Genomic DNA, 342,823 nt, shown 5'->3' on the forward strand with positions numbered 1-342,823 from the left:
GGTTGGTTGGTGTGGTTGGTTGGTGGGGGTTCGGGTGGGTGCCTGGCCCCCCTTTTTTTCCTGTTTAAGGGAGCAATAACTAGCTGGGTGTGCCTTGACGCTCGAGTCGTGGCGGCTCTAGAGTCGACCCACGCACTGGTCGTTGGCCGAGGAGAATCCGCAGATGGGGCATCTAACCTTCGCTATCAATGTCACCCTTGATGGCTGTATTGATCATAGAGTGGGGATCGCTGACGATGAGACTCACGAGTACTTCACCGGCTTGATGGACCAGCATGGAGCAATGCTGTGGGGCCGGACTACCTACGAAATGATGGAGGAAGAGTACTGGCCGCTGGTGGCCAGCGGAGAAGTCGAGGCGCCCCAGGCGCTGCGCGATTGGGCATTGAAGCTGCAGGACAAGTCCAAATATGTGGTTTCCGCTCAGCGCGCCGACTTTCCGTGGAATAACAGCCACCATCTCATTGGCGACCTGCGCACGTCGGTTCAAGAGCTGATAGAGCGTGTGCCGGACGGCGTGCTTTTGGGCAGCTGCAAGCTGGCAACAGCATTGGACCAGCTGGGACTGATCGACGAGTACCGCTTTCTGATTCACCCGATCATTGCCGGGCATGGCCCGCGGCTGTACGATGCTGGGTTGCCTGCTTCGCGCCGACTGGAGTTGCGGGAAACAATGAGCCTGGGCAATGGCGTTATTGCCGCCCACTATCGCCGCGCGCAATAAAGCCGGCCCGCTCGTGCAATGAGTTCACAAGCAGGCCGGCTTTGGCGCGGGTTTTTGATTAGCGGGCGGTGGCCTTCTGGCCCAAGAGCTCAGCCAGCGTCTCAAGGGATCCGCGCTCATGCAGGGAATCCAAGGTCTTCAGGTACGGGGCGGTGAAACGCTCATCATCAACCACGTCCCCAAAGAGGTCGCGCTGGCGCAGGAAGGCCAACGGGTCGTCGCCGTGATTGGTCGCGGCAGCACGCACTTCCTGGGCCAGCCTGTCGCCGATGGCGGTTGCTTCGCCGGATTCATCGGTGCCCTCGGCATAACGCGCCCAGCTGGCCACAATGGCGGCCGATAAGGTGACGTCCCGATCGGCGGCGAGATTCTCGCGGACCACGGGCATGAGCCACTTTGGGATGCGGTCCGAGGAATCAGCGCACAGCAGTGCCACGGTGTCGGCCACATATTCATTGCTGTAGCGCTCGATGAGCTTGTGCTGGTAGGCGTCGAGGTCCACGCCGGGAAGCTGGCGCAGGGTCGGTTCGGCCTCGTTTTTCATGTAGCTCAACAAGAAATCGGCAAACAGGGGATTGCGCGCCACATCATGCACCGCGCGGTAGCCGGCCAGGTGGCCGAAGTAGCACAGACCCTGGTGGGTGGCGTTGAGCAGGCGCAGCTTCATCAGTTCATAGGGCATCACGTCATCGACCAGCTGCACTCCGGCTTCCTCGTAGGGCGGGCGGCCGGCCGCAACCTTGTCCTCCAGCACCCACTGCTCGAAGTCCTCGTAGAGCACGGGCCATCCATCCTCGATGCCATAGCGCTCGGCGACATCGGCGCGGTCTGCATCCGTGGTGACCGGGGTAATGCGATCCACCATAGAGTTCGGGAAGGACACGTTCTCCTGCACCCAGTCGCCGAATTCGGGGTCCAGCGCCGTGGCGAAGGCGCCAAACATCTTGTGCGCCACCTCGCCGTTGCCCTGGATATTGTCGCAGCTCATCACGGTGAAGGGGGCGATGCCGCGTTCGCGGCGCAGCTTCAGCCCGGGGCTGATCAGGCCGAAGGTGGTGCGCGGGGCCTGCGCCGAGAAGACCGGCAGCGTCCCGGTGGCCTCGCTGACCGTGACCAAGCTGCGCTGGCTGCGCGATCACGAGCCGGAGAACGCGTCGCGCACCACCCAGGTCCTGCTGCCCCACGACTACCTCACCTGGCATTTGGGCGGGCGCAAGGAAGCGGTGACCGATCACGGGGATGCCTCGGGCACCGGGTACTACGATCCGGCCGCGCGCCGCTTCTTGCCCGATCTCGCAGCGGCCGCGCTGGGGCACGGCGTGCAGCTGCCGCGGCTGGCCGAAGCCAATGAGGCGGTGGGGCGGACCTCCACCGGCGCCGTGATCGGCGCGGGCACCGGGGATAATATGGCTGTCGCGCTGGGGCTCGACCTGCAGCCCGGTGATGTCTGCATCTCCATTGGCACCTCCGGGGTGGCCTCCGCGGTGGCCGAGGACAGTGTGCATGACGGCAGCGGAATGGTGACCGGCTTTGTCGCCGCCAATGGCAAATTCCTGCCGCTGGCCTGCACCCTGAACGGGGCGCCGGTCCTGGACTTCGGCGCACGCATGCTCGGGGTCGGGAAACAGGAATTCTCCGACCTGGCGCTGGCTGCCGAGCCAGGTTCCGGCGGGGTCGTGCTGCTGCCGTACCTCGGCGGGGAACGCACCCCCAACCGGCCCGAAGCCTCCGGCCTGCTGCAGGGGCTGCGCGGCACCACCACCCGCGAGCAGATCGCCCGCGCCTATGTGGAAGGGCTGCTGTGCTCCATGAAGGATGCGGTCGCGGCGCTGGAAGCGAGCACCAAGGTGGCCACGAAGCGGATCCTGCTGATCGGCGGCGGCGCCCAGGCCGAGGCGGTCCGGGTCATTGCCCCGCAAATTTTCGGGGTGGCCGTGGACGTGCCCAGGACTGCGGAATACGTGGCGCTGGGAGCCGCCCGGCAAGCGGCCTGGGCTCTGGGCGGCCAGGAGCAGCCGCCGGTCTGGGATATCGCCGAGCCAAGCCGCTACCAGGCCCGGCCCCGGCCGGAAATCTATGCTGGCTACGTGAAGCTGCGCGACGCAACCGAAGGCTGGAATTAGGGCCGATATCGCGTAGCGTATGAACCATGGATACGCTCTTTTTCGCCCACCGCGGCAGTTCGCACAAATACTCGGAGAATACCCGGGCCGCCTACCTGCAGGCCATTGACGAGGGCGCGGACGGAATAGAGTGCGATGTCCATTTGAGCATGGACGGGGAAGTGGTGTGCCACCATGACCCCACCGTGGATCGCACCTCCGACGCCTCGGGCCTGGTTTCCGCCTTCACCCTCGAGCAGCTCAAGGCCATGGACTTCACCGGGGTCGTGCCCGCGGAGGTGCCGGCAGAGTACGGCACCGAAAATGAGCAGCTGCTGAGCCTGGGCGAGCTGCTGGAGCTGATCGAGCAGCGTGGCGCGCCGGTGGGCCTGGCCGTGGAAATCAAGCACCCCAGTCCCTACGGGCACCTGCTCGAAGACCGGGTGCTGCAGGTGCTCCAAGCCCATGGCTTTGATCCCGGAACCGGGAAGGCCGGCAGCCAGGGGCAGATCGCGGTGACCTTGATGAGCTTTGAGCCGGACTCGCTGCGCTACCTGGGCCGCACAGTGGATTCCAGCCTGCTGTGCCAGCTGATGACCGAGGTGAACCCCGAGTTCATCCAGGAGCTCCTGGATTCCGGCCAGGTCGGGCGGGCCGGGGTGTACTCGGTGCTCTGCCGCTCGGTGGCCGAGGGCATCGAGCTGATCAACGCCGGCGGGGCCGGCATTATCGGTTCCGGAGTCGCCTGGACGCGGGCCAATGAGAAGATCGTGCGCCGCTGGCTGGATGAAGGGCGGCAGGCCCGGATCTGGACGGTGGACCGTCCGGCCGACGCGCAGTATTTGATCGGGCTCGGAGTCGGGGAGCTGACCAGCAACCGGCCGGTGGAACTACGCAGGGAATTGGAACAGCACTAGGATCATGAGCGGCAATACTATAGACCAGGTCAACCTGTATCTGCAGGACACCTATGTTTTCAGCACCGAGGCAACCGTCATCGCCACCGGCGATGATGGAGAGGGCCGCTGGGTGGCGGTGAGCCCCAATATTTTCCATCCGCGCGGAGGCGGGCAGCCCGAGGATTCGGGCACCGTTGACGGGCAGCAGGTCACCGTGCAGCGCAATGAGGAAGGGCTGGTGATCCTGCGCGGCACAGAAGCCAAGGATGCAGGCGCAGTGGTGCACACGGCGATCGACCGTGAACTGCGCCTCAAGCACGCTGCCTTGCACACCGCCGGGCACGTGCTGGGATTCGCCGGCGAACAGCGCGGCTGGCAGCACCGGGGCCACTCGCACTTCCCGGGGCAGGCGCGCCTGGACTTCGATCCGGACAGCATCGACATGCCGCTGGCTGACGAGGCGCAACGCGCAGCCGCCAGGCAATGGCTGCAGCAGCGGGTTGACCAGCTGGTAGCCCAGGGCGGAGCAATCAGCAGCGCCATGGACGCTGAAGGGCATCGGACCGTCACCATCGCAGGGATCAACGCCGAACCCTGCGGCGGCACCCACGTGGGCAACGTCGATCAGCTCAGCGGGTTCACTATTCTCGAGGCCAAGGTCAAGCGCGGAGTCTGCAAGGTGCGCTACGAGGCCAGCCACGGTGGCTAGATTCTTGACCCCGGCGACAAGAATGGGCCTGTCCATCTCGATCGCCACCGGGTTGTACGGAATTTCCTTTGGCGCCCTGTCCATCGCCGCGGGCCTGGAACTGTGGCAGACGGTGGCATTGAGCGCCTTGATGTTCACCGGCGGATCGCAGTTCGCCTTCATCGGAGTGATCTCCGGCGGCGGCGCGGCCTCGGCCGCATTTTCTGCCGCCACGCTGCTGGGCGTGCGCAACGCCGTCTACGGAATGCAGATCAAGCAGGCCTTGCGGCCGCTGGGCAAGCAGGTGCCGTGGATGGCCCAGGTGACCATCGATGAATCAACGGCCGTGAGCCTGGGGCAGGCCCAGATCTCGGAAAAACGCCGGGGATTCTTGACCGCGGGCGTGGGGGTCTACGTGCTGTGGAACCTGTTCACGCTGGCCGGCGCCCTGCTCGGCGAGCAGATGGGGGATCCGGCAGCCTGGGGTCTTGACGGTGCTGCGGTCGCGGCCTTTATCGGCCTGTTGTGGCCGCGGCTGAAATCCATGCAGCCGGTGCTCATCGCCGTGGCCGCCGCGGTGCTGACCGCACTGGCTGTGCCGATCAGCGCGCCTGGCCTGCCGATTTTGATCACCGCGGTCTGTGCCGCGATCTATGCGCTATGCATGGTGCGCAAGGCGCCGCCGGCAACGGAGCATGGCGGGCTGCACAGCGTGGGCGAGGAGCAAAAATGAGCGAACTTAGCTGGTGGGTTCTGGGCGCTTGCCTTGCCGCCTATGCCATCAAGCTGTGCGGCTACTTCGTGCCGCGCAAGGTCCTGGATTCGCCGATCATGACGCGCGTGGCCTCGACACTGACCATAGCGCTGCTGGCCTCCCTGGTCACCGTCAACGCGTTCACTTCCGGCCAGGAGCTGGTGGTCGATGCACGCATCGGCGCCTTGGCGGCCGCGATGATCGCGCTGTTCTTCAAAGCTCCCTACCTGGTGGTGGTATTGGCCGGGGCGCTGGCCGCGATTCTGCTGCGCGCCACCGGGCTGGCCGCCTGAGCACCTGCTCAAAGCAGATGACAAGCCGGGGCCGGGGTGGGAAAGTAGATGCATGATCGTAGCTTTTTCTGTAGCCCCATCCGGTACTGGCAGCAACCCCGACGGATCGGTGCATGACGCCGTTGCCGAAGCCGTGAGAGTCGTGCGCGATTCCGGGTTGCCCAACCGCACCAGTTCCATGTTCACCGAAATTGAAGGCGAATGGGACGAGGTTTTCGACGTCGTGAAACGGGCCACCGAGGCCGTCGCGCCCTTTGGCTCGCGCATCTCGCTGGTCATCAAAGCCGATATCCGTCCCGGACGCGAAGGTGAACTGGATGGAAAGATCCAGCGGCTGGAGCAGGCAATTAAGGATAGTGAGGGGAGTGCATCGTCATGATTCACCATTCAACCGACCGAGAGGCCGGTGCGGTTGAGCAATATCTGGAAGAATCCCTCGGGCTCCAGGTCGAGTCCCTGGAGAAAGGGCGCGAGCACGGCCGGGCCGCCGGCTTACCGCCCATTGAAGTCAGCGCGGGCCAGGGCAAATTCCTGCAGCTGCTCGCAGAGATGATTGGCGCCCGGCGGGTATTGGAGATTGGCACGCTCGGCGGCTATTCGACCAGCTGGCTGGCCCTCGGAGTCGGTTCGGCCGGCAAGGTGATCACCTGCGAATTCGAGCCGTTGCACGCCTCGGTAGCCCGGGAGAATTTGGAACGCTCCGGGCTCGCGGACCGGGTAGAAATCAAGCTGGGAGCCGCCCGCGGAACCCTGGACACCTTGATTGCCAAGCGCAGCGAAGCCTTTGACCTGATCTTCATCGATGCCGACAAGCGCAATAACGTGATCTATCTGGAGCGTGCGCTGAAGCTCTCGCACCCGGGTACGGTGCTGGTCGTGGACAACGTGGTGCGTGGTGGCGCCATCTTGGATGATCCGGGCCAGCTGGGCAGCCAGGAAGCCGACGTGCGCGGAGTCCAGGAGTCGCTGCTGTGGCTGCGCGATCATCCGCGGATCTCGGTGACCGCTTTGCAGACGCTGGGCTCCAAGGGCTGGGACGGATTCGCGCTCGCGCGGGTGCTGTAGGGAGCAAAGCCGATGGCTAGCGCGCTGAATGGTGATCGTGGAACTCGCGGTCGAATTCTTCATCAGGGTCATGCCTGAACGGCGGGGACTTGATGATCAGGTAATGCACCGCCAGCGCACAGATCACGGCCACCGGGGCTCCCACCCACAGCGCGTATTCGGTATTGCGAACCAGGCCGGCGACGACCGGGCCCACCAGCATCGGGATGATGTAGTAGTAATGTTCCGGGGTGGCTGGGCCCCACAAGCGCTCGAGCTTGGACAAGAGGCTGAATCCGGCGGCGAGGATGATGGATCCGAGCAGGATCACCCACAGCGTCGCAGAGAGGCTGATGGCCAAGGTGAGCGAGCCGACAAGTCCTGCAGTCAAACACGCGTACTTCGTATTTTGATGCAAACCTTGCCTCTTTTTCTGCTCCCGGTGGATTGAGCCTCGACTAGTATTTTTTCAAACACTTGGACTGTCTGCAATCCTACTTAAGTAGGAGGGGCGCAGGGAGCGTTGGCTGAAATAGGCCAGGGCACTGCCGTAGGGTATAAATGTGCCACATATGAACGACTACCGAATCCGCCTGGCGACCGAGAACGACGTGCGCAAAGCGCTGGAGATGAAGCTGCAATGCTGGCGCGAAGCCTATGCCGGACTGCGCGAACCATCCTTTTTCACCCATCATGAGCAAGAGCTGGACGGGCAGGTTGCGTGGTGGGAACGCGGGCTGGCCTCCGGCGCGCAGTTTTTCATCGCCGAAGACCCCCAGGGGACGATCATCGGCTTGGCCGGGGCAACCCCGAGCATCGACGAAGACCAGGATGCCGGCGTCGATATCGAGCTGGGCATGCTCTACGTGCTCGAGCAGTACTACGGCAGCGGACTGGGCGCCCACCTGATGCAAGTGGTGCTCGGGCAGCGCGACGCCCTGGTCTGGGTGCTGGAAGGCAACAACCGGGCGCAGGCATTTTTTGAAAAACAAGGGTTCACCGCCGATGGAACCACCGAAGCACTGGTTGGCACCTGGCAGGGACTGGTAGAACGACGGATGGTGCGCGCACATGGCTAGGGACACCGGGGACTCGTTGCTCGGCGAATTCCCCATTGATACCGGAAGCGCCATTATCGAGGCCGACCCCTATGGCGGCAACCGCTACATCCTGAAGGTCAACGGCGTCCCGTCTTCGCACGTGGATCTGGATGATCCGACGTACCTCGACTTCGAGTACATGCGCTGGATGGAACCGATTTTCACCTTCGGTTTCCCGGCCAGCGACTTCGACGGGCGCGCCCGCAAGCTGCGCGTGCTGCATCTGGGCGGAGGCGGCTGCTCCATGGCCCGCTGGGTCGCGGCAAGCTACGAGAATGCCCGCCAGGTAGTGGTGGAACTGGACGCCAAGCTGGCTGAACTGGTGCGCACCTCGTTCGACGTGCCCCGTGCCCCGTTGGTGCGGCTGCGCGTGGGCGATGCCGGCCAGGTGCTGCCCACCTTGAGCGACGACAGCCGCGATGTGATCATCCGCGACGTTTTTGCCGGAAGCACCACCCCGCGCGAACTGACCACGGTGGACTACGCCCGCCATGCCCAGCGGGTGCTGGACGGCGGCGGGGTGTACATCATGAACTGCGGGGACACCGCCGATCTGACCGGGGCCAAGGCCGAAGCAGCCACCCTGCTTGAAGTTTTCGAGCACGTGGCCATGATTGCCGACCCGCCGATGCTCAAGGGCCGGCGCTACGGCAATATCGTCTTCCTGGCCAGCGACGAGCCGCTCACCCTGGGCGCCGCTTTTGAGCGCAACCTGCGCACCGCGCCGCTGCCAGCGCAACTGGTCTCCGGGGCCTCGGTGCAGCGCTTTGCCGCAGGGGCCAGCCCGATCCTTCCCCAGGTCTAGGCCCTAGGCTTCGGAACCGATCCGGTAGCTGGAGCCATCGGCTGCGCGCAGCAGCAGGGCATGATCGACCATATAGCGGCGCAGCAGGGCGGTATCGGGGTGGAAGACCCGCAGCCGCTCGTTCAGCTGCTCTTCGCGCAGCTGCTCCGCCGGGCTGATCACGGCGTCGCGGATATGCACCAGCACCTCGTGCCGGTCCCCGGGCTTGGCCGGAAGAGCCGCCAGGCGGGGACCGTCGAAAAAGCGCTGGATGCCGCTGCGATCGGCCTTCTGCGCGCTCGCCGAAGACAGGGTCCGCTCCAGCAGCCGTTCGTTGACCTGCCAGCTTTCCCCGTCATGGCGGAGCAAGCCGATCTTTTCCCAGCGCGCCAGGTCCTTGAGCTGGGACTTGCTGGGCTCCGCGGGCATCCCGGCCCCGGCAAGCACTGCCCCGAGCAGCTGGCGCATGCCGGGATTCTTCAACCCGGCGGCGACTTGGATCCATTGCCCGGCAATCGGGTGCTCTTCGCTCATGCTCCTTATCCTAGCCAATCGGCACCTGGATGTAGGCGCACAACAGCCCGCCATGGACAGGGCATGGCGGGCTGCAGCACGAAGCGCGGGATTACTTGACCCCGACCCACATTTCGATCAGGCCGATGCCGAAGAACAGCACGAACGCCGCGGAAACAACCCACATCAGCGGATGGATTTCCTTGGCGCGGCCCTGGGTGGCGCGGATGAAGACATAGGAGATGAAGCCGGCGCCGATTCCGTTGGCAATCGAATAGGTGAACGGCATCAGGGTGAAGGTCAGGAAGGCCGGCAGCGCAATGCCCCAGTCGTTCCAGTCGATCTTGGAGACCTGGGTGATCATCATGAATCCAACGACCACCAGGGCCGGGGCCACAGCCTCGAAAGGCACCAGGTAGATCAACGGGCTCAGGAACATCGCGACGATCATCAGCAGGCCGGTGACCACCGAGGCCAGGCCGGTGCGCGCGCCCTCGCCGATGCCGGCACCGGACTCCACGAAGATCTGGGCCGAGGAGCTGGAGGTTCCGCCGCCCACGATGGCGCCGGCTGCATCAACCATCAGCACCTTGTCCACGTCGGGGATCTGCCCGTTCTCGTCCATGGTGCCGGCTTCGGAGGCCAGGCCCACCATGGTGCCCATGGCGTCGAAGAAGATCGAGAGCAGGATGACGAAGGCCAGCAGCGATGCCGCGGTGAAGCCGATCTTGCTGAAGGCGCCGAAGATGCTCACCTGGCCGATCAGCGAGAGGTCGGGCAGGGTCCATTCCGGCAGGGATGGGACGACCAGGGACCAGCTGCCGGTTTCGAATTCGCCGATGTGGAAGACGGCTTCGAGGATGTTGGCCAGGATGGCGGAGACGACGATGCCGATCAGGATCGCGCCCTTGACCTTGCGCACCACCAGTGCCATGGTCAGCAGCAGGCCGATGATGAAGACCAGGATTGGCCAGCCCATCAGCTCGCCGTCAAAGCCCAGCCCCACCGGCACGGTGGTGTTCGCCGCATCCGGGATGCGCTGCACGAACCCGGCGTTCACCAGGCCGATCAATGCGATGAACATGCCGATGCCCACCACGATGGCCGTTTTCAGCCCGGCCGGAACGGCGTTGAACACCGCGGTTCTGAAGCCGGTGAGCACCAGGACGAACATGACCACACCGGCGATGAGCACCAGGCCCATGACGTCGGCCCAGGTCAGTTCCGGGTTGGTGGCCACAGTGATGGCCACAAAAGCATTGACGCCCAGGCCGGTGGCCATGGCAAAGGGATGGCGGGCCCAAATGCCCATCAGGATGGTCAGGATGCCAGCCACGAAAGCGGTCACAGCGGCAACGCGCTGGATGCCCAGCTCACCGCCCGAGGAATCGGCGCCGGAGAGCACCAGCGGGTTGAGGACGACGATGTAGCTCATCGCGAAGAAGGTGGCGATGCCGCCGCGAACTTCGGTGGAGAACGTTGAACGCCGTTCCGAAATCTTGAAGTATCGGTCGATGCGCGCGGCCACAGAAGTCCCGGACGCGGTGTTTGTGGAGGAGGACATGCAAAAATTCTATGTCGTTTTAGTTGCCAAATGATACCTGATTCATGGCTAACTAGGCGCAATCAAAAATCTTTAGACCCAACTCACACCAAGAACTATCAAAGCAAGTACATTGGAGGTAAGGGAAATCACACCCATGGTGATCTGAGGTTATGAAGGAGCGATTCAGATGAGTAACGAAGCGCCAGTCGCAGCAGAAAAGATCGAAGGAATTGTTGTCGGTGTTGACGGTTCGCAGCAAAGCAAGTGCGCGTTGCGCTGGGCCGAACGCGAGGCGGTGCGCCGCGGCAGCGTGCTGAATATCGTTTCCGCCTACACCATCCCGGTCTTTGCCGCATCCTCCATGGATGCCGGCTATTCGACCCTGGATGATGACCTGATTCGCGGTGGTGCCGAAGAAATCGTGCGCCAGGCGCGGATCGACCTTGAAGGCAGTGCGGCGCAGATCCGCACGTACATCGAGTCGGGGGACCCGGCCGGGGTGCTCCTGGATTTGAGCCAGGACGCTGAGCTGGTCGTGGTCGGTACCCGTGGACGTGGCGGTTTTGTGGGCCGCTTGCTCGGCTCCGTGTCCTCGGCCCTGCCAGCCCACTCCAAGTGCCCGACCGTGGTCGTGCCTTTATGCATGTCCAAGGAGCAGGACGCCACCGGAGACGTGGCCGCTGATCGCAAGTGCATTGTGGTTGGCGTGGATGGTTCTGACCGGGCGCGCTCCGCGGTGCTCGCGGCCGCTGACGCGGCGATGGCCAGCGACCTGACGCTGCGCCTGATCTGCGCGGTGCCACCGGTGGGTGCGGCGCTGGCATGGATGCCGGCGACCATTGACCAGGAAGCGGTGCTCGAAGATGTCCGCTATCAGATGGGCGTGGGCACGAAGTGGCTGCGTTCGCACTACCCTGAGCTGAAGATGGAAACCGATGTGGTCTCCGGGCCTCCGGTCGAGGTGCTGATCCGCGAGTCCGAGCATGCGGTGTTGACCGTGACCGGTTCGCGAGGCCGCGGTGGATTCACCGGCATGCTGCTGGGGTCCACTTCGCAGGGCGTGCTGCACCATTCCAAGGGCCCGGTCATGGTGGTTCCCGATTCCGAGGATCCACGGCTGGACGATCGCAAGAACTTCGATACCCGAGCCCAGGAGCAGTAGCCGCGGCCACTGCCGAAGGCGAATAGCAAGAGGCCACGCACCCGATGGGTGCGTGGCCTCTTGCTATTCGGCGGCTGCTTTTAGTAGCGAGCTGCCTTTGAGTACAGGTTGTTGACCCAGCTCAATGGCGTCACCGAAATGCCGACACTTGGGTTGCGGGCGTGGACGACATTGCCGTTGCCGATGTAGATGGCCACGTGGTAGAACGAGGATCCGCCGTTGGAGGAGGAGAACACCAGGTCGCCCGGGCGCAGGTTGCTCAGCGACACGTACTGCGGTGCGCTGAAGAACTGCTGGGTCGAGGTGCGTGGCAGGCTGATGCCCGACTGGCTGAAGGCGCGCTGCGAGAAGCTCGAGCAGTCAAAGGCGTTAGGGCCGTTGCCGCCGTAGACGTAGTACTTGCTTGGATCGTCAGCGGTCTTCAAGGCCCAGGCGATGGCAGCCGAGTAGCTGCGGCCAGTGTCCGGCTCCGGCTGTGGCTCAGCGGTCTTAGTTGGCTCAGGCTTTGGAGTTGGCTTGGGGGTCGGCTTCGGCGTCGGCGTTGGAGTCGGCTTTGGCTCCGCGGTCTTGGTTGGCTTCGGAGTCGGCTTCGGCTCAGCCGTTTTGGTCGGCTTTGGCTCCGCGGTCTTGGTCGGCTTTGGCTCAGCTGTCTTGGTTGGTTCCGGCTGTGGCACAGCAGTCTTGGTTGGCTCGGCCTTTGGAGGCTTTGGCACTGCCGTTGGAGTCAGGGTTTCGAGCTCAACTGCTTTTGGCTTGATCGTTGGCTCATCGTCGGAATCGGTAGGTTCCAGTTCCTGGGGCTCAGCTACTGCCAGTGGCTTAATTGCCGCAGGCTTTTCTTCAGGAACCTCGGTGGTGTCTTCGGTAGCGATGGCCTCTTCGAGGGCTGCTTCCTGTTCCTGGGCTTCCTTCTTCTCTACTGCCTTGCGAACTTCAGCTTCTTCCTTCTGCTGCAAGGCAGCGAGGTTGCCGATGAGTTCATTGCGGAGCTTCTTCTCCGGCTCCACGGCTGATTCGTAGGTGTTGAGGGTGCTGTTGGCGGTGGCTGCAGCTGAGTCGTAATTGGCTGCGGCGTCTTCGGCTGCGCTCTGGGCCGCGTCAGCGTATTCCTGCCAGGCCGAAACCAGTGCTTCTGCCTCGGAGGCGGTGTTGACCGACTGGACCTGCTGTTCGCTCAGTGCGTCGATGGTGGCGGCCTTGTAGAAGAGGTCGCCTTCCTTGTTGTCATCCAGCAGGAGGCCCAAAGTGGAGGTGCCAGCGCCATTGCGGTAAATGTCCGAGGCGATAGCGCCCAGGTCCTTGCGGCTCTGAGCTAGATAGGTCTTTGCATAATCGAGCTGCTTGACGGCCTTCTCGGCTTCGGCGGTGCGCTGGTCGCGCTCTTCGCCAGCGGACAGCAGGGATTCCTGCGCCTCCGCAGCTTCGGTTTCAACCCGCTGCAGTTCAGCGCGGCTTGAAGCCAGGGAAGCCTCGATGCGAGCGATCATGGCGTTCGTGGAGTCTTTGCTCTTCTTGGCCTCTTGGATTTCTGCATCCGTGGGCAGAGCCGAAGTGCTTGGTGCAGCTGCGATGGAGACAGATGCTGGGAACGTAGCTGAAGTAGATGCGGACGCGGGCAAGGCACCTGCAAGGCAGGATGCTGCTAAGGCCAGTGTGCTAGCAGCGACACCGAGCGTGTGGCGAGTAGCCATATCGTTCCTCACTAAGTTCATGGATGACAGGGAGCGTTCAAACCGTGACTTCCTGAGGAGGAAAGGTCACGAATAGGACAAGGCTCCAAATAGCACATTAGGCCAACTGCAACATCCTTGGCAACACTGTTCACATCAGTCACATGAATCCCAAACGTGTAATTCACTTGCGGTTATTGGGTGTGATCTGCGGGAACGCAGGGCAGTGCGGGCAGATTTTCCTGAAAGAAACCTTGGAAATTTTTTTGGAGGCGTGCAGGGAAGCGTTATCTGAATGCTCTCATCATGAAGCTTCGGTAACGCTGCGAATGCGCTAAAAGGGCTGGGGCGAAGCTGATCCGAATTTCGCCACCAAAAAACTGCCTTTAAAAGGAAGCGTTTTCGGGGAGCTCGAAACGGCGTTCTCCGAAGATTTGGGAAGAGGCGATCTTGCGCGGGAAGACCCAATGTGTTCTGGCTCTCTTTGGAATCCCCTCTGGCCACTGGATTCAGGAAATTTTGTGAGGCAGATCTCAAAAGAAGTTTTAGCGGATTTGGGCTCAAGACCACCCCAAAGCATGCAATCTGTGGTCGTCGATTCCGAAGTGGTGGGCCACCTCGTGCATGACCGTGACGCCTATTTCGCGAACAACATCTTCCCGGGTTTTGCAGGCTCGAAGAGTCGGATTTTTGAAGATCGTTATCTGGTCGGGAAGCGCGCCTGCGCTCCAGCCCAAATCCCTTTCGGTGAGAGCGACGCCCTCGTATTGCCCCAGAATTTCAAGGTTTTTTGGTTCACCTGGCCGAGGGGAGTATTCGTCTTCGATAAAGAAAATGACGTTATCCATCATGGCGAAAGCTGCCTTTGGAATGGCATCGATCGCCTGCTCAACCAGCTGTTCAAACTCGTCGTCACTCATCTCTAAAGCCATGTTTTCAGCCTAGTTGCGAACCTCGGAATTGGCATCGAAAAAATGCCCCGGGAGTCGATTTTGCGAAATCAAAAAACCCCACGTATAGTTATTGGAGTCCGCTACGGAGACGCAAGAAACCGAAGCGACTTAGGCCCCCATCGTCTAGCGGCCTAGGACACCGCCCTTTCACGGCGGCGGCACGGGTTCGAATCCCGTTGGGGGTACAAACAACTAATTCATTAGTTGTCAGATGGATAAAATCCATTGGCTTGCGAAAGCAAGGCCCTGTAGCGCAGTTGGTTAGCGCGCCGCCCTGTCACGGCGGAGGTCGCGGGTTCAAGTCCCGTCAGGGTCGCTCGATTTACTAATATATTAGTAAATTTGGTGTCCACTTAGTGGTACCAGGCTCTGTAGCTCAGTTGGTAGAGCGTTCGACTGAAAATCGAAAGGTCACCGGATCGACGCCGGTCGGAGCCACGCAGGCCCTCGGTTTACCGAGGGTTTTACTGTGTGTATTGAAAGTAATTCAAAACACTAGGCCCTGTAGCGCAGTTGGTTAGCGCGCCGCCCTGTCACGGCGGAGGTCGCGGGTTCAAGTCCCGTCAGGGTCGCCAATAAACAGATGCTCCGGTTTTCCGGGGCATTTGCTGTATCCGCTGTTAATTAATTGGCGCGTCCCAAATGGCGTGGACCCAGCCAGCGGTTGCTCAGCCTGCGATAGGCCGCAGCGGCTCCGGTCATATCCCCGTCATCCAATGCCTGCAAGCCGTCCAGGAGATCACTGGCTGAATCGTCGGGCCAAACTATTTCAGCCAGCAGCCCGTAGTCCAGCTCAATCACTGCACGGCTATCAAAGGACTCCAGCCAGCTGCCCAGGGCGCCCAGCTCCTCGAAGAGCTGCGACTGCGGCGCGTGGGTCGCCAGGGTCTGGACTGCCCACGCCAGTCGTTCCACTGCCTGGTCGAAGCCAATGTACATGCGCACGGTCTTCAGGCGGTCGCCCTCATGGATCACTTCGTGCTCGTCTTCTTCGCGGAACAGGGCGAACCAGCTCAGCGGAATGCCCCATGAAGACGTGCGGGTGTGAAGGTGCGTCAGATCCCCTGCGAGCCGGTCGGGATTAACGCGCTGTGCATTGGCCTGCCGGGAAGCTGGCGGAACAAGAAGGTCGAAAACTTCAGGCCGGATGGCTTCTTCAGCCTGTTCGGCCGCTAGCAGGCTGCGAGCCTGCAACTGCCCTGGGCAGTAGCGGGTGTGCTCAGTGCCCTGGTAATCCAGGGTCTTGACGGCCCGGAAGAATTCTGGCTCATTGTGCGGGAAGGGGTCGGAAACGCTGCGCAGGGTGCGCTGCCAAAGGCGTACGTTTTCAAACTCGTCCCATTGCTGGGCGGTCCGCTGTGGCGTGCGCAGAATGATTGACTGGGCCCAGTCTTCAAAGGTGTCCAGCGGTTCATAAACACGCAGGTGCGCCGTGGCCGAAGTGAGCTCATTGGTGGGCCCAGTCAATTTAGAAGTCATGGTCAGTCCGAGAGCTCCACGAGCACCGGCGCGTGGTCGCTAGCGCCCTTGCCCTTGCGTTCCTCGCGATCAATGCTTGCCGCGGTGACTCGTGCGGTGAGCGCCGGGGAGGTCAAGGAGAAGTCAATGCGCATGCCTTCGCCCTTGGGGAAGCGCAGCTGGGTGTAATCCCAGTAGGTGTACTGGCCCTCGGTGTAGCCGCGAACGACGTCGCTGAAGCCCAGATCCTCAAAAGCGGTGAACGCCGCGCGCTCGGGAGCCGAAACGTGCGTGAGCTTGTTTTCCAGGAAGAAATCAATGTCCCAGACATCTTCATCCTTCGGTGCGATATTCCAGTCGCCCATCAGGGCGATCTGGGCCTCCGGGTTCTCGGCCAGCCAATGCCCGGAGCGTTCCTTGAGCTCGTTGAGCCAATTCAGCTTGTAGGCCATGTGCTCATCGTCCAGGGCCCGGCCGTTGGGCACGTACAAGCTCCAGATGCGAACGCCGCCGCAGGTCGCGGCCAAGGCGCGCGGCTCCTGAATCGGGTTCTTGCCGCCCTTGCCGAATTCAGGCTGGCCCGGGAAGGCGCGCTGCACATCTTCAAGGCCTACGCGTGAGGCGATGGCCACGCCATTCCACTGGTTAACGCCAAAGTGCGCTACCTCGTAGTCATTGTTCTCGAACAATTCCCACGGAAAATTCTCGTCTTTGCATTTCGTTTCCTGGATAGCCAGGACATCTACGTCGGTGCGTCGCAGCCAGTCCTCAACGCGGTCGGCGCGGGCTCGCAGCGAGTTCACATTCCAAGTTGCAATCTTCACAAGTTCAACCTATCAAGTTTGCTGACCTGTGCCACTTCAATTTACTTGGAAGTCCGAGTATATTCGAGTGCAGAAGGTGACGCCAATCACTCCAAGGAGGCAATGTTGCCTGAAATCCTGACGGAACGTCGAGGCCACTTAGGCCTCATCACGCTTAATCGACCCAAAGCCCTCAACGCTTTGAATACTCAAATGTGCCAGATATTTCTTGATGCTTTGCTCGGTTGGCGCGATGACCCCGATATAAGCCAGGTCGCCGTCCAGGGCGCGGGGGAGCGCGGGCTATGCGCCGGCGGCGACATTGTCGCCATATACCAGGACATCAAGGAGCGCACCGGATCCTCCGAAAACTTCTGGCGCATCGAATACCAGCTCAACGTCTTGATCAATGAGTATCCCAAGCCCTACATTGCCTTGATGGACGGCATCGTGCTCGGTGGAGGAATCGGCATCTCTGCGCACGGAAGCCATCGAATTGTTACCAATGCCAGCAAGTGCGGCATGCCGGAAGTCGGCATCGGATTCTTCCCCGACGTTGGCGGAACGCATCTGCTGGGCAAGGCCCCGCGAGCAGCGGGACGGCTGGCCGCATTGACCGGAACTAAATTTGGCGCGGCCGATGCCATCCTCCTTGGGCTGGCCGACAGCTATGTGCCGCAGGCAAAACTGCCGTCGTTGCTGGCAGCGCTGCAAACCGAGGCTATCCAAAGCGCTATCGATCGCTATGCGGAACGGCCGCCTCAGGGCTTCATGCATGAGCCGTGGGTGCAGGCCTTCGACGAGGACAATCTCCGCGCGGTGCTTTTGTCGCTGCAAAACAGCGATGCACCTCGAGCGCAGGAGATGGCCGAAGCGCTTCGTGCTGCTTGCCCCAGTTCAGTGCGGCTGACAAGTGAACTCATGCGGCAGGCCGGCAATGATCTGCGCACGGATCTCAAGCGGGAATTCCGGGCGGCATTGCATCGCCTGGATGACCCGGACTTCGCAGAAGGCATCCGGGCCGCAGTGATCGACAAAGACCGGACGCCGCACTGGGCGGAAGCGCTGCCCGGGATGAGCCATGAACAACGAACCGAACGGCACCTCGGCCCGCTTCCGGGCGCCGAACTGAACTACGCCTTGCTGGGTGCAAGCCGAGGAGAAAAGAGCAAATCATGAGCGACAAGCCAGTCATCGGCTTTTTGGGCCTGGGCCATATGGGTTTGCCCATGGCCATCAACCTGCATCGTGCCGGCTATCAGCTGAAGGGATTCGACGTGGTTCCTGCGGCGGTGCAGGCCGCGCAGGACGCCGGGATCGAAACCGTGGGCAGCGGCGCTGAAGCCGCCGTCGACGTAGACATAGTGCTGACAATGTTCCCTTCCGGGCAGCATGTTCTTGACGCCTATGCGCAGTATCTTTTGAAAAGCGCCAAGCCCAATACGCTGTTTCTGGAATGCTCCACCATTGATGTTGCCCAGGCCCGGCAAGCCGCGGAGCTTGCGGTGGCAGCTGGCCACCGCAGCGCGGATGCCCCGGTGTCTGGCGGCGTAGTGGGCGCCGAAGCTGGGACCTTGACCTTTATGCTCGGCGCGCAGGGTGAGGATTTGGAAGAGATCACCGCGGTCCTTGAGCACATGGGCAAGAGAATCGTGCACTGCGGTGGTTATGGCGCAGGCCAGGCGGCCAAGGTCTGCAACAACATGCTGTTGGGGATCTCCATGATCGGGGCGGCCGAGGCCTTTGTGCTCGGAGAGCGATTGGGCTTGGAGCATCAGGCGCTCTATGACGTGATTTCCTCGGCTTCGGGCCAATGCTGGGCGGTGACCACCAACTGCCCGGTGCCTGGCCCGGTGCCGGCCTCGCCGGCAAACCGGGATTATCAGCCAGGGTTTGCTGCGGCCTTGATGGCCAAGGATCTTGGGCTGGCGGCCAGCGCGTTGGAACATACCACCACAGATGCCCAGCTCGGTTCCCTTGCTGCTGCCCTGTATCGGAAATTCAGCGACGAGGGCAATGCGGGAACGGATTTCTCCGGCATTATCAACGCCATTCGCGATGGATCGCTATAGGAAATCCCCGGAGGCCTTGCGGAAGCGGGCAAGGATGTCGAAAAGCTCGATGGCGTCCATGCTGGAGAGCTTGCTCTGGGCAAAAAGCTGCTCGTTGAGATCGTCCCGGGCCGCGCCGAGGACCTTCTGCCCTTGAGTGGTGAGTTCCAGTAGCCGGGTGCGGCCATCGGTCGGGTGCGCAATGCGGCGCACCAGGCCGGTGGATTCCAGACGGTCTACCGAGTTGGTCAGGCTGGTGGCGTGCACCTGGAGCAGGTCGCTGGCCTGGCTCATGGGCAGCGATCCCCGCTTGGAGAATCCCAGCAGGGCCAGGACCTCAAAACGCGCAAAGGTCAGTCCGTGCGGCTTGAGGATCGCATCGGCGCGCTGCAAGAAGATCGACGCAGTACGCATTACCGCGGTAATCGCGGCCATGGAATCAGCTTGGGCTGTCCATCCATGTGAAATCCACTGTTCCCGGGCCTGGGCAATCGGGTCGCGTGGCAACGGAGAAGTCATTTCAATACCCCCATAAGAAGACCTAGTCCAACAATATACTTGGACTTCCTAAGGTTTGGAAGGAGAACCCCCATGGACCTATTGGGTGTGGCGCAACAGCTGGGCGATCGCGAACATGAGCGCCTGCTGGAAGTGCGAGAACTGGTGCAGGACAAAATCCGCAAGCAGTCCATCGAATACTGGAACCGCGAAGAATTCCCCAAGGATCTGGTGGCACTGCTGGCGCAGCATGGATTAGCCGGAATGCAATTAGAGGAATGTTCGCACCTGTTGCGCGGCCTGATTCATGCGGAAATCGCCAGGGCGGATATCTCGCTGTCCTCGGTGGTGGGCATCCACAATGAGCTGGTGGTTGGGATGATTCATGAACTTGGGTCCCAGGAGCAGCAGGACCAATGGCTGCCCAGGCTCATGGCCTTTGAAGCCTTCGGCGCTTTTGCGCTGACCGAACCCGAGCACGGCTCTGATATCGCTGGGGGAGTGCAATGCACCGCCCGGCGCGACGGTGACGCATACGTTATTTCCGGAGCCAAGCGCTGGATCGGCATGGGGACCATGAGCGACTTCGCACTGATCTGGGCCAAGGACGAAGGCACCGGAGATCTCGGCGCGTACCTTGTGGAATGCGACCGCCCGGGATACAGTGCCTCCAAGATTGAACATAAAATTGGGCTGCGGATCATGCAAAATGCGGACATCGCTTTCGAGCAGGTGCGCATCCCGGTGGGCAACAAGCTTCCCGGGGCGAGCAGTTTTGCCTCTGCCAACGGGTTGCTGATGCAATCCCGGGCCTGGGTGGGCTGGCAGGCGGTTGGCGCTATGATGGCGACCCTGGATATCTGCCAGGCCTACGCCCTTGAGCGCCAGCAATTCGGGCAGCCCATTGCGTCCTTCCAGCTGATACAGCAGTCGCTGGCGCAGATCGCCGGCAATTTGAGCCTCTGCCTGTCGATGATGGGCGATATTGCCCGCAAGCAGGAGCGCGGAGACCTGCAGATGGTTGATGCGGCCATGGCAAAGTCCACTGCCACCCGGCTGGCACGGGAATCTGCTGCGTTGGGCAGGGCCTTGATGGGCGGCAATGGCGTGGTGAGCGATTTTGAGATGGCCAAGGTGTTCTGCGACGTGGAAATCCTGCACACCTATGAAGGCACCTACGAAATCAATTCGCTCATTGTTGGGCGGGCACTGACAGGCATCAGCGCGTTTGTGTAGCGGGCGTTGAGTGGTTCGAAAACCAATTAAATAACTAACAAGTACTTTCCATTTTGGAAAGTACTTGTTAGTGCTGGGGTATTCGAAGGTTCGCAGGCAAAGGAGCAGGATCATGAAAGCGACGTTCAGCACTTGGTACCTCACCGCGATCATCGTGGCGTGATTGGCCTTTTTTGCGCTTGCACTCAGCGCGTACGCCACCGGTCAACAGGCCTTGATATTCATCGGCATGGGGATCTTCATGGTTACCACCATGACAATGGCCTCGTTGTTTGCGCAGCGGCAGCGCAAGACCCTGGCATTGGACAGCAAATGAGCTCGGACCAGGAACTGGGCCCCGAGGAGCAATTGGCCGCGCTGGGCAAGGCTCAGCAGGGCATGGATCGCGCCTCCGGGTACGGCGCCAGATTGCTGGGATCCTATTGCATTGCCCTGGGCCTGCTGATCGGCGGCCTCGCGGCGCTCTTGCAGATCTATCGCCCTGATGAGGAATTCGCCGGATTTATTGCCAGCATGGTGCTCTACGCGGTGTCAGTGGCATTGATTGGCGCAGGACCGCTGGATTGGCCGGCAATGGCGCTCATTGGCGTTGTGGTTGCTGCGCCATTGTGCGCGACTGGAATTGCGATGGTGAGGCGATGAGCGCCCATGCCCGGGATCGGCTGAATGGAGATTTCTCGAATCCCCTGCGGCTGTCGGTCATGGGGTCGCTGCAGGGCGTGGACGAGGCTGATTTCAAGTCCCTGAAAGAAGCTCTGGCCATCTCCGATTCGGTGCTTTCGCGGCATTTGAGCGCGCTTGAAGCTGGCGGCTACGTGCAGATCAAAAAAGGGTATGTCGGCAAAAGGCCCCGCACCTGGGCGAAGCTCATTTCGACCGGGCGCAAGGCCTTTGCGCAACATGTTCAAGCGCTGAAAGAGATTGCCGGTTTGATGTAATCCCTAGGCGCGCCACCACTGATCCCAGTAGGTGGCCGGCACCGCACGCTTATGGCGCGAGGCCACAAAGCGCTTCTCGATGGCCTCGGCGGCCGATTCGGCAACTTCGCGGCCCTCGAGGTAGTCATCGATCTGATCGTAGGTCAGGCCGAGCTCTTCCTCGTCGGCGCGCTGTGGCTGGCCATCAAGCAGGTCAGCGGTGGGCTTCTTGGACCAGAGCAATTCAGGAGCCTGCAATTCACGCAGCAAGGCCTGGTTTTGCCGCTTGTTCAGGCCAGCCAGCGGCAGCAGGTCGGCACCTCCATCGCCAAACTTGGTGAAGAAGCCGGTCACCGATTCGGCGGCGTGGTCGGTGCCCAAAACCAGCATGCCGCGATCGCCTGCGATGGCATACTGCACGATCATGCGGGTGCGGGCTTTTGCGTTGCCGCGGTTGAAGTCGCTGATCTTCGGGTGGCCGGCATCGGCGATCGCTTCATCCAGGGCAGCCACCGGCTTGGCGATATTAACCTCGAACTGCTCATCGGCGGCAATGAAGTCCATGGCCGCAGCGGCATCATCGGCATCCTGCTGCACCCCGTGCGGGAGGCGTACCGAAACGAAGCGAGCCTCGCCCGAGGCTTCGCGCACTTCCTGAACCGCCAGTTGGGCCAGGCGTCCGGCCAAGGTGGAATCAATTCCGCCAGAAATCCCCAGCACAAAGCCCTTGGCGCCGGTCGCGGCGAGGTAGTCCTTGAGGAAATCTACGCGACGCCTGATCTCCTGCGCGGCGTCGATTTCCGGGCGCACGCCCAGCTCTTCAATGATCTCTGCTTGCAATTCACGCATGTCTTCAATCCTAGGCAGTCGGCACGGCTAGAGGAGGCCAGGGGCCGCGTTTGCCTCGAAAATTAATCTGTTCTCAACATACGCTGCAACGGCAACCGGCTACTGCTGGGCTTGCTCCGGATCCCAGCCGAGGCTGCGTGCAATCTTTTCCAGGGTCTGCACCACCGCGTCATATTCCGAGCCGTCCAGATCCTGTCCGAACTGCGTGCGGATCTTTTCCACCAGCTCGCTGAGCTTCAGCAGGGAGATGTGGCCGCGGTCGGTGATCGAATACTCGCCGCCGTGGACGGTGACCCAGCCCGATTCCACCAGTTCGGCCAGGTGCTCGTTCAATGATTGCGGCTCATCCTCGGAAGCGAAGAAGGGCGAGAGCCCGGCATTCAGCTGCGCCTCGGTGGCCGGTTGCTGCTCCAGCAGGTTGAGCACCTGCCACTGCCGGCGTGTCACACCGTGTTCTTCCAAGGTCGCTGCAAACTGCTCGTCAATCAGCGAATCCACCAATTTTAGCCAGTATCCCAAGGGGCGTTGTGCGTTCATAAAATCAGCCTAGCGATGATGCCGACTAGAATCGAGAGTATGAGCAAAACCAGCGCCCGAGAGCGGCTAAAAGAACTGATCCAAGAACTTGCCATTGTGCGCGGCAAGGTCATCTTGTCTTCCGGCAAGGAAGCTGACTACTACATCGATTTGCGCCGAGTCACCCTGCATCAGGAGGCCTCGGGCCTGGTCGGCGAAGTCATGCTTGACCTGCTGGATGAAGCGAAGCTCGAGTTCACCAACGTTGGCGGCTTGACCATGGGTGCAGACCCGGTGGGCACCGCAATCATGCACACCGCGCGCGCCAATGATCGCGCTGTGGATGCCTTCGTGGTTCGCAAGGCGCAGAAGTCCTACGGCATGGGCCGCCAGGTCGAGGGGCCAAGCGTCGAGGGACGCGATGTCATCGTGCTGGAAGATACTTCCACCACCGGTGGCTCGGCGCTGACCGCCGTTGAAGGCGTGCGCAAGGCCGGAGGCAATGTGATCGCTGTAGCTGTGATCGTTGACCGCGATACCGGCGCCAAGGAACGCATCGAGGCAGAAGCTGGCGTTCCGTACCTGTTCGCCTACGGCAAGGACGAGCTGGGCCTGTAGCCAGCCTGGGCTTTTGCCTGCAGCCCGCCATTCCGGCTTTCCGGGATGGCGGGTTTCGTTTCTTAATTGGCGCGTGGTGGCGCAGTTGTATCGCGGGGAACCAGTACCGCTGGCAATTGCTGTGGCGCCCTGGCTTCTTCGCCGTCAAGTAGCGACAGCAGCAGGCGCACCGCGTGGCTGCCCATCTCATGCAGTGGTTGGCGTACCGTGCTCAGCGCCGGAGTGCTCTGTGCCGCAGCGGGAATATCATCAAATCCGATGATGGAAAGGTCCTCGGGCACGGCCATCCCGCGTTCGGCCGCAACGCCCAGGGCTGCCAGGGCGGAGATGTCATTGGCTGCGAAAATTGCGCTGGGCGGCTGGGGAAGGTCAAGCAGGCGCCGGGCCGCTTCTACCGCTGCGTCATGCTGGTAATCGCCCTGCTCGATGAGCTGTTCATCACGGGGGATGCCGGCGTTCTCCAGCGCTTGCCTGTATCCGGCCTCGCGCAGGTGCGCTGATTTCAGATCCTCGCGGCCACGGATGTGCCCGATGCGCTGGTGCCCTAGACCCAGCAGGTGCTCCGTGGCTTTTTGCGCTCCTCCGGAATTATCCACGTCCACAATGATGGGCATGTCGGTGCCGGCCTGCGGGTCGATCGCTACCACTGGGACCGGGCTATGGGGGATTTCAACGGTGGGAGTCACAATGATGGCGCCGTCGATGAGCGTGCCGCCCAAGCGCGAGAGCGAGCGGCGTTCCCAGCCGATATGCCCTTCCGGAGTGAGGTTGCCTGCGTACGCCATCAGATCGTATTTGGTGCCGCGCAGAGTGGCGGAAATTCCATTCAGCAGCTCCAATGCGAAGGGCTCGAATTCGGCCACCAGGATGCCGATGATATTGGTGCGTGAATTGCGCATGGAGGAGGCAACCAGCGAGGTTTCGTATCCGAGCTCGTTGATGACCTGGTGCACGCGGGCAATGGTTGCCGGGGCGACACCATAGCGGCCGTTGACCACCTTTGAAACGGTGGATACCGAAACCTCGGCAACGCGAGCCACATCGTTGATGGTGACCCTGGTTGCCACCTGGTTTTCAGCAGGCGCTGGCAGCCATCCGGGGGTGGCATTCACGGGGTGTTCGGTCTCAGGGGTCATCACTCGACTAACAGTAGCGCATATTTCCGCGAAAACAGTGGAGTTTGCGGGCGCATGACAGGCCGCAGAGGAAAATGCGATAACGTTTTCGCCAATGATTTCGAAAACGTTATCGAAAACGATTGACATGACCTGCGTCACGGTGCAATTCTTGGTGAAGCCAAGTGCCTGCCGCGCGAAAGCCGGCAGGGCCAACTCACCACCACCACTGCTCAGGAGCACACGCATGCTATCCACGTCCCGCACCGCAAGAATTTTGGCGCTGGCAGCCACTGGCTCGCTGCTTTTCGCCGGATGCGCTTCCGGATCATCAACGTCCGGGGAATCAGCCGACGGAAGCACCACCGTTACCTGGTGGCACAATTCCAACAACGGCGAAGGCAAGGCCTACTACGAAAAGGTCGCCAAGGATTTTGAAGCAGAGCACCCAGGCGTGGACATCGAAGTCCAAGCCATGCAGCACGAAGACATGCTCACCAAGCTCGATGCGGCATTCCAAAGCGGCGACGCGCCGGACGTCTACATGGAACGTGGTGGTGGAGAGCTCGCAGCCCATGTGGCCGCCGGACTGACGAAGGACCTCAGCGACCTGGCCAGCGAAGAAATCGGATTCCTGGGCGATACGGCCGGCGGCTGGCAAATTGATGGCAAAACCTACGCCCTGCCCTACTCGCTGGGCGCAGCAGGCTTCTGGTACAACAAGGCCCTGTTCAAAAAAGCCGGCGTTGAAAAAGCCCCAGAAACCTGGAAAGAACTCCTGGACGCCAGCAAGAAGCTCAAGGGCGCAGGCATCACCCCGCTCTCAGTGGGCGCAGGCGACAAATGGCCTGCGGCTCACTATTGGTATTACGCCGCGGTCCGCGAATGCTCCGAGCAAACCATGGCCGATTCCGTGGCCAACATGGACTTCAGCGACCAGTGCTTCGTGAAGGCCGGCGAAGACGTGGATGAACTGATCAAGGCCGAGCCTTTTAATGCCGGCTTCCTGTCCACCCCGGCGCAATCCGGGCCAACTTCGGCCTCGGGCCTGCTCGCCACCGGCAAGGTCGCCATGGAGCTCGCTGGCCACTGGGAGCCAGGCGTGATGCAGGGGCTGACCGAAGACGGCAAGGGCCTGGGGGCTGACACAGGCTGGTTCTCCTTCCCCGCCATCGAAGGCGGCCAGGGCAATCCCGAAGCGCAGCTCGGCGGCGGCGACGCCTGGGCAGTGGCCCAAGATGCACCGGATGAAGCCGTGGAATTTGCCAAGTACATGCTCTCCGAAAAGGTCCAGCGTGGTTTTGCAGAACTTGATATGGGCCTGCCGACCAACCCCAAGGCAACGGATGCCGTTGCAGATCCAGCTCTGGCTTCCATGCTGGAAGTGCGCGATAAGGCTCCCTATTTCCAGCTGTACTTTGACACTGCCTTCGGCGCATCCGTGGGAGGCGCCATGAATGATGAAATCGCCTTGCTCTTCGCTGGCAAGTCAGACGCGCAGAAAATCGTTGACGCCAGCCAAGACGCCGCCGACTTGGAGAAGTGATTCGGGTCGTGGCTCAAGAAGCAACTTGTGTATCAAGCTCCGTGGCCGAGCGCACCGCGCCACAGTCCGGGATCAGCGAACGGCAGGCCGGCGCGCGCAGGGCGGATAAGGCCGAGCGGCGCGGACGCAGGCCCTCGGACCGGCGCAAAACGCTGGAGATCCTGTTCTTTGTCGGCCCGGCGCTCGTGCTGATCGCCGTGTTCATGCTGCTGCCCATCATCCAAGCTGTGCGCTTCTCGGTGTACAACTGGAAGGGCTTCGGCCCGCTGGTGGACTTTGTCGGGCTGAAAAACTACGCACGGGTGCTGCAAAACGAGGTCTTCACCGATGCGATGATCCACAACTTGATCATCATCGGCGGATCCATTGCGCTGCAGCTGCCCATCGGCCTGGGCATCGCCCTGCTGCTGAATCGGAAGATGAAGATCCAGTCGCTGCTGCGCACCATCATCTTTGTTCCCTACGTGCTCTCTGAAGTGATCGCCGGTGTCATCTGGTTCCAGCTGCTGCAGCCCCAGTACGGGGTAATAGACACCATCATGTCCAAGCTCGGCGTCCAAGGCCCGGCCCAGGGCTGGCTGGGTACACCCGAACTGGCGCTGTGGACCGTGCTGGCGGTGCTGACCTGGAAGTACCTTGGCCTGGCCGTCATCCTGTTCTTGGCCGGGCTGCAGGGCGTGCCCTCCGAGCTCTACGAAGCCGCGGAGATCGACGGGGCATCCTGGTGGCAAATCCAGCGCAAGATCACCATTCCGCTGCTCGGTCCCACCCTGCGCACTTGGGGATTCCTCTCGATGATCGGCTCGCTGCAGCTGTTCGACATGGTGTGGATCCTCACCGGCGGCGGGCCGGCCAACGCCACCACTACCATGGCCAGCTTTCTGGTATCCGAAGGCACCAAAAGACAGAATTTCGGTGTGGCCGCGGCCGCCTCGGTGGTGCTGTTCATCGTTGCCCTGGTCCTCGCCGTGTCCTACCAGCAATTTGTCCTCAAGCGCGACTCCCAGCCAGATGGCGGACGAATCAACCCGAAGAAGGTCAAAGCATGAGCGCCACCGTGGCCACCGGCCCGCAGCACACCCCGGCACAGGCCCTGCGCGCCAAAAAACGAGCCGGGAACCAAGGCGGAAATGCCGCCATTTACGCCATCGCCCTGGCCGTGGTGGCACTGACTCTCGGCCCGGTGCTCTATGGCATCCTCGGCGGTTTCCGCAGCAACGCGCAACTGGCCGATAACCCGGCAGGCTTGCCGGCGCCATGGGTGCTGGACAACTATTCCGGGGTACTGAAAAACCCGGACTTCTGGCAGTACGCGCTGAATTCGACCATGATCGCGGTCATCACCACGGTGATCGTCGTGGTCCTGGGCATTATGGCCGCCTATCCGCTGGCCCGCTATCAATTCCGGATGCGCGAGCCGATCTTCATGGTGTTCGTGCTGGGACTGCTCTTTCCCGCTACCGTGGCCATCGTTCCGCTGTTCATCCTGATCACCCGCGATCTGCATATGGGCAACACCTGGTGGGGCGTGGCCTTGCCGCAGGCGGCCTTCGCACTGCCCATGACCGTGGTCATCTTGCGCCCGTTCCTCATGGCCCTGCCCCAGGAATTGGAGGAAGCCGCGCAGCTGGATGGGGCCAGCCGGATTGGCTTCTTCTGGCGCATCTTGCTGCCACTGTCCGGTCCGGGCATGGTCACCGTAGGCGTTCTGGCCTTTGTCGGCTCGTGGAATGCCTACTTGCTGCCGCTGCTCTTGCTGCAAGGAGATATACGCACCCTGCCATTGGGCGTTGCGGATTATTCCAGCGAGCACTCTGCGGATACCGCTGGCGTTTTCGCCTTCACCGCCTTGGCGATGATCCCCGCGCTGATTTTTTTCCTCGCCATGCAAAAGCGCATCGTCAACGGGTTGCAAGGCGCAGTCAAGGGCTGAGACTGCGGGCCTTCCAGCACACCCGATCTTCTTTTGAGAATAGGATTTTCATGAAAACTGCCGAGCAGACCTGGCGCAATGCCAACCTTCCAACAGATCAGCGCGTTGCCGCGCTTCTAGCGCAGATGACGCTTGAAGAAAAAGCGGGGCAGCTGGGCTCCTACTGGATCCGTCCGGGGGAAGAACAACATGACGGCGAGAGCAACGTGGCGCCGTTGGCCGATACCTTCGGCGGCGGCCCGAGCTTCGAGACAGCCATCAAAAACGGACTAGGCCACATTACCCGGGCCTTTGGCACCATTCCGCTGGACCCGGGCCAGGGCCGCGCCCGGCTCGCCGAACTGCAAGAGCAAGTTATTGCCTCGAACCGCTTCGGAATTCCAGCCATCGCCCATGAAGAATGCCTGACCGGCTTCACCGCCTTGGGCGCCACCTGCTACCCGGCATCCATTGCCTGGGGAGCAACCTTCAACCCGGAACTGGTCCAGTCCATGGCAGCGCACATCGGCGCGGATATGAAAAAGATGGGCGTGCACCAGGGACTGTCCCCGGTATTGGATGTTGTGCGCGACTACCGCTGGGGACGCGTGGAAGAAACCATTGGAGAAGATCCGCACCTGGTAGGAGAACTCGCTGTCGCTTATGTGAAGGGGCTGCAGGGTTCTGGCGTCAATGCCACCCTGAAGCATTTCGCCGGCTACGCCGCTTCGCAGGCCGGACGCAATCACGCACCGGTATCCATCGGCCAGCGCGCTTTGGAAGACGTCGTGTTCCCGCCATTTGAACGAGCAGTGCGCGAAGCCAAGGTCCAGTCGGTGATGAACTCCTACGCGGATATCGACGGCGAAGCGCCAGCGGCCAGCCGCCGCCTGCTCACCGGCGTACTGCGTGAACGCTGGGGATTCACCGGCACCGTGGTGGCCGACTACTGGGCCGTGAGCTTCCTGCACAGCATGCACGAAATTGCCGACAGCGAAGATGCTGCAGGCCTGCTGGCCCTGAGCGCCGGCATGGATGTGGAACTGCCCGAAACGATCGCCTTCGCTCGCCTTGCGGAGGCGGTGCGCGACGGCGGCTTGGACGAATCGATCCTGGATACTGCGGTACGCCGCGTGCTCACCCAGAAGATCGAGGCCGGATTGCTGGATCCTGGCTACAGCCCGGAGCAGGCCTGGCTGGGCACAGACGTGGAATTGGATTCTAAGCAGAACCGGGCGCTGGCCCGTGCCATGGCAGAAGAATCCATCATCCTGCTGCGCAATGAGCAGATCCTGCCATTAAAGAACCCGGCCCGCCTCGCGGTGATCGGCCCTAGCGCCACCCAGCCACGCACCCACCTGGGCTGTTATTCCTTTACCAACCACGTGTACTCGCGCTTCGCCGAACAAGAAGACTACGGCGTGGAGATGGTTTCCATTCTCCAGGCACTGCGCGAGTCTCCGGCGCTCGCCGGAAGCCAGATTGAATATGCCCGTGGCGTGGACTTCACCGACCTTGATGATTCGGGTCTTGAACAGGCCGTTGAAACAGCTCGGAATGCTGAAGTGGCGATAGTGACCGTGGGCGATTTGGCAGGCCTCTTTGGTCGCGGAACGTCCGGTGAAGGGTGCGACGTGGTGGATCTGAAACTGCCCGGGCGGCAAGCTGAACTTGTTGAGGCCGTGCTGGAAACCGGTACGCCCACCGTCCTGGTATTGGTCACCGGCCGCCCGTATTCGCTGGGGCAATTCGCTGATCGGGCGGCGGGCATTGTCCAGTGCTTCATGCCAGGGGTGGAAGGCGGACCAGCGTTGGCGGGTGTGCTCACCGGTGAAGTGAATCCTTCGGGCAAATTGCCGGTCCAGATCCCTGACCATGTCGGCGGGCAGCCCGGAACCTACCTGGCGCCTAAATTGGGATGGCATTCAGATGGGGTCTCGAACCTTGATCCGCGCCCGCTCTATCCCTTCGGCTACGGACTGTCCTACACGAGTTTCGAAATCTCCGCGCTTCAGTTATCAGCCACGGAAATCCCGACGGAAGGGACGCTGGAAGTCAGCGCGTCCGTGACCAATACCGGGCAGCGCCAGGGGGCCGAAGCCATTCAGCTGTATCTCTCCGATGAGATTTCGCAGGTAGTTCGCCCACGGCGCTGGCTGGCAGGCTTTGCGAAGATCAAGCTCGAAGCGGGGGAATCGAAACGAGTGGCCTTCACTGTGCATGCGGATCGGACCTCGTTTACCGGGCTTGCCGGCCGCCGGATCGTGGAGCCTGGAAAGTTCACTGCGACTATTGGCTCCAATAGCGAGGATCTGGGCCAGCAGGAGGTGTTCAAGATTGTCGGGGAGATCCGCGAAGTCGGTGAAGGCCGGGTGATGGATACTCCGGTGGTTGTTAGCTAGCAGCTACGCGGTGCGCCGGCGCAGGGTCAGCGATCCGACAAGCAGCGCCACCACGATCCACGCAACGATCACCAGCATGCTTAAAGCAGTGTCAGAGTCCGTGGTCCCTGCCGCGACGTCAGAAAGGGCGTCGATGGCGTGGGACAGCGGCAGCCAATCGCCGATGGATTCAAGGACTCCGGGAAGCTGTTCTCTGGGGAGGATGATTCCCGCCAGCAAGAATTGGGGGACGACCAAGGCCGGCATGAATTGCACGACCTGGAATTCCGTGCGGGCGAAGGCGCTGGCCATGAGTCCAAGGCTGATTCCCAGCAGGGCATCCAGCGCGGCCACGGCGAACATCAACCAGAAACTGCCTGAGATTTCCAGGCCGCAAACCCAGACGGCAAAGCTCGAGGCAATGATGGTTTGGACGATGGCGATCATCGTGAAAGCCACCGCGTAGCCAAAGATGAATTCCCCTTTGGCTAGCGGCATGCTCAGAAGCCGTTCAAGCGTGCCGCTGCGCCGTTCTCGCAGAGTGGCGATGCTGGTGACCAGGAACATCACGACAAAGGGAAACAGGGCAATCATGGATGGGCCGATACGCTGAAAAGCAGGTGTATCGGTGAAAATCCAAGCGATCAATCCGATCAGCAGGCTGGGGACCACGAGCATCAAGGCAATGGTTCGCGGGTCGTGGCGGACTTGGTTCAGCACCCTGCCGGTGGTGGCTAATGTTCTGCGCATTATTTGCTCCCATCTGCGCTGGCACGGTGCCGAGGTGCCGAATCAGGGGCAGGGGCGGCATTGCCATGCGAATTCGAAGCGCCCGTATCAATGAGTTTCAAAAATGCGGTCTCCGGATCGGTGGCGCCTGTACGTTCCATGAGTTCGTGCGGTGTCAGTTGCGCGAGTATTTTTCCTTCACGGAGCAGCAGGATTTGATCGCAACGCATGGCCTCATCCATAACGTGGCTGGAAACCACCAAGCACAAGCCGGTGGCGGCTAGCCGGGCGAAAAGGTCCCACAAATCTGCGCGCAGCACCGGGTCAAGCCCCACCGTGGGCTCGTCAAGGATGACAATTTCAGGGCTGCCCAGTAGCGCGATGGCAAGTGAGACGCGATTGCGTTGGCCGCCCGAGAGGTCAATGACCAGGCGGGAAGCCTGCTCAGAGAGGTCAGTGCCCTGGATGACACGGTTCACCTCTTCATCGGGGAGCCCAAGAATCTTGGCGAAATAGGCGACGTTCTGCCTTACCGTCAGATCGTCATAGACACTTGCTGCCTGGGTCATGTAGCCGACTTTATGCCGCAAGGCCTTGCTGCCCGAGGGCAGGCCGAGGACGGTGACGGTGCCACTGGTGATGATCTGGTTGCCAACGATGCTGCGCAGCAGCGTGCTCTTACCGCTTCCGCTGGGACCAAGCAGCCCGATGATCTTGCCCGCTTCAAGCTGGAAGCTCAGCTGGTCCAGGACCAGATTCTTGCCCCTCTTGACGTTGAGCTCTTGCACGTCGATACAAGCCGATTTATTCATCACATAATGAATTAGAGACCCGTTTGGCGGACAAGTCAATGCTTTTGGATAGGAAGATCCCCGGTGAGGTAACGCTGAATTGTTGGAGCGACAAGTTCGATGAGCTCATCATCATCCATGGAGGCCAAGGGCTCCAAGGCAACAACATACCGGGCGATAATCAATCCGATGAACTGGCTGGCCACCAGGGCAACACGCGCTTCTGCCGTTTCCTGTGGCAGGCGAGCGCCCACACGGGAGAAGAGCTCTTTCTGGATGAACGGCTTCAAAATTTTGGCGGCGTTGTTGCTGGAAATCAGTCCTCGAACCATGGCTATCGCAGGCAGCCGAAAAGCTGATTTTCGCCAGGTGGTGATCAGGGCACTGGTCAGCGAGTAGCCCAATTCTTCCAGCGGCGCGGTCACCGCCTGCCCAACGATGGCCGCCGGGTTGACCGGGAGGTGCATGGTCTGGATGAAGAGCTCGCTCTTGTCCTTGAAATAGTGGTGCACCAAAGCTGGATCCACTGAGGCGCGGCGGGCCACGGAACGCAGGCTCGCCCCCTCGAAGCCGGCATGGGCGAATTCCTTGGATGCGGCTTTGAGGATCTTGGACTTTGTTGATCCGGTGGTACTTCCCTTGGGGCGTCCGCGCTTGCGGGCACCGGGGACTTCGTTGGGTACTGGCTCACTCACTGCTTCAGGATACGTCGCGGGGCGCAGATTCGCTGATGTCCCGGAAAACGCTGAAGGCCGGGCAAAGCCCGGCCTTCAGCGTGCGTCGAGGACTACTTCTTCGTTGCAGGAGTTTCAGTTGACTGCGCGCCCTTGGCCAGTTCTGCATGCAGATTCGCTACAGATGGGTATTGCAGGTCCGGGCGGAACGGGAAGGTGTCCATATCTTCGCGGGCGGTGATGCCGGTGAAGACCAAAGCGGTCAGCAGGCCAGCTTCCATGCCAGCGACAATGTCGGTATCCATGCGGTCGCCAATCATGGCCGTGGTTTCCGAATGCGCATCGATGCGGTTCAAGGCGGAACGGAACATCATTGGGTTCGGCTTGCCCACGACGTACGGTTCGCGATTGGTTGCTCGAGAGATCAATGCGGCGATGGCGCCCGTTGCAGGCAAGAGGCCTTCGGCCGATGGGCCGGTGGCGTCCGGGTTGGTGGCGATGAACTTGGCGCCACCTTCAATGAGCCGGATTGCCTTGGTGATAGCTTCGAAAGAGTAGGTGCGGGTCTCGCCCAGCACCACGTAGTCCGGGTTCTGGTCGGTCATGATGAACCCTGCATCGTGCAAGGCCGTGGTCAAACCGGCTTCACCAATCACAAAGGTGCGGCCACCTGGGCGCTGGCGGGCCAAGAACTCTGCCGTAGCCATAGCCGAGGTCCAGATGTTCTCCTCTGGAACGTCCAGGCCCGAAGCGAGCAGGCGGGCGCGAAGATCGCGAGGGGTGAAGATGGAGTTATTGGTCAAGACCAGGAAACGCAGATTGTTCTCACGCCAGTACCCCATCAACTCTGCGGCACCCTTAACGGCCTGATTTTCGTGGACAAGAACGCCGTCCATATCAGTGAGCCAGCACTTGATGTCATGGACGGTGCGTGCGGCGCGGTTGGTAGTCGTCACGAGGTGAAGTCCTCCCTGATGAAATTGTGGTGGGAGCTATCTGCGTTGAAAGATTCCCCTGCTACTAAAAAGACTACACAGCCTTGGGGAATTGCGCCGTGAACAAGGGCACGATCAGAAAGAACTACGCTTAATAGCGTGAATCAAGAATTGCATGATCCGGTCAACGACCCCAGCGAGCAGCATGTCATCGGAGTGGGCCCCTGGGAAGGGGAGCTCCCATTAGATGAAAAGTATGATCCTGAGTTGCTGGAACTTGGCGACCGGCGCAATGTCGCTGACAAATATCGTTACTGGAAAATGGATGCCATCATTGCGGATCTAGACGAGCGCCGCCATGACTTCCATATCGCCATTGAAAATTGGCAGCATGACATGAATATCGGCACGGTGGTGCGCAGCGCCAACGCATTCCTGGCCAAGGAAGTGCACATTATTGGCCGTCGCCGTTGGAATCGAAGGGGTGCAATGGTGACAGATCGTTACCAGCATGTGCGTCATCATCCGACCGTCGAGGATTTTGTTATCTGGGCCGAATCCGAGGGGCTCACGATATTGGGAATCGACATTTTCCCGGACTCCGTGCCATTGGAAACCTACGATATTCCTAGGAATTGCGTCTTGGTCTTTGGCCAAGAGGGGCCCGGTTTAAGTCCGGAAGTTCACGCTGCTGCCAAGGACACCTTGTCAATTGAGCAATTCGGCTCGACACGATCAATCAACGCCGCCTCTGCAGCTGGAATTGCCATGCACGCATGGATCCGCAGGCATGTATTTGGGCAGCGGGTCAGCTAACGCAGAAATTATTACTCAAGAGTTTTAGTCGAGCATCTGGATTAGTTACATTTTTGCGCATACGCTGTTAATCGGTTATGAAAATGTGATCTGGGAGTGAGTGGCTGTGAATCGTCGTCATCAAGTGAACCATGATCTTTTGCTGCCCGGATTAGCTCGACGCAAGAAACCCGCGGTCATCTGGACGACCTCCATAGTTGCTGCCTTCGCGCTCACGGGAGCGCTGGCTATTCCTCTCGTGGCGCAGCCCGCCGATTCGCGTCAGGGTGACGTTCCAGTATCGATGGAAGCTATCGCTGACTACTCGGTCGGCGATGGTCCCGTTTTTGTCAGTGGCGATGCTCCACTGAATGCCTTTGGAGCTTCTGGCAAGGAACTGGCCATTGATGGGCGTCCAGTTGGCATGATTGAGGGTGCCGCCGAGACATCTGAATCGAGCAGCGCCAGCGAAGATTCCACCGCGTTGCTGGCTGGAACCGTTGGCGAACTTGGCAAGCTTCCCGGGGACTTGCAGCTAATGCACCCGGTGACGACCCGTCGCATTTCCAGCCCTTACGGTTGGCGCGCGAACCCCACCGGCCCGGGGAACCAGATCCATATCGGCCAGGACTACCCAATTTCTTGCGGTTCGCCGGTTTACGCTGCCGAAGACGGCACCGTCTCGGTCTCGGCGTGGGCTGGGCACTCCGGCATGCGCGTGACCATTGACCATGGGTTCAACGTCCAAACCGGTTACAGCCATAACTCAAAACTGATCGCCAAGGTTGGCCAGAGCGTGAAGCAGGGTGAATTGATCGCGCTCGCCGGAACCACAGGCAACTCCACCGGCTGCCACGTGCACTTTGAAGTCATCATCGATGGACGCTGGCATGACCCTCGCAACTACCTGCCTCTGATCCCGGGCCAGCGCAATGCAATGATCGATTCCCAGCGGCTGACCGTCAATGCGAACAGCGCGCCGAAAGGAAACGGTTCGCAGAATTCTGGCCAGTCCAACCATGCTCCAGATCCGGACATCGTAGTTCCCGAGAACGACACTCCATACGTTCCTTCTCCGAAGCCGGGTCCTACGCCGACCAAGTCGGCCAAGCCGACGCCAAGCCAGAGCGCTGACGAGAGCAAGAGCCCTACGGGTTCGAAGAGCCCGAGCGAATCCACCTCGCCGTCCAAGAGCGAGACCGAGGCCCCGACTACGAGCGGGCCGCCGTCCTCTACCGCTCCGACGTCGGAACCGACAACAGGCACCGAGTCGCCAGACGGGTCATCAGTTCCCCCGACAACCCCTGATTCTCAATCGCCGAAACCATCGACGACGGTGACACCTGAGGGATCGGCAAGCGTTCCTAAAAGTACAGTGCCGGCCGTCGAGGAACCTTCGTCTGAACAGACTTCTGGGAGCCCGACAACCCGTACCGGTGCAACGAGCAGTTCGCCAGCCACGACGTCGGAACCTTCAGGATCGAATTCCTTGAGCCTTGAGGTCTCAATTGATCCGAGCGATGGTGCAAGTTTGTCAGCATCCATTGCCGAATAGCCAACAACTGTCTAGACGGCGGCCGCCGGGAGCGAGTGTTCCACTCGTTCCCGGCGGCCGCTGTCTTTGCAGATACGTGGTTCTTTACCGTGTCACGATATGAGATTTTAGGTAGAGATAGTGACCTAGACGATAGGATGGATGGCGAACCGCCGTCAATGGAGACGCGAAACCTCGCTAATCACCAGGAGTGAAGCATGCCTATCGCAACCCCCGATAAGTACAATGCCATGATTGATGCTGCCAAGGCAGGCGGCTACGCCTTCCCAGCAGTGAACGTGACCAGCTCGCAGACCCTGAACGCCGCAATCCGTGGCTTCGCCGAAGCCGAGTCTGACGGCATTATCCAGGTCTCCACTGGCGGTGCCGCCTATTGGTCCGGCGCCTCCATCAAGGACATGGTCGCAGGCTCGTTGGGCTTCGCGGCCTTCGCCCGCGAAGTAGCCAAGAACTACGGCGTCAACATCGCACTGCACACCGACCACTGCCCAGCAGACAAGCTGGACAGCTTCGTGCTGCCGCTGCTGGCTGCATCGGAAGCAGAAGTTGCGGCCGGCCGCGACCCATTCTTCAACTCCCACATGTGGGATGGTTCGGCTGAAACCCTCGAAGAAAACCTGCGCATCGCTGCAGAACTGCTTCCACGCACCGCAGCTGCCAAGCAGATCCTCGAAGTTGAAATCGGCGCAGTGGGCGGCGAAGAAGACGGCGTGGAAAACGCCATCAACGACAAGCTGTACTCCACCGTCGAGGATGCACTGGCAACCATCGATGCCCTGGGTGCTGGCGAAAAGGGCCGCTACATCACCGCGCTGACCTTCGGCAACGTCCACGGCGTTTACAAGCCAGGCAACGTGAAGCTGCGTCCGGAGATCCTGAAGGACATCCAGGCTCAGGTTGGCGCCAAGATCGGCAAGGAAAACCCATTCGACCTCGTATTCCACGGTGGTTCGGGCTCCTCCGAGCAGGAAATCGCTGACGCTGTTGCCTACGGTGTCATCAAGATGAACATCGATACCGATACCCAGTACGCATTCACCCGTCCGGTAGCCGGCCACATGCTGAGCAACTACGATGGCGTGCTGAAAATCGACGGCGAAGTTGGCAACAAGAAGACCTATGACCCACGCGTTTGGGGTGCCAAGGCTGAAGAGTCCATGGCAGCTCGCATCGTAGAAGCTGCGCAGCAGCTGGGCTCGGCCGGAAAGTCGCTGAAGTAAAGATGGCAGGAGAGAACCTGCTGGGCATTCCAGAAACGCTGCTCCCAGAAGAGTCTGAGGTTTTGACGCGCCTCGAAGCTGGCGATGAGCCAGTTGATTTGGCCGCTAATTTCCCATCTTCTTCCCTGGTGTGGGCGCTGCTGGCCGACGAAGCACATGGCGAAGGCCGCACCGTGGAGTCCTACGCGTTCGCGCGCGTGGGGTACCACCGCGGCCTCGACTCGTTGCGCAAGGCCGGATGGCGCGGGCAAGGACCCGTACCTTGGAGCCACGAGCCTAACCGCGGCTTCCTCCGCTCGCTCTACGCGCTGGGTCGTGCGGCCGCAGCCATCGGCGAAGCTGAAGAAGTTGATCGAATCGGCAAATTCCTGAACGATTCGGATGCTTCGGCCAAGGCTGAAATCGAAGCTGGCAAGTAAGCAACCGCAGTATCGCCAAACGGCGGCTCGTCTCATTACGGGACGAGCCGCCGTTTGTCTTAATCGGGCACTATCTACATGCAGCGTGACCGGCGAATCATCGTATTTCAACAGCTGAAAACTTAAAACTGCAGGTCATGAAGCATTCAGTAATATGAGGACTTTCTCATCCTGTTCTACATTTGTCTTCATTCTGCTCACCTAAAGTTCACTTAGAAGGGATCATCGCTTCACATCATTGAAAGGGATAAGAATGTTGTCTTTCTGGACAGGCCTGGCCTCAAACGTCATCGGCATTACCGTGCTGGTGTACTTCGTATACTTCCGTCGCCACTTCCGCCGCGATTTGGTGCTTGCATACATCGCATTGAGCATGGGTATCTTCGCGGTGACCCTGCTGCTTTCCGGCAGCGGGGCAGGCATGGGGCTGGGGCTCGGACTCTTCGGCATCCTTTCCATCATTCGCCTTCGGTCAGACACGCTGACCCAGGAAGAAGTTGCCTACTACTTCATATCGCTGGCCATCGGACTGGTCAACGGACTGCACCCAGATCCAGCGTGGCTGGCCCCTTCGGCCACCGCGGCTCTGGTGCTCGTCATGTTCCTCGCCGATCACCCAAGTTTCGCCCCACGTACCGAACGTCAGACGGTCACCTTGGAAAAGGCCTACCCGAAAAAGCCTGAACTTCAAGCAGCGCTCGAAGAACTGCTAGATGCCAAGGTTCTGCGCACCGTGGTGGTCGAGCTGGACATGGTTCGCGATCTGACCATCGTAGATGTCCGGTTCCGCACAAATGCCGCCTCAGCGGCCAAATCGGATAGCAGCTTCGCCCACGCGGGAACATTCGAACTGGCCAATGGACAAAGCAAAGCAAGGAATTCTTCTTCACAGAACGGAACCAAGCAGGATTCGTGGTCCCGATGACCGCGCTGGATAGCCGCACTCGAAGTGCTAGATCGACTGGCGCCCGCACTGCGCTGGAAGAAGCTGTGGCGCATCGCGAACCAACCAGCTTGCAGGAAGTCGTTTCCGAAGCTGCGCTGCAGACGCGTGTTGATAAGAAATTCGTGCTCACGCCCCAGCAGTTCACCGCATTATCGGAACGACTGGGTGAGAAGTTCAAGATCATGCAGATCGATGGCCTGCGAACTTTCCGGTATGAATCCGTGTACTTCGATACCGAGGACTTCGAGCAGTATCGGGCTCACCGGCAGGGCCGGCGCAGACGCTACAAAGTTCGTTCACGAACCTATGCCGATACCGGATTGTCGATGTTTGAAATCAAGACCAAGGGATTGCGCGGGGCCACTGTGAAACACCGGATCCAGCAGGAGATGCACGAGGCTGGAAAACTGACCGTGGATAACCTGCAATTCCTGGGCTCGGTGCTGCACAGCGAATACGGCCAACAAGTCCCCGAACTGCATCCGGTGCTAGACAGCGCCTACACGCGGGCCACCTTCGTGAACCCGATCGATTCTGAACGCCTGACCTGCGATGTCGAATTGGAATACGCCAACGCCAATAAGCAGATCAATGGGCCGGATCTCATTGTTGTCGAGACGAAGTCCGCTGATGGTCGCGGAGCCTCAGACCGGGCACTGGCAGAGCTGGGCATTCGCGAAGTATCCATGTCCAAGTACTGCATCGGTGTGGCTCTGCTGAATCCGCATCTTCCTGCAAACCGCTGGAGCAGGTTGTTGCAGCAGAATTTTGTCCCGGATCCAACGCTGGGCTAACCAGTGCTCTGCCCAATTATTTTGAGGCCGCTAGCCGGTAGCCGAATCCGCGGACGGTCTCGAAGCGTGACGAGCCGAGTTTGTTGCGAAGGTAGCGGACGTAAACGTCTACGACGTTGGAACCAGGATCAAAATCGTAGCCCCAAACTCGTGAGAGCAGCTGTTCGCGGCTGAGCACCTGGCCTGGGTTGCGCAAGAAGGCCTCGGTAAGCGCGAATTCACGGGCGGAAAGATCTACCTCTGTTGAATCCACCGTAACTCGTCTGCGTAGCAGATCCATGTGCAGGTTTTCATGAGTTAAGGAAGAAGCTTCAGGGGCGTGGTCGTCGGTCCTCAACCGCAGCCGAACCCGGGCAAGCAGCTCATCAAAATGGAAAGGCTTGGCCATATAGTCGTCGGCGCCATTTTGCAGTCCGGCGACAGTATCCTCAACGCTTCCGCGAGCGGTCAGAATGATGACCGGGATGGTGATGTGCGCTGCCCGCAGCCGGCGCAGGACAGAGAAGCCGTCTTCATCCGGCAAGCCCAAATCCAAGATGATCAATTCGTGATCGCCGTCGAGCGCTTGGCTGAATCCGTCGAGTCCGGTCTGGGCAATCGTGGAGGTCAGTCCGGCGGCCCTCAGTCCTTTTGCGACAAAGGAGCTGATGCGAGGTTCATCTTCTACGATCAATATTTGGCTCATTCTTCCTTGCTTCCTGTCGACAGCGGCAGATCAATATAGAACGTGGAACCGTTTTTTGGCTCCGAGTTTACCCAGACGCGTCCACCGTGGGTTTCGGCGATAGCTTGCACAATATTCAGGCCCAAACCCGAACCCGAGGAGCGCGCAGAATTCTGCCCGCGGCCAAAGCGTTCAAAGATGCGTTCCAAATCATCTGAGCGAATGCCGATGCCGGCATCGGATACCCACCAGCGCAGGGTGGTCTCTTCAGGGCCGTTCCGCAGGATCTCGTTTCCCAGGGCAATACGGCTATTCTCTTCCGAGAATTTCACTGCGTTGGCGCATAACTGCAGCATGGCCTGGGTCAGGCGTGCCGGGTCCAATCGGACCGTAGCCTCGGTGCGGTAGTCGATGCGCCATTGGCGCTGGCCCAGCCCGCGGGCCTTGTCCAGGATGTCGTCAAGCAGCTTGCCTACCTGGACCGGCTCAATTTGCAGGAAGTCTGCACGGTTGGTCTTGGCGAGTGTCACCAGGTCATTGATGAGCAGGGACATGCGACCCAACTCGTCCATGGCAATATCGCGGCTCTGCTCCACATCCTGCGGGTCATGGGGATCCATGAGCTCCAGGTGTCCATTGATGATCGTCACCGGGGTGCGAAGCTCATGTCCCACATCGTCCAGAAGCTGGCGTTGGGATTTCAACGCGCCGTCGAGGCGGTCCAGCATTTCATTAACCGTGACGGTCAAGTCCGCGAACTCGTCATTGCCGGAGACTTCAATGCGCTGGGAAACATCGGTTTCGGAGATCTGCTGCGCGGTGGTCTGCAATCTGCGAATCGGCTCCAGCATTCGTCCCACAACCAGCCACGCAGCCAGGGCCGACAACAACATGACCGAAGCACCGACGGCGCTGTAGATCATGAAGTTCCGGTCATTTGCTATAGCCTCGGCCGAGTAGTCATAGGCCAAGACAAAGGAGCCGCGCTCGCGGTCGGCAGGCAAGCTTACCGGGACCACGACGGCACGGTAGGTGGCGACGCCAGTCTTTACGGTGCCGAGTCGAATATGGTTGCTGTCTTGAACCTGGTAGGCCCATTCGATGAACTCGGGGTCGTCTTCCAGCCGGATGCCTACTATATCCGGCGCAGTCCAACGCACCTCCTTGCCAACTAAGGAGACCATTCCTTGCTTAGGGGAGGGGAGGGTGCGCTGCATTGCGATGTAGAGCAGGTCCTCGGCATGTTCGAATCGTTTCATGGTCCGCGGGTCAACACCCGTTTCGGTTAGCACGCCGAATTCTTTTACGGACCGTGAGAGGGATTCATCAAGTCGTTCATTGAGTTCATGGCGTTGCACAGCGAAGCTTGCCGCACCAGCAGCAACAAGTGCCAGGCCGACCAAGAGCAACATGCCGGTAAGCACGCGAGCGCGGATGGACCATCGGCGTTCGGGCGCTTTAGTCATCGTCGCCTACGTCGTCGTCCGCATCGTCGTCATCAGTTTCGTAATCATCATCATCGTCGTCGTCGTTTTGGCTACCTGAGGGAGGCAATGGCGTGACGGTTTTCTTAGGCGGAGCGGCCGCTGTTGGTTTGGGCTTAACCGTTGCGGTGGGTTTTGGCGACGGATTTTTCGTTGAACTGCTTGGTTTAGTCGTTGTGGACGGAGTAGGTGTTGGCTTGGCAGTTGTAGACTCTGACGGACTCGGTGACTGCGTTGGTCCGTTAGGTACGCCACTGGTCTGAGAAGGAGAATCTTCTTTGAAGATGAACCCTTCGCCTAGATCCTGGTCCGAAGGTCCGCCCATGGCGCGGCTGATTCCAAAGATGCCCAAGCCGATCACCGCCACCACGGCGAATGAAGCCACAATGCGGCGCAACGTTTCCTTTCCCATGCCACCCATTGTTCCGGATGCACATGAGATCCAGATGAGAGATGCTGATAGATGACGGTGCGGGCTCAGCTAGCGCAGATGCTCAAAAATGATCACTGTTTGGGTTGAAGAAAACGCGCTGTTAGACCCCAAATGCGTAGCGACAAAGGTCCGCAGATCATCGATGCTCCGGGTAGCTACCCGAACCAGCAGATCGGGGGATCCTCCCAATACGAAGACTTCTTTTACCTCGGGCAACCGTTGCAAGGATTTTGCGGAGGAAAGCAACCGGTCCCGGGCTGACGGCGATACGAGTACTGAAATCATTGCATTGACCGTGACACCAAGCAGTTTTTCATTGATTGCCGCGTGGTACCCGGTAATGATTCCGGCGGAGGACAAGGCTTTGACCCGTCCGAGACAGGTTGATGGAGCCACGCCAACTTTCGCGGCGAGAATGTTGTTGGGGATCCGTGCGTCCTGGCTCAGCTCCGAGAGGATCGCCAGATCGGTGGCATCAACGCGAACAGGATTCGGAATGGCCTCGCCTTGCATTTCCCAGAGGGAATTTTCCACGGATATCTCAATTCATTCTTTATTAAAGTTCGGATTCGGTCGCATAATCTCGTGTTCAATTCTACGATGTCTACAGCGCAGAGAACCGAAATCTTAGGAGCAAAATGCCTGCCGAGTTGACTCGCCATTCCTTGGCCCAGCTGGATGCCGCGGATCCTCTCACCGCTTTCGCGGACCGTTTCATCTTGCCCGAAAACATCATTTACCTTGATGGAAACTCGCTCGGGGCTTTGCCCAAGGGTGCTGCCGAACGCGCAGCCCAGGTGGTCAGCGAAGAATGGGGACAAGGGTTGATCCGTTCATGGAATACCGCTGGCTGGTTCGACCTGCCGCTGAAGCTGGGGGATAAGCTCGGCAGCATGATCGGCGGGAAGCCGAACGAAACTGCAATCACCGACACCACCACGCTGAACCTTTTTAAAGCTCTGGCGTCCGCTCTGCGTACGCAAAAGGCCGATGCGCCTGAACGTCGAGTGATCCTGACCGAACGCGATAATTTCCCTACCGACATTTACATCGCCGAAGGCCTGGCCGACCTCGTCAACTCGCTGTCACAGGAAACTGGTCTCGCCTATGAGGTGAAGCTGGTTGATGACGAAGATTCACTGCGCGCGGCTTTGGATGACAGCGTCGCGGTCGTGGCACTGTCGCACGTGAATTACCGGACCGGTGCCATGTGGAATATGGACGAAATCACCGCCGCGGTCCACGCTGCCGGCGCACTGGTTATTTGGGACCTGGCCCATGCCGCAGGTGCGGTGCCGGTCGACTTGAATCTCGCAGATGCAGACTACGCGGTGGGGTGCACCTACAAATACCTCAACGGTGGGCCGGGCTCACCGGCTTTCATTTGGGTCAACGCCCGCCATCACGAACGCTTCTGGCAGCCCCTGTCAGGATGGTGGTCCCACAACAAGCCATTCGAAATGTCGCAAAGCTACACGCCAGCCAATGACATCCGCCGATTCATGTGCGGCACCCAGCCAATGACCTCGCTGGCCATGGTCGAGGTAGGACTCGATATCGCCTTGGAAGCCGATATGGTTCAGGTGCGGTCCAAGTCGCTTGAGCTGGTGGACCTGTTCATCACGCTGGTTGAGACTCGGTGCGCGGGATTCGGCCTGGAACTGGTGACTCCACGAGAGCATGCAGCCCGGGGCAGCCACGTGAGCTTCCGCCACGAGCATGGCTACGAAATCATCACCGCGCTGATCGACCACGGTGTCATCGGTGATTACCGCGAGCCCGAAGTCCTGCGCTTTGGAATCACTCCGTTGTACCTGACGCGTACCGATATCTGGGATGCCGTGGAGAAACTGCGTGAAATTCTGCACACCGGCGCATGGCAGCGTGAAGAGTACGCCGTACGAAATGCCGTGACGTAGCCGGAAACCAGCGGCGGCAATTTGCGATTGCTCCACCGATGGCCTGCGCTGGCCAGAGTACGCTTATACGCAGCACGGCATGTTCAGATGCCGTGCTGTTCGTATGAGTTTCAAGGGAGCATCGTTGGGCAAGCAGCCGGTACGCGCCACTGACGTCGGGTCGGGTCTGAAGAAATCACTGACCCCTGCGCAAATGTCCATGATTGCCCTGGGCAGTGCCATTGGCACCGGGCTTTTTGCCGGCAGCAAGCTGGCCATCATGATGGCTGGGCCATCGGTAATCCTCAGCTACGTGATCGGTGGCCTGGTGGCCCTGCTGGTGATGGGTGCGCTCGCCGAAATGACGGTCAAGCAACCGGTGGCTGGATCCTTCGGCGTTTACGCCGAACGGTATCTGGGCCGTTTCGCCGGATACCTCACCAAATACCTGTATTGGTCCGCGCTGATCTTCGCGGTCGGTACCGAGGTCAGTGCCGTCGGCGAATATATGCAGTACTGGTTCCCGCAACTTCCCGGACTGTGGTGGGTGGCTATTTTCTCCGCCGTCCTCTTGGCGGTGAACTTCTGCAGCGTGAAGATCTTCGGAACCACCGAATACTGGTTCTCGGCCATCAAGGTTTTTGCGGTTCTTGCCTTCATCATCATCGCCCTGTGGCTGGTATTCCATAATCCGCAAGACCAGTTTGGCGTGCATAACTACAGCGCTGAAGGTGGTTTCTTCGCCAACGGATTGTTTGGCACATGGAGCGCGGTGATTGTTGCGATCTTCTCCTATATGGGTATTGAAGCAATCTCAATTGCTGCCGCCGAGGCCCGAAACCCGAAGATTGCGGTGCGCAAGTCCTTCAAGGTCTCCTTCCTGAGGCTCTTGCTCTTCTACGTATTCACCATGGCTCTCATTCTGGCAGTCGCGCCAACCAGCGAACTGGTTTCCGGGGGGTCGCCCTTCGTGACGGTGATGTCCCAGGTGGGTATACCCTTTGCTGATTCCGTGTTGAATTTTGTGCTGATTATTGCAGCGCTCTCGGCCATGAACGCACAACTATATGCCGCGACTCGCATGCTGCATTCTCTGGCTGATTCAGGTCATGCGCCACGCATTGCGCATCGAACCAACAGTGCAGGGGCGCCGATTCATGCAGTGTGGATGTCTGCTGGCGGCATTGCCGTCGCCGCCGTGGTTTATGCGTTGGTTCCCGATGGAGGATTCGGCATCATGCTGTCTTTGGCCACCTTCGGCGCGTTGGCAACCTGGTTCATGATTCTGCTAACCCACGTGTTCTTCCGCCGCAAAGTGAAGCAGCAACAAGAGCCCTTGGACTTCAAGTTGTTCGGGTATCCTGCCGCGTCCATCCTTGGCGCGCTCTTGCTGGCTGCCTTGCTGGTGACCTCGTACTTTGTTCCCCAGTTCAAGTTCACGTTGATCTTCGGCGTGCCCTTCGTCGTAGTGATGTCGGTACTGTACTGGCTAGTTTTTGCCAGAAAACCGCAGAAGCCAGCTGTCCAGTTCTCGGAATAGCAAATGGCCAACACCAGCTGTGAGTTGAGCCGGATTGGGTGCTGCGCCGAGTGTAGCCGCCACAGAATAATGGTGCTGGCACTAAGATCGTAGGGTGTCTGCTAGTTGGCGGATGCGACGATTCTTCGAGGAGCGATAGTGGCCAAGTTGTATTTCCGCTACGGAGCAATGAATTCTGGCAAGTCCACGAGTTTGCTTCAGGCTGCTTTCAACTATGAAGAACGGGGCCAGCGAATCCTGCTTGCCAAGCCCGGTGTGGATACCAAGGGCGAGAACTCGATCGTTTCGAGACTGGGAATCAAGCGCATCACCGACTTCACCATTAGCCCTGAAGATAATGTCAGGGAGCAATTCGCTGCACAGAGCTCGGGAGATGACCCAGATGCCTTGGTGACCCATGTTGATGCGCCACCGGTGGCCTGCCTTCTGGTGGATGAGGCGCAATTCCTCTCCCGCGAACAGGTTGATGATCTGTTGCGTATTGCTGTGCTGGATAACGTGCCGGTGTTGGCCTATGGCATCCGCACTGACTTCCGCACTCATGCCTTCCCCGGCTCCGCCCGCCTGATGGAGCTCGCCCATTCTTTGGAAGAGCTGAAGACCATTTGCCGTTGTGGGCGCAAGGCGATGTTCAATACCCGACGAGTTGGAGATGCAGTTGTCTTCGACGGGGATCAGGTTGCCATTGACGGCGAAGACGTTTGGTACGAATCACTTTGTGCCTCGTGCTATCTCGAAGCCTCCGGCGGCAAGCTGAGCTAGCCCTCGAACACTCCCAAGTCACGTTTCGATTACGCCTATTTTCTGGTGAAGCCTCGTGTGCAAGACTCTCTACATGAAGACTTCGGCTGGATTGCTTCTCGTTGCTCTTGCGCTGCTGATGCTATCCGGGTGTGCCGGGGCGACACCTGATGGACAGCCGGGGCCCCAAGACATATTCGAAAAATCCCGAACTTCCGATCGCGCGCCCTCGGTATTCCATGATGATGTTCAACGTGAGTCCTGTGGGGAGATAACCCTTGCCCAGGGTGAACAGATACCAGCAGAGGCTATTGACTGCATGGATTCAGCGACAGGTGAGCGCAATGCCGAGTTGACTGTCGCATCGCCAACTACTGAAGGGGATCCGATCATCACGTACTATCGAACGAGCGCTGATACCTCTGGCATCGAGATGTTCTCCAATGGTGAATACGACAAATTCGGTTCAAGAGACTGGTGGCACGCCATGTGCCCCAAATCCATGACGCGGTTAGTACGTGAAGGCTGTCCGAAATAACGTAAGTCGATAAGCGACGGGCTGAACTATGTTGTCAGGTGCGTGAACGATTCGAAAGCTGGTACTAAGTGATAGTCGCGGCAATCATTGCCTTGCTCTTGGCCCTGTTGTTCATCGGTGTATTCGAATGGGAACGCCGAGACCGGAAGAGAACCGGTTCCGAAGAAGACAAGTTCTTTGGCAATTGGGCGCTTGTGGCCTTCTGGGCCTGCGCATTTTTCTTCGTGGTATTTGCGCTTAGCGCGTTCTGATGCCGTTTGCGAATGCTCAGTCACTTTAGGGTCTAAGCAAAAGCGAAGGGTAATCGGCGAAGAAGCCCCCTTTTGCCGCAGCAGAGTCCGGGAGCCCTTAACCTTTACAAAGCCAGAGGCCGGTGCCAGTTCCGTTTCTTCGTGATTGAGTCTAGCGGAAATATCCGTGCTGTCAGCTGACCAGCCCGGCAACAGCTCTTTGCAGGCCCCAATCGAAGCCATCCGCTAGGGGTGCATCAACATCCAACTGCACGAGGTTCTGCCGGAAGGCGACAGACCCAAGGATGTGGTTGAGCAGAAGTTGCTGTCCGTGGCGGGCGTTCTCCGCAGGAAGCCCTGAAGATTCTAAGAGCTCGCGCAATTGCAGAACTGGAGCCAGGTCGGTAGCCTGCATTGCGGTGGCAACTTCAATGACTTCAGGGCTGTCCTGGATCGGCAACAACGCGAGATACAGCCGCCGAGAAAGTTGAAGAATGGCATCGGCAGGAGTGCTGAAGTCATCGGCATTGACCGAGAGCTGCGGAGTATTGAGCAGCTTGGCGGCCACCTGGGCTAGCAATTCCTGCTTGTTTTTCACATGCCAGTAGAGAGCGCCAACTTGAACATCCAGCTCCTTGGCCAGACGGCGCATCGACAAGTCAGCCAACCCGAACTGTTGCAGGATGTCGACCGCGGTATCCACGACCGTTAACTGAGTCAATGCCATAAGACCAAGTCTAGCCTCAGGCAGGTAGCTCTCCGGCGTGCTAGCCGTTGATGAGTTCGGGAGCTACGCCTGATGCTGCCTGGCACTGCATTGCCAAGCGCTGGATCAGCGCGCGGAGCTGGCTGGAAGCAGTGTGGGGGTGTTCCGGGTGCCATTGCACTGCGGTCACTGGAGCTGACTCGTGCACGACCGCCTCGATAATGTCGTCGGTAGACATGGCTGCGATCTGCAGGCCCTTGCCCAGCTCGTGTATGGCTTGGTGATGTGTGCACTTGTGGGTGGCCTTGGCAGACAGGTCTTCTTCTAGCTCGGAAGCGATGGAGTCGAAACGGGTATCGACAAAAGGATCACTGCCCGTGCTGCGGTGGGCATCGGCATTCTCCAGATGCTGAATCAAGGTGCCGCCCAAGGCAACGTTTAACAGCTGCAGGCCACGGCAGATTCCGAGCAAAGGCGTCTTGGTGGCGATGGCATGTTGGATGGCGGCAATGTGGTTCCGGTCCGCAGCAAGCTCGTGTTGGCCGCCTCCGGGGTAGGCCGAGGTGCGTCCGTAGAGCGATGGCTCGACATCTTCGCCACCCATGACCAGCACTGCGTCTGCCGCGTCAACAATCTGCAGCACCTGCTCGAGGCTTAGATCATTGCATGGAACCAGCGCTGCGTTGTGCCCGGCATCGATGATCTGGCCGACGGTGTTTTCGTTGAGCTCATCAAGTTCCTGCTGGAATAGGGGGTTGTGCGATCGGGATTCGCGTATGTGCAGAACCGTGAAATTCAAAGGTGCCAAGACCAGCTCCAACTAGTGCATTTCGGGCCTGTGAAAATGGCCGATAAGGGTTGATGCAACCTAAGCTACAAGTCCCGGATTTCGTAGTGGAATCGTGGATGTTTCCTGCATGTTTCTCCAAGTTCATCTATAGCGACTGGCTAATAAAGCCATGTCGACCGCTAATAATTGCCTTCAAGAATATCTTCGGGGTGCCCGTCAACCTACAAGAAGTCCGCTGATGACCGGCCTTTTACAAAGAATTCACACGGTCGATATTTGAGCTGTGAAACGAAACATTATGTTGCTTGCCGGAAACGGATTCGAAAGCGAAGCGGAATGTTGCATCGATAGTTTGAAATTGCTCGCAAACACAAACTTCGAAAGGGGCGCCCATCATGGAAGCCGCTGACATGGCATGGCTCCTGGCGGCATTCGCCATGGTCCTGCTGATGTTCCCAGGACTGGCAATGCTGTACGGTGGCATGCTCAACGGACGCAACGTCCTGAACATGATGCTGATGGTGCTCAGCGCATTGGCGGTGACCGGCGTTGTCTACGTGGTTATCGGCCATGGACTGGTTCTCGGTGATTCGCTCGGGGGCGCAGGAATCATCGGCAATCCCTTCGACTACACCTTCTTCTCCGACTTCATGTCCGACGACGAGGCGGGAGGCACCTTCTGGGGTGCGTTTTACATCCTCTTCGCCGCAATCTCCGTGGCGCTGGTAGCGTCCGGTGCTGCCGGGCGCATGAAATTCGGTGCATGGCTGGTCTTCGTGGCCCTGTGGATCATTTTGGTCTACTGCCCACTGGGACACTGGGTCTTTGCTTTTGATAATCCAGAGACCGGCGTCGTCGGCGGCTGGCTGCGCAACAAGCTGGGCTTCCACGACTTTGCCGGTGGCACCGCCGTGCACATGAATGCCGGTGCTGCTGGCCTGGCACTGGCCGTGGTCTTGGGCAAGCGAAAAATGCGCCCGGGGCGTCCGCATAACCTGCCGCTGATGATGATCGGCGTGGGCTTGATTGCTACTGGCTGGATGGGGTTCAACGGCGGCACCGCCGGCGGGGCGAATTTCATGGCCCAATACGTCATCCTCACTACCTTGCTGGCCCTGTGCGGTGGCATGCTGGGGTTCATCACGATCGAGCGTGTTCGTGATGGTCATGCCACCATGCTGGGTTTGGGTACCGGAGCTATTGCCGGAATGGTCGGCATCACCCCGGTGGCCGACGTGGTGGGTCCCATTGGCGCGCTGATGGTCGGTTTCCTTGCCGCAGCAGCTGCCGCGTGGGCCATCACCTGGAAGCGCCGTCACCAGATTGATGACTCGCTGGATGTTTTTGCGGTGCACGGCATCGCCGGCATCACCGGTTCGCTGTTCGCGACCTTCTTCGCCAATCCAAAAGCGCCAGGTGAAATGGCTGGGATCTTCTTCGGTGGCCACTTCGCCGAGTTGGGCCACGAGCTGATCGCGATTGCCGCCACGTTGATTTACAGCTTCGCCATGACCTTCGCCATCGCCTGGGTGATGAACAAGATTTCCCCAATCCGCGTCAGCGAGGCGGAAGAAGAGGCTGGGTTGGATAACTCCATCCATGCCGAATCCGCCTACGACAGCCGTCAGCTCTAGCAGCCTGCACAGAAAGGCTCTGCCATGAAACTTATCACCGCAGTTATCAAGCCCATCAGGCTTGAATCCATCTGCTCCGAATTGGAGAAGGCCGGCTTCTCGGGAGTGACCGCCACCGAAGTCCAGGGCCGGGGCGCCCAGGGCGGGCGCACCGAGTACTACCGAGGCCAAGAATTCTCCGTGAAGTTCCGGACCAAGATCCGCCTGGAACTGCTGGTTGCAGAATCGGATTTGGAACGTGCCCTGGACCTTATTGTCAGTACGGCAAAAACCGGTGAGGACGGCGAAATCGGCGACGGCAAGGTCTGGGTTTCTCCTCTGGAACAGATCATCCGCGTGCGAACCGGCGAAACCGGCGAAGCAGCCATCTGAGCATTGATCGATTAGAAAGTCCAGCAAAGGAGCACCACATGACTACTATCAACTTCCGCTACCTCAGCGAACAGGACATGATCGCAGCAGGAGTCACGGACATCACCCGTTGCACCGACGTGATGGAAGAAGCGCTGATCCTGTTGCGCAATGGCGATTACCGGATGGCCGGCGAGAACGGAAACTCGCACGGAGCGATGATCACCTTCCCGCAGAACCCTGTCCACGAAGGCATGCCAAGCGATGGCCCTGACCGCCGTTTCATGGCCATGCCGGCCTATCTCGGTGGACGATTCGGGACCACGGGCGTGAAGTGGTACGGCTCGAACACCGCGAACCGGGCCAAGGGCCAGCCTCGGTCCATTCACCTGTTCACCCTTAACGACACCGACACTGGCGCCCCGATGGCTGTGATGAGCGCAAACCTGCTCAGTGCCTACCGCACCGGAGCCGTTCCGGGGGTTGGCGTGAAGCACCTGGCCAAGCAGGATGCCAAGGTTGCTGCCGTCGTTGGCCCAGGCGTGATTGCCAAGTCCGTCATTGATGCGACCCTGTCACTGCGTCCGAGCATCGACACCGTGACCGTCAAGGGCCGTTCGGCCGCTGGCGTGGAGACCTTTGCGCAGTACATCCGTGACAACTTCCCGCAGGTGAAGTCGATTGTGGCCGCTGAGACCGTTGAGGAAGCGATCAAGGATGCGGACGTCATTTTGGCGACCACCAGCACCGACATCAAGGGATCCGAGGCGTTCCCTTACTTCCCAACCGCAGCCATCAAGCCCGGAGCTCTCTTGCTGCTGCCCGCGGCTGCACGTTTTGATGATGACTTTGTCATCAACGACGCTCGGCTGATCCTTGATGCCCGCGGCCTGTACGATGCGTGGGCTGAGGAGTACGGCACCCAGGCCTATCAGCTGCTGGGCATTCCCGGCACTCACTTCCACGATTTGATGCGTGAAGGCAAGCTGCCCGAATCCAAGCTGGAAGAGATTGCTGACGTCGCTAGCGGCAAGATCCCGGCTCGCCGCAATGATGAAGAAATCATCCTCTACTCGGTGGGCGGCATGCCGATTGAAGACGTGGCATGGGCTACCGATTTGTACCAGTCGGCCGAGGAGAAGAACATTGGCCAGGTCCTGAACCTGTGGGACGCCCCGGTCCTCGCCTAGAGTTTTAGGTCCGGCTTGCCGGACTTAGATAAACGCAGATCCCCGGAAAGCGGAGTGTGGCCGCTTTCCGGGGATTTGCCATGTCCGGAGTAGATTGCGTGGGCGTTTCCAACGGATTCTGGGCTTGAAACAGGAACAGGAATCGTCAGTGGAATTTGGGAGAGCGATTGAATGCCTGCGGGCAAAAATGCATGCTTGCTAGAAAGCTAGAAAGCTAGAAAGCTAGAAAGCTAGAAAGCTAGAAAGCTAGAAAGCTAGAAAGCTAGAAAGCTAGAAAGCTAGAAAGCTAGAAAGCTAGAAATGCTTGTCGGCTCACGTTCTCTACCAGCGCCGGGTTGCATCGAGTGCAGCGTTGCATGGAACGACTATTCTCTTGCGATAGGCATGAGTGAATGCTCTGGGAAGAGCGCCTCTGAATCCTAGGTAGCAAGCACCATCCGTTTCAAAATACGCAAAAGCGCAGCGCCGGTATCCGGCACTGCGCTTTTGGCTGTGGAGCAGCTAGGACAGCAAAGACGACAAGGCGTCGGCCAGAGCTGCCGCACCGAGCTCAGCATCTGCGTCTTCCACGTATTCTTCGGGGGAGTGGGAGATGCCGTTGGGATTGCGGACAAAGATCATGGCACTCGGTACGTGTCCGGCCAGTACTCCAGCGTCATGTCCCGCACCGGTATCCAGTACCGGAGCTTTGGGGAGCGCCAGGGAAAGTTTCCCAGAAAGCCCTGCATCAAAAGTTACCGTCGGGCTCAGCGACTCTTGGGAAAATTCCAACGTACACCCCTCTTCAGCGGCAATGATCCGCGCTGATTCGTGAATCTCTTGAACTACGCCGGCGGTCACCGCATCATCTGGATGCCGCACGTCCAGCCAGTAGTCCACGCGCGAGGCGATGACGTTGGTTCCGCCTGGCACCGGCTGCAGCCGGCCCACGGTAGCTCGTGCGTTATCTCGCGAGCGGGCAATATGCTGCACCGCGGCCATGCTCCGGGCGGCGGCCACCATTGGGTCCTTGCGGTCGGACATGAGCGTTGTTCCGGCGTGGTTGCCTTGCCCGCGCATGCTCAGCTTCCAGCGGCCGTGGCCGAGGATGGATCCGCCGATGGCTACCGGATGGTCGAGGTCTGCCAGGCCGAGTCCCTGTTCCACGTGCAGCTCGACGAAGACGCCAATCTGTCCCAAGAGGCGACGGTCCGGGCCGATGAAGCGTGGATCAAGGCCATTTCTGGCAGCAATATCGGCAAAACTGTTGCCGTCGGGGTCCTTCAGGTTCAGTGCCTTGTCCCGGTCGATGGCTCCGGTGAGCAGGCGCGAACCCAGGCAAGCCACGCCAAAGCGGGAGCCTTCTTCTTCCGGGAAGACCACGATGGCCATGGCTCGGGTGCGCACAAGATTGCGTGACTGCATCAGGTCAAAGGCAATTAGTGCGCTGGCTACACCTAACGGTCCGTCAAAGGGTCCGCCGCCGGGCACCGAGTCAAGGTGGCTACCGGTGACTACAGCGTTGGTGCGGATGCCGGTCGGCAAATCCCACCATGCCCATAGTGCACCGTTGCCGTCTTCCTCAACGCTCAGCTGCCGTCGAGTGGCTTGCTCGATGAACCAGGTGCGCAAATCAATTTCAGCGCTGGAATACACTGGGCGGGAGTAGCCGCCTCGCAGCTGGTCTTGGCCGGTTTCAGCGATGCCGGCCATGAGCTCGGTGACCGTCGTCGTGGGCAGGTCTAGCGGGATGTTGAACAAGGGATTCTCCAAAAGGGCTTTCTGCTCGGTCTTCTAGGCCATGGCCTTGGCGTGGGATGCCAGGCGGAAAAGCTCGGGGGTTTCGCGCGCCCCGGTGGCGAGGTCCGCCGCCAGTTCGCCGAGCAGTGGACCGAACTTGGCACCATGCCCCGAGCAAGGGGAGAGGATGGTGATGCCATCAGCTTCATCCATGATGAAATCCTCGGTGGGGGTTGCGCTGAAGATGCAGGTGGTCTCCGCGTAAGGCGTGGGTTCCAGTCCGGGAAGGTACTTTTTCACGTACTCGATCACGCGTTCGCGGTTGGCCGGATCGATCTGGCCGTTCTGCTGGCTGGCGGTGTCCATGCGGTGCCCGGCCATGTACTCTGCTACCTTTTGGCCTCGGAAGCTTGCGTCGCGTCCACCGGGCAGGCCGTAGGACTTGAAAGCAGGATCCTTGTGGATGTAGGTGGGCCACGCCAGGCGGGCCTCGGGATCCTGGTCCTGGTAGGGGAAGTGATAGGCATTCTCTTGATAGATGTCCATCGTGGGGATGCTGCGCAGGAAGCCGGAGGGCAATGGCAGATTGCCGAGCAGTTCTGGTAGCCAGCCACCTGCGGTGACAATGATCTTGGAAGCGAGATAGGTGCGGCCGTCGCTGGAGGTGAGCTTGTAGCCATTAGCTGTTGCCTCGACTGAGGCGACGGGCCATTGGGTTTCAACTTTGGCTCCGTGGATCTTTGCTTGTGCGACCATCGCTTGGACGGAGCGTTCGGAATCCAACACCCCGGCCCCTGGGTGCCAGAGAACCTCGGTATCGAAGTTGATTCCGTTAAAGCGGTTGCGCGCCTCAGCGGCCGAGAGCAGTTCATGCTCCACGCCGGAGTTTGCGAGAATCTCGGCGAGGTGCCGGGGGTTGCGCAAAGGGCCGTAGTCGACGGAGCCATACGGGGCGATCAGCTGGCTGCCGCTGGCTTCTTCCAGCTCGTTCCAGGCGGTACGGGCGCGGACAACAAGATCCGTGTAGAACTGGTCGGGGTAGGCGTAGCGGAAAATTCGTGCGGAGCCATGCGAACTGGCATCGGCTGCCGCTGGAACCTTGCGTTCAAGCAATGCGACTTCGTAGCCTCGCTGAGCTAGTCGCCAGGCTGTTGAAGAGCCGGCCAGACCTGCCCCAATTACGACGTATTCTGCGGAGGGGGACTGGGACGAGGTGCTCATGGCTTGCTCCTGATCTGGGCATCTTTGTTGTTCTACCTCTAGTAACTCACGCGAATTATTAGGTAGTCCAATACTATTTTCCTAGACATTATTAGTTTTTGTGCAAAAATAGACTGCATGGAACTGCGCCACCTCCACTACTTCCTCGTTGTTGCAGAACATTTGCATTTCGGCCGCGCCGCCGAAGAACTCCGCATGTCCCAGCCACCCCTGACGGTGGCTGTGAAAAAGCTGGAGCAAGAGCTGGGGGTCCAGCTTTTTGATCGAACTACCCGCAGCGTGAGCCTTACCCCTGCTGGGCGAATGTACCTGGATCGGATCAAGCCGCTGCTGTCCGACCTGGACAAAGCCAATCGGGAACTCACGGAAGCCGGACTGGGGTTGCGCGGGCGGCTCAATGTTGGATTTGTCAGCTCGGCGAGCTATGCCACCATGCCCTCAGCGCTGCGCAGGTTCCGTGAGCTGCGTCCGAATGTGGAGTTGGTGCTGAACCCGCTGACTACGGACGAGCAGATAGAAAAGTTGCTGGAGGGCAGTCTTGACCTTGGGATTCTGCGTGACCCAACGCGAGTGCCCGGTATCGAACTGCGGGAAATCCATTCGGAGCCGCTGGTGGTGGCGCTTCCTGCAGGGCATCGCCTGGGCAGCAAGGATCAGATCGACGCTAGCGAGTTAGCGGACGAAGACTTTGTCCTGTTCCCCTACAAGTACATGAGCGGCTTCTATTCTCTGGTGCACTCATTATTTGATGGGCATACTCCCCCTCGAATTGTGGAACGGGCGATCCACCAGGAGACCATCCTCGGACTGGTTGCTGCCGGGCTGGGAGTCTCAATCCTGCCAGCATCGGTTTCGCGCTTCCAGATGCCCGAAGTCTCATTCCATCCTTTGTCGGGCGAGCCGAAGACGCGGCTCTATGCAGGCACGGGCGTTGAAAATCCTGCAGCCACGGCTTTCCAGGAGTGCTTGCTTGAAGCTGATATCGAGGGCGGGCAGTAGCTAGACCGATCGGTATAAGTTGGCTATTCTCCTAAAGTAGACAGAACGGTCTACTTTGGAGTTTTCATGTCACCTCGCATCGCTGTCCGCACCAAGCTTCTCGACGCGGCCGCCCAGCTTTTTTATGCCGACGGGATATCTGCCACCGGAATCGATGCGGTGATCGCCAAGGCCGGTGTAGCCAAGATGAGCCTCTACAACAACTTCGAGTCAAAAACCGGATTGGTTCTCGCTTATCTTCAAGCCCGTCACCAGGAATGGCTGGAGCTCTATCAAAGGCGCCTGGAAAAGGCGAGTGCTGGAGCCGGTGGAGTGCTCGCCGTTGTAGACGCCTACATTGACCATGCGGAAGCCGGGTATGCGCACGGTTTCCGCGGCTGTGGCCTGCTTAATGCCGCCGCTGAACTGCCGGCCGGAGATCCGGGTCGTGCGATTGTCGCGGCTCACAAGTCCCAGGTGGAACAACTTCTTGCCGGCCACTTGGAAACCCTGACTACGAAAAAACGGGCTGCTCTGCTGGCTGGGCAAATTTCCTTCCTGCTGGAAGGCGCGATATCGCGTGCCGGTTTGGAGGGGAATAGCGCGTTGCTCTTGCGAGCGAGGTCGATGATCAGCGACATGGTTGAAGCACTGTGAACAGGCCGCGCCAAAATGGTGCAGGCGGAGCTATCGGGCTCTTATTGCTGGCCTCCATTTTGTGGGGGACGACCGGCACCGTGGCGGCACAAGCACCAGAGGTTTCGCCACTTGCCATCGGTGCTGCCTCGCTGGGAATTGGCGGGCTGCTGCAGTGCGCAGTGGGAGCACGCCGGGTGTGGGGCGACCGCAGTGCGCTGGTTGATAACAAGGGCCTGGTGATCTTCGGCGGGGTGAACGTCATGATCTATCCGCTGGCCTTCTACAGTTCCATGTCCTTGGGAGGAGTAGCGCTGGGCACTGTGATCTCCTTGGGCACGGCCCCGCTCTATTCTGGAATTCTTGAACGATTTGCTGACGGTGCACGATTGACGGTGCGCTGGCATGCCGCTGCGGTCCTGGGGATCGCGGGAAGCACCCTGCTTGGGTTCTCGCGGGCCGCGGAAAGCGGGGGCAGTGCCTCTGGCGTGGTGGCAGGGTGCCTGCTCGGGCTTGTCGCCGGCGCCAGTTACGCCTGCTATTCCTGGGCTACCGGACGGTTGCTCCGGACTGGGATTGGCCGTCAGGGTGCCGTGGGTTCGGTCTTCGGGGTCGGAGGATTGCTGCTGATGCCAGTGCTGCTTTTCTCCGGCGCGCCACTACTGGACAGCGCACAGAACCTGATGGTCGCTGCATATCTGGCACTGATTCCGATGTTCCTGGGCTATCTCGCATTTGGCATGGCGTTGGCCAAGGTGCCAGCGAGCACCGCCACTACCGTAACGCTGAGCGAGCCAGCCGTTGCAGCCGCATTGGCCGTCGGATTGCTCTCGGAGCATTTGGGGTTCACGGGCTGGACGGGCATGGCACTGATCGCTGTTGCGCTATTGATCCTGTTGGTGGGGAGCCCGCGGAATGCCGGTCCAACTGTTTCGGTGCCTACACGCCAAAAATGTTGCGCTGAAGGAACTCGTTGCGGAATTTGCCGTCAGGATCCAAGCGCCGAGCTAATGCGATGAAGTCGTTGAACTTCGGGTACATTCCACGCAGCTGCGCTGCGGTGGCAGCAAAAAGCTTGCCCCAGTGCGGGCGGGGTGCGTAGGGAGCGAGGGCGGCTTCAACCTGCGGGAGGATGGCCTCGACTGCTTGCTGCTGCGGTTTCCACGTAAAGTGCAGGGCAATGCCGTCTCGGCCATAGTTGCCGCTGAGCCATAAATCGTCGGCGGCGACGGTGCGCACCTCGGCCACCAGCAGCAAGGGGGTGAGCGCTGGGGATAGCTGGCGCATCGCGGTCATGGCCGCAACCGCGTACTCGCGCGGGACCAGGTATTCGGTCTGCAGCTCATCACCGGCACTGGGCATGAAGTCCATGCGGAAATGGGAGAGCCGATCGGACCAAGGCCCAGCCGCTCCGAGCTGTTCGCTGCAGATCGCGCCGTCGGCCCCGGGCAGCGGATGCATCGCGGCGGTGGCCGGGAATCCGCCAAACTTGCCCTGATCAATGTCATCGACCAGGCCATCGCCAACACGGCGCTTGAGCCAAGTCTGGCCTACCAGCTCCCCGCTCCAGTCGGTGAACAGGCTGACGCTGTAGGCAGAAGCCTGGACGGCATCAAAGTTGCCGAGCACCTTGTCCCAGGACAGCTGCTCGTACACGGTCTGCTGGACGTCAAAGCTCGGCACAATATCCAAGGTCAGGTGGGTCAGCACGCCCAAGGCGCCAAGAGACACCACGTAGCCGTTGAACCCCGGGTCGCCCCGCTTGGCGGATAGCTGCGAGCCGTCGGCCAGCACGAGTTCGACCGCGCTGACTGCTGTCGCCAGATTGCCGTGGGCTTCGCCCGAGCCATGGGTGCCGGTGGATACCGCCCCGGCCACCGAGATATGCGGCAGGGAGGCGAGGTTGTGCAGCGCAAAACCAGCTTGCTCAAGGGCATCAGCCAGCGCGCCATAGGTGGTTCCGCCACTGACGCGCACGCTCATGGCCTGCGCATTGATCTCGATGACTTCAGGCATCCGGCTCAAAGAAATCAAGGTATCGCTGGTATCGGCAATGCCATTAAAGGAATGGCGAGAGCCTAAGACCCGCACCTTGGTTGCTGCGCGGACCTGTTCCTTCAGCTGCTCGACACTGGTGGGGTAAAGCAATTGGCTGGCCCGGTACACGAGGTTTCCGGCCCAGTTCAGTTCCCTGGTCTCTAGCTTCACGGCTAATCCTTACTTTGCTGGCCACTGGCTGGAAACCAGCGAACGGTAGCGTTCCAAAACCTGCGGGGTTGCTTCTGTGGCGGGGACTTCGGCAGAATTCTGGGCCCACTGCGGGAACTGCCCGGCAAGCACTCCGGCGGCCTGGCGAGCGGCACCGTCGGCGACGTATTCGCCCGGTGCCGGAACCACGATCGGCAGGCCCAGCACCTGGGCTGCAATGTGCTGAACCGCACGGGACTGCGCGCCACCACCCACCAGGATGATGCGCTGCGCCTCAACACCTTGGGCCTCCAGCGCCTGCAGGCCGTCGGCCAAAGAGCAGATCACCGCTTCCACCGCGCTGCGGGCCAAGTTCGGTGCGGTGTAATTCGCCCGGGTGATTCCGTGCAGCGAACCGGTGGCATCTGGCAGGTTCGGGGTGCGCTCGCCGTCAAAGTATGGCAGCAGCACCATGCCGTCGCACCCCGGGGTGGCGGACAGCGCGAGGTCGTTGAACTCTGCCAGGCTCACCTGCAGCAGGTTCGCCGTGGCATCAAAGATTCGGGTGGCGTTCAAGGTGCACACCAGCGGGAGGTAGTTTCCGGTGGCATCGGCAAACCCGGCCACCAGCCCGCTGGCATCTGCGCTGGGTGCATCGGCGACGGCGAAGACCGTGCCGGAGGTGCCCAGCGACATGACCACATCGCCCACGGTAGCGCCAACACCCAAGCCGGCGGCGGCATTATCGCCCGCGCCCGGGCCGATCAGCGCGCCAGAAGTGGTGCGGCCAATGGATTCCAGCGGGCCGGCCACGGTGGGAAGAATGGGGGCGTGCCCCAGATGCTGCTCCAGCGCTTCGAGGTCATAGGCGTTCTCGGAGGCGCGGTAGTAGCCGGTGCCTGAAGCGTCCGACCGATCTGTGCGCAGCGCTGCCAAGCCTTCTGCGCCGCTGCCCGGGCCATAGCCGGCCAGACGCCAGGACAGCCAGTCGTGGGGCAGGCAGACGGCCGCGACCTTGGCGGCGTTTTCCGGTTCATGGTCCTTGAGCCAGCGCAGCTTGGCCAGGGTGATCGAGGAGACCGGCAGGGTGCCCGTGCGCCCGGCCCAGTAGGCAGCGCCGGCCTCGCTGTCACCCTCGCCAGCCTCGGCGATGATCTGGGCGGCCGCCTGCGCGCTGCGGGTATCGTTCCACAGCAGCGCAGGCCGGATCACCGCACCGGTGGCATCCAGCACCACCATGCCGTGCTGTTGCCCGCCCACCGAGATCGCGGCCACATCATCCAAGCCACCGGCCTGGGCGATCGCTTCTTGCAGGGCGATGAACCAGGACTCCGGGTCCACTTCGGTGCCATCCGGGTGGCTGGCGCGTCCGGAGCGGACCAGGGCTCCGGTGCCGGCGTCGCGGATGACAACCTTGCAGGACTGGGTGGAGGAGTCGATGCCGGCGACAAGCGTCATTGGATGTGGCTGCTTTCTGCGGTGGGTGGCGACAGGGTCTAGCGGGAGCCGAGCAGGTGCTCGATGGCCAGCTGGTTAAGGCGGATGAAGGCGAAGTTGCGCTGCGCTGCGGCCTCGGCGTCAAAGCCTGCGAAGCTCGACGCATCGCTCATCAGATCCGTTGCGCTTTCCCCGGCGCCCAGGGTGGATTCTCCCAGTTCGAAGACGCCGGAGGTCTTCATGGCTTCCTGGACTTCCGGGTCTGCGCGGAAGGCCAGCGCGCGCTCCTTGAGGAGCAGGTACATGGACATGTTGGCCTTGGCCGAGTCCCAGACGCCGTCGTAGCCATCGGTGCGCGATGGCTTGTAGTCGAAGTGGCGCGGCCCGGTGTACTTCGGCCCGCCGTTGGGGAAGCCGTTCTCCAGCAGGTCGACGGTGAAGAAGGCGCTGGTCAGATCGCCGTGGCCGAAGACCAGGTCCTGGTCGTACTTGATGCCGCGCTGGCCGTTGAGGTCGATGTGGAACAGCTTCTCGGCCCACAGCGCCTGGGCGATGCCGTGGGTGTAATTCAGCCCGGCCATCTGCTCGTGGCCGGTTTCCGGGTTCAGGCCGACGATGTCGCCGTGCTCCAGCTGCTCGATGAAGGCCAGGCCGTGGCCGACGGTGGGCAGGAAGATGTCGCCGCGTGGTTCATTCGGCTTTGGCTCCAGCGCGATGCGCAGGTTGTAGCCCTTGTCCTTGATGTAGCCCGCCGCGGTGTCCACCCCTTCTCGCATGCGATCCAGGGCGGCAGCCAGGTCCTTGGAGCCATCGTATTCGCTGCCTTCGCGCCCGCCCCACATGACGAAGGTTTCGGCACCCATCTGCGCAGCCAGATCGATGTTGTGCAGCACCTTGGCCAAGGCGAAGCGGCGGATCGAGCGGTCGTTGGAGGTGAAGCCGCCGTCCTTGAAGACCGGGTGGCTGAACAGGTTGGTGGTCACCATCGGGACCTTCAGGCCGGTGTCCTTCAGCGCCTGGTTGAAGTCGCCAAGGATCTTTTCGCGTTCTGCCTCGGTGGCGTCGAAAGGAATCAGGTCATTGTCGTGGAAGGTGATGCCGTAGGCGCCGAGCTCGGCCAGCTTGTGGACGGCTTCTGCCGGGTCCAGGTTCTTGCGGGTGGCGACGCCGAAAGGATCGGCACCGGTCCATCCCACGGTCCAGAGGCCGAAGGTGAAATGGTCTGCAGGGGTCGGAGCAACGCTCATCGAGATACATCCTTGGATCGCAGGGCTGGCCTAAGCCATTTAGTTTATGATCTGAACTATATGGGCGGTGATGCGCTAGAGTCAATAGCGAGCCACGCATATACATTCCACGAATTTCGACAAGGAGAAAGCATGCGCCAGCCAGCCCCTGCCGCTCGAGCCGCGACGTCTTCGGCCCCGGGCACCGTCGGGGACGTACGCAGAGCCAACTTGGCCAGGGTCCTGTCGGTGATAGCTGGAGCAGGGGATGACCAGCGGCTATCACGCGCTGATATCGCCCAAGTCAGCCAGTTGACAAAGGCCTCGGTCTCCAGCCTGGTCGCGGACTTGCTGGCCGCTGGACTGGTCATCGAAATCGGCGTGCATCGCGATGGGGAACGCGGACGGCCTTCGGTGGGCCTGGTGCTGAATCCCGCGCGCTGCGTGATGGGCATGGAAATCAACGTCGACTACATTGCCGCCGGCCTCGTTGACCTCAACGGCAAACTGCTGGCGCACGAAATCCTGCCGCGCACCAATCATCGCTCTGCTGCCAGTGAGGTGCTCGATGCTCTGGGAGAACTGAGCCAGGGCCTACAAGGCGCTGCCCGGGCCCAGGGCCTGATGATTCTTGGCGGCGGATTGGCTGTTCCGGGCCTGGTCAACGAGGAGCAGCTCACAGTTCTCCAAGCTCCGAACCTTGGCTGGGAGGGGCAAGAACTCGATGTTTCAGCGTTGCTGCCCGAACCCAAAACCCGCTTCCGGCTCTTCAACGAAGCCAACGCCTCGGCGCTGGCCCAACAGCATTTGATGGATGCCCAGGAACGCGACTTTCTCTTTGTCTCCGGGGAAGTGGGCATCGGCGGCGGCTTGATTATCGACGGTGAACTATTTGTCGGGCCCCAGGGCCACGCAGGGGAGCTCGGCCATGTGGTGATCGCCCCCGGCGGCAAGGCCTGCAGCTGCGGAGGACGCGGATGCCTGGAAACCGTGGCCGGACAGGAAGCCATTTTGGCCGCCGCCAACCTCGGTTCCGCAACAGATAAAATTTCGCGGCAGGAGCGGATGGGCCAGCTCTGCCAAGCGCTGGAAACCGGAACTGAACCGGCGGTGAGCGCCGTAGCCGAGGCCGGAAAATCCTTGGGAATTGCCGTGGCCTCGGCGATGCGCCTGTACAGCGTTTCAGCGGTAGTCTTTGGCGGGCACTTCGCCGCCCTGGAGCAGTGGTTGCGTCCTGCCATGGAAGCCAGCCTGAAAGTTCACGCACCGAGCATTGCCGGCCAAGCCCGGTTGCTGTGCTCGCCGCTGGGCCAAACCGGTGCGCTGGCCGGGGCCGCGCGCAGCGTGGTGGGGGACCTGCTGGAGGCTCCGCACCTGCTGGTGGACTAAGGGGTGCCGACCGGCTGCTGAAGTTCGGTCACCCAATCCGCCTGGTCTTCTGATACGGCACGCACGTAGACTTCGCGGCACGGACCGGCAGGTACCAATCCACGGGCGAGGACTTCTTCGTGCACGGCCTGCCAGCTTTCATGGATGGTGTCCATTGAGCCAAGGTGCACTCCGCAGATGGCTTCGGGCACGGCAGGAAGCTCGACGATCTCGACATCGGCCAGGCTTTGGGCGCTGGTGGCGTATCCGGCAATGACCTCCACTCCATCCTCGGTGCCGTTGTATTGCGCAATGGGCGTGGCAAGGCTTTGGCCCTGAATGGACTGCGCGATTCTGTCGAAAAGCGGGCCGATGCGACCGGCGATTTCAGGCTGCTCGGCCACCGTGAAGCGGCCGGCCGCCAAACGCACCGCGGGCAGCGGCTTGTGGATGATTTCAATGCGCGACATGAGGTTCTCCTTGGAAATCAGTTGCAGACGCCGCTGCACATCGGCCAAGCGCTGCGTGGCCAGCTGGTGCTCGGCCTCGACCTGCGCCTGGCGAATGTGCAAAAGTTCGGCTATTTTCCCTACGGTGGCTCCTTGGTCCATGATCAAAGAAATTTCTTGGAGTCCAAATCCCAAATCACGCAGTGCAACAATCTGATGCAAGCGTTGAAGCTGGGAGGGGTCGTAGGAGCGATAGCCGCTCAACGGGTCCACATGGGCGGGTCTGAGCAAACCGGCAGTATCCCAGTGCCGCAACATGCGGTGGGTAACCTGGCCAATCTGGGCAAACATCCCGATGGATAACATTCTTCAGTTCTCCGCCCTCACACTGTGTCAGAGTCAAGTCCCGGCTTGAAACTATTGTTGCACTGTGAGCGGTGTCTGAGGTGGCAACGCCGGAAGGCGGGCTGCGGAAAATAATTGCAGTTCACAATCAGGCCATTGAATGTCTTATTCCATCGAGGATAGTCTTCGAAGATGAAAACCACGCAAGCCATCGTGCCCTATTTCAATCTTGCGCGGATACTCTGGGCGCTGGTTACCTTGGCGGCGATCGTGGCAACCTACTCGGACACCGCTTCGCGGGGGCCGGTGCAGCCCATGAATTTTTTTGGATATTTCACCATACAGTCCAATGCACTATTGGTTGCAGTGTGGATTGTTGCCGGGACAGCTGGACTGGTGAAAGCGGAACGAGTGCCTAGATGGGTTGTTGGCTTGCGGGCACTCGTCTGCGTGTGCATGGCCGTAGTGGGGCTGATTTACCTCACCTTATTGGCGCCGCTGGGAGCAGCCGGTGGCGTCCCGCTTCCGTGGGCCAACTGGGTTATGCATATTCTCGGGCCGCTGGTCATCCTGGGAGATTGGCTACTGTCCAAGGACCGCGTGGTCTTGCCGTACACTGCTGTATTTTTGATCCTCATTTACCCGATGCTGTGGACCGGGGTCGTTCTGGTGCGCGGTGCCACAGATGGATGGGTTCCCTATCCATTCCTCAATCCAGAGCAGGGGTACGGCGTGATCAGCCTGTACGTCGTAGCCATCGCGGCGGTTTTCGCGGGAATCGCGGTTTTTGTGGTCGCGTACGGACGTCGCAGGCGACATCGTGACGTGCAACTCGAGATTCGCTAATCGTTTCGGTAAACTTTGGTCGTAAGAGCCCCTAACTCTTGCAACGAACCTTTGGGTTCAGTGAGCAGGACAGGGGCATATTTTTTGCCCGGCACCGTGCCGGGACGGCGCTAAGCACGCCGTAACCACTGCTTTTTGCAAGGGGGAGGATCCCATGCCAGCAATCGTGATCGTCGGAGCCCAATGGGGCGATGAAGGTAAAGGAAAAGCTACCGACCTGCTCGGTGGCAAGGTTGACTACGTAGTGAAGCCAAACGGCGGCAACAACGCCGGGCACACTGTGGTCGTCGGCGGCGAGAAGTACGAGCTCAAGCTCCTTCCTGCCGGCATCCTTTCACCCAACGCCACTCCGATTATCGGCAACGGCTGCGTGGTGAACCTTGAAGCCCTGTTCGAAGAAATCGACGGCCTGGAATCGCGTGGCGCCGACACCTCGAAGCTGCGCGTCTCGGCCAACGCGCACCTGGTGGCCCCGTACCACCAGACCATGGACAAGGTCACCGAACGCTTCCTGGGCAAGCGTGCCATCGGCACCACCGGACGCGGCATCGGCCCGGCCTACATGGATAAGGTTGGACGCCTCGGCATCCGCGTGCAGGACGTCTTCGACGAGTCCATCCTGCGCCAGAAGGTCGAAGGCGCACTGCGCCAGAAGAACGAACTGCTGGTCAAGATCTACAACCGCCGCAGCGTCGAGGTCGAGGAAATCGTCTCGTACTTCCTGTCCTACGCTGAGCGCCTGCGCCCACTGGTCATCGACTCCACCTATGAGCTGAACAAGGCTCTGGATGAGGACAAGGTTGTACTGATGGAAGGCGGCCAGGCAACCTTCCTGGACGTGGACCACGGCACCTACCCATTCGTGACCTCATCCAACCCAACTGCTGGCGGCGCGTCGGTGGGCTCGGGCATCGGCCCAACCCGCATCACCCGCTCCATCGGTATCATCAAGGCTTACACCACCCGTGTGGGTGCTGGTCCTTTCCCAACTGAGTTGTTTGATGAAATGGGTGTCTACCTGCAGAAGACCGGTGGCGAGTTCGGTGTGAACACCGGCCGCCCACGTCGTTGCGGTTGGTACGACGCAGTTTTGGCTCGCCATGCTTCGCGCGTGAACGGCTTCACCGACTACTTCGTGACCAAGCTGGATGTGCTTAGCAACATTGAGCAGATCCCAGTGTGTGTTGCTTATGACGTAGACGGCGTGCGCCACGATGAGATGCCAATGACTCAGACCGATTTCCACCACGCGAAGCCGATCTTCGAGTACTTCCCAGGCTGGACTGAGGACATCTCGGGCGCCAAGACCATGGAAGATCTTCCGGAGAACGCCCGGAACTACATCCTGGCTCTGGAAAAGATCTCCGGCACTCGGATCTCCGCCATCGGCGTGGGCCCGGACCGCGATCAGACCATCGTGCGTCATGATCTGATCAAGGACTAGTTCCTAGACATTAGGGAGCTATCGCAGTTCATTCATTGAATGAACTGTGATAGCTCCTTTTTCGTGCGCTCGAACCTAGGACGTGCACAACCAGCATGTGGATGGATCACGGAGAAACCCGAATGCCGGAACAGATTATTTGTCAGCGGGCATTGCCGTGCAAGAGGCGGGCAGATCCTGGCAGTCGGCAAACCAGATACGGCATCATTCATGTTCTAGAGTGGCGGTCTCAATCAGACGAGTCTCTTATTGATGCCAGCGTGCGCGAAGTGAGCGAGGAACTGAGGTTCAGCTCCCTATTCGCTATGCACTTGGCGGGTGAGCCGGTCGATGCGTTTTCTGGTGTCATTGGCAACGTCGAGGATCATGGGGTGAACCAGCCTTCTGCGTGCGACTGCTCGATGAGCGCCGGGAGCGCATCCAGCAGCGCTTCCAGAGTGGTACGAATCTGTCTGGCGGCAATTTTCGGAGGCGCACCCCAAGAAGCTGCTTCATCCATCAGACGCCTTCCGTTGACGTCGTCGATATGCGCACCGGCGTTACCCCTGAAAGGAGTGTAATGCACTGATTTTTGAACTTTAGTCGGCTGATGGCCTTAATGCGAGGAATCTTGTGCATTGGTACACGGTGGCGATTGATGCCCAGAAGTTTGGTCTTTAACCGTTGTGTGCCACTCAAGTCCAAGAGGCAGCAGGCATGCAACAAATATCACGCAGGGTGAAGACCTTGAACCAAGTGTCATTGCGTTTGAGAATTGCATTCGGTGGTGGACGCGCACGATCATTGATTTCGAATACCTAGTCCAACGGTCTATATAATTGATGAGCTACTCGGATGCTAATAATTACGTTCTGATATGTGATGTTACTTCAGGCGTTTGGAAATAATGCTGCTCAGATATAGCGTGTTTCGTGACATCAGGTGATGTAATTGGCGGTAGATCTGACTGGAGATTCGAATGTAATTCAAAAAAATCAACGTTGCGCTATCCGTGTGCGCAATTCTCATTGTCAGCACGATTGTGGGTCAACCCGCGGGGGCTACCATTACAGAATTTAGTACGAATGAACGTCAAATTCTCGGAGAATCGCAGGCGGATGAACTATATGTCGTTGGCCCAAGCGGCGATAGATTCTATCCGGACCGCCTGTCGGCGTCGTTGAAATTTGTCGGCACTCCAGCGAATTACTGGTCACCATGTGGAATTTTCGACAAGAATAACAAGATGGTCCGGAAATTTAACCGTCAAGCAATCAAAGGGCTTTCCAGGAAAACGGGTAACTTACGTTGCGGGTGGCATAAAAACGCAAAAGGAAGCACGAAAGCAACGGGCGTAGGCTTTCGGCACATTAAAGCTGGTCACATGAGCCAGTGGGAGAATCAGGCCGTTTTCCTCCGTGCCAACTGGCGTGAAATGGCGGACTGGGCTACGAACGAGGCTCTGAATCACTCTTGTAAGAAGGGATACTTTAAGTCTCAAGGCAAGGCCAAGTATGTTGCTCCATATCAGATTCGCGATAGCCGGGATCGGGTCATCAGGAGGTTTGCAGTCTATGTAGTGGTTGGCGCAAAGGATCAGAATGTAATCACTAGTTACCCGAGGGATGGTCGCTACTCGTGCAGCCTATAATTTTCAATCTAGCCTGACTGTATTGCGTCTTATTGATTTATTGCAGAGTTTCGATTTCGTACGAATTTCCGCGAATTAGTCCGCGTTTTCCGGAGAAATTATAAAGGGCGCCCAATATTAGGTCGTCTTGTGGGGCATAGGGAACGTCGTGGTCGGCAAGGCGCCATTCGATGACTGCCAAATGGTCTTCGTGTGCAGCGGGGAGTTCTATGTAAATACCCCAAGGGCTCAAACTCGCTTTAATGCCAGGCTGATCGTTCAGGAAATCGACCAGCAATTGCCGCTTATGTGTAATCATGCAAGATAGCCTAGCCCAGATTCATCAGGTGAGCTCCGTCGTGAGTCGCAGTTTGATAATCATATTTGCTAGAGTCCTAGTCGCCTTCTGATTATTAGGACAAGTGATAAAACCACCAGCGCCAGGTGCTCGGTGCTAGGTTCCACGCACCCGGAAGACAAGGTAGTTTTCCAAAAACATTCGTACAGGTACTGTCCATTCAGAGGGCAAGGACAAGGGGTCGCGATCCCTGAAACGACGAACTTAATATCCGTCCTGCAGCTGTCGCGTGAAACAGTAATTTTCGGGCCCTCTAAGGGGTCGACAACTTTCCACCTGGGCGGATGCAATAATCTTCCCCGCCAGCGAAACATTTGATAGCCCGCTCATTCCTCCAAGACTGTCGGTTCTGTCTCTCGGCAAAGGACTTAGCTGCGCATTCAGAACCCATCGCCCAAATAAACCTTTCAATCCGTTTCTCAGAAAAGCCCTAGGAATGAATTGCGCCTGTCATATGTATCAAAGCGGGCGCGACCAGCACATGGACGGAACAAGAAGGAAACGGAATGCCAGAGCAGATTAATGTCAGCGCCGTCTTTATCCGAAACGAAGCGGGACAGGTCCTGACAGGCCGCAAACGAGGTACAACTTCGTTCATGTTCCCCGGTGGCAAGCCAGAGCTAGGGGAGTCGCCCATCGACGCGGCGGTGCGTGAAGTGAGTGAAGAGCTGGGAGTCAGTTTGGACCCAGCATTGCTGAGTATCATCGGCACCTTCACGGCCCCGGCGGCCAACGAAGAGGGGCATAACGTTCAAGCCACTGTATTTGAGCATCCTTTGGTACCGATTAGTGAACCACTCGCTGAAATTGAGCAGTTGCGGTGGATCGACCCTTCAGCGGAAGTAGAGGAGCTTGCTCCTCTACTCCAAGATGTAGTCTTCCCTGCTTTGCTCGCTGGGTCACGAAAGATTCAGAGCTTGGCAGTTTTCACCGGCTCGGCTTCAGGTAAGTCACCTATTTATGAGCAAGCGGCCGAAAACTTCGCACGTACAGTTGCCGGCTCGGGTAGGGCCATCGTCTATGGCGGTGGACGCGTGGGCCTGATGGGAACAATCGCAGATGCGGCGCGAGCGGCTGGCGGAGAAGTTTTCGGAGTCATGCCGCAGGTTCTGGTTGATGGCGAACTGGCGCACCCAGGACTAACGAGCCTAGAAGTTGTTCCAGACATGCATGCACGAAAGCACCGCATGTCGGAACTGGCTGATGGCTTTGTCGCACTGCCCGGTGGTGCCGGAACGTTGGAAGAGCTCTTTGAAGTGTGGACCTGGCAACAGCTTGGAATCCATGCGAAACCAGTAGCCCTTCTGGACGTCGACGGATTCTGGCAGCCTCTGCTGAGCATGCTGGATCACATGACTGATCAGGGATTCCTGGCTCCGCAGTTCCGCGACTCGTTGGTGGTGGCCAGCGAACCACAAGCGCTTTTGGACGCCCTGTCCTCGTGGCAGGCTCCGGCGGCCAAATGGAGCGCAGGATCTAAGAACTAAAGCACGAGGAACAATTCGAGCCCAGTGCCCAGCAGTTTGCACCGCTGGGCACTGGGCTCGAATTCATGGGTTCGACTCGGTACTACTAGCTCACTAGAGCGTAGGCTCTTGTGCCGTTGCGTTCACCGGGGCATCCTGGGCCTTGCCGGCAACGCGCAGGTTCCAGTGCTCAATCACTTGTCGGTCCGTGGACTTGGTCAGCAACGATACAACAATGAATGCCGCGGCCGAAGCGATCAGGCCGTAGTAGATCGGCTCATTGGCATAGACGCCGTCGAACTTGTTCTCGGCCTGGATTTCCAAGATGATCATCGTGCCGAGCGTAACGAGGGAGCCGGCAGCCATGGAGGCTGTAGCGCCAACGCCGTTGCCGCGCTTCCACAGCAGGCCGCCGATAATGGCCACCAGCAAGCCGCCCACCAGAATGTCGTAGGCGATGGTCAGTGCTGCAACCACGTCGTCCACCAGGATTGCCAAGGTCACGGTGACCAGCCCCAGCACCATCACCCAGATGCGGTTGGCCCGGACATCGTGCTCGGGGTTCTCATCCGAATTGACCTGGATCTGCTTGCCGAACCAGCTGGCAACAAATGGGGTCACGTCGGTACGGGCCACCGTTGCGGCGGCGATCAGCGCGCCGGAAGCGGTGGACATCATGGCGGCCACGGCTGCGGCCATGACCAGGCCGCCCACGGCCACTGGAAGCAGCTGCGTGGCGACTTCTGCGTAGACGACGTCCTTGTTCTCTGCCGCACCGGTGATGTTCGGCAGCGCCACCTTCGCGGCCATGCCGATCAATGCGCCGGCGGCGCCGTAGAAGACGCAGTAGATGCCGGCGGTCATGCCGCCCCAGCGGGCCACTTTTGGAGTCTTCGCGGTGAAGACGCGCTGCCAGATGTCCTGGCCGATGAGCAGACCCAGGGTGTAGACCACAAAGTAGGTGATGATCGACTGCAGGCCCATGCCGTTGATGTCGAAGAACTCGGCGCCCACGCGCTCGCGGATGCCATCCAGGCCGCCGGCGGCGTTCAGCGAGAATGGCAGCATCAGTGCGAAGATGCCGATGGTCTTGATGACGAACTGCACCTGGTCCGCCAGGGTGATGGACCACATGCCGCCGATGGTCGAATACACCACGACGATCGCGCCGCCAATGGCGATAGCAACCCACTTCTCCCAGCCGAAGAGCACAACAAAGATGGTGGCGTAGGCGCTGGTGGAGGTTGCGCAAAGCATCAGCGTATAGGCCAGCATCACGATGCCGGAGGTATTGGTTGCTGCCGCGCTGCCGTAGCGCAGGTTCAGCATCTGGGAGACGGTGTAGACCTTCAGCTTCTGCAGTGTCGGCGCGAAGGCCAGCGAAAGCAGGATGACGCCTGCGCCAATGGCCACCACGAGCCACATGCCGGAGATACCGTGCTTGTAGCCCAGTCCGACGCCGCCCACGGTGGAAGCGCCACCGAGCACCACCGCGGCCATGGTTCCGGTGTAGAGGAAGGGGCCGAGTCGACGGCCTGCGACCAGATAGTCGCTGCTGTTTTTGGTGCGGGACTTGCCCCACCATCCGAAAGCGAGCATGGCCGCGAGATATAGCGCGACAATGGCCCCATTGATGAATTCCATGGACTTCCCCGATGCGAGTGAGAATGCTTACCGTAGGTAAACTTTTATTTCTCATTAGGCTACTTGTGTGGGCTGCGACAGGTCAATGGGCGGCGGCTTTATGACTGTGAACTGGCTCGCCCCGTAGGGTGATGAACATTACTGCTCTATTGACCGAAAAAATCTAGACAATTTGCCTAGAAATATGCATTATGGCATGCATGGTGTCATAGTCGCGTAGTAATAGGCATTCACGGTGCGCAATCGAGTGTTCTTTAGTACTGTTTCTCGACGACGCAACGTTGCATCACCGGCTTTAACGCCCCAATTTCCGTTGCGTCCAACTATTGCTCGCAACCAGAAAGACGCCTGAAGATGAGTGAAAATGCTCAAGGTCTGACAAAGAAGTCAGCCGGACATGTCATTGTCGATACTCTTGCCGCACATGGCGTTGAACGAGCCTACGTCGTCCCGGGTGAAAGCTACCTGGACGTTCTCGACGGACTGCACAACTCATCCATCGAGACCGTCGTTTGCCGCCACGAAGGCGGAGCCACCTATATGGCCGAGGCCGAGGGGAAAATGCATCAGCGCCCCGGCATCGCGATGGTGACCCGAGGGCCGGGTGCCGCCAACGCGCACGTTGGCTTGCACACCGCATGGCAGGACTCCACTCCGCTGGTGCTCTTTGTTGGGCTGATTCCCTTCGAGCACCGCGAAAAAGAAGCCTTCCAGGAGTTTGACCCGAAGGCGTGGTTTGGAACCGGAGCCAAGCGCGTGATGATCCTGGACCATGCGGACCGCGCCAGCGAAGTCGTCGCCGAAGCGATGTTCGCGGCCATGTCAGGCCGCCCAGGTCCTGTGGTGGTCGGGCTTCCAGAAGACGTTATCCGCAACGAGGTTTCCGCCGAGCTGCACCCGGAAATTCCTGTCGCCACCGGCGGCATGACTGTGACTGACTGGAAGTCGCTGAACAATGCCTTGCAGGAAGCGGATAAGCCACTGTTTATTTTTGGCGGCAATGACTGGTCTCAGCAGGGTGCTGCCGATTTCACCTGCTGGCTCGAAGAACACGATCTTCCTGCCGCTGCCGAATGGCGTTGCGAAGGAACTGTTCCTTTCAACTCTCCTTCCTACGTTGGGCCCATCGGCTACGGGCGCCCCAAGCCAACCTACGATCTCCTGGAAGAAACAGATCTGCTGATCTTCGTCGGTACCGTGCCCGGGGACGTCATTACCGACGGCTTTAACGTCCGCCAAAACTGGGAGAAGAAAAACTTCCTGGTGACCATCGACCCGTCCTTGCGCGGACGCTCCGGTCCGGTCTCGCACCAGATTGTCGCCAAGCCGGATGTCTTCGTCCGCGACCTTCTGCTCATGGACTTGCCGGTGAAGGATTCCTGGAAGGAATGGACCTCGCGGATGCGTGGCGAGCAGGAGAAATTCGCCGCGCTGCCAACCCCGGTGCCTGCGGACGGACCGGCAAAAATGGCGACCTTGATGTCGAATCTGGTCAGCGCACTGCCCGAAGATGCGATGGTCACCTTCGGCGCCGGTGAGCATACCAACTGGGCGCACCGCTACTTCCCGACCAACGGCTATGCCTCGATGCTCTCGGCACGCAACGGCTCCATGGGCTACTCGATCCCATCGGCCGTGGCAGCATCCCTGAATTACCCGGGGCGCCGCGTCGTGACCATTGCAGGTGACGGCGAATTCCTGATGAACGGCCAGGAGCTGGCCACGGCAACCCAATACGGGGCAACACCGCTGGTGATCATCATGGACAACCAGCAGTACGGCACCATCCGCACCCACCAGGAGCGCCAGTATCCGGAGCGCGTTTCCGGCACGCAGCTGCAGAATCCAGACTTCGCGTTGATGGCCCAGTCCTTTGGCGGATTTGGAGTCCGCGTAGAGAAGGACACTGAAATCCCGGCAGCGCTGGAAGCAGCGGTAAAGGCAATCGAGGAGAACGGGACTTTCGCCCTGATCCACTTGATCGTGGAACAAGGGGTCAAAGCCTACTAGGTAGCGCTTCGGCGCGGATGCTCCGGGTCGGTTCCGGGGCGAGGCTCTAAGCGGGCATATAATTCCAACGGGTATCGTTTATGCGGTACCCGTTGGATGCCTTAAGTGGCAGAGTAGTCAGATGAAGTTTGGCAGCTACAACTTGCAATAGCGGAGCTCAAAGACATGAATGATCCCCTGATCGCCAGCCTCATGCGCGCCGTCGACGCCGCGCCAGAGGAACACGAGTTGCGCCTCCATCTGGCCCAGCAGCTGCACCAGGCCAACCGTGCCGCTGAAGCTCTGACGCATATCAACATTGTGGTCCAAAAAGATCCCGGCAACACCGCGGCCTTGCAATTGCTCGGCCAGGTGAGTGCTGCGCTGCTGGGCAACGCCACACCTGCACCGGCTTCCGCACCGGAACCAGCAAAGCCACAGCACACCGAAGAACCTGATTTTGATTGGGATGCGGCGGCCCAGCAGCTCGGCCAATCCGTGCCAGCCCCATTTGCGGAGCCAGAAATCCAGATGGGCGGGAGCGCAGAAACTGTCGCCCCAGTGGAACCAGCGGGGCAGCGCATTACCTTGGCTGATGTTGGCGGTCTGCAGAATGTTAAAGACCGGCTGAATGAATCATTCTTGGCACCGATGCGCAACGCCGCCATCGCCAAGGCCTTCGGCAAATCCCTGCGAGGCGGACTGCTGCTGTACGGTCCTCCCGGCTGCGGCAAGACCTTTGTGGCTCGCGCGGTTGCCGGCGAGCTCCAAGCGAACTTCATGGCCGTCACCATGACCGACATTCTTGATTCGCATATCGGTGAAACTGAGAAGAATATTAAAGCGGTCTTCGACAAGGCCCGCAGCAACTCGCCGACAGTGTTGTTCCTCGATGAAGTTGATGCATTGGGGCTGCGCCGAGGCTCATTAACCGGAAGCGCGTCATGGCTGCGCCAGATGGTCAATCAGCTGCTTATGGAGATGGATTCGCTCTCCTCAAACAATGACGGACTCTACATCCTGGCCGCGACCAACCACCCATGGGACCTGGATGAGGCGCTGTTGCGCCCAGGACGTTTGGACCGCTCAGTGCTGGTCACCGCTCCGGACCAGCCAGCTCGCGAATCAATCCTGCGCTATCACCTGGAGCGTCGACCCATCGCAGGTATCGACCTGAAATGGATTGCCGGGCAAACCGATGGATTCTCGGGCGCCGACCTGGAGCACTTGTGCACCACAGCCGCGGAAAAAGCCATGATGCAGTCCATCGAGCGCAATGAGGTGCTGCCGGTGAATATGGCACATATTCATCTGGCGATGAAAGAAGTGAAGCCATCGACCCTGCCGTGGCTGGAGTCTGCACGCAATGTGGTGCGGTTCAGCAACGAGAATGGGCGTTATGACGAGCTGGCTGATTATCTGGTCGCCAGAAAACTGTTGTAATCCAAGCCCGGAAGGCACCGCATGGATTTTGACGTCCTCTACACCAGGATCACCCATCATCTGGCTACGGGCAGGGAAGCCGAAGCCATTAGCCTGCTCAAGGACAATCTCAATGATTATCAGCAGGTTGCCGAATTCTGGATCCTGTACGCGGCCTGCCATCTGAACTTGGAGCAGTGGAGCGAAGCTGAAGCCGCCGCTCGCGTGGCATTGGGGCTGAATCCCGAGCATCCAGTAGCTGGTGAGCAGCTCGCGGTGGCACTTTCCGGCCAGCGCCGTCGTGACGAGGCCCTGGCAACCATCCAACAGGTCATCGCGGTGGCGCCGGAGCATGCCCGTGGACACTATCTGCTGGGCATCTTCTTGCTGGGCAATATCCAGAACAATGACGAGCGGATCTTGGCCCGCCAGGCCACTGAGCATGCACTGAAATTGGAACCTGAAAACCCCGACTTTTATCAAGGTGCAGCTCTCGCAGCCGACATCGCCGGAGATCACCGAGGCGCGATGAGGCTCCTGGAAGCAGGGCTGCGCATTGACCCTCATCATCAAGGGCTATTGCGTTCGGCAGGCAGCATCGAAATGGGCCGCAAGATCGTGGGGGACCACGGCCAATTATTGCGCGGCATGCTGGCCAGCGATCCAATGAACGAAAAGCTGCACGAGGACTACGCGGAGAACTTTCTGGCCAAGCAGGCGGTTTACGCGGACCGCTGGTGGTTATCCATTCCGGCGCTCGCAGCCGTCGCTGCTTTTGGGCACGCTGCCAGTTTGCCGGTCACCCTGATTGTGGTTGTGCTGCTGCTTGGCGGTGGTGGCCTGTTCGCTTGGTGGAATATCTCCACGTATAAAAGGACGGAGAAAACGCTACCTTCGGGGTACATCAAAGATATTCACGCCCGCTTCCCGGCGCTGCCCAAAGCCATGCGCGGGTACCAGGCCAGTTGGGCGGCTGCGGTAGCTGGCGCTGTGGCGGGCTGCTTCGTTCCACTCGCGGGTGCGATCTTGATGCTTCTTGGCGTTGTGGCGGGCCGGGTGGCCGCTGCTCTCATATTTCGAGAAATTTCAGGGCCTCCGCAGAACCGCCAGGATCCTGAAGAACGAAGGGTGCATCTGGTGCGCCTGAGCGGAGGCTACGCGGCAGGCTTCTGGAAACGTGTGCTGATAGTTTTCGCGCATCTGGCCTTCTTCGGAGTATGCATGGCCCGACCAAGCCAGATGGCCGCAGTTCCAATGTGGTCGGCGGGTATGGGACTGTTGATGGTCGGTGGGGTTTTGGCCTATTGCCAGCTCCGTCTGGGATTCAAGAACAACGCTTTCGCTTATGGGCTGGCGGTGAGCAGCTCGGCAAAATCGAGAGGCTTCGCGCTGCTGCGAGGCAACATCGGCGGGATGTACTTCATCGGGGTGCATCTGGTGTTCGGATTCATTGCATTTGTCCTGTCGCTCTCATTGCTTGCTGGTGTCCCGCAGTCCTCGGACAGCTCTGGAGGAACCGAGGATGAAGAGCCTTCGGGACCAGTTCAGCTGCCACGCGAAGAACTTGACCGGTTGACTAGAACCCCTGTGCCGAAGCCTGAAGAATTCAGTTTTTCACCCATGCCAGAACTGCCTGACATCCCATCGCTGGACCAGTAGCATCCAGCGAAATTCACACGATCGAAAAGATCACAATCCAACTGAAGATTCTGTCTTGGCATGCTCGGCCTGAAGAAATAAGATGAATTGCTACCGAATCACGTGAAGCAAAAACCCCGACCACGAGGTGGATAATCAGATGGCAATGATGAGCGAAGAGCTCATTGAGCAGTGGGCCGACGCAACTGCTGAGATCTACAATGAGTCCTTGACTGGCATCAACCTGAGCCGTCTGCCCGACGCAGTGGCGCAATACGTCGAACTCTTTGCACAGAGCGAGAATCTGACGTTTAACGAAGATGCCACCCCAACCGATTACTTTGAGCATCACCCATTCGTTGCGGTGACTGCTGTGTTGAACAGCCCTGAGGCCCTGGAGGTCTTGGACGGCGATGCGCAGGACGCGCTGGATTCGATGGCTGACTTCACTGAAGCCTGGTACAACTTCGACCTTGAGCAGGAACCGGAGCTGGGCATTTCCGAGGCAGACGTCGAAGAAGACTGGTAAACACCAGTAGCGCATTTGACCGGCGCCAGGCAGAGAATTGCCTGGTGCCGGTTTTTATCTACCCAAATCTTCTGAAAACTATTCCCATTAACCGGCGAGAGTGCAACGATTCCGGTATGAGCCAGTTCAGTGTTTTTGAAAGCACCGTTCTCATACATCTTCCGGTGCACCGCGTCTGGGAATTGCTGACCGACTGGGCAGCAGCTCCTTTGTGGATCCATGGAATTGGTTCCATGCATTCAGATGACCCAGAACTAAAAGTCGGAACCAATCTGGTCTATAGAATCGCAGGCCACGAACGGGCCTACCGCGTCCACGACCTGATTGAGAACCGGCTGCTGATCATGCACACATCAGAGAATCCGGACGGGCTGTCCTACCGATACGATCTGAAAGACGACGCCGGGTACACCGAGGTGGTGCTGCAAGTGGCGATCATCAATCCTGATTTGAGCGTTGAACAGTGCGAAGAGCTGGCTGCGAACGTTCGCGAAAGCGAGGGGGACAAATTGGATCAATTGCGCCTCTACGCAGAGCAAGCGCCGTAAGTCCCGTTCCTCCGTTGCGGTATTGCCGCAGTACCGCACCATGAATGGCAAAATAGATCGGCCGTGATAGAGGATGGGATCCGGAAACTACCGAATCTCACCCTCTGCCACGGCCACTGGCTCATCAATCAGCGGGTTCTCCACTTCGTCGCGTGCAAATTTTCCAGCCCACCACGCAATGACGCCAAACACCGGTGAAGCCAGACCTGCGATGATGAAAATCGCCTGCAAGCTCAGGACTTGGGTCAGTGGCCCAGCCGCTGCCATGGATAGCGGCATCAGCGCCAGCGAAACGAAAAAGTCCAAGCTGGAGATCCTGCCCAGCAGGTGGCGGGGCACTCGGCGTTGCAACAGCGTTCCCCAAATGACCATGCCCACAGCGTCGGTGATGCCGAATGCCAGGAGGATGGCAAAGAGCATCCACGCTTCTTCGGCATAGCCCACCAATGCCAGCGGCAATGTTCCCAGACACCAGCAGGCTGTCATCAGGCTCAGGTACCGGCGCGGGAATTTAGCGGAGGCGATCAGCAGCGAGCCGAGTGCTGATCCGAGGCCGAAGAAAGCCAGGGCGAAGCTGAAGAGCTTGGCGTCCCCGTGCAGATTATCGCTGACGATAAAGGGCAGCAGAACTTCAAAAGGTCCAATGAAGGTGAACACGGAAACGACCGAAAACAGCAAGGTCCACAACAGCCACCGGGTGCGCACCGTATAGCCGACGCCCTCGCGCAGCTGCCGGAGGATGCCCGGCTGCGGCTGGCCGTCCGCCGGACCCGTCGCGTTATAGGCGTCCCGGCTGGGGATCGTGCGCAGCATCAGCAAGGCGAGCAGGTGAACCAGTGCCACGCCAATGATGGCGTGCGCTGGGGACAAGGCTGCCACCACGAATCCGGCGGTCATCGGGCCCAAGGCAGTGTGGACCACGGGGCGCACGGTTCCTTCCAGGCCATTGGCGGCCAAGAGCTGCTCGGGTGGCAACATCTTGGGCAGTAGGGCGGAGTATGCAGGGTAGAAAAATGCTGATCCTGAACCGATGAGAAATCCTGCCACCATGAGGTGCCACAGTTCCAGTACCCCGCTAATGGCCAGCACCGCGGTGATGCTCATCAGCACAAAGGAAAAGGTCTCTACCAGCACCACGATGCGCCGGCAGGAATGCCGGTCGGCCATGATCCCGCCCAAGAGTACAAAACACAGCAGGCCCACGGCATTGGCCGTGGCCACCATTGAAAGTTCCACCGGCCCGCCGCCCAAGCGGCGCACCTGGTAGACCATGGCCACGGTCCACATGCCCGCGGCGAAAGTAGACAGGACAAGAGCGCTAGCCAGCAGGGCATAATCGCGGACCGCGAAAGGCTTGACGAGGCGCAGCGCGGAGGTCTTGAGCGCGCTCATTCAAACTCCTACGTTAGTGCGTAAGTATCATCATCCGCCTAGTGATTGAATTTTGTCAATCAGTATTTTTCGGTACAAAAACAGGGAGCAAGCCAGCTGGCCCGCTCCCTGTTTTCCAAGCTGAAAACTACTCAGCGTCGTGGTCGGTCTCCAAGATGGTGACCAGCTGGTCCAGCGCTGCATCTGCGCCGTCGCCTTCGGCACGCAGCACCACGGTGGTGCCGTGCTCGGCGCCCAGTCCCATCAGCGACAGGATGCTTGATGCGTCCATTGCGTCTTCTGCTGGTTCGCCTTCCAGCGCGATGGTGACCTCTACCGGAAGTTCTGCTGCGGCTTCGGCGAAGATAGCTGCCGGGCGGGCGTGCAGGCCGACGCGGCTACCGATGATTGCTTTACGTTCTGCCATGATGGGCTCCTTGGGGATCTTGTGAACAGTGGTTGACGATAAATTCTAGTGGCCTACAAGCCGAAGCGGTCCAATTCGCTCAGCTCAGCGCGCACGGCGCTGCGGGCCAGTTCGGCCGACGGCGCATCCAGGGCCACCTTGGCCAGGCGCTGTGCCTTGGCGAAGTCCACGGTGCGCAATACCGCCGAGACCGGAGCCAGTGCGCGCTTGTTCATGGACAAGGTGGTGACACCCAAGCCCACCAGCACCACGGCCAGGGCCGGGTCGGCAGCGGCTTCGCCGCACACGCCCACCGGCTTGCCGCCCGCGCTTTGCGCACCGGCGGTGGTGGCAGCCACCATGTGCAGCACAGCAGGCTGCCATGGATCATTGAGCTCGGCCAAGGTGCCCAACTGCCGATCCGCAGCCATGGTGTACTGGGTCAAGTCGTTGGTGCCAATGGACACGAAATCACAGCGCTGCAGGATCTGGCCGGCCAGTACAGCTGCCGATGGGACCTCGATCATGGTTCCGGCGGTGGCCAGGCCAGCGGCCCGGGCCATCTTTGCGAAATCTTCCGCTTCGGCCGGGGTGGAGATCATCGGCGCCATCACCCAGACATCCGCTTCATGCTCATCCGCAGCCTGGGCGATGGCCTTGAGCTGGCGTTCCAGCACGCCGGGGCTGGACAGGTCGGTGCGGTAGCCGCGCACACCCAGCGCAGGGTTTGGCTCGCTGGAATCGGTCAGGAATGGCAGCGGCTTATCGGCGCCGGCATCCAGGGTGCGAACCACCACTTTCTTGCCGCCGAAGGCCGCAAAAACAGCGCCGTATGCGGAAACCTGCTCTTCATGGGTCGGTTCCTTTTCCTTGCCCAGGAAGCAGAATTCGGTGCGCAGCAGGCCCACGCCCTCGGCGCCGGCGGCGGCGGCCAGCTGCGCGTCCTCGCCGCTGCCCACATTGGACAGCAGCGGCACGCGATAGCCATCGGAAAGCTCGCCGGTGCCGGTGAAGTCCGGAAGGACTTCGCGGTTGGCGTAGGTCGCCGCCAGGTGCTCTTCGGCAGCGCCGGGGTCGGTGATCACCAGGCCGTCGATGCCATCAACAAAAACATAGTCCCCGTCGGCCAGCTCAGTGGTGTCCGGTGCGGCAACAATGGCCGGCAGGCCCAGCGAGCGGGCGATGATCGCGGTATGCGACTGCGGCCCGCCATCTGAGGTGACCAGGGCCAGCACCTTGGCCGGATCCAGGGTCGCAGTGTCCGCCGGGGCAAGATCCACGGCGGCCAGGATGAACGGCTGGTCCGAATCCGGGATGCCCGGAGCCGGGACGCCGCGCAGCTCTGCCACGATGCGGGCGCGCACGTCCAGCACGTCCCCGGCGCGTTCGGCCATGTAGCCGCCCAGCGCGGTCAGCTGGGTCGCTACCGCATCGGCCGCTTCCCAGATGGCCGACTCGGCGCAGGTGCCACCGGCAACCAGCTTGGTCGCCGACTTGATCAGGCTGCGGTCGCTGGCCATCAATGCGGTGGCCTTCAGCACGGCCTGCGCATCTCCGGTTGCGAGCGCGGCGCGCTCCTTGAGCCCGGTGGCGACGGCTTTGGAGGCCTCGGCCAGGCGCTGGGTTTCCTCTTCGGGGCTCACGCCCTGCGGCAGCGGCGCGCCATCTGCCGGGGCGAGGATTGGCTCAGGCATGCGGCGCACGTGTCCGATGACGCGTCCGGCGCTGACGCCTACTCCGGTGAACTGCTTGCTCATGCTGCGACCTTTGCCGGTTCAGCGGCTCCGACAGGAGCCTTGCGTACATACTTCTTCAGAACGATAACCACTGCTGCTGAGACAACGGTACCAATCAAGGTGGCCAGCAGGAACAGCGGCCAGGTGTTGTTCATGGCGAAGAAGACGAAGATGCCGCCGTGCGGGGCCTGGCTGACCACGTTGAAGCTCATGATCAGCGAGCCGGTGACACCGGCACCGACCATCGAAGCCGGGATCACGCGCAGCGGATCGGCAGCCGCGAAGGGGATGGCGCCTTCGGAAATGAACGCCGCGCCCAGCAGCCAGGCGGCCTTGCCGTTTTCGCGTTCTGCCTCGGTGAACAGCTTGGCGCTGATGGTGGTGGCCAGGGCCATCGCCAGCGGCGGAACCATGCCGGCGGCCATGACGGCAGCCATGATCATCATCGGGGCAGGGTTATCGGCCAGCGATGCGGTACCCAATCCGGCCACGGCGAAGGAGTACGCCACCTTGTTCACCGGTCCGCCGAGGTCGACGGCCATCATCAGGCCGAGCACCAGGCCGAGCACGGCTGCGGCGGTGCCGGACATGCCCGAAAGCCAGTTGTTCAAGGCTTCGGTCAGCTTGGCGATCGGACCGCCGAGGAACAGAAACATCAAGCCCGAGGCGATGATCGAGCCCAGCAGCGGCACGATGACCACGGGCATCAGCCCGCGCATCCAGCGTGGAACATTCCACGAGTTGATCCAGCGGCAGGCCAGGCCGGCGATCAGACCGCCGACGATGCCGCCGATGAACCCGGCTCCCATGAAGCCGGCCACCGCGCCTGCGGTGAAGCCCGGCGCGATGCCCGGGCGGTCGGCGTAGGCGTAGGCGATATAGCCGCCCAGCGCCGGAACCAGGAAGCCCATGGACAGGCCACCGATCTTGAACGCCACCGCGCCGAGGTAGGCGCCCAGCGGACCGAATGGGGTCTCAAGCTGCGACATGACGTCGGCACCGGGCAGGTTGAACAGGGTGTTGGATCCCAGCACGTCATCGGCCACATCAGTGATCGAGTAGCCGCCGAGCAAGAAGCCCAGCGCGATCAGCAGGCCTCCACCGGCGACAAACGGAATCATGTAGGAGACACCGGTGAGCAGGGCGCGCTTGAGGCCCGCGCCGAAGGACTCGGAGCCGTTCTTCTCCTCGGCCGTTGCGGTGGTCCCGGCGGGAACACGGCGGGCCTGCGGATCCTCGGAGGCGGCGATGGCGTCGTTGATCAGCTTTTCCGGCTCATCGATGCCGCGCTTGACCGGAACCTGAATGACCGGCTTGCCGGCGAAGCGGCCGCGGTCGCGCACGTCCACATCCACCGCGAAGATCACAGCGTCGGCGGCCTCGATCACCGCTGGGTCCAGCGGGGTGGAACCCGAGGAGCCCTGGGTTTCCACGGCGAACTCCACTCCCATTTCCTGCGCGGTCTGGGCCAGCGAGTCGGCAGCCATGTAGGTGTGGGCGATGCCGGTAGGGCAGGCGGTGACCGCAACGATCGACTTCTTCTTGGCAGCGCCGTCGGCTGCCTCAGCGGCCGGGGCCGGAGCAGCGGCGGCAGGGGCAGGGGCTGCGGCAGGGGCGTCGGAAACGACCTCGCGGACCAGCTCCACGATCTGCGCTTCACTCTGCGCGGCACGCAAGGAGGCGGTGAAGGACTTCTTCACCAGCGCGCGGGCGAGCTTGGAAAGCAGCTTCAGGTGGGCCTGGTCGGCGCCATCCGGGGCGGCGATGAAGAAGACCAGGTCGGCCTCGCCGTCCTTGGCGCCGAAGTCCACCTTCGGGTTCAGGCGGGCCATGGCCAAGGTGGGCACGGTCACCGCTGCCGAACGGCAATGCGGAATGGCAATGCCGCCGGGAACGCCGGTGGCGGTCTTGGCTTCGCGGGCCTTGCCGTCGGCGGCCAGGGCGCCGGCATCGGTGGCACGGCCCTGTTCGGCAACCAGTGACGCCAGCTTTTCGATGACCTCGCCCGTGCTGTTGCCCAGATCGGCATCGAGCAGCACGAGCTCTGCGGTGATTAGTTCACTCATGACTCGGTTCCTTGCGTTGAAGTAAGTTCGTCGACGGTGACGGCGTCAACGGTGAGATCGGATTCTGTAGGGATGGTGGAGCCCGGCAGCTGCGTGGCGGCAGCCCCATAGGCGACGGCGTTTTTCAGCCGTTCAGGGGCGCTGGCCCCTGCAACATCTGCCAGCAGGTAGCCAGCCAGCGAGGAATCGCCGGCCCCTACCGTGCTGCGCGGGGTGATCGGGGTGTGCGATCCGTGCCAGACACCCTGCTCGGTGACCAGCAGCGCGCCCTGGGCTCCCAGAGTGGCCAGGACCGCGCCGATGCCCGTCTCCAGCAGCTTCTTGGCGCAGTCGGCGGCCAGTTCTATCGAGCCTTCCAGCGCCGCTTCGTCGCAGCCTCCGACCAGCTCAGCCAGCTCTTCGGCATTGGGCTTGATCAGATCGGGGATGTGCAGCGCGCCGTGGGCGAAGAGCTCGATCAAAGGCGCTCCGGAAGTGTCCACCGCGATCTTCGGGCACTTCCCGCCCAGTGTTGTGCGCAGTTGCGCGGTGAGTTGGGCGTAGAAGTCGACGGGGACTGACGGCGGCAGCGAACCGGCCAGCACCAGCCAGTCGGCGCTGGCGGCCGCGTCGGCCACCAGGTCGCCGAGCTCTGCCAGCTGCTGCGCAGTCAGGGCCGGACCGGGCTCGTTGATCTTGGTGGTGGTGCCATCGGGATCGGTCAGGGTGATATTGGTGCGCAGCGGCTCGGTGATCGACAGGGTGCGGTGGGCCAGCTTGTCGCTGGACAGCGCGGTGATCAGCGGATCGGTGCTCGCACCGGGCAGCACTGCCAGGGTCGGCACGCCGGCCGCGGCGATGGCGCGCGAGACATTCACTCCCTTGCCCGCTGCCTGCACGTGGCTGGCGGTGGCGCGCTGCACCGCGCCGTGCGAGAGCGGTTCGCCCAGTTCAATGGTCTTGTCCAGGGCCGGGTTGACGGTCAGGGTGACAATCACGCGATCACAACCTCTACATCTGCGGCTTCCAGGGCAGCGGCGAGTTCCTCGCCGGGCTGCTTGTCGGTCACCAGGGTGTCAATCGATTCCAGGCGGGCAAAGCAGACCAGGGTTTCCTGGTCGAACTTGGAGCTGTCGGCCAGCAGCACCACGCGGCGTGCGCTGTTAACCAGCGCGCGCTTCACGGCGGCTTCCAGCGGATCCGGGGTGCTCAGGCCAAAGCCTGCGTGCAGCCCGTTGGTGCCGATGAAGGCGATGTCTGCGCGGTGCCGCGAGTATTCCTCGACCGTTTGCGCCCCGGAGGTGGCCCCGGTCAGGCCCCGTACGCGTCCGCCGATGAGCTCCAGGATGACGGCCTGGCTCTGTACCAGGACTGAAGCAATGGGCAGGGCGTGGGTGATGACGACCAAGCCGGCGCTGGCGTTGGTGCGCAGCATGCGCTCGGCGAGGAATTCGGTGGTGGTGCCGGCGTCGATGATGACCGAGGCGTCCGAGACCGGCAGCAGGCTCAAGGCGCGCTGGGCGATGCGGGACTTGGCATCGGAGTGGATGGCGGTGCGCACCAGGTGGCTTTCCTCGCGGGTGCTTGCCTCGGTGGTGGTGACCGCTCCGCCGTGGACGCGGCGCAAGAAGTTTTCCGATTCGAGCTGGGCCAGGTCGCGGCGGACCGTTTCCCGGGTGATCTCGAAGCGTTCGGACAGCTGCGCGACGGAAACTTTTCCGTCGGTCTCAAGCTGCTCGACGATCAGCCGGTGTCGTTCTTCGGCGAACATAGTGTGCCTCCGCAATCCCTCATGACCTGCACCACATGAATCTGTGTTTCCATGACTTTATGCCCGATTGTGTGGGAACGTCAAGTGAAGACCCGAGGAATTTTTGGCTTTATTTTGGTTTGGGTGAATTCGCTAGATGCTAGGCCAGATGAACGCTGGTGACTGCGACCCTGTTCACTGGGTTTCCGAAGTGGACGTGCTCCCACTTTGACAGCTGCGCCAGTGCTTATAGCGGTGCAGGGGCAGCTGAAGATGGTCCTCGTTGTTCCACTGCGCCGGACGGAAGGTGCTAGCCGTTTTTGCGGTATGACAGCAGGTGCTAGGAAGGAGAACTGAACCGGCGCAGTCCGGTCCAAGGCTTCGTGCTCCTATTGCATGCGGCAAGAGGCAACGTGTGATTCTTTGCCCGGCCACGCAAGCTGGAGCATGGTTCGAGACCCGCGGGGCTGGGCGGGATGCCATTTTGTCTACCACTGCCTCGGTTTCGCCGAGCAGGAATCGCCGGCTGGCCACTTTGGCCGCCGGGGGATAACGCCAGCTTGTCAAGCAGGCATTCGGTCGTCGAGGATTCCTGAGAGCTTCAAGAGGGGCAATTGGCATCTCCGGGACCACGCACGAATCACTCGAGATCCCGGAAATGCACTCGAGCTGGATCGCAGCAGCCATATGAGGCGGTGGGAACTTTGCAAGCGGCGGTGTCGCTTGGCAACAGGAGGGCTGCTGCCGCAGCAGAAGAGGGGCGCTCGCAATGAGTTGTCCTGCCCATTGGCCAGAAGAATAGAGAGGCCCAGGGGCGTCCGGCGTGCCGCGGGCTCCCTGCTGTCAAATAAAGTGACTTTTGAATATTTGGCACGACCGATAATAGCGCAATCGACGTTGGGACCGAATGCTTCCGCTGATGCTTGCCATGGTTCCTACCGTTCAGCGAACTCGCGGATGCGCAGCAGGCAGTTCGTGAATTGGCCCCCGGGGAGCCAATTGCTGGATCAAGCCGACCATCCATGGGGCTGGCCAGTGCATAAATCTCAGCAGCGAGTTCTGGCTTGCTGCTGCCTTGGGCAGGCAGGATATCTGCTCCTTGGGTAACCGGCGCGATATCGTGCACATGCGGAGAAGCTGTCATGCGTCGAATGCATTGCTTCATCTTCACTGGAACAAGGGTGGCCGAGCATCAAAGCCAAACTGGATAACTTAGGTCGCTAGACTTGGTCGTCCATGAGGCCCAGGGTTTCCCAAGAGCGTTCAATGGCCCGGACGGTTGCTTGAGGAGCCGCTTTTTCCAGTTCGCTAAGCAAGGCCTGGATGGCCGCCACCAATGCCGTGAGCGAGGGGGTGGCTCCGATGCTTTCCATGGGGGTAACTACTACGTGATCAGCCGATTCGCAGAGTGGAGAAGAGCGCAGGTCAGTGAAAACCGCTACTGTTGCGCCATTGGATTGGCCTAGTGAGGCTAATTGGCGCAATGCTCGTGTCAGGCGCCAGACATTGAGGACGATCAGGCAGTCTCGTTCATCTAGCTGCGAGACATCGACCGCCTGGGTCGTCGGAGGTCCAGTTGCCAGGCGTATATCAAGCCCATAGATTGAGGACAGGTAGTAGAGGATCTGTGCTGGTCCAGCGCCGGAACCGGTCGCTAGAATCACGGTTCTCCGTGCTGAGAGCATGGTCCTCGCGATGCGATGGATGGCATTGGCGTTCTCAGCTGTCGTCAACGCCGAAAGATTGACGGCATCCTGCTTGAGCATTGCGCTTGGCAATTCCGCCGCATTGATTTCATTGCCGTCTGGCTCGACAAGGGATGTGAGATAAAGCGAGCGCAGTTCGCTTCTGAGATCAGTCCATCCCTCGAAACCCAGCTGCTGTGCAGTTCTCACCACCGTTGAAACATTCGCGCCAGCTCGCTCGGCCACTTCGCGGGCCGATGCATATGAGGCAAACTGCGGCATCTGGATGAGCACTTTGACGACTCGTTCGGCTTGGTGCCCAAGGGTCATCGAGTAGGATTTTTCGCGAAGCATGGCCTCGATGCTCAAATTATTCTCCTCTGACGACAAATGTGCGACTTAAGCTTCCCATCGCAATCGAATAATTTCACTTTTTGCAGTTGCCTCTGCTCCGGCAATCTCGGCGATCCCGGCTGAGAATGTTGCCCTGATTGGCGTGTTTTGCCAAGCCAGGTACTCCTCCTCGTTGTTCCAGCGAGCTATTACCTTCAATATTCGGGGATTCTCGCGCGAAGTGCACAATTGGCTCGACTTGGCACCGGAAAGCTCGAGGACTTCGTTGCGAACATAGTAGTCAATCAGCTCGTCCCGCTTCGCTTCGGAGGCGATGAGGGTCAATATAGAAAAAATATCCATGATCAAAGTGTTGCACATCACCATTTGATGCAACTAATGTTGCATCACGGCATCGATCTAGAAAGGACCACAGTTGTGGCAACAGCAGAGGATATTTCAGGAGCTCAACAAGAAGACCTGCTCGTTAGGCTCGATAACCTGAGTCCAGGCAAACCCCATCGCAAGCTCATGCTTATGGGCGGCTTAGGTTATACCTTCGATTCATTCGATGGTGCGCTGATGGGAGCGGCACTTTCAGCTCTCATTGTTATCTGGCAGATTCCGTCTTCGGTATCCGGTTGGCTCCTGTCGTCGATTTTCTTCGGCTATCTTGTCGGTGCGCTTGCAGCCGGAGTCCTCGCAGATCGATTTGGCCGGCGAAAGTTGATGATGACCTCGCTGCTTGTCTTTTGCGCCTGTAGTTTCCTGATGGGTACTGCCCAGTCGGTGCCAGAGCTATTCATCTGGCGGGCACTAGCCGGAATAGGCATCGGCGCCGAAACGGCAATTATCGCCCCGTACATTTCTGAATTCCTGCCATCGAGGGTCCGCGGAAAATTCGTGGCCCGGACTGTTGGATTCTTGTCTTTTGGGTATATTCTGGCCGGCGCGATTGCACCCATTGTCATTTCGCCCAACCCTGAAACCGGCTGGAGGATCGTAGCTGTAATTACTGCTTTGCCAGTAGTGCTCCTGCTGTGGTGGCGACGTTCCCTTCCGGAGTCTCCGCGTTATCTGCTGTCGCAGGGGCGGGTAGACGAGGCACGTGAAGTCGTTGAGAAATTCGAGCGGGAAAACGGTGCAACCGGCAATCCGTCAGTTTCCCAGCCGACCGGCGTGAGCGGTGAACCTGCGGCTTCCGCCGGCGTGGCACCTCAGACTCGAAGAAATGCATTCCAGCAGCTAGGAGCCCTATGGTCTCGTCCGCTGGTGCGGACCACCTCTGTCATCTGGCTTCTCTGGTTCATTTTGACTGGAGTCAACTATGGATTCACGGCGTGGCTTCCCGCCTTGCTGGTTGCTGCAAAGGGATTCTCCCTGACTTCATCCTTCCTCTTTGCCTTGGCAACTGCGGTGGCCCAGATCCCGGGATACTATTTCGCCAGCATCCTTATCGACAAGATGGAACGCAAATGGTTGATTGCCATTTATGCCGTTGGAGCGACCCTGTCTGCAATCGCGATTGCCTTTGCCGGTTCCAACCTCATGCTTCTCATCGGCTGCTGCTTCCTTGCTGCCTTCACCAACGGTGTGGCGGCCGTCTATTACGCTTATACTTCCGAGCTCTACCCAACAGCAGTGCGGGCAACCGGCATGGGGACTGCTTCTGCCATCGGGCGGATCGGCGCAATCGCTGCCCCGGTAACCATCGGGTATCTCTACGCCAGCATCGGTTTCACCAATGTCTTCTTGGTGCTTGTCGCTGCCCTGGCGGCTGCGGTGATCATCGTAGTGATCTTCGGCCAGCGGACCTCAGGGCGTCGACTCGATGAGAATGTCGAAAACGTCTAACCTTTCGATAAAATATTTGGCCCTCATGAATCAACCCAGGAAAGACTCATTATGGATTTGCGAATCATCAATGCGTGTACCCTTGAACCCGAAACTGGTGAAAGGAACTCTTCGGCATGGATCGACATCCGAAACGGACGCATCGCCGAAATGGGAAGCGGCCAGCCAGGCCCTGTTTCCAAAGACATCAAAATCATTGATGCCAAGGGTGCAACCGTCATGCCAGGCTTGGTCGACGCGCACGTGCACATCATTGTCACTTCCACGGATGCTGCGGACCGGAATAACTGGACCCCAGGCTATCTGACTGTTCGTGCGCTCAAGTCGGCAACAGACATGCTTCATCGAGGATTCACAACTGTCCGCGATGTCGGCGGGGCAGATTACGGCATGGCCAGAGCCATCGAGGAAGAGCTGGTTTCCGGTCCTCGACTCGTCTTCGGTGGAAAGGCCCTTTCCCAAACGGGAGGGCACGGAGATTTCCGCTTGCTATCAGATACTGCGCAACCTTGTTGCCAGATCAAGCCCGATTTCGGACGTATTGCGGACGGTATAGACGAGGTGCAACGGGCAGCTCGTGACGAATTCCGTAAAGGTGCGAACCACTTGAAACTCGTGGTGTCCGGGGGAGTGGCTTCACCGTCGGATGAAATTTCTGCAGTGCAGTACACCTTCGAAGAGATCCGCGCGGCCGTTGTGGAAGCAGAGAACCATAATCGGTACGTCACGGTGCACGCCTACCATCCACGCTCGGTGAACCAAGCCCTCAAGGCAGGTGTGAAATGCGTGGAGCATGGAAACTTGATCGATGATGAGTCGATTCGACTCCTGGTGGAAAATGATGCCTTTTTGGTTCCCACCATCATCACCTATGAAGCGATGTATGAAGCGGGCTCGGCGTCCGGGCTGTCAGCAGGTTCTCTGAATAAACTCGACGAAGTCAGGGTTGCTGCCATGGACGCATTGCGAAAGGCCCACGAAGCAGGGGTAAATATCGTTTACGGCAGCGACCTGTTAGGCAGCCTTCAAGCACGCCAGCTTGACGAGTTCACAATCCGTGCGAGAGTCCAGCCAGCGATTGATGTCATCCGTGCAGCAACTTCGAATGCCGCGAAGCTCCTTGGGATGAAAGATGAAATTGGGACGCTTCAGAATGGCGCCTACGCCGATCTCATCATCGTTGACGGAGATCCCGTTGAGGACATCTCCGTTCTCACTCAACCCGATCAATTTCTTCGGGCTGTCATCAAGGGCGGAAGGCTGATGGTGGCTTCCAGGTGATTCCAGATCGGCGCCCGAGTAGATAAAAGGCATCAGTGGAGGCGCTAGTTGTGGTTTCCCAATCCGTGTATAACGTTCGCATCGATGATCCGCGCCTTGGGTGCTAATAGGAAGTCGCACAGGCTCTGCCTGGGTCAATTGCATCGACCATGAATAGGCGCAGGGCACGCTCTTGCCCCGGAGTGCTCGGCGCTGAAAATCAGCATCCTTTAACGGGCCAGCCGTGTCCCATCGTTCAGGTGAAAACGAGTGCATGCAACGTCGCGTTGCATGCACTCGTTTTTCGTAGTCCAGGACTTCCTAGGCGAGCACCTGGCGCTTAGAGGAAATCACGCCGGTGTTGAATCCGGCCAGGCGCAGGCCGCCGTGGAATCGGGCGTGCTCGATCTTCACGCAACGGTCCATCACGACGTTCATGCCCGCAGCCTCTGCACGGCGGGCCACGTCCTCATGCCAGGATCCCAGCTGCAGCCAGAGGGTCTTCGCGCCCACGGCCAATGCCTCATCCAACACGGATGGCAGGTCATCGTGCTTGCGGAAGACCTCCACGAGATCCGGTGTCTCCGGCAGATCAGCGAGGGATTTGTACACCGGCTGGCCCAGGATCTCATCGAGCACCGGGTTGATGAAGTACACCTTGTACTTGGATGAGGACAGCAGGTAGGTCGCTACGAAGTAGCTGGCCCGCGATGGCTTGTTGGAGGCTCCCACGATGGCGATGGACTTGGTTTCGCGCAGGATGTTCAGCCGTTGCGCGGCTCCCGGGCCTTCCCAGGTGCGGTCGGTGGTGCTCATTAGTTGGCTCCCTTCGGTGCTGCAGGAATGGCGCACGCCGCGCCATCATAGGCGGGTTCCGCAAAATCATTGGCAGAGCCAGAGGCCGTTTCCTGGGAGGCGGCCAACGCCTGGTCCAGATCCCAGAGGATGTCTTCGACATCTTCCAGGCCTACCGACAGCCGGATCAGATCTTCGGGTACGCCAGCGGCGATCAGCTGGCCTGCGCTGAGCTGCTGGTGGGTGGTGGAAGCAGGGTGCAGCACCAGGGTGCGGGCATCGCCGATATTGGCCAAGTGGCTGGCCAGCTGCAGGGCTTCGATGAACTTGGAGCCGGCTTCGCGCCCGCCCTTCACGCCAAAGCTGAACACTGAACCGACGCCCATGGGCAGAAGTTCCTTGGCATGGGCATGCTGCGGGTGGGATTCCAGGCCGGCGTAGTTCACGTAGGTGACCCGTGGATCTGCCTCCAGCCAGGCAGCGACCTGCTTGGCATTGGCCAGATGGTTGTCCATGCGCTGGGGCAGGGTTTCCAGGCCCTGCAAGAGCTGGAACGCCGACTGGGCCGGCAGGGCCGGGCCGAAGTCGCGCAGCTGCTCGCTGCGCAGCTTGGTGAGGAAGCCGTATTCGCCGAAGTTGGCCCACCAGGAAACGTTGCCGTAGCTGGCCACCGGTTCGGTCATCGCGGGGAACTTGCCGTTGCCCCAGTCGAACTTCCCGGACTCGACCACTACGCCTCCGAGGGTCGTGCCGTGGCCGCCGATGAACTTGGTTGCCGAGTGGATGACGATATCCGCTCCGTGCTCGATGGGACGCAGGATATACGGGGGAGTGAGCGTGGAGTCGACCACCAGCGGGATCAGGTGGCGGTGCGCCACCTCGGACAGGCCCTTCAGGTCGGCAATGTCTCCCGAGGGGTTAGCCACCACTTCGGTGTACACCGCTTTGGTGTTCTCTTTAATGGCCGCTTCGAAGTCAGCTGGGTCATTGGAGTCGACGAAGGTGGTGTTGATGCCGAAGCGGCGCAGTGAAACATCAAGCTGGGTGATGGTTCCTCCGTAGAGCTTCGAGGAGGCCACAATGTGGTCCCCAGCCTGGGCCAGGGCGGCGAAGGTCACGAACTCGGCGGCCATGCCGGAGCCGGTGGCTACAGCGCCGATGCCGCCCTCCAGGGAGGCCATGCGCTCTTCGAAAGCCGCAACGGTCGGGTTGCCGATGCGCGAGTAGATATTGCCGTACTTCTGCAGCGCGAAGAGGTTGGCAGCGTCGTCGGCGTCCTTGAAGACAAATGAGGTGCTCTGATAGATGGGCACTGCGCGGGCGCCGTGCTCGGCATCCGGGGTGCCACCGGCGTGCAATGCGCGGGTGCGGAATCCAAACTTGTGATCTGCCATGATGGCTTACGACTCCTTGTCGATGGGGTTTTCGCGCTTCACCGCCAGGCGGTGGTGCGATCGAGGCAGGAATCCCGGAATCAATGTCGCAACTTGCTGTGGTTAAGCAAGACAGGCGGCTGCATCGTTTCTGGCGGTAGCACCGTAACCACCGGATGTGGCAGGTTGCTGCGGCGTCAACGAACCAGATCTCTCAGCCGCTCGGGATGGTGTAACAATCTTCGCAACATGACCGTTCATGACCTAACTATGAGTCTTAACGTTGCGTATTGGACGTAATGCCGGAGATTCTTCGATCACCGCGCTCGCCGGTACGCTTGAGTCATGGATACTGCGCTGGTATTGATCAGACACGGGCTGACCGATTGGAATCTGGCAGGCCGCCTTCAGGGGCGCACCGACATTCCGCTGAACGACACCGGACGTGAACAAGCCCGCGGTGTAGGGCGCGAACTTCAAGGCCAGGGGTTCTCCCTGGTGCTGGCATCCCCGCTGGGCCGCGCCCAGGAAACGGCCGCGCTGATTGCGCGGGAACTGGAGGCCGAGACCGGCCGGAGCGTCCCGGAACTGATTGAACGCGGTTTCGGACCGCTCGAAGGCCGGATCATGGCGCAGGTGAGCGATGAGGAATCGGCCTCTCTCCAGGATCAATTGGAACCAATCGACGAGATTTTGCGCAGGGCGATTCCTGCGTTGATCGACCTGTCGATTGAGCATGCGGGCAGGAAGGTGGCCGTGGTCAGCCATGGAGCCACCATGCGCGCCATTCGTGATGCGCTGGCCGGAACCAAGCTGCCGCGCGGCGTAGACAATGGCGAGGTCATCGAGATTGACATCCAACGCCTGCGCGAACTGGCCGAGGGGCTGGATCTGGTCAGCTGCTAGGGGCTCAAAAGTTTTTCCTATCGCCACCTCACATTTTTGCTCCGCGATGCGTTTACATGGTGAAAGCCCGTAAAGGTGCCGACCTTCAGGAGAGCCATGCAAGTGCCGTTTGAGCGGATAGTCCAGGATTACGGGCTGAACGTGCTTCGCGTTTGTCGCGCCCTGCTCGATGAGCATCGCGCCCAGGATGCCTGGTCCGAAACTTTCCTTTCAGCGCTCAAGGCCTATCCGCAGCTTGCCGAGGACGCCAACGTCCTGGCCTGGCTGGTCCGCATTGCACGGAACAAGGCCATCGATGAGCTGCGCAAGAACAAGCCGGAGGTCCTTCTCGACCATCAACAGTGGGACCAGATTGATGGCGAGCCGCAACCGGCATTGCAGTTGGAAAATCTGCAGCTCTGGCAGGAAGTAGGCAGGCTCCCCGAGAAGCAGCGGCTGGTGGTCGGCTACAGATATCTGGGCGGCCTGAACTATGCCCAGATTGCCCAAATGGTGTCCGGGACTGAAGCCGCCGCGCGGCGAGCGGGCAGCGACGGGCTCAAGAATCTTCGCCGATTGCTCGGCGATGACACATTGTGGCAGGAGAAATCATGACTAATGCACCGACCAACTCTTCAGCAACCGGAGAAGAGGCCCAAGTTCTGGATCAGCTGGGAATCGATCTGCGGGCCAAGGCGCAGGCCGTGGATCTTGTCGATATTTCCTACCGCGTAGTTGATAGCCCGGTAGGGTCTTTGCTGCTGGCCAGCACCCCAGCCGGCCTGGTGCGGGTAGCTTTTGAAACAGAGGACCATGAGAAGATTCTCCAGGTGCTCGCCCAGAAGCTCAGCCCGCGCATTCTCAAGGACCCAGCGCGTTTAGATTCTGTGGCCCGGCAACTCGATGAGTACTTTGCCGGAACCCGGCACAACTTCGATGTGCCTCTGGACCTGAAGCTTTCCACCGACTTCCGCCGCCGAGTGCAGCTGGAACTGGGCATGATTGGCTACGGGCAGACGTGGAGCTACTCGCAGATGGCGGAACGCATTGGCAATCCCAAAGCCGTGCGCGCCGTAGGATCGGCCTGCGCGACCAATCCGATTCCCATTGTCTTGCCCTGCCACCGGGTGCTGCGCACCGATGGTTCGCTGGGCGGCTATCTCGGTGGGCTTGAAGCAAAGACGGAACTTTTGACGCTGGAGAATCCCCGCTTCGGTGGCCCGCCGAACACCCTCTTCTAGGCTTTTCGCTCAGTTATTGTCGCGGATGCGCGGATGCGCTGAAGCGATTGCTGGAGTTGGGTCTTGCTCTGTTCAGGCAAGCCAAGCAGCGGGACCATGGCTTCGGCTTGAAGCAGCAAATGCTCCCAACCGTCGGAATATTCCAGGCCTTGTTCGATGGCGGCCTTGATGGTTCCGGTCGTGTGCGCGCTGTACACGAAATCATAGATATGGGTACCAGGAGCCAGCTGCGCGGTGCCCCAAGCAGCCCCGTCTTCGGCATGCTTGCCGATAGGCGTGGCATTAATGACGAGGGAAGCTTGCGCTGTGGCCTGCGCTGCCCGGGACCAATCCACGCCCTTGCCCCTGACCCCCATGCGGGTGGCCAGCGAGAGCAGCTGATTGGCTGCTTCTGGATCACGGTCCGCGATGGTGACGGTGCCGATGTGTTCTTTGAGCGCAACCAAAGCTGCACGAGCCGCGCCACCGGCGCCGAGGAATACAACGTGATCGTGCATTCTGGTGGCCAGTTTGGTTGCCACCGCAATCAGGTCGGTGTTGTAGGCATGGAGTTTTCCGCCCTGGCGGATCAATAGATTAGCTGCTCCACTGAGGCTAACCTGTTCTGAGCGTTCGTCGGCGATACCTGCTGCCCACTGCTTATGAGGCATGGTCACGTTGGCGCCTATGACTCGCGTTGAGAGCAGGCTGTTGCGGATTTCCTGCATTGGGCTGTGCGCGGGAACGTCCCGCGGCTCGTAGCTCCAGTGATTGTCCAGCGCCTCGAACACAGGATTCCAGAGATTCGGCGACATGGTCTGCGAAGCATGGGAACCAATGATGAACAGCTGTGTTGCGTTGATGGAGTGGCTCATTGTTGTCCTTTCGAGGCGAGCTTGCCCAGCGTGGATTCCGGAAACCGTCACATCTCTTGTGACTCGCCTCACCTTGCTGTACTTTAACTATTGTCGCATATCGCACGTTTGTGCGTATAACGTACAACTAGCATTAGTGCAGGACGGAAAGCATCCCTGCTGCTGTGGAAGGACATCCCATGAGCAAGACCATCAGCCATCCGGGCGCCAGCCTCGACGAGGAGCAGCGGCGCAAGCTCAAGCGCGCCAAGAAGGCGGCGCTCGCGGGATTCCTCGGCGGTGCGCTGGAATACTATGACTTCTTCATCTACGCGACGGCGGCCTCGCTGATCTTTTCCAAGATCTTCTTCCCTTCCGGGGACGTGACCATCGCCCTGCTCGCCTCGTTCGCGACGTTCGGTGTCGCTTATATTGCCAGGCCCTTCGGCGCGGTCTTCTTCGGGCATCTCGGTGACAAGCTGGGACGCAAGGCAACCCTGGTCATGACCCTGGTGCTGATGGGGTCGGCGACGTTCCTGATCGGCGTATTGCCTGATTTCTCGACCGCCGGATACTGGGCGCCGGCTCTTCTGGTGATCCTGCGCCTGATGCAGGGCTTGTCCGCGGGCGCGGAAACTGCTGGCGCCTCGGCCCTATCTACCGAGGAAGCGCCTGAAGGGCGCCGGGGATTCTTCGCGAGCTTTGCAATGAGCGGGATTTCCTTCGGCATCGTCCTGGCCTCGCTTGCGTTCCTCCCGGTCGCGGCGATGGAAGAATCAGCGCGGTTGGCATGGGGCTGGCGAATTCCATTCTGGCTCTCGCTGCTGGTTCTCGTCGCCGCCTACCTGGTGCGCCGCTCCTTGGACGAACCTGAAGTCTTCGAGGAGAAGCAGGAGGCGGACGCAACTCTCAAGCTGCCATTCACCAAGATGATCACCACCCACCCGGCGCAATTCTTCCAAGTCGCGCTGATGTCTTTCCAGGTGGTCACCAATACCTTCATGCAGTCCTTCGGATTGGCGTATGCCGTATCTGTAGGTGTCTCCGCGTCAACCATGTTGTGGGTGAGTATCGCCGGCAACATCATTGCCATTGCCAGCCAGCCCTTCTTCGCGCGGCTATCTGACATCTTCGGACGCAAGAAGGTCTTTATCGCTGGCGTCACGGGATCCGGCATCATGATCTTCGTGTACTTCTTGACGATTTCCACGGGAAACCTGGCGATGATTTTTGTTTCAAGCATGCTGATTACGGCCGGAACGTACGCTGCCTCGAATTCGGTGTACCCAGCGTGGTTCTCCGAGCTGTTCAACGTGAAGGTGCGCTATTCGGGAATGGCCATCGGCTTGCAGATCGGAATTCTCTGCGCCGGGTTCACCCCGATGCTTGGTACGGCTCTCGTGGGTGGTACGACTGCTAATTGGGGTCCTGCGGCATGGATCGTGGCAGCTTCTTCGATCCTTGCTGTGATTGGCGCCGTGTGGGCCCGTGAAACCAGCAAGACGGATCTGCGAGAACTGGGCAACCCGGTTCCCTAGACCCAGGGCAACGATAGATCCCAAAAACGACGGTGGCCGCCACCTCCCGATTCATTCGGGAGGTAGCGGCCACCGTTTTACGCGGAGGGCTGCCTACTTGCGCAGCTCGAAGCGGTCGGCATCCATGAGCTTGGCCCATGCAGCAGCGAAGTCCTTGACGAACTTCTGCTTGGCATCGTCCGAAGCGTAAACCTCGGCCAGCGCGCGCAGCTCGGAGTTCGAGCCGAAGACCAGGTCTACGCGGCTGCCGACCCAGCGGCCGTCAGTGGTTGCGTAGGTCTTCTCCTCTGCATCCGGAGTCCATTCGAGGCCCAGTTCCAGCAGGTTGGCGAAGAAGTCGTTGGTCAGTGCGCCTGGGGTCTCGGTGAACACGCCAGTGTTCGAGCCATCCCAGTTGTTGCCCAGTACGCGCAGGCCGCCCACCAGTACGGTGGTTTCAGGTGCGGTCAGGCCCAGCAGGTTGGCGCGGTCCAGCAGCAGGTACTCGGAAGGCAGATTCAAGAAGCCCGAGTCGTAGTTGCGGAAACCGTCAGCAACAGGCTCCAGCCATGCGAACTGCTCAACGTCCGTCTGCTCCTGGGTAGCGTCAACACGACCCGGGGTGAAAGGAACCTCGATCTGCTGGCCGCCGGCCAAAGCTGCCAGCTCGACACCTACGTTGCCGGCCAAAACCACAACGTCGGCGAAGGAGGTCTTGATAGCGGAAGTGGCGTTGAAAGCATCAACGATCTCTTCCAGCTTCGCGATGACTGGCTTGAGCTGCTCTGGCTGGTTCACGGTCCAGGAAACCTGTGGTTCCAGACGGATGCGACCGCCGTTGGCGCCGCCTCGGCTGTCCGAGGAGCGGAAGGTCGCCGCTGCCTTCCAAGCGGTGGAAACCAGCTGCTGTACGCTCAGGCCGGATTCCTTGATTAGTTCCTTGAGCGCCGAAACTTCTGCAGCGCCCAGGGTGGTTTCTGGGGCAGCTGGCAGTGGATCCTGCCACAGCAGATCTTCTGCTGGAACCTCTGGACCGAAGTAGCGGGACTTCGGGCCCATGTCGCGGTGGGTCAGCTTGAACCAAGCGCGAGCGAAGGCGTCGGCAAACTTGTCCTGGTTGTCCTTGAAGTCGCGGGAGATCTTCTCGTAGGAAGGATCGAAACGCAGGGCCAGGTCGCTGGTGAGCATGCGTGGCTCGCGGCGAACCGAGGAGTTGTGGGCCATTGGAACCATGTCGGCTCCGCCGTTGTCCTTTGGACGCCACTGCTGGGCGCCGGCAGGGGAGTGGAACAGTTCCCACTCGTAAGCGAAGAGGATGTGGAAGAACTCGTTGTCCCAGCGGGTTGGGTGGTAGGTCCAGGTAACTTCCAGACCGGAGCCGATGGTGTCATCGCCGTTGCCGGTACCGAAGTCGGACTTCCAGCCCAGACCCTGCATTTCCAGCGGGGAAGCTTCCGGGTCGCCGCTCTTGTGCGATTCGGCGCTGGCACCGTGGGTCTTGCCGAAGGTGTGGCCACCGGCAATCAGGGCGACGGTTTCTTCGTCGTCCATGCCCATGCGGCGGAAGGTTTCACGGATATCCGCTGCGGAAGCCAGCGGGTCGGCAACGCCGTCTGGGCCTTCTGGGTTGACGTAGATCAGACCCATCTGGACAGCTGCCAGTGGTGCGTCCAGGTTGCGGGCGCCGGTGTAGCGTTCGCTTTCCAGCCATACCTTCTCAGGGCCCCAGTAAACGTCTTCGTCTGGTTCCCAGACGTCCTTGCGGCCACCGGCGAAGCCGAAGGTCTCAAAGCCCATGTCTTCCAGCGCGACGTTGCCGGCAAGAATCATGAGGTCAGCCCAGGAGATGGACTGGCCGTACTTCTTCTTCACTGGCCACAGCAGACGGCGAGCCTTATCCAGGTTCACGTTATCTGGCCACGAGTTCAGCGGAGCGAAGCGCTGCTGGCCTGCAGATCCGCCACCGCGGCCGTCGTGCGAGCGGTAGGTGCCGGCAGAGTGCCACGCCATGCGAATCAGGAAGGGGCCGTAGTGGCCGAAGTCAGCTGGCCACCAGTCGTAGGACTTGGTCATGACCTCGGCGAGATCAGCCTTGACTGCTGCCAGATCCAGAGCTTCGAAAGCCTTGATGTAATCGAAGTCTGCATCCAGGGGGTTGGTAGCCTCCTGATTCTTTGCAAGGATCTTCAGATTCAGCTTATTTGGCCACCACTCGGTGTTGGCGTTTCCCTGGGTCGGGTGTACTCGACCGGTGTTGCCTACAACCGGGCACTGACCTGCTGTTGTCTCAGACATATGCTCTTCCTTCCGGATTTTTTGGGGTTTGTGGTTCGATGTTCATCGCCCGGGGGTCCCGAATGATGACAAAGTTTTGGGGCCGTGCGGCTACCCGCCAAGATTTTTAGCCTGACACTCGGGGCAGGTGCCCCAATAGATGACTTCGGCTTCATCGATCTTGAAGCCGTGGTCATCCGACGCGTGCAAGCAAGGAGCTCCGCCGACAGCGCAGTCGACGTCAGCTAGGCTTCCGCACTGGCGGCACACCACGTGATGATGGTTGTCGCCGACGCGGGTTTCGTAGCGTGCGATATGCCCTTGAGGCTGTATCTGGCGGATGACGCCCAAACTGGTGAACAGCTTGAGCGAATCGTAGACCGCCTGGTGTGACACCGTGGGATGCTCACTGTGGACCGCCGAAATAATTGTTTCGGTGTCCGCGTGAGGGTGCGCGGCAACCGCAGCGAGTACCGCAACGCGTGGTTGCGTGACTCGCATAGAGGCAGCCTTGAGCACTTGCTCGATCCCGTCCAGAGATGTCATATCTTCAGCATGACCGCTTATCTTGAATGAGTCAAGATAAGTAGAGATGTATTTCAGGTTTCTACGCGATGTTCACGGGTTAACTTCTAGTGCCTGCGCTGGGTAGTAAATATTCCTATTTTGGAATATATCTTGTATCTTCGGCGCAGCGGCTATCGATACCGCAATCACCGAACGAGGAGCCCGGCCTCGGCGGAATTCGCCAAGGAAACAGGCATCAGATTTCGCTGCGCACGACCTGGAATTCTGAGCGGATTTGGGCCGGAATTATGCACACGCGAGCAAGCTCACATGGCTGTGAACGGCCTATGAGCAGTGCGCCATGAACGGGGTGCTTGCCGCGAAAACCCCGAGAATCAGGCGCTCCGGTTTGACCAATGGGTGTGGGTCGACCATGCTTAAAAAGGCCTATTTAGGATTTATTGTGACAATTCGAGAAGAAATAGCGTCGGGTCACCGGTAATATTCCCGTGGCAATATGCAGGGTCAGTTGTATCAATCAGCACCCTCTGACGCTAGATTTGGATTCAGTGAATCGACACCGATAAGCAATTCGCAATCAAGCACACTGCAGGGCAATCGCGTCCCCTCGAAGCGATAACTCGCCGGGCGCCGGCAGGATTTCGTTCGCCGAGCCTTACCAGTGAAGGAAGAACGCAATGAAGCAGACGGATCAATCATTTGAAGACCTCGTCGGCGAGCTGCATTCAGCTCGACAACGACGACCAAAGAAATATTCGGTTTCAGGAACCGACTATTGGGTATTCGGAATCGCTGGCGCCTTGGCGCTGGCATTTATCATTTGGGGTTTCGTTACCCCCGAAGGCTTGGGTAAAGCCGCAGACGTGGCCCTTAACTGGGTCATCACCAACACTGGTTGGCTGTTTATCATTGCAGCCTCGGTATTTGCAATATTTGTCATCGTGGTCGCTGCGAAGAACTTCGGGCGCATCCCGCTGGGCAAGGACGACGAAAAACCGCAATTCAGTACCGTTTCATGGATCTCCATGATGTTTGCTACCGGCATGGGCATCGGCCTGGTGTTCTACGGCGTGGGAGAACCGCTCTTCTTCTACATGTCACCGCCGCCAGGAACCGTTGAAGGATCTACCGACGCTGCCTTGAGCACCGCTATGGGCACCACGCTCTTCCACTGGACGCTGTTCCCGTGGGCGATGTATGCCATCGTCGGCTTGGGCATGGCCTACGGAAGTTTCCGCCTGGGGCGCCCCCAGCTGTTCTCGGCAATGTTCTCCTCCGTCTTCGGAGAGCGCATTGTGCACGGCTGGGGCGGCCGCACCATTAATATCCTCGCCATTATCGCTACCCTTTTCGGCTCCGCCTGCTCCCTGGGACTGGGCGCACTGCAGATTGGTGGCGGCATCCAGTCCGCCGGCATCCTTGAAAAGGTTGGCTCCGGCGTCCTGGTAGTGATCATCGCGATCCTTACCGCTTTGTTTGTCGCTTCGGCTGTCTCCGGCATCGAGCGCGGCATTCAGTGGCTGTCGAACATCAACATGGTCTTGGCAGTGATCTTGGCGCTGATCGTCTTCATTGGCGGCCCAACGCTATTCATCCTCAACGTCGTCCCGAACGCCGTGGGCGCATTCATTGGCGACCTTCCAGAGATGGCTTCGCGTACCGCGGCCTCCGGCGACGGTACCATGTCCAGCTGGCTGTCCTCCTGGACTGTCTTCTACTGGGCCTGGTGGATCTCATGGAGCCCATTCGTTGGCCTGTTCATCGCTCGCATTTCGCGTGGCCGCACTATCCGCCAGTTTGTCACCGGCGTGCTGTTGGTTCCATCGGCTGTCACCCTGCTGTGGTTCTCCATCTTCGGCGGTGGCGCTATTGGCTTGCAGGAACGCGCGGAGCGTGCAGGCAACACCGGCGAGGCGCTGGCCAAGGTGGTGGATGGGGCTCCGGATATCAACTTCGACCTGATCCTCTTCGATCTGCTTAATGCGCTTCCGCTCTCCGGCTGGATTGCCACTGTGCTGATGATCGTCACGGTCTTGCTGATCGCGATCTTCTTCGTCACCGGCGCCGACTCGGCTTCCATCGTGATGGGTGCCTTGAGCGAGCGCGGGGCCGAGGAGCCGAGCAAGAAGTCCGTGGTCTTCTGGGGTGTGGCCACCGGTGCTGTTGCCGCAGTCATGCTGTTGGCGGGTGGCGATCATCCGGCCGAGGCGCTCAACGGCCTGAAGAACATCACGATTGTCTCGGCCTTGCCGTTCGTGATCGTGATGCTGCTGTTGTGCGTCGCACTGTGGAAGGACCTGAGCCGCGATCCGCTGATCTTGCGCGGCAAGGTGGCCCGCACCGTGCTTGAGCAATCGGTGACCCAGGGCGTGGACCGGCACGAAGGCAGCCAGTTCAGCCTGATGACCACCGAGATTCCCATCATCAAGCCGGCCGGGAAGCCAGAAGATGGTGTGGTGGATTCAGCTCAGGTGATAGTTACCGAGGCTGTTGTGGAACCGTCCACGGATTCTTCCGAATCCAAGGATTCCTAGCTTTAAATAGTCGAAGCCACGTCCCGCGGGACGTGGCTTCGACTATTTAAAGCGGATTTTCTTCAGTTGCGCTTTAGCGGCGTGCCCGGCAGATTGCATTGATCTCGGGAATGCACGGTTCATTCTGCAGGCTGGTGGTGTCACCCAGCGTGGTTCCTTCAAATAGCTGCGTGAGCAAGCGGCGCATGATCTTGCCCGAACGGGTTTTGGGAACATCCGGTACCAGCAGCACATCGCGCGGCTTGGCAATCGGGCCTATCTGGGTGGCTACCGTGGAACGAAGTTCAGCTATGAATTGTGCTTGGCGCGAGGCGAGCTGCTCATCAGGGTTTTCGCCAATCAGCGACTTGTCCAGGGGCACCACGAAGGCGGTGGCCGCATGTCCGGTTTTTGCATCCGGGGTGGGGCAGACTCCGGCCTCGACGACGCCGGAGTTGGTGACCAGAGCAGACTCGATTTCAATGGTCGATAACCGGTGCCCGGAAATATTGATCACGTCATCGGTACGGCCCAGGATGAAAATATCTCCATCCTCGTCAAAACGTGCGCCATCGCCGGCGAGGAACCAGCCTTGCTGGACGTACTTCTCCCAGTAGCTGGTGTAGTAGCGTTCCGGGTTGCCCCATACCGTGCGCGCCATGGACGGGCCGGTGCGGGTGATGACAATATTGCCCTGGGTATTGGGCTCAACTCGCTGTCCCTGGGCATCAACAATGTCCACGGAAACGCCCGGCAGGGCACGGGCGGCGCAGCCTGGCTTGAAGTAGTCGTCGGTCGGCAGAGGGGAGAGGACAGTCGCCCCGGACTCGGACTGCCACCAGGTATCCACCATTGGAATGCCTGCCGGGGTATCGCGGCCAAGCTGTTCGCGCAGCCAACGCCAGGCCTCCGGGTTAACCGCTTCGCCAACGGTGCCGCCGACGTTGATGGAGGACAGGTCGTAGGATTTGGGAATGCCCTCGGGGAACCAGCCCATCAACGAGCGGACCAAGGTCGGGGCCGTGTAGTAGCTGGTGACCTTGTAGCGTTCGATGACTTCGAAGTGGCGTCCGGGATGCGGCGCGTTGGGCACGCCTTCATAAATCACCTGGGTGACGCCGTTGGATAGCGGTCCATAGATCTCATAGGTGTGGGCCGTGATCCATGCCAGGTCCGCGGTGCACCAGTGCACTTCATTCTCGCGCTGGGAGGCATCCGGGTTGGCGAAGAGCATGTTGTAGCTGGCGGCAGCCTGGGTCAGGTAGCCACCGGTGGTGTGCACCAGGCCCTTGGGCTGTCCGGTGGTTCCGGAGGTGTACATGATGAACAGCGGAGTTTCAGAGTCGAAGAACTGCGCTTCATGTTCGGTGGGCTGGGTGTCGACAACATCGTGCCACCAGACGTCGCGGCCTTCGGTCCACGGGATCTGATCGCCGGTGCGTCGAATGACCAGCACTTTTTCGATCTCATTCTCGCCGGAGACCGCTTCGTCGGCATTGTCCTTGACCGGCACCGAGGCGCCGCGGCGGAATTGGCCATCGGTGGTCACCAGCACCTTGGCCTTCGTGTCTTCCACGCGGAACTTCAACGCTTCGGCAGAGAATCCGCCGAAGACCAGCGAATGGACGGCGCCGATGCGGGCGCAGGCCAGCGTGATGACGACGGTTTCGATGAGGACCGGAAGGTAGATGACCACGCGGTCGCCCTTGACCACGCCCAAGGATTCCAAAGCGTGGGCGGCCTGGCTGATGCGTTCTTGCAGGTTCTTGTAGGTGACGGCCACCCGGTCGCCGGGTTCGCCCTCGAAATACAGTGCGACCTTGTCTCCGCGGCCGGCGGCCACATGCCGGTCGGCGCAGTTCACCGCGGCATTGAGCTTGCCACCCAGATACCAGGAGATCTGCGGTCCGCGCTTGGCTTCCGGGTCAGCTGGGAGGATCTGGCTGGTGGTATGCCAGCTGGTGTCCCAATCAAGGAGGCGTGCCGCATCGTCCCAGAATGCTTGGCGTGCTTCCTCCGAGGCAAATGCAGAGGTTGGTGCCGATTCGATGGTCATTACAGAGTATTCCTTGGTGTGTCTATGCGGGGGCTGGTTTGGTACTTGATAATTGGCGCCATTGCGCCCGGGGCTTTTATGGCGCGGCGTTCGGCGATAGCGAGCAGGGCATCGGCAAAGTTCCGGAAGAAGGCCAGCCGTCGCTTGTGCCCTGGAGGTTCTTGGCCGAGGCGAATTGCTGGTCTTTGTCCATTGCCCGTTGTGGCTGCGAGCCTGAAAGCGCGGAGCGGCTCTGTGCCATGGTGGCGAACTTGCGCGAGAAATTGACGAGTCCTGCGTCCAGTGCCATGGATGCGAGTCCCGGGGCTTGGACTTGAGGCTGCGCAAAGCACAGTGCCATGATCATCTCCATCGGTCCTGGCGGTAGCACCGGCCTATGGAATGTGTCCTCCATAGGTGGTTGCTGCGGCGTCACTGAGCCAGATCTCTCGGCCGCTCGGGATGGTTACACGTCTATTACAGGGTTTCGAAGGAATTGAATGCAAATCTTGCGTAACATGAAAAATCTTCGATAACTGCGCCACATGCGCGGGATATTTCGTTATTTATTTCATTGAATGCCGGTTTGATCGATAATGGTCGAAGATGGGCAATTCATCTTCGGCATGATGCGCCATTGGCTGTTCAACCTGCCGGTCATCCCGGAGCCGCCCAAGGTCGAAATGTGACTTCGTGGCTTGGATGCATCGGTTTATTACGGCTACAAATGAATGACGACCCATCCAGAGCGGCTGAGAGATCTGGCTCGACGACGCCGCAGCAACCACCCGAAAAGGGAGACGGTGCTACCGCCAGGACCGATGGAAAGAATTGAGGACTTTTAATGTCATTTGGCGAGTTGCCAAACACCTCCGGTTTGGACTTCAACCAGCTCAGCGATCCTTCGCAGGCTAGCGCCATGGGACTAGACGACTTCGAAGAGCAGCTGCCCACGCGGCAACTGCTCAAGGTCACCCCCGGCCCCGGCGCGGATGAGCAATACGACCGGCTGGCTGAAATCTTTCGTCCGGTCTTCGCGCAAATCGCCAGCACCGCCAAGGACCGCGACCGCAACCGCGTTCTGCCCTTCGAGCAGGTAGGCCTGCTCAACCGCGAACGTTTCGGCGCACTGCGCATCCCAGTTGCCGAGGGCGGATACGGCGCGCGCCTGGTCGATGTGTTCCGCTTGCTCATCGAGCTTTCCGAAGCCGACTCGCATGTCGGCCAGCTGTGGCGCGCGCATATCGCTTTCGTGGAAAACGTGCTGGTCCTCGACGACCAAAAGCTGCGCAGCAAGTGGACCGCCCGCATCGCCGCCGGGCAAATTGTCGGCAACGCCTACACCGAACGCGGTGGCAATGCCCTGGGCACGCTGAACACCAAGGTGAGCCAGGTTGATGGCCGCTGGCTGGTGGACGGTGAAAAGTACTACTGCACCGGCACTATTTTTGCCGACTGGACCACCGTGGCCGTGGCCCACCCGGAACTGCCCGGGCGCCAGATTGCGGTAGTCTCCACCCAGCACAGCGGCGTCAAGATCCTAGATGACTGGGATGGCTTTGGCCAGGGGCTCACCGGCACGGGAACCACGGAGTTCCACCAGGTCCCGGTGGACTCGTTCATGCCGCAGCAGAGCAACGACTCCGAAGCGGCGATCTTCCAGCTGGTGCTCATGGCCGTGCAGGCAGGTATCGCCCGGGCGGCCCTGAACGACCTGCGCATCTCGGTGCAGAACCGCACTCGCATTTTCACCACCGGCACCGGCGTTCCGGTGCACCGCGAACCACAGGTGTTGCAACTGGTCGGCGAGGTGTCCGCGGAATCCTTCGCCGCGGATTCGGTCGTGATCGGCGCCGTCCTTGAAGTCGAAGCAGCACTGGTAGATCCGGGGCTCAACGACGAGGAACGCTATGCGGTCTGCGAACTGGCAGCCAACAGGGCGCAAACCATCGTCCAGCCACTCGTCATCGGTGCCACCAGCAAGCTCTTTGACGGTCTGGGCGCATCCTCGACCAGCGTCATCTGCAACCTGGACCGCCACTGGCGCAACGCCCGGACCATCGCCACCCACAACCCGGCCATCTACAAGGCCCGCATTGTGGGGGATTACGAGATCAATGCGGTCCAGCCGCAACGCCTCTCGGTCACCGGCGAAGACAGCAACCATCGAGCCCACCGCGCCTGAGCGCCAACCAATAAACGCCACCACGACCCAACCACGGCAAGGGGAACATCAATGAGCCAGCAGCGCGAAATTCTCTTCAACGCATTCGACATGAACTGCGTGGTGCACCAGTCGCCAGGCCTGTGGCGCCACCCGGATGACAAGGCCTCGACCTACAACACCATCGGCTACTGGACCCACCTGGCCCAGGTACTGGAAAAGGGCAAGTTCGACGGCCTGTTCATCGCCGACGTCCTGGGAACTTACGATGTTTTCAACGGCACCAATGAGTCCCCGCTGCGCTCCGGCGCCCAAGCCCCGGTCAATGACCCGATGATGCTGGTCTCCGCCATGGCAGCGGTCACCGAGAACCTCGGCTTCGGCGTCACCGCGGGCACGGCCTACGAGCACCCCTATGCTTTCGCCCGCCGCCTGGCCACCCTTGACCACTTGACCAACGGCCGCGTGGGCTGGAATGTCGTGACCGGATACCTGCCATCGGCCGCCCGCAATATGGGCCAGGAAGACCAGATGGAGCACGACGAACGCTACAACCACGCCGATGAATACCTCGAGGTCGTCTACAAGCTGCTCGAAGGCTCGTGGGAAGACGACGCCGTGCAGAACAACAAGGAAACCGGGATCTACACGGATCCGGCCAAGGTGCACAGCATCGATCACGAAGGCACATTCTTCAAGGTGCCCGGAATCGCCATCACCGAGCCTTCCATCCAGCGCACCCCGGTGATCTACCAGGCCGGCGCCTCGTCGCGCGGCATCAAGTTCGCCTCGGAAAACGCTGAAGCAGTATTTGTCACCAGCCCGACCCGTGAAATCCTCAAGGCCACCGTAGCCAAGATCCGCGATGCCGCCGAGGCCGCTGGCCGCGATCGCTACGATGTGAAGATCTTCGCGATGCAGACCATCATTACCGATGAGACTTCCGAGAAGGCCCAAGCCAAATACGAGGATTACAAGTCCTATGCGGACGTTGAAGGTGCACAGGTCCTGATCTCCGGCTGGATGGGCATTGATCTGTCAGAGCTGAACCCGGATGAGCCATTGGGCGCCAACCTGAAGTCCAACGCCATCCAGTCCACCGTGGAAACCTTCCAGAAGGCCAGCGGCGATGACGGCAACCCGTGGACCATCCGCCAGTTGGCCGAATGGGTGGGCGTGGGCGGCTTCGGCCCGATCACCGTCGGCTCGGGCGCCGAGGTGGCCGAGAAGCTCATCGACTGGGTGGACTATACCGACGTTGACGGTTTCAACCTGGCCTACGCGGTCACCCCGGCAACCTTCGAGGACGTTGTCGAATACGTGGTTCCCGAGCTGCAGGCTCGCGGCGCCTACAAGACCGAATACGCCCAGGGCTCGCTGCGCAACAAGCTCTTTGGCGAAGGGGACCGGGTGAAGGAGACCCACCGCGCCGCGCAGTACAAGATCTCCAACCGCCTGCCAGCTAAGGGCTAGGCATCCCGCCTGGGGCCGTGGCCTCAAAATGGCATCGGCTCCCTCCACCTTGAAGGGTGGCCGGAGCCGATGCTATTTCCGGAGCCTACTTGACGGGATTCACGACCATGGCAGATCCTCCGCCGCGGCGCACCGGCTCGGCTGCCGCAGTCAGCGTTCCATCCTCATTGATCTGGACCGCTTCCACCGCGCCGATCTCTGCCTGCGGGGTGAAGGAATCCCCGGCCGGGGTGAGCTTATGCCCGAAGGCCTCCATGGCCGAACCGTACTGGGCGATGAATTCCGGTTCTGCGGTCACCGCAGCGGTATTGCGCTGCGAGGCCCGCGGGGCGGCGATGGCTTCGCTGATATCCATGCCCAGGTCGTAGCGGTTGAGCAGCGTCTGCAGCACCGTGGTGATGATGGTTGACCCACCGGGGGAACCGATGGCCATCACCGGCTCGCCGTCACGCAGCACGATGGTTGGCGCCATCGAGGAGCGCGGGCGCTTGCCCGGCTCAAGGCGGTTTGGATCTTCCGGGTCATAGACCGTGGAGAAGTCCGTGAGCTCATTGTTCAGCAGGAAGCCACGCCCCGGCACCACCATGCCCGACCCTCCGGTCTGCTCGATGGTCAGCGTGTAGGACACGACGTTGCCCCAGCGGTCCACCACCGACAGGTGGGTGGTGGAGATGTTCTCGGTGTCATGCTCAACGGCCGGCTCAGCGGCAGCTGCCGGGCATTGGCCATCAAAATTCTCAATGTCGCCCGGGGCCACCGGCTTGGCGGCCGCCTGATCGGGGTTGATCGCGCAGGCCCGGTCGGCGCCGAAGAGCTCGCTGGTCAAGGTCTTGGTCGGCACATCCACAAAGGCGGGATCACCCACGTATTTGCTACGATCCGCATAGGCCAGCGCGGTGGCCTCGAAGTAGTGGTGCAATGCGTCGGCGGGTTCCATGGAGGACAGGTCGTAGTTGCCCAGGATATTCAGCGATTCTCCAATGGTGGTGCCACCGCTGGAGGAGGGAGCCATGCCGAAGATGTCCAGCCCGCGATAGCCCACCGTGGTTGGCTTCTGCTCGGCCACCTTATAGTTGGCGAGGTCCTCGGTACTGACAAAACCGGCAGGGACCGGCAGCTTGGTGTCCTCGACCTTGGGCGGGGCCTGGACCGTCTGGGAGATTTCGGAGGCCAGATCACCGTGGTAGAACGCCTTTGGGCCCTCCTTGGCCAGTAGGCGATAGGTATCGGCCAGCTCGGGGTTCTTGAAGATGGTCCCCACCTGTGGCGCATCGCCACCGGGGAGGAAAAGCTTGCTGGTGGAGCCGAAGGCTTCGAAGCGTTCCTTGTTGTCCAAGGTTTGTTCCCGGAAGGTCTCATCAACAACAAAACCGCGGGAAGCCACCTGGGTCGCAGGACGCAGCACCTGCTTCAGGCTTTGCGAGCCCCATTTGTCCAGGGCCCGCTGCCAGGTGGCTACGGTCCCTGGAACGCCCACGGCAACACCGCTGGTGACCAGTTCCGGAGTGAAGTTGTAGGGCTCGCCGGTCGCCGGATCAATAAATGCGTCCTGAGGGGTAGCAGCTGGGGCCGTTTCGCGCCCATCGATGGTGCTGACCTTGCCTGAGGCCGCGTCGTAGTACAGGAAGTAGCCGCCACCGCCGACACCCGCGCTATAGGGTTCGGTCACGCCCAGCGCCGCTGCTGTGGCGACCGCGGCGTCTACCGCATTGCCTCCCTTGCGCAGTACCTCGATGCCTGCCGCTGATGCTTCCGGATCTACCGAAGAGACCGCGCCACCGGTGCCTGTCGCGGTGGGATTCTTGTCGGTGTGCCGTGGATCGGCGCTCGCCGGGATCGCGCTGAATGCGCCAAGGCCCAGGGAGAGAATCGCGGCGCCAGCCAGGGCGCGCAAACTTGACCGTTGCATACTCTGATCTCCTGAAAAGGTGGGGATGAAGTATGCGTCAATTTACGGGAAGGACTCGATTCGCTAGCGTTGTGACACGCGCCATTTTGTACCGCATGCTCTATTTCCGCGCTGGTCGAAGGATTATTTTGCGCTATGCCGTTAAAACCTGGAGGCAACCAGCGGAGCATAAATCGTCCTGGCTGATTGCCTCCAAAGGTGAAAAAACCAGCTTGCTTTAACGGGCCAGGGCATCCTTGATCGCTTTGCCAAGGGACGTAGGCGCGCGGCCAATAAGCCGTGCCAAGTCCCCGGAATGCACTTCCAGGGCGCCTTCGCGAATGCGCAGGTCCGTATCCACCAGAATGTCAGCGAACACCGCGGGAACACCTGATTCGGTGTAGATCTCCACCAGCTTTTCAGGGTCCATATCCTGGTAGGAGACATCTTGCCCAGCGGCAGCGCCGACAGCCCCGGCGAGCTGGCTGAGGGTGAAAGGCTTGTCCCCGCCCAGTTCGTAGATCTTCCCGGCTTCCCCGGCTTCCGAGAGCAATACCGCAGCAGCCGCCTCGGCATAGTCCGCGCGCGTGGCGGCGCTGATCTTGCCGTCGGCCGCGGCGCCGAGCACGACTTTGCTGTTGAGGTAGCCCAGGAGCTGATCGGTGTAATTTTCCGTGTACCAGCCGTTGCGCAAGAGGACGTAGCCGATGCCGGAACCAGCCAACAGGTGTTCGGTGGCGATATGCTCCTGCGCCAGTTTCATGTTGCCGGTGAGGGCATTGGCGATGGAGGTGTAGGCGATGAGCTTGACATTGACGCGTTGCGCAGCGGTGATGACATTTTCATGCTGGGTTGCCCGCTGGCCCACTTCGCTGCTCGAAATCAGCAACAGCTTGTCAACGCCCTCCAGCGCGGCGACCAGGCTGGCCTCCACGTTGTAATCGGCGACGCGCGTCTGAAGACCTTTGCCGGCCAGGGGTTCCAGCTTCTCTTCCGAACGGCCGATGGCAACCAGCTGGGCGGGGTCGGCTCCGCGCTGCAGCAATGCATCGATGACCAGTCGTCCAAGTTGTCCGGTGGCACCGGTAATTGCGATCTTCATGAAGTCCTCTCGTAGGTTTGCACTCCAGTACAACCACGGTGCCCAGCACAGAATTCCCGCACCATGATCGCTGGCGCATCGATGGCCAGAGGTGCAAGTTCTTCAAGCCTTTTCGTCTTAAAGGGAGCAAGTGACGAAATATTTCGTATTGCTACGCGGAGTATTGCGTGATTCCTTTCCGGGTCAGCCCGAACTGCGACTTCATGACGCTGATTGACGTAACGTTTGCCGGCTTGCATCCATGGAGGACAGACTTGAATTGTTCGGGCGGTACAACCGAACACACACCATCCAGAGCGACTGAGAGATCTGGCTCAACGACGTCGCAGCAACCACCCGTAAGGGAGCGGTGCTACAGCCAGGACCGATGGAGTACTTTCACTTCGCGACGGAAAAATCTGTCCCCAGCAGATGGTTTCTTGCGAAGTACGCTCCGCATAACCAAGCATCAAGGGAGCGATGATGATTCGTCTTGAGAACGTAACAACAACCTTCGGCAAAGGCCGCGACCAGTTCACGGCCGTCAAGGATGTCTCGCTGGATATTCAAGCCGGAAGCATTCACGGCATTATCGGTTTTTCCGGTGCCGGCAAATCCACGCTGTTGCGCAATATCAATTTGCTCCAGCGCCCGACCTCGGGCCATGTCTTTGTTGACGGCGTAGAACTGACCGGGCTGAGCGAAGGCGAGTTGCGCAAGCAGCGCCATGAGATCGGGATGATCTTCCAGCACTTCAACCTGCTGAACAATCGCACCGCGCAACAGAACGTTGAACTGAACCTGAAGTTCGCCGGTGTGCCCAAGAAACAACGCCGCGAACGTGCCCTGGAAGCACTATCCATCGTGGACCTCGCCGACAAGGCGTCCGCCTATCCTGGACAGCTCTCCGGTGGGCAGAAGCAGCGCATCTCCATCGCTCGCGCGCTGGTCACCGAGCCCAAGGTCTTGTTGTGCGATGAACCTACCAGCGCGGTGGATCCGCGAACCACTACCTCGGTGCTCCAGTACCTCAGCGACATTAACGCCAGCCTTGGCATTACCACTGTCATCGTCACCCACGAAATGAATGTCATTAAGGCCATCGCCGACAAGGTCTCGGTGATGGAAGACGCCGCGGTCGTGGAAGAGTTCGCCCTGAGCTCGCTGCAAAAACCAGGCTTTGAACCAAAGACGCCTATCGGCCGCTACCTGATCAGCGACGAAATCACGCTGAACCGCCAGCCCAAGCAGGCCCAAGACCTTGCCGCCAACGTAGCCCGCGTATAGAGAACCTGGATTACCAATGAACTTCACTTCAGTAGTGCTAGCCACGAGCAACGGCAGCGCAGCAGCATTCAGCCTTGACCGCATTGTGGAACTGGCCCCGGAAATCTGGGTGGCCATGGCACAGACCTTTGCGATGCTGCTGGTTGCGATCCCGATCGCCATTCTCTTGGGAACCCCGCTGGGCATCTGGCTCTATTCGATGTCTCCCAACGGCTTGCGCCCGCGTCCGCGAGTGCACAAGATTGTTGACGGACTGGTCAATACGATCCGCTCCTTCCCATTCCTCATCTTGCTGATCGCCATTATTCCGTTCACCCGATTTGTTGTGGGAACGACCATCGGCACCGCCGCAGTCATCGTGCCGTTGACCATCAACGCGATCCCATATTTTGCCCGTTTTGTGGAGCAGAACATCAGCCAGCTGGGCAACGGAGTGGTCGAAGCCGCGCAGGCCATGGGAGCCACGCGCGGACAGATCATCCGCGAAGTGCTGCTGGTCGAAGCCAAGCCGGCACTGCTGTCTTCCATCACCATCATGACGGTCAGCTTCATCTCGTACTCGGCCATGGCCGGCCTCGTTGGCGGCGGCGGCATCGGCGACTTCGCCATCCGCTACGGCTACTACCGCTATGAAACCGGAGTCATGCTGCTGGCCATCGTCTTGATGATCCTGCTGGTCCATGCAGTTCAATTCTTCGGAACCCGGCTATCGCGCGCCGCTGACAAGCGCTAAACACTGAACCACTCAACTCGCATTTCATCAAAGGACAACACCATGGCTTTATCCCGCCGCACCTTTTTGACCTTCACCGCCGGCTCCGCCGCGATCCTCGCACTGACTTCTTGCGGCCTGGTAGGCGGCCCGGAGGCCAGCTCGGGGGATAAGACCATCAAGGTCATTGTCACCGAATCGGCTCCATCCCAGGAACCAACCAAAATCGCCCAGAAGCTGCTGGCTGAAAAGGGCTGGACCCTGGAAGCCACCTATGTCACCGACATCGTGCAGCCAAACCACGTGGTGTCCAACGGCGAATACGATGCCAACTTCTTCCAGCACGGTGCCTACCTTGAACAATTCAAGAAGGACCAGAACGTTGACGTGGATCCGGCCTTCTACATGTACAGCTCTCCGGCAGGCGTGTACTCGAAGAAATACGATGACATCAAGGACCTGCCCAACGGCGCGACCATCGCACTTCCTGTGGATACCGCCAACAACGGCCGCGCGTTGGCGCTGCTGGATAGGGCCGGGCTGTTGAAGGTCACCGAAGGCAAGAGCGTGATCCACCTGTCGCAGAACGACATTCTGGAGAACCCCAAGAACTTCAAATTTGTCGAGGTAGATCAGCAGTCGCTGTCCAAGACGCTTCCCGACGTGGATGCAGGATTCCTCTTCGCCCGCCTTGGCGCGGAAATCGGGCTCACCCCGAAGGATGCGCTGCTCTTTGAAAAGGAAGAAGAAGCGCTTCCATACATCAACATCATCGCCGCGAAGCCAGGCTTCATGGACACCGAAAAGGGCAAGGCCCTGGAAGAGGCCTACCATTCGGACGAGGTGCGCGAATGGTATGCGACCTACCTTGACGGTGCGCTGGGCACCCCATGGGATCGCGATTTGGAAGCAGACTTCGCGACCTGGAACAAGTAGGCCATTGGCCCCGCGATGCGGCTTTTCCGCGTCACGGGGCCGCCACTTTTTCGACCTATTACTGAAATTATCGACATCCTGCAGGGAGAACCAATGACGATTGTCGCCACGGCAGCTGCCGAAAGCCGATATCAGGAGCTTCTCGACCGCTTCAGCACGGTCTTCGCCCGAATCGCCGATGGCAGCCGCGAGCGGGAACAAAAGCGCATCCTGCCCTTTGAGCAGGTGCAGTGGCTCAAAGAGGCCGGATTTACCACGCTGCGCGTGCCAGAGAGCCATGGCGGATCACCGATTAGCCATGAGCACCTGTTCCGTTTGCTGATCGAGCTGGCGGCAGCGGACTCCAACGTGGCGCACCTGCTGCGCAGCCACTTCTCCTTCGTTGAAACCATCTCCCTGCAGCCAGCAGAATTCCAGGACCGCTGGTTCCCCAAGGTGCTTGAGGGGCAGATCTTCGGCAATGCCGCCACCGAACGCGGTGGCAATGCCCTGGGCACCACGAATACCAAACTGGTGAAGAAGGCCGGCGGCTGGGTTCTGCATGGCGAAAAGTACTACACCACGGGGTCGATTTTTGCCGACTGGATCGTGGTCATGGCAACTACCGAAGGGGTCGAGGGCCGCCAGTATGCCATCGTTGAACGGAATGCCGAAGGCGTTGAAATACTTGATGACTGGGATGGCTTTGGCCAGCCGCTGACCGGCACCGGTACCGCCATTTTCTCTGAAGTTCTTGTCGCGCCGGAGAACATTATCCAGCGCAAGGTGGCGTCCACCCTGGAACCGGCTTTCTTCCAGCTGTGCCTGCTTTCGGTACTGGTAGGCATCGGCAAAGCTGCCCGAAATGAAGCAGCCAGCATCGTGTCCACCAGAACCCGCACCTTTAATACCGGCTCCGGCTCGCTGTTCAAGGATGACCCGCAGATCCAGGAGCTCGTGGGACGCCTGGCGGCCAACGTATTTGCCGCAGAATCCATTGTCACCATGGCTGCCCGGGAACTGGACGCAGCCGTCGACCAGCAGCTGGGGCTCGACCCGGACGCAGCCTATCTGCGTGCTGAGCTTGCTGTGCAGCAGGCCCACGTGGCAACGCCCAAGCTGATCTTGGATGCTACCAGCGAGCTCTTTGATGTCACCGGGGCATCAGCAGTGTCGACTTCCAAGTCGCTGGATCGTTTCTGGCGCAATGCACGTACCGTAGCTACCCACAACCCGGTGGCCTTCAAGGCACGCTCGGTGGGCGACTACTTCATCAACGGCACGGTGCCGACCGGATTGAACTCCATCGGCGAAGCTAAGGCAGGCAAATAATCATGGCAACTTTCCAAGAACGTCCGCGCTTGCTGCTCTCAGCATTCCTGATGAACACCTCGAGCCACATTCTTGGCGGAATGTGGCGCCACCCCGAAGCGCAGCAGCACCGCTTTAGTGAGCTGGGCTTGTGGGTGGATCTGGCGAAAAAGCTGGAGGACGCAAAATTTGATGCGTTGTTCTTCGCCGATGTGGTTGGCCATTATGGAGACCACGAAGGCGGATGGGCCTCCCACGTGCGCAAGGGGCTGCAAGTTCCTAGCCACGACCCGCTGGTGCTGCTGTCCGCACTGGCAGCTGGGACGAAGGACATCGGCTTAGCGATGACCAGCTCGGTCATCCAAAGCCACCCCTTCCAGTTCGCACGCCAGATTTCCACCCTGGACCATCTGTCGCAGGGACGGGTTGCGTGGAATATCGTGACCAGCGTTCTGGAAAATGCCCACCGCAATTTCGGCGGCCAAGACCTGGTGGCTCACGATGACCGCTACGGTTGGGCCGAAGAGTACGTTGAAGCCGCCTACAAGCTGTGGGAGGGCTCGTGGGAAGACGATGCGCTGCTGGCCGACAAGGAATCCGGCCTTTACGCTGATCCGAGCAAGGTCAACAAGATCAACCACCGTGGCGACTTCTACTCGATCGACGGACCGCATCTGGCATTGCCCAGTGCCCAGCGCACCCCATTCCTCTTCCAGGCTGGATCATCAGCCCGCGGTTCCCAGTTCGCTGCGACGCATGCCGAGGCAACCTTCCTCTTCGCCCCGCATGCACAGTATGTGGCCAAGAAGAATGCGCAGCTGATCGAAAATCTCGCTGCCGCTGGCCGCAACCGCGAAGATATCAAGGTCTTCGCCGGGCTGTCCTTTGTCGTGGGATCCACCGAAGCCGAGGCCAAGGCGCTGGAAGCCGAATACGACGAGTACCTGGATCTGGAGGCAATCGTTGCCCACATCGGCGGTGGCCTGGGCGTGGATCTTGGCGGTTTGGACCTGGATACGCCCTTGGGGCAAATCCAAACCGAGGGCGCCCAAGGTGTGCTCGAAGCAGTCAAGGCCTCGGTGCCTGGAGGCAACCCGACTTTGAAGGATTTGGCCCACTACCGTGCGAAGGCCCAGCAAATTGTTGGCACCCCGGAAAGCATCGTGGATGAACTTGAACGTTGGCAGGACGCGGGAATTGATGGGCTGAACATCATGAACCATGTGCTGCCAGGCTCCTACGACAATTTCATTGAAGGTGTCATTCCTGAATTGCGCCGCCGTGGCCTGGCACAGAGCGCATACGACCAGGGAAGCCTGCGCCAAAAGGTCTTTGGCCGCGGTGACTACCTGCCTGGAAATCATCCTGCCGCCAAGTTCCGCGGCGCTTTTTCGGAATTGAGCGCAGCCAATACCGAGGCTGCGGTGCAGCTGCAGAGCTAAAGATGCGGTTCGGCAGGGCGGTGGAAGCCAATGGCCTCCATCGCCCTGCCCGCTTTAGCCGAAGGGACCATCTCGTCGCCATACCGAGTAAGGTGTCGAGCATGGAGAACAGCCACGTCAATGATCCGCAGGTAATCCGCCGGCTTCTGGGCACCCCAGCCCGATGGGCGGTCGTTGGCCTGACCAACAATCCATCCCGGGTGGCTCCATCCATTGCCCGTTTCCTGCGGGACGAATTATCCATGCAGATCGTCCCGGTTTCGCTGGATGCCCAGAACGTGATGGGGGAGCAGGGGTATGCGCGACTTGCCGATATTCCCGGTCCCATTGACGTGGTTGATTGCTTTGTGAACTCGTCGAAGGTAGGCAGCATTATTGATCAGGCCATTAGCATTGGGGCCAAAGCCGTCTGGATGCAACTGGGCGTCATCGATCACGAGGCAGCGCAACGGGCCAAGGACGCCGGGCTGGACGTAGTGATGAATACCTGTCCGAAAATTGAGTACCCTTTTCGGTAGCGGAGGCGGGAATGAAAAAGGAAAATAGCCAAGAAGCACTGGAACAACAGTGGGCGCAGTTGTGCCTGGGCATGCCATGCTCCTTCGCCGACTATCCCTTCGGGCCCGAGAGCACCGTCTTCAAGGTTTCGGGCAAGGACAAAAGGAAGGCAAAGATGTTCGGCCTATTGATGAACGTGCGCGGGGAGCTGGTGCTTAACCTGAAATGCGAGCCGGCTCTGGCCGATCAGCAGCGCAGTGAGCACCCGGAAATCACTCCGGGATATCACATGAATAAAAAGCATTGGAACTCCATCCGCGCTGGTCTGGATCCGGAATTGCTGCAGGAACTGATTGAGGATTCCTACGATCTTGTGGTTGACGGCATGCCACGACGGGATAAGGAATACATTCGATTGCAAGACACCATTAGCCAATCGGTCCTAGACTAGAACCATGTACTTCATCGTTGTTAAATATCAGGTAAAGCCAGAAAACACCGAGAATTTCATGGACCACGTTGCAGAGTTCACCCAGGCTACCCGCGCCGAAGAAGGTAACCTCTGGTTCGACTGGTCTGTGAGCGTGGAAGACCCCAACGAGTTCGTTCTTGTCGAGGCCTTCCGCGACGACGAGGCAGCTTCTGCCCACGTTAACTCCGCACACTTCGCAGCTGGCATTGAATCCATGCGCCCGCTGCTGGTTTCCACCCCAAAGATCGTCTCGCGCAAGGTCGAGGGCGAAGGCTGGGACTCCATGGGCGAGCTAGTGATCGACTAGTTTTTACAGCAACTAAGGGAAGGAACCGCGAGATCAGTCTCGCGGTTCCTTCCCTTATTTCGTACCGTCGGTTTAGCGTCCGGCCTTGTTGCCGAAGCGGCGAATCAACAGCAGGACGATGCCCACGAGGACAACGATGCCTGCGGCAATGCCTATCCAGCTTGCGCTGAATCCGGTGTCGGCCAGGTCTTGGCTATCCTGCTGCTTCGAGTCATCCGAGGAATCTTCTTCGGAATCCGAAGTTGGCTCAGCGCTCGGGTCCGAATCAGTGGTCGGTGCTGGCGATTCAGTTTCAGAGTTATCGTCTTCGGTTGGCGAAGGAGTAGGTTGCGGGTCATCGCTTGGAGAAGGAGTTGGCTCCTGGGCCTGGGCAATGACTGAGAAGTCCACGGCGATATCTTCGTGCTGCACCTGCGAGACCACTAGCTGGTAGTCGCCTGGCTCCACGGAGCTGTCAACTGGGAGCTGGAACGCAGTGGTTCCCGAAGCATCAGCTGCCGGAATATCAGCGACCTTGGTGGCACCCTCAAATGCGGAAGCCGAAATCTGGGCTCCTTCGTCCAAGCCCGACACCGTGACGTTCACGGTTTCGCCAGCCTTCACTTCGGTGGCATCCAGGTCAACGGTGGCCCAATCAGTACCGGCGAGCACTGCTCGGCCCAGCGGAGATGGGGACACCACGTCATGGGCCTTGAAGAAGTTCACGGTCGCGTCCAGATCAACCTGGCCCGAATCGGCGTGGTCGGTGCCTTCAGCGAAGGCGGTGAAGTTATCGCCACCGGTAGCCAGGAACGCGTTGGCAGCAACGCGGAAGGTTGCCGACTCGTCCAATGGTTCACCGTTGAAGGTGATCTTTTGGATGTGCTCGCCCGCAGGTGCATCCTCGATGTAGGTGTAGGTCAGTCCCTCTGAAATGCCGAGGTGCAGCTTGTTGCGCTCCGAGCCTTCAGGCTGCCATTGCTGTTCCAGTGCCTCACGGATTTGCGCGCCGGTCAGATTGAAGGTGATCAGGGTATTGGCAAAAGGCTGAACTTCTGCCGCCTCTTGATAGGTCACCGTGCCGTCTTCGCCATAGAGCAGGTCCGAGCGCAGGCCTCCGGGGTTCATGAAGGCAATCTGTGCTGGCTCACCGGCAAAATCGTCATTAGAAGTAGCCCACAGGTGTACGTCGGCTACGGTGTTGCCCAAGGCGGATTCAACACCGCGGTCTTCACCTGGCACGTCACCGCCGCGCAGGATATCTTCCGAGATTTCACCGACTTTTACGCTGCCAACAACTTCAGCTTCTTTTTCGGCTTCGGCAACGATCTTTGCAACGGCTGGATTCGCTTCGTAGTTAGCGGTCCAGTCGCCGTCTGCAGATTTGCTAGCGAGTGGCAAGCGGGTGCTGGAAGACTGCAGGACCTCACCGGTGGCTGGGACAACGTCGAGGCTGACTTTGCCTAGCGTGGTGCCGTACTGGTGCGATTGGATGACTGGACGCTCGCCGTCAGGACTGGCAATGTCGCAGTTGTAGGAAGAGTGGGTGTGACCCGAGAAAATAGCGTCGATCTCGCCACTGGCCTCGCGGATCAAGTCCCCGTAGGACGTGGCTTCACCAGCGACGGCAGCACAGTCGGTATTGGCCGAGCCGTTGTGGGTCAGCAACACGATAACGTCCGCTTCTCCGTTCGCCTCGTCACCGTCGCTGAGCTGCTTGGCTACGCGATTAGCCGCCTCGACTTCACTGCCAAAGTCCAAACCGGAGATTCCGCTAGGGGAGACCAGCGATGGAACATCCTCGGTGACGGTGCCAATGAATCCTACGGAGAGTCCACCGGCTTCACGAATTGCATATTCTTTGAGTGCTGGGGTTTTGGTGCCGGCCTGGTAAACGTTGGCGCCCAGTGCAAAATCCTCGCCGGACTGGCCGGTGGCTGCAGCAAAGCGTTCGGTGACTCGCGTGGCCAGGTCTTCAAAGCCCTTGTCGAACTCGTGATTGCCCACGACGGAAACATCCAGCCCGGCTGCACCCAGCGCATCAATGGTTGGAGCATCCTCCTGGGACGCGGAAGCAAAGGTCGAAGCCCCGATATTGTCGCCGGCCGATACGAACAACGTGTTTTCATTCCCGGCGCGCAGCTGGTCCACAGCTCCGGCGAGCACTGCAGCGCCGGCAGAGTCCCGATCGGCAGCGATGCGGCCGTGGAAGTCATTAATGCCAACTAGATCCAGGGTTACAGGATCAGCTGCTGGGGAAGCAGTGCTGATTGATTCCTCGGTGGGCGTTGCCTGCGCCATGGCTGTTCCTGTGGCCATGAGCGAGAGGGTGGCCAAGGAGGCGAAACTGAGTTTTCTCATCTGCGCGAATGCAGACATGGGTACTCCTAAAAGTGACGGGTGTGACAAGACTTATGTCTATCGCATCTAGGTGAACCTGTCGATGCCTGCGGGTTAAATTGCTGTGCAGGGCCATGAGAACTAGCGGTTAAATAGTCGAAGCAACGCACCAGCCTGTGGTTGATACGTTGCTTCGAAAAAACTTGATGCGGCTAGAGCCGTCGGTTGTGGCGTGATTTGGTTGCTGTGACCGAGGAAGCTCCTACGATGGCACCGAGCATGAGCATGGCAGCCGCGATGAAGAAGACTGTGGACAGGATCCAGCAAGCCATGGCTGTGTCTCGATGCGCGGCGTTCAGGGCAAAACCAAAAAGGCACACGCTGGCAAGCAGCAAGAGCGCTCCCGACAACCGTGTCTTCATCATTGACCTTTGCAGCAGAATATTTTGCCAACAATCACCACACATAATGGCTATTGGCTTGAGTAATATTCATACTGTCACAAATCCATCGATTTGACGATAGGCCTTAAGGAGGATCTTTCACTGCGACTTTAGGCTAACTACACGCAAGCCTTCAGGATGCGTTCGATGGCATCGTGTTCGCCCTTGGTCATCCAAGCCCCATATTTCGCTTTGACCTGAGTCTGGCGTGAGACGTATTCGCAGCGGAAACTCTTGTTGGGAGGAAGCCATGTTGCGGCATCCTTGTCGCCTTTAGCCGCGTTAGTCGGCCCGTCCGAGGCCATGAGGTTTAGCGGGTCATTGGCGAATTCGAAACGAGCTTCCTGGTCCCAGCGCTGGGCGCCCTTTTGCCAGGCATCTGACAGCGCGACAACGTGGTCGATCTGAACTGCGGTGCTGGTTTTCTGGCCCCGAACAAAATTGATGGTGGTGTTGGTATACGGGTCGTGGAAAGTTCCGCTGAGCACTACGCAAGGCTTCGACGCTGATTTGTATTTCACGTGTTCCAAGTCGCGAGCCAGGATGTCATTGCGGGCATCGCAACCGTTGCGGTCCGGATCCTTCCAACCCTTGCTGAACTTTTCCCGTTCATAGCCAGTCTTGGGGGCACGGCCCTTGACGTCGATATCCGCGAGCAACTCAAGCGAGTCAGCATAGCTGGCGCGTTGCTCCGCGCTGTTGTGGGTAGTGTCAGCCTGCGCGTCGGGAACTCGATACTGCTCGATGGAATCAAGAGTTGAGCATCCAGTGAGGGCAAGGGATGAAGCGATGAGTGCAAATGAGATTGCGCGGCGCAGCAGCTGCATGCAGAAGTACGACTCCTAGGAAAGCGACAGTTGGCAAGGGGGACAGGCCCTTAGGAAACTATATGAAGCGGGGTGGACCATTTAGCTGCGTCCATGCCGTGTTTTAGTGTGAGATCGGTGTGAACCAGTTCTGGCGATCATGTCGAGACCTGATGGCTATCGAGTTTCTGTTCCTCGATATGCATTGGTCAACTCAGTTTCCGACCTCAAGGCCGATTTATCTGTATCTTGTCGGGAAAGCAGCGAAGTGGTGGCATGGGTTTCCTTGCGTTGTGCAAGTCTAGCTGCCGAATGGAGCCGGGAAATCACGGTTCTAGATGGCGCTCAACCCCGGGTTGTCCAAGAACCGAGTGCTGATACGCGCGGGATTCATGAAGTAATGTTCTACAGCTAAGCCGTGCGTGTGCTACTAATGGGAGCAGTGACACGGGGTGCCGCAGGGCGGCTGAGAGAACACCCGTTGAACCTGATCCAGTTAGTACTGGCGAAGGGAATGTCCTGGATTCTGCGTATGTGTGCACCCGAAGTGCTTGAACCGTCCGCGTCTTTGGTCAAAAATCCATTCGCCAACAGACGCCGTCAAGGAGTTCAAACAAGATGAGCACGGACACCCAATCACCAGCAACCCCCATTGCCCTTCCATTTGAAGAGCAGGTCATTCTTGTCACCGGCGGAGCCCGAGGGCTCGGTGCCGCCATCAGCAAGGCCTTCCTCGCAGCTGGCGCGAAAGTCGTCATCAATTACAACTCTTCGGAACAAGCAGCCAATGATCTCGTCGCGCTCTACCCGAATGATGCAGTAGCCATTCAGGCTGATGTTCGCAACGAATCTGCGCTCAAGTCGATGGTGGCTGAAGCCGAAGATCATTTTGGACAGCCGGTGACTACTCTGGTGAACAATGCCTTGGTGGATTTCTCCTTTAACGGCGACGCCCGCTCCACCGCCGAAGCGATTTCCGCCGCAGAGCTCAGTGCCCAGTTCGCCGGATCGGTGCTGGCTCCCGTAGCTGCCATCCAGGCTGTACTGCCGGGAATGCGGCAAACAGGATTTGGCCGCATCATCAATATCGGCACCAACCTATTCCAGCACCCGGTGGTTCCGTACCACGACTACACAGCCACTAAAGCTGCGCTGCTGTCCCTGACCCGTACCTTCGCTGATGATCTTGGGCCAGAAGGAATCAACGTCAACATGGTTTCTGGCGGGCTCCTGCGCACCACCGACGCCTCGGCTGCGACCCCCGAGGCAGTATTCGACCTGATCGCCTCGGGAACGCCATTGCGTCGAGTCACCACGCCAGCGGAACTGGCCGATACCGTCCTGTTCTTCGCGTCCCCGCTCTCTCGTGGGGTTACAGGTCAGAACCTTATCGTGGATGGCGGGCTGGTGAAGGGATGAGCCAGAAGAAACAGGTACATCTGAATCTGTTCCTCTATGGAACCGGGCATCACCAAGCGGCCTGGCGTGCCGAGGACTCGGCGGCCGAAGAGCTTCCCGATACCCAGTACTACATCAAGCTGGCCCAGCTGGCTGAGAAGGGGCTGTTGGACGCGGTGTTCTTCGCCGATGGCCAAGCGGTGTCAGCCTCAGCTGCGCAGGCCGGTCCCACCTGGTTCTTTGAGCCGGTGACGCTGTTATCGGCGATCAGCCAATGCACCACGAATATCGGACTGGTCTGCACCATCTCGGCCAGATTCTACTCTCCCTTCCATGCGGCACGCATGCTGGGCAGCTTGCAGCATTTGTCCAACGGGCGGGCCGGCATCAACGTGGTGACGAGCATGTGGGATACCGAAGCGCAGAACCATTCGCTCACCGAGCTGCCTGCGCACGCGCAGCGATATGGCAGAGCCACAGAATTCATTGACGTCTTGCGCAAGTTGTGGGGATCATATCCGCATCAAGCAGTCCAAATTAACCGTGGCGGAAATTTCACCGATACGCAGTTGCTTCAAGAAATCAATCACGAAGGCGAGCACTTCTCGGTGCGAGGTCCCTTGAATATGCCCAACTCAGTTCATGGCGAGCCTGTCATGTTCCAAGCAGGCTCCTCGCCAGCTGGCCGTGAACTGGCAGCAGCACACGCTGAAGCGATCTACTCGGTAGCAGCCGATCACCAGATGGCATCCGAATTCGCCCAAGACCTTTCCGAACGCACCAGAGCTTCGCGTGGCTCGGACAAGAGGGCGCTGATCATGCCCGGGCTGGTGACCTATGTGGGGCGCACAGCAGAAGAAGCCAAAGCCAAGCAGCGTGCACTGAACGAATTGCTGCCAACGGGGGACGCTCTGCGCCAGCTGGGAGTATTCCTGCAGCAGGACACCAGCCGCTGGCCTTTGGATGGATCCGTACCGGATCTGCCGCCACTGGATGAATTCACTGGCCCGGCTGGCCGATACACCACGATTCTGCGGCTCATCGAGCTGCACCAGCCCACGGTTCGTGAACTGCTCGGCTTGCTGGCTGCTGGCGGGGGCCACTGCACCATGGTGGGAACGCCGGAAATGATTGCAGATGAGATTGAACTCTGGATCGATAGCGGGGCCGCAGATGGCTTCAACCTGATGCCGCCGTCCCTGCCAGGATCTCTGGAGGACTTCATTGAGCTAGTGATTCCGGAATTGCAGCGCCGTGGCAGATTCCGTACCCGCTACGAGTCGGCTACCTTGCGTGGAAATCTTGGTTTGGCTGTTCCGGAAGCTGTGGCCTTGGCGCGCGGCTAGTTGTGTGGTTGCGCTTCGGGAGCCAAGCCTGGGAAATCATTCTCAAAGTAATCCAGGATTTTCTGTGTTGAGAAGAAATCCAGGAGGAATGACTCCTGAAGCGCAAAGACGTTGCCTCCGCGAACGGAAGGCAATTGTGCAAGGGACGCATCGGAAGAGAACTGCTCGGTGGCCTCTGGATCCGAGGAGAGCAGGAAGGTCGTGTCGCCCGGCAAGGACTTGGCCAGTCCTTCGTAGCTGGTGAACGAGAAGTCTTCCCGTTCTTGCATGGAAGTATCAAACTCTGCTGGAGGATCCAGCACGGTGAACCCCAGGGACTCGAACAGCTGTGCATGCGGACCGGTGCTCTGGGCTATGGGGGAGATGTTTCCCTGGTGGTAGGAAAGAATCGATGCCGTGGTGCCGGCGGGGATCGACAGGGACTGTTTCAAGCTGGCAACACGTTGGCTGATGATGCTGTTGTTGCGAGCCGCTGCTTCCTCCGTGCCGGTAGCCTTGGCTAGATCCGCGCTGAGCGCGGTCCATTTCTTTTCGGTGTAATCGACGAGGAGAGTTGGGGCGATTTCCCGCAACTGGTCGAGATGCTCCAATTCGGAATCCGCGCCTGAGGCGGAGACCAATATCAAATCAGGCTTGCGATCCCGAATAGCTTCGAGATCAAAATTCCCGATTTCATAGAGTGCATCTACCGAGCGTTTTGAGGCCACTTGGCCCCACTGGTTCAAGAATCCATGCTTGTCTGTTGCCGGGTTCTGTGGTGCGACGGACGTGGCAACGACCGGGGCGTCGAGGGACAATAGAGTTCCGGTCACTGATACGGAGGTTGAGACGATGCGCTCGGGCTTGGACGGAATCTTGATGAGGTCTCCGGTCTCGTTGGTGACGACCCGTGGCCAGCCGTCGGCCTCGACATCGGCGGTACTGGCGTCACGAACTTCGGGCTTCGTCGTGGACGTGCATGCACCCAGCGAAATAACGAGAAGGCAAGCGATGATGGCAGCGGCGGCCTTGGGCAAACTTGAACGCACGAAAGCTTCTCCTAGGCATGGCTCGTTGCACGAAGTTGATCCGGAAGCTCAGGTTGAGTCCCGCAATCCATCACCACATTATGCGATGTTATTGTGAACTGCTGACCTGGAGCTTCAGCTGAACCCGCCGTTGATCAGACGTTATTTGGCTGTGCTCGGTACCAGATGCGTGCTGAAGATCATTCCGGGCAAACTGAAGCACTCTGCGGGGACGTTGTTCTTGTTGCCAAGAGCGACTGGGTGAACTTCGGGGGAGCTTGGTTCATGGCCGAGTCCCGCCGACCAGCGGATAGCGGCCAGATTCGGGTTTTCCACGAAGCCGAACTGCATGGGGTACCTACCGCTGCAACCTGCCCTCACGCAAAGTCCAGTAGGACGAGATATGCGATGAATGCTTATTCAGATGCCAATACTCGGTGATCCGGCTGATGGCTTTGATAGTGGACCGTTCGGCATGGGCGATGACGCCCACTTGGCCCGCTGGGAGCGGAAGCGATTGGAACGCGGCGGGAAGCGCGTTGCTTTTGCCTGCAGGCATTGATTCCCGAGAAAGCCACTGTAAAACAACGCCTTCTGGATGTTTCACGTCAAACATTGCGTTTTCGTCGGCCGCTTCAATCAGCGCAGTTCCCTGGGCATGCGCTGGCAGGGCTTCTAGGACTTTGGCAATAGCGGGCAGGCCAGCTTCATCGGCTGCTAGGACGTAGTAGTCGGCATTGAGCGATAGCGACGTCTTGCTGCGGGCCGGGGAGATGACCAAGGGATCTCCTGGCTGCGCAATTCCTGCCCAATGGCCAACGGTGCCCGGCGCACCATGAACTACAAAATCAATAGCCAGCTCATTGAGGACCGGGTTGACCCAGCGAATGGTGTAGGACTTTGAACGGGGAACTTGTTCGCGCGGCAGTCGATGGCGCAGGGTGCGCAAATCGTAGGGAGGAACTAGACCGAGTGAAGGATCCGCGACAAAAACCTTGACGTACTCGTCCAGCGCGGAATTGGAACGGTAGCCGTCAAGGTTCGGTGCTCTGGCAATGAGCCGCACCATCCGGTCGTTGAGCCATTCCACCCGCGTGATGGTCAAAACGTGCTGGTCGACTTTGGTGCGCGGAGTATCTAGAAGGCCTAGCGGTGGGGAATATTTGGCCAGGGGTTCTTCGTAGGCTGGGGTTGGCAATTCAGATGCAGCGGCCATCGAAGCGCCCGATTCTGCGGGCCGATGATGGTGGTTGAAGGAAGTGCGAAGCGTTTTGTCGAGGACTTTGCGTGCTGCAGCCAGCGCTGCTGCTGACCCGGCGCGCTGCGCTGCGGCGAGCAGCTCGTCGGTTTCCTGCTCGTTGAGGAACTGGCTGGAAGCGATGTTGCGGTAAAGCTCTTCTTTGGCCACGGCGTATCCTGCTTTGGCTCCGGCCTTTTCAGCCATGGCTAGAACTTCCAAGGTCAAGCCCTCTTTGGGGGAGACCGAAAACTGCGCTCCGTAGCCGCGGTGCTTGTGGTGCTTAGACATGATGTGCCCCTTAGCTTCGCTGTCGCGGGAATCAGCTCATATGCCTGAGTATGAGCGAAACAGGGCGAACAAAACAAGTAGTTTTAAAGCAGTGTTCTGGGTTCGTGGAAGGTGGTCGCCCCTAAGGGGTTTGCCGCTATCTACAAGGATTATTCGATATTCGATTCATTCGACAATAGGCGTTCAGAGTAACTAAAATTAGCCGCATGCCTGATACATTGCCACCGTGCCCCCAATGCTCCAGCGAGTACACCTACGAGCTTGACGCATTGCTGGTCTGCCCGGAATGCGCTCATGAATGGAACGCGAGTGCCGAGGAATCCGAGTCGATTGAAACTGTCATCAAGGACGCAGTAGGCAACGTTCTGCAGGATGGCGATACTGTCAGCATTACCAAGACCATGAAGGTCAAGGGCGCCCAGAGCGCACTGAAAGCTGGAACCAAGGTGCGCAATATTCGATTGACTCCTGGCTCTGGCGACCATGATATCGCTGCCAAAGTTGATGGCTTTGGCCAGATGGAACTGAAGTCTTCTATCGTCAAGAAGATCTAAGGGCCTGGTTTCTTGTAGATGGCAGTCCGTTCTCCTTTCGGAGGCGGGCTGCTTCTGTCTTTAAACGGCACTTCCTGACCAGGCTTTGCTTGTCAATCATTGGCCCGTGCCTCTGCGGGGCACCGGCCTGCAGGCCAATATCCACCCGTTCCCTGCCGAACCTTCGAACGAGGTGCTCTAGATGTCTTGCGCTCCCGAGGCGCAGGCGAGGCTAGAGCTTTTGTTCCTTTTTGCGGGCGTAGGAACGGGCAGCGCGCACTCGGTCTCCGCAACGAGTTGAGCACCATTGTCTGCGGCCGTGGGTTCTGAGGAAGAATCGCGTGCATGGCTCTGCCTCGCATTGAGCTAGCTGGTCCGCTTCATCGCTACTGAGCAGCGAGGCAGCGTCTTCTGCCAAAGCCGCGAGCGCGTGCTCGGTGAGTTGCGTCGCTGGGTGCTCAAGGGCGCGGAAAAATCCTTTGCCGTTCTCCTGCCTAAGCAGAGCGGTGTTGGGGGCCGCCAGCAGTGCGCCATTGATGCCCCGCAATGCTTCTCGGCCAATTTCTGTTCCCGACGTGCTTGCGATGAAGGCTTCGCGTAATAGGGCGCGCAACGTCGCCAGGCGGTTCTGGCAATAAGCCTGCAAGGATGCCTCGTGGGGGACTAGGTTCCGCTCGATGAGCCACTGCGTTGTTGATTCAGGTGTAGCTAGCGCATCAAAACTCTTGTTGCTGGGTAGCTGGATTTCACTGTTGACCAAGTCGATACTGCAGTGTTCCTGTGCACCCGGGCTCGGAGGAAGCGGCATTTGAAGCATAGCCTCATGGTATCAGGATTGTTTTAACGTGATTTAATGCTAGTGTGAACATCACGGTAAAAATGATGATAAACGTGAGAAATGAGTTTTGCATTGCATCCTGCGCCACGGTTCGGCTCAGCTCCCTTCGGCCTGTCCGCCCATGCTGGCGGTGGTCCGGGAGTGGGCCAGTCTGCACAAGAAGGCTTGAACGACACCATCGAGACCGCCAAAACCGCCGATCGATTGGGCTACCACCGCTTTTGGATGTCGGAGCATCACGCGATGCCGGCTCTGTCCGTCGCTTCGCCTCCGTTGATGATGGCCCGGCTTACCGCGGACACCCAGCGGATCCGACTCGGAGCGGGCGGGATCATGCTGCCAAATCATGCGCCGCTGATCATTGCGGAGCAATTCGGCATGCTCGAAGCACTGGCTCCAGGCCGAATAGATCTTGGAGTTGGACGCGCTCCGGGAACCGATGGAGCCACAGCTTCGGCTTTGCGCAGGGAGAATTCAGGCGCCCAATCATTTGATGAGCAAGTTGCTGAACTCTTGGGATTCCTCGCCGATGATTTCCCCGACCATCATCCCTATAGCCAGGTGCATGCCGTACCGGGGCCTTGGCAAAACAAGGAGAATCGGATTGCTGTGCCAGGGCGTCAAACCCCGTTGTGGATTCTGGGCTCATCGCCGTATTCGGCTCAATTGGCCGCGCGCCTTGGCCGCCCCTACGCTTTTGCCCTGCAATTCGGGGACGCTGATATTGAGACGGCACTGAGCATCTATCGGGACAACTTTGTGCCCTCCAAGGTTTTGGGTGCTCCGTACGTGATGGTCAGTCTCAGTGCCATCGCCAGCCGCGACGCCGAATTCGCCAGGGCGGAAGCCACCAGCACCGCGATGGCGATGTTGCGGATGTTCAAGCGCGAATCTTTCAAGCTCTTGGATCCGAAAGAGGTGGCCGAATATCCAGCGACAGTGCAGGAGCGGGCCATAATCCAGATGTATGCCCAGCGCACCCTTGCCGGAACTGCTGAACAAGTGGCCCGGCGGCTCGAGGCGCTGCAGGCATCGACCGGTGCCGATGAGCTGATGCTAGTGACGGCAAGCTATTCGCAAGGCAGCGGGGCGCAAACTCTGCGGCTGCTGGCTGAGCATTACCAAAACTGATCCCGGCATTCGCCACCACCGGCGCAACACCTAGTAGATGGAGAGAAAACAATGGAAACACCACGTCGAGCATTGATCATTATCGACGCTCAGCAGGAGTACTTTGAAGGTCTTTTGCAGATTCAGTATCCCGACCGTGAGCAGTCAGTGTCGGCCATCGCACGCTCGATGGACGTTGCGCGACAGGCCCAGATCCCCGTAGTTGTGGTTCAGCATCAGGCCCCGGAGGGGTTCCCGGTGTTTGCCCCGGAATCGTCAACCTTTGCGCTGCACCCGCAAATCTCGGATCGCTTGAATCTAACAGAGCATAGCTTCACCAAGAACTTCGCCAGTATTTTTGCGGGCACCGGTTTGGAGTCCTGGCTTCGAGAGCGGGAGATCGATACGCTCACGCTGGTTGGCTACATGACGAACAACTGCGTCATTGGCTCCGCCGCAGCTGCTGAACCACTGGGATTCAAGGTGGAAGTGCTTTCTGATGCTACCGGTGCCATCGATATCGCCAATGCGGCGGGTGCAGTTCCGGCGCGACAGGTCCACGAAACACTAATGGCTGTATTGAACTCCAGTTGGGCGGCTGTTGCGCCCAGCGCCGAGTGGGCTAACGCCGTGGAAAACAGCCATGCTTTGGCCGGGGACAACCTCATCGAGTCAGCAGCGCGCGGGCGCGCCGGACAGTAGCGCCAGCGCGGATTCGAAGCTTTGCATTCGAAGAGGAACCGCAAAGCTAAGCTGAGGTGGCCAAGCTGGCTGAGCTGATCAGTTCTGACAGCTGGGACCTCGGCTGGTTGGCCCCAAACGCCGGCTGGCCCGGCTGCAGGCGTACGCCTTCAGCCAAGGTGCCGATGCGGAGCGGATCAAAGCCGAAGGCGTCTACCAGCTGGGCCACCTCTTCGACATCCGCAGCACCATTTCCGGCAATGGCAATGGCCTTGCGTTCACTGCCTTCCGGCCGGGCTTCTTCCTCAAGGTTGTGGTATCCCATGTGGTTGAAGGCCTTGACCACGCGCGCGCCGGCGATGAAGTGCTGGATCAATTCGCTTGTGGAGACCTCAGGGCCGTTCAGATCCTCTCGGATTCCATCGGTTTCCCACCAATAATTCATCGCATCGACTACTAGCTTGCCTGACAGCTGCTGGACAGGGATGTTCTGGTACTTGCCCAGCGGCAGGGCCAGGATGACCACATCAGCTTCACTGGCAGCGGTGGCCGCATCAACAGGCACCGCGCCCGGGGTCAGGATCTCGATGGTCAAGGCGATCGCGCTGGGGTCCCCGGATCCGGCGATAAGCACCTCGTGGCCCGCCTTGAGAGCCAGCCGTGCCAATGCGGTGCCAATCTTCCCGGCGCCAAGGATGCCAATTTTCTGCAGTGCCATGTTCATTTCCTCGCAGGTGCTTATCGTCCAGCTGGGACCGGTTGCTCGGCGAGCATTTCCCGGACTAGCGGGATGACCTTGTTGCCGTAGAGCTCCACGGCGTGAAGCCGCGCACCGGCTTCTACGGCGCCGCCGGAGTAGATCAAATCGAAGCGGCCGATGTCCAGCGTCTTCACGGTGTTGGCGATCTTGCGGGCCACGGTTTCGGGGGATCCGATGTAGAGCGAGCCCTCGCTGGCTTCGTGCTCAAATTCGGAGCGGCTCATCGGAGGCCAGCCGCGCGTGGCGCCGATCCTGTCGCGCTGTGCCTTGTAGGCGTCAAACATGTATTCACGGGCCAGTTCATCGGTGTCAGCCACGAAGCCGGGGGAGTGCAGGCCCACCGGTGTGCTCTGGTGCCCGAACTGTTCATTGGCCCGGCGGTAAAGGTCCACGTAGGGTGCAAAGCGTTCAGGAGATCCGCCGATGACGGCCAGCATCATGCGGAAACCGTAATGCGCCGCGCGGATCACGGATTGCGGGGAACCGCCTACGCCGACCCAGGTGCGCAGCCGCCCGGACTCGGTCTTGGGGAAGACATCCATATCCGTGAGCGGTGCACGCTTGGTGCCTTGCCAGGTTACCGGCTTCTCATCGAGCAGCTCGTGGAACAGGTCGATTTTCTCCTCAAAGAGGACTTCGTAGTCGGCCATGTCGTAGCCGAATAGCGGAAAGGATTCGGTGAAGGAGCCGCGCCCCAGCATGACTTCGGCGCGTCCGTTGGACAGCGCGTCCACCGTAGCGAAGCGCTGGAATACGCGTACCGGATCATCGGACGACAAAACGGTTACGCCGGAGCCAAGGCGAATATTTTCCGTTGCGGTGGCGATGCCGGCCAGCACCGTCTCCGGGCTGGAAATAGCGTATTCAGGGCGATGGTGCTCACCGACGGCAATAATATCCACGCCTGCCTGATCGGCAACGATGGCCTCCTGCACCGTGGCGCGGATGGCCTGCGCCTGGGTCAGCAGCTGGCCGGATTGCGCACTGGGCACATCTCCGAAAGTGTCGATGCCGAATTCGATATTCTCGATGGCGTTCATGACCGCTCCCTCCTCAAAAATAAGTTGATGCATCAATCATACCAAATATTATTGACGTGTCAACTAGTTTGAGGCGGCGTACCTCGGCGGTCGCCGCTGATATCGCAAAAGACGTTGAACTGCAACGGATTCTTGCTGGATTGGGCTTGCCAAGCAGACCTACGGTAGAAAAACCCGGTGTACGGGAATCACAAGGAGGGAATCATGCGCGCTCAACAATCCCCTGCAGTGCCGATGGCGCTTGCTCTTGGGGTGCTGCTGTCAATCGCCGGCTGCAGTTCAAGCCCTGGCGGCGAAGCGTCAGAAAGCCCGGCATCTCCAACGACAGCCGAAAATTCGGCTCCTGCGCAAAGCACGCAACCGGCGACAGATTCTGCCGCAGCAAGCATGCCAGCGAGTTCTGCGGCAACTGGAAGCTCAGCTGACCCGATGACAGGTGCCTTGACCCTGTTCTACGTTGCCGTGGGCGATGAGGGAAAATCCGGTCCGAAGATTGGCTGCGGCGATTCGCTGGTCGCAACTGAAACCGGGCCCGTGGAATTCACCAACCAGATCGAAGCCTCAATGTCCGCCCTCCTCGACGATGATGAACAGGAACTAGGAGGTTCCGGATTGCGCAATGCGTTGGCCAGTTCCGACCTCGACTATGTTTCATCAACGGTGAAAGGCGATTCGGTGAGCGTTGAGTTGAGCGGAACCGTGAGCTCCGGCGGCATCTGCGACGATCCGAGGATGATCGGACAACTCGAATACACCGCAATGACCGCCGCTGGTACCGGCCAGGCCCAGATTCTTGTCAACGGCGAAAAGCTCGAGGAAGTGCTCAGCGCCAAATAGTCCTGCTGGAACAAAAAACGGCGGTTCTCCCCAGTGAGGAGAACCGCCGTTCAGGCGTGGGCCAAGGCCTAGCCGAAGTACTTCTTCATGGTGCCTTCGTTAGCCTCGCGAAGCTCGTCCACCGATACGGTGAATTCGCCTTGGACTTCCAGGGAACCGGACTGTGCATCAACAATGCCCAGGCGGGCCACGGTGACACCGCGAGCGCTGGTCATGTCGTTGAAGCGAACCTCTTCGCTGCGTGGAACTGCAACCACGGCACGAGCCTGGGTTTCGGAGAACAGGGCGGTGAAGGAATCAATGCCGTCACGATCCTTGATCTCGTCCAGTGCCACACGAGCGCCGACGCCGAAGCGCAGAACCATCTCGGACAGGGCAGCAGCCAGGCCGCCTTCGGACAGGTCGTGAGCCGAATCGATCATGCCATCGCGGCTGGCATTGATCAGGATCGCGCCCAGTTCCTTTTCCGCTGCCAGGTCAACCTTGGGCGGAAGACCGCCGAGGTGGCCGCGCAGGTTGGCGAACTCGGAGCCATCGAGTTCATCCTTGGTGGAACCGATCAGGTAGATCGCCTGGCCGTCGGCCTCTTCACGCCAGCCCGAAGGGGTGCGGCGGGCGACGTCGTCGAACTTGCCCAAGGTGGCCACCACTGGGGTCGGGTGGATGGCCTTGTCACCGGTCTGGTTGTACAGCGAGACGTTGCCGCCGGTCACCGGAACTCCGAGCTCCATGCAGGCGTCGGACAGGCCGCGGATGCCCTCGGCCAGCTGCCACATGACATCCGAGTCCTCGGGGGAACCGTAGTTCAGGCAGTCCGAGACAGCCGCAGGGATCGCACCCGAGGTGGCGACGTTGCGGTAGGACTCGGCCAGTGCCAGCTGGGCGCCGGCGTACGGGTCCAGGTAGGTGTAGCGGCCGTTGGCATCGGTAGCGATGGCAACGCCCAGGCCGGTGGACTCGTCGATGCGGACCACGCCGGAATCATCCGGGGAAGCCAGCGCGGTGTTGCCGCCAACGTAGCGGTCGTACTGGTTGGTGATCCAGGACTTGTCGCACATGTTCGGGCTGGCAATCAGCTCCAGAACGGCAGCCTTCAGCTCCTCGCCGGTGGCTGGCAGGTTCTTGCCGGCCTCCGAGGACTTGAAGGTGTCGGCCTGCAGCGCGTCCTGCCACTCGGGACGGGCGTACGGGCGGTCGTAGACCGGGCCGTCGTGGGCGACGGTCTTCGGGTCCACGTCCACGATGACTTCGCCCTTCCAGGTGATGATCAACCGGTCGGTGTCGGTCACCTCGCCCAGCCAGGAGTACTCCACGTTCCACTTGGCCATGACGGCCTCGAACGCCTCGACGTTCTCGGGGGTGACCACAGCCATCATGCGTTCCTGGGACTCCGACATCAGGATTTCGCCCGGGGTCAGGGTGGAATCGCGCAGCAGCACGTCGGTCAGCTCGACCTGCATGCCGCCTTCGCCGTTGGATGCCAGCTCGGAGGTGGCGCAGGAGATGCCCGCGGCGCCCAGGTCCTGGATGCCCTCGACCAGCGAGGCCTTGAACAGCTCCAGGCAGCACTCGATGAGCACCTTCTCGGCGAACGGGTCGCCGACCTGGACAGCAGGTCGCTTGGATGGCTTGGTGTCATCGAAGGACTCGCTGGCCAGCACCGAGGCGCCGCCGATGCCGTCGCCGCCGGTGCGCGCACCGAAGAGCACCACCTTGTTGCCCACGCCGGAGGCGTTGGCCAGGCGCAGGTCCTCATGGCGCAGTGCGCCGACAGCCAACGCGTTGACCAGCGGGTTGCCCTGGTAGATCGGGTCGAACACGGTTTCGCCGCCGATGTTCGGCAGCCCCAGCGAGTTGCCGTAGCCGCCAATGCCGGAGACCACGCCGTGCACCACGCGCTGCGAGTCCTCATGGTCGATGGCGCCGAAGCGCAGCGGGTCCATCACGGCGATCGGGCGGGCACCCATGGAGATGATGTCGCGCACGATGCCGCCGATGCCGGTAGCGGCACCCTGGTATGGCTCGACATAGGAAGGGGAGTTGTGCGACTCGATCTTGAAGGTCACGGCCCAGCCGTCGCCCAGGTCGGTGACACCGGCGTTTTCGCCGATGCCGACCATCAGGTCCTTCTTCATCTCGTCCGTGACCTTCTGGCCGAACTGGCGCAGGTGGTTCTTGGTGGACTTGTACGAGCAGTGCTCGGACCACATCACCGAGTACATGGCCAATTCCGCGGCGGTCGGACGACGGCCCAGGATCTTGACGATCTCGGCAAACTCGTTGTCCTTCAGGCCCAGCTCTGCCCAGGGCAGTTCTACATCCGGGGTGCCAGCGGCGTTTTCAACGGTATCGATGTTGAATTCCTTGGTGACTTCCTGGCTCACTTTTTTCCTCCAACAAGGTGGGTCAGAACACTGGTGAAGAAGGTCAGGCCGTCGGTGCCGCGGGCGTCCGGGCCAAAGCCGACCTCAATGGCGTGCTCCGGGTGCGGCATGAGGCCCACCACGTTGCCAGCCTTGTTGCTGATGCCGGCGATCGAGCGGCGCGAACCGTTCGGATTCCAGCCCACGTAGGAGAACGCAATGCGGTTTTCCGCTTCGAGCTCATCCAGCACCTTCTCGTCGGCCACGTACTGGCCGTCCTGGTTCTTGAGCACGATGGTGATCTCCTGGCCAGCCTCAAAACCATTGGTCCATGCGGTCTGGTTGTTCTCCACGCGCAGCAGCTGATCGCGGCAGATGAACTTCAGGTGGTCGTTCTTGATCATCGAACCGGGCAGCAGGTGCGACTCGGTGAGGATCTGGAAGCCGTTGCAAATGCCCAGTACCGGCAGCTTGGCCTCGGAGTTGGCGGCATCCGCGATCTTGGCCATCATCGGTGCGAAGCGCGAGATCGCTCCGGCACGCAGGTAGTCGCCGTAGGAGAAGCCGCCGGGGATCACCACGGCGTCAACGTCCTGCAGATCGGTGTCGGCGTGCCACAGGGACACGGCCTCGGCACCGGCGGCGCGCACGGCACGAGCGGCATCACGGTCATCGAGGGTGCCCGGGAAGGTCACCACGCCGATGCGTGCTCCGGAAAGTTCAGTGCTTGGCGTTGAGTAGTCGCCAATCAGGGGGAGTTCGGTGCTCATTAGTCTTCGACTACCTCGACGTTGACGACATCTTCGATCACCGGGTTGGAGAGCAGGGTTTCTGCTGCCTCGCGCGCCTGGGCGAGGATTTCTTCGGTCACCTCGCCGTCCACGGAAAGTTCAAAGCGCTTGCCCTGGCGGACAGCTTCGAAGGAGGTGAAGCCTAGGCGGGGAAGTGCTCCCGCGATGGCCTTGCCCTGAGGGTCAAGGATTTCTGGCTTGAGCATGACATCTACAACGATGCGGGGCATCCGGCATATCTCCTGTTGGCGAGGTTAAGTTAAATGCCACACGGAGATGCCGTCTCACACCAGGGGGATTTGGCGCTCCGCGAGCTTGCCCTCATAGTCTACCCGTGAATGTGATGGGGCAGATGTGCCTGTGTGCCAGAGCACCCGATATCGCTGGATAAAAGCCATGTGATCTTTGGCTCACGAGGTGAAAGTTGGTTCCATGCGCGTATTCTGAAAGCGTGAAAAACTCTAGTCAGACTACGTGTTCTTGCCGGGAATTGGATTCGCTCAAGCTCAGCTACCAAGAGTGCTGCCAACGTTTTCATGACGGGCGGGAGGATGGATCCGCATTGCCTGAAACCGCTGAGCAGCTGATGCGCTCACGGTATAGCGCCTTCGTCATGGGCTTGGCGCCGTATTTGCTGGCGACCTGGCATGAAAGCACGCGCCCCCAGCAATTGGAACTTGATCCGCAGATGCGCTGGACGGGGCTGGAAATCTTCACAACGCGCAGCGGTGGCGCGGAAGCGAGCCGTGGCGTGGTGGAATTTGCGGCGCACTATCTCGAGGGCCAACGAGAAGCGCAGCAGCATGAAGTCAGCACGTTCGTGCGCGAATACGGGGAGTGGTTCTACCTTGACGCCCTGTAGGGACTAGCGGTTGCTGGCCGACTGAAGCATATTAAGCATCTGCGTCTGCTGGCGTTCGCGGGCCAGCTTGAACGCATCGGCACCGGTGCGGTCTTTCAACCGTGGATTCGCGCCATTGGTGATGAGCATCTGGGCGATGTTCACAGAGTTGTTGGTGCCCTGGCCGAGCACGATGGTCTCATGCAGGGCGGTCCAGCCCAGGTCATTGACGTGGTCGATGTCGATATCGGTGTGCAACAGGATGCGAACGGCGGCAACCTGGCTGTTTTCGCTGGCGACGGTCAAAGCGGTTCCGCCCATGCGGCTGACCTCGTGCACATTGGCGCCGCTATTGATGAATTCTTGCAAGGCGCCGGTCAGGCCATTGGCGCTGGCGCGAAGGAATGGCGATTCCTGGTACTCGTCCTTGACGTTCGGATTAGCCCCGGCATCGAGCAGGGCCTTGGCGATCAGCTCATCCTTGACGATGACCGCACGCATGAGCGGGGTGCGCCCGGCATCATCCTTGACGTTCAGATCGGCACCGGCCTTCAACGACTTCTTCACGTCGTTGAGATTGCCGGAATCAATGGCAGCGTAGAGCTTGCGTGCGGCAGCAGGCAGAGTCGGGGAGGCTGGAGTCATCGCTTTCAGCGAGGCGCCGGAGGCAGCCCCTGAAGCCAAAGGCGACAACGTGGACTGCGAACTTGCGGCGCTCGGGGTGCTGCTGGTGCTGCTCGGTGCCGGCGAGCTGCTTTGCGCTGGGGTGGACTTTACCGGTGCCGAGGATTTGGCACTAGGCTCCGACGTGGTCGAAGCCTGCGGGGCAGCGGTTTTTCCTGTAGCCGAGGATGTGGCCTTGGGCGTAGCACTTGCCGCGGGGCTACTGTTCGGAGCTTCAAGGGCCTGGGGCGAAGAAGCTGCGCAACTAGTGCAGGCCCCGATGGCCGCGGCCAGCGGAAGTGCAATTAAAGCGATGCCACGACGGTGCGTGGAGAGCCCGGTTCGAAGTGCCATCTGTCCTTTCGCGGTTTAAACACCCGATCCCCGCGGCTGTCGGAGCTGACTGGGGACTTAGCTTGTAAGCTTCTGTTTTCAAATGCGAGCTTAGCGCTTGAAGCTGAAAATTTGCGGTCAATCAGCGCCAAGAATTCTTGGCGTTCGGAATTGAAGAACTTCGCTAAAATTATAAGCATCATGGAATGCCTCTACTTTTCAGCCTCCCGCTGCCGTTCGTGTACCCAAATGACGGTTCCCTATGCCCAGCAATTGCAAGCAAAAGTAGCGGACTGCCAGCACCTGCTCTCCGGCTTCGACTCGCTCAAATTCCTTCCGGCCCAAGCCAGCAGCGAACAAGGTTTTCGCAACAAGGCGAAGATGGTGATTTCCGGTACAACCGCGCAACCCACCATCGGCATTCTTGACGCCGATGGGCACGGCATAGACCTGCGCAATTGCGGGGTTATCGCGCCGGCATTGCGTTCCCTGTTCCCGGTCATCGAGAGCTTCATCAAAGAGCTGAAGCTCGTGCCCTATAGCGTTCCGCAGCGCAAAGGCGAGCTCAAGCATGTGATCCTCACTCTGTCGGACACCGGATCCGTGATGGTGCGATGGGTGCTTCGCACTAAAAAGCACTTCGTGGCTTTGCGCGATTCACTTCCGCAGTTCCTTGAGCAGCTGCCGCGCCACAGCGTCGTTTCGGTGAATTTCCTGCCGGAACACAAGGCCGTGCTGGAGGGCGAGGAAGAGATCATCCTGACCCGCCGCACCACTTTGGAATTCGGGCTGAACGGTGTGCCCATGCACCTGCGCCCGCAGGGCTTCTTCCAGACCAATACCGAAATTGCCGCTGCCTTGTATCGGCAAGCGCGACAGTGGATCGCTGATATCGATCCCGAGAGCGTCTGGGATTTGTACAGCGGGGTCGGTGGCTTCGCACTGCATTGCGCTGGCGAGGGCCGCGCCGTCTACGGCATAGAAACAAGCACCGAGGCGGTGGCTGCGGCCAAGACCAGCGCCGATTCCCTGGGACTGGGCGACACCCACTTTGTCGCGCAGGATGCCACCGAGTTTGCACTGAACGCAGGCTGGGCTCCGGACGCGGTGATTGTGAATCCACCGCGACGCGGAATCTCTGCCGAGCTGGCGACGTGGCTGAACGATTCGGATATCCAGCATGTGATCTACTCCAGCTGCGACGCCAAGTCCCTGGCCCGCGACCTGGAACGCATGGGGAACTACACGCCACAGCTGGCGCGCGTCATGGACATGTTCCCGCAGACCGACCACTATGAGGTCATCGTGAAGCTGGAGCGCAAAGCCTCCTAGCGGTCCAGGGTTGCTGTGCGCCGGTCCAGTCGCACGACAATCTCATCCACCAGATGCGGATCGATGTTCGGTTCGCGCCGGGCCTTGAGCAGCTCATCGCGGGCCGCCTCCAAGGCGATAGCCTGAATCGAATCGGCTTTGGCGATCACGGCGCGAATCTGGGTGTACTTCTCGTCGGAAATGGCATCGTGCGGGTCCGGATCCTTGGCCAGGATCGAGTGCAGGGAATTCATGCGACGCCGAACCGCCTGCTGGTAATTCTCCGGAAGCTCCTGCAGGTCAACGTTGTTGCGCAGCGCGGACATCGCAACAGCTTCGGCGCGACGGGCCAGCGCGCGACGGGCACGCTTGGTATCCTGCTCGTTGTTGCGCAGCTTCAAGACGCGCATCAAGGACGGCAAGGTCAGGCCCGGCAGCACCAAGGTGCACAGCAGCACCGAGCACGCGGCCACCACGACGAAGTTGCGCTCTTCAATTACCGTGCCACCGGCAGTGGCATGAGGCAGTGCCAACGCCAAAGCCAGCGTGGCCAGTCCGCGCATGCCGCACCAGGTCAGAACCAATGCGTCCTTGCGGGCAGGAATCTTGGTCTTGGTGCGGTTGGGCAGGTAATAGGTCGCCAGCATCCACAGGGCACGTACCGCGATGACCACAAAGCAGATTGCCGCAATGCCAGGAATGTAGCCAATCAGGTTGCTTCCTTCTTCCTGGATCACCTGATTCATTTCGATGCCCATGAGGCCGAAGGCCAGGCCGGTAGCCAGCAGCTCGAGCACTTCCCAGAAGGCCTGGCGGGTCAAGCGTTCCGCAGAGTCCTGGGGGCGGTCGCGGCGGACCATTTCAAGGGCGGTGACCACCACCGCGATCACGCCGGAAACATGGACTTCCTCGGCGAGCATGTACACCGCGTATGGAGCCACGAGGGTGGCTGCGCAACGGGCGGCAAGGTTGGGGACGAAGCGGTTCAGCGCACCGATGACCCAGCCCATGGCCAGGCCCAGGACCACGGCGCCTGCGGCGCCGATGAGGAACTGCGGGATGATCTCCAAGCCGACTTCTGAATCGTTGACAGTTGCCTGGACGGCCAGCTGGAAGATCACGATGGCCATGGCATCGTTGAACAGCCCTTCGGTTTCCAGCAACGAGGTCAACCGCCGTGGCATGTTCACCTTGGTGGCGATGGCATCCACCGCTACCGGGTCAGGCGGCGCGACAATAGCGCCAAGGGCCAGCGCCAAAGGGATGGAGACGATGGGGGAGAAGGCCAACGCCGTGGCGGCAACGGTGCCTGCAGTGACCACGATGAGCACCACAGCGAGGCGGATCAGGGCTTTCCATCGGAAGCGGAATACCGACCAACTGCTTCGCTGCGCTGTGGCAAAAAGCAGCGGCGGCAAGAAAATTGGCAGGATCAATTCTGGATCGATATGCATTTCGGGCATGAACGGGAGGAAACCCGCCAGCGTCGCGAAAATGAGCATCAGAATCGGGTACGGCAACTTAATGCGCTCACCGATGCCAACGATCAGAATAGTGGCGAATAACAATCCGATGATCAGCAGGAAAAAATCCATAGTCTTCTAATTGTAGTTGATTTACCCAACTAAATTGATGATTGTTGCTCTCAAAGTCCGGAATTGAAAAGGAATTCCGCATCCTCCCACTGGCTTATCAAACAGCCATTAGACCGGGAGAATTCACTGTCAATTGGCTGTCCGTGGGCTGTTCCGGAGACCTTGGCGCGCTGGGGTCCACCGTAGATTTCGGTGCACGCAGTCGCCGGATCGAGAGATGGTGCTGCGAGGCTTGGATGCTGGTTCAGCTTTCCACAGGCAGCGGCGGCATCGGGCAAGGTACTGGAATCGATTGCTTGTTCACCAGAGCATTCCAAGGTGTACTGCGCGGACACATTAGTGCCATCGGCCATGACGATGATTTCCAGTTTTATCTCCGAGGGTGCCGGGGGCTGCGCCACGCAGGAGGACACAGCAAGGGTCAGCAGCAAGACGCAGCTGCCGGACACGGCCCGTCGTTGAATATCCATGATGCCCACAGGGACATTGTGCGTTGTGCTGTGGCTGAATACTAGTCTTTTGGTGCAAGCTGCAGGCTGTTGGCAACCTCCAGTAATTTGAGTCGCAAGTGATCCGCTCGCGACGCAAACTCCTTTTGCCGCCGGATGTATTCGGCCTTGCCGGAGGGAGTCTCAATCCGAATAGGTTCGTGACCCCAATCGGCCAAGTCATAAGGCGAGGCCTGCATGTCCATCGTGCGGATATCCCACGCGAGTTCGAAGCAATCCATCACCAAACTGCTGGGGACAGCAGGGGAAAGCTTGTACGCCCACTTGTAGAGGTCCATGTTGGCATGCAAGCAACCGGGCTGTTCCAGATCGCGTTGTGTTTCGCGGGTGGGCTGCAGTTCATTGAGCTCAATAGCCTGCGGCGTGTAAAACCGGAAGGCGTCAAAGTGCGTGCACCGGATCTTCTCGGACTCCACTACGGCGTCGGTTCCCTTGGCCCCGAGCCGCAAGGGCAGGTACTCATGCCGAATTCCGTTGACTTCCGATTTATACGCCATCGCCCATTCATGCAGACCGAAGCAGGCGAAATTCCCCGGCCGCTGCGAAGTCCCGGCCAATATCACGCGGGCAAATTCTATGGCGCGAGCTCGCGCCTGGGTGAAGGCCTGGACATCAAATTCATATCCCGTGCCCTGACCGGTTTCCACTGCGCGATAGAACTTCCACGTCGCTCGTTCTTGGGCCACTTCACCGGTGAGCACAACATTCAGCCCCGGGTGCCAGCGATAGAGCTGGCCTGGCTTTTGCGTGTAGTAGGTGAAAAGAAAATCCTCGATGGGATGCTTCCGACCGGTCATGCGACGTTCGACAAAGGGTTCTCCGAAGGCTCGCGCACGAGCCTCATGGCTATGGGCCAGAGGCATCCACTGGGAGGCTTCCAAAACGGCGGCGGTAACGGGCATACTTCTCATTATTCAATTCATCCGCCCAACAGACCACTTTGGTACCTCAACTCACATCTCATCGCTCAGGAGCTAGACATGGCTGACTTTCCCATCTGGGAACCACCAATCTTCGCCAGCGAGCAGGAACATCTGTTCGCCATGCTTGATCGCCTTCGAGCCACTTTCCGCTACAAAGCCGATGGTTTGAACCTGGAACAGCTCAAAGCCCGGCTGCCCAGCAGCGAGCTGAGCGTGGGCGGATTGCTGCAGCATCTGGCGACCGTGGAAGACGAGAAATTCAGCTATTTCATTGCGCGTGAGCGCCCAGAGGTTTTGCTCGAATTCCTGGAGCAGGACAAGAATCCTTTTATCGTCCAAGACGATGAAGACCCTCGGGCACTGTACGAACGCTACGACAACGCGGTAGCGAAGGGCCGGCGGATCCAGCAGCAGATTATTGACGATGGCACGCTGGATACCGCCTCGGGGCTGGAATTCGAGGGGCAACAACCCTCGGTGCGCAGGATTATCTGCGACCTGATTGAAGAGTACGGACGGCATACCGGCCATTCGGATCTGATCCGAGAAGCGATCGATGGGCGCGTTGGCGAAGATCCCCCGCAGGACTTTCTTCCGATGTGGTTCAAGGGCTAAGGGCCGCGCCACGTACGTGCCCCTTGCCGGGTAGCCCTGCAAGGTTGGGCCATTGAGGGCACGAGCAGGACGGGCAAGGCAAGGCGATGCCCAGTGAAAGATGAGTTGATATCGTGGGAGCTGGCCAGAAGACTGGAGGAACGCGGGAGTTCTAGAATCGCTACGCGCCCTGCGGGGCGTTTCTGAAAACCGCCAGCTTGGCCGCGTGCGTGGTGCGGCATCATGCAGCCGGCCCGGAGGAAAGCTGGGAGTATCCCGTGCTGCCGAGGCCTGTGCTGGGGCAGGCCGGAAAATGAATCCTATGATGAGCGCATGATCATTGAACGTTCCAGCCAACTGCCGGCAGATCCTTCCACTGTCTTCGATTGGTTCTCCCGACCAGGTGCCATTGTCCGCCTTCTTCCCCCTTGGCTGCCTCTGAAACCCATTCGCGAGGCGGCGTCACTTGAGGATGGGACTGCCGTGTTGGGAATTCCCGGCGGTTTGAGGTGGATTGCGAAACACCAGCCCCTCGAGTTCTCCGAAAATCGCCGATTTGTCGACCAGTTGGAGCCCGAAGGCCTTCGCGGCTTGCCGACCCGGGCGATCAAGTGGAAGCATGAGCACCTTTTTGAGCCTGCAGGAACAGGTGCGACTACGGTCAGCGACCGCATCGAATCGAATGTGCCGCGGCGCCGGATCGAGCAGATGCTCGCTTATCGCCATCGGCAATTGGCAGCGGATTTTGCCGCCCACCGCAGCGCGGCTGAAGCCGGGCTCGCTCCTCAGGTAATTGCCGTGACTGGATCCAGCGGCCTGGTTGGCGAGGCGTTGTGCGCCTTCTTGTCCACAGGTGGCCATCGCGTCATCAAGCTGGTGAGACGTGCGCCGGCATCGCCAGATGAGCGCCGCTGGGATCCGGATAATCCGGCGGAGGATCTGCTGGAGGGATGCGATGCCGTCATCCATCTGGCTGGAGCCAGCATTTTCGGCCGGTTCACGCAAGAGCACCGGCAGGCCGTGCTCAAGAGCCGCATCGGGCCAACACGCTCCTTGGCTCTGCTCGCGTCGCGATCCGGGGTATCCACATTTGTCAGCGCTTCGGCGATAGGAATCTATGGAGCCAGCACCGGTCCAGAGGCCGTCGAAGAGTCCGATGCCCAGCCAGCCCAATCTGGCGACTTTCTTGTTGAAGTGGTCCAGGGCTGGGAAGAGGCGGCTCGCGCAGCGGGGCCTGATCTTCGCAGCGTCCAAATCAGAACCGGCGTCGTGCTCACGCCCAAAGGTGGCATGCTCGCGGTGCTGCGTCCTCTTTTCGCCGCCGGCGTCGGGGGAAAGCTGGGCAGCGGACAGCAGCGTTTGTCGTGGATTGGACTAGACGATCTGCTGGATATCTACCTTCGGGCTCTGTGGGATGGCCAATTGTCTGGTCCAGTCAATGCCGTGGCACCGCATATGGCGAGCAACGCTGAATTCACCAACGCGCTGGCGCATGCGCTTAAGCGCCCGGCTTTTATTCCAGTTCCGGAGGCGGCGCCCAAAGTCCTGCTCGGGTCTCAGGGTGCCCGGTTGCTTGCCCTGGCAGACCAGTGGGTTATTCCTCGCAAGCTGCTCGACGCGGGCCATGTCTTCCGCAATGAGCGCATCGAAGCTGAATTGGCCCATAGCTTGGGCTCCAGCTAGGCGTTATCAGCGAAGAGTCGATGACTGTTTGAGCGGAAGGCCCGGAGCGCAGTGCGGTGGTTTTCAATGAAGGGGGCATGCACTGATTTCTGCGGGCAACCATTTATCTAGTTTGGCTAACTACTTGCTAAGCTATATATCTGATGATGCTGTTGGCGGCCGGTCCCTGCGAGGATACTGCCGGCGCAGCAGTGGCTAAAAAGGAAAGCAGCAGATGAAAACGACAGATAGTGATCCCCTCGCACCTTTCGACGCCGTAGTGCTGATGTCCTTCGGCGGCCCTGAGAAGCCCGAGGACGTTCTTCCATTTCTGCAAAATGTCACTCGGGGCAGGGGGATTCCGGACGAGCGCTTGGAAGAGGTCGGAGAGCATTACTACATGTTCGGAGGCAAGTCGCCGATCAACGAGCAAAACCAGGACTTGTGGCGAGCGCTTCAGCGTGAATTCGACTCTCGCGGGATCACGGTTCCCCTGCTATGGGGAAACCGCAACTGGCACCCGTATCTGACCGACGTGGTCCGCAAGCAAGCGCGGGAGCATGGCGCTCGGAAGTTCTTGGCCATCGACACCTCCGCATATTCCTCATATTCCTCTTGTCGGCAGTATCGGGAAGACTTCGCCGCTGCCGTGTCCACCTTGGAGGCCGAAGGGCTATCGGTGGAATTCGACAAGATCAGGCAGTACTACAACCATCCGGGATTCGCGAAAGCCCAATTGGACTACGTGCGCCGTGGCCTTGCCGAACTTGCGACGAGGGCAGGAAGCCTCGATGGGAAGCGCCACAAAATCCTCTACGTCACCCACTCGATTCCGACTTCCATGCAGGAATCTTCACAGCGATTCACGCCAGGATATGCGCAGCAGCACGAGGAGCTGATTGCGTGGATCAGTGGCCAGCTGGATGAATCGGAGCAGTTGGACGCTGAGCTCGTGTACTGCTCCAGGTCCGGATCCCCGGCCACGCCATGGCTGGAACCGGATATCAACGACCGCCTGCGCGAGCTATCGCGCTCTGGGATCGAGGCGGTGCTAGCGGTTCCGCTCGGGTTCGTATCAGACCATATGGAAGTCAAATACGATCTGGATACCGAGGCGGCCCAAACAGCGCGCGAGGAGGGGCTCACGTTTCTGCGAGCTGAAAGCCTTGGCGTCTCGCCGATTTTTGCCAGCGGCTTGGTGGATCTCGCCATCGAACGGGCGGCGCAGGTCCGTGGAGAACAAGTGGAATCGCAGGTTATTTCCGGCAGCACGCCGCTGGGGCCGGGCAGCGGCGCCTGCTCGATGAACTGCTGCGAAGGGCCCAAGAGCAAACGAGCCCTTCCCGCGTGGGCTACCGGAAGCATCCCTGGGTAGCACTGACGCTGGACGGGCGCTGCGCGCGATGGCGCACGGCAAAGTCCGACAGCCATCTGCTTAAACGCCGCACCCCGCTGGTCTCGGAAGCGAGACCAGCGGGGTGCGGCTGACGACAGACCGTTAGGCCTTTGGGCCTTAGCCCATGTGGATTGCGCCCAGCAGCACGCCCGAGACGAGCATGACCAGGGCTACCACCAACGCGCGCCACAGAACCTTCTTGTGGTGATCGCCCAAGTCCACGCGGGAGAGCGAAACCAGCAGCAGGATTGCTGGAACGAGCGGAGACTGCATGTGCACCGGCTGGCCGGTGATCGAGGCACGAGCCATGTCCACGGCCGGGACTCCGAAGTGCGCGCCGGCTTCGGTGAGCACTGGCAGGATGCCGAAGTAGAAGGCGTCGTTGCTCATGAGGAAGGTGGCCGGGATGGAGATCAATCCGGTGATTACCGCCATGTATGGACCCAGGGAGTCGGGGATGATCGCGACCAGCCACTGGCTCATTGCATCAACCATTCCGGTGCCCGAGAGCACGCCGGTGAGAACCGCTGCGCCAAGAACCATGGAGACCACGGCGATGATTTCGCTGGAGTGGCCCGCAATCATCTTCACCTGGTCGGAGACCTTCGGGAAGTTCACGACCAAGGCGATCGCGGTACCGACCATGAACAGGTAGGACAGCGGCAGCACGTCGACAACCAGCAGCACCATGATGGCTACGGTGAGCACCAGGTTGAAGTAGAAAGTCTTCGGGCGCAGGGTTTCGCGGTTCGGGTCGAGCACGGTGCCGTCCATGGTGGCAGGTTCCGAGCCATCTCCCTTGCGGGCAACTGCTTCCAGTACAGCCAAGTGGCCGCCGGAAGGCGCGGTGCCAGCCGGGGATTTGCCACCGGATGGCGAGGTGATGTTGCCGCCACCCATTTCAGTGCCCCACAGTTCGGGGCGTTCGCGCTGCAAGCGGCGGCGCTCGGAAACGCCCAGCTGCCAAGCGAACAGGCCGATAACGACCAGGGCGATACCCAGCGACGGGAGCATCGGGACAAAGACGTCTGCGGCATCGACATGCAGCGCTGCGGCGGCACGGGCAGTTGGACCGCCCCAAGGGACGATGTTCAGCGTGCCGTTGGTCAAGCCGGCCACGCAGGTCAGCACCACTGGGCTCATGCCCAGGCGCTGGTAGATCGGCAGCAAGGCCGCGGTGACCACGATGAAGGTGGTGGAGCCATCGCCATCCAGGGAGATGACCGCGGTGAGCAGGGAGGTGCCCAGAACGACCTTTGCCGGGTCATTGCCCACAAGTTTCTGGATGCCGGCGACCAGGCGGTCGAAGAGTCCAACATCGATCATGATGCCGAAGTACATGATGGCGAACATCAGCAGGGCTGCGGTGCCGGACATGTCCTTGATGGCGTCCATGATCATGTCGCCCAGCCCGAAGCCTGCGCCGGTGAAGATCCCGAAGATGGTTGGGACGAGAATCAATGCCAAAAGTGGCGTCATGCGTTTGGTCATGATCAGCGCCATAAAGGTGGCGACCATGAGGAATCCGAGTGCAACTAGCATTGCCCCGACCTCCATTTCGGTGAGTGTACGTCGTTGTGTCACCCAATAACTTCAGGGCACCTATTCAAAGTACGTGGCGGGGCTCACGTTGCGCCCCTTGTGCTGATTATTGAAGGCTTAAGTTCATTGCCATCTTTTTGCTCTTTAAAATCGCGTTGCCCGGGGAGTGCGTCTATGCTGGGTGGCATGTTCCGTTCTGGCCCGCGCTCGAGGCATTTCGCATCGCGCATCATGCGTTTGCAGTTCCTCGTCGTTGGCGTGCTGATCGTGCTGGTCACCGCCGGAACCCTGTATTCCAGCTATGACCGCGTTTTTTCGCGCGCCGAAGATACCTCGCTGACCATCGCCCGATCCGTGGCGGTGCTTCCAGAGGTCATCGACGAAGTGACCCGATATGCAGCCATGGAAGAACTTGACGAGAAGAAGCTCGCCAACGGAAAGCTGCAGCAGCTGGCCAACGCCATACTTGAGCAGAAGCAAGCGTACTTCGTGGTGATCACCGAAGACCGGGGTCTGCGGCTGAGCCACCCGAATCCCGCGGAAATTGGACAGATGGTTTCCACCGACCCGGTGGCCCTGGACGGGATCGAAGCGGTGTCAAGGGAGCATGGAACCCTGGGTGAATCGGTGCGCGCCAAGGTCCCCATCCGTGGCGCGTCGGGCCAGGTGATCGGAGAGGTTTCGGTCGGCGTGACCACGCAGTCGCTGACCGGTGCCCTGCTGGAATCCTTCAGCTGGATTGCGCTCTTTGCGCTCTTGGCTGCCGGGTTGGCCACCGTGGCCGGACGAGTAACCGTGCGCCGGCTGAAACGCCAGACTTTGGGACTTGAACCGACCGAAATTGCCCAGCTGGTTCGTGACCAGCAGGCAGTGCTCTACGGCGTCACCGAAGGCGTCATGGGCATCGGTTCCGACGGGCGGATTACCGTGCGCAACAAGGCCGCTCGGTTGCTTTTGGGCCTGCCGCACCGCACCGAACTGGAAGACGTGGTCGGGAGGCATTTTGAATCCGCCGGCCTGGACCGGCGCCTGGTCAAGGCCATCAAGGAACGGGACCGGGCTCCGGTGCGCCTGGAAGCCAACGGCCATTCCCTGATCGCCCGGGTGAATGAAGTGAACCGCGACGGGCTCGACCTTGGCCAGGTGGTATTGCTGCACGATGTGACCACCATCGAGGCGCTGGGCACCAAGCTGGATGCCGTCCAGGACATGGCAGATGCCCTGCGCGCCCAGCGCCACGAATTCGCCAACCGCATGCACGCGGTGCTCGGATTGATTGACTTGGGAAAAATCGAACAGGCCGAAGCCTACCTGCGCGAGGTCATGGAAACCGGGCCGAAAATCGCCCAGGTGCCCGGGCTGGAAGCGATCCAGGACGCCTACCTATCGGCGTTCATCTCGGCCAAGGCGGTCCGTGCCCACGAGCAGGGGATCGAACTGCGGGTGTCGAGCCAGTCGATGCTCTTCGGGCAGATCGCCTCGGCCCATGATGCCCAGGATGCAACCGCGGTGCTCGGCAATCTTCTGGATAACGCCTTTACCGCCGCCTTGCGGGGCCACGGGAAACCGTGGGTGGAAATCGATCTGCTCTCCGAAGCTGCCATACTGCATATTGCTGTAGCTGATTCCGGACCGGGCATCACCACCACCGAGGACATTTTTGCCCGGGACGTCAGCACCGGTTCCCATCTGGGCAATGAACATGGACGCGGGGTTGGCTTGCCACTGATCAAGCGCTTGGCCCAAGCCCGCAGCGGGGACGTCTGGATTGCCGATCCGGGCACCGGAACAGAAGGCGCGGTATTTGCCGCCCGATTGCCAGCGGTGCTGGTTGAACCAGCCACCCCAGAGAACAACGAGAATGAAGGAGCGCAGCCATGAGCGACAGCGCCAATGGAAACTACCAGGTCATGATCGTCGACGATGACTTTCGCGTGGGTGCCCTCCACGCAGACATGGTCAATTCCATTCCGGGTTTCCAAGCCCTGGAGCCAGTGCAGGATCCGCGCATGGTGCCCAAGCTCGTCGCCACGCTCAAGCCTGACCTGTTGCTCCTGGACCTGTACCTGCCACATGTCAGCGGCATCGAGCTGCTGCGTGAACTGGACGTGGATGCCGTCATGATTTCGGCTGCCACCGAGCCGAAGAATATCGCCAAGGCTATTCGGCACGGGGCGCTGGCATTTATCATCAAGCCCTTTGACGCAAAAACACTCAGCGCCAAGCTCAAGGGGTGGGCTCGCTATCGGCGGCAGCTCAGCGGCACGGCTGAATTCAATCAGCAGGGAGTCGAACGGCTCTTCCGCTCCTTGCAGGGCAGTGAAGAGGCTGCTCCGGCAGCCGGTGCCGCGCCTACCGAACAGGCAGTGCTCAACTGTGTCAAGGAAGCTTCGGAGCCTATGAGCGTGGCCGAAGTGGCGGAAGCTGTCGGCATTGCGCGAGCCACGGCCCAGCGTTATCTTGCGGCCCTGGTGGCCAATGAATCATTGGAACTCCAGCTGGGCTACGGGACCCGCGGTCGTCCGGAGCACCGCTACGTGGCACGCTAGGCAACCTGATTCAGGTGGCGTCCCAGATCTTTCGGTAGAAGGCGATTTTTTCTTCATTTGCTTCCATTCCGTAACCGGCATATACCAGATGTTCGTAGCCGGGACCGTAGTTCCATTCGGTGCTCCAGGCCGCGATGGCAAGATCTGCCCACCTGTCGGCGATGCCCAATTTGCCCATGTCAACGTGTCCCAAGAAGCCGCCGTTCGCATCCAGCTGCGTGTTGGGAAGGCAGGCATCGCCGTGGCAGACCACGGCGTCAAGGGGCGGCGCTTCGGCGAGCAGCTCGGATTGCTGGCTTAATGGCAGGGAAGCGATGCGTGAGGATAGATCCCAGCTGAAGGGGCACTGCCCTGCTGGCAGCCGATCGTGCAGGTGCCGAAGTCCTTGGCCGAGGGCGTGGGCTGAACGCTCTGGATTGCTTTTGCCCAGGTCGCTCACGGCGCTGTACCCGGGCAGCGCCGCGCTGAGCAGCAGCTGGCCTTCAGGGTACTGCTCAACTGAAAGCACTGCCGGCACGTTGATGAACTGCCCTGCCCACTTCATGCGGCGGGCCTCGGATTCCAGATCAATCTCCGCGTCCACCGGTCGCCCCGGCGACCATTTCGCATAGCGGCTGTCCGGTCCGTGCCCAATCCGGTAGGTGGATCCGCCCAGCGCGTTGAGCCACACTCCTTTCACCGCATGGGTGTCGGCCACGTCACGCACAGCTTCCGGAATCGGGAATCCGGCAGGGGGAGAACCCGAGATGACTCGTTCATCACTCATTGAACCAGCTTGCCAACAGGCCGCGAGGAAGCCCGGCATCTTAAACTGCCAGTTTTTTTCTTCGTGTTCACCTTGGTGCCATAAATTGGCTAGGCTGACGCACCACAGTTAGTTCCATGACTAATATTTCGCGACGAAATTTATTGACTGGTGCCTTGGGCGCAGGAGCCCTGGGCCTCGTTGGCCCCACCGGTGCCGCATTGGCCTCTGGTGCTCCACGCTTGGTCCGTTCGCGTTTGGCATTAACCAGCGGCTTCTCCATGGGCGACGTTTCCACCAACAGCGCGGTGCTCTGGGCCCGCAGTTCTGGTGAAGGCCGAGTGCGCACGCAGCTGCGTGCCGTGGATGAAGCAGGCCAGATCATTCGTGGACGCGGATCCTTTGTTCGCACATTGAGAGGTGCCCAGGCCACCGAGGGCAGTGACTTCACCGCCAAAATCAACGCTGCCCATCTGCCAGCCGGAACACGATTCTCGGTCAGCATCGGTTTTGAAGATGAGAACGGCACCCTCGGCGAAACCCAGCAGGGATGGTTCAGCACTGCGCCGTCGGGAACCGGTCGCCGCAACCATGAGGCTGAGCGAGCGCAAAGTTTTGTCTGGTCCGGAGATACGGCCGGCCAGGGCTGGGGCATCAATGAAGAAATCGGCGGCATGCGCGCCTATGCCGCGATGCATGCCACCAAGCCTGACTTCTTTGTGCACAGCGGTGACACGATCTACGCTGACGGACCGATCCTTGCCGAAGTCCAAGAAGCGGATGGCCAGATATGGCGCAACCTGGTGACCGAGGAAGTTTCCAAGGTCGCTGAAACTCTGGCGGAATATCGGGGACGCCACCGCTACAACATGATGGATGCCAATGTCCGCGCGATGTATGCCGAAGTTCCAGTCATCGCCCAGTGGGATGACCACGAAACCCACAACAACTGGTGGCCGGGCGAAACCATCACCGATGAGCGCTACACCGTGCGCGACGTCAATACCCTGGCGGCCCGTGGCCGCCAAGCGTGGCAGGAATACCAGCCCATCGCCGATCCGCGTGCGATGAGTGGTGGCACCGGTTTTGAAGCGGCGCGAATCTACCGCAAGATTTCCCGCGGTCCTGCCTTGGATTTGTTCGCATTGGATATGCGTACTTTCAAGTCCGAAAACACGGACGGCAAGGAATCCAAGGAAACCGCGATCCTCGGTGAAGAGCAGCTGGACTGGCTGGTTGATGGGTTGAGCCAGTCCAAGGCCACTTGGAAAGTCATACTCAACGATCTGCCGTTGGGCATCATCGTCCCCGATGGCAAGGCGCAGGAATCCATTTCCAACGCTGACCACGGTGCCCCGCTGGGCCGCGAACTTGAATTGGCGCGGCTGCTCAAGGCCATCAAGGACCGGGGCATCAAGAACATCGTTTTCCTGACCGCTGATGTGCACTACTGCGCCGCCCACCACTATTCGCCCGAACGAGCAGCGTTCAGCGACTTCAACGAGTTCTGGGAGTTCGTTGCGGGCCCGGTCAATGCCGGATCCTTTGGTCCCAATGAGATGGATGGAACCTTCGGACCGCGGGTGGATTTTGCCTTGGCTGGCACGATTGCCAACCAGTCCCCGCGCGATGGCAAGAGCCAGTTCTTCGGGCATGTGGATCTTGATGAGCAGGATCTATTTACAGTCAGCTTGCGCAACGCGCTGGGTGAAACGGTCTACTCCAAGACCCTGGAACCGGCAAAATAAGCCGATTCTGACAAATAAGAAGATCATGCCTGCGGCGCTGGATATTCCAGCGCCGCAGGCATGATCTTTGGTGGAGCGTGGTCTTAGCGGCCGGTGCCGCCGTAGACGGTGGCTTCTACGTCGGTGTCCAAATCGAATGCGGTGTGGATGGCGCGCACAGCGTCGTTGAGCTTGTCGGCGTCGGTGACCACCGAAATGCGGATTTCGGACGTGGAGATCATGTCCACGTTCACTCCTGCGTTGTGCAGGGCTTCGAAGAAGGTGAAGGAAACGCCCGGGTTCGAGCGCATGCCCGCACCGATCAGCGAAAGCTTGCCGACCTCGTCGTTGTGCTCGATGTCCTCAAAACCGATCTCGCTCTTGGCGGTGTTCAATGCGCCAAGCACGTTCTTGGTCTCGGTCATGGGCAAGGTGAAGGAGATGTCGGTTTTGCCCGAGCCATGGGTCGAAATGTTCTGGACGATCATGTCGATATTCGCCTGGGCCGCGGCGATCACGCCGAAGATCTGGGCTGCCTTGCCAGGGATATCAGGCACGCCGATGACGGTGACCTTGGCTTCGGAGTGGTCGTGGGCGACACCTGAGATGATTGGCTGTTCCAAGGGTTCTCCCTCTTGAATTTTGATTTTGTCGTCGGGGTTCGGGAGCACCCAGGTGCCCTCGTGAGTGCTGAATGAAGAGCGCACATGCAGTGGCACGCCAAAGCGCCGAGCGTATTCCACGCAACGCAGGTGCAGGATCTTGGATCCGCTGGCGGCCATCTCCAGCATTTCTTCGCTGGTGATTTTCTCGATCTTTTTCGCCGAAGCAACTACACGCGGATCAGCGGTGTAGACGCCGTCCACATCCGTGTAGATTTCGCAGACATCGGCGCCCAACGCGGCAGCCAAAGCCACTGCGGTGGTGTCCGAGCCGCCACGGCCCATGGTGGTGATGTTGTTCGATTCCTTGCTCATGCCCTGGAAGCCGGCAACGATCGCGATGAAGCCGCGGTCGATGGCGCGGCGAATGCGCTGAGGGGAAACCTCCATGATGCGGGCCTTGCCGTGCGTGGAATCGGTGATCACGCCGGCCTGCGATCCGGTGAAGGAAGCAGCCTGTTCGCCAAACTGGTCAATGGCCATGGCCAGCAGGGACATGGAGATGCGTTCTCCAGCGGAGAGCAGCATGTCCATTTCGCGCGCTGGCGCATCGTCGGTGAGCTGGCCGGCCAGATCTAGAAGGTCGTCGGTGGTGTCGCCCATGGCCGAGACAACTACGACGACGTCGTGGCCCTGGGACTTGGTGTCAATAATTCGACGCGCCACACGCTTGATGCCTTCGGCATCTGAAACTGACGAACCGCCAAATTTTTGAACAATTAGGCCCATGGGCACTCACTCCACCTGTTGAAAGCTGTGACTCGTTATTGGCGCAAGGCACAACGCGAGGCATCTACCAAATAAATATTGTGACAGCTACGGGCCAAGTTCTCCTACTTGTGACGGTAAACATTGGTCATATTGCCTAGGAATATTCGCGGCTGTTGTTGAAAAACATGGGCTATTGCTTGAATTCAGCCAAGATTTGTCGCCAAAACCTCTTCCATTCAGACACCTGATCTGGTGTTTCAGCCTTAGTAATGTTAATGGCTATCGCTGATTTGTCGCCCTTAAGCCCAATATCCACTTGGGCCTTGGTGCCGTCGCTGAAGCTGGCACGCCAATAGCGCCAGCGCTCGGATCCACTGGTCCGTGCTGGTTCGGCTAGTGTTTGCCCATTGAAGGTTTCCATGCCAGAGACTTGTTCTTCCCAGCGGGCCAAGGCCGTATCCAAATCGGCGGCCAGGGTAGTGCTGACCGAGCCTTGGAAGGTCCCGTCTTGAGCCTGCCCCGGGAGTCGGCGGCCAATTTGCTGCTCGTAGGCGACAGCAACCGATTGTGCCCACCACCCGGGGTTGTCAAGTGACGGTGGCATGCGGGTGAACGCGAGCTCAGCGATTTCCTTATGCGTCAGCTCGCCGGCCTTGGCGTGCTCAAGCTGGCTGCTCCAGGTGTCCCATGGAATGCCGGTGGCATTGGCTATGGCTGAGGTATTGCTGCTCTTGGTTCCCATGGTTGAAGTCTAGGCAATGCCGGGTCTGCGGGGAAAGGAAAATGGCCGGGCGCCACGGTCGTCCCGTGATGCCCGGCCTGTCGCACCGGTGTTCAAATGCAGGCTAGATCGCCTGAATTTCCAGATTCAATCTGCTCAGCAGTTCAACCAGCCTGTCCAGGTCATCGTCAGCCCAGTTGCTCATGCGCGAACGAAGCTCGCCTCGCCACTGCTCAAATCCGCTGTGCCAGCGCTCTTTGGCGTGCTCGGTGGGGAGCAGGTCGAAAGCCCTGCGATCATCGGCGTTGACCTCGCGAACCACCAGGCTGAGCTGTTCGAGCTTGGAGATCATGCGTGAGAGCGTCGCCTTGTCGATCAGCAGCTTCTCGCAAATTTCTGATTGCGTGATGCGGCCATGGCGCAGGATCAGGCCGAGCACCGGCAAATAGCCTGGCGTCAGCTGGCCGTTGAGCCGATGGGCAAGTTCGCGCTTGAATCGTGCAGTGACCGCAATCAGCGAGAACAATTCCTGCTCTGCCAACGAATAGCGGTCCGCGCGATCCTTCGTGCAGGCAGAAGCATCTGTGCTGGTGGTATCCACTGGATTTCTCCTAGTTGCCGTTCGGCTTCATCGCTGGTTCGGTTCCTTGCTTGCTGGGCGCGGTTGGCTCCTGGATTTCAGCGCCTGCATTCTCGTCGACGGCAGCTATGCCATTGGCTTCAAGCGCGGCTTCGGCGTCAACTTCCTGCATGCGCTCGGTAGCCGTCTGCGTGGTCAGGGCCTGGTTGGGAATCAGGCAGACGGCAATCACGATGATCAGCGACAACGGGGCTGCGAAAGTGAACAAGGAAGGCACCGCGTCACCGTAGATGGATTCGAAGATGACGCGCACCGGCTCGGGCAGGGTGGAGATGGTTGGAAGGCTGCCCGAGGACAAGACCTCTGCGACCGCCTTGCCTTTTTCGCCCAGCGACCCGATGGCCTGCATCAAATCCGCCTGGCGATCGGCAATCATGTTCGGAATGGATGCTGCCAGGATGGCGCCCAATCCGGCGGTGCCGGCGGTGCCGCCCAAGGTTCGGAAGAAGTTGACCGAGGAGGAGGCAACACCCAGTTCCTTGATGTCAACGGAGTTCTGCACCACCAGCACCATGTTCTGCATGACCAGGCCCATGCCGGCGCCCAGGATGAACATGAAGGCCGCAACCAGCGCGTAGTTGGTGTTGTAGTGGATGGTTCCCAGCAGGAACAGTCCAATGACGATCAGCACCGAGCCGGTGATCACCAGCGGCTTCCATTTGCCGGTGCGGGAGATGAACTGGCCGCCGATGGTGGAGATGACCAGCAGGCCGCCCATCAGCGGGAAGGTCATCAGGCCGGCCATGGTGGCAGAAGCGCCACGGGCCATGATCATGTACTGGCTGAGGAACACCGAGGTGCCGAACATCGACACGCCTACGGCCAGCGAAGCGATCACGGCGAAGGTGAAGGTGCGGTTCTTGAACAGCGACATGCTCAACAGCGGTTCGGAGGACTTGATCTCGACCAGGATGAACGCTGCCAGCAGGAGCACCGCGCCAACCACCATCATCAGGCTGGTGGCCGAAGCCCACTCGAACTCGGAGCCGCCCAGCGACATCCAGATCAGCAGCAGCGAAACGCCGCCGGAGAGCAACAGGATGCCCCAGTAGTCGATTTTGACTTTGCGCTTGGCGATGGCCGGAAGGTGCAAGGTGCGCTGGATCAAGATGACCGCAGCGATGGCAAAAGGCAGCGCGATGAAGAAGTTCCAGCGCCAGTTGATGGTGTCGGTGACGAAGCCGCCGATCAGCGGTCCGCCCACGGTGCCGATAGCCATGACTGCGCCGAACAGGCCCATGTACTTGCCGCGTTCGCGTGGCGAGAGGAAGTCGGCCATGACGATCTGTGCCAGGGCGCCAACGCCACCGCCGGCCAGGCCCTGGATGACGCGCATGGCGATCAGGAAGCTGGTGGTCTGCGAGAAGCCCGCGGCAGCAGAAGCCAAGACGAAGATCGCCAGGGAGATCTGCAGCAGCAGCTTGCGGTTGCCCAGGTCGGCGAGCTTGCCCCAGATCGGGGTCGAAATGGTGGTCGCCAGCAGGGTAGCTGTCACTACCCAGGTGTAGGCGGTCTGGCTGCCGTTCAAATCCGAGACGATCACTGGCAGGGAACTGGATACTACGGTGCTGGCCAAGATCGAGACGAACATGCCCATGAGGATTCCGGTCAGGGCGGTGAGTATTTCACGGTGCGTCATCTTGGGCCCGGCGACCGGTGCGATTGCGGTCATTGAGCCTCCAAAAAGTTAAGGTCAGGTCCAAAGAGCCTGAATGGTTGATTGATGTCAACTATACGAGAATAGTTGACTAGTATCAACTATGGTGTTTCATTGCACACCGATATCCCGAGGGAAAACGGCATTAAAAGAGAACCCCGCATATCCCTTCGGTAAAGGGAGTGCGGGGTGTGCCAGGAAAAGGCTTATCGGCTGCGGTGGTTATCCATCTCTGGAACTACCGGGTGCGAAGGGCTGCCGTCGCCAGCCTTGGGGGTTTTCGCCGGATCAACGGCCCTGAAGAGCTTGGGCTCGGTGGCAGGACCCTTGCTTGGAGCATTTTCGGCTTTTCCAGATTCTTGGGCATCTTCGGCTGCGGGAGCCGGACGTCGCGCGTTCGACGCGCTGGACCCGGCGGTGCGACGGCCTTCGAAGGCCCGTGCCAGGGTGACTTCATCGGCATATTCCAGGTCTCCGCCCACCGGCAGGCCCGAGGCCAGGCGGGTGATCCGGATGCCCAGGGGAGCCAGCGCGCGCACCAGGTACACGGCGGTGGCCTCGCCCTCGAGATTCGGGTCGGTGGCCAGGATCAATTCGGTAATGGACTCGTCGGCCAGGCGCGTGACCAATTCGCGAATGTGCAGCTGCTCCGGGCCGATGCCGGCCAACGGGTTGATCGAGCCGCCGAGCACGTGGTACTTGCCGCCGAACGCGCGGGTGCGCTCAATGGCCATCACGTCTTTGGATTCCTCGACAATGCAGATCTTGGTTCCATCGCGGCGTTCATCGCGGCAGATGGCGCAGATCTCCTGCTCCGAGATATTGAAGCAGATCTCGCAGAACTTGACCTTCTCTTTCACCAGCTGGATGGACGCGGCCAGCCGCGTCATGTCCTCGGCATCGGCGTCAAGAATGTGAAAGGCAATGCGCTGAGCCGACTTTGGGCCGATGCCAGGCAAGCGACCGAGCTCGTCGATCAGTTCCTGTACAGCACCTTCGTACACGTGCGCCTTCTTTCTGCTTTGCTGGGAATCTTCCCTGTTACACCCTAGTGTCTCACCCCGACAGGATGCCGTGGTTTCCGCTACAGGCTGCGCTTGATTTCCACGACATTCCCGTTCACATCACGCTGCTCGATGACCATGCCGCCGAGCAGTCGTTCCACGGCGGGAACACCGATCAACGCGGAATCCTCGACCTCGATGTCATCGTCGCTGGGGACAAACTCCTCGGGCTCCTGATTCTGCGCAGCGCCAGGCGCCGCAGCTGGTCCACCCCACCCACCGGCAGTCTGCGCGGGTGCCGGCGCACTAGGCGAGCTCTTGGCCTGGTTCATCAGCTGCTGATAGCGGCTCATGCGCTGGCCTGCGGCTGGCGCGGCCGGCTCGTTGGACGTTGCCGTCTCCTGTTGCGGAGCGCCCCAGCCCGGAGCGGTTTCAGGCGCTGGTGCGGGCTTTGCCGGAGCAGGCGGCTGGGCATGCTGCTGTGGTGCTTCGGCGGCCGGAACCTGAGGTTCCGGTTCCAAAGCGGGCGCCGGATCAGCCGATGACCGCGGGGCCACCGGCGCGTGAACCTGTCGCGCTGGTTCTTCGCTTTCGCGAACGGCCAAGGCCTGGAACGAGTCCGTGGTGCTCTGCGGGTGCAGCGGCGTGCTCGAGACCGGACGTGGAATATTCGGCGTGCCAACTTCAGCCTGCCGGGCACTGAGCCCAGCAGTCAGCCGAGGCTTCGGTGCTACCGGAGGGCCTCCAAAACTGCGTGGCGCGCTTGACTGCTGAGGCTCTTGAGCAACAGCTGCCTGCGCGGGTTGCCCAGTGGCTTGAACAGGCTGGGCCGGCTCAGGCTGGCGCTGGGGTTCGCGTGCAGCTACCGGTTCTGGCGAGTAGTACGGATCATCCGGGAACGGCGGCTCGTCCATGAACGGCTCGTCATAGGGTGGTGGCACGTCATCGTAGGAGCTGGCGTAGCCGTCGGTGGCTCTTGCATCCGGCGTTGCTGGTGGCGGTGCCACTGGCGAGGCGGCCGGAGGTGTGCTGGCAGCAGGCGCCGGGGCGGCGGCTTGTGCGCGCGCAGCAGCACGCGCAGCTACCCCAGCAGAAGTTGCAGCCTTGGTGAACTTGGTTGGTGCTGGGGTTTGCGCCGGGAGTGGCCGGCGCTCACCTTTTGGGGAACCACCGCCAGCTGGGTTGGAACCGCCTTCGGTGAGTACTACTTCTATGGGGGAGCCGGCGAATTGCGAAACGACCCCGGTCAGGGTGTTCATCAAATCCGGCCGGTTGCGCAGGTTCACGATTGGACCGGTGTTGCTGAACGCCAAGGTGAGCGTGCGACCGTCAAAACCAGCGACAGAACCATAGGTTGCCACCATGGAATGCAGAACTCGGGAGCTTCCCTGCAACTGCTGCAGGATCATTGGCCAAGCCTGCTGGAACTTCACTACAGGGGAACCTGCGCCAGGCTGCTGCGCTTGCTGTTGAGCCGGCTGAGCCTGCTGTTGCTGAGCTTGCTCGCGGGCAGCACGTTCCTGGGCTTCGCGTTCTGCCTTTTCGCGCGCAATACGTTCCTGAGCTTCACGCTCGGCTTGCTCGCGTTGTGCCTGTTCACGAGCGGCACGTTCCTGGGCTTCTCGTTGTGCCTGCTCTTGCTGAGCCAGCTCCTGCTGTGCTTGAGCTTGCTGCGCCGCCTGGCGCTGCGCATCGAGTTCTGCCTGGCTGGGTTGCTGTGCCGGAGCCGGAGCCGGAGCCTGGGTTGTGGGAGCAGTCTCAACGGGTGCCTGCTGTTGAGGCGCGGGAGCAGCCGGCTGCTGGGCACGAGACTCGGCAGCCTTGCGAGCGAATTCGGCCATGGCCGGATTCTGCTTGACATCATCGATGGAAACCCCGGTGCCAAATGACAGGTCTTCGCCGCTGGCAGGATCTGGAACCAGGCTGAAAGGCGCAACACCTTCAGGGCGGGCTGCAGGAACACTTGGACCTGGCTGAACTTCGGTGGTCACCGAGAAGCTATCGTCCTTCGGACCCCATGTCGCACCCCAATCTGCAGCTTCGCCAGTGTTCAGCGAGGACTGCGCATCTGGGTCCAGCGGCGCATTAGGATCATCGTCGGCAGGTTGCGGCTGTTCCTTGGTTGCAGCCTGCTGAGCTTCCTGAGGTGGCTGAGGCTGCTGGGCCTGAACAGGCTGAACCTGGGACTGCTGACCTGGCTGCCGCTCCTGAACAGGTTCGGCCTGGGGCTGCTGAACTGGTTGCGCTGGCTGTTCAGCCGGCGCTTGCGCCTCTGGGGCAGGCTCTAGTCCTGGTGCTGGCATGGCCACGCCCTCGCGGCGGGCCTTGGCGGCGGCCAGTGCCTCACGCACAGCAGCCGCGCCCTGGCGAGCAGCACCAGGATTCGGCGTTGCACCCATCGAAGCCGACGAATCGGCGGTCTGGTCAACGTCAAGTGCTGGAAGCTCGCCACCGCTCATCGCGTGGCGTTCCAAGCGATCCAATCGTGCGGCAAAGGAAGACACCGAGTTCTCGGAACCCGGCAACATCAATCGGGCTGCTAGCAATTCCAAGTGCAAACGAGGAGAGGTGGCGCCGGTCATCTCGCTCAGCGCCTTGTTGGTGACATCTGCCCACCGCGAAAGCTCGCCGGCGCCAACCAGGCCAGCTTGCAGATGCAGGGCCTCCAACTGGTCCTCGGGAACACCGCGAAGGATCTTTTCCAGGCCCTCGGGCATGGCCTTGGCAATGATCAGATCTCGGAAGCGTTCAAGAATATCTTCAACAAAGCGTCGTGGATCCAAACCGGTCTGGATGATGCGGTCAATGGCGCCGAAGAGCCCAGCGCCGTCAGCCTCGTGAAGCGACAGGGTCACTTCATCCAGGAGAGTCGAATGGGTATAGCCCAGCAAGGCAATGGCGGTTTCGTATTCCAGTGTTCCTTCACGGGCACCAGCCATCAGCTGATCAAGAACCGAGAGGGTATCGCGGACCGAACCGCCAGCTGCACGGATAACCAACGGAAGTACACCCTCGGCTACCGCAACATGTTCGCGCTCGCACAAAACCTGCAGGTACGCCAACAAGGCCTCAGGCGGAACCAGGCGGAAGGGGTAATGGTGGGTACGGGAGCGAATGGTCCCGATAACCTTCTCGGGTTCGGTCGTCGCGAAGATGAACTTGATGTGCGCTGGTGGCTCTTCAACGATTTTCAGCAGGGCGTTGAAGCCTGCAGCGGTCACCATATGGGCCTCATCGATGATGAAGATCTTGTAGCGGTCGCGCGTCGGCGCGAAAGTTGCCCGTTCACGCAGGTCGCGGGCGTCGTCCACGCCACCGTGGCTGGCAGCGTCAATTTCGATAACATCCAGCGAGCCCGGGCCGCCATTGGCCAGCTCAACACAGCTAGGGCAGGTGCCACAAGGTACCGGCGTTGGACCCTGCTCGCAGTTCAGGCAACGCGCCAAGATTCGGGCGGAAGTCGTCTTGCCGCAACCGCGTGGGCCGGAGAAGAGGTACGCGTGATTAACGCGGTTTTTCTCCAGAGCCGTCATCAGGGGAGCAGTAACGTGTTCTTGTCCGATGACGTCGGCAAACGTATCGGGACGATACCTGCGATATAGCGCTGTACTCACACCGGTTCCCTATCGGTTGCGTGATGCCGGGGGCATCAGCTGTTGGACGATATTTTCAGGTTCTACGATCCACGGCTCACGGGGCAAGTTCACCGGATCGAAAGCTTCCAGGGCTGCCAGCAAACTCGTGCTGGGCAAGCCCAATGACTCTAGCAAAATCGCCACAACATCGGCTGGATGTACCCCATGTTCGGTGATCTCTTCGAGTGTTACAGCACCATCGCGCTTGGCTAGGCGCTGGCCCTTGGTATTCAGAGCGAGCGGGACGTGGGCGTATTCCGGAACGTCGTAGCCCAAGAGCGTTGCCAGATACCCCTGTCGTGGCGCGGAAGAGAGCAGATCATCGCCACGCACAACTTGATCAATTCCGGAGAGCGCGTCATCGACCACGACGGCCAAATTGTAGGCAGGAGCACCATCATTTCGAACCAAGACAAAATCATCAACTACGCCGGCATAGCCGCCAGCCAGCAGGTCGTGAACCGAGAATTCGGTTACCTCGGTGCGCAGGCGCAAGGCGGCAGGACGGTTTTGTGACTTGGCTTCACGTTCGGCCGGGCTCAGGTCCCGGCAGGTACCCGGGTAGGCGCCGGGTGCTGCATGCGGCGCGCTGGCAGCTTCGGCGATGTCCTTGCGAGAGCAGAAGCAGGGGAACACCAAGTCCTGCTTTTTGAGCTGTTCTACGGCGTCGAAGTAAATTGGCAGGCGTTCGGATTGCCGCAAGAGTGAACCGTCGAATTGCAGGCCCAGGGACTCCAGCTCGGAGATTTGGAGGGCTTCGGCGCCGGAGCGGACCCGGTCAAGATCTTCAATGCGCAACAAGAAATCACGTTGCGTGGAACGAGCGAAGAGCCAAGCTAGGACCGCCGTGCGCAAATTGCCGAGGTGGAGTGGCCCCGAAGGGCTAGGGGCGAAACGGCCAGCGCCCACGTGGACTCCCCTTCGGCTTGCGTGAAAAAGTAAAGACCCCTCATGCACCTGCCAGAGCCCATCTACCCTTGCTACCTTCCGGTCCTGGGGGAGTTCAACAGGATGACACCACACGAGGGGTCACCGAAAATACTACCCGAGGGTGGTGCTTGGATAAAAATCGGGCAGCGTGCGCTTGCTCTCAGGCCCTGAATGTAAAACAAGAAACTAAGTGGCGAATCCGGGCGTGAAACTTCATCTTGTTTCCCCGTCGACTGGTTCTAGCCATCCGAGTACCTTGCGCACTCTGTCATTGAGTTGAACTGTCGGCAGCATCGGCGTTTGCTCTTTTTCAAAGTCGAAATTCTGCACATTGGTGACACTGCCCGGAAGTTCGATGCAAACCACGCCATGCGGGGAACGCCAGTTCACGGATCCATCGGCCAGGTAGGTGGCTTGCCACCCCAAGGCGTGTTTGAACATCTGATGCCGTTTGCACAAAAGGTGGGTGTTGGTCCGAGAGGTGTGCCCGCCGTTGGCCCAAGCATCAATGTGGTCGATCTCAGAGGTCTCCGCTGGACGGTTGCAGCCAGGGAAACGGCAACAAATATCCCGGCTGCGCAGTAGATCGCGCAGGGCCTTGGACGGCCGGTATTTCTCACGGCCAACATCTATTACGGCACCAGACCACGGGTCGGTGAGTACCTTCATGAAAGATGGGGCATCCTTGGCAATGCGTAACGCGGTTCCGATAGGTATGGGCCCGTAGCCTTCCAGATCGGCCAGAGCACACTGGGGATCGGCCAGCATCTCGAGGGCGGGAATGGTCACCGCAACTCGTGCCTTGAGCGGAGTGCCCCCGCCAGCTGGCCATCCGTCAATGAGTGCATCACAGATGATGTCCAGGCGCCGTTGCTGTTCGGTGCGTTCATCCTCGGGATCATCGTGTTGCGAGGCATGCCAATTAACGGTGTTGATGATGCTCAGAGTATTTTCGGCAGGCATGTACAACTGGATCACGGACATCCCATTGGGTTCGTTCCAATAGGTGACCTTTCGGTCTTCAGCACTTTTCTTATGCCGTTCTTCAATAGGGCGAGGGTGAAGGCGCTCGTGGATCTTGCGAGCCCTGTGGGCAACGGCGGCATCCGAGGCGGTCCGGGCAATGGGCAACAGGGTTTGCTGCATATGCCGTACATCTTCCGGCTCAAGATCCTGGGACTGTTTGACGATCTCTTGAGCCGTTCTGGTGGTGATCTCTCCGCGACTTAGCTCTTCAAGAGTTTCAGGACAAAGGTGGCGTAAGCCTTCTGCGATGAACAATCGGTCTCGAACATTCGCCTCGGAGGCTCGTAGCGCCATGGCAGCCTCGGCTACAAACGAAGAACGAATGACCGTTTCTTCCGAAGGGTTGATGCCGTAGTACTGGGATGACTGTTCTTGAAGCCCGTCAGTTGGCGTCTGGATAAGTGGGTCTTGGCTGCCTTGGGCTGAAGACTCTTTCACCGCATGTTCATACGCGTCCGCCAATACTGCTGCTTCAGCAGCGTCCAGCATGCTCCGTAGCCGGGACACGATTTTAAGCGTTCCCAGGCCCCGGTTGGTTGTGAGTGCAGGCAACCGGTCGTAGAGCTGTCGCGCCGTGGCGGCAATCTGCGCAAAAAGGTTATCTTGATCCAGATTCGCAGCCCAAAGACCAAAATCTCCCGGTGTGGTGCGTTGTCCAGGAGGGCCAATGTGCAGGCGTCGAGGATCATCGCTGCTGTGAAATACCTCTCTTTTGCTCATGAATAGCAGTATCGTGGCTCATTTGAGGGGCGGAACCGGAAAGTTGCGGGGTGGGTATATCCTCTGAAATCACTGGATTTCAGGGGAGAATGGCTTAAATGGTGGTGCCGGAAACGGCAAGAGAACTCTCGATTCGTGATTGAGCGAGAATTTAGATATGCTGGATCCTGCTCCTCGGAGCAAACTGAGGAGGATTCGCCTAGCGGCCTATGGCGCACGCCTGGAACGCGTGTTGGGTTAACGCCCTCAGGGGTTCAAATCCCCTATCCTCCGCCAATTTTAATGCCTTGGTTCATCATGGAAATGATGAACCAAGGCATTATTTTTTTGCCTTCTGAGTTCGGGCGAATATTTCCCGGTATGATCCGAATCAATTGACGACCAATCTTTTGACGAGGCAGGACCATGGCAAGTGTATTGAGCGAGATTTCGGTGGATTGCGCAAATCCAATGCTCCTAGCTCGTTTCTGGTGCGAAGTGCTGGACTACGTGGTACGAGAAGAAGAAGTTGGATTAGTCAGCATTGGTCCGCAAAATGACGGCGGCGCATCCGTTGTTCTGACTTTCGCCCAGGTTCCGGAGCAGAAATCGATCAAAAACAGGCTGCACCTGGATGTCCGGCCGCGTGGAACTGAGCAGCAGCAAGAAGTCGACCGCTTGCTGTCCTTGGGAGCCACATACGCAGGCGTCGGACAGGATGATGACGTGACGTGGGTGGTACTTACCGATCCTGAAGGCAACGAGTTTTCTGTCCTCGCTGGCAGTGATTGAGCCGATAAAAACAAGAAAGACCTGTTGGCCTCAACTCGAAGAATAATTTCGAGCCGGGACCTACAGGTCTTCCTAGTTCGCCTCCTCGCGTGGAGGGAGCCGGTCGAGCTATGCGCTCTTCTTGGCTTTGACGACTTCTGGGTAGTGGATTGCAGCGGTCTGTGGGTGAGCGCGCAACCAGCCCTTGAGTACATTGGCGCCGTACGAAGCCAGCATTGGATTCTCCGGGTCATCTGAGACGCCACGGGCTTGGGCAGCCAGCTCTGCGGGCAGCTCGACCTTGTCGATGACCGCGTCGAGCCGTGGCGAGTAGAAGAACGGCACGGAGTAGCGGTCAACGCCGGCAGGTGGAGCAATCACGCGGTGAATGGTGGCCATCAGGTAACCATCGGTGGCGACCTCCAGCATTTCGCCGAGGTTGACGACCAGCGCGCCCGGAGTTGGCGGAACCTCAATCCACTTTTCCTGGCCGTATGGCTGCACCTGCAGCCCGCCGACCTGGTCCTGCAGCAACAGGGTTACGAAGCCGTAGTCGGCGTGCAGGCCAACACCTTGGTTTCCCGACTCGGGAACTACATCGCCGGATACGTAGTGAACCAGCTTGCCCATCCACGAAGGGGTATTGGCAAAAGGCTCATCGAAATGGTCCTCGGGCAGCCCCAGGCCCACGGCAATGGCTGAAAGCAGCTCATGTCCAGTCTTGTTCATCAGCTCGGCCCAAGCCATGGCACGGTCTTCGAGCTGTGGGAAATCTTCTGGGAACTGGTTAGGTCCCTGCAGGTTCAGGTAGGGCTTGTCGTCTGGCACTACAGCGAGGGCTTCACGCTCGGGCCCGTAGTCGATCTGCTCGCGGGCGTCGGCGCGGCCGCGGGTGATCTCGGTGCCCATGCGGGTGTAGCCGCGGAACTGGGCGCTATTGCGGTTGTCGAGCTTAATCTTCTGCTCGACCGGCTTGTTGAAGAACTCGGCGATGGTGTCCAGCAGCTCTTGGTCTTGGCCTTCTTGGGAGCTGTAGCCAACGATCTGGAAGAATCCAACACGATGGGCCGCGTCACGAAGTGCAGCGACGAAATCTTCATTGAAGGTGCCGTCTGCGTTGCGCGAGGTAGAAATGTCGAGGACTGGGATCTCGGTGACTACGTTTTTCATATCCCCAGAGTGCACCTTATGAAGGGATTGTTACCAGCCTAAGTTACGCCCGGTTCCTCCAAGTTTCTCGCGATGTCACAATCCTTGCGAAGAAATAAAATGAGGTCCATAATTCGGTTTTCCGCCATTGGCGAGGAATCTGAATCATCCGAGACGGGTACCTGCCAGCGCTCAAAAAGGCGCAACTATCCCAGTGCGTATACAGCATACGATGCGGGTCCTTGGGCTGTTCAAGAATGACGTGCTGCTGGATCCTTGTAACTGGACGCAGCCGTGGCTGACGTCGTGCAACGGCAACTTGGTTCGGTGATTGTTACCCGAGGTTCACGGTGGCAGGCCCATTCAATGCCAGGACTGCCCGCGTTTTTGGAATGTGGAACGGCAGGAGCTTTCCGGCGGCTCTCCAACAATGGCCGAGTGATGGCCCGTGGGTTCATATGCGGCCGCTGGGTTCAACCGGCGACTGGGCCTGGCGGCTACTACTTGTCCAAGTACGCACTGCCCGTGCAGCAGTTAATTCCAACGATCTGAATACTCGGAGCTTATGCTTGAAAGGTGATATTTCGAGCAGTAGGTGACGGCCGACCATACCCGGCACATGGGCTGGTCTCCTCTCGCGACTGGAGCGAATTGCCCCCGCAACAGGTGAAGCTGGATCAGCTGGTTACTACCAAATCCACTCTTGATCTGGAAGCACTGCTCTCAGAAGATTCCACATTCTACGGTGACCTGTTCCCTCACGTCGTTCGATATGACGGCGTTTTGTATCTAGAAGACGGTGTGCACCGTGCATTACGTTCTGCGCTTCATCATCGCTCTGTAATACATGCACGGATATTGGATTTGGACGACGATTCGATAAGCTAACTGCCACGAGGATGACGAGGTGGTTCTCCTCAGCTAGTCGTAGCCACAGGCTACCCGGAGCTAGGTGGGAAGATGCGTGAACGCGAAGACCCGGGCGAATGGCACGGGGCGCATATTGTTGATGAGCAAGACCTGAGCTTCAGCTCGGATCGCAAGGCCAAGAAGCGTGCGCGCAGACGGCAAAATGCGGTGTTTACCGTGATGGCAGTTCTTGTCATAGCCGTAACCGTGGGCGCACTGCTCATTGTTACCGGAAACTGGAATCCGGGAGCAGAAGCTACGACTGAAGAAACCGCAGAGTCGGCTCCGGCAAAAATTGAGAACGTGAAATGCCCTGAGGTGGACTTCTCATACCAGGACCCGCAGAGCTTCAGGATCCGGGTGCTTAATACGACGAATATTGCCGGACTCGCTGGTGATACCGCAAAGTCGTTGGAAGAACGCGGTTTTAAGATCTCGTCGTTGACCTCGGGCTGGACTTCGCTTTCTGGCACGATCGGCGCTGTCATTGCCGGGCCAGACGGCTACGCCCAGGCATTCACCGTCCAACGCCAGGTACCCGGATCGGTGTTCATCTTCGACCCGGAAAAGTGGGGTTCGACGGTAGACCTGGCGGTCGGCGAGAAATTCGAGGGCCTGCAAAAAGACCGCAAGCTGGATCGGTCCGCCGGCAAGCTGGTGTGCGCGCCGGCGGAGTAGCCAAGCTGGAAGTCCGGACCTACTGGGCCTGTACGTTCTCCGCGTAGACCTGGGTCAATGCGTTGGAGAAGACCTCAGCCGGTTGTGCACCGGAAATACCGTACTTTCCGTCGAGCACGAAGAATGGAACACCGCTAATTCCAAGCTGCTGGGCCTGTGAAATATCGGCGTTGACTTCCTCGGCATAAGCACCGGCTTCGATCTGCGCACCCAGTTCTTGGGTATCAAGTTCCAACGATCCAGCCAGCTCCAGCAGGGTTTGAACATTCCCTGTGTCCAGCCCCTTTTCAAAGTGCGCCGACAGCAGCAATTCCTTCATCTCATTGCCGGCCCCGTGCTGCTTTGCGTACTCCAGAACACGCAAAGCGGTAAAGGAATTGGCTACCTTGAGATTCTCGAAGTCGTATGCCAGGCCTTCTTCTGCAGCCTGGGCGGTTACATGCTGCAGCATCTGCTGGACCTGCGACTGATCCAACCCCTTCATCTTCGACAGGTATTCTGCTTCGCTGCCGTCATAGTTATCGGGCAAGGATGGGTCCAGCTGGTAGGCATGCCAGTACACATCGACGTTCTGCGAATATTCAAAAGATTCAACGCCCTGCTCAAAGCGGCGCTTGCCAATGAAGCACCAGGGACAGGCGATATCGGAGAAGATGTCGACGCGTAAGCGCTTGGACTCGGCAGGCTGATCGCTAATAATTTCACTCATACTTGAGCTAACAACTTTGTACTGAAATGCATTCCGCAACCCCAGCGAACCGGCCACTGCCAAACGCTGGAATACTGGGAACGAGACAACGGGGTCCGGGATAACGGGCATCTAGAGAAAGCGGTGCATATGGCAAAGAATCTTCGTTGGGGCGGAATCCTCTTTGCCGGAGCCATCACCGCAATGGCAGGGTTTGTGGACGGCGTCGGATTTGTGCACTTTGGCGGCTATTTCTTGTCGTTCATGTCCGGGAACTCCACGCGTTCTTCCGCGGCGCTGATGACCGGTGATCTCACGGGGTGGATCAATGCCATGTCATTGGTGGCAAGCTTTGTCGTTGGCGTGGTCATCGCGACCCTGTTGACTTCATCTCTGGCTGCTTTGCGCAGGCCGCTAGCCATGTACCTCAGTGCCGGATTGCTCCTGGCTGCCGCTGCGACCGGAACCGTCCAGCCGAACGCCACAGCACTCTTATTGTCGGCCGCCATGGGGGTAGTGAACGTGTCCTACACGCGTTCTGGCGAAGTCGCTTTGGGACTGACCTATATGACCGGCACGCTGGTCAAGCTCGGCCAGGCCCTCGGCGGCGCGATCCTTGGGCTGGTGACAGGTTCCAACCAGGGGGTCAATCGGTTGCTATGGCTTCGCTACGCGGTGCTGTGGGCCATGATCACGGTGGGATCGCTCGGTGGCGTATTCGCCTACCTCCATTTGGGCCTGGGCAGCCTTTGGATTGTCGGAGCGGGGATGCTCCTTTGGGCCACCCTGGCCTTGTTCCAGGAACTGCGTGCCAAGGCCGATCCACGCTCAGGACCTGCAACTGCCAACACAGACCGGCAGCGAATCGACTAGGAAACATCCAGATACGGCAACGGCGCCCAGCCTCATGAATGAAGCCAGACGCCGAAGCGAAAAACGCGGGACTAGCCCTGCAACGAATCGCTATCCTGCCTGATCGCGGCCGCCGGGCGCACCAGCACCTTGTACAGCACGCCCAGCAACAACAGCCAGGCAATTCCGGTGTACAGGGCCACGCGGGTTTCGGCGCTCAGTGCCAGCAGGACCACGACCAGGGCCATGAAGATCAGGGCCGCCCACACAGCGATGGTTCCTCCCGGCACAGCATACTCGCGAGGCAGCGAGGCGTCGCGCCCAGCCTTGGCTTCCTGCCGGCGCATGGCCAGATAGGAGGACAGGATCATGATCCAGACCCAGACGGTGGCGAAGGTCGCGATCGAGGCAATGATGGTGAACAGCGCCTCTGGCAACAGGGCATTGAGCACCACTCCGGCCAGCAGCACGATGGCCATGATGACCACAGTCATCCACGGCACGCCGTGGCGGGAGACCCGGCCGAAGGACTTCGGAGCATGGCCGGCGACGGACATCGCGTAGAGCATGCGCCCGGCACCGAAGGTATCGGCATTGATCGCCGAAATGGCCGCGGTGATGACCACTGCGTTGAGCACATGTGCCGCAGCAGGCAGTCCCAGGCCATCAAAAATCTGCACAAACGGTGAAGCCGAACCGTCGATCTGGCGCCAGTCGAAGAGCATCATGACCACAGCCAGCGAAGCCACGTAGAACAGCAGGATGCGCCAGGGCACGGTGTTGATCGCGGCGGGCACCGAGGTGGATGGATCATCGGCCTCGCCCGCAGTGATGCCGATGGTTTCGATGCCGCCGAAGGCAAACATCACTACCGCGAAGGACAGCAGCAGGCCCATGAACCCGTTGGGGAACAAGGTGCCGGCGCTCATCAGCGTGGCGAAGCCGGTGGCGGTGCCGGTGTCCGGGGCATTGAAGCCGAAGATGATCAGGGCCGCGCCGCCGACGATCATCGCGATAATTGCGGTGACCTTCACGATCGCCAGCCAGAATTCGGTTTCACCGAAGACCTTGACCTTCATAAGATTGATGGAGGCGATCAGCAGCACCACGGCCAGCACCCAGATCCACTGCGGCACCTGCGGGAACCAGAAGCCCATATAAATGCCGAAGGCGGTGACATCGGCGATGGCCACAATGGCCATTTCAAAGCTGAAGGTCCAGCCGGTGACAAAGCCGGCGAAATTGCCCAGGTAGCGCGAAGCGTAGTGCGCAAAAGATCCGGACACCGGATGCTTCACGGCCATCTCGCCCATGGCGCGCATGACGATGAAGACGGCTGCGCCGCCGATCATGTACGCAAAGAGGACGGCTGGTCCGGCGGCCTGGATAGCGGAGGAGGAGCCGTAGAACAGGCCCGTTCCGATCGCTGAGCCCAGGGCCATGAAGCGGATGTGGCGGGCCGTGAGCCCACGGGCCAGTGAGGCCTTGATATCGGTCACGATAGTATTGCTCGGATCCTATTCGGGTGCATTCGATCTGGGCCTGAAACCGTTGGATACAGGAATCAGCCGAGAAAATCCTATGTTCTCATTGGGCTTTGATGCGCGGAACGTGGGACAGATCTACCGTGAGCTTAACCACCAGCGGTTGCTGGTCCGCACACATCAAGTGGGAGAATGGGCTCATGAAACTTGGATTCGTCCGCCACGGACAGACGCAATGGAACCTTGAAGGCCGGCTGCAAGGCTCCAGCGATATTCCATTGAACGACACCGGAAGGTCCCAGGCCCGCGACGCCGTGCAGGTCCTCGGCGCCGGAGGCTGGGATGTCATTGTCTCCTCCCCGCTCTCTCGCGCCCGCGAAACCGCGCAGATCATTGCCGAGGGACTGGGCCTGGAATTAGGCCCCAGCTACGACCTGCTGATCGAGCGCGACTACGCGCAGGGAGAGGGCATGGTCGAGACCGAAGCACTGGCACTGTGGCCGGATAAAAACGGCGGCGGAATCGAACCGCTGGACTCTGTAGTGGACCGCGGATTGCGCGCCATCGAGCAGATCGCAGCAGACTACCCGGGCAAAAACGTCGCCATCATCTGCCATGGCACGATCATCCGCTACACCCTCTCTCACCTGGCCGGCTACAAGCTCGATACCATCCGCAACGGCTCGGTAGCCATTGTGGGCCGAGACAAGGCAGGAGCATGGCAGCTGGAACTGGTCAACGACGAAGTCCCGGACAAGCTGGTCCATTAGCCATCAAGGACTTCGCTGCCCTCGGGCAGCACCGCGCGAATGCAGGAAGCCAGCTGCGAATCGCGCTGCCGGGTTTTGAGCGCTGCCAGCCATGAACCCAGGGACCGGTAGGCCTTGGCACGCACCGCGGGCGCGGAGAGAAAAACGTCATGCAGGGCTCCGGGCAAGCGCAGGACATGCAATTCCCGGCCCAAATCCAGGCTGCGCTGCGCCACCACCTGCACATTCAAGGCCACATCGGCACGGGTGGCGGTGTCGTGCCAGCGGGGCAGCAGGTAGTCCTCGGCCGAGAGCATCACCAGGGTGGGCATCTGCAGGTCCAAGCCCTTTTTCACCTTGGCTTGCGCGTTGAACACCGCAGCGATGAATCCGGCGGTGAGCTTGAAGCCATTGACCGGCCGCCAGCCCAGGTCGTAGTCCCACTCGCCGGAAAACTGGTTGGACACGGTGCGCGTGTAGAACCCCGGATCAACGGTGGGCAAAAATCGATGGGGGTTGCGCGCACTGGCCGCCTGGATGATGCGGGCCAGGGCGGTGCGTCCGATTTCGCTGGCCTGGAATTCCAGCCAGGGGCTGTTCAGCGCCAGCGCATCGACCTTATTGGGGTTGGCTGCCGCATACATGGAGGCGCTGAGCCCTCCGGTGGAATGCGCGAGCATGACAAACCGGGTGCCCGGGTGGGCACTGGAAATAATCCGGTGCGCAGCATCAAATTCCTCGAAGTACTCCTGCAAATCAGTGGTGAACCCGGGGCTGATGCTTTCGGCAAGGCCGCGGGCCTTGTCGATGGGCAGATTGCGCCCGTAATGGCGCAGGTCCAGCGCGTAAAAGTCTGCACCGGCCTCGCTGAGGAATTCGGCCAGTTCCTTCTGGAAGAAGTAGTCGGACCAGCCATGCACATAGAGCACCGAAATTCCGCGCAGCGGTGGGGGCAGGCGCAGTTTCTTGCGCGGGCGATGCCGCACCAAGGTCGCGGTAGAACCATCGGCCAGCGGCAATGGCCTCAAACTGAAGCCATCTCCGAGCAGGTCGGGCTGCCAGAGATCTTCGGCGGGGCTCTTGAACGTCAATGCCATGGCTACAGCCTAGCCACTGCGCACAAAAAACGGCATCCGCCCGCTGGACTGGTTACCAGCGGATGAATGCCGCTTTTCGTGGCCGATCTTAAGGACGACTGGTTTCGAATCGGCCGGGTCTCATTGGCGCCTAGCCTGCCATTTGAAGGGTGCGGGCTGGTGCATCCAGGTACCGCAGGTAGGCGTTCTTGGTCAGGAAGGTCGGGAAGTCATCACGCAGTGCGCAGGCTTCGAAGATCTCCAGGGCTTCCTCGAAGCGGTCGCTCTCGAAGCGCTCCAGGTTATCCATGGTCTCCTCGGCCAGCTCCTGCACCCAGCGACGGGTGATGATTTCGCCCTGGTCGGTGATGGCCGACTGGTGGATCCACTGCCACAGCTGGGAACGGGAGATCTCCGCGGTAGCGGCATCTTCCATCAGGTTGCGCAGGGCCACTGCGCCATTGCCGCGCAGCCAGGACTCGATGTAGCGGATGCCGATCTCGATATTGTCGCGGATGCCGCGCTCGGTGATCTTGCCGGTGACGCTCTGGATGTTCAGCAGTGCCGCATCAGAAACTTCAACGTCCTCACGGGTGCGCTGCAGCTGGTTGGGGTTTCCGCCGAGCACCTCGTCGTACACTTCGCGGGCTACCGAAACCAGATCCGGGTGGGCCACCCAGGAACCGTCAAAGCCATCGGCTGCCTCGCGGGCCTTGTCCTCGCGCACCTTGCCGAAGGCGATCTCGTTGATCGAGGCATCCTTGCGGTTGGGAACAAAGGCGCTCATCCCGCCGATGGCAGAAGCACCGCGGCGGTGGCAGGCCCGAACCAGCTGCTCGGTGTAGGCCCGCATGAGCGGTGCGGTCATGGTCACGGTGTCGCGGTCCGGGAAGACAAAGCGCGGTCCGCGGGAGCGGAAGTTCTTGATGATCGAGAAGATGTAGTCCCAGCGTCCTGCGTTCAGCCCCGAGGAGTGCTCGCGCAGTTCGTAGAGGATCTCTTCCATTTCGAAGGCAGCGGTGATGGTTTCGATCAGCACCGTGGCGCGAATGGCGCCGCGCTCGATGCCCAGCAGGTCCTGGGCCATGTTGAAGACATCGTTCCACAACCGTGCTTCCAGATGGTTTTCCAGCTTTGGCAGGTAGTAGTACGGGCCGCGGCCGGCAGCCAGCAGGCGCTTGGCGTTATGGAAGAAGTGCAGTCCGAAGTCCACCAGCGCGCCGGAGATCGGGGTGCCGGAAACCTGCAGCTGCTTTTCGGGAAGGTGCCAGCCGCGGGGGCGAACCACGATGGTGGGCAGTTCGCTCAAATCGTAGCTGTTCAACTTGTACTCGCGGCCATCTGGTGCACTGAAGTCCAGCTCCCCGTCCAGGATGCGAATCAGGTTGACCTGGTTCTTGATCACGTTCTGCCAGGTCGGCGAGCAAGCATCCTCCATATCGGCCAGCCATACGTTGGCGCCGGAGTTCAGCGCGTTGATGGCCATCTTGCGTTCGATCGGGCCGGTGATTTCCACCCGGCGATCTTCGAGCCCCGGGGCGATCGGGGCAACCTGCCATGAATCATCTTCGCGGATGGAGCGGGTCTCTTCCAGGAACTTCGGGTCGCGGCCATTGGCAATGCGTGCCCGGTTGACCTGGCGGCGCTGCATCAATTCGGCACGGCGGGATTCAAAAGCGCTGTGCAGGGAAGACAGGAAGTCCAGTGCGTCGCTGGTCAGGATCTGCTCCTGGTAGCGAACGGGGGTAGCGGTGATGGTGATGTTGTTCAAGGTGATCGGGGAGTTCATGGCAGCGTCCTTAAAGATGAAAAATGGTGGTGGTGCTAGCCGGCGTCCTTGCCGGCTAGCACCATCGACCCATCAGGGTCTAATGGAATTGGCCTTCTTCGGTGGATCCCACCAGGGCCAGGGTGGAGGCGTTCGGGTTCAGTGCCGTGGAGATGGCGTCGAAGTAGCCGGTGCCGACTTCGCGCTGGTGCTTGGTGGCGGTGTAGCCGGCGGCTTCGGAAGCGAATTCGCGTTCCTGCAGCTCGACGTAGGCGCTCATGCCGTCCTTGGCGTAGCCGGTGGCCAGGTCGAACATCGAGTGGTTCAATGCGTGGAAGCCAGCCAGGGTGATGAACTGGAAGCTGAAGCCCATGGCGCCGAGTTCGCGCTGGAACTTGGCGATGGTTGCATCGTCCAGGTGCTTCTTCCAGTTGAAGGACGGCGAGCAGTTGTAGGAGAGCATCTGATCCGGGAAGTCCTTCTTGACCGCTTCGGCGAACTTGCGGGCCAGCTGAAGATCAGGGGTGCCGGTCTCCATCCAGATCAGATCCGAATACGGTGCGTAGGCCTTGGCTCGGGCGATGCAAGGCTCGATGCCGTTGGTGACCTTGTAGAAGCCTTCCGGGGTGCGCTCGCCGGTGATGAACTGCTGATCGCGTTCATCAACATCCGAGGTGATCAGGGTTGCTGCTTCTGCGTCGGTGCGGGCGATGACCACGGAGGGCGTGCCAGCCACGTCGGCGGCCAGGCGGGCCGCGTTCAGGGTGCGGATATGTTGTTGAGTTGGGATCAGCACCTTGCCGCCTAGGTGGCCGCACTTCTTTTCGCTGGCCAGCTGGTCCTCCCAGTGAACGCCCGAGGCGCCGGCCGCAATCATTGATTTCATCAGCTCGTAGGCGTTCAGCGGGCCGCCGAAGCCGGCCTCTGCGTCAGCGACAATCGGGACCATCCAGTCCTCGACGCTCTGGATGCCTTCGGAGAACTCGATCTGGTCGGCACGCTGCAGCGCGTTGTTGATGCGGCGGACCACCTGCGGGACCGAGTTCGCTGGGTAGAGCGACTGGTCCGGGTAGGTCTGGCCCGAGAGGTTGGCATCTGCGGCCACCTGCCAGCCCGAAAGGTAGATGGCTCGAAGTCCGGCCTTGACCTGCTGAACTGCCTGGTTGCCGGTCAGTGCTCCCAGTGCGTTGGTGTAGCCGCCGGTCGAGGTTTCTTCGGTCAGCTGCTTCCAGAGCTTCTGCGAGCCGCGCTTGGCCAGGGTGTGTTCTTCCTGGACCCGTCCCTGCAGTTTCACTACGTCTGCGGCAGTGTAATCACGAGTGACCCCGCTCCAGCGAGGGTTGTTTGCCCAATCGGTCTCGATGGCTGCGATGCGGTTGTCGATCGAGGTTTCGTTGGTGTTCTCGGTAGTCATTGACTTGGCTCCTTCGCGCAAGTTCCGGGTTCATGTTGATCGCTAGGTGATCTTGTGAACTTCTTCGTGGGAACTACTTTTCCTCAGGCGCAAGGGCTGAAATAGGGGTTTTCAATATTAAGATCTTTACTTCTTCTCAAAAATGAAAGATTTGCACTTCTTGGGGCAAGAGCGGAGCTGGACGCTAAAAATTGAGCAAATCGAGAGAAATGGATGAGAAAAAGTGTGAAATTTTAGAATGTCTCGCGTGTTTTCGGGGAAGTGCACGCGCTAGAAGCCTACGGATGGGCAGCGCAACGACCCCGTCTGATATGGGAACTAGCCGATGGCCAAAGGATTTGAGCCAGGATTTGATGGTGCGGCAGGTGGTGAAAACGTGAAGTCCCGGCAAGGGCGAATTTGAACTAGGGGGAGTGATGAGTACGCAGAAAGAAGGCGACTCAACTTCTGGGGCGGCGCGCAGAAGCAGGGAAGTGGCGCGAAGATTCGCCTTTTTTGCCGTGGGGGCTCAGAAGAGCGCCGACACCGTCTGCTGGCTAGGCGAGGTCGAAAGAAACGACTGCCATGACGCCGTGGCCTAAGATGCGTGGTTCCTGGGCATCCGATCCGGCGACGGTATCGCGAAGGTTCACTGGCTGCTGCTCATCGCCAAGCAGCAAGGTGGCTGAACCTTGAAGCAGGATGCCGAGCTGGCCGTCGAAGAGGTGCTGTTCGCGCTTCTTCGACAACTCAACGATTCGCACCGTGGGGCGAACCTTTTGCGGATCCGCGGCAACATAAACGGTGAGCAGCTCTTCGGCGGGCTGGCTGGCCTCAACTGGGTCGCTGGTGGTGAACTTCAACGGGCGCAATGGCTCTAGGCCGTGCTGTTCGCCCTCGACGGTGAGCTCAACAAAATCACCAGCAACCAGCGTGATGACCTGGGCTGTGAGCGCAGAGGAGAAAGAAGCTTCCTTCTCAATCGAGCGAATGGATACCTGCCAGGTTGCCTCGGCTTCGGAGCTGCGCAGCAACGTTCCGTTATCGGCCAAAGTGCCGGCGGCGATGAGCCTCACCTGCCCTAGTTCCCATTGCTTCTTGGTGCTCTTGGCCAGCTCAAGAATGGATTCCGGTGCAAAAGTAGCCTGTGCTTCGCTCATGAGTCGAGTCTACTTGCCTGCGATCATGCGCAATCGCTCCACCAGTTGTGTCGTGGGCACGGATGCGTCAAGCACCAGCCAACCATGCAGCGTGGCCAGGCGGAGGTATTCGGTGCGTGCTGCCTGCAGGAATTCCAGGGGTTCCTTGTCTTCGGCTCGCGCTTCGATGCGTTGGAAAGCAAGGTGGGGATCAAGATCCAGAAGAATGACGGTTGCGTGTTCGGTGCTCTTTCGTGCCAGCCACGGCAGGAGCACGCCTGGCTTCTGGCCTCGGACTCGGCGGAGAACCAGCTGGCAATACAGATGGCGGTCCATCACCGTTAGTCCCGGGGCCTGCCCAGCAGTGAACGAGTTGCGGACAACGTTGACGAGCCGGAAGGTCGTCTCGATCAGTGACTGGATGAGAGGTGGAACCTGAATGCCGGAGTTGTGCGAGAAGTTGTTGAGCCAACGTCGGCCAGCGGCATTGGCCAGTCTCCGTGCGGGAATCCGCTCGTTATTCAATTCTTGCACCAGGGTGTTGATAGCGGTGCTCTTGCCTGCTCCATCGATGCCCATTACGACAAAAGTCTGTGGCGGATCGTGGGCAGAATTTTTCGCGAGGAGGACTTTTTCTGCGATGGCTGTCATGCGTGCTCCTCGTTCTTGGTTGATTGACTACTTCAACGAATGGCAGGTCTGCATGATTCCGCTGGTGCGCTGTGCATTTGGTATGAATGGCGAAAGGGCTGCTGCAGTCGGAAGAACTGTAGATATTTCTGCGCGCGAGGGCTCCATGGACGCATAAAACCTTCTTTTATCCCCAGGTTCTGGAAAAGTTGCCCATTCTTCACATACTCTGGGCATGTGACTGCAACCACATGGAACCGCACGAAGACGCCGGAAAATGGCAATGGCTCCGGAGAGACTCCGGAGATGGATGCCATTGCCCTGGGGCGAAGGATTCGGTTCCTTCGCAAAAGCAAGCAAATGACCTTGGACGATATCTCGGCCGTGGTCGATACAGCGCCGAGCCAACTTTCCCTGATTGAAAATGGCAAGCGCGAACCCAAGCTTTCACTGCTCAAAGCGCTGGCCGGCGCCTTCGACGTCGGCGTTGACGACCTGCTGGGCACCGAACCTCCCTCACGCCGGGCCGCCTTGGAAATCGAGCTGGAACGTGCCCAGCGCGGCCCGCTCTACGAGTCTTTGGGACTGCCGACTGTACGAGTGGGCACCCGCCTTCCGATGGACGTGCTCGAGTCATTGGTAGGACTGCAACATGAACTCGAACGCCGTTTGAACGAACAGGCAGCGACCCCTGAAGAGGCTCGCCGGGCCAATACCGCTTTGCGCCACGAGATGAGGCGCCGCAATAACTATTACAAGGAAATCGAGCAGGAAGCTTCCAAGGTTCTTTCGGCAGTCGGTCATGATTCTGGTCCGCTGTCTCACCACCGAGCAGCGGATATTGCTGAGCATCTAGGCTTCAGCCTGCGCTTCGTGGGGAACTTGCCCCATTCCACGCGTTCGGTGACCGATCTGAAAAATATGCGGATCTACCTGACCCAGGCTAACCGGACCGAGCACGATCCGCGGTCGGTACTGTTGCAGGCTTTGGGGCATCACGTGCTGGGCCATAGGACGCCGACGGATTACTCCGATTTCCTCTCCCAGCGCGTAGCCACAAATTACTTTGCCGCCGCGCTGATGATGCCGGAGAAATCAACAGTCGAGTATCTGCGCCGTGCCAAGAACAATCGCGAACTGGCCATTGAGGACCTGCGCGACGCGTTTGCCGTGTCCTATGAATCGGCGGCACACCGATTCACTAATTTGGCCACCGAGCACTTGGGCATGACCTGCCACTTCCAGAAGGTGCACGAGTCCGGCATCTTGCACAAGGCCTATGAAAACGACCGCGTGAATTTCCCGGCGGATCATACTGGCGCCATCGAAGGGCAGAGCATTTGCCGATATTGGACCAGCCGCGTCGTCTTTGAGCAGATGGACAAGTTCCGCTCCTTTGAGCAGTACACCGATACAGTCAACGGGACCTATTGGTGCACGGCTCGCACCGAGCGACACTCATCGGGACTGTATTCGCTGTCCATCGGGGTCCCGTTTGAGCACGTGAAATGGTTCCGTGGCCGCGATACCAAGGAGCGCTGCCAGTCCACGTGCCCGGATGAAAACTGTTGCCGCCGCCCGCCTGCGAACTTGTCTGATCAGTGGTTCGGCAATGCCTGGCCGGCCACGCGTGCTAATACGCACCTGCTCGCGGCGATGCCCACCGGCGCTTTCCCTGGTGTGGATGAGACCGAGGTTTATAGTTTCTTACAGCGCCAAGAGGACTGAGCCTGTGGAATTTTCACAGATGTTCATGCCGGTGAGACGAGTCGAGGCTATTGGCGCTGAGGCGTTGCTTGGAAATCAACGGTGGCCTTTTGTCCTGCCGCCGGTGCGCCAGCTGCTTCATGAAGGACTGGACCTGGGACAAGTCACCGTCATTGTCGGTGAAAACGGCACTGGAAAGTCGACTCTCGTTGAAGCGCTGGCGATGGCTTATGGCATGAACGCTGAGGGTGGTTCGACGGGCGCGATGAATACGACGCGGACGAGCGAATCCGAGCTGTGGCGGCAGCTCAAGCTCCAGCGTGGCGCTGCGGCTTCGCGCAAGGGATTCTTCATGCGCGCAGAAACCATGCACAACTTCTATACCTATCTCGAAGAATCCAAATTCGAGACCAAGTTGCATGAGCGGAGCCATGGCGAGTCTTACCTGGACCTCGTTGAGGAGCGAATTCCCTTTATCCAGGGCCTATGGATCTTGGATGAGCCCGAATCTGCCTTGTCGTTGGCGGGCTGCGTGAAGCTGATGAAACTGCTTCAAACCATCGTTGACGGGGGATCGCAGCTGCTCATTTCCACCCATGCGCCCATTTTCTGGCTGCGTTCCCGGACGCTCGGATCCTGGAGGCAGGATCGTGGGGACTTCGCGAAAATGATTTTGAACAGCTGGAGCTGGTCCGTGGATGGCACGACTTCCTGAATGACCCGCACAGCTATTGGCGCCGCGACAGTATCTAAGAGGTGTGCTTCGAAATGAAGTTGGCGGTTGCTTCGGCCAGCCATGCACCATCCTGCGCCACCGTTCTTTGAGAACGGGCTACCTTGAAGGAATGATTGCCGCCTTCAAACCAGACCAGTTCCGTCGACTTATTGAGCTTCGCAGCGACGGCTTCCATCTTTTCTGGATTGGCGAAAGGATCCTTGGTGCCTTCCAAAAACAACATGGGAACCGTCAACGGGTAGAGGTGCTCATCGCGAAGCTTGTCTTCCTTTTTCGGTGCGTGCAAGGGGTAACCCAAAAAGATCAGTGCGTTCGCCGGCATGCCTTCGGCAACGGCCAGCGAAGCCATGCGCCCGCCAAAGGATTTGCCAGCAACAACCACTGGGAGCCCCTCGGCTACATGCTCCTGAACCCATGAACGCACCTGCTGCCAGACGGCGATAGCCGTGGGCGCCTTGTCCGGGAACTTCTTGCCAACGTCCATATAGGGAAAATTGAAGCTCAAGACGCTGATCCCGAGATCCGCGACAGCCTGAGCGTAGCCGGTCATGAACTCATGGTCCTTGCCCGCCCCCGAGCCGTGGGCCAAAATCATGACCGCGCTGGCGCTCCCAGCAGGTGACCACAGGGCACTGAGCTCAGAATCATTGAACGGAATCGACAGTTCTTGCGTCATGGATTCCAGCCTAGAGCGTGCCGTTCATGGTGAAAGAATCGGTCGTGGCGGCGGCACCTGCCTATTGCAGCCACTCTTCGCGCAAGGCGGTGCTAGTATCTTCGCCATCCCTGGCGATAACAGTCAGCTTTTCAACTTGTTCTCCCACGGCAGCCTTGTCGTTGATCTTGATGATCATATTTGAGGAGACGAAGCTGGACGCAGGCGTGTCGTAGATGCCGTCCATCCACGAACCATCGTTGATCGTGACGACAAGTTCGCCAAACGCAGGCGATGTCACCTTGTCGACGTAGGCGTGTGGGTCAGCAGGAAGGCAATTGCGGTACACCTCCAAGGTCGCAATTTCTGCGTGGCACATTGATGCATATACATCATTCATGCCCGCAAGCCACTGCACGTATTTTTCCTTGGCCCAGGCTTTGCGATCGTTGGGGTCTGCTCCGGTTCGTGCTCGGGAGTAGGTTCCTGAATTCTTGCCGTCCTCGGTGGCGAAAGTGACGCTTTCCAGCTCTGGCGACTTCTCGCCGATGCTCTCGAACATTACTCGCCCCATGATTCGAAGCTCGTCCTCGCGCGTTTGGTAGCTTTCCTGCATCCCGTCCCGGTTGAAGATCATGCTGTTGTCCAAATAGATATTCAAGACGCCTTCTTCGGGAGACTCCCATGAGGTCATCAAATTATTGGGATACAAGAATCCTTGAGTGGATTTGATGCCGGAGTTGTCTTTCCACATTTGAATTTTGGAGTCCGCCCAAGCCTGACCAGTCAAGGCCGTTACGGTGGATTCAGCAGGAGCCGGAGCGATTGAATTTTCAGCAAGTCCAGTTCCAGGAATTTTGGCTTCGACGGTGGAGTCGCCTGGAGCGGTTGCCGATTCTTCCGGTTCAGCAGCAGGTGCCGGACTTTGGAATGTGCTGCAGCCGCTCATCAAAAGAGCCACCATGGACAGGACCATGAAACTTCGGATGCGCAAGAGTTGCTCCTAGCAGAGTCGTGAATTCCCAGTCTATTAGGGCGAATGCGCTAAAAGCCATCTATTAGAGAAACTGGGCGAAAATTCTGACAGGACCGTGCTCGAAATCTGAACCTTCGGTCAGACCCATGGATTCGTAAAACGCACGTTGCCCCGGTTCATCATCGGTAATGAGCACAAATTGGCGCAGGTGCTCGAATCTTTTTCGGACGGCCGAGAACAGTTCTCTTCCTGCTCCGGTGCGCTGGGCCTTCGGGTGAACCAAGATGTCTTGGAGAAAGCAAATGGTCGCGTCATCAGATATTGCGCGGGCCAAGCCGATGAGCTGGTGATCCTTGTCGTAGGCGTAGACAAGAAAGTCCGAGTTGGCGTGCGCCTTGGCAAGCACGTCAGGTTGGTCTGTATAAGCACTCCAGCCGACGGAATCGTAAAGTGCGATGACCTGTTCACGAGAAGGAACTTTTGTCATAGATATTTCCATTGCCAAGATGCTCCCAAAGTGTCCAAGATTTTGGTTCATGCTAACACCGTGCGGCTGTTCTTCAGCCTGAAGCGCAACAACTTCTAGGATGCGGGACTCGGGCGCCGCGCATCGTTTGCGAGCGGCTTTTCAACCGTTGCAATTTTTGACCATAACTTACTTGGATTTATTCATACCTAGGGAGGACGCATTGTTCTATTCGGCCTGAAAGAATGAACGGATGAAATTCCTCCCAAAGGCAACGTCTCGAACAACACCATATCTTCTCGAAGGAATGTCTTGAGATGGAAAAGATGGCTGTTGAAAGCGGCGAAATCGTTGAGCCGCAAGGCAATGGGCTGAATGGAAAGCAACTGGCTTGGGGCATCTTTCTTCTTGCTGCCGCAGTGATTTTTGGGCTGGGCGCTAGCTTGCTATGGGCACGCTCTGAGCAGCTATGGTCCTCCGGACAGGTCGTCTATTTCATCTTGCCTGGCAGGTCGCTGGTGTTTTGCGGATTGCTGGTTAGCGGCCTTTCAGCAGTCGCAGGGTTGCTTTGCCTTGCTCCCAAGATGATCCTCGGGATCGAGCGAAAGGGCATTCGAGTATTTGTCCGAATTCTCGCGCACCTGTTCATCACCGCGGCATCGTTAGTTTGGCTCTATTTTTGGCTGCTCTCGGGGGTAAATTCAATCGTGGGCACCTACCACAAGGTGATTGCGGAGACCGGGGAGAGCATTGTCGTTTATAAACCGGGTTTCGACCCGGCGAGCTTTGCCATTTATGCTCCAGCGTCCGCCTTTGTCTACGAAAGGATCGACGGGATCAGCGGCATGGCGCAGTCCGGGCATTTTGTCGCGGATCATTGCATTCTTCAGAAGCAGGACACTGACTTGATTCTTACCTGTGGCATTGACGTGACGAAGTTCCCGAATCCGTCCAATTGACTATCGGCTGGCATCGCCATGACTCAGCTATGGAAGCACGTCTTCAGGGCAGGCAAAAAGGGGCTTGATGCGCCGAAGCAAAAGCTTCGGCGCATCAAGCCCCTTTGAGGCTAATTCGACCTAGCTATCGAAGAAGCTGGGCACCTGCTCGTTCTGTGCTGGCGGGGTCGGCGCATCAACCTTTTTGCGCACCACCAGCTTGTTGTCAGCGAAATCCACCAAGACAGTGTCGCCGGCAGCCAGCGAATCGTCGATCAGCAGATCGGCGATGGCATCCTGCACCTTGCGCTGAACTAATCGGCGCAGCGGGCGGGCACCGAACTCCGGGTCGTAGCCCTCGGAGGCCAGCCAGTTCACGGCGGGCTCGCTGACTTCCAGAGCCAACTCCTGGTCTGCCAGGTGCTTGCGCGTATCGGCGATGACCAGCTTGACGATCTGGCCGATCTCCGACTGCGAAAGCTTCGAGAAGAGCAGAACCTCATCCAGCCGGTTCAGGAACTCGGGGCGCATGAACTCGCGCACCTTGCTCATCACCTTGGCGCGGATCTCTCCGGCCTCGCTGGTGGCCTTGGCCGAGGTGAAACCGAAGTTTCCGGCCTTGTTGGCCAAGTATTCGCCACCAAGGTTGCTGGTCATCAGGATCAGCGTGTTCGAGAAGTCCACGGTGCGTCCGGCCGAGTCGGTCAAGCGCCCGTCATCGAGCACCTGCAAGAGCACGTTGAACACGTCCGGGTGGGCTTTCTCGATCTCATCAAGCAGGATCACCGAGTACGGGTTGCGGCGAACCTTCTCGGTCAGCTGGCCGGGCTCGTCGTGGCCGACATATCCCGGAGGGGCGCCGATCAGGCGGGCAACGGTGTGCTTCTCGCCGTATTCGCTCATATCCACGCGCACCAGCGAGTCAGCCGACCCGAACAGGTTGGTGGCCAAGGCCTTGGCCAGCTCGGTTTTGCCGACACCGGTGGGGCCCAAGAAGAGGAACGAGCCGATAGGACGTCCCGCAGGGGACATGCCGGTACGATTGCGCCGCACCGCGCGGGCCACGGCGGACACGGCATCCTTCTGGCCGATAACCGAGGCATGCAGCGACTGTTCCAGCGAAGCCAGCCGCGACTTGTCATCGCCGGTGATCCGCGAGGTCGGGATGCCGGTGGAGCGGGAGATGACCTCGGAAATCTGGACCTCATCCACGACCCGGGTGATTCCGGCGTCGCCGGCTTCCTCGGCGGCGTTGATCCGGGCGGTCAGCTCGGCGATGTGGTCGCGCCAGGCACTGGCATCCTCGAAGCGTTCCTCGCCAATGGCGCGGGACTTCTCGCGTTCGGCTTCCATCAGGTCGGAGCGCAGGGATTGCACATCCTCGGTATCGCCGGCGGCAATGGAACGCCGGGCGCCAGCGATATCGATCAGGTCAATGGCCTTGTCTGGCAACTGGCGGTCGGTGAGGTACCGTGCCGAAAGCGCTACGGCAGCCTTGAGCGCAGCCGGGGTGTACTGCACCTGGTGGTGATCCTCGTAGGAATCGCGCAGGCCTTCCAGGATGGCGAGGGTGACTTCCTGCGATGGCTCGTCAACCATGACCTTGCCGAAGCGGCGGGCCAAAGCGCTGTCCTTCTCCACCTTGCGGAACTCATCCAGCGTCGTGGCACCGATCAGGTGCAGTTCGCCACGAGCCAAGCGCGGTTTGAGGATGTTGGCGGCATCCATATTTCCGGATTCGCCGGAACCGGCGCCAACCAGCAGGTGCATTTCGTCAATGAACACCAACACCTGTCCCTCGGCGTCGGCGATTTCTTCGAGGAGGCCGGTGAGGCGCTGTTCGAAGTCGCCGCGGTAGCGGGTGCCGGCCAGCATGCCGGGCAGGTCGATGGAGATCAGCCGGGAACCGCGGATCTGCTCTGGAACCTGGTCATCAACGATGGCCCGTGCCAGCCCTTCGGCGATGGCGGTTTTACCCACGCCGGCCTCGCCGATGAGTACAGGGTTGTTCTTGGTGCGGCGAGCCAGGATCTCCACGACCTGGTCCAGCTCGTCGTCACGACCGATGACCGGATCGATCTGGCCGTCGGCGGCCAGCGCCGTCAGATCGGTTCCGTACCGTTCGAGCATGGAGGCGTCGGACTCGTCCTGGCCCTGGTCCTGTCCGCCGTTTTGGGCGCGCTGGGCCTGTTCCATGGCTGCCTGCTGCAGGGACTGGCCGGTGATTCCGTGCTGGGCCAGCAAGTGGCTGACCGGGGATTCCGGATTGAAAACAAAGGCGAGGAATAGATGGTCAGGGTCGATGTAGGTCGAACCGTAGTTGCGTGCCACCTGGTAGGCATCAAAGAGGCTGCGCTGGGCAGCAGAGGATAGCCGCGTTGGCTTTTCGCCCTTTTCTTGGCTCTTTGGCATGTGGGCAATGGCATCTTGACTCAACGCCTCAATGTCGATGCCCATGGCGGCGAGGTGTTCACCGATGGGTTCAGTGCGTATCAGCGCTGCGAGCAGGTGCAAGGAGTCGATCTCGTCGTGTCCGTGCTCATGCGAGATCGCTGCGGCCGTTGCTACTGCCTCATGGGTACGCGTGGAAAGCAGGCGGGTGATGTCGATTGGACGTGCTGCCTGAGCTCGCGAAGAAAGGAACCGAGAGAGGAATTCCTCAAACGAGCCGTCTGATGGTGCACCAAAAAATGCTGGCAAGTGAGCCTCCTAGTAGAAACTTGAGCGGTCTATGCTCATGTTCAACGCATGAGGCTTCAAGATATTCCCGTGGCACTCAAAATTTCTTCCCGGGCGCTCGAGGTCACACTCGAGACGACGTGAAATTCAGTGCTTCGGGATTTCAACAATTCCCATGCGAGCGGCTGCCACGAGTGCTTGTACGCGGTCGCGAACATTAAGCTTGACGAAGATCTTCGCCATGTGGGTCTTCACCGTGGTTTCTGTGATCCCCAGAGTTTTAGATATTTCAGTGTTATTTAATCCCTGCGCAAGGAGTTTTAGAATCTGGATTTCTCTATTAGTAATCCCGAGATCATAAATGAGGTCTTCGACAGCTTGGGAATTGTCGGTATAAGCTTCGCGCACCGCCGAAATGAGGTCTGAAGAAACTGACGGGGAAATGGCTGCCGTGCCCTGATGAACTGCGTGAACTGCATTGATAATCTCGCCCGGTTCAGAATCCTTGACGAGGTAGCCGCTGGCACCTGCCGTAAGAACAGGCACGAGATACTCATCCGAAGAGAATGCTGTTATTGCAAGCACTGCCGGACTGTCTTTGACCGATTTAATGGCGCGTGTGGCGCTAACCCCATCCATTATAGGCATCTGCAAATCCATTAGAACAACGTCGACGGCATTGTCTGAACAATACTCAACTGCCTGCTTGCCATTTTCTGCAGAAAATACGGTTACAATTCCGTGATCCGTTGCTAGGATTGTGCCCAACGCATGTCGAATAAGGGGCTCATCATCGACGATTAGGACCTTAATTTGTTCCATTTTTTCCTTTGGGTCGATGTTGCGCACCACCTGACGGGCTGCCTACTTGCAAGTATATAAGTTGACGAGATGTGGGGTTTGTTATGAAGGGTTTGAAAATGTTGGCCGTTGCCGCATTGGCATTTGGACCGCTGATTGTTGTGGCTGCACCCGCATCCGCGGCGTCGGACCAGCAGGTTAGTGGCGGTCCTGTTGCTACTCCGGCTGGCTGGAGTTCTGATTTCTCTAAATGGGTTTGCGAACGTTACGGGGTAGGTTGTCCATGAGCGAGATTATTTGACTTGATTGGCTTTGCCGTGAATTATTCGGCGTATGAGTGAGCGATTGAAAGGCACCCTGACCAAGCTACTGGCTGGTCGGGGTGTCATTATTTGGGTTGGCATCGCGATCCTCATATTGATGTCAAGCAGTGAGTTCGTAACGATATTGGAAGATGGGTTCAACGGGTCCTCTGCTGTTTCTGTGCGAGGTGCACTGGTAGGCGTTGTGCTGTGCCTGACCCTCGCGTTGGGGTTGCGCTGGGTTGCGGTGTCACTGGGGATCTTTGTCGCCATAGCCTATTTCTTGCTTAACGAAGGATTCCTGTTCGTATGGACGATAGTATCGTTCATGATTTTCGCCGCGCTTGCGGCTACGGTCAAAGCGCGAAGTGTTCGTGCCCTATTCCTGACTTTGTCGGCGGCCTGGATGGTGCAATTCGGTCTTCAGGCAGAACAAGATGCCATATTGCTGGTGGCTCTGATCCCGTTGACGGCCTTGGCCTACTTCCTGACCCGCAGCATTTTTCTGCTGAGGGAGAAGAACGCAGATGTCGTGCAGCAGATGCTCAAGGCCCAAGAGCAAACGCGTTCTGCAATCGAGACAGAACGTAAAAACATCGCTCGGGACCTTCATGACATTGTTGCGCATGACATCACCATCGTGGCCATGCAGTCGAAGGCCGCGAAATTTGCCAACGACGGTCAGATGGCTCTCGACGCCTTGGATGTCATTGCCAAGCTGAGTTCCGAAACCCTGCACGACTTGCGTCTGATGCTCAATGTCTTGCGGGCTGATGGAACGATGTCGGACGAAGCGGCGTTGGATGTCGACAAGCCGGCTGCAACGACCGTTTACGCGCTTCAAGGAGCAGAACTTTTCACGCAACGTCTCAAAGACGCGAACTTTAAAGTGAACTCAACCACGGACGAGAGGATCTCCGATCTTCCTCGTTCGGCGCAGACAGCGATCTATCGCGTAATGCAAGAAGCTACAACGAATGTCATAAAGCATGGTGTTCCAGACAGCGTCTGCACCCTCGAGTTGGTATCTAATGGGACTGAAGCTGTACTGGAAATTACTAATCAGATAGATATTTCAGGCAGGAAATCAAAGGGTCTGCCAGAGGGTGGCAGTGGGCTGATTGGAATGTCCGACCGTATGCGCACCTTTGGCGGAAAGTTCTCGACCAGCTCCGAAAAGGGACTGTGGACACTTCGTGCCAGCATCCCGTTCAAGGCCCTACCCTCCTACTAAAGTATGATTTCGAAATTCTTGTGAACGCGATAAGTTAGACATGTATCGGTGAAGACCGATCACCAAAAAGGTACTTGGTGGTGTTTTGCGAGTGGCATCATGGAGGACCTGAGGGTGATTAAAAGGTACGTTGCATTGGATAAACGGACTGATCTTTCATCGGCGGCTGCGCCCCCATCGCCCGTCGTTGTCTGTCTACAATGCAGCGTACCTTTTATAATTTGAGTCGAGGCCGAAGCGGTCTGAGCCGATATCCGAGAATCAAATAAAAATGCGATGGACCCGGAGATCCTCCGGGTCCATCGCATTTGGGCAAGTGCGGGTCTTACGCTTCTGGGGCGCTCGAATCCGTGTCCTGGTTCAGCACATGATCCGAGACCTTGCCCAATGCGCGCTCCAATGAAGAACGAAGCACAATGGGAACGGTAATGTGCTCGTCGATTTCTACCAGGCCTTCGCGCTCGAAGATGCGCAGCAGGGATTCAACCTGTGGCACAACCTCTTCGAGGCTTGGGATCAGATGGTGCTGTTCTTCGGGCAGATCATCCGTGGTGGGGATCTGCAATGCAAACTCGGCGCGTGGAGGCGTGGATGAAGCGGCGTTGCTCAAGACCCCGGCCACCATTTCCGCGATCTGCGCCTGGCCTGGCTTCTCCAAAGTGTTGATCAGAATGTGCGAGTACAGCACTTCCGCGATCAGTTCCTTGACTACACGTGCGCCGGCACCGCTGGAAGCCAACAGGGCTTCGCTGAGCGACCCAGTTGGCTTGGCGTTTGGTGCTTGGTAGGTCAGCATTGCAGTGCCGATCAGTGCATCCCAGTAGGCGGAGAGCCGTGGGATGTCTGCCAACGAAGGAACGGCAGTCCCGTCTTCTGGTTCCCAGATGGCATTTTCCGGGATTGGAGCATTCTCGTCGACCTTGATGAATAGGCCCAGTGCCTGGGCTGCGTCCTGCAGGGTTTCCGCCGCCAATATTCCGGCCGGTGTAGTGGGCTTGCCTTCGCCAACCCACTGGATCAGCTCGCGCGCTGCAAAGACGAATGGCATGGACTCAAAAGCGCCATTTGCTTCCTCGTCTTCGAGGTAAGGCGCGACGATCGGTGAATCACCAGCCATGCGGGAGAGGAACTCGAAAGTCTGCTTGAAGTCCTCCACGCTGCCGCCAAAATTGGCGGAGGTGCCCAAGAACGTCAGGTAGTGCTTGAGGATTGCTGCACTAGTAGCAGCTACTTCTTTCCCCAACGAGGACAGATGGCCGAGCTGCTCACCAAGGATTGATGGATCGAGCGACTGTACGTCAACGCTCTTGCGCAGCTGGGCATGGACGGTCAGCAAGGTGGTCAGCCCTTCGAGCGCTGCGCGGGTTTCGCTGGCAGGCTGGCCTTCTTCTTGGAAGTGGCGGAAGAGCTGGGATTTGAACGGCTGTAGAGCCTGTCGCACCTCTGCTTCAAAAGGTACGGAGCTGGCGCCTGCTCGGCGAGCTGGATGTCCCTGAGCTGGTTTCTTCTTGGCTGGTTTGCGTGAGGCCATGTGTGTGGTGGTGTTCCTTTGAGATGGCTGATCGAGAAAGGGCAATTTTTGCTTCCTTTCAGTGTACGCAGGGCACGGTTCAGGCGTAATTCCCGGATGTTCTTCATTGCATGCCATGCGGTTAAAGTTTTCACCTCCCGTCAGAGAATTGCTAGAAATACGGGAAATGTTAAAGATTTCCGCAGAAAACACACGTCACACCATGATGTGGTGGCGCTCACCGTTAAATCCTCAGAACGCGTTGAATTTCACTGCGGATCGCGCGACAGTGAACCCATGCGACCTCGTGTAAAGAGGCCAAAAGATTGCAAGGAGAGTGGGTCATGGCAGGGGTAACTGCGCCAGATCATGTTGTCGTTGTCGGTGCGGGGTTCGTAGGCTTGTCCACCGCTTGGTACCTGCAAGAAGCGGGCGTGAAAGTCACGGTTGTTGATCGAGGCGGCGTAGCCTCAGGCTCGTCGTGGGGCAACGCCGGGTGGCTGACTCCGGCTTTGACCCTTCCCATTGCAGAGCCGGCGGTTTTTGCCAACGGGCTGAAAATGATGCTTGACCCGACCTCGCCGCTCTACATTCCGTTGAAGGCCGATGCAAAGTTGCTGCGCTTCTTGCTCGGCTTCGCGTGGCACTCGATGCCCAAGCGGTGGGAAGCGGCCATGCGCATCTTCTCGGAAATCGGAGTTAGCGGCCTTGGTGCCTTCGATGAGATTGCTCGGGCCACGGCAACTGGTCCTGGCGTGCTCGAACTGACCAAACCGGCAACCCCCTTCCTCACCGGATTCACCTCGTTCAAAGACCGCGATGCCTTCCTGCATGAGTTTGAGATGATCGAGAAAACCGGCGGCAGTGTCGACTATGAATTGCTGACCGGCGACCAGCTGCGCGGAATAGAGCCAACACTTTCGGATAATGTTGCGGCTGGCGTTGCCATCAAGAACCAGCGCTATATCAACCCGCCAAAGTTCATGGCTTCGTTCGCTGAATCAGTCGTTGAGCGCGGCGGCGATATTATTGGATCCTTTAATGTCACCGACATTCGCGACAACAAGAGCTCGGTGACCGTGATCGGTTCCGAGGGGCGGGCAATCACCGCGGACCACGTGGTGCTGGCAACCGGTGCCTGGATGACCGATATGGCCAAGAAGTTCGGAGTCGACGTAGTGGTTCAGGCCGGTCGCGGCTATTCATTCACCGTTGAGCCTGAGCATATGCCGACGCACCCAATCTACTTCCCGACCCAACGCGTGGCCTGCACCCCACTTGGCGATCGTTTCCGGATTGCCGGCACCATGGAATTCCGGGATGTGAACCACAAGCTGGAGCCAAAGCGCATCGAAGCCATTGTGGCCGCTGCGGCCCCGGTCTACAGGGGCATCAACTGGGAACATCGCAGGGAAGAGTGGGTGGGCGGGCGTCCTTGCACCGCCGACGGCCTGCCTCTCATTGGCCAAACTGGCTCGGCTCGCGTGTGGGTAGGCGGCGGCCACGGCATGTGGGGAGTGGCTCTAGGCCCGCTGACCGGGAAGATCTTGGCTGCCCAGATCACTGGTGAACAAGTTCCAGCCATTGCCCGTCACTTCAATCCGCTGCGCAAGGGATTCTAGGCCGGGGTCAGGCGCAGCGGTCATTTGAGATGGTTGCTGATCCAACTGGCCTAGCGATGCCTTGGAGCTAGGCGTGCCGCGTAGAGGCGCCGGACAGGATCTGGCGGTATCCCTCGGCATAACTCGGGAATTGCAAGGCCAAGCCGCTGCCCAGCAGCGCGGAGTTGTCCAAGCGCCGGTCGCCGGCACGTCGCGTGGCCGGCGCCGTTTCCTGCTCCGGCTGCTGCAGGCCCAGTTCGGTGGCAAGGAATTGGTACACCTCGCCCAGCTGGGCCGGAGCGCTGTCTGAGGCCAAATACAGATCAGCCGCCTGGCCGCCCAAGCTGGCCACGTGAACGATGGCCGCGGCAAGGTCATCGCGGTGAATCCGATTGGTCCAGTGCGAACCTGCAGGAATTCTAGCGGTGCCAGAGGTAACCAGATCAATCAGCCTGGTGCGCCCCGGGCCGTAGATGCCCGAGGCGCGCAAGATGGTCACCGGCAGGCCGCTTTCGGCGAGCGCGGCTTCGGTGCGTGCCAAAATCTTTGCGGTGTCGCGGGTGGGGGCCGCCGGTGCCTGCTCATTGACCCATTCGCCGTCCTCGCCGCCCATCACAGCGGTGGAGGAGATGTAGACCAGGCGGCGCAGTCGTGGCGCTTGCTCGTGAAGCCGGGCGCAAAGTTCCTGGGCTGCCTGCAGATAACTGAGCTCATATCCTTGGACATCGCGGGTCACCGGGACCGGGGTAAGGACCACTACTTCGGTCTCGGGATCCATGTCCGGCCAGTGGCCAGGAACCAGCAGGTCGACGTCCTGCCCGGCGAACTGCTCGGGAAGCTTGCTGCTGTTGCGTCTCCACCCGGTCACCTCGTGTCCCTGGGCATGGAAGCGCAGTCCGGCTTCGGTGGCGACATCGCCGCAACTGACTAGTAATACTTTCACTGCGCTCCTTCGTGGGCAATTCTTCTGCTTCAAGACTAGAACTTCTAGCCCGGTGGAAAAGTTCCGTCTGCTCTTATGATGTTGCGATGGATTCAACACAGATCTTTATTCTGGTCGCCGGGCAAGGGCCTTCGTTTGCTGTCTGGATTCCACCGGTTCTGTTCCAAAATTCTGGCCAGGATAAAAGCCAAAGTTCAGCGGAATTGGGCTTTCGGTTTTTGCTCTAGGGTTAATAGCAGGCGCAAATGAAGAATTGGCGCGGACCGGCACCGATGGGGAAAGCCGCTCTGCTTGAATTTATTGTTCGTGCTTTCAGAATTCCTTTACTGCCGCCAGGCGCTTGGGTTGCCGGGCCGCCAGATCCACCAATGCTAGGGTGATGATTTATCCGTTCTTCAATCATCAGACCAGTCCCGCGTTCAACAGCCATCCTGGAAATAGCGATGGTCTTGATCTTGGCCTGGACGTTGATCGCCATCGAGCCTACGGGCTGGGATCTGTCGGTGTACCGCGAAGGCGCGCTGACTCTGCTGCGCGAACCTGAAGATCTGTACGGGCCTTTTGTTGGTCCCATCAACGATCCGGGGTTGCCCTTCACCTACCCGACCTTTGCCGCCTTGCTTTTCCTTCCCATGGCGATCTTCCCGTATTGGGTCTCGGTGGCGATGACGATGCTGGCCTCCATAGTCCTGACCTTCTTTGTCGGCAAGGACCTGGCTACCAGAATTGCCCTTCGCTGGCCACAGCTCGGCCGATGGGTCACCCCATTGACCCTGACCTGCCTGATGCTGATTTCCGGGCCTTTCCGGGACACCATTTGGTTCGGGCAGATTAATATCTTGATTCTCGGCGCTTGCTATCTGGCGTTGGTGAATTCCAAGTCCATGACTCCGTTTGTCATTGCTGTGGGTATTTGCGCGGGCATCAAGCTCACCCCAATTGCCCTGCTGATTCTTCCGTTGGCCATGCGCAAATGGCGAGCGGTTATCATCGGCACCCTGGCATTTTTCGGTACCCAGGTCATCGGGCTGATCTTCCAATGGCGCAACACCTTGGACTACTGGTTCGACGTGGTGCGCGACCCTTCGCGCGTGGGCAATGTCGGCTATATCGACAATATTTCCCTTCAGGGTTTCCTGACCCGCCTGGGTGCGGGTTCACTGATCTGGTTTGTGCTGGCGCTCGCCGTAGGCCTGGCGTTTATTGCCCTGCTCTACAAGCTGGATGGAACCGTTGAGCCGGTAGTGCTGTTGGGTATTGCCGCGACCTGCCCGTTGCTGGTGTCGCCGGTGAGCTGGTCGCACCACTGGGTGTGGGGCCCGGTGATGGCCTACGCGTGGGCGGTGGTGGCCCTCCGCCTGGACGTTTGGCCGCGGCGGATCATGCTGGCGATATTAGTGCTGTTCAGCATGGAATTGATGGTTTCGGCGAAATGGACCATCCGCTTCTTTGGCATCCATCCGGATCAAGAGCTGGCGGCCTGGTGGTATATCTGGCCTGCCGTCCCGGTGGTGGGCATGGTGTTGTGCCTGGTGATTGCCTTGTTGGCCAAGCCGCGGGAACTGCTGGAAGCATCACCGATGTGAAGCATCCTGCCCGGCGCTGTACAATTCTTGTATTCGAACATTTGTACTAGTTTTCGGCAGGGAGTGGCGGGTGTGGCTGACGAACAGGAACTGATGCCTTCAGGCGCCAGCCAGGGCCCGGTGCAAGCAGTATCCGCGATGGGATTCCCCTCGCCAGCGCGCGACTACTTCGACGGCGGCCTGGATTTGAACCGGCTGCTGGTCCGGGATCGGGTCTCCACCTTCATCATGCGGGTGAGCGGGCATGCCATGCGGTCCGCGGGGATTCATGATGGCGATGAAGTGATCGTCGATCGCTCGCTATCGGTCCGCCATGGTTCGGTAGTCATTGTGAACCTCAACGGCCAGATGCTGGTGCGGCGCTGGCATATCGATGGGCCCAAAGTAGGATTGCTCAGCGACGAATCGCCACTGCCGGTCTGGCTGAACGAAGGCGATGAAGTGGGAGTTTTCGGCGTGATTACCAGGTGCCTGCATCATGTCCGCTGACCATGTATCCCTGGTGGACGTGAACAATTTCTACGTGTCCTGCGAGCGGGCCTTTGACTACTCGCTGCGCAACCGGCCGGTAGTTATCTTTTGTGTACGACTGGACAGTGGCCGGAGGGCGGAGGATACAATTTTGAATCACATTTATGCCTCGTTGGCTGCGTGAAGTAACCTCGACAATTCTGTCAGTTTCCGAAGTCCTCAGTACTTCTGTCCATGGTCTTCAGCACTGCGCCGAGCCATCCGCAAGGGGAACCTTTACTTGGACTCCATCGCATGCTGTTTGAATGGCGAACCGTAATGGTTCCTGATCATGCGTATTCCGTTGCATTTCATTGCCTGATTGTGAGGCTTTGCAAGCGCTAGGGAGTGCCTGGCCTTTCGACAGAGAGTTCACGAGCGTATGCGTCAGCAGGATGATCCAGCACTGACAGGATCATCGTTGCCATAGACACCGGCTTGATTTCAAAATTGGGATCGTAAGAAGCGCCGAACGATTCGCGAACCTTTTCCAGCATCGGAGTGGCCGTCCCCTTGGGGTAAATCGAGGTGACGCGGATGCCGTTGCGTGATTCCTCCTCACGCAAAGAATCAGCAAACTCGCGGAGCGCAGCCTTGCTGCCAACGTAGGCTGACCAATTTGGAACACCTGACACTTTCGGAGCAGCATTGATAAATATCCCGTGCCCTCGTGCAGCACGAAGCCCCGGTAGGAGGGCCGTGGCTAACTTAGCCGGTGCCGAAACATTAACTTCGAACATTTTGTCCCACAGGTCAGAAGACGTGGAAGCTATCGAGACTACGTCAGCCATACCAGCGTTTTGAACAAGCACATCCACCCGTTGCAATTTGAGAAGGTTTCCGGGTACCTCGGAATGGACGGACATGTCCCATTTGACGGGTATTACTTGTTCCGGAAGCTTAGACAGTTTCTCATCTGATCGACCGATTGCAATCACCCGGTATCCCCGTTTCAACAACTGGGAAACCAGGTGAGTTCCAAGGCCACCGGTTGCACCAGTAACGATAGCTACGCGATCAATATTAGTAATATCCATTTGCTGATCTTGACATGCATTTAGTCGCAACTTGAATACATGAAGCACTGAATTACGTATTTAGGGTCGCCAAGTTTTATCGACTATGCCTTTGGCACCGCAATAATCAGTCTTGGCTTACCGAACGCATCGTTTCGAGCAGCCGACTAAAAGTGGTCCGCAAGCCGGTCCACTATAGGTACACACACCGGACTGACTTGAACTGCAGAAGCTTCATAGACTCACAGGAAAGTCGAACGTTCCGTTGGCCCCTTTTGGGTGAAGGGGCCGGTGACGGGGCGTGAATCGGAATGATCTTGCCCGGCGTCAGAATGCCGAATGCTCGCACCGAAAGCGATCGATTTCGAGGTCGCTACCAGGACATCTGCAATCTGGTGGCTACCCTTAGACTGTGATGACTCGGCCAGAAGACGTCGTAAGTATATTGATTCAAAACGCGACGCATTTTCTTGAATCAGCAATAGATCAACTAAAAGATTCCAAAGACGCGACAAGTCTCCGTCTTTCTACAGCCCCTAAGGGACAGGCGCCCACTGGTGATCATCGGAATTCGCTCATATTCGTAGCTTCAAGTGTAGAGCTTCTACTCAAAGCAAAGCTTGCAACAATTCACTGGTCTCAGATTTTCGCCGACCCGGGAAAAGCAGATATTTCTTCATTAGAGACCCAAGATTTCCAGAGTCTCAATGCTTCGGAAACTTGCGCCCGTATCCAGAGGCTTACAGGGGAGACAATTAACAAACAAGTTGCTTCCGAACTATTTAAATCACGCAACTCCACCGTCCATTTCTCACCGCCTCCATCAAATGCGGTGTTCGCTCAAGTCTTGACAGGAATCAGCTTCTCTATTGAGTTCCTCGACCGTCATCTAATGACGCATATCAACGAAACCGAACGCGGTCTTGCTCGAAGTCTTCTAAACCGATTAATATCTGAGTCTTCTGAACTCCGAGCATTAACAACGAATCGACTCAACTTGTTAGCATCTGAGTTAGATGCCACACCCGGTTTCGTAGCAAAGTGTGCCCTTTGCCAGCATCACACGCTCGTGATGCCATACGACGTTACGACAGAGATGTTCGAGTGCCGGTTTTGTTTCGCCAGATTTTCAAAGTCCCACTACGCGAGCATCTACGACTCCATGGTTATCTTTCCACTCGCATCCAACAATTCCGCAGGACATACGGCAATTGGGGAGTGTCCAAACTGCTTCAACCATTCTGTAGTGATTGGCATTTCAATTCGCAATCGACCTAAAGTTGGTCAACTCTGCACGGTTTGCCTCCGAGATTTATCCGATCGAGCATTCTCACGCTGCGAGGGGTGTGACTCAATACTGGCCACAAACACATTCTGCCGGCGCTGTCATGAAGAACTATCAAGAACAGAAGATGACCCCCGTTTAGACTAAACCTCGCATTGCTTCTTTGCTCCCGTCTTGTTTTCTGCTTCACGTGATTCCACGAACATAAGACCATCATTCAAATTTCCATGCTTCTTGCTCAGGATTCGTCATATTAGACAGTGAAGCCCGCCAAGAATGATTTTTAGTAAGCGCCAGACAAAACCAAGAATCATGGAAAATGGTCGATTGACCAGACAACTAAGTAATCTTGAGAGATGGATTGGATACCGGATGATACTGATTTTCTTACAGTCTTTGGGGCTGTGCTCGGCGCAGGGACAGCCCTGCTTGGTTTAGTTGTTGGTCTTAGTCAATTCACTATGGGACCACGGACGCGGAGACTTATTGAATGGACCTCGGCCGCACTCGAATCAGAGAAAGATCCAGGACGGCAGCTCGTGCTGCAACGCCTCTTGCTTGGCGGACAAGGCCGCTTAGTAGCTGCTCGTTATGTACCTGGACGACTATTTTCAGAAGCCTTTATATGGATTCTTCTTGCACCGGCGATGGTAATACTTTCTATATCCCGAAGCGATGCCATAGCAACGGTAGTGACTATTTCGGTCAACGTCCTGTTGGTAGCTCTTGTAGCCCGTCGTGCTATCAGACTGTACACAGAGAGAATACGAGTAGCTTATCAATTCACCCTTGGAGGCATAGACGTAGAGCCGGTACGCGTTGACATGCTATCTCAAATGGAAGGTGGTACACGTCGTGAATTTATACTTGGTTTCATTTGTTCCATTTCCGTGACGGGTACCGGCGCACTCTTAGCGTGGGCAATTCTTGCAGAACATGGAAGCACCGCGTGGGCGTGGGTCGGCCTTGGCTTATTTGCCTGTTGGAGCTGTTTCAGCACCACCCACATATATGCAAGAAAATGGGCAGAAAACGCACCTAAAAAATTAGTGTGAAAATTATCGTTTATGAATCGATGAGGTTGCGTCGCAGAGCTACTTGGAATCGAACGTAAGCATCGTCTATGAGACGGTTCCTTGGGAATTCGCCTTTTGGAAAATGCTCACGAATCGCGTTGCGAACGTTCCATGCTTCTTTATTCGGACCGTTCAGCACCGCAGACAAGACTTTAACCATACGTTCCGCACCCAGAGGCGCTAGGCTTTCAAGATCATCCAAACTGATCGACAGGCAAGGGATGCCCGGGTCTACAAGACCACTGTGGAAATTACTATCATTTGCACAGTAAATCGGTTCTGCGGTAACGATGAGGCCGATCTGGTTCATATTGCTGGGGATCCTATTGAATTTCTCATGACCACTATGGATTAGCTCGCTAGAGTTCTTGATCTGTCGTCGGGCTTTCCCAATGCTCTTTTCCAATAGATCGTCGGTCTTACCTGGATCACCCGACAGGACATGTTGGGATAACTTCGCGCTCTTGCATTCAATGAGCAAAACCGTATTACCCGCGATAGCAAACCAGTCTACCGAGAGCTTCGGAGACTTTACTCCATAATCGATCTCAGTCAGAACATCGTCGAATCCGGCATATTCAAGCTGCATGCCCACGTATGCTTCAACGCGATACCCAAGCTCAGAAGGAAAGTTACCCCACTCTTCACACGCGCGATAGTACAAGTTACCGATGCTTAGAGTCTTCAAAAGATAGAAAGGTTGTGGCACCAATAGGGCACTTTTGCCTACGTCAATAATCGGGAAGCGCTCAAGGGGATTGAACGCGAAGCGCTTCAGATACTCTGGGATTGCAGGTATATTTTTTACGCTATCACGGGATTCCTGAACGGTAGCGGTCATATCTTCGAGGGTCCGCATCATGTTAGCCACCCCATTTCGATCAGCTTCTGGATGCTTTCCCAGGGTCTCCAATTCCTCTTTTTGGAGAATCCCGTGACGAAGGAACGTTGCGGCCTCGATAAGTCGTATAGATTCCAGACGATCTTCTAAGGGCATCCCAAACACTTGACCCCAATCACGGTCAGGAGCCTTGGAGCTATCAACTTGCAACCCTGGGTCACAACATAAGAGGTATGTGCGAGCAATTTCGTGTTCTACCGACAACTGGAACTTGTGCTGCTCGTATTGAAATGAGCCGATGGCGAGATGTAGCGGCTTGCCACTAAGTCCGTCGGAGAAGTCTGCAACGCCGAAGTTGTAAAGTAGTTTGTTAATCACTTTCGGCGTGACGCGTTGATCTCTGAATTCAGTCCCATAGAGTATTGACTCCCTAGCCAAAGCAGCTATGCCCCATTGGTTGTAGTACGTTCGTAACGACGAGAATGGCTTACCTTTGAGCGAATACGCCGATATTGCTAGGACAGGCAGCAACTCAGAAGGCTTATAGCGCCTCACTTCATGAACAACATCACCCCAGCGGGGGTACTTCCTGTGAAGGTTCATTTTCATTGCCTGACGTAGATCTATAGCTTCAATTTCTCGCTACGGCTTCCCTTAGATGATAGCTGTCGTTCGTCAACTCTAAACTCGTCATCGAGAATTTATCTCCTAAGGAGTGGTGCTGTTTTGATTGTTGATCAATTACAGGTTTGTGCCCTAGTCGCCCAACATCAACATGTTATTGCTATGGCATTGGACCGCGTTCCGGCCGGCTATCCCTCTCCTGCCCAGGACTACTCAGATACGAAGATTGATCTGTCCGAAATGTTGATCCGTGACCAGGTCTCCACCTTCATCGTGCGCGTACCCGGTGACTCAATGCAAGATGCGGGGATCGGTGACGGGGATGAGCCGATGGTGGACCGCCCCGTGCACCTCAAGGATGGGCATGTGATGATTGCGGTCATCGACGGGGAAATGACCGTCAAGCGGCTCTTCATCACTCCTTAAGGCGTGTTGTGTACGGCAGTATCCAATGCATCCACGACTACTTCCGCCCTCCGCGTTTTCACGCTCGAGGCTATGAATAGTCCTGGCTGTTCGGTCTAGGATGCCGCAGCTGTCCTGGTGGGATGCATTCGCAGATGAGGCGGAGCCTTGTGGGTTTTGGTAATTCTTGCTGAGAAGCTAATCACGTGTTGTTCTCAGAAATAGCATTGCATGAACTTTGATTTGCATAGATAATCCTCGGAGGCCGTCTTTCATGAACGAGTAGGTGTGCGTATTCGAAGGATCCCTTGGCCAGAGTAGGGGAGGAACCCCTGTTCTCAAAGGCAATTCCAATAACTGCCGAGATTGGCTGGCAACGTGAATCGAATACTGAGAAAAGAGCATTAGTGACTTCCTATCGCATCGGCTACGTTCGACACTCGGGCCTATCTCAAGAATTCGATTTGCAGGTCGAGGCTCTGAGGACAGCAGGATGCCATCGGGTCTACGATGGTATTGCCGACGGTGTCGGGTCTTTAGGCTCAGGTTTTGCTGCGGCGCTAGACAATTTGCGAGATGGCGACACTTTAGTCGTATGGAAATTGGACCACCTCGAACAGGACATTGGTGAGTTCCTGGACTTTGCAGCGGGATTGAGCGCTCGTGGTATTGATTTTGTAAGCCTCGCCGATGAAATAGATACGACCACAGTTTCCAGTCGTTTTCATTTTTTCAAGTTCATAGAGTCGCTCGCGCGGTTGGACCAGAAGCATGAGGTGGAAAAATTACAGGCCAAGTCGGGGAGTAGTAGCCGGGGCGCCCGGAACGGCGGACGCAAACCGATCATGACGGATGAAAAGCTTCAAATCGCACGAAACCTGCTCAAAAGGGGAGTGTCGCCAAGGGACGTCGCTGGCAAAGTGGGCGTATCGGTACCCACCCTTTATCGCTGGATACCAGCTACAAGCAGGGGAGAAGCTTCTTGAAATGGGCCGCTTATGGCGACACGACTCTAGGAATCGAGCCTAAATCATGATTGAGAGCTTCTTAGTACTTTGCTGTCTATGAATCATGCTTTCGCTTCAAGAGCAAAAGCATCACCTGGCCGAGAACTGCAGAAGTTCCTGCTAAGGGTTCAATGGAATGGGCAGATTCTGAGTTCGTCTGCATCTGTTAGCGTCTACCCCCTAGATACTGGCCTGTTGAAGTTGGCACTTTATGCTTTCTCGAAGATACATGTATTTTTTCTGGAAGACCGAAACAAATGTTGGATTGAGCGCAGTACACACCGGCTCTCATTGGCCTTGTTGGTGTAGTCATCGGTGGACTACTAACTTTCGGGATACAAGTACGAGAGCGACGTCTGAAGCGAATCGAAGCGATCAGGGATGAAGTAGCGGAGGTCATCATTCTTTCTACGGAGATCCAAGAAGGTCTACAGACACCTCATATGCCCGCTGTCGAGTACAGACTTTCACGCGAACAGATCGATTTGCTCATGGCTCAGGTAACAGCGGAATGGAGGAAAGTAAGATCGAAACTTATCCGGCTTAGTCATGTTGCGGATAGGCCTACTAAGGTAGCTGCTGAGGAGCTACTGTGATCGCTCAAGACTGCCACGAATTATCTGGATCCTCACAGTAGACCGGGGCTGAAATCTGATTTTGAACGCGCAGATGACGTTTTGCTTGATATTGAATCTGGTATGGCGTCATTGAGCGCGGTATCTCAAATGTTACCCATACTGCGGCGTGCAGTTCTTCGAACTCATCAACATAAACAACGCTGAGCGGTTCACGAATGGGGCGAGGCGCTAAATTATCCAAAGCCTGGGCCTGGGACTCAATGAAGGATTCAATAACGCGGAACACGTCCAAATGGGGATTGGTCTACAAAAAAATTATATTTCTTGATTTTTAAAAGTGATCCTCTCAGGACCTCCCGGAGCGTTTAAAGACTTAGATTTCGCCTTTTCTGTGTAAACCTTGTCGGCTAGGGTTCGGATTTTATTGTAAGAAATTGGTGTATGGATAGATCTCCTGCAAGCTATTGACAGCAAGAGATATTGGCCGTGAAATCTTGGATAGCCCACTTCGGCGGTTCTATTGGACTTACTGTGCATATGAACCTAAAACCTTGTCCGTTTCTGGCTAGAATTGCTGTCATGATCGTGCAGCATCATTAGCACGTTAATCTATTCTCAGCTTCGCTGATTCGAGCATAAAGGTAATTCGAGGGGAATCTATGTGGCTGTCACAACTCGACCTAACCAATTATCGTGCGTGCAAGGAGACCTCCTTGCATCTCGATCCCAACTTGACTGTGCTTGTTGGAGAAAACGCAGCAGGGAAAAGCGCTTTAGTGGATGGCCTTCGGCTAGCTACATATCCAGCATCCGGACGGTACACACTTTGGTTCGATAGAGAACGTGACGTACACCATGCTGCAGCTGAGAATGAAGAGGTGTCCGCGAAGTTATCGTTCACCGGCCTATCTGAAGCTGAACAAGCGATCTATATGGCGCATTTAGTGGACCACGATGGAAAGCTTATATTTGGGACCTCGTGGGCAACAGGAAAGAACGTTCCACGACGGAACGTTCAATCGATTACGATCGGAGAATCTAAAGCTGACGATCCGGAGCCGTCGACCAGACGGCGCATAGCTCATGTTTACCTACCGCCTCTTCGTGATGCGGTCAAAGACCTTGACAGTGGCGATGGAGCTCAACTTTTCGAGGTGTTAAAAGTGCTTCTAGACAATGATGAAGAACGTCAAGAGCAGTTTCTAAACTTCGCTAACAGTGCCTTGGCAACTATTGCTGACCATGAATTGCCGCAAGCGGCCTCGGCTAGTATCCAAACGCAGATGAGTGATGCAACTCCGCCCTCACGGACTCATACCGTGAGAATAGCATCGAGGCAGCAGGAACTGCGCAGGCTGTCCCGTCTCCTGCGCATTCAACTTGCTGAAGATGGCCTCCATCTTGGTGGAATTGAACAAGTGGGGCTCGGCTATGCGAACTTACTGTACATCTCAATGATCGTCCTCCAGCTCTCCAGGGCCGCTGAATATGACTTGACATTGTTACTAGTCGAAGAACCAGAAGCACACCTGCATCCTCAGCTGCAGACTGTGTTGTTGGACTATCTAATGAATCGTGCGAAAGAAAGTGGTCAGTCTCAAGGGAAATTGCAACCCGCTGGCAAAATTCAAGTGATTGTCACGACGCACTCGCCAGTATTGGCAAGTGCAGTTAGCGTTAGCAATCTTGGCGTGGCCACCCGCCAGGCCTTGCAACAACCGTTCGATCTTATGACGACGCAGGAACCCTTCGCTAGCGCCCGACGGATGATCGAGCAAGAATCATCCGGACAAGCGGAAGAACAAGCGGAATCGGAGGTTTCAATTCCAGCTGAGTCAGGTCTTTGGACGACACAAGTCACCTCTATTAGTCGACTTGGTCTGAGCAAACCCGAAGTTCGCAAAATTGATCGGTACCTACACACTACGCGCGCTGCATTGCTTTTTGCTCGCGACGTAATACTGGTCGAAGGCATTGCTGAAAGTATTCTCATGCCTGTTTTCGCAAGTATCATCTACCGACAGATCCCGTCTCCTGCATCAGAGAGTCCTGCGGACCGATCGAGCCGGGAAGGGCAGAACGTGCGTAATCGCATAGCGCTTCGACAGTTTAAATCGACGTCAATCATTGCAGTCGATGGCGTCGACTTCCAGCCCTATTTAAAGCTCCTGCTGGGAGGAGAAACGCAACGGATAGATCGGCTTGCCGTCATTACTGATTCGGACGGTGGTGCGGGGGCAAAACGCAGGCAAGACTACCTTGCAGCTTTTCCCCGTGCAGTTGAAATCAAACAACTAGAAGTTTTCGTCGGTACTCGAACTTTGGAGGCTGACCTATTTGCTCAAGAAGGTAACGAAGCTATTCTTCGTTCTGCATTCTTGGAACTACACAAGCTGTCCGCAACAAGGTGGGATTCTGTTTCCGAGGCGGCGAAAGAAATGACTGCGGAAGAACGCGCAAATCTCTTCGGAGATGCGATTAAGAAAAGTGGCGAAAACCCAAACGGTCTCTATCTTGACATCGGCAAAGGAGACTTTGCTCAAGTCGTGGCGGAAGGAGCGATTTCCGAGACTGAATCCGGAACTCAGATTTTGCTTGTTCCCCCTTACCTTGAGAAGGCAATTCGATTCGTGGCGGAGAAATGACGGACTCCTATCTAAGCGCACAGCAATTGAGGGCCTTAGATCCGACGATACGTCTGATTGAAGCTGGACCAGGGGCAGGAAAGACCAGAACAGTAGTTGAACGGTTTAGGAAAGTGGCGTCCCAACCCGGGCAGTTTGCAGCATTGCTTTCGTTTACTAATAGTGCAGTCGATGAAGTGCGCAAGCGTTGCGCCGCGCAGCCACATCTTCTCCGGCCACCAAATTTCGTGGGGACCTTCGATACGTTCTTTCACCGTTTTGTCACCACACCTTCGTTCTTGCGAACACAAAATAGGCAACCTAGATATGTTGCTTCATGGGACGATCTGCCAGATCACTGGTCGAGGGTACGTCCACCATCGGGCGGGACAGGCTTCCCACTGTCTGCATTTGATGTGTCACAGGACGGCAAGCCCCATCTTGTGCCTGAACGGTTGAATAGGATGGATAGTTCGACGTGGGCGAAACTCACTGCCCATACTCAGAAATATCTAGCAGTAGAGGCCGCTGCACGGCATAAAAAATTGACTGACGCTGGAATTATGAGTGCCGCTACTGCACGTGATTACGCGCTACTTGTCCTTCGTACCTCAGAAGGACAGCAGGCCTTGAAACGGCTTAGCCTTCGTTTCTCTGAGGTTATAGTTGACGAGTTTCAAGATTGTAATGAAACAGAAATCCAACTACTGAACCTTCTTCAGGATAATCACCTCTCGGTGGTAGCCGTTGCCGATCCCGACCAGGCCATCTACCAATTCCGACAAGTTGGATCAGGCAACATTTACCATGAATTTCGATCCGCTGTGCCGGACAATGCGATCGCTCCCCTGAATGAATGTTATCGGTCCAGTCAAGCCATCTGCAGTGTTGTAACCAGTCTACGAAGCGTTTCACCGGATCCTGTCTTAGCGTCTGATCCTGCTACAGAAGGAGCGCCTCATATTTTTGTTCTAGAGAGCAAATTGAATGAGACGATGACCAAGGCTAACTCTGTACTTTTGTCTCAGGGGATTAACGCCAGAGATTCTCGCGTAATTGCTCATGGGGATACCGACGCTAGGCGTTTACTGAATCATCAACCGGGACTTAAGGGAAATTCTTCCGCTCGGCGAATCCTCCAAGCTATCCTCGAACTTCGTGGCCGCGGAACTGTGGCTCGTCGACTTTCTGCGCTGGATTCACTCAGCAGAATATTTCTGTCCGCGATTGACCAATCCGGCATCCCTGAAGTTTCAACAATGAATGAGACATTGATACATTTCGGAGTCGACCCTCTAGCACTTCGTATATTTTCAAACAGACTTGTGGCGGCCAGCGAACAGTGGAAGGCGCCGGATGACTACGCAATTTCGCTCTCGAGTATCATCATCGAAGGGTTCATTGAATTTGGCCTAACACCAAAATCTAATCTAAGAAGGACATTTCCTAAACCAAAAGCTGACCTGTGGGAACTTTGGATTAAGCAGTCTGCCGGTCTTGCCACTACAGAATCAGAAGATTGGAAATGGTCAAACATTCACCAGGTCAAAGGAGGTGAGTTCGATGCCATCCTTTTATCAATCCCTTCGAAAGCCCGCCCCGGCAACACGCACCCATTAGATGATTGGGAAAATGACATTAAGTCTGAGCAGCGACGAGTACTCTATGTCGGCGCTAGCCGGGCTCGGAAACTGTTGATGTTCTGGCCTGAAGGACAGCGCTACGCGCAATTATTAAGAATCCTCGAACAGGACGGCATTCCTTATGTCGCGGTCTGACCATGATTCAGCCTTTCAATTATTCGGAACGGCGTCTGTTTTCAATAAGGTGACTCGCGCTAAATCAATACAATATTGGTTCGCGTTCCAAATCGTGAGTGCGATTCAGTTCGTATTCTGTTGGCGGTGCCACGGCTTAGGGTCTTGCAGATTTGGACCGTTCATGGGTTACTGCTCGTTAAGTTGTCTGTCGCTATGGAGGTTCCGGGGAGAAAAGTTCTTGTGGTCCGTAAGCGTGGGCGCTGGTGTTATGGCGGCAACTCGCTCGGCCTTCGTATCGCCGAGAAGAGATCATGACGGTCTTCGCCGCAGCTACGTTCATCCGAGTGTCCGTCGTTGCAACGCGATCAAGTGATTGATCAGACGTTGAACCGGAAGTTCCAAGCGATGGACCAGCCAGGCTACTAGGATGCGCCGGGCGGACGCATGCCCAGAGAGCCCATCTGATTCTGGCCATTTTCCGAGAGTTCGGAGACGATGTTGGCAAAGGTCAATGCCATTGAGCGTAAGTTGCTATTGAGGCGGCGAACTAGCCGCAAATAACACGTGCGAAGTCAGAGGACGGGATGGCGGGTGCCTCTTCTTGAGCTAAATCTTTCAGCTCAGCTATCAGATAGTGAGATTTTAGGGGGTCTGCTTTGCGGAATTCCGACATGATGCGATCCGCAAGTTTAGCTTCCTTCATGAAGCCAAGGTCTAGCGCGATCTTTCGTACGTACCTTACATGGCGGACGAACGAAATATTGGGGGAGAGGAGGTACAGACCAAAGGCGACTAACGCGTATTCCAAATTCTGGCGGGTAAGAACTGGCCTATTATCACGCGTTGTTTCGTATCGGAGTTGCAGAATTTTCAGGAGCAGTTCGTCTGGTGGCATTCCGCCGGAATTCAACTCGATAACATCGGAAAATGTGCTTGCTGGCATAGTCAATTGTGAATCTGAAGTTCCTAACCTGCGAACCACAATTTGCGAAGCGCCCGTTTGCTTTTGCATGGCAAGCATTAATGCCACGTGTGTTGCTGAGAGGGTTCCGTCCCCTAATGTTATTTCCCATACTCCGTCTTGATTCTTAGCCGAATGCAAGAATTCTCCTGAATGCTCCAGAAGGAAGCAAGACAATTCAAATGCGGATAACCCAGCATATTCAGCATCATCATCGCTCATCGATATTTCAATTCCTGCCAGTTCCAACGCATTGGTAAGCGCCCACGAGAGCGCCGCAAGCGACTCGAAAAAGGCAAAAACATTGTCGAGTATCTTGTCGACAGGAACAGTCTCGCTGAAGGAATTTAGTTTGAAGCTGACCGAGTCATCGCCAATTGAGTAACTTGTCCGACCATGACCCGCAGCATTGCGGAGGTAGCTCACAGTACCTAGGAACCAGCTAGAAGTTACTGGTGAGGACAACAATGATGTAGCCAGCTGGGTTGCGTTTAGGTTCATTAGTTGTTCGTAGGACTTTGATTTTAGACCTGCCAACCGGCAATACCAAGCAAAGAGGGGAGCAGCTACGTCTTCAAAAATTTCACCATAGAGGTTGATGACGCGACGTAGCAATGAGTCAGGGTTAGTCTCGACCTGAAGGATTGACTCGTAGGCCTTCAAAGATTCCAAGACAGATCTCTGAGTGGACGCCAATCCTTCGAGCGCTCCAGGAGACTGAGAAGTTTGAAGTAGATTCGCATTGCCGAGACAGAAAGTAGCCGCATCGCCGATCACAAGCGAAAAACGCTTGGGATCAAAATGCGCCTCAGCAATTCCCTTCAATATCAGGAAGTCAATCCCTTTGCCAGTAGCGATTCGCACGCCCAATTCTTCGGCGGCGAGAGCCGCTCCTTCTTCTTCAAGGCCAAGAAAAGACAAATTAGGCTTGGCGAAGCTGATCGCACGCAGGGAGCGTTTGAGGAGTCTCGGTTCTGAAGTATCTTCGTAAGCCGCAATCGAGTTGAGTACGATTTGGTAGCTTGCAAGATCAGAACCGGCGGCGTCAAGTAGCTCTTGAGCGGTCTTCGCCAGGCGTTGAGCGTCGTGTCTGGACGGTGCGATCAGCGCTTCCCGCCATGCCATCCAGGCTTCGCCAAGTCGATCAAGGGTCGAGATGGTTGCACTAATGAGTGCAATATTTGGGCGATATAGTGGGGCATCGGTAGCACGTGACTGTAGCTCAGAAAGCTTTGAAAGAGCGTGGCTTAATCCTTCAATTACGCTCGTGGATCCGTTAGTTCGTGCGAATGCGTTGATCCCGATGGCTAATTGTTCAGCAAGTGAAACGATTTCATCGTCATCGGGCAAGGTGTCTGGCCCGGGGGGATAAATGCTTGTTGAGTTAATTAGAAGATCAATTTTCCTCATCGCACTTTGACGCTGTGCAACTGGCGGATTTACCTCGTTAGCACGGGCTAGTTTGCCGCATTCTGGGCATGCCGCTCCAAGGATGCGTAGTCCTCCACACCGTTCACATTCGGTCGCATCGAAATGGAGGAAGCTTTTCATAGCCAACTGGGCCCTTCTGCTCTTAGTATGTGCTCAAGCCTGGGTGTGCTGTAAGTACTCATCGCGGCAAGTAACTTTAACATCTATTGGAGATGACGTCATCCATTAACTATGTGCCCTTTGTCGGAAGTTTAACGACTTTTGCGTTGGTTCCGATTTGGTCATGCAGGGCTTGGTTTTCAATAGTTAGACGCTGTATATGTGCAACTGCCACTTCTAGCTGATCGCGCAGTATGGCATTTTCTTTTCGTATTGCCCTTTCTCGCGAGTCGCTCATTTCAACGTTACGAGGGGATGAGGGTTCGCTGTCCTTAGCGGCGCGATGCTCGTTGACAACGCATTGAGCAATTCCAGGAAAATAACGCCAAAAAGTTGAATTTGTTAGACCCACAGCAGATGCCAAGGCGCTTGCAGTGACAATGCTGCATTCCTTCGATTCATGTAATTGGGCAAGGGCTATTCGGACTTCTTCTTCCGTTGGGAGAGCAACGCGTCGAGTCATATCTAATTCTCGTTTCGAGCTATAAATTCGGCAATTTGTTTTCGGCGGGTCTCCAGACTCGCGAGCAAGAGTGGAGGCAAAGACGGCTTGGTAACTAGCTCTCGATCGATAGTTTCGATCTCTTCGTTCCAGGTCCGGACGTTCTCCTCGGTGAGCGCTGTATTGCGACAGGCTAGTGGCTTGCAGTTACTTTGATCCGGCTTGTTCTCATCGGGGTTTGCCCGGTCACGACAAAGCGCCTTATCCCGGTTATAGACACAAGTGACGTATTTGCCAGGGTATACGGCGGCATTAGGCGTGGACAGTATTCGCAAGAGCCGTCGGCGGTCAGTAGTCACAGTTCCTGCAAAAGCTGCGTCCGCTCCGAGAGTTGTCAACCGTATTTCGGCTTCTGCCGAGGCTGGCCCTGTAAGCCGGGTATGCTCGTTGTGGTTGATCATAGCCAAGAGATGTTCGCTTCGGGCGAGAGCTTCTTCGGATTCGACCTCGGCTCGAAATCCCGATGAGCTCGTGCCTGCATATCCCTCAAACATTTGCACACTGTGATGGCGGTAAGCGATCGCACCCGCAATTGATCCGCCTGGTCGTCGAGCGATATACCAAGCGAGGGTGCGACGGAACTGTCTGGTGCTCAAACGCCATGGCTTACCATCCACATTAGGAATTCCGTCAATCCTGTCATGAGCCGAGCAGTAATTCGTGACCCATAGTATGAGTCGATTTATTTGACGGTTGGTTCCCGCTACCGTCATAGCATCATTGACTCCGCGGGCCGATGGGTGGCGGCCCGATTTGATCGGAGCAAACAGCCAATCTGTGCGCCCGCGCGACCGTTCAAGTTGAATACGTTCCATGACGCGTATAGCTTTTGCTGCAGGCTCGCCGACAATCCAGGTCGCAACGACACCGGTTTCGGTGTGTTCTCCCTTGAACGCGAGGCTCGTAACCTTCCAACGATATGGAGTGCCGGTGCCGTCCAACACAACAGCGCAGCATCCCGCGCGCAAGTGTTTGATCTCGCTGTCCCGCATGCCAGATAAAAAAGCAACTACGATATAGCAAGCAGCCTGCAGCATTTGAGTCAGTACAGTCAGTGAATCGTCACGGATTGGATCCAGCGAAATTCCCTCAATCCATGGGGAGCCGTCGATCGTACCTCTTACCTTGATGTTCAGGGAAACAAACTCCGAGACCCCAACGGCTTCGGCTGTAGCCTCAATGCTGGCTCTGTGATCAGGCAGAACTCTTTCAGTGCAACCAATTAAACGCGCAAGTGCTTTATAGCTGACTTGTCCGCTGGCGCCGGGCAATGGTTGGCCTAAGGAGCGAGCGTTTTCTAAAAAGTCAGAAATCTTGAGTCTGCTCGACCCATAAGCAGCAACTGATCCGGGTGGTTTTGCACTTAGGGTTTCTAGACGAATTACCGCGCTAAGAATGTCATCGGCGAAGTCATTTACGAATCGTAAGGCCCAAACCAAAAGGCGACTATGGACCTCCTCAGGTATACGCGCAGTTATGTTCTCTGCACTGACCGGATTCGAGTGCTGTGGCTCGTTCCAACCCGGAACTAGCCGTGGATCAAGTTTTAGGGCCTCTTCTGACAGACACTGTCGATACCTCCAAAAGAACACAACGGCAGCGCGCAGAGTGCGACGCCGCGATGCCGAGCGATATTGATCAAGTAAGAACTTCTGATACTGCAGAAGCGTTTCGTCCGTAACTTGCGCAAGTTTTCGCACGGAGTGGTGGCTGTCGAGCCATCGCAAAAAGATTGCCGCGTTGTAGAACACGGAGACGACACTGGTGATGTTAGGCCGAGGCTCGTCCGCAGGAAGATCACCAGATAGCAGCGCATATGAGAGCAGCTTCAAGGTGTGCCTTTGTGGAGCCGGAACTTTGGCAAATCTTAATGTTAGACCGCGTTCTTGTCCCTGAAGAGCGGCAGGCATTAGTGGCCAGTCGTTGTCGGAGAAGCAGGCAGTTTCGGACATTTGAGTATCCGGGCGTAGCTGGCGATTATGCAGAACGAACGTAGCATCATCGATCATTGGCGATGGGACGGTATTTGGGAAGGTATTCATGGTTGCTCCCATCCTGGCTCTACGAGATCCAGATAGCTGTCATCTGGTTTGGACTGTTCAGCGCGGTCTACTTCTGTGTCCGAGAATTTCGGAAGTATCTCATATCGGATCGCGGCCCAGGTTGCTCCGTATCGTGACCACCAAGATTCCTCGCTAAGCTGGCCACGCCGGAATTCGAGTGCGTCTAACAAACTCAGTAACCTCGGCAAATGTTCATCGGTGACGACGCAATTGCCACAATGGAAACAGTCCAAGAACGAAGACGAGCAACGTCGTCCTGTTATTGGATGGTGGTCGTGATCAGCGCAGTTTGTCCAGGCAGAACCAACGGTATCCCCAGTATTTGGGGGAACCTCGCCAATTTGTCTTGCTGGGACCATGATGTTCAAGTTGTGCGCGCCGTGACTAGCTAGCGTACGCTGGTGCGCTGACCATGCAGTTTTTCGACTTCCACTAAGGTATCTGCAACGACATCTTGAGCCCATTCGATCGTACTGCGATCGCCGGCGAGGTAGTTCCGGAATAACACTGCTGTTGTGTTTGAGCGCGCGGCTGACGGTAAATGACCTCCAACCTGACGGGTTCGACGGACATCGATACTTGTTTTGAGCCGGTTGAAGTTCAGGTTAAGAATCGGAGCTGTCTCGCTAGTAACACCGTCTGGGGGATCTTCTGAGATGCCACGCTCACGCATCCAAGTTTGGTTTTTTGGGCCGGCGCTCAAGTCTTTAGCGAAAGGGTTTAGACACCTTTGGCCCAAAGACGCTCCATGGCCCGCCCAAATGGCCCAAAGTGACGTGGAGTCGTTCAATAGTTTTCTGGCGGGACCCATCAATTGATGCAAAAGTAGATATACGCCACCAGGCGTAGTGAGTTCCTTCCCGGGGGGACCGATTTCCCAAGTCACAGTTTGATGCCAGTTTCCTGCGCCGCGACGTCTTTTCGTTAATTCGACTTCTACCGCTAGCCCTTCAATCAGGCGATGACTTGCTGGAAGGTCTTTAATGACCTCTACGTTCCAACCGGTCGTTGCGACGAACAGTGCGAGAATCGGAGTAAGATCCCGTCGAGTTACGAAAACTCGTTCTGCGATCTTTCTTTTCGAACTGTAGTCTTGTGATTTCTGGTTGTTTTTGGTTGGGACGATGCCGGTCGTGAGAGTTGCATTGACACGGCGTAGATCTTCCACGCTTAGGTCGGATGCCGAATTGAGAAGGCGTTGCTTCAACGTCGCAACGTCGGTTCGTGCGGCAGTTACTATTCGTGCCAGCTCACGATCTGAATAACCTGATCGCGGTGACGAGTGGGCTTTGACATGTGGTCGTAAGCTGTCTCGTACCTCTGAAGACACAAGACCTGCCATTGGACGAGTTTGGAATACGAGGTCGATCGACCGAAGCTCCAGCTTCGCGCGGTTTTCTCCTATGCTCGTTTCCCGAAAGCGCCTGTAGGCTTCGACGTGCCAGACTTCGAGCGCGTCCGGCGTGCGGGGAACGCGTGGCGTCTGCTCAAGAAATCGAATGAAACGTACCAAAGTGCCCCATGCCCCAGTCGCTGACGCTCGGGTTCTCAGCGAGCCTGAGGAGGGCCCGACACGGGAAGCCCAGCTCATAGCAAGTGGTTCGTGCCACCCAGGGAGTGGAAGACTGCCCACATCAAAACTCCTCGAGCGGCTGTCTTCTCCTAGGAAATTGACAACCAAACCCGACCGTTGCGGGGGAGGGATGTAATTGCTGGTGGGGAGCGGCGAATGTTTTCGAAGACCTGTTGTTCCGCGGCGGTTCATGGCTGTGCCGTATCAGTTGGGTCTAAATTTGCAACTAGACCCGGATTGCGTGGGTCTTCCCAACTGTCAGAGGTCAGAGCCATCCTTGTCTCCATTTCTAGTTCTTCTAGTGCGTGCAAATAAATCTGGGTAGTTGTTACACTTTTGTGGCCGAGTCGACGACGCACCCAATCCAGCGGATCGCCAAATACCCTGGTGTAGTGACCACGTTGTGCTGGGTTCAAGTGGGAAAGCACCGAAATGTGTCCCCTCTGAAGCTGCTCAAGAGTCAAGACCGCGAAGGAATGTCGGAGCATATGTGGGTGCGCTCGTAGATCAATTGAATTTCGAGCGCACCGATCGTTGGCTTGGCGGAAGATGTCTTTCCAAGTCGAAGTAGACAGCGGTAGTCCGTCCTCATTTAGCCACAGCGACGCTGGTTCGAGTCCATTCCGCCCAGTTACCAATATTCGTCGCCGTTCTTGCGGTGTTAGTTGCGAAAGCTTCGCTTGCCGTTCGCCAGGATTCGATATCGTGCGCTGAAGGTCGTCGAGACGAAGGAAATTGCCGCTCGTTGACTCGTATCGACCACTGGCCTGAGCTCTGGCAACTACCAAGCGCCGATCGAGCTCAATGTATGAATGAAGTTCTCGAATTAGCGTAGAAGGAGCGTAAATCCATCGAGCGGACCCAGACTTCGCGATCGCGCCCGGAAGCCAAAAACGGTGGTAACCGCGATGAGATAGTACTCTGGGAATCTCGAAAATGGTCAATGAAGATTGCTCCGTAAGCCTTAACCCGGTTCGCACCATGAAATCTGCAAATAGTGCGTTTCGATCCGCCCACCGACCACGGAAAAGAGGATCGGGAATTCTTTGAGCGTCGTAGCCTCGGAGCCCAACATCACGCCAAACACGATAAGAACGTGCGGGGAGCCATTGCATCCTCTCATTACGCGCCCCATGCGCGTACGAAGCAGCCGTTTCTGATCCCGTTGCACGTCGGCCGAATCCAGCCGAGCTTCGGCGTTGTTTTTGAGGTATGGGACATGACTGAACGTGGCCGCGTGCAGTCTGCCATCGGTAGAAGCGGTTAAGAGCAGCAACCTCACGATTCCATGTTGATGGACTTACCCGAGGGCCTTCAGGGTCTTCCCTGCGCCAAATCATGTAGGCCCGATGATCTTCTTCACTTGCGCCACGCCACGAAGTTCCGTTTCGCCCAACTGTAAGAAAGTTGAGGAACCCCTTCAAATCGCGTGCGTAACCAACTCGAGTGGACAGTCGAGCGTTCAGCATATCGACGGAATAGAAGAACTCATTAAGCTGAACATCATACTCAAAGCTCGGTCCAATTAGGAATGGTGTGCCTGCTGGTATGCCGGTATCCGAGCGCCACTGTCGCCAGTCGTCTGGATCCAACTGTGCAACGATGCCATAGACAGCGACTGAAGGCAGTTGGAGACTCACTTGATGGAGTCGCCACTGGGAGTTCGGCAGAATTGCCTCGGACTCGTTCTTTTCCATTTCGTCAGCATAGACAGAGCAATAGTTGTTGGACACTGGACACGCTCTAAACCATGACTACAACGTGCTCTCCAATAACGACGGCTGTGTTGTCGCCCGATCGCAGGAAGCCAAAGACCTGGGCATAGCCACTGGCGAGCCATTCTTCAAGGTCCAGCGTTTCATGGACAGCCACCACCTGGCCGTGCGCTCAAGCAACTATGAACTCTACGGCGACATGTCCGCCCGCGTCATGGAACTGCTCGGCCGCTACGGAACCTGGCATGAGGTGTATTCCATCGATGAATCGTTCATCGGCTTGGAAGGAAGCCTGGAACAGGTGCGCAGCACCGCAGCGCAGATCCGCAAGGCCATCGACAAGGTCGTCGGTGTCCCGGTCTGCGTCGGAGTGTCCTCCACCAAAACCCTGGCCAAGCTGGCCAACCATATCGCCAAGCACAATCCGGGCCTCGGCGGCGTATGCGTTCAGCAGCTGATGGACCAGCAGGTTCTGGGCAATATTCTTTCCCGGGTACCCGTGACCGACGTGTGGGGCGTCGGGCGAAAATCCGGAGCCAAGCTGGCCAGCATGGGCATTGAAACCATCGCGGATTTGAGGGACGCCGACCCATTGCTCATCCGCAAGAAATTTTCGGTGGTGCTGCAGCGCACCGTGTTCGAGCTCAATGGGCAGCGCTGCATCGGCCCGGTGGAAGAACGCGCGGATCGTGGACAGGTCATGTTCACCCGGTCCTTCTCGACCCCGGTTCGCACCCATGAGGCCATGGAGGAAGTCATGTCCATCTACGCGCAAAAGGCCGCCAGCCGATTAGCGAGCGAAGGACGCTATGCCTCGCTGCTGACAGTTACCGCAGGGACCAGCAGATTTGCCCAGGGCGAGTCGTCATTCCCCAGCGCGCAGGTGCGCCTGCCTCGGCCAACACGCGATCCGATCCTGCTGAGCAAGCTGGCCATCGCCGCCATGAGGGACCTGATGCAGCCGGGCATGGATTACGTGCGCGGGGGAGTGATCCTTTCCGGGCTGAGCGACTCGCCGGGAGAAAAGCAGCTGGATCTCTTCGGGCTTGGCGACGAGCAGGAGGAGGAAGAGCAGAAGAACGTTTCTTCGGTAGTGCAGGATATTTCCGCCCGTTTCGGGGCGAAGTCCATCGGCTTGGGTCCCGCGGGGATGGCCCAGAGCCCGACCTGGACGATGAAGCGCGAACATATTTCCCAGCGCTACACCACCGAATGGGATGAGCTTCTGGCAGTCCGGGCCTAGAACATTGAATAGTGCCCTTGAAGAAGCTTTCGGCGTCTTCGCAGATCCGGGTGGGAGCATGGAATCATGACTACTCACGTCAGACAGCTCATGTCGTTGGGAATGCTCACGATGCTCCTGCTCAGTGGCTGCAGCGCGCCCAGTTCTCAGAACAATGCTCCAAATTCAACGAGCGCCGTGCCCTCAGTCTCAACCTCGCCCACTGGCGAACCAACCAGTCCTGCGGCCAGCAGCATTTCAGCAACGCCCACGCTAAGCCAGAAACCGACGGCGCGCCAGCAGGCGGAAGAACTGGCAGGCCAGCTGTCGATTGAGCAACAGGCAGCAAGCCTGGTCATGGCAGGAGTCCCGGCGACAGGAGCCGGCAGCAGCGAACTGAACGCCATGAAGAGGCAAGGCATCGGCAACGTATTCTTGCGCGGCCGGTCGCAGCTTTCACTCAAGCAGACCGCCGCGAAAGTCGGGAGCATAACCAAAACCCTGAAATCCAATGTTCCTGAAGGACTGCCGGTATGGGTGGCCACCGATCAGGAAGGCGGATTTGTCCGGGTGCTGCAGGGGGCCGGGTTTAGCCAGTTGCCCACCGCTTCCGAACAAGGCCAATGGTCCGCCGGCAAACTGTCCTCGCGCATCCAGCAAGCCGGCGAGGAGCTGGCCGAGGCAGGGATCAATGTGAACCTCGCACCGGTAGCGGATGTCGTTCCCGCCGCGATCGGCACCAGCAATGCGCCCATCGGCTATTTCGGGCGGCAGTATGGCAACACCGCGGGCGAGGTTTCCTCGGCCATCACCACCGTGAATGAGGCCCTGGATAAAGCAGGGGTGCAGCCGGTGGTCAAGCACTTCCCCGGACTGGGCCGGGTGTCGAAAAATACCGACACCTCCACCGGCGTCGCCGACACGGTGATCGGCGCGGAGGCCACCGATCTCGAGCCTTTTAAGCAGGCGATCAGCCAAGGCAACGCGTGGGTCATGATTTCCAACGCCCGCTACGCGAAACTTGATGAGAAAAATGATGCGCCCTTCTCGAAGAAGATCATCACCGGGCTGCTGCGCCAGGACCTGGGCTATGAGGGGGTGGTGATATCCGACGATCTTTGCGAGGCACAGCAGGTCAGCTCGGTTCCCGTGGGCCAAAGGGCAGTGAAATTCGTGGCGGCCGGCGGAACCGTGCCGCTATGCGTGAAATCCGATCAGGCGATCACCATGGCCAAGGCGCTGGCCCAAGAAGCCAAGGGCGATCAGCAGTTCGCAGACCAGGTCCGTGAGGCGGCAACGGTGATTCTGGAAGCAAAGCTGCACCAGAACTGAGCGCTGCCGCGCTTTTAAGGTTAAGAAAGGTCCGGGGCGCATTCCTACTCGCTAGGAAGCGCCCCGGACCTGGTCTCGGGAAAGCCGGAGGCTACTTGCCCTTTGGCTTTCCGGTCTTGCCGGAAACGATGTCCAGCACCTGTGCACGGTCCCCGCTGGCGTTGTGCAGGTGCAGCAACAGCGCCTTGGAAGCCTTGGTGCTATCGGCAACGGTTACCGGGATCTTGTTGCCCTTCAGGTCCGTGAACAGCGAGCCTTCTGCGCCAAAATCAACCTGCGGCGTTGCCGCGTTGAAGTCGATCCAGCCGGTCTGGTCCACGGGAACCATCGAGCCGGCCTCATCGGTGTTGTACCAGGTGTAGCCAAGGACACGGTAGGAGATCTGCGCTGCGTCTTCGCTCAGGCCCAGGGCCGAAAGCGAGACGGGCAGGATTGCCGTATTGGTGTCGAAGGTGTTGGTGTCAACATCGCCCAGCACGCCGTTCACTGGCTGCAGGTCAACCTGCTCGCCGGTGGCCAGATCGAAGGTCGCTGCCAGATCCAGGTCGACCTCATCCATGGCGGCGGTGAAGGTGACAAAGTCGGCCTCGCCATCGCCATTGGTGTCGATCTCGACATCCAGCTCGGTGCCACCGGCCAGGTGGGCCCAGTTATCCCAGGTGGAGATGCCGATGTTCAGCTGTCCATCGGCCACACCGGTGCGTGGCGCGGTGCTTGAAGCGCCGACATACTGCAGATCCATGGACCGTGCTGCCGGGATGGAATCCAGCGAGGCGTCGCCGCGTTCGCTGGAAGCACCGAGTTCAAAGGCACCGAGCAACGAGGTCACTTCGGTAGCGCCCTGCCCAGCGGTGATGTCCTTGCCCTTCAAGCTGAGCATCGTGCTGTCCGAGCCCTTCTTCAGCTTCTTCGCCGAACCGGACATGTCGGCGACCAGCTTCGGAGCTGCCTGGACTGGGATGCGCAGGGTCGGAGCGTCGCTGCTGGTCAGCTCAACGCGACCGGTAGCATCGGCCAGCCATGCACGGGACAGCCCGGACTGTGTGGTGGCCATCGTTGGATCGATGGTCTTGGCCCACTTCTGCGGATCAACGCTCAGGGTCACGGTCAGCTGTGCGCTCTTGCCTGCTTCCACGGTGACGCTGTTGCGGTCCAAGGTGTAGGTTGCACCGGGGATCTGCGTGGAAGCAACGTAGCCGGCCTTGTAGGTCTGGGCCTTGTCGCTGGTGTTCTGAACGGTAATCTGGCGCTGCGCGGAGTAGCCCTTCTTGCCGTTGAGCTCGATAACTCCGAAGACCACGCTGGTCAGATCCGGTGCCTCGGAATCGTAGGCAAAGGCAGGGGTCTGGATGGCTGCATCGGCCATCACCCGGCCAGCGCCTACGCGGTTTGGCCCGTAGGCCTCGCCGTTGGCGGCCTTGATGTCGGTGGCAGCGGTGTTCATGATGACGCTCTTGGCCTCATAGGGGGTGTAGTCGCTGTCTTCAAGAACCAGTGCCGCAATGCCTGCTACCAGCGGGGTGGCCATTGAGGTGCCCGACATGACGGCGGTGCCGGTGCCGGTGCCGACACCGACCGAGCCGATCTGCGTGCCCGGTGCGGCAACGTCAGGCTTGACTACGCCGTTGGTGCCATGAACGCCGCGCGAAGACGAGGAGTTCAAGGTATCTCCGGCGCCGGATTCGCTGGAAGAGCCTCCAACAAATTCAGGAGACAGGGTCACCTTCAGCGTGCCGGCCTCTGCAGCTGGGCGCAGTCGCTGCGACTCATCCAAGGTGAACTGGGCACCTGGGATGGTGGCGTTGCCCGCGATACCGGCATCAAAGAGGTTGGCTTCGGAATCCAGGAGAACACCGGTGGCACCGGCGGCTTCAGCGTTGTTGAAACGACCGCCGGATCCACAAGGGAATTCGCCGTTCTCGCTCCACTTGAGCCAAACCCACTTGCCTTCCAGTGAACCTGCTTCGAATGCGTCGCAACCATATTCGTTGCCGGCCGGGGCCATCACAACTTCACCGGAGAGCTTTGCTGGGTCAGCATTGGTGTAGTTGAAGTTTGCGGAGTACTGGCCTGAAGCAGTACCTGCAACATCGCCAGGCTCGTCGACCTGGATCTTATCCAGGGTAACGTGCGAGCCAACCGAGTTGGCAACGGTCAGCGAGGACCGCGAGTTGCCGGGGGAGCCTCCGACGTCGGTGACATCGCCCGCGTTGCCCGAGGCGACTACCGAGAGGATGCCGGCCTTGGTCAGGGCATCAACGATGTCATTTTCCGGGTCTTCGGTCGGTGAGTGATCCGAGCCCAAAGACATGTTCACTACCTGGGCGCGGTCGGAGAAGTCGCCGTCGCCATTGGGATCCAGGACGTAATCCAGTGCCTGGCCCACCACGGAGGAGGAGCCTTCGCAACCGAAGACGCGGATGCCGATCAGCTGCGATCCGGGCGCCGAGCCGGGGCCGACCTTCATCTCCGAGAGGGCTTTGGCATCCAAGTCAGCGTAGTTTCCGGTGAAAGTGGAGCCGTCGGCATTCACGCCGTAGCCGGCGGTGGTGCCTGCAACGTGGGAGCCGTGGCCGGCAGCCTCGCAGTCCAGCGGGTTGGGGTCCGGGTGCGGAATGGGCTGGTAGCTTTCATCTGCATCGTCGGCGTTGTAGTCATCGCCGACCAAGTCCCAGCCGCCGATGAACTTGTTGCCATCGCGCAGCCCGGAGTCGGTTGAAGGCAGCTGTTCGGAGGCTTGCGCTTCCTTGTAGGCTTCCAGGGTGCCGGGGCCGCCGAAGCTTGCGTGGGTGTAGTCCACGCCCGTGTCCAAGACGGCGACCTTGATGCCTTCGCCGGTCTTGTCCAGGGACTTCCACGATTCCAGGGCTCCGGTATCAACTACGGAACTGCGGTTTGATGGCTTCTTCGGAACGATGGAGCTGATTTTTGCAACGTCGCTGCGTTCTGCGAGTTTGCGGAGATCATCAGCGTCGCCGGTGAGAGCCACGCCCCGCAATGCATTGTGCGTGGTGTAGATGATCGTGGAGTTCGCTTCGGCCGCGAGCTGCTTGCCCTTGGCCTTGACGTCCTTGCCCATCTTCTTGACCTTGGCGGTGTCTTTTTTCTTGCCAGACTTCTTGACGGCCTCGAACGCGCCGTCGCCCTCAAGCTGCACGAACACCGATACCTTGCCGGAGGCTTTGGCTAGTGGTCCTGAAACTTTGAGTTTTGACAGCGCCTGGGAGCTGCTAATCGGCAGCGAGAAAGCCTGTTCGCCATCTGCTGGTTGAGGAATGCCTGCTGCACTTGCCGGACCTGAGAGGGTGACAGCCATTGCAAGTGCAGTGGCTGACCCCAAAATCAGGCGCGGCACTCGTTGCGTGCGCCGAGTGACCATGGTTCTCCTAGCTGGGCTGGGTAGCGGTGCTGCTCCCGTCACGGGCGGGCGAAAATGGCAAAGCGGTGCGAGCTTTGATGATCGTCCGAGGCGACGTCCGCTGGTACGTCGTCCTATAGCTAGGAATCCTAGGTGACGCACGGCATATATCAAGGGGTTGTTGAATAATATTCTGTAAACGGCACTCGGGCCAGTTTGGCCATTTCACAATAAAAACCGCGAAGCACTGCGACAAACCCGCCCGGCGCTAGCCGTTGAGCACGAGGATTTTTTAGAAAAATTCGTCGCTTTGTTACTCATCAGTTGGCTAGCGCCGAACGGGTTTGGCGATCGGGAGATGGGTTCGGTCCGCGGTGCTCCTAGAGGCGGTTCAAGAAGCTGTGCACGCGTTCGTCGAGCAGCTGGATGCGCTCGGCGACAACTACCATCGGATCCGGGTAGATCGGATTCTTCGGAGGCGGGATGCGCACGTTGCGCGAGCACTCGAAGTTCAGGCAAATCAGCGTTCCCAGGGTGTCCCCGTCGCGACCTGCCTGTCCTGCTCGGCGAGTGGTCCACATGCCCACGGCGGCAGGGATGTTGACGTCCCGGCACATCTCGCACATGGCGGCGTTACTCGTTTTGCGTCCACTTTCGGTGGGACGCAGCAAGATGCCCCGGGTCCGGCCCGTTTCATCGGCGTGGAACAGGTAGCCGCGCTGCTGCATCTTGGGATCCCGCCAACCGAGGTAATCGATGGAATCCCAGTCGAGGGAGTTGAAGTCTTCGGGGAGCGTCAGTTTTTTGGCTTCCTGACGGCTGGCGTTAATGAAGGAAGAACGAATGGTTTTTTCGGTTAAGGGTTGCATGATAATCCTCAATAAGTCCGCGCGCAGAAAAAGGGCGCGCGAATGTATTAGTCAAAAAAGGGACGTTGAGGTCTGCAATGAAACGGAAGAATGGGCAGCTAAGGAAAACCCAAAGGCCAAGGCCCTGGGCGGTATTTACTTGCCAGCCCCGTTCGACGCGCAGACGAACGGGTAGAGCGTCAAAGTGGCTTGCATAGCCGACCGCCCTTTCCCGTGGCTTATTCACGCGTCGATGATTGATGTTCTACAGCTACCGTAGCAAGAGTCGCTAGATGATGCCAATGAGCATGATCACGCTTAAACCTGGTGCCGGCCGCATCCATCAGGGACACGGCCGGCACCATGGTTCTTGCAGGGAAGGGAAGCCGATCTAGCGGCGTCCGCCCTGCCAGAGGGCATCAAATGGGGTGTTGCCCGAGACGCGGTTGCGAATGCCTTCGGTCACGAAAGCCTTGGCGGTACGCGCTGCGTCCAAGGCGGTCGCTCCCTTGGCCAGTTCCGCGGTGACGGCAGCGGCCAGCGAGCAACCTGCACCGGAAACAGCGACTTCGCCGATCTTCTTCTCGCGCAGTACTTCCAGGGTCGTGCCGTCGTAGAAGACGTCGACGGCGTCTTCGCCGGAGATGCGCACGCCGCCCTTGGCCAGAACCGCCGCACCGGAGATTTCGTGAATCTTCTTGGCTGCTGCGATCAGGTCTTCTTCGGTGCTGATCTTCAGGCCCGAGAGCTGCTCAGCTTCGAAGTGGTTTGGGGTCACGAAGGTCGCCAGTGGAAGCAATTCCGACTTCAGCGCTTCGTCGGTATCCAGTGCGTGGCCAGGCTCCTGGCCCTTGCAGATCAGTACTGGATCCAGCAGCACGTTGTCCCATTTCTGGGACTTCAAGGCGGTAGCGACGGTATTGATCGTTGCAGGCGATCCCATCATGCCCAGCTTGACGGTGCCCAGCTTGTCTTCGTAGCAGGTCTGGATCGCTTCGAGTTGATCTTCAATGACCTGCTGGTCCACTGGGACAAAGCGGTGGTTCCAAGAATCCTTGGGATCAAAAGAGACAATGCAGGTCAATGCCACGATGCCGTAGGTTCCCAGTTCCTGGAAAGTCTTCAGATCGGCCTGGGCGCCAGCGCCACCGGTGGCTTCGGAGCCGGCGATGGTCAAGGTGATGGCTGGGTCAACAGCGTTTGTATTAGTCATAGTCTCAATTAGGAGTAGTGCGGATTGGAATCGAATTAATTATGCTGCCAGAAGGCCAGTTCGGTCGCCTTGGACCATCCGGCCGGCAGCTGCGCGGCATGTTCTTCTGTGGCTACCAAGAGCAGCCAGGGCAGGCCGTGGCTGAAAGCTGAGCCGGCGAAGTTGGCCAGCACTGCGCGACGAACCGTGTCCGGATCATCGGGGGAGAACAGATCGGGATCGTTGAGCAAGCCGTAGGTTGGGCCAAAATGCATCCGGCCACGGGCTACTGGACGGTCGAAGTCCGTTACCTCGACGACATCGTAGTTTTCCATGGGAGCCTCGAAAAGCCCAGAAGTGTCGGAAAGCTTGACGACCTGCTCAACGTCTTCGGGCTTACCTGCCAGCAGGTGCATCGTCGCGCTGTGCTGCCACCCCTCGCGCTGCAGCTTGGCTCGGGTGCCGTTGTCGGCGGGACCCAAAAAGATCAATCGCTGCACATCTGTTGGCGCGGTCCATGGATCCTCTGGCCAATAACGCAAGATTTCTACGTCATCGCCGTCCTGGTTCACCGAACGAATTTCCTGCTGGTTGGGGAAGGATGCAATGCGGTCGCGAAGTAATGCGTAGTCGCTGGTCCAACTTGGCAATGTTCGCGCAGTTGAGCTCATGGTGTTGCGTTCTCCTTTTTGGTTCGCTAGGGATCACCTATCGGCAACACAGACTTTACGCCTAAAAACTGGGCAATACTCAACTGGGTTGCCCCGTTGCAATGTCCCCGCCGGTTGGCGCTGGAACTAGGAGGCCTTGGGGCGCCGCAAAGTCGAGCGATCCGGTAGGTCCACCCCGGTTTTGCCGATGGCTTTTGGATCCATCAGGGCCAAGATGTCTTCAAAGAGGGAGCGGACCACTGGCAGGCGGCAAAGCACCGCGAACTTGGCGACCACCGGTGCCATATTTTTCATCAGCGCACGGGAACGGCGCTGCTGCGCCGACTGGTCATAGGCCCACGCGGAAAAGACATGGCGGGACACGAGAAGAAGGAACTTCGGCAGATCACGGCGGATTCCCAGCGGCGGCAACGGGCGGGAGCCAGCAACGGCTTGTTCCCACAGCGAGAGCTCAATTTTCGACACCTGTTCACTGGCGTACTCGTCGGATAGCAAAACCTTCAAGAAGACCGGACCGAACTCGTGGTAGGGCGCCAACGCAAGGACCCCGGCATCCAGCACCGCGCGGATATTGGATTCCAAGGTATTGCCCTCATCCAAGCGTCCTTGGCAGAGGCCGTGCTGCTCGTTGCGCAAGTTCAGCAGTAGTTGGGCGACGATATCTTCCTTGGATTGGAAGTAGTAGTAGGCGTGTGAAAGGGACACCCCGGCGTTGGCCGCAATAACCCGCATGCTCGACGCCCGGTAGCCATCTTCGGCAAAGCAGTCCAAAGCGGTCGACAGGAGCTTGGCCTGCGTCTGACGACCTTTTTCGGTGCGTGGTTGGATACTCATCGGCCCTTCAAAAGCAATGTGGTGAAGTTCAGTCTAGCATTTTTTGAACGCGTTCAAAAAATGAAAAAATTCATGCCGATGCACGGGAGAGTGATCACTAAGGTATTAGATTCCTCGATTTCATATTTCGAAGAAATGGTAGTGAGATGCTGAATTCACATATTTTTTATTTCTAGAACTTGGTTGTGCGCTAAAGCAATCAGCAACCACCAGAGACCGACATGGGATACTTGCTAGGTAAGTGCTAATACAGCGGAACTGCACGCAGGCTGAAACTCCACCTTTTCCAGGGCAGGGGCATGCCTTCGTCGCAAAATTCTGGCGAACCACTTTGACAAGGACAACGAGCATGGGCGAAATCAACGCCGCAAATAATCTGACCAAAACCAAAAAAGCGGTCTTCGCTTCGGCCGGTTCCCCCTACTTCTCCACGGTACTCACCTTGATGGGCGCGATCGTGATCCTCTCGAACATCGGCGCCTCCAAAGGCGTGAGCTTCGGACCTATCATTACCGACGGCGGCTTCTTCCTGTTTCCAATGGCCTACATCCTCGGCGACGTCATTTCGGAAGTGTACGGGTTGAAAGCAGCTCGCCGATCGATCATTCTCACCTTTGCGCTGGCCATCTTCGCGGTGATCTCGTTCTGGATCATGATCCAGCTGCCTTCCGCGGAATTCTACGATGGGCAAGAAGCCTTGGAACGGACTTTGGGGCCAATCTGGCAGATTGTCCTCGCTTCGGCCTGTGGATTCTTCGTCGGCCAGTTCGCCAATTCGTGGGTGCTGGTCAAGCTCAAGGAACGCACTGGTGAACGGGGTCTGATTGGACGCCTGATCGGCTCCAGCGGTGTCGGCGAGTTCTTGGATACGCTGATCTTCTGCGCCATTGCTGCCCCGGTCATCGGTATTAGCGACGCTCCGAACTTCATCAACTACGTAGTCGTTGGATTCGTTTACAAAACAGCTGTTGAAATCATTCTGGTGCCAGTGACCTCATTGGTCATCCGGTGGTTCAAGAAACGCGAGCCAGGCTATATCCAAGCCGCCAACGCAAGCTAGGCAACCCGTGGGCATCATCCGCTAGGACGATGCCCACAGCTGTATCCGGAGGCTAACGTTGTCACCATGCAGACGGCTCAGAGTGCTGAATACCAGTTGGAAACAAAAGAGCTGACCATCGGATATCCTCAACGAATCATCTGCGGACCACTGAACCTGCAACTGTCCGCAGGACAGGGGGTGGGAATTATCGGGGCCAACGGCAGCGGAAAATCCACGTTGATTCGCACCATCCTCGGACATCTGCCACCGGTGCACGGCGAGGTTCAATTCCTGGGCCTGCCCGTGGATGAGGATTCAAGGTCCTTCCGCCGAGAGGTAGCAGTCCAAATCGCCGACGGAACATTCTTCGAGGAACTCAGCGTCGCCGAGCACCTCGAATTGGTGGCCCGTGGCCACGGATTGCATTCGTGGCAGCAGAAAGTTGAAGAAGAGCTCGAGTTTTTCGGCCTGCAGGCAGCCGCCGGACTGCTTCCCGGTGAGCTGTCCTCCGGCCAAAGGCGCAAAGCGCTATTGGCCGCAACCTTGATTCGGCCGGCCCGGCTAGTGCTTCTCGACGAACCAGAACAGCGGTTGGATCTGCGGATCAGGCAGAAGCTCTATGCACGGCTAGCTGCGTTGCGGCAGTCCGCAACGACCTTGCTCGTCGTTACCCACGACCCGCAGCTGCTTCGCCAGAGCCTGGATCATGCCCTGCTCCTGGATGAGGATCAAGGTAAAATCCTCAGCGCAGAGGCTGGAGCGCAGTGGCTTGAACGATAGCGAAGGGTCAGCCGAAGCATCCGGATTCGATCCGCAGCAGCTTATCCTCCGAGCCAAGCGCCGGCGGAACTTTTCAGAACGCTTTGATAGTTTTTCGGACGCCTACATATGGGTGCTGGCCGCTCTTGTGGCCCTGGCATATTTGTTCAGCGCGATCTTCGGTCTCATCTTCGCCCTGCTTGGGCAAGGCGTGGCGCACGCAAAAATACCGACTGCAGTATGGAGCCTCCAAGATCTGTCTCCAATCTTGCTGGCGCTTGCGGCCATCTGCCTGCTGCGATTGCTATTGCACCTAGGCCCGGTGGCCGTGAATGCGGCCACGGCCGACTGGTGGTTGCCCTTGCCGCTTAGTTCCGCCTCCCTTCGGGCCCGGGCCCTGCGCAAGGCGCAGTTGTTCGGGATGCTCGCAAGTGCCTTTGCCGGGTTGTTGTGGCTGATCGTCCTCTACGGCCTATCCGGTGCCTTCGACCCGCTGCTGGCTGGATTCGCGTTGGCTTGCTTTGTCCTGGCCGGCCTCCTGTTAGCCAATGCGGGAGTCGTGGTGCAAAGCTTCGGGCTGCAAAGCCAGGCACAACGCTGGCTCGGAAGATCAGGCATGGCAATCATTGCTGTGCTTGCGATCTTCTGGGGCTTGCTGGCAGCGGAGAACCAATGGGCCATGAGCGCAGTGCAAGGGGTTGCTGCCTCAATTCTCCAATTACGCACATGGACTTATGCCTCCGCCATCTTGCTGGCCCTGGGCATAATTGGCATCTGGTGGGCGATGCAGCGCAACCGGCACATTGGCTCGCGTTCCCTTCGCTCATCAGGTGAGAAGCAACAGCTGGCGCTCGGTTCTCTAATGCAGCTCGATGGCCGGGCCTCCACCGGTCCTTCAGCGGTTGCCATCGGCCGCAGACGGCGACACGGAAGGCTCATCGCCGCGAGACTTCCGGTAATTTGGAGGATCCTGGCGTTGCGCCTGATGCGAGCCGGCTATTGGCGCACCACCGGTGGCTATCTGCTGCTCGTGATGGCCTTGGCGGTGGCCGTTGACCAGGTCGCGAACCCCTTGAGCGCCGTGGTATTTTATATGGCGCTCGGCGTGCTGTTGGCCCTGAACCTCTCGGGAGTCATGGCCCCGTTGCTCACGCAGCCTCAACTGACACATCATCTGGGGCAATCAGCTGCCAAATTGAGCCAAACAGCGGCCCTATTTGCCGTGTTCTACAGCGCCGTAGCGCTGAGCGCATTGACCGGGGGACTAGGACTGCTGGGCATTGTGGACCTGAGCCGATTCTGGTTGTGGTGCGCTGCGCTGGTCATCGGGGCCCTGGGCAGCGCATCGGCCAGTCTCGGGCATGCACAACGCAAGGAACGCGATTGGGGGAGCCTGCTGGGCGGTGCCACCAGCGATACGACGATTGGATTCGTCCTGTTCAGCGAACTCTCCACGCTGGTTCGCGCTATGGCGACTTTTGCTCCCTTGTTTTCGTTGGCGCTTAGCCCGAGCACTGAAATTGCCTGGCCGCTATGGGTGATTTCCTTGCTATTCACCTTCCCTGCTTTACGATCACTAGTCGGAGGGTTTTCGAGGAGATCGGGTGGATAGGATGAGACGATGAGCGTAGAAATAGCAATTCAAAACCCTGAAGATCTCGACACTCAGAGGCTGTACGCGTTGCTCAAATTGCGTACCCACGTTTTTATTGTCGAGCAGCGTTCGTCCTACCCGGATTTGGATGGCTTGGACCTTGCCGAGGGTACGGTGCATTTGAGCGCATGGGAAGACGGGGAATTGTTGTGCACCGTGCGCATCCTTGATGTTCACGGGGAGGACCCGCATATTGGACGGGTTGCCACAAGGCTTGAAGCCCGCGGCCGCGGGGTAGCTGGAATGCTGATGGAACGAGCGGTGGACATGTGCCGAACCGACGCCCGGGTTCACCTTGGCGCGCAAACCCAGCTGGAAGGCTGGTACGGAAAGTTCGGTTTTGAACGCTGCGGCGAAGACTTTGATGACGACGGAATCATGCATCTGCCAATGATCAGAAAAGCAGTGCCAGCTTCGGCCTAAATACGAAGAGTGGGCATCGTTGTCCCGCCGCACGGCGGGACAACGATGCCCACTTCCTTATGCTTCTGGCTACTTGGCGGCCGGCTGGCCCTGGGGATCCGGCTTGCCAGCGTAGTAGCTTGCCAAGACCTGATCCTTGAGCTCGAAGAAGGTGCCATCCTCCAGCGCCTGGCGGGCAGATTCAACCAAGCCGACAGTGAATTGCTCGTTGTGGATGGAAATCAGGGTGTGGCTGAGCAGTTCCTTGCCCTTGTACAGGTGGTGAATGTACGCGCGGGTGAAGTTCTGGCAGGTATAGCAATCGCAGCCTTCCACCAGAGGGGTGAAATCGCGCTTGTAGCGGGCGCCTGAAAGGTTGAAGCGGCCCCACGGGGTGTAGAAAGCGGAGTTGCGGGCCACGCGAGTCGGGGAGACGCAGTCAAAAGTGTCTGCACCGTTTTCAATGGCCGTAAAGATGTCATCAGGCTCGGAAATGCCCAGCAGGTGTCGGGGCTTGTTCTCCGGAAGCTCCTCGGCGCACCAGCCAACGATGGTTCCAAGATTTTCCTTCTCCAAGGCGCCGCCGATGCCAAAACCATCGAAGGCCATGGCCCCAAGATCCTGGCAGGCCTTGCGGCGGAGATCCTCGTACTGGGCACCCTGGATCACGCCGAACAGGGCTTGGTATTCCTTGCCTTCGCGGGAATCGGTCAGCGCGAAGTGCTCGGCGATGCAACGCTCAGCCCAACGGCGGGTGCGCTCCAAGGACTCAACCTGGTAGCCACGCGAATTCTGCAAGGTGGTCAGCTCGTCAAAGGCGAACATGATGTCCGCGCCGATCTGGTGCTGGACTCCCATGGATATTTCTGGCGAGAAACGATGCTTAGCGCCATCAAGGTGGGATTTAAACCAGACGCCGTCCTCGTCTACATTGGCCAGGCGTTCCTTGCCCGGTGCTACCGCGTCGTCCGGGCCTGACTGGTCAACGGACTTCATATCGATGACCTTCTTGAAACCGGAGCCCAAGGACATCACCTGGAATCCTCCGGAGTCGGTGAAGGTAGGACCATGCCAGCCCATGAACTTGCCCAGCCCGCCGGCCTCATCGAGGATATCCGCACCCGGCTGCAGGTACAGGTGGTAGGCGTTGGACAAGACCGCCTGGGCTCCGAGCTCTTCAACCTGGGCCGGGGTCACTGCCTTGACGGTAGCCTTGGTGCCCACCGCGATGAACGCAGGTGTTTTGATCTCGCCGTGCGGCGTGCGGATTACACCGGTGCGGCCCAGCATGGGGGAGCCGTCGGGTGCGGTGAGCCGGGTTCCGACCTCAAATCCGAATTCTTCCTGGCGGGCATGTGGGGCGCTGGGGTCAAAGTTCTTTTCGGGCACGTACCAAGTGTGCCGTATTAACGCGTCGGTGAGGAAAACGACAGTGCCAATGTGCCCGCATACCTAGCCCCTCACAAGGCAATGAGCGAATAATGGGAGATGTGCGTTGTGTCCAACGCGACGGAAGGAAACTGTGGGCCTGGAGAAACTGAAGGAATCAACCAAAGCGCTGATCACGCTCGGCCCGGCCCGCAAGGACCACTGGATTGGGTTGCGCACCGGCATCGGCATCTTTGCGCCCCTCATCACCCTTTTTGCCATCGACCGGTTGGACCTCGTGGTCTTCGCCGTCTTCGGCGCCTTCACCGGTGTCTACGGCCGAGTTGATGGCTACTGGAACCGCCTGCGGATGCAAATTCGCTCGGGGCTCTTGTTCTTTGTCGTCATCGCAGTGGCGCTGTCCGCCTCATATTGGTGGATTGACCATGAAAATCCTGAGGTGATGAAGTGGCAGATTGTCGGTGCAACCACCCTGGTCGCCGGCATCTGCTCGGTGCTTGTTGGCCTAATGCGATTGCGCCCCGGCGGTTCCCTGTTCCACATCTTCGCTTTTGCGGCCATTGCCTCGATCCCCCATCCGGCGCCGATGGGCGAAGCCCTGCTGGTTGCCGCACTGACCATTTTGCTGGCCTTGGTCATTGGGTCGGCAGGAGCCTTGGGGCAGTGGGCCAATCTCTGGCAGAGGACCCCCTTGCCGCCGCTTTCCGACAACGTGCGCAAGGCGATCTGGTGGGAAGGGCTGTTTTACATACTTTCGGCCGGGGTGGCCGGAATTCTTGCCAATACCGTGGGATCCCAGCTATCGGCTGGCCACAACTACTGGGCCATGGTGGCCGCGGTGGTGCCACTGGTTGGACACACCACCAGATTGCGAATCCGCCGTGGTGTGCACCGTGTGCTTGGCACCTTGGTGGGCATGATCTTGATGGCGCTGCTGATCTGGCTCAATCCGCAGGTTTGGATCCTATTGGCCGTTATCGCAGTCTGCCAATTCCTGGCCGAGTTGCTGGTGATGCGCAATTACTTCCTGGCACAGATCTTCATTACGCCGATGGCGCTGGTGGGAATATCCCTCGGGACCGGGCTCAGCGGCGCAGTGATGTACGACCGTGTGGTCGAAACCCTGATCGGCTGCTCCGTGGGCATGCTCGGCGTGCTCTTGGGAAGCTGGTTCGGCCTGGTCCTCAAACGCAAGCAGGGCCTGCTTCCCAAGAGCGGAAGCTGAACTTAGATATTCACACCTACGTGGGCTAATGCCTGGCGGAGAATATTTTCACGGCCGCCGGCAAACTCGCCCTGGATGTCGGAGCTCAACGCCTCCGCAGGCGAAAGCCAAGTCAGTTCAAGCGCGTCTTGGCGCGGAGAGGACTCGCCCCGCACCGGGACGATGTAGCACATGGACACAGCGTGCTGGCGGTCATCGGTCAGGCCGGTTTCGCTCGGAGCAGGGAAGTACTCCGCCACAGTGAATGGAACCGGGGAAGCAGGAAGCTGCGGCAGCACCAAGGTGCCCAGATCCTTTTCGATGTGGCGAATCAGGGCAGCGCGAATCGTTTCGCGGTACATCACGCGTCCGGAAACGAAAGTTCGCAGCATGCGCCCGTCGTCGTCGCCGGTCAGCAGAAGCCCTACTTCATTCACGTAGCCCAGTGGGTCGAGGCGAACTGGAATCGCTTCAACGTAGAGCATCGGCAGGCGCTGGCGCGCCTCATAGAGATCTTCATCAGAAAGCCATCCGGGATAAGGATCTGGGGTGCGCACGTTCATGCTTCTATCTTCGTACACAAACCCCATTTGATCCATGAAGCTGCATCTGTGTTGCGCAACTCACCAATTGGCTGCCAGCGCGCTCTAGTGCCGCTGGAGTTCTCCGGATAAAATTGATTGAGCTATCCCAATCCCTTGCCTGTGCGTTCAATGCGGGCCTCGGAAAGCACATCCCCCTTTTCAATTACTCGTGGAAGCAGAATTCTGCCGTGACGAACGCTCCAGAACGACTGAGCAAAAAGAACTTCACCACGATTGCGGTGCTGATCGTATCCAGCTTCGTGGTCATCTTGAACGAGACCATCATGAACGTGGCCTTGCCCGTTCTAATGCACGAATTCAACGTCACCCCGGACGCCATCCAGTGGCTGTCTACGATCTTCATGCTCACCATGGCAGTGGTCATTCCGATGACCGGATTCCTGCTGCAACGGCTGAGCGTGCGCAATGTATTTGTGCTGGCCATCGGCCTGTTCACCCTGGGCACCATCCTGGCCGCTGCGGCACCGGGGCTCACCGTCCTTCTGGTCGCCCGCGTGATCCAGGCCTGCGGTACCGCCATCATGATGCCGTTGCTGATGACCACCATCTTGCACCTTGTCCCGGCCGAACGCCGTGGTGTGCTGATGGGCAACGTGTCCATCGTGATCTCGGTGGCTCCGGCCATCGGCCCCACGCTGTCCGGGCTGATCCTGCAGTACCTGTCCTGGCGCTTCATGTTCATCGTGATCATCCCGATCGCGATCGCTGCCCTGGTCATCGGCACTCCGCGCTTGTCCACCGAGGTGGACGGCGCATCCACCCCGTTGTCGGCCGCTTCGGTCATCCTGGCCATCCCTGCCTTCGGCGGCTTGGTCTTCGGCCTGAGCCGGCTGTCCGCGGGGGTCAGCCCGGTCAACATTGGCATCCTGGTAATTGCACTGCTGTGCCTGGCCGCCTTCGTCTTCCTGCAACTGCGGTTGCAGAAGGAAGACAAGGCCCTGCTGGATCTGCGGCCGCTGAACTTCAAGGACTTCACGCTCTCGCTGTTGCTGATGATGTTCGCGATGATCTCCCTGTTCGGTGTCATCATCCTGCTGCCGATGTTCTTCACCAATGTGCTGGGGATCGAAACCTTGACCACCGGCCTGATCATGCTTCCCGGCGGTTTGCTCATGGGCATCATGGCTCCGATGGTTGGCAAATTGTACGACCGCGTAGGTGCTCGCCCGCTGATCGTTCCGGGTGCCATCATCTTGCTGGCTTCCTTGCTGGGCTACGCGCTGATCCTGGATGAAAGCACCCCCATCTGGTTGCTGGTCGTGCTGCACCTGGTGATGAGCTTGGGACTGGCGTTCATCTTCACCCCGGCGTTCACCACCGCGCTGAACCCGCTGCCGCACCACCTGCACTCGCATGGTTCGGCACTGCTTTCCACCCTGCAGCAGCTGGCCGGCGCCATGGGTACCGCGCTGCTCGTGGGCGTGGTTGCATCGACCACCGCCTCAAGGCTGGCCTCGGGCAGCGATCAGGTGACCGCTGCAGTGGACGGCTTCCAGCCTGGCTTCTTGATCGGTGCCGGCTGCAGCGTCGGCATTATCATCATCGGGTTCCTGCTTGGCGGCAGAAAGGACCTGGTGAGCCTCGACGCCCAACCCGCCGCGGCTGAAAAGCACTAATTCGATTCTTGGCACAAAAATTGCTGGATGTTCTTCCCGAACATCCGGCAATTTTTTGTCTCTGGACCTTTGGGCTGCTTTTGCCGCAGCTGGCACGGCAGTAGGCTGGCGGATAAGTGTACTGACTACAAAGGGGTAAGCATGCAGTTGCAGGATTCGGTCGCGCTGGTCACTGGCGGACTTTCGGGCTTGGGCCGGGCCACCGCCCAGAAACTCGCCGCCACGGCCAAGCACGTTCTCGTGGTGGATCTTCCCCGCGATGACGGCGATGAAATCGCGGCGCAGATCGGATCAAACGTCCGCTATGCCCCGGCCGACGTCACCGACCCGCAGCAGGTCGCCACCGCGATCGAGCGGTGCAAGGAACTCGGCGTGCTGCGCGTTGTCGTCAATTGCGCCGGAGTTGCTACCCCGGGCAAGGTGCTGGGCCGCGACGGCGTTTTGCCGCTGGAACGTTTCTCCAAGGTGCTGGATATCAATGTGAATGGCACTTTCAACGTACTTCGCCTCGCCGCCGAATCCATGGTGCACAGTGAAGCGCTCACCGACAACAACGGGACAACCGAACGCGGAGTCATCGTGAATACTGCCTCGGTGGCGGCCTTCGATGGACAGATCGGACAACCTGCCTATGCCGCCTCCAAGGGCGCTGTGGCAGCAATGACCTTGCCCTTGGCTCGCGAGCTGGCCAGCCACCAGATCAGGGTCATGACCATTGCGCCGGGCATTTTCCACACCCCGATGATGGATTCCCTGCCGCAGGCGGCACAGGATTCCCTCGGGGCGCAGGTGCCGCACCCCTCGCGCCTGGGACGCCCGGACGAGTATGCGGCCCTGGTGGAGCATATCGTGGCCAACCCGATGCTCAACGGCGAAACCATCCGCCTGGACGGCGCCATCCGCATGGCCCCTCGCTAGGAACGACGCGGCGGCAGGCCCTAGAATTCCACGGGCTTGCCGCGCTGGGCCCGGTGTTCTGCGTGGCTGATCCGGAACCGGCGGTTTTCGGCCATCAGGAATACCAGCAAGGACATCAGAATGCAGATCGCGCTCACCCACAATGCGGTCGCCTCCGAGAGCCACCCGTTGATGGCCGCGGCAATCATGGCGATGCCAAAACCGCTGGCCAGGGCGTGTCGCCCGCGCCCGGTATGCGCAAATCCGGCGGCTGCCAAGGACACCGCAGCAGTTGCCAGGGAAACCTGCAAGGAATGGCTGAGATCGTTCCAGCCTGCCACGGCAAACCAGAGGTGCAGCGTGTACGCCATGGAAAAACCAGCAAGGAAACTCAGGGGCGCATCACCAAGCCAGCGTTCGGCCTTGGTGCGTGCCGTCAGCCGATTCAGCTGGTGAACCCCCACCAGGGACAAGAGCGAAGCGAGCGTAGCGACTATTGCCGCAGCGGCCGGAAGGAATCCAGCCGCAAGGACGATCGCGCAGGAGCACAAGGCAGCGGCACTGATCGCATAAAGGCTGGCCACTCGCTGGCGGCGGGCCGAGCGCTGATCCTTGCGGAGCGAAAACACGGCGCTAGCCAGCAAGAAGACTGCCGCAACTGGCCAGATCACCGCCGGAACCGCGCTGCTGTCAAGCAGGCTAATGCGATCGCGCCCGTTCATGGAGGAAGAAAACACCAGCGAAGTAATGAGCAATAGCAGGGATGCCGCCGCCAATAGGCAGCCGCGAATCATGTCGAATGGCTCAACCTCGGGATTGGGGCGGTGATCCGGAGCCGGGTAGGGCAGCACGGACTCGTGCTCGGCGGAGTGCGCGGGCGCGGCCTGCTGGCCGGACTCCATCAGTGAATTGAGCGGTGGGGTCGGATGCTGCTCGGACATGATGCTGGAGTCCCTAACGATTGCTGAGTTATCAGCAACAGCCTAGGGTACTTCGCTGGCGAACAGAAACCCCGGCTAGGCCGCTGGAGCTTCGGCGAGCTGCTGCGCCGAGCTGAAACTGCGCTCAATTCCGCTCAGCGGATCGGTGAAGGAAATGGTGTGCGCCAGCAGCTGGAGCGGGCGCTGATAATCATCCGGAGCCAATTCCCATAAGCGCGGGTAAAAGGCATCATTGATAATCCCCAGGCCCAGGGAGGCGAGGTGAACGCGCAACTGGTGGGTCTTGCCCGAATGCGGCTTGAGATCCATCAACGCGACCTCCAAACCTGCATGGTGGCCGGCGCTATAGCCCACGGATTCAAGGTCAATAAAGGTCTTCGCGTTCGGTGCGCCGTCCTCGACGATGGATCGCAACTGGCCTTTGACCTTGGACATCCGGTTTTCGTAAATCAGGGGCATCTGGCCAAGCAGATCATGCAATTGGGTTGTGTCCTTGACCAGCGAGTGTTCGCCGTTGGGCTGGAGAACCCGGCCAGTTTCCAGCCCGGGGCCGGGCTGCAGTGCAACGACGGCCTTGTAGCGCTTGCTGATTTCACGGCGTTCAAAAAGCATTTGGTAGGCGCCGCGGGTTTCCGGGTTGACCGCAAAAAGAATCACGCCAGCGGTGGCCCGATCCAGCCGATGCATCGGCACAAGATCATCGATGCCGGTCTGGTTGCGCAGGCGCACCAAAGCCGATTCCTGGATGAACCGGCCACCGGGGGTGGTAGGCAAAAAATGCGGCTTATCAACTACCAGCAGGTGCTCATCCTGATGCAGGATCTTGGCCTCAAAAGGTATCGGCGTTTCTACCGGAAGCGAACGATAGTACCAAATGAACTCATGCTCACCCATGGGAGTCTGCCGGTCTAGCGGCACTCCTCCGAGGCCGACAATTTCTTGGTTGTCGAAGCGCCGCAGGATGCCTTCGGGGTCCACATGGCCGAAGCGCTCCAGGAGATATTCGGCGACGGTGGCCCACGCTCCATTGTGTGGAAGGCGCAATCGGGTTGCATTAACACCGTTGCGAACGGGGAGCGGGGATTCCATAGCCATAAGGGCTATTCTTTCATCCCGGCGCCAGGACTTCAGACCGCCGGCTGGCAATGCGGGCACCAATAGCAATCCCGCTCGGCGCCTTCTGGGGTGGAAGGAATCTTGAGCATGGCGATGGGGCTGCCGCAGCGGAGGCAAGGTTTTCCGGCACGCCCATAAACCCACAGAGGTTCCCGGGTTCGTTCTTGGCCGGTGGTGACTCGCCGCGGCCGGTCCTTATTAATTGTCAGAAGCCGATGAGCCAGATTCACCACTGCCGGCAGATCAGCGATCTGCCCGACTTCAACCAGCGGATGCAAACGGCGGAGGAACAGGATTTCGCAACGGTACACATTCCCCACGCCGGCCATGATCCGTTGATCCAATAGTGCTTGGCCGATGCCTTGGCGCGGATTGCGGCGCAGATTTTCTGCGGCTAGCTCCGGGTCCCAATCCGCTCCCAGCAGATCAGGGCCCAAATGGCCGATGAGGTCTTTTTCTTGCTCGGTGGGCACCAAACGCACCTGCGCAATATCGAAGCCCACGGCCGTCACCGCAGGGGTCTTAAGCACTACGCGCGCGGTGTGAGCCGGTTTCTTCCAGCGTTCGTTTTCCGCATACAGGTCCCAACGGCCTTCCATGAGCAAATGCGAATGCAAGGTGAGCGGCTTAGCGGCGAACCCGGAGGACCCAGCGGCAGGGGGACGCAATCGCATCAGCAGATGCTTGCCGGCCGGAACTACTTCATGCACTGAATAATCCGTGAGATCTGTTGTCGCCAAGGCTGGAACTCGAAAGTCCGAGGACAACAGTGTTTGCCCTGCCAGCGCCTGATGGAGCCGGGCAGTGGCACGATAGACGGAATCCCCTTCGGGCATGAGAGCTCCTCTTTCTGCCGGTCAATCAGCGCCGGAAACGAATGCCTTGCGGCGTTGAATAGAATCCTGCGGCCAAGAGTGCGGTTCCCACCGGATGGTCCAGGACTGGTTGTCCGTCCACGGTAGCGATGGCGATTTTCTCCACCTTGGCCGTGCGCAAAACTGCCACCAAATGCGTGGCAATAATGTTCCACGGCTCTTCAGCCAACTGGGCAAAGGTCAACACGGTGCGACCGCCGCGCTCCAGATAAAAGCACAGCTGGCCATCCAGCAAGCCCACAATGGCCCCGGCCTTGCGCCCGGGGCGGTGCCCGCTTTGCGTGGCTGGCCAGCCCAGCGCCGCACCGTAGGGATTCGCCGGGTCGGTCGACGCAAGCACCAAGGCCACAGGCTGCCGTCGCGGGTCATCGGAAAGCTGATAAGCGCGCAAACGGTCAATGGTGGTGGAGGTGGAAAACTGGGCGGCCCCCAGTTTTTCGACGAAATAGCCCCGCCGCGCATGACCGGCTTCTTCCAGCTTGGACAGGATCCGGTAGAGCTGGCCGAAACCTCCGGGCACTGCTTCGGCCGCGACCGAGCCGCGGGTGAGCACTCCGTAGCGCTCCAGCATGATCTCGGCTGTGGCATGGGCTGAAATAGTTGGATCTGCCACCGGCTGGGGGAGCAGCGACCAACGTGCGGAACCACGCGGGCCACGCATGGGGGAGCCCCCGTGGTCCTGGGCCAAGCGGTTGAGACCCGAGAGGCGATTGAGCCTGGCAGCCCGAGCCCGCGGCGCCGGCTTGGCAATCTTGTGCGCAGTGCTTCCGCCCGCCAGGTAACCGCGAATCGGTGCCAGGGTGTCGGGAGAAATGAAACCCGCCCAGAAAAGCCGCCAGCATGACTCCGCAATATCGGCGGCGCTCACCGGAGGCTTATCGGGATGGTGGATCCGGGCGGCAAGCTCCTCGGCAAAGTAGGCGCCGGTTGATTCAAAGGCTTCGAGCACGCGCAGATCCAGTGCCTGCAAATCGCTGGAATCAGGTGCTGGCAGGGAGAGCGCGGCGTGTTCGGCGGTATGCAATGACAACCAGCCATCCTTGCCTCCGGCCGCACCGGCACCGCACACCAGGACATCTCCTGCACTGCACAGCTCATCCAGCCAAGAGCTCTGGTACCCCTTGAGCCGGGCAGGAAGAATGAAGGATTCCAGCGCCGAGGCAGGCACCTCGGCCCCGGCCAGCTGGGCGACGACTTCATAGAGGCCGTCAGCGCCGCTGAGGGTTGAGCCCACCTGCTGCCAAGCAGGAAGGAACCGCGCGTAGGTGTTCTGGTCAACTGGCTCCACTTCTGCGCGCAGGGCGGCCAAGGACCTGGTGCGGATGGTGCGCAGCACCTGGACATCGCAGTATTCATCACCGCTGATGCCTTCGGGAACAAGTTCCACCGGGCGGAACGCGCCGACCGACAGCCGGCCGGCGGCCACCAATTGGTCGAGTATGGGCCGCAGCACCGCAACGCCGAGTGAAAGCTCGGCGGCAATTTCAGTAAGCGTAAACGGAACGTGGGTGCGGGCGAAGCGCGAGATGAGGTCCTGGATGGGGTCCGCCACCGGCTCCAGGAATGCGGCCGGAATTCCTGTGGGCAACGGGGTGCCCAGGGCATCACGCAACTTGCCGGCATCCTCGATCGCCGCGTAGGCCAAGGACCCGCCGTGGCGCAGGGTAAAGGCCCGCCGGGTGGCAACCAGGGCCTCGGCATGTTCCCGGGCCATGGCTGGGTCCAGAGGCGCGCTGTCATCATTCGGATCACGCAGCCGAGTGGCCAGCTGCTCAATTGTCAACGGGCCCAACAAGCGCAGCAGGTCGGCTGCGCCTTCCATGCCGGCCAGGCGCCGGTTTTCCGCCTGGTACTGCAACTGTTCCTGCAACCCGGTGATGACCTGCGGATCCAGGATTTCACGGACGTCATTGCGGCCCAGCAATTCACCGAGCAGTACCGGGTCCAGGCTCAGCGCTGCCGCGCGGCGCTCAGCCAGCGGTGCGTCGGATTCGTAGAGGAACTGTGCAACATAGCCGAAGAGCAGGGACTGGGCGAAAGGCGAAGGCAGCTCGGTGGTGACTTCCACCAGCCGGATCGCGCGCGACGAGACCTTGGACAGAATCGAAGACAGGGCCGGCAGATCATAAACGTCGTTCAGGCATTCGCGCACGGTTTCAAGGATGATCGGGAAATCCGGGTAATTCCGGGCGACATCAAGCAGCTGGCTGGCCCGCTGGCGTTGCTGCCACAAGGGGGTGCGCTTGCTCGGATTGATCCGGGGCAGCAGCAAGGCTCTTGCCGCGCACTCGCGGAAACGGGAGGCGAACAATGCAGAATTCGCCACCTGCGAGGTGACCACGTCGATGATTTCATCGGCTTCAAAAGCAAAAAGGTCCGCTCCCGGGGCTTGGTCATCCATGGCCGGAATGCGCAGCACAATGCCATCATCGGCGGCCATCGCCGAAGCATCCAGCCCCCAGCGTTCGCGCACCCGCGCACCCACGGCCAATGCCCACGGGGCATGGACGGCCAGGCCGAAGGGCGAATGCAGGATGACGCGCCAATCGCCGAGCTCATCGTGGAAACGCTCGATCACGAAGTTCTGGTGGTTGGGCAACTGGCCGGTGGCCCGGCGCTGCTCGCCCAGATAGTTCAAGAGGTTATTGGCGGCGAAGTCATCCAGTCCGCCGGTGCGCAAAACCGCCGATGCCTCGGTGCGTTCGCTGGCCAGCAAGCTGGTGGTGAATTCGCCCAGGGCCGCGCCAAGTTCCACCGGGCGGCCCAGTCCATCGCCGTGCCAGAACGGCAGCTTTCCGGGTTGGCCGAAGGCCGGGGTGACCAGCACGCGGTCATGGGTGATGTCTTCGATGCGCCAGCTGGTCGCGCCCAGGGCAAAGACGTCCCCGACCCGCGACTCGTAGACCATTTCCTCGTCCAGCTCGCCCACGCGCTTGGGAGCCTTGTCATCTTCGGCGCCGGCGAGGAAGACGCCGAAGAGCCCGCGGTCCGGGATGGTGCCGCCGGAAATGACCGCGAGGCGTTGCGCCCCGGGGCGGGCGCTGAGCGTGCCGGCATCGCGATCCCAGACCAGCCGTGGTTTGAGGGTGGCGAATTCATCCGAGGGGTATTTGCCCGAGAGCATGTCCAAGGTGGCCATATAGGCGCTGCGCGGAAGCTGCTGATAGGGTGCGCACCGGCGTACCGTCTCGAACCACTTCTCGACTTCCAGGTCGTCCATGGCCACCGCGGCCAGGGTCTGCTGGGCCAGCACATCCAGCGGGTTGGCCGGGATGACCATCTTCTCGATGGATCCTTGGCGCATTCGGGTGACCACCAGCGCGGTGGAGAGCAGATCCGCGCGGTGCTTGGGGAAGAAGATGCCCTGGGAGACCGAACCCACCTGGTGCCCGGCACGGCCCACACGCTGCAGCCCGGAGGAGACGGAATTGGGGGATTCGACTTGGATGACCAGATCCACCAGGCCCATGTCGATGCCCAGTTCCAGCGAGCTGGTGGCCACCACTGCGCGCAGTTTGCCCAGCTTCAGATCCTCTTCGATCTGGGCGCGAGCGTCCTTGGAGACCGAGCCGTGGTGGGCACGGGCCAGCAGGGGTGCTTCTGGATTTGAGGCCGGGGTAGAGCCGGCCTGGGCCATCATCGCCGCCGGGGTCGAGGTGGAAGCATCTTCGGTGCTGAATCCCTCGCGCTCGGCATAGATCTCGTTGAGCCGCCCGGTGAGGCGCTCGGCCAGCCGGCGGGAGTTGGCGAAGATGATGGTGGAATGGTTTTCCAGCACCAGATCCACCAGCTGGTTTTCGACATGGGGCCAAATGCTCGCCGAAGCGGCAGGAGAGGATCCCGGTCCAAGATCGTGCGCGCCGGCAGCCGAAGGCAGATCGGTCATGTCCTCCACGGGGACGCGCACGGCTAGTTCCCACTTCTTGGTGGAGGGCGGGCGCACGATATTCACCGGGGCAGACCCTGCCAGGAAGCGGGCGACCTCTGCGGGCGGTTCCACCGTGGCTGAGAGCCCGATGCGCTGGGCCGGGGTGGGCAGCAGCGCATCGAGGCGTTCCAAGGACAAGGCCAAATGGGTGCCGCGCTTGGTATTGGCGATGGCGTGGACCTCGTCGATGATGACCGTATGCACCTGGGCCAAGGTTTTGCGTGCCTGGCTGGTGAGCATCAAGTACAGGGACTCGGGCGTGGTGATCAGGATTTCAGGTGGGTCCTTGAGCAGCTTGCGCCGGTCATTAGCCGGGGTGTCTCCCGAGCGCACGCCCACCGAAACCGAAGGCTGGGACAGTCCCATCTCGTGCGCGGTGGCGCGGATACCGGCCAACGGGGAGCGCAGGTTGCGCTCAACGTCCACACCGAGGGCCTTCAGCGGAGAAATATAGAGGACTTTGGTGCCATTGCCTGCCGGGTGATCGGCATCGAATTCCATTCCCGGCAATGCTGGAGCATCGAGTTCTGCATGATGCAGCCGGTCCAGGGCCCAGAGGAATGCGGCCAGGGTTTTGCCGGAGCCGGTCGGAGCAATGACCAAGGTGTGCTTCCCGTCGGAGATGGATTCCCAAGCTCCGCTCTGCGCAACCGTGGGCGCAGAGAAGACATCGGTGAACCACTTGCGGGTGGCCGCACCAAACCGGGAAAGCACATCACTCATGGAATCGATACTACGTTCTCGGCAGGACAGTTCGAGAACGGCATTCCTGCGAGCGAAGTGGTGCAGGCCGGAATTTTCCAAACGAACGCTGGGTGTTGGCAGAACCAGCGCATTTTGGCTTCTGGCGCACCAGTTCATGCACAGGGTTTTCCCCCGGGCCGAGCCTGCCCTTCGCCGGAGACGCCTTGGGATCTGCCTGCAGCACTTCCTAAAGATACGCGGTCATATTTCGGCGTTCGAATCGTGGAGAGGTAGCGTTGAAGGATGCTCGAACTAGTGCGTGCAACAGGCATCGATAATGCAGAGGTTTCAGAGTTCCTGCGCATTGCTGACCTCACGCTGAGCGGGCTTGAATCTCCTAATGTGCATTTGTGGATCTTGCGGGATGCAACAACGGACCGCATTTTCGCCACCACTGGATATGAAAGCAGCGAAGACGGCCAGCATGCACTAATCCGAAGCGTTGCGGTGGCTCCCGAACTGCGCGGCGGCGGCATCGGATTGGAACTTGCACAATTTGCGATGGATCGAGCGGTCGAGGCTGGAGCAAAACAAGCGTGGCTGTTTAGCCGCAGGTCCGGACCGTTTTGGCAGAAAGCAGGATTCAGCTCAGCAGACACGAAGGATCTTGCCGTGGCCCTGGCCTCGACGCACCAGGTGCAACTCTTTGCTGAAACAGGCCAGCTTGAAGATGAAGTTGCCTGGGGCCGGCAGCTCTAAGGGAATCACCTCGGCGCAGAATCGCACTCGAACTCAAGCCCAATGTGTCTGCGGCCTACGGGCAATGAACCGCGTACCTCAAGTTCCGATACCAGTTGCACCGCAGCTGAATTGGCCGGGAATTTTACGAGGATGCTTAGCGAGCATTACTGGCTCAAGAATGGCCGGACATGAATTCCTATGCGGAAGCAAAATCCCGCGTGAATAAAGTAATTATTGTCCGGGCCAGAACGTTCAGCATCGCGACCAGATGATCTCATCAAGACTCAGGCGTTCTCGACTGGTACCAGGCGCTTCTACTTCATCTGCGCAGGGGGTTGCGGTACCGAACGCGGTTATCGACGTGACCTCCCAGTGGGATGGCACGGCGAAGTCCGAGACAATTCCGTCGCGGTCAAAGGCTCGGAACTGATGAGCCGCCAAGCCCATCGACAGGCCTTGAACTGTCATATGAGCGACTGCCTGTCCAAGGTCGTAGCGCGCAAACTCGGAATACTCCCAATCTTCAGTGCCTTCAACGAAGATATGTGCCAGATTCACTACCAGCAGCGAAGCGCTCGGAGCCCACATAGATGAACTACGCGCCAAACGGCGCAGTATTTGCTCATGGTTTGCATCGCCTCGTCGAGCAACAATGAATTTCCATGGCTGTGAATTTCCAGCCGACGGCGCACGTCGAGCCGCTTCCAACAGCACGTCGACTTCGATGCTTGTCACAGTGGATTCGGAGTCGAAGCGCATTGGGCTGAAACGGCCTGCTAACGCGGGGTGCAGGGATGGATCGACCGGGACGGGGCATTTATTCATGTTCTTCATTCTCCAGCAGCTCATAGCCAGGGCGGCGAAGCCATCGAGGGGTACTCCCATCGCAAGGCCGCTACGCGATACCACGTGGTCAACATCAATTTAGTTGAGGCGTTGGCATGGATTCATGTTCTTGGTGTTTGGCAAGGTCGAACGAGCAAGATCATCGACCGCCACGCTGTGTTCGCTCAGCGGTTTTTCGAGAGCCGAAGATCCAACCCGCTGCGAACTTGGGGCCACTCAGAGGCGACAATCGAGAAATAGACGGTATCTCGAAGTGAACCATCGGCCATTCGGCTTGTTGCACGCAAGACGCCATCTTGTTTTGCACCCAGACGGGCAATTGCGGCTCTGGACTGCATATTCATCCAGTGCGTGCTGAAGACCACGGCGACGCATTCCAGGGTTTCAAATGCGTGGGCCAGCAGCAGTCGCTTGCTATCGGGATTAGTTCCCGTTCCTTGCGCGCTGGTTGCATTCCAGGTGTAGCCGATCTCCAAGCGTGGCAGCTCAGCGTCAATGTCGCAGTACGTGGTCATTCCGATGATCTTTCCGGGTTCACCAGTCACTGGATCATTCAGCCGTGTCGTGAAGGGAAGCATGGATCCGGCTTCTTGCATAGATAAGCGACGCTGGATTTCGCTGCGCATTTCTTCGGGACGGGGCACAGCTGTGTACCAAAGATTCCAAAGTTCACCGTCGCAGGCAGCATCGACAAGCCCGTCATGATGATCCTCGCTTAGCGGTTCGAGAGTGACATATTTTCCGCGCAGGGTTACTGGATTGAGCCTAGCCATAACCTCACTTTAGCTTCCCTGTGCTCCAACCGTGCCTGTGCAGTATTCGCGTCCTGCTCCACAGACAGCGGCAATGATCCTGCGCCCGTGAATCAGGTTTCAGCGACAGGCAAGACGGCAGGACTTGTTGATCCTGGCTCGGTGTGGGATTCTGCCGTCAAACATGGCCGGTTGTTCGTCGATTGCGGTGCCTTTACCTAATTTGCGGTAATTTCCCGAAGCGCGGCGACGTGGCCAACATAGGCTCGACGGCCGGCCGTGGTTAGCGATACTCGCACGTGGCTGCGGCCCAGTTTCGTGAACCGTTCAATATCAACGTAACCGGCATCGCCCAGTTGTTTCAGATGCTTGCTGAGCACCGAGTCAGCGACGCTCAGGTTCTGTTTAAGATGCGCGAATTCTGCCCAGTCGACCGGGGCAAGGCTCGCGCAAATCCGCAACCGTAGTGGCGCATGGATCAATTCATCAAACTGGGCTTTGCTAGTTGGCTTGGTCATTGCCGTCCTCGACGCGTGCCTTGTTGTAGGCGGTCTGCATCTTTGTCACCAAAAACATGCCACTAATGAACGTGACGACAATTTTCGCGAAAACTTCTTCGATATTGGTAGCGTCCCAGAACCTGAGGCAATTGATCAGCAGGATGCAGAGAAAGAAGTATCCTGCGTAAACACCCGTCTGGAGGCTTGGGGTATTGATCAGTGGGCGTGGTTTTGCACGGCCGCGTTGAGCCAAGACGTACCAAGTGATCAACGGAAGATAGAGCAATGCCAGCCAATAGGCCTGTGGTGGATAAGCCTGGAACAGGGTAAAGACCACAGCGGAAACTGCGACGACGCTGGTGAGTAATCCACGCGGGTTTCCAGACGTCTTGACCATCTGTTCTGTTTCATGTTCGACAGATTGCAGCAGTTTGGCCGCGTGATCTTTAGGCTGGGGATCCTTCGGCGAAGTCATGGCAACTACTTTCCTTTATGGAAAGTCTTGTCTTTCCAATCTGGAAAGTCAATTGTTTGGCTTACACGTGATGATATTTTCCACCAGCCAAGATGTCCTGTGCGCGGTAGAGCTGTTCAGCGAGAATTAAGCGCACCAGCTGGTGCGGGAAGACGAGTTTGGACAAGGACCAGGTGAAGTCGGCACGGGAATGCACCGTGGGATCCACGCCGTAGGCTCCGCCGATAATGATCACGACATTGCGTGAAGCATCGATGGGGGCGCGTAGCTTGTTTGCCAATGCCGGGGAGTCCACATTTTTGCCACGTTCATCGAGCAAGACTACGAAGTCGCGATCATCAATCTTCGCCAGGATGCGTGCGGACTCTTCGGTGCGGGCAGCGTCGTTCTCGCGTGATGAGTGGTTGAGCAACTGCCAGGTGAGGTTAAACGGCTTCTTGAGGCGCTTCTCATAGCGGGAAATGCCCTCATCAACCCACGACTCATGTTTCTTGCCAACTGCCAGCACCTTAATTGTCATGCTTCCATTGTTCCGCATTCCTCGGTTGGATGCTTTGGATCAGGCACCGATACGATGGAGGATATGAGAAACCCCAGACCACTTCCGCAAGGCAAACAACCTAGCGGCGTGCAGGTGCTCTGGATGATCTTTGGCATCGTCACCGCGATCTTCTATTTCACCCGGCGGGTGCTGGTCTCATTGCATGCAGGCGGATGGGCCACAGACCTGGATGCACCTGCCTATCAATGGGTCTTGGACAATCAGTCGCCGGCCCTTTTTGCGGTCTCCGATTTTTTGTACTTCTGGGGATCAACGCCGGGCATGAGCATCATCATGGTGCTGATTACCGGGCTGCTGAGCTGGAAAACACGAAGCATCTGGCCATTTATTGCCGTGGCGCTGACCGCAGCGGTTTCTGTCGGACTGACCATTTTGCTCAAGGCCAGCCTGCAAGTGCACCGCCCGGAAGGCATTCCAGGCGGGCCGACGCCACCGCTGTCCTATTCGTTCCCCAGCGGCCATACGCTTAATTCCGCGGCGCTGATTGGCATCTCTGGCTACCTGGCCATCATTTACGGGCTGCGCCGCTACGCCTATCTCATCGCCATCGTGGCAACGTTGTTTGTTCTCGCCATGGGCGCATCGCGAATCTACATTGGGCACCATTGGGTTTCGGACGTGCTGGTGGGCTTGCTGATTGGAACCGCGTGGGCTGCCGTCGTCGCCATCCTGCACTACTTCTTCGTGCCGTGGCGCAGGGTTGCTAGCTCAGCACGCGGATCGGTGAACCGCTAGCCCAAGCTCGAATATCCTCCACAGCGTCCCGGTAGAACATCGAGAACTGCTCGATGGTTACGTAGCCAATATGCGGGGTTGCAATCACGCCACGGGTGCCCAGCAGCCGGTCCTTGGCCGGCAATGGCTCGGTGTCGAAAACATCGAGTGCCGCCAAGTAGAGTCGTTCGTTTTCAAGGGCTTCGATAAGTGCAGGAGTCTGCACGATTCGGCTGCGCGAAGTATTCACCAAAATGGATTCCGGCCGCATCCAGGCCAACTGCTTTGAACCAATGACACCGGTGCTGCGCTCCGAGAGTTTCAGATGAATGGTTACGATGTCGCTGGTGGCAAAAAGCTCCGCCTCGGAGACCAATTCCACGCCGACCTCGGTGGCCCGAGCCTTCGTGAGGTTCTGGCTGTAGGCAATGACCCGCATGCCAAAAGCCAACCCGACCTTCGCCACCTTGGAACCCAAATTCCCCAGTCCATACACGCCAAGGGTTTTCCCCGCCAGGCCCATGCCGAAGCTCGTTTGCCACGGTTCGGCTTCGGAGCGAGGGGACTTCGAGGAAAAGAGCTCTACATCCAGCCTGCGGGCCGCAGCCAAGATCAATGCCCAGGTGTGTTCCACCGCGTCGGTGGGGACATAGCCGGTATGCGACACCACGACGCCGTGCTCGATGGCAGCTTCCAGATCGATGGCGCCATTGCGTCGACCGGTGGTGACCAGCAGTTTCAACTGCGGCAACAGCTCGAACCGCGACGCGGGAAACGGTGTGCGCTCGCGCATGGCCACGATGACATCAAAGCCTTTCAGCGCAGCGCAGACAGCTGTGTCGTCATGTCCGAGGTGTTCGGTAAATACTGTCAGCTCGGCGTTGAGCTCGGTCGCCAGCCCTTCAAAATCTGCGAGGTCGGTAGCGACGTTCTGGTAGTCATCCAAAATGGCAATGCGCATGAGTTCATCCTAGGTGTTCCTGTGCCGTGATGACCCTTTAGTTACTTCGTTGCCAGCCTTTAGGCAGCCGGAATGCACAACGGCGGCTGGCACCCAGGGCACCAGCCGCCGTTCACAGATTGGCTGCTAGCCGGTGACTTCGAATTCGAGCTTGTCGGTGAAGGAACGACTGTGGACATCCGTGGCCGTCACTTCAGCGGTGTGCGATCCGGTTTCCAGATCATCTGGCAGTTCAAGACGCCACAAATGGCTGGTCTTCTCAGGCAGTCCGCCACCGTGGACAAACTGCTCGGCGATAGCCACCGGGTCAGAGTACTTGGCGCCAGTTCGTGCGGTTTCGCCGGTGAGCGATTGCGTGCGCGTTGACTTGAGCGGGGCGTTTCCATCGATGGAAACCGCCACCGTGGAACCGGTGCTCCCCATCCAGAAGTTGGTGGTCAGCCAGGTGTCCTCGGCCAAACCGCTGCGGCTCACCGACAACGGGTTCTCCAGCGCCTCGATGGTGCCGTATTCCTTGTCGACATTTTCCTTGTACCAATCACGGTAGGCAGGAGTGTTCAGGCCTACGGCCATCTGGTTGCTCTCATCACCGCCGGTTGGGGTGAAGCGCTCGGTGATCTTGGTGTTCTTGATGTCCAAGGTCAGCACCCCTGGTGGCGTGCCGTCTTGCTGGAGGGAGGTCGGGTAACCGGTCTCGGTGACTCGCCCGCCGTACCACTGGCCGGCAACTGCCGGAACCGTCAGGTGGGTGAAGGGCAAGCCATCCTCGCCGACTTCGTCCAGCCAGCCCTTCATCAGATCGCCTTCGCGAAGGTTTTCAGACATGTGGGTGTGGCCGCCCAGGGAGACCACTTCGCGGCCCTTGAGGATCTTGTAGATTTCCTTGACCTCTTTGGTGGTGTGCTCATCGTTGAAGAAGAATTCCAGCAATGGGCTGTGGCCGGCGAGGACGATGGCCTTGTTCTTCGGCACCTTGGCAATGTCTGCGCGCAACCATTCAAGCTGCTGCTTGCCGAGCTGGTAGGTGTAGTCGCTTCTCTTAGCAGGAACCTTGGTGGGGTACTCGATGGTGTTCAGGGCAACCACGTGGGTTTTGCCCGTGTCGTAGGAGTAGTACTCGGGGCCGAACTGGGCGCGGTAGGTATCAAATTCGTGCACGCCGTCGAGCGAGTCGAAGTCGATGTCGTGGTTTCCGGGAAGAAAACGAGCCGGGCCATTGAGCATGGAAGTCAGTTCGCGGGTCTGGGCGAACAAGGACAGGTCATTGCCGACGAGGTCGCCGATGAACAGCACCCCGCACCCGGTGTAGTCGGTGCGGGCAGCGAGGTCGGCGAAGGCGCCCTTGCGAGCGTATTCGACTTCCTGCTGGTTATAGGTCTGCACATCGGCGCCGATGGCGCAGCTCTGCTCAGGGGATTGGGTGGCTTCGCTGCGAGCCAGCGGGAAGTTCACGGCCTCTGGCAATTCGCCGGTGGGGGCAATGCCGCCGTATTTCAGCTTGGGGGAGCCGTCTGGCAGGTGAATGTAGGAGAACTGCGCGACGTTATTTTCGTCGACTGGCACCTGGAAGCCGCGTGGCTGGGTGACAAAGGCTGTCATGTTCTCAAAGGCAGGCAGCGCATAGCGGCCCTGCGAATCGGTGGTGACAACATCTCGGCCATTGGAAACGGTGACTTTGGGCAGTCCTGGCTCGTTGGCGTCCTGCTTGGAGTTCTTGTTGCGGTCCTCGAAAACGACGCCTTCCAGCGTCTTGCCTGCTGCTGGAGACTTTTTGCCGGCTGCACGGACCACCTGGACTGCTCCCCGGTAGGCTGAGGAGTTCCAGTCCGCAGCCGTCGTAGCTGCTGGTTCTGGATCGGGTGCGGAATTGGCGGCCGTGAGAGCGGCCGAAGCTGCCAGGACAACGAGTGTTCCTGCAGTGATGCGCAGTGGGGTGATGTGATTGGTTTTGCCGGGTCGAGCGAAGAATTTCACGTGCGTTCCTCCGGGGTGGTGGCAATCTGCCGGCCCTCTGGCCGGCCTTTGCCAACGCTGTCAATCTCAGATGAATAACAGCACCCGCTCAGGTAATGTCGAATTATCGATTCCGTAAATACTTACAAGGTGTCTTGGGCGTATTTAGCAATCTATGACCAGAGAAAGCGGTTGTGACCATGGAAATTGTTGACGCACTGCTGCAGGGGCAGCGCGGTCGGCGGCTGTTGTGGGAATTCATGACGGCCGGCGAAGAAGAGTCGCAATCTGATTTTTCCCCGCATCCTTTGTACGAGGCGATGTACTACGCCTCAACCGGAATCGATGACCTGCAGTATCGCGGGCTCGAATCATCCGACGTGATCGTTGAGACTGAGCGCACCGTGCGGGAAGGGGCAGAGAAGCTCGCCGAATTGCTTGAACGTACCGAGCTTTTCGAAGTAAAGCATTGCATGTTGCAATCGGCATTGGAAAGTTCCGTCGACGCGGCGATGTACTGGCAACCACCGTATGGGCAAGAATTCGTCTTGGCATCCCCGATCCTCAGCGTCCAGCTGGAGAGAATCGCAAAACACATCGCGGCTTCGGGGCAAATAGATTATTGGTTCGACCCGCTGGATATGGCAGCGCAGCACCGGGTGAATTTCGATATAGCGGGGTCTCTTGCCCCTGCTACGGATAAGAAGCGGACTGGTCTTGAATCATTGATCGCGTGGAAAGATCACGTGCTCCGAACCGAAATGCGTGATGCCCGGGAGAACCAGTCACGCCCGATAGGGAATTTCAGCGGTGAATGGTGGTCGGCACCAAACATGTACCTAGAGGAAACGTGCGGAGAATTCGCTACGGCGCAACCTATTGGTTTGATTTGCGTTGAAGACGGCTTCGGGTGGGAAAAAGCAACCACAAGATTAGTAGACATACCCCCTAGCGCCAGCGTTCTGGAAATTTCCTCAGCGGAGCAATGGGTCAAGCTCTGCCAAGATCACCCAATCGAGGTCACTGCACAGAAACGCCACGACTGGTATCACGTCACGGGCCGTGACGGTGCGTGGGCCATTCCAGATTGGCTAGCCGTAGCACGCAATTATGACGGGGTGCATCTGAGTATCGGCGCCTACCTCGCGCTCGCCGGACAATGCCTGCCGGTAGATGCTAAATTCGCTACGCTCATAGCCGGGTGGGACCCCGGCAAAACGTATTGGTTCATCGATGGCTTGCTCGAGAGCGAACCATCGAAATACTGGAAATGCGTGGATGCCAACAGCAATAATGCGCACTGGGTCTTGGACGAACGCTCTAGGGGGTAACGCTCTGTCACGCTGAGGGCGATGTACTTGAACTCTGATCCAATAGGTTCATGAGCAATGAAGCAGCCAATGAATTGGCAGCCGCAACGGAAATAATGTTGCAGCTGCGCTGGTCGGATCAGGATGCCTTGGGGCATGTCAATAATGCCCGCATCGTCACGCTGATGGAAGAAGCACGCATCCGCTGGACCCGGCAAGATGGGAAGGCAGGACGATTCGAATTCGGAACGGTCGTGGCTTCCCTCCAGATCGACTACAAACGGCCACTGCATTACCAGCCTGAAATGCTGATCCGCATGGGGATCAGTCGCGTCGGCAACAAGTCGTTCACCGTGCGGGGCATCGGCTACCAGGACGGCCAGCCGGTGTTCGATTCCACCACGGTCATGGTTCCGCTGGCCGCCGACGGAGTTTCCTCGCGGGTGCTCAGCGATCAGGAACGCAGCTGGCTGGAATCATCGCTGATTCCAGCCGCTGGCGCACGATCGCTTAACTGAGCTAGCCTTCTGGCGCCGTCTCGTTGGCGGGCGGTCCGTCGAACTGGCCGCGGCCGCAGCAACTATTGCGCGGCGTATTCGTCCAAGACCTTCTTGCCGATCTTGAAGGCAACGTTTGCGGCGGGCACGGAGCAGTAGATGGCGCATTGCAGGAAGACTTCCTTGATTTCCTCCGGAGTCATTCCATTGCGCAGGGCAGCATGCACGTGCATTTCCAGCTCTTCCCAGTACCCGCCGGCAATCATGGCGGTCAAGGTGATGGCGCTGCGGGTGGTGCGCGGCAAACCGTCACGGGTCCAAATGGTTCCCCACGCGTAGCGGGTGATCATTTCCTGGAACTCGTCGGTGAACTCGTTTGAATTCTTGGTGGAACGGTCGACGTGCTCGTTGCCAAGGACTTCGCGGCGCACGCCCATGCCTGCGTCATAGGTATCGCCCGGCAGGCGCTGGGATTCTGTCATGGTGTACTGCTCTTTCCTAGTTGGCGAGGAAGAAATCGGCCAGCAGGGCTGCGGTTTCTTCCGGTGCTTCAGCGGGAGCCAGATGGCCTGCGGTGTCAATAATGGCAGCCTGGCCATGCGGTGCGTTCTCGGCGATGAACTGCGCGTCCGCCGGAGGGCACACCTGGTCTTGGGCGCCGTTGATGGCCAGAACCGGGTCGGTGGTCCCTTGCAATTGCCCACGCACGTCGAAGCCAGCCAAGGCGCCACAGACGTGGGCGTAGGCAAAGCAGTCAGCATCCTGCAGGCTGTGCAGCAAGCTGGCTGAGATTCCAGGTTCCTTCTCGATGAACCCCGGAGCGAACCAGCGCTGGGCAGAACCTGCGACCATGGTCGGGGTTCCGGCTTTGGCAACAAGCTCGGCGCGCTCGGTCCACCCCTCGGGGGTGCCGATCTTGGCTGCCGAGCAGATCGAGGACAAGGCGTTGAAGAAGCCTGGATGATCCACCGCCAGCTGCAGTGCGGTGGCGCCGCCCACTGATACCCCGGCATAGAACAGCTTGGCGCCATCGGTGATGACCCCGTCAGCCCGCAAGGCTTCGACCATGGTGGTGACGCCGGTGGCGAGCTCTGCCAGGGTGAACTCTTGCGCCGATGGCTTGCTGGCACCGTGCCCGGGCAGATCCCAGGCGATGACCTGGAAATGCTCTTTGAGGTAGGGCAGGGCGGGGGCCCACAGAGGCAGGGCCGCGGTGCCCAGGGAGGGTCCTGCGATGAGGGTGGGGAGGTTGCTGTCGGTATGCAGCAGCGACGGAGTTAGTTCTGGGACTGCCATTGTTCCTTCCGTGCCGAATAATCGGCTAATACAGTTGCGGTGAAGCGATCCGCGGCACCAAGGTAGCCGGCGGGATCAAAGAGTTCGGCCAGTTCGGCATCACCCATCCGATCTGCGGGAACCTGCGAACGCAGAAGTTCGTGCAGGGACAGCTCTTCATCCAAGCTGCGGCGCACCAGCTTCTGGATGGCTGTCTTGCCTCCGTCCACCAGCGGTGCCAGGACGGAAGCCAGGCGTTCGGAGAGCACTGCGTCGCCGCCCAAGGCGAGGTTCCGCCCGATGGCCGGAAGATTGACGCCCAGGCCGTTGGCCAGGAACGCTGCGTGGGATGCGGCTCCTGCTCCCAGGCGGGCCAGTTCGCGCAGTGCGCCCCATTCGGCATGCCAGCCGCCGTCGGGGCGTTCATCCACCGCGGTGCCTGCAGCGGTGAAGAGCGTGGAGAGCAGCCCGGGGGCGCTGAATGCGGCATTGCGCAGCAGCACAGAACGCACCGGATTCTGCTTTTGCGGCATGGCCGAGGAACCGCCCTTGCCCGCTTCGCGTGGCTCGGACAGCTCGCCGATCTCCGGACGCGAAGATGTGAGCACATCTGCACCAAAGGTGCCCAGCGCCGCAATGGCCGCGCCCAGGGCGGAGCCGAGCTGGAGAATTGGCATGCGGTTGGTGTGCCATGGCGTGCCCGGATCCCGCAGGCCCAGGACGCGGGCAAGCTGGGAACTGAGCTGCTGGCTGCTGGCCGTGGTGCCGCTGGCCCCGTCGAGGAATTGTTCCAGGGAGGCCAGGGTTCCCACCGCCCCGCCCCACTGCAGGCGCAGCTGCCTCGAAGCTGTGTCCAGCTGCTTTTCGGCGTCCACGATGGCCGAGAGCCAGCTGGCGGCCTTCCAGCCGAAGGTGGTTGGCAACGCGTGCTGGGTCAGCGAACGGGCAATGCACACCGTTGTGCGGTGGGCCTGCGCGAGGCGGGCCAACCCGTCGGCGGCACTGCGCAGATCGGCCAGGGTCTGGGCCATGGTCTTGGACAGGACCAGCATCAGCGCGCTGTCGATGATGTCTTGGCTAGTCGCCCCGCGGTGCAGGGCCGTGCTTGCGCAGTGCGGCGCGCCATCGCGGGCGAGCAGTTCGCGCATCATGCCCAGCAAGGGGATCAGCGCGTTGGCGCCATCGGGAGTCCGCGAAGCCAAGAGCGCCAGGTCGTAGCGTTCCACGCTGGCCACCGAATGAACTGCCTGCGCGTCCTCGGCGCTGCACAGTGAGGCATCGGCCTGGACCTGCACCCAGGCAGCCTCGACATCCAGCATGGCCTGGACAAATGCGCTGTCGCTGGACAAGGAAGCTGCCGCGGTGCCGGCCCACGCCGGGGCCAGCACGCCGTAGTCTGCGCCATCCATCAAGACCCTCGATTCTTCACTGGTTCAATTTGTTCCCACGCTCTAGAACTCTAGCGCCAGAGCGCTGGTTGCCACCGGCATCAGCCGGCGCACCCGTCATAATCCCTACGCGCAAGCCGCCGCCAAGAAGGCCGAGCCCGTTTCTAGCTTTCGCGCGGATAGGAGAGGAAGACGGTTTCATCTTCGCCCTGCAAGCGCAGATCCAAGCGCAGGGAACCGTCGTCCTCGCGGGTGGCGATCAGGGTCTTGCGCTCGGCCTCGGACAGCGAGGACAGCAGCGGATCGCTGGCCAGCGCTTCGGCATCGTCGGGCAGGTAGATCCGGGTGAACAGCCGGTTCATCAAGCCGCGGGCGAACACCGTGAGCATGATGAACGGCGCCTTGCCGGCTTCGGTGGCTCCCGGGTTGAGAGTGGTGAAGGTGTAGTGGCCGGCATTGTCCACCGCGGTGCGTCCCCAGCCGGTGAAGGTGTAGCCATCACGAACCAGCGAGCCTTCGCGGGAAACCACATTGCCCTTTTCATCAGCCTGCCAGATTTCCAGCAGCGCGTCGGGAATGACTTCGCCCTTGCCGTCATAAACCACCCCGTGCAGTCGCACGGAGTTGGGGTGTGCCTGGTTGACCAGCTCATTGTCCTTGTCATAGGGCAGTGCGTAGCCGTAGAACGGGCCGATGGTCTGCCCTGGAGTGGGCGCAAGTTTCAGTTCTGGAGCGTTAGCCATTAGTGCTCTCCCTCTTCCTCTTCCATCCAGGTGCGGTTGGACCCGGTCAGTACGATGTCCCAGTTGTAGCCGGTGGCCCATTCATGGGAGGTGATCGAGTGGTCGTAGGTGGCCACCAGACGGTCGCGCGCGTCCTGATCTGTGATCGATTGGTAGATCGGATCCAGCGCGAAGAGCGGATCGCCCGGGAAGTACATCTGGGTGATCATGCGCTGGGTGAAGTCCGTGCCGAAGAGCGAGAAGTGGATATGTGCCGGACGCCAGGCATTGTGGTGGTTTTTCCATGGGTACGGGGCCGGCTTGATGGTGGTGAACGAATATTCGCCGTTGGCTCCGGTGATGGCCCGGCCCACCCCGGTGAAGTTCGGGTCAATGGGCGCGGGGTGCTGATCGCGCTTGTGGACATAGCGGCCGGCGGCGTTGGCCTGCCAGATTTCCACCAGCTGCCCGGCGACCGGGCGGCCGTCGCCGTCCAGCACCCGGCCGGAGACAACGATGCGCTCGCCGATGGGTTCGCCGTTGTGCTGGATGGTCAGGTCCGACTCCAGTGCGTGCACATCGCGCTGGCCGAAGGCCGGGGAGTGCAGCTCGATGGTTTCAGGGTCTGCGTGGTGCAGGTTCTTGGTGGGGTGGCGCAGCAGCGAGGAGCGGTAGGGGGCGAAGTCCACCCGTGGCTGGGTTTCGGCCTTTTTGCCGGAGAGCAGCTGCTGGCGGTAGTCCTCGTGGACGCTGGAGATTTCCGCGCTGATATCTTCCTGCGTGGCCGTGGTGGCTGCTGGATCCAGTGCGTTGGTATTGGCGCTCATATCGGCTCCTATCTGAAAAATTGTTGAGGTGGGCGTTAAGCGTGGGGCCAGCCGGTGTAGGACTCGGCCAGGTATTGCTGTCCGAAGCGCGAGGAAGTCACGGTATCAAGTTCCCCCAATGCGCGCTTGGCCATGAACGGGTCGCCGCCTACCGGGGTGTGCAGCATGGAGGTCATCCAGTAGGAGAAGTTCTGCGCCTTCCAGACTCGTTTCAACGCGAGATCCGAATAGCCCTCCAGTAGGTTCTCGCTGCCGGTGGAGAAGTAGGAATCCAGCGCTTCGAAGAGCACCTTCACATCGGCGAAAGCCAAATTCAGGCCCTTGGCACCGGTGGGAGGAACGGTGTGACCGGCATCGCCGATCAGGAACATCCGCCCGTGCGAGAGCGGTTCGCGGACAAAGGAGCGGAAGCCCAGCACGGTCTTGTCGAAGATCGGCCCGGTCTTGAGCTGGAAGTTATCCGGGCCGTCCACTCGCTGTTGCAGCTCAGCCCAGATGCGGTCATCACTCCATGCGTTGACATCTTCATTCGGGTCGCACTGGAAATACATGCGCTGCACGGTTTCGCTGCGCTGGGAGATCAGTGCGAAGCCATGTGGCGAGTTTGCGTAGATCAGTTCCGGCGCGGACTTTGGTGCCTCGGCGAGGATGCCGAACCAGGCGAAGGGGTAGGAGACCTTGAAGTCTTGGCGCAGGGTATCTGGCATCTGGCGGCGGGCGAAGGAGCGTGATCCGTCGGCCCCGACGATCACATCTGCGTGCACCTCGAAGAGGCTGCCTTCGGCATCGGTGAAGCGGAACTTCGGGGTGGAGGTTTCCATGTCGAGGATCTCTGTGACCTCGCAGCCGTAGCGCACATCGCCCTGGTCGCGCTGCCGGGCGGCGGCCAGGTCCACGTACACCTCGTTCTGCGCGTACAGGGTCACGGTGGCGTCGACCAGATCGCGGAAATCCAGCGGGTGGGACTCGCCGTTGAAGCGCAGGTCGATGCCCGCGTGCTCGTCTCCGTGGCTGAGCACCCGCCCGCCCACTCCGGATTCGGTGAGCATGGCGACGGCTTGGGATTCGAGGATGCCTGCGCGGTGGGTATTTCGGATCGTTTCGTGCTCGCGCATTTCCACAACGATGTTCTCAATGCCCGCTGCGGCCAACAGGTGGGAGAGCATGAGCCCTGCCGGACCGCCGCCGATGATGCCGACCTTGGTTTTCAGGATGCGTGGCGCCTGTGCCATGGGTCCTACCTGTCTGTGCCGGGACCAGCGGGCGGATTCCCAGCTGCAGTGCAGGGGTCCGGTGCTGACCGAGGAAATGGGGTCTTGCATAAGAATGCGTGCGTGGCTGGCCTGCGATCAGCCTGATTCTCATTGAATGAGAAAAATGGGACGGGATCCGCATGCTGATCTGCCGATCGTCCTAGGCCGAACCGCCCGGCAGCAGCGCCCTGGAAATACCCCGAGCGGCGGTGCGCAATGCCAGCCCGGCGGATTGCACCGCTCGGGTTTGGCGGGGGAGCACCACGGAGATCACGGCTTCTTGGTATCCGGCATCATCAAGGATGGGAGCCGCGACGCCGGTTGTTTCCGGATCGATGAAGCCATCGAATGTGGCATAGCCGGTGCGGCGGATCTCAGCCATTTCGGCCCGGAAATCCGGGTAGGTGGCAGCCATGATCGCCTGGTGGCGGGATAGGTAGTCACGGATGGTTTCCGGACGGGAAAAAGCCAGCAGGGCCATCCCCATGGAGGTGCGGTGCACCGGCATGCGTCCAGCCACATTGGCCTGGTTGATGACTGATCCAGGGCGCGAAAGCCGTTCGATGATCAGCACCTCGTCCTGGTGCAGCACAGAGAGCTGGGTGTTCTGCTTCAGAAGCTGGTTGATGTCCTCCATGAAGGGCAGCGCCGCCGTGCGCAGATCCTGGGTGGCTGCACTGCGATTCGCCAGCTCCCATAACCGCAGGCCCAGCCGAACCTGTCCCGAGGCATCGCGGCTGAGCAAATCGTGTTCCACCAGCGAATCCAGCAGCCGGTACATGCTTGCTACCGGGATATCGGCCCGGCGCGCCAGAACGCTGACGCTGAGCGACTGGTTTTTCGCGTCGAAGGAATCAAGGATCCGCACCAAGCGGTCCAGCATTGAATCCCCGCTAGGAGAATTGGCCATGGTGCAACTCTAGCCACGCTGTGGCTTCGGGATCTGCGCGATGACCACGACAGCCAGCAACGCTGCTCCGCCGTAAAGGAAAAACGCACCCGGGTACGCCGTTCCGGCGGCGACCATCAAGCCGGTGATGTAGGGGCCGATGATGGCGCCAAAGCGTCCGATGCCCGAAGCTAGCCCAATGCCGGTGGCGACCAGGTTGCGTGGATAGACGTGGCCAGCATAGGCATACATCAGGCACTGGGCGCTGAAGACGAAAATGCCGGTGACAAAGAGGACCGCGGTCAAAAGGACTTGGCTGCCAAAAGGCGCCGCCAGCAGCAGCAATAATACTGCCGAAGCCGCGAACCAGATCAGCGAGACGAGCTTGATGCCCTTGGCGTCGGCCGCGTAGGCGCTGATGACCAGGCCTGCGATGGCACCCAAGTTCAGTACGAAGAGCATTGTCAGCGAATCGGCCACCGGATAGCCGGCAGCGCCCATGATCTTGGGAAGCCATGCGTTCAGGCCGTAGACCAGCACCAGGCCCATGAAAGCCGCGATCCACAAGCCGATCGAGGTGCGCAGGTATTGGGGCTTGAGCACATCGGAGATCGAGGTGCGCTCATTGCTCGAGACCACTTCGCTCTCCGGAAGCTTGAACCAGAGCAGTACCAGAAGGGCAAGGCCCAGCCCGCCTCCAAGGAAGTACAGCGCCGCCCAATGAACACCGGCTGCCTTGCCTGCCAGGGATGCCAGGACAGCGCCCAGATGGTAGCCGACCATCGGCAAGTTGTTGGCCAATGCGCGCCGCCCCACCGGGGCATTCTCCTGCATCAAGGCCAGTGCCACGGGCATGCAGCCGCCGAGTCCCAGGCCCGCGATGAAGCGGAATGCACCCATCAAGACGGCGCTCGGGAGGAACGGGAAAAGCAAGGTGAACACCGAAAAGACGAGAACTGCGATCAGCAGCGGGCGGCGCCGCCCGAACCGGTCGGCCATGCGCCCCATCGTGGCTGCCCCGACGCCGACACCGATCAGCGAGAAGGTATTGACCCAGTTCATCTCGCTCACGCTGAACCCGCCGACGTTAGGATCGGTGAGCATCGGAATGGTGGCGCCCAGGGCAACGATGTCGTAGCCCTCGAAAACGACGATGAAGAAGCAGAGCAGGGCTATCCAGCCACCAAGCTTGAATTTCTGGGTATCGGTTTGCGGTGAAGACATGAGGCGCCCCTTTGTGATCTCTCAGTGCATTGCGCGTGATGGGTGTCACGGCGTTGTGATCCTAGCACTATTTTCACTGTGCGTACTAATGTTCATCAAGCGAACTTATCGATGCACCTTGAAGAGGCGGGTGAGGGCTGGTAAAGTTCATATAACGAACTTAAGTTCACAATGTGAACATCCTTTGGCAATGGAGCAGTGAGACCATGCAGCAGGCGTACCTCTACGACGCAATTCGCACCCCTTTCGGCAAGATCGGCGGTGCGCTATCGGGCCACCGCCCCGATGATCTCGCCGCGCACGTGGTGCGCGAACTTGTCGCACGGTCGCCGAAGCTGGACGTCAACGCTATCGATGAATCGATCTTCGGCAATGCCAACGGCGCAGGCGAGGAAAACCGCAATGTCGCCCGCATGGCCACATTGCTCGCCGGACTGCCCACCACGCTGCCGGGCACCACCATGAACCGCCTATGCGGTTCCTCGCTGGATGCCTCGATCGCGGCCTCCCGCCAGGTGGCCGTTGGCGATGCCGACCTGGTCCTGGTGGGCGGCGTTGAATCCATGTCGCGGGCCCCATGGGTACTGCCGAAAACCGAACGCCCCTTCCCGATGAGCAACCTGGAACTGGCCAACACCACCCTGGGCTGGCGCCTGGTCAACCCCTCCATGCCGGGTGAATGGACCGTATCACTGGGCGAGGCCACCGAGCAGCTGCGCGAAAAGCACAATATCTCCCGCGAAGACCAGGATGAATTCTCCGCCCTCTCGCACCAGCAGGCAGCAGCGGCCTGGGATGCCGGAAAGTACGAGAGCCTGGTGGTTCCTGTGCCGCCGGCCAACAAGCGCGGCACCGAAGTCACCCGTGATGAAACCATCCGCGCCGACTCCACATCCCAGACCCTTGCCCAGCTCCGCACCGTTTTCCGCACCGGAGAAAACGCCACTGTCACCGCAGGCAACGCGTCACCGATGAACGATGGCGCCTCAGCGGCCTTCATTGGTTCCGAAAAGGGCGGCGCCCTGCTGGGCCAGGATCCCATAGCGCGCATCGTTTCCAATGGCTCCTTCGCATTGGAACCGCAATTCTTCGGCTTTGCCCCGGTGGAAGCCGCCAACAAGGCCCTGGGCAAGGCCGGCCTGAAGTGGTCGGACATCGCTGCGGTGGAACTGAACGAAGCCTTCGCCGCGCAGTCCCTGGCCTGCATCCGCGCCTGGGATATCGACCCAGGCATCCTTAACGCGTGGGGAGGGGCCATCGCTATCGGCCACCCGCTGGGCGCCTCCGGCCTGCGCATCCTGGGTACCCTGGCCCGCCGTCTGCAGGACTCCGGCGAGCGCTATGGGCTAGCCGCCATTTGCATTGGCGTGGGCCAGGGCCTCGCCGTAGTCATCGAAAACGTCCACGCCACCAAGTAGTCTCGAGAGGAACCCAGCATGGCACCACGTATTGCCAGTTCAGCGGCGGACGCCGTCGCCGAAATCACCGACGGCTCCACAGTCCTGATTGGCGGCTTCGGCAACGCCGGCCAGCCGATGGAATTGATCGACGCACTCATGGACTGCGGCGCGAAGGACCTGACGGTCGTGAACAACAACGCCGGCCAGGCCGACGCCGGCCTGGCCCTGCTGATTAGGGAACGCCGGGTCAAGAAGATCATCTGCTCCTTCCCGCGCCAGTCCGACTCCTGGCACTTCGATGAGGCCTACCGCGCCGGGGACATCGAGCTGGAGCTGGTTCCGCAGGGCAACCTGGCCGAGCGCATCCGCGCCGCGGGAGCCGGCATCGGCGGGTTCTTCACCCCTACCGGCTACGGCACGCTGCTGGCCGAGGGCAAGGAAACCCGCGTCATCGACGGCAAGGGCTACGTCCTGGAAACCCCGATCCACGCCGATTTCGCGCTGATCAAGGCGCTGAAGGCCGACACCTTTGGCAATTTGGTCTACCGCAAGACCGCGCGAAACTTCGGGCCGATCATGGCCACGGCCGCCAAGGCCGCGATCGTGCAGGTTGACGAGGTCGTCGAGGTGGGAAGCATTGATCCGGAGCACGTGATCACTCCGGGGATCTATGTCGACACCGTGGTAGCTCTTGGAGGAGAAAAGTAATGGCTGACGTGCGAACCACCGAAGAAAAACTGACCCGTGATGAGATGGCGCAGCTGGTAGCCCGCGATATTCCTGCCGGGGCCTTCGTGAACCTGGGCATTGGCCAGCCGACCAACGTCTCCAACTTCCTCACCGCCGACCAGGATGTCACCCTGCATACCGAAAACGGCATGCTCGGCATGGGCCCGGTAGCCACAGGCGAGGACATCGACGAGGACTTGATCAACGCCGGCAAGATCCCGGTGACCGAACTGCCCGGCGCCGCCTACTTCCACCATGCCGACTCCTTCGCCATGATGCGCGGCGGACACTTGGATGTCTGCGTGCTCGGGGCCTTCCAGATCTCGCAGGCCGGGGATCTGGCCAACTGGCATACCGGGGCCGAAGGCGCGATCCCTGCCGTGGGCGGCGCCATGGACCTGGCTATCGGGGCCAAGGCGACCTGGGTGATGATGAGCCTGTTCACCAAGACCGGCGAATCCAAGCTGGTTGAAACGCTGAGCTACCCGGTCACCGGATTGGGCTGCGTCTCGCGGATCTATACCGAAGTGGCCATCTTCGAGCTGCGCGATGCGAAGGTCTTTGTGCGCTCGGTGCACGGCATCAGCTTTGACGAATTGCGGGCCAAGGTCCCGGTGAAACTGACCTGGGCCTAGAGACACAGTAGATTAGTGGGGTGCCTTCGAACATGCGGGGGCACTCCATGGCAGTTTTCAGCGCGTGCAAGGAGCATGGTGAGCGAGCAGGCAACACCTTCAACGTCGGTCCAGTCCCTGGCCCGCGGCTTGGCCGTCATCAGCTGCTTTGACGCGGAGCATATGTCGATGACGCTCTCCGAGGTTGCAGCGCGCACCGGACTTTCGCGCGCCACCGCCCGGCGTTTTCTGCTCACCTTGCAGGAACTGGGCTACGTGCGCTCTGACGGCAAGCATTTCGAGCTGACCTCCAAGGTCCTGCAGCTGGGTTATGCCTATCTGTCCAGCGCTACTTTGCCTCAGCTGATCGAACCGGTGCTTGAGGAGCTCTCGGTGCAAGTGCATGAGTCGGCCTCGGCCTCGGTGCTCGATGGCACCGACATTGTGTACATCGCCCGCGTGCATACCCGCTCGATCATGCGCGTCGGCATCTCCGTGGGCACCCGGTTCCCTGCGGTGAACACCTCCATGGGCCGGGTGCTTTTGGCCTTCGGGCCTGAAGAGCTTCGTGAATCCGTGTTGGCCGGAGGCTTCGAATCGCGCACCGGGCTCGGGCTGAAAACTCCAGCAGACCTGCGCAAGGAACTGGAAAAGATCCGTACGCAGGGCTATGCGGTGGTTGACCAGGAGCTGGAAATCGGATTGCGCTCGGTCGCGGTGCCCGTCTTCAACGCGGATTCCACCGTGGCGGCGGCCATGAACGTGTCCATGAGCGTGCATCCGGCCAGCGAGCAAAGCGCTGACGACGCGGCCCAGAAGATTCTGCCTCGGCTGCTTAAGGCAGCGCAGCAGGTGCGTGACGCGCTGGCTTCCAGCCGCTAGCAGAAGGGCGGCCTCGGCCCGTTGGATGCCCGGAGGAACCGCTATGCTGCGACGGCCTCTTCCACTTCCTGGATGGCCGCGTTCTCATTGGCCAGGCGGGTCTTGTGCACGCTCCAGGCATGGGTTGCGAATATCAGTGCCGCACCGGGAACCAGCCACACGATCAACCGCAGGATATCCATGCCGATGCCCTGGCCTGGGAAGTAGACCAGCGTCTGAACCGCGTGGAGCCAGCCGGCGCCGTTCCAGAAGGTGTTCAGCGCGCCGAAAAATCCAGGCTGCATGGCCGGCTGGAAGATGCCGCCAGAGCTGGTGAAGTTCAAGGCAACAAAGCACAAGGTCAAGACCGGCGTGGTCCAATGGCGGAGCATCGGGTGCAGCCCCATGCCCAGCATGATGATCGAAACCGCGTAGATCCACGAAATCAGCCAAATGCTGGCGTAGTGGTTTTGAATGATCTGGTAAACCGGACCGGAAACGATCACGGCAATCGATGCGATCACCGCGGCAGCAACTGCGGCCATCGCGAAGCGGACTGGCAGCTTGACCTTGCCCATGAACCCTGCCAGCGGCACGGCGCTGGCGTAGCCGCCAATGCTCAGTGCGACGAGCAGGAAGAACAGGCCCTGTCCGGTGCTGTCGTGTTCTCCGGCGGGGACAACGTCCTCCACATGGAACGGCTGGCCCTGCTTGTAGGCCACATTCATGAAGACCTTCTGGGCGATGTTCGCCGAGGTTTCCGATGCTGCGCTGGAAGCGTAGAGCGTTGCAGAGTCCTTGGTCGATTCGTAGGCGGCGACGATTTCGCGATCTTCAACCAGTTGCCGGGCGGATTCCCCATTGTTGACAGTGCGCACGGTCAGTGCCCCATCCGATTCATCCTGCAAAGTCTGGGCGAAGACCTTGGTTGCAGCTGAATCTCCAACCACAGCTACCTGTACGTTGTGCGGTGTTGGCTGATGGAAGGCTCCGAGGTAGAACAGGCCCATGATGGCGCAGAGAAAGAACGGGATCAGCATGGTTCGTGCCAGCTTTCCCCATCCCTTCGGTGCGCGTTGGCCGGTGGCCGGTTTTGCCGGTGCGGAGTTGGAATGCTTGGCAGTGGGGGTACTGGGTGCGGTGGTGTCGGTGGCAGTCATATGTATTAAGAATACCGCTAATGTTGCATTATGCAACAGAATATCTTGAGTTGTCCGACACGTACTAGACTCGAAACCATGGGCAGGGAACAACGGGAGGCAGACATTGAGTCGGTCTACCACCACATGCAACTGATCACTCGACGAGCCAACTCGCGCTCACGGCAACTAGCCGAGCCCCTGAGCATGGTGGAGCATTCGCTATTGCGATTTATTGCCGATACGCCCGGGGCACGAGCGACCGATATCGCCGAGGCCTTCTCGCTGAATCGTTCAACGGTCTCCCGGCAAGTCGGAACTCTGCTTGATCTGGGGTATGCGGCATACGACGATTCCGAAGCCGGGCGAGGCCGTGTGCTTGAACTGACCAAACTGGGGCAAGAACGGCTGAATGCTTCAGCTGCCGTGCACCGGTCCGCGGTGATCGAGCGGCTGGAAGGCTGGAACGAAGAACAGATCAGGGACTTCGCGGAAGCCCTGGAGCGCTACAACGAGGCTGATTCGTAATAGGCAAATGCTCCACGGCCCGTTATGAGCCAATCCAGGTTATTCCAGCGCCCGTGCCCATACGGACTGGTTGTTCCCCACGAACTCTGTCACTGCCTTCCAATGCTCGCCGTGCCCGGTCGCAAACATGGTTCCCCAGGGTTCTATTGCCCCAGCATGGGAGTCCTTGAGCAGTTTGTACATGGCTGCTGTTCGTTGCCGCATCGCGGCAGGAAGAACCGCACGAAGCTCGTCACTGGCCCCATAGCCATCAACAAAGGCTTTCAAATCCCTGGCCGCGTTGACTGGGTCGGCTGAAGCATCATTCAAAGTGAAAGCCTGAGCAGAATAGGCGAGGTCCCAGAGCCGGGTACTTGGAGAAGCCGCATCCCAGTCGATAAATACCCACCGATCGCCAACGAGCAGGTTCCACGGGGCCAGATCGTTATGGCAGATAAGTTCGGCACCCGGGGCTGCAATGGGTGTAGTCCAAGTTGATCCTGTTTCTGGCCGATACGCCTGACTTGCATCGTGAATAGAGTGCACCAGGCGCCCCACTCTTGATAGCTGTGAAGGAGTCAATGGCTCCGAATCCATGGCAAGGCGTCCTGGGACAAACTCGGTGATTTGCCGTCCCTGCGGGTCCTGGCCAAACACCTTGGGAACATCGATGCCCGCGGCACGCAGGGCGCGCATGTAATGGAGAACGCTGGGAGTGGATTCCGCCCATGGTTTGCGCACGGTGGAGCCAATTCGCACCACTCCATCGGATGCGTTGCCGCCAGCGAGCAGAATCTCCTCCATGGCAACAGCCTAGCCTTCGTCATCACCCATCACGCCGAATTTGAAGGTCGGCCCGGAGCGGGCATAACTGCAGATGAGGCAATGCGTCGTTGACTCGGGCTTGCGCCGCTAAATTGCTGAACCGTCGAGGAGCGCCATGGCCCGGTAGATGGTGTGGTGGATTGGCACTGCGACCGCATGCTGTTCGGCCATCCGGACTATCGTCCCGTTCTGCTCTTCTAGTTCTGAAGAACGTCCTGCAATGAGGTCGCGTTGCATGGATGCCGTGCTGTCCGGGGCGAATGCATCGACTTGAGCCATCATTTGATCGATATCTTGTTCGCCAAGTTTTGCGCCAACTTTCTCTGCCAGGCGGGCTACTTCGCGCATGGCATCTTCGACCAATGACCGCGTCAGCGGATTTGCGCGAGTGCGGCCAACTGGTTCTCTGCACAGTGCTCCCACCCCGCCATAGGAGCTGATCAGCATGAACTTGCGCCACATATCGGTGACGATATCGGAGGACACGCTTGTGCTGACACCGGCAGCAGCCAACGCTTCCGACAATTGTGTGGCGCGTGGCGAGATGGTCCCGTCAATTTCACCGAGAATAATTGCTGGCTGTCCGCCCACATGGTGCACGGTACCGGGCTCCTGCAGGTAGGAGATGATCACGCATACCCCGCCCAGCGCATGGCTCGATCCGACGGATTCAGCGATTCGATCAGAAGCAGTGACTCCATTTTGAAGCGGAAGAACTGCTGTTTCCGGGCCGATTAATGCATGCGCGGCATCCATGGCTTCGGTCACCTGTCCGGCTTTGCAAGTGAGAATCACGGCATCGCAGGCCCCGATTTCTTCAGCCTTCGTGCTGACGCTGGCCAAGCGGGCGGAGAATCCTGGCGTGCCATCACCCTTGGTAACAGTGATGCCATGTTCGGCAATCGGTGCGATGTGGCGCTCCGTGGCGAGCAGATGCACTTCGGCACCACCGCGGGCTAGGGCTGCTGCGAAATACGCGCCGACTCCGCCTGCGCCAATGACTCCAATTTTCATGCTCGTTTCCATGCTTTCTCGTAGTTACGCATCTAGCAGCGATGCTCTGGCGCCTTGCGGGACCGGTCCAATGCTTGATCCTGAGAACGGCTGAAGCCTCCGGGCCTGTCGTCTGCTAAGCGATCCTCGCAAACCGCGGCCCGCTGTAGCCATCGCGCTCAACTCTTTCCTCGAACATGGCCAGCGGCCGCGCCCAGAAGCTGTAGTCATCGTAGAGCTTGCGATAGAAGACCAGTGGTTCTTCGGTTTCGCTGTGCTTGCCTACGGCCAGCACTTCGTAGCGCTGTCCTTTGAAGTGTTCGTAGATTCCAGCTTCGACGCTCATTCTTCAGCCTTTCAGATCAAAGTACTTGGTGTTTCTCAGCGTGGCCCGTGGCCGGTGCCTGAACTGCGCTGGGTCAGCAAATGTTCCAGGACGGTGTCCAGCACAGCCAGGCCATCCTTGACCCCGCCGGTAGAACCGGGCAAGGTGATCACGAAGCTGCTGCCGGCGAACCCGGCCACCCCGCGAGTGATGATCGAGAGCGGTGTGTTCGGCTCGCCGCGGCGGCGAATGGCCTCGATGATTCCAGGCAACTGCACATCCAGCAGCGGAGCAACCATTTCGGGGGACTGGTCATCCGGGCTGACCCCTGTCCCGCCGGTCACGATGATCACCTGCGCGTCATCGGCCAGCAGGCCATCCACGGCGAAACGCACCGGCTGGCCATCGGCAACCACCACCGGGCCCGGGACCTCGAACCCGCGCTCGGCCAGCCACTGGACGATCATCGGGCCGGTCTTGTCCTGGGCAGTTCCCGCCGCAGCGCTGGTCGAGGCGACCACGACTGCCGCGTGGCGGCTAGTCTTCACGAGCCCAGTCGCCACTCTTGCCGCCGGACTTCGCCAAGACTTTCACGGAGCGAACCTCGGCGTGCTTGTCCACGGCCTTGACCATGTCATAGAGGGTCAATGCGGCCACGCTCGCTGCGGTCAGCGCTTCCATCTCCACCCCCGTGACACCCTTGGTGGTCACCTGGGCGATCACGCGCACCGCGGAATCCTGCGCCTCGAAATCAATGGAGACCTTGGAGATCGGCAGCGGGTGGCACAGCGGAATCAGCTCCCAGGTGCGCTTGGCTGCCATGATGCCCGCGACGCGGGCGGTGCCCAGTGCTTCGCCCTTGGGCAGGTTGCCGGTCATCAGCATCGGGACGACATCTTCGCGGGTGGCAAAGATGGCCTCCGCGGTAGCAACACGCTTGGTGACAGCCTTATCGCTGACGTCGACCATGTGGGCGCTGCCGTCTTCACGCAGGTGGGTAAGTTTTTCAGACATTCATGCTCCAAGTTTCAATTTGCTGCCCAGCTATCAGCTGGCTGATGCCTGCAGGGATATGCACCAGCGCATCGGCGCGGGCCAGATCGTGGACCAGATGCGAGCCCGGATCCAGGATTTCCACCAGGCCACCACGGATCACAGCCCGGCGCACCTGGTGCTTATGCCCGGGCGAGGTGACATCGGCGGCCAATGGGTAGTGTTGCGACACCGGCTCGGGCAAGGCGTTGAACTTGCGCAGCAGCGGGGCCAAAAATAGTTCAGCCGATAACAGTGCGCTGACCGGGTTGCCGGGGAAGCACAGCACCGCTGCCTGAGGCAGCTGGGCGAAGCCTTGCGGACCACCAGGCTGGATCGCCACGTGGTGGAATGCACCGCCCAGCGGCGCAAGAGCCTGTCGGACCACTTCATAAGCTCCGGCGCTGATTCCGCCTACGGTCAGAATCAGGTCAACTTGTTCCTGCAGCGCATCAATAGCCAGCGCGAAGCGCTTGGGATCATCAGGTAATTGCAAGGTGCGCACCTGAACCTGATATTGGTGCAGCCAGGCGGTGAGCATGGGGGAATTCGAGTCCGGGATCTGGCCCTGGGAAGGCTGATCATCACTGAGCTCGTCACCGGTAGTGCACACGGCCACCTTCAATGCGCGGCGTACCGGTACTTCACGCAGTCCACTGGAAACCAATGCGGCAATCATGGTGGGGGTCAGCCGGGTTCCGGCCTGGGCCACCAGGGCGCCGGCTTCAAGGTCGACGCCGGCGAGGCGGATGAAACGGCCTGATTCGCTGGGAGCAGTGAACTCCGCGTTTCCACTCGGGGTGCCACGGCCTGCCCGAACCAAGTCCGGGAAAGCCCCGGAGCTGCTTTCCTCGATGGGGATCACGGTATCGGCCCCCAGCGGGATCATCGCACCGGTCATCACCGGGCTGGCAGTTCCTTCAGCCAATGTGATTTGCCGGTCGCCGGCGGCCGCCGTAAAACCCAATGGCAAGGTGACAGGGGACTGCGGCGTTGCAGTGGCCAAGTCCGCGCTGCGTGCAGCGTAGCCGTCCATCTGCGAATTGGTGAATGCGGGGATGGGCAATAGGGCGTACAGATCCTCGCTGAGGATGCGGCCGTTTGCCTCGGGGCTGTCAGCCAACAGCTTTTCGCTGTCCAGGGAAGCAAAGACCGGGGAGAGCAGCGCTTCAAGTTCTGCGCGATGATTTTCCAGGGTGCAGGTCATCGGCTATCCGCCGGCGAACGGCGGCAGCACGTCCACCGTCAGATCTTCGGCCGAGCCCAGGTCCCCGGCATCGCGGCGCACCACGCCGTTGATCAGGAAACTTCCGGCACGCAAAACCTGTGCCATTTCTGGCCCGTAGGAATCGATCAGTTCGCTACGCAGCCCGGCGAGCGTTTGCGGGCGTTCCCAGCTCTCCTGCTCGCAGCCCGCTGCTGCCGCCGCGGCAGCGAAGTAGCGTATCGTAATCTTCGACATGACTTCATGCTATCGCGCCAACGCGATAAGGAGCACGATGAAAAGTGAACGCGACTTTCCCGCGCTGGTGGCCCCCGGGCCGTCGCTAAGCGAGGAACAGGCTGCTCGCGCCGCACGCCAACTGACCTTGCCCGGATTTGATGACACCGCGCAGCGCAGGCTGGCTGCCGCCCGGGTACTGGTGATCGGCGCCGGAGGGCTAGGCAGTGCCAGCGTTCCGTATCTTGTCGGAGCGGGGGTAGGCACCATCGGCATCGTTGACGATGACGTGGTGGAACTATCCAACTTGCACCGCCAGGTCACGCACACCACCGCAAATATCGGCCTGGCCAAGACCGCTTCCCTGGCCCAGGCTGCCAAGTCGCTGGACCCCAATGTGGAAATCATCGAGCATAATCTGCGCCTGGATTCTTCGAATGCACTAGAGATCTTTGCGAATTATGACTTGGTCATCGATGGCAGCGACAACTTCCCGACCCGCTACCTGTCCAATGACGCCGCGCAGCTTTCGGGCATACCGCTGATCTGGGGATCCATCCTGCAGCACCACGGACAAGTCTCCGTGGCCTGGCATGAGCACGGCCCGGGCTACCGCGACCTGTTCCCGATTCCGCCGGCCCCGGGCACCGTGCCGGACTGCGCCGCTGGGGGAGTGCTGCCCGGATTGTGCGGCACTGTCGGCTCGTTGCTGGCCACCGAAGCGCTGAAGCTGATCGCCGGAATCGGGACCCCGCTGGTGGGCAAGGTGCTGATCTACGATGCGCTGGAAGCCAGCACGCGCACCCTCGAATTCTCCCGGGACCCCGAAGGTGCTGAAGTCACCGAGCTGATTGACTACGTGCTCTTCTGCTCCGGTTCTCTGCCAGAGGTCCAGGGCATTGATGCCAAGGCACTCGCTCAGTCGCTGGAGGGGTCGGCTGCCCCCGTCTTGCTGGATGTTCGCAATGATGACGAACGCGCGCAACAGCACATCGCCGGTTCCTTGCATCTGCCCCTTCCTGAGCTGGAAGCAGCTATTGAATCCGGCACAGATCTGAAGCAGATCCCGGCACAGGTAACGGTCTATTGCGCACGCGGTCCGCGCTCGCAACGCGCGGCCGCCTTGCTCGCTGGCCGGGGCATCAAAACAAACTACCTTGAAGGCGGGCTTCCCGCACTGGCTGAAGTGGCTCCGCAGCTGCTAAAGATGAGGTAAACAAGTTTCATGTTCGGCTACCGTCATCAGTCGATAAGGGTAAAGCCGATTGTGAGATATTGCGGAGTGTTGCGGTGAGAATGCTTTCTCCACGTGCCTTGGCTATGCATCTTCTAGTTGTTCCTGAAGTTTCCATTTCGACACTCAAATGGTTGTCGAATCTTTCTCGGTGCACGCCGAGATAAACTTCTGCAGCATCCATGCAACTGGGATTGGTCGTGGACCCATTTTTGAATGTCCCGACGACTTCAGCCGTGTGGACCTCTTCGCAACCAACATCGCGATCGCGAATCGCGTCATAGCATTGACGCAAGAAATCCCCCTTATCTCTTGGCAAAGACATTTTTAATGAGCCTGCGACCTGAAGTCCTGAGGGAAGAGTAATCTGACATCCGGTATTAGGAATTTCCGTAATCTGAAGATCGTGCCTAAGGGTATCTATGCTTAAATCTGCGCCTAAGAATTCGAAGAGCGCTTCGTCTGAACATGCCTTTTGAGTTGAGAAAAGTTCAGCATTGTGCGGAATGCTGCAGTCTATGCTCTGTTTCGTCGCTTTATCCACGAGAAAGCATTCAGAATCAGCGAAATTCGAAAGGGGCACCGATTCTCCGACGCTATATTTTGTATTCTCAGAGGGCGTTGAATGAGGGACCAGGGCCGATGCGGTGGACTGTGGTGGTTCGAACCATCCGGCTACGTTACCTACGAAGGTTGTGCCGTTAGCGAGGACAGCAATGGCGGCAGCAACGAAGGCCCCGGCGCTCAGGATGATTTTTGCAAGTCGGCTTTTAGTCTTCTTCTCGTCAGAAGCGGGATCAGGGGTATCTTTTTCTGACGATGTACTGTCTGACCTCGGCATACTGGCTACTGCAGCTTCATTTCGTAGAACACGGCCCCGACTGATCCGTCGCACGATTCCACTTCGTCATCCAGGAAGGTTTCAATCGTGAAAGCATTGACATCCTCCACATTGACGTTAAACGTTTGGTGGGTGTTGAAAGGCACTCGGTAGATCTCCAGCTCCTTGTTGTTTCCCATGACTCGAACTACAAGTTTTTGGTCCGTTACTTCGGAAAGGTTGTCCTGGCCGACTGAGAACTCCAATTTTTGGAAATTATTAGCAAGGCGTAGCTCTAAGGATTCCGGGAGGGAGTCGCCACAAGAAGAAATTTCATGGCCAATGCCGGTTACGTCAGCCTTACTGGCAATGCTGTATCTATTTTGTTTCCATTCTTCGTCCGGGCGCATGAAATCTGCCAATACTAAAGTTCTACCAGCATCATCAAGCTGAAGGACTTTTCCGTCTTCCGTCGCTTCGATATCGGTTTCAGTCTCGGGTTCATCCATGTTTGAAGGATAAAGAACTTCTTCATCACTCGAACCAAATCCCGGCTCAGGTGATCCCGAGTCCGGACTCGACAAAGGGGAATCTGTGGAGGAGGCTGGCAACGTTGGATCAGGAGTAGGGGCGTCCGCCTGGCTCGACTCTGAAGCGCAACCAGAAAGTAGTAGGGTCAACAAGCTAAGTGTTGTGATAGTTCTAATTCGCATCAGATGATTTCCTTATTTTTTGGCTAGTTATTGTTCTTATTGAACCATCGAATGTATGTGAGTTGAATATCGAAGGGTGTAATATTTCTTGAATTTCTACTGCGGCGGGACATGAATCATCTGCTGTCGTGATTCTGTTCTCTGGCTTAGGCGAGTGGTCGAGATAAGGTCGAGGTGGGGCTGCTCGAGAGCTCCGAAATCGAAAGCGACGGGCTTTTGAGTTGGGTGAACTATTTTTCGATGAGCAGCGTATTTCCATAGTGGCTCTAATTAATACTCGTGGTGATTGTTTTGCCGCAGAGTGGCACAATTAGTTGCTGGACTGTCAGGACACCGAAGGAGCCCGCTCATGAGCTACGCTTTGATCACCGAAGAACCTATCGACGAGGCCGCCGTGCGCGATGCCGTGCAGTCCGATACTGCAGGCGCGGTGGTGCTCTTCCATGGCATCATCCGCAACCACGATGGGGGCCAGTCGGTGAATTCCCTGGACTACTCGCATCACCCGCAGGCCCAGGACTTCCTGGAGAAAATCATTGCCGAGGAAGAAGAACGCACCGGGCTGAAGCTTTCCGCAGTGCACCGCGTGGGTCCGCTGAAGATCGGCGACGCCGCGCTGGTCGCTGCTTCGGCGGCGGCACACCGCAAGGAAGCATTTGACGCCATTGAGAACCTGGTGGAACGCATCAAGGCCGAGGTCCCGATCTGGAAGAAGCAGCATTTCACTTCAGGTAGTTCCGAATGGGTAGGGCTTTAGACTCGATACTGCTTAACTTATGCAACTAATGTAAGGCCGGGCTTGCCTATGAGTGACTATCCTCCTGGCGTAGGTAGCAAGACCGACTATAGGGAAATCATGCCGGGAGAAATTCCTCGCGATGAATTCCTGGTGTCCAGGCTTCGACAACAATGTCTGCCGCTTCCGGAAGTGGGAACCGCGACTTTGTCGATGCAACACGCTCTGGAATTTTCGACGCAGAAGAGGCTTTCCAAGCGAGAACTACGCAAACTGACACACGACTTTCTGTTGGCTTTGCTCGGCGTTGAGTTCGACAGGACCAGCCTGAACTCCGCGATATCGAATGTCGCGAGTGTGGTCCTTTCTCTTCGTGATGCACCGCGAACAGTGCAGACAATAGACGACGTCTTGCTTGCGATTCATGCGTATTTTTGGCTCGAAAATATATCTGCCGAAGCACTGTTGGAAAGTTTTGAATGCTAGTACCGATTCGAAAAGCTTTTGCGACCATCGTCGCTTTGGTACTGCTATCAATGAATATTTGCTTCTTTATGTTCTACGCACTGTGGCAGAACGCGGACAGTGCAGCGATTAGCCGAATGGAATCCGGCTCCGCGGTTCAACCTGGGCAAGTGCTCGAGAACGCAAATTTAATGTGGGGCGCGGCTCAAGGTTCATTACTGGCCATGTTGGCCTTGGACATCCTGTCGATCCTTTTTGCTGCCACGGCATTCTCTGCCTTCCATCGGAAAGACATCGCTGAAGTGAAATCCGCTAGTCTGTCGGCATGACGCTTCAACCCGACACCACCTCGCCTATCCGGCAGTAGGAAACATAGTGGTCAGCGCTATTTTATGTCTAACCATTCGTATTAGGGTTGACACATGGAGTCTTTCAAGCGTCAAGTCTACGTTGATTACTTGGCGAATGAATATGGGTATGAAGCTCGCGTAACGCCGTGGGGAATCTATATTGAATTTCCAAACTTTGACGGGAACAGCCTAGCGATCGTTAAATGGCGAGTTACAGAAAAAGACATTGCAAGCTTGAACGGGATTCGGATGCCACGCGGATTTACTGGTGGTGAGCAGTATGCGTTCTCGGAATTGATAGCGGCCCTTCATACTTTTACTGGTTCACGAGGAACCATGCACGGGGCAAGCATGAGGATCGAAACTGAAGGCTAAAGCGTGTCAAGGAAGTGCCAAGGCCACTCTTTCATTCAACATACCAGCGACGCGTCATTAGTTGCTGCACGCTCGATTTGCGTTGTCCGGACGAGAAATGGACAGACGAAAATTTGTGGCTGGAACGGAAGTTGCGACGCCGATTCCTTGCAGGATGCGTCTGAGTGAGCTTCGAAGTTCACAGATCCCGTCTATCAGTTCGTTCTGTTTCCTCCCGAGTTTTCCTGAAGCGCAACCAGACCATGACTTTATTTGTAACCTAAGCATCGAGTATCTGCCAGTTCGAATCCTGATAAAAGGCTTGGGTGTTCCCGTCATTCAATTCGGTCCTCCATACAATAGCTCCGTCGTGAAATCCGCTAGTCTGTCGGCATGACGCTTCAAGCCGACACCATCGCGACTATCCGACAATCCTGGGCATCGATTCTCGGCGTTTCGGCGGAAGCCTTGGCGCGGGGAGCGGAAAGGGTTTATCGCGAAAAGAACGATAGTGCCGTGCTCATGTTCGTTTCATTGTTCGGAACGGGGATTCTTGTTGGCCCCTCATGGGCAATGGAGGCTGGCCGAGAGCTGCCCGATTCGGAACTAGTCAGCCACGCGAAACTTTTAGAACTCAGCGCTCCCTATGGTGGGCGGGCCCTCGGAGAAGCGAAGTTGTACTTCAATGATTCAGCACCAATGTTGCCAAGCCCAAACGCACAGGCGAGCCGTGCGCGAGCGCACGCCGTTGCTCTCGAAACAGCCTGCCCAGCCGAAGACGCCGCAGAAGTCGGCTTGAGCGAGATGGACAATACCTTTGTCTTGCTCAACGAAGCTGAGACCGAGTCGCTGCCTTTGGCAGGGGCGGGCTACGACGTGTGGGAAGAAAAACTGGCCCACCTCGGCGCGCTCGTATCACCGGCCAGTCGGCGAAGCGGACTCGGTTCTCAAGCTGTCGCTATTGCCCAAAAGCATGCAGTGGACGCCGGCCTGATTCCTCAGTGGCGCGTGCACGTCGACAATGCTGCGTCGATCAAAACGGCGCTGCGCGCAGGGTTTGAATATGCAGGGGCCCAAACCACCGTAATTCTCAAGAATTAGCGCGCAGCTCCACAGCTCACCGGGCGGTTCGCTTAAACGCGATGGCTGCCAGGGCTGCGGCCTGATCTGCGAGCACTGTGTCGTCAAAAACCACCCGTGGCGAGTGGTTCCACTCGGTTTCTTCGGCAGCCAAGTCGGGTGGAGACGTCAACAGGCCAATAAAGGTACCCGGAACTTCGTCGAGCACGAATGCGAAATCCTCGGAGCCCATCATCGGCGAAGGCATCAGCGCAACGCGCTGTTCACCATAGATTTCGCGCATTGTTTCCAGCGCTGCCTCGGTCTCGGCGGCATCATTCACGGTCACCGGGTAGAGCGTGTCAAAACTTACGTCTGCGGTGAGCTCATGGGCTGCTGCCACGCCGTGGACGACTCGCGGCAGTCCTTCTTCGAGGACTGCCAGGGAGTCGTGGGACATGGTGCGGATGGTGGCAGCCAGTTCGACGCTTTCCGGGATGACATTGATTGCTCCGTCTCCCGTGGACAGCCGCGTGATCGAGAGAACCACCGGATCGAAGGCATTGAACCGTCGAGTTACAAAACTCTGCAAGGCCAGGACGAGCTCCGCGGCAGCCGGTACCGGATCCAGGGTCTGGTGGGGTTGCGAGCCATGTCCGCCGCGTCCCTTCAGCTTCACTGTTAGCTGGTTTGACCCGGCGGCTACCGGGCCGCCCCGAGTTGCGAAGACTCCTCGCGGACCGGGACCCACATGGATCGCGTAGGCGGCAACCGGACGTTCTCCGGCAGCCGAAAGCAGCCCCTCTTCAAGCATGATCTTGGCGCCGCCGTGGCCTTCTTCGCCTGGCTGGAACATGAAGATGACCGAGCCATGAAGCTCACTTTGCCGAGCCGAGAGCAACTTGGCTGCGCCAACAAGTCCCGCAGTATGCAGATCGTGGCCGCAGGCGTGCATGTTGCCATTAACAGAGGCGAAGTCCAGATTGGTCTCTTCGAGAATCGGCAATGCGTCCATGTCGCCGCGAAGCAGGACCGTCGGTCCGGGCAGTTCCCCTCGAAGCACTGCGGTCACCGAGCTGGTGCGCGTGCCGGTAGTGATGTCCAGGGGCAGCCCTTGGAGGGCGTTAAGTACTTTTTGCTGGGTGCGGGGCAGATCCAGTCCGAGCTCCGGGTCCGCGTGCAACGCGCGGCGCAGTTCAACCAGCTCGGGAAGGATCGTTTGCGCATCGGCGGTAAAGTCGGCAGTGGTCATGAATCAGCCTTTCCTAGGCGTAGTCGACGGGCGGGCAGAGGGCCTCAGGGTGCGTGGATCTGACTATGCCGAAGATTCAATCTTTAAGTATTCGCTAATCAAAGCGTTTACTCCGAACGATTTGAATGCAATGAGCACGCCAGCGACTATACGCCTCGCGGTTGTGGCATCGTCAAGCTGTTACGACGTTTTTTGTTGCATCTCACAACTTTCCCGGCGTGGAACCGATATTCGAAATCCAGGAATCCAGAAGCGCGCGCAGTTCCTTTGGCTGCACCTCGCTGACCTTTGCCTCGCTCATTGCCAGTCCGAACGCGGCCCAGCGCAAATCCATATTTTCGGTGCGCACCAGGCAACTGTCCCCATCGATCTGCTGGATCTCGAACCAGCGGCCAATGAGCGGCTCCAGCTTTTCGGCATTGGCGTGAACTCGCGCGCTCACGCCTGGCTGCCCGCTGCCACGCAATCCTGCGCGGACAAACCCCGCCGCATCGCCACCAGGCACCGGCCGGGGGATGAAGCGCAACGCCCTGGGCGAGGCGTTCTGCGCGCGGTCCACGCGGAAGCTGCGCCAATCATCGCGATCCAGATCAAAAGCCACCAGGTAATAGCGGTTGCCCACATTCACCAGCTGGACCGGCTCTACGCGGCGCGAGGTCGCTGCTGACTTCGCGTCCTTGTAGTCGAAGGCGATTCGCTCGTGGTCGCGGCAGGCCTGGGCAAAAGCCACCAGCACTGCAGGGTCCACGGGATCCACAGCCGTGGACCGGGAATTGAGCGGGACGGTGCTCGCGGTCAGCGCCTGTGCCTGCTTCCTTAATCTGGCGGGAAGCACGGGCAGAACCTTCCCCATCGCCCGCAGTGCCGCCTCGGCCAGCGCGGAGGATCCGCCGTGCACCGTGGACTGCAATGCGGCCACCAGCGCCACGGCCTCCTCATCGTCGAGCACCAAGGGAGGCAGCGCGGTGCCGGAGGCCAGCTGATAGCCTCCACCTACGCCGCGATCAGCCTGCACCGGATAACCGAGATCGCGCAGCCGCTCGATGTCCCGGCGAACGGTGCGCAAGCTGACGTCCAGGCGGTCGGCCAGTTCATCCCCGGACCAATAGCGATGGGTCTGCAAGAGCGAGAGCAGGCGCAAAAATCTGGTGCTGGTACTCATGCAACAAGTCTGCCTTGATTTAGGACAGAAACTGGCACTTTTCACTTCTACTCTGGTTATTGCCAGCTGGAAATACCGGCTGCAGCTTATGCCAGGAGGCAATCATGAGCACCATGGCCATCACCAACACCATATTGAGCGGCGAACGTGCCGATTTGTTCCAAGCCCTGGCCAACGCACGGCATTTCCTGCGTTTCACCGTCCAGGGCCTGAACGACGAGCAGGCTGCGCAGCGCACCACCGTCAGCGAATTGACCCTCGGCGGGTTGATCAAGCATGTGAGCGCCGTGGAAAAGCAGTGGCAGGAATTCATGGTCAAGGGCCGGGCCGCCATGGCCTGGGACGGAGCGGATTTCAGCCAGATGCCACCCGAGGCGATCGAGGCCTTCCTCAACGAATTCCGCATGCAGGACGGCGACAGCCTGGAAGCGCTGCTGGAAAACTATGCGCTGATCGCCGAGAGCACCGACGCGCTGCTGGCCGAAGTGGATCTGGACGCCATGCACGAATTGCCCTCGGCTCCGTGGTTTGTCGACACCCACTGGTCGGTGCGCCGCACCCTGATGCACATCATCGCCGAGACCACCCAGCATTCAGGGCATGCGGACATCATCCGCGAATCCCTGGATGGGCAGAAAACCATGGGCTAGCCCCCGATGTAGGACATCTCGATGCGCTTGCGGTTTCCCGGGGTCAGCGCGGCGCGCAGCTCGGAATAATTGTCATCGCGCTTGCGCCAGTGGCCGGTCAGCGCCTTGGCCAAATCCTCGTCGCTGATCCCATCGCGCATCAGCTTGCGCAGGTCATAGCCGGAGCCGGCGAACAGGCAGGTGTAGAGCTGCCCCTCCGCCGAAACCCGCGAGCGCGAGCAATTGCCGCAGAAGGCATTGGTGACGCTGGAGATCACGCCGATTTCCCCGGCCCCGTCGGTGTAGCGCCAGCGGTTGGCAGTTTCGCCCGGCTCGGTTTTGGCCGCCGGCTCAAGCGCCCAGCGCTGGTTGATCATCGAGACCACCTCGGCCGATGGCAAGACCTCGTCCAGCTTCCAGCCGTTGGTGGTGCCCACATCCATGTACTCGATGAAGCGCAGGATCGCCCCGGTGCCACGGAAGTGCTCGGCCAGTTTCAGGATTTCATCGTCGTTGACGCCACGCTTGAGAACGGTATTGATTTTCACTGGACCCAGGCCGACCTCGCGGGCCACCTCGATGGCCTCCAGCACTCGGGCGACCGGGAAGTTCACGTCGTTGATGGCCTTGAACTTGGCATCATCGAGCGAATCCAGCGAGATGGTCACGCGGTTCAGCCCGGCGTCCTTCAGCGACTGCGCCATCTTGGGCAGGGCCGAGCCATTGGTGGTCATTGCCAGATCCACCGGCGCGCCTTCGGGGGTGCGCAACTGTGCGAGCATCGAGACCAGTTCGGTAATGCCCCGGCGCAGCAGGGGTTCGCCACCGGTCAGCCGCAGCTTGGTCACGCCGAGCGTGACGCTGATGCGGGCGAGCCGTTCGATCTCCTCGAAACTCAGCAGCTCCGAACGCTCGCGGAAGGCGAAGTCGCGGCCGAAAATCTCCTTGGGCATGCAGTAGACGCAGCGGAAATTGCAGCGGTCGGTCACCGAGATCCGCAAATCATGCAAGGGCCGCCCGCGGGCGTCGGTGATATCCCCGGCCGGTAGAACTGTCATAGCTACCAGCGTAACTGCCGCAGGCAGGAGGTGGAAGACGGGCGGGTAAAACAGCAAATCAACACGTAAAATACCGCGCTTGCCCGCTGCCCGGTTGTAGCATGGGCACAAAGCCCAAGTACTGGAGAACTCATGCGCGTAACCTGGCCGCTGGCTGCCCGAATCCTGCTGGCAGGCACCGCTGCCACCCTTGCGCTGACTTCGTGCACCAGCGACAAGCCCGCTGACCAGCAGGTCATTACGGTTTCCGCCGCGGCTTCGCTGCATGAGGCGTTCGACCAGATCGCCAAGGAATTCCAGGCCGAGCACCCCGAGGTTCAGATCGCCGGCATCAACTATGACGGTTCCTCCACCTTGGCCACCCAGATTGTGGAAGGTGCCGACGTGGACGTTTTTGCCTCCGCCGATGAACGCACCATGGCCGAGGTGACCGAGGCCGGGTTCGGCCACGAACCGGTGATTTTTGCCAGCAATACCCTGGTGATCGCGGTGCCCAAGAACAACCCTGCCAACATCAGCTCGCTATCCGACCTGGCCGGGGCCAGCACGGTGCTGTGCGCAGCGCAGGTGCCTTGCGGCAATGCCTCGCGGCAGCTGCTGGAGAATGCCGGCGTGGACCTGAAGCCGGTGAGCGAAGAGCAGAATGTCACGGCGGTGGTGCAGAAGGTGGCCGCCGGGGAAGCCGACGCCGGGCTGGTCTACGCCAGCGACGTGCAGGACGAACCGGATCTGGCCGCCATCGTGCCCGAGGGAGCCGACAAGGTGGTCAACAGCTACCCGATCGCCACCTTGGGCGAGAACCCGGCCGCCCAGGAATTCCTGGACTTCGTGATCGGCGAGCGCGGCCAAGAGATCCTGGCCGAGTACGGTTTTGGCAGCGGGGCTGCGCAGGGCAATGGCTAGCGATACCGGGCTGCGCGTCCCGGCCTTCACCTTCGCCCCGGCGGTGCTGGGCCTGGCCCTGCTGGTCTTGCCGCTGCTGGCGTTGCTGGGCCGCGCCAGCTGGTCCACCCTGCTGGCCGATGCCACCAGCGAACAGGCCGTGGCGGCCCTGTGGCTCTCGGTGCGCACCGGGGTGGCGGCCACCGCGCTGTGCGTGCTGCTCGGGGTGCCGCTGGCCCTGGTGATCGCCCGCAGCGGCCCGAGGATCGCGCAATTGCTGCGCGCGCTGATTGCCGTGCCGCTGGTGCTGCCGCCGATGGTCGGCGGGGTGGCGCTGCTCTTCCTCTTCGGGCGCACCAGCCCGATCGGCCAGCTGATCGATTCGCTGTGGGGGTTCACCCTGCCCTTTTCCACTGCCGCCGTGGTGATCGCGCAAGGCTTCGTGGCCCTGCCCTTCCTGGTGCTCTCGGTGGAGGGCTCGCTGCGCGCGGCCGGTACCGGCTACGAGCAGGCCGCAGCCACCCTGGGCGCCGGGCGATGGATGGTGCTCACCCGCATCACCCTGCCGCTGGCCGCGCCGGGGCTGGTGGCCGGAGTCATCCTGTGCTTCGCCCGGGCGATCGGCGAATTCGGGGCCACCGCGCTCTTTGCTGGAAATGCGCCGGGGGTCACCCAGACCATGCCGCTGGCGATCTATACCGCGTTCAACGGCGCCGGTGCAGGCAGGGACACCGCCGTGGCGCTGTCCCTGCTGCTGCTGGCCACCGCGGTGCTGGTGCTGTTGTGCGTGCGCGCCTGGCGCCCGGGGGCCATCAAATGAGGCTGCTCGCCGACCTGCGGGTTGTGCGCACCGGCTTCGAGGTCAACGTGGAATTCGAGGTGCGCTCCGGCAGCACGCTGGCGATCATGGGGCCCAGCGGCGCCGGCAAGTCCACCATCGTCAACGCCATTGCCGGAACCCAGAAAATCGCTGGCGGGCGGATCGAACTCGATGGCGCCGTCCTGGCCGATGAACGCCGGCATCTGGCCCCGCACCTGCGCGGGGTGGGGCTGCTGGGGCAGGAATCGCACCTTTTCCCGCATCTGGACGCGGCCAAGAACATTGCCTTCGGGGCGCACGCCTCGGGGGCGGGCAAAGCCGCGGCGCTGGCCACCGCCCGCGAATGGCTCGCGCGGCTGGGGCTGGAGGAGCTGGCTGGCCAGCGTCCGGCGGCGCTGTCCGGCGGGCAGCGCCAGCGCATCGCCCTGGCCCGCGCCCTGGCCGCCCGGCCCAAGCTGCTGCTGATCGACGAGCCCTTCGCCTCGCTGGATGTCGAAGCGGCCATGGATATGCGCGCGCTGGTGCGCGAGGAGCTGGAGCGCACCGCGACCAGCGCCATCGTCATCTCGCATTCGGCCACCGACGCCCTGGCCCTCGCCGATGACCTGCTGGTGCTGGAGCGGGGACAGGTGATCCAGCGGGGCACCGTCGAGCAGGTCTTCGCCGACCCGGCCAACCGATTTGTGCGTGCAGTGGTGGCCACGCTGCCCGCCCGGCATCCACGCAGCATCCAGGAGGGACAACCATGAGCACCGGCAATGAACCCGTAGACCTCGAAACCCATCGTGCGCGGCTGCTTGCGCAGATTGCGCCGCTGGCCCCGCAGCGCATCGAGGTCTCTGGCGGCTTTGCCGCCCTGCACGGCGCGGTGCTGGCTGAAGATGTCGCCTCCGCGCACCCGCTGCCGCTGTGGGACAACTCGGCCATGGACGGCTATGCGGTGCGCTCTGGCGATACCGCGGCAGCGCCGATTGCCTTGGAGGTGATCGGCGAAGTTCCGGCCGGCAGCGGCTGGGACCCGAAGCTCGAACCGGGCCAGTGCGTGAAGATCATGACCGGTGCCCCGATTCCCTCGGATGCCGATGCGGTGGCGCGCATCGAGGATACCTCGGCGGCCATTGACGGCTGGGATGTGGACACCGTGCAGGTCAACGTGCAGGTGCCGCAGGGCAAGGACATCCGGCGAAGCGGAGAGGACAAGGCCGCAGGGGACCTGATGGCCTACGCCGGCGAGACGCTGAGCGCAGCCAGGCTTTCGGCGCTGGCCGCCGCCGGTGCCAGCACGCTGGTGGTGCGCACCGCGCCCAGGGTGGCCGTGCTGGTCACCGGGGCGGAATTGCGTGCCCCTGGTGAAGATCTTTCGCGCGGGCAGATCCCGGAAACCAATTCGCTGCTCATGGCCGGCCTGCTGGCCGAAGCAGGCATCCAGGCAGCCACGGTGGTGCACTGCGTGGATGACATCTGCGCGGTCCGCGAACAGCTCGATATTCTCGGTGCCACCCATGATGCCGTGCTGAGCACCGGAGGCGTTGGCCCCGGCGCCTATGACGTGATGCGCCAGGTGCTGGAGGCCGAGCCGGGGGTTCGGGCGGCCCGGGTGAAGATCCGGCCGGGGCAGCCGCAATGCGCGGGACGATTGGAATCCGGCGCGATGGTCTTCGCGCTGCCCGGCAACCCGGTCAGCGCAGCGGTCAGCTTCGAATTGTTCGTGCGCCCATGCCTGCGCGCCATGCAGGGCCACCGCGAAGTGCTGCGCCCCACCCTGCGGGCGGTGGCCGCAGTGGCGTGGAAAGCCGCGGCCGGGCGCATGCAGGTCATCCCCGTAGTTTTCCAGCACGGGTCGACGCTGCGTTGCGCCCCGGCGGTTCACGCCAGCAGCATTTCCCACTCGGTCGGAGGCTTTGGAGCGGCTGAAGGCTACGCACTGGTGCCCGCCGGAATCACCGAGATCAACCCCGGCGATCAAGTCGAGGTTCTGAGGATGATTCCATGAGCACCGACTTCGATGCGCTCATCCTCGCCGGCGGACGCGGCACCCGGCTGGGCGGGGCGAACAAGCCGGAACTGCTGCTGCACGGGCAGCGCCTGGTCGATCGCGTCATCCATGCCGCCCGCCACGCAGGTGCTGTCCGCGTGGTCGTGGCCGGCGAAAAGGCCAGCGGAGCCCTGGCCGATGCGGTGCTGCGTGAGGATCCGCCCTTTGCCGGTCCGCTGGCTGGCATCGCCGCCGGGATCGGGGCAGTGCAAAGTCCCTGGTGCCTGATCCTGGCCTGCGACCTTGAACATCCCGAAGCGGTCGTCCAAGTCCTGCTCGATAACCTCGATCACCGGGCCTCCGACGGATTGGTGCTGCGCGATGCCCACGGCTATACACAATGGCTCGCCGGCATCTATCGCACGGCCGCCGTTGCCCGCGCCTGCGCCGAACTTGGCGATCGGCTGGTCAACGCCCCGGTGCGCGCGGCGCTGGGCCAACTGGATTTAGCCGACCTGCCGGTGGATGATGAGACCAGCAACGACATCGATACCTTGCAGGCGCTAGAACGCGCCCGCCGCGACGAAAGGAACTGACATGGCTGTGCATTTGCCTCCCGAAGCACTGAACGAATGGCTCGAAGCCGCGACCCGGGAGCTGGGCCTGGACGCGGCCGAGATCGATATCGCCACGGTCTTGGACGTCGCCAAGCACGTGGCCCACGAAGTCGCCCGCCCGGCAGCACCCTTGAGCACGTTCCTGCTCGGCGTCGCTTTGGGCAGTGCAAAGGGCGATCTTTCCGGCCTCGCTCAACAGCTGGTCACCCGTGCCCATCAATGGTCCGACGACCATCCGGACAGCGAAGCCTAATACACACGAGTTTTCGAATTTCCCACGTCCGGTTTCGATTTTTCGTTGTGGACAAACCCTATTGTCCCGGGGTTATTCGGCGTATACTGGATGTATGTTCGAGAACAATGGGGTATTCGGTAGTAACTTCGAAGATGTGCTTCCAATCGGAACCACCTTCGCTGATACTCCATGTCTTTCCGAGAGCGATCAGTCTTTTATCAGCGCCGCACTCGCGGATGATGATCCGACTTCAAGCATCATCGCGCTTCAGAAAATTGAATCTCAGAATGCGTTCCTTGCTTCGGTTCAGGCCCTCTTGGCTTCGCATTTGGATGCCACACAGGGCGGAACCATTGGCGGGCCGGTGACGGCCAAGCAGCGCGGGACGGCCCACCATGTAGCCATGGCCCGCAGGCGTTCGCAGAACGCTTCAATCGCCTACGTGCGCCGCATGCGATTCTTGATAGCCGACATGCCATATCTTTTTTCCCGTTTTCAGCATGGCGAATTCAGCGAGAAATTGATCATGGCCATCCTGGCTCCGCTAGAAGATATGAGCCGGTCGGAGCGACGGGAATTTGATAACTTCATTGCCAGCGCCCCGACCATGTTTGACACGGCATCGGACAAGGAAGCTCGCGACATTGCACAAAAAGCTGTTGATGAAGTGCGCGGTGAAAGCCGCGACCAAGACATCGAAAGCAAAGCAGGGCATCGTGGCGCATCCTTCTTCAGGGGCAAAGACTGTGTCCGGTTGAGCGCCAGCCTTCCCATTGAAGTGGGTATCGCTGTGGAGGCATCGCTGGAGCACGAGGCACAGCAACTGAAGAAGGCTGGAGACCAGCGTCCCATCTCCCAAATCAAGGCCGATCTCGTGGTTTCACGGCTGACGGGCCATCCAGCAGACAAGCCACTTCCAATCAAGCTGCACGTGAATCTCGTGATGACGGATATGGCTCTGCTGATGGACGGAAAAGAACCGGCCTCCATTCAGGGCTACGGCTCCGTGCCAGCGGAATATGCCCGCCGGCTGTTTGAAGCCTACGGAGAGGTTGACGACTGCTCTCCGGTTGAAGAGCTTGATCAATTGCGCCGCAGGATCAGGACTTACCCGATGATCCGACGGCTCTATACACTGCCCGGCGGCCAGGATTTGGTGGCTATGGATTCCAAGGATCGGCTTTTCAAAGGCTCATTGCGCAAGCTATTGCAACTGAGGGACCCTTACTGCCGCACGCCTTATTGCAATAACAAACCCCGCCACGCAGATCATGTGCATCAGCACAGCAAGGGCGGAAAAACCTGTAGCAACAATGGATGCATGAAGTGCGCCTTCTGCAATTTGGCTAAGGAAGCGCCTGGCTGGACTGAAGAAGTCATTCAGGAAAATCCGCACAAGATCAGAATTCATCCTCCCGGAGAAGTCACTTATGATTCTTCGCCTCCTCCAATAATTGGATTGGCAAGAATGGATGAATTGCTGACCAAGCAGATCCAAAAGCAAACGAGGATCCCGGAAACCCCTCGGAACGTTCGCATCATTCGAATCTTCCCTGAAGCATCCTGATTCCGTAAAGCGTAGGGTGTCACTTCGCGGTGCCGCACGCGCTGTAAACTCGAGAACTATGGCTATCGGCGCGACTATGCACACTTTTGAAGTTCAACTTGCTGATGTAGATCGCGGGGTTTACGAGGATCTGTCTCTGCGCGTGGCGCAGCATCCTTCGGAAACCGATGCCTACATGATCACGCGCGTTCTGGCTTACTGCTTGGAATACGAAGAAGGGATCACCTTCTCGGCCGGTGGCGTATCCACGGGCGAAGAGCCAGCGATCCTGGTCAAGGATCTGACTGGGTTGATCACGGCATGGATTGAAGTAGGTGCGCCGGACGCACAGAGGCTTCACCTTGGCAGCAAACGAGCAGACCGCGCGGCTATCTACACTCACCGGGATCCTGCCAAGCTGCTTTCGGCATGGCGGGGCAAAACCATCCACCAAGCTGAAGATATTCGCTTTCGATCTTTTGATTCCGTTTTCATTGATGAGGCGGTGCGTTGCCTAACCCGCAGAAACACAATGTCCGTTTCGGTGACCGAAGGCCAGATCTATCTTGAGCTGAATGGAACAAATTTGGAGACGCAATTCAGCGAACACGTTATTGAGTAGTAAACATTAATCTCTGCTTCAACTGACCTTGAGGTGGAGGTCATGCGCGCGCGGAAGCATGGCTGGTGTTCATCAACAACACCAAAGGAAATCCACCATGAAACTGCGCAACATCACCCTCGGAGCAGCAGCTCTCTGCCTGGTTGCCGGAGTTAGCGCACCGGCAGCAGCAACGGAGATTGAGTCATCGGATTCCGGCCCTTTGGTCATTGGGCACCGTGGCGCTGCAGGTGTGGCGCCGGAGAACACCTTGGAAGCCATCAAGGCCGGAAGCCAGTCGGGTGCCGAATTCATCGAAATCGACGTCCAGCTTTCCAAAGACGGCGTCCCGTTCATCTTCCATGACGGAACTCCGGCCCGAACCACAAATGTTGAAGACGTGTTCCCAGAACGTGCCAACGATCCGATTACTTCGTTCACCTGGGATGAATTGCAGCAGCTGGATGCAGGCTCGTACTTCTCAGCCAAGTTTTCCGGCGCCAAGATTCCGCACTTCGATGATGTTCCCGGCGCATTGGCTGGCGAGACCGGCGTGTTCATCGAGATCAAGGACCCAGCGAAGTCTCCTGGAGTCGAACATGTAGTTGCTGACGCTCTGGCTAAGAACGGCCAGTGGAAGTCCTTGCTGGAGTCCGGAAAGATTGAAGTTCTTGGATTCGATGCGGCCTCCAACGAACGTTTCGCCCAGTTGGCCCCTGAGGTGCCATTGCAGCAGCTGACCGGTACCGTTCCGTCGGCTCAGGAACTGGAGCACTACGCAAACTATGCTGATGCTTTCGGCACCAGCTACCGCACTCTTGACGCGGCCGGGGCGCAACGCGTGAAGGATGCCGGTCTGGGGCTTGGCGTTTACACGGTCAACGCTCCTGAAGCGGCCGACGAAGCTCTGGCCCTGGGCGTCGAGCGCATCACCGGGGACTTCCCGCAGCAGATTGATCGACACCTCGAAGGGCAGAAGGTCTTCCCCGCAAACAACGGCGTGCTGATATCGGATGCCGTCAACGATGTGCCTGGCAGCGACGTCACCCCGGAAAACGGTGAACACGTCATTGTGGAGAACACCAGTCGGCGCACCATTGACGTCAGCGGCTACCTGATTCGCGATGCGGCCAATAACAAGCTGCAGATCGGCGAAGGCTACGAGCTGGCACCGGGTGCGAAGCTGCGTGTGTACTCCGGACCAGGCACCAACAGCGATGAAGCGTTCTACGTTGACGGAGCTGGCGTGCTGAACAACGACGGCGACTCGCTGGCGCTGTGGAATGCCAAGGGCAAGCTCACAGACCTTTTCGCGAACTAAGCATTCAGCAGGTTCAGGGCCAAGTTGAATCCCGGGGATCCGATTGGTTCCCGGGATTCCTATTTGGTGGCAGCCGGGTTGGCGACCGGCCTTGGTGCTGCGCAAGCAGCATTGCTGCATGTTCGAGCGGCATGCAGCCGCAGCGGGCTAATCCCCGTCGCCGTCGCCTGAGTCGAAAAGGTTTGCGATGAACACGGATTCAAGGTCCGTGCCAGTGATCTCCGCCGTCATGGCTCGCTCGATATCCGGGGCTTCCGCAAAGCCTTGGATCTCCAACGGGGCGCTGGGAACTTCGGGAACAGTGGACGCCCAGATGTCCCCTCCGTCCACGACCCTTACCTCAATATCGATATCCATGAGCAAAGTATCGCCCTGTGCCGGGTGTTTATCAAGGGGGACTGCGGGCACGTCAAAGCAGGCAGGAAGCCGAGTTGGGGAATTGAAAAACCCCGGGATCTCAAGGATCCCGGGGCTATTCTACGCGGTGACGGTGGGATTTGAACCCACGGTACGGGGTTACCGTACACAACATTTCGAGTGTTGCACCTTCGGCCGCTCGGACACGTCACCAGACCTGATAACTCTATACCGAACCAAAGGTGAATACAAAAACGAGAGCGCGATAATCGCCCTGAAGTGGCTCGAAACACACAAATGGGGGCGATTAGCCGCGTTTTGCCTTGAAAAATTCGCGCAAGAGATCAGCGCATTCCTGCTCTTTGACCCTCGAATAGACTTCGACCCAGTGGTTCAAGCGCGGTTCGCGCACGATATCGAACACCGATCCGCAGGCTCCGGCCTTTGCATCCCAGGCGCCAAAAACAAGTTTGGGGATGCGAGACAGGACGATTGCACCGGCGCACATGGCGCAGGGCTCCAATGTGACCACCAATGTGCAGTCGGCCAGGCGCCAGCCGTCGTCTTGGCCGCGTTCTTCCAAGGCCCGCACCGCATTGCGAATGGCGACCACTTCGGCATGGGCGGTGGGGTCTTTGATCGCTTCGCGCTCATTGCGCCCGGTGGCCAGCACGCGGCCCTCGGGGGAGATGACCACCGCGCCGATCGGCACGTCGTCGGTGGCCAGCGCCGCGCGCGCCTCATCCAAAGCGAGGTCCATCCAGGCATCGTATTCGTGCACCATAGTGCTTTTACTCTACGTGCTTTCGGGCGCCCAAGGCTGGCCTTGGTGCTCAATTCCTGTTTCCTTGGGCACACCAAACTCGTTGGACACCGGAATTTCGGGCGCTTTCCTCGATTCGCCCGCCGGTGTGCTGATAGATTTCTACTTATGCGCGTACAGGTAGTCGACCACCCGCTGGTGGCACACAAGGTATCGGTTCTTCGAGATAAGAACACCCCGTCTTCGATCTTCCGCCAGCTGACCGATGAACTGGTCACCCTGCTGGCTTATGAGGCTACCCGCGAGGTGAAGACCGAAAGCGTCCAGGTCCAGACCCCGGTCGCCACCACCATCGGCACTGCCATTGCCAAGCCAACCCCGCTGGTTGTCCCCATCCTGCGTGCCGGACTGGGCATGCTTGAAGGCATGACGCGCCTGGTCCCCACCGCAGAGGTCGGCTTCCTGGGCATGGCCCGCAATGAGGAAACCCTGGACATCATCACCTACGCCGATCGCGTGCCTAACGACCTGACCGGCCGCCAGGTCTTCGTGCTGGACCCGATGCTGGCTACCGGCGGCACCCTGGCCGAGGCGATCAAGTTCATTTTCGATCGCGGCGCCGAGTCCGTAACGTGCATCTGCCTGATCGCGGCCCCTGAGGGCGTCGCCCGACTGGAAGAAATCCACGGCGACGACAACCGCGTGCACGTAGTGCTCGCTTCGCTGGATGAGAAGCTGAACGAGAAGTCCTACATCATTCCAGGCTTGGGCGATGCCGGTGACCGCCTGTACGGTGTCACCCCGCCTATCGCCTAGCAAGCACCAGGCAATAGCCCAGAGGCCGCGGTTACTTGACCGCGGCCTCTGGCGTTTTCGGCCCAGCTTCCTCTTCGGCTAGCGGCAGGCGAACCTCGAAGACGGTATTGCCGGGCTCGGAGCTCACGGAAATGCTGCCACCGTGGGCTTCGACGATGCTCTTGGCGATCGGCAGTCCCAGCCCGGTTGTTCCATCGGAACCGGAGCGCGCCTTGTCGGCACGGGTGAAGCGCTCGAAAACCTTCGGCAGGAACTCTGGGGCAATGCCTTCGCCGGTGTCGTGCACCTCAAGCACCGCCTCATCGGTCTCGTCATCCTGGTCCACCGTCACGGTGACCGTATTGCCAGCAGAGGTGTGCTTGCGCGCGTTGGCCAGCAGGTTGGTGATCACCCGGCGCAGCGAGGCGGAGTCGCCGAAAACCATGGTCTGCTCGGCGCAGCACTCGAAATCCCAGTGATGGTCGCTGGCGGTCAGCTTGAAGTCCTCGGTGATGTCCGCGGTGAGCATGCCCAAATCAAGCCTGCTGCGCTTGAACGAATTTTCTTCGTCCAGTCGTGCCAAAAGCAATAGATTCTCCACCAGCGACCCCATCCGGCTGCTTTGCTGCAAGACCCGGTCGATCGAGCGCTGGCCGTCGGGGGAGAAATGCTCGGTAGCGGAGAGCAGTTCGGTGTAGCCGCGAATTGAGGACAACGGGGTGCGCAATTCATGCGAGGCATCGGCGACAAACTGGCGCATCTGTGCCTGCGACTTTTCGCGGGCGGTCAGCGCCGTGGAGACGTTGCTGATCATGGCGTTCAGCGCGTTGCCGACATTGCCGACTTCGGTTCCCGGGATCGCATCCGCGGAAGGGACCCGCTGGGTCAGCGCCACCTTGCCCGAATCCAGGTCCTCGGCGGCCACGGATGCGGCCACGGAGGCCACGCGCTTGAGCGAGGCCAGCGAGCGGGAAATCAGCCACGAGCCGGCCAATCCCGCGCCGGCGATCAGGATCAGGGCGATAAACAAGGTCAGCCAGGCCATGCCGCGCAGGGCCAGGTCGGTGCCATGCAGCGGCAAGCCGACGATCAGGATCCCGTTGGAGCCCGAATCCTTGACTGCGACAAGGTAGTAGTCGCCCACCGTCAGATGTGCCCGTACCGGATTGAAATTATCCTTGTCGGGATGCAGGTCGCTGAGTTCAAGGTCCACCATCGGGATGGCATCTTCCTGGCTCAGCTGCTGCCGCTCGCCGGTGCGCTCATCGAGCACTCCGCCGTTGAAGACATATTTGTCGACAAAGCGCGCGGTCAGGGTGCCGGCAGCCTGGCCTGGGGCATCCAAGCGGGAGTTCACCGCGGGAGCGCCCTGGGAATAATTCAGTGCGCGCTCGGTGGTCAGCCGCAGCTGGCTATTGAGCTGGTCCATCAAGGTCTGGCGCATGCCGGCGTTGTACAGCAGGCCGAGCAGCACGGAGACCGCGGTGAGCGAGGTCAACAGGATGAGCAGGAGCTTGCGCTGCAAGGCATGCGGCGAGCTGACCTTGGTGCTGGGGGAGAAAAAGCTCATGCCGCCGGCTTCAGCACGTAGCCGACGCCACGCACGGTATGGATCATTGGCTCTGCATCAACATCGATCTTCTTGCGCAGATAGGAAATGTAGAGTTCGACGATATTCGCCTGGCCGTCGAAGTCGTAGTGCCAGACGTTATCGAGGATCTGCGATTTGGACACCACGCGCCGGGCGTTGCTCATCAGGTAGCTGAGCAGGTCGAATTCGGTGGCGGTCAGCGAGATATCGCGGCCGGCCCGGGAGACATCATGCGAATCCATATTCAGCACCAGATCGCCTACTACCAATTCAGCGGTATCCGCGGCGGCAGCCCCGGAGCGCTCAACCAGGCGGTGCAAGCGGATCAGGACTTCTTCGAGGCTGAATGGCTTGGCCACGTAGTCGTCGGCCCCGGCGCCGAGCCCTTCGATGCGATCTTCCACCGCATCCTTGGCGGTGAGGAAGAGGACCGGGATCTCGGGGAAATGGGTGCGGACCTTGCGCAGCACTTCTGGGCCATCAAAGCCTGGCAGCATCCAGTCCAAAACGAGGACGTCCGGTGCCAGCGAGCGAGCGGTGGCTACAGCTTCCGGGCCGTCGTGAGCCATGGTGGCTTCCCATCCGAGCATGCGGGTTCCCATGGCTACCAGTTCGGCCAGCGAGGGTTCGTCGTCGACGACGAGGACTTTGATGGGGGTGCCGTCTGGATGGGTGAGGCGGGGCAACTGCGAAGGTGAAAACCGGGATTCATTCATGTTTAACAGCCTCTCCTATTGCCTTGGGGTAAGAATATGATTTTGCTGTGCGCGAGCTATGACTACATGTCGAGTTTATGCAGGAATTTTGCTGACCGGTAGTGCTTAATTTGGTCAAGCCTTGCGTTCGGCGAATGATTGGAGTGTGGACAACGCTATGGGGTGAATGGATATTCAGGGGCATGGATGGACTGGTCGGTATGCATGATCTGCTCGAAAAGCTTGAACATATTGAGTAGTTAAGCGCTTAGATTTCCTAGATATGCCTAAAGTGTCCTGCATCACCTTTGGGCATTTTCGTCTCACTATATGGACAGCCCCCTGGTTTGTTACTTGCAAGTTGACAATGTTACGAGGAAACTAGATGTGTGAGTACGGCGCAGAACAGCAAAAAGCATCCCGGCGGACAGCCGAGGTTTGCCGATGCATGTTGCAATCGAATGCTCGGCGTCAACGGCGCAAAAACGGAATTATGAGCCTTTCATAATCGAGATTTTGCCGGTCGTTGACGGGAAACCCAACTGCTGGACGTGGACGAAGGCCGCGAACAGCGCAAGCAAAACCCGAAGCACGAGCGCCAAGCCACTTGGCCTTCGCACTAAAAGAGGAAATCATCATGTCGGCTGGATCCGGATACGTCCACGTTTCAATTCGCAACGCGCAGAACCGCGCAGCTGCTGCACAGCGCCAGGCAGCTGGCAACTATGCACCAGCGGGCTATCGCCCACTGCGCGCTGTTTCCAACGTCCAGGAAACTCGTGAAGCCGCGCATCAGCCGACCAGCACCCCGGTACAGCCTGTGGGCCAGGCGGGCGCTGACACTTCAGCCCGCGGCTTCGTGCTGTATGTAGGCCTGGATGAAACCGCAGCCCAAGCGCAGGGCACCTCGCTGGGCAAGCTGGCTACCCAGGTTCGCGCATTCCTGGCTACCCTCTCGCCGCAGGCGCAGACCCACGCGGCGGTAGCCTTGGCGCCAACCAGCGCCCAGGGCGAGCCTATTGATGTTGTCCGCCAGGCGCTGGGGGACCCAACCGTCTCGCGCCGTCCACGGGCCGAAGCCCGTCCAAGCACCCCGCGCCCATCGGGTGTGCTGATCGACCTGTCCCGCCGCGAGGTGTACCTGGACGGCGAGACCCTGAACCTGACCTTCAAGGAATTCGAGCTGCTGAACTTCCTCGTGGAGAACGGCACCCGCACCGTCGGACGCGAAGAGCTGCTGGAAAACCTGTGGCGCAATGCCGAAGAGGTGCCCAACGAGCGCACTATCGACGTGCACATCCGCCGCCTGCGCTCCAAGCTGGGCCGCCTGGCCAACACCGTGCGAACCGTGCGCGGCCAGGGCTACCGCTTCTACGAGCACCCGGAAGTTGTCGTCTGGGCAGCTCCTGAATACTCGATCTAGTTTCATCACCTGGCAGCGGCGGGCAAATCATATTCGGTTTGCCCGCCGCTGCTGTCTTAAGCTGGGAAGATGAACACCATGCATTCGCGCAAGCTCATCTTGATGCGCCACGCCAAGGCCGACTACCCGCTGGGCGTCGCGGATCACGATCGGCCGCTGGCTGCCCGAGGGCACCGCGAGGCCCCGTCAGCCGGCGCCTGGCTGGTGGAACAGGACCTGGTTCCTGACTACATCCTGTGCTCGGATGCGTTGCGGGCCCGGTCCACCTGCGCATGGGTGCTCTCGGAACTGGGCGAAAAAGGGCCAACTCCCTATGTGGACTCGCGAATCTATGGCGCGGGCGTCGCGCAGCTGTGCTCCATCATCAACGAGGTGCCCGATACGGTGAGCAACCTGCTGGTGATCGGGCACCAGCCGGTGCTCCAGGAACTGGCCCTGCGGCTGGCCTCGGTCGACTCCGATGAAGATGCCGTGTACGAGCTGGCGATGAACTATCCAACGCTCGGGACCACGGTGCTGGAAACCAGTCACCCGTACTCGCATCTGGATGTTCGCGATGCCCGCGTCACGCATTTCCTTGCGCCGCGGCCCGAATGAGAAAACTCTCACCAAGTTTTTCTTATCCACTAGTCAACCGGCGTTATATGGATGATCTGCGGTTATGAGAAGCAGATGAAAACCCTCTCATCGATTGCACCGGAAGGCCTCAGGCCTCGTTCATCTTCTCTTAACCATTGCTCTCTTCACTGAGGACTGTTGGCACCGCAGCCAGCACCGGAGCACCAGCAGGGTGCACCGGGCCTTGCGTGAAAGAGGAATGGGACCATGGCCGTCATCGCAGAAACTCTTCCAGTACAGAGCACCGCCGCACGCAAAGACGTGCAGCAGCACATCGACGCAGCTCGTGCCCAGGCCATCCGGGCCGCCTACACCACCCGCTTCGTCGCCGCGGAACTGCAGCGCAATCCGCAGGTCTTCCAGATCGTGCGCCAGGCGCAGATGGTTCCAGCCCCCGGCGACGTGGTGATCGCGACGGTGACCGAGCTGGGCAAGCATAAGCATTTGCAGTCCCCGGCCTCGCGCCGCCAGCTGATTTTTGCTGGCCAGGAAATCATGGTGGCCTACGGCCACCGCTACGCGCCGGACCAGTTCCTGGCGCACGTTCCCCAGGACCTGGGGCCCTGCCAGCTGGTGGCGGGAGGCGGCGTGGCCAGCGAAGTGATCGAGCAGCACGCGTCCATCGACCAGGCCACGCAGCTGGAGCCGGTGGGCCTGCTGTTGCGCCACGGCAAGGTGGTGAATCTCCTGGACTTCGCGCCGCTGGACATCAACAACGATTCGCCCCGCGCAGCGAACACCGGCGCTGTGCGCCCGCCGGTCATCGCGGTGCTGGGCACCTCGATGAACTCCGGGAAGTCCACCACCTTGGGGTGCCTGGTCAATGGGCTGGTCAACGCCGGGATGAGCGTGGCCGCGGGCAAGGCGACCGGCACCGGGGCCGGCAATGACCCGAACCTGTTCATCGATGCCGGAGCGTTCAGCGTGTGCGACTTCACCGACTTCGGCTACCCGACCACCTACCGGCTGGACTATGAGACGGTGCGCTCGCTGCTCGTGGCGATGATCCGGGAGCAGTGCGCCAGCGGAGCCGATGCGGTGATCATCGAGATCGCCGACGGGCTGTTCCAGGGGGAAACCTCCCGATTGCTGGCCGACCCGATTTTTGCCGAACATGTGGACCGGGTGCTGTTCAGCGCCCAGGACGCGCTCGGGGCGCAGGCCGGGGAGCGCATTTTGCTGGAAGCCGGGCTCGATCTGGCTGCGGTCAGCGGGGTGCTGACCGCTTCGCCGCTGGCCGCGCAGGAAGCCCAGAGCCAGCTGTCCACCCCGGTAATCGGCACCTTTGAGCTGTGCCAGGCCGAGGTAGCCGCCAGCCTGCTGCGTGCCAAGTAGTGCAGCCATTGGCAACCGGGAACCACTTGCCCCGGCTGGTTGCGCCAGGGCGGCGCAGGCTGCTGGCGGGGCTGTTGGGCTTGGGCATTCTCGCCGGCCTGCTCTCGATCGCCATTGGCTGGCTGATCGGGCAACTTCACGCTGGTTATGCAACCCCTGCGCTCTGCGCCGTGATTGGGCTGGTGATGGGGTTTTTTGCGGCGAAGTACCTGGAACGGGTACTCGCCGAGAAACTCGGGCAGCACTATGTGGCGCAATTGCGGCGCGGGCTGATCGCCCACGCGCTGCGCAGCGCGCGCGGTCCTTCGGCCGGGATCACCATCGCCCGCTCCACCAATGACCTGTCCTCGATCCGCAACTGGATTGTGCAGGGCCTGGTGCCGCTGGTGGCGGGACTGCCGTTGCTGCTGGTCAGCGGTGCCGGGTTGTGGCTCTTGCATCCCCTGCTGGCCGCGAGCTTGGGGCTGACTCTATTGCTCGAGGCGGCGCTATTGGCGGGCCTGGCCGGCGGGACTTTTTCCAGCGCCAGGAGCCTGCGCCGGCATCGCGGGAATTTGGCGGCCCGGATCTCCGACACCGTGGCCGCGCGAACCGCGATCGCCGCCGGGGGAGGGATCGACCGTGAAGTGGCGCGGGTGCAGGGTTCTGCGCAGAAGGTGATCGACGCGTCGGTGCAGCGGGCCCGCTATGCCGCCGCCCTGCGCGGCTCGGCATTGGCCGTGCCGCTGCTGGGCACCGCGCTGGTGGTCGGCGTCTGCGCGGCGGCAGGCCTGCCTGGCTCCGCAGTGGCTACGGCGCTGACGCTGATGGGGATTTGCGCCGGGAGCCTGGGCGAATGGGGCAAGGCGGTGGAATACCGGCAGAACTACAAGGCCGGGCGCCGGATCCTGGCCCCGTTGCTGGCCCAGGAAGAGCAATGGCGAGGCAGCGACGCGCGGCAGGCCAGTACCCGGGAGGCCAGGGAGCTGTTGGGCCAGCCTTCGGCGGTGCGGATCCATCCGCCGGCGCAGGATCCGGACCGCTTTCCGGTGCTGCTCGCCCAGCCGGGCGAACGCATTGAGGTGCTGGGGACCGACGAGCAGTGCTCCAGGCTGTTGGCGGCCATCGCCACCGGAAGCTACGGCCAGTGCGGCGAGAGCCAAGCAGGCGTGTGGATCGCAGAAGGGCGCAGCGAGGATCTGCCTGAGGCCTCCCGGCGCAAGCTGGTAGGTGCGGCGCTGGAATCGATGGTGCCAGAACGCGGCAGCCTGGGGCGGGCCCTGCGCTACCGCCACCCCGGAGCCTCGATGGGCAAGGCGCTGGCGCTGGCCGCGCAGTGCGGGCTGGATCTGGCAGCGCTGCCGCAGGCGGAGGAGACCAGGCTGCGCCGAGGCGGGGAACCGTTGGGACGCGGCCAGCAGGCGGCGCTGCTGGTGGCCCGCGCCCTGCTGCGCGAACCGCCGGTGCTGGTGCTCGATGAGCTGGCCACCCGGCTGCCGGCACAGGGCTATGCCCAGGTGCTGGAGCGGCTGGAGCGCTACCCGGGAGTGGTGATCTACTCCGGGCAGCTGCCGGGGATTGAACCGACTAGCTCGTGGCGTGCGGACGGGTGGCCAGCAGCCCATCAACCGTGAGCATGACGGCGCTGATGACCTGATCGCGCGCCAAATCCGCGCGGCCGGTGGCCCGCATCCGGGCGGTGAACAGTGCGGCGCCAAAGATGGTGGTGGCCACCGGGAATTTTTCAGCCTCGTCGAGCCGGACCAGGCGTTCAAGGACCTGGAGCAGCACATCGGTGACCTGGCGGTGCAGCGTCGTGGTGCTGAAGTCGCTATTGTCATCGGCGCGCAATTGCTCCTGCATCCACAGTTGGACAAAGGCCGGGTAGCTGGCCACGAAGTCCATGGCGAATTCCACCATGTGCTTCAGCGCCAGGTAGGGCTGCGGCCCGGCGGCTGCGCGGTTCAGCTCGTCCATCAGCTTCTGCGCGCCAAAGTCGAGGATCTGGCTGATCAGCTCGTCCTTGGACCCGAAGTTGTAGTAGACGGTGCCCTTGGACACCCCGGCGGACGCGGCGATCTGGTCCACCGAGACGGCCTCCGGCGCGCGGGTACCCAGCAAGGTCATGGCGGCCTCGAAAATCCGTTCCTTGGAATCGGTGGCGCGCACGCGGCGGCGTTGGCTGGCTGGGGTGGTCATTCCTTGAGCTCCGGTTGCAGGACCTTCAGGGTCCAGGTCTTGTTCTTCCGCACCGCGAGCATGCTCAGCAGCAAGCCCAAGGCGGTGTAGGCCAGAAGCGAGCCGAGCACGGTGGAAAGCACGCTCAGATCGGCCCCGTACACCAGGTGGCGCATGCCGATCACCACGTTGCCCATCGGCAGGATCTGGTGCAGGAACTGCAACGGCTCCGGCAGGGTCTCCCAGGGGAAGGTGCCGCCGGCAGTGATCAGCTGCAGGACCATGAGCACCAGCACCAGGAACTTTCCTGCGGTGCCCAGCAGGGCGAAGAACCCCTGGATCAGGGCGCTGAAGCACAGGGCGGCGCAGACCAGCAGGAGCCATGCCATCCATGGGTGGGCCGTGGTCAGGCCCAGGCCGAAGTGCACGGCCGCGTAGAGCAGGCTGGTTTGCACCACCGCGATGGCGGCGAAGGGCAGCCATCCGCCGATCGAGATCTTCCAGTTGCTTCCATTGGAGAGCAGCGCGCGCTTGGTGATCGGGCGCATGACCTGGGTGAGGACCAAAACGCCGATGTAGGTTGCCAGGGTCATGAAGAAGGGGGCCAAGCCGGCGCCATAGGACTGGGCTTCGGCCTGCTTGACGTTATCCAGCGCCACCGGGGAGCCGATGACGTCGGCCAGCTGGTCGCTGGTCTTCTGATCCGGGTTCGGGACCTGCTTGACCCCGTCATCCAGGCCGCTGGACAGCTGCGAGGACCCGTCCTCGAGCTGTCCGGCACCCTTGGACAGGTCGCCGACGCCGTCGGAGAGCTTGACCAGTCCGCCGTGCAGCGCATCGGTTCCCTGCACCAGGGTTCCGGCGCCTTCATCGAGGGCTTTGGCGCCGTTGGCAGCCTGGGAGGTTCCGGACAGCGCCGATTTTTGCCCGTCGGCCAGTTTCTTGGCTCCGTCGTTGGCGCTGTGGGCTCCGGTGGCCAGTGCTGCCGAGCCGTCGGCGGCGCTGGAAATGCCATCCACCAGGCTTGGCACTGCGGCGTCCAGCTTCTTGGTGCCCTTGGCCAGAGTGCCCAGGCCGGTGGCCAGCTGCTGGTTGCCGTCGGCGACCTTTTCGGAGCCATCGGCAAGAGTGTGCAATTTCGATTGCATTGACGACAAGCCGCTGTTCACCTGGTCCACCTTGGATTCCAGGGCGTTGGGCAAGGAGGAGTCCTCGACGCTCTGGCTGATCGTGGACTTGATGGTCTTGGCCTGTTCGGCGCTCAGCGTCCCCTCGGCGACCAGCTGATCCAGCTGCGCCTGGGCGTCGGTTTTGACGTTTTCCAGCCGCTTGTCGGTGTCGGCCTGCAGCTGGTTGATCACCGAGATGGCTTCATCGGCGGTGGTGGCCAGCTGCTGGTTGCCGTCGGCTACCTGGCGCGAGCCGGTGGCCAGCTGATCGGCAGCGCCCTTGGCGCTCTGGGCGCCGTCGTTGAGCTGGCTGACCGAGTCCGGAAGGGACGTGGTCTTGGCCTGCATGGTGTGCAGCCCCTTGCTCAGCTTGTCCGCGCCGGTGGCCAATTCACCGGTGCCGTCGGCCAAATCGCTGGTCCCATTGCTCAGCTTTTTCTGTCCGGCCAGCAAGTCCTGCAGTCCTCCCGAAAGCTGGGAGGTGCCGTCCTTGAGCTTCACGCTGCCCTCGGAGAGCTCGCTGCTGCCGTCGACCAGCTTGGTCGTCCCGTCAGCCAGGGTGAGCACGCCGTCGCCGAGGCTCAGGGTTCCGTCGTAGAGCTTCTTCGCGCCGTCGGCGGCTTCGCCCATGGAGCTGTGGATGTCCACAAAGCCGGCGATCATTGCCGAGGCGGTTTCCGTGCCGACCTCTTCGGAGACCGAGGTGCGCACCTCGCCGGCGAGGGTGCGGGCAAAATTGGAGACCATGAAGTTGTTCGCATCGTTGGTCAACAGCTCAAGGTCGGCCTTGTCGGCATCCTTGAAGTCGCCGGGGGAGACCAGCGCCGCCGAGAAGTCATCGGGCAGCACCAGGGCGAATGCGTATTCGCCGCTGGCTACCGCGTCTTCGGCATCTTTCCGGGTGTCGAGGTGGGCCCAGCTGAAGGTGCCGTCCTCTTCGAGGTTCTCCACCACGTCATCGCCGACGCGGGTGAACTCGCCGTCCTTTTTGGCGCCGTCATCGAGGTTGACCACGGCCGCGGTGACCTTGTCGAGGTTTCCCTGCGGGTTCCAGTTGGCATAGAGGTAGAGGGCTCCGTAGAGCAGCGGTACACAGGTCAGGGCGATCAGCGCCAGCTTTGGCAGGGTGCCGCGGGTCATGCGCTTGAGTTCGGAGAGCGCGAGCTGCAACGTCGTCATTAGTTGTCCTTCGCTTCGCTGGCTGGTTCGGGAAGATCCAGATCCAGTTCTTCCTGCACAAATTCTTCGGCTGCCGGCTCTTCTTCCTCCGGCACCTCTTCGATCAGCAGTGCCGTATCGAGCAGGCCGGTTTCCGGCGTAGGAATTTCAAGGGGTTCCTGCCTGCTGGAGCCCAGGTGGCTGATCGGCCCATCCCAGTCGTAGGGGACGTTGGCGACTATGGCGACCACCGCGAATTCGCGGTGCGATTCGGCAAAGTCCAGCAGCAGGCCCAGCCACATCTCGTCGTGCATGTCGTGGCGGTCCGGGGAGTCGAGGACCAGCAATTGGATTTTCGGGTTCTCGGCGGCCAGCAGCAGCAGCAGTTCAAGGCGCCGGGCCGGGTCGATGGCATCGGCCCACTGCGTGGAAACATCACTGAATCCGTGCTGTTCCATCCACTTCTTGGGCCGAGGCTTGCGCCAGATCGGGCCGGGGATCAAGGCCAGATCCTCGCCGATGACATCGCGGACCTTCATATGGGATTCAGGCTCGTTGACCTCGGGGGAATCGAGCAGGGCGGTGTGCTGGCGCAGGGTTTTCAGCGAGTCGGCGTGGCCCCAGGACACCGCGCCGGTGGTGGGCTTCATCCGTCCGCTGAGCGCGAGGGCCAGTGCGGTGCGCGAAATTTGCGGGTCGGCAACCACGAGGTGGACCTCGCCGGGCATGACCTGCAGCGAGGTAGGCGGAACCAGCTGGTCGTGGCGTCCGTTGACGGTGACTGAATCTGCGATAAGCACAGTTATAGACTAATTGAACTGACCGGTCAGTTCAATTAGTGCGAATATTCCTTTAATCACCTCTGGACGTAAACCGCTTGATGCTTTTGGATGGTTCTTGGATAGGCCTCGCAAAGACCGGGTGAAATTCATGAGTCGTTCACCGGACTTTGATTATCTTCAGGCCTGGACACCATTGATCATCAACTGAGGGACATCATGAGCAAAAGACGAACTACGCGCATTGCAGCAGTATTGCTGTCAGGGGCGGTTGCCGCAACCAGCTTCAGCGCAGCCCAGGCCGACACCATCGAGATCACCCCGATCGAGCAGGTGCAGGGCACCGGCGACAGCTCTCCGCTGGCTGGCCAGAAAGCCACCGTGCGCGGGGTGGTCACCGGCGCCTACGCCGAGGGCGGGATCCGCGGTTTTTACCTGCAGAGCGCCGGCACCGGGGCCCAGCTGCCAACCGGCGGCAGCCCGGCGGTATTCGTTTACGCTCCCGACGAGGTGTCCTCCGTGCAGGTGGGGGATCACCTGCAGGTCTCCGGGACCGTCAGCGAGTACTACGGGCTCACCCAGATCAAAGCCGAAAGCGTCCAGGGTCTGGAGGAAGCAGCCGAAGCCATCAAGCCGCTGGCCATCTCCCTGCCCAGCGACGAGGCCGGGCGCGAGCAGATCGAATCCATGCTCGTAGAACCACAGGGCGAGTTCACCGTCTCGGATAATTACTCGCTGAACCAGTACGGCGAACTGAGCCTGGCCATGGGAACCAGCTCGATCCTGCCAGGTGAAAAATTGCTCCGCCAGCCCACCGATGTTTTTGCCCCGGGCAGTGGCCAGGCTGCCGCGCTCGCCGAAGAAAATGCGCAGCGCTCCATCGTGGTTGACGACGGCGCCACGCTGAACTTCAGCACCGCCAAGAACACCACGGTGGCCCTGCCCTACATTGACGCCGAACAGCGGGTCAGCGTTGGCGCCAACGCCGCCTTCACCGGGCCGATGATCCTGGACTACCGCTACGATTTGTGGCGGCTGCAGCCCCAGGGCCAGGTGACCGGCGCCGACGATGCGGATATTGCGCTGGCATTTGAGCAGATCGACAACGAAGCACCGCAAGAAGTGGGCGGCAATGTGAGTGTCGGCAGCTTCAACGTGCTGAACTACTTCACCACCACCGGCGAAGAGCTCGAAGGCTGCAGCTATTACCGGGACCGCGAGGGAAACCCGCTGACCGTGCGGCAGGGCTGTGATGCCCGCGGAGCTGCCAACGAGGAGAGCTTCGCGCGCCAGCAATCCAAGATTGTTGCGGCGCTGGGCAAGTTCACCGCCGATGTGGTGGTGCTTGAAGAGATCGAAAACTCGGCCCGCTTCGGACAGGACCGCGATGCCGCCCTCGCCCACCTCGTGGAGCAGCTGAACTCGGCTGCCGGCCAGAAGATCTGGAGCTACGTGCCAAGCCCGGCGGCTATTCCGGCTGACGAAGATGTGATTCGCACCGCGATCATCTACCGCGCCAAGACGGTGAAGCCGATTGACGAATCGGTCATCCTCGACGACGAGGCCTTTGGCAATGCCCGCGATCCACTGGGCCAGGCTTTCCAGAAGGTCGGCGGCAACCAGAACACCCGTTTTGTCGTGGTGGCCAACCACTTCAAGTCCAAGGGATCCAACCCCGATGACGGTTCGGGCAATGCCGACTCCGGCGACGGCCAGGGAGCCTGGAATGCCGACCGCGTTGAGCAGGCCAAGGCCCTGGTTGGCTTTGCCGATCAGCTCAAGCAGTCGCGCAATACCCGCAAGGTGCTGCTGGCTGGCGACTTCAACTCCTACGCCGCCGAGGATCCAATCCGGGTGCTCGCCGATGCGGGCTACGTTGACCTGGGCGCCTCGGCGGATTCGCAGAGCTACATCTATGGCGGATTGAGCGGTTCCCTGGACCATATTCTGGCCTCGCCAGAATTGGCCGCCAAGGTGACCGGGCAGGATATCTGGAATATCAACGCCATCGAATCCGTGGGCTATGAATACAGCCGCTACAACTACAACATCACCAACCTGTTTAGCCAGAACCAGTACCGCTCATCGGATCACGACCCGGTGCTTGTAGGGCTGGAACTGGCCAAAAAGGGCTAGATTCAGCCAGTTCTATCGGCCGGGCGCCTTCAGCTTGAAGGGTGCCCGGCCGATTTTCCCTCAGGGGTTGACAAGAAAGTTCCATCGTGGAGAATTGGTGAAGGAGTTTTGTGAGAGCGCTCACAAAATAACCAGGCAGATCCGCTTTCATTGCCACGGCCAGCAAGGTTCAGGGATGAGCCCTATTGTTTTTGCCCAATTTTGAGAGCGCTCTCAAAAGATGCTGGACCCACCAACTCGCACGAACCGAACTTGAATGGAGTCACCGTGAACCCCTCGCGAACATCCCGGCTTGCCAAGGCAGCAGTTCTGGCCTCAAGCATTGCACTGCTTGCCGCAGGCTGCGCATCGGGCGAAAGCAAAGATGCCGCCCAGCCAGCCTCGGCCGAGAATCCCGTGACCCTGGCGGTCACCACCTTTGGCACCCAGGGGCTGGATCCCCTGTACAAGAAGTATGAACAAGAGAACCCGGGTGTCACCATCGAAGCCACCAATATTGACACCGGCGGCAACGCGCTGACCGACTGGAAGACCAAGCAGGCCGCAGGTGCGGGCCTGCCGGATGTCCAGGCCGTGGAAGAAGGCTGGCTCGGCCAGGTCATGACCGTCTCCGACAGCTTCACCGACCTAAATGAATATGGCGCGGGCGAAATCTCGGGCGACTGGGTGGACTGGAAGGTCAAGCAGGCCACCGATGCCGACGGGCGAACCATCGGCTACGGCACCGACATCGGCCCCATGGGCCTGTGCTTCAACAGCAAGCTTTTCAAGGATGCCGGCCTGCCCAGCGATCGCGACAAGGTGGCCGAACTCTTCGGCGGCGGCGACGCCACCTGGGAGGATTTCTTCTCTGTCGGCGAGGACTATGTGAAGAAATCCGGCAAGGCCTTCTATGACCAGTCCGGTTTCGTCTGGAATGCCATGGTCAACCAGCTCGATGAAGGCTACTACAAGGCCGACGGCACCTTGAACATCGGCTCGAACACCGAACTCCGCCAGCGCTGGGACCAGCTGTCCGCTGCGGCGTCCAAGGGACTGTCTTCAGGGCAGACCCAGTGGGACTGGGGCAAGGGCCAGGCCTTCGTTGATGGCTCCTTCGCCGTGATGCCGTGCCCAGGCTGGATGCTGGGCAATGTAAAGGGCCAAGTCCAAGGCGCTGGTGGCGAGGCGAAGGACGGTTGGGACTTTGCCGATGTCTTCCCGGGCGGCCCGGCTAACTGGGGTGGCGCATTCTTGACCGTGCCGAGCACCTCCAAGCATCCTGCCGAAGCAGCAAAGCTGGCCCAGTACCTGACCAGCGCTACCTCCCAGGCCACTTCCTTCGAAGAAGCGGGAGCCTTCCCGAGCAACCTTGAAGCCCAGAAGTCCAAGGCCGTCACCGGCGAGAACGAGCTGACCAAGTTCTTCAACGGCGCACCCATCGGCGAAATCCTCGGCCACCGTGCCGAAGGTGTGAAGGCCCAGTTCAAGGGTGCCGAGGATTCGGTAATCCAGGAGCAGGTCTTCGGGCCAGCAACCATCGCCATCGATCAGGGCACCGACGGCGATGCCGCCTGGAACAGCGCCCTGTCAACGCTGCAGGAACTGGACATCAAGTAATCCGATAGCCACCACCGCATGGTGCGGGGCTGGGCAGCAACCACGGGCCTGGCCCCGCACAACGCAACTGCAGTAGAAAAGATGACACTGATGAGCACCACGACACCTATGTCACGGCCGAAACCCGCGGCCGAAAAACCAAGCACTCCCACCGCCGAAATACTGGAGGAATCCAAGGCCGAACGCGCCATGCGCCGACGGCACCTGCGCGGGCGGCTGGACTTTAAATACTCGCCGTATCTTTATATCTCGCCCTTTTTCATCCTCTTTGCACTGGTCGGGCTCTTCCCGCTGATCTATACCTTTGTGGTGTCGATCAACGACTGGGACCTGCTGGGCGGAGCTGGCGACTGGGTGGGCCTGGATAACTACAAAGCCGAGCTGGCGTCCCCGCTGTTTTGGAACTCGCTGTTTAACACCTTCAGCATCTTCCTGCTCTCGGCCATCCCGCAGCTGGTGGTTGCCACGTTCATCGCCGCGATGCTCGACCAGAACATTCGCGCCAAGACCTTCTGGCGGATGAGCGTGCTGGTGCCCTATGTGGTCACACCGGTGGCGGTGACGCTGATCTTCTCCACCGCTTTCGACGAGAAGTATGGCCTGATCAACAACCTGCTCGGTGCCCTGAACCTGGATGCGATCGCCTGGAAGACCGAGGTGTTCCCCTCGCATATGGCCATCGCAACCATGGTGAACTGGCGCTGGACCGGCTACAACGCGCTGATCCTGCTCGCAGCCATGCAGGCGGTGCCGCGTGAACTGCATGAATCGGCATCCATTGACGGGGCCGGGGCGATTCGCCGCTTCTTCTCCATCACGCTGCCCAGCATCCGCCCCACGATGATCTTCGTGATCATCACTGCGACCATCGGCGGCCTGCAGATCTTCACCGAGCCAAAGCTCTTCAACCCCAGCAGCTCGGTCCCTGGCGGGCCAGATCGGCAATACCAAACCACCGTGCTCTACCTGTGGGACCTGGCCTTCAACCGCGGAGACTTCGGCCGTGCCTCGGCCGTGGCCTGGATCCTGTTCCTGATCATCATCGTCATTGGCGTGATCAACTTCTTGATCTCCGGCACCATCGCCTCGTCATCGGAGCAGAAGAAACATCGCCGAGCAGTCAACCGCTCCGCCAAACGTGCCAGGAATCGCTTCGCCAGCTTGCAGACAGGAAGTGCCAAAGATGAGTAACGCCACCGTGCAACGGGCCTCGGTGCCCAAAGTCGTGCGCCCGGGTCGAGGAAAGAACTTTTCCGCCGACCGGCGCCCCGGATTCCTCACCTACGGCATCCTGCTGGCGTTCCTCATCGGCAGCACCTACCCGCTGTGGTATTCCTTCGTCATTGGTTCCTCCACCGGTGCCGTCTTCTCCTCGGCCTGGCCGCCGCTGTTGCCCGGCGGGCAATTTTGGGTCAACGTGGCCGAGGTATTCGATTCGGTCGACTTCTGGGCGGCGCTGTGCAACAGCCTGGTCGTCTCCTCGGTGATCACCTTCTCGGTTGTCAGCTTCTCCACCTTGGCGGGCTATGCTTTTGCCAAGCTGCGCTTCCGCGGGCGCCAGGGACTGCTGATCTTCGTGATCGCCACATTGGCGGTGCCAACCCAGCTGGGCATCATCCCTATGTTCATGATGATGAAGCAGCTAGGCTGGACTGGCTCCCTCGGAGCGATCATGATCCCGACCCTGGTCACCGCCTTTGGAGTCTTCTTCATGCGCCAGTATCTGGTGGACAACATCCCGGACGAACTGATTGAAGCTGCCCGCGTTGACGGAGCGTCGATGATTGGCACCTTCTGGCATGTTGGCGTGCCGGCGGCCCGTCCGGCCATGGCGATCCTGTCGCTGTTCACCTTCATGACCGCGTGGACCGACTACCTGTGGCCGATGCTCGTGGCCCCGCAAACACCCACCCTGCAGGTGGCCCTGAGCCAGCTGCAATCTGCCCGATATGTCGACTACACTATCGTGATGACTGGCGCGCTAATGGCCACGATTCCCCTGCTGTTGCTCTTCGTCGTGGCAGGAAAACAACTTGTATCCGGAATTATGGCAGGAGCTGTAAAGGGCTAATGACTCATCACCTATCCCAAGAATTTTCGTGGCCCAAGCACTTCCTCTTCGGCTCGGCCACCGCGGCGGCTCAAATTGAAGGCGCAGGCCATTCATATGGCAAGGAAGACTCCGTCTGGGACGTCTTTGCCCGCAAGGAAGGAGCCATCGCCGGGGGAGAAAACCTCGAGGTGGCGGTAGACCACTATCATCGCTACCGCGAAGACGTAGGGCTGATGCGGGAACTGGGGTTGGATTCCTATCGTTTCTCCACCAGCTGGGCCCGGGTGGTGCCCGGCGGCCGCGCGGTCAATGAGCAGGGGCTGGATTTTTATTCACGCCTCGTTGACGAGCTGCTGGAGAACGGCATCCTGCCATGGCTGACCCTCTACCACTGGGACCTGCCCCAGGCACTGGAAGAACGCGGTGGCTGGGCCAACCGCGATACTGCCTACCAATTTGTCGAGTACGCCGAGGCAGTCTACGGCAATCTCGGCGACCGCGTGCAGCACTGGACCACCTTCAACGAGCCGCTGTGCTCGTCGCTGATCGGCTATGCCGCCGGCGAGCATGCGCCGGGACGCCAAGAACCTGAGGCCGCGCTGGCCGCCATGCATCATCAGCATCTGGCCCACGGGCTTGCCACCCGGCGGCTGCGCGAATTGGGTGCGCAAGAACTTGGCATCACCTTGAATCTGACCAATGCCGTGCCCAATGACCCTGCCGATCCGGTGGACCTTGAAGCATCCCGCCGCATCGATGCGTTGTGGAACCGGATGTATCTGGATCCGATCCTGAAGGGCTCCTACCCGGAAGACCTCTTGGAGGATGTCGGCCACCTGGGGCTGTCAGGCGTGATTCATCCCGGGGATCTGGAAATCATCCACCAGCCCATCAATTTCCTTGGCGTCAACCACTACCACGATGACAATGTGTCCGGCCACCCGCTTCCAGAAGGACAGCCAGCTGCGGTGGTTCCCACGGATTCTGCCAAGTCTTCTCCATTCGTGGGCAGCGAGTACGTGACCTTCCCGGCTCGCGACTTGCCTCGCACCGCCATGGGGTGGGAAGTGAACCCGCAGGGATTGCGGGTTCTGCTTAACCGTTTGCGGCAGGACTACGAGAACCTGCCGGCGCTCTACATCACCGAAAACGGTGCCTCGTACACCGATGAGGTGAGCGAAGCAGGTACCGTCGAGGACCACGAGCGCAGCGAATACATCTTGAACCATCTGGATGAAGTTGCCCGTTCCATCGAGGACGGCGTAGATGTCCGTGGCTATTTCGTTTGGTCATTGCTGGATAACTTCGAGTGGGCCTGGGGCTATGACAAGCGCTTCGGCATCATCTATGTCGATTATCAGAGCCAGGAACGAATCATCAAGAATAGCGGTCGGGCCTACGCAAGACTGATTGCCGCTAATCGTACAATGGCATAACACCTGAGCAAGATGGTCCGCGGCCCCGGCTAGGGGCGTTGCGGACCATCTTGCATGCTTGGGTGGCCAGCAAACTACCCGGAGCCAGGCGCACAGGAATGAGCATGCAAGAACCACGCAAGCCGCAGGCAACACTGGAATTGGTCGCAGAGCGAGCCGGGGTTTCGCGCGCCACGGTATCTCGTGTGGTCAACGGTTCGGACCGGGTGAAGGCTGATGCCAGGAAGGCTGTTGAACAGGCGATCCGGGACCTGAACTATGTCCCCAACCGGGCAGCTCGTTCGCTGGCCCAGGGGAGGACCAACTCGATTGCGCTCGTGGTTCCCGAAAATACGGCGAAGTTCTTCGCCGATCCCTATTTTGCCAAGGTGGTTCAGGGGGCCGCTCAATATGTGGCGGGCACCGAATTCATGCTGACCCTGTTGCTTTCGACCGAATCGGATCCAGCAAAAACCACCCGCTATCTTCAAGGCGGAAACGTTGATGGCGCTTTGGTGCTGTCGCATCATGCGGCGGACCGCTCTTATGCGGACCTGGGCTCCCTGCTGCCGCTGGTTTACGGCGGACGCACCATGAGCACCGACCAGAATGAAATCTACGTAGTAGACATCGACAATATTGCCGCCGCCCGCCAAGCAACGGAAGTCATCATTGCCCAGGGGCGCACCAGGTTGGCGATGATCGCCGGGCCGCAGGACATGGGCGCCGGTTTGGACCGCTTGACCGGATTCCGGCAGGCCGTCCACAACGCCGGACTAGAACCGGCTGTCATAAGGATTGGTGATTTCACACCCGCCAGCGGACACCAGATCATGCAGCAGCTGATTGAAAGCAAGGCCGATTTTGATGGCTTGTTTGCCGCCAGTGCGCAGATGGGTTTCGGAGCATTGCAGGCGCTGGCCGAAGCAGGATTCAAAGTGCCCGCGGATGTATCGGTGACTGCGGTGGACGACGACTCGTTTGCGCGCAGTTCCACCCCGCCCCTGACCACGATTGCGCAGTTCCCTGAACGCCAGGGCGAGATCATGGCTGAATTGCTGATCAAGAGGATCCAGGGCGAGCAGGTGCCCGAGTGGAGCATCATGGACACCAAACTTGTGCTGCGTGATTCCCACTAGCTGGCAGGTCGAATTCCGGTAAGAACATAAAAAAATTCCCACTCAGTTGAGTGGGAATTTTCAATTTGTGCGCCCAAAGGGATTCGAACCCCTGACCTTCTGTTCCGTAGACAGACGCTCTATCCAGCTGAGCTATGGGCGCATATTTATTTGTTGTCGTCCTGACGACTTGAATAACTGTACACGAGTTTGAGGCGGAGAAAAAACCGAAATGGGCAAAAGTGCCGTGATTCACAAAATATCTAGTGGAGACCGCATTGAATGGCTTGATTGCCACAGAATCCAGGTCCTGTGCAAGGGAAATCAGGCTCGGTTGTGGAGTATCGCCTGATAGAGGTTGTGGTCTTGCCATCTGCCAGCGATTTTCAGGTAATTCGGTGCCATGCCGATTTTGCCAAAGCCATTTTTGAGGAGCACTTGTTGTGAAGCGTGATTGTGCAAGAGGGTGCTGGCTTCTAGCCGGTGCAAGCCAAGGGAATCGGTGGCTTCGGTGCGCAGCGCGGCCACGGCGCGCGAGGCGAGGCCCTGGCCGGTGAAGTTGTGATCGACCCAGTAGCCGAGGCTGCCGCTCTGGAAAGGACCGCGGACGACTGAAGCGATATTAAAACGGCCGACCAGCGCATCGCCTCGGAAGAGTCCATAGGGGTAGGCCAGTCCATTTTGATGTGCATCGAGGACTTGTGAAATATTCTCGGCCTGCCAAGCTTCGGTGAAATATTCGTCTGCGCGCTCTGGTTCCCATTCGCGCAGGTGCTCTCTGTTGCGCAGGTAAGCCTGGGCAACCTGCGAGGCGTCGCTGACTTTGAGCATTCGAAGGGCGGTTTGCGAATCAAGGGTGAGCTGGCGCATCAACTTCTCCGTGGGAACAAAAAATTCCCACTCGGTTGAGTGGGAATTTTCAATTTGTGCGCCCAAAGGGATTCGAACCCCTGACCTTCTGTTCCGTAGACAGACGCTCTATCCAGCTGAGCTATGGGCGCATATTCTGTTGTAGATTCGTTCTCACGAACCTCGAATTACTATACAGGTCGTTTTCGGCATGTACAAATTGGCGGGCAAAGCTACTGTGCCGAGGTGAACAAAAGGATATATGAAGCAGGTGAAAGGGTACCGGTCTACGTGACCTTCGTCACATATTTTTACACCTTGTGCTTTCCTCTTCCCCGGTATTTCGGGAATTTTCTACTTTTGAATTAACGCGCGTGAGAATTCTGAGGTCTCAATCACACGGTCGGCTCCGCATGCTCCCCATAGCCTTGATTCATTGCTAGTTGAGCCCAATGGAGGGAACAAATAATGAGCACGAGCTCGGATCAGACCGTTATCGACGCAGCCGCCACTTCGCACAAGGCGTTGGCAAGCTGGGTTGAAGAAGTGGCCGCCCTGACGAAGCCGGATCGTGTTTATTGGGTAGACGGATCAGCTGAAGAAGCCGATCGACTGACCGCAGAGCTGGTCGAGGCTGGAACCCTGGTTAAGCTGACCGATCCAAATTTCCCTAACTCCTACGCCGGATTCTCGGATCCCAAGGACGTTGCGCGAGTAGAAGAGCGCACCTTCATCTGCTCCAAGAAGAAGGAAGACGCTGGCTTCACCAATAACTGGGAAGACCCGGAGAAGATGAAGTCCATGCTCAATGGCCTGTTTGACGGGTCGATGCGCGGACGCACCATGTACGTTATTCCTTTCGTCATGGGGCCGCTGGATGCAGAAACTCCTGCCTACGGCGTAGAAATCACCGACTCCGCCTACGTCGTGGCTTCCATGCGCATCATGGCCAAGATCGGAACTGAAGTCTTGCGCAAGATGGAAGCGGAGAATGCCTTCTTCGTACCGGCATTGCACTCGGTCGGCGCACCATTGAAGCCAGGCCAGGAAGACGTTGCGTGGCCATGCAACGAGAACAAGTGGATTGTGCACTTCCCGGAAGAGCGCTCCATCATGTCCTTCGGTTCGGGCTACGGCGGCAACGCGTTGCTGGGCAAGAAGTGCTACTCACTGCGCATTGCCTCAGCCATGGCCCGCGATGAGGGCTGGCTTGCAGAGCACATGCTGATTCTGAAGCTGACCAGCCCGCAGAACAAGGCCTACCACATCGCAGCTGCCTTCCCATCGGCCTGCGGCAAGACCAACCTCGCTTTGCTGGATCCAACCATCGAAGGATGGAAGGCAGAGACCCTGGGCGATGACATCAACTGGATGCGCATCGGCAAGGACGGCGAACTGCGCGGCGTGAACCCGGAATACGGACTGTTCGGCGTAGCGCCAGGCACCGGCTGGTCCACCAACCCGAACGCCATGCGCGCTATTGCCAAGGGCAACAACATTTTCACCAATGTGGCCCTCACCGATGAAGGCGGCGTGTGGTGGGAAGGCATGACCGACGAGACTCCAGCACACCTGACCGACTGGTTGGGCAATGACTGGACCCCGGAGTCCGGACGCCCGGCAGCGCACCCTAACTCGCGCTTCTGCACCCCGATCTCGCAGGTCGACATGCTCTCGGAAGACTACTACTCGCCAAATGGCGTGAAGATTGACGCGATCCTCTTCGGCGGCCGCCGCAAGACCACCATCCCATTGGTGACCGAAGCGCGCAGCTGGACCAACGGCATCTTCATGGGCTCCACCCTGTCCTCGGAAACCACCGCGGCAGCCGCAGGCGCCACCGGCGTGATCCGCCGCGATCCAATGGCCATGCTGCCATTCATCGGCTACAACGCAGGTGACTACCTGAACCACTGGGATAACATCTCGGCCAAGCTCAACCCTGAGCAGATGCCGAAGATCTTCCTGGTCAACTGGTTCCGCCGCACCGCCGATGGCGGCTTCGCATGGCCAGGCTTCGGCGATAACTCGCGTGTGCTCAAGTGGGCTATCGAGCGCATCGAAGGCACCGCCGATGCCACGGAAACCATCATCGGCAACGTGCCAACCGGCGAGTCCATCGACCTGACCGGCCTGGAAGGCTTCACCCCGGCCGACGTCGAGGCTGCCGTAGCTGTGAACAAGGACGAATGGGCCACCGAGGTCGAGGGCATCGAAGAATGGTACGCAAACTTCGGCGACGCGCTGCCAGCTTCGCTGCGGGCCGAGCTTGATGGCTTGAAGTCGCGCCTGAACGCCTAGGCTGGAACGCTGATCAATAAGCGATGACAGGCTCCTCGCCTCTGGAATTCTAGAGGCGAGGAGCCTTTCGCCTGCGCAAAAAGCAACCGTGGCGCGCAATTGTCACAATCCGGGCACAGTTTTCCCACACCGAGCCAAAGTGGGTGCAAAATCAACTAACTGTGAAAAGATAACCCTATGGTTTTGGCACGTTTGATTCTTGGGCTGCTGTGCTTGTCGCCGATGACTGGCTATGAGCTCAAAAAGCACTTTGACTCCTCTATTAACCACTTCTGGAATGCGGACAAGGCACAGATTTATCGCACCTTGGCTCAGCTGGTTGATAAGGGCTATGCCACCGTGCGCACCGTAGCGCAAAGCAATTACCCTGACCGCCAAGAACACCACATCACCGACGCGGGACGCGAAGTCCTCACCGGGTGGCTGTCGGCAGGAGCCGTGCAATCTCCAGAACGTGATCCCTTCATGGGGCAGGTGTTCTTCGCCGCCGAATTGGAGCGCGAAGATATCGAAGCATTGCTGGTGCAGCGTCGCGAAGCTACCCAGTTCATCCTCGATGACTACCTCTCCCAGCGCGAAGGCATCGATATGCGCGCGGCTGCCGACCGGCGAAGCTTCTTGATGGCCGCCACCCTTGACCATGCGATCCGACAACAAGCCGCCGAGCTGGAATGGCTCGACGCGGTATTGGAGTACTTGCCATGACTTCCGCCAAAGATTCCGGGCCCAAGCCAGCTCAAGGAGCAGCGCGTGATGCCACCGACTACCCCGAGGTCCACCCGGGGCGGGCGGCAGAGGGCCAGCGCCAGGCGCCAACCTTGGTCTTCTTGCACGGAGGCAACGTCGGCAACTGGAGCTGGGACCCCCAGGTTCTGGCCTTCGGCGACTTCAACATCCTGACCCTGCACCTACCGGCCTTCGGGGCTCGCTTCGAGGAAACCTGGGAGGGCTTGGAATCGGCCGCCGACGATGTAGCGGCGCTGATCGCCGACGAAGTCTCCGAAGGCGGCGTGCACCTGGTTGGCATTTCACTCGGTGGAGTCATCGCGCTGCACGTGGCTGCACGGCATCCCGAACTGGTGGACTCGGTGCTGATCACCGGTGCGCCGGTGACCGGGGCCAGCGCCACAGCCCGTGCCTTCCACAGGATGCAACTGAAGCTGATCGGCAGCGAATGGTACTGGCGTTTCCAAGCCGGGGCCTACGGCATGGTTGACGACGAGCGCGAGCTGTTCACCGAACACGGGGTCAAGCTGAAGCCCGAAAATATGCGCGCCATCATGAACGACCTGGATCCTGGCGGACTGCCTGGGAACCTCGAAGCCTATCAGGGGCCGGTGCTTGCGCTGGTGGGCGCCAAAGAGCCGAAAATCGTGCAGAAGTCCTTCGCGGCATTGCACGAGAAGCTTCCGCAGGCGATCACCCGCGTGGTTCCGGGAATGCATCACCAGTGGAATATCGAGAATCCGATCCTCTTCAACTCGGTGCTGCGCAAGTGGATTGCCGATGGTGGCCTGCACCAGATCCTCGTTGACCCGCAGGCGGTGAAACCGGCACGCGGCGCCAAGCCGGCTCCGGCTGAAACACCGGCTGAAGCGCCGGCAGATCAAAGCCAGGCAGCCGAGGAATCGATGGGGGAGGCAGAAGAAGCCGGGCAGAAGAAGCCGGGCAGGTTCACCGCGAAACTCGATTTCAAGAAGAAGCAGCCGCAGCAAGGCGATCGCCGGGAAGATCCTGCGGATAACGAAAAGTAGTGGCACAAGGCGCTGCCGGCGAATTCTCCCTGAATCCGCCGGCAGCGCTTATTTGCACCCTTGATATCAGGCGGCGAGCCACACGTCGGGACCGAAGACCTCATAGTGGATGCGCTCGGCTGGAATACCGGCCTCCAGCGCCTGGGTGCGCACGGCGTTCATGAATGGCAGGGGACCGCAAAGATAGACCTGGGCATCCTCGGACAGCGCCGCGGTGAGGTCCATATAGCCGGATTGGGCGTTCAGCCCCTCGGGCAATTCCCCGCGTTCGAACCAGGTGCTGAGGGTGGCTCCTGGCAGCTTGCCGATGGATTCAAGCATCTGCTCGCGCAATGGCCACGTGGTGATTTCCTGGTCTGCGTGCAGCACGGTGATCTTGCGAGTGGAGCCGTGGACAGCCAAGGTCTGCAATGCGGCGGCGCTAGGAGTGCAGCCGATGCCGGCGGTGGCGATCACCAGGGGCGAGCCGTCGTTGTCGATGACCAGGTCGCCGTAGGGATTCGATAGCTCAATGACGCCGCCGATCTCCAGATTGTTGTGGATTACCGGGGAGAATTCGCCGTTCACATCCAGCTTCACGGTGATGGTGCGGCGGGCATGCTCGACATCGTTGCTCAGGGTGTACTGGCGCACCTGTCGCAGACCGTCGGCCATCGGCATGCGCACCGAAACGAACTGGCCCGGCTTGGCCACGGTGACTGGGGTGCCGTCAGCCGGTTCAAAACTGAGGATTACCGAATCAACGCCGGTTTCAGCACGCTCGACGAGCTTCCACGGGGCGTAGATCCCGGCATTGGCCTGCTGCGCGTACAGGTCCTTCTCGATCTTGATCAGCGCGTGGGCCATCAGCCAGTAGACCTCTGTCCAGGCGTCGGCGATCTCCGGGGTCAGCGCGTCGCCCAGGTCTTCGGCAATGGCATCAAAAAGGTGCTTGTAGACGATGGGGTATTGTTCCTCGGCGACCCCAAGGGACGTGTGCTTGTGGGCTACGCGGGCGAGCATCGTTTCAGGAGCCGTGCCAGGGTGCTTGACCAGGTAGGTGGCAAAAACTGCGATCGACCCGGCCAAGGCCTGCTGCTGGGTGCCGTTCTTCTGGTTCGAGCGGGAGAACGTTCCGTCGAGCAGTTCCGGGTGGGCTGCGAACAGGCGGTTGTAGAAGTTCGGGGTAATGCTGGAGATGCGCTCTGCGATGATCGGCAAAGTGGCCTCAATGACAGGGAAGGACTTGGGGGACAGCATCGGGTCTCCTTGGGAGTAGAAATAACTCGCATATGAAATGCAAGATTTATAATTCATTTCTACGCCTCGTAGAAGAAGATTGCAAATTCACCTGGAGCCCACCCGCGAAGAGCAAGCGAAATCAATTCAGCGGCGAGGGGAAGCTAGGAAAAATCGCGCACCGTCGGGAACGGAAGCGACTTGATCGGCGACGCGGATGATGAAGGGCAGATGTCCTGGATGGTCAAGGGATCCAATGAAGCGTAGAAAGCTTCACGAGCCTGGCGGAAGACGGCCCGCAATCGGCAATTGCCCGACAACGGGCAAGCCGTTTGGGCGTCATGCTCGGAGCAATCGACAATATCGGTGCGCTTGTCCAACTGGCGCAACAGCCCGCCGAGCGAGGTATGCAACGCGTTATCGCCCAAGGCCGCGCCACCGTTGCGGCCGCGAGTGACTTGCAAAATTCCCAGCGTGCGCAATTCCAGCACAGCCTTGGCGACGTGGTTATAGGGGACTCCAACCGAATCGGAGATCTCGCGGCTGGTCAGTTGCCCAGTTCCGGGTGTTGCCAGGACCATGATGGTTCGCAGGCACACGTCGGTGAAGGCACTGAGTTTCATGCTGATTACTTTACGCGGAGAAAGCATTTTGGGGTCAGCATAGTGACTATGCTGACCCCAAAACTGCAAGGCGGGTTCTAGAGCGCGTTGGCCCAGACTGCCTCCGCGGATTCTGCAGCAGGCTCGTCGAAGAGCCACTCGCCGCCTGGTTCTGCCGGCATGGTGTACGGCTGGACGATCGCCAGGGCCGCACCCACGCGGTGCTCGGCCACCACGTGGATGGCGTCGCGATCGTTTTCCTGGAGCAGAACGTCCGAGGCGATGGCGATGGACTCGAAGTGGGTGCCCTGCTGATTCAGGACCTGGACCAGTTCGGAGGCCATGGCTTCGGTGTCGATGTCGGCGTCCGGATCCTCGGGATCGTCCGTTGGAGGGACGGCGATCAGGCGCAGCTCAGGCTCGTCTTCGCCTTCCTTCGGCTCCAAGGCGATGGCGAAGGGGAGGAACACGCCCTGCTCTTCAAGCTGTTCGCGAGCCACGCCCAGCGCGGTGCCCAGAACCTTGTTCAGCGCGTCCTTGACGCCCTCATCCAATGATTCGAGATTCATGTCTTCCCTTTGCTAGTTGGTGGCGTTTTCTCCGCGCACGATCGCCAATACGGCATCGCGCACAGGCTCGATGATTTCTGCGGTGCGGCCCTCGCCGTTGAAGCGAAGGTATGGTTCGGTGTTGGAAGGGCGCAGGTTAATCCACCAGCTGCCGTCGGCAGCAGAAATGGTCGTGCCATCCATGGTCATCACATCCACCGGCTGCCCGTCAAAGTGCGCGAGCACCGAAGCGGTGGCGGCCTCCTTGTCCTCAACCTGCGAATTGATCTCGCCGGTGGCAACATAGGGCTCATACTCGGCGCCGAGTTCGGAGAGCGGAAGGTCCTGCTCGCCCAGCGCCGCCAAAACATGCATGGCAGCGAGCATGCCGGTGTCGGCATTGTAGAAATCGCGGAAGTAGTAGTGGGCGGAGTGCTCGCCACCGAAAACTGCGCCCTGGGTCGCCATCTCGGCCTTGATGAAGGAGTGGCCCACGCGGGTCATTACCGGGGTGCCGCCAGACTTGGCGACAAATTCAGGAACAGCCTTGGAAGTGATCAGGTTGTGGATGATCACCGGGTTCGCTTCGCCGGCGGCCTGCACTCGAGCGATTTCGCGGACAGCAACCAACGCGGTGATCGCCGACGGGGAGAGCGGCAGGCCGCGCTCATCGATCACGAAGCAGCGGTCGGCATCCCCGTCGAAGGCCAGTCCCAGATCGGCGGAGTGCTCCAGCACCGCGGCCTGAAGATCCTTGAGGTTTTCCGGTTCCAGCGGGTTGGCCGGGTGATTGGGGAAGGTGCCATCGAGCTCGAAGTACAGCGGGACGATTTCCAAAGGCAGCGCCGAAAGCACGGTATCGCCGAGGACCGCCGGGGTGGTCATGCCGCCCATGCCGTTGCCAGCGTCCACCACCATCTTCAATGGGCGGATGGCCGAGAGATCAACCAGTTCGCGCAGGTAGGCGGCGTAGTCTGCCAGGACATTGCGCTCGGAGATGGTTCCTTGCGGGGCATCGCCGGAGACCGGCAGGCCCTCGCCCAGGTACTGCTGCGCGAGGTCGCGGATGTCGAACAGGCCGGTGGCCGAGGAGATCGGACGAGCCCCAGCCTTGGACATCTTGATGCCGTTGTACTGGGCAGGATTGTGGCTGGCGGTGAAAACGACGCCGGCTGCATCCAGCTTGCCGGAGGCGAAGTACAGCTCGTCAGTGGAAATCAATCCGAGCATGATGACGTTGGCGCCCCGGTAGGTGGCACCGCGGGCAAAGGCCTGGGCAAATTCTGCCGAGGACGGGCGCATGTCGCCACCGACCAAGACGTCCTTGCCGGCCAGGGACAAGACATCGACAAAGGCAGCGCCGATAGCTTCGATCGCTTCGGCATTCAGGCTCTCACCGACTACGCCGCGAACGTCGTAGGCCTTAAAGCTCTGATTAAGATCAATTTCTTCACTCACACCTTTCAGCCTACCGGTTTGACTGATTCAAATCATCGAGAATGGCGCTATTGTGCATGGGAAATGCCTAACACTTCCGCTAAATACGGGTTCCCGTCACCCTCTGTTTCCCGCTTCTTGCACAAATCGTCCCGCCCCGGGACTAAAACAGGGGAGGAAACTGAAATACTTGAGCCATGGATGGCTCAATGCAGGTGGATCTGAAAACACTGGCGCTGCAGAAATTGCGCGCCCTGGTGCAAAACCCGGAAGCCCAGTTCCACGACGGACAGTATGAAGCGATCGAAGCCCTGGTCGCTGAACGCCGCCGCGCGCTGGTGGTCCAGCGTACTGGCTGGGGAAAATCCGCGGTGTACTTCATCGCGTCGTTGTTGCTCCGGGAGCAAGGCTATGGCCCGACCCTGATCGTCTCCCCGCTACTGGCGTTGATGCGCGACCAGGTGGCCGCCGCAGAACGCGCCGGGGTCCGTGCCGCGGCCATCAACTCGGCCAATGTGCTCGAATGGCGTGAAATTCTTGACAAGCTGCATCGCAATGAACTTGATGTGCTGCTGGTCTCGCCCGAGCGGCTGAACAATCCGTCCTTCCGCGAACAGCAATTGCCTATGCTCATGCAGCGTTTGGGCTTGCTGGTAATCGATGAAGCGCACTGCATTTCCGACTGGGGCCATGACTTCCGCCCGGACTATCGCCGCATCCGCGACCTGATCGCCCGCTTGCCCCAAGGCCTGCCAGTGCTGGCCACCACCGCAACAGCCAATAGCCGCGTGGTTGAAGACGTCGCTGAACAACTGGCCGGCGGGACCGAGCAGGTATTCACGCTGCGCGGCACCCTGGCCCGTGATTCGCTGCGCCTTGGCGTGCTGCGCCTGCCATCTCCGCGCATGCAGCTGGCGTGGCTGCTCAGCCACATCAACGACTTCAAGGGCTCTGGCATTATCTACACCCTCACCGTGTCCGCGGCCGAGGATATCGCCAGATTATTGCGTGAAGCCGGGCATGAAGTGGCCGCCTACACCGGGCGCACCGACTTGGAGGAGCGCGAGCGGCTAGAGCAAGCCCTCAAAAACAATGAGGTCAAAGCACTGATTGCAACCAGCGCGCTGGGCATGGGCTTCGATAAGCCAGACCTGGGATTTGTGCTTCACGTTGGCGCACCGAGCTCGCCGGTAGCGTACTACCAGCAGGTTGGCCGTGCCGGCCGTGGCAGTGTGAATGCCGACGTATTGCTGCTTCCTGGCCCGGACGATTCGGAAATCTGGGAGTATTTCGCCACCAGTTCGATGCCGGATCAGCTCCGCGCTACCCAGGTGCTTGACGCCTTGGCCAGCACCGATGGCGCGATGAGCGTTCCTGCCTTGGAGAGCGCGGTGAATTTGCGCCGCTCCCCATTGGAGCTATTGCTGAAGGTGCTGGCCGTGGACGGGGCCGTGGAACGCGTAGCCGGTGGCTGGATGCGCACCGATATGCCGTGGGCCTATGACGCTGATCGGTACAAGCGCGTGGCGCAAAGCCGCATTCACGAGCAAACCCTGATGGTCAGCTACGAGAACACCCGGGGCTGCCGCATGCAGTTTCTGACCGAGGCGCTGGATGACCCGCGCTCTGTGGCCTGTGGCCGTTGCGATAACTGTGCCGGGGTCTGGTTCGATGACCACATTCCTGAAAATTCCAAGGACAGCGCCCAGGCGGCGTTGGGGCGGGTCGGCATCCCGATCGAGCCGCGCAAGCTCTACCCCTCGGGACTGGACCGATTGGGCTATTCGCTCAAGGGGAAAATTCCTGTTGATGAGCAGCTGGCCAATGGCCGCGCACTGGCCAGGCTGACCGATCTCGGGTGGGGCAATCGCTTGCGCCAGCTGTTTGCCGACCCGGCCGATCACCCCATCGACAAGGCGATGCTTGATGCCTGCGTCAAGGTTCTGGCCGAATGGAACTGGGAAGAACGCCCGGTGGGTGTTGTTGCCATGCCTTCGAATAAGCGCCCGCAACTGATCACCTCGCTGGCCCAGAACTTGGCTGAGGTGGGGCGGCTTCGCTACCTGGGGCAGCTGGAGTACCGGGGTGCGGGGCCGCAAAACGGCTCCGGAGGCAACTCGGCGTTCCGCGTGGCCGCGGTAGCTGACGCCTTCGAACTTCCGATGGCCCTGGAACAACTGGTTTCGGGGGCTCCCGGTCCGATTTTGCTGGTTGACGACCTTGCAGATTCGCGGTGGTCGCTGGCGATGGCCGGCCGTGCATTGCGGATTGCCGGGGCGCCGGGTGTCCTGCCTTTCACTTTGGGCGTAGCAGGGTGATTGCACAGTTAAACGAAGTAGTCTGGATGTATGGAAATTATCATCTGGCTCGTCGTCGTCATTGCCGTGATTGCCCTGGGCTACTTCGGTCTGCAGGCATTGCGGAAGAAGAACACTGCGCAAGTTGCGCAGGCGATCTCCCGCGAAGCGGCCGAAGCAGCTAACGCGAAACTAGATAATTCCTCGCGCAACTCGGTCTACCGCAACTTGGCCAAGGGCGATGTCATGGGTGCCGTGCAGATCTACCGTGCGGCTACCGGCGATTCGGTGAAGAACTGCGTCATCGCGGTGCGCAGCCTCGATAAGTACCCGCAGGTTGCTCCAGCCAAGGAACTTCCAATTGATGATGCTGAGATCAAGGCCTTGAGCGACAAGCTGGAAGCCCAGGTCGAGCGTGAAGACCGCGAGGCATCCACGGACAAGGCAGAGGACTCCCATCCGGAATCCACTGATGACCTTTGGGTGGTTCCGCAGGAATGGAGCGAGCAGTTCGGCTTGGAAAATGAGCCGAGCGCTACCCACTTCAAGATGGCCTTTGAGCTCGATGGCGAGAGCCGCGAATTCTCCAGCGAGCAATTGCCAGCAAATGAATACGATCAGCTGTTCTCCATGCTGCGCGATTCCAACTTTGAAGAAGCGGCAAAAATTTTGCATGACTACACCGGTCTGCCGGTGGAAGAGCTGGAGCGGATGATCGCGACCTCGCCAATGTCCGGTGGAGCAACCGATGGCAGTGTCGCTGATTTCCGTTTTGAGGGCCAAGGACCTGACGGACCTGTGCACTTCGACGCGGCGGAACTGCCTGAAGCCGACCGTGAAGCACTCTTTGAAGCGATCGCCGATACTGACCTGGACCGCATGTCAGAGATTATCGTGCGTCATACGTCGTTGCCGGAAGACATCGTGCAGAACATGCTGCAGACCTTTGTGAAGCGCAAGGACTAATACAGATCCTCGATCCGTTGGCCGGATCCTTGATCGGCGCTCCGAGCATCAGGCTCGGGGCGCCTTTTTAGATTTCACTTGCCGGGAATCGGGCGCCGATAGCACCAGGAAAGTAATCTTCGAGGCTTTCTTGGGCGTTCGCGGTGCAGGCGGCTTCTGAGCTGCGCGTGAATTTGCGGATTAAAAAGAAATTGTTTTCTCTTGGGACATCGGTGACGGTTCAGCCTCTGGTTCCAACACATCCATCCGGCCTACCACGACAGCAATTCCGCCACCCGGAACCATTTGCTGATGCCGCCAACATGTCCTGAGACATCGTTCACCAGGGTGGCGTCAGGTCCTGTCCTTCTAGTTCCCCAGCCGTTTAGGCAGGTTCACCAATGATCTAATGACCCCCTGCAGGCCTGGCCAACGGCCCTAGGAAGTACTCTTCGGCTTTTCCTTCAAACGACTGAGCGCAATTCGGGCAAAACTCGTTCTTTCCGGCGAAGACTTCAGGATCAAATCCGGACGCTCTGCAGGCAGCGGACACCAGCGAATTGTGCGAACATTCGGGGCATTGCCATGCTACCTCGTAGACTTCATGATCATCATGGATTGCATCGGCGGCTCTTACAATCAACGGCGCGTTGAATGGTCTGAATTCCGAAGATGACCTTTTGCTTGAACCCAATTTTCCCCCAATGAGCATTTCGTGGATTCCCAGCTAATCACAAGGTTTGGGCTATTTGTGCACCAATAGTCCAACGTTGCACAAAAGTTATAAAACAAAGTAATTATGCCAACCACACTGTCAGGCATATGGAGGACTGATGCCCCCAATCCCTGAATTCCTAAGAGCTGGTCTCAAGCGATGGGGATAATATCCACCCTCATACTCTTGCGGCGTTCTACTTGAAGCCGCTGCGGGTCAGCGGGTGCCGGCTACGAGAATTCGCGGACTTACTCGACGAGTGGAACGGGAAACCAGAGAAGATGGGCCGCGCCGGAAAAACCATCCAGCCCGCAGCGCTTGGTGTCTCCGCTAAGACCCTCGCTTTGGAGAAAAGGACTGGGCGGATCCAACATGAGGTCACGTCGACTCAGGGTGGATCAGTCAAAGACCAGACGGAGCGCATTGAAGTTCGCGAAACAAAATAGCCTATATGCTGGCGGAGAATGCGGAGAAACTCGCTGAGAATATCGCAACGCTCGACCAGCATAAAGGGATCGCAGAGGAATCTGACAAGCCCTAAACAAACTTGCCAGGGATGTCGGCAAGCTGAAGCGGAACTACACACCAGAAACCTAAGCCACCCTGCGCGGTGGCTTTTCTAATGCCCGGGCACGAGAGGTCTCTGGGTTTTCCTCGGCCCGAAAGAATTCGGCTATGAACTACTTTCTTGCTCCTGCCCTTGTGGATCTTCACATCGATGCCAACACCCGCTGGCCCAACCACGACAAAGCCTCCGATGGTTGGAACGGGGGATCTGCCACATTCGGCTCGCGTGGCTGGCCATAACCCGCGGGCTATGCGGTCGGCGGCATCGTGCGAGTCATCGATATGGACAAGGAGGGGAGGGGATCAGCAGTGAGGATTTCCTGGACGCCACCATCTGTGGCACGCGCACCTGCTAGGGCATCTGAACCATCGGAGCGCGTCTTTTTCGGTGTCGAATATCTGCGATAGGAGATCGTGATCTGAGTACCAGCGGACACGTAATTCGTGATGTTTTTCGGCTGGTGTAGGTGTCGAAGGTTGCCATGAAGTAAGTATGCGGCAAGGCTATGACGCTTTTGCCCGGTTCCATGACGTTGGAAGAAAAAAACCCCTACCTGAGTAGGGGTTTTATGGCGGACACGGGGGGATTTGAACCCCCGGTCGAGTTTTAGCCCGACCCTTCATTAGCAGTGAAGTCCATTCGGCCGCTCTGGCACGTGTCCATCCGCTGTTTCCAGCAGAATCTAGCCTACCTGAAGATAGGCGCGTGTTCCAAAACGAGTCGGCTACTGCACATGTCGCCAGAGGAATTCGTAACTTGTAGCCAGCATTTTCGCGGTTGACTCGTTGTCGGTGGAACCCGCATGGCCGCCACCATCTGGCTCGTGATACCGCACATTATCAATACCCAGATCCATCATTTTGGCCGCCATGATGCGTGCTTGCGAGGGACCGACCCGGTCATCGGAGGTTGTGGTCCAAATCAACGACGCAGGATAGTCATCCACTGGATGAGGCTGGTCACTGAGGCGATGCACGGGAGAAAACGTCCGAAGGAACTTCCAATCCTCGGGGATTTCAGGATCCCCGTATTCGGCGATCCATGAATGCCCCGCGGCGAGCTGGGTGTAGCGCTGCATGTCAAGCAGCGGGACTCCGCAGGAGATGGCGCCGAACAGCTGGGGGTACCCGGCAATCATGTTGCCCATGAGCAGACCGCCATTGGATCGGCCGGTAGCGGCCAAATGCTCGCGTGAGGTCACATCACGTTGCACCAGGTCTTCGGCGATCGCCGCAAAATCCTCGTAGGCCCGGTGGCGTTTTTCGCGCAGGGCCGCACGGTGCCAAGCCGGACCATATTCGCCGCCACCTCGAATGTTGGCCATCACGTAAATTGCTCGTCGGCCGCTATCGTTGTGGCGAGACAGCCATCCCACGCCCATCGCGGCGGCATAGCCAGGGGTCATGCTGTGCTGGAATCCGCCATAGCCATCCATCAGTACCGGGTTCTGCCCATCAAGAACCACGTCTTCGGGCGCCACCTGGAAGTAGGGAACCCGAGTGCCATCAGCTGAGGTTGCGAAATGCTGGGTGACAGCAAGTCCGTCGGCGGGGAAGCGTTCTGGTGATTTCTTCACCGTGGCGGCTTTGGAACCGACGGCACCTCTCAACAACGTCGTCGGAGTGGTGAAACCGGTGACCGTCATCCAATAGTCATCGCCAGCGAGGTCGTCTTCATCGTCGACGGCACCCACCGAAATGCTCAGCATCGGATCTTCCAGCGGCATTTGCGATTCGCTGAAATTATCGCGCAGGCTAATGACGCGCACCTGAGCGGCGACGTGATGCAAAACAGTGAGAAGCAGATAGTTTGCGGTGAAGCTCAAAGACTCCAAGGCAGTGCTTTCATCGGGGGCAAAGAGCACTCTTTCGATAGTTCCATGGGCTAGGAACACATCGAGCTGGGCGATCGCCAATGAGCCGGCTGCGACGACCTGGCCTTGATGCTCCCAATCAGTTTGCGGGGCGAACAGCACCCATTGCCGGTGAAGGCTGACCTGAACATCGGTGGGCACATCAATTACATGATGCTCTCCATCGAGGAAGACCCCGGTGATCGAATGATAGAAATCAAGGGCGTCAGTGGTCACCACGCGCTCAAAGCCCGGGGTGGAATCGTAGTAGCCGAAGGCAGCCACATGCTCCTTGTCGACCTCGAACAGTATCGGCGCCTCTTCAATTCCAATGCCCCGACCGACGCGGCGCAGCGTGCTCGAGTAGGTGGATCGCGTGGTGAATTGCCCGCTACTGGCTGAGCCGACCAGCAAGGTGTCCCGGTCAATCCAGGAGGCCTGGGTCTTGGCCAACGGCAAGTCGAAGCCGTCTTCGACAAAACCCTTGCTGGTCAAGTCAAACTCGCGGACGCGCACCTGATCGCCACCGTCGGGGCTCAGGCGAATCAGCGCCCGTTCGTAGGGTTCTGACTTCTGTGGACGAAGCAGCGAGGATCCAGCAAAATGCCATTCTTGTCCTTCGGCGATCGCTAAAGCATCCAGATCGAGCAGGACCTCCCACTCAGGAGCATCGGTGAGGTAGGACTGCCAGGTTGTGCGCCGCCAAAGTCCCAGACGGTGTTCCGAGTCGCGCCAGAAGTTGTAGTAGTGCTCGCCGCGTTTTGTGACCATCGGGATGCGGTCCTGGGCATCGAGAACAGACTTGATGTGCTGGACCTGTCCGCGGAACGAGTCATCGTAGAGCTCGTCTTCAGTCCGCTGCGTCTGCTGGCGTACCCAATTCAGGGCAGCTTCGTCGCGGGTCCCTTCCAGCCATGAATATGGATCGGTGCTCGTCGCCTTAGAAACTTGCTCAGTCATGGGCATAGTCTATGCGTTGGGGCTCGTGGCCTGCGTTGAAGGTAATAACCTATAGGAGTGAGCACCGTGATGGAGAATCCCAAGAATGAGTACAGCCTGGCCATTGTCGGGGCGGGCCCGCGCGGCACCAGTGTGGTCGAAAGATTTGCTGACTTGGCACTAAAGCTGACGCCCAAAGGCAGCCGGCTGAATATTGTGGTTTTTGACCCGTACCGTCCCGGATCGGGGCATGTCTGGAATCCACGCCAGTCGGAGAACTTCTGGATGAACACCCCCGCTTCATTTCCTACGGTCGCGCCGGAACGGGCCACCGATGAGCCTGGCCTGAGTTTCAGGCAGTTTGTGCAGCTGAAGGGCGATGGGCGGCAGCTCAGCGAAGACCATGCGAGAACCATTGAGCGCATTGACGCGGGGACCTATCCCTCACGGGCCATCTACGGCGAATATCTGGAGCATGTTTTTGACCGAAGCTGCGAGGTGTTGCGTGAGCATGATTCCTTCAGCATCCAGCATGTTGCCGCCGAGGTTCTGGCGCTGCGGACGCAGGGCAACGGGTACCAATTGGAATACCAAGCGGCGGTTCACGGTTCCGAGGTGCAACACTTGCCAGTGGACGCCGTGGTGCTGGCTCTGGGGCATCAAAGTGCAGAGCTGAATCCGTGGCAAAAGCAGCTTCAGGAAGCCGCGACTAATTCCGGCGCTACCTATCTGCCCCCGAATATCCCGGCGGACCTGGATTTCAATAAATTCGCAGGGGGCCAGCCAGCGCTGATTCGCGGACTGGGATTGAACTTCTTTGACTGCATGGCAGAACTGACCTTGGGCCGAGGCGGCATATTCCGGGAAGTCGGTACCGAGCCAGGGCAGCGCTATGAGTACGTTGGTTCAGGGAGGGAGCCGGAACTCATTGTCGCCTCGCGCCGCGGAACTCCGTACTGGGGCAAGCCGGTGGTTGACCAGTTCATTCCCGATGAGATTCAACTGCGCTTTCTTGATGTCCAGGATCTGATCGGCCACTTGGCCGAGATCCGGGCGACAAATTCAAACGCCACTCTAGAATTCTCACGGCATATTTGGCCCAAGCTGCATCGTGATGTGCTTTTTGCCTATTATCGGCAATGCGTCCAGATCAGCGGTGCGCCTGCAGGGTTCGCAACAGAAGAATTCATTGATCAGCTGGAGGCAATCCTCGTAGCCGAACACCGTGAAGGCAGCCAGGTATGGTTGGGAGAGCTGCGCAAATTCATCTTGCAATTCCCGGAGATTCAATGGCTGGATGTTCCCAAGCTCGCACGCCCCTTCGAAGAGCTCGGTTTTGCCTCCAACGAGGACTACCAGCAGGCAGTGCAGGATTATCTGGTCAGCAATGCCAGGCACAGCTCAGCGGGACTCGACGACCCGCTGTCCTGCGCAATCATGACTATGAACGCCGGTCGCATGCTGGTCAAGGAACTGATAGTCTCAGGCGCTATCGACGAGCAATCTCGAATAGAAGAGATCCAGGCACACTTCGAGCCGCTGGTCGAGGGGCTGGCCTCCGGGCCGCCCTTGGAACGCATTGAACAGCTGCTGGCGCTGTCCAGCGCTGGCATCGTGACTTTCATCGGCCCGGAGCCCGAGTTCGCCTTTGATGAAGTTTCTGGCCAGTTCACGGCTTCATCGCCATGGGTGGACGCAGAAGTGCACACAGCCAAGACCATGTGCGAAGCAATGATGCCCAGCAACCGCGTACTGCAAAATGACACAACGCTGATCAAACAATTGCTCAAGGACCACGTTGGCCGGGCGCACACGTGGCGCAATTCTGAAGGTGAAAGTCTCCCGGGCTCGGGATTTGATGTTGTTGGCGAACCCTACCGATTGGTCAACAGCGAGGGTCTGGCCCACCGCGGCATTTTTGTGATGGGACTGCAGCTATCCTCAGCCCAATGGGGGACTGCCATTGCTGCGCAAGCCGGTGACCTGAACAATCCCGCAGCACGAACACTCAAGGACGCTACCCACGTGGCCAACGAAGTGGCGCGCCTTGCCGGTTTACTGGTGGGCGAAGGGCTGCCGGCCGAACGGCATTAAACAGCTTGGCGGGCCGATCAGAAGATCAGCCCGCCAAACTCATAACGCGGATGGTATGGGATTTGAACCCATGAGACGGGGTTGCCGCCTACTGGTTTTCAAGACCAGCTCCTTCGGCCGCTCGGACAACCATCCAACCCGAAAAAGTATACGGCATGAACCCTGAATGAAAGGAATTGGGCCCCATGAGCCAAACAATGAATGCCTACATCTACAACGCTGGTGGCGGGCCAGAAGTTATTGAACTTACCGAACGGCCAATCCCTACTGCCGGACCCGGAGAAGTACTAGTCAAGGTCGAAGCTTTTGGAATGAACCGGGCAGATGTCCAACAGCGAAAGGGCGTGTATCCACCTCCTCCAGGCGCCAGCGACATTCCAGGGCTGGAAGTATCCGGAAGCATTGCCGCGATTGGTGCCGGGGTGACCAAATGGAGCATTGGAACTCGCGTAGCAGCCCTGCTGGCCGGAGGGGGCTATGCGCAATACGTCAACGTGCCGGCCGAACTGCTCATCCGAATCCCCGATGAACTCTCCAGCGTGGAAGCCGCCGCGCTGCCAGAAGTTTCCGCAACGGTAGTCTCCAACCTGTTCATCGAGGGCGGGCTGCAAGAAGGCCAGGCAATCTTGATTCACGGTGGCGCTGGCGGCATCGGTTCCATGGCGATTCAACTGGCCAAGGCGGCCGGTGCACGGGTGCTTGTCACAGCGTCATCGGCCCAGAAGCTTGCGTACTGCCAGCAGCTGGGAGCTGATGAGGGCATCAACTACCGCGAAGAGGATTTTGAGCAGCGCGTCAAGGAACTGACCGATGGACAGGGGGTGAACCTGATCCTTGACGTTATCGGAGCCAAGTACCTGCAGAGCAACATCAATGCGCTCGCCGTGGATGGGCGTTTGGTAGTTATTGGTCTGCAGGGAGGAACGAAAGCTGAACTGAATCTGGGCGTGATGCTCGGAAAGCGGGCGCGGGTGATCGCCACGACTCTCCGGTCCAGGCCGCTGGAGCAGAAGAGCGAGATCATCAAGCAGGCCGTCGCACGAGTGATGCCGTTGGTCGATGAGGGCAAACTGTCCATCAACGTCTCCAAAGTCTTCGAATTTTCTGATCTGACTAGTGCTCATGATTATTTTGATTCAGGTGAGCACACGGGAAAGATCGTCGTGAGGGTTTAGCCGGAAATGTTTCAGGCGCGTAAAGTGACACAGTAGCCTTAATCACGTGACCGACCTTATTGGGGCTGGTCGCGCACATCACTTGTCACGCCCTGAGGAGGATGCTCACCTTGAGTGCCCAAAATACGCTGCCCCCGGCCGGCGTTGATCCTGAAGTCGCCCAACGCGAAGAAAAGCGTTGGACACCTTTGCGGATCGCCGTCTGGATCGCCATCGCCCTGATTGGTGGCATTGCCTGGTCTTTCCTTGCCTTTTCGCGAGGAGAAACCATCAATGCGATTTGGTTTGTCTTCGCGGCCGTTGCCACCTACTTGATCGCCTACCGGTTCTACTCGAAGTTCATCGAACGCAAGATCGTCAAGCCCGATGATTTCCGCGCAACCCCGGCTGAGTCGGTGAACAACGGGCGCGACTTCGTGCCCACCGACCGCCGTGTGCTCTTCGGACACCACTTCGCGGCTATCGCCGGTGCCGGCCCGCTGGTTGGCCCGATTCTGGCAGCCCAGATGGGCTACCTTCCGGGAACGATCTGGATTATTGTCGGTGTAGTTTTGGCCGGCGCAGTCCAGGACTACTTGGTGATGTTCTTCTCGATGCGCCGTGGCGGGCGTTCGCTGGGCCAGATGGCCCGCGAGGAACTCGGCTTGATCGGCGGCACCGCCGCCTTGATCGCCACGCTGACCATCATGATCATCATTACCGCCATCCTGGCGCTGGTTGTGGTCAACGCCTTGGGCGAATCCGCATGGGGCGTGTACTCGGTGGGCCTGACCATTCCGATCGCCTTGTTCATGGGCATTTATCTGCGCTTCATCCGCCCGGGCAAGGTTCTGGAAATTTCCATCATCGGCTTTGTCCTGTTGATGTTCGCGATCATCTCAGGGCGCTGGATCGCCGAATCGCCGTGGGGTGCTGAATTCTTCCATCTGGATCGCACCACCATCGCCTGGGCCATCATCATCTACGGCATCATCGCCGCCGTACTTCCGGTCTGGCTGTTGCTGGCTCCGCGTGATTACCTGTCCACGTTCATGAAGATCGGCGTCATCGGCTTGCTGGCCGTAGCCATCATTATTGTGCGCCCGGAAATCACGGTTCCGGCGTTCTCCGAGTTCGCCGGACGCGCTGATGGCCCGGTGGTTTCCGGGCATATTTTCCCGTTCCTCTTCGTGACCATTGCCTGTGGTGCGCTCTCGGGCTTCCACGCCTTGATCTCCTCGGGTACCACCCCGAAGCTGGTTGAAAAGGAAAAGCAGACCCGCTTCCTGGGGTACGGCGGCATGCTGATGGAATCCATGGTGGCCATCATGGCGCTGGTTGCAGCGATCTCGATTGACCGTGGCGTGTACTTTGCCATGAACTCGTCGGCGGCAGCTACCGGCGGCACCGTGGAAACCGCGGTAGCGTTTGTGAACTCGCTGGGCCTTGCCGGCGTGAATCTGGAACCGAATACCCTCACCGAGCTGGCGGCCAATGTGGGCGAGACCAGTGTGGTTTCGCGTACCGGTGGCGCGCCGACCCTGGCTGTGGGCATCGCCCACATCATGCACCAATGGTTCGGCGGCACCGCGATGATGGGCTTCTGGTACCACTTCGCCATCATGTTCGAGGCACTGTTCATCCTCACCGCAGTTGATGCTGGCACCCGCGTGGCCCGCTTCATGCTTCAGGACACCATCGGCAACTTCTTCCCGAAGTTCAAGGACACCTCATGGCGTCCCGGGGTGTGGATCTGCACCCTGGTCATGGTGGCTGGATGGGGATACATCCTCATCCTGGGCGTGACCGACCCGCTCGGCGGCATCAACACCTTCTTCCCGCTCTTCGGCATTGCCAACCAGCTGTTGGCGGCAATCGCCTTGGCCGTGGTGATGACGATCATCGCCAAGCGGAACAACTTCAAATACCTGTGGGTTGTCGCGCTGCCGCTGGCCTTCACGGTGGTGGTCACCTTCGTCGCCAGCTGGCAGAAGATCTTCTCAACCAATGCCAAGGTCGGCTATTTCGCCAACCATAATGCTTACAAGGAGGCGCTGGCCAACGGCGAAACTTCCCTCGGTTCGGCCAAGACAGTTGAAGCGATGGAAGCAGTGGTCCGCAATACCGGAGTCCAGGGTTGGCTGTCGGTGCTCTTCTTGCTGCTGACCGCGGTGGTGATTGTCACCGCTGTCATGGCGACCATCAAGGCCAAGAAGAACGGTGGCGGAAACGACACAGAGGATCCCGCTGTTCCTTCCAAGATGTACGCACCCTCGGGGCTGATTTCCACTCCTGCCGAAAAGCAGCTGGAGAAGGAATGGAAGCAGGTTCCGGCGGCATCACAAATTCAGCGTGGCGGCCACTAGCCATGGCTTCGCTGATGGAACGCCTCTCGCAGGCCAAGAAGTTTGTGGACGGCGTGCTGGGTGCGGATAAATACCAGCACTATCTGGAACACCAGGCCCGCACCCATCCGGACCAGAAACCGATGAGTGAACGGGAATTCTGGAAGGACTACACCGACTGGCAAGAGAAGAATCCTGAAGGACGTTGTTGCTAGAAGCATCAATAACCGGTCCTGGACCCGCCGAACCTGCGGCAGGCTCCGGGACCGGTTTCGTTTTGTGTCGTGCTTGAGGTCTAAGCGGTGCCTGGTCACCGGTAGGCTAGAGCTATCGATCCTTGTACATCACCGGCAAAGAAGTGTCATGGCGTTCTTTTCACGACTTCGCGCTGAGCGCGCAGCCACTCGCGAACTTGGCGAGGGCGTCTGGCGCCGCGCCCACGACCGCTTCCAGCGGTCCTTGGATCGCGTCTTCCAGGTGGTCGAAGGCATTGCCGATGACCAGGTGTACAACCTGCTGGTGAAGGAAGCCAACGAGATGGCGGATCTGTTGCCCGCGGTGCGTCAGCTTTGCTGCATGGCCCACCGGATCACGCCGAGCAACGACGAGCATATTCCGCAATCCACCGCAGGAGTGCACCGCAGCCTCACCAAGTCGGCCAACGACCTTGCGACCACCGCACAGGTCATTGCGATGATGCGGATGCAGGCTGAAGCGGGGGAGTCGATCGATATTGAATCGGTCCGCCATCGCGCACAGCTGGTCAAGGAAGACGTTGGCCGGGCCATGCAGCTGCTCGCTGACAGCGAATAATTGACTTTTCCCGATCAGTTGCGTGGTGGTCCTAGAAATCGGAGCAAGCCGTGCACTAAATTGGTTGCATGACCCAAACAATACCCACAAGTAAGTTCCTCGACGGAAACACCATTGACCAGCTGGGTTACGGCGTCTGGCAGGTCAAGGACGACGAAGCGGAAGTAGCTGTTGGCAAGGCGCTGAAGGCTGGCTACCGCCACATCGACACCGCAAAGATCTACGGCAATGAGGCAGGCGTCGGCCGCGCAGTTGCCGCAAGCGGCATCGCCCGTGAAGACCTCTTCATCACCACCAAGGTCTGGAATGCGGACCAGGGCTATGAGAAGACCATCGCAGCTGCCCAGGCATCGCTGGAACGCCTTGGCTTGGACTATGTCGACCTGTACCTGATCCACTGGCTGCAGCCAAAGCGCGGCACCTACGTGGACACCTGGAAGGCGCTGATCCAGCTTCAGAAGGACGGCAAAGCCAAGTCCATCGGCGTCTGCAACTTCACCGTAGAAGCCCTTGAAGAGCTCTACACCGAAACCGGTGTGCGCCCGGTGATCAACCAGGTGGAAACCCATCCGTACTTCCCGCAGGCCGAACTGCGCGCCTACGAAGCGGAACACGGCATCCTGCATGAGTCGTGGTCGCCACTGGGCCAGGGCGGGGACCTGCTCAAGGACCCAGTGCTCGAAGGCATCGCCAAGAAGCATGGCGCCTCGGTGGCACAGGTTGTCATCGCCTGGCATCTGGCCCTGGGCAACGTCGTGATCCCGAAGTCCGTGACCGATGCGCGCATCGTCGAGAACTTCGAGTCCTTGAAGGTAGCCCTTGACGCTGAAGATATCGAAGCGATCGCTACCCTGGATCGTGGACCCGAAGGACGCATCGCGGCTGACCCCGCCACTGCCGACTTCGAATAAGTCATTAAACCTGCGCGGCCCCTCGGATTGCCAAGAATTCGAGGGGCCGTTGCGCTCCCGATAACCGGCAATCCATGAGGAGACTTCGCCATGCACAAGCTCATCGTCCTATATCCAGAACCAGTTGATCGCGACGCCTTCATCAAATACTACGAAGAGACCCACTTGCCGCTCGCGGCAAAGCTTCCAGGGCTTCGTGCGTGGCGCTATTCGACCGATATTTCCCCGGACGCGCAAGGCCAGGCAGCTGGGTACTTCGTCATTTTCGAGGCCGAATTCAGCGATGTTGAAGCCTTCCGCACCGCGATGGGCTCACCCGAAGGGCAAGCTGTCGCCGCTGATGTGCCCAACTACGCTACCGGGGGAGCAATAACGCTCGACTATGAAATCACCGGTGGAAGCTAAGGGCCAGGAACGCGAAAAACCCCGGAATCATGCAAAACATGATTCCGGGGTTTTTCTTCACAACCGAGCCCCCTGCCGGATTTGAACCGGCGACCTGCTCTTTACGAGGGAGCTGCTCTACCCCTGAGCTAAGGAGGCCTGTACCTGCAAACAGGCACCACGTCACTTTATCCGAGGAATTGTCTGATCGTCAAAACGAGGAAGACATGAAAGCCCCCGCTCAGCACTGTGTATCCGGTGCCGGGGCCTTCCCGTCAATCAGGTAGCCATCGACCGCTTCGGTGATGCAGTCATTGGAACGGCCATAGGCCGTGTGCCCATGTCCTTGGTAGGTCAATAGCGTGGCGTTATCCAACTGCTTGGCCAGCGACTGCGACCACTGGTACGGGGTCGCAGGATCCGAGGTTGTACCAACGACGAGGATCTCGCTGGAACCCTTGGCGTCCAGCGCTCCGGCCTTGCCGGTGGGCTTGTGATCCCATGCATCACAGGCGATCTCGCCGTAGGACAGATACTTGCCCAGCGTCGGAGCTACGCGCATCAGCTCGGTGGCTTCCTTCCCCATTGCCTCAGCATCGGCATTCATCGGACGATCCAAGCAATTGATGGCAGTAAACGCATCGCTGGAATTCGAGCCATAAGTTCCATCGCCCTGCCGATCGGCGGCGAGGTCGGCAAATCCGAGAATGGCATCGACATTCCCGTCATTCACCGCTGATGCCATGGCCTGGGTCAGGTACGGCCAATTTGAATTGTCGTACAGCGGCAAGATGAAGCCGTTGACAAAATCGATGATTGGCACGGCGCGGCCATCGCTGGAGGTCATGGGCTCGTTTTCGACCTGGGCGAAGAACTGCTGCAACTGCACCTTGGCGGATTCCTCCGTTCCGCTGAAAGGGCAGCCTTCGGATTCAACGCACTGGGCTAGCCAAGCTTCAATCTCATGCTCAAAACCAACAGCCTGCGCCTTGGTCAGGTCAGCGGCCTGGCTTTTTGGATCCATGGCTCCGTCGAGGACAAAGCGACCCACCTTGTGCGGGAACAGGTCCGCATAGGTTGCCCCCAGGAAGGTTCCGTAGGAGAACCCGAGATAGTCCAACTGCTTGTCCCCGAGCACCGCGCGGATGACATCCATGTCCTTGGCAGCCGAGACCGTATCAACGTGGCCAAGGAGCTCCCCGGTGTTGGCCGCGCAATCGGCCGCGTAGTGCTCGGTTTCCTCGACGATCTGTTCTTGATCTTCAGGCAACCAGGCGCGCAGGTTCTCCTGTCTTCCTTCGTCGGTCTCGGCATCGCTCTGGCAAGTGACCGGGGTGCTTTCGCCCACGCCACGCGGGTCAAAGCCGATCACGTTGTAGGCCTTTTGCAGGTCGGCACTGAACATGGCTTGCACCGAAGATTCGACCATATCCAGCCCAGAACCACCGGGACCGCCAGGATTCACGAGCAGGTTTCGGCTGGCTCCCTCCGAAACGCGTCGGTTCAGTGCAAGGTCGATGCTTTCACCGGTTGGGTCTGCATAGTCCAGCGGCACCTTGATCGTGGCGCATTCAATAACATCGCCGCATTTCTCCCAATCGACCTGCTGGGAGTAGTAGCTCTCCAGTCCTTGCGGAGCTTCGACGCTGCTGGCGCTCGGGGCGGCGTCGGTCCCTTCGGAGTCAGGGAGCGTCGATCCAGCGGAGCAACTGGTCAGCCCGGCAAAGGCCAGCAGGGTCGCCACCGCAATTAAACGAAGTTTGGATGAGCGTACAGGCACGTTGAGTGTCTCCTTGCGTTGGTTAGCGGCGACCCGGGTTCGGAAGGAGGCGAGTCATCAATGCTTCCAAAGCCATGAGCTGATTGACGTTGGCGGCCAAGCGACTTCTCGTCTGGTTGATGGCGTCCAACTGGGCCAACGACTTTTCTTTGCTCTGGCCTTGTGAATAAGCTTCGAGCTTCTCGCGCAAATGCTCGTTGATCAGCTCGATCCCGGTTCCCAGCTGAAGGCTCAGGACGTCACGGAAAAACGTGGTCAAGTCGGTTAAAGTCCGGTCCAAGGCATCAAAGCTGGCGCGTCGCGCGAATCGCTTCGCATCCTCTTCCAAGGCCTTGAACTGTCCGCGCAACCCAGGAGGAATGGTTTCTTCAGGGCCTAGGCCGTTGGCATGGCGCAGTTGTTCGGTCTTCTTCTGCAGATCGGTGCCGGTGATGTTTTCCGCGCGTTCCGTGGCCAGCTTGGAGATTTCCGCGGCGGCCGCCATGGCCTGGGGCAAAGTGGTGGTGCGCAGTGGCAGGGTAACAACCTTTTCACGCTGGATTCGAGCCTGCTCATCGCGGGCCAGCAGCCGGGCCACGCCAATATGCGACTGCGAAACCCGGGCAGCGAAGAGGGCCTGCTGCGGATCAAGGCCGTCGCGGCGCACCAAGAGGTCCGCCACGTCTGCGGTGGAAGGCACCGAAAGATTCACCGCACGGCAACGAGAGCGGATGGTGACCAAGACGTCGGCCGGGGAGGGAGCGCAGAGGATCCAGATCATCCGCGCTGGCGGTTCCTCGATGGCCTTGAGCAGCACATTGGTGCTGCGTTCAGACATGCGGTCCGCGTCTTCAATGATGATGATCCGCCAACGCCCGGTGCTGGCGCTTTCCTGCGCGCGGGTGATCAGGTGGCGGACATCGGCAATCTGGTATTCGAATTTGTCGGTGGAGACAAAGGATACGTCCGGGTGCGAGGAAGCGAGCACCAGCTTGCAGTTTTCGCACTCGCCACAGCCGGCTGGGCTGTTGGTGCACTGCAGGGCTGCCGCAAAGGCGCGGGCCGCCGTAGTTCGTCCCGAGCCAGGAGGGCCGGTGACCAGCCACGCATGGGTTGGATTGCCGCGGTCAACTTCGGCGCACAGCGTATCGATGACGCGCTGCTGGCCAGCCAGATCGCCAAAGACCGGGCGGCTCACAGCAGTCCAGCCAGGTGTGTGGTGACAGAGTGGTGCAGGTCTTCGACGCTGCTGTTGGCATCCAGGACGAGATAGCGGTCCGGCTCCAGGGAGGCCAGTTGCAGGAAGGCCTGGCGGATGCGTTCGTGGAAATCGTCGGGCTCTGCCTCCAGCCGGTCGGCCGCTTCCACACCGCCACCAGCAGCGATTCGCCGGGCACGGCCATCGGCTGCCGAGATGTCCAAAACGATGGTGGCATCTGGCTTCAACCCGTTCGTGGCGAAATGGTTGATCCCTGCGACCGCATCAATTCCCAGGGCGCGTCCAATTCCCTGATAAGCCAGTGAGGAATCAACAAAGCGGTCACAAATGACATGGGTGCCAGCGGCCAAAGCCGGGGTGATGACCTGCTGGACGTGGGCGGCCCGGGCCGCCGAGTAGATCAGGGCTTCGGTGCGTGAATCGATATCGCCATGGCCGTGTTCAAGTACCAGCGAACGCAGTGCCTCGCTGATTTGGGTTCCGCCTGGCTCGCGGGTGGTAATGACCTTGGACCCACGTGTTTCCAGCCATTGCTGGGCGAGGGCGACCTGCGTGGACTTGCCTGCGCCGTCGCCGCCTTCAAAGACTATGAACAAGCCTGGGGCCGGCGCGCTCGATTCGTTATTCACCCCTCTAGCCTATCCAAGGAGCCGGCAAAACATCTGCGCAACCCCTCGGCCGTACGCAACTAATCGCCCAGTGTGGTGGATTCGTCAGATGAAATGTAATGAAATCCATCCAACGCTGTGCGGCGGCTGCGCGTAAAGTTTTTTCCATGAACTCCAGCAGCATGCCATCAGCTCCACACCCCGAGTGGGATCCGAAGACCCTTGTCGTTGCAGGTGGCCGTCCGGCCCACGCCATCGATGCACCGGTGAACCATCCGGTGACCTTCACCTCGACCTATCACTCCCACGGGCAAGCAGCTGCCGATGAACGCGTTTATGCGCGCTTCTCCAATCCGACCTGGGACCCATTTGAAGAGGTCCTGGGCCAGCTGGAAGTTGCCGCGTTGCCGGCGCTGGTGTTCTCCTCGGGCATGGCTGCCATTGCTGCGGCGTTGAGCTTGGTTCCCGCCGGGGGCGTGCTGGTAATGCCAAGGCATTCCTATAACGGTTCGCTGGCCCTGAGCTCGGAATTGCAAGCTGCCGGCCGGTTGAACATCCGCCCGGTGGATATTGCCGACACCGATGAAGTGGTCGCCGCCTTGCAGGGTGCTGACGTGCTGTGGGTGGAATCGCCGACCAACCCGATGCTGGAGGTCGCAGACCTGCCAGTGCTGCTGGCAGAAGCCCAGGCCCGCGACGTGCTGAGCATCGTGGACAACACCTTCGCCACCCCCTTGCTGCAGCGTCCATTGACTTCGGGAGCCGACGTAGTGGTGCACTCTGTCACTAAGTACCTCTCAGGGCACTCCGATGTCATCATGGGCGCGCTGGTGACCAGCGATGAGTCGCTGCGCCAGAAGCTGCACGGCTACCGGACATTGCATGGCGCCATCGCCTCCCCGATGGATACATTCCTGGCCTTGCGCGGTGTACGCACCATGGCGGTGCGCATCGATCGTTCGCAGAGCAACAGCCAGGTGCTGGCACAGCGCCTGGCCGAACACCCCAAGGTGCAGGCGGTGCGCTACCCCGGCCTGGCACAGGATCCAGGACATGAGCGGGCTGCGCAGCTGATGGATGGCTTCGGTTCGGTGATCGCCTTCCAGGCGGGGCAGAGCGCCGAGCATGCCGACCAGGTTGTTGCAGCCTTCAGCCTCATTACCGGAGCGACGTCCCTGGGCGGGGTGGAAACCCTGGCCGAGCGCCGGGCACGCCACGCGTCGGAACCGCAAACCGTTCCCGAGAACCTGATCCGCCTCTCGGTCGGGATCGAAGATGTCGAGGACTTGTGGTCGGATCTGAAGCAGGCGCTGGAACAGCTCTAGCGCGTGGCAGTACCAAAAAATTCCAACGCCCATAGGTAGAGTGAAGATATGTCCATGATGTATGTTGCCCACCTGATCGAGTACTACTTGATGCTGGCTCTGAGCGTGATCATTCTGGTGCTCGCGGTCTGGGCGGTAATTGACTGCTTGCGCCATGGTGCACAGCGCTTTGCGCAGGAAGGCAAGCGCACCAAAGGCTTCTGGACCGGCCTGACGGCCGCCAGTGCCGTTGTCTCGTTGCTGGGCATCCTCAGCGGGGGCGGAATCGGCTTCTTGCAGCTGATTGGTGCCTGCATTGCCTGCGTCTACCTGGCCGATGTGAAACCAGCAGTCAGCGGCCAAGGCGGCGGCTGGTACAACTACTAGGCCCCGGCAAAGAATCATGAATCATTTGATGACCCGCACTCTCCCGCAGATGGAGGGGCGGGTCTTCTCAATTAATGAACACTCCTTAACTTTGGCGCGTCTGCGCTGGAGCATTGGATAGGATGGATTACATGAGTCACACATTGATCTTGCTTCGCCACGGGCAGAGCGAATGGAATGAAAAGAATCTGTTCACCGGCTGGTACGACGTATCGCTGACCGAACAGGGCCGTGCTGAAGCATCACGCGGTGGCCAGTTGCTGGCGGAAGCCGGATACAAGCCAGAGGTGCTGCATACTTCGCTGTTGACCCGTGCGATTGTCACCGCCAACCTGGCATTGGAGGCCTCGGGCCGCTCGTGGATCCCAGTGAACCGCGACTGGCGCCTGAACGAACGCCACTACGGCGCGCTGCAGGGCAAGGACAAGGCCCAGACCTTGGCCGAGTTCGGCGAAGAGCAGTTCATGGAATGGCGCCGCAGCTACGACACCCCGCCGCCAGCTCTGGACGACGCTTCGGAATTCAGCCAGATCAACGACGAGCGTTACGCCGCCCTGGGCGATTCTGCACCACGCACCGAGTGCCTCAAGGACGTGCTCGACCGCATGCTTCCCTACTGGGAAAACAACATCAAGGCAGATTTGTCCGCAGGCAAGACCGTTATGGTCACCGCCCACGGCAATTCGCTGCGTGCATTGGTCAAGCACCTTGACGGCATCAGCGATGAAGACATCGCCAACCTGAACATCCCAACCGGCATCCCGCTGGTCTATGAGTTGGACGACAATTTCCAGCCGATCACCGCCGGAGGAACCTACTTGGATCCTGCAGCTGCGGCCGATGCCATCAAGGCTGTCGCAAACCAGGGACGCAAGTAAGACCCACTATTCGGCGGCACCAGAACCCCAGGCCCTGAGCTTGGAAATTCTGGTGCCGCCGTTTCGGCTTTAAGCTGGAATATTGGCTGGCTATATGGCTGTGAGCGAAACTACTGCGCACGATTGTATTTTTGGCATTAGTATGCTGTAATCTCCTATTTCGAATAGGCTCAATGGCTCACGTTAGGAATGCAATTCGTGGCAACTGATTACGATGAAGTCCGCCCAGACGTTGCTGAGGCACGTAAGGCTTCTCTGGATGCGGTTAAGTCCGCAAACGCACCGGACGCCAAGTCCGTCGTGCGCGAGCTCGACGAAGCCGATCACACTGATGGAATGGATCTGCCAGGTGCAGATCTGTCCAACGAGGAACTGACGGTTACCGTCATTCCACAGAAAGACGACGAGTTCATCTGTGGCTCGTGCTTCTTGATTCGCCACCGCTCACAGCTGGTTCGCGAAGAAGGCAATGTAGGTTTCTGCGTAGAGTGCGAAGGCTAAAACCCGCTTTACGCTGGCGCTATTAGTGCGTCGAAAATTTCTAGGGCAACCCGCCGAATGGCGGGTTGCCCTTCGCCTTAACGGCTCATGGAGCACATGGCCAAAAAAGTAGTGCCTGCTGCCGGAGTTCTCCGGCAACAGACACTACGTCAAGAATTCAGCACGCGCTCACTGGCTCAGGCGTCGGATGGGTCCCACTCGCCGGTGACCAGGTAGGTCACCTTGCGTGCTACCGAAACGCCATGATCGCCGAAGCGCTCCAGGTAGCGGCTGGTCAATGAAACATCAACGGTAGTTGGCGCCGAAGCGTCCCAATGCGCTTCCGCAATTCGCGCAAACACGCTGGAGTGCAGGCGGTCGACTTCGTGGTTCAATTCAATAATTTCCGCGGCGATCTTCAGATCACGGGTATCGAGCAGGCGGGCTACCGCCTGGGCAATCTGGATATCGATCCTGGCCATTTCAGAAAAGGTTGCCGAGATCCTTTCTGGAATTGCCGGCTGCGGGAAACGCAGGCGGGCTAGCTGCGCCAGGTGGCGTGCTAGGTCGCCCATGCGTTCCAGGGAAGCGCTCATGCGTAGCGAACCGACGATCATGCGCAGGTCGCTGGCCACGGGGCCCTGGAGTGCCAGGGTGTCGATAGCTCGTTCATCCAGCTGGTTCTGCAGGAAATCAATTTTCGCGTCCGCCGCGATAACTTCCTGGGCTAGCTCCACATCGGCATTCGCCAATGAATCCCACGCGCGATCCATTGCGGTCGCGACCTGGTTGGCCATCTCAATAAGTTCTTCGCCAATTTGTTGTAGATCTGCCTGAAAAACCTTACGCACAGCAGTTCCTTTCGAGTGTCGGTTCCCATGCCAGCGGGTTCCCTGTCTTCGCAGCGAACCACCCCAAACAGATTTATGGCATGGTGGAGGGTCTTACTCCAGCCTGTCAGCGGGTGATTAACGAATATGCCACGAAACGTGAACGTTTGGTGAACAGCGCGCCGATTTGGCCGTTTTCGCGTCATTTAGGAACGAAGGAACCCAGTGAAGAAGCTAGGCTAAAAGGGTGAACGATGTGATCTCGACTCTGATAGCCGGTGTCCTCGGTCTGGCCTTGGGCATCGTTGGCGTGATCGCTTTCAGGATGTCGCAGCGCAGGACCGCCCGACTGCCGCAGGTTGACGAGCCCCTGCTCCCTGAAGGTGCAGCCGCTGTCCTGTCCGTTATCGGACGCGCCTTCGTGATCCTCGATGATGTCGACGGCGTGGTGCGGGCCAATCCGGCATCCTATGCCTACGGGCTGGTGCGTGGACATACGCTCGTGCACAACGAACTGCTGGCCCTGGTGCGCCAGGTCCGGGCGGACGGCGTGATCGCTGAAAGCCAGTACGAATTGCAACGCTCAACGCTCGGGGCCGGCCAGCTGATTGTGCACGTGCGCGTTGCGCCTCTGGGTGATGAATACATTCTGCTGCTGGCCGATGACCGCACCGAGATCACGCGCACCGAAGCCATGCGCAATGACTTCGTGGCCAACGTGTCCCACGAATTGAAAACACCGGTCGGCGCGATTTCCTTGCTGGCCGAGGCCATTACCGAAGCCGCCGACGATCCGACAGCTGTGCGCCGCTTCTCCACCCGGATGGACAAGGAATCGCGGCGGCTTGCCGCGCTGGTCCAGGACATTATCGAGCTCTCCCGGCTGCAAGCCAGCGATGCCATTGTGCAGGGCAAGGAAGTGAACATCCACAACGTGGTGGCCGAAGCGGTGGACCGCAGCCACTTGCTTGCCGAGGAAAAGGGCATCAGCATCACTGTGGGCGGACATCTTCAGGAACCGATCCTGGGTGATCCCGACCTGCTGATGACCGCGGTGCGCAACCTCATCGATAACGCGATCCGCTACTCGCCGGCGAACACGAAGGTGGGCGTGGGGATCCGCCAGCGTGATGGCTACGCACAGATTTCGGTCACCGACCAGGGGCCGGGCATTTCACCCGAAGAGCAAGAACGCGTCTTCGAGCGCTTCTACCGGGTGGACTCGGCACGCTCGCGGCAAACAGGTGGCACCGGACTGGGACTGAGCATTGTCAAGCACGTGCTGGCCAACCACGGTGGCGAAGTATCCCTGTGGTCGCAGCCCGGCCAGGGCTCCACTTTTACCCTAAGACTTCCCCTAGCGGATGAAGAACGGACGGGCGCCGATGGTGCCGCCGACGAGATGATGAAGGAACGAGCGGTCGAGGCTAGAACCTCCGATCGCGAAGGAGGACGACGATGACCCGCATATTGATCGTAGAGGATGAGGAATCGCTCTCTGACCCGCTGTCTTTCCTGCTGGAGCGCGAAGGTTTTGAAGTACGGATCGCCGAGGACGGGCTGGTTGCCGTCACCGAGTTCGAACGCCACGGCGCCGATCTGGTGCTCTTGGACCTGATGCTGCCGGGCCAGCCGGGCACCGAGGTGATTCGCCAGATCCGACTCAATAGCCAGGTCCCGGTCATCATGCTCACCGCCAAGGATTCGGAAATCGACAAGGTGGTTGGCCTCGAGCTGGGCGCCGACGACTACGTCACCAAGCCCTACTCATCGCGCGAGTTGCTGGCCCGCATCCGTGCCGTATTGCGCCGCCAGGGCGAGGGCGAGGAGCTCATCAGCAATGTGGTCACCGCCGGCCCGGTGCGAATGGACGTTGAACGCCACATGGTCTCGGTGGACAATACCGAGGTGTCCATGCCGCTCAAGGAGTTCGAACTGCTTGAGATGCTTTTGCGCAATGCCGGCCGTGTGCTCACTCGCGGCCAATTGATTGACCGCGTCTGGGGCAGCGACTATGTGGGGGATACGAAGACCCTCGATGTTCACGTCAAGCGCCTGCGCTCGAAGATTGAACCTGACCCGGCCACGCCAGAGCACTTGGTGACGGTACGCGGCTTGGGCTACAAGTTCGTGGTCTAGCCGGCAACAACGCTTAAACGACAGGGAGCCTGGGAACGAATCAAAGGATTCGTTCCCAGGCTCCCAGTTCTGTTGAGCCCTAGTGGCCCGAAGTCGAGTGGCTCTCGGTCTTCTTCAGGTGGTCGGTGACCGAGTCATCGGATCCGCCTGGTACGAAATCGCGGTATTCAGCCAAGGTGCCGTCTACAACTGGAACGCTGAAGTCCACGGTCTCACCAGCTGCGGTGAAAGCGGTCTTTGCGTGCTCGCCAGCTGCAATGTTCAGGCCGGAGATGACCTTCTGGTTTGCATCGTCTTCCAGCTTGACGCTTTCGTCGGCTGGAACCGAGATGGTTACCGGCTGGGTGCTGGCTGCCTTAACGGTCAGGGTCAGCGAGGAATCGCTGTCATTGACAACGGTGCCGATCAGGCGCGCCTTGGAGCCGTCGCTGTTGGTAACGAACATCAGGTTGCGGACCTGTGCGTCGGCAACGTCGACATGCACGCCATCGCTGGCAGCGTAGTCGGTGTTGGTGGACTGCTCGTTGATGGCGCCACAGCTGGTGACACCGAATGCCAGGGCAGCCACAGCGAGGGACGCGGCAATGCGGCGTCCAGCGGTCATGCGTGCGGTGATCACGACACTAACTCCTCGGTGAGAATAATGAGTTGCTTCGGTTCGAGGCTATCGGCCTGGCTGCGCCCAGAGCAGGGGCAGCCCAAGATTTAGACCACGATTACCTCTAAGCCTAGCTGTTTTTAACGCAAAGACGCGATTTAGCGACGTGCAACACACGCTTTTCGACAAGTGGTAGAGAACCGGGAAAGGGATGAAGAGGTATAAAATCCTGTTCAGCGTACTTTCTTCTTACCATGTTTCTCTTGCGAATGGAAGAGGCGATTCCGCGTGAATTCGCGGTTATATGGGGCACAAACGAGGGATCGTTGATGGTAAACATGTTAGACTAGTTTGTGGGAAAGGGGTTTATCCACATGGTTTTTGAGGTTGGCGAGACTGTTGTCTACCCGCACCACGGCGCCGCAATGATCGAAGAGATCAAGATGCGCAAGATCAAGGGCGAAGAGAAAATGTATCTCAAGCTCAAGGTGGCTCAGGGCGATTTGACCATCGAAGTTCCTGCAGAGAACGTTGATCTGGTTGGCGTGCGTGACGTGGTAGGTCAGGAAGGCTTGGACCATGTGTTCGATGTCCTTCGTGCTGAATTTACTGAAGAGCCGACCAACTGGTCGCGCCGCTACAAGGCAAACGTCGAGAAGCTGGCTTCCGGCGATGTCATCAAAGTTGCCGAGGTCGTGCGTGACCTTTGGCGCCGTGAAAATGATCGTGGTCTGTCGGCTGGCGAAAAGCGCATGCTGGCCAAGGCCCGTCAGGTTTTGATTAGCGAATTGGCTTTGGCCAAGGACCTGGATGAGACCAAGGCCGAGGGCCTGTTGGATGAGGTCTTGGCTTCGGCCTAGGCAAAACTCCCGATTGCATCTTGCCGTGGAGCGCTGTAAAGCGTTTCACGGCTGTTGCCGTTAAAAGCCCAATCACTTGCCGATGAACACGATAAGCTGGGCGCTGTGAAGCAAACCCCATCGCATTCTTCGAGCCTGATCCTGGTTGCTGCCGGAATGGGCACGCGGCTCGGTGCCGGAATCCCCAAAGCGCTGGTCCAGGTGGCCGGCAAAACTTTGGTGGAGCACGCCATCGACCGAATCCTCCAGGTCAAGCGGATCACCGAAATCATCGTGGTCACACCCGCTGGCGACCACCGCATGGCCGAGACGCTAGCCGCCTTTGGTTCCATGCTGCGCACCGTGCCCGGCGGAAGCAGCCGCGCCGATTCGGTACGCCGCGGGCTCGAAGCGGTCAATCCCGGGGCCTCGGCCATCTTGGTTCATGACGCCGCCCGCGCCTTTGCCCCTGCAGAGCTTTACGATCGGGTCCTCGACGCCCTGGAACAGGGACAAGCCAATGCGGTCATCCCCGCGCTGTCGGTAACCGACACGATCTCAGTCGTGGAGCCGGGAGGCGCGGCGGGTGCTGAATTCATCGATCACACACCGCCGCGATCCACCCTGCGCGCGGTGCAAACTCCGCAGGGATTCAACGCAGCGGTGCTGCGCCAGGCCCATGCCCAGCTCGACCACTGCACCGAAGCTGAACTGGAAAAAGTTACCGATGACGCTTCGATCGTGAGCGCGCAGGGAGAAAAGGTGCAGGTTGTCGCCGGAGCGCAGCAGGCTCTGAAGGTCACGCACCCCGAGGACCTGGAAACCGCCAACCAGCTGGCCACCGACCAGAACAGCTCCGACAACACAGCCAGGGAAACAATGATTCTGCCACGCATCGGCAACGGCATCGACGTCCACGCCGTCAGCCAGGACCCCGCCCGGCCAATGTGGCTGGCTGGCCTGCACTTCCCGGACGATATTGGCCTTTCGGGGCATTCGGACGGCGACGCGGTGGCCCATGCTGCCTGCGATGCGCTCTTTAGCGCTGCCGGGATCGGCGATCTGGGAACCCACTTCGGGGTGGACCGGCCGGAATTCTCCGGGGCCAGCGGTGTGAGCCTGCTTGCAGAAGCCGCGCGCCTGGTTCGCGAGGCAGGGTTCGAAATCGGGAATGTCGCCGTGCAGTTTGTGGGACGGCGCCCGCGCTTCTCGGCCCGCCGCGAAGAGGCCAGCCAGGTGCTCAGCGATGCGATAGGCGCCCCAGTCAGCGTCATCGCAACCACCAGCGATGGCCTGGGGTACGAGGGCGAAGGCACCGGAATTACCGCCTACGCCACCGCCCTGGTCTTCCCCCGGCAGCGGTGAGCTCGCAGGCCCGGTGAAAAGCCCATATCAGCGAGCGCATCACAAGTGAAGTACAAAGGCCGTGTCCATCGGATAACCTTAAAGGCGTGAGCCTGCGATTCTATGACACCAAAACAGCATCTGTACGCGACTTCCAGCCGCTAGCCGAAGGCGAAGTCAAGCTGTACTACTGTGGCGCCACCGTACAGGGCATGCCGCATGTAGGCCATGTGCGCAGCGCCATCGTTTTCGATGTCCTGGTTCGCTGGCTGGAATACCGCGGGTTTGCGGTCACCACGGTACGCAACGTGACCGATATCGATGACAAGATCCTGGAGAAGTCTGCCAACTCCTTTGCCGCAGATTTCGAGGCCGACCAGCACTACAAGCCGCGCGAAGAATGGTTTGCCCTGGCCTACCGCTTCGAGCAGGAATTCGCCCGCGCCTATGAAGCGCTGGGTGTACGCCGGCCGACCTATGAGCCACGCGCTACCGGGCACATCACCGAAATGCATGAGCTGATCGCGGAGCTGATCGAGCGCGGCCACGCTTACCCGGCCGCCGATGGCTCCGGCGATGTGTACTTCGACGTGCGCTCGTACGAGCAGTACGGTGCCTTGACCCGTCAGAAGATCGAGGACATGCAGGACGCCGCGGACTCTGATCCGCGAGGCAAAAAGGACGCCCGCGACTTCGCCCTGTGGAAGGGGCACAAGGACTCCGATCCGGGCACCGCTTCCTGGCCGAGCCCATGGGGCCGTGGCCGCCCAGGCTGGCACCTTGAGTGCTCGGCGATGGCTGGCAAGTACCTGGGCAGCGAGTTCGACATCCACGGCGGCGGACTGGACCTGCGTTTCCCGCATCACGAAAACGAGATGGCGCAGTCCAATGCGGCCGGCCACGGGTTCGCCAACTTCTGGATGCACAATGGCATGGTCACCTACGAGGGCGAGAAGATGTCCAAGTCCATTGGCAACACCATTTCCCCCGAGGAAATGCTCGCCCTGGCCGACGCCCGAGTGGTGCGCTACTTCCTGGGCCAGGCCCAGTACCGCTCCATGCTGGACTACCGTCCGGACTCGCTGACCGAAGCCGGTGCCGCGGTGGAACGCATCGACACCTTCATCTCGAACGCCCGCTACCGCTTGGGTGCTGTAGCAGATTCGATCGTTGCCACGCAAGTGCCCGAGGCATTCGCCAGCGCGATGGATGATGACCTGAACGTCCCGATGGCCCTGGCGGCGTTGCACGAAACCGTGCGCCACGGCAATGCTTCATTGGACAAGCACGACGACGCAGCCACGGCCACCGCACTGGGCCAGGTTTTGGCGATGACCCGGGTCCTCGGATTGGACGATGCCGGCAACCAGCAGAATTCCAAGGCAACTGCCGAGCACGATGTCCTGGATCAGCTGATCCAGGCGCAGCTGGCTGAACGCGCCCAGGCGCGAGCCGCCAAGGACTGGGCCCGCTCGGATGCGATCCGCGATGCCCTGGCCGCCGCTGGAATCACGGTGCTCGACTCGGCCGACGGCGCCCGCTGGACACTGAACAACTAGCCGACCTAGCGGCTACAACAAACTCAACTTTAAGGACACATACCATGAGCAAAAAGGGCCCAACCAAGGGCAGTGGCGGCAAGGGACGACGTTCCCTCGAGGGCAAGGGCCCGACCCCGAAGGCAGAAGACCGCCCGTACCACAAGGCGTACCGTTCCAAGCAGCTTTCCGAGCGCTCGGCAGCCAAGCGCAGCACCGGCAATCGCACCGACCGCATCAAGGTCAACGCGGAATTTGTCACCGGCCGCAACTCGGTGGTTGAAGCATTGCGCGCTGGCATCCCTGCCAAGGCGCTGCATGTAGCCATCCGCGTTGATGTTGACGACCGCGTGCGCGAGTCCCTCAAGCTTTCTGCGGCCCAGGGCATTCCGTTGATGGAAGCTTCCAAGCAGGAACTCGACCGGATGACCGATGGCGCGATCCACCAGGGCCTTGCCCTGCAGATTCCGCCCTACGAATACAAGGACGCCGTTCAGTTGGCGACCAAGACGATCAAGGACTACGACCGCGGGTACACCAACTCCCAGCCGCTGTTCCTTGCCTTGGACGGCATCACCGACCCGCGCAACCTTGGCGCGATCGTTCGCTCGGCCTCCGCATTTGGCGCAGACGGCGTCATCATCCCTGAGCGTCGAAGCGTTGGCATGACTGCCTCGGCATGGAAAACCAGCGCCGGCGCGGCCGTGCGCGTTCCTGTTGCCAAGTGCAGCAACCTGACCAGTGCGCTGAAGGAAATCAAGGCCGCCGGTATCTTCGTGATTGGCCTTGACGCCGGTGGCGACATGGAATTGCCAAACTTTGAACTGGCGACCGGTCCACTGTGCATCGTGGTTGGCTCGGAAGGCAAGGGCCTGTCCCGCCTGGTCCGCGAAAACTGCGACGCTATTGTCTCGATCCCAATCGACTCCGCCATGGAATCGTTGAACGCATCGATGGCCGTCGGCATTTCGCTGTACGAAGTTTCCCGTCTGCGTAATCAGGGCACCAAGTAGTCCTGAGCATTCTTCAAAGGGTTGCCACCTGTCGAGAGACAGGTGGCAACCCTTTTTCGTAGAGTGACCCGCTTCATAACAACAAATTTCAGTTGTTTTTGGGCAGGATTCACCCCCACCTGCTCAGGAACCGCGTGAATTGGGGGTTTTTGAAGCCAAGGATGAGCGCGCAGGCCGATTTTGCGTCTGC

Annotated in this window: 315 protein-coding genes, 11 tRNA genes, 1 other RNA gene, 3 pseudogenes and 5 riboswitches; of the genes and pseudogenes, 168 read left to right on the forward strand and 162 right to left on the reverse strand. The window is 59.4% G+C overall.

What is annotated here, in order from left to right; translation table 11 throughout:
- The first annotated feature begins 163 nt into the window (after window positions 1-163).
- Complete coding sequence (locus AC6CHO_RS07670; RefSeq protein WP_498214459.1) at window positions 164-724, forward strand: dihydrofolate reductase family protein; 561 nt, start codon at window positions 164-166, stop codon at window positions 722-724.
- Window positions 725-782: 58 nt separating this feature from the next.
- Here the strand turns inward: AC6CHO_RS07670 and AC6CHO_RS07675 are convergent, their stop codons facing one another.
- On the reverse strand, window positions 783-1,841 hold the full coding sequence (locus tag AC6CHO_RS07675; RefSeq protein WP_498214461.1) for a mannitol dehydrogenase family protein: 1,059 nt from the start codon (window positions 1,839-1,841) through the stop codon (window positions 783-785).
- On the opposite strand from AC6CHO_RS07675, the gene AC6CHO_RS07680 reads away from it, so the two are divergent.
- The 7 genes from AC6CHO_RS07680 to AC6CHO_RS07710 are packed head-to-tail and all read left to right on the forward strand — an operon-like array spanning window position 1,729 to window position 6,525.
- Complete coding sequence (locus tag AC6CHO_RS07680; protein ID WP_498214462.1) at window positions 1,729-2,847, forward strand: FGGY-family carbohydrate kinase; 1,119 nt, start codon at window positions 1,729-1,731, stop codon at window positions 2,845-2,847. The two genes, AC6CHO_RS07675 and AC6CHO_RS07680, sit on opposite strands and share 113 nt — an antisense overlap.
- Before the next feature lie 26 nt (window positions 2,848-2,873).
- Window positions 2,874-3,743, forward strand: a complete 870-nt coding sequence (locus AC6CHO_RS07685; protein WP_498214463.1) for a glycerophosphodiester phosphodiesterase — start codon at window positions 2,874-2,876, stop codon at window positions 3,741-3,743.
- A gap of 4 nt (window positions 3,744-3,747) precedes the next feature.
- Window positions 3,748-4,434 (forward strand): alanyl-tRNA editing protein, encoded by a 687-nt coding sequence (locus tag AC6CHO_RS07690; protein WP_498214464.1) that lies wholly within the window; start codon window positions 3,748-3,750, stop codon window positions 4,432-4,434.
- Window positions 4,435-4,456: 22 nt separating this feature from the next.
- Window positions 4,457-5,146 (forward strand): AzlC family ABC transporter permease, encoded by a 690-nt coding sequence (locus AC6CHO_RS07695; protein WP_498214744.1) that lies wholly within the window; start codon window positions 4,457-4,459, stop codon window positions 5,144-5,146.
- On the forward strand, window positions 5,143-5,460 hold the full coding sequence (locus AC6CHO_RS07700; RefSeq protein ID WP_498214465.1) for an AzlD domain-containing protein: 318 nt from the start codon (window positions 5,143-5,145) through the stop codon (window positions 5,458-5,460). Before AC6CHO_RS07695 ends, AC6CHO_RS07700 begins: the two co-directional genes overlap by 4 nt.
- 52 nt (window positions 5,461-5,512) lie before the next feature.
- Window positions 5,513-5,839, forward strand: a complete 327-nt coding sequence (locus AC6CHO_RS07705; RefSeq protein ID WP_060700287.1) for a thiamine-binding protein — start codon at window positions 5,513-5,515, stop codon at window positions 5,837-5,839.
- Window positions 5,836-6,525 carry an O-methyltransferase gene (locus AC6CHO_RS07710; protein ID WP_498214466.1) on the forward strand — a complete coding sequence of 230 codons (690 nt, stop codon included), beginning with the start codon at window positions 5,836-5,838 and terminating at the stop codon, window positions 6,523-6,525. Before AC6CHO_RS07705 ends, AC6CHO_RS07710 begins: the two co-directional genes overlap by 4 nt.
- A gap of 16 nt (window positions 6,526-6,541) precedes the next feature.
- Here AC6CHO_RS07710 and AC6CHO_RS07715 read toward each other — a convergent pair whose 3' ends face one another.
- Window positions 6,542-6,895, reverse strand: coding sequence for a hypothetical protein (locus AC6CHO_RS07715; RefSeq protein WP_498214467.1), 354 nt, complete (start codon window positions 6,893-6,895; stop codon window positions 6,542-6,544).
- Window positions 6,896-7,076: 181 nt separating this feature from the next.
- Between AC6CHO_RS07715 and AC6CHO_RS07720 the strand changes: the two genes are divergently transcribed.
- Together AC6CHO_RS07720 and AC6CHO_RS07725 are read left to right on the forward strand one after the other, a co-directional pair.
- Window positions 7,077-7,583 carry a GNAT family N-acetyltransferase gene (locus tag AC6CHO_RS07720; protein WP_498214468.1) on the forward strand — a complete coding sequence of 169 codons (507 nt, stop codon included), beginning with the start codon at window positions 7,077-7,079 and terminating at the stop codon, window positions 7,581-7,583.
- On the forward strand, window positions 7,576-8,409 hold the full coding sequence (locus AC6CHO_RS07725; RefSeq protein ID WP_498214469.1) for a spermidine synthase: 834 nt from the start codon (window positions 7,576-7,578) through the stop codon (window positions 8,407-8,409). Before AC6CHO_RS07720 ends, AC6CHO_RS07725 begins: the two co-directional genes overlap by 8 nt.
- Window positions 8,410-8,412: 3 nt before the next feature.
- Here AC6CHO_RS07725 and AC6CHO_RS07730 read toward each other — a convergent pair whose 3' ends face one another.
- A complete protein-coding gene (locus AC6CHO_RS07730; RefSeq protein WP_498214470.1) occupies window positions 8,413-8,922 on the reverse strand; it encodes a DUF2087 domain-containing protein in 510 nt (169 codons plus the stop codon).
- A gap of 91 nt (window positions 8,923-9,013) precedes the next feature.
- Window positions 9,014-10,465 carry an NCS2 family permease gene (locus AC6CHO_RS07735; RefSeq protein WP_498214471.1) on the reverse strand — a complete coding sequence of 484 codons (1,452 nt, stop codon included), beginning with the start codon at window positions 10,463-10,465 and terminating at the stop codon, window positions 9,014-9,016.
- Window positions 10,466-10,634: 169 nt separating this feature from the next.
- Here AC6CHO_RS07735 and AC6CHO_RS07740 point away from each other — a divergent pair, with 169 nt between their 5' ends.
- A complete protein-coding gene (locus tag AC6CHO_RS07740) occupies window positions 10,635-11,609 on the forward strand; it encodes a universal stress protein (RefSeq protein WP_498214472.1) in 975 nt (324 codons plus the stop codon).
- A gap of 80 nt (window positions 11,610-11,689) precedes the next feature.
- Here AC6CHO_RS07740 and AC6CHO_RS07745 read toward each other — a convergent pair whose 3' ends face one another.
- Window positions 11,690-13,300 carry a C40 family peptidase gene (locus AC6CHO_RS07745; RefSeq protein WP_498214473.1) on the reverse strand — a complete coding sequence of 537 codons (1,611 nt, stop codon included), beginning with the start codon at window positions 13,298-13,300 and terminating at the stop codon, window positions 11,690-11,692.
- A 539-nt stretch (window positions 13,301-13,839) separates the two neighbouring features.
- Complete coding sequence (locus AC6CHO_RS07750) at window positions 13,840-14,211, reverse strand: metallopeptidase family protein (protein ID WP_060700297.1); 372 nt, start codon at window positions 14,209-14,211, stop codon at window positions 13,840-13,842.
- A gap of 133 nt (window positions 14,212-14,344) precedes the next feature.
- Here AC6CHO_RS07750 and AC6CHO_RS07755 point away from each other — a divergent pair.
- The 4 genes from AC6CHO_RS07755 to AC6CHO_RS07770 all read left to right on the forward strand — a co-directional run bounded on the left by AC6CHO_RS07755 (window position 14,345) and on the right by AC6CHO_RS07770 (window position 14,807).
- A tRNA-Glu gene (locus AC6CHO_RS07755) sits at window positions 14,345-14,417 on the forward strand.
- A 57-nt stretch (window positions 14,418-14,474) separates the two neighbouring features.
- Window positions 14,475-14,548 (forward strand) — tRNA-Asp (locus AC6CHO_RS07760).
- 49 nt (window positions 14,549-14,597) lie between these two features.
- Window positions 14,598-14,670: transfer RNA gene (locus AC6CHO_RS07765), tRNA-Phe, on the forward strand.
- A 60-nt stretch (window positions 14,671-14,730) separates the two neighbouring features.
- Window positions 14,731-14,807 (forward strand) — tRNA-Asp (locus AC6CHO_RS07770).
- Window positions 14,808-14,856: 49 nt separating this feature from the next.
- Here the strand turns inward: AC6CHO_RS07770 and AC6CHO_RS07775 are convergent.
- Together AC6CHO_RS07775 and AC6CHO_RS07780 are read right to left on the reverse strand one after the other, a co-directional pair.
- Complete coding sequence (locus AC6CHO_RS07775) at window positions 14,857-15,711, reverse strand: DUF8083 family protein (protein WP_498214474.1); 855 nt, start codon at window positions 15,709-15,711, stop codon at window positions 14,857-14,859.
- A 2-nt stretch (window positions 15,712-15,713) separates the two neighbouring features.
- A complete protein-coding gene (locus AC6CHO_RS07780) occupies window positions 15,714-16,514 on the reverse strand; it encodes an exodeoxyribonuclease III (RefSeq protein WP_498214476.1) in 801 nt (266 codons plus the stop codon).
- A gap of 102 nt (window positions 16,515-16,616) precedes the next feature.
- On the opposite strand from AC6CHO_RS07780, the gene AC6CHO_RS07785 reads away from it, so the two are divergent.
- On the forward strand, window positions 16,617-17,672 hold the full coding sequence (locus AC6CHO_RS07785; protein WP_498214477.1) for a 3-hydroxyisobutyryl-CoA hydrolase: 1,056 nt from the start codon (window positions 16,617-16,619) through the stop codon (window positions 17,670-17,672).
- Window positions 17,669-18,565 (forward strand): 3-hydroxyisobutyrate dehydrogenase, encoded by an 897-nt coding sequence (gene mmsB, locus AC6CHO_RS07790; protein ID WP_498214478.1) that lies wholly within the window; start codon window positions 17,669-17,671, stop codon window positions 18,563-18,565. Before AC6CHO_RS07785 ends, mmsB begins: the two co-directional genes overlap by 4 nt.
- On the opposite strand, the gene AC6CHO_RS07795 is transcribed toward mmsB, so the two are convergent.
- Window positions 18,560-19,063 (reverse strand): MarR family winged helix-turn-helix transcriptional regulator, encoded by a 504-nt coding sequence (locus AC6CHO_RS07795; protein WP_498214479.1) that lies wholly within the window; start codon window positions 19,061-19,063, stop codon window positions 18,560-18,562. The two genes, mmsB and AC6CHO_RS07795, sit on opposite strands and share 6 nt — an antisense overlap.
- 72 nt (window positions 19,064-19,135) lie before the next feature.
- Here AC6CHO_RS07795 and AC6CHO_RS07800 point away from each other — a divergent pair, with 72 nt between their 5' ends.
- The 4 genes from AC6CHO_RS07800 (at window position 19,136) to AC6CHO_RS07815 (ending at window position 21,216) form a co-directional block, all read left to right on the forward strand.
- Complete coding sequence (locus AC6CHO_RS07800; RefSeq protein ID WP_498214480.1) at window positions 19,136-20,278, forward strand: acyl-CoA dehydrogenase family protein; 1,143 nt, start codon at window positions 19,136-19,138, stop codon at window positions 20,276-20,278.
- A gap of 163 nt (window positions 20,279-20,441) precedes the next feature.
- Entirely contained in the window at window positions 20,442-20,594 is a 153-nt protein-coding gene (locus AC6CHO_RS07805; protein ID WP_498214481.1) for a hypothetical protein, read from the forward strand.
- Window positions 20,591-20,920 carry a hypothetical protein gene (locus tag AC6CHO_RS07810; RefSeq protein ID WP_498214482.1) on the forward strand — a complete coding sequence of 110 codons (330 nt, stop codon included), beginning with the start codon at window positions 20,591-20,593 and terminating at the stop codon, window positions 20,918-20,920. Before AC6CHO_RS07805 ends, AC6CHO_RS07810 begins: the two co-directional genes overlap by 4 nt.
- A complete protein-coding gene (locus AC6CHO_RS07815) occupies window positions 20,917-21,216 on the forward strand; it encodes a winged helix-turn-helix domain-containing protein (RefSeq protein WP_498214483.1) in 300 nt (99 codons plus the stop codon). Before AC6CHO_RS07810 ends, AC6CHO_RS07815 begins: the two co-directional genes overlap by 4 nt.
- A gap of 3 nt (window positions 21,217-21,219) precedes the next feature.
- On the opposite strand, the gene nadE is transcribed toward AC6CHO_RS07815, so the two are convergent.
- Window positions 21,220-22,044 (reverse strand): NAD(+) synthase, encoded by an 825-nt coding sequence (nadE, locus tag AC6CHO_RS07820; protein ID WP_444661087.1) that lies wholly within the window; start codon window positions 22,042-22,044, stop codon window positions 21,220-21,222.
- A gap of 99 nt (window positions 22,045-22,143) precedes the next feature.
- The gene (locus AC6CHO_RS07825; protein WP_498214484.1) at window positions 22,144-22,581 is read right to left on the reverse strand and encodes a MarR family winged helix-turn-helix transcriptional regulator; all 438 of its coding nucleotides are present in this window, start codon (window positions 22,579-22,581) and stop codon (window positions 22,144-22,146) included.
- A 39-nt stretch (window positions 22,582-22,620) separates the two neighbouring features.
- Between AC6CHO_RS07825 and pyrE the strand changes: the two genes are divergently transcribed.
- On the forward strand, window positions 22,621-23,178 hold the full coding sequence (gene pyrE / locus AC6CHO_RS07830; protein WP_171919695.1) for an orotate phosphoribosyltransferase: 558 nt from the start codon (window positions 22,621-22,623) through the stop codon (window positions 23,176-23,178).
- A gap of 62 nt (window positions 23,179-23,240) precedes the next feature.
- Here pyrE and AC6CHO_RS07835 read toward each other — a convergent pair whose 3' ends face one another.
- Window positions 23,241-24,245 carry a LacI family DNA-binding transcriptional regulator gene (locus tag AC6CHO_RS07835; RefSeq protein WP_498214745.1) on the reverse strand — a complete coding sequence of 335 codons (1,005 nt, stop codon included), beginning with the start codon at window positions 24,243-24,245 and terminating at the stop codon, window positions 23,241-23,243.
- Window positions 24,246-24,540: 295 nt separating this feature from the next.
- Here AC6CHO_RS07835 and AC6CHO_RS07840 point away from each other — a divergent pair, with 295 nt between their 5' ends.
- The 4 genes from AC6CHO_RS07840 to AC6CHO_RS07855 are packed head-to-tail and all read left to right on the forward strand — an operon-like array spanning window position 24,541 to window position 30,153.
- Window positions 24,541-25,839, forward strand: coding sequence for an ABC transporter substrate-binding protein (locus tag AC6CHO_RS07840; RefSeq protein WP_498214485.1), 1,299 nt, complete (start codon window positions 24,541-24,543; stop codon window positions 25,837-25,839).
- A gap of 8 nt (window positions 25,840-25,847) precedes the next feature.
- Complete coding sequence (locus tag AC6CHO_RS07845; protein WP_498214487.1) at window positions 25,848-26,888, forward strand: carbohydrate ABC transporter permease; 1,041 nt, start codon at window positions 25,848-25,850, stop codon at window positions 26,886-26,888.
- Complete coding sequence (locus tag AC6CHO_RS07850; protein WP_498214488.1) at window positions 26,885-27,772, forward strand: carbohydrate ABC transporter permease; 888 nt, start codon at window positions 26,885-26,887, stop codon at window positions 27,770-27,772. The genes AC6CHO_RS07845 and AC6CHO_RS07850 overlap by 4 nt, the downstream gene beginning before the upstream one ends.
- Window positions 27,773-27,822: 50 nt before the next feature.
- A complete protein-coding gene (locus tag AC6CHO_RS07855; protein WP_498214489.1) occupies window positions 27,823-30,153 on the forward strand; it encodes a glycoside hydrolase family 3 N-terminal domain-containing protein in 2,331 nt (776 codons plus the stop codon).
- 3 nt (window positions 30,154-30,156) lie between these two features.
- Here AC6CHO_RS07855 and AC6CHO_RS07860 read toward each other — a convergent pair whose 3' ends face one another.
- From AC6CHO_RS07860 to AC6CHO_RS07875, 4 genes are all read right to left on the reverse strand, one after another.
- Window positions 30,157-30,882 (reverse strand): ABC transporter permease, encoded by a 726-nt coding sequence (locus tag AC6CHO_RS07860; protein WP_498214490.1) that lies wholly within the window; start codon window positions 30,880-30,882, stop codon window positions 30,157-30,159.
- Window positions 30,882-31,673 carry an ABC transporter ATP-binding protein gene (locus AC6CHO_RS07865; protein WP_498214746.1) on the reverse strand — a complete coding sequence of 264 codons (792 nt, stop codon included), beginning with the start codon at window positions 31,671-31,673 and terminating at the stop codon, window positions 30,882-30,884. The genes AC6CHO_RS07860 and AC6CHO_RS07865 overlap by 1 nt, the downstream gene beginning before the upstream one ends.
- Window positions 31,674-31,708: 35 nt before the next feature.
- The gene (locus AC6CHO_RS07870; RefSeq protein ID WP_498214492.1) at window positions 31,709-32,347 is read right to left on the reverse strand and encodes a TetR/AcrR family transcriptional regulator; all 639 of its coding nucleotides are present in this window, start codon (window positions 32,345-32,347) and stop codon (window positions 31,709-31,711) included.
- Between the two features lie 92 nt (window positions 32,348-32,439).
- Window positions 32,440-33,282: an HAD-IIA family hydrolase gene (locus AC6CHO_RS07875; protein WP_498214493.1), complete on the reverse strand. Its 843-nt coding sequence runs from the start codon at window positions 33,280-33,282 to the stop codon at window positions 32,440-32,442.
- A 138-nt stretch (window positions 33,283-33,420) separates the two neighbouring features.
- On the opposite strand from AC6CHO_RS07875, the gene AC6CHO_RS07880 reads away from it, so the two are divergent.
- From AC6CHO_RS07880 to AC6CHO_RS07905, 6 genes are all read left to right on the forward strand, one after another.
- A complete protein-coding gene (locus tag AC6CHO_RS07880) occupies window positions 33,421-34,077 on the forward strand; it encodes a TrmH family RNA methyltransferase (protein WP_498214494.1) in 657 nt (218 codons plus the stop codon).
- Between the two features lie 124 nt (window positions 34,078-34,201).
- Complete coding sequence (locus AC6CHO_RS07885; protein WP_498214495.1) at window positions 34,202-35,611, forward strand: M23 family metallopeptidase; 1,410 nt, start codon at window positions 34,202-34,204, stop codon at window positions 35,609-35,611.
- A 197-nt stretch (window positions 35,612-35,808) separates the two neighbouring features.
- Window positions 35,809-36,831 carry a class II fructose-bisphosphate aldolase gene (fbaA, locus tag AC6CHO_RS07890; RefSeq protein ID WP_060700318.1) on the forward strand — a complete coding sequence of 341 codons (1,023 nt, stop codon included), beginning with the start codon at window positions 35,809-35,811 and terminating at the stop codon, window positions 36,829-36,831.
- Between the two features lie 2 nt (window positions 36,832-36,833).
- The gene (locus AC6CHO_RS07895; protein WP_498214496.1) at window positions 36,834-37,250 is read left to right on the forward strand and encodes a DUF3151 domain-containing protein; all 417 of its coding nucleotides are present in this window, start codon (window positions 36,834-36,836) and stop codon (window positions 37,248-37,250) included.
- A gap of 253 nt (window positions 37,251-37,503) precedes the next feature.
- Window positions 37,504-38,175: a DUF4956 domain-containing protein gene (locus AC6CHO_RS07900; RefSeq protein ID WP_498214497.1), complete on the forward strand. Its 672-nt coding sequence runs from the start codon at window positions 37,504-37,506 to the stop codon at window positions 38,173-38,175.
- The gene (locus AC6CHO_RS07905; RefSeq protein WP_498214499.1) at window positions 38,172-38,990 is read left to right on the forward strand and encodes a polyphosphate polymerase domain-containing protein; all 819 of its coding nucleotides are present in this window, start codon (window positions 38,172-38,174) and stop codon (window positions 38,988-38,990) included. The genes AC6CHO_RS07900 and AC6CHO_RS07905 overlap by 4 nt, the downstream gene beginning before the upstream one ends.
- Before the next feature lie 16 nt (window positions 38,991-39,006).
- On the opposite strand, the gene AC6CHO_RS07910 is transcribed toward AC6CHO_RS07905, so the two are convergent.
- From AC6CHO_RS07910 to AC6CHO_RS07925, 4 genes are all read right to left on the reverse strand, one after another.
- Window positions 39,007-39,675, reverse strand: a complete 669-nt coding sequence (locus AC6CHO_RS07910; RefSeq protein WP_498214500.1) for a response regulator transcription factor — start codon at window positions 39,673-39,675, stop codon at window positions 39,007-39,009.
- A complete protein-coding gene (locus tag AC6CHO_RS07915; RefSeq protein ID WP_498214502.1) occupies window positions 39,672-41,120 on the reverse strand; it encodes a sensor histidine kinase in 1,449 nt (482 codons plus the stop codon). Before AC6CHO_RS07915 ends, AC6CHO_RS07910 begins: the two co-directional genes overlap by 4 nt.
- Window positions 41,113-41,550, reverse strand: coding sequence for a hypothetical protein (locus AC6CHO_RS07920; RefSeq protein WP_498214503.1), 438 nt, complete (start codon window positions 41,548-41,550; stop codon window positions 41,113-41,115). Before AC6CHO_RS07920 ends, AC6CHO_RS07915 begins: the two co-directional genes overlap by 8 nt.
- Before the next feature lie 69 nt (window positions 41,551-41,619).
- The gene (locus AC6CHO_RS07925; RefSeq protein ID WP_498214505.1) at window positions 41,620-42,105 is read right to left on the reverse strand and encodes an Lrp/AsnC family transcriptional regulator; all 486 of its coding nucleotides are present in this window, start codon (window positions 42,103-42,105) and stop codon (window positions 41,620-41,622) included.
- A gap of 104 nt (window positions 42,106-42,209) precedes the next feature.
- On the opposite strand from AC6CHO_RS07925, the gene kynU reads away from it, so the two are divergent.
- From kynU to AC6CHO_RS07945, 4 genes are all read left to right on the forward strand, one after another.
- Window positions 42,210-43,490: a kynureninase gene (kynU, locus tag AC6CHO_RS07930; protein WP_498214506.1), complete on the forward strand. Its 1,281-nt coding sequence runs from the start codon at window positions 42,210-42,212 to the stop codon at window positions 43,488-43,490.
- Window positions 43,491-43,593: 103 nt separating this feature from the next.
- The gene (locus tag AC6CHO_RS07935) at window positions 43,594-45,009 is read left to right on the forward strand and encodes an amino acid permease (protein ID WP_498214508.1); all 1,416 of its coding nucleotides are present in this window, start codon (window positions 43,594-43,596) and stop codon (window positions 45,007-45,009) included.
- Window positions 45,010-45,147: 138 nt separating this feature from the next.
- Complete coding sequence (locus tag AC6CHO_RS07940; RefSeq protein ID WP_498214509.1) at window positions 45,148-45,771, forward strand: thymidine kinase; 624 nt, start codon at window positions 45,148-45,150, stop codon at window positions 45,769-45,771.
- 73 nt (window positions 45,772-45,844) lie between these two features.
- Window positions 45,845-46,288, forward strand: a complete 444-nt coding sequence (locus AC6CHO_RS07945; protein WP_498214510.1) for a hypothetical protein — start codon at window positions 45,845-45,847, stop codon at window positions 46,286-46,288.
- Between the two features lie 26 nt (window positions 46,289-46,314).
- On the opposite strand, the gene AC6CHO_RS07950 is transcribed toward AC6CHO_RS07945, so the two are convergent.
- From AC6CHO_RS07950 to AC6CHO_RS07960, 3 genes are read right to left on the reverse strand one after another with little or no spacing between them, the layout of a single operon-like run.
- Window positions 46,315-46,761 (reverse strand): hypothetical protein, encoded by a 447-nt coding sequence (locus tag AC6CHO_RS07950; protein ID WP_498214753.1) that lies wholly within the window; start codon window positions 46,759-46,761, stop codon window positions 46,315-46,317.
- Complete coding sequence (locus AC6CHO_RS07955) at window positions 46,712-47,245, reverse strand: TetR/AcrR family transcriptional regulator (protein WP_498214511.1); 534 nt, start codon at window positions 47,243-47,245, stop codon at window positions 46,712-46,714. Before AC6CHO_RS07955 ends, AC6CHO_RS07950 begins: the two co-directional genes overlap by 50 nt.
- A gap of 40 nt (window positions 47,246-47,285) precedes the next feature.
- Window positions 47,286-48,032 carry a gamma-glutamyl-gamma-aminobutyrate hydrolase family protein gene (locus AC6CHO_RS07960; protein WP_498214512.1) on the reverse strand — a complete coding sequence of 249 codons (747 nt, stop codon included), beginning with the start codon at window positions 48,030-48,032 and terminating at the stop codon, window positions 47,286-47,288.
- A gap of 377 nt (window positions 48,033-48,409) precedes the next feature.
- On the opposite strand from AC6CHO_RS07960, the gene AC6CHO_RS07965 reads away from it, so the two are divergent.
- From AC6CHO_RS07965 to AC6CHO_RS07975, 3 genes are read left to right on the forward strand one after another with little or no spacing between them, the layout of a single operon-like run.
- On the forward strand, window positions 48,410-49,648 hold the full coding sequence (locus AC6CHO_RS07965) for an ammonium transporter (protein ID WP_498214513.1): 1,239 nt from the start codon (window positions 48,410-48,412) through the stop codon (window positions 49,646-49,648).
- Window positions 49,649-49,672: 24 nt separating this feature from the next.
- The gene (locus AC6CHO_RS07970) at window positions 49,673-50,020 is read left to right on the forward strand and encodes a P-II family nitrogen regulator (protein ID WP_498214514.1); all 348 of its coding nucleotides are present in this window, start codon (window positions 49,673-49,675) and stop codon (window positions 50,018-50,020) included.
- A 38-nt stretch (window positions 50,021-50,058) separates the two neighbouring features.
- Window positions 50,059-51,189, forward strand: a complete 1,131-nt coding sequence (locus AC6CHO_RS07975) for a tyramine oxidase subunit B (protein ID WP_498214515.1) — start codon at window positions 50,059-50,061, stop codon at window positions 51,187-51,189.
- A gap of 501 nt (window positions 51,190-51,690) precedes the next feature.
- Here the strand turns inward: AC6CHO_RS07975 and AC6CHO_RS07980 are convergent.
- Both AC6CHO_RS07980 and AC6CHO_RS07985 read right to left on the reverse strand, forming a co-directional pair.
- On the reverse strand, window positions 51,691-52,941 hold the full coding sequence (locus AC6CHO_RS07980) for an allantoate amidohydrolase (RefSeq protein WP_498214517.1): 1,251 nt from the start codon (window positions 52,939-52,941) through the stop codon (window positions 51,691-51,693).
- A 21-nt stretch (window positions 52,942-52,962) separates the two neighbouring features.
- Complete coding sequence (locus tag AC6CHO_RS07985; RefSeq protein ID WP_498214518.1) at window positions 52,963-54,129, reverse strand: FAD-dependent oxidoreductase; 1,167 nt, start codon at window positions 54,127-54,129, stop codon at window positions 52,963-52,965.
- 117 nt (window positions 54,130-54,246) lie between these two features.
- On the opposite strand from AC6CHO_RS07985, the gene AC6CHO_RS07990 reads away from it, so the two are divergent.
- The 3 genes from AC6CHO_RS07990 to AC6CHO_RS08000 all read left to right on the forward strand — a co-directional run bounded on the left by AC6CHO_RS07990 (window position 54,247) and on the right by AC6CHO_RS08000 (window position 56,762).
- Window positions 54,247-55,128 (forward strand): LysR family transcriptional regulator, encoded by an 882-nt coding sequence (locus AC6CHO_RS07990; protein ID WP_498214519.1) that lies wholly within the window; start codon window positions 54,247-54,249, stop codon window positions 55,126-55,128.
- Window positions 55,129-55,194: 66 nt separating this feature from the next.
- Window positions 55,195-55,764, forward strand: coding sequence for a TetR/AcrR family transcriptional regulator (locus AC6CHO_RS07995; RefSeq protein WP_498214521.1), 570 nt, complete (start codon window positions 55,195-55,197; stop codon window positions 55,762-55,764).
- Window positions 55,761-56,762 carry a DMT family transporter gene (locus AC6CHO_RS08000; RefSeq protein ID WP_498214522.1) on the forward strand — a complete coding sequence of 334 codons (1,002 nt, stop codon included), beginning with the start codon at window positions 55,761-55,763 and terminating at the stop codon, window positions 56,760-56,762. Before AC6CHO_RS07995 ends, AC6CHO_RS08000 begins: the two co-directional genes overlap by 4 nt.
- Here the strand turns inward: AC6CHO_RS08000 and AC6CHO_RS08005 are convergent.
- From AC6CHO_RS08005 to xylA, 3 genes are read right to left on the reverse strand one after another with little or no spacing between them, the layout of a single operon-like run.
- Window positions 56,683-57,951, reverse strand: a complete 1,269-nt coding sequence (locus AC6CHO_RS08005) for an FAD-binding protein (RefSeq protein WP_498214523.1) — start codon at window positions 57,949-57,951, stop codon at window positions 56,683-56,685. The genes AC6CHO_RS08000 and AC6CHO_RS08005 overlap by 80 nt on opposite strands.
- Window positions 57,952-57,960: 9 nt before the next feature.
- Complete coding sequence (xylB, locus tag AC6CHO_RS08010) at window positions 57,961-59,388, reverse strand: xylulokinase (RefSeq protein ID WP_498214524.1); 1,428 nt, start codon at window positions 59,386-59,388, stop codon at window positions 57,961-57,963.
- A gap of 38 nt (window positions 59,389-59,426) precedes the next feature.
- On the reverse strand, window positions 59,427-60,614 hold the full coding sequence (gene xylA, locus AC6CHO_RS08015) for a xylose isomerase (RefSeq protein ID WP_498214525.1): 1,188 nt from the start codon (window positions 60,612-60,614) through the stop codon (window positions 59,427-59,429).
- A 132-nt stretch (window positions 60,615-60,746) separates the two neighbouring features.
- Between xylA and AC6CHO_RS08020 the strand changes: the two genes are divergently transcribed.
- Window positions 60,747-61,982: an ROK family transcriptional regulator gene (locus AC6CHO_RS08020; RefSeq protein ID WP_498214526.1), complete on the forward strand. Its 1,236-nt coding sequence runs from the start codon at window positions 60,747-60,749 to the stop codon at window positions 61,980-61,982.
- On the opposite strand, the gene AC6CHO_RS08025 is transcribed toward AC6CHO_RS08020, so the two are convergent.
- Window positions 61,979-62,761, reverse strand: a complete 783-nt coding sequence (locus tag AC6CHO_RS08025) for a MerR family transcriptional regulator (protein WP_444661051.1) — start codon at window positions 62,759-62,761, stop codon at window positions 61,979-61,981. The two genes, AC6CHO_RS08020 and AC6CHO_RS08025, sit on opposite strands and share 4 nt — an antisense overlap.
- Window positions 62,762-62,947: 186 nt before the next feature.
- Between AC6CHO_RS08025 and AC6CHO_RS08030 the strand changes: the two genes are divergently transcribed.
- Together AC6CHO_RS08030 and AC6CHO_RS08035 are read left to right on the forward strand one after the other, a co-directional pair.
- Window positions 62,948-63,601, forward strand: a complete 654-nt coding sequence (locus AC6CHO_RS08030; RefSeq protein WP_257745797.1) for a Pr6Pr family membrane protein — start codon at window positions 62,948-62,950, stop codon at window positions 63,599-63,601.
- 154 nt (window positions 63,602-63,755) lie between these two features.
- Window positions 63,756-65,045, forward strand: a complete 1,290-nt coding sequence (locus AC6CHO_RS08035; RefSeq protein ID WP_498214527.1) for an adenylosuccinate synthase — start codon at window positions 63,756-63,758, stop codon at window positions 65,043-65,045.
- 364 nt (window positions 65,046-65,409) lie between these two features.
- Here AC6CHO_RS08035 and AC6CHO_RS08040 read toward each other — a convergent pair whose 3' ends face one another.
- A complete protein-coding gene (locus tag AC6CHO_RS08040; RefSeq protein ID WP_280521038.1) occupies window positions 65,410-65,544 on the reverse strand; it encodes a hypothetical protein in 135 nt (44 codons plus the stop codon).
- 1,168 nt (window positions 65,545-66,712) lie between these two features.
- The gene (locus AC6CHO_RS08045) at window positions 66,713-66,973 is read right to left on the reverse strand and encodes a hypothetical protein (protein WP_257745801.1); all 261 of its coding nucleotides are present in this window, start codon (window positions 66,971-66,973) and stop codon (window positions 66,713-66,715) included.
- A 545-nt stretch (window positions 66,974-67,518) separates the two neighbouring features.
- Between AC6CHO_RS08045 and AC6CHO_RS08050 the strand changes: the two genes are divergently transcribed.
- The gene (locus AC6CHO_RS08050) at window positions 67,519-68,499 is read left to right on the forward strand and encodes a TIGR00730 family Rossman fold protein (RefSeq protein ID WP_195181640.1); all 981 of its coding nucleotides are present in this window, start codon (window positions 67,519-67,521) and stop codon (window positions 68,497-68,499) included.
- A 93-nt stretch (window positions 68,500-68,592) separates the two neighbouring features.
- On the opposite strand, the gene AC6CHO_RS08055 is transcribed toward AC6CHO_RS08050, so the two are convergent.
- Entirely contained in the window at window positions 68,593-70,122 is a 1,530-nt protein-coding gene (locus AC6CHO_RS08055) for a sodium:solute symporter family protein (protein WP_498214529.1), read from the reverse strand.
- Window positions 70,123-70,476: 354 nt separating this feature from the next.
- Here AC6CHO_RS08055 and AC6CHO_RS08060 point away from each other — a divergent pair, with 354 nt between their 5' ends.
- The 5 genes from AC6CHO_RS08060 to AC6CHO_RS08080 all read left to right on the forward strand — a co-directional run bounded on the left by AC6CHO_RS08060 (window position 70,477) and on the right by AC6CHO_RS08080 (window position 76,248).
- Complete coding sequence (locus AC6CHO_RS08060; RefSeq protein ID WP_498214530.1) at window positions 70,477-72,132, forward strand: thiamine pyrophosphate-dependent enzyme; 1,656 nt, start codon at window positions 70,477-70,479, stop codon at window positions 72,130-72,132.
- 165 nt (window positions 72,133-72,297) lie between these two features.
- The gene (locus tag AC6CHO_RS08065; protein ID WP_498214531.1) at window positions 72,298-73,554 is read left to right on the forward strand and encodes a tetratricopeptide repeat protein; all 1,257 of its coding nucleotides are present in this window, start codon (window positions 72,298-72,300) and stop codon (window positions 73,552-73,554) included.
- Between the two features lie 21 nt (window positions 73,555-73,575).
- On the forward strand, window positions 73,576-75,192 hold the full coding sequence (locus AC6CHO_RS08070; protein WP_498214532.1) for a tetratricopeptide repeat protein: 1,617 nt from the start codon (window positions 73,576-73,578) through the stop codon (window positions 75,190-75,192).
- Window positions 75,193-75,331: 139 nt separating this feature from the next.
- Window positions 75,332-75,700, forward strand: a complete 369-nt coding sequence (locus AC6CHO_RS08075) for a hypothetical protein (RefSeq protein ID WP_444661043.1) — start codon at window positions 75,332-75,334, stop codon at window positions 75,698-75,700.
- A 116-nt stretch (window positions 75,701-75,816) separates the two neighbouring features.
- Window positions 75,817-76,248: an SRPBCC family protein gene (locus AC6CHO_RS08080; protein WP_498214533.1), complete on the forward strand. Its 432-nt coding sequence runs from the start codon at window positions 75,817-75,819 to the stop codon at window positions 76,246-76,248.
- An 87-nt stretch (window positions 76,249-76,335) separates the two neighbouring features.
- Here AC6CHO_RS08080 and AC6CHO_RS08085 read toward each other — a convergent pair whose 3' ends face one another.
- The 8 genes from AC6CHO_RS08085 to AC6CHO_RS08120 form a co-directional block, all read right to left on the reverse strand.
- On the reverse strand, window positions 76,336-77,640 hold the full coding sequence (locus tag AC6CHO_RS08085) for an MFS transporter (RefSeq protein WP_444661042.1): 1,305 nt from the start codon (window positions 77,638-77,640) through the stop codon (window positions 76,336-76,338).
- A 127-nt stretch (window positions 77,641-77,767) separates the two neighbouring features.
- Window positions 77,768-78,046, reverse strand: coding sequence for an HPr family phosphocarrier protein (locus AC6CHO_RS08090; protein WP_195181632.1), 279 nt, complete (start codon window positions 78,044-78,046; stop codon window positions 77,768-77,770).
- A 53-nt stretch (window positions 78,047-78,099) separates the two neighbouring features.
- A complete protein-coding gene (ptsP, locus tag AC6CHO_RS08095) occupies window positions 78,100-79,782 on the reverse strand; it encodes a phosphoenolpyruvate--protein phosphotransferase (RefSeq protein WP_498214535.1) in 1,683 nt (560 codons plus the stop codon).
- Entirely contained in the window at window positions 79,779-81,827 is a 2,049-nt protein-coding gene (locus AC6CHO_RS08100) for a PTS fructose transporter subunit IIABC (protein ID WP_498214536.1), read from the reverse strand. Before AC6CHO_RS08100 ends, ptsP begins: the two co-directional genes overlap by 4 nt.
- Window positions 81,824-82,804 (reverse strand): 1-phosphofructokinase family hexose kinase, encoded by a 981-nt coding sequence (locus tag AC6CHO_RS08105; RefSeq protein WP_498214538.1) that lies wholly within the window; start codon window positions 82,802-82,804, stop codon window positions 81,824-81,826. Before AC6CHO_RS08105 ends, AC6CHO_RS08100 begins: the two co-directional genes overlap by 4 nt.
- Window positions 82,801-83,577 carry a DeoR/GlpR family DNA-binding transcription regulator gene (locus tag AC6CHO_RS08110; RefSeq protein WP_498214539.1) on the reverse strand — a complete coding sequence of 259 codons (777 nt, stop codon included), beginning with the start codon at window positions 83,575-83,577 and terminating at the stop codon, window positions 82,801-82,803. Before AC6CHO_RS08110 ends, AC6CHO_RS08105 begins: the two co-directional genes overlap by 4 nt.
- A gap of 1,199 nt (window positions 83,578-84,776) precedes the next feature.
- The gene (locus AC6CHO_RS08115) at window positions 84,777-85,610 is read right to left on the reverse strand and encodes a MurR/RpiR family transcriptional regulator (RefSeq protein ID WP_498214540.1); all 834 of its coding nucleotides are present in this window, start codon (window positions 85,608-85,610) and stop codon (window positions 84,777-84,779) included.
- 30 nt (window positions 85,611-85,640) lie between these two features.
- Window positions 85,641-85,961, reverse strand: coding sequence for an antibiotic biosynthesis monooxygenase (locus tag AC6CHO_RS08120; RefSeq protein ID WP_498214541.1), 321 nt, complete (start codon window positions 85,959-85,961; stop codon window positions 85,641-85,643).
- A 150-nt stretch (window positions 85,962-86,111) separates the two neighbouring features.
- Here AC6CHO_RS08120 and AC6CHO_RS08125 point away from each other — a divergent pair, with 150 nt between their 5' ends.
- Together AC6CHO_RS08125 and AC6CHO_RS08130 are read left to right on the forward strand one after the other, a co-directional pair.
- Window positions 86,112-87,428, forward strand: a complete 1,317-nt coding sequence (locus tag AC6CHO_RS08125; protein ID WP_498214747.1) for an MFS transporter — start codon at window positions 86,112-86,114, stop codon at window positions 87,426-87,428.
- Between the two features lie 51 nt (window positions 87,429-87,479).
- A complete protein-coding gene (locus AC6CHO_RS08130) occupies window positions 87,480-88,709 on the forward strand; it encodes a metal-dependent hydrolase family protein (RefSeq protein WP_498214542.1) in 1,230 nt (409 codons plus the stop codon).
- A 300-nt stretch (window positions 88,710-89,009) separates the two neighbouring features.
- Here AC6CHO_RS08130 and AC6CHO_RS08135 read toward each other — a convergent pair whose 3' ends face one another.
- Window positions 89,010-89,504, reverse strand: coding sequence for a CoA-binding protein (locus AC6CHO_RS08135; protein ID WP_444661014.1), 495 nt, complete (start codon window positions 89,502-89,504; stop codon window positions 89,010-89,012).
- Window positions 89,504-90,877 carry an O-acetylhomoserine aminocarboxypropyltransferase/cysteine synthase family protein gene (locus AC6CHO_RS08140; protein WP_498214543.1) on the reverse strand — a complete coding sequence of 458 codons (1,374 nt, stop codon included), beginning with the start codon at window positions 90,875-90,877 and terminating at the stop codon, window positions 89,504-89,506. The genes AC6CHO_RS08135 and AC6CHO_RS08140 overlap by 1 nt, the downstream gene beginning before the upstream one ends.
- A 118-nt stretch (window positions 90,878-90,995) precedes the next feature.
- Window positions 90,996-91,090: riboswitch (SAM riboswitch) on the reverse strand.
- Between the two features lie 111 nt (window positions 91,091-91,201).
- On the opposite strand from AC6CHO_RS08140, the gene AC6CHO_RS08145 reads away from it, so the two are divergent.
- The 3 genes from AC6CHO_RS08145 to AC6CHO_RS08155 all read left to right on the forward strand — a co-directional run bounded on the left by AC6CHO_RS08145 (window position 91,202) and on the right by AC6CHO_RS08155 (window position 92,982).
- Window positions 91,202-91,762, forward strand: coding sequence for a histidine phosphatase family protein (locus AC6CHO_RS08145; RefSeq protein WP_498214544.1), 561 nt, complete (start codon window positions 91,202-91,204; stop codon window positions 91,760-91,762).
- 96 nt (window positions 91,763-91,858) lie between these two features.
- The gene (locus AC6CHO_RS08150; protein ID WP_498214546.1) at window positions 91,859-92,356 is read left to right on the forward strand and encodes an RNA polymerase sigma factor; all 498 of its coding nucleotides are present in this window, start codon (window positions 91,859-91,861) and stop codon (window positions 92,354-92,356) included.
- The gene (locus tag AC6CHO_RS08155; protein ID WP_498214547.1) at window positions 92,353-92,982 is read left to right on the forward strand and encodes a methylated-DNA--[protein]-cysteine S-methyltransferase; all 630 of its coding nucleotides are present in this window, start codon (window positions 92,353-92,355) and stop codon (window positions 92,980-92,982) included. Before AC6CHO_RS08150 ends, AC6CHO_RS08155 begins: the two co-directional genes overlap by 4 nt.
- Here the strand turns inward: AC6CHO_RS08155 and AC6CHO_RS08160 are convergent.
- Window positions 92,979-93,836 (reverse strand): shikimate dehydrogenase family protein, encoded by an 858-nt coding sequence (locus AC6CHO_RS08160; protein ID WP_498214548.1) that lies wholly within the window; start codon window positions 93,834-93,836, stop codon window positions 92,979-92,981. The genes AC6CHO_RS08155 and AC6CHO_RS08160 overlap by 4 nt on opposite strands.
- Window positions 93,837-94,015: 179 nt before the next feature.
- Between AC6CHO_RS08160 and AC6CHO_RS08165 the strand changes: the two genes are divergently transcribed.
- Entirely contained in the window at window positions 94,016-95,353 is a 1,338-nt protein-coding gene (locus tag AC6CHO_RS08165) for an MFS transporter (RefSeq protein WP_498214549.1), read from the forward strand.
- A 93-nt stretch (window positions 95,354-95,446) separates the two neighbouring features.
- On the opposite strand, the gene katG is transcribed toward AC6CHO_RS08165, so the two are convergent.
- Window positions 95,447-97,627, reverse strand: coding sequence for a catalase/peroxidase HPI (gene katG / locus AC6CHO_RS08170; protein ID WP_498214550.1), 2,181 nt, complete (start codon window positions 97,625-97,627; stop codon window positions 95,447-95,449).
- Between the two features lie 90 nt (window positions 97,628-97,717).
- Entirely contained in the window at window positions 97,718-98,152 is a 435-nt protein-coding gene (locus AC6CHO_RS08175; protein WP_257745815.1) for a Fur family transcriptional regulator, read from the reverse strand.
- Between the two features lie 659 nt (window positions 98,153-98,811).
- Between AC6CHO_RS08175 and AC6CHO_RS08180 the strand changes: the two genes are divergently transcribed.
- Window positions 98,812-100,668, forward strand: a complete 1,857-nt coding sequence (locus AC6CHO_RS08180) for a BCCT family transporter (protein WP_498214552.1) — start codon at window positions 98,812-98,814, stop codon at window positions 100,666-100,668.
- A gap of 73 nt (window positions 100,669-100,741) precedes the next feature.
- Here the strand turns inward: AC6CHO_RS08180 and acs are convergent.
- Window positions 100,742-102,721: pseudogene (acs, locus tag AC6CHO_RS08185) on the reverse strand (acetate--CoA ligase); the annotation flags it as partial.
- Between the two features lie 58 nt (window positions 102,722-102,779).
- Window positions 102,780-103,043, reverse strand: coding sequence for a hypothetical protein (locus AC6CHO_RS08190; RefSeq protein ID WP_498214754.1), 264 nt, complete (start codon window positions 103,041-103,043; stop codon window positions 102,780-102,782).
- Between the two features lie 5 nt (window positions 103,044-103,048).
- A riboswitch (SAM riboswitch) is annotated at window positions 103,049-103,151 on the reverse strand.
- A 267-nt stretch (window positions 103,152-103,418) separates the two neighbouring features.
- A riboswitch (SAM riboswitch) is annotated at window positions 103,419-103,510 on the forward strand.
- Between the two features lie 16 nt (window positions 103,511-103,526).
- On the opposite strand from AC6CHO_RS08190, the gene AC6CHO_RS08195 reads away from it, so the two are divergent.
- The gene (locus AC6CHO_RS08195) at window positions 103,527-104,867 is read left to right on the forward strand and encodes an acyl-CoA dehydrogenase family protein (RefSeq protein WP_498214553.1); all 1,341 of its coding nucleotides are present in this window, start codon (window positions 103,527-103,529) and stop codon (window positions 104,865-104,867) included.
- 51 nt (window positions 104,868-104,918) lie between these two features.
- Complete coding sequence (locus tag AC6CHO_RS08200; protein WP_498214554.1) at window positions 104,919-106,319, forward strand: LLM class flavin-dependent oxidoreductase; 1,401 nt, start codon at window positions 104,919-104,921, stop codon at window positions 106,317-106,319.
- 85 nt (window positions 106,320-106,404) lie between these two features.
- Here the strand turns inward: AC6CHO_RS08200 and ggt are convergent, their stop codons facing one another.
- Window positions 106,405-108,228: a gamma-glutamyltransferase gene (gene ggt / locus AC6CHO_RS08205; protein ID WP_498214555.1), complete on the reverse strand. Its 1,824-nt coding sequence runs from the start codon at window positions 108,226-108,228 to the stop codon at window positions 106,405-106,407.
- A 217-nt stretch (window positions 108,229-108,445) separates the two neighbouring features.
- Entirely contained in the window at window positions 108,446-109,309 is an 864-nt protein-coding gene (locus tag AC6CHO_RS08210; protein WP_498214556.1) for an SDR family oxidoreductase, read from the reverse strand.
- Window positions 109,310-109,593: 284 nt separating this feature from the next.
- A riboswitch (SAM riboswitch) is annotated at window positions 109,594-109,683 on the forward strand.
- Window positions 109,684-109,768: 85 nt separating this feature from the next.
- On the opposite strand from AC6CHO_RS08210, the gene AC6CHO_RS08215 reads away from it, so the two are divergent.
- The 8 genes from AC6CHO_RS08215 to AC6CHO_RS08250 all read left to right on the forward strand — a co-directional run bounded on the left by AC6CHO_RS08215 (window position 109,769) and on the right by AC6CHO_RS08250 (window position 116,232).
- A complete protein-coding gene (locus AC6CHO_RS08215; RefSeq protein WP_498214558.1) occupies window positions 109,769-110,575 on the forward strand; it encodes a methionine ABC transporter ATP-binding protein in 807 nt (268 codons plus the stop codon).
- Between the two features lie 16 nt (window positions 110,576-110,591).
- A complete protein-coding gene (locus AC6CHO_RS08220) occupies window positions 110,592-111,308 on the forward strand; it encodes a methionine ABC transporter permease (protein ID WP_444660999.1) in 717 nt (238 codons plus the stop codon).
- Window positions 111,309-111,350: 42 nt separating this feature from the next.
- Window positions 111,351-112,223: a MetQ/NlpA family ABC transporter substrate-binding protein gene (locus AC6CHO_RS08225; protein ID WP_498214559.1), complete on the forward strand. Its 873-nt coding sequence runs from the start codon at window positions 111,351-111,353 to the stop codon at window positions 112,221-112,223.
- A 93-nt stretch (window positions 112,224-112,316) separates the two neighbouring features.
- Window positions 112,317-113,534, forward strand: coding sequence for an acyl-CoA dehydrogenase family protein (locus tag AC6CHO_RS08230; protein WP_498214561.1), 1,218 nt, complete (start codon window positions 112,317-112,319; stop codon window positions 113,532-113,534).
- 2 nt (window positions 113,535-113,536) lie between these two features.
- Window positions 113,537-114,955 carry an NtaA/DmoA family FMN-dependent monooxygenase gene (locus AC6CHO_RS08235; protein ID WP_498214563.1) on the forward strand — a complete coding sequence of 473 codons (1,419 nt, stop codon included), beginning with the start codon at window positions 113,537-113,539 and terminating at the stop codon, window positions 114,953-114,955.
- A 101-nt stretch (window positions 114,956-115,056) separates the two neighbouring features.
- Window positions 115,057-115,473: a CoA-binding protein gene (locus AC6CHO_RS08240; RefSeq protein WP_498214564.1), complete on the forward strand. Its 417-nt coding sequence runs from the start codon at window positions 115,057-115,059 to the stop codon at window positions 115,471-115,473.
- Between the two features lie 11 nt (window positions 115,474-115,484).
- A complete protein-coding gene (locus AC6CHO_RS08245) occupies window positions 115,485-115,904 on the forward strand; it encodes an MmcQ/YjbR family DNA-binding protein (RefSeq protein WP_498214565.1) in 420 nt (139 codons plus the stop codon).
- A gap of 4 nt (window positions 115,905-115,908) precedes the next feature.
- A complete protein-coding gene (locus tag AC6CHO_RS08250; protein WP_061952848.1) occupies window positions 115,909-116,232 on the forward strand; it encodes a putative quinol monooxygenase in 324 nt (107 codons plus the stop codon).
- A 72-nt stretch (window positions 116,233-116,304) separates the two neighbouring features.
- On the opposite strand, the gene AC6CHO_RS08255 is transcribed toward AC6CHO_RS08250, so the two are convergent.
- The 3 genes from AC6CHO_RS08255 to AC6CHO_RS08265 form a co-directional block, all read right to left on the reverse strand.
- Window positions 116,305-118,590, reverse strand: a complete 2,286-nt coding sequence (locus AC6CHO_RS08255; protein ID WP_498214567.1) for a bifunctional metallophosphatase/5'-nucleotidase — start codon at window positions 118,588-118,590, stop codon at window positions 116,305-116,307.
- Window positions 118,591-118,763: 173 nt separating this feature from the next.
- The gene (locus AC6CHO_RS08260) at window positions 118,764-118,976 is read right to left on the reverse strand and encodes a hypothetical protein (protein WP_146277512.1); all 213 of its coding nucleotides are present in this window, start codon (window positions 118,974-118,976) and stop codon (window positions 118,764-118,766) included.
- Window positions 118,977-119,113: 137 nt separating this feature from the next.
- Window positions 119,114-119,821, reverse strand: a complete 708-nt coding sequence (locus AC6CHO_RS08265; protein WP_060700440.1) for an HNH endonuclease family protein — start codon at window positions 119,819-119,821, stop codon at window positions 119,114-119,116.
- A gap of 417 nt (window positions 119,822-120,238) precedes the next feature.
- Window positions 120,239-120,332: riboswitch (TPP riboswitch) on the forward strand.
- Window positions 120,333-120,418: 86 nt separating this feature from the next.
- Here AC6CHO_RS08265 and AC6CHO_RS08270 point away from each other — a divergent pair.
- Both AC6CHO_RS08270 and AC6CHO_RS08275 read left to right on the forward strand, forming a co-directional pair.
- Window positions 120,419-121,219: a 3-oxoacyl-ACP reductase gene (locus AC6CHO_RS08270; RefSeq protein WP_498214568.1), complete on the forward strand. Its 801-nt coding sequence runs from the start codon at window positions 120,419-120,421 to the stop codon at window positions 121,217-121,219.
- The gene (locus tag AC6CHO_RS08275) at window positions 121,216-122,544 is read left to right on the forward strand and encodes an NtaA/DmoA family FMN-dependent monooxygenase (RefSeq protein ID WP_498214569.1); all 1,329 of its coding nucleotides are present in this window, start codon (window positions 121,216-121,218) and stop codon (window positions 122,542-122,544) included. Before AC6CHO_RS08270 ends, AC6CHO_RS08275 begins: the two co-directional genes overlap by 4 nt.
- Here AC6CHO_RS08275 and fepB read toward each other — a convergent pair.
- Together fepB and AC6CHO_RS08285 are read right to left on the reverse strand one after the other, a co-directional pair.
- Entirely contained in the window at window positions 122,541-123,572 is a 1,032-nt protein-coding gene (gene fepB, locus AC6CHO_RS08280; protein ID WP_498214570.1) for a Fe2+-enterobactin ABC transporter substrate-binding protein, read from the reverse strand. The two genes, AC6CHO_RS08275 and fepB, sit on opposite strands and share 4 nt — an antisense overlap.
- A gap of 337 nt (window positions 123,573-123,909) precedes the next feature.
- Window positions 123,910-125,079 (reverse strand): siderophore-interacting protein, encoded by a 1,170-nt coding sequence (locus AC6CHO_RS08285; RefSeq protein WP_498214571.1) that lies wholly within the window; start codon window positions 125,077-125,079, stop codon window positions 123,910-123,912.
- 206 nt (window positions 125,080-125,285) lie between these two features.
- On the opposite strand from AC6CHO_RS08285, the gene AC6CHO_RS08290 reads away from it, so the two are divergent.
- Window positions 125,286-125,633, forward strand: coding sequence for a zinc ribbon domain-containing protein YjdM (locus tag AC6CHO_RS08290; RefSeq protein WP_060700445.1), 348 nt, complete (start codon window positions 125,286-125,288; stop codon window positions 125,631-125,633).
- Between the two features lie 211 nt (window positions 125,634-125,844).
- On the opposite strand, the gene AC6CHO_RS08295 is transcribed toward AC6CHO_RS08290, so the two are convergent.
- Window positions 125,845-126,429 carry a CGNR zinc finger domain-containing protein gene (locus AC6CHO_RS08295; protein ID WP_498214573.1) on the reverse strand — a complete coding sequence of 195 codons (585 nt, stop codon included), beginning with the start codon at window positions 126,427-126,429 and terminating at the stop codon, window positions 125,845-125,847.
- An 81-nt stretch (window positions 126,430-126,510) separates the two neighbouring features.
- Here AC6CHO_RS08295 and AC6CHO_RS08300 point away from each other — a divergent pair, with 81 nt between their 5' ends.
- The gene (locus AC6CHO_RS08300; protein ID WP_498214575.1) at window positions 126,511-127,581 is read left to right on the forward strand and encodes an LLM class flavin-dependent oxidoreductase; all 1,071 of its coding nucleotides are present in this window, start codon (window positions 126,511-126,513) and stop codon (window positions 127,579-127,581) included.
- A gap of 51 nt (window positions 127,582-127,632) precedes the next feature.
- Window positions 127,633-128,262 carry a cysteine hydrolase family protein gene (locus tag AC6CHO_RS08305; RefSeq protein WP_498214576.1) on the forward strand — a complete coding sequence of 210 codons (630 nt, stop codon included), beginning with the start codon at window positions 127,633-127,635 and terminating at the stop codon, window positions 128,260-128,262.
- 46 nt (window positions 128,263-128,308) lie between these two features.
- Here the strand turns inward: AC6CHO_RS08305 and AC6CHO_RS08310 are convergent, their stop codons facing one another.
- Together AC6CHO_RS08310 and AC6CHO_RS08315 are read right to left on the reverse strand one after the other, a co-directional pair.
- A complete protein-coding gene (locus AC6CHO_RS08310; protein ID WP_498214577.1) occupies window positions 128,309-128,959 on the reverse strand; it encodes an NADPH-dependent F420 reductase in 651 nt (216 codons plus the stop codon).
- Between the two features lie 20 nt (window positions 128,960-128,979).
- Complete coding sequence (locus AC6CHO_RS08315; RefSeq protein WP_498214578.1) at window positions 128,980-130,041, reverse strand: LLM class flavin-dependent oxidoreductase; 1,062 nt, start codon at window positions 130,039-130,041, stop codon at window positions 128,980-128,982.
- Between the two features lie 204 nt (window positions 130,042-130,245).
- On the opposite strand from AC6CHO_RS08315, the gene AC6CHO_RS08320 reads away from it, so the two are divergent.
- The gene (locus tag AC6CHO_RS08320; RefSeq protein ID WP_498214579.1) at window positions 130,246-130,878 is read left to right on the forward strand and encodes a GerMN domain-containing protein; all 633 of its coding nucleotides are present in this window, start codon (window positions 130,246-130,248) and stop codon (window positions 130,876-130,878) included.
- Between the two features lie 68 nt (window positions 130,879-130,946).
- On the opposite strand, the gene purL is transcribed toward AC6CHO_RS08320, so the two are convergent.
- Genes purL through purS form a run of 3 tightly spaced genes read right to left on the reverse strand, consistent with a single transcriptional unit; the run spans window position 130,947 to window position 134,262 of the window.
- Window positions 130,947-133,262 carry a phosphoribosylformylglycinamidine synthase subunit PurL gene (gene purL / locus AC6CHO_RS08325; RefSeq protein ID WP_498214581.1) on the reverse strand — a complete coding sequence of 772 codons (2,316 nt, stop codon included), beginning with the start codon at window positions 133,260-133,262 and terminating at the stop codon, window positions 130,947-130,949.
- A complete protein-coding gene (purQ, locus tag AC6CHO_RS08330; protein ID WP_060700452.1) occupies window positions 133,259-134,011 on the reverse strand; it encodes a phosphoribosylformylglycinamidine synthase subunit PurQ in 753 nt (250 codons plus the stop codon). Before purQ ends, purL begins: the two co-directional genes overlap by 4 nt.
- The gene (gene purS / locus AC6CHO_RS08335; protein WP_038991933.1) at window positions 134,011-134,262 is read right to left on the reverse strand and encodes a phosphoribosylformylglycinamidine synthase subunit PurS; all 252 of its coding nucleotides are present in this window, start codon (window positions 134,260-134,262) and stop codon (window positions 134,011-134,013) included. Before purS ends, purQ begins: the two co-directional genes overlap by 1 nt.
- Before the next feature lie 332 nt (window positions 134,263-134,594).
- Between purS and AC6CHO_RS08340 the strand changes: the two genes are divergently transcribed.
- Window positions 134,595-134,894 (forward strand): YchJ family protein, encoded by a 300-nt coding sequence (locus AC6CHO_RS08340; RefSeq protein ID WP_498214584.1) that lies wholly within the window; start codon window positions 134,595-134,597, stop codon window positions 134,892-134,894.
- Between the two features lie 3 nt (window positions 134,895-134,897).
- Here the strand turns inward: AC6CHO_RS08340 and AC6CHO_RS08345 are convergent, their stop codons facing one another.
- A complete protein-coding gene (locus AC6CHO_RS08345; protein WP_498214585.1) occupies window positions 134,898-135,890 on the reverse strand; it encodes an ankyrin repeat domain-containing protein in 993 nt (330 codons plus the stop codon).
- Between the two features lie 180 nt (window positions 135,891-136,070).
- On the opposite strand from AC6CHO_RS08345, the gene AC6CHO_RS08350 reads away from it, so the two are divergent.
- Entirely contained in the window at window positions 136,071-137,201 is a 1,131-nt protein-coding gene (locus AC6CHO_RS08350; protein ID WP_498214587.1) for a methyltransferase domain-containing protein, read from the forward strand.
- Here the strand turns inward: AC6CHO_RS08350 and AC6CHO_RS08355 are convergent.
- From AC6CHO_RS08355 to AC6CHO_RS08365, 3 genes are read right to left on the reverse strand one after another with little or no spacing between them, the layout of a single operon-like run.
- On the reverse strand, window positions 137,198-138,775 hold the full coding sequence (locus AC6CHO_RS08355; RefSeq protein ID WP_498214589.1) for a cation:proton antiporter: 1,578 nt from the start codon (window positions 138,773-138,775) through the stop codon (window positions 137,198-137,200). The two genes, AC6CHO_RS08350 and AC6CHO_RS08355, sit on opposite strands and share 4 nt — an antisense overlap.
- A 50-nt stretch (window positions 138,776-138,825) precedes the next feature.
- Window positions 138,826-139,254, reverse strand: a complete 429-nt coding sequence (locus AC6CHO_RS08360) for a hypothetical protein (RefSeq protein ID WP_498214591.1) — start codon at window positions 139,252-139,254, stop codon at window positions 138,826-138,828.
- A gap of 32 nt (window positions 139,255-139,286) precedes the next feature.
- Window positions 139,287-140,186, reverse strand: a complete 900-nt coding sequence (locus tag AC6CHO_RS08365) for a 3-methyladenine DNA glycosylase (RefSeq protein ID WP_498214593.1) — start codon at window positions 140,184-140,186, stop codon at window positions 139,287-139,289.
- A 78-nt stretch (window positions 140,187-140,264) separates the two neighbouring features.
- Here AC6CHO_RS08365 and AC6CHO_RS08370 point away from each other — a divergent pair, with 78 nt between their 5' ends.
- The 3 genes from AC6CHO_RS08370 (at window position 140,265) to AC6CHO_RS08380 (ending at window position 143,838) form a co-directional block, all read left to right on the forward strand.
- A complete protein-coding gene (locus AC6CHO_RS08370) occupies window positions 140,265-140,822 on the forward strand; it encodes a mycothiol transferase (protein ID WP_498214595.1) in 558 nt (185 codons plus the stop codon).
- A 312-nt stretch (window positions 140,823-141,134) separates the two neighbouring features.
- The gene (locus AC6CHO_RS08375) at window positions 141,135-142,484 is read left to right on the forward strand and encodes a TIGR01777 family oxidoreductase (RefSeq protein ID WP_498214597.1); all 1,350 of its coding nucleotides are present in this window, start codon (window positions 141,135-141,137) and stop codon (window positions 142,482-142,484) included.
- A 214-nt stretch (window positions 142,485-142,698) separates the two neighbouring features.
- Window positions 142,699-143,838, forward strand: a complete 1,140-nt coding sequence (locus tag AC6CHO_RS08380) for a ferrochelatase (RefSeq protein ID WP_498214598.1) — start codon at window positions 142,699-142,701, stop codon at window positions 143,836-143,838.
- A 138-nt stretch (window positions 143,839-143,976) separates the two neighbouring features.
- Here the strand turns inward: AC6CHO_RS08380 and AC6CHO_RS08385 are convergent, their stop codons facing one another.
- Entirely contained in the window at window positions 143,977-145,401 is a 1,425-nt protein-coding gene (locus tag AC6CHO_RS08385; protein WP_060700462.1) for a CitMHS family transporter, read from the reverse strand.
- Window positions 145,402-145,587: 186 nt separating this feature from the next.
- Here AC6CHO_RS08385 and AC6CHO_RS08390 point away from each other — a divergent pair, with 186 nt between their 5' ends.
- Both AC6CHO_RS08390 and AC6CHO_RS08395 read left to right on the forward strand, forming a co-directional pair.
- Window positions 145,588-147,282 (forward strand): sensor histidine kinase, encoded by a 1,695-nt coding sequence (locus tag AC6CHO_RS08390; protein ID WP_498214600.1) that lies wholly within the window; start codon window positions 145,588-145,590, stop codon window positions 147,280-147,282.
- Window positions 147,279-147,950 (forward strand): response regulator, encoded by a 672-nt coding sequence (locus AC6CHO_RS08395; protein WP_498214602.1) that lies wholly within the window; start codon window positions 147,279-147,281, stop codon window positions 147,948-147,950. The genes AC6CHO_RS08390 and AC6CHO_RS08395 overlap by 4 nt, the downstream gene beginning before the upstream one ends.
- Before the next feature lie 10 nt (window positions 147,951-147,960).
- Here the strand turns inward: AC6CHO_RS08395 and AC6CHO_RS08400 are convergent, their stop codons facing one another.
- A complete protein-coding gene (locus AC6CHO_RS08400; RefSeq protein ID WP_498214604.1) occupies window positions 147,961-148,716 on the reverse strand; it encodes a phosphotransferase in 756 nt (251 codons plus the stop codon).
- Between the two features lie 116 nt (window positions 148,717-148,832).
- On the opposite strand from AC6CHO_RS08400, the gene AC6CHO_RS08405 reads away from it, so the two are divergent.
- On the forward strand, window positions 148,833-150,443 hold the full coding sequence (locus AC6CHO_RS08405; protein ID WP_498214605.1) for an alkaline phosphatase D family protein: 1,611 nt from the start codon (window positions 148,833-148,835) through the stop codon (window positions 150,441-150,443).
- Window positions 150,444-150,526: 83 nt separating this feature from the next.
- Here the strand turns inward: AC6CHO_RS08405 and AC6CHO_RS08410 are convergent, their stop codons facing one another.
- The 9 genes from AC6CHO_RS08410 to AC6CHO_RS08450 form a co-directional block, all read right to left on the reverse strand.
- On the reverse strand, window positions 150,527-151,813 hold the full coding sequence (locus AC6CHO_RS08410) for an aspartate kinase (protein ID WP_060700467.1): 1,287 nt from the start codon (window positions 151,811-151,813) through the stop codon (window positions 150,527-150,529).
- Window positions 151,814-151,985: 172 nt separating this feature from the next.
- Window positions 151,986-152,537, reverse strand: coding sequence for a hypothetical protein (locus AC6CHO_RS08415; RefSeq protein ID WP_498214606.1), 552 nt, complete (start codon window positions 152,535-152,537; stop codon window positions 151,986-151,988).
- A 103-nt stretch (window positions 152,538-152,640) separates the two neighbouring features.
- Window positions 152,641-153,117, reverse strand: a complete 477-nt coding sequence (locus AC6CHO_RS08420) for a MarR family winged helix-turn-helix transcriptional regulator (protein ID WP_060700469.1) — start codon at window positions 153,115-153,117, stop codon at window positions 152,641-152,643.
- 10 nt (window positions 153,118-153,127) lie between these two features.
- Window positions 153,128-154,828, reverse strand: coding sequence for an MFS transporter (locus AC6CHO_RS08425; protein WP_498214607.1), 1,701 nt, complete (start codon window positions 154,826-154,828; stop codon window positions 153,128-153,130).
- 191 nt (window positions 154,829-155,019) lie between these two features.
- Window positions 155,020-155,817, reverse strand: coding sequence for a recombination mediator RecR (gene recR, locus AC6CHO_RS08430; RefSeq protein ID WP_498214608.1), 798 nt, complete (start codon window positions 155,815-155,817; stop codon window positions 155,020-155,022).
- Between the two features lie 80 nt (window positions 155,818-155,897).
- Window positions 155,898-159,431 carry a DNA polymerase III subunit gamma and tau gene (locus AC6CHO_RS08435; RefSeq protein WP_498214609.1) on the reverse strand — a complete coding sequence of 1,178 codons (3,534 nt, stop codon included), beginning with the start codon at window positions 159,429-159,431 and terminating at the stop codon, window positions 155,898-155,900.
- Between the two features lie 9 nt (window positions 159,432-159,440).
- Window positions 159,441-160,361, reverse strand: coding sequence for a tRNA glutamyl-Q(34) synthetase GluQRS (gene gluQRS / locus AC6CHO_RS08440; protein WP_498214610.1), 921 nt, complete (start codon window positions 160,359-160,361; stop codon window positions 159,441-159,443).
- Between the two features lie 28 nt (window positions 160,362-160,389).
- Window positions 160,390-160,486, reverse strand: an RNA gene (ffs, locus tag AC6CHO_RS08445) — signal recognition particle sRNA small type.
- Window positions 160,487-160,595: 109 nt separating this feature from the next.
- Window positions 160,596-162,128 (reverse strand): HNH endonuclease signature motif containing protein, encoded by a 1,533-nt coding sequence (locus AC6CHO_RS08450; protein ID WP_498214611.1) that lies wholly within the window; start codon window positions 162,126-162,128, stop codon window positions 160,596-160,598.
- 188 nt (window positions 162,129-162,316) lie between these two features.
- Here AC6CHO_RS08450 and AC6CHO_RS08455 point away from each other — a divergent pair.
- Together AC6CHO_RS08455 and AC6CHO_RS08460 are read left to right on the forward strand one after the other, a co-directional pair.
- Window positions 162,317-162,404: transfer RNA gene (locus AC6CHO_RS08455), tRNA-Ser, on the forward strand.
- A gap of 129 nt (window positions 162,405-162,533) precedes the next feature.
- Window positions 162,534-162,899: a VOC family protein gene (locus AC6CHO_RS08460; RefSeq protein WP_498214612.1), complete on the forward strand. Its 366-nt coding sequence runs from the start codon at window positions 162,534-162,536 to the stop codon at window positions 162,897-162,899.
- 108 nt (window positions 162,900-163,007) lie between these two features.
- Here the strand turns inward: AC6CHO_RS08460 and AC6CHO_RS08465 are convergent, their stop codons facing one another.
- Window positions 163,008-164,048 (reverse strand): isopenicillin N synthase family dioxygenase, encoded by a 1,041-nt coding sequence (locus tag AC6CHO_RS08465; RefSeq protein WP_498214613.1) that lies wholly within the window; start codon window positions 164,046-164,048, stop codon window positions 163,008-163,010.
- A gap of 555 nt (window positions 164,049-164,603) precedes the next feature.
- Between AC6CHO_RS08465 and AC6CHO_RS08470 the strand changes: the two genes are divergently transcribed.
- Together AC6CHO_RS08470 and AC6CHO_RS08475 are read left to right on the forward strand one after the other, a co-directional pair.
- Window positions 164,604-164,915, forward strand: coding sequence for a type II toxin-antitoxin system VapB family antitoxin (locus AC6CHO_RS08470; RefSeq protein ID WP_075972394.1), 312 nt, complete (start codon window positions 164,604-164,606; stop codon window positions 164,913-164,915).
- Between the two features lie 72 nt (window positions 164,916-164,987).
- Window positions 164,988-165,614 (forward strand): LytR C-terminal domain-containing protein, encoded by a 627-nt coding sequence (locus AC6CHO_RS08475; RefSeq protein WP_498214614.1) that lies wholly within the window; start codon window positions 164,988-164,990, stop codon window positions 165,612-165,614.
- 19 nt (window positions 165,615-165,633) lie between these two features.
- Here the strand turns inward: AC6CHO_RS08475 and AC6CHO_RS08480 are convergent, their stop codons facing one another.
- On the reverse strand, window positions 165,634-166,323 hold the full coding sequence (locus tag AC6CHO_RS08480; protein ID WP_498214615.1) for a DsbA family oxidoreductase: 690 nt from the start codon (window positions 166,321-166,323) through the stop codon (window positions 165,634-165,636).
- Window positions 166,324-166,452: 129 nt separating this feature from the next.
- Between AC6CHO_RS08480 and AC6CHO_RS08485 the strand changes: the two genes are divergently transcribed.
- Complete coding sequence (locus AC6CHO_RS08485; protein ID WP_498214616.1) at window positions 166,453-167,175, forward strand: YoaK family protein; 723 nt, start codon at window positions 166,453-166,455, stop codon at window positions 167,173-167,175.
- A gap of 71 nt (window positions 167,176-167,246) precedes the next feature.
- Here the strand turns inward: AC6CHO_RS08485 and AC6CHO_RS08490 are convergent, their stop codons facing one another.
- Entirely contained in the window at window positions 167,247-168,596 is a 1,350-nt protein-coding gene (locus tag AC6CHO_RS08490) for an amino acid permease (RefSeq protein ID WP_498214748.1), read from the reverse strand.
- 242 nt (window positions 168,597-168,838) lie between these two features.
- On the opposite strand from AC6CHO_RS08490, the gene AC6CHO_RS08495 reads away from it, so the two are divergent.
- A complete protein-coding gene (locus AC6CHO_RS08495) occupies window positions 168,839-169,408 on the forward strand; it encodes a histidine phosphatase family protein (protein ID WP_498214617.1) in 570 nt (189 codons plus the stop codon).
- On the opposite strand, the gene AC6CHO_RS08500 is transcribed toward AC6CHO_RS08495, so the two are convergent.
- The 5 genes from AC6CHO_RS08500 to AC6CHO_RS08520 all read right to left on the reverse strand — a co-directional run bounded on the left by AC6CHO_RS08500 (window position 169,405) and on the right by AC6CHO_RS08520 (window position 175,414).
- Entirely contained in the window at window positions 169,405-170,484 is a 1,080-nt protein-coding gene (locus AC6CHO_RS08500; RefSeq protein WP_498214618.1) for an alpha/beta hydrolase, read from the reverse strand. The two genes, AC6CHO_RS08495 and AC6CHO_RS08500, sit on opposite strands and share 4 nt — an antisense overlap.
- A gap of 130 nt (window positions 170,485-170,614) precedes the next feature.
- Window positions 170,615-172,252 carry a malate synthase A gene (gene aceB, locus AC6CHO_RS08505; protein WP_498214619.1) on the reverse strand — a complete coding sequence of 546 codons (1,638 nt, stop codon included), beginning with the start codon at window positions 172,250-172,252 and terminating at the stop codon, window positions 170,615-170,617.
- Window positions 172,253-172,331: 79 nt separating this feature from the next.
- Window positions 172,332-173,645, reverse strand: coding sequence for an isocitrate lyase (aceA, locus tag AC6CHO_RS08510; protein WP_498214620.1), 1,314 nt, complete (start codon window positions 173,643-173,645; stop codon window positions 172,332-172,334).
- 536 nt (window positions 173,646-174,181) lie between these two features.
- On the reverse strand, window positions 174,182-174,784 hold the full coding sequence (locus AC6CHO_RS08515) for a HutD family protein (protein ID WP_498214621.1): 603 nt from the start codon (window positions 174,782-174,784) through the stop codon (window positions 174,182-174,184).
- Between the two features lie 9 nt (window positions 174,785-174,793).
- Window positions 174,794-175,414 carry a nucleoside/nucleotide kinase family protein gene (locus AC6CHO_RS08520; RefSeq protein ID WP_498214622.1) on the reverse strand — a complete coding sequence of 207 codons (621 nt, stop codon included), beginning with the start codon at window positions 175,412-175,414 and terminating at the stop codon, window positions 174,794-174,796.
- Window positions 175,415-175,699: 285 nt separating this feature from the next.
- On the opposite strand from AC6CHO_RS08520, the gene AC6CHO_RS08525 reads away from it, so the two are divergent.
- Complete coding sequence (locus AC6CHO_RS08525; RefSeq protein WP_498214749.1) at window positions 175,700-177,121, forward strand: helix-turn-helix domain-containing protein; 1,422 nt, start codon at window positions 175,700-175,702, stop codon at window positions 177,119-177,121.
- Window positions 177,122-177,125: 4 nt separating this feature from the next.
- Entirely contained in the window at window positions 177,126-177,815 is a 690-nt protein-coding gene (locus AC6CHO_RS08530) for an AAA family ATPase (RefSeq protein WP_498214623.1), read from the forward strand.
- A gap of 34 nt (window positions 177,816-177,849) precedes the next feature.
- Here AC6CHO_RS08530 and AC6CHO_RS08535 read toward each other — a convergent pair whose 3' ends face one another.
- The 3 genes from AC6CHO_RS08535 to AC6CHO_RS08545 all read right to left on the reverse strand — a co-directional run bounded on the left by AC6CHO_RS08535 (window position 177,850) and on the right by AC6CHO_RS08545 (window position 180,005).
- Window positions 177,850-178,512 (reverse strand): alpha/beta hydrolase family protein, encoded by a 663-nt coding sequence (locus AC6CHO_RS08535; RefSeq protein WP_498214624.1) that lies wholly within the window; start codon window positions 178,510-178,512, stop codon window positions 177,850-177,852.
- 61 nt (window positions 178,513-178,573) lie between these two features.
- The gene (locus AC6CHO_RS08540) at window positions 178,574-179,485 is read right to left on the reverse strand and encodes a hypothetical protein (RefSeq protein WP_498214625.1); all 912 of its coding nucleotides are present in this window, start codon (window positions 179,483-179,485) and stop codon (window positions 178,574-178,576) included.
- Between the two features lie 64 nt (window positions 179,486-179,549).
- Complete coding sequence (locus AC6CHO_RS08545) at window positions 179,550-180,005, reverse strand: GNAT family N-acetyltransferase (protein WP_498214626.1); 456 nt, start codon at window positions 180,003-180,005, stop codon at window positions 179,550-179,552.
- A gap of 245 nt (window positions 180,006-180,250) precedes the next feature.
- On the opposite strand from AC6CHO_RS08545, the gene AC6CHO_RS08550 reads away from it, so the two are divergent.
- Window positions 180,251-180,892: a hypothetical protein gene (locus tag AC6CHO_RS08550; protein WP_498214627.1), complete on the forward strand. Its 642-nt coding sequence runs from the start codon at window positions 180,251-180,253 to the stop codon at window positions 180,890-180,892.
- A 120-nt stretch (window positions 180,893-181,012) separates the two neighbouring features.
- Here the strand turns inward: AC6CHO_RS08550 and AC6CHO_RS08555 are convergent, their stop codons facing one another.
- Entirely contained in the window at window positions 181,013-183,571 is a 2,559-nt protein-coding gene (locus AC6CHO_RS08555) for an ATP-dependent Clp protease ATP-binding subunit (protein WP_498214628.1), read from the reverse strand.
- A 126-nt stretch (window positions 183,572-183,697) separates the two neighbouring features.
- On the reverse strand, window positions 183,698-184,372 hold the full coding sequence (locus tag AC6CHO_RS08560; RefSeq protein WP_498214629.1) for a response regulator: 675 nt from the start codon (window positions 184,370-184,372) through the stop codon (window positions 183,698-183,700).
- Window positions 184,373-184,684: 312 nt separating this feature from the next.
- On the opposite strand from AC6CHO_RS08560, the gene AC6CHO_RS08565 reads away from it, so the two are divergent.
- Window positions 184,685-185,887 (forward strand): sensor histidine kinase, encoded by a 1,203-nt coding sequence (locus tag AC6CHO_RS08565; protein WP_498214630.1) that lies wholly within the window; start codon window positions 184,685-184,687, stop codon window positions 185,885-185,887.
- 325 nt (window positions 185,888-186,212) lie between these two features.
- Here the strand turns inward: AC6CHO_RS08565 and AC6CHO_RS08570 are convergent, their stop codons facing one another.
- Window positions 186,213-187,418: a hypothetical protein gene (locus AC6CHO_RS08570; RefSeq protein ID WP_498214631.1), complete on the reverse strand. Its 1,206-nt coding sequence runs from the start codon at window positions 187,416-187,418 to the stop codon at window positions 186,213-186,215.
- A gap of 296 nt (window positions 187,419-187,714) precedes the next feature.
- Between AC6CHO_RS08570 and AC6CHO_RS08575 the strand changes: the two are divergent.
- Window positions 187,715-189,019: pseudogene (locus tag AC6CHO_RS08575) on the forward strand (NAD(P)/FAD-dependent oxidoreductase); the annotation flags it as partial.
- A 67-nt stretch (window positions 189,020-189,086) separates the two neighbouring features.
- On the opposite strand, the gene AC6CHO_RS08580 reads toward AC6CHO_RS08575, so the two are convergent.
- A complete protein-coding gene (locus tag AC6CHO_RS08580) occupies window positions 189,087-189,941 on the reverse strand; it encodes an NAD-dependent epimerase/dehydratase family protein (protein WP_498214632.1) in 855 nt (284 codons plus the stop codon).
- 443 nt (window positions 189,942-190,384) lie between these two features.
- Here AC6CHO_RS08580 and AC6CHO_RS08585 point away from each other — a divergent pair, with 443 nt between their 5' ends.
- Entirely contained in the window at window positions 190,385-191,527 is a 1,143-nt protein-coding gene (locus AC6CHO_RS08585) for a glycosyltransferase 87 family protein (RefSeq protein WP_498214633.1), read from the forward strand.
- Between the two features lie 72 nt (window positions 191,528-191,599).
- Window positions 191,600-192,016, forward strand: a complete 417-nt coding sequence (locus AC6CHO_RS08590) for a LexA family protein (protein ID WP_498214634.1) — start codon at window positions 191,600-191,602, stop codon at window positions 192,014-192,016.
- A 362-nt stretch (window positions 192,017-192,378) separates the two neighbouring features.
- On the opposite strand, the gene AC6CHO_RS08595 is transcribed toward AC6CHO_RS08590, so the two are convergent.
- Window positions 192,379-193,074, reverse strand: a complete 696-nt coding sequence (locus AC6CHO_RS08595) for an SDR family NAD(P)-dependent oxidoreductase (protein WP_498214635.1) — start codon at window positions 193,072-193,074, stop codon at window positions 192,379-192,381.
- 1,620 nt (window positions 193,075-194,694) lie between these two features.
- Between AC6CHO_RS08595 and AC6CHO_RS08600 the strand changes: the two genes are divergently transcribed.
- On the forward strand, window positions 194,695-195,393 hold the full coding sequence (locus AC6CHO_RS08600) for a hypothetical protein (RefSeq protein WP_498214636.1): 699 nt from the start codon (window positions 194,695-194,697) through the stop codon (window positions 195,391-195,393).
- 10 nt (window positions 195,394-195,403) lie between these two features.
- On the opposite strand, the gene AC6CHO_RS08605 is transcribed toward AC6CHO_RS08600, so the two are convergent.
- Window positions 195,404-196,864: a hypothetical protein gene (locus tag AC6CHO_RS08605; protein WP_498214637.1), complete on the reverse strand. Its 1,461-nt coding sequence runs from the start codon at window positions 196,862-196,864 to the stop codon at window positions 195,404-195,406.
- Window positions 196,865-197,041: 177 nt separating this feature from the next.
- Between AC6CHO_RS08605 and AC6CHO_RS08610 the strand changes: the two are divergent.
- Together AC6CHO_RS08610 and AC6CHO_RS08615 are read left to right on the forward strand one after the other, a co-directional pair.
- A pseudogene (locus AC6CHO_RS08610) lies at window positions 197,042-197,302 on the forward strand (S24 family peptidase); the annotation flags it as partial.
- A gap of 389 nt (window positions 197,303-197,691) precedes the next feature.
- On the forward strand, window positions 197,692-198,270 hold the full coding sequence (locus AC6CHO_RS08615) for a recombinase family protein (RefSeq protein WP_498214638.1): 579 nt from the start codon (window positions 197,692-197,694) through the stop codon (window positions 198,268-198,270).
- A 621-nt stretch (window positions 198,271-198,891) separates the two neighbouring features.
- On the opposite strand, the gene AC6CHO_RS08620 is transcribed toward AC6CHO_RS08615, so the two are convergent.
- A complete protein-coding gene (locus tag AC6CHO_RS08620) occupies window positions 198,892-199,155 on the reverse strand; it encodes a hypothetical protein (protein ID WP_498214639.1) in 264 nt (87 codons plus the stop codon).
- A 373-nt stretch (window positions 199,156-199,528) separates the two neighbouring features.
- Here AC6CHO_RS08620 and AC6CHO_RS08625 point away from each other — a divergent pair, with 373 nt between their 5' ends.
- Together AC6CHO_RS08625 and AC6CHO_RS08630 are read left to right on the forward strand one after the other, a co-directional pair.
- On the forward strand, window positions 199,529-201,514 hold the full coding sequence (locus AC6CHO_RS08625) for an ATP-dependent nuclease (protein WP_498214640.1): 1,986 nt from the start codon (window positions 199,529-199,531) through the stop codon (window positions 201,512-201,514).
- The gene (locus tag AC6CHO_RS08630; RefSeq protein WP_498214641.1) at window positions 201,511-203,271 is read left to right on the forward strand and encodes a UvrD-helicase domain-containing protein; all 1,761 of its coding nucleotides are present in this window, start codon (window positions 201,511-201,513) and stop codon (window positions 203,269-203,271) included. Before AC6CHO_RS08625 ends, AC6CHO_RS08630 begins: the two co-directional genes overlap by 4 nt.
- A gap of 529 nt (window positions 203,272-203,800) precedes the next feature.
- Here AC6CHO_RS08630 and AC6CHO_RS08635 read toward each other — a convergent pair.
- From AC6CHO_RS08635 to AC6CHO_RS08655, 5 genes are all read right to left on the reverse strand, one after another.
- Window positions 203,801-205,624 (reverse strand): hypothetical protein, encoded by a 1,824-nt coding sequence (locus AC6CHO_RS08635; RefSeq protein ID WP_498214642.1) that lies wholly within the window; start codon window positions 205,622-205,624, stop codon window positions 203,801-203,803.
- 250 nt (window positions 205,625-205,874) lie between these two features.
- Window positions 205,875-206,267 (reverse strand): hypothetical protein, encoded by a 393-nt coding sequence (locus AC6CHO_RS08640; RefSeq protein WP_498214643.1) that lies wholly within the window; start codon window positions 206,265-206,267, stop codon window positions 205,875-205,877.
- 2 nt (window positions 206,268-206,269) lie between these two features.
- Complete coding sequence (locus AC6CHO_RS08645) at window positions 206,270-208,348, reverse strand: hypothetical protein (RefSeq protein ID WP_498214644.1); 2,079 nt, start codon at window positions 208,346-208,348, stop codon at window positions 206,270-206,272.
- Window positions 208,349-208,757: 409 nt separating this feature from the next.
- Complete coding sequence (locus AC6CHO_RS08650) at window positions 208,758-209,576, reverse strand: hypothetical protein (RefSeq protein ID WP_498214645.1); 819 nt, start codon at window positions 209,574-209,576, stop codon at window positions 208,758-208,760.
- A 554-nt stretch (window positions 209,577-210,130) separates the two neighbouring features.
- Window positions 210,131-211,639 carry a tyrosine-type recombinase/integrase gene (locus AC6CHO_RS08655; RefSeq protein WP_498214646.1) on the reverse strand — a complete coding sequence of 503 codons (1,509 nt, stop codon included), beginning with the start codon at window positions 211,637-211,639 and terminating at the stop codon, window positions 210,131-210,133.
- Between the two features lie 28 nt (window positions 211,640-211,667).
- Here AC6CHO_RS08655 and AC6CHO_RS08660 point away from each other — a divergent pair, with 28 nt between their 5' ends.
- Both AC6CHO_RS08660 and AC6CHO_RS08665 read left to right on the forward strand, forming a co-directional pair.
- Window positions 211,668-212,900 carry a Y-family DNA polymerase gene (locus AC6CHO_RS08660; RefSeq protein ID WP_498214647.1) on the forward strand — a complete coding sequence of 411 codons (1,233 nt, stop codon included), beginning with the start codon at window positions 211,668-211,670 and terminating at the stop codon, window positions 212,898-212,900.
- Window positions 212,901-212,966: 66 nt separating this feature from the next.
- Complete coding sequence (locus AC6CHO_RS08665; RefSeq protein WP_498214648.1) at window positions 212,967-214,211, forward strand: glycoside hydrolase family 3 N-terminal domain-containing protein; 1,245 nt, start codon at window positions 212,967-212,969, stop codon at window positions 214,209-214,211.
- A 91-nt stretch (window positions 214,212-214,302) separates the two neighbouring features.
- On the opposite strand, the gene AC6CHO_RS08670 is transcribed toward AC6CHO_RS08665, so the two are convergent.
- The 5 genes from AC6CHO_RS08670 to AC6CHO_RS08690 form a co-directional block, all read right to left on the reverse strand.
- Window positions 214,303-217,590, reverse strand: coding sequence for a S8 family peptidase (locus tag AC6CHO_RS08670; RefSeq protein WP_498214649.1), 3,288 nt, complete (start codon window positions 217,588-217,590; stop codon window positions 214,303-214,305).
- Window positions 217,591-217,949: 359 nt separating this feature from the next.
- On the reverse strand, window positions 217,950-218,438 hold the full coding sequence (locus AC6CHO_RS08675; protein ID WP_498214650.1) for an FBP domain-containing protein: 489 nt from the start codon (window positions 218,436-218,438) through the stop codon (window positions 217,950-217,952).
- A gap of 370 nt (window positions 218,439-218,808) precedes the next feature.
- Window positions 218,809-219,630 carry a bifunctional hydroxymethylpyrimidine kinase/phosphomethylpyrimidine kinase gene (thiD, locus tag AC6CHO_RS08680; protein ID WP_498214651.1) on the reverse strand — a complete coding sequence of 274 codons (822 nt, stop codon included), beginning with the start codon at window positions 219,628-219,630 and terminating at the stop codon, window positions 218,809-218,811.
- A gap of 35 nt (window positions 219,631-219,665) precedes the next feature.
- The gene (locus AC6CHO_RS08685) at window positions 219,666-220,280 is read right to left on the reverse strand and encodes a hypothetical protein (protein ID WP_498214652.1); all 615 of its coding nucleotides are present in this window, start codon (window positions 220,278-220,280) and stop codon (window positions 219,666-219,668) included.
- 126 nt (window positions 220,281-220,406) lie between these two features.
- The gene (locus AC6CHO_RS08690) at window positions 220,407-221,114 is read right to left on the reverse strand and encodes a TetR/AcrR family transcriptional regulator (RefSeq protein WP_498214653.1); all 708 of its coding nucleotides are present in this window, start codon (window positions 221,112-221,114) and stop codon (window positions 220,407-220,409) included.
- Window positions 221,115-221,463: 349 nt separating this feature from the next.
- Between AC6CHO_RS08690 and AC6CHO_RS08695 the strand changes: the two genes are divergently transcribed.
- The 4 genes from AC6CHO_RS08695 to AC6CHO_RS08710 all read left to right on the forward strand — a co-directional run bounded on the left by AC6CHO_RS08695 (window position 221,464) and on the right by AC6CHO_RS08710 (window position 224,992).
- Complete coding sequence (locus tag AC6CHO_RS08695) at window positions 221,464-222,174, forward strand: queuosine precursor transporter (protein ID WP_498214654.1); 711 nt, start codon at window positions 221,464-221,466, stop codon at window positions 222,172-222,174.
- Between the two features lie 66 nt (window positions 222,175-222,240).
- Window positions 222,241-222,936: an ABC transporter ATP-binding protein gene (locus AC6CHO_RS08700; RefSeq protein ID WP_498214655.1), complete on the forward strand. Its 696-nt coding sequence runs from the start codon at window positions 222,241-222,243 to the stop codon at window positions 222,934-222,936.
- Window positions 222,926-224,527 carry a hypothetical protein gene (locus AC6CHO_RS08705; protein ID WP_498214656.1) on the forward strand — a complete coding sequence of 534 codons (1,602 nt, stop codon included), beginning with the start codon at window positions 222,926-222,928 and terminating at the stop codon, window positions 224,525-224,527. The genes AC6CHO_RS08700 and AC6CHO_RS08705 overlap by 11 nt, the downstream gene beginning before the upstream one ends.
- 9 nt (window positions 224,528-224,536) lie before the next feature.
- On the forward strand, window positions 224,537-224,992 hold the full coding sequence (locus AC6CHO_RS08710; protein ID WP_498214657.1) for a GNAT family N-acetyltransferase: 456 nt from the start codon (window positions 224,537-224,539) through the stop codon (window positions 224,990-224,992).
- A gap of 69 nt (window positions 224,993-225,061) precedes the next feature.
- Here AC6CHO_RS08710 and tgt read toward each other — a convergent pair whose 3' ends face one another.
- On the reverse strand, window positions 225,062-226,360 hold the full coding sequence (gene tgt / locus AC6CHO_RS08715) for a tRNA guanosine(34) transglycosylase Tgt (RefSeq protein WP_498214658.1): 1,299 nt from the start codon (window positions 226,358-226,360) through the stop codon (window positions 225,062-225,064).
- A gap of 133 nt (window positions 226,361-226,493) precedes the next feature.
- Here tgt and AC6CHO_RS08720 point away from each other — a divergent pair, with 133 nt between their 5' ends.
- Entirely contained in the window at window positions 226,494-227,585 is a 1,092-nt protein-coding gene (locus AC6CHO_RS08720) for an FUSC family protein (protein WP_498214659.1), read from the forward strand.
- Between the two features lie 2 nt (window positions 227,586-227,587).
- Here AC6CHO_RS08720 and AC6CHO_RS08725 read toward each other — a convergent pair whose 3' ends face one another.
- Window positions 227,588-228,127 (reverse strand): NUDIX hydrolase family protein, encoded by a 540-nt coding sequence (locus tag AC6CHO_RS08725; RefSeq protein WP_060700512.1) that lies wholly within the window; start codon window positions 228,125-228,127, stop codon window positions 227,588-227,590.
- 209 nt (window positions 228,128-228,336) lie between these two features.
- Here AC6CHO_RS08725 and AC6CHO_RS08730 point away from each other — a divergent pair, with 209 nt between their 5' ends.
- Together AC6CHO_RS08730 and AC6CHO_RS08735 are read left to right on the forward strand one after the other, a co-directional pair.
- A complete protein-coding gene (locus AC6CHO_RS08730; protein ID WP_498214660.1) occupies window positions 228,337-229,785 on the forward strand; it encodes an MDR family MFS transporter in 1,449 nt (482 codons plus the stop codon).
- Window positions 229,786-229,926: 141 nt separating this feature from the next.
- Window positions 229,927-230,703 (forward strand): SDR family NAD(P)-dependent oxidoreductase, encoded by a 777-nt coding sequence (locus AC6CHO_RS08735; protein WP_171918653.1) that lies wholly within the window; start codon window positions 229,927-229,929, stop codon window positions 230,701-230,703.
- Between the two features lie 20 nt (window positions 230,704-230,723).
- Here the strand turns inward: AC6CHO_RS08735 and AC6CHO_RS08740 are convergent, their stop codons facing one another.
- The 4 genes from AC6CHO_RS08740 to AC6CHO_RS08755 all read right to left on the reverse strand — a co-directional run bounded on the left by AC6CHO_RS08740 (window position 230,724) and on the right by AC6CHO_RS08755 (window position 238,265).
- Window positions 230,724-231,623 (reverse strand): hypothetical protein, encoded by a 900-nt coding sequence (locus AC6CHO_RS08740; protein ID WP_498214661.1) that lies wholly within the window; start codon window positions 231,621-231,623, stop codon window positions 230,724-230,726.
- 75 nt (window positions 231,624-231,698) lie between these two features.
- Window positions 231,699-232,712, reverse strand: coding sequence for a pseudouridine synthase (locus AC6CHO_RS08745; RefSeq protein ID WP_498214750.1), 1,014 nt, complete (start codon window positions 232,710-232,712; stop codon window positions 231,699-231,701).
- 38 nt (window positions 232,713-232,750) lie between these two features.
- On the reverse strand, window positions 232,751-233,575 hold the full coding sequence (locus AC6CHO_RS08750) for a DNA-formamidopyrimidine glycosylase family protein (protein WP_498214662.1): 825 nt from the start codon (window positions 233,573-233,575) through the stop codon (window positions 232,751-232,753).
- 25 nt (window positions 233,576-233,600) lie between these two features.
- The gene (locus AC6CHO_RS08755) at window positions 233,601-238,265 is read right to left on the reverse strand and encodes an ATP-dependent helicase (RefSeq protein WP_498214663.1); all 4,665 of its coding nucleotides are present in this window, start codon (window positions 238,263-238,265) and stop codon (window positions 233,601-233,603) included.
- Window positions 238,266-238,529: 264 nt separating this feature from the next.
- Here AC6CHO_RS08755 and AC6CHO_RS08760 point away from each other — a divergent pair, with 264 nt between their 5' ends.
- Window positions 238,530-238,985 carry a GNAT family N-acetyltransferase gene (locus AC6CHO_RS08760; RefSeq protein ID WP_498214664.1) on the forward strand — a complete coding sequence of 152 codons (456 nt, stop codon included), beginning with the start codon at window positions 238,530-238,532 and terminating at the stop codon, window positions 238,983-238,985.
- A gap of 234 nt (window positions 238,986-239,219) precedes the next feature.
- Here AC6CHO_RS08760 and AC6CHO_RS08765 read toward each other — a convergent pair whose 3' ends face one another.
- From AC6CHO_RS08765 to rlmH, 5 genes are all read right to left on the reverse strand, one after another.
- Window positions 239,220-239,792: a nitroreductase family protein gene (locus AC6CHO_RS08765; RefSeq protein ID WP_498214665.1), complete on the reverse strand. Its 573-nt coding sequence runs from the start codon at window positions 239,790-239,792 to the stop codon at window positions 239,220-239,222.
- Between the two features lie 185 nt (window positions 239,793-239,977).
- Window positions 239,978-240,586 carry a GNAT family N-acetyltransferase gene (locus tag AC6CHO_RS08770; protein WP_498214666.1) on the reverse strand — a complete coding sequence of 203 codons (609 nt, stop codon included), beginning with the start codon at window positions 240,584-240,586 and terminating at the stop codon, window positions 239,978-239,980.
- Window positions 240,587-240,783: 197 nt separating this feature from the next.
- Window positions 240,784-241,083, reverse strand: coding sequence for a transcriptional regulator (locus tag AC6CHO_RS08775; protein WP_498214667.1), 300 nt, complete (start codon window positions 241,081-241,083; stop codon window positions 240,784-240,786).
- The gene (locus tag AC6CHO_RS08780) at window positions 241,067-241,540 is read right to left on the reverse strand and encodes a hypothetical protein (protein ID WP_498214668.1); all 474 of its coding nucleotides are present in this window, start codon (window positions 241,538-241,540) and stop codon (window positions 241,067-241,069) included. Before AC6CHO_RS08780 ends, AC6CHO_RS08775 begins: the two co-directional genes overlap by 17 nt.
- A 61-nt stretch (window positions 241,541-241,601) precedes the next feature.
- The gene (gene rlmH / locus AC6CHO_RS08785) at window positions 241,602-242,060 is read right to left on the reverse strand and encodes a 23S rRNA (pseudouridine(1915)-N(3))-methyltransferase RlmH (protein WP_498214669.1); all 459 of its coding nucleotides are present in this window, start codon (window positions 242,058-242,060) and stop codon (window positions 241,602-241,604) included.
- Window positions 242,061-242,123: 63 nt separating this feature from the next.
- Here rlmH and AC6CHO_RS08790 point away from each other — a divergent pair, with 63 nt between their 5' ends.
- Window positions 242,124-242,837: a phosphatase PAP2 family protein gene (locus AC6CHO_RS08790; protein WP_498214670.1), complete on the forward strand. Its 714-nt coding sequence runs from the start codon at window positions 242,124-242,126 to the stop codon at window positions 242,835-242,837.
- Here AC6CHO_RS08790 and AC6CHO_RS08795 read toward each other — a convergent pair.
- Both AC6CHO_RS08795 and AC6CHO_RS08800 read right to left on the reverse strand, forming a co-directional pair.
- Window positions 242,806-243,777 carry a D-2-hydroxyacid dehydrogenase family protein gene (locus AC6CHO_RS08795; protein WP_498214671.1) on the reverse strand — a complete coding sequence of 324 codons (972 nt, stop codon included), beginning with the start codon at window positions 243,775-243,777 and terminating at the stop codon, window positions 242,806-242,808. The two genes, AC6CHO_RS08790 and AC6CHO_RS08795, sit on opposite strands and share 32 nt — an antisense overlap.
- 126 nt (window positions 243,778-243,903) lie before the next feature.
- Entirely contained in the window at window positions 243,904-245,751 is a 1,848-nt protein-coding gene (locus tag AC6CHO_RS08800) for a calcineurin-like phosphoesterase C-terminal domain-containing protein (protein WP_498214672.1), read from the reverse strand.
- Window positions 245,752-245,924: 173 nt separating this feature from the next.
- Between AC6CHO_RS08800 and AC6CHO_RS08805 the strand changes: the two genes are divergently transcribed.
- The gene (locus tag AC6CHO_RS08805) at window positions 245,925-247,061 is read left to right on the forward strand and encodes a hypothetical protein (RefSeq protein WP_498214673.1); all 1,137 of its coding nucleotides are present in this window, start codon (window positions 245,925-245,927) and stop codon (window positions 247,059-247,061) included.
- A 50-nt stretch (window positions 247,062-247,111) separates the two neighbouring features.
- Window positions 247,112-247,558 (forward strand): acyl-CoA thioesterase, encoded by a 447-nt coding sequence (locus AC6CHO_RS08810; protein WP_498214674.1) that lies wholly within the window; start codon window positions 247,112-247,114, stop codon window positions 247,556-247,558.
- A 62-nt stretch (window positions 247,559-247,620) separates the two neighbouring features.
- Here the strand turns inward: AC6CHO_RS08810 and pcaC are convergent, their stop codons facing one another.
- From pcaC to AC6CHO_RS08850, 8 genes are all read right to left on the reverse strand, one after another.
- Window positions 247,621-248,019, reverse strand: a complete 399-nt coding sequence (pcaC, locus tag AC6CHO_RS08815; protein WP_444660900.1) for a 4-carboxymuconolactone decarboxylase — start codon at window positions 248,017-248,019, stop codon at window positions 247,621-247,623.
- 16 nt (window positions 248,020-248,035) lie between these two features.
- The gene (locus AC6CHO_RS08820) at window positions 248,036-248,833 is read right to left on the reverse strand and encodes an alpha/beta fold hydrolase (protein ID WP_498214675.1); all 798 of its coding nucleotides are present in this window, start codon (window positions 248,831-248,833) and stop codon (window positions 248,036-248,038) included.
- Window positions 248,815-250,221, reverse strand: a complete 1,407-nt coding sequence (locus AC6CHO_RS08825) for a lyase family protein (protein WP_498214751.1) — start codon at window positions 250,219-250,221, stop codon at window positions 248,815-248,817. The genes AC6CHO_RS08820 and AC6CHO_RS08825 overlap by 19 nt, the downstream gene beginning before the upstream one ends.
- A gap of 143 nt (window positions 250,222-250,364) precedes the next feature.
- On the reverse strand, window positions 250,365-250,943 hold the full coding sequence (gene pcaG / locus AC6CHO_RS08830; protein WP_498214676.1) for a protocatechuate 3,4-dioxygenase subunit alpha: 579 nt from the start codon (window positions 250,941-250,943) through the stop codon (window positions 250,365-250,367).
- Entirely contained in the window at window positions 250,943-251,749 is an 807-nt protein-coding gene (pcaH, locus tag AC6CHO_RS08835) for a protocatechuate 3,4-dioxygenase subunit beta (RefSeq protein WP_498214677.1), read from the reverse strand. Before pcaH ends, pcaG begins: the two co-directional genes overlap by 1 nt.
- 35 nt (window positions 251,750-251,784) lie before the next feature.
- Window positions 251,785-252,981, reverse strand: a complete 1,197-nt coding sequence (locus AC6CHO_RS08840; protein WP_498214678.1) for a 4-hydroxybenzoate 3-monooxygenase — start codon at window positions 252,979-252,981, stop codon at window positions 251,785-251,787.
- A 181-nt stretch (window positions 252,982-253,162) separates the two neighbouring features.
- The gene (locus AC6CHO_RS08845) at window positions 253,163-253,912 is read right to left on the reverse strand and encodes an IclR family transcriptional regulator (RefSeq protein WP_498214679.1); all 750 of its coding nucleotides are present in this window, start codon (window positions 253,910-253,912) and stop codon (window positions 253,163-253,165) included.
- A 9-nt stretch (window positions 253,913-253,921) separates the two neighbouring features.
- Entirely contained in the window at window positions 253,922-255,115 is a 1,194-nt protein-coding gene (locus AC6CHO_RS08850) for an MFS transporter (RefSeq protein ID WP_498214680.1), read from the reverse strand.
- A gap of 206 nt (window positions 255,116-255,321) precedes the next feature.
- On the opposite strand from AC6CHO_RS08850, the gene AC6CHO_RS08855 reads away from it, so the two are divergent.
- The 4 genes from AC6CHO_RS08855 (at window position 255,322) to AC6CHO_RS08870 (ending at window position 258,740) form a co-directional block, all read left to right on the forward strand.
- Complete coding sequence (locus tag AC6CHO_RS08855) at window positions 255,322-256,533, forward strand: thiolase family protein (RefSeq protein ID WP_498214681.1); 1,212 nt, start codon at window positions 255,322-255,324, stop codon at window positions 256,531-256,533.
- Between the two features lie 18 nt (window positions 256,534-256,551).
- The gene (locus AC6CHO_RS08860) at window positions 256,552-257,223 is read left to right on the forward strand and encodes a 3-oxoacid CoA-transferase subunit A (protein ID WP_498214682.1); all 672 of its coding nucleotides are present in this window, start codon (window positions 256,552-256,554) and stop codon (window positions 257,221-257,223) included.
- Window positions 257,223-257,879: a 3-oxoacid CoA-transferase subunit B gene (locus AC6CHO_RS08865; protein ID WP_498214683.1), complete on the forward strand. Its 657-nt coding sequence runs from the start codon at window positions 257,223-257,225 to the stop codon at window positions 257,877-257,879. The genes AC6CHO_RS08860 and AC6CHO_RS08865 overlap by 1 nt, the downstream gene beginning before the upstream one ends.
- A 75-nt stretch (window positions 257,880-257,954) precedes the next feature.
- Window positions 257,955-258,740: an IclR family transcriptional regulator domain-containing protein gene (locus AC6CHO_RS08870; RefSeq protein WP_498214684.1), complete on the forward strand. Its 786-nt coding sequence runs from the start codon at window positions 257,955-257,957 to the stop codon at window positions 258,738-258,740.
- A gap of 41 nt (window positions 258,741-258,781) precedes the next feature.
- On the opposite strand, the gene AC6CHO_RS08875 is transcribed toward AC6CHO_RS08870, so the two are convergent.
- Window positions 258,782-259,879 carry a hypothetical protein gene (locus tag AC6CHO_RS08875; RefSeq protein WP_498214685.1) on the reverse strand — a complete coding sequence of 366 codons (1,098 nt, stop codon included), beginning with the start codon at window positions 259,877-259,879 and terminating at the stop codon, window positions 258,782-258,784.
- A 78-nt stretch (window positions 259,880-259,957) separates the two neighbouring features.
- Here AC6CHO_RS08875 and AC6CHO_RS08880 point away from each other — a divergent pair, with 78 nt between their 5' ends.
- A complete protein-coding gene (locus AC6CHO_RS08880) occupies window positions 259,958-260,386 on the forward strand; it encodes a MarR family winged helix-turn-helix transcriptional regulator (protein WP_498214686.1) in 429 nt (142 codons plus the stop codon).
- A gap of 39 nt (window positions 260,387-260,425) precedes the next feature.
- Here the strand turns inward: AC6CHO_RS08880 and AC6CHO_RS08885 are convergent, their stop codons facing one another.
- The 7 genes from AC6CHO_RS08885 to AC6CHO_RS08915 all read right to left on the reverse strand — a co-directional run bounded on the left by AC6CHO_RS08885 (window position 260,426) and on the right by AC6CHO_RS08915 (window position 265,002).
- Window positions 260,426-261,169, reverse strand: a complete 744-nt coding sequence (locus tag AC6CHO_RS08885) for a phosphotransferase (RefSeq protein ID WP_498214687.1) — start codon at window positions 261,167-261,169, stop codon at window positions 260,426-260,428.
- 108 nt (window positions 261,170-261,277) lie between these two features.
- A complete protein-coding gene (locus AC6CHO_RS08890; RefSeq protein ID WP_498214688.1) occupies window positions 261,278-262,204 on the reverse strand; it encodes a ketopantoate reductase family protein in 927 nt (308 codons plus the stop codon).
- Window positions 262,205-262,319: 115 nt separating this feature from the next.
- Window positions 262,320-262,529, reverse strand: a complete 210-nt coding sequence (locus AC6CHO_RS08895) for a DUF1653 domain-containing protein (protein ID WP_498214689.1) — start codon at window positions 262,527-262,529, stop codon at window positions 262,320-262,322.
- Between the two features lie 35 nt (window positions 262,530-262,564).
- The gene (locus AC6CHO_RS08900; protein ID WP_444660886.1) at window positions 262,565-263,056 is read right to left on the reverse strand and encodes a MogA/MoaB family molybdenum cofactor biosynthesis protein; all 492 of its coding nucleotides are present in this window, start codon (window positions 263,054-263,056) and stop codon (window positions 262,565-262,567) included.
- Entirely contained in the window at window positions 263,046-263,522 is a 477-nt protein-coding gene (gene moaC / locus AC6CHO_RS08905; RefSeq protein ID WP_060700544.1) for a cyclic pyranopterin monophosphate synthase MoaC, read from the reverse strand. Before moaC ends, AC6CHO_RS08900 begins: the two co-directional genes overlap by 11 nt.
- The gene (locus AC6CHO_RS08910) at window positions 263,515-264,747 is read right to left on the reverse strand and encodes a molybdopterin molybdotransferase MoeA (RefSeq protein ID WP_498214690.1); all 1,233 of its coding nucleotides are present in this window, start codon (window positions 264,745-264,747) and stop codon (window positions 263,515-263,517) included. Before AC6CHO_RS08910 ends, moaC begins: the two co-directional genes overlap by 8 nt.
- A gap of 3 nt (window positions 264,748-264,750) precedes the next feature.
- A complete protein-coding gene (locus tag AC6CHO_RS08915; protein WP_498214691.1) occupies window positions 264,751-265,002 on the reverse strand; it encodes a MoaD/ThiS family protein in 252 nt (83 codons plus the stop codon).
- A 37-nt stretch (window positions 265,003-265,039) separates the two neighbouring features.
- Here AC6CHO_RS08915 and AC6CHO_RS08920 point away from each other — a divergent pair, with 37 nt between their 5' ends.
- Window positions 265,040-266,197, forward strand: a complete 1,158-nt coding sequence (locus AC6CHO_RS08920; protein ID WP_498214692.1) for a ThiF family adenylyltransferase — start codon at window positions 265,040-265,042, stop codon at window positions 266,195-266,197.
- 7 nt (window positions 266,198-266,204) lie between these two features.
- Here AC6CHO_RS08920 and AC6CHO_RS08925 read toward each other — a convergent pair whose 3' ends face one another.
- Both AC6CHO_RS08925 and AC6CHO_RS08930 read right to left on the reverse strand, forming a co-directional pair.
- Window positions 266,205-267,056 (reverse strand): hypothetical protein, encoded by an 852-nt coding sequence (locus tag AC6CHO_RS08925; RefSeq protein ID WP_498214693.1) that lies wholly within the window; start codon window positions 267,054-267,056, stop codon window positions 266,205-266,207.
- Window positions 267,057-267,061: 5 nt separating this feature from the next.
- Window positions 267,062-267,544, reverse strand: coding sequence for a hypothetical protein (locus AC6CHO_RS08930; RefSeq protein ID WP_498214694.1), 483 nt, complete (start codon window positions 267,542-267,544; stop codon window positions 267,062-267,064).
- Window positions 267,545-268,097: 553 nt separating this feature from the next.
- Here AC6CHO_RS08930 and AC6CHO_RS08935 point away from each other — a divergent pair.
- The 5 genes from AC6CHO_RS08935 (at window position 268,098) to AC6CHO_RS08955 (ending at window position 270,754) form a co-directional block, all read left to right on the forward strand.
- Entirely contained in the window at window positions 268,098-268,505 is a 408-nt protein-coding gene (locus tag AC6CHO_RS08935) for a molybdenum cofactor biosynthesis protein MoaE (RefSeq protein WP_022875540.1), read from the forward strand.
- Window positions 268,506-268,553: 48 nt separating this feature from the next.
- Window positions 268,554-268,970, forward strand: coding sequence for a hypothetical protein (locus AC6CHO_RS08940; protein ID WP_444660881.1), 417 nt, complete (start codon window positions 268,554-268,556; stop codon window positions 268,968-268,970).
- On the forward strand, window positions 268,964-269,278 hold the full coding sequence (locus AC6CHO_RS08945) for a hypothetical protein (RefSeq protein WP_498214695.1): 315 nt from the start codon (window positions 268,964-268,966) through the stop codon (window positions 269,276-269,278). Before AC6CHO_RS08940 ends, AC6CHO_RS08945 begins: the two co-directional genes overlap by 7 nt.
- Window positions 269,279-269,371: 93 nt before the next feature.
- The gene (locus AC6CHO_RS08950) at window positions 269,372-269,674 is read left to right on the forward strand and encodes a hypothetical protein (protein WP_444660879.1); all 303 of its coding nucleotides are present in this window, start codon (window positions 269,372-269,374) and stop codon (window positions 269,672-269,674) included.
- Between the two features lie 372 nt (window positions 269,675-270,046).
- Entirely contained in the window at window positions 270,047-270,754 is a 708-nt protein-coding gene (locus tag AC6CHO_RS08955; protein WP_444660878.1) for a GNAT family N-acetyltransferase, read from the forward strand.
- A 16-nt stretch (window positions 270,755-270,770) separates the two neighbouring features.
- On the opposite strand, the gene AC6CHO_RS08960 is transcribed toward AC6CHO_RS08955, so the two are convergent.
- Window positions 270,771-271,964 carry a M20 metallopeptidase family protein gene (locus AC6CHO_RS08960; RefSeq protein WP_498214696.1) on the reverse strand — a complete coding sequence of 398 codons (1,194 nt, stop codon included), beginning with the start codon at window positions 271,962-271,964 and terminating at the stop codon, window positions 270,771-270,773.
- Window positions 271,965-272,166: 202 nt separating this feature from the next.
- The gene (locus AC6CHO_RS08965) at window positions 272,167-273,126 is read right to left on the reverse strand and encodes a helix-turn-helix transcriptional regulator (protein WP_498214697.1); all 960 of its coding nucleotides are present in this window, start codon (window positions 273,124-273,126) and stop codon (window positions 272,167-272,169) included.
- Between the two features lie 104 nt (window positions 273,127-273,230).
- Here AC6CHO_RS08965 and AC6CHO_RS08970 point away from each other — a divergent pair, with 104 nt between their 5' ends.
- Window positions 273,231-273,776 carry a DinB family protein gene (locus AC6CHO_RS08970; RefSeq protein ID WP_498214698.1) on the forward strand — a complete coding sequence of 182 codons (546 nt, stop codon included), beginning with the start codon at window positions 273,231-273,233 and terminating at the stop codon, window positions 273,774-273,776.
- Here the strand turns inward: AC6CHO_RS08970 and moaA are convergent.
- Window positions 273,773-274,813: a GTP 3',8-cyclase MoaA gene (gene moaA, locus AC6CHO_RS08975; RefSeq protein WP_498214699.1), complete on the reverse strand. Its 1,041-nt coding sequence runs from the start codon at window positions 274,811-274,813 to the stop codon at window positions 273,773-273,775. The two genes, AC6CHO_RS08970 and moaA, sit on opposite strands and share 4 nt — an antisense overlap.
- A gap of 132 nt (window positions 274,814-274,945) precedes the next feature.
- On the opposite strand from moaA, the gene modA reads away from it, so the two are divergent.
- From modA to AC6CHO_RS09020, 9 genes are all read left to right on the forward strand, one after another.
- Window positions 274,946-275,716 (forward strand): molybdate ABC transporter substrate-binding protein, encoded by a 771-nt coding sequence (gene modA, locus AC6CHO_RS08980; RefSeq protein ID WP_498214700.1) that lies wholly within the window; start codon window positions 274,946-274,948, stop codon window positions 275,714-275,716.
- Complete coding sequence (locus AC6CHO_RS08985) at window positions 275,709-276,515, forward strand: ABC transporter permease (RefSeq protein ID WP_060700559.1); 807 nt, start codon at window positions 275,709-275,711, stop codon at window positions 276,513-276,515. The genes modA and AC6CHO_RS08985 overlap by 8 nt, the downstream gene beginning before the upstream one ends.
- Window positions 276,512-277,264, forward strand: coding sequence for an ATP-binding cassette domain-containing protein (locus AC6CHO_RS08990; RefSeq protein ID WP_498214701.1), 753 nt, complete (start codon window positions 276,512-276,514; stop codon window positions 277,262-277,264). The genes AC6CHO_RS08985 and AC6CHO_RS08990 overlap by 4 nt, the downstream gene beginning before the upstream one ends.
- Window positions 277,261-278,508, forward strand: a complete 1,248-nt coding sequence (locus tag AC6CHO_RS08995) for a molybdopterin molybdotransferase MoeA (RefSeq protein WP_498214702.1) — start codon at window positions 277,261-277,263, stop codon at window positions 278,506-278,508. Before AC6CHO_RS08990 ends, AC6CHO_RS08995 begins: the two co-directional genes overlap by 4 nt.
- The gene (gene mobA, locus AC6CHO_RS09000; RefSeq protein ID WP_498214703.1) at window positions 278,505-279,086 is read left to right on the forward strand and encodes a molybdenum cofactor guanylyltransferase; all 582 of its coding nucleotides are present in this window, start codon (window positions 278,505-278,507) and stop codon (window positions 279,084-279,086) included. Before AC6CHO_RS08995 ends, mobA begins: the two co-directional genes overlap by 4 nt.
- 1 nt (window position 279,087) lies before the next feature.
- The gene (locus AC6CHO_RS09005) at window positions 279,088-279,360 is read left to right on the forward strand and encodes a DUF6457 domain-containing protein (RefSeq protein ID WP_498214704.1); all 273 of its coding nucleotides are present in this window, start codon (window positions 279,088-279,090) and stop codon (window positions 279,358-279,360) included.
- 94 nt (window positions 279,361-279,454) lie between these two features.
- Window positions 279,455-280,909: an HNH endonuclease gene (locus AC6CHO_RS09010; RefSeq protein ID WP_498214705.1), complete on the forward strand. Its 1,455-nt coding sequence runs from the start codon at window positions 279,455-279,457 to the stop codon at window positions 280,907-280,909.
- 58 nt (window positions 280,910-280,967) lie between these two features.
- On the forward strand, window positions 280,968-281,510 hold the full coding sequence (locus AC6CHO_RS09015; protein WP_444660865.1) for a YaeQ family protein: 543 nt from the start codon (window positions 280,968-280,970) through the stop codon (window positions 281,508-281,510).
- Between the two features lie 97 nt (window positions 281,511-281,607).
- The gene (locus AC6CHO_RS09020) at window positions 281,608-282,810 is read left to right on the forward strand and encodes a glycerophosphodiester phosphodiesterase family protein (protein ID WP_498214706.1); all 1,203 of its coding nucleotides are present in this window, start codon (window positions 281,608-281,610) and stop codon (window positions 282,808-282,810) included.
- A 147-nt stretch (window positions 282,811-282,957) separates the two neighbouring features.
- On the opposite strand, the gene AC6CHO_RS09025 is transcribed toward AC6CHO_RS09020, so the two are convergent.
- From AC6CHO_RS09025 to tadA, 3 genes are all read right to left on the reverse strand, one after another.
- Entirely contained in the window at window positions 282,958-283,167 is a 210-nt protein-coding gene (locus AC6CHO_RS09025; RefSeq protein WP_498214707.1) for a hypothetical protein, read from the reverse strand.
- Window positions 283,168-283,292: 125 nt separating this feature from the next.
- A tRNA-Ser gene (locus AC6CHO_RS09030) sits at window positions 283,293-283,380 on the reverse strand.
- A gap of 94 nt (window positions 283,381-283,474) precedes the next feature.
- Window positions 283,475-283,951: a tRNA adenosine(34) deaminase TadA gene (tadA, locus tag AC6CHO_RS09035; RefSeq protein ID WP_498214708.1), complete on the reverse strand. Its 477-nt coding sequence runs from the start codon at window positions 283,949-283,951 to the stop codon at window positions 283,475-283,477.
- A 147-nt stretch (window positions 283,952-284,098) separates the two neighbouring features.
- On the opposite strand from tadA, the gene upp reads away from it, so the two are divergent.
- Window positions 284,099-284,746 carry a uracil phosphoribosyltransferase gene (upp, locus tag AC6CHO_RS09040; protein WP_060700568.1) on the forward strand — a complete coding sequence of 216 codons (648 nt, stop codon included), beginning with the start codon at window positions 284,099-284,101 and terminating at the stop codon, window positions 284,744-284,746.
- A gap of 31 nt (window positions 284,747-284,777) precedes the next feature.
- On the opposite strand, the gene AC6CHO_RS09045 is transcribed toward upp, so the two are convergent.
- On the reverse strand, window positions 284,778-286,295 hold the full coding sequence (locus AC6CHO_RS09045; protein WP_498214709.1) for a sensor histidine kinase: 1,518 nt from the start codon (window positions 286,293-286,295) through the stop codon (window positions 284,778-284,780).
- Entirely contained in the window at window positions 286,292-287,032 is a 741-nt protein-coding gene (locus AC6CHO_RS09050) for a response regulator transcription factor (RefSeq protein WP_022875560.1), read from the reverse strand. The genes AC6CHO_RS09045 and AC6CHO_RS09050 overlap by 4 nt, the downstream gene beginning before the upstream one ends.
- A gap of 616 nt (window positions 287,033-287,648) precedes the next feature.
- Here AC6CHO_RS09050 and AC6CHO_RS09055 point away from each other — a divergent pair.
- From AC6CHO_RS09055 to AC6CHO_RS09070, 4 genes are all read left to right on the forward strand, one after another.
- Window positions 287,649-288,434, forward strand: coding sequence for a winged helix-turn-helix domain-containing protein (locus AC6CHO_RS09055; protein WP_498214710.1), 786 nt, complete (start codon window positions 287,649-287,651; stop codon window positions 288,432-288,434).
- Between the two features lie 69 nt (window positions 288,435-288,503).
- On the forward strand, window positions 288,504-289,031 hold the full coding sequence (locus AC6CHO_RS09060; RefSeq protein WP_498214711.1) for a SixA phosphatase family protein: 528 nt from the start codon (window positions 288,504-288,506) through the stop codon (window positions 289,029-289,031).
- Window positions 289,032-289,259: 228 nt separating this feature from the next.
- Window positions 289,260-290,387 (forward strand): DUF1611 domain-containing protein, encoded by a 1,128-nt coding sequence (locus tag AC6CHO_RS09065; protein WP_498214712.1) that lies wholly within the window; start codon window positions 289,260-289,262, stop codon window positions 290,385-290,387.
- 8 nt (window positions 290,388-290,395) lie between these two features.
- The gene (locus AC6CHO_RS09070; RefSeq protein WP_498214713.1) at window positions 290,396-292,000 is read left to right on the forward strand and encodes a hypothetical protein; all 1,605 of its coding nucleotides are present in this window, start codon (window positions 290,396-290,398) and stop codon (window positions 291,998-292,000) included.
- On the opposite strand, the gene AC6CHO_RS09075 is transcribed toward AC6CHO_RS09070, so the two are convergent.
- The 3 genes from AC6CHO_RS09075 to AC6CHO_RS09085 are packed head-to-tail and all read right to left on the reverse strand — an operon-like array spanning window position 291,954 to window position 295,671.
- On the reverse strand, window positions 291,954-292,565 hold the full coding sequence (locus AC6CHO_RS09075) for a TetR/AcrR family transcriptional regulator (RefSeq protein WP_498214714.1): 612 nt from the start codon (window positions 292,563-292,565) through the stop codon (window positions 291,954-291,956). The genes AC6CHO_RS09070 and AC6CHO_RS09075 overlap by 47 nt on opposite strands.
- Window positions 292,562-294,892, reverse strand: coding sequence for a YhgE/Pip family protein (locus AC6CHO_RS09080; protein WP_498214715.1), 2,331 nt, complete (start codon window positions 294,890-294,892; stop codon window positions 292,562-292,564). The genes AC6CHO_RS09075 and AC6CHO_RS09080 overlap by 4 nt, the downstream gene beginning before the upstream one ends.
- Entirely contained in the window at window positions 294,892-295,671 is a 780-nt protein-coding gene (locus tag AC6CHO_RS09085) for an ABC transporter ATP-binding protein (RefSeq protein ID WP_498214716.1), read from the reverse strand. Before AC6CHO_RS09085 ends, AC6CHO_RS09080 begins: the two co-directional genes overlap by 1 nt.
- A 198-nt stretch (window positions 295,672-295,869) precedes the next feature.
- Between AC6CHO_RS09085 and AC6CHO_RS09090 the strand changes: the two genes are divergently transcribed.
- The 6 genes from AC6CHO_RS09090 (at window position 295,870) to AC6CHO_RS09115 (ending at window position 303,992) form a co-directional block, all read left to right on the forward strand.
- The gene (locus AC6CHO_RS09090) at window positions 295,870-297,786 is read left to right on the forward strand and encodes an ExeM/NucH family extracellular endonuclease (protein ID WP_498214717.1); all 1,917 of its coding nucleotides are present in this window, start codon (window positions 295,870-295,872) and stop codon (window positions 297,784-297,786) included.
- Between the two features lie 267 nt (window positions 297,787-298,053).
- Window positions 298,054-299,385 carry an ABC transporter substrate-binding protein gene (locus tag AC6CHO_RS09095; RefSeq protein ID WP_498214718.1) on the forward strand — a complete coding sequence of 444 codons (1,332 nt, stop codon included), beginning with the start codon at window positions 298,054-298,056 and terminating at the stop codon, window positions 299,383-299,385.
- Window positions 299,386-299,475: 90 nt separating this feature from the next.
- A complete protein-coding gene (locus AC6CHO_RS09100; RefSeq protein WP_498214719.1) occupies window positions 299,476-300,576 on the forward strand; it encodes a carbohydrate ABC transporter permease in 1,101 nt (366 codons plus the stop codon).
- Window positions 300,569-301,456, forward strand: a complete 888-nt coding sequence (locus AC6CHO_RS09105) for a carbohydrate ABC transporter permease (protein ID WP_498214720.1) — start codon at window positions 300,569-300,571, stop codon at window positions 301,454-301,456. The genes AC6CHO_RS09100 and AC6CHO_RS09105 overlap by 8 nt, the downstream gene beginning before the upstream one ends.
- Window positions 301,456-302,874 carry a GH1 family beta-glucosidase gene (locus tag AC6CHO_RS09110; protein WP_498214721.1) on the forward strand — a complete coding sequence of 473 codons (1,419 nt, stop codon included), beginning with the start codon at window positions 301,456-301,458 and terminating at the stop codon, window positions 302,872-302,874. Before AC6CHO_RS09105 ends, AC6CHO_RS09110 begins: the two co-directional genes overlap by 1 nt.
- A gap of 104 nt (window positions 302,875-302,978) precedes the next feature.
- Window positions 302,979-303,992: a LacI family DNA-binding transcriptional regulator gene (locus AC6CHO_RS09115; RefSeq protein ID WP_498214722.1), complete on the forward strand. Its 1,014-nt coding sequence runs from the start codon at window positions 302,979-302,981 to the stop codon at window positions 303,990-303,992.
- 68 nt (window positions 303,993-304,060) lie between these two features.
- Here the strand turns inward: AC6CHO_RS09115 and AC6CHO_RS09120 are convergent.
- The 3 genes from AC6CHO_RS09120 to AC6CHO_RS09130 all read right to left on the reverse strand — a co-directional run bounded on the left by AC6CHO_RS09120 (window position 304,061) and on the right by AC6CHO_RS09130 (window position 304,972).
- Window positions 304,061-304,134, reverse strand: a tRNA-Arg gene (locus AC6CHO_RS09120).
- Window positions 304,135-304,295: 161 nt separating this feature from the next.
- Window positions 304,296-304,841 (reverse strand): GNAT family N-acetyltransferase, encoded by a 546-nt coding sequence (locus AC6CHO_RS09125; RefSeq protein WP_498214723.1) that lies wholly within the window; start codon window positions 304,839-304,841, stop codon window positions 304,296-304,298.
- 57 nt (window positions 304,842-304,898) lie between these two features.
- Window positions 304,899-304,972: transfer RNA gene (locus AC6CHO_RS09130), tRNA-Arg, on the reverse strand.
- A 316-nt stretch (window positions 304,973-305,288) separates the two neighbouring features.
- Between AC6CHO_RS09130 and AC6CHO_RS09135 the strand changes: the two genes are divergently transcribed.
- From AC6CHO_RS09135 to AC6CHO_RS09145, 3 genes are all read left to right on the forward strand, one after another.
- Window positions 305,289-307,121, forward strand: a complete 1,833-nt coding sequence (locus AC6CHO_RS09135; protein WP_498214724.1) for a phosphoenolpyruvate carboxykinase (GTP) — start codon at window positions 305,289-305,291, stop codon at window positions 307,119-307,121.
- A 177-nt stretch (window positions 307,122-307,298) separates the two neighbouring features.
- On the forward strand, window positions 307,299-307,826 hold the full coding sequence (locus AC6CHO_RS09140) for a PadR family transcriptional regulator (RefSeq protein ID WP_060700584.1): 528 nt from the start codon (window positions 307,299-307,301) through the stop codon (window positions 307,824-307,826).
- Window positions 307,823-308,875: an alpha/beta fold hydrolase gene (locus tag AC6CHO_RS09145; RefSeq protein WP_498214725.1), complete on the forward strand. Its 1,053-nt coding sequence runs from the start codon at window positions 307,823-307,825 to the stop codon at window positions 308,873-308,875. The genes AC6CHO_RS09140 and AC6CHO_RS09145 overlap by 4 nt, the downstream gene beginning before the upstream one ends.
- A 66-nt stretch (window positions 308,876-308,941) precedes the next feature.
- On the opposite strand, the gene AC6CHO_RS09150 is transcribed toward AC6CHO_RS09145, so the two are convergent.
- The 4 genes from AC6CHO_RS09150 to AC6CHO_RS09165 all read right to left on the reverse strand — a co-directional run bounded on the left by AC6CHO_RS09150 (window position 308,942) and on the right by AC6CHO_RS09165 (window position 312,701).
- Entirely contained in the window at window positions 308,942-310,114 is a 1,173-nt protein-coding gene (locus AC6CHO_RS09150) for a globin domain-containing protein (protein WP_498214726.1), read from the reverse strand.
- A gap of 143 nt (window positions 310,115-310,257) precedes the next feature.
- Entirely contained in the window at window positions 310,258-310,716 is a 459-nt protein-coding gene (locus tag AC6CHO_RS09155) for an RrF2 family transcriptional regulator (protein ID WP_498214727.1), read from the reverse strand.
- A gap of 77 nt (window positions 310,717-310,793) precedes the next feature.
- Window positions 310,794-311,264, reverse strand: a complete 471-nt coding sequence (locus AC6CHO_RS09160; protein WP_060700588.1) for a hypothetical protein — start codon at window positions 311,262-311,264, stop codon at window positions 310,794-310,796.
- A 12-nt stretch (window positions 311,265-311,276) separates the two neighbouring features.
- On the reverse strand, window positions 311,277-312,701 hold the full coding sequence (locus AC6CHO_RS09165) for a phosphomannomutase/phosphoglucomutase (protein WP_498214728.1): 1,425 nt from the start codon (window positions 312,699-312,701) through the stop codon (window positions 311,277-311,279).
- A 176-nt stretch (window positions 312,702-312,877) separates the two neighbouring features.
- Between AC6CHO_RS09165 and AC6CHO_RS09170 the strand changes: the two genes are divergently transcribed.
- The 3 genes from AC6CHO_RS09170 (at window position 312,878) to AC6CHO_RS09180 (ending at window position 317,444) form a co-directional block, all read left to right on the forward strand.
- On the forward strand, window positions 312,878-314,998 hold the full coding sequence (locus tag AC6CHO_RS09170; RefSeq protein WP_498214729.1) for a RecQ family ATP-dependent DNA helicase: 2,121 nt from the start codon (window positions 312,878-312,880) through the stop codon (window positions 314,996-314,998).
- Between the two features lie 30 nt (window positions 314,999-315,028).
- A complete protein-coding gene (locus AC6CHO_RS09175) occupies window positions 315,029-315,943 on the forward strand; it encodes a hypothetical protein (protein WP_498214730.1) in 915 nt (304 codons plus the stop codon).
- Between the two features lie 1,369 nt (window positions 315,944-317,312).
- The gene (locus AC6CHO_RS09180; protein ID WP_498214731.1) at window positions 317,313-317,444 is read left to right on the forward strand and encodes a hypothetical protein; all 132 of its coding nucleotides are present in this window, start codon (window positions 317,313-317,315) and stop codon (window positions 317,442-317,444) included.
- A 330-nt stretch (window positions 317,445-317,774) separates the two neighbouring features.
- Here AC6CHO_RS09180 and AC6CHO_RS09185 read toward each other — a convergent pair.
- Window positions 317,775-317,866 (reverse strand) — tRNA-Ser (locus AC6CHO_RS09185).
- Between the two features lie 63 nt (window positions 317,867-317,929).
- The gene (locus tag AC6CHO_RS09190; protein WP_498214732.1) at window positions 317,930-320,017 is read right to left on the reverse strand and encodes a prolyl oligopeptidase family serine peptidase; all 2,088 of its coding nucleotides are present in this window, start codon (window positions 320,015-320,017) and stop codon (window positions 317,930-317,932) included.
- 57 nt (window positions 320,018-320,074) lie between these two features.
- On the opposite strand from AC6CHO_RS09190, the gene AC6CHO_RS09195 reads away from it, so the two are divergent.
- Window positions 320,075-322,090 carry an FAD/NAD(P)-binding protein gene (locus AC6CHO_RS09195; RefSeq protein WP_498214733.1) on the forward strand — a complete coding sequence of 672 codons (2,016 nt, stop codon included), beginning with the start codon at window positions 320,075-320,077 and terminating at the stop codon, window positions 322,088-322,090.
- A gap of 47 nt (window positions 322,091-322,137) precedes the next feature.
- On the opposite strand, the gene AC6CHO_RS09200 is transcribed toward AC6CHO_RS09195, so the two are convergent.
- Window positions 322,138-322,225: transfer RNA gene (locus AC6CHO_RS09200), tRNA-Ser, on the reverse strand.
- Between the two features lie 62 nt (window positions 322,226-322,287).
- Between AC6CHO_RS09200 and AC6CHO_RS09205 the strand changes: the two genes are divergently transcribed.
- From AC6CHO_RS09205 to AC6CHO_RS09230, 6 genes are all read left to right on the forward strand, one after another.
- Complete coding sequence (locus AC6CHO_RS09205) at window positions 322,288-323,265, forward strand: NAD(P)H-quinone oxidoreductase (protein WP_498214752.1); 978 nt, start codon at window positions 322,288-322,290, stop codon at window positions 323,263-323,265.
- A gap of 101 nt (window positions 323,266-323,366) precedes the next feature.
- Entirely contained in the window at window positions 323,367-325,610 is a 2,244-nt protein-coding gene (locus AC6CHO_RS09210) for a carbon starvation CstA family protein (RefSeq protein ID WP_060700594.1), read from the forward strand.
- 2 nt (window positions 325,611-325,612) lie between these two features.
- Complete coding sequence (locus tag AC6CHO_RS09215) at window positions 325,613-325,804, forward strand: YbdD/YjiX family protein (RefSeq protein ID WP_444660837.1); 192 nt, start codon at window positions 325,613-325,615, stop codon at window positions 325,802-325,804.
- A 148-nt stretch (window positions 325,805-325,952) separates the two neighbouring features.
- On the forward strand, window positions 325,953-326,402 hold the full coding sequence (locus AC6CHO_RS09220) for a hypothetical protein (RefSeq protein WP_444660836.1): 450 nt from the start codon (window positions 325,953-325,955) through the stop codon (window positions 326,400-326,402).
- 68 nt (window positions 326,403-326,470) lie between these two features.
- Window positions 326,471-327,313 carry an aldo/keto reductase gene (locus AC6CHO_RS09225; RefSeq protein WP_060700597.1) on the forward strand — a complete coding sequence of 281 codons (843 nt, stop codon included), beginning with the start codon at window positions 326,471-326,473 and terminating at the stop codon, window positions 327,311-327,313.
- A gap of 90 nt (window positions 327,314-327,403) precedes the next feature.
- Window positions 327,404-327,718 (forward strand): EthD family reductase, encoded by a 315-nt coding sequence (locus AC6CHO_RS09230; protein ID WP_498214734.1) that lies wholly within the window; start codon window positions 327,404-327,406, stop codon window positions 327,716-327,718.
- 66 nt (window positions 327,719-327,784) lie between these two features.
- Here the strand turns inward: AC6CHO_RS09230 and AC6CHO_RS09235 are convergent.
- The 4 genes from AC6CHO_RS09235 to tmk all read right to left on the reverse strand — a co-directional run bounded on the left by AC6CHO_RS09235 (window position 327,785) and on the right by tmk (window position 331,304).
- Window positions 327,785-327,856 (reverse strand) — tRNA-Thr (locus tag AC6CHO_RS09235).
- A gap of 82 nt (window positions 327,857-327,938) precedes the next feature.
- A complete protein-coding gene (locus tag AC6CHO_RS09240) occupies window positions 327,939-329,477 on the reverse strand; it encodes an alpha/beta hydrolase (RefSeq protein WP_498214735.1) in 1,539 nt (512 codons plus the stop codon).
- Window positions 329,478-329,499: 22 nt separating this feature from the next.
- Window positions 329,500-330,654, reverse strand: coding sequence for a DNA polymerase III subunit delta' (locus tag AC6CHO_RS09245; RefSeq protein WP_498214736.1), 1,155 nt, complete (start codon window positions 330,652-330,654; stop codon window positions 329,500-329,502).
- A complete protein-coding gene (gene tmk / locus AC6CHO_RS09250; RefSeq protein WP_498214737.1) occupies window positions 330,651-331,304 on the reverse strand; it encodes a dTMP kinase in 654 nt (217 codons plus the stop codon). Before tmk ends, AC6CHO_RS09245 begins: the two co-directional genes overlap by 4 nt.
- A 146-nt stretch (window positions 331,305-331,450) precedes the next feature.
- Between tmk and AC6CHO_RS09255 the strand changes: the two genes are divergently transcribed.
- The 4 genes from AC6CHO_RS09255 (at window position 331,451) to AC6CHO_RS09270 (ending at window position 334,353) form a co-directional block, all read left to right on the forward strand.
- Window positions 331,451-332,608, forward strand: coding sequence for a trans-sulfuration enzyme family protein (locus AC6CHO_RS09255; RefSeq protein ID WP_498214738.1), 1,158 nt, complete (start codon window positions 331,451-331,453; stop codon window positions 332,606-332,608).
- A gap of 48 nt (window positions 332,609-332,656) precedes the next feature.
- Window positions 332,657-332,974: a DUF2516 family protein gene (locus AC6CHO_RS09260; protein WP_146277670.1), complete on the forward strand. Its 318-nt coding sequence runs from the start codon at window positions 332,657-332,659 to the stop codon at window positions 332,972-332,974.
- A gap of 131 nt (window positions 332,975-333,105) precedes the next feature.
- Complete coding sequence (locus AC6CHO_RS09265; RefSeq protein WP_444660829.1) at window positions 333,106-333,852, forward strand: phosphoglyceromutase; 747 nt, start codon at window positions 333,106-333,108, stop codon at window positions 333,850-333,852.
- Between the two features lie 198 nt (window positions 333,853-334,050).
- Window positions 334,051-334,353 (forward strand): DUF4193 domain-containing protein, encoded by a 303-nt coding sequence (locus tag AC6CHO_RS09270; RefSeq protein WP_022877094.1) that lies wholly within the window; start codon window positions 334,051-334,053, stop codon window positions 334,351-334,353.
- A 176-nt stretch (window positions 334,354-334,529) separates the two neighbouring features.
- Here AC6CHO_RS09270 and phoU read toward each other — a convergent pair whose 3' ends face one another.
- The gene (phoU, locus tag AC6CHO_RS09275) at window positions 334,530-335,183 is read right to left on the reverse strand and encodes a phosphate signaling complex protein PhoU (RefSeq protein ID WP_498214739.1); all 654 of its coding nucleotides are present in this window, start codon (window positions 335,181-335,183) and stop codon (window positions 334,530-334,532) included.
- A gap of 235 nt (window positions 335,184-335,418) precedes the next feature.
- Between phoU and AC6CHO_RS09280 the strand changes: the two genes are divergently transcribed.
- Window positions 335,419-336,624, forward strand: coding sequence for a sensor histidine kinase (locus AC6CHO_RS09280; protein WP_444664766.1), 1,206 nt, complete (start codon window positions 335,419-335,421; stop codon window positions 336,622-336,624).
- Window positions 336,621-337,301: a winged helix-turn-helix domain-containing protein gene (locus AC6CHO_RS09285; RefSeq protein ID WP_060700604.1), complete on the forward strand. Its 681-nt coding sequence runs from the start codon at window positions 336,621-336,623 to the stop codon at window positions 337,299-337,301. Before AC6CHO_RS09280 ends, AC6CHO_RS09285 begins: the two co-directional genes overlap by 4 nt.
- A 79-nt stretch (window positions 337,302-337,380) precedes the next feature.
- On the opposite strand, the gene AC6CHO_RS09290 is transcribed toward AC6CHO_RS09285, so the two are convergent.
- Entirely contained in the window at window positions 337,381-337,920 is a 540-nt protein-coding gene (locus tag AC6CHO_RS09290) for a DNA modification methylase (protein WP_444660828.1), read from the reverse strand.
- A 353-nt stretch (window positions 337,921-338,273) separates the two neighbouring features.
- On the opposite strand from AC6CHO_RS09290, the gene AC6CHO_RS09295 reads away from it, so the two are divergent.
- From AC6CHO_RS09295 to rlmB, 4 genes are all read left to right on the forward strand, one after another.
- Window positions 338,274-338,759, forward strand: coding sequence for a CarD family transcriptional regulator (locus AC6CHO_RS09295; protein WP_022877089.1), 486 nt, complete (start codon window positions 338,274-338,276; stop codon window positions 338,757-338,759).
- A gap of 105 nt (window positions 338,760-338,864) precedes the next feature.
- A complete protein-coding gene (gene ispD, locus AC6CHO_RS09300; protein ID WP_498214740.1) occupies window positions 338,865-340,103 on the forward strand; it encodes a 2-C-methyl-D-erythritol 4-phosphate cytidylyltransferase in 1,239 nt (412 codons plus the stop codon).
- An 86-nt stretch (window positions 340,104-340,189) separates the two neighbouring features.
- Window positions 340,190-341,641 carry a cysteine--tRNA ligase gene (gene cysS, locus AC6CHO_RS09305; RefSeq protein ID WP_498214741.1) on the forward strand — a complete coding sequence of 484 codons (1,452 nt, stop codon included), beginning with the start codon at window positions 340,190-340,192 and terminating at the stop codon, window positions 341,639-341,641.
- A 44-nt stretch (window positions 341,642-341,685) separates the two neighbouring features.
- Complete coding sequence (gene rlmB, locus AC6CHO_RS09310; protein ID WP_498214742.1) at window positions 341,686-342,633, forward strand: 23S rRNA (guanosine(2251)-2'-O)-methyltransferase RlmB; 948 nt, start codon at window positions 341,686-341,688, stop codon at window positions 342,631-342,633.
- Here rlmB and AC6CHO_RS09315 read toward each other — a convergent pair.
- On the reverse strand, window positions 342,618-342,823 hold a 206-nt coding region (locus AC6CHO_RS09315; RefSeq protein WP_498214743.1), incomplete at its 5' end, for a hypothetical protein. The two genes, rlmB and AC6CHO_RS09315, sit on opposite strands and share 16 nt — an antisense overlap.

It is taken from the genome of Glutamicibacter sp. GQ173, assembly GCF_059759215.1.

Excerpts from the sequence above, each read along its gene's own strand:
- AC6CHO_RS09190 (WP_498214732.1), bottom strand. The coding sequence starts at position 320,017 with ATGACTGAGCAAGTTTCTAAGGCGACGAGCACCGATCCATATTCATGG.
- AC6CHO_RS08350 (WP_498214587.1), top strand. The coding sequence starts at position 136,071 with ATGGAATGCCTCTACTTTTCAGCCTCCCGCTGCCGTTCGTGTACCCAA.
- pcaH (WP_498214677.1), bottom strand. The coding sequence starts at position 251,749 with ATGAGCGCCAATACCAACGCACTGGATCCAGCAGCCACCACGGCCACG.
- AC6CHO_RS07975 (WP_498214515.1), top strand. The coding sequence starts at position 50,059 with ATGACTACTATCAACTTCCGCTACCTCAGCGAACAGGACATGATCGCA.
- AC6CHO_RS08230 (WP_498214561.1), top strand. The coding sequence starts at position 112,317 with ATGACGATTGTCGCCACGGCAGCTGCCGAAAGCCGATATCAGGAGCTT.
- AC6CHO_RS09255 (WP_498214738.1), top strand. The coding sequence starts at position 331,451 with ATGAACTCCAGCAGCATGCCATCAGCTCCACACCCCGAGTGGGATCCG.
- AC6CHO_RS07840 (WP_498214485.1), top strand. The coding sequence starts at position 24,541 with ATGCTATCCACGTCCCGCACCGCAAGAATTTTGGCGCTGGCAGCCACT.
- AC6CHO_RS08765 (WP_498214665.1), bottom strand. The coding sequence starts at position 239,792 with ATGAATAAATGCCCCGTCCCGGTCGATCCATCCCTGCACCCCGCGTTA.
- AC6CHO_RS08050 (WP_195181640.1), top strand. The coding sequence starts at position 67,519 with ATGCCAGAGCAGATTAATGTCAGCGCCGTCTTTATCCGAAACGAAGCG.
- AC6CHO_RS08130 (WP_498214542.1), top strand. The coding sequence starts at position 87,480 with ATGGATTTGCGAATCATCAATGCGTGTACCCTTGAACCCGAAACTGGT.
- xylB (WP_498214524.1), bottom strand. The coding sequence starts at position 59,388 with ATGACGCTTGTCGCCGGCATCGACTCCTCCACCCAGTCCTGCAAGGTT.
- AC6CHO_RS08305 (WP_498214576.1), top strand. The coding sequence starts at position 127,633 with ATGGAAACACCACGTCGAGCATTGATCATTATCGACGCTCAGCAGGAG.
- AC6CHO_RS08915 (WP_498214691.1), bottom strand. The coding sequence starts at position 265,002 with ATGTCGAAGATTACGATACGCTACTTCGCTGCCGCGGCGGCAGCAGCG.
- AC6CHO_RS08885 (WP_498214687.1), bottom strand. The coding sequence starts at position 261,169 with ATGGAGGAGATTCTGCTCGCTGGCGGCAACGCATCCGATGGAGTGGTG.
- AC6CHO_RS08150 (WP_498214546.1), top strand. The coding sequence starts at position 91,859 with ATGCAAGTGCCGTTTGAGCGGATAGTCCAGGATTACGGGCTGAACGTG.
- AC6CHO_RS08640 (WP_498214643.1), bottom strand. The coding sequence starts at position 206,267 with ATGACTCGACGCGTTGCTCTCCCAACGGAAGAAGAAGTCCGAATAGCC.
- rlmB (WP_498214742.1), top strand. The coding sequence starts at position 341,686 with ATGAGCAAAAAGGGCCCAACCAAGGGCAGTGGCGGCAAGGGACGACGT.
- AC6CHO_RS08200 (WP_498214554.1), top strand. The coding sequence starts at position 104,919 with ATGAGCCAGCAGCGCGAAATTCTCTTCAACGCATTCGACATGAACTGC.
- AC6CHO_RS08265 (WP_060700440.1), bottom strand. The coding sequence starts at position 119,821 with ATGCAGCTGCTGCGCCGCGCAATCTCATTTGCACTCATCGCTTCATCC.
- AC6CHO_RS07855 (WP_498214489.1), top strand. The coding sequence starts at position 27,823 with ATGAAAACTGCCGAGCAGACCTGGCGCAATGCCAACCTTCCAACAGAT.
- AC6CHO_RS07695 (WP_498214744.1), top strand. The coding sequence starts at position 4,457 with ATGGGCCTGTCCATCTCGATCGCCACCGGGTTGTACGGAATTTCCTTT.
- AC6CHO_RS08255 (WP_498214567.1), bottom strand. The coding sequence starts at position 118,590 with ATGTCTGCATTCGCGCAGATGAGAAAACTCAGTTTCGCCTCCTTGGCC.
- AC6CHO_RS09075 (WP_498214714.1), bottom strand. The coding sequence starts at position 292,565 with ATGACCACCCCAGCCAGCCAACGCCGCCGCGTGCGCGCCACCGATTCC.
- upp (WP_060700568.1), top strand. The coding sequence starts at position 284,099 with ATGCGCGTACAGGTAGTCGACCACCCGCTGGTGGCACACAAGGTATCG.
- AC6CHO_RS08285 (WP_498214571.1), bottom strand. The coding sequence starts at position 125,079 with ATGTCTAAGCACCACAAGCACCGCGGCTACGGAGCGCAGTTTTCGGTC.
- AC6CHO_RS08995 (WP_498214702.1), top strand. The coding sequence starts at position 277,261 with ATGAGCACCGGCAATGAACCCGTAGACCTCGAAACCCATCGTGCGCGG.
- AC6CHO_RS08735 (WP_171918653.1), top strand. The coding sequence starts at position 229,927 with ATGCAGTTGCAGGATTCGGTCGCGCTGGTCACTGGCGGACTTTCGGGC.
- AC6CHO_RS09025 (WP_498214707.1), bottom strand. The coding sequence starts at position 283,167 with ATGGATATCGATATTGAGGTAAGGGTCGTGGACGGAGGGGACATCTGG.
- AC6CHO_RS09145 (WP_498214725.1), top strand. The coding sequence starts at position 307,823 with ATGACTTCCGCCAAAGATTCCGGGCCCAAGCCAGCTCAAGGAGCAGCG.
- AC6CHO_RS08895 (WP_498214689.1), bottom strand. The coding sequence starts at position 262,529 with ATGAGCGTCGAAGCTGGAATCTACGAACACTTCAAAGGACAGCGCTAC.
- AC6CHO_RS08055 (WP_498214529.1), bottom strand. The coding sequence starts at position 70,122 with ATGGAATTCATCAATGGGGCCATTGTCGCGCTATATCTCGCGGCCATG.
- AC6CHO_RS08400 (WP_498214604.1), bottom strand. The coding sequence starts at position 148,716 with ATGAGTGATGAACGAGTCATCTCGGGTTCTCCCCCTGCCGGATTCCCG.
- AC6CHO_RS09220 (WP_444660836.1), top strand. The coding sequence starts at position 325,953 with ATGGCGTTCTTTTCACGACTTCGCGCTGAGCGCGCAGCCACTCGCGAA.
- AC6CHO_RS08810 (WP_498214674.1), top strand. The coding sequence starts at position 247,112 with ATGAGCAATGAAGCAGCCAATGAATTGGCAGCCGCAACGGAAATAATG.
- AC6CHO_RS08675 (WP_498214650.1), bottom strand. The coding sequence starts at position 218,438 with ATGCAACCCTTAACCGAAAAAACCATTCGTTCTTCCTTCATTAACGCC.
- AC6CHO_RS08775 (WP_498214667.1), bottom strand. The coding sequence starts at position 241,083 with ATGACCAAGCCAACTAGCAAAGCCCAGTTTGATGAATTGATCCATGCG.
- AC6CHO_RS07740 (WP_498214472.1), top strand. The coding sequence starts at position 10,635 with ATGAGTAACGAAGCGCCAGTCGCAGCAGAAAAGATCGAAGGAATTGTT.
- mobA (WP_498214703.1), top strand. The coding sequence starts at position 278,505 with ATGAGCACCGACTTCGATGCGCTCATCCTCGCCGGCGGACGCGGCACC.
- AC6CHO_RS08745 (WP_498214750.1), bottom strand. The coding sequence starts at position 232,712 with ATGGAATCCCCGCTCCCCGTTCGCAACGGTGTTAATGCAACCCGATTG.
- AC6CHO_RS08140 (WP_498214543.1), bottom strand. The coding sequence starts at position 90,877 with ATGGCAGATCACAAGTTTGGATTCCGCACCCGCGCATTGCACGCCGGT.
- AC6CHO_RS09065 (WP_498214712.1), top strand. The coding sequence starts at position 289,260 with ATGGCCGTCATCGCAGAAACTCTTCCAGTACAGAGCACCGCCGCACGC.
- AC6CHO_RS08390 (WP_498214600.1), top strand. The coding sequence starts at position 145,588 with ATGTTCCGTTCTGGCCCGCGCTCGAGGCATTTCGCATCGCGCATCATG.
- AC6CHO_RS09295 (WP_022877089.1), top strand. The coding sequence starts at position 338,274 with ATGGTTTTTGAGGTTGGCGAGACTGTTGTCTACCCGCACCACGGCGCC.
- AC6CHO_RS08460 (WP_498214612.1), top strand. The coding sequence starts at position 162,534 with ATGGCAAGTGTATTGAGCGAGATTTCGGTGGATTGCGCAAATCCAATG.
- AC6CHO_RS08395 (WP_498214602.1), top strand. The coding sequence starts at position 147,279 with ATGAGCGACAGCGCCAATGGAAACTACCAGGTCATGATCGTCGACGAT.
- AC6CHO_RS08085 (WP_444661042.1), bottom strand. The coding sequence starts at position 77,640 with ATGAGCGCGCTCAAGACCTCCGCGCTGCGCCTCGTCAAGCCTTTCGCG.
- AC6CHO_RS08950 (WP_444660879.1), top strand. The coding sequence starts at position 269,372 with ATGGAGTCTTTCAAGCGTCAAGTCTACGTTGATTACTTGGCGAATGAA.
- AC6CHO_RS08310 (WP_498214577.1), bottom strand. The coding sequence starts at position 128,959 with ATGGCACTGCAGAAAATTGGCATCCTTGGCGCCGGGAAGATTGGCACC.
- fbaA (WP_060700318.1), top strand. The coding sequence starts at position 35,809 with ATGCCTATCGCAACCCCCGATAAGTACAATGCCATGATTGATGCTGCC.
- AC6CHO_RS08880 (WP_498214686.1), top strand. The coding sequence starts at position 259,958 with ATGGGCAGGGAACAACGGGAGGCAGACATTGAGTCGGTCTACCACCAC.
- AC6CHO_RS09015 (WP_444660865.1), top strand. The coding sequence starts at position 280,968 with ATGGCTATCGGCGCGACTATGCACACTTTTGAAGTTCAACTTGCTGAT.
- AC6CHO_RS07860 (WP_498214490.1), bottom strand. The coding sequence starts at position 30,882 with ATGCGCAGAACATTAGCCACCACCGGCAGGGTGCTGAACCAAGTCCGC.
- AC6CHO_RS07900 (WP_498214497.1), top strand. The coding sequence starts at position 37,504 with ATGTTGTCTTTCTGGACAGGCCTGGCCTCAAACGTCATCGGCATTACC.
- AC6CHO_RS07785 (WP_498214477.1), top strand. The coding sequence starts at position 16,617 with ATGTTGCCTGAAATCCTGACGGAACGTCGAGGCCACTTAGGCCTCATC.
- AC6CHO_RS08190 (WP_498214754.1), bottom strand. The coding sequence starts at position 103,043 with ATGGCACTGTGCTTTGCGCAGCCTCAAGTCCAAGCCCCGGGACTCGCA.
- AC6CHO_RS08600 (WP_498214636.1), top strand. The coding sequence starts at position 194,695 with ATGGATTGGATACCGGATGATACTGATTTTCTTACAGTCTTTGGGGCT.
- AC6CHO_RS07690 (WP_498214464.1), top strand. The coding sequence starts at position 3,748 with ATGAGCGGCAATACTATAGACCAGGTCAACCTGTATCTGCAGGACACC.
- AC6CHO_RS08585 (WP_498214633.1), top strand. The coding sequence starts at position 190,385 with ATGGTCTTGATCTTGGCCTGGACGTTGATCGCCATCGAGCCTACGGGC.
- thiD (WP_498214651.1), bottom strand. The coding sequence starts at position 219,630 with ATGACTAATACAAACGCTGTTGACCCAGCCATCACCTTGACCATCGCC.
- purQ (WP_060700452.1), bottom strand. The coding sequence starts at position 134,011 with ATGAGCACCGAACTCCCCCTGATTGGCGACTACTCAACGCCAAGCACT.
- AC6CHO_RS08480 (WP_498214615.1), bottom strand. The coding sequence starts at position 166,323 with ATGAGTGAAATTATTAGCGATCAGCCTGCCGAGTCCAAGCGCTTACGC.
- AC6CHO_RS08750 (WP_498214662.1), bottom strand. The coding sequence starts at position 233,575 with ATGCCCGAAGGGGATTCCGTCTATCGTGCCACTGCCCGGCTCCATCAG.
- AC6CHO_RS07705 (WP_060700287.1), top strand. The coding sequence starts at position 5,513 with ATGATCGTAGCTTTTTCTGTAGCCCCATCCGGTACTGGCAGCAACCCC.
- AC6CHO_RS08070 (WP_498214532.1), top strand. The coding sequence starts at position 73,576 with ATGGATTTTGACGTCCTCTACACCAGGATCACCCATCATCTGGCTACG.
- AC6CHO_RS08570 (WP_498214631.1), bottom strand. The coding sequence starts at position 187,418 with ATGGCCTCACGCAAACCAGCCAAGAAGAAACCAGCTCAGGGACATCCA.
- AC6CHO_RS07965 (WP_498214513.1), top strand. The coding sequence starts at position 48,410 with ATGGAAGCCGCTGACATGGCATGGCTCCTGGCGGCATTCGCCATGGTC.
- AC6CHO_RS09060 (WP_498214711.1), top strand. The coding sequence starts at position 288,504 with ATGAACACCATGCATTCGCGCAAGCTCATCTTGATGCGCCACGCCAAG.
- AC6CHO_RS08250 (WP_061952848.1), top strand. The coding sequence starts at position 115,909 with ATGTACTTCATCGTTGTTAAATATCAGGTAAAGCCAGAAAACACCGAG.
- AC6CHO_RS08860 (WP_498214682.1), top strand. The coding sequence starts at position 256,552 with ATGGCACCACGTATTGCCAGTTCAGCGGCGGACGCCGTCGCCGAAATC.
- AC6CHO_RS07955 (WP_498214511.1), bottom strand. The coding sequence starts at position 47,245 with ATGGCATTGACTCAGTTAACGGTCGTGGATACCGCGGTCGACATCCTG.
- AC6CHO_RS09175 (WP_498214730.1), top strand. The coding sequence starts at position 315,029 with ATGGAAATTATCATCTGGCTCGTCGTCGTCATTGCCGTGATTGCCCTG.
- AC6CHO_RS08025 (WP_444661051.1), bottom strand. The coding sequence starts at position 62,761 with ATGTTTGCCCAGATTGGCCAGGTTACCCACCGCATGTTGCGGCACTGG.
- AC6CHO_RS08870 (WP_498214684.1), top strand. The coding sequence starts at position 257,955 with ATGGTGAGCGAGCAGGCAACACCTTCAACGTCGGTCCAGTCCCTGGCC.
- AC6CHO_RS08195 (WP_498214553.1), top strand. The coding sequence starts at position 103,527 with ATGTCATTTGGCGAGTTGCCAAACACCTCCGGTTTGGACTTCAACCAG.
- AC6CHO_RS08135 (WP_444661014.1), bottom strand. The coding sequence starts at position 89,504 with ATGAGCACCACCGACCGCACCTGGGAAGGCCCGGGAGCCGCGCAACGG.
- AC6CHO_RS08155 (WP_498214547.1), top strand. The coding sequence starts at position 92,353 with ATGACTAATGCACCGACCAACTCTTCAGCAACCGGAGAAGAGGCCCAA.
- AC6CHO_RS07995 (WP_498214521.1), top strand. The coding sequence starts at position 55,195 with ATGTCACCTCGCATCGCTGTCCGCACCAAGCTTCTCGACGCGGCCGCC.
- AC6CHO_RS07865 (WP_498214746.1), bottom strand. The coding sequence starts at position 31,673 with ATGAATAAATCGGCTTGTATCGACGTGCAAGAGCTCAACGTCAAGAGG.
- pcaC (WP_444660900.1), bottom strand. The coding sequence starts at position 248,019 with ATGACAGAATCCCAGCGCCTGCCGGGCGATACCTATGACGCAGGCATG.
- AC6CHO_RS08535 (WP_498214624.1), bottom strand. The coding sequence starts at position 178,512 with ATGACGCAAGAACTGTCGATTCCGTTCAATGATTCTGAGCTCAGTGCC.
- AC6CHO_RS08910 (WP_498214690.1), bottom strand. The coding sequence starts at position 264,747 with ATGACCTGCACCCTGGAAAATCATCGCGCAGAACTTGAAGCGCTGCTC.
- AC6CHO_RS08760 (WP_498214664.1), top strand. The coding sequence starts at position 238,530 with ATGCTCGAACTAGTGCGTGCAACAGGCATCGATAATGCAGAGGTTTCA.
- moaC (WP_060700544.1), bottom strand. The coding sequence starts at position 263,522 with ATGTCTGAAAAACTTACCCACCTGCGTGAAGACGGCAGCGCCCACATG.
- AC6CHO_RS08845 (WP_498214679.1), bottom strand. The coding sequence starts at position 253,912 with ATGGCCAATTCTCCTAGCGGGGATTCAATGCTGGACCGCTTGGTGCGG.
- AC6CHO_RS08380 (WP_498214598.1), top strand. The coding sequence starts at position 142,699 with ATGAAAACGACAGATAGTGATCCCCTCGCACCTTTCGACGCCGTAGTG.
- AC6CHO_RS09225 (WP_060700597.1), top strand. The coding sequence starts at position 326,471 with ATGACCCAAACAATACCCACAAGTAAGTTCCTCGACGGAAACACCATT.
- AC6CHO_RS08935 (WP_022875540.1), top strand. The coding sequence starts at position 268,098 with ATGAGCTACGCTTTGATCACCGAAGAACCTATCGACGAGGCCGCCGTG.
- AC6CHO_RS08825 (WP_498214751.1), bottom strand. The coding sequence starts at position 250,221 with ATGGATGGCGCAGACTACGGCGTGCTGGCCCCGGCGTGGGCCGGCACC.
- AC6CHO_RS07920 (WP_498214503.1), bottom strand. The coding sequence starts at position 41,550 with ATGGGAAAGGAAACGTTGCGCCGCATTGTGGCTTCATTCGCCGTGGTG.
- AC6CHO_RS08685 (WP_498214652.1), bottom strand. The coding sequence starts at position 220,280 with ATGAGCTCAACTGCGCGAACATTGCCAAGTTGGACCAGCGACTACGCA.
- AC6CHO_RS08465 (WP_498214613.1), bottom strand. The coding sequence starts at position 164,048 with ATGAAAAACGTAGTCACCGAGATCCCAGTCCTCGACATTTCTACCTCG.
- AC6CHO_RS08410 (WP_060700467.1), bottom strand. The coding sequence starts at position 151,813 with ATGGGCCTAATTGTTCAAAAATTTGGCGGTTCGTCAGTTTCAGATGCC.
- AC6CHO_RS07905 (WP_498214499.1), top strand. The coding sequence starts at position 38,172 with ATGACCGCGCTGGATAGCCGCACTCGAAGTGCTAGATCGACTGGCGCC.
- AC6CHO_RS08990 (WP_498214701.1), top strand. The coding sequence starts at position 276,512 with ATGAGGCTGCTCGCCGACCTGCGGGTTGTGCGCACCGGCTTCGAGGTC.
- AC6CHO_RS08780 (WP_498214668.1), bottom strand. The coding sequence starts at position 241,540 with ATGACTTCGCCGAAGGATCCCCAGCCTAAAGATCACGCGGCCAAACTG.
- pyrE (WP_171919695.1), top strand. The coding sequence starts at position 22,621 with ATGAGCAAAACCAGCGCCCGAGAGCGGCTAAAAGAACTGATCCAAGAA.
- AC6CHO_RS08225 (WP_498214559.1), top strand. The coding sequence starts at position 111,351 with ATGGCTTTATCCCGCCGCACCTTTTTGACCTTCACCGCCGGCTCCGCC.
- AC6CHO_RS08355 (WP_498214589.1), bottom strand. The coding sequence starts at position 138,775 with ATGGATTTTTTCCTGCTGATCATCGGATTGTTATTCGCCACTATTCTG.
- AC6CHO_RS08060 (WP_498214530.1), top strand. The coding sequence starts at position 70,477 with ATGAGTGAAAATGCTCAAGGTCTGACAAAGAAGTCAGCCGGACATGTC.
- AC6CHO_RS08425 (WP_498214607.1), bottom strand. The coding sequence starts at position 154,828 with ATGACCGCAATCGCACCGGTCGCCGGGCCCAAGATGACGCACCGTGAA.
- AC6CHO_RS08820 (WP_498214675.1), bottom strand. The coding sequence starts at position 248,833 with ATGGCAGTCCCAGAACTAACTCCGTCGCTGCTGCATACCGACAGCAAC.
- AC6CHO_RS09005 (WP_498214704.1), top strand. The coding sequence starts at position 279,088 with ATGGCTGTGCATTTGCCTCCCGAAGCACTGAACGAATGGCTCGAAGCC.
- AC6CHO_RS08490 (WP_498214748.1), bottom strand. The coding sequence starts at position 168,596 with ATGGCCCTGGGCTCAGCGATCGGAACGGGCCTGTTCTACGGCTCCTCC.
- AC6CHO_RS08315 (WP_498214578.1), bottom strand. The coding sequence starts at position 130,041 with ATGAACGCCATCGAGAATATCGAATTCGGCATCGACACTTTCGGAGAT.
- AC6CHO_RS09205 (WP_498214752.1), top strand. The coding sequence starts at position 322,288 with ATGAATGCCTACATCTACAACGCTGGTGGCGGGCCAGAAGTTATTGAA.
- aceA (WP_498214620.1), bottom strand. The coding sequence starts at position 173,645 with ATGACTACCGAGAACACCAACGAAACCTCGATCGACAACCGCATCGCA.
- AC6CHO_RS08670 (WP_498214649.1), bottom strand. The coding sequence starts at position 217,590 with ATGGTCACTCGGCGCACGCAACGAGTGCCGCGCCTGATTTTGGGGTCA.
- AC6CHO_RS08175 (WP_257745815.1), bottom strand. The coding sequence starts at position 98,152 with ATGACATCTCTGGACGGGATCGAGCAAGTGCTCAAGGCTGCCTCTATG.
- AC6CHO_RS08550 (WP_498214627.1), top strand. The coding sequence starts at position 180,251 with ATGGAAAAGATGGCTGTTGAAAGCGGCGAAATCGTTGAGCCGCAAGGC.
- AC6CHO_RS09010 (WP_498214705.1), top strand. The coding sequence starts at position 279,455 with ATGTTCGAGAACAATGGGGTATTCGGTAGTAACTTCGAAGATGTGCTT.
- AC6CHO_RS09215 (WP_444660837.1), top strand. The coding sequence starts at position 325,613 with ATGGCTTCGCTGATGGAACGCCTCTCGCAGGCCAAGAAGTTTGTGGAC.
- mmsB (WP_498214478.1), top strand. The coding sequence starts at position 17,669 with ATGAGCGACAAGCCAGTCATCGGCTTTTTGGGCCTGGGCCATATGGGT.
- AC6CHO_RS08840 (WP_498214678.1), bottom strand. The coding sequence starts at position 252,981 with ATGGCACAGGCGCCACGCATCCTGAAAACCAAGGTCGGCATCATCGGC.
- AC6CHO_RS07895 (WP_498214496.1), top strand. The coding sequence starts at position 36,834 with ATGGCAGGAGAGAACCTGCTGGGCATTCCAGAAACGCTGCTCCCAGAA.
- AC6CHO_RS07685 (WP_498214463.1), top strand. The coding sequence starts at position 2,874 with ATGGATACGCTCTTTTTCGCCCACCGCGGCAGTTCGCACAAATACTCG.
- AC6CHO_RS08695 (WP_498214654.1), top strand. The coding sequence starts at position 221,464 with ATGGGCGAAATCAACGCCGCAAATAATCTGACCAAAACCAAAAAAGCG.
- AC6CHO_RS08475 (WP_498214614.1), top strand. The coding sequence starts at position 164,988 with ATGCGTGAACGCGAAGACCCGGGCGAATGGCACGGGGCGCATATTGTT.
- AC6CHO_RS08790 (WP_498214670.1), top strand. The coding sequence starts at position 242,124 with ATGAGAAACCCCAGACCACTTCCGCAAGGCAAACAACCTAGCGGCGTG.
- AC6CHO_RS08235 (WP_498214563.1), top strand. The coding sequence starts at position 113,537 with ATGGCAACTTTCCAAGAACGTCCGCGCTTGCTGCTCTCAGCATTCCTG.
- AC6CHO_RS07775 (WP_498214474.1), bottom strand. The coding sequence starts at position 15,711 with ATGACTTCTAAATTGACTGGGCCCACCAATGAGCTCACTTCGGCCACG.
- AC6CHO_RS09160 (WP_060700588.1), bottom strand. The coding sequence starts at position 311,264 with ATGAATCTCGAATCATTGGATGAGGGCGTCAAGGACGCGCTGAACAAG.
- AC6CHO_RS08665 (WP_498214648.1), top strand. The coding sequence starts at position 212,967 with ATGACTACTCACGTCAGACAGCTCATGTCGTTGGGAATGCTCACGATG.
- AC6CHO_RS08565 (WP_498214630.1), top strand. The coding sequence starts at position 184,685 with ATGAGTGAGCGATTGAAAGGCACCCTGACCAAGCTACTGGCTGGTCGG.
- AC6CHO_RS08700 (WP_498214655.1), top strand. The coding sequence starts at position 222,241 with ATGCAGACGGCTCAGAGTGCTGAATACCAGTTGGAAACAAAAGAGCTG.
- AC6CHO_RS08645 (WP_498214644.1), bottom strand. The coding sequence starts at position 208,348 with ATGAATACCTTCCCAAATACCGTCCCATCGCCAATGATCGATGATGCT.
- AC6CHO_RS08920 (WP_498214692.1), top strand. The coding sequence starts at position 265,040 with ATGAAAAGTGAACGCGACTTTCCCGCGCTGGTGGCCCCCGGGCCGTCG.
- AC6CHO_RS08365 (WP_498214593.1), bottom strand. The coding sequence starts at position 140,186 with ATGCCCGTTACCGCCGCCGTTTTGGAAGCCTCCCAGTGGATGCCTCTG.
- AC6CHO_RS08985 (WP_060700559.1), top strand. The coding sequence starts at position 275,709 with ATGGCTAGCGATACCGGGCTGCGCGTCCCGGCCTTCACCTTCGCCCCG.
- AC6CHO_RS08605 (WP_498214637.1), bottom strand. The coding sequence starts at position 196,864 with ATGAAAATGAACCTTCACAGGAAGTACCCCCGCTGGGGTGATGTTGTT.
- AC6CHO_RS08450 (WP_498214611.1), bottom strand. The coding sequence starts at position 162,128 with ATGAGCAAAAGAGAGGTATTTCACAGCAGCGATGATCCTCGACGCCTG.
- AC6CHO_RS08415 (WP_498214606.1), bottom strand. The coding sequence starts at position 152,537 with ATGGGAACCAAGAGCAGCAATACCTCAGCCATAGCCAATGCCACCGGC.
- AC6CHO_RS07730 (WP_498214470.1), bottom strand. The coding sequence starts at position 8,922 with ATGAGCGAAGAGCACCCGATTGCCGGGCAATGGATCCAAGTCGCCGCC.
- AC6CHO_RS09105 (WP_498214720.1), top strand. The coding sequence starts at position 300,569 with ATGAGTAACGCCACCGTGCAACGGGCCTCGGTGCCCAAAGTCGTGCGC.
- AC6CHO_RS08075 (WP_444661043.1), top strand. The coding sequence starts at position 75,332 with ATGGCAATGATGAGCGAAGAGCTCATTGAGCAGTGGGCCGACGCAACT.
- AC6CHO_RS09230 (WP_498214734.1), top strand. The coding sequence starts at position 327,404 with ATGCACAAGCTCATCGTCCTATATCCAGAACCAGTTGATCGCGACGCC.
- AC6CHO_RS09150 (WP_498214726.1), bottom strand. The coding sequence starts at position 310,114 with ATGCTGTCCCCCAAGTCCTTCCCTGTCATTGAGGCCACTTTGCCGATC.
- AC6CHO_RS08065 (WP_498214531.1), top strand. The coding sequence starts at position 72,298 with ATGAATGATCCCCTGATCGCCAGCCTCATGCGCGCCGTCGACGCCGCG.
- AC6CHO_RS08405 (WP_498214605.1), top strand. The coding sequence starts at position 148,833 with ATGACTAATATTTCGCGACGAAATTTATTGACTGGTGCCTTGGGCGCA.
- AC6CHO_RS08375 (WP_498214597.1), top strand. The coding sequence starts at position 141,135 with ATGATCATTGAACGTTCCAGCCAACTGCCGGCAGATCCTTCCACTGTC.
- AC6CHO_RS08165 (WP_498214549.1), top strand. The coding sequence starts at position 94,016 with ATGAGCAAGACCATCAGCCATCCGGGCGCCAGCCTCGACGAGGAGCAG.
- AC6CHO_RS08240 (WP_498214564.1), top strand. The coding sequence starts at position 115,057 with ATGGAGAACAGCCACGTCAATGATCCGCAGGTAATCCGCCGGCTTCTG.
- AC6CHO_RS08160 (WP_498214548.1), bottom strand. The coding sequence starts at position 93,836 with ATGAGCCACTCCATCAACGCAACACAGCTGTTCATCATTGGTTCCCAT.
- katG (WP_498214550.1), bottom strand. The coding sequence starts at position 97,627 with ATGTCTGAGACAACAGCAGGTCAGTGCCCGGTTGTAGGCAACACCGGT.
- AC6CHO_RS08875 (WP_498214685.1), bottom strand. The coding sequence starts at position 259,879 with ATGACTGCCACCGACACCACCGCACCCAGTACCCCCACTGCCAAGCAT.
- AC6CHO_RS08890 (WP_498214688.1), bottom strand. The coding sequence starts at position 262,204 with ATGAAAATTGGAGTCATTGGCGCAGGCGGAGTCGGCGCGTATTTCGCA.
- AC6CHO_RS09090 (WP_498214717.1), top strand. The coding sequence starts at position 295,870 with ATGAGCAAAAGACGAACTACGCGCATTGCAGCAGTATTGCTGTCAGGG.
- AC6CHO_RS08970 (WP_498214698.1), top strand. The coding sequence starts at position 273,231 with ATGAGCACCATGGCCATCACCAACACCATATTGAGCGGCGAACGTGCC.
- AC6CHO_RS08385 (WP_060700462.1), bottom strand. The coding sequence starts at position 145,401 with ATGCTAGTTGCACTCGGATTCCTCATGGTCGCCACCTTTATGGCGCTG.
- AC6CHO_RS07720 (WP_498214468.1), top strand. The coding sequence starts at position 7,077 with ATGAACGACTACCGAATCCGCCTGGCGACCGAGAACGACGTGCGCAAA.
- AC6CHO_RS07815 (WP_498214483.1), top strand. The coding sequence starts at position 20,917 with ATGAGCGCCCATGCCCGGGATCGGCTGAATGGAGATTTCTCGAATCCC.
- AC6CHO_RS07950 (WP_498214753.1), bottom strand. The coding sequence starts at position 46,761 with ATGGCTTCGATTGGGGCCTGCAAAGAGCTGTTGCCGGGCTGGTCAGCT.
- kynU (WP_498214506.1), top strand. The coding sequence starts at position 42,210 with ATGCCTGCCGAGTTGACTCGCCATTCCTTGGCCCAGCTGGATGCCGCG.
- AC6CHO_RS08630 (WP_498214641.1), top strand. The coding sequence starts at position 201,511 with ATGACGGACTCCTATCTAAGCGCACAGCAATTGAGGGCCTTAGATCCG.
- AC6CHO_RS08855 (WP_498214681.1), top strand. The coding sequence starts at position 255,322 with ATGCAGCAGGCGTACCTCTACGACGCAATTCGCACCCCTTTCGGCAAG.
- AC6CHO_RS09045 (WP_498214709.1), bottom strand. The coding sequence starts at position 286,295 with ATGAGCTTTTTCTCCCCCAGCACCAAGGTCAGCTCGCCGCATGCCTTG.
- AC6CHO_RS09285 (WP_060700604.1), top strand. The coding sequence starts at position 336,621 with ATGACCCGCATATTGATCGTAGAGGATGAGGAATCGCTCTCTGACCCG.
- AC6CHO_RS08635 (WP_498214642.1), bottom strand. The coding sequence starts at position 205,624 with ATGAGGAAAATTGATCTTCTAATTAACTCAACAAGCATTTATCCCCCC.
- AC6CHO_RS08295 (WP_498214573.1), bottom strand. The coding sequence starts at position 126,429 with ATGCTTCAAATGCCGCTTCCTCCGAGCCCGGGTGCACAGGAACACTGC.
- AC6CHO_RS07935 (WP_498214508.1), top strand. The coding sequence starts at position 43,594 with ATGAGTTTCAAGGGAGCATCGTTGGGCAAGCAGCCGGTACGCGCCACT.
- AC6CHO_RS08040 (WP_280521038.1), bottom strand. The coding sequence starts at position 65,544 with ATGGATGAAGCAGCTTCTTGGGGTGCGCCTCCGAAAATTGCCGCCAGA.
- AC6CHO_RS08270 (WP_498214568.1), top strand. The coding sequence starts at position 120,419 with ATGAGCACGGACACCCAATCACCAGCAACCCCCATTGCCCTTCCATTT.
- AC6CHO_RS07990 (WP_498214519.1), top strand. The coding sequence starts at position 54,247 with ATGGAACTGCGCCACCTCCACTACTTCCTCGTTGTTGCAGAACATTTG.
- purS (WP_038991933.1), bottom strand. The coding sequence starts at position 134,262 with ATGCCCCGCATCGTTGTAGATGTCATGCTCAAGCCAGAAATCCTTGAC.
- AC6CHO_RS08965 (WP_498214697.1), bottom strand. The coding sequence starts at position 273,126 with ATGAGTACCAGCACCAGATTTTTGCGCCTGCTCTCGCTCTTGCAGACC.
- AC6CHO_RS09155 (WP_498214727.1), bottom strand. The coding sequence starts at position 310,716 with ATGAAACTCAGTGCCTTCACCGACGTGTGCCTGCGAACCATCATGGTC.
- tadA (WP_498214708.1), bottom strand. The coding sequence starts at position 283,951 with ATGGTGCACGAATACGATGCCTGGATGGACCTCGCTTTGGATGAGGCG.
- rlmH (WP_498214669.1), bottom strand. The coding sequence starts at position 242,060 with ATGACAATTAAGGTGCTGGCAGTTGGCAAGAAACATGAGTCGTGGGTT.
- AC6CHO_RS07670 (WP_498214459.1), top strand. The coding sequence starts at position 164 with ATGGGGCATCTAACCTTCGCTATCAATGTCACCCTTGATGGCTGTATT.
- AC6CHO_RS07985 (WP_498214518.1), bottom strand. The coding sequence starts at position 54,129 with ATGAGCACCTCGTCCCAGTCCCCCTCCGCAGAATACGTCGTAATTGGG.
- AC6CHO_RS08960 (WP_498214696.1), bottom strand. The coding sequence starts at position 271,964 with ATGACCACTGCCGACTTTACCGCCGATGCGCAAACGATCCTTCCCGAG.
- AC6CHO_RS08300 (WP_498214575.1), top strand. The coding sequence starts at position 126,511 with ATGAGTTTTGCATTGCATCCTGCGCCACGGTTCGGCTCAGCTCCCTTC.
- AC6CHO_RS09260 (WP_146277670.1), top strand. The coding sequence starts at position 332,657 with ATGTCCATGATGTATGTTGCCCACCTGATCGAGTACTACTTGATGCTG.
- pcaG (WP_498214676.1), bottom strand. The coding sequence starts at position 250,943 with ATGGCTAACGCTCCAGAACTGAAACTTGCGCCCACTCCAGGGCAGACC.
- AC6CHO_RS07850 (WP_498214488.1), top strand. The coding sequence starts at position 26,885 with ATGAGCGCCACCGTGGCCACCGGCCCGCAGCACACCCCGGCACAGGCC.
- AC6CHO_RS08655 (WP_498214646.1), bottom strand. The coding sequence starts at position 211,639 with ATGGAAAAGAACGAGTCCGAGGCAATTCTGCCGAACTCCCAGTGGCGA.
- AC6CHO_RS07800 (WP_498214480.1), top strand. The coding sequence starts at position 19,136 with ATGGACCTATTGGGTGTGGCGCAACAGCTGGGCGATCGCGAACATGAG.
- xylA (WP_498214525.1), bottom strand. The coding sequence starts at position 60,614 with ATGAGCGTTGCTCCGACCCCTGCAGACCATTTCACCTTCGGCCTCTGG.
- AC6CHO_RS08090 (WP_195181632.1), bottom strand. The coding sequence starts at position 78,046 with ATGGCAGAACGTAAAGCAATCATCGGTAGCCGCGTCGGCCTGCACGCC.
- AC6CHO_RS08020 (WP_498214526.1), top strand. The coding sequence starts at position 60,747 with ATGCGCCAGCCAGCCCCTGCCGCTCGAGCCGCGACGTCTTCGGCCCCG.
- AC6CHO_RS08595 (WP_498214635.1), bottom strand. The coding sequence starts at position 193,074 with ATGGATATTACTAATATTGATCGCGTAGCTATCGTTACTGGTGCAACC.
- AC6CHO_RS08485 (WP_498214616.1), top strand. The coding sequence starts at position 166,453 with ATGGCAAAGAATCTTCGTTGGGGCGGAATCCTCTTTGCCGGAGCCATC.
- AC6CHO_RS08210 (WP_498214556.1), bottom strand. The coding sequence starts at position 109,309 with ATGAAGATCGCAATTACCGGTGCCACCGGACAACTTGGACGACTGGTC.
- nadE (WP_444661087.1), bottom strand. The coding sequence starts at position 22,044 with ATGCGTGAATTGCAAGCAGAGATCATTGAAGAGCTGGGCGTGCGCCCG.
- AC6CHO_RS07810 (WP_498214482.1), top strand. The coding sequence starts at position 20,591 with ATGAGCTCGGACCAGGAACTGGGCCCCGAGGAGCAATTGGCCGCGCTG.
- AC6CHO_RS08220 (WP_444660999.1), top strand. The coding sequence starts at position 110,592 with ATGAACTTCACTTCAGTAGTGCTAGCCACGAGCAACGGCAGCGCAGCA.
- AC6CHO_RS09140 (WP_060700584.1), top strand. The coding sequence starts at position 307,299 with ATGGTTTTGGCACGTTTGATTCTTGGGCTGCTGTGCTTGTCGCCGATG.
- AC6CHO_RS09110 (WP_498214721.1), top strand. The coding sequence starts at position 301,456 with ATGACTCATCACCTATCCCAAGAATTTTCGTGGCCCAAGCACTTCCTC.
- AC6CHO_RS08180 (WP_498214552.1), top strand. The coding sequence starts at position 98,812 with ATGAAGCAGACGGATCAATCATTTGAAGACCTCGTCGGCGAGCTGCAT.
- AC6CHO_RS07915 (WP_498214502.1), bottom strand. The coding sequence starts at position 41,120 with ATGACTAAAGCGCCCGAACGCCGATGGTCCATCCGCGCTCGCGTGCTT.
- AC6CHO_RS09210 (WP_060700594.1), top strand. The coding sequence starts at position 323,367 with ATGCTCACCTTGAGTGCCCAAAATACGCTGCCCCCGGCCGGCGTTGAT.
- modA (WP_498214700.1), top strand. The coding sequence starts at position 274,946 with ATGCGCGTAACCTGGCCGCTGGCTGCCCGAATCCTGCTGGCAGGCACC.
- AC6CHO_RS08145 (WP_498214544.1), top strand. The coding sequence starts at position 91,202 with ATGGATACTGCGCTGGTATTGATCAGACACGGGCTGACCGATTGGAAT.
- AC6CHO_RS08725 (WP_060700512.1), bottom strand. The coding sequence starts at position 228,127 with ATGAACGTGCGCACCCCAGATCCTTATCCCGGATGGCTTTCTGATGAA.
- AC6CHO_RS07825 (WP_498214484.1), bottom strand. The coding sequence starts at position 22,581 with ATGAACGCACAACGCCCCTTGGGATACTGGCTAAAATTGGTGGATTCG.
- AC6CHO_RS08030 (WP_257745797.1), top strand. The coding sequence starts at position 62,948 with ATGAAAACCACGCAAGCCATCGTGCCCTATTTCAATCTTGCGCGGATA.
- AC6CHO_RS08925 (WP_498214693.1), bottom strand. The coding sequence starts at position 267,056 with ATGCCGAGGTCAGACAGTACATCGTCAGAAAAAGATACCCCTGATCCC.
- AC6CHO_RS08035 (WP_498214527.1), top strand. The coding sequence starts at position 63,756 with ATGCCAGCAATCGTGATCGTCGGAGCCCAATGGGGCGATGAAGGTAAA.
- AC6CHO_RS08560 (WP_498214629.1), bottom strand. The coding sequence starts at position 184,372 with ATGGAACAAATTAAGGTCCTAATCGTCGATGATGAGCCCCTTATTCGA.
- AC6CHO_RS08100 (WP_498214536.1), bottom strand. The coding sequence starts at position 81,827 with ATGAGTGAACTAATCACCGCAGAGCTCGTGCTGCTCGATGCCGATCTG.
- AC6CHO_RS09050 (WP_022875560.1), bottom strand. The coding sequence starts at position 287,032 with ATGAATGAATCCCGGTTTTCACCTTCGCAGTTGCCCCGCCTCACCCAT.
- AC6CHO_RS08320 (WP_498214579.1), top strand. The coding sequence starts at position 130,246 with ATGCGCGCTCAACAATCCCCTGCAGTGCCGATGGCGCTTGCTCTTGGG.
- AC6CHO_RS09135 (WP_498214724.1), top strand. The coding sequence starts at position 305,289 with ATGAGCACGAGCTCGGATCAGACCGTTATCGACGCAGCCGCCACTTCG.
- AC6CHO_RS09080 (WP_498214715.1), bottom strand. The coding sequence starts at position 294,892 with ATGACGACGTTGCAGCTCGCGCTCTCCGAACTCAAGCGCATGACCCGC.
- AC6CHO_RS08120 (WP_498214541.1), bottom strand. The coding sequence starts at position 85,961 with ATGGTGATGTGCAACACTTTGATCATGGATATTTTTTCTATATTGACC.
- AC6CHO_RS08710 (WP_498214657.1), top strand. The coding sequence starts at position 224,537 with ATGAGCGTAGAAATAGCAATTCAAAACCCTGAAGATCTCGACACTCAG.
- AC6CHO_RS08260 (WP_146277512.1), bottom strand. The coding sequence starts at position 118,976 with ATGATGAAGACACGGTTGTCGGGAGCGCTCTTGCTGCTTGCCAGCGTG.
- AC6CHO_RS08625 (WP_498214640.1), top strand. The coding sequence starts at position 199,529 with ATGTGGCTGTCACAACTCGACCTAACCAATTATCGTGCGTGCAAGGAG.
- AC6CHO_RS08940 (WP_444660881.1), top strand. The coding sequence starts at position 268,554 with ATGAGTGACTATCCTCCTGGCGTAGGTAGCAAGACCGACTATAGGGAA.
- AC6CHO_RS08515 (WP_498214621.1), bottom strand. The coding sequence starts at position 174,784 with ATGAGCGAAGCACAGGCTACTTTTGCACCGGAATCCATTCTTGAGCTG.
- AC6CHO_RS09265 (WP_444660829.1), top strand. The coding sequence starts at position 333,106 with ATGAGTCACACATTGATCTTGCTTCGCCACGGGCAGAGCGAATGGAAT.
- moaA (WP_498214699.1), bottom strand. The coding sequence starts at position 274,813 with ATGACAGTTCTACCGGCCGGGGATATCACCGACGCCCGCGGGCGGCCC.
- AC6CHO_RS08690 (WP_498214653.1), bottom strand. The coding sequence starts at position 221,114 with ATGAGTATCCAACCACGCACCGAAAAAGGTCGTCAGACGCAGGCCAAG.
- AC6CHO_RS09180 (WP_498214731.1), top strand. The coding sequence starts at position 317,313 with ATGAACTACTTTCTTGCTCCTGCCCTTGTGGATCTTCACATCGATGCC.
- AC6CHO_RS08740 (WP_498214661.1), bottom strand. The coding sequence starts at position 231,623 with ATGTCCGAGCAGCATCCGACCCCACCGCTCAATTCACTGATGGAGTCC.
- AC6CHO_RS08955 (WP_444660878.1), top strand. The coding sequence starts at position 270,047 with ATGACGCTTCAAGCCGACACCATCGCGACTATCCGACAATCCTGGGCA.
- AC6CHO_RS08110 (WP_498214539.1), bottom strand. The coding sequence starts at position 83,577 with ATGTTCGCCGAAGAACGACACCGGCTGATCGTCGAGCAGCTTGAGACC.
- AC6CHO_RS08045 (WP_257745801.1), bottom strand. The coding sequence starts at position 66,973 with ATGATTACACATAAGCGGCAATTGCTGGTCGATTTCCTGAACGATCAG.
- AC6CHO_RS07945 (WP_498214510.1), top strand. The coding sequence starts at position 45,845 with ATGAAGACTTCGGCTGGATTGCTTCTCGTTGCTCTTGCGCTGCTGATG.
- AC6CHO_RS07970 (WP_498214514.1), top strand. The coding sequence starts at position 49,673 with ATGAAACTTATCACCGCAGTTATCAAGCCCATCAGGCTTGAATCCATC.
- AC6CHO_RS09115 (WP_498214722.1), top strand. The coding sequence starts at position 302,979 with ATGCAAGAACCACGCAAGCCGCAGGCAACACTGGAATTGGTCGCAGAG.
- AC6CHO_RS08850 (WP_498214680.1), bottom strand. The coding sequence starts at position 255,115 with ATGTCTTCACCGCAAACCGATACCCAGAAATTCAAGCTTGGTGGCTGG.
- AC6CHO_RS08215 (WP_498214558.1), top strand. The coding sequence starts at position 109,769 with ATGATGATTCGTCTTGAGAACGTAACAACAACCTTCGGCAAAGGCCGC.
- AC6CHO_RS08545 (WP_498214626.1), bottom strand. The coding sequence starts at position 180,005 with ATGAACCAAAATCTTGGACACTTTGGGAGCATCTTGGCAATGGAAATA.
- AC6CHO_RS08945 (WP_498214695.1), top strand. The coding sequence starts at position 268,964 with ATGCTAGTACCGATTCGAAAAGCTTTTGCGACCATCGTCGCTTTGGTA.
- AC6CHO_RS09170 (WP_498214729.1), top strand. The coding sequence starts at position 312,878 with ATGGATGGCTCAATGCAGGTGGATCTGAAAACACTGGCGCTGCAGAAA.
- AC6CHO_RS08930 (WP_498214694.1), bottom strand. The coding sequence starts at position 267,544 with ATGGATGAACCCGAGACTGAAACCGATATCGAAGCGACGGAAGACGGA.
- AC6CHO_RS07700 (WP_498214465.1), top strand. The coding sequence starts at position 5,143 with ATGAGCGAACTTAGCTGGTGGGTTCTGGGCGCTTGCCTTGCCGCCTAT.
- AC6CHO_RS07910 (WP_498214500.1), bottom strand. The coding sequence starts at position 39,675 with ATGAGCCAAATATTGATCGTAGAAGATGAACCTCGCATCAGCTCCTTT.
- ptsP (WP_498214535.1), bottom strand. The coding sequence starts at position 79,782 with ATGAGCAAGCAGTTCACCGGAGTAGGCGTCAGCGCCGGACGCGTCATC.
- AC6CHO_RS08345 (WP_498214585.1), bottom strand. The coding sequence starts at position 135,890 with ATGGCACTTCGAACCGGGCTCTCCACGCACCGTCGTGGCATCGCTTTA.
- AC6CHO_RS07750 (WP_060700297.1), bottom strand. The coding sequence starts at position 14,211 with ATGGCTTTAGAGATGAGTGACGACGAGTTTGAACAGCTGGTTGAGCAG.
- AC6CHO_RS09020 (WP_498214706.1), top strand. The coding sequence starts at position 281,608 with ATGAAACTGCGCAACATCACCCTCGGAGCAGCAGCTCTCTGCCTGGTT.
- AC6CHO_RS08275 (WP_498214569.1), top strand. The coding sequence starts at position 121,216 with ATGAGCCAGAAGAAACAGGTACATCTGAATCTGTTCCTCTATGGAACC.
- AC6CHO_RS08865 (WP_498214683.1), top strand. The coding sequence starts at position 257,223 with ATGGCTGACGTGCGAACCACCGAAGAAAAACTGACCCGTGATGAGATG.
- AC6CHO_RS08495 (WP_498214617.1), top strand. The coding sequence starts at position 168,839 with ATGAAACTTGGATTCGTCCGCCACGGACAGACGCAATGGAACCTTGAA.
- AC6CHO_RS08770 (WP_498214666.1), bottom strand. The coding sequence starts at position 240,586 with ATGGCTAGGCTCAATCCAGTAACCCTGCGCGGAAAATATGTCACTCTC.
- aceB (WP_498214619.1), bottom strand. The coding sequence starts at position 172,252 with ATGAACTCCCCGATCACCTTGAACAACATCACCATCACCGCTACCCCC.
- AC6CHO_RS07680 (WP_498214462.1), top strand. The coding sequence starts at position 1,729 with ATGCCGCGTTCGCGGCGCAGCTTCAGCCCGGGGCTGATCAGGCCGAAG.
- AC6CHO_RS07795 (WP_498214479.1), bottom strand. The coding sequence starts at position 19,063 with ATGACTTCTCCGTTGCCACGCGACCCGATTGCCCAGGCCCGGGAACAG.
- AC6CHO_RS08290 (WP_060700445.1), top strand. The coding sequence starts at position 125,286 with ATGCCTGATACATTGCCACCGTGCCCCCAATGCTCCAGCGAGTACACC.
- AC6CHO_RS09100 (WP_498214719.1), top strand. The coding sequence starts at position 299,476 with ATGAGCACCACGACACCTATGTCACGGCCGAAACCCGCGGCCGAAAAA.
- ggt (WP_498214555.1), bottom strand. The coding sequence starts at position 108,228 with ATGCAACGGTCAAGTTTGCGCGCCCTGGCTGGCGCCGCGATTCTCTCC.
- AC6CHO_RS08795 (WP_498214671.1), bottom strand. The coding sequence starts at position 243,777 with ATGCGCATTGCCATTTTGGATGACTACCAGAACGTCGCTACCGACCTC.
- AC6CHO_RS08520 (WP_498214622.1), bottom strand. The coding sequence starts at position 175,414 with ATGACAGCCATCGCAGAAAAAGTCCTCCTCGCGAAAAATTCTGCCCAC.
- AC6CHO_RS07745 (WP_498214473.1), bottom strand. The coding sequence starts at position 13,300 with ATGGCTACTCGCCACACGCTCGGTGTCGCTGCTAGCACACTGGCCTTA.
- AC6CHO_RS08755 (WP_498214663.1), bottom strand. The coding sequence starts at position 238,265 with ATGAGTGATGTGCTTTCCCGGTTTGGTGCGGCCACCCGCAAGTGGTTC.
- AC6CHO_RS09055 (WP_498214710.1), top strand. The coding sequence starts at position 287,649 with ATGTCGGCTGGATCCGGATACGTCCACGTTTCAATTCGCAACGCGCAG.
- AC6CHO_RS08500 (WP_498214618.1), bottom strand. The coding sequence starts at position 170,484 with ATGGCATTGACGTTCAAGAGCCCCGCCGAAGATCTCTGGCAGCCCGAC.
- AC6CHO_RS08245 (WP_498214565.1), top strand. The coding sequence starts at position 115,485 with ATGAAAAAGGAAAATAGCCAAGAAGCACTGGAACAACAGTGGGCGCAG.
- AC6CHO_RS09125 (WP_498214723.1), bottom strand. The coding sequence starts at position 304,841 with ATGCGCCAGCTCACCCTTGATTCGCAAACCGCCCTTCGAATGCTCAAA.
- AC6CHO_RS07735 (WP_498214471.1), bottom strand. The coding sequence starts at position 10,465 with ATGTCCTCCTCCACAAACACCGCGTCCGGGACTTCTGTGGCCGCGCGC.
- AC6CHO_RS07710 (WP_498214466.1), top strand. The coding sequence starts at position 5,836 with ATGATTCACCATTCAACCGACCGAGAGGCCGGTGCGGTTGAGCAATAT.
- AC6CHO_RS07725 (WP_498214469.1), top strand. The coding sequence starts at position 7,576 with ATGGCTAGGGACACCGGGGACTCGTTGCTCGGCGAATTCCCCATTGAT.
- AC6CHO_RS08125 (WP_498214747.1), top strand. The coding sequence starts at position 86,112 with ATGGGCGGCTTAGGTTATACCTTCGATTCATTCGATGGTGCGCTGATG.
- AC6CHO_RS08525 (WP_498214749.1), top strand. The coding sequence starts at position 175,700 with ATGGATGCCATTGCCCTGGGGCGAAGGATTCGGTTCCTTCGCAAAAGC.
- AC6CHO_RS08080 (WP_498214533.1), top strand. The coding sequence starts at position 75,817 with ATGAGCCAGTTCAGTGTTTTTGAAAGCACCGTTCTCATACATCTTCCG.
- AC6CHO_RS08370 (WP_498214595.1), top strand. The coding sequence starts at position 140,265 with ATGGCTGACTTTCCCATCTGGGAACCACCAATCTTCGCCAGCGAGCAG.